The following is a 329,492-nucleotide window of genomic DNA, read 5'->3' on the forward strand; positions in this document are numbered from 1 at the left end:
GCGTGACGAGCAGCGCGGTGGCCGCGTCGAGCCGCGTCTTCAGCAGCACCTGGCGCGGCGTCAGGTGAAACACCTTGTGGAAGTAGCGCTCGAGTTGCGCGACCGACATCCCCGCCATCTGCGCGAGGTGCTTCAGGTTCAGCGGCTGCACGTAGTGATCCTGGATGTGCTGGACCACGTCGGCGAGGCGGCTGTACGCCGGGTGCGATCCCTCGTGCGCCTTCAGGTCGCGCGAGATGCCCGCGAGACCGACCACCCGGCCCGCGGCGTCGCGCAGCGGCTCCTTGCAGGTCAGGCACCAGCCCGGCTGGCGGCCCGGATACAGGTGCAGCTCGAGCTGGTCCATCAACTGCTGGCCGGCGTTGATCGTCGCCATGTCCTGCTCGAAATAGCTGCGGCCGAAGCGGCGCGGAAACACCTCGTCGGCCGTCTTGCCGAGCAGGTCGCCCTTGTCCTTGTAGCCGCAGCGCATTGCCAGCGTGCGATTGACGATCGCGTAGCGGCCACTCGCATCCTTCACGAAGAACGCGACGTCCGGCAGCGCATCGAACACCGGTTCGAGCAGGCGAAAATGCGCGAGCATCGCGCCGAAATCGGCGTTGTCGGGCTGGTAGCGCAACGTGTCGGACAGGCTCATGGGCGGTACGGCAAGCAAGGTCGTCATCCCGGCAACCGCGAAGCGAGTGGCAGATGGCGTCGATTATAGGAGCGCCCCTTCGATCGCGTCGCATCGAATGCGGGGCGGGCAAGACGGTGGCCGGCGGCATCGCGCGCCCCGATCGCGGGCAACGCTGGTTGTGCACGCAACCAATGCAATGACGTGCGGGCCAGCAGCCGTTCGCCTTCGTCGCAGCCGGCGCAGCGCGTCGCACGCCGGCACCACCCACCCGAATCCGTCATCCTAAAAATGCCGACGGCCCGCGTCTTGGCGGGTTTGCGCATTCGCCATGACGATTTCGGCATATATCAGGGTAATCGACGATATGCCGATATCGTCGCCGGCCGCGCACCGAACGCGCAAGACGCCCGCATTTTCGCTATCTAGACTTCGTTTCACGGTCACGAGACGACCTCCCGTCGCTGCCGCAATCGGCACGCACGGCCCGCCGCATCCGCTGTCGCACACGCCGATTCCGGCACAGCGCGCGCGGCATGTGACGCGCGTGCATGGCCTGCGCATCGGCCTGCCGACCGAACCGTCTCGCCCGGTTTACCGGCGCCGCCCGCATGCGCGCGGCGCCCCAACCACGCCATCAAGGGGAAGTGAAAGTGAAGCTGAAGGTATCGCACGTCGCGCTGGCCGCCGCCTGCGCACTGTCGGGCGCGCACGCCGTCGCCGCCGACGTCGTCAAGATCGGTTTCGCCGCACCGCTGACCGGCCCGCAGTCGAATTACGGCACGGACATGCAGAAGGGCGTGCAGCTCGCGATCGCCGATTTCAACGCGACGCATCCGACGATCGGCGGCAAGCCCGTCACGTTCCAGCTCGACGCGCAGGACGACCAGGCCGACCCGCGCACCGGCACGACCGTCGCGCAGCGGCTGATCGACGACAACGTCCGCGGGATCATCGGCCACTTCAACTCGGGCACCAGCATTCCCGCGTCCGACCTGTACGATCGCGCGGGGCTGCCGCAGATCTCGATGGCGACGTCGCCGCAATACACGGCGCGCGGCTACAAGACGACTTACCGGTTGCTGACGAGCGACGCGCAGGCGGGCCGCATCGTCGGCACGTATGCGGTGAAGACGCTGCGCTTCAAGCGCATCGCGATCATCGACGACCGCACGGCCTACGGCCAGGGCATCGCCGACGAATTCGCGAAGGCCGTCGAAGCGGCCGGCGGTACGATCGTCAAGCGCGACTTCACGAACGACAAGGCGCTCGATTTCTCGGCGATCCTGACCAACCTGAAGGGCGTGAATCCGGACGCGGTCTTCTACGGCGGCGGCGACGCGCAATCGTCGCCGATGATCCGCAAGATGCGCCAGCTCGGGATGAAGTCGGCGTTCGTGACGGGCGAGATGTCGCGCTCGCCGACGTTCCTGAAGGTCGGCGGCGACGCGGCCGAAGGCGCGATCGTCTACATGGGCGGGCTGCCGAAGGAAAAGATGCCGGGCTTCTCCGGCTACGCGGCACGCTACAAGGCGCGCTTCAACGAAGACGTGATCACGTACTCGCCGTATTCGTACGACGGCACGATCGCGCTGCTCACCGCGATGAAGGACGCGAACTCGACCGATCCGAAGGTGTACACGCCGTATCTCGGCAAGGTGTCGATCAAGGGCGTGTCGGCGCCCAGCATCGCGTACGACGCAAAGGGCGACCTGAAGGATGCGCCGGTGACGATCTACAAGGTCGAGCGCGGCGCGTTCAAACCGGTCGACACGATCGCCGGCAACTGATAACCGATACGCGGCCGCGGCCCCGCGCGGCGCGCCCGCGGCTCACCGGCCGCCCGCGTCGCGCGCTTCGGCTGCATGGTCCGAAGCCGCTCCCGGCGCGCGCCCGCGCGCAGGCATTTCGCGCTCCTGTAGAATCCCCCCACCCGCTTCGACGCTTCGTCTCCGCCGTGCCCCATCCCGGTGCGGCGGCGCGTGTTGCGCGCCTCACCCGGCACGCGGCGCGCTTCGACGACGCAAGCCGCGCCTTGTCAGTCCATGCCGAAAAGCGGGCCCTGGAGACGCAGCACCGACAACTACATTCAAAAACCGATCGTCCTGACCATGCAAGCTTCCGAATTGAGCGGCGTGCCTCGCGCCGCCGAACGCGCGCTCACGCGCAGCGACTACAAGACCCTTGGCCTCGCCGCACTTGGCGGCGCCCTCGAGTTCTACGACTTCATCATCTTCGTGTTCTTCGCGCCGGCGATAGGGCAGCTCTTCTTCCCGCACGACATTCCGGACTGGCTGCGCCAGTTGCAGACGTTCGGCATCTTCGCGGCCGGCTATCTCGCGCGCCCGCTCGGCGGCGTGATCATGGCGCACTTCGGCGACCTGTTCGGCCGCAAGCGGATGTTCACGCTGAGCGTGCTGATGATGTCGGTGCCGACGCTGTTGATGGGCCTGCTGCCGACCTACGACACGATCGGCATCCTCGCGCCGGTGTTGCTGCTGCTGTTCCGCGTGCTGCAAGGCGCGGCGGTCGGCGGCGAAGTGCCGGGCGCATGGGTGTTCGTGTCCGAGCACGTGCCGTCGCGCCACATCGGCTATGCCTGCGGCACGCTGACCGCGGGCCTCACGGCCGGCATCCTGCTCGGCTCGCTCGTCGCGGCCGGCATCAACAGCCGCTACTCGACGGCCGAAGTCGGGGCGTTCGCATGGCGCATCCCGTTCCTGCTCGGCGGCGTGTTCGGGCTGTTCTCCGTGTACCTGCGCCGCTGGCTGCATGAAACGCCGGTGTTCGCCGAGATGAAGGCGAAGAAGGCGCTCGCGGCCGAGATTCCGCTGAAGGCCGTGCTGCGCGACCACGGCCGCGCGGTGATCGTGTCGATGCTGCTTACGTGGATGCTGTCGGCCGCGATCGTCGTCGTGATCCTGATGACGCCCGCGCTGCTGCAGAAACAGTTCCACCTGACGCCCGCGACGACGCTGTTCGCGAACAGCGTCGCGACGCTGTGCCTGACGGCCGGCTGCATCACCGCGGGTTCGCTCGCGGGCTGGATCGGCGCGAAGCGCGTGCTCGGCATCGGCGGTATCGGGCTGGCCGCGTGCTACTACCTGCTGTTCGTGCAGGTTGCGGCCGATGCGTCGACGCTGCCGCTCTACTACGGGATCGCGGGCTTCATGGTCGGCACGATCGGCGCGGTGCCGTTCGTGATGGTCAAGAGCTTCCCGGCCGTCGTGCGCTTCTCGGGCATCTCGTTCTCGTACAACGTCGCGTATGCGATCTTCGGCGGGCTCACGCCGGTGATCGTGTCGCTGATGATGAAGTCGAATCCGCTCGCGCCGGTCGTGTACGTCGCGGCGATCTGCGTGCTCGGCGCGATCGCCGTGCAGTTCTCGAAGGATGCGAAGGACGCGAAGGACGCACGTTGAATGTCGGCGCGCACGCGCCGGCCGGATGAACGAAGGGCCGAATCCCGCGGCGTGCGGGATTCGGCCCTTTTGTCTTGCGTCGGCGTAGCGCCGAGAATTGGCTTAGCTCAACGCAGCACGCCGTACGACGAACTCGGCCGGCGCAGCGCGTCGATGCTCGCGCCGCCGGCGCCCGTGACGAACAGCAGCAGGAACCCGCCAGCGATCGCGACGTTCTTCCAGAAGTGAATCACCATGTCGTGCTGGACGGCGGCGTTCGTCGCGTCCCAGAAATTGTGCCCGACCATCGCGGTCGCGATCGTATAGACCGCCATCAGCAACGCGAGCGGCCGGACCTTGTAGCCGACGATCAGCAGCAGGCCGCCCAGCCCCTCGATCGCGACGACGATCGGCGCGACGATCTGTTGATAGGGCACGTTCATTCCGTGCAGATACGCGACGAAATCGCTGTAGCCGAGCAGCTTCATGATGCCGCCCCACAAGAACAACGCCGCCAGCGCCAGGCGTGCGAAAAAAATGACGCCGGAATCGACGGTACGCGTCATGCCTCTCTCCTCGTATGCAATTCGGCCGCCCGCGCGGGGCGCGCCCGGGCGGTTCGGCGCCGCGCGACCCGGAAGGGCGCGCGGCAAATGGGCCAGCATAGAGGGTCTTTCCGCGGTGTCCAAGAAAAAGGTTGTAGCAAATCTTTACACTGCGGCGGCCGCGCCGGCGGCCCGGCGCGCTGAAAAACGCGTTTAGCCCGCGTCGCTCAACAGCACGCCTTTCTTGAAGATGAAGCAGCCGTAACCGCGCGTTTCGCCGGTGACGATCACCGCATACGTCTGCTGCGCACGCTCGTAGAACGCGAAACGTTCGACGCCGGCCAGCGGCACCGGGCGCCCTTCCGCGCGGTCGATCTCGGCCTGCACTTCGCGCTGCACGGGCGGTACCGCCGCCGCGTCGCCGACGACTTCCATCCGCCACGCGGGTGTGTCGACGAACGTGTCGAGCGGCAGCACCGACAGCACCGCGCGCACGACGCGCGCCGAATCGGCGCCGTCGACGCGCAGTGCGCGGCCGACCACCGTGTGCTCCGCGACGGATTCCGCGGGGAAGTTCGCATCGCAGATCGCGATTTCGTCACCGTGGCCCATCGCGCGCAGCGTGTGCAGGATGTCGGCGTGCAGCAGCGGGTCGAGGTTCTTCAGCATGTCGGTGGGTCTCCGGGGTGGGGAACGAATCGCATAACGTTACCCGATCCCGGCGGCCGTGGTGCATGCATCGTTCGCGTCACGACGCCGCGGCCGGCATTTCGTCGATGAAACCCGTGACCGACGCGAGGCGGCCCGACGCGTCGACGATGCCGAAGTCCGAGCCCTTCACGATCGCCGTGCCGTCGGGCGACACGAGCGCCCACGAGAACCGCAGGTGCGGGCCGAACCCGTCGACGTCGGTCGTGCGGCGAAAGCGATAGGCGGGAAAGCGTTGCTGCACGGCCGCGATCATCGTGTCGATGCCCGCGTGGCCGTCGCCGGTCATCAGCGGATCGCGATAGGCTGCGTCGCTTGCGTACGTCGCGTCGATCAGTTCGCGGCGGCGCGCGGCGTCGGATTCGTTCCAGGCGTCGAAGTAGCGGTCGATCAGGTCGGCGTGAACGGACGAAGCGGATTGAGCGGTGTTCATGGCGAGGCTCCTTGTATCGGTGGACGATGTCGCGGACGTTTCGGGTCCGCGTGTCGCTATCGTCGCCGGGGCCGCGCGGGCGGTCGATTACGTACGAGGTAAGGAAATCGCGTGCGCCATCCCACAAGAAAACGGGCGCCCGAAGGCACCCGCATCGTCTTGCCGCAACCACCGCACGCGTCAGGTCACCGGCGCCGGATTGAACAGCGTCAGCGCATTCGCGAGCTTCCATTGCTCGGCCCACGTGCGGCGCTTGCCGCTCGCGACGTCGAGCATCAGCCGGAACAGCGCCCAGCCCGTGTCCTCGATCGTCGCCGCGCCGGTCGCGATCTGCCCCGCATCGAGATCCATCAGGTCATGCCAGCGGCGCGCGAGATCGCTGCGCGTCGCGACCTTGATCACCGGCACCTGCGCGAGCCCGTACGGCGTGCCGCGGCCGGTCGTGAAAATATGCAGGTTCATCCCCGCCGCGAGCTGTAGCGTGCCGCAGATGAAATCGCTCGCGGGTGTCGCCGCGTACAGCAGCCCCTTCTGCCGCGCGCGATCGCCGGGGCGCACGACGCCGGCGATCGGCGCGCTGCCCGACTTCACGATCGACCCCATCGCCTTCTCGACGATGTTCGACAGGCCGCCCTTCTTGTTGCCGGGCGTCGTGTTCGCACTGCGGTCGACGCGGCCGCGCTGCAGGTAGCGGTCGTACCAGTCCATCTCGCGGATGATCTCGCGGGCCACTTCTTCGTTCGCCGCACGCGACGTGAGCTGCGCGACGCCGTCGCGCACTTCGGTCACCTCGGAGAACATGATCGTCGCGCCCGCGCGCACGAGCAGGTCGGCCGCGAAGCCGACGGCCGGGTTCGCGGTGAGCCCCGAGAACGCGTCGCTGCCGCCGCACTGCACGCCGACGACGAGATCCGACGCGGGGCACGTCTCGCGGCGGCGGCGGTTGAGCCGCTCCAGATGCGATTCGGCCATCTTCATGATCGAGTCGATCATCGAATTGAAGCCGACGTGCGCGGCGTCCTGCAGGCACACGACGCCGCCGTTGCCGGTCGCGCCGTCGGCCGCCACCGGAATCGCGCCCGGCGGCAGCAGGCGCTCGGGCTGCAGCTTCTCGCAGCCGAGGCTCACGGTCATCACCTCGCCGCCGAAGTTCGGATTCAGGCTGATGTTGCGCAGCGTGCGGATCGGGATATCGGCGTCGGGTGCATCGATCGCAACCCCGCAGCCGTACGTATGTTCGAGCCCGACCACGTCGTCGACGTTCGGGTAGCGCGGCAGCAGCTCGTCCTTGATCCGCTTCACCGCGTGCTCGACGACGCCCGACACGCACTGCACGGTCGTCGTGATCGCGAGGATGTTGCGCGTGCCGACCGAGCCGTCCGCATTGCGGAAGCCCTCGAACGTATAGCCGTCGAGCGGCTCGAGCGGCGGCGCGGCGCGCGTGGCGAGCGGCAGGTCGTCGAGCCCCGGCGGCTCGGGCATGCGCATCGTGCGCTCGTTGACCCAGCTGCCGCGCCGCAGGTCGGTCAGCGCATAGCCGATCACCACGTTGTAGCGAATGACCGGATCGCCGGCCGCGAGATCGACGAGCGCGACCTTGTGCCCCTGCGGCACGCCTTCGCACAGCGTCAGCCCGTCGGCGAACGTCGCGCCTTCGGGCAAACCGCCGTCGTTGACGACGATCGCGACGTTGTCGTCCGGATGCACGCGGATGTAGAGCGGGGAAGCAGTCATCGGAATTCCTGGAGCCTGTCTGCGATATCGTTAGTCATCATACGACATTCAACCTCAATTGATGATGCTACGTAAACCCTTATCCGGAAAGACCCTACCCTTGACCCGCCAGCAAACCGCTTGCGCCGCTCATGCTTGCGTTGTACGATGACATACAACGACATCGCCAATTCGGCTCGTATGCCGTTCCCGACGAACCAGCACTCGCGCTAGACGGACGACCTCAACCATGACTTCACCGCAAGAACTCAAACAGATCATCTCCCACGGCCTGCTGTCGTTTCCGCTGACGGATTTCGACGCGGACGGCAGCTTCCGTCCGACCACCTACGCCGAGCGCCTCGAATGGCTGGCGCCGTATGGCGCGAGCGCATTGTTCGCGGCCGGCGGCACCGGCGAATTCTTCTCGCTCACGCAGCGCGAGTATTCGGACGTGATCCGCGTCGCGACGGAAACCTGCAAGGGCAAGGTGCCGATCCTCGCCGGCGCGGGCGGCGCGACGCGCGTCGCGATCGAATATGCGCAGGAAGCCGAGCGCCTCGGCGCGAGCGGCGTGCTGCTGATGCCGCACTACCTGACCGAAGCGAGCCAGGAAGGGATCGCCGAGCACGTCGAGCAGGTGTGCCGCGCGCTGAAGATCGGCGTCGTGGTGTACAACCGCGCGAATTCGAAGCTGAATGCGGACATGCTCGAGCGCCTCGCCGACCGTTGCCCGAACCTGATCGGCTTCAAGGACGGCGTCGGTGAGATCGAAAGCATGGTCACGATCCGCCGCCGCCTCGGCGATCGCTTCGCGTACCTCGGCGGCCTGCCGACGGCTGAAGTCTATGCGGCCGCGTACAAGGCGCTCGGCGTGCCGGTGTACTCGTCGGCCGTGTTCAACTTCATCCCGAAGACGGCGATGGCATTCTACGAAGCGATCGCGAAGGACGACCACGCGACGGTCGGCCGCCTGATCGACGAGTTCTTCCTGCCGTACCTGAAGATCCGCAATCGCCGCGCCGGCTACGCGGTCAGCATCGTGAAGGCGGGCGCGAAGCTCGTCGGCCACGACGCGGGCCCGGTGCGCGCACCGCTCGTCGACCTGACCGACGAAGAAGCGGCGGAGCTCGACGTGCTGATCAAGAAGATGGGCCCGCAGTAAGCCGGGTTCGCCGGCGGCGCGGCGCCTTCATCGGCACGGCGCGCCGGCTGCCCACGCGTCTGTATCCGTATCACGCGATGGCCGCGCGGCTCGAGGAGCCGGCGCGGCCATCGCATTACATCTGCGCGATCGCGCCGATGATCCGCTGCCGCACGCTCGCGAGCGTGCGCTGCGTCTCGTCGATCCCCTTGCGCGCCGCGAGCGGCCGGCCGCGCGACGGCGACTCGGCGCCCACGATCTGTTCCAGCACGTCGCGATCGACGACCGCATCGAAGAAGCGCCCGACGGTAAACATCGCGTACTGCTTCGCGGTCGCGAGATGCGTGTTGGCCTGCGTGAGCGCGTCGGCGCGCTGCGCGCCGTTCGGCCCGTCGATGCTGCGGCGATGCTTCAGCGCGAACACCACCGCCTCCATGTCGTACTTGAAGCGCTCGACGGCCCTGCCGAAGATCAACGAATGCGGATCGGAGCCCGCGACGGGCCGCCCCTGGTTGATCGTCACATCGAATTCGCTGCCGCCCAGCTCGCGCTGCAGCGCGAACAGCGCGTCGGCCAGCACACGCCCTTCGCTGGTTTCGCCGATCTGGGTACGGACCGATTTCGCGACGTCGCCGATCGTTTTCCACAACCCGGCCGCGAACAGGTGGTCGCCACGCTTGCTGATAGTCATCGGATGGTTCCTTGTTGGTCTTGTGATCTCTCAGGCTCGCCTGCGGGCCGGACGGCCCGCGGCTTCGCTACTGTAGGAGAAACGCGGGCAACAGGAAAGCCACCGCGAAAAAAGCGGAGACGGCCACCGGCCGCCTCTGCTTTCGCCCATCCGGCAAGCAGCCCGGCGCTCGCCGCCGGGCCGCCGCCACGTCACTCCGCCTTGCCGTCCCGCAGCCGCGGAATCGCGAGCGGATTGCCTTCCCTCAGCCCTTCGGGCAGCAGGTCGTCCGGGAAATCCTGATAGCACACCGGCCGCAGGAAGCGCTCGATCGCGGTCGCGCCGACCGACGTGACGGCCGGGTTCGACGTCGCGGGGAACGGCCCGCCGTGCACCATCGCATCGCACACCTCGACGCCGGTCGGGTAACCGTTGACCAGCAGCCGCCCGGCCTTGCGCTCGAGGATCGGCAGCAGCCGGCGCGCGAGCGGCTTGTCGTCGGCGTCGATTTGCAGCGTGGCCGTCAACTGGCCTTCGAGCGCGTCGAGCACGCGCGCGACTTCGTCGAGATCGCGGCAGCGCACGATCAGCGACGCCGGCCCGAATACCTCGTGGCTGAACGCCGGCTCGCCCAGGAATGCCTGCGCGCCGACTTCGTACAGCGCGCCGCCCGCCTGGCAGTCGGTCTGCGCGGCCTCGCCCGCGCCGATTTCGCGCACGCCCGGCAGTTCGGCCAGCTTGCCGCGGCCATTGCGGTACGCATCGGCGATGCCGGGCGTGAGCATCACGCCGGCCGGCTTCTTCGCGAGCGCCTGCGCGGCGACCGTTTCGAAACGGTCGAGATCGGGGCCGTCGATCGCGAGCACGAGGCCCGGATTGGTACAGAACTGGCCGACGCCGAGCGTCAGCGAATCGACGAAGCCCGTCGCGATCGCGTCGCCACGCGCGGCCAGCGCGGCCGGGAACAGCACGACCGGGTTGATGCTGCTCATTTCCGCATAGACGGGAATCGGCTGCGGGCGCGCGTTCGCGAGTTGCACGAGCGCCATCCCGCCCTGCCGCGAACCGGTGAAACCGACGGCCTGGATCGCCGGATGGCTGACCAGCGCCGCGCCGGTCACGCGGCCGGGACCGACCAGCAGCGAGAACACGCCGGCCGGCATGCCGGTTTTCTCGACCGCGGCGCGAATCGCGCGGCCGACCAGTTCCGACGTGCCGAGGTGCGCCTCGTGCGCCTTCACGATCACCGGGCAACCGGCCGCGAGCGCCGACGCGGTATCGCCGCCGGCCACCGAGAACGCGAGCGGGAAATTGCTTGCGCCGAACACGGCGACGGGCCCGAGCGCGACTTTCTGCAGCCGCAGGTCGGAACGCGGCAGCGGCGTGCGCGCCGGCTGCGCGGGATCGATCGACGCGGCGAGGAAGCGCCCGTCGCGCACCACGCGCGCGAACAACCGGAGCTGGCCGACGGTGCGGCCGCGCTCGCCCTGCAGCCGCGCGACGGGCAGCCCCGTTTCGGCGTGCGCGCGGTCGATCAGCGCATCGCCGAGCGCGACGATCTCATCGGCGATCGCTTCGAGGAACGCCGCGCGGGCCGCGAGCGGTTGCGTGCGGTACGCATCGAACGCGTCGCGGGCGAGTTCGCACGCGCGATCGACGTCGGCCTGCGTCGCGACGCCGAACGCCGGGGCCTCGATCGGCGCGCCCTTCGTCGGATCGAATGCGTGCAAGGTGCCTGCCGAGCCGGCCACCGCTTCGGCGCCGATCAGCATCTCTCCTGTCAGTTGCATGGGGTGTGCTCCGTGGTTCGGGAATGGATGGCTCATTGTAACGCAACAGATACGATGTCTGCCGACGGCATGGGGTCATTCTCGCCGTCTGCGAGGGCGCGGACGATACACCGGCAAGCGTTGTCCGGGCCAGTAAATCCCGACGTTCCCATATTGTGAGGCCGACCTCAAAGGGAAAACCCGAGGTTTCTGAGTCCGGGCATTGTCAATACACTTTCGCTCATGTCATACGACGACGTATGTTTAAAATGAGCAATCAGTCCTCCCCTCGCGATCTTCCGCTCGATCTCGCGCGCACCGCGCGCCGAACTGCGGTGCGCTACTGGATCCTGGCGATGCTGTTCGTCGTCACGACGCTCAACTATGCGGACCGCGCGACGCTGTCGATCACCGGCACGCCGATCCGCAAGGCGTTCGGCATCGACCCGGTGACGATGGGCTACATCTTCTCGGCGTTCAGTTGGGCGTACGTGCTCGCGCAACTGCCGAGCGGCTGGCTGCTCGACCGCTTCGGCGCGCGGCGCGTGTATGCGGCGAGCATCTTCCTGTGGTCGGCGTTCACGCTGCTGCAGAGCGCGATCGGCGTCGGCGGCAGCGCCGCGTTCGCGGTGGCCGCGCTGTTCGCGATGCGCTTCGCGGTCGGCATCGCGGAGGCGCCGGCGTTTCCGGCGAACGCGAAGGTCGTCGCGAGCTGGTTCCCGACCGCCGAGCGCGGCACCGCGTCGGCGATCTTCAACGCCGCGCAGTACTTCGCGGCCGTGGTGTTCTCGCCGCTGATGGCCTGGCTCACGCATGCGTACGGCTGGCATCAGGTGTATCTGTGGCTCGGCCTGGCCGGCATCGCGCTCGCGTTCCTGTGGCTGCGCTTCGTGAGGGACCCGGCCGACCATCCGGCCGTGAACCGCGCGGAACTCGACCATATCGAGCAGGGTGGCGGCCTGGTGCGGTCGACGGGCGGGGCGCGCGGCAGCGGCAGCGGCGGCAGCGGCGGCGGCGGCGGCGCTTCCGAGGGCAGCCGCGTGGCCGGCTGGTACTACGTGCGCCAGCTGCTGTCGAACCGGATGCTGATCGGCGTGTACCTCGGCCAGTACTGCGTGAACGTGCTCACCTACTTCTTCCTCACGTGGTTCCCGATCTACCTCGTCCAGGCGCGCGGCATGTCGCTGCTGAAGGCCGGCTTCATGACGTCGCTGCCGGCAATCTGCGGGTTCCTCGGCGGCGTGCTCGGCGGAATGCTGTCGGACGCGCTGATCCGCCGCGGCGTATCGCTGACGTTCGCGCGCAAGATTCCGATCGTCGGCGGGATGCTGCTGTCGATGACGATCATCGGCTGCAACTACGTCGACAGCGAAGCGCTGGTCATCATGCTGATGGCCGTGTCGTTCTTCGGCAAGGGGATCGGCTCGCTCGGCTGGGCCGTCGTCGCGGATACCGCGCCGAAGGAAGCGATCGGCCTGTCGGGCAGCCTGTTCAACATGTTCGGCAACACGGCGGGCATCGTCGCGCCGATCGCGATCGGCTACCTCGTCGGCGCGAGCGGCTCGTTCAACGGCGCACTGGTGTTCGTCGGGCTGAACGCGCTCGTCACCGTGTTCAGCTATCTCGTGATCGTGAAGGACATCAAGCGCGTCGAACTGCGTCATCGCGACGCGTGACGTTCGATGTGTCGCAAGGAACGGCGGCCGCGCAACAGCGGCCGCCGTTTTTTTGCATCGGATCGACGTCAGGTCGACGCGTGCACGAGGCGCAGCATGTCGTGCACGCCGGACGTCATCAGCGCGAGGAACGCGAGCAGGCCGACGTAGCAGAGCGCGTAGGTCGTCTTCGTCTCGATCGACGTCGCGTAGTACACGCGGTTCTCCGGCGCGTCGGGATCGTAGCGCCACGCACGCTTCAACTGAGGCAGCGCGAGGATCGCCATCACGATCAGCAGCGGGCTCGGCCGATACGCGAACAGCGCGATCAGCACCGGCACGCCCGCGAACCAGATGCGCGGCGACAGCACCGCGGTGATCCGCCCGCCGTCGAACGGCGACAGCGGAATCATGTTGAACAGGTTGAGAAAGAAACCCGTGTACGACAGCGCAAGCAACAGGCTGCTGTCGGTGTGCCGCGCGGCCGCATAGCAGGCCAGCGCGCCCAGCGTGCCGACGAACGGCCCGGCGAGCCCGACGTACGCTTCCGTTTCCGCGTCGTGCGGCATTTCCTTCAACTGGATCCACGCGCCGACGAACGGGATGAAGGTCGGCAGCCCGACGTCGAGCCCGCGCCGCTGCGCGGCGACGTAGTGGCCGGCTTCGTGCACCAGCAGCAAGGCGACGAAACCGGCCGCGAAACGCCAGCCGTAGAACAGCGCATAGACCGCGATCGACGCGAGCATCGTGCCCGCCGATACGAGCACCTTGCCGAGCTTCAGGCCGCCGAAGATCAGCAGCAGCAGCTTCGTCATTCCTTGCGCTCCGTGGCGGCCGCGTCGGATGCGTCGGCGACGGCCGGCACCGCGGCCGCCTTCGGCTTGCGCCCGAAGAAGCGCTTGAGCGCCGCGCCGCCGGCCAGCAGCGCGACCGCGCCGATCTTGAAGAACTTCACCGCGAACGCGCCGATCAGCGCGAGCAGGCCGAGCTTTTTCGCGCCGACGCCGACGATCAGCGCCGCGAGCCCGTACTCGGCGACGTGGTCGGTCGATTGGTTGAAGTCGGCATAGCGCTTGCCGTCGTTGAAGCGGATGTTCGACAGCAGTTCGTCGGCCGAGGCCTTGTACTTCGGCAGGTCGGCGAGCGTCGACGCCATCGTCAGCGACAGGTAGCCGTCGCGGCCGAGCACGAGCGTCCGGTAGTTCACGCCGTCGTTCGCGGCATTCGGCGCCGCGCCCTTGTCGCGGATGATCGCCGACCACACGAGCCGGTGCGTGGCCGCGTCGTACGCGGGCGCCTTCGCCCAGCCGACCACCTCGGTTTCGGGCAGGCCGCGCTCCTTGCGCGCCGGGTTGCTTTCCTCGGTGCCGGCCTGCAGGCTTTTCAGCAGTTCGTCGGGCTTCCAGTCCTTCGCGTCGTCGTCGCGGATGTAGCCGCTCGGCTCGAACGACACGACCGAGATCCAGTCGGCGTCCGGATCGTCGGGCAGCACGAGGCCGACCAGTTTCGATTCGTCGATCGCGTTGCCCATCGAGCGCAGGTAGCGGCCGGCTTCGGCGGCCGGCACGAACGACTCGCCGGCCTTCAGCTTCAGCACGGCTTCGTGTTTGACGTCGATGTCGGTCGGCCCCTTCACGACCGCTTCGTTGGCGGCCGCGGCGGCGGCCCTCATTTCGACCTGCGCAGCTTCGGTCTGCGCGTGGCTGCTGATCGCGGCGAGTGCGAGCATCGCCACGCAGGCGAGCCGGACGGCAAGTTTTTTCATTGTTGGATTCCCCTGGAATGCCTTGTTGTCGATGTGCGCGGCGACCGGCCCATGCGTTGTCGTCGCGGGTCCGGCGCCGCCTCTCAGGTGGCACGGGGGCTATGGTAACGCAGCGGCTGCGCGCGACCGGCGCGGCGCGATGCTTACCTCGCAGGTAATGCCGAAAACGCGCGGGATTGCCTATCATCTGCGCCATGAACCCGACCGCCCCCCTCCATTCGCCCTCTCCGTCCGCCGGCCGCGCGTCCGGCGTCGGCCCGCTGCTGCGCACGTGGCGGCAACGCCGGCGCCTGAGCCAGATGGCGCTCGCGCTCGACGCGGAAGTGTCCGCGCGCCACCTGAGCTTCGTCGAATCGGGCCGCGCGCAGCCGAGCCGCGAGATGGTGCTGCATCTCGCCGAACGCCTCGACGTGCCGCTGCGCGAACGCAATGCGCTGCTCGTCGCGGCCGGCTTCGCGCCGCTGTTTCGCGAACGGCCGTTTTCGGACCCGCAACTGGATGCCGCGCGTCATGCGGTCGAAGCCGTGCTGCGCGGGCACGAGCCCTATCCGGCGCTCGCGGTGGACCGCCACTGGACGCTGCTCGCGGCGAACCGGATGCTCGGCGCGCTGGTCGCGCAGGCCGATCCGGCGCTGCTGCAGCCGCCCGTCAACGTGCTGCGGTTGAGCCTGCATCCGGACGGTCTCGCGTCGCAGATCGTCAACTGGCACGAATGGCGCGCGCATATCCTGCATCGGCTGCAGCGGCAGATCGACGCGAGCGGCGACCGCACGCTGCATGCGCTGCGCGACGAACTCGCCGCGTATCCGGCGCCCGCCGAGCAGCCCGACGATTCGCACGCGCGCACCGATTTCGCGGATATCGCCGTGCCGCTGCGGCTACGCACGGCGAGCGGCGAGCTGACGTTCTTCAGTACGACGACGGTATTCGGTACGCCGGTCGACGTGACGCTGTCGGAACTCGCGATCGAGGCGTTCTTTCCGGCGAACCCGGAAACGGTGGAGGCGATGCGGGCGCTGGCGGAGGCGTTGCCGGCGGAGTAGAGCCGGCAGGCGTGCCGGCACGGTGGCCGCGATCAGCGGCGTTCGAGCGCGAGCTTCACGCCGAGCGCCAGCAGGACCACGCCGCTGACGCGATGCATGCGCGTCAGGATGCGCGGGTTGCGACGAATCGACGCCGACAGCAGGCCGGCGAACAGCGCAACCGGCCCCTTGACGAGAAACGTCAGGCCGGCAAACGTCGCGCCCAGCACGAACAGCGACAACATCGGGTGCGCGGCGCCCGCCGGAACGAATTGCGGCAGAAACGCCAGGTAGAAAAGCGCGACCTTCGGATTCGACACGTTGGACAGCGCGCCTTGCGCGAACGTCCGGAGCCGCGATTCCGGCGCGGCGCCGCTGCCCGCGAGCGTCAATTCGCCCGACGAACGCAACAGCGTGATGCCGAGATACAGCAGGTACAACGCGCCGATCATCTTCAGTGCGGTGAACAGCCATTCGGATGCCTGAAGAAGCGCGCCCAGCCCCAGCGTCGCGAGCATCGTGTGGACGAGCAGCCCGACGCTGACGCCCGCGGCGGTCACGAGGCCTGCGCGCGTGCCGCCGGACAGCGTGCGCGACATCACGAGCACCATGTCCTGGCCGGGCGTCAGGATGATCAGAAGGGAGGTGGCCATGAACGGCAACCAGGCGACGTGCGGCATCGGGAATCTCCTGAGGGCGGCGCCGCGGCGGGCGGGAATCGCGCGCTTGCGGGCCGGGGTAGTCGTCAGATTATCGGGAATTTCCCGTGGAGATTGGATGCAAACCCGGCTATTTCCAGCGTCAAATTTGGCGTTATTATCCAATATCAACTTCATTGATAGCCAAAAATGCCAATCAAACTGGACGCGATCGATCGACGCATCCTCCGTGCGTTGCAGCAGAACTCGAACCAGACGAACGCCGACATCGCGCAACAGGCCGGGCTCTCGCCCACGCCATGCCTGCGCCGCGTTCACCTGCTCGAGGAACAGGGCGTGATCGATGCGTACGTCGCGCTGCTGAATCCCGCAGCCGTCGAGTTGCGCTTCACGGCATTCGTCCGCGTCACGCTGGAGCGACAGGACAAGACGACGGTCGAACGCTTCGCGCGGGAGATGGAGCAGGCCCCCGAAGTACTCGAATGCCACCTGATGGCCGGCAGCTACGACTATCTGCTGCGCGTGATCGCGAAGGATCTCGACGACTATCAGCGCTTCCAGATGGAGACGCTCACGCAGATCGAAGGCGTACGCAACGTCGAAACCGAGATCCCGCTGAAGCGCATCAAGCAGACGGTGCGGCTGCCGATCTAGGTGTCGAGGAACGCCATCCGGATCGATGCGGGCAGCGCGCGTTCACGTCAGACCCAGTCGCGAAACGGGTTGTCCCATGTGGCCCAGTGTTCGGGGACGGCGGCCATCTCGGCGTCGGTCAGCAGACATGCGTCGAAGCGCGCGCGCAACGCCGGCTCGTCCATGTCCATGCCGATCAGCACGAGTTCCTGCCGTGCATCGCCGACGTGCTCGTCCCAGCGCGCGGCGCCGAGCCGGCACCGCCCCGCTGCGTATTTACGTATAGAGCGACGCCGGCGGCAATTCCGCGGTCAGCGCGAACCGGCCCACGTCGCGCAGCCGGTAGTCGAGCGGGTCATGCAGCGTATGCGTGCGCGCGTTCCGCCAGAAGCGGTCGAGGCCCAGCGACGCGGCCGTCGCGCGTGCGCCGCATGCGTCGAACAGCGCCTCGCCGTTGTCGAGTGCCGCGCGCTGCGCGACGATCTTCGCTTCCGATACCGCGAGCGCGACTTCGGCGCGTTCGTCGGCCGTCAGCGCATCCTGCCGCGCCCACGCGTGCTGCAACGCGCTGGCCGCGCGATCGGCCAGCGCCGCCGCGGCGATCGCGCGCACGCGCATGTCGCCGAAGCGCTGCAGCGTGTACGGATCGTCCTCGGCCCGCTCGACGCCCGAGTGAATCCACGGGCGGCCATGCTGCCGCACGTAGTCGCGCGCCTCGGCCAGCGCGCCTTCCGCCAGGCCGACGAACAGGTTCGTCAGCACGAGCTGCGACACGAGCGTGCGCAGCGTCGCGCGCGGCGTCGGAGCAGTCTCGGAACGGTGCAGCACTTCGTCCGGCGCGAGCGTCACGCCGTCGAAGCGCACGCTGCCGCTGTCGGTCTGACGCTGGCCGACCGGATCCCAGTCGTCGTTGACCGTGATTCCGGCCCGATCGGTCGGCACCACGCCGAACACGGTGCGGCCGATCGCCGGATCGTGCGCGGACACAGTCATCCGCTGCGAGCCGCGCGTGCCGGAACAGAAACCCTTCACGCCGTCGAGCCGGTAGCCGCCGTCGGGCGTCGCCGTGGCGACGAGCCGCGTGTCGAGCGGATTGACCGCGTTGCCCCACCACCAGCGCCCGTCGACCGTGCCGCGCAGATAGCGCTCGCGCTGCGCGGCGCTGCCCCACACGTCGACGCTCACCACCTGCAGGCACTGGAAGCCGACGAGATGCGCGAGCGCGCTGTCGACCCGCGCGACCTGCCGGATGACGTCGTAGATCGCGGGCCACGCCGCTTCCTGCCCGCCGAACGCACGCGGCACCGCGAGCGTCAGCAGGCCCGCGTCGGCGAGCCACTGCTTCTCCTGCCCGGCGTGACCACCGGCGCGGTCGCGCTCGGCCGCGCTCACGCGCAGCGCATCGATCGCGCGCGCGAGCGCGGCGCGGTCGACGGCCGGTGTATCGGTATCCGGCGCCAGCGTCGCCGGGCCGCGTGGATCGTTCATGCGACAGCTTCCTGTTCAACGGTTTCGCCCGACAGCGGTACGAGCGCGCCAAGCTGGCGGCCGGTCAGCCGCGACAGGATCTCGCGCCGCCAGTCGTCGTAGATCGCACGATATTCGGCGATATCCGCGCCGAATACCAGTGCGGTATGTGCGTACTCGTCGTGCAGATAGCCGTCGAGTCGCGCCTGGGTTTCCTCGTCGGCCGCGATCACGCGATCGATCAGCGCGTCGCGCTCGGCCGCCGGCAGCGCCTGCAGCGTGTCGAACCACCACTGGACGATCTGCACGCGATGCCATTCCTCGTCCGGGCGAATCCGGTTCTCGCCGTGCTCGCGCATCGCGCCGTCGCCGATGCGGCCGGTCTTGCGCTGAATCCACAGCTTCGCGAGGATGTGCAGCTCGTAATGCCATTCGAACGCGAGAAAGCCCGCGACGTCGCGCACCGCGATATCGCCGATGCGCGCCCAGTGCGCGGCGACGAGCCGGTCGACTTCCGGCAGCGGATCGCGCCCCGTCAGTTCGGTCACGCGCTCACGCCCGATCACCGCGTGCGCGCCGTCGTCGCCGAGCTGGCGCGACAGGATCAGCTGGAAATGCGGATCGTCGCGGAACAGCGTGTCGATCGCCTTCGCGACGACCTGCACGATGAACAGGTCGTGCGACGCCATCTTCGTGTAGTAGTCGGCGACGGCGGCCAGCTCGTCGCCGTTGCGCGGCTCGCGCGGCGGCGTCGCCGCTTTGTCGGGGAAGTCCGGACGATGGCGTCGCGCCACCTCCAGAAACAGCGTTTCCTCGAATTGTCCGTTCCATTCGCGTGGCGCGCCGATGGGCAAGGTCATGGTTTTTCTCTCAGGATCAGGAATGAAGCGAGCGGACGCTCGTGGCGTCGCTCAGGTTCGCCGGGTCACGCGTCGGACCAGGCGGTCGCCCGTGATTTGCACGGCCGAAACGAGTGCGATCAGGATTACGATCACGGTCGCCATGACGGTCGTGTCGAAACGTTGATAGCCATAGCGGATCGCGAGATCGCCGAGGCCGCCCGCGCCGACGGCGCCCGCCATCGCGGTCGAGCCGATCAGCGCGACGACGGTGATCGTGAAGCCGCCGAGCATGCCGGGCAGCGCTTCGGGCAGCAGCACGTGCCACACGATGTGGCGGCGTTTCGCGCCCATCGCGAGCGCGGCCTCGATCAGCCCGCGATCGACTTCGCGCAGGCTCACTTCGGCGATGCGCGCGAAGAACGGGATCGCGGCGATCGACAGCGGCACGACGGCCGCCCACACGCCGATCGTCGTGCCGATCAGGATGCGCGTGAACGGCAGCAGCGCGACGAGCAGGATGATGAACGGCGTCGAGCGGAACACGTTGACGAGCGCGCCGAGCACCGCGTTTACGCCGCGCCGCGCGTAGATGCCGCCGGGCGCGGTGGTCACGAGGATCACCGCGAGCGGGATGCCGATCAGCGCCGCGATCGCGGCCGACGCGGCGACCATCGACAGCGTGTCGCGGATCGCGTCGAGCAATTCGGGCCACCAGAGCTCAAACATAGCCGAGCACCTCCGCGTGATTCGCATGGCGGCGCGCGCGTTCGAGCAGCGCGGCGACCGGGCCGGCGTCATCCGCACGCGGCGTCGCGGCGATCACGAGCCGCCCCTGCGCATGCCCCTGGATGCTCTCGATGCCGCCGTGCAGGAACCGCACGGAGCCGCCGAGCGCCGCCGCAAGCGCGCCGACGTCCGGTTCGCCGCCGCTCTCGCCCGTGTAGCGGACGTCGAGCACGATCTGCGCGCCGTCGGGCAGCGCGGCCTGCTCGGGCAGCGGCCGCACGCGCGCGGCCAGTTCGGCCGGCAGATCGTGCTGCAGCGTGCTCAGCAGCGCGCGCGTCGCGCCGTGGCGCGGATCGCCGAACACGCGCCACACCGGGCCGGCTTCGACGACTTCGCCCTGTTCGATCACCGCGACCGTGTCGCACACCGCGCGGATCACTTCCATCTCGTGCGTGATCAGCACGATCGTCAGCCCGAGACGACGGTTGATGTCCGCGAGCAGCGCGAGGATCGATTGCGTGGTTTCCGGATCGAGCGCCGACGTCGCTTCGTCGCACAGCAGCACCTCCGGATCGTGCACGAGCGCCCGCGCGATGCCGACGCGCTGCTTCTGCCCGCCCGACAGGCTCGCCGGATACGCGTCGCGCTTCGCGGCGAGCCCGACGAGGTCGAGCAGCGCCTCGACCTTGCGCACGCGCTCGGCCTTCGGCACGCCGGCGATCTTCAGCGGCAGCGCGACGTTCTCGAACACCGTCTTCGCGGACAGCAGGTTGAAATGCTGGAACACCATGCCGGTGCGGCGCCGCAACGCGACGAGGCCATCCTCGTCGAGCGCGCCGACGTCGACGCCCTGCACGCGCACGCGGCCCGAACTCGGCCGTTCGAGGCCGTTCAGGAGCCGTAGCAGCGTCGACTTGCCGGCGCCGCTGCGGCCGATGATGCCGAACACCTCGCCGCGCCGCACGTCGAGCGTCACGTCGCGCAGCGCGGCGGCCTGGCCGCGCGGCGTCGCGAATACCTTGCCGACCTGCTCCAGCGACACGGCCGCGCCGCCGGCCGGCACGGCCGTTCCCTCATGCGCGGTTGCATCGACGCCGGCGCCGGCGCGCACGGCCGATGCCTCGATGAAACCCAGCGTATCGAACAATTGCGTCATCGCTTCGCTCCGTCACGTTCAGGCATGCGCGGGATGCGCGGGTTCGGCGGCGGCCGCCGGCCGGTGCTGCGCGCCGGTGTGCCAGGCGGGCAGGCGCGGGCCTGCGCCGAACAGCTTCTCGCGCAGCGTCGGCGCGGGATCGTAGTCTTCCTTGTAGACGCCGCGGTTCTGCAGCTCGGGCACGACCCAGTCGACGAAATCCTCGAACGACTCGGGCATCACGGTGCGCGTCAGGTTGAAGCCGTCGATGCCGGTCTCGTCGATCCATGCCTGCAGTTCGTCCGCGACCTGCGAAGGCGAACCGACGATCGGCGCATAGCGGCCGCCCAGCGACATCTGTTCGAGCATCCGGCGCACGGTCCACGTGCCGGTCGTGCTCTTGCGCGAGATCGCGTCGACGGCCGACTGGATCGAATCGGTCTTCACATACGAGATCGGCTCGTCGAGGCCGTACTTCGCGAAATCGATGCCGGTCGAGCTCGCGAAATGCGCGAGGCCTGCTTCGGGGCTTGCGTAGCGCCGGTACTCGTCGAACTTCTCGCGGGCGAGCAATTCGGTCTCGGCCGTCACGACGCTCACACCGGCAAAGATCTTGATCGACGCCGGGTCGCGCCCCTGCCGCGCGGCGGCCGCGCGGATGTCGAGCGCCGCCGCGCGCGCCGCGGCCTTGCTCTGCCCGTTCACGAACACGCATTCCGCGTGACGGCCCGCGAACTCGACGCCGCGCGCGGACGAGCCGGCCTGGTACAGCACCGGCGTGCGTTGCAGCGACGGTTCGCTCAGATGGATCGCATCGATCGAATAGAACGGCCCGTCGTGCTTCACGCGCCGCACCTTGCCCGGCTGCGCGAACACGCGCGCCTGCGTGTCGCGGATCACCGCGTCGTCGTCCCAGCTCTGTTCCCACAGCTTGTAGACGACGTCCATGTAATCGTCGGCGCGCTCGTAGCGGTCGTCGTGGCCGATCTGCTGCGCGAGGCCCATCCCGCGCGCGGCGCTGTCGAGGTAGCCGGTGACGATGTTCCAGCCCACGCGCCCTTTCGTCAGATGATCGAGCGTCGACATGCGGCGCGCGAACAGGTACGGCGGCTCGTAGGTCAGGTTCGCGGTCACGCCGAAGCCGAGATGCCGCGTGACCTGCGCCATCGCGGGCACGAGCAGCAGCGGATCGTTGACGGGCACCTGCACCGATTCGCGCAGTGCGGCCTCGGGCCCGCCGCCGAACACGTCGTACACGCCGACGATGTCCGCGAGAAAGATCCCGTCGAACTTGCCGCGTTCGAGCGTCTTCGCGAGATCGGCCCAGTAGTCGAGGTCGGTGTAGTGCGCGGAGCGGTCGCGCGGATGCGTCCACAGCCCGTGGTTGATGTGCCCGACGCAGTTCATGTTGAACGCGTTGAGCAGGATCTTCTTGCGGTTCGCCGTCGTCATGCCGCCTCCGTCACCACGCGATCGCGTACAGCGAGCCGAACGCGTTGTCGAGCGCACGGCGCACCGCCGGCGAATGCTGGTAGATCGAGATGAACTTGCGGATGCGCGGATCGTTCGCGCTCTCCGGCCGCACGACCCACTGGATCGCGAAGTTCTTGTTCTCGGTGCCGTCGAACAGCAGCGCGCTGTTCGGGTCGGTCGTGCCGGCCAGCTTGATGAAGCTCGGATAACCCTGCGCGAGATCGACGTCGTCGAGCGAGCGCGCGAGCTGCGACGCTTCGAGCGGGATGATCTTCAGGTGCTTCGGGTTGGCGACGATGTCGTGCGTCGTCGCGCGGTAGTCGGCGCCCGGCTTCAGCGTGATGAGCCCCGCGCGCTGCAGCAGCAACAGCCCGCGCCCGCCGTTGACCGGATCGTTCGCGATCGCGACGCGCGCGCCATCCCTCAGCTCGGCGAAGCTTTTCACCTTCTTCGAATAGAGGCCGATCTTCATGATCGTGCCGGGCGCGATCGAGATGAAGTTGTAGCCGCCCTGCTTCTTCGCGTTTTCGAGAAACGGGATGTGCTGGAAGTAGTTGACGTCGATGTCCTTGTTCGCGAGCGCCGCGTTCGGCGTATTCCAGTCGGTGAATTCGACGATCTTCACGTCGAGGCCCTGCTCCTTCGCCTCCTTCGCGGCGATCTTCAGCGCCTCGATCTGCGGGCTGGTCGAGATGCCGACCTTCAGCGGCGCGGTGTCGGCGCGCGCGCCGTTCAGCAGCACGACGCCGAGCAGCGCGGCCGTCAGCAGGCGGGCGAGGCGGGCCACTCGGCCGGCGGAAAAGCGGGCGGAAAACACGGGATGCAGCATGGGAACCACTCTCCTGTCCAAAGACGGTATCGACGGATGAGCGAAGCCGCGGCGAACGCGCGGGCGTTCTCCGGACAGTCGTCGTCGCATCGGAAAAAGATCAGCCGATGATAGAGAGCGGCGGGAAGGCGGTCTACGAAGCGATTGTGCGAAGAAAATCGCGCGCGGCGATATGGCGGGCGGTACGGCGGGCGGCTGGCATGGCACGCGCCCGGGCCGACACGAGGCCGAAATCTCGGCCTCGTGGCCGCGGGAATTCCGAAATCTCGGCCAGCCCGCGTGGAAAATCCTTTCCGCAGACGAAACAAATCCCTTACGAATCAATGGATTGGAAATATTCCGGCAGGCCGGAATTCTGGCACGGGGGTTGCGTAATAGACGGCACACGATGCCGCGAAGCGATGCAGGCATTCCAAACATCAGGAGACACGTCTTGCAGACCTCTATCCATACCCCGTCCCATCCCGAGCCGATTGCCGCAGCCGGTCCCGCCACGCGCGAACGCTTCTGGCCGGAAGGCTGGTGGAAGCTGATGGAAATCCGCATCGGCATCATCCCGCTGCCTGTCTACGTGATCCTGTTCGGGCTGATCGTCGGCTTCGCGGTGACGGGCAAGGTGCCCGGCGAAATCTCGATGGCGATCGCCGTGCTCGCGTTCTTCGGCTTCACCTGCGCGGAACTCGGCAAGCGCCTGCCGCTCCTGCGCAACATCGGCGCGGCGGCGATCTTCGCGACCTTCGTGCCGTCGGCGCTCACGTACTACCACGTGCTGCCGAAGCCGGTGCTGAACCTGACGGTCGAATTCACGAAGTCGACCAACTTCCTGTACCTGTTCATCGCGTCGATCATCGTCGGCAGCATCCTGAGCATGGACCGCCGCGTGCTGATCCAGGGCTTCGTGAAGATCTTCATTCCGCTCGCGGCCGGTTCGGTCGCCGCGGCGATCGTCGGCACGGCGGTCGGCACCGCGCTCGGCCTCGGCGCGCGCCACACGCTGCTGTACATCGTCGTGCCGATCATGGCGGGCGGCGTCGGCGAAGGCGCGATTCCGCTGTCGATCGGCTATTCGGAACTGATGCACCTGCCGCAAGGCGAGATGTTCGCGATGGTGCTGCCGCCGGTGATGCTCGGCAGCCTGACCGCGATCATCCTGTCGGGCGCGCTCGACATGCTCGGCAAGCGCCTGCCGCACCTGACCGGCAACGGCCGCCTGCAGGTCGGCGAAAGCGGCGACATGGCGCCGCAAAGCGAGGAGATCCGCGGCCACGTCGACGTCACGCACATCGCGGGCGCCGGCATCACCGCGATCACGCTGTATCTCGTCGGCCTGATGGCGCACAAGCTGTTCGGCCTGCCCGCGCCGGTCGCGATGCTGTTCCTCGCGGTGCTGGTGAAGCTCGCGCGCGCGGTGTCGCCGCCGCTGCAGGAAGGCGCGTTCGTCGTCTACAAGTTCTTCTCGACCGCCGTCACGTATCCGCTGCTGTTCGCGATCGGCGTCGCGATGACGCCGTGGGACAAGCTGACCGCCGCGTTCACGATCGTCAACGTGGTCACGATCGTGTCGACCGTCGCGACGCTGATGGGCACCGGTTTCGTGGTCGGCCGCCTGCTGAAGATGTACCCTATCGACACCGCAATCGTGAACGCCTGCCACAGCGGGCAAGGCGGCACCGGCGACGTCGCGATCCTGACCGCCGCGAACCGGATGCAGCTGATGCCGTTCGCGCAGATCGCCACCCGCATCGGCGGCGCGATCGTCGTCACGGTGACGCTGATCCTGGTCGCGCACTTCGGATAACGCGCGGCCGCGCGCACCGTCGCGCCGGCTGCTTCGCACGCGCCGCCGCCGGCCCTGCCGGCGCGCGGCGCGCGTCGTTCCGGGCGGGCGATTGCGGACGGCCGGTTGCGGACGGCCGGTTGCGGCTTCGATGAGGGCGAACGTGCAGAAGAGCTTCAAGGGAATCCCGTGGTGGGGCTGGGCATCGGCCGCGGTGCTGTATGTCGGCGTGGCCGGCGCGGCCGTCGATTTCGCATGGGAACGCGCGATCGACGCGCTCGAGGAAGCCGGCGCGCACCGGCTCGACCTGTACGCGTCGAGCCTGAAAAGCGAGCTCGGCCGCTTCGAGATCCTGCCTGGCCTGGTCGCGCGGCAGGACGGCGTGCGCGCGATGCTGAAAGCCGCGCCGAACGATGCCCCCGCGCTCGTGCATGCGGTGAACACCTACCTCGAAGCCGTGAATCGCGACGCGGGCAGCGGCGCGGTCGACGTGATCGATCTGCAAGGCGACGTGATCGCCGCGAGCAACTGGAACGAGACGATCAGCTTCGTCGGCACCAACGTGTCGTACCGGCCGTACTTCAAGGACGCGCTCGCGCGCGGCAGCGGCCGCTTCTTCGGCATCGGGACCAACACCGGCGTGCCGGGCGTCTACTTCGCGAGCGCGGTGCGCAGCGACGGCGCGCCGATCGGCGTGGCCGCCGTGAAGATCAGCGTCGACCCGCTCGAATCGGCGTGGCGCGCGCCGGGCGTCGCCGCGCTGGTCGTCGACGGCAACGGCGTGGTCGTGATCTCGACCGAGCCCGCGTGGAAATTCACCGCGCTGCGCCCGATCACCGCGCAGCAGCAGCGCGACATCCAGGCGTCGCGCCAGTACGCGGGCCGCACCGTCGACGCGTTGCCCTATCGCCGCATCGGCGACCGCAGTTCGGCCGCGTGGTTCGGCACCTTCCCCGATCCGCGCCACGCCGGCCGCACCACGCGCTATCTCGTGATGTCGCGCCCCGCGCCGCAGGGCGGCGATTCGTTGATGGTGCTGCTCGACATCGCCGGCGCGCGGCGCCAGCAGCAGACGGCGTTCGTGTTCGTCACCGGCGCGTTCCTGATCGTCGCGCTGCTGGTCGGCTATGCGATCCAGCGCCGCCGGGCGATCCTCGCGCGGCTGAGCGCGCAGGACGCGCTGCGCCGCGCGAACGACCGGCTCGAACTGACGGTCGCGCAGCGCACGGCCGCGCTGACCGCCGCGAACGAGCGGATGCAGCGCGAGATCGTCGAGCGCGAGCGCACCGAGCAGCGGCTGCGCGATTCGCAGCAGGAAGTCGTGCACGCGGGCAAGCTCGCGGTGCTCGGGCAGATGGCCGCCGGCCTCACGCACGAACTGAACCAGCCGCTCGTCGCGATCCGCACGTTGTGCGACAACGCACGCACGTTCTTCGAACGCGGCCAGCCGGCGCCGGCGCTCGCGAACCTCGAACGGGTCGGCAAGCTGGTCGACGGCATGGCCGTGCTCACCGGGGAGCTGAAGACCTTCGCGCGCAAGCCCGACGTCGAGCGCGTCGCCGTGTCGCTGAACGAGGCCGTCGCGCATGCGCGGCTCATCTACGATGCGCGGATTCGCGACGAAGGCGTGCGGCTCGACGTGAACATCGCGCCCGGCACGACGGTCTCGGCCGAATCGAGCCAGTTGCAGCAGGTGATCGTGAACCTGCTCGGCAACGCGCTCGACGCGGTGCACGACGCGCCGGTGCGCCGCATCGTCATCGACGCGGCCGGCCCGGACGACGACGGCCGCGTGCGCTTCACGGTGGCCGACAGCGGCGCCGGCATCGCGCCCGACGTGCTGCCGCACCTGTTCGAGCCATTCGTCACGACCAAGCCGCGCGGCCAGGGCCTCGGGCTCGGCCTCGCGATCACGTCGCGCATCGTCGAGGCGTTCGGCGCGAAGATCGCCGCGACGAACCGCGACGAAGGCGGCGCGCAGTTCACCATCGAATTCGCGGCGGCGATGCCGCAACAAAGGACAGAGCATGGAAGATGAGATTCGCGTGCTGGTCGTCGAGGACGATGAGAACGTCCGGATCGGCGTCGAGCAGGCCGTCGCGCTCGCCGGGTTCCCGGTCGACGCGTTCGCGTCGGCCGCCGACGCGCTCGCGCACGTCGCGCCCGGCGCGCCGGTGGTGATCGTGTCGGACGTGCGGATGCCGGGCATCGACGGGCTGCAGCTGCTCGACCGCGTGATGGCCGTCGACGCGCAGATCCCGGTCGTGCTGATCAGCGGCCATGCGGACATCTCGACGGCCGTCGGCGCGATGCAGGTCGGTGCGTACGACTTCATCGAGAAGCCGTTTTCGTCGGACGTGATCGCCGGCCGCGTCGCGCGCGCGGTCGAGAAGCGTCGCCTGACGCTCGAGGTACAGGGCTTGCGCGCCGCGCTGAACAACTGGCAGGGCATCGAGGCGTTCGTGCTCGGCAAGTCGCCCGCGATGGCCGACGTGCGCAAGAAGATCCTGCGCCTCGCCGATACGTCGGTGTCGGTGCTGATCACCGGCGAGACCGGCACCGGCAAGGAGCTGATCGCGCGCAGCCTGCACGACTTCGGCAGCCGGCGCGACGCGCATTTCGTCGCGCTGAACTGCGGCGGCCTGCCCGAGCAGGTGTTCGAAAGCGAGCTGTTCGGCCACGAGGCCGGCGCGTTCACCGGCGCGATCAAGAAGCGCATCGGCAAGATCGAATGGGCGGACGGCGGCACGTTGTTCCTCGACGAGATCGAGACGATGCCGATCGCGCTGCAGGTCAAGATGCTGCGCGTGCTGCAGGAGCGCGTGGTCGAACGGCTCGGCGCGAACGACCTGATTCCGGTCGACTGCCGCGTGGTGGCCGCGTCGAAGGCCGATCTCGCCGAACTCGCGGCCGACGGGCGTTTCCGTGCGGACTTGCTGTATCGCCTCAACGTCGCGCAGATCGAGCTGCCGCCGCTGCGCGAGCGGCGCGAGGACGTGCCGCTGCTGTTCGAGCATTTCGTGCTCGCGGCCGCGCGGCGCTTCGGGCAGCCTGCGCCGGTCGTCACCGCCGCGCAGGTATCCGAACTGATGACGCACGCGTGGCCCGGCAACGTGCGCGAACTGCAGAACGTGGCCGACCGCTTCGTGCTCGGGCTGACCGGCGACAGCCTGCTGTCGTCCGGCGGCGCGCCGACGGCCGGCAGCACGCTCGCGGAACAGCTCGCGTATTTCGAACGGATGCTGATCGAGGACATGCTGCGGCGTCACAACGGCAACGTCGCGGACGCGAGCGACGCGCTCGGCATGCCGAAGAAAACGCTCTATCACAAGCTGCGCAACCTGCGGATTCCCGCGCGCGGCGACGCGGCGGCCGACGGCGGCGAATGACGCGCACGAGGACACGCACCACAGCATGGATCGCATCGACATCACCGAACACGGTCGTATCGCCGGCCACCTGATCCGCGGCGTCACGCGCGCGCAGAAAACCTTCCGCCCGAGCGACTGGCCCGAGCGGCTCGCGGGCGTCATCACGCTGTTCGTCGGCGAACGGCGGTCCGGCTATCCGTGCGCGCTGTCGCGGCTCGCGATGCCGGTCGTCGACGGCGGCGTCAAATGCCTGTTCGTGTCCGACGAATTGCGGGCCGTGTGTGCGGATGCGTTCGAGTTCGCGATGCAGTTCGCGGCCGACAACGATCTGCCGGTCGAGCTTCGGACCGCGCCGGCGTTGACGGTGCGCTGACGCGCCCCCCTTCCCTTTCTCTACGTAAAGACGCGTGCGCGCACGCCGCCGCATGCCCTTTCCACGCCGCAATCAATCGTCAGAGGATTGAAGGCTTGGGCGCATGACCACGCTCCGACAAGGGTTTCCGGCGCAGCCATCAATAAAATTGATCGTCACGATGAAAATTATGCGTTTTCCTTGCAGGTCGCCGTGATGCATAGTTGCGTCGTGTTGACGCACCTTTGAGTCTTTCAGTCATGAACATGCGAATCGAGCCGTCCGTGCTCGCGAACCCCGACCTGCAATTTGCGACGCTTTCGTCAGGCATCAGCCTGCCGTATGTCGAGCGGGGCAGCGGTGCGCCGATGGTGTTCGTGCACGGCTCGCTGTGCGACTACCGCTACTGGGATCCGCAACTCGCGGCGCTGTCGGCCCACTACCGCTGCATCGCGCCGAGCCTGAGCCACTACTGGCCGGCCGTCGAAGCGGGCATCCAGGACGAGTTCAGCTGGCAGAACCACGTCGACGAGCTCGCCGAATTCATCGACGCGCTCGATCTTGGCCCCGTGCATCTGGTCGGCCATTCGCGCGGCGGCAGCGTCGCGTTCAACGTCGCGCGCCAGCATCCGCACCTCGTCGAATCGCTGACGCTCGCCGATCCGGGCGGCCCGCTCCAGCAGCCGGGCGTACGCGAAGCCGCGCTGCCGGCCGCCGCACTCGCGCTGCGCACGACGGCCGTGAACCTGATCGATCGAGGCGAAGTGGAAGCCGGCCTCGAGATGTTCGTCGATTCCGTGAGCCTGCCCGGCGCATGGAAGAAGAGCACGTCGCGCTTCCGCACGATGGCGATCGACAATGCAAGCACGCTGCCGAAGCAGCTGCGCGACCCGCTGCCCGCGTATTCGCAGCACACGGCCGGCGATATCGCGTGCCGCACGCTGCTGATCGACGGCCAGCGCAGCCCGAAGATGTTCCGCCACAACGTCGATACGCTGTCGCAGTGGATCGGCAATGCGCAGCGGCAAACCGTCGCCGGTGCATCGCACGGGATGAATGCGGCGAGCCCCGCGGTGTTCAACCGTTACGTGCACGAGTTCGTCGCCGCGTAACGCGAGCGGGCGGCATGCGCGCCACCCGTCTTCCTCTCTCTTGCAGAAGCGAAACAGCGCGGGCGGTCCGCGTCGTTTCGCATCCCGCTGCATCCGTCTACATTACGCCCCCGACGCTGCCTTGCGCGTCACCGCATCCGGCAACCCGAACACGCTGTCGAACGCCCAGTTGTACGTGAACGTGAAGATCGGGAAGAACACGATCAGCACCGCGTCGTACAGGAACGCCTGCCATAACGACACGTCGAGCCACCACGCGATCAGCGGGATCAGGAACGTCACGAGCGCGACCTGAAACCCGATCGCATGCACGACACGTCGCCCGACGGTGCGCGTCGTTTCGGTGCGCCGCCGCTCCCACGCCTCGAACCCGAGGTTGTACAGAAAATTGACGGTGACGCCCGTCGTCGAGATCATCACGCCGAGCAGACCGCTCGTCGCCGCGCTCGCGCCGCTCAGCATGCCGAGCACCGACGATGCGACGAGGATGCCGAGTACCTCGAACAGCACGACGTAGACTATGCGTCTCTTCCATCCTTGCATGACCGACCACCTTCGTTTCGAACAAGGTGGCGAGACTACAGCGGGCACTGCGTCCGCAAAAGTCAGGACCTTTCAATTTTTCTGACAGGAGGCGGCGGACCATGCTGACCAGCGACCACATCGACATGCTGCTGACGGTCATCGACAAAGGCTCGTTCTCGGCGGCCGCGCGTGCGCTCGGCCGCACGCCGTCGGCGGTCAGCATGGCGATCGCGAACCTCGAGGCCGAACTCGACCTCGTGCTGTTCGATCGCGGCTCGCGCGAGCCGACGCCGACCGCCGCGATGGCCGCGCTGCTGCCCGACGCGCGCGCGATCGCCGAACGGCTGCATGCGCTGAGTGCGCATGCGCAGCACTTGTCGGAAGGGGTCGAGGACACGCTGCGGCTCGGGCTCGCGGCCGAAATCGACGGCGCGCCGATCGCGCGTGCCCTGACGGCCGTGGCGGCGAAGTATCCGGCGCTCGCGGTCAGCGTCGTCACCGCGCCGCAGGATGCGATCGTCGACGCGCTGCATCGCGGCGCCGTCGATCTTTGCGTCGCGTACGGCGGACTCGATCTTCATCCTCAGGAACAGATTCACGCGCTATGGACCGAGACGTTGATCGCGGTCGCCGCGCCCGATCATCCTGCGATTGCCGAGGCCGCGCATCCGGAGGCGATCGAGCGATTGTCGGGGTTCCGGCAGATCGTGATCGCCGATCCGGAGCGGCCGCTTACCGACGTGCGGCCGCTGATCGGCAACCGCACGTGGAAGGTGACCGACATGGCGACCGCGATCGCGCTCGTGAAGGCCGGGCATGGCTGGGCGAACTTGCCGGAATCGATCATCGGCCGGTATGTGGCCGACGGCGAACTCGCGCCGCTCGTGTTCGCGAACATTCGCAACGGGCTGCCGCTGCCTGTGTATTTGCGGCGGCCGAAACATACGGGACTCGGCAAGGCCGCCGGGGAACTCGTGCGGGCGCTGCGGGCTGAAGACGGTCCGCATTGAGCGATGCGGCGATGGCGTCGCCGCACCGTCCGTCAACGCGCGACGGCTTGACCGTTAGTTGCGATCACCGGGCCGCCGCGCACGTTCGGCGCCAGAAACGCATTCCCGGTCGATCCCTAGACCTGCCCGACCATGAGACGGATCATACGACCGTGATAGCGAGTTCCTCCGCATACGCCGCCAACCGGTCGCCTACCCGCACCTTCAGGACATCGATGAACCGTTTGATCTTCGCGTCGACGAACTGACGGGACGAATACACCGCATAAACGTTGCGCTGAGCGGTGTGAAATTCGGGCAGGACGCGAACGAGCGAGCCTTGACGCAAATCGTCGATTGCCGAGAAGGCGGCGATCAGCCCGATCCCCGCGCCCTCGCGCAGCACCGTGGACATCGCATCCATGTCGTTGACGCTGAAGTGCGACCCCGCTGGACGATACACCGCCTCGCCGGCCCTGCCTTGCAGACGCCATTCGTCCGGCGCGTAATCGACCGTGCTCAGGCGCACACATGTGTGATCGACGAGGTCTTCCACACACGCGGGAGCCGGACGACGTGCCAGATAATCGGGCGACGCCGCCAGAATGCAATGGCTGACGCCGATCTTCTGGCTCACATACGCCGAGTCCGGCAGCGTGCGCGCAATCACGATCGCCACGTCGAGTTGCTCTTCGAGCAGGTTCGGCATCCGCTGCGACAGCATGAGATCGACCGATACTTCCGGATATGCGTTCCGATAGGCCAGCACGGCTTGCGAAACGAGCTGACGGCCCAATCCCGGCACCGCATGCACGCGCAATACGCCACGCGGCTCCAGCAGCGCATCGCGCGCTTCCGCTTCTGCCCGTTCGATGTCCGAGAGGATCGCCACGCTGCGCTCGTAAAACCGTCGCCCCGCATCGGTGACGACGAGCCGTCGCGTCGAACGCTGCAGCAACCGGGTGTTGAGATTGTCCTCGAGTACCGAGACCGCTCGGGAAATGTTGCCGACCGTCGTATCGAGGTGGTTTGCGACAGCCGTGAAACTGCCCATCTCGACCACCTTCGCAAACACCGACATGGTGTGAACCTTGTCCATTACGCACCCTGGTTTTGAATTGATCGCCGCATCGCCGCGTATCGGCCCGCGCGAGCCCGTTGATCATAGGGCCCGCGCTCGGTTCGCGCAGGCAGCGCGCAATCCTCTGTCGTTTTTGCGCATCCTTTCAACACGCTTTCACATTGGCCGGGGATTTTCTCTCCCGAGACAAGATTCATTCTTTCCGGCCCCTCTAAGTTGCGCGCCGCTTCACGCCTAGACTGGGTCCCGAAGTCAGGCAATCAGAACGCGGACGTATCGAACCCGAGCTTGGCCCGCCACGGCGAATCATCCAGAGACGGCGTGGCGCAGGTTTCCCTGTCGGGCTCGAGGCGAACACACATTGAATCGCAATCCTAACCATAAAGGTGACTACCATGGACATCCGTTACGACGCACTTCATCTTTTCATCAACGGCGAATGGATCGCTGCGAGCGAACGCGAAACGGCGCCGGTGATCAACCCGGCCACGCAAATCGAGATCGGACGCGTCCCACTGGCGACGGCAGCCGATCTGGATCGCGCGCTGCAGGCCACCGCATCGGCTTTTGACGTCTGGCGCAACACCGTGCCAGCCGAACGCGCACGCATCCTGAAGCGTGGCGCGGAACTGATGCGCGAGCGCGCCGAGCACATCGCTACCGTCATGACGCTCGAGGAAGGCAAACCACTGGCAGAAAGCCGCGACGAAGTCCTGCGCGCCGCCGACTATTTCGAATGGTTCGCCGAAGAGGCGCGCCGTATCGACGGCCGCGTGGTGCCATCCAACCGCCCGGGCGTGCAACAGCTCGTGAAGAAACAGGCGATCGGGCCGGTCGCCGCATTCACGCCGTGGAATTTTCCCGCGATCACCCCGGCGCGCAAGCTCTCCGCCGCACTCGCCGCCGGATGCAGCGTCATCATCAAACCCGGCGAGGAAAGCCCCGCAACGGCGCTCGCGCTGGCACGCGCACTGGATGACGCCGGTTTGCCGAAGGGCGTGCTTCAAGTCGTATTCGGCGTGCCCGACCAGGTGTCGAAGCATCTGATCGCTTCCCCGGTCATCCGGAAGGTGACGTTCACGGGCTCGGTGCCGATCGGCCGCCTGCTGTCGGCACGCGCCGCCGAAGGCGTCAAACCCATCACGCTGGAGCTGGGCGGCCACGGGCCCGTCCTCGTATTCAACGATGCGGATGTCGAGAAGGCCGCGGTCGACGGTGCGGCGAATCGCTTTCGCGGCACGGGCCAGGTCTGCATCTCGTCGACGCGCTTCCTGATCCAGCGCGAAGTCTACGACACGTTCGTCGGGCACTTCGTGCGCGCGACCCTGGCCCTCAAGGTCGGGAATGGCCTGGACGCCGGCACGCAGGTCGGGCCGCTGGCCAATCCGCGCCAGCTTGCCAAGATGGAAGAACTCATCGCCGATGCGGTGGAACGCGGCGCAACGGTCCTCGCCGGCGGAAAGCGCATCGAGGGCGAAGGATATTTCTTCGAACCCACCGTCCTCGCCGACGTACCGAAGGATGCGCGCGTGATGCACGAAGAACCGTTCGGCCCGATCGCGCTGCTGCTGCGCTTCGACGCCCTCGCCGACGGGCTCGCCGAAGCGAACCGGTTGCCCTACGGACTCTCCGCCTATGCGTTCACGCGCAGCGCGCGCACGGCCATTGATGTCGCAGACGGTCTCGAAGCCGGCATGATCGGCATCAACCAGTACCGCATCGTGTCGACCGAACTGCCGTTTGGCGGCATGAAGGAAAGCGGCCACGGCTCGGAAGGCGGCACCGAGGGCATCGAGTACTACCTCACGCACAAGTTCATCAGCCAGGCTTGAAGGAGTATCGCCATGTCTCATACGCATTTCGACAGTCCGCGCGAGGCCGCGCGGGCCTTCACGCCGACGCTCGCGGCATTCGTCGACGACACGCTCTATCCGCGCATCTGGAGCGATCCGGCGCTCGCGCCGCGCGACCGCAGCCTCGTGACCGTCGCCGCCCTGATCGCGGGGGGCCATCTCGACGAATTGCCGGCGCACCTGCGGCGCGCGTTGGCGAACGGCGTTACCCGCGAAGCGCTCTCCGCGGCAATCACTCACCTCGCGTTCTATGCCGGGTTTCCCGCGGCAATCTCCGCGTCCGCCGTGGCGCAGGCAACGCTGGGCGCGCAACCCCGGTCCGACGATCTCGCCGGTAATTCAGCTACGACGCAGGAAGGCATGAAATGAAAGCCATCACATTCAAGGAATTCGGCGAGGCCGAAGTTCTCCAGCTGGCCGAAGTCCAGGCACCCGAGGTTCGCCCCGACGATCTGCTGGTACGCGTGCATGCCGCGGGCGTGAATCGCGCGGATCTGACCCATCGGCGAGGCGGATACGGCCAGCCGAATTTCGGCGACTCCACCCTCATGGGGCTCGAAATCGCCGGCGAGGTGATCGAGACCGGAAGCGCCGTGCAGGGCTACAAGGTGGGGGATCGTGTAATGGGCGTCGTGGGCGGCGGGGCCTATGCGGAACTGGCGCGCATCGACTGGAGAATGGCGATGCCCATTCCGGCACAGATCGACTACGTGCACGCGGCTGCCATACCGGAAGTCTTCGTCACCGCACACGAAGCGTTGTTGCATCTGGGCCGCTTGCAGCGCGGCGATTCGGTGCTGATTCACGCGGCGGCGGGCGGGGTCGGTTCCGCAGCGGTCCAGCTCGCCTACGCAACCGGCGCGACGATATTCGCGACCGCCGAAGCCTCGAAACTCGAACGGATCGTTCAACTCGGCGTGGACCATGCGATCGACTACAACGCGCAGGATTTTTCGGAAGTCGTCGCAAGCAGGACAGGCAAACGCGGGGTCGACATCGTTATCGACTTCGTGGGCGCGCCGTATTTTTCGCGGAATGTCGCGTCATTGGCCAACGGCGGCCGGCTGGTGCAGGTCGGCATACTCGGCGGCGGCGGCGACGTGAGCGTTGCGCTCGATCAGATTCTGTACCGCCATCTGCAAATCATCGGCACGGTGATGAAGTCGCGCGACCCGCGCGAGAAACACGCGATGGTTCGGCGATTTCGCGAGCATTGGCTGGAGCGCTTCGCGGGTGGCGCGGGCCTCGAGCCGGTTGTCGACAGCGTGTTTCCGCTCGCAAATGCCGCGGCGGCTCATCGACGGATGGAGTCGGCCGTGAACGTCGGCAAGATCATCCTGACGATGAACGAAAACGCCTGACGCCATAAAAAACCCCGGCATGCAGACCTGAGCCTGCATGCCGGGGTTTTTCGCTTCACTGCCGGCGAGCGACGCATCGCCCGCCGTGCGCACTCACCGCGCAGCCATGTCAGCCTTGACGACCCCCGCATCGCCGACCGCCGTCGGCGCCGGGCCCCAACCGCCGCCGAGCGCGCGAATGAGGTTGACGGTCGACACCGCCTGCGCCCCCGTCAACTGGTTCGCCTGCAGTTGCGACTGCAACACCGACCGCTCGCTGTCGATCACGTCGAGATACGCGACCTCGCCTTCCTGATACTGCGTCCGCGACAACGTCGCCGCCCGACGCGACGCGTTGACGGCCGCATCCTGCGCGCGGATCTGGTCATCGAGCAGGCGCAGGTCGGCAAGATTGTCCTCGACCTCGCGGAACGCGACGAGCACCTGCTGCCGGTAGTTCGCGACCTGCTCGTCGTACTGCGCGCGCGCCTGCTGCACACCGGCGGCACGCCGCCCGCCGTCGAACAGCGGCAGCGTCAGCGCGGTGCCGGCGAACGGCCCGAGCAGGAACGTGCGGCTCGACCACAGGAACAGGTTGCCGAGCGTCGACGCTTCATACCCGAACGCCCCGGTGATATCGAGCTTCGGGAAATACGCCGACTTCGCGAGCCCGATCCGTGCGTTCGCGGCCGCCATCGCGCGCTCGGCCGCCGCCACGTCCGGGCGCCGTTCGAGCAGCGCGGACGGCAGGCCCGGTGGAATCTTCACCGCGACCGGCACGATCGGCGTTTCCTTGAACGCGAAATCGGCCGGAGCCTTGCCGAGCAGAATGGCCAGCGCATGCTCGGATGCCGCGCGCCGGCGCGCGACGCCGACCGCATCGGCCTGCGCGCTCGCCAGTTCGTTCTTCGCGCGCGACACGTCGAGCTCGCTGATGTCGCCTTCGTTGAAGCGACGCTGCACGAGCTTCAGCGCCTGCTCGCGCAACTCCACCGTGCGGCGGTACAGGTCCTGATCCGAATCGAGCTGGCGCAGTTCGAAGTAGTTCTGCGCGACGTCGGCCTGCAGCGCGAGCTGCACCGAGCGGAACAGCGCTTCGCTCTGCGCCTGGTCGGCACGCGACGCCTCGACGTTGCGGCCGACGCGGCCGAACAGGTCGGCTTCGTACGATACCGTGCCCTGCGCGCGCCACAGCGTCGCGTTGGTCGGGCCGGTGCCCTCCGGCTGGAACTGCGACGCCGACGACAGCCCTTCGCGCGTCGGCCCGAACCCGGCGCCGATCTGCGGGAACCATTGCGAGCGCGCGGAACGGGTCGCCGCACGCGCTTCCTCGACCCGTGCGGCCGCGGCCTTCAGGTTCTGGTTCGCGGCGAGCGCCTGCGTCTCGAGCGAATCGAGCACCGGGTCGCCGAACACCTTCCACCATTCGCCGCGATGTTCGCTGTCCGACGGCTCGGCCGTCTTCCACGTGCCGGCCTGCTCGCCGGCGGCGAGAGTCGGCGCTTCCTTGAACGCGGCGGGCGCCGCCGCGTCCGGACGCTTGTAGTCGGGGCCCACCGCGCACGCGGCGAGCAGCGTCGCGAGCAGGGTGCTCGCGGCCGCCACCTTCGCGAAGCGCATCAGGCCGTTCGTGTTGTGCAAGTTATTCATTTTCTGGTCCTCAAGCATCGGGCGCCGGCACGCCGTACCCCGCCGAATCCTTGCCGGCGACGTGGATCTTGCCGCCCGCGAGCGTACGCAGCACGACGTAGAACACCGGCGTCAGCATCAGCCCGAACAGCGTCACGCCGAGCATCCCGAAGAACACCGCGACACCCATCGCATGGCGCATTTCCGAACCGGCGCCGGTCGACGTGACGAGCGGCACCACACCCATGATGAACGCGATCGACGTCATCAGGATCGGGCGCAGCCGCAGCCGGCTCGCCTCGATCGCGGCCTCGAGCGGCGTCCTGCCGTCGTGTTCGAGCTCGCGCGCGAATTCGACGATCAGGATCGCGTTCTTCGCGGACAGCCCCACCAGCACCATCAGGCCGATCTGCGTGAAGATGTTGTTGTCGCCCTGCGTGAGCCACACGCCCGTCAGCGCCGACAGAATGCTCATCGGCACGATCAGGATCACCGCGAGCGGCAGCGTCAGGCTTTCATACAGCGCGGCGAGCACGAGGAACACGAGCAGCACGCTGATCGGGAACACGTACATCGCGGAATCGCCCGCGAGGATCTGCTGGTACGTGAGGTCCGTCCATTCGAACCGCACGCCGCGCGGCAGCGTTTCGTGCGCGATGCGCTCGACCGCGGCCTGTGCCTGACCCGACGAGAAGCCGGGCGCCGGGCCGCCGTTGATGTCGGCCGCCGTGTAGCCGTTGTAGCGCACGACCATTTCGGGGCCGAACGTCGGCGTCACCGTGACGAGCGACGACAGCGGCACCATCTCGCCCTTGTCGTTGCGCGTCTTCAGTTGCAGGATGTCGTCCGCGCGCTGGCGGAACGGCGCATCGGCCTGCACGCGCACCTGGTACACGCGACCGAAGCGGTTGAAGTCGTTCACGTACAGCGAACCGAGATACACCTGCATCGTGTTGAACACGTCGGTCACCGGCACGCCGAGCTGCTTCGCCTTCACGCGATCGAGATCGACGTTGAGCTGCGGCACGTTGATCTGGTAGCTCGTGAACAACGGGCCGAGTTCAGGCGCCTGCTGCGCGCGCTTGATGAAGTCGTTGGTCGCATCCGACAGCTTCGCGTAACCGACCGCGCCGCGATCCTCGATCTGCATCTTGAACCCGCCGAGCGTACCGAGCCCGAGCACCGGCGGCGGCGGGAACACCGCGACGAACGAATCCTTCATCGCGCTGTATTGCTGGTTCAGCGCACCCGCGATCGCACCGGCCGACAGCGCCTTGCCGTGCCGTTCCGAGAACGGCTTCAGCGTGACGAACACGATGCCCGCGCTCGAGCTGTTCGTGAAGCCGTTCACCGACAGCCCCGGGAACGCGACCGCGCTCTCGACGCCCGGCTGCTTCAGCGCGATCGAACCCATGTCGCGGATCACCTTCTCCGTGCGGTCGAGCGATGCACCATTCGGCAACTGCGCGAACGCGATCAGGTATTCCTTGTCCTGCGCGGGCACGAAGCCGCCCGGCACGACCTTCGACACGAGCACCGTCGCGCCCACCAGCACGAGGTACACACCAAGCATCAGCGTCTTGCGCGACAGCACGCCGCGCACGCCGCGGCCGTAGTTCTCCGCGCCGCGATGGAACACCTTGTTGAAGCCGCGGAAGAAGCCGCCGAGCACGCGGTTCATCACGCGCGTGAGCCAGTCTTCCTTGTCGCCATGGCCCTTCAGCAGGATCGCGGACAGCGCCGGCGACAGCGTCAGCGAGTTGAACGCCGAAATCACCGTCGAGATCGCGATGGTCATCGCGAACTGCTTGTAGAACTGGCCGGTCAGGCCCGACATGAACGCGAGTGGCACGAACACGGCGACGAGCGTCAGCGCGATCGCGATGATCGGCCCGCTCACTTCCTGCATCGCCTTGTAGGTCGCCGCCCGCGCGTTCATCCCGCTCTCGATGTTGCGCTCGACGTTCTCGACGACGACGATCGCATCGTCGACCACGATACCGATCGCAAGCACCATCCCGAACAATGACAACGCGTTGATCGAATACCCGAACGCCAGCAGCAGCGAGAACGTGCCGATGATCGACACCGGCACCGCGATCAGCGGAATCAGCGACGCGCGCCAGGTCTGCAGGAACACGATCACGACGATCACGACCAGCGCGATCGCTTCGAGCAGCGTGTGCACGACGGCCTTGATCGACGAGCGCACGAACTGCGTCGGGTCATAGACGATCTTGTAGTCGACGCCCGCCGGCATGTCCTGCTTCAGCTCGGCCATCGTCTTGCGCACTTCGTCCGAGATCTGCAGCGAGTTCGCGCCCGGCGACTGGTTGATCGCCATCGCGACGGCCGGCTTGTTGTCGAGCAGCGAGCGCAGACCGTATTCGGACGCGTCGAGCTGGATCCGCGCGATGTCGCGCAGGTGCGTGACGCCGCCGTCCGGCGTCGTCTTCACGACGATGTCGCCGAATTCGTCTTCCGTCTGCAAACGGCCGCGCGCGTTCACCGACAACTGCAGCGGCGTGCCGGGCAGCGACGGCGATGCGCCGATCACGCCGGCCGCGACCTGCACGTTCTGCTCGCGGATCGCCTGCACGACGTCCTCGGCCGACAGCCCGCGCTGCGCGACCTTCTGCGGATCGAGCCACACGCGCATCGCGTAGTCGCCCGAACCCCACAGCTGCACCTGGCCGACGCCCTGGATCCGCGACAGGCGATCCTTCACGTTGATCAGCGCGTAGTTGCGCAGGTAGGTCATGTCGTAACGGTTGTCCGGCGAGATCAGGTGGACCACCATCGTCAGCGTCGGCGAACTCTTCACCGTCGTGATGCCGAGCCGCTGCACGTCTTCCGGCAGGCGCGGCAACGCCTGGTTCACGCGGTTCTGCACGAGCTGCGTGGCCTTGTCCGGATCGGTGCCGAGCTTGAACGTGACGGTGATCGTCATGTTGCCGTCGCTGTTCGCCTGCGACTGCATGTAGAGCATGTCCTCGACGCCGTTGATCTGCTCTTCCAGCGGCGACGCGACCGTCTCGGCGATCACTTTCGGGTTCGCGCCCGGGTACTGCGCCTTCACGATCACGGAAGGCGGCACGACTTCCGGATACTCCGAAATCGGCAGCAGGAACATCGCGATCACCCCGCCCAGCAGGATGATCACCGATAGGACTCCTGCGAAGATCGGCCGGTCGATAAAGAATTTGGAAATGTTCATGGGTTGCTCTGTCTGGTTGAGCGCGGATGCGAAGCGGCGCGCCGCTTACGAATCCGCCTTCGCCGGTGCGGCCGGCTTCGCGTTATCCGCGAGCGGCGCGGACGGCTCGTCGCCGCCCGTCATCGGGACCATGTGCGGCTTCACCTGCGCGCCGGGGCGCACGCGCTGCGTGCCGTTCACGACCACGCGATCACCGGCGGCAAGGCCGCTCACGATCACGCGCCGGTTGCCGTGCTGCATCCCCGGCTGCACTTCGCGGTACGACACGCGGCCCTGCTGATCGACGACGAACACGAACTTCTTGTCCTGGTCGGTGTTGATCGCCGCGTCGTCGACGAGCAGCGCCTCGTGCGGCGCGCTGCCGCCCACCTTCACGCGTGCGTAGAGGCCCGGGACGAGCGTGCCGTCCGCGTTGTCGAAGCGTGCGCGCACGCGGATCGTGCCGGACGACGTGTCGAGCCGGTTGTCGACCGAATCGATCTCGCCGCTGCGCGAGTAGCCGGTTTCGTTCGCGAGGCCGAGCTCGACCGGCACCTTGCGGCCGCTGCGCGCGCCGTTGATGTATTGCAGATAGGTCTGCTCGTCCGCGTCGAACGACGCGTAGATCGGCGACACCGACACCAGCGTCGTCAGCGGCGCGGCCGATGCGCCGGCCGACACGACGTTGCCGAGCGTGATTTCCGCGCGCGACACGCGGCCCGATACCGGGGCGGTGATGCGCGTATAGCCAAGGTTGATGCGCGCCGTTTCCAGCGCGGCTTCGGCGGCCTTCAGGTTCGCGTTCGCTTCACGCGCCGCGTTCTGCTTCTCGTCGTAGTCGCGCTTCGCGATCGCGTTGTCGCCGATCAGCCGCTGTGCGCGCTGCCAGTCGGTCTGCGCATAGCCGTTGCGTGCCTGCGCGGCCGCGAGCTGCGCGGCGGCGCGGTCGACTTCAGCCTGGTACGGGCGCGGGTCGATCACGAACAGCACGTCGCCCTTCTTCACGAGCGCGCCGTCCTTGAAATTCACCGCGACGATCGTGCCCGACACCTGCGGGCGCACGTCGACTTTTTCGACCGCTTCGAGGCGGCCCGAATAGCTTTGCCAGTCGGTGACGGTCTGCGGCACGACGGTCGCCACGTCGACTTCGGGCAGCGGCGCCGCCGCTTTCTCGGGGGCGTTCGCGTTCACGCGCATCGCGCCGAACGTGCCGAGGCCGACGACGGCGAGCGTGACGATCGCCGCGGTCGCGATTCGGGAACGGGAGGTGCGTAGGATGGCCATGTGGATCTCCGGTAAGCGTGGATTGGTTCTGGTTATTCGGAACGGTTCGGCTGGCGCGCCTGGAAGCGGCACTGGAAGAAGCGCACGGCTTCCTCGAATGCGGCTTCGTGCGTGGCGAGCGCGGCGTGCGTGATGTCCGGATAGCGGATCACCTGCGTGAGCACGCCCGACGAGATCAGGCAGCCCGCATATTTTTCCGCCTCGACGTGCAGCACGTCGTTCTGCGCGGTGACGACGAGCGTCGGCGGCAACCCCGCGAGGCGCACCGATTCGATCGGCGCCGCGTACGGGTGCATGCGCTGCGCCGCCTGCGGCAGATATGCGCGGTAGCAGGCCGCGCATTCGCGCGCGGTGATGTCGGACGCAAGGCGCTCGGCGTCGCCGATGCGCGTCATGCTCGGGTCGAGCATCGGCCCGAACAGCGCCTGCGCGGCGATCGACACCTCGCCGCGGTCGCGGGCGATGAAGGCCAGGCAGTTCGCGAGCTGGCCGCCCGCGTCGTGCCCCGCCACGCCGATCTTCTTCGGGTTGCCGCCAAACGCGCGGGCGCGCGTCGCGGCCCACACGGCGGCGCGATACGCATCCTCCGGCGCGGCCGGAAAAGGAAAGGCCGGCGCGAGCGAATAATCGACCGACACTACGAGAGCTGGTAAGCGTTCTGCTAAAAAACGCGCGGCGAAATCAGCGTCTTCGAGCGAACCGCGGACGAAGCCACCGCCGTGGAAATAAAGCACTACTGGCAACCCGGTCTTGTCCGGACGGCGGTAGAGGCGCAGCACGATGTCCTGTGCGTAGCCGGGAATTTCCACTTCGGCAACCGTCAGCGCCGCGCCGGCTATGGCTTGCGCGGGCAGCGCGGCTTTCAGGAATTTGCTGAATTCAGAAGCGTCCATGACGATGCAGCGTCCATTTCGAGATGGAACGAATTCTGAGTCCGGCAGACATTGGGATAAATGCCTATAATCCGGCAACACAATTCAACGCCCCCGAACAATCCGAGGCTGCGTTTACCCACGAGGTAGCGCAGCCTTGTCGTTCAGGAGGCTCATTAGATTGCGGAGGTTGTGATGGACCGGCTTCAGGCCATGCAGGTATTTACTCGCGTCGTCGATACAAGCAGCTTCACCAAGGCAGCAGAAACGCTCGGCTTGCCACGGGCGTCCGTCACGACGATCATCCAGAATCTCGAAGCCTTCCTCGGCGTGCGGCTGATGCACCGGACCACGCGCCGGCTGTCGCTCACGCCGGACGGCGCCGCGTACTACGAACGATGCGTGCGGATCCTCGCGGACGTCGAGGAAACCGAAGCAAGCTTCCAGGCCAACAACCGGAAGCCGCACGGAAAGTTGCGTATCGACATGCCGGGCTCGATCGGGCGGCTGCTCGTGATTCCGTCGCTGTGCGAATTCCATACGCGCTATCCGGACATCGACCTGCAACTCGGCCTGTCCGACCGGCCGGTCGACCTGCTGCAGGAGGGCGTCGACTGCGTGATCCGCGTCGGCGCGCTGCAGGACTCGTCGCTCGTCGCGCGCCGCGTCGGCCTGTTCGAATGCGTGACGGTCGCGTCGCCCGACTATCTCGAGCACCACGGCGAGCCGCAGACGATCGACGACCTGAGCCAGCACAAGGCCGTCAACTACTTCTCGAGCCGCACGGGCCGCACGATCGACTGGACGTTCCTGATCGAAGGCAAGGAAGTCGAGATGAAGATGGAGGGCATCGTGTCGGTGAACGACGCGGACGCGTACGTGACGTGCGGGATCGAGGGCTTCGGGCTGATCCAGCCGCCGCTGTTCATGGTGCTGCCGCACCTGCGCGAAGGCCGGCTCAAGGAAGTGCTGCCCGGCGTCAAGCCGCTGCCCATGCCGATCTCGGTCGTGTATCCGCACAGCCGCCATCTGTCGCCGAAGGTGCGCGTGTTCGTCGACTGGATTGCCGAAGTGTTCGACCGCTGCCCGCTGCTGAGCGGCAAGGGCAGCCTCGACGCGACGTGCAGCAAGCGCACGTTCGAGGAGGCCGAGCGCGCGCCGGTGCTCGATACGCCGGTGATCAACGAGTGGGTTGCGTAATCCTCTGAACAACGCGCGCGGGCCGTGGCGCCCGCGCGTCGTCCCGCCTCGGCGCCGCGCCGGCACGCCCTTCAAGCGCAGCGCCCTCGATCCTTCCTGAAACGGCAGTAAACCTTTGCGTCGCCCGCGGCAATCGGCCACGTGCGTCGTCGCGCGTCGTCGCCGCACCCGCGCGAGGCCCATGCCACGGGGCTGCCGGCCGTTTGCGCATAACCCTGTCGACCGTGCGGATGGCGATTGTTCCACTGACACGACAATTCAATTCGCGTCTGCCGCATTTATCGCGACGGAACGGATACCTAGAGTAAACCCTGTCGCGCACCTCGTTGCGCATCGAACAGATCCCGCCTGGCGGGACCGGAGTCAGCGCTCGGCGCCAGCTCCGACATCTCTAGGAGTTACGCCATGAACCGCCGCCATCTTCTCTCGGCCCTCGCGCTCGCACTCGCCGTGTCCGCACCGGCGTTCGCCGATTCAGGCACCCCTCACGCCGGCGACTACGCCAACGCGTCGTGGTACGCGCAACACAATGGCCCGCGTACGCGCGCCGAAGTGAGCGCGGAAGTCGAGCAAGCGCGCAAGGACGGCACGCTCGCGTACCTGCGCAAGGCGACTTCGTATCCGCAGGGGCTCGAACTCGCGCAAGGCCCGTATCGCCCGATCCCGGAAGGCAACCAGCTCGCCGGCGGGGGCCGGTAAACGCGCGACGCCGCGCAGCGGGTTGTCCCGTGCGCGGCGTCTCGAACGATCTTATCGACGATTTGATGAGCCAGTTAGTTGCAGGAGCACATGATGAACGACCAACTTCCTTCGCCGCTCGATCACTGGGACGACACCACGCCGGTGTGGACGCCGTTCCGTTCCGGGCCGCAATCGCATTAAGGTTCGCGTCGACGCGTCGCTGACACCGTCCTGCGGCGATCAGCGGCGCGGCACCCCATCGCGCCATTCGCCCCAATGCGTGACGATGTCCTGCACCAGCGGATTGCCCGCGCGATACAGGTTTTCGGTCGCCGGGGGGCCGACAGGCAATGGATATCGTCATTGAGCGCACGTCGAAGTGACACGATTCGTGACGTTACCCGAGGAAAATTCGTCCAGCTGAGTCGGCCGCACGCTCGACACATCAATTGACACGGACAGATTCGTCTGTCAGATCGCGTTCGCCGCGATCCTTCGGGGTCCGGTGAATGCAAATCGTATGTCCGGACAGCCCGGATCGCCGCCCTCATACCGGTTGAACTTGCGAACGATCATTCTTCTCCGAAAGAAACAGGAGCCTGACGCACCGCCTATTCACATTTCCCCACACTCGCTCACCTCGTCACCTGCAATTTGACGCATGGCTCGTCGACTTCATATGTCTAGCATCAGCACCCTCAACGATGCCCATATGGAGCGTACCGATGACAGCACCACAAGAATTCAGCGTATCGCTCGACGGACCGCCGATATGTCCGAACATGAGCGATTCGACGTTCAAGAGGCGGATGCTCGAATTGCGAGACGAAGCGGTGGCGATCACCGAGCAGCGCCGCCGGGATTTGATGCGATGGAGTCCCGCCATTGAAGCGCGGGTCATCGAATGGTTCGGTTCAGCGCGTGTCGATACGACGCGCACGCTGATTCGAGGACTGGGCGCCCCTGCCAGCGTGATGGGCGCGCTCGGCCCACGGAACTTTGTCCGCATCGATTCCGAGGCCGATCGCGCCACAGGATGCCTGCCGAACATGAGTCATCGTGACGCGGAAGTCGCGCACGTCTGTCGCACGGACACGTCCGCCCATATCATCGCCATCAATCTCCCTTTTTGCTCACTACCCGAGCGATCGGCCGGTAATCTCTCGTCGCAGCAACTGACGATCGTGCACGAATGCGCGCACTTCGCGGACACATTCAACGCACATGATCATTCCGGGGCGTACGGGCGCGCCGCGTGTGTCCAGTTTGCAAGACGTCACCCGGATAGAGCCATCAACAATGCGGACAACATCGCCTGGTTCATTCTGGCGCGGTAGATCGGGGAAATTCATGCGACGAGCCCTCTTCGCGATACTGATCGCCCTCCTCACCCTTCCGATACAGGCCGATGCGTGCAAGATCATGCTGACCGACAGCATGCAATTGCCGCTGAACTCAATCGAAATCAGCAACGCCGACAGGCTCTCCGTCGTCAGACACTACCTGACCGCCAAGGAGTGGACGCTCGAAGGCACGATGGCATCGGTCGACGCGGCGGCCTACGATTGGGAAAACCGGCCCATGCAACTGGCTCGCCAACGCGGCACGCAGATGAAGTCCTTTCTTGTGCAACTCGGCATGGCTCCCGACGACGTCTACGTCAGCGAGCGAATCATCTCGCGCACGAACGGCAAGCTCGATCGCGACGACGCGAAACAGCTATGGGTTCAGTTCGCTCCCAAATGCCCGCCAGCCGGATGTCAGAGCCTCTGCAACTCCCCGCGTACATCGGGCGTAGCCAGCTATGCGCTGACACCGCGCACGCCGGGGCCTCGGGCCGACTCCGCTCGATTTACGTGCGGCGACAGCCGGGAACCGACACCCGCGCGGTTCGTGACGACTGAACGCTGGACCGAACGCACGCGAAATCAAACCCTGTTTCTGAGAAATGACCGCAAGAAGCCGCTGGCGCACATCTGCTATCGGATCAGCACCAGCGCAATGCAGTATGTCGGCATGACGGACGAGCAAGGTCAGACGGGGACCATCCAGTTGTTGGGGCCCGAATACACACGAATCGAACTCAAGCTCGCACCGCCGCAGCCGTGAAGATTGCTCCGGGCGATCGTCAATCGCCCGGAGCCCGACTCTACGCGCCGGCTCGAATTAGCCCGCGCGTCTTGCCATCAGCTTAGCGGCGCGGCACCCCATCACGCCATTCGCCCCAGTGCGTGACGATGTCCTGCACCAGCGGATTACCCGCGCGATACAGGTTTTCGGTCGCCGGCGCGAAGCCGCCTTGATCCGCGTAGTTCAGCAGGTTGTCGGCGCTCGTCTGCCCCGCGTACGGCCGGTCGAAATCGGACCCCGTGCGCAGCACGGCCACGCGCGACAGGTCGACCCGCTTCACGCTCGCCGCGCGCTTGAGCGCTTCGAACGTCGCGTTGTCTTCCTGCGCGGTCATGCAGTAGGTGCCCTTGCCGTCCGTCAGGATCTTGGTCCACTGGCGCGCGCGCTCGCCGATCAGCGTGCCCGAGAACCACGTGTTGCCCGATGACGTATCGCACTGGATCACCGTCGGCGGCCGGTTCGCCGGCGCGTACGTGAACTTCGCGCGCGCGGCCTGCGCCTGTGCGCTATCGGCGAGCACGACGTTGCGCGACAGCGCGTAGGCGGCGTCGGTCAGCTGCGGGTTGAGCTGGAACACTTCGGTGCGATAGTCGAGCGGCGGCTTGTCGTTCGGGCTCTTCGTGTTGATGCCGAGGAAGCCGGTGTTCCACCCGGCCGGAATCTCGCGCGCATCGAGTTCCCACTGCAGGCTGAAATCGACGAGGTATTTCGACCACGCGGCCGATCCGACCGTGCCCTGTGCAGGATCGACGCCCGCGATGCCCGAGACCAGGAAATACGTGCGGCGCAGATCGAAGCGCTGCGAGAACGTAAGCGCCATGATCGTCGCCGACGCGTTCGCATAGCCCATGCCGGTCGTCACCACGCATACGTCCTGCTTGTTGCAGTGGACGGCCGGATAGTCGGGCGACAGGCCGGGCACGGTGATGTCGCGCCACGGGCCGAGCCGGTCGAGCCACGCCTGGCCTTCCGGGCCGAACATCGTGATGATCATGACCTTGACCGGGCGGCCATGCGAGCCGGTCTCGGCGAATGCGGCGTTGCCCGCATCGTTGCCCTGGTTGTCCTGCGCGATCGACGGCGCGGTCGCACAGGCGGCGAGCGAGAATGCAGCGGCGGAAAGGATGGAGCGAGTCAGCATCGGCGTTCCTTGTTTCGATGATGTTGGGTGAGAACGGCTGTCGGAGACTGCGCGACGAGTATAGAACGGGCGTGCGCGATGCGGAACCCGACTACGAAACGGCTGCCCGTGTTTCGTGCGGACGAATGCGTGTTGCGTGTCCGAAAATCGCGCGTTCGTCGCGGTGTTGCAAACATCAGGAATGCTATTTGGTTCGCCGTCACCCGCGACATCGACCGTTTCTCGCCGCACTACACGCGCATCAACCCCGCGACGCCATAACCGAGCACGACGAGTGCGGCGACCATATGGCTCGCGGCGAGCCACCCCGGCGATTTCACGAAGCGGCCGATCGCACTGCCGCCGAACGCGAACACGAGCTGCCCCGCGAGACTGCCCGCAAACACGCACGCGGCGCCGACCAGCCAGTGCCGATGCGCACCGGCGGCAGCGGTCGCATAGCCGTAGAACAGCAGGATGGTCAGCGGGTTCGCGAGCGTGACGAAGAACATCGACACGAACGGGCGATCGCCCGGCGGCGTCGGTACGTCGCCGTCGAGCGTGCGGCGCCGGTCACGCAGCGCCTGCCACAGCATCCGCGCGCCCATCGCGAGCAACACGAGCGCACCGACGACGCGGAACAGCGGCAGATGCGACGCGAGCGTGCTCGCGAGCATCGCACCGATCGTAAACGCGACGACCGCATAGCAGCCGTCGGCAGCGGCCACGCCGATCGCCGCGCGCACGCCGGTCGCGGTGCCGGCGCGCATGCCGTAGTTCGCGATCATCAGCGCGACGGGCCCGACCGACAGCGCGATCGTCAGCCCGAACAGGAAGTCGTTCATCGATCGTCGATACCTTCAACGGAAGGCATCGATTCTATCGACCGACGGCACGCCAGCGTGAAAAACTGCGTCAGGCGACGTCGACGCGTGCCGGCCCGTCCACCATCTCGCCGATCACGGCCGCGCGGTCGAAACCGTCGGCGCGGAAGCAGGCGAGCACGTCGTCGACCGCTTCCGGCGCACACGCGACCAGCAACCCGCCCGACGTCTGCGGATCGGTCAGCAGCGCCTGCGCGACGGGCGGCAGCCCGTCGGCGAGCCGCACGTCAGTGCCGTACGCGGCCCAGTTGCGGCCCGACGCGCCGGTGAACACGCCGTCGGCAACGAACGTCTCGACGCCCGCAAGCCACGGCAGCGACGCATAGTGCACGCGCGCGGTGAGATTCGCGCCGCGCGCCAGTTCGAGCGTATGGCCGAGCAGCCCGAAGCCCGTGACGTCGGTCAGCGCATGGACGCCCGGCAGCGCGGCGAGTTCGGCGCCCGGCCGGTTGAGCTTGGTGGTGGTCGCAACCATCTGCGCGTAACCGTCGGCATCGAGCTGGTTCTTCTTCAGCGCGGCCGACAGCACGCCGACGCCGAGCGGCTTGCCGAGCACGAGCACGTCGCCCGCGCGCGCGGCCGCGTTGCGCTTCACGCGCGACGGATGCACGACGCCGATCGCCGCGAGCCCGTAGATCGGCTCGACCGAATCGATCGAATGGCCGCCGGCGACCGGAATGCCGGCATCCGCGCACACCGACTCGCCGCCGCGCAGCACGGCCGCGATCGTCTCGTGCGGCAGCACGTTGATCGGCATGCCGACCAGCGCGAGCGCGAGGATCGGCTTGCCGCCCATCGCATAGACGTCGGACAACGCATTGGTGGCCGCGATACGGCCGAAGTCGAACGGATCGTCGACGATCGGCATGAAGAAATCGGTGGTGGCGACGATCGCCTGCTCGTCGTTGAGCCGGTAGACGGCCGCGTCGTCGGACGTTTCGGTGCCGACCAGCAGATCGGGGAACAGCGCGGGCGGCGTCGCGCGCTTGAGCAGCTCGGACAGCACGCCCGGCGCGATCTTGCAGCCGCAGCCGCCCCCGTGCGACAGGCTCGTGAGGCGCGGAACGGCAGGCTGGGCTTGGGTGGCTTCGGTCATCGTCGGCATCCGGTGAATAACAACGTTCTATTATCGACAATTCCGCGCGAGCGCGCCCGATACGCAGTCCACGTTGCGCAGAGAATCGCGCTTCGATCGCCTTTGACGGATTCGCGACGAGTCGATATGGCCATGCGCCCGCGTCAAGCCAGCGCGACGGCCCCGCCGAACGCCCGCTCGTCGATCGCCTCGGCGAGGGTCGCGAACGCGGTCCCGATCTCGTCTTCCGGCACGCACGCATAGCCGAGCAGCAATCCCGATGCGGCGCGCGAGCGATCCGCGTAATACCCGGACAGCGGCCGCACGACGATGTTGCGCTCGAGCGCCGCCTGCGCGACCCCGCGATCGTCGACGCCTGCCGGCAATTGCGTGACCAGATGCAGCCCCGCATCGCTGCCGAGCGCGTGCAGCGTATCGCCGTAGCGGCGCGCGACCGCGTCGAGCAGCACCTCGCGGCGCTGCCCGTACAGCGTGCGCATCTTGCGGATATGCGACACGAAATGCCCTTCCGCGATGAATTCGGCGAGCACCGCCTGCTGCAGCAACTGCCCTTCGCGATACAGCTCGGCGCTCGCAGTCGCGAAACTCTCCGCGAGCGGCTCCGGCGCGACGAGGTAACCGACCCGCAGCCCCGGGAACAGCGTCTTGCCGAAACTGCCGACGTAGATCACCTGCCCAGCCGTGTCGAGGCCCTGCAGCGACGCGAGCGGCCGGCTGCCGTAGCGGAATTCGCTGTCGTAGTCGTCCTCGATGATCCAGCAGCCGTGCTGGCGCGCGTATTCGAGCAGCATGCGCCGCCGCGCGAGGCTCATCACCATCCCGAGCGGATACTGGTGCGACGGCGTGACGAGCATCAGCTTCGGCGGCTCGGCCAGATCGGCGGCCGACGGCGCGATGCCTTCGTCGTCGACCGGAATCGGCCGCGTGGTCAGCCCCGACACGTTCAGCACGCTGCGCACGCCCCAGTAGCATGGATCTTCGGTCCAGATCGCGTCGCCCGGGTCGGTCAGCAGGCGCACCGCGAGGTCGATCGACTGGTGGATGCCGGTCGTGATCACGATCTGCTCCGGCGTGCAGCGCACCGAGCGCGACGTGCGCAGGTAGTCTGCCAGCGCCTCGCGCAGCAGCGCGAGCCCGCCGCCGGGCGCGTAGGTCAGCAGGTCCGGGCGCAGGCGCCGCCAGTACTTGTTGTGCAGCCGCGTCCACACCCGCGCCGGAAAGCGCGACACATCGGGCACGCCCGGCATGAACGCACCGCCCTGGCGCTTCGACACGCCGGCCCCTTCGACGAGCCGCGTGCCGCGCGCGGACAGCCGCCGCGCGGACGGCGTCGCGACGGCCGGGCCGGCCACCGCGTCGGACGGTGCGCCGACGATCTCGTCCGGCGCGCTGTCGGCGACGAACGTGCCGCGGCCCGTGGCCGAGTTCACATAGCCTTCGAGCGCAAGCTGCTCGTAAACCTGCGTGACCGTGTTGCGCGCGATCCCGAGCTCGGCGGCCAGCAGCCGCGACGACGGCACGCGCGTGCCGGCCGGCAGTTCGCGCGACAGGATCGCCTGTTGCAGCAGGCGATGCAGCTGCCGGTAGATCGGCTGCGCGCCGCCGCGCACGAGGCGCTGCGCCAGCCAGTCCGACAACACGCTTGCGCGCATGATTGGCTCCTGAATATTTATTGAAATGGCTCTGATTGCCAGAGCCAAATGTGATTATAGTCGCCTCCATGGGCTGCCAACGCGGCCGATTTCTACCTCACCGGACAGAACATCAAGGAGATGACCGTGAAGAATGCCGACCTGCAGGCCCGCAAGAACGCCGCCACCCCGCGCGGCGTCGGCGTGATGTGCGATTTCTACGCAGCCCGCGCCGAGAACGCGGAGCTGTGGGACGTCGAAGGCCGCCGCTTCATCGATTTCGCCGCCGGCATCGCGGTGCTGAACACCGGCCACCGCCACCCGAAGATCGTCAAGGCGATCGCGGATCAGCTGAACAGCTTCACGCACACCGCCTACCAGATCGTCCCGTACGCGTCGTACGTCGAGCTGGCGGAGAAGATCAACGAGCGCGCGCCGGGCGACTTCCCGAAGAAGACGGCGTTCTTCACGACCGGCGCCGAAGCCGTCGAGAACGCGATCAAGATCGTGCGTGCGGCAACCGGCCGTCCGGGCGTGATCGCGTTCTCCGGCGGTTTCCACGGCCGCACGATGATGGGCATGGCGCTGACCGGCAAGGTCGCGCCGTACAAGCTGAACTTCGGCCCGTTCCCGGGCGACGTGTTCCACGCGCCGTACCCGAACGCCGTGCACGGCGTGACGACGGCCGACTCGATCAAGGCGATCGAGATGCTGTTCAAGGCCGACATCGATCCGAAGCGCGTCGCCGCGATCATCTTCGAACCGGTCCAGGGCGAAGGCGGCTTCAACCCGGCGCCGGCCGAATTCGTGCGCGCGCTGCGCAAGATCTGTAACGAACACGGCATCCTGCTGATCGCCGACGAAGTGCAGACGGGCTTCGCGCGTACCGGCAAGCTGTTCGCGATGCAGCACTACGACGTGCTGGCCGACCTGATCACGATGGCGAAGAGCCTCGCGGGCGGCATGCCGCTGTCGGGCGTCGTCGGCCGTGCGGACGTGATGGACGCGGCCGCGCCCGGCGGCCTCGGCGGCACCTACGCGGGCAACCCGCTGGCCGTCGCATCGGCGCACGCGGTGCTCGAGATCATCGACGAAGAAAAGCTGTGCGAGCGCGCGACGCAGCTCGGCGCCGTGCTGAAGGCGAAGCTGAATGCGCTGCAGGCCGACGTGCCGCAGATCGCCGACGTGCGCGGGCCGGGCGCGATGATCGCGGTCGAGTTCCTGAAGCCGGGTTCGGGCGAGCCGGACGCGGAATTCACGAAGCGCGTGCAGGCGCGTGCGCTCGAGCGCGGCCTGCTGCTGCTCGTGTGCGGCGTGTACTCGAACGTCGTGCGCTTCCTGTTCCCGCTGACGATCCCGCAAGCCGTGTTCGACGAAGCGCTCGCGATCCTCGAGGAAGTGCTGAAGGAAACGGTCGGCGTGCCGGCCTGAGTGCCCGTCCGCTTCAACTGAATGCGCCGCCGCCGTCGTCAGGACGGCGGCGGCCTTTTTATCCGTCATTTTCAAGGCAGGCGATTCATATGAGCACCGTTCAGGAAACCCTGGCACTGAAAGATCCGTCTCTGTTCCGCCAGCAGGCGTACATCAACGGCGAATGGCAACGCGCGTCGAACGGCGAGTCGTTCGACGTCCGCAACCCGGCCACCGGCGGCCTGCTCGGCACCTTGCCGGCGATGGGCGCGGCCGAGACCCGTCACGCGATCGAAGCCGCGAACGCCGCCTGGCCGGCGTGGCGCAAGAAGACCGCGAAGGAACGCGCGGCGATCCTGCGCAAGTGGCACGACCTGATGATGGAGAACGCCGACGACCTCGCGCTGATCCTGACGACCGAGCAGGGCAAGTCGCTGGCCGAAGCGAAGGGCGAGATCGGCTACGCGGCGTCGTTCCTCGAGTGGTTCGCGGAAGAAGGCAAGCGCGTGTACGGCGACACGATTCCGACGCCGGCGAGCGACAAGCGCATCGTCGTGACGAAGGAAGCGATCGGCGTGTGCGCGGCGATCACGCCGTGGAACTTCCCGGCAGCGATGATCACCCGCAAGGTCGGCCCGGCGCTCGCGGCAGGCTGCCCGATCGTCGTGAAGCCGGCCGAAGCGACGCCGTTCTCGGCGCTCGCGATGGCCGTGCTGGCCGAGCGCGCGGGCGTGCCGGCCGGCGTGTTCAGCGTCGTCACGGGCGACCCGAAGGCGATCGGCGGCGAACTGACGTCGAACCCGATCGTGCGCAAGCTGTCGTTCACCGGCTCGACGCCGATCGGCCGCCTGCTGATGTCGCAATGCGCGGCGACGGTCAAGAAGGTGTCGCTGGAGCTCGGCGGCAACGCGCCGTTCATCGTGTTCGACGATGCCGATCTCGATGCGGCCGTGCAGGGCGCGATCGCGTCGAAGTACCGCAACAGCGGGCAGACGTGCGTGTGCACGAACCGCTTCTACGTGCATGAAGCCGTGTACGACCAGTTCGCGCAGAAGCTCGCGGCGGCCGTCGGCCAGTTGAAGGTCGGCCGCGGCACGGAGCCGGGCGTCACGCAGGGCCCGCTGATCAACGAGGCGGCCGTGCTGAAGGTCGAGGCGCACATCGAGGACGCGCTCGCGAAGGGCGCGACCGTCGTGACGGGCGGCAAGCGCCACGCGCTCGGCCACGGCTTCTTCGAGCCGACCGTGCTGACGGGCGTCACGCCGGCGATGAAGGTCGCGAAGGAAGAGACGTTCGGGCCGCTCGCGCCGCTGTTCAAGTTCGGCAGCGACGACGAAGTGATCCGCCTCGCGAACGACACCGAGTTCGGCCTCGCCGCGTACTTCTACAGCCGCGACATCGGCCGCGTGTGGAAGGTGGCCGAAGCGCTCGAATACGGGATGGTCGGCGTGAACACGGGCCTGATCTCGAACGAAGTCGCGCCGTTCGGCGGCGTCAAGCAGTCGGGCCTCGGCCGCGAAGGCTCGCACTACGGCATCGACGACTACGTCGTGATCAAGTACCTCTGCCTCGCCGTCTGACGGTTCGGGGCCTGCCGCCTCGGCGACAGGCCCTGGCCGCCCGGCCGGAACCGGGTGGCCCGACGCGGGCCGGTACCCCTCTCCGTCGCGCCCGCGTCACCTTCCCCCTCCCGCGATCAGCGGAATACGTTCACCGCCTCGACCAACCGCGTCGCCTGCTGCTTCAGGCTTTCCGACGCCGCCGTGCTCTGCTCGACCAACGCCGCATTCTGCTGCGTGATGTTGTCCAGGTGTACGACCGCCTGGTCGACCTGCGCGACCCCCGTGCTCTGCTCGGCCGTCGACGAGCTGATCTCCGCGATCAGGTCCGATACGCGCTTCACCTGCGTGACGATGTCCTCCATCGTCTTCCCCGCGCCGTCGACGATCCGCGCGCCCGACTCGACCCGCTCGACGCTCGCGCCGATCAGCGTCTTGATCTCCTTCGCCGCGTTCGCGCTGCGCTGCGCAAGCGCCCGCACTTCGCCGGCCACCACCGCGAAACCGCGCCCCTGATCGCCCGCGCGCGCCGCCTCGACCGCCGCGTTCAACGCGAGAATGTTGGTCTGGAACGCGATGCCGTCGATCACGCCGATGATGTCGGCGATCTTGCGCGAGCTGTCGGTGATGTCGTTCATCGTCGCGACGACTTCGTTCACCGCCTGTCCGCCGCGCTCGGCCGCCTCGCTCGCGGACACCGACAACTGATTCGCCTGCAGCGCCGTCTCCGCGTTGCTCGACACGGTCGCCGTCATCTCGGCCATCGACGCGGCCGTCTGCTGCACGCTCGTCGACGCCTGTTCGGTACGCGCGCTCAGATCGTTGTTGCCTTGCGCGATCTCGTTGCTCGCGCGCTGCACGTTCAGCACCTGCTCGCTGACGTCGTCCACGAGCCAGCGGAACATCAGCCCGAGCTGGTTGATCGTGCGCAGCGTCATGCCGATCTCGTCGACGCGGTTCATCCGCACGCCGCTGCGGCTTTCGCCGGTCGCCACCCGCAACGCCTCGTCGCGCAGTTGCCGGAGCGGCCGCACGATCTGCGCGTCGAGCCATAGCCCGGCCACCGCCGTCACGCCGACCGCCGCACCGGCAAACGCCGCGAGCCCGCCGCCGGTCAACCCGGCCGCCCAGCCGGCGCCGATGACGGCCGGGGAAAGCACGCACAGCGTCGACACCAGGCGGGCCCGCACCGACATCGTCTGGAACAGCGACGCGACGCGCATCGCGCCCGTGCGGACGATCAATCCCTTGTGGAACCGGCGGCTGCCGGCCTTGCCTTCGCGGAAATCGCGATACAACGCCTCGGCGGCCGCGATCTCGTCGCGCGTCGCCTTCGTGCGCACCGACATGTAGCCCTTCGGCTGCCCGTTGCGCATCACCGGAATCGCGTTCGCGCGCACCCAGTAGTGATCGCCGTTCTTGCGGCGGTTCTTCACGAGCGCGGTCCACGGCTCGCCGCCCTTGAGCGTCGCCCACATGTCGGCGAACGCTTCCTTCGGCATGTCCGGATGCCGCACCACGTTGTGCGGCTGGCCTTCGATCTCCTCGGGAGAAAAGCCGCTGACCTGGATGAACGCCGCGTTCGCGTACGTGATGTGGCTGTCGACGTCTGTCGTCGACATCAGCGTCGCATCATCGGCAAATTCGAATTCGCGTTGCGTGACAGGCTGGTTGTTGCGCATGGTGTGGAGCTCCGGGTGACGGATCTTGCGTCCGTTCGTCGATTGATTCGAGACTCCACGCATGGCGATCGATTCGCCTGCGTGTGAGTCGACTCCTGCGCTTTCGGCAAATTCGGCGAAAACATGATGCCGTATTCGGGTAAATATGCATTAAAGATGCATGAACGTGTTTTTGCCGAATGATTTATTTATGGATAAACCGGAATGGGTAACCGGACAACGGCCTGACGGCCACTCGCCCGATCGTTCGACGTAATGTGCTCGGCCCGATTTAACGCACAACGATAAAGTCGTAAATACGAATATTTCGCGTTTGGCGTCATTCGATTGAATTCGCCAATCCGGACATGTGCCGTGCGCGACATGCCGGATTCATCGATCGAATCCGCACGTCGCGCACGCTTGCCACCCTTCACCTGAACACGTTCACCGCATCCACGAGCCGCGTCGCCTGCTGCTTCAGGCTTTCCGACGCCGCCGTGCTCTGCTCGACGAGCGCCGCGTTCTGCTGCGTGATGTTGTCCAGGTGTACGACCGCCTGATCGACCTGCGCGACCCCCGTGCTCTGTTCGGCCGTCGACGAGCTGATCTCCGCGATCAGGTCCGACACGCGCTTCACCTGCGTGACGATGTCTTCCATCGTCTTCCCGGCGCCATCGACGATCCGCGCGCCCGACTCGACCCGCTCGACGCTCGCGCCGATCAGCGTCTTGATCTCCTTCGCCGCGTTCGCGCTGCGCTGCGCGAGCGCGCGCACTTCGCCGGCCACCACCGCGAAACCGCGCCCCTGTTCGCCCGCACGCGCGGCCTCGACCGCCGCGTTCAGCGCGAGGATGTTGGTCTGGAACGCGATGCCGTCGATCACGCCGATGATGTCCGAGATCTTGCGCGAGCTGTCGGTGATGTCGTTCATCGTCGCGACGACTTCGTTCACCGCCTGTCCGCCGCGCTCGGCCGCGCCGCTCGCGGAAACGGACAGCTGATTCGCCTGCCGCGCCGTCTCCGCGTTGCTCGACACGGTCGCCGTCATCTCGGCCATCGACGCGGCCGTCTGCTGCACGCTCGACGCGGCCTGTTCGGTGCGCGCGCTCAGGTCGCTGTTGCCCTGCGCGATCTCGTTGCTCGCGCGCTGCACGTTGTGCACCTGCTCGCTGACGTCGTCCACGAGCCAGCGGAACATCAGCCCGAGCTGGTTGATCGTGCGCAGCGTCATGCCGATCTCGTCGACGCGGTTCATCCGCACGCCGCGCCGGCTCTCGCCGGTGGCGACGTTCAGCGCCTGCTCGTGCAGCCGCTTCAGCGGTTGCACGATCTGCGCGTCGAGCCACAGCCCGGCCGCGGCCGCCACGCCGACCGTCACGCCGGCAAACGCCGCGAGCCCGCCGCCGGTGAGCCCGCAGGCCCATCCCGTGCCGACGACGGCCGGCGCCAGCACGCACACTGCCGCATGCACGCGCGCGCGCACCGACATCGTCTGCGGCAGCGAAGCGATCCGCAACAGCCCGGTGCGGATCACGAGCCCCTTGTGGAATCGGCGCCGGCCGGCCTTGCCGTCGCGAAACGCGCGATACAGCGCGTCCGCGGCTGTGCTCTCGTCGCGCGGCGCCTTCGTGCGCACCGACATGTAGCCCTGCGGCGCGCCGTCGCGCATTACCGGAATCGCGTTCGCGCGCACCCAGTAGTGGTCGCCGTTCTTGCGGCGGTTCTTCACGAGCGCGGTCCACGGCTCGCCGCGCCGCAGCGTCGCCCACATGTCGGCGAACGCCTCCTTCGGCATGTCCGGATGGCGCACCACGTTGTGCGGCTGGCCGACGAGCTCCTCGTTCGAGAAGCCGCTCACCTGCGCGAACGTCGTGTTGGCGTAGGTGATGATGCTGTCGGCATCGGTCGTCGACATCAGCGTGACGTCGTCGGGAAAATCGAATTCCTGTTGGGTAACGGGCTGGTTGTTGCGCATGCAAGGCTCCGAAAGGCGGATCTGTCGTCCGCGCCGCGCTGAAATCGCGCTCAGTAGCCGAAAAACGGTTGTTCGCTTTACGACACTCTCGTCCTTACTGTCGGCAGTTCACCGGCAAACCTTAATTCCGATGCGGATAAAACGGGCAACCCGGCCATTACCATGATTTGGATCAAATAATCCGGCGATAATCACCGCGCACGTTATCTGGCCGTCACGGAGCGCCGCATGACATTGACAATGCCGGCGACCGTTGCGCGCAGCGAAACGATTGACCTATCCTGCGCCATTCCACTGGAATTCGAATTCGATGAAAAAGGCATTGCATGAGCTGAATCGGCTGTCCCGGAATACCGCGACGGCCGCGCATGAGCGTCGTCAACGCGATCAGGCCGCGTTTTTCCGGAATGGCGGCGCCACGCGGTTTCCGGGACAACGCGAACCGGACGGCTATCGGATGGCGCCGCCTGACGGCATGCCGCGCCTGCCGCTGACGGGTACGATCGCCGCGCACCGGAGGGCCGCATGACGCGCCGCACGGCCGCCGAACGCGACGCGCTGTCGGCCCGCCCGCTTGCGCGCGACGACGTCCCGCTCGTATGGACCATCGACCGGCGCGAAATCATCGAACACCTGTACGTGCTGCGCGACCACACGCTGCATCTCGTGCCCGAGTTCTACGACGTGGCCGGCTGGCCCGACGGCGAAGCCGACCACTACACGCCGATCCTGCTCGATTGCCACGACCGCGGCGGCTGGTTTCTCGGCAGGTTCGACGGCGCGCGGCTCGTCGCGGCAGCGGTCGTCGACAGCCGGCCGCTCGGCCCGCAACGCGACATGCTGCAACTGAAGTTCCTGCACGTGAGCCACGACTGGCGCGGCTGCGGGCTCGGCGAACAGCTCTACCGCACGGCCCACGCGCAGGCGCGCGCGATGGGCGCCGAGCGGCTGTACGTGTCGGCCACGCCGTCGCAGCGCACGATCGATTTCTATCTGCGGCTCGGCTTCACGGTCAGCGCGTCGCCCGATCCCGAGCTTTACGCGCTCGAGCCCGAGGACATTCATCTGGAAGGGCCGACGGCCTGACGGCCGGCACGCGGATCGAGCATGGAATTTTCCGCTCCGCCACGGCCGCCACGACACGGAGCACGATATTGAACGACGACCCGCCACCGCCTGCCACGCCGAAGATCCTCGTCAGCATGTGCGTGGCCGGGCATCCGGTCCGTTACAACGGCTCGGCGAAGACCGCCGCGCACACGGCGCTCGAACGGTGGCGGCGCGAAGGGCGTCTCGTGGCGGTCTGCCCGGAACTCGCCGGTGGCCTCAGCGTGCCGCGCCCGCCTGCCGAGATCGCCGGCGGCGCATCGGGGCAGCAGGTGCTGGCCGGGCACGCACGCATCGTCGACGTGAACGGCGTCGACGTGACGGCGCCGTTCATTGCCGGCGCGCGGACCGCGCTGGCCGTCGCGCAAGCACACGACTGCCGCTTCGCGATTCTCGCCGACGGCAGCCCGTCGTGCGGCAGCACGTTCATTTACGACGGAAGTTTCGAGAGCCGGCGGCACGCGGGTGCCGGCGTCACGGCCGCGCTGCTGCGCGAGCACGGCATCGAGGTGTTCGCGGACACCGAGATCGACGCGCTCGATGCACGTCTCCGGCAATTGTCGCGGGCCGGTTAACGACGCTGGGCGGCACGAGACACCTCGTGCCGCCCAGCGTGGGGGGAGACGGCGCAACGGTGAAGCCGTGCGTATCCGGCCGCTTCACCGCATCACGCCACTCACACGCGTTCGATCGCGATCGCGATGCCCTGGCCGACGCCGATGCACATCGTGCACAGCGCAAAACGGCCGTTCGTGCGATGCAACTGATACATCGCGGTGGTCACGAGGCGCGCACCCGATGCGCCGAGCGGGTGGCCGAGCGCGATCGCGCCGCCGTTCGGGTTCACGCGCGGATCGTCGTCGGCGACGCCGAGCATGCGCAGCACCGCGAGGCCCTGCGACGCGAACGCTTCGTTCAACTCGATCACGTCGAACTGGTCGATCGTCATCCCGAGCCGCGCGAGCAGCTTCTGCGTGGCGGGCGCCGGGCCGATGCCCATCACGCGCGGCGCGACGCCGGCCGTCGCGATCCCCAGCACGCGGGCGCGCGGCGTCAGGCCGAAGCGCTTCGCGGTTGCCTCGTTCGCGAGCAACAGCGCGGCGGCGCCGTCGTTCACGCCCGACGCGTTGCCGGCCGTGACCGAGCCGTCCGGGCGCACGACACCCTTCAGCTTCGCGAGCGCCTCGAGCGACGTTTCACGCGGGTGCTCGTCGCGCGACACGATCACCGGATCGCCCTTCTTCTGCGCGATCGTGACCGACACGATTTCTTCGGCGAGCGTGCCGTCCTGCTGCGCGCGCGCGGCCTTCTGCTGGCTGCGCAGTGCGAACAGGTCCTGATCCGCGCGGCTGATGTGGTAATCGACCGCGACGTTCTCGGCGGTTTCCGGCATCGAATCGACGCCATGCAGCTGTTTCATCAGCGGATTGACGAAGCGCCAGCCGATCGTCGTGTCGTAGATGTCGGCCTGGCGCGCGAATGCGCTCGCGGCCTTGCCCATCACGAACGGCGCGCGCGTCATGCTCTCGACGCCGCCCGCCACCATCAGCGCGGCTTCGCCCGACTTGATCGCGCGCGCGGCCACGCCGACCGCATCCATCCCCGAACCGCACAGGCGGTTGATCGTCGAACCCGGCACGCTTTCCGGCAAACCCGCGAGCAGCGCCGACATGCGCGCGACGTTGCGGTTGTCCTCGCCGGCCTGGTTCGCGCAGCCGTAGATCACGTCGTCGATCGCCGCCCAGTCGACATCACGGTTGCGCTCGACGAGCGCCTTGAGCGGCACCGCGCCCAGATCGTCGGCGCGCACGCCGGACAGTGCACCGCCGTAACGCCCGATCGGCGTACGGATCGCATCACACAGAAAAGCTTCGGTCATCAGTGTCTCCGGTCCCATGGAAGGCTGGGAAATGAACAGGGCGCGCCCCTTGCATTGCCCGCCGGGATGCGCTTAAATGTTCTATATACGAACATAAGATCGTGTATCGAACGTTCAACGCATCATAGGGAGTGCAGGGACGACCTGTCAAGCGCGCGGTCCGCCGCGCGGTTGGCGTGTCGGGCCCCATGCGCTATCTTCTCGGCTGCACGATATTCCAGGCGCTCATGACAACCGACGATATTCAAACGAAACCCGGCGACTCCTATGTGCAGTCGTTCGCGCGCGGCCTCGCGGTGATCCGCGCGTTCGACGCGACGCGCCCGGAGCAGACGCTCACCGAGGTCGCGTCGGCCACCGGCCTCACGCGCGCGGGCGCACGCCGGATCCTGCTCACGCTGCAGACGCTCGGCTACGTCGAGGCCGACGGCCGGCTGTTCCGGCTCACGCCGAAGATCCTCGAGCTCGGCTTCGCGTATCTCACGTCGATGCCGTTCTGGAATCTCGCCGATCCGGTAATGGAGCAGCTGTCCGAGCAGATCCACGAAAGTTGCTCGGCCGCGGTGCTCGACCGCACCGAGATCGTCTACGTGCTGCGCGTGCCGACCCGCAAGATCATGACGATCAACCTGTCGATCGGCAGCCGGCTGCCCGCATACTGCACGTCGATGGGCCGCGTGCTGCTGTCCGCGCTCGACGACGCGGCGCTCGACGAAACGCTCGCGCAGAGCGGCATCCGCGCGCATACGCCACGCACGATCACAGACATCGGCGAGTTGAAGGCGGCGATCGCGCAGGCGCGCCAGCAAGGCTGGGCGGTGGTCGACCAGGAACTGGAAGTGGGGCTGATGTCGCTGTCCGCGCCGATCCGCAATCGGCGCGGGCAGATCATCGCCGCGATGAACATCAGCGGCAACGCGCAGCGGCATACCGCGAAGCAGATGGTGAAGGAGTTTCTCGGGCCGCTGCAGCAGGCCGCGCAGACGGTGTCGGAACTGGTGGCGCGGCGCGGGTGAGCGGTTACTTCGCTCGTGGGATCGGCACGACGGGCATTCGCAGGTCGCGCGGATAAAAAGACGGGCGGCATTCGCCGCCCGCTCAACTCTCTGACTCTGCTTGCAACGTCCTTCTCACGGAACACGGAGCGCGCTCCGCATCACCCAATTTAGGGGCGCGGCAACGCCCGGTCAATTTGACGAGAACGAAATTGAGTGGCGCCGTTCAGACACGCGCCCGTCCCGGCACTCACGCACCCAGCAGCATCCCCTTGCGCACCGGCACCGTGCCCGTCACGCGGCCGAGCGGCGCGCCGGCCGTCACGAAGCGGATCGCGCGGCGCATGTAGAACACGCCGTCGGTCGCGCTCGAGATCGTCGTGACCGCATCCGTCAGCGGATCGACGATGTCGAACAGCGGATCGCCCGCGCGGATCGTCGCGCCGATCGCCGCGCGGTGCACGAGAATCCCGCTGACCGGCGCGTAGAACTGCTCGCTGCCCGCGAGCGGCGTGGCCGGCGCGGCCAGCGGCGGCAGCGGCGCCCGTTCGCCGCGCACCGCGCCGCACCACACGAGATAGTCGACGAGCGCGTCGGCGTCGCGTTGCGCGTATTCGTACGTCACGTCGCGCTGGCCGCGGCACTCGACCGTCACGGCCACGGTGCCGGCCGCCATCGGCGTGCCGTCCGGCAAATGCGCACGCAACCGCGACCACAGCAGGTGATGCGCATCGTCGAACGCGTGCCCGCCCGAATCCTCGGCGAGCAGCGACACCTGCGCACCGAGATACCGCGCGAGCGGCTCGACGTCCGGCCACGCGGTGTCGCTCGTGTACACGTGCATCACCGCTTCGAGCGAGCAATGCAGGTCGATCACGACGTCGGCATCGTGCGACAACTTCAGCAGTGCAAGCTGCAGCGCATCGAATTCGGTGCGCGGCGCGATTTCCGCGAGCGCCGCCCCGACGCATTCGCGCACGATCGCGCGATTGCGTGCGCCGTCGTCGCCCAGCCGGTCGCGCGCACGCGTGGCGATCTCCGCGAGCGGCAGGAAGCCGCGATTGAAGTTGCGGCCGCTCGCGAGATCGAAACGGCCGATGAACTGCCCGAGCAGATGATGATTGAGGCCGACCGGGTTCGACACCGGCACGAGCACGATCCCGGCCGCGAGCCGGCCTTCCGCGTCGAGCTGCGCGAGGCGCTGCTTCAGCACGACCGCCGCGAGCATCGCGGGCGTCTCGTCCGCGTGCAGCGCGGCCTGCAGGTAGATCTTGCGGCCGCTGTCGGCCGGCCCGAAATGAAAGCTCGTGAGCGTGCGCTGCGTGCCGATCGACGGCGACAGGAGCGGCGTGGTGCGAATCTGCATCGATGGTCTCGAACGGATGGAAACGGGGAATCGGAAGAACGGGCCGGCACGGCGCTCAATCGCCGTACGGGTTGAAATCGAAGTACTGCTTCGCGATCCGCTCGTACGTACCGTCCTTCAGCATCGATGCGATCACGCCGTCGATCGACGCCTTCAGCGCGGCATCCGACTGCCGCATGCCGATACCGACGCCGCGATCGCCCATGTCGAGCGGCGCGCCGACAAACGCGAAACCCTTGCCGCGCGGCTGGCGCAGGAATCCGTAGTCGGCTTCCACGGCGCCGAGCAGCGCCGCGTCGAGGCGGCCGTTCACGAGATCGGCGAACACGTCGTCCTGGCTCTTGTACGGCACCACGCCGACGCCGGCCGGCGCCCAGTGCGCGAGCGCCCACGACTCGAACTGCGTGCCCGACTGCACGCCGACGCGCTTGCCGGCCAGCGACGCCGCCGTGCCATCGAGCCCGCTGCCGGCCCGCGCGACGAGCCGCGACTTGAAGCGGAACAGCTTCGACGAGAACAGGATCTGCTTCTCGCGCTTCGCGGTGATCGCCATCGACGACAGGATCGCGTCGATCTTGCGCGCCTGCAGCGCGGGGATCATCCCGGAGAATTCGAGCTCGACCCACTGGCAGCGCAACTGCGCGCGGCGGCAGATTTCGTTGCCGAGATCGACGTCGAAGCCCTTCAGGCTGCCGTCGGGCGCTTTCGCATCCATCGGCGGATAAGTCGGATCGATGCCGAGCCGCACCACGTGCGCGTCGAGCGCGTACGCGGACGTGGCCGCCAGGCCAAGGCACAGGGAAACGAGCGGGACGAGGATACGTTTCATGGTCGACGATGGGCAGGAAGCGGGGCACACGGCGTGAGCCGGACTGCCTGCGATCGTAAAAGCCCGGGGCCAGCGCCGGAACCATCGGCTGACTTATCATGATCGGCATTTCCGATCACCGGCTTCACTGCTTCCCATGGCGTTCACGCTGTCCCAGCTCCGCATCTTCCAGGCCGTCGTCGAGCACGGCAGCCTGCGCGCGGCCGCACGCGCGCTCGACCTCGCGCAAAGCGGCGTCACGCAGCAACTGCAGGGCCTCGAAGCGACGCTCGGCGCGACGCTGTTCACGCGCACCAATCGCGGGATCGTGCCGACGGCGGTCGGCCAGCGGCTGCTCGCGCGCTCCGGCTCGATCCTGGGCGAATGCGAGCAGGTCGAGCGGGAAATCCGTCAGTTGAGCGGCGCCTACGAAGGCACGGTCACGCTCGGCCTCGTGACCGAGCCGCTGATCGACGCGTTCGCCCCCGTGCTGACCGCGTTTCGCGCGCGCTTCGACAAGGTGGACGTGCACCTGCGCACCGGCACGTCGCGGATGATGATCGGCTGGCTGCGCGAAAGCGCGGTCGATTTCGCGATCGCGCTGGTCGCGAAGCAGACCGACACGACCGATCTCGCGGTCACGCCGCTGCGTACGTCGGCGCCGGTGGTCGTGTGCCGCAACGGGCATCCGGCGATGCATGCGCAATCGCTCGCCGAGCTGGCCGACTATGGATGGGTGTCGACGCGCTCGCCGAACCTGAGCGCCGATCCGGTCGTCAACCGGCTACTCGCGTACTTCGACGCGCACGGCCAGCCGCCGCCGAGGATTCTCGCGACTGTCGAAGGGATGTTCGAGACGCTGCAGATCGTCACGCAGACCGATTCGCTCGCGCTCGAAACCGAGGCCATCACGCGGCACGGGCCGTTCGCCGGCGCGCTCGCGAAGGTGCCGGTGCGCGAACCGGCCGAAGCACAGGACGTGTGCCTGCTGCAGCGCGCGGCCGTGCCGCTGACGCCGGCCGCGCAGGAACTCGCGACGATGCTCGCGTCGTATCTGAGGGTGGTGCGCGGGCGGTAAGCGCGCACGGCCGTGCCGCCGCCCGCGTCGCGCGCCGGGTCAGTCCAGCGATTCCCGCGCCGTCTCGCGCAGCATCGCGACCGCGATCAGCGACAGCACCACGCACGCGGCCACGTAGCCGGCCGGCGCGAGCTTGCTGCCGGTCGTCTTCACGAGCCAGGTCGCGATCAGCTGCGACGTGCCGCCGAAGATCGTCACCGCGAGCGCATACGCGATCGAGATGCCCGTTGCACGTACGTGGCGCGGCAGCGACTCGCACATCAGCGCCATTTCCGACGCCGAACCGAGCGAATAGAACAGCAGCATCAGCGCGGTCAGCGGCAGGATCACCGACAGCGTCGGATGATGGTTCATCAGCCAGAACGCCGGGAACAGCAGCGCGACCAGCACGCCGCGGCCGACGAAGATCGGCAGGCGGCGGCTGCCGAGCCTGTCCGACAGCCAGCCGAACAGCGGGCACGTGACCAGCATCACGCAGCCCGACGCGACGCCGACGAACATCGACAGCTTCATCGGCAGGCCGAGCGTATGGATCGCGTAGGTCGGCATGTAGAACGTCAGGATGTAGGTCGACACCGTGCCGCCCATCACCGTGAGCATCAGCAGCACCACCGTGCGCGTGTGCTTCGAGAACAGCTCGTGCAGCACGCCGCGCTCGATGCCGTGATGGCGGTCGCCGGGCGCGTCGTCCGCGAGCCGGCGACGCAAATACATGCCGACCGGCGCGATCAGCACGCCCACCAGGAACGGCAGCCGCCAGCCCCAGCCTTCGAGCGCGTCCTTCGTCATCGTGTTCGACAGCAGCGCCGCGAAGCCCGAGCCCATCAGCGCGGCGCCGCCCTGCGTCGCGAGCTGCCAGCTCGCGCGGAACCCGCGGCGCGACGTGCCGCCCTGCTCCAGCAGCGTCGATGTCGCCGCGCCGAATTCGCCGCCCTGCGAGAAGCCCTGCAGCAGGCGCGCGAGCACGACGAGCAACGGCGCGGCCACGCCGACCTGCGCATAGGTCGGCGCGATCGCGATCAGGCCGGTGCCGAGCGCCATCAGCATGATCGTCAGGTTCAGCGCGGCCTTGCGCCCCTTGCGGTCCGCATAGACGCCGAGCACGACGCTGCCGAGCGGCCGCGTGAAGAAGCCGGCGGCGAACGTCGCCACCGACAGCAGCAGCGACGTGGTCGGGTCGCTCGACGGGAAGAACAGCTTGCCGATCAGCACCGCGAAGAAGCCGTACACGGTGAAGTCGAAGAATTCCAGCCAGTTGCCGATCACGGCCGCCGCGATCGCGCCGCGCCGCGTGACGGCAGGCGCGCCCGGCGCGCCGGCTTCGGCCACGCCCGTCGACGCGGGGTGCAGCGCGAGATGGTCTTTCTGCATCGCTATCCTCTTCTGTCAATGCGGCCGGAAGCGGCGGCCGCGCGCCGCCGCCGCGATCACTGCCCGAGGTAACGCTCGACGAGGCGCGTCCAGAACGCCGCGCCGATCGGCAGGTTGCGATCGTTGAAGTCGTATTTCGGGTTGTGCACCATGCAGCCGTCCTCGCCTTCGCCGTTGCCGAGCCGCACGAACGAGCCCGGCCGCCGCTGCAGCATGAACGCGAAATCCTCGCTGCCCATCAGCAGGTCGGTCTGCTCGACCACGTGCGCATCGCCGACGAGTTCGCGCGCGACCTGCGCGGCGAAATCCGTTTCGGCGTCCGTATTGACGACGACCGGATAGCCCTCGATGTACTCGACGTTCGCGCTCGCGCCGTAGCTCGCGGCCTGCGTTTCGGCCAGCTCGGTGATGCGGCGCTTGAGCAGCGCGCGCACTTCGGGGCTGAACGAACGCACGCTGAGTTCGAGGCGCGCGCCGTTCGGAATCACGTTGTTCGCGGTGCCCGCGTGCATCGAGCCGACCGTGACGACCGCCGGCTGCGACGGGTCGACGTTGCGCGCAACGATCGTCTGCAGCGCCATCACGATGCTCGCCGCGACGACGACCGGATCGACCGTCAGGTGCGGCCGCGCCGCGTGGCCGCCGACGCCTTCAATCGTGATGATCGCCTTGTCGCCCGCCGACATGAACGGGCCGCGCCGCGTGAGGAAGACACCGGGCGCCGCGCCCGGATGGTTGTGCATGCCGAACACCGCATCGCACGGGAAGCGCTCGAACAGGCCGTCGTCGATCATCTTCTTCGCGCCGCTGTCGACGCCGTGCTCTTCCGCCGGCTGGAAATACAGGTGGACGGTGCCCGAGAAGTTGCGCGTCTTCGCGAGATGCTGCGCGGCGCCGAGCAGCATCGTCGTGTGGCCGTCGTGGCCGCATGCGTGCATCTTGCCGTGCGTGCCGCTCGCATACGGCAGGCCGGTCGCCTCGACGATCGGCAGCGCGTCCATGTCCGCGCGAATGCCGATGCTGCGCGCGCCGTCGCCCACCCGCAGCGTACCGACCACGCCCGTCTTGCCGACCCCGCGCGTCACCTGCCAGCCCCATTGCTCGAGCTTGTCCGCGACGAGCGCGGCCGTGTCGTGCTCTTCGTACGCGAGTTCGGGGTGGTGATGGATGTGGTGGCGGATCTCGCGCAGCCCGCCGGCGGCGGGCATCAGATCCTCGACTTCGGTGAATCGGGTATCGGTGGTCATCAAGGGGCTCCTGCGTTTGTCTGCGCGCGCCGGCGGCGTGTGCGGGAAAGCGAGCCACTATAGCCAGCCGATATCGGTTCAATAAGATGCGGAATTTTTCACCGTGATAAGTGTTTTTAATCAGGGTTAGTACCGAGATGTCGGTCGAACCTGCACCGTTTCGCCGCACACGCTCCATATCGATGGCCCACCCGATAGATGCGGCCGATCCCAGCCCGCCGGGCTGCGGTATGCGCGCGATATGGTCGATGACGAGCGGGCAACGCAGCGCCGCGAGATGACGCTCCAGCGCCGGCAGCCGCGTGCCCTGCCCCCGCTCGATATGCGATCCGAGGTTCGCGATACGCGCGGCCGCCGCCATCGCAGACGAATTCAGTTCGTACGGGCCTTCAGTTTCGCCACGAGGACATCGCCGAATTCAGGCGCCGACATTGGCTGCTGCCCCGTGATCAGTTCGCGATCGACGACCACGTTGCTGTGCCAGTTCGCCACCGTGTCGACGTGAGCGCCGGCTTCGGCCAACGCGTTCACCGGATAGAACTGCACGTTGCCGCCGAGCCCGCTCGGACCTTCGAGCTGCTGCTCCTCGCCCGTCGAGAAGACAGTCATCCGGTAACCGGCATACGGCCAGCTAGCCGCGAGGGAATTCGCGTTGCCGTCGTTGGCGACCATCGATGCAACGAAGGCATTCGGGTCGCGCAGCGTGGACAGCAACACGATCGGCCCGTGACAGATGATCCCGGTGGGACGCCCGCTGTCGTGGAAGCTGACCAGGATCTTGCCGAGATTCCGGTCCTTGAGCAGGTCGGCCATCGGCGCATGGCCGCCGGGGATAAACAGGCCGACATAACCGCCGGTCCCCTCCGAGACGACGGAGGCCAGCGTCTTCGGATGCTTCAGTTGCGCGATACCTTGCGCGTATTTCAGTGCATCCGCGCGCGCTGCATCGTCGCCGCCGAAAAACAGCTTGTTGTTCGAGTTCGCGTCCATCACCGGCATGTCGCCGTTCGGATTGGCGATCACCGGCTCGTAGCCGGCCTCGACAAGCTTGCGGTACGGCACGACGAATTCGTTGAGGTAATAACCCGTCGAGTACTTCTTGCCGTCGCGCAGATCGAGCTCGTGAGCGCTCGACATGACAACCAGCACCTTGCCGCGCGACTGCGCCGACGCGCCCACCGGCAATGCAAACGCGGTGGCCGTTGCGAGTACGGCCGCACCGATCTTGAGAATGTTCATGATCAATACCTTCTGAAAAATTGGGTGGGCCGGTTCAAGCGCCGGTGTTCGCATCCGCCACGTAGCGCGCAGCGGGCTTGGCGTTGGCGAATTTGGGCGTGAGCGCGCGGCGGGCCGCTTCCCATTGCGTCCAACCATCGGCGTCATGGAGCGTCGGAATCGTCACGAGCTCGCCCTGATCGAGGCCCGCAAGCGCGGCATCCACCAGGTCGTCGGCCGTCATCGTGCTGGCGGCCTCCTTCTGCTTCGCATAGCCGGCCACATCCCAGAACTCGGTCGCCGTCGCTGCAGGCAGCACGGTCTGCACGCGCACGCCCTTGTCCGACAGGTCGCGCTGAAGTGCGTGACCGAAGCTCAGCACATACGACTTCGATGCGCTGTACACGCCGTTGAGCAGTTCGACCGCAATACCGACGACCGAGCTGATGTTGATGATGGTGCCCGTGCCCTTGCCGGCGAATACCGGTGCGACGGCGTAAGTCAGGCGCGTGAGCGCGGTGATGTTCAGGTTGATCATCGACTCCATCGTGTCGACGTCGCCGTTGAGAATCGACGCGACCGAGCCGATTCCCGCGTTGTTCACCAGCATCGTGATGTTGCTGTTCTCGCGCAGGATGCGTTCGATCTTCGCGAGCGCCGCCTTGTCGTTCAGATCGGCGGCGACGGTCTCGACCGAGCGGCCGGTTTCGGCCATGAGGCGGCGCGCAAGCGTGTTCAGACGGTCCTGGTTACGCGCCACGAGGATGAGGTCGTAGCCGCGCTTCGCGAGGCGGTCTGCGTAAATGGCGCCGATGCCAGCCGATGCGCCGGTGATCAGCGCGGTGCCTTGCGTGGAAGTGGTCATGATTTTTCCGTTCCGTGAATTGAGCCGACCGGGTGTCGGTTCGTGGAACGAATTCTGGCGTCGACCGAACTCATCCTCAATGTCATATATGCAATGATTCATGCCATCCGCACGCTGACCGGAAACCTTGCAGATTCGTCCTTTGAAACAGGCGCCCGGTTACCCAAAATCGGTGTTGTCGGTGGCTCCGCTCGGCGCATTGCTTCCTGAAGGCGACCGCGCGCCATGCCATCTGATGACACGCCGACGCCGCCCGTGACGATGTCCGTTTTATGCTAGATTCAATTGATCAGGACACACACATGGCGGACGTCATGCACACCGTCGGGCTCGTTGTTTATCCCCAGTTCCAGTCGCTCGCGCTCGCAGTGGCGAGCGTGTTCGAGTACGCGAATCTGCTGCGCGGCGAAGAGGTGTACCAGTTCCGGATCGCGTCCGAGCACGGCGGCGCGGTCATGTCGTCGCAGGGCTTTTCGGTCAACACCGAACCGCTGGCCGAAGCGGGATATGACACGTTGATCGTCGCCGGCGACAACGAATGCCGGCTGCCGTCGGCGACGCTGGTGGACTTCCTGCATCGCGCGCCCTTCCGCTCGCGGCGCATTGCGTCGATATGTACGGGGGCCTTCGTCCTCGCGGCCGCCGGGCTCCTCGACGGGAAACGGGCCACGACGCACTGGTATCACGCGCGGGACTTCAAGAAGCAATATCCGAACGTGCAGCTCGACGAAGATCGCATCTTCGTCGTGGACGGTCAGGTCTGGACGTCGGCCGGCATGAGCGCCGGGGTAGATCTGGCGCTGGCGATCGTCGAAAGCGACTTCGGGCTGGAAACGGCGCGCATGGTCGCGCGCAAGCTCGTGCTGTACCAACGGCGCGGCGGCGGCCAGTCGCAATTCTCGACCTTGCTGGAACTGAACGCGCGATCGGACCGCGTGCAAATGGCGCTGACCTACGCGAGCGAAAACCTGGCGAGCGATCTGTCGGTGGAGCGCCTGGCAGAGGCGGCACGTTTGAGCCCGCGCCAATTCAGCCGCGTGTTCCGAGAGGAAACGGGGCAATCCCCCGCCAAGGCGGTTGAGCGGCTGCGCGTCGAAGCCGCCCGCCTGATGATGGAAACGACGCGCCACCCGATCGAAATCATTGCGAGAGAAACCGGATTCGGCGACCGCGAGCGCATGCGCCAGGCATTTCTGCGCGCGTTTGGGCAACCCCCGCAGACCATACAGCGAGCCTCCGGGGTGGCGCCGCTCATGAATTAGGACTTGTTGAACCAACAGGCGGACAGGTACCGCGCAGTCTTGCTGGCTCAAACCATGAGCGCTCGCTTCGTCCATCGCGCATGACGAGTGGGGCCCCGTCAACGACGTGCCGAGGCTGCCAGCCGCGCGCTGTCCAGGCGGAAAATCTACTGCTCGCCGGGAGCCCACTCCGGGCTATAGCCGCCAAGCGCCGGGTGGTACATTTCATCGCCGGAATGCTGCGTGAATTCGACATTGAGCCGATCCTCACGCAAGCCGAGAATCTCCACGCAATGCGCACAGAGTGCCTGCGCCACTTCCATGCGCTGTTCGGGCGGGCGCCCCCGTCGGATATCCAGCATCATCACCGCGACCGGGACAGGCGCTTCGCCGGCCTCGGCAATACGCCAGACAGCGCCTTGCCCCAGTTCGCGGATCGCGACGCTGATACGCCGAATATCGACCGACATCATCCGCGCATAGGTCTCGCTCATTTTGGCGGCGAGCGCTTGCTTGGTTTCCACCGAATAGTGGTCGTTCACGTCCAGTTGCAGATAGGGCATGGTATTCAGGATTCCGGGTGATTGATCGAACGCGTGCGGCATCGGCCTGTTCAGATGCCGCCAGCCGATTCTGGCATCCGGCTCGCCGCCCTCACAATGTCGAATAAGCAATGATTCTGGACACCGGTTCAAAAACGACACCTGTTCGCGGAGGAGTCGCGCGACATCCTCCCCGCGCTATGCAAATCCGTACAACTTCGCAGGGTTGCTGACGAATATCCGCTGCTGCCAGTCCGGACGCCCGATCCACCCGGCGATCACGTCCAGCATGCTTGCGTCGTCCGGCTTGTCCGTCTTCTGCGTCGGGTGCGGCCAGTCGGTGCCCCACAGCATGCGTTCCGGCGCCATGTCGATCAGCGCCTTCGCGACCGGCGCGACGTCGTCGTAGGCAGGCGCGCCCGTCTTGCTGTCGACGTACGGCCCCGACAACGTGATCCACGTATGGCCCTTTTCGACGAGGCGTTGCGCGGTGCGAAACGCGGCCGACGACAGTCCGCCGGGCTGCGGCACATGCGCGATATGGTCGATGACGAGCGGACAAGGCAGCACCGCAAGATGACGCTCGAGCTCCGGCAGCCGCGCGCCCTGCACCACCAGTTCGATATGCCAGCCGAGGTCCGCGATACGCGCGGCGAGCGGCGCCAGCATGTCGAGCGTCGTCGCGCCCGGATAGCTCAGGTTGAACCGGATCGCACGGATGCCGCCGCGATCGAGCGCCCGAAGTTCGTCGTCGCTCACGGTGCCGTCGACGACGGCCACGCCGCGCGCGTCGTCGCCGAACTGCGCGAGCGCCGCCAGCGTGCAGCGGTTGTCCGTCCCGTACGTCGACGGCGTCACGACCACGTTGCGCTTCGCACCGATACGCGTCTGCACGCGCCGATATTGCGCGACGGTCGCATTCGGCGGGCGCAGCGTCGTGCCCGGCGCGACCGGAAACCGGTCGTCGTAGACGTGCATGTGACAGTCGATCGCCCCTTCGGGCAATCGGAACGCCGGCCGCTCGGTGCCGCTCGACCACGTTTCGTCGGCAGCGGCCAGCCTCGGCAATGCAGCCGAAGCCAGCGTCGCGCCGGCGATCCTGAGGAATTCGCGTCTCGCGATGCGCGCCATGATCAGATGGTCCCCGTCTTGCCGACCAGCTTGCCGGCCGAATGATTGCGCGTGAGCAGCAGCAGCGTCGCGACGCTCACGAGCGTGAGGATCGCGAGCGGCATCAACGCCAGCGCGTAGCTGCCCGTCGCCGCCTTCACCCACCCGTACACGTTCACCATCAGCCCGCCGCCGAGCAGGTTCGCGATCGCATTGACCGTCGCGAGCCCGGCCGCCACGGTGCTGTTGGACAGCATGTCGGTCGCGAGCGCCCAGAACGGACCCTTGAACGAATACGCGCCGACCAGCACTGCGCAGAGCATGCAGACCGTCGGCAGCAGCGATCCGCTCAGCGACGTCGCGAACAGGCCCACGCCGATCAGCAGCATCGGCACGACGGTGTGCCAGCGCCGTTCGCCGACACGGTCCGAGCGCCGGCCCCAGTACACCATCAGGACGGAAGCCACTGCGTACGGCACCGAATTCAGCAGGCCGGTCTCCATGACGGTCAGGCCGAACGACTTGAGCAGTTGCGGCTGCCACACGGACAGCGTGCTGCCTGCCGCGGAAGCACACGTGTCGACGAGCGCGAGGCACAGCACGTAGCGGTTGCGGAACAGTTGCGTGAGCGGCAGCGACGGCACCTTCTTGCGCGCCTTGTGGCCGGCGGCCAGCGCGCTCGAGAGCCATGCGCGCTCGTCGTCGTCGAGCCACCTCGCGTCGTCCGGCTTGTTCGTCAGCACGAACAGGCACGCGATGCCGAGCAGCACGGTCGGAATGCCTTCGAGGATGAACAGCCAGTGCCATCCGCGCAGGCCCCAGAGGCCGTCCATCTGCAACAGCAGCGCGGAGATCGGCGAGCCGATGAAGCTCGCGGCCGGAATCGCGACCATGAACGTCGCGACGATCCGCGCACGATACTGCGTAGGAATCCAGTACGACAGATAAAGCAGCACGCCCGGGAAAAAGCCGGCCTCGGCCGCACCCAGCAGGAAACGCAGCACGTAGAACGTCGTCGCGTTGTGCACGAGCGCGGTCGCCGCCGACACGATGCCCCACGTGATCATGATTCGCGCGATCCAGATTCGCGCGCCGTATTTCTGCAGCGCGAGATTGCTCGGCACTTCGCAAAAGAAGTACGAAATGAAGAACAGGCTGCTGCCGAAACCGAAGACCTGCGCCGACATCCCGAGGTCATGGTTCATCTGCAGCGACGCCATTCCCACGTTGCCCCGATCGATGAAGGCAAGCAGGTAGCAGATCATCAAAAAGGGAATGAGTCGCCAGACGACCTTTCGTATGGTCCGGCGCTCGATCGCGGACGCGTCCATGAAACCGGTTTGCATGTTGTCTCCGTTTATTGTGCGCCTACGCGCGTAATGGTGAACCGTTGCCACGCGATGACCGCCACGACGCCGCACGCGAGCACGGCGGCCATGGCGGCGAAGGTGTGTCGCACGCCGAGCGCCTCGGATGCGCTGCCCACGAGCAGATAACCGAACGGCATCGTGCCGTTGTAGGCCATGCCGTACATCCCGACGAGCCCGCCGCGCACGTGTTCCGGACACTGCCGCTGAATCGTCGCGTTCGTCGACGTGGCCGCGAACGTGAGGCTGAAGCCGAGCGCATAGAACGCCGGAATCGATCCCGCCGCATCGGTCGTCGCGGCCAGCACGGCCAGCGCGCCGACCGCCGTCCACGGCGCATACGCGATGAACCGGCGCGACGCGCGCGGCCCGAACGCCGACGACAGCAACACCGCCGCGCTCAACGAACCGGCGCCGGCGCACGCGAAGAACACGCCGGTAAAGCGCGCCGCATCGTGAAAGCCCTGGTCCGCGAGCAGCGGCACGAGCGTCTGGTAGCTGCCGGCGAACAGGCCGATGCACGCGAGAATCGGCAGATAGCGGGCCGAGAACGCATCGGACAGCACATAGCCGACCGCGTCGCGCAGGCCGCTTTCCGCGCGCGACGGGCGGTCCACCGACGCAACCCGGATCGACCGCACGCATGCCGCCATGAAGCACAGCGCGAGCGCATAAATCGCAAAAGATGTCCGGGGGCCGAGCGTCGGATAAACGAATCCCGCGATGGTCGGGCCGACCATGCGCCCGACGTTGTAGACCATCGTGTTCATCGCGACCGCATTGGAGGTGTGCGTCGCATCCTGCAGGCTCGTCAGCAGCAGCACCTGCCGCGCCGGCGTTTCCACCGCGCTCGACACGCCGATCGCCAGCGCATGCGCGAGGATCAGCTTCACGCCGAGCAGGCCGAGCAGCGACAACGTGAAGAGGCTGCCCGTCAGCAGCAGCGACGCGGTCAGCACGCATAGCGTCACGCGGCGCGCGTTGGCCGAGCCGATGCGGGAGCCCGCCACCGGCGCGACGATCAACTGCGGCCCGTACAGCAGGAAATTGAGCAGCGCGAGGATCGCCGCCGAGCCGGACAGGTGATAGATCAGCAGATTGAGCGTGACGTTCTGCGTCCAGCTGCCAAGCACCGACGCGACCTGCCCGCTCAGATAGCGCCGCAGCGATGCCTCGGTCAGCGCGGGAAACAGCCGGCTCACCCACCCCGCTTGCGTGGCGACGTTCATGACAACGTCTTCCCGCGCGTTTCGGGCGCGAACAGCACGACCGCGGCCGCGGCGAGGAACGCGACGATCGTCGTCGCGAGTCCGAGCACGAAGCCGCCCGACGTCGACGCCAGCGCACCGATGATCAGCGGCGCGATGAAGCCGCCAAGCCGGCCGCCGTTGTATGCGAGGCCCATGAAGAAGCCGCGCGATGCCGTGTTGCCGATGATCTCCGCGAGGAACGGGCCGGCGCCCGCGAAGATGCCGTTCACGCTGAAGCCGGTCAGAAAGATGGCGGTCATCAGCAGCAACGGATTCGCCGACACGATGTACACGCCGACGGCCAGCGCACCGACCAGCAGGTAGGCCAGGAACATCGGACGCCGGCCGATGCGGTCGACCCATGCCGAGAACAGCAGGAATCCGGCGATCGCGCCGAACTGCAGCGCCAGCACGAATTTCAGGCTATGCACGAAATCGAGGTGCTTCACCATGATGAGGAACGTCGGCGTCCACGTGAATACGCCCCAGTACAGGTATTGCAAAAAGAAGATGAAGCAGAAAGCGGTAAGCAGGCCGCGCACGTTCAGCTTCTCGTGACTCGCGGTGTCGAGCTTGCGGGCCTGCGACTTCGCGTGCCGGCGTTCGAGCCAGATCGGCGATTCCGGCGTCTTGCGCGCGACCCAGAACAGGATGAAGAACGGCGATGCACCGATCAGGAACAGCAGACGCCAGCTGTCGCCGCCCAGTCCGCCATGCACCGCGCCGACGATGCCCGAGATCACGATCGCGAGGATCGCGCCGATCGGCAAGCCCATCTGCATCAGCGCGCCGCCTTTGCCGCGCCGGCTCGGGTGCCAGGTCTCCGCGATGAGCGCGGCGCCGGCGGTCCAGGTTCCGCCCATGCCGAGCGCGCCGAAAAAGCGCAGTGCGGCAAACGAGTGCGCGTCGGGCGCAAACGCGATCAGGCCGGAGAACAGCGAGTAGATGCCGACGCAGAGCAGCGCGGTACGCACGCGCCCGATCCGGTCCGACACGAAGCCGAACAGAATGCCGCCGATGATCTGTCCGGCCGCCGTGACGCTCGTGAACATGCCGAGCTGCGCCTTGCTCAGCCCGAACTGCAGCGCGAGCGTCGGCAGCAGCAGCGACAGCAGGAACGAGTCGTAGCTCTCGAACGTCCAGCCGAGCCCCGCGAGCGACAGCGAACGCCACTCGATACCGGTCACGTGCGTGAACCCTTTTTCAGCGGCTGCGGACTCCACGTCCTGCGTCGCCACGGTTGCACTCGTCTTCACGGGTTGTCTCCGGGATTCGCGATGCGATACGTCGAGGCGGCCGTCCGGCTGAACAGCGCGGCCTTTTCATCGGCCGACATCGACGATGCGAGTCGTTTGAAGGCGTTCCACAGCACGCGATAGCCGAACATCCCCTTGTCGACGGGGAAGTTGCTTTCGAACATGCAGCGATCAACGCCAAAGCATTCGACGCAGGTATCGAAATACGGCTGCCACGCCGCCGCCAACGCCTGCGACGACGGCGGCAGGTCGCGCGCGGCGAAGTCGAAGCCGAATACGGTCATGCCCGCGCCGCCGAGCTTCATGCGCATGTTCGGCAGCGCGGCGAGACGCGCAAGTTGTCGTTTCCATTGCGCATGCACTTCCGCACGCCGGCCGGCATGCGGACCCACGCCGACCGGACCGCCGAAATGGTCGATGACGATGGTGACGCCCTCACATGCGCGCGCGAGTTCGTACAGGTCGTCGAGTTGCGTGTGATAGACCCAAGCGTCGAGCGACAGTCCATAGCGAGCGAGCGTCGTCACACCCTGCCGGAAAGCCGGATCCGACATCCGGTCGCGCGGCGGCGTCACCGGGCTCGATCGCACGTCGGGGCTCGCATGCCACGCGAGCGGATTGCGGATCCCGCGCAATCGCCCGCCGGACACCCGGAGCATCATGTCGAGCACCGCATCGAGTTCGGCGCCGACCGACAGATCGGCGCCGCCGACGATGGCCGCGCAGCACCGCACGGGGCCGTATGCGCCGCTTTCGAACATCGCGGCGATGCCATTCGCGAATTCCACTTCGCCCACCGGCTTGAACGCGTCCGGCCCGCTTGCACGCAACATCGAGCGACACTGCACGTAGACCGTCGACACGACCCGATGTCCGCTGCGCACGTCTGCGCCGAACTCGTCCGCGAGATAGCGGCCCGTCTGGCGGTCCCACAGGTGATGATGGGCGTCGACGATGGCAAGCGCGGGTTCGAGCACCGGCTCGTCGCGCAATGCGAGCCACTCGGGCCTGACAGGCAGATGGGGCGCGTGAACGGTCTGCATCGCACTCACCGTCAGAACTTCTGGCGCATGCCGATCACCACGCCCGTCTGGTTGTGATCGGGTGCGACCGTGCCATAGCCGTTCACGCCGAGCGCGGAGCCGCCCTTGTTGCGCGCGAAACCCGCCGTCGCGTAGATATCGGTACGCTTCGACAGCAGATAGTCCGCACAGAGCACGGCCAGCCACGGATCGGCACTCGTCGAATGCACGTCCTGGTAATAGGCCGTGGCCGTGACCACGAACGCCGGCGACACCGCGTACTGCGCGCCGGCCCAGTACAAGTTCGCCGCGCTGGCTTCGGCGCCATTCGCGACATGGATCGGGTTCGCCGGCAGGAACGCGTTCGACGCATGGAGATAGCGATAACCGGCGAAGCCCTTCACCGGTCCGATCGCATACGACGCGGCGGCCGTCGCGCGACGCTCGGTGCCCGTGTTGGTCGCGACGGTGTTGCTGTTGCGCTGCTCGTACGACACGCTCGCGGCGAGCGGTCCTTGCGCGAAAGTCAGCGCCCCGCTGAAGAAGCGGCCGGTGAGTTGCGCGCCCGGCACTTCGGCGCCGTACCCGGTGTCGTAGCGGGTGCTATACATGGCCTGCGCCGTCAGCGGACCGAACACGCCGGTGTACTTCGCCGAATTGTCGATACGCGCGGCCGCCGCGTAGTCGACCGACAGCACCGAGTATCGCGACGACGCGCCCATCGGGTCGAAGGCCACGGCCTGTTCGTAGAAGAGCGAATTCTGGCGGCCAAACGTCAGTTGCTGGCCCCGGTACGCCAGCCCGACCCACGCCTGCCGGCCGAAAATCCGCGACGTCGTGGCGGCATTCGAGCCGAGGCCTTTCGTCGACTGCGCGGTCGTGCCGTCGTTGATGTTGAAGCCGTCTTCCAGCTGCAACATGGCCTTCATGCCGCCGCCGAGATCCTCGACGCCCTTCAGCCCCCAGCGCGAACCGGACAGATTGCCCGACGCTTCGCGCGTCTGCGCGCCGCCGGTACTCGTGTTGTTGATGTGCTCGATACCGACGTCGGCAATGCCGTACAGCGTGACGCTGCTTTGCGCATGCGCGGCGCCGCACCACAAGGCCGCGCTCGCGACGGTGACGGCCCCGAGCGCAAGGCGGGGTTTCGGGCGGGTATGCAGGGTGGCCGGATTCGACAACATGGAGTCTCCAAACTGATTTTTGTGGGTGGGTTTTCTGGCGAGAGAAAGTTCACGACTCGCGGGCGGCAGGCGCTTCGCCGGCGCCCGAGCCCGGATCGCCGAGCCACACGATGGTCAACGCGCCGAGCAACAGCACACCCGACACGGCGATGAGCGGCGCGGTGAAGCCGCCGGAGAATTGCCGGAGCGCGCCGATCAGCGACGGCCCGACGAAGCCGCCGAGATTGCCGACCGACACGATCAGCGCGAGTCCGCCCGCGGCGGCCCGGCCGGTGAGGAATCCCGACGGGATGGCCCAGTAAGTCGCCTGGAACGCGAGGATCCCGCTCACCGTGACGCACAGTGCGATCAGCTTGAAAACCGGCGCATGAATGAAGGCGCTCGCACACAACGCCGCCGCGGCGAGTGCCAGTGCACCGGCGACATACGGGATGCGGTTGGCCGCGCGATTGGCGAGACGCGCCCACCAGAGCATCGCACCGGCGCCGATCGCGTACGGAATGGCCGTCAGCCAGCCGACCACCGCGTGTTCGACGCCGAACTGCTTGATGATCTGCGGCATCCACAAGCCGACGCCGAGCGAGCCGACGATCCCGCAGAAGTTGACGAACGCGAGCACGAACACGCGCCAGTTCGTCATCGCGTCGCGCAGTTTGCTGCCGTGCCTGGCGCCGATGTCGCGCTGCTCGAACGCGAGGCGCTTCGCGAGCGACGCCTTCTCTTCGTCACTGAGCCACGCGGCTTTCTCGGGACGGTCGGCCAGCACGAACAGGCACGCGATGCCGAGCATGACGGCCGGTACGCCTTCGATCAGCAGCAGCCACTGCCAGCTGCGCAGCCCGTGCAGGCCGCCGAGTTCGAGCAGCGCACCGGAAATCGGCGAGCCGATCATGTTCGCGACGGGGATGCCGACGAGGAAGGCGGCCGTCACCTTCGCGCGCCACTTGCCGGGAAACCAGTGCGTGAAATACAGGTAGATGCCGGGCGTGAACCCTGCCTCGGCGAGCCCGAGCAGAAAACGCGCGGCCGCAAAGCTCTTCGGGCCGACGACGAACGCCGTCGCCATCGAGAACACGCCCCACGTGATCATGATTCTCGCGATCCATACACGCGCCCCGACCTTCTGCATGATCAGGTTGCTCGGAATCTCGAACAGGAAATAGCCGATGAAGAACAGGCCGGCGCCGAAGCCGAACTGCTCGGCCGTGAGACCGAGATCCTTGTTCATCGTGAGCGCGGCAAAACCGACGTTGGTCCTGTCGAGATAGCTGATCACGTAGCAGACGAAGATGAACGGCAGAATGCGCCGGAACGCCTTCGCGAGCGTGCGCTCGCTGGCCGCGTAATCGTCGGCGGCCAGGCGCTCCGCCGATGACGCATCGGCGCGCGGTACGTCGTCGCCGGCATGCAGCGCGTGCGAAATGGTCATGCTTGTCTCCTTCGTCGCGCGGCTGGCGGCGCGATCTTTCGGCATACGGGCGGGAGGCCGACGTGCGGCTTCCCGGCTCGGCTCGTGGGTCTCAGTCCTGCTTCGCGGCCTGCTTCGGCAGCGGGCCGGCAATGCGCATGTCCGCTTTCAGCACGGAACCGGACGTCGATTCGGTGATGAAGAGCGTCTTCATGTCCGGGCCGCCGAAGCACACGCTCGTGAGCGACGCCCCCTTCGGCCCGGTCAGGATCTCGACGGGCTCCGCGCAGTGGTTGAGCACCCATACGCGGCCGAGCCCCGGATTCGCGACGAACAGGCGGCCTTCGAGATCGACGGTGAGGCCGTCGGGACCGCTCGGTCCGTAGGACGTGAAGAACTGGCTGACCTTGGTGACCGATCCGTCGGTCTGCAGCGGCATGCGCCACACGGCATTGCCGCGCGTCATCGCGACGAACAGCACCTTCTCGTCGCGCGACAGCACGAGCCCGTTCGGGCTCGGGCAGGTGCCGAGCAGCATGTCGAGCTTGCCGTCGGGCGACAGCCGATACACACGGCCCGTCGGATCGTGCAGCCCGGTCTGCCCTTGATCGGTGAAGTAGATATTGCCGGCCGAGTCGAACGTCAGATCGTTCACGCCCTTGAAGCGCTCGGTGTTGCGGCGCTCGAGATAAGAGCGAACTTCACCGCGCTCGATATCGAGCAGCATCAGGCCGTTCCGGTAGTCGGTGATGATCAGGTGCGATGCGTCGAAACGCTTCATCCCGTTGGGCTCGCCGTCGTATTCGACGACGAGATCCCAGTCGCCCGACGGCGAAATGCGGAAGATGCGCCCGTGCGGAATGTCGGTGACGAACAGATAGCCGTCCGGATCCCACACCGGCCCTTCGAGAAAGGAATCCGTGACCATGCCGCCGCGATTCGCGCGCGCCCATTCCGTGCGGACGTCCGGCTTGCGAAACTTCTCCGGCATGCGCGTGAACACGTCGGCTTCGCGCACGTCGGGACTCGTCAGATAAAACATGCGTACCTCGATGTTCGGGGTTCAAGCCGCGCTGTGCGCGCGTTCGTCCAGCACCGCGAGAACGTTGGCGGCCGCACCCTTGCCCATGTTCACGTACGCGGCATCGCTCACGCCGCCGATATGCGGAGACAGAATCACGTTGGGAATCTGCTGGAACGGGTGCGGCGCCGTCATCGGCTCGACGTCGAAGCTGTCGAGGCCGGCTGCGCTCAACCGGCCGCTTGCCAGTGCCTCGACAAGCGCGGCTTCGTCGATCAGGCCGCCGCGTGCGGTATTGACGAGCATCGCGCCGCGCTTGAAACGCGCGAGCGCGTCTCGGTCGAGCATCCGGCGGTTGTCGGCCGTCAACGGACAATGCAGCGACACGACGTCCGACTCCGCGTACAGCGTGTCGAGCGGTACCAGCGTCACACCGGCCGGCGCTTCCTTCGCGAACGGATCGAACGCGAGCACCTTCATGCCGAACGCCGCGCCGATCGCGGCCACGCGCCGGCCGATCGCGCCGAGTCCGACGAGGCCGAGCGTGCGCCCGTCGAGTTCGACGGACTTGTGCGTCGACTTGTCCCAATGGCCTTCGCGCATGCGCCTATCGAGCTGCGGAACCGACTTCGCACACGCGAGCAGCAGCGCCCATGTGTGCTCGGCGACGGCGGCCGCATTCGCGCCGACCGCGGCGCGCACCGCGATGCCGCGCGCGGCGGCGGCGGCCTGATCGATCACGTCGATCCCGCTGCCGTGCTTCGAAATCACCTGCAGATTTTCGGCCGCATCCATGATGCGGGCGTTGACCTTGCCGTACCGGACGATGATCGCGACCGGCTTGTGCCGGGTGCAGAGCGCCACGATGTCGTCTTCGGCCGGTTGCTTGCCGGCGAACACGACGTCGAACTGCGCAAGCATCTCGAGCGCCTGCGGCGCCAGGTCGGCGGCGGTCACGAGGACCACGGGCTTGTGCGAAGCGGCCTGCATCACAGTGCCTCGCCTTCTGCCAGCATGCCGGCTGCGCGCAACTCCTTCTCGATCCAGCCCGGGCGAAGGTCGCCCTTGTGGATCGCCGCGATACGCGCGGTTTCGAAGTCGAGCTTTTTCTGCGCGAGATCGACGATGCGCGCGACGTCGGCGCGCGCAATGACGACGACGCCGTCGGCGTCGCCGACCACCAGATCGCCCGGATTCACCGTCGTGCCGCCCAGCGAGATCGGCGCATTCACGCGCCCCGCGACGCTCTTGGTCGGGCCGCACGGATTGAGGCCGGCCGCGAAGATCGGATAGTCGCCGTTGGCCAGTTCGTGCGCGTCGCGCACCGCGCCGTCGATGACGATACCGGCGATGCCGGTCGCCTTCGCCTGCGCCGCCATGATTTCGCCGAGCAACGCGCACGAGATGTCGCCCTTGCCGTCGACCACGACGACGTCGCCCGGCTTCGCGACGGCGAGCGCCGCATGGATCGCAAGGTTGTCGCCCGGACGGACTTCGACCGTGACCGCGGGGCCGGCGACCTTCATCTTCGGCGACAACGGCCGCACGCGGCCATGCACCGTGCCACGGCGGCCCGCGACGTCGGCCAGGATCGCGGCCTGGTAGCGCGCGGCCGCCTGAACGAGTTCGGGCGACACGCGTTCGATGTCGCGATTGATCGGAGAAGTACTGACGGATGGCTTGCTCATGTTTCGACCTCGGGTTGTGCGTTGTACTCTGTACAACGTTGGTGTACGCAGTGAAACCACTATAGCCAGAGGACGCGCGTGAAGGCACTGGCGTTTACCCTTTTACGTGGTAAACCATCGTTTTACTCTGTACAATTCCGAATGAATGACGACGGGAGAGAAGGAATGGGAAACGACGGGGTCGTTGCCGTGGAAAAGGCGCTTTCGCTGCTGGACTGCTTCAAGCCCGGCGCCGAATCGCAGTCGCTCACGATGCTGTCGCAGGCATCCGGCATGCACAAGACGACGGTCTATCGGCTGATGAATTCGCTGGAGCGAATGGGGTATGTCGTGCGCGCGCAATCCGGCAACTATTCGCTCGGACATCGCGTGCTGTACCTCGGCAAGCTGTACGAGCAGTCCTTCCATCTGTCCACGGTGGTGGAACCGGCGCTGCATGCGCTGGCCGCGTTGACGAAGGAAAGCGCATCGTACTACGTGCACGACCACGGGCAGCGGCTCTGCCTGTTTCGCGTCGAGCCGTCCGAAGGTCTACGTGAAACCCGGCTCGCCGGGACGATGCTGCCGCTCGACGACACGGCCATCAGTCACGTGATCCGCTTCTGGGGGCTCGGCGAGCCGATCTACGACAAGCCGCCTGCACTGCCCCTCTTCACCGCGGGTGCGCGCGACGTGCACACGGCGGCGTTCGCGGTGCCGGTCTTCGGCGCCGGCGACAAGTTCATGGCGGCGCTGACGCTTTCCGGTCCTGCGTCTCGCCTCAGCGTCGCGCACGAGTCGGGCGAGCTGGATCGACCGCAACTGGATGCGGCCGCCGATCTATCGCGGAAGCTGGGCGCGAGTGTCGCGCTCTGCGAGAACGTCTACGGCACCTGATCGCCGCTTCGGCAAAGGCCGGGTTCAACTCGGCGAGCCGTAACAGGGCTAGTACGGACCGGTCGAGCCGGCACGCGCGCAACCCGCTTCTTCGCCCGCATGACGCGGCCGCCGTTCTTTATGCATGCGTCGAGCGCGGCCGATCGTTCGTCCGCACAACCGCATGGCCGGCGGACATCGACCGTGACTCGAAGTCCTCGCCGCGCGATTCTCGCGACGCGATCACCGCGACGAACGCTGGGAGCGCCATCAGCATCGCGTAACCCGCGACGAAGATCGCCGAGCCCGTATAGCTGACGAGCAGCGTGCCGACGATCGGGGCGATCGAGCCGCCGAGCACCGATGCGAGCTGATAGCTGGTCGACAATGCGGTAAAGCGCACACGCGTCGGAAACAGTTCGGCCATGTACGCGGCCATCGGTCCGAGAATGATGCCGTGGCAGGCCAGGCACGCGATCAACGCGAGTTGCAGATGCGCATAATCGCTGCCGGGCGACAACGTGAACAACGAGCAACCGGCGACCGCCGCGCCGAGCAAGCCGGCGATCAGCACCGGGCGCCGTCCGACCCGGTCCGACACGTGCGCGGCGATCAGGATGATGACGACCTCGATCGCCGACGCCCACATCAGCGCGGACAGCGCCTGCGGCCGGCTGAAGTGCAGATAGCCGGTCGCGAGTCCGAGCGCGAACGTCGAGAACAGATACAGGAACGTGTTTTCCGCGGCTTTCACGAAGAACGCACGCACCATCTGCCGCCAGTTGCCCGCACACGTTTCGCGCAGCGACGCGCGCTCGACCGTCCGATGCGCGGCGGCCAGCTCGGCGAACGCCGCCGATTCCTCGACGCGCCGACGCGTCCAGAAACCGACGATCACGAGCAGCGCGGAGACGAAGAACGGGATCCGCCACGCCCAGTCGACGAATGCGGCATCGCCGTAGAACCGCTGCACCAGCCCGATCACGAGCGCGGTCAGCACGTTCGCGAGCGGGCCCGCGAACATCGTGAAGCTGGTCCAGAAGCCGCGCTGCGTGGCGGGCATCGATTCGGCGATCATCAGGATCGCACCGGTCGCCTCGCCGCCGACCGCGATCCCCTGCACGATCCGCAGCAGCACGAGCAGCAGCGGCGCCGCGATGCCGATCGACGCATAGGTCGGCAGCAGGCCGACGCAGAACGTGCTGATGCCCATCATCAGCAGACTGACGACGAGCGTCTTGCGGCGGCCGATGCGGTCGCCGATCATCCCGAACACGATGCCGCCGAGCGGCCGCGCGACGAAGCCGACCGCGAACGTCGCGAGCGCGAGCAGCGTGGCCGCGAGCGGATTGCCGACGACGAAGAACTGCTTGTCGAACACGAGCACCGCACACGCGGCGAACGCGAAGAAGTCGTACCACTCGAGCGTGGTGCCGACGGTGCAGGCGAACATCAGGTTGGCACGCTTTTTCATCGCACATGTCTCCGGTATTTTTTGTGGTTGATAGCGGGGCGAACGGCGCCGCGGCGCCACCGCGCGCTCAAAGCTCGAGAACGAGCCGCTCGCCGCCGCACGCGCGCGAACAGCAGGTCATCATCCGGTCGTGCGCGTCGCGCTCCGCGCGCGTGAGCACGCTGTCGCGATGATCGACTCGACCGGCCAGCACGCGGACTTCGCACGATCCGCACAGCCCTTCGCGGCAGTCGCTCTGCACGTCGATGTTCGCGTGCTGCAACGCGTCGAGCACGGTCTGGTTCGCCGAGACCGTCAGCGTGATGCCCGAATCCTTCAGTTCGACTTCGAACGGCCGCTCCTTCGACGGATCGAGCGCCGCCTTCGTCGACACGAAATGCTCGACCCGCAGCGCATCGCGCGGCCAGTGCGCGCAGCTCGCTTCGAGTGCATCGAGCATCCGTGCGGGGCCGCACGCGTAGATGTGCGTGTCGTCGGCCGGCTGCGCGAACAGCGCGCGAAAGTCGTTACGCGAGCCTTCTTCCGACACGTACACGTGCAGACGCTCCCCATGCAGCGCGGCGAGCGTGTCGAGCATCGCCATCGACGCGCGTCGCGAACCGCTGTAGTGGATTTCGTAATCGATGCCGCGCGCCTTCGCTTCGCGCGCCATCGCACTGATCGGCGTGATGCCGATGCCGCCCGCGACGAAGATGGCCTTGTCGGCGTCGGCGGCGAAGCGGAAGTGATTGCGCGCGCCGCGAATCTTCAGCCCATCGCCGGCGCGCAGATTCGCATGCACCCACGCCGATCCGCCGCGACTCTGCGCGTCGTGCAATACCGCGATCTCATACGCGTCGCGCTCGGCCGGATCGCCGCACAGCGAATACTGGCGCGTGATGCCGGTATCGCCGCAGATCACGTCGATATGCGCGCCGGGCGTCCAGCGCGGCAGCGGGCGGCCGTCGGCGGACACGAGCCGGATGTGGGCGATGCGATCCGCGCACATCGACACGCGTTCGACCGTGACCGCGCGGCTCACCGCGTGCGACGACGGCTCGCCGATGCGCACCGCCGCGCGCGGGCGCAGCACCGACGGGTCGCGGCGCTCGGGATTCAGCGCAGGATCCCATTCGACGTACAGGTGTTCGGGGCCGCGGAACGACGTGTTCGGCACATACGTGAAGCGCTGCTCGGCAAGCTTCATGTGCGGCAGGCGGCGCGTGAACTCGTCGAGGAAGACCTGCATCTCCATGCGTGCGAGATTCTTGCCCATGCACTGATGCGATCCATAGCCGAACGTCAGCTGATCGTTCGCGTTCTCGCGGCGGATGTCGAACAGGTCGGCGTCCGCGAAGTGCGCTTCGTCGTGATTCGCGGACGACGTGACGATCAGCAGCTTCGAGCCCGCCGGAATGTCGATGCCGCCAATCGTCACGTCCTTCGTCGCGAGCCGTCGCCATGCGGCGACCGAGCCGTTGTGCCGCAGGCACTCCTCGACCGCATTCGGGATCAGCGACGGATCCTCGCAGATGTCGCGCCACGCGTCGGGATGCTGCAGCAGCAGCTTCATCGCGTTCGCCGTCGCGTTCGCGGTCGTCTCGTGCGCGGCGACGATGCCCGCCATCATCATCGAATGCAGATACGAATCGGTGATCACGTCCGGCAGTTCCTTCTGCTTGCGGATCCCGTACTGCATCCAGCCGGGCCCGGACGGATTCTCGCGCATCTTGTCGAGCACCTTGCCCGCGAACTGCCAGAACTTGCCGACCGCATGCGCGACCGCCACCTGCTCCTCCGGTTTCGGACGCCCCCACGTGTTGATCGTGTGCGCGATCGAGTATTCGCGCAGCGTGTCCATGTCCTCTTCGGGCACGCCGAGAAAGTGCAGCGCGACCGTGAGCGGCACTTCCCACAGCATCTGGTCGACCAGATCCGCTCGACCGTCGTCGATGAAGCGGTCCACGTATTCGCGCGCGAGCCGGCGCACCATCGGTTCGTGATGCTTCAGCGCGTCGGGCGTGAACGGGTCGAGCAGCGCGCGGCGGCGCGGCATGTGCGCGGGCTCGTCCTCGTTGACGAGCGTGCGGTTCAGCGCAAAGCCGTACGACGCGAGCACCGCGTTCGCGTCGGGCCCGGTGGGCGTGATCTTCTCCAATGCGATCGACGGGCTGAACGTGATGTTGTCGCGAAAGATCGCCTTGATGTCGTCGTAGCGCGTGACGACCCAGTAGCCGAGTTTGGGGCTGTAGAACACGGGCTCCTGCTCGCGCGCCCAGCGCACGTACTCGGGCGGATCCTGCTGGTAGCCGTCGTCGAACGGGTCGAACGCGGCTGCGGCGGCGCTCACCGGACAGCCGTTCGGCGCGGTCGCCGCGGCCGGCGCAGGATGAAACGGACATTTCGACGATGACGCGTGGCGCTCCGTGACGGACATGATTCGCTCCCGTGCTATGATTTTGCGTAAATCTAATACGCAATGCGTAATCAAACGACTGGGGTAAACCTTGGCGGCCGGGCGCCGCCGGTCGTCCGGCTAGAATCGGGCTTATGGAAAAAATCGCCAGAACGAAGAAGACCGCGCCGCCCGAGCGCGACCGCAGGCAACGCGTCCAGTCCGCGTCGACCGGCCTGCTCGTGCTGAAGGAACTCGCCGCGTGCGGCGGCCGCGCCACGCTGACCGCGCTCGCGGCGCGGCTCGACGAGAATCCCGCGAAGGTTCACCGCTATCTGGCGAGCCTGATGGAGGAATCGTTCGTCACGCAGGAGCGCGCCACCCAGCAATACGTGCTCGGGCCCCAGTGCATCTCGATCGGGCTCGCGGCGATCCGGATGGCCGATCCGATACGGCTCGCCGAACCGTCGCTCGTGCGCCTGCGCGAGCGCCTGGAAGTAACGTGCTTCGTCGCGATCATGGGCAACCGCGGGCCGACGATCATGCGCTTCGAAGAGCCCGGCCTGCCGGTCACGGTCAATGTGCGCGCCGGCTCGGTGATGTCGTTGCTATGGTCCGCAACCGGGCGGCTGTTCCTCGCGCTGCTCGACGAGCCGCGTGTGCGACAGCTAGCGGCAGACGAACTCGCGGCGGCGCCGGCCGAGTTGCGCGCCCAGCTCGATCGACGCGATCCGGTCGGTAAATTGCAGCGCGAGATTCGCGCGGCCGGCCTCGCGACCGTCTGCGACACGAACCTGAAGGGCATCAGCGCCGTGTCGGCGCCGCTATTCGATGCGAACGGACATATGTGCGCGGCGATCACCGCGTTGGGCGCGACCGGCGGCTTCGACGCGTCGATCGACGGGCCGGTCGCGACGGCACTGCGCCACGAGGCCGGGCTGATCAGCGGCGAGCTCGGGTACACGACCGATCCCGACGGCCGGTAGTGCGTCAGCGTATCGACGCAGACGGCGGCTTCCTGTCCGCGATACATGCGCGGCGAATTGCGCGGTGACGCAGCGTCAGGCGCCAGCGCGATGGTGCAGCAGCAAGTTGCTGCCCCATCGCGCTGGCGTTACCGACATTCGCGGATGCGGATTGCGCCGTTGATCCGCAGGTTCGGTAAAGGCGGCCCCGATCTGCCGCGCCGTTACGCCACGGCCGGAAAATCGAGCGTCGTATCGTTCACGCGATTGACGAGGTTCGTGAACGTGATCGACGCGATGGCGAGATTGATCTCGATGAGCTGGCGTTCCGTATAGCCCGCTGCGCGCACCGCATCGACGACCGCGACGGGGACCGTGCCGTGCGTACCGACGAGCGTACGGACATACGCGACCAGCGCGTCGCGCGCGGCGTCGCCGGTTGCCGCACCCGCGCGCACCTGCTTCATCTGATCGCTCGTCAGGCCTGCCAGCTTGCCCATCAGCGTGTGAGCGGCGACACAGTAATCACATCCCGCGTATTCGCTGACCGCCAGCTTGATCACTTCGATATCGGCCTTGCCGAGCGTGCTCGCCGCGACCGCCGCATCGAACGCCAGCGCCGCGCCGAGCGCTTCGGGGCTTTGCGTGCCGATGGTTGCGTATGCGTTGGGCACCTTGCCGACGGCCTTCTTGATCTTCGCGAACACTTCAGCGGCCGCGCCGGTTGCCTCTTCAGGGCGAATGGTGGTGAGACGGGACATGATCGACTCCTTGCTTCATGGTTGAACGGTTAGCCATGTCGTATGGCATGGGAGTCAGTGTAGGGATGCGCGACCGTTTCTTTAATGCCATACTGCCGCAACTCCATGCTCAAACGTCTCATATGGAAATGCTCGACCGATTGCTGTCGATGATGCCGGTCACGGGGCGACTTGACGTGCGGTGCCACTTCGGGTCGCCGTGGCGCATCGACCATCCCGAGTCGAGCGAGTGGGAACTCCCCTATCACATCCTGTTGCGCGGCGAGGCCGTCGTCGAGTGCGAGCCGGACGGAGAAGACGAACCGACGCTCCGGATGAAGGCGGGCGACATCGTGGTGTTTCCGTCCGGCAGCGCCCATCGGCTGCACGACGGCAGCGGCGAGGCGCCGCGCGCGGCGCGCGAGCGGCACAGGAACGGCCTGACCGTTGCGACGAACGGCAGCGCCAATGCAAGCACCGACGTGCTGTGCGGGCGCTTCGTGCTGCCTGCCGTCCCGCAGCAGTTGCTGCGCGACCATCTGCCTCGACGTCTGCTCGTGAGCAGCGTAACGGCGGGGGACGAACAGACGCGCGACGCCGCGTTTGCAGCCACGCGGCTCGCGCGGGTCATCGAGTTGATGCGCGAGGAAGCGCTGGAGCAACGCGCCGGCAGCGCCGCGGTCGTGGATCATCTGTCCGGCGCGCTGTTCGCGTTGACCCTGCGCAGTGCGTCCGACGCAGGCCAAGCGCCGCGCGGGCTGCTTGCACTGGCACAACGTCATCGGCTGCAGCCGGCGCTCGCGGCCATGTTCGACGAGCCGGAAAAGCCCTGGACGCTGGCCCGGCTGGCCGAGCGCTGCCACATGTCGCGCGCGACGTTCGCACGCCACTTCGACGAGGCGATCAGCCGCTCGGCAACCGATGTCCTGACTGAAATCCGCATGGCGCTTGCCGGGCGCAAGCTCGCGCAAACGACAATGTCGGTCGCCGAGATCGGCGAATCGGTCGGATATCGATCCGAGGCCGCGTTCCAGCGGGTGTTCAAACGGCAGGTAGGCATGACGCCGGCGAAGTGGCGCATGCGATCGTCGAGAGTCGCGGAGCCGGAAGCGCGTTCATCCTGACGCACGATGCGCGCGAGGCCACGTTCACTTCACCCGGATATCTTTCATACATGGACAGGCTCCAGGCCATGACCACCTTCGTCACGGTGGTCGAGACGGAAGGGTTCGCATCGGCGGCGCGCAAGCTGAACGTATCGCCGTCGGTGATCAGCCGCGTGATGACGGAACTCGAGGAATATCTGGGCGTGCGGCTGTTGACGCGGACAACGCGCGTGGTCCGCATCACCGATGCGGGCGCGTCGTTTTACGAAGACTGCCGGCGCATTCTGGCGGACATCGACGCGGCCGAGCTTTCCGCCACCGGCACCGGCAATACGCCACGCGGCCAGCTCACCGTCACTGCGCCCGTGCTGTTCGGCAAGAGCTACGTGACGCCGATCGCGCTCGAGTATCTGGAGCAGCATCCTTTCGTCAATCTCAACTGCTGGTTTCTGGACCGCGTCGTCAATCTCGTCGATGAAGGCGCCGACGTTGCCGTGCGCATCGGCGAGCTGCCGAACTCGTCGCTGCAGGCGATCGCGGTCGGCAAGGTACGCCGCGTACTGTGCGCTTCTCCCGCTTATCTCGGTGCGCACGGCGCGCCGCAGCATCCGGACGATCTCGCGGCTCACGTCACGATTCAGGCGACGGGCATTACGCCCGCGCCAGAATGGCGCTTCCGCGCGCGGGACAAGACGCTCACCGTCCCCATCCAGCCGCGCCTGCTCACCACGACGAACGATTCCGCGATTGCCGCGGCAACGGCTGGTCTCGGCATCGTGCGCCTGCTGTCCTATCAGGTGGTCGACGAACTCGCGCAAGGCACGCTGTGCGTGCTGCTGGCCGAACACGAACTTGCGCCGCTTCCGGTTCATGTCGTGCATCGCGAGGGCAGGTACGCGAACCGGAAAGCGCGCGCGTTCATCGATCTCTGCGTCGAAAGGCTGAGAGCCCAGGCGCCGATGTGGTCTGCATAGCCGACACCGGCGAGTCGGCACGGCGCAAGCGGCGGAACCGTCCCGACCGGCACGCGTATCGGGCGTCGCGTTCCGTATGCAAGCAGGCCTTACAGACCGAGATCGCTCAGGCCCGGATGATCGTCGGGCCTGCGCCCGAGCGGCCAGAAGAACTTCCGGTCGGCCTCGGCGATCGGCAGATCGTTGATGCACGCATGGCGGTGATGCATGAGGCCATCGTCACCGAATTCCCAGTTCTCGTTGCCGTACGAGCGATACCAGTTCTGCGCGTCGTCATGCCACTCGTAGGCGAAGCGTACGGCAATCCGGTTGCCGCCGTACGCCCACAACGCCTTGATGAGCCGGTAGTCGAGTTCGCGCTGCCACTTGCGTGTGAGCAGCGCAACGATCGCCGGACGGCCTGTCGCGAATTCGGCGCGGTTGCGCCACACGCTGTCGACGCTGTACGCGAGCGAAACCTGCTCCGGATTGCGCGTGTTCCACCCGTCTTCCGCGAGCCGCACTTTCTCGATCGCCGTCTCCAGCGAGAATGGTGGAACCGGCGGGCGAACAACGTTGACGTCTTTCATGATCAAACTCCTTTCGTTGGGAATCGTCGCCGGGCGACGAGGGTTCTGAATCACACGTCGAGCAGCAGACGGTCGCCGCCGCCCGATTCGCGATGCGCGGGCACCGCGCAGCAGATCAGCGCTTCGTCGTCCGGTACCTTGAATTCCGGCGCGACCGGATACGTCACAGCGCCTTCGATAATCCGGGTGCGGCAGGTGCCGCAACTGCCTCCGCGGCACCCGTATTCGGGCGTCAGGCCGCGCGCCTCGGCCAGGTCCAGCAGCGAGCCGCTGCCCGGCTGCCAGCGCGCTTCCTTGCCCGACTTGACGAACGCGACGGGTGTCGGCGTATCCGCTGGCGCACGCAGCGGGGTACTCGCGCCCGAATCGACTCGACGCTTGAGCCCGGAAGGACCGAACGACTCCGCGTGGATTCGGTGGTCCGCCACGTTCAGGTCGCGAAGCCCGTCATAGACCGCTTGCATGAAGCCCGACGGTCCGCACAGATAGAAGTCGTAGTCGTCGAACGGCAGCGTGGCGCGCAGCAGGTTCGCATCGATGCGGCCGACGACGTCGAACTCGTCGCCCTCGCGCGCGCCGGTCGCGTCCGACAGGACGCGCACCACGTTCACCGCGCCGTTCGCCGCCGACGCGAGCTCGCCGATCTCGTCGCCGAACGCGCGCTCCTTCACGGAGCGTGCGGCGTGAAAGAACCAGGTCTTGCGCGTGCCGCGCTTGCGCGCGCCTTCGTAGACGATGTGACGCAGCATCGCCAGCATCGGCGTCACCCCGACACCGGCCGCCAGCAACACGGCAGGACGGCGCTCGAGCGCATCGATCGTGAATTGCCCGGCGGGTGCCCGGACGTCGATGCGGTCACCGACCTGCACCCCGTCATGCAGATGCGACGACACGCGCCCTTCCCGCTTCACGCTGATGCGATACACACCGTCCGACGGCGCGCTCGACACCGTATAGGTGCGAATGAGCGGATCGCCGTCCTCCGACAGGTTCACGCGAATCGGCACGTGCTGGCCCGCCAGGTGCGGCACCAATCCGGCGCCGTCCGCAGGCTCGAGCTGGAACGAGCGAATCAGCGTGCTCTCGTCGGTGATTTTCGCGACCCTGAACGGACGCCACGCCCGTGCCAGTTCGGCGGCCCTCAGGCGGCTCGCGGCCTCGTCCCAGCTGCCCGTCATCAGCGAGTTGGGCGACCAGCCTTCCGCCCGGAACGTCCAGCGCAACGGCAATGCGCCGGCGCGATAGACGACGCGGCGCGGCTTGAAACGCCACAGTCGCTCCGCGCCCTGAAATGCGGCGATCTCGGGCGAATCGAGGTCGACTTCGGCTTCGCCGGTCATCTGCAACACGTCGCCGGTTTCGAAGTCGGCGAACACGATGCCCGCGCGCGGATTGACCCGAAAATTGCCGAGCGTCGCGAAGAACAGGTTGCCGGCGAAATCCGGGATCGTCAGCACGCCGTCGTCGCCGATACGCACGAACCCGGCCTTGCCGCCGCGATGCGAAACGTCGACCTGACGCTCGGCGCCGTCGCCGACGTAGGATGCAACGAACAGCGTGTCGGCAGCCGCGATGATCGCGCGGGCGCGATCGTCGAGACGATCGCTTTCCTCCGGTGCGATTCCCGAGAACGTATCGGGTTCGCGGACGAACGCGAAATCGCGCAACTGGATGTATTGCGGGCAGTTGCCGAAGCTCTGCACGACGTCGAGATCGAATGCGCGCGTCTCGCCGCGACGGATCATGCCGTTCAGGCGATTGCGACGCCGCGTATGCAGTTCGATGCCGAGCAGGCCGATCGCCGCGCCGTCGTGCGTGCCGCCGGCAGCCGGATCGTTCGGATCGAATACGGTGTCGATGCGCAGGCGTTTGTCGTTCGGCGACTGCATGAAGCCGGGCTGGCCGAATGCGAAGGTCGCCCATACGTCTGCGTCGTCGGCCACCGCGCCGACGACGACGAAAGGCAGCTGCGCGAAGAACGCGCGATGCTGGTCGGGCATGTGGTCCCTGACGAAGCGCCGTCCCACGCTGTCCATCTTCTGCATCACGCCCGTCTTTTCCTGCAGCTCGAGTTCGCCCCGATGCCATGGCGAGTTCGCTTCATTCGATACCGTGCTCACGATGTGTCTCCTCGACGGATTCTGCACATGACGCATTCGGCGCGCCTTGACGCGCCCGGCGTCGCTCACGCAGCCGCCGCGAGCCCGACCGGCGTCTTCACGAACTCGACGAAGCCCGGCAACGCTTCGATGCGGCGCAGCCATGCCGCGACGTTCGAATAGCCCGACAGGTCCACGTTGCCTTCGGGGGCGCGCGCGACGTAGCCATACAACGCGACGTCGGCGATGGTGGGCTTCGGCCCGACGATGAAGTCGCGCTCCGCGAGTTCGGCGTCGATGAGCGCGAGGATGCGATGCGCACGGGCAATCACTTCGTCGGCGTTGAACTTCGCACCGAAGACCGTGATGAGCCGCGCGGCGGCCGGGCCGAAGGCGATCTCGCCGGCCGCGACGGACAACCAGCGCTGCACGGCGGCTTCCTGCGCGGGCGATTGCGGGAGGAAGTCGCTGTTGCCCGACGTGCGGGCGAGATACACAAGGATGGCATTCGAATCGGCGATCACGGTGTCCCCGTCGACCAGCACCGGCACCTGACCGAAGCGGTTCAGCGCCAGAAATTCAGGCGACTTGTGCGCGCCGGCGGCCAGGTCGACTTCAATCAGTTCGTGCTCGATGCCGAGCAGCGAGATGAGCAGGCGTGCGCGGTGCGAATGACCGGAAAGCGGGTGAACGTAGAGCTTCATGACTGTGTCCCTTTGGAAGGTGCGACGAGCAGGTCTCATCGCTTGAGGCAAGTCTAGAAACTCGGCGGTTGCGACAGAATCCCCGCTGAGGAGAATTGATCGTTCTCGTTTCGCGAATGGTCGGGCGAGAGCCGGCGGGCGATGCGGACCCACGCGGCGTTTTTGCGCGCCGGGCCGCCGGCGAAATCGATCGCGCCGGCACGCGACCCGGCTTGCGCGAGCGACGCCGTCGACGCGCCGCCCGCGACGACGGCCGCCTTTACTCGATCGCCTTGAGCGCCTGCAGCCCGTCCGGCAGCTTCGCGTCCGGAAACTGCGTGGACAGCGTGGCGTCCCGCCACCGCGCCGCCTCTTCCGCGCGCTGCCGTTCCGCCTGCTCGCAGACGAACAGCGCATCGCCGCCGAGCAGCAGGCGCAGCGGCACGTCGTCGCGGCGCGACAGGTCGACGATCAGCGCCGCGATCCGCGCGGGATCGCCGACCTCGTGGCCGCCATACGCACCGAGCAGGTCGAGGATCTTGCCGACCGACGGCTGATAGTCGGGCAGCAGATCGTCGATGCCGCGCTTGGCCCGCGCGGCCCATTCGGTCCGCATCCCGCCCGGTTCGAGCGTGCACACGCGCACGCCGAACGGCGCGACTTCCTTCGCGAGCACGTCGCTGAATCCGCCGACCGCCCACTTCGCGGCCTGATACGCGGACAACCCGGGCGTCGACGTCCGCCCGCCGACCGACGACACCTGGAAGATGCGCCCCGCGCGTTGTGCGCGCATCGTCGGCAGCACCGCGCGCGTCAGATTGATCACGCCGAACAGGTTCGTTTCGATCTGGGCGCGGAACACGTCGGCGCCCATCTGCTCGAACGGCGCCGTATGGCCGTAGCCCGCGTTGTTCACCAGCACGTCGATGCGGCCGAACGCGGCGCATGCCGCCGAGACAGCCTGCTCGGCCGCCGCTTCGTCGGTGACGTCGAGCGCGACCGGCAGCAATCGGTCGCCGTACCGTTCGGCCAGATCGGCCAGTTGCGCCGGATCGCGTGCGCCGGCCACCAGTCGGTCGCCCGCCGCCAGCACGGCTTCCGAAATCGCGCGTCCCAGGCCGCGTGCGGCCCCTGTTACCAACCAGACTTTCGACATTTTTCCACTCCTTGATCGTGGTGAAACAATTAAAATGAATGATTACTCACTCATTAATATGGACGATGAATCGATCCTTCCCGACCCGCATCGCCCTGCCTGAAACGCCATGCCCGTCGTCGCGGCACGCACCGCCCCGACGGCCATGCCTGACTCATACCGTGTGCAACACGGCCCACAACGCGCGGAAGCCGGCTTCCCGGTACGCATCGGCCCGCGCGGGATCGCGTGCGATCGATTCCATCGCGATGTCCGCGATCGACGTAAACACCGCCGAGCAGAACGCATGGGCTTCGTCGCGGTTCAGCGCGCCCGACGCGGCGACCTGTTCGCGCAGCAGCGCGCGAATCGCGCCGAAACCCTCGGCGCCGGCCGCGCGATTCGCGTCGTCGATGCGCCCGCTCACGCCGAGCTGCTGCAGCGCGCGCCGGCCGGCCGGATTCGCGACGCCCCACGACACATAGCCGTTCCACGCATGCCGCACCGCCTGCTCGGCCGGCGCATGTTCCGGAAACCCGGTCATCATCGCTTCGCGCATGTCGGCCTTCAGGCTCACGTACAGCGCGTTCAACAACGCATCCTTGGTCTCGAAATACGTGAACACCGTGCCTTCCGCCACGCCGGCCAGCCTTGCAATACGCGCGGTCGTCGCGGTCGCGCCGTCCTCGGCGAGCGCGCGCGCGGCCGCGGCGAGGATGGCTTCGTGCTTGTCGGGACTGCGCGGTCGGGCCACGTTCGACTCCTTTAATGAGTGAGTGCTCAATCATAATCGGACCGTCATCGGAAATGCAAGCCCTGTTACATCCGGACGAACGCGCACGCAAACCATCAAAACGGTGCACTATTGCGTTTTGCCGTACCGGCGCCCGCGCATCCGGCGCCTCATTGCCCTCGACGTTCGTTTCACGTTCACCGTTTCAAACCGCGAACCTCCCATGACGAATCAGCCTTCCCAAACCGCGGCCGACCGGCCCGTCGACATGATCATCTTCGGCGGCGGCGGCGACCTGGCCGCCCGCAAGCTGTTGCCCGCGCTGTACATGGCGCACCTGCACTGCAATCTTCCGCCCGAGACGCGCATCATCGCCGTCGGCCGCCGCGACTGGGGCATCGACGGCTATCGCAAGTTCATGGACGAGCAGTCGCGCCCGTTCATCGACGAGAAGGCGTTCGACGCCGACGCGTGGAGCCGCTTCCTCGACCTGTTCAAGTACGTGCTGATCGACGTGAACGCGCCGGACGACTACCTGCGGCTCGCCGAAGCGGCGCGTGGCGACGCGATCCGCGTGTTCTACCTGTCGACGTCGCCGGAGCTGTTCACGACGATCTGCGACAACCTGTCGGCCGCGCACCTCGTCGACGCGCACTCGCGCGTCGTCCTCGAAAAGCCGCTGGGCCACGATCTCGCGTCCGCGAAGGCGATCAACGACGCGGTCGGCAAGCACTTCGAGGAATCGCAGATCTACCGGATCGACCACTATCTCGGCAAGGAAACCGTGCAGAACCTGATGGTGCTGCGCTTCGGCAACCCGATCTTCGGGCCGCTGTGGCAGGCGCCGAACATCCGCAGCGTGCAGATCACGGTCGCGGAAACGGTCGGCGTCGGCAGCCGCGCGGGCTTCTACGACCATACCGGCGCGCTGCGCGACATGGTGCAGAACCACCTGCTGCAACTGCTGTGCATCGTCGCGATGGAGCCGCCCGTGTCGCTCGACCCGGACGCGGTGCGCGACGAGAAGCTGAAGGTGCTGCGCTCGCTGCGGCCGATGTCGCTGTCGGACGTCGCGCGCGACACGGTACGCGGCCAGTACACGGCCGGCGCGGTCGACGGCCAGCCGGTCAAGGGCTATCTCGAGGAAGACAACGTGCCGGCGGACAGCCGCGCGGAAACCTTCGTCGCGCTACGCGCGCACATCAACAACTGGCGCTGGGCGAACGTGCCGTTCTTCCTGCGCACCGGCAAGCGGCTGCAGCGCCGCCAGTCGGAAATCGTGATCGAGTTCGCGGACATGCCGTTCTCGATCATCCCGACCGGCCCGCGCAATTACGGCAACCGTCTCGTGATCCAGCTCCAGCCGGAAGAGTCGATCCAGCTGCAGATGCTCGCGAAGGAACCGGGCAGCGGGATGAACATGGTGCCGGTGAGCCTGAACCTCGACCTGCAGCAGGCGATTCCGGAACGGCGCGCGGAAGCGTACGAACGGCTGCTGATCGACGTGATTCGCGGCCGCCTCACGCACTTCATGCGCCGCGACGAACTCGAAGCCGCCTGGTCGTGGGTCGAGCCGATCCTCGACGGCTGGAAGCAGCTCGGCGACCGGCCGCGCCTGTACACGGCCGGCACGTTCGGGCCCGCGGCTTCGTCGGCGCTGCTCGCGCGCGACGGGATGTCCTGGGCCGAAGAGGCGTAATCGCCGCACGACGGCGTGCCGCCGCGCGGCACGCCGGATCCCGCAGGGCAGCGCCGCGTCGCTACTGCGACTCCATCCACGCGGCCTTGCGCCGCGCCGGCGCATCGCCGCCGCTGCCGCCGCCCAGCACCTCGATCAGGTAATCGACGAACGACGCGATCCGCGACGAGATCGCGGTATTGCGGTAGTACACCGCGTGAATCGGCTGCCGGACGTCGAGCGTCTGGCGCGCAAGCACCTGCACCAGCCGCCCCGCTTCGCGATCCTGTGCGGTCACGAAATCCGACAGGCAGACGACGCCCGTGCCCGCCAGCGCGAGTTGCCGCAGCGTCTCGCCGCTCGAAGACCAGACGTCGGGCTCGATGCGGCAGGGCTCGCCGTCCGTGCCGAGGATCGGCCATACGTTCAACGATTCGGGCTGCGTGAAGCCGAGCAGCGTGTGCTTCGGCAGATCCTCGACCTTGCGCGGCTGCCCGTGCGCTTCGATGTAGTCGGGGCTGGCCAGGATGCGCACCCGGCTGTTGCCGATGCGCCGGCTGTGCAGCGTCGAATCCTTCAGCCGGCCGATCCGGATCGCGACGTCGGTGCGCCGCTCCAGCAGGTCGATGATGCCCTCGTTGCTGTTCAGCTCCAGCTCGACCTTCGGGAAGCGTTCGCGGTAGCCGCGCACGAGCGGCACGATCACGTGCAGCATGAACGGCGTCGCGGCGTCGACGCGCAGGCGCCCGGACGGCATCTCGCGCCGCGCGAGCATCTGCTCTTCCGCGTTCTCGACCGATTCGATGATCGCGCGCGCATCCTGCAGGAACGCGCGCCCTTCCTCCGTCAGTTCGAGCCGGCGCGTGGTCCGGCGCAGCAGCGTGGTCTTCAGTTTTTCCTCGAGCCGCGCGAGCGTGCGGCTCGTCGCCGACACGGTGAGGTCGAGCTGCAGGGCGGCGGCGGTGATCGAACCGGTGTCGACCACGGCGGCAAAGGCCTGGAGTTCATCGAGAGTGATCTTCATTGTTGATTTGAAATCAAAACAATTTGGTTTATAGACCAGTTTTTCCGCAAAAGTAAAGCCGGCACACTGCGATCCATTCCTACTGAAACCCGGATCCTGTCATGCCACTCGCGTTGCTTGCGCTGACCATCAGCGCCTTTGCCATCGGCACCACCGAATTCGTGATCGTCGGGCTGATCCCGACGATCGGCGCCGACCTCGGCGTCAGCCTGCCGTCCGCCGGCCTGCTCGTCAGCCTGTACGCGCTGAGCGTGGCCATCGGCGCGCCGCTCCTCACCGCGCTCACCGGCCGCGTGCCGCGCAAGGCGCTGCTCGCCGGGCTGATGGCGCTCTTCACCGTCGGCAACCTCGTCGCGTGGCAGGCGCCGGGCTACGAATCGCTGATCGTCGCGCGCGTACTCACCGGCCTCGCGCACGGCGTGTTCTTCTCGGTCGGCTCGATCATCGCGACCACGCTCGTGCCGAAGGACAAGGCCGCCAGCGCGATCGCGACGATGTTCAGCGGGATGACCGTCGCGTTCGTCGCGGGCATTCCGCTCGGCACCTTCATCGGCCAGCACTTCGGCTGGCGCGCGACGTTCCTGATCGTCGCGCTGTTCGGCCTCGTCGCGTTCCTCGGCGCGGTCGCGTTCGTGCCGCGCGGGCTGCCGCAGACGCCGCCCGCTCCGCTCGCCCGCCAACTGCGCGTGCTGGCCCAGCCGCGCCTGCTGCTCGTCTATGCGATGACGGCGGTCGGCTACGGCGGCTCGCTGATCGCGTTCACGTACATGGCGCCGCTGCTCGAACAGATCGCCGGCTTCACGCCGTCGCAGGTCAGCCTCGTGCTCGTCGGCTACGGCGTATCGGTCGCGGTCGGCAACGTCTGGGGCGGCAAGCTCGCGGACGCCGTCGGCCCCGTGAAGGCGCTCAAGCGGATCTTCCTGCTGCTCGCGATCGTTCTGCTCGCGCTGACCTTCACGATCCATGTGAAATGGCTCGCGGTGCTGACGATGCTCGCGTGGGGCGCCGTGGCGTTCGGCAACGTGCCGGGGCTGCAGGTGTACGTCGTCAAGCAGGCGCGCCACTTCGCGCCGGACGCCACCGACGTCGCGTCGGGCTTCAACATCGCCGCCTTCAACCTCGGCGTGGCCGGCGGGTCGTCGCTCGGCGGCCTGATCGTCGCGAACGTCGGCCTCGGCCACACGCCGTGGATCGCCGCCGTCGTCACGCTCGGCGCGTTTGCCCTCACCGCGCTGAGCGGCCGTCTCGACGGCCGTCAGGGCCTGCCGGAACGCACGGCCGAACCCGTCGAACTCGCGCATTGAACGTCATCTTTTTGCAGGAGCCACCAGCATGAACGCATCGACCCAACGTCCGCCGTTCGCCGGCAAGACTTTCGAAGTCCGTTACGACGGCCTCACCGCGCTCAACGCGTACGACGAAGACGGCCTCCACATGCGCTACGAGATCACCGAAGGCCCGTACGCGGGCGCGCAGGGCGAAGTCGAATACACGTGGCAGCCGATCGCCGGCGACACCTACGCGATCTCGTGGCAGGAAGCCGATCGCGCCACCGTCGTGCATATCGACGATTTCGCCGCGGGCACGTCGCGCTCGTTCTTCACCGCGCCGTCGCTCGATTTCTACCGGCTCGACGGTAGCCTGCGCGCGGTCTGAACGGAGCCCGACCATGTCCACTTCACTCGACACGCTCGTCTCCGGCGGCTTCAGCATCGGCATCGAACTGCCGCTCGACAACGACTGGACGCCGTCCGGCAACGCGAAACGCCGGCATGACGGCCGCCACGCCGGCGTGCCCAGCCTCGAAATCCACGCGGAGCTCGCGCAACTGGCCGACACGCTCGGCTTTCGCGCGCTCTGGGTGCGCGACGTGCCGGTGTACGACCCGTCGTTCGGCGATGCCGCGCAGGTGTTCGAAACGTTCTCGTATCTCGGCTACCTCGCCGGAATCACGCACGACATCCTGCTCGGCACCGCAGCCGTCGTGCTGCCGCTGCGCGAACCGCTGCTGACGCTGAAATCGGCCGCGACGATCCAGGAACTGAGCGGCGGTCGCCTGCTGCTCGGCGTCGCGAGCGGCGACCGGCCGGTCGAATATCCGCTGTTCGGCCGCGACTTCGCCACGCGCGGCGCGAACTTCCGCGACCAGATCGCGCTGCTGCGCGACGGCGCGCGCGGGCACTTGCCACCCGGCCTGGAAGTGCTGCCCGCCGCCCGTTCGCCGGTGCCGCTGCTCGTCGCGGGTCTCGCGCAGCAAACGCCCGCATGGATCGGCGAGCACATGGACGGCTGCCTCGCGTATCCGGGCACGCCGGCCGATCACCTGCAGCGCGCCGCGAACTGGCACGCGGTGGCCGGCGACAAGCCGTACGTGAGCTTCATCCACCTCGACCTCGCGGAAGATCCGCACGAACCGCTGCAGCGGCACCGCTTCGGCGCCCGCGCGGGGCGCATCGCGCTGACGGAAGAACTCGCGGCGATGCGCGATGCGGGCGTGCAGCACATCGGCCTGCATTTCCGCCGCAACCGGCGGCCGCTCGACGAGACGATGGCCGAAATCGCATCGGACGTGCTGCCCGCATTCCATCCGAACACGACGCCGCAGACGCGCGCCGCATAAGGGCGACCACGGTGCGGACGCCCGCGGCACGACTGATATTTGACTTTAAATCAAATATTTTTGACTTATGAAGGCGTTTATCTCATCAGTCTCACGCGCCAGAATGACGTCCATACCGCAATCGTTCCCCCTCTTTCAGGAGCACATGATGAGCAAGATTCCCGCATTCGGCCTCGGTACGTTCCGCCTGCAAGGCCAGGTCGTCATCGACTCGGTCCGCAACGGCCTCGAAGTCGGCTACCGCGCGATCGACACCGCGCAGATCTACGGCAACGAAGCCGAAGTCGGCGAAGCGATCGCCGCGTCGGGCGTGCGCCGCGAAGACCTGTTCCTCACGACGAAGATCTGGGTCGACAACTACGCGCCGGAAAAACTGGCGGCCAGTCTCGAGGAAAGCCTGCGCAAGCTGCGCACCGACGTCGTCGACCTGACGCTGATCCACTGGCCGGCGCCGGGCAACGGCGTGTCGATCGACGCGTTCATGACCGCGCTGGCGGACGCGAAGGCGAAGGGCCTCACGCGCCAGATCGGCATCTCGAACTTCAACATCGAACTGACGAAGGAAGCGATCGCGGCCGTCGGCAAGGACGCGATCGCGACGAACCAGATCGAACTGAGCCCGTACCTGCAGAACCGCAAGCTGGTCGAATTCCTGAACGCCGAAGGCATTCACGTGACGTCGTACATGACGCTCGCGTACGGCAAGGTGCTCGGCGACCCGGTGATCGGCGCGATCGCGCAGCGTCATCACGCGACGCCGGCGCAAGTCGCGCTCGCATGGGCGCTGCAACTCGGCTACTCGGTGATTCCGTCGTCGACCAAGCGCGAAAACCTCGCGAGCAACCTGCTCGCGCAGACGCTGCGCCTGACCGACGAAGACATGGCGCAGATCGCCGCGCTCGAACGCAACGGCCGCGAAGTCGATCCGGCCGGTCTCGCGCCGAAGTGGGACTGAGCGCCGCTTTCTTGATCGACCGCCCGCGGCCAGCCGGCCGCGGGCACTGAAGAGGACACCACCATGACCCAGGACCCGCTTTTCCAACCGCTGCGACTCGGCGCGCTGACGCTGCCGAACCGCATCGTGATGCCGCCGATGACGCGCTCGCGCGCGAGCCAGCCCGGCGACGAAGCCAACGAACTGATGGCCGCGTATTACGCGCAGCGCGCGAGTGCGGGCCTGATCGTCAGCGAAGGCACCTACATCGCGCCGCTCGGCAAGGGCTACGCATGGACGCCCGGCATTCACACGCCGTCGCAGGTCGCCGGATGGCGCAAGGTGACGGACGCCGTGCATGCCGCGCACGGCCGCATCTTCGCGCAGCTGTGGCACGTCGGCCGGCTGAGCCACACGAGCCTGCTCGGCGGCGCGCAACCCGTGTCGTCGTCGCCGCTCCAGGCGAAGGGCGTGAACGTGTTCATCGCCGGCGAGGACGGCAGCACGCCGGGCTTCGTGCAGGCGTCCGAGCCGCGCGCGCTGTCGATCGACGAGATCCGCGAGATCGTCGACCAGTACCGCACCGCCGCCCGCCACGCGATCGAAGCCGGCTTCGACGGCGTCGAGCTGCACGGCGCGAACGGCTACCTCGTGAACCAGTTCATCGATTCGAACGCGAACACGCGCACCGACGCCTACGGCGGCTCGCTGGAGAACCGGCTGCGCTTCCTGCGCGAAGTCACGCAGGCGCTGATCGACGGGACCGGCGATGCATCGCGCGTGGGCATCCGCCTCGCGCCGCTGACGACGCTGAACGGCTGCGTCGACGACGATCCGGAAACGACCTACCTCGCCGCCGCGAAGCTGCTCGGCGAACTCGGCGTCGGCTACCTGCACATCGCGGAAGCCGACTGGGACGATGCGCCGCTGATGCCGGTCGCCTTCAAGCAGCAATTGCGCGCCGCGTTCCCGGGCGTGCTGATCTATGCCGGCGCATACACCGCCGAGCGCGCCCGCGAGGCGATCGCCGCCGGCTGGGCCGACCTCGTCGCATTCGGCCGCCCGTTCGTCGCGAACCCCGATCTCCCCGAGCGGCTGCGCACCGGCGCCGCGCTCGCGCCGCACGATCGCAATACGCTGTTCGGCGGCGGCGCCCACGGCCTGACCGACTATCCGACGCTCGCGCAAGCCGCGGCATGACGATCGACAGGAGTCTCGAATGAAAGCGACGCTCGCCCGGCTCGCGCTCGCCGCGATCCTGCCGTTCGCGGCCGCGCAAGCCGCCCACGCCGCGCCGTCCGCGGCGGCGGCCGGCTGGTATCCGTCCGTCTATGGCGCCGATGACGAAATCGGTGCGGCCAACCTGCTGACGCCCGACGTCGTCAAGCAGGCGGTCGGCCTCGTGAAGGCCGGCAAGACTTATCCGCTGGCCGTGCCGGTGGACAAGCACCTGCCGGCGTTCCGCCATCGCAGCTTCCGGCTGTACAACGTGCAGGTCGGCCAGCAGGCCGGCAAGAGCCTCGGCCCCAACAAGTTCACGTTCAACGACGAACTCGTGAACGCATGGACCGGCGTCGGCACGCAGTTGAACGGCATCGGCCACATCGGCATCGACAACGTGTACTACAACGGCAACCGCGCGGCCGATTTCGTGACGGTCGACGGCGTGAAGAAGCTCGGCGTCGAGAAGGTGCCGCCGATCGTCACGCGCGGCGTCGTGCTCGACATGACCGCCCACTACGGCAAGCCGGTCGTGCCGGGCGGCACCGAGTTCACGGTCGCCGATATCCAGGCCGTGCTGAAGAAGCAGGGGCTGACGCTGCGCAAGGGCGACGTCGTGCTGTTCAACACCGGCTGGCTGGAGCTGATCGGCAAGGACGACAGGCAGTTCCTCGACATCGAGCCCGGCATCGGCATGGAAGCCGCGAAATGGCTGGCCGACCAGGGGATCGTCGCGTTCGGCGGCGACACGTGGGCATCGGAGGTTTATCCGAATCCGCACACGCAGGACGAATTCCCGGTCAACCAGTACATGCTCGCGAAACGCGGCATCTACAACCTGGAACTGATCGACAGCCGTGCGCTGGTGCGCGACCATGCGTGGGAATTCCTGTTCGTGCTCGGCCAGCCGCTGTACGTCGGCTCCACGCAGGTCAACATCAACCCGGTCGCGATCCGCTGATCGCGCATTCGCCCTTCGGCAATCGCGGCGACTATCGCCGCGATTGTCATTTCCGGGTTGCGGCCCACGCAATCGGCGTCTAGTGTTGACAGGGTCGACTCCACGCGACCGTCACCCGACCTGAAAGGACGCCCCGCCATGCCAAGCCGCTCCCCGACACGCGACATGCTGCTGCCCCTTGCGGCCGGTCTTTCCCTCGCGGCATTCATCGCGCCCGCGCATGCCGACGACGCTGCCGGCCTCGCGCCGCCCGAGCCGGCCACGCCGGTGCTGTCGACCACCGCGAGCGGCTTGCAGGTCTACACGTGCGAATACGATACCGAACACCGGCTCGCGTGGACATTCCAGCACCCCGAAGCGCTGCTGTTCGATGCCCGTGGCACGCTCGTCGTCCGACACGGTACGGGGCCGTCGTGGGAAGCGCTCGACGGCAGCCGCATTACCGGCAAGAAGCTCGCGGAAGCGCCGAGCGCAAGCGCGGCCAGCGTTCCACAACTGCTGCTCGCGGCGACGCCGGCCGCAACCGGCACGCTCGCCGGCGTGCGCTTCGTGCAACGGCTCGACACGGCGGGCGGCACGCCGCCGGCCGCGACGTGCACGACCGAGCATGCGGTCGGCCGCTTCCCGTACTTCGCGCGCTACGTGTTCCTGAAGTGACGCGCACGGCGTCGCAAGCGACGGGCGTCATCCCGTCGCCTCTCGCCCCGCTTCCATTTAATCAGTGATCCTATATTCGATACGGGGAAGCGTGAAATCGTCGACACCCTCGTTCCGTCTCGTCAGCGTAGCCGCATCGACAATTCGACGTCGCCGCCGAACGGCACCGACAGATAGCCGTGTTCCGGCGCGCGCACGTAAGCAAGATAGTCGGGGCTGTATTCCGCGTTGTCGGCCACGACGAACGCGCCCGCCCTGAGCCGCGGCTCGACCAGCGCGAGAATCTCCGGATACAGCGCCTTCGCCCCGTCGAGCAGCAGCAGGTCGACCGACTCCGGAAGATCGGCGGCCAGCGTGCGCAGCGCATCGCCTTCGCGAATCTCGACGAGATCGGCCAATCCGGCCGCCGCGAGGTTGGCCTGCGCGCGCACGACCTTCGACGGCTCGAACTCGCTCGTGATCAGCCGGCCGCCGCCGTTGTCGCGCAGCGCGGCCGCGAGATGCAGCGTCGAAATACCGAACGACGTGCCGAATTCGACGATTGCCTTCGCGCCGCCGCTGCGCGCGAGCATGTACAGCAGCGTGCCCGTCTCGCGCGACACGGGAAGCGGGTAGTCCTTCAGACGCGCATACAGATCGGCGTAGTCCGTCTTGCTGCGCATCAGCCGCGCTTGCTCGTCGCGCGACACGTTCGCGAAGGCCGGGCTCGTCGCGGGCGACGACGCGTCGGCTTCGTCGAACAGGCGCGCCAGCAGCGAAGCCAGCGGGTCGAGCATCAGGGTGGTCATGCGAATCTCCGGTATCGGGTTGAGTGCGTCAGTGCACCCGACTAGAATATGACGAACTATTCAGGTTTTACTATTCGCATTGGCAAACCGCTCATGACCGACCGCCGAAACGCCCCGATCGCCACGCGCAAGCAGCCTCGGCAGGCACGCTCGACCCGTCTCGTCGAGGACGTCCTGCAGGCGGCTATTCAGGTTTTGGCGACCGAAGGCGCGCAGCGCTTCACGATGGCGCGCGTTGCCGAGCGGGCCGGCGTGAGCGTCGGCTCGCTGTACCAGTACTTCCCGAACAAGGCGTCCGTGCTGTTCCGGCTCCAGCACGACGAGTGGCGGCAGACGCACGACATGCTGTGCGGGATGCTGCAGGACACGAAAAAGACGCCGCCCGAGCGGCTGCGCACCGCCGTTCATGCGTTCATCCGCTCGGAATGCGACGAGGCGCCGATGCGCATCGCCCTTGACGACGCCGCCCCGCTCTATCGCGACGCGCCCGAGGCGCAGGAAGTGAAGGCCGAGGGCAACCGGGCGTTCCACGCGTTCATCCGCGAAGCGCTGCCCGACGTGCCCGACGCCACCCATGCGCTCGCGTGCGAGCTGATCCTGACGACGCTCACGACGGGCGGCAAGGCATTCTCCGAAACCGTGCGCACGCCCGCGGAAATCGACGCGTACTCGGACGCGATGGCCGACATGTTCTGCGCGTATCTCGCGCATCTCGCACACGATTGAGCGCCGTGCCGGGACGAACGCCGCGCATGCGCGCCGGCCTGCCGGGCCAGGCTGAAAGTCATTCGTAATATCGAATGCACCGCCCGCTTGCGCCCCCGCCCGCCGACCCTGCATTCAAATAGTCGTCTTAACGGATTCGAACTAGGCGTATACACGCGTGTCGGCGCGACGGAGCCCCGTTGCACGCCGATATAAGCGCTGCGACATGCGCTGCATGCTCTTCCCCCGATGGGACGTGATGGGCCGCTCGCCTAACCTTCGCTACGGCAAAACACACGTGACGGGGTCGACCACACCACGCGTCGTCCGACGCGACACCCTCGCGATCGTTTCGATTCGCCCGTAACGACACGCACCGCGCGTCATGCGTCCCCACGACGTTGCCGATCAATCCAACCAGATACGAGACACCCTGACGACGGTTCGCCGCGAGCCGTTTCAGCATGCTGATAAAGGAGCAAGCTCATGAGTGATACCCCGGTGCAGCCGACGGTCGGCGTCGGCGCGGAAGAAACCGGCTTTGGCGCCAACGGCGCCATCGACCGATACTTCGGCATTTCGTCGCGCGGCAGCACGCAGCGCCGCGAGATCATTGCCGGCGCGACCACCTTCCTCGCGATGGTCTATTCCGTGTTCGTCGTGCCCGGCATGTTCGGCAAGGCCGGCTTCGACACGAGCGCCGTGTTCGTCGCGGTGTGTCTCACCACCGCGTTCGGCTCGCTGCTGATGGGCCTGTGGGCGAAGCTGCCGATCGCGATCGGCTGCGCGATCTCGCTGACCGCGTTCACCGCGTTCGGGCTCGTGCTCGGCAAGAGGCTGCCTCCGACGGTCGCGCTCGGCGCCGTGTTCCTGATGGGCCTCGTGTTCACCGGCATTTCGATCACCGGCGTGCGTTCGTGGATCCTGCGCAACCTGCCCGCGGGCGTCGCGCACGGCACGGGGATCGGCATCGGCCTGTTCCTGCTGCTGATCGCGTCGAACGACGTCGGCCTCGTGATCAAGAACCCGGGCGCCGGCCTGCCGGTGTCGCTCGGTCAGATCACCGCGTTCCCGGTCATCATGTCGGTCGTCGGGCTCGCCGCGATCTTCGGCCTCGAAAAGCGTCGCGTGCCGGGCGGCATCCTGCTCGTCGTGATCGCGATCTCGGTATTCGGCCTGATCTTCGATCCGGGCGTGAAATACCGCGGCATCTTCGCGCTGCCGTCGCTGAGCGCACCGGGCCACGCATCGCTGATCGGCGCGATGGACATCAAGGGCGCGCTGTCGATGGCCGTGCTGCCGAGCGTGCTCGCGCTGGTGATGACCGCCGTGTTCGACGCGACCGGCACGATCCGCGCGGTCGCCGGCCAAGCCGGCCAGCTCGACGAGAACGGCCGCATCATCAACGGCGGCCGCGCGCTGACCGCCGATTCGATCAGCTCGATCTTCTCCGGCTTCCTCGGCGGTGCGCCGGCGGCGGCCTACATCGAGTCGAGCGTCGGCGTGGCCGCCGGCGCGAAGACGGGCCTCGCGGCCGCCGTGGTCGGCCTGCTGTTCCTCGTCGTGATGTTCTTCTCGCCGCTCGCGGGCCTCGTGCCGTCGTATGCGACCGCGCCCGCGCTGATGTACGTCGGCCTGTTGATGCTCGGCAGCGTGAGCAAGCTGCACATGGACGACATGGTCGACGCGATGTCGGGCCTCGTATGCGCGGTGTTCATCGTGCTGACCGCGAACATCGTGACCGGCATCATGCTCGGCTTCTCGACGCTCGTGATCGGCCGCGTCGCCAGCGGCGAATTCCGCAAGCTCAACGTCGGCACCGTGCTGATCGCGGCCGTGCTCGTCACGTTCTATGTCGGCGGCTGGGCCATCTGAGCGCGACACATGCGCGACGTCGCCTGCAGAAGGGCGGCGCGCATCGGGACGGCACCGTCTCCTCCACCATCGTCGTTGATGGCCTCAAGCCCGGGAACGCGAGTTTCCAGGCTTTTTTTATCGGTGCGGCGCAACGCGATGCGCTGCGCGAAAACGGCGCGACACCCATTCGCGCGCGGTGCTACGATGCCGTTTTGCCCCTTCAGGAGTCGCGATGAACCCACTTGGCATCGTCTCCGAATCGATCACCCGGGCCTCGGCGCGCAAGCCGCCGTTCATTCCGTCGTTCGGCTTCCACGAAGTGCACGAATCGCAGCCGATCGACGCGCCGCCCGCATGCATCATCGATGTCGTCGCATCGCTCGACATGCGCGCCGATCCCGTCATCGACACGCTGCTGACGGTGCGCGAATTCCCGGCAGCCGTCGCCGGCGCGCTGCGCCACGCGCCGGGCCGCCCCGAACGCGCGCGCTTCGGCTTCGACACGTTCACGCCGCTGCATCGCGACGACACGTCGCTGTCGCTCGGCCTCATCGGACGTTTCTGGCGCCCGACACCCGACGTGCGCCCCGTCGCCGATGCCGACGCGTTCGTCCGGCACGACGACCCGCGCGATGCGAAGCTGGTGCTCCGGTTCGAGGTCGTCGGGCTCGCGTCGGGCGCGCACATCCTGCGCACCGAAACCTTCGTCCATTGCCCGAGCGCGCGCACGCGCTGGCTGTTCACGCCGTACTGGCTCGCGATCCGGCTGGGCAGCGGCTGGATCCGGCGTCGCACGCTGGCGGCGATCGAGATGGCGCTCGCCTGAACGCGCCGCGTCAGAACGGCTTGATCACGGCCAGCCCGACGACGAGCGCCATCGCGACGATCGCCGCGCCCGCCGCGTGCCCGAGCCACGGCGCCGGCACGACGACGAGATCGTCGCGCTCCATGCGCCGCAGCGTGCCGGCCAGGATCCCGTGCAGCATCGACAGCGCGACGACGAGCGCAAGCTTCGCCGACAGCCACGCGGCGCCGAACCAGTGACCGCTCAGCGCGAGCGCGATGCCGGCGATCCAGACGATCGCGAGCGCGGGCGCCGTCACCGTACGATCCCAGCGCCGCACCGCGCGATGCACGGCGAGGTTCGCAATACGCACTGCGACGGACGACAACAACAACCCGCCGACGAACGTGACGACGGCAACCAGATGCACGGCCTTCAGCATCAGATAGATCATTGCGCGTGCCGCCTGCGCGCGATCCAGCCGGCGCTCGCGAGCCCCGCGAACGGCACGACGGCCGACAGCACGAGCCGCGCGACCTCGCCCTTGCTCCACAGTCCGCTCGACGCGGTGCCGACCACCGCCCACACGTACATCGCGAACGCGATGCCGTGAACCGGGCCCATGATCGATACCGCCACCGGATAGCCGGCCAGATGCTTGAGCGGCATGGCTACGCACACCAGCACGACGAGCGTGGTGGCCTCCAGCAGCGACAGGTATTGCAGGTTCCGCAACGCATTGCGATCGTCTTGTTTCATCGGCAGGGCTCCAGATGGTCCGCCGCGATTGTCGCGTGGGGTACCGGTCCGAGCCATTGGCTAGAATGACATCTTTCAACGGATTCTGGCCACGGCCCGCACACGCCATGCACACGGTCGCCGTTCTTGCGTTGCCCGATGTCGTCCCGTTCGATCTGGGCGTCGCCTGCGACACGTTCGTGCGCGTGCGGGCGCCTCATGTCGCACAGGCGTACCGCGTACGCGTGTGCAGCGAGCAGCCGCGCGTCGGCGGCGACCTGTTCGAGTTGCGCCCGCCGTTTCGCCTCGATGCGCTGGCCGACGCCGATACGATCATGGTCCCCGGCACGTCGGTGCCGCTCGCGCCCACGTCGCGCCGCGTGCTCGACGCGCTGCGCGCGGCGGCCGCGCGCGGATGCCGGATCGCGTCGATCTGCAGCGGCGCGTTCGTGCTCGCGGAAGCCGGGCTGCTCGACGGCCTGCGCGCGACGACGCACTGGCTCGCGGCCGCCGAACTCGCGCGCCGCTATCCGACCGTCGACGTCGACCCGAACGTGCTGTTCGTCGACAACGGTCAGATCCTGACCTCGGCCGGCGCGGCGGCGGGCCTCGATCTGTGCCTGCACATGATCCAGGCCGACTACGGCGCGGCGGTCGCCGTCGACGCCGCCCGCAGCGCGGTGGCGCCGCGCGTGCGCGAAGGCGGGCAGGCGCAGTTCATCGCGCCCGAATGGCCGGCGGGCGGCGACGGGCTGCACGACCTGATGGACTGGCTGCACGCGAACCTGCGCCAGCCGCTGACGCTCGACGCGATCGCGCGCAAGGCGTCGACGAGCGTGCGCACGCTGACGCGGCGCTTCCAGGAGCAGACGGGCACGTCGCCGGGGCAATGGCTGCAGACCGCGCGCGTCAGGCATGCGCAGCAGTTGCTGGAGGTGACCGAGCTGTCGATCGAACATGTGGCGACGGAAGCCGGGTTCGGCTCGGTCACCGCGTTTCGCGAGCGCTTCGCGCGCATCGTCGGCACGTCGCCGCAGCGCTATCGGCAGGCGTTCCGCGCACGCGCCGATGCGTGACCTTCATCGGGCTCGCCAACCGAACCCGCCGCCCCCTTTCGCGCCAACCGGACCCGACCGATGACCCGCATCCGCAACCCCCTGAACATCGCGCAGCTCCAGGCGTTCGTCTCCGCCGCGCACCTGAAGAGCCTGCGCGCCGCCGCGCGCGAGCTCGGCGTCACGCAGCCGGCGATCACGCACACGATCCGCGAGCTCGAAACGGCGCTCAACGCGGAGCTGCTCGTGCGCAGCGTGCGCGGCGTCGAGCTGACCCCGTGCGGCGAAGCGCTGCTGCCGCGCGCCGAGCAGTTGCTCGGCGACGTCCGCCGCACGGTCGAGGCCGTCGAGCAGGTGAAAGGCGAGATGTCGGGCCGCGTCGCGGTCGGCACGATGCCGTCGATCGCGCTGACTGCGTTGCCGCACGCGGTGACGGCGTTCCGCCGGTCGATGCCGAACGTCAGCCTGCATCTGGAGGAAGTGACGGTGCCGGACGCGCTCGCGCAGTTGCGCAACGGCACGCTCGACATCGCTGCGATGCACCATGTGCCCGCGCTCGACCGCGATTTCACGCAATTGCCGCTGCTGTCGACCGAATTCACGATCGTGATGCGCGACGGTCATCCGCTCGCGCAGGCGCGCCGGTTAGAGGAACTACTCGACGCCGAATGGATCGTCACCGTCGGCGCCGAGCAGTTTCCGCACAGCGTGATGGTCGGGATGTTCGAGGCGCACGGGCTGCCGCTGCCGAAACGTTTGCTGCGCTCCCCGATGTCGTTCGCGGTGACGCTGGGGCTCGTCGCGCGCTCGGACGTGATCGGCTGCTTCACGCGCCCGCTCGCCGCGATGGTCGCGCCGCTCGGCATCCGCACGGCCGAACTCGACGAAAGCATGCCGCGCTTCGACCTGTCGATCATCGCGCGGCGCGACCTGCTGCCCACGCCCGCCGTGTCGCACTTCGCCACGTGCCTGCAGCGCGCGGTCAACGAAACGCTCGGCTGAATCGTTCCTGTGTGTGAAACGGTGGTGCGTCCGACGCGCCGCCGCCGGGCCCGGTATCGGGGCTTGTCCTAGGCGCCCCGCCGGTATTTTGTCTTGATAATCTTCCGCACGTCGCGCGCCCCCATCGGGCGGGCGAAACGGACTGTCCGACGCGAAGCCGCGGCGGGCCGAAGGCTTACGGCGCGGCACAACCGCGCACCCATCGAACAAAACGAGGAGTCACCGAGTGAAAAAGATTCTTGCGGCTGTGACCGTGGCCCTGCTCGCCGTATCGGCCGGCAGCGCATACGCGAAGGACTGGTCGACCGTGCGGTTCGGCGTCGACGCAAGCTACCCGCCTTTCGAATCGAAAGGCGCCGACGGCAAGGTCGTCGGCTTCGACGTGGATCTCGGCAACGAGATCTGCCGCCGCATCAACGCAAAGTGCGTGTGGATCGAAAACGACTTCGACGGGATGATCCCGGCGCTGAAGGCCCGCAAGTTCGACGGCGTGCTGTCGTCGATGTCGATGACGCCGGCGCGTGCCGAGCAGATCGCGTTCTCGTCGAAGCTGTTCAACACGCCGACGCGCCTCGTCACGAAGAAGGGCGCGAACCTGCAGCCGACGGCCGAATCGCTGAAGGGCAAGTCGGTCGGCGTCGAGCAGGGCACGATCCAGGAAACCTACGCGAAGACGTACTGGGCGTCGAAGGGCGTGAACGTCGTGCCTTACCAGAACCAGGACCAGGTCTACGCCGACCTGATCTCCGGCCGTCTGGACGGCGCGCTGCAGGACGCGGTGCAAGCCGAGATCGGCTTCCTGAAGACGCCGCGCGGCGCGAACTTCGACTTCGCCGGCAAGGACCTCGACGATCCGAAGACGCTCGGCAACGGCGCCGGTATCGGCCTGCGCAAGGAAGACACCGACCTGAAGGCGAAGATCGACGGCGCGATCGCCGGCATGCGCAAGGACGGCACGTACGACAAGATCGCGAAGAAGTACTTCGATTTCGACGTCTACGGCAAGTAATCCGGCTGAACGACGCGCTATTCCGGCGCGACGGGAACGGGCTCCGCGAGGAGCCCGTTTTTTTTGCACGCGGCGCGGACGACGTTATTTTTTCCGCGCCAACCCGATGATTCTCAACGTAAAACCGAACGCTCCGGCACCGGTTTGATGGCGGCGAGGAAGGCAACGTACAATCGATCTTCCACGCACACGGATCATTCGCGGCTGCGCCGCACTCCCCCCATCATGCAAACGCAGACCCATCCGCTGATTTCCCCCGCCGTCGGCACCGAACGCCAGATCACCAGCTTCCACTACGGCCCGCGCGGCGGCAAGAAGGTCTACATCCAGTCGTCGCTGCACGCGGACGAGCTGCCCGGCATGCTGGTCGCCACGCTGCTGCGCCGCAAGATCGCCGCGCTCGAGACGGCCGGCAAGCTGCAAGGCGAAGTCGTCATCGTGCCCGTGCCCAATCCGATCGGCCTGTCGCAACACGTGTTCGGCGATCACCTCGGCCGCTTCGAGCTCGGCTCGATGCAGAACTTCAACCGCAATTTCTACGATCTCGCCGCGCTCGTGCTGCCGCGTGTCGAAGACCGCCTCACGAACGACGCGCAGCGCAATCTCGCCGTCGTACGCACCGCGATGCGCGAAGCGCTCGACGAACAGAAGCCGCGCACCGAACTCGACTCGCAGCGTCTTGCGCTGCAGAAGCTGTCGTTCGACGCCGATATCGTGCTCGACCTGCACTGCGACAGCGATGCGGTGATGCACCTCTACACGAATCCCGATCTGTGGCCGGACGTCGAGCCGCTGGCGCGCTATCTCGATGCCAAGGCGTCGCTGCTCGCGCTGAATTCGGTCGGCAACCCGTTCGACGAAATCCACAGCTTCTGCTGGTCGGATCTGCGCAACCGCTTCGGCGACCGCTTCCCGATCCCGAACGGCGCGATTTCCGTCACGGTGGAACTGCGCAGCGAACGCGACGTGTCGTACGAGTTCGCGGAAAAGGACGCGCAGGCGATCGTCGAATACCTGATCGAGCGCGGCATCGTCGAAGGCACGCCGGCGCCGCTGCCGCCGCTCGCGCATCCGGCCACGCCGCTCGCGGGCACCGATCCGCTCGTCGCGCCCGTGTCGGGTGTAATCGTGTTCCGCACGCCGGTCGGCGTGATGATCGAGGCCGGCCAGGCCGTGGCCGACATCGTCGATCCGCTGACCGATCGCGTCGTCACGCTGAAGAGCAGCGTGTCGGGCGTGCTGTACGCGCGCCAGATCGTGCGCTTCGCGACGGCCGGCATGGAAGTCGCGCGCATCGCCGGCGCGACCGCGATCCGTACCGGCTCGCTGCTGTCGGCCTGAGCCTGCGCGCCATCGGCCGCATCAAACGAAATCGCCCGCTTGCGCGGGCGATTTGCTTTCCGGAGCGTGCGTCGGCAGCCGATACCGCGCCGCCGGCCGCTGCGCGCGAAGGAAGTTCAGAACGCCGGCACGATCGCGCCGCCGAACTTCTGGTTGATGAACTTGCGCACGTCGTCCGATTCATAGGCCGCGACGAGCTTCTTCACCCACGGCTTGTCCTTGTCCTGCGCGCGCACCGCGATCAGGTTCGCGTACGGCCCGCGCAGATCCTCGATCGCGATCGCATCCTTCACCGGCGTGAGCCCGGCCTTGACCGCGTAGTCGGTGTTGATCGACGCAGCGTCGAGATCGGGCAGCGCGCGCGGCAACTGCGCGGAATCAAGCTCGACGATCTTGATCTTCTTCGGGTTCTCGGCGATGTCGAGCGGCGTCGCGTTCACGCCGTTCGCGCCGACACCCGGCTTCAGCTTGATCACGCCGTATTTCTGCAGCAGCAGGAGCGCGCGGTTGCCGTTCGACGGATCGTTCTGGATCCCGACCTTCGCGCCGACCGGCAAATCCTTCAGCGACTTGAGCTTCTTCGAATAGAAGCCCATCGGCGCGGTGTAGGTGAGCCCGACGTTGACGATCTTGTAGCCGCGCTGCTTGATCTGGCTGTCGAGGAACGGCTGGTGCTGGAAGCCATTCGCATCGAGATCGCCGGAATCGAGCGCCGCGTTCGGCTGCACGTAGTCGTTGAATTCGATGACCTTGATCGCGAGGCCTTCGCGCGCGGCGACCTTCGTCACCTCGGTCCAGATCTGCGCGTCGGGGCCGCTCATCGTGCCGATCTTCAGCGTTTGGGAGTCGGCGTGCGCGCCGGGCGCGGCGAATGCCAGCGCGGCGGCGAGTGCGCCGAGGCCGGTCAGAATCGAACGTCGCATGGGGTGTCCTCTTGTCCCGTGTCGTTTGTTGGAGGACGGATCGTGGCACGCGGCGCGGACGCCGCAAACCAAGCTTATTTCATGTGCATATTCCGGTTCGGAATCAAACGACACGCGAATTCGGTATAACCGCCGACGGTGCAACCGGGCAGAATTTAGGGCCTGCTTGCATAGGGAACGTGCATGCGAATGCCTGAAATCGCTCGCAGGGCAAGGAGTGAGGAGCGCCGTTTGGCCGCGCCAAACAAGCGACGAACGACGCCGCCATGCGGGCGATTTCAGGCATTCCCGTGGATCGAATTTTTAGTTTGGGGTTGCCACGAGAACGGCCGCTCGCCACGTTGCGCTCCTTGCGAATACGCGAGTATTCGCGGCGTCGCGCGCCTCGCGAGTGGCCGTTCTCGTGGCAACGCATGCACGTTCCCTATGCAAGCAGGCCCTAATGTCGCATCGGCACCACACATTCGTCATATGACAGTCGCTGTCATATTCATTACGTGGCCCGCCGATAAAGTTGCGCCGGTCCGTGAAAGCGCTCCATAGAGAGCGCCGGAACCGCAACTGGACACGCCATTTATTCGCTCGGAGAATCCTTTGAACAAGAAACTGTTGACCATCGCCGCCCTGGCAGCAACGGCCGGCACGGCGCACGCACAAAGCAGCGTGACCCTGTACGGCGTCATCGATGCCGGTATCAGCTACGTGAACCACAGCAAGACCGCCAACGGCGGCAGCAGCAAGCTGTTCAAGTACGACGACGGCGTGGCCCAGGGCAGCCGTTGGGGCCTGCGCGGCACCGAAGACCTCGGTGGCGGCCTGAAGGCGATCTTCGTGCTCGAAAACGGCTTCAACAGCGGCAACGGCACGATCGGCCAAGGCGGCGCGATCTTCGGTCGCCAGGCTTACGTCGGCCTGAGCCAGGCGCAATACGGCACGGTCACGTTCGGCCGCCAGTACTCGTTCTCGACCGACATCCTCGGCTCGAACTACTCGACCGGCGGCAACACGGTCGCGGGTAACTATGCTTACCACGTGAACGACATCGACCAGCTGACGTCGAGCCGCATCAACAACGCGGTGAAGTTCCAGAGCGCGAACTACGCCGGCTTCACGTTCGGCGCGTTGTACGGCTTCTCGAACTCGACCGACTTCGCCGGCGCACCGTCGACGACGACGGGCACCACGACGACGCCCGGTTCGTCGCGTGCATACAGCTTCGGCCTGAACTACGCGAACGGCCCGTTCGCCCTCGGCGCCGCATACACGGACATCCGCTTCCCGAGCCAGTCGACGCCGGCCTTCTCGACGTCGATCGCGAACCTCGCGCTGACGAACATCCGCGACCTGCGCACATATGGCGTCGGCGGCCGCTATGTCTTCGGCCCGGCAACGGCATGGCTGCTGTGGACGCGCACGCAGTTCACCCCGATCGCGGCCGGCGCGTCGGGCACGTTCTACAACGCATACGAAGCAGGCGTGAAGTATGCGTTCACGCCGGCGCTGTCGGCGGCAGCGGGCTACACGTACACGAACGCGACGCAAAGCGGCAGCTCGGCGCACTGGAACCAGGGCAACGTGGGCCTCGACTACGCACTGAGCAAGCGTACGGACGTGTACGGCCTCGTCATCTACCAGAAGGCATCGGGCAACAACGTGCAGGCGCAGATCGGTTCGAGCACGAGCTACTTCAACACGTCGGGCAACGGTTCGTCGAACCAGCTGGCGGCTCGCGTCGGTATCCGTCACAAGTTCTAAAGCATTCGCTTAACTGTCCGCTTCTCACGCGGATCAGGACGGCACGCAGCGCCCCGCTCCACGCGGGGCGCTTTTTTATGCGCTTTTAAGTTTCGCTTAATTCTGGGCTGAGACGATGCTCTCACCCCCCCTGTTGGCCGCCTGAGCATCGGCGGCTTTTTTTTTGAGACCCCTACGGCACCGCCATCAACTGCTCACAAAACAGGATCGGAGGCCACGATGATCGAAGATACCGTTTTCAGCCATCTGCACGCGATTCTGACGTGCCAACACTCGCTGCCGGTCCAGAGCTGCCGCGTCTCGGTGGAAATGCAGCGCCCCTGGGGCCGTCCGTATCGTCTCGTCGAGTGGACGATGCATCTCGATGCACCCGCGCGGCGCCAGATCGTGCCGGCCGAATCGACCGACGAAGAGATCGCCGAGGTCGTCGCGTCGCACGTGCCGGGCCGGCTTTACGGCGACGGCCGGCTGCAGTTCTGAACGCGTTTACGCTCCCCCCGCTTCCCGTCCGCCGGCCGCGCCGCACGCATCGTGCGGCAGTCGGTCTCGTTTGACGCGGCAACGAAACCTGCTACGCTGCGCGTTTTCGTCCACGTCACACACGATGGAAAACGCATTCAACGAACGTGGCGTCATGGTCACGCGCAACGGCCTGTCGGCCGCCGGGCAGGTATTCGCACTGCGTGACATCCGCCAGGTCGATGTCGTCAAGATTCCAAAGAACCGTCTCGTGCCGTCGCTGATCTCGCTGATCGGCGCGGCCATCGCCGTCGCGGGCGGCATCGGCGCATCGAGCGCCGCGCTGGTGGTCGGCGTGATGCTCGTCGTCGTCGGCTATCTCGCGTGGGCCACCCAGGACGTCACGTATCGGCTGATGGTCGAGATGCCCGACGGCAAGCGCGAAGCGCTGTCGAGCGTCGACGCCGCGTTCGTCGAACGCGTCGCGCAGGTCGTGCGCGACGCACAGTCCGCCACCGCCGCCGGCTGACTCCATTCGCATTCGTGCACGCTTCGATTCGCGCTTGCCGCACGCCCGCGGCAAGCGTCGGTGCGCGCGGCCTTCCCGTCGAATCGCGTGCTCTGCGCCGCGACACGCGCACCTCGCCTCCACGGCGGACGCCGACCGCCTAGTATGGAAAGAGCGGCTCGCCGCCGCATCGTCCGAGGAGGCCAGCATGAACGCTCAATCGCTGTCCGGCATGCTCCGCGCGCAGGAATTGCTGATCGTGTCGATGATCCGCGCGCTTCCCCCTGACACACGCCGCGCGCTCGTCGAGCTCTACACCGAACAGATCGCGTTCGCCGAACAGGCCGGCATCGAAAGCCACAGCGATCGCGCCACGCACGACGCGTTCATCGCGCATGCGCGCAACCTGCTGATTCGCATCGAAGCGCTGGCTTAGCGCCTGTTTCTCTCAAATTTGCGCCGCGGCTCACCCGAGCCGTGCATGCAAGTGCTCACTCGCATGAGCCGCTTTGCGTTCTTGTATTGATAATAATTCTCATTTACACTGACAAGGTTGTCAGTTGCCTTTCAAATCGCCGTTTGCCGCCTGTCGCGCGCAAACGGGCCAGCCAGGTGAACGCGTCGCCCAGCCAGCCTTCGGGCTTGTTATCGTCAATGGGAGACCACCTGTGCATTGCTATACGCTGGCGCGGCGGCCGATCTGTGCCGCGCTGTTCGGCGCGTTCGGCCTGTCCGCTGCCCCGGCTCACGCCGATTCGTCGCCGCAAGGCGCCACCCCGCCTTCCGCCGTCCTGACCACCGCCGCCGTGTCCACGCGCGGCGATGCGGCGCTGCTCGACCCCGTCACCGTCACGGCCACCCGCACCGCCACCGCGGCGAGCCGCACGGCGGCGTCCGTGTCGGTGATCACCGACGAGGATCTCGAAGAACAGCAAGCCACCAACATCAAGGACGCGCTGCGCTACGAGCCGGGCATCACGGTGCGCCGCACCGCGTACCGGCCCGGCAGCGCCGCGCTCGGCGGCGGCCGCGACGGGGATTCGAGCATCAACATCCGCGGCCTCGAAGGCAATCGCGTGCTGCTGATGGAAGACGGCATCCGCCTGCCGAACGCGTTTTCGTTCGGTCCGCTCGAAGCGGGACGCGGCGACTACGCCGATCTCGACACGCTCAAGCGCATCGAGATCCTGCGCGGGCCGGCGTCGGCGCTCTACGGCAGCGACGGCCTGACCGGCGCGGTGAACTTCATCACGAAGGACCCGCGCGACCTGCTGTCGATCTACGGAAAGCCCTACTATTTCTCGTTCCGGCCGAGCCACGACTCGACCGATCGCAGCATCGGCGCGACCGTGTCGGCCGCGGGCGGCAACGATCGCATCCAGGGAATGATCATCGCCGACGGCCGGCGCGGCCACGAGGTCGACACGCGCGGCAGCAACAACTCGGCGAGCACGCTGCGCACGACGTCGAACCCGCAGGACGTCTATTCGGAATCGCTGCTCGGCAAGCTCGTGCTGACGCCCACCGCGCGCGACACGATCAAGTTCACCGCCGAAACGGTGCAGCGGCGCGTGAGCACCGACGTGCTGTCGGCGATCAATGCGCCGGCCACGCTCGGCCTCACGACGAACGACCGGCTCGAGCGCAACCGCTTCAGCGTCGACTACGACTTCCGCGACGACGCGTTCCGCTGGTTCCAGACCGCGCACGTGCAGTTCTACTACCAGGACGCGAAGCAGGACCAGTACGCGTTCGAGACGCGCGGCAGGCAGCCCTCGCGTTCGCGCGACAACCAGTACAAGGAACGCACGTTCGGCGGCGCCGCGTTCGCCGAAAGCGGCTTCGCGACCGGCCCGCTCGCGCACAAGCTGCTCTACGGCGTGGACGGCAGCCTGTCGCGCGTGACGAACATGCGCGACGGCACTGTGCCGGGCGTCGGCGAAGCGTTCCCGAACAAGGCGTTCCCCGACACCGACTACACGCTGTTCGGCGCGTTCGTGCAGGACCAGATCGGCTACGGCCGCCTGCTCGTCACGCCGGGCCTGCGCTTCGACACGTACCGGCTGAGCCCGACCGAGAACGATCCGCTGTTCACCGGCAAGGCCGTGTCGACGAACGCGAACGAACTGTCGCCGCGCGTCGCCGTGCTCTACGAGATCACGCCCGCCGTCATTCCGTACGTGCAGTACGCGCATGGCTTCCGCGCGCCGACACCCGACCAAGTGAACAGCAGCTTCTCGAACCCGGTGTACGGCTACACGTCGATCGGCAATCCGAACCTGAAGCCCGAAACCAGCGATACGTTCGAGGCCGGCCTGCGCGGCAAGGCCGGCACCGGCTACGGCGTCGTGCGCTACAGCGCGGCCGCGTTCACCGGCCGCTACCGCAACTTCATCTCGCGCACGACGATCGCCGGCAGCGGCCGGCCGGTCGACCCGTTCGTGTTCCAGTACGTGAACTTCGCCGACGCGCGCATCCACGGCCTCGAAGGCCGCGCCGAATGGGTGATGCCGAACGGCATCACGCTGAAGACGGCGATGGCGTTCACGAAGGGCTCGACGCGAAACGACGGCGCGGCCAGCCAGCCGCTGAACACCGTCAACCCGTTCTCGGCCGTGTTCGGCGTGCGGTATGAACCGGGCGAACGCTGGTTCGTGCAGACCGACCTGCTGTTCCAGGCCGCCAAACGCGACAAGGACGTCGACAAGTCGGACTGTTCGAACAAGGCGTGCTTCACGCCGCCGTCGTCGTTCGTCGTCGACCTGCGCGGCGGGTACCGCTTCAACAAGCACGTGAGCGCCACCATCGGCATCCGCAACCTGTTCGACCGCAAGTACTGGAACTGGTCGGACGTGCGCGGCATCGCGGCCGATTCGCAGGTGCTCGACGCGTATTCGTCGCCCGGTCGCACGGTCGCCGTCAGCATGAAAGTGGATTTCTGATGCGCGTTGCCAGCGCACCCACCCCAACCGTTACTCGAAGGAGTCCGACATGATGCAATCCGCCCTTCCCGGTCAATCGGCCACGCCGGCCCGCGCGGCCGCCGCGCTGCGCGACGCATTCGTCAAGCTCAAGACCGAGCGCCAGCTACGCAACCGCGACGTCGCACAGGCGCTCGGCGTCAGCGAAGGCGAGGCGCTCGCCGCGTTCGTCGGCGAGCACGTCGTGCGGCTCGACGCGCGCTTTCCGGCGATGTTCGAGGAGATGCCGCGCCTCGGCCGCGTGATGGCGCTGACGCGCAACGACACGGCCGTCCACGAAAAGGACGGCGAATATGCGCAAATGAGCCATGACGGGCCTGTCGGCCTCGCGCTCGGCGACATCGACCTGCGCATCTTCTATCGTCACTGGGTGTCGGCGTTCGCGGTGCGCGACGAGACCGCGCACGGCCCGCTGAAGAGCCTGCAGTTCTTCGATGCGCAGGGCCATGCGATCCACAAGGTCTACCTGCGCGCGCACAGCGATCACGCCGCGTACGACGCGTTCGTCGCACGCTGGCGCGCGCCGTCGCAGGAGCCGGGCCTCGAGGTTGCGCCCGCTACGCCGAAAACGCCCGAGCGCGCCGATAGCGAGATCGACGTCGTGGGCTTTCGCGCCGCATGGGAAGCGATGACCGACACGCACCAGTTCTTCGGCATCACGCAGCGCTTCGGCGTGAGCCGCATGCAGGCGCTGCGCCTCGCCGATCCGCAATACGCGTATCCGGTCGAAACCGCGCATGCGTTGCGCCACGTGCTCGAACACGCCGCGAAAAGCGGCCAGCCGATCATGGTGTTCGTCGGCAACGCGGGCATGATCCAGATCCATACGGGCCCCGTCGCGAACGTGCGCGAGGTCGGCGCGTGGATCAACGTCCTCGATCCGGGCTTCAACCTGCATGTACGCGAGGACCTGATCGCCGCCGCATGGGTCGTGAAGAAGCCGACGAGCGACGGCATCGTCACGTCGCTCGAGCTGTTCGACCGGCAGGGCGACCACGTCGCGCTGCTGTTCGGCGAGCGCAAGCCCGGCAAGGTGGAGCGCGACGACTGGCGCTCGCTCGTCGCGTCGCTGCCGGCGGCCGCACGCGGGGCCGCGCGGTGAGCGCGCGGCCGTTCGATCCGCGCCGCCGGTCGCTGCTGGCCGGCGCGGCGGCCGGTGCGCTCGCAGGCGCGCTGCCCGGCGGCGTGCTCGCCCAGGTCGCGGCCGCCGCGCCGAAACGCGTGATCGTGATCGGCGGCGCGCTGGCGGAAACCGCGTTCGCGCTCGGCGGCGCCGAGACGCCGCGTTACCGGCTCGTCGGCGCCGACACGACCTGCACCTATCCCGACGCCGCGAAGCGCCTGCCGAAGGTCGGCTACCAGCGCGCGCTGTCGGCCGAAGGGCTGCTGTCGCTGCGGCCCGATCTCGTGCTGGCCTCCGCGGAAGCCGGCCCGCCGACGGCAATCGCGCAGGTGAAAGGCGCCGGCGTCACGGTGACGACGTTCGACGAGCGCCACGACGTCGAATCGGTGCGCGCGAAGATCACCGGCGTCGCACAGGCGCTCGACGTGCGCGAGGCCGGCGCCGCGCTGCTGCAACGCTTCGATCGCGCCTGGCAGGCCGCGCGCGACACGGTCGCCGCGCGCGTGCCCGGCGGCGCGCAGCGGCCGCGCGTGCTGTTCGTGCTGAACCATACCGGCGCCCAGGCGCTCGTCGCCGGCCAGCACACGGCCGCCGACGCGATGATCCGCTACGCGGGCGCGCGCAACGCGATGCAGGGCTTCGATCACTACAAGCCGCTGACGACCGAGGCGCTCGCGGCGGCCGCGCCCGACGTCGTGCTGATCTCCGACGAAGGGCTGGCGGCCGTCGGCGGTCACGCCGCGCTGCTCGCGACGCCCGGCTTCGGCGCGACGCCGGCCGGCCGCGCGCGGCGCGTCGTGTCGCTCGACGCGCTGTTCCTGCTCGGCTTCGGCCCACGCCTGCCGCTCGCCGTCACGACCCTGCATCGACGCCTGTCGGATGCGCTCGCCTGATTCCGGATCGATCCGATGCCCGCTCATGCTTCGCCCTTCAACGCACCGTCGCCCGCCTCGCGCGCCGGCGCCGCACGCCTCGGCACGTCGCGCCGCTTCGCGCCGTTCGTCCTCGCCGCGCTCGCCGTTCTGGTGGGCGCGATGTCCGTCGTCGCGCTGTGCGTCGGCGCGTACCGCATTCCGCTGGCGGAAGCCTGGGCCGCGCTGAGCGGCGACGCGGCCGCTCAACAGGCGCGCGCGGTGCTGCTCGACATCCGCGCGCCGCGCGTCGTGCTCGCGCTGCTGGTCGGCGGCGGCTTCGGCGCGACCGGCGCCGCGATGCAGGCGCTGTTCCGCAATCCGCTCGCCGATCCGGGGCTCGTCGGCGTGTCGAGCGGCGCCGCGCTCGGCGCGACCACGCTGATCGTGCTCGGTCCGGCGCTCTTCGCCGCCCATGCGAGCGCGGCCGCGCTGCCGGTCGCCGCGTTCGCGGGCGGCCTCGCCGTCGCGGCGCTCGTCTACCGGCTGGCCGCGTCGCGCGGCCGGCTCGCGCTGCCGCTGCTGCTGCTCGCCGGCATCGCGATCAATGCACTGGTCGGCGCGGCGATCGGGCTGCTCACGTTCGTCGCCGACGACGCGCAGTTGCGCTCGCTGACCTTCTGGAGCCTCGGCAGCCTCGGCGGCGCGCAATGGTCGACGCTCGCGGCCGTCGCGCCGTGCGTGGCGCTCGGCTGCGTGCTGCTCGCGCGCGAACGCGATGCGCTGAACGCGCTGCAACTCGGTGAAACCGAAGCGCTGCATCTCGGCGTGCCCGTGCAGCAACTGAAGCGGCGCGTGCTCGTCGCGGTCGCGCTCGCGGTCGGCGCGCTCGTGTCGTGCGCGGGCATCATCGGCTTCATCGGGCTCGTCGCGCCGCATTGCGTGCGCCTTGCGTGCGGCCCCGACCAGCGCATCGTGCTGCCCGGCGCCGCGTTGCTCGGCGCGTTGCTGACGCTCGCGGCCGATCTCGCCGCGCGCACCGTCGCCGCGCCCGCCGACATTCCGCTCGGCGTGCTGACCGCGCTGCTCGGCGCGCCGTTCTTCCTCGCGCTGCTGTGGAAGAACCGCGGCGCGCTCGGCGGCTAATCCTTCTTCACGACGACCATGCTGACTGCCCATCACCTCGATGTCGCCCGCCGGCACGACACGATCCTGCGCGACCTGTCGCTGTCGATCGAACCCGGCCGCGTGACCGCGCTGCTCGGCCGCAACGGCGCGGGCAAGAGCACGCTGCTGAAAACCTTCGCCGGCGAGCTGACCGGCTGCGTCGCGCCGAACGGCGTGCGCGTGACGGGCGACGTCACGCTGAACGGCGAACCGCTCGCGCGCATCGACGCGCCGCGGCTCGCATGCCTGCGCGCGGTGCTGCCGCAGGCCGCACAGCCGGCGTTCCCGTTCAGCGTCGACGAAATCGTGCTGCTCGGCCGCTATCCGCATGCGCGGCGCAGCGGCGCCCGCCACGTCATTGCGCACCGCGATCGCGACATCGCGTGGCGCGCGCTCGAACGCGCGGGCGCCGACGCGCTCGTCGGCCGCGACGTCACGACGCTGTCGGGCGGCGAGCTCGCGCGCGTGCAGTTCGCCCGCGTCCTCGCGCAGCTGTGGCCGGACCACGACGCGCCGGAAACCGGCCCGCGCTATCTGCTGCTCGACGAACCGACCGCCGCGCTCGATCTCGCGCACCAGCACCGGCTGCTCGATACCGTGCGCGCCGTCGCGCGCGAATGGCAACTCGGCGTGCTTGCGATCGTCCACGATCCGAACCTCGCCGCGCGACATGCGGATACGATCGCGATGCTCGCCGACGGCACGATCGTCGCGCGGGGCGCACCGCGCGACGTGATGACGCCCGCCCATATCGCGCGGTGCTATGGGTTCGCGGTGAAGATGGTGGAAACCGGCGACGGGACGCCACCGGTGATGGTGCCCGCGTAGGAAGGGAACGTCTTCCAGGTGATGCAGCCGGATTGAATGCCGGCGCGGCACGCATGGGTACGCGCGCTCAATGCTCGACGTCCGCCGCGCCGAAGGTCCGCATCTTCCAGCCGAGCCGCACCGCGAGCATCCGCATCGAGAAGCCGGCCGCGAGTGCGACGAGCGTCGCGAACCCCGCATCGATGCCGACATGCTGCATCCCGACATACAGCCCGCCCGTGACGAACGCGACGCTCGCATACAGCTCCTCGCGCAGGATCAGCGGCATCTCGTTGCACAGCAGGTCGCGCAGCATCCCGCCGCACACGCCCGTGATCGCGCCGGCCAGCACGACGATGATCGGCGCCGAGCCGGTCGATGCGCCGATGTCACAGCCGATGATCGTGAACGCCGCGAGGCCGATCGCGTCGACGGTCACGAACAGCGTCTTCATCCTTGAGACGTGCCGTGCCGCCCACGACGCGACGGTCGCCGCGACGAGCGTGATCACCAGGTATTCGGGATGCGCGATCCAGCCGAGCGGATAGTGGCCGAGCAGCACGTCGCGCACGGTGCCGCCGCCGAGCGCCGTCACCGCGCCGACGAGCGCGAGCCCGAAGCGGTCCATTCCGCGGCGCATGCCCATCAGCGCCCCCGACATCGCTTCCGCGACGATCGCAATCAGATAGAGCGTATGCATCGCGCGTCAGTCATCGGTCCGGAACAGGTCGAGCACGCGCTCGCGCTCGGCCGCATCGACGGCGGCAGGCATCGGTTCGTCGCGCTGGCCGCCGCCGGCCGGTGCATCAGATGCATCCGGCGCATCGATGGCCGTCGCGCCGCCGCACGCAAAGCGGCTGCGAATATACGCCGGCACGTCGGCCGTGCACGTGCCGCGCGTGTATTCGGCGTAGACGAAGTCGCCGTCGACGAGCGCGACGTCCTGCGGCGGCGTCGCATCGACCGGCGTGCGCCCGTCGACGGCCGTCTTCATGTAGTCGAGCCAGACCGGCAGCGCGAGCGTCGCGCCGGTCGCACGCCCCATCGGGCGCGGCGTATCGTAGCCGAGCCACGCGACCGCGACGACGCCCGACGAATAGCCGGCAAACCAGACGTCCTTCGACCCGTTCGACGTGCCCGTCTTGCCGGCCGCGTCGTCACGCCGCAACGCGAGCGCGCCGCGCGCGGTGCCGGCGCGCACGACGTCGCGCAGCATGCTGTCCATCACGAACGCATTGCGCGCCGACACGACCCGCTCGCCTGCCGGGACGGTCGCCTCGTACATCGCGCCGCCGTGACGCTGCTTCACCGACAGGATCAGGCGCGGCTCCATCCGCGTGCCGCCGTTCGCGAACGCGCTGTATGCGCTCGCGAGTTCGAGCGGCGTCACGGCGCCCGCGCCGAGCGCGAGCGGCAGCGACGCCGGATTGCGCTGCGCGTCGAAACCGAAACGCACCGCGTGCTGCTGTACGTAGCGCGCGTCGGTGGCCTGCATCAGGCTGACCGCGACCAGGTTCTTCGAGCGCACGAGCCCGCGCCGCACCGGGATGAAGCCTTCGTAGCGATTGCCGAAATTGCGCGGACGCCACGGCCGCGCCCCGGTTTCCGCGTGCGTGAGCGTGCGCTGCGTATCGTCGACGAGCACGCCGGGAAAGTAGCCTTTCTCCAGCGCCGCCGAATAGACGAAGGGCTTGAAGGCCGACCCCGGCTGCCGATACGCCTGCAGCGCATGGTCGAACACGTTGCGATTGAAATCCGCGCCGCCGACCAGCGCAAGCATGTCGCCGGTGGCCGCGTCGAGCGACACGAGCGCGCCTTCGAGGCCGTTGCGCGCATCGCGCGTCGTGCGCGACCGGCGGTTCAGCGTGCGCTCGAGCGCGGCCTCGGCCGCGCGCTGGTCGCGCATCGAGATCGTCGTCGTCACGTCGAGGCCGAGCGTGTACGCGTCGTCATGGAACCGCTCGACCATCATCCGGCGCGCCCGCTCGGCGACGTACGGCGCCGCGATGATGCCGGGCGGCGGCGTGGTCGCCAATGCGATCGGCGCGTCGACGGCCGAGCGATACGCTGCATCGTCGAGCTGGCCGAGCGCATGCATCCGGCCGAGCACGTAGTTGCGCCGCGCGGTCGCGCGCGCCGGGTTGACGACCGGGTTGAACGCGGACGGCGCCTTCGGCAGCCCGGCGAGCACGGCCGCCTCGCCCGCGCTCAGCGCATCGAGCGGCTTGCCGAAGTACACGTGCGCCGCGGCCGCGAAGCCGTATGCGCGCTCGCCCAGATAGATCTCGTTCATGTACAGCTCGAGCAGCTTGTTCTTGCTGTATGCGCGTTCAAGCTTGGCCGCCATCAGGATCTCGGCGAGCTTGCGGCTCAGCACCTTGTCGCGCGTCAGGTAGAAGTTGCGCGCGACCTGCATCGTGATCGTGCTGCCGCCCTGCCCCGGCTGGCCGGTCACGACGTTCGCGAACGTCGCGCGCGCGAGGCCGCCGACATCGACCGGGCCATGCTCGTAGAACTTCGCGTCCTCGGCCGCGAGCAGCGCGTGCCGCATCAGCGGCGGAATGCGTTCGAGCGGCACGAACTCGCGCCGCTCGACGCCATATTCGGCCAGCAGGTCGCCGTCGCGCGAGAAGATCCGCAGCGGCAGCGCGGGACGATAGACGGCCAGGTGCTCGACGGACGGTAACTGCGTCCAGATGCGATCGATCGTCCAGGCGCCGATGCCGGCGCACGCGAGCGTCAGGCCGAGCAGCGCGCCCGCCAGCGTGCGCCATACGCGACGGCGGCGCGGCGGTGCGGATGGCGGCGCGGGCGGCGGCGGGCTGGCGGTGGGGTCGGTCATGTCGGGCTCCTTCTTCAGTGCCGCGACGGCCGGCGCGAGACACGCACCGATCAGTCACGAAAGGCGCGCATTGTCGAAGGGATGGCGCGAAACCGGAACATTCTTTAGCCAAAGTTTGGCTGGCTAAATTTTATTTAGGAAAGCGCTTTGGAGCCCGCTCGTACGGTGTATGCGGGTCCGCGGCATGTCGTCGCGACCGAGCGCGCCGGGCGCGTGAACCGGTTCGCTTGTACCATCGTCGGATGTTCGACCGATACCTCGACCTGTGGGGCCTCGTCCCCGACGGCGGCCCGATCCTGACCGCAAGCGGCGGCCTGCTGCCGGTCGTCTGGCATGCGCGGCCCGCGATGCTGAAAGTCGCCACTTGCGACGAAGAGCGGCGCGGCAATGCGCTGATGAGCTGGTGGAACGGGCAAGGCGCCGCGCAGGTGTGGCAGCACGACAGTGACGCGATCCTGCTCGAACGCGCGCAGCCGGCGCCGACACTGGCCGCGTTGTCCGCAGCGGGCCACGATGACGACACGATGGGCATCGCGTGCGACGTCGTCGCGCGGCTGCACGCGCATCGCGCGCCGCAGGTGCCTGCAGTCGTGCCGCTGCACGACTGGTTCTATGCGTTGCTGTCGAACGATGCCGACAATGATGCGCTGCGCCGTTCGGCGGCGGTCGCTCGTCAGTTGCTGGCGGAGCCTTCGGTCGACGAAGTCGTGCTGCATGGCGACATTCACCACGACAACATTCTTCATTTCGGCGATCGCGGCTGGCGCGCGATCGACCCGAAAGGACTGCGCGGCGAGCGCACGTTCGATTACGCGAACCTGTTCTGTAATCCTGCGCATGACATCGCGGTCGATCCGGTGCGTTTCGAGCGGCGTGTCGGGGTCGTGGCCGATGCGGCGCGGCTCGACCGGCGTCGGTTGCTGCAGTGGATCGTTGCGTGGTCGGGGCTGTCGGCGGTGTGGTTGATGGAGGACGAGCAGCCGGCCGATACGCGGTTGGAGGTTGCGCAACTCGCGGCGGGTGCGCTCGGGCTGTAGCGATACGCATCGACCGTGAAAACATCCCACCGCGGATTTCTGCCGGAACGCTGCGAAGACCACGGGTATTCGGTCAGCTTCAGACGTTCGACCATACGGACCGGATCACCGACAATCTTCAGTACCGGCTTGCCTGTGGTCAATATCGATGAAAGTTTCGAGAGATTTCGGAATCGTTATCCGGCGGGCTGCGCTAGCAGCCAAGAATGTCGACCTATCCACGGTCATGGTCGAATTCAATTTTCGGGAATATTTTGACGAATCCGATAGCCTCTTGTCGCTTGGCCCGTTCTTCGGAGGCGACGCGGCCGATGCGTGCACGAAGTCATTGGAACGGCTTGGGCTGACATACATCGACGACTTTTTCGTCTTCGAGCAGTTTGTGCCTGACTGGTGTTCGTTCGAAGTATTTTGATGTGAGCGCCGATATCGAGTTTCCACGGTCGGCTATCGGCCCGAAGTTTTCGTTCGTGGATGAGACTGCCCGATCAAAAGTTCTCTACCCAAGGCCGCACCTCGATTTCCCACGACCAGGCACTCCTGTGTTGGCGCAAGAGATCGATATAGCATCGCGCGATGGCGTCTGGATCCAGTGTGCCGTCTGACGGGTCCATGCGGCCGCTTGCTCGCACACTGCCGTCCACGATGACATGAGCGACGTGGATGCCTTGAGGCGCAAGCTCGCGGGCAGCACTCTGGGCCAGCCCCCGCAACGCGAACTTGCCCATCGCAAAAGGAGCAGAACGTGCAAATCCTTTGATCCCGGCGGTCGCGCCGGTCAACAGGACAGCGCCTCTTCCAGCAGGAATCATGTGTCTAGCGGCTTGCTGTATTGCGTGAAATGCACCCAATGCGGTGATGGACACTGCGTGTTCGACCTGAACCGGATCGAGTTCGGCGATCGGACCGCGGACCGCGCCGCTGGCGTTATAGATGACTATCTCGGGCGTCCCGATTCGCTCCGCGGTTTCTTTGAAGAGGCGCGCCACCTGACCTGCTTCGGAGGCATCGACCTGCAGCGCAACGGCGCCCGTCTCGCTCACCAGCGGTGCCAATCTATCGGGATTTCGCGAGGCGATGACGACAGGAAGACCTGCGGAGCGCAGCGCACGCGTAAGGGCAGCGCTGATGCCGAAACCCGCCCCGATGAGCAGCGCATTGCCGTAGGGAATATCGTTCATGGCTTCACCGTTGGTTGAGTGTTGGCGACGAAATCCGGCTCGGGTCTTTCATGGACGGCGAGCAGATGCCGGTTGCGGATGTCGAGCACTTCCCCCATCCAGACCGGATGGTCGAGGTGGTCGGCGAGTGGACGGCCGGTATTGGGATGAACGAGTACAGTCAGTCCACGACGATTTACCATGAGCCAAGGCAGGAAGCTGCCGACTTCATGTCGGGAAAAGGCGACCTGATACATCGGCTTTGCATGAGGGCCAATCGGTTGATCGTGCCAGCGACCGAGAACGACCGGAAAGCGTTGCGCGATGTGTTCCCGCAAGACTTCGGCGACCCGTCGTTGCTCCGGGCCGTCAAAGTAAATATGCGCGTGATAGCTGCGTATCGTTTCGAGCGGCTGTACTTTCGAGTGTTCCTGCGAGTCCGCCGGCGTCACTGAATCGGCTTCAAGCATTGGCATCTCCTTCGTTTGCACCCCCGCGCCGCGTTGGCCGCGTCGAGCAGCGCGTGGGGCACCGTTCGCGCGTCTCGCGCCGCAGCATTTGCATCAGTTCGGGTAGCTGAATTGCGGCAAAAAAACCTGTACATGGCGTCTCGTGGACGCCATGCTTGCGACCTGCTATTGAAACAATGCCTCAGGCGACTGGCACTGCAGGCGAATCGAACTCGTCGGCCTTGCCGCCCGTATAGCCCTGGCGGGTTTGGGGTGCGTCGATCACCGTGTACGGAAAGATGGGAGGAATCGCGCTCGCGATGTCGAGGCGGCCGATCTGCTCTGCCGAAAGGGTGACCCGGATGGCGGCCAGGTTGCTCTGGAGCTGCGCCAACGTGCGCGGCCCGATGATAGGTTGCACGCCCTTTCCGGCAACCCATGCGATGGCGATTTCTCCGGGAGTCACGCCCGCTTCGTCTGCAACGGCAATCAACGCGTCGAGGATCGCCGTACGTTGCGGGGTATTTTCGGGCTGGAACACGTTGCCGCCAAAACCTTCCCGCCTCCCGGTTTCACCATTGCGGTACTTCCCTGTGAGCATGCCGCCGCCCAACGGTGACCAGCCGACGACCCCCAGCCCCAGTGCCTTGCCGGCCGGAAGAAGCTCATGCTCGCTGCTACGTTCCACAAGGCTGTATTCCAACTGAAGACCCGCGACAGGCACCGTACCGCGCAACTCGGCGATGGTTGCCGCGCGAGCCACCCGCCAGGCGGGGAAATCGGACAGGCCCGCGTACAGGATCTTGCCGGCACGTACGAGATCGTCGAATCCTCGCATGAGTTCTTCAAGCGGCGTCACACCATCGGACATGTGCGCCCACAAAAGGTCGATACGGTCGGTCTTGAGTCGCTTCAAGCTGGCCTCCACGGACGCCACCATGGCTTTGCGGCTGTTGCCCGTCGTGAGAATGCCGTCCTGAGGCGTGGCGCGATAAGTGAATTTCGACGCCAGCACAAATTCGTCCCGGTGACCATCGAGCAGTTCGCCGAGAATCTCCTCCGACTCGCCGAACTGATATCCGTTGGCCGTATCGATGAAATTGCCCCCGGCTTCCGCGTAGGCTTCAAAGATGCGACGCGCCTCCGCCGGCTCGGCACCATGGCCCCAGCGCGTTCCGAAATTCCCCGCACCAAGTACCAGTTCGGAGACCCTCAGGCCCGTATGTTGTCCAAACAGTTTGTATCGCATGAACGTTGCTCCTGAATGATGCTGAAATGCCGAAGTCGGCACTGCCGTGAAATCGGGGCAAACCGGGCTTCGGCGACGTTTCCGCAACTGAACTAGATCTGGCTGGCGCCGCCGTCCACGGGTAAGTCGACGCCATTGATGTACGCGGCTTCGTCGGAGGCCAGAAACAAGGCGGCAGCGGCAACATCATCGGGATGCGCGATACGGCCCAGGGGATTTTGCGATGCCACATGCGCCTTCATTCCGGAAGCCGCGTTCGGATCGCCCACCAGGCCGTCGATGGCGGGCGTATCGACCATGCCGGGGCTGATGACGTTGACGCGGATTTTCCGAGCCTTCAGATCCAGCAGCCAACCGCGCGCCAGTTGCCGGACCGCCGCCTTCGTCGCGCTGTACACGCTGAATGCTTCCATCCCCCTATAGCCGGCTGTCGACGAAGTGAGAATGATCGAGGCGCCTTCGGAAAGCAGAGGAACCGCGTACTTGACGGTGAACACGACGCCCTTCAGGTTCGTATCGACGATGCTGTCGTAATGCGCTTCAGTGATCGCCGAGAGCGGCACAAACGCAGCAATGCCGGCATTCGCGAACAACACGTCCAGCTTGCCGCTCGTGTCACGAATCGTGGCGTAGACCCGCTCGAGATCGGCAGCGACGCTGGAGTCGGCCCGGATAGCCGTGACCTTGCCGGCTATTGAGCCAACGGCCGCGTCAAGCGCCTCCTGTTTGCGTCCGGTGATGTAGACGGTTGCGCCTTCCGCAGCGAAACGGGTTGCCGCGGCGAGGCCGATACCGGAACTGCCGCCCGTCACCAAGGCCACCTTTCCATTCAAACGACTTGTCATTTCACTCTCTCTAAACGTTAGGTTTGCGTTTACTTTTGTACCGCTCGGTAAGTATCTGCGGATGGACAGCGCTCCGTCAAGGACTTAATATACCGATCGGTAAAAATATTGACTGGTGCACGGATGGCAATCGGCAGGCCACGGGCGTTCGACCCGGACAAGGCGTTGGACCAAGCCCTGACTCTCTTCTGGGAGAAGGGCTATGAGGGGACGTCGCTGACGGACCTGACTGAGGCGATCGGCGTCAATAAGCCGAGTCTCTATGCTGCTTTTGGAGGAAAGGAACAGCTTTTCTTCAAGGCCCTCGCCCGCTACCAGGAGCGGCTCGGCGCCTTCGCGGCGCCATCGTTGTCGCTGCCATCGGCGCGTAGCGGAATAGAGGCGTTCTTGCGTGCCCTGGCAACATTTCAGAGTGCAAAAGGCACACCTCGAGGCTGCTTGTTGGTGCAGGGCGCGCTTACCGGAAGCGACGACTCGCGACGGGTGGCTCAGGTGCTGTGTGAAGTCCGGGAGTCGGGCGTCGAGATGATCCGCAAGTGTCTGGAGGACGCCCGTAAGCGTGGGGAGTTGCCTCCGAATACCGACATCGGAGCATTGGCGCGATTCTTCGGCACTGTTTCGCAAGGCATCTCCGTTCAGGCCGCGAGCGGTGTGCCGACCAACGAGTTACATAAGACGATCAGCATTGCGATGCGGAGTTGGCCCGAGACTCCGCCGCCCAAGGCCAAAGGAACTCGGTAAGCAATTGGTTTTCAATTCGGGGAAACGTTCAGCCAGGGCGCAGGTGCTGGTTAGCTCAAGAGCGCGCGTCGCCATGTGTGACCGCAGATGATTGAACAACGGTGGTTCGCTGTCCGCTGATGATTGGCTGTTCAAGGTCGATGCCAGCCGTCGACCTCCCGCGCAAGCGCATCGTTCGATGCGCGTCACGGACGGTGCCGGACCGATAGACGCAAGCGTTAATCCCGGCCTCGCTCGAAACAGCGCCCGTCCGATCGTGGAGTAGTATTCCCCGATATCCAGGTGATTGCCCGGCGTCTACGGCGCACAGCCGACCACACCTACGTGTGGTGGCGACGGCATTGACGGAAACGCATCATGTCAACCGAGTGGAAGCACCGCGTCCGACTGTTTGTCCAGCGCTTCTGGCAGCCGACCAGCGCGTGCATGACCTGCATGCCCGGGAGCTGGGGAAACGTCATGAGCGTTACCCACTGGACTATCGCCTTTCATACGGGTCTGCTGACCGGGCTCCTGGCGGTACTTCTGACTTTCACGCCCGTCTCGAAACTCTACGCGCATCGATACGGCAATGCGGTGGTCGTAGGTGTCCTGACAACGTTGGGCGATGCCTACTCGCACACGAGCCATTACCGCATCCCCTATGTCGAGCACATCGTGACGGGGGCGATTTCGGGCCTCTTGGCGCTTGCGGCCTCATATCTCTTCGAAGACCGCGCACGACGCCTTCGGGCGGTGTGGGCTCGGCTTGTCGGACAGACTATCCGCTGACTTTCTGAACCCACGCCGAACCCGAAAAAAAACCCGCCGGCTTACACCGGCGGGTTTTCACATCCGACCTGCGCCGCGCTTCAGCGTGCCGGATTCAACGTCAGATTCATGTGACGGTTCACGTCCTTGTACAGCAGATAACGGAACCGCCCAGGCCCGCCCGAATAGCACGCCTGCGGGCAGAACGCGCGCAACCACATGAAGTCGCCGGCTTCGACCTCGACCCAGTCCTGGTTCAGCCGATAAACGGCCTTGCCTTCCAGCACGTACAGGCCATGCTCCATCACGTGCGTTTCGGCGAACGGAATCACGCCGCCCGGCTCGAACGTCACGATGTTCACGTGCATGTCGTGACGCATGTCGCTCATGTCGACGAAGCGCGTCGTCACCCATGCGCCGTTGGTGCCCGGCATCGGGATCGGCTCGACATCCTGCTCGTTGGTCACGAACGCTTCCGGCAGCGGAATGCCGTCGACGGCCTGGTAATGCTTGCGGATCCAGTGGAAACGCACCGCGGCATCGCTGACGTTGTGCAGCGTCCAGTCGGCGCCCGGCGGAATGAACGCATAGCCGCCCGGCTTCAGCGTGTGCTGCTTGCCCTGCAGCGTCAGCTCGGCCTCACCTTCGACGACGAACAGCACGGCTTCGGCGTGCTTGTCCTGCTCGGGCTTGTCGCTGCCGCCGCCCGGATTCACTTCGACGATGTACTGCGAGAAGGTTTCCGCGAAACCCGACAGCGGGCGGGCGATCACCCACAGGCGCGTGTGGGTCCAGAACGGCAGCCAGCTCGTGACGATGTCGCGCATCACACCCTTCGGGATCACCGCGTACGCCTCGGTGAACATCGCGCGATCGGTCAGCAGATCCGTCTGCGGCGGGTGGCCGCCGTGCGGCGCGTAATACGTTGTCTTAGACATATTGCATCCAGGCAATGGGTTGGTCCGGCCCCGAGCGCAAACGGCATCGAGCGGTTCGCCTGCGCGGGAAACGCACATGCGACGGCGGGACGTCGTTGCCGGGGTGGCTTGAAAGCGCATGCGCCTTCGGTCGGTCGGCCAGGCTTCGCGTCGGGTCCGTCCGTCGAGCGAACGCGGCGGCCCGGGTGGTCGGGCCGGCGGTCGGGCCGCGGCCCTCGCGATCATGCAGCGAGGCGCGGATGGCGGCACGGCTCGACTCGGTACGCGAGCATCGCCGACGATAGCGAAGTCGATCTCGATCGACCAATTAAATGTTGCGATGGTATCCATTCGATTTCCCACTACCCACCGGCGCCCGCGATGCGCGGTCGGGGAGGCGCTGCGGGGCGCGCGCTGGCTATCTGGGAAATCCTGACGGTTGCGAGTGCTCTCGCGATGGGTCCGTGCACGACAACGCAGCGTACAAGCGCCCGTCTCGATGCATCCCGTTACGAGAACCGAAGGCAGCCGATACGTGCGCGGCAGTTGACCGCTGCGGCATGGTCGCGGGATACGGTCAGGTCAGAACGAGCCGACGTGTCGAAGGAAAAGCGGATGGCATTCGGACGCCCCTGTCCCGGGCACATTCGGACGCGGCAACTGATGTCGTCGAGAAACGGAGAAAACAGCGGAAGGAGAATGACCGGCCCGTCGATCGGGCACATGGCAGCGGCTGATGAAGCCGGAGGAGAATCGCCGGTCTGGCCGGCGAAGCGGCCCGGCAGCGGCCGGGCTGAATCTCGCGTCGGGATGCCGACGCCGTCGGCGCGCCGGTGCGCGGGTCGCGCACCGGGTCGCGCCAGCGGCGATCAGTCCCAGTCGCGGTGGTGACGATGCTTGCGGCGATGGTAGCCGCGGTCGCCGTGATCGCGATCGTACGAGCTGCGCGACATGTTGCCGCCGAGCGCCGCGCCGGCGCCGCCGCCGACGGCCGCGCCCAGCAGGCCGCCCGTGCGGCCGCCCATCGCGTTGCCTGCGGCGGTACCTGCGCCGCCGCCGAGGGCGCCGCCGATGATCGCGCCGGTGCGCTCGCGACGGTTCGACGTCACCGCGCCGCCGGCGCCACCGCCGATCGCGCCGCCGATGACGGAGCCCGTGCTGCCGCCAACCGCGCCGCCGACCGCTGCGCCGGCAACCCCGCCGAGCGCGCCGCCGAGGGCGTTGTTCAAGTCACCGGCCATTGCCGGCAGTGCAGTCGCGCCGGTCAACGCGGCGACGACGAGAGCGGGGGCGATTTTCTTCCACATTCCCGTATTCTTCCTTGTTCGCAATTCTGGTTATCGAGGTCCGCCCGGTACGACGATCTGAATCGATCGACATCGGGCCAGGCATTGTGCCGAACCGCGGACCAATTCATTTCAACGAGCTTGCGGCGAAGAATAGCACCGGTCCCGCATTCCTGCCGTGGACATTGTGGTAACAAGTTGTTTACGAATAACAGACGAGGAACGAGCGCGCCGGATCCGGCTGAAACCCTTGCCGGCATTGGCTTTGGCAAGGGTCCGGCCCTGCCTCGCGACAAGCCGGTCATGCAGGCGGCCGTACATTCGAGACACACGTGGCAACACATCTGCACATGTCGCGAGCGCGTCTCCGAACGATGGTCCGGGGGGAAGATGCCGAGGGTCAGTACACGCCGGGCAGCAACCGCCACGTCCGCGCGCAGTACGCGTCGTACTCGGCGCCGAATTGCGAACGCAACAATGCCTCCTCCGAGCGAATTCGCGCGACGAGCGGCACCAGCGTCAGCACGACCAGCAGCACGCCGACGCCCGAACGGAACGCCAGCGCCCAGCCGAACGAATTGACGACCAGGCCCAGATAGCTCGGATTGCGGATACGGCTGTAGATACCGCCGGTCACGAGCGTATGGCCCGGCTGGATCGCGACGAGCCCGCTGAAGCGCTTGCCGAGCACGAACACGGGCCACATCCGCAGCACGCCGCCCGCGAGGTACAGCACGACGCCGATCCAGCGCACCGTGTCGCCGCCGAACGTCCAGACGTCGAGCCGGTCGGTCAGCGCGGGCAGGTACGCGAGCAGGAAGCCGCTCACCGCGAACGCCGCGAGCACCCAGCGGTTGTCGCGACTCTCGCGCTCTCCGCTGCTCAGGTTGCCTTCGGTGAACAGCGCGGTGACGGCCATCGCGAGCGTCGCGAGCGCGACGACGGCCAGCTGTGGATGCGAGAAGAATGCAGCGAACCCGCCGATGCCGAGCACGGCGAGCCCGAGATAGACGAGCGTGGACAGGCTCGACAGAACGATGACCTTGGGGGTGGCTGTCATGACGGCCCCGCGGGGATACGCATTCCTGTGAAGTATAGGAACTGCGCACCCCGAGTGCCGTGCAGCACCGTCATGCGGCGCGCGAACGCGCGTGCCTCGTCCTGCCGACGGCAGCCGACCGGGCCGGTATGGCCGCGGCCGACGTGCTGCGACGGCTCAGCGGATGTGGAAGTGGCCGCCGATGCCGACGGTGACGGGTGGCGCGTAATACGCGGGCGCATACCCGTAGTAGGCCGGCGCGGGCGCGTAGCCGTACGGCGGCGCGACGTAGCAGCCGGACAGGCCGCCGATCAGGGCAAGCGTGATGAGAAGTCTGGACATGGCTCGGTTCCCGGCGCGAAAGACGAATGGCATCTCGCGAAGGCCGCGCCGCCGCGTGTCGCCGCACCACGCGACGGCCGGCACGAAGAGGCGATCCGCCCCTCCTGTCGCTCGATGAAACAATGCGCGGAGTCTAGCGCCGGGCCCGCCCGGCCGAGTTTCCCGGGCGGTTACACGTGTTACCTGGTGTGACCACAGAAACAGGTTCTGGCGGCGCAGCGGCCGGCCGGCGGGCGACCGCTGCGCCCGGGGGCGGACGGGGTTGTTACACGAAGCGGGCACGAATGCGCTGCGCAAGCGCTTCGAGCGTCGCGGCGTCGGCGATGTCGCGCGCGTGCATCCGCAGCTCCGCGCCTTCCCAGCGCGGAATCACGTGGAAATGCACATGCGGGACCGTCTGGCCGACTGCCGCGCCGTTGAACTGGCCGATGAACACGCCGTCCGGCTCGAGCGCCGCGCGCACCGCCGCCGCGACACGCTGCGTCATGCGGATGCCGGCCGCGGCCGCATCGCCGGACAGCTCGAAAATCTGCGCGGCCGGCTCCTTCGGGATCACGAGCACGTGACCGTCGGCCTGCGGCATCAGATCCATGATCGCGAGCGTCGCGTCGTCTTCGGCGACCTTCACGCACGGCAGTTCGCCGCGCAGGATTTTGGCGAACGGGTTGTTGTTGTCGTAGGACATGGCGTTTTCCGATCTCGATTGGACAGTGGGACTGGGACAGCAATGCCGGACGATTATCGGCCGACGGCCCGCCCGATATCAACTCGCCCGTCGCGCGACGCGTGCCGGATTGTGGAGCGGGCGGCAACGCGCCTGCATGCGGCCGTCGTCACGCAACCGCGATTGCAACGCATCGCCCGAACCTGCGACACTGCCGCATCGTTGCCGGCCGGCACGCCACCGAGGACGCTCGCGCATGACGATCCCCCTCAAGAAGCTGATTCTGTGCGGTATCGCGCTCGCGCTCGTGGCCGCGATCGGCTATACGGGCATCATGCTGTCGCGGCTCGCGCCGATCGCGACCGGCTATGCGGCCAAGGCGCTGTGTTCGGGCGTGTTCGTGTCGGGCCGCCCGGCCGCGTCCGTGATCGACGTCGACATCATGGCCGGCGTCCATCCGCTGCTGAAACTGGTACGCCCGTCGCTCGATCCCGACCATCATCGCGCGGTGGCGACGTTCGCCGGCTTCGCCGAACGCGAAGCCGACTTCCGGCCCGGGCTCGGCTGCACGCTCGCACTCGGGGCCCCGACCGGTGCGGCGGCGGCTACCTTGCCGGCCGCGTTGCCGCCCCTCCCCGATCCGCCGGTCGCGCCGCCCGACCCACCCGCACCGGCCACGCCGCCCGCCGGCATCGACGCACGCAAGCTGCAGACCGCGCTCGACCGCGCATTCGACGAACCCGATCCGGCGCGGCCGCGGCGCACGCGCGCGGTCGTCGTGATGTGGCGCGGCCAGGTGATCGCCGAACGCTATGCGCCCGGCTTCACGGCCGACACGCCGCTGCCCGGCTGGTCGATGACGAAGACCGTGACCGCCGCGCTGGTCGGCACGCTGGTCGCACGGCACAAGCTGTCGCCGAACGCGTCGGCGCTGCTGCCCGAATGGCGCGGCAGTGGCGATCCGCGCGCGGCCATCACGCTCGATGAGCTGCTGCGTATGACGAGCGGCCTGCAATTCAACGAGGACTACGACGACCCGCTGTCCGACGTCGCGGTGATGCTGTTCACGCAGCCCGATACCGCACGGTTCGCGTCGGCGAAACCGCTTGCCGCGACGCCCGGCGCGCAGTGGTCGTACTCGAGCGGCACGAGCGCGATCGTCGCGCGCGTGATGCGCGAAGCGCTGGGCGGCAGCGACGGCGACTATCTCGCATTTCCGCGCCGCGCGCTGTTCGCGCCGCTTGGGATGCGCAGCGCGGTGTTCGAGCCCGATGCGTCCGGCACGCTCGTCAGCGCGTCGTACCTGTATGCGAGCGCGCGCGACTGGGCGCGCTTCGGGCAGCTTCTGCTGCAGGACGGCGTGTGGAACGGGCAGCGGCTGCTGCCGGAAGGCTGGGTGCGTTACCTGACGCGCGCGACGCCGCAGTCGTCGCGACAGGAATTCGGCGCGCAGCTGTGGGTGAAGGTGCCGGAGCCGTTCAACAATCGCGATCCGCGTGCACGCGCGATGCCGGCCGACGCGTTTCATGCGGTCGGCCATGAAGGCCAGTTCGTGAGCGTGGTGCCGAGCCGCGAGCTGGTGGTCGTGCGGCTCGGCCTGTCGAGGCCGGAAGCCGCGTGGAATCACGAGGCGTTTCTCGCGCGCGTGCTCGACGCGGTGCCGGCGCCCGGTGCGTGACGACGCGCGCTTGCCCGCCGTACGCGCTACGGCGGCGGTCATGGCGACGCCGCCGCTTCAGCGCTATCCGCGCTGCATTACGGATTCGCGCTGCCGCCGTACTGCTTGAACCCTTCGCGCGTCGCGAGGCGTTCGATGTAGCGCGACACCGCCGGCAGGTCCGGATGCTCGAACGGCGTGCCGAACCAGCGGTTCACCGACAAACCGATCGGGATATCCGCGAGCGTGAACGTGTTTCCGGCCACGTACGCGCCGGTCTTTTCGAGCTGCGCGTTCAGCACGCGCATGTGCGTCGTCCAGCCCGCGATCGACCGCGCGATGCCGTCCGGATCCTGGTGGTCGGGCGACTTGCGCACGAGGCCGAGGAATGCGCCGACCCACGAGCGGTTCAGGTCCGAGCCCTGCCAGTCGATCCACTGGTCGACGCGCGCACGCGCCTGCGGCTCGGCCGGATACAGCGCATCGCCGCCGTAGCGATTCGCGAGGTAGCGGATGATCGTGTTCGATTCCCACAGCACGAAATCGTCATCCTTGATGACGGGCACGAGCGCGTTCGGATTCAGCGCGAGATAGGCCGGATCGTGGGTCGTGCGGAAGCCCGCGCCCCAGTCTTCCTGTTCGAACGGCAGGTTCAGCTCGGTGCACAGCCACAGCACCTTGCGGACGTTGATGGACGGAATCTTGCCGAGGACGTGCAGCATGCAGTCTCCTTGAGAGGTCGGGTGCGGAGCGTTGGGCGCGCACGGCACGCGCCCAACGCGTTCACGCCGAATTTATACACGACCTCGCGGAAAACGGCAGACCGCGGGCGCGAAATCGGTGTGCGGCCGATTCGTCAGGTCGCGCAGCGCGTGCTCGGCCGTCGGGAAGCGGAACATGAATCCGTCCTGATGCAGCCGTGCCGGCACCACGCGCTGCCCGTCCAGCAGCAGCTCGGCCATCTCGCCCATCGCGGCGCGCAGCGGCGCGGCCGGCACGTGCAGGAACGCCGGGCGGCGCAGCACCTTCGTCACGACCTGCACGAACGCGCGCTGGGTCAGCGGCACCGGCGCGACCGCGTTGTAGACGCCGCGCATGCCCGTGTTGGACATCGCTCGCGCGACGATCCGCAACACGTCGTCGCGGTGAATCCAGCTCATCACCTGCGCGCCGTCGCCGAATCGTCCGCCCAGCCCGAAGTAATGCGGCAGCAGCATCGGCCGCAACGCGCCGCCCGGGCCGAACACGATGCCCAGCCGCAGCACCACCGCGCGCACGCCGTGGCGCTCGAGCGGTTGCACGGACTGCTCCCACTGCCGGCACAGCTCGGACATGAAGCCGGTGCCGGTACTGCTGCCTTCGTCGAGCCGTTCGTCGCCCGGCCGTACGCCGTAGTAGCCGATCGCCGACGCCTGGATCCACGTGCGCGGCTTGACCTCGGCGGTCTCGACCCAGCGCGTCAGCGCCTGCGTGACGCCGGCGCGGCTGGCGAGCAGCAACGCCCGCCGGCGTTTGCTCCAGCGTGCGCCCAGCACCGGCGCGCCGGCGAGATTGACGACCGTGTCGAAGCGCTCGTGCGGCTGCAACTGGTCGACCGACGTCACGCTGCGCACGCGGCCTTGAAACAGGTAAGCCGCGCGCAACGGATCGCGCGCCAGCAACGTGACCATATGCCCAGCATCGAGCAACTGGTTCACGAGCGCTTCGCCGATGAAGCCGGTCCCGCCGGTAACGAGTACGTTGCCCGGCCGCTGCCCGGCGAACGGGTTGGCGGCCGGCGCGCGTGGCGCGATGCGGCACGCGGCGATCCCGTCGCGCACGCCCGACAGCGTCACGCCGACGGCGAACAGGGTGAGCAACCAGCCGCGCCAGCCGAGGTCGATCGGCTGCAGCGCGGTCGGCGCATGCGCCCATACGGCGAGTTGCATCGCGATCATCCCGAACAACGCGCCGCCGTTGACGGCCAGCAGCGTATGCAGCACGCGCTCGGTCGCCGGCAGCTTGCGGCTCTGGTCCTCGACGACGAAATCCCACAACGTCAGCACCACTTCGACGAACACGACCGCCGCGAGCGCCGCGACCCACGCGCCGTGAAACGCGACGTTCGCGATCGACGCGAACACGAGGCCGTACAGCACGGACCGTACCGCGTGAATCGCCAGTTCGAGCCGCGCGCGGGGGCGGTGCGGCAGGTCCTGCGTGAGTTCGTGGTGGTAAAGCGTATCGAATGCGCCCATCGCGCCCTGCACGATCAGCAGGTTGAGCGCCCAGTCGAAAGCCGTCAACGTGTTCATGCGGTATCCCTCCTCCACAACCAGACCAGCGGCGGCACCATCGTGACGAGGGCGGCAACGTCGATCGCCACGTGCCCCCACACCTGCGCCTGCCACGACAACAGCATGTCCTGCGGCGCCCAGATCGACAGGCCGGCCAGCAGCCAGCCCCACACTTGCCGTTTCCGCAGCCGGTTGCCGAGATGGACGAGCGCGAACATCCAGACCGCGGCGCACTGCACCGTCGCGCCGAGCAGCGACATCCACCATATCTGCTGGACGCGCGCGGCTTCGGGCGCCGCTGTCGACCAGAAATGCCGCTCGATGTCGCGGTGGTACGCGTCGAGCCAGGATGCGCCGGCGATCCACGGAATGGCCGCGCCGACCAGCAGGTGCGCGATCGCGGCTGCGTACATCCAGCGCACGACGATGCGGCGCGGCGTGAGCGGACATCGCGTGGCGAAGTGGAGAACCCGTTCACTTGATTCCATGTTTTGCCCCCTTCTTGTTATCGCAAACATCATGACTCGATCGACCGACTGCTTTCACGCGTGCGCCGCCGCTCCCGCGCGACGGCGACAGGCTTACATCGGCTTGACTACCATCAGGAAGTAGACGGTCAGCATCGCGAAGAACGCCGGATAGCCAAGCAGTTCCCAGCGCTTCGCATAGCGCCAGTAGCGCTCGGGCAACGCGGCATCGCCGTTCGCGTGCGCGAGCTTCGCCATCGATGCAAGTTCGAGCTGCAGCCACACGACCGGCAGCCAGCACGCACCGGCGACCGCATACAGCACGATCGACGCGAGCAGCCACGGCGTATGCCACGGCCAGCCGGCCGTGTGCGCGAGCCACAGCCCGGACGCCGGCTGGAAGACCACGGCCGGCGTCGTGAACCACCAGTCCGCGCGCACGACGAGCCGCGACACGGCCGCGATCGCGGGTATCGACCGCGTGCGGTTCGCGAAGAACAGATAGAACGCGGTGCCGAACCCCGTGCCGACCAGCAGCACCGAAGACAGGATGTGAAGCGCCTTGATGACGAGATAGGTATTCATGCGTGTTCTTCTTCTGAATAGAGGATCAGCAGGATGGCGAGCATCGGCACGTTCTTGAGCACGGGGCCGAACGGCTCGGCCAGCAGGCCCGGCATCGTGACCGCGATGACCGCCGAGTACGCGACGATCAGCGCCGCCTGCGCGGCCCACAGGCGCCGCGACGGCGCGACGACCGTCGCGATGCCGAACGCGAAATCCAGCGCGCTGGCCGCGTAAAGCGCGATCAGCGCGGGCAGCCCCGTCAGGTGCGCAAGCGCCAGCAGCGCAAGGCTCGCGTGCAGCGGATGGATGAAGGCGCTCGCGATCGCCGTCCAGATCCACACGATCGCGAGCGCGCCCAGCAGCAACGGGCGCCGCCACATCGCGAGCGCGTCGCGGCGCAGCGCGGCGGCTTCCGCGCCGATGAAGCTGCCGAGGCCGCGCGGCGGGCGGCCGAGCACAGCCGCGGTGGCCGCCGGGTCGCCCGTGTTGCCGCCGCGCAGCATCGTCCACGTGTCGCGCGTCAGCATCGCCCCCGGCAGCGTGCCGAGCAGTGCGGCCGCCGCGCCGACCAGCGGGCCCGGCAGCGTCACGCGGGCCGCCGGCGGAAATCCGAGCGCGGCACGGTAGCCGGCCAGCATCTCGCGGTATTCGACTTCGTCGCTGCCGACCACGTCGATCACGCGGCTGCCGGCCGCTCGCGAATCGCCCGGCTGTACGACGAGCCGCGCCACGACTTCGGCGAGATCGTCGACATGCACCGGGCGCAGCCGCTGACGGCCGCCCGCCGGCAATACATGTACGGGCAGGCTCGCGAGCATCCGGAAAAACCGCGCGGACGCGCCGGCCGCCCCGTGGACGAGCGCGGGGCGCACGATGCGGAAGTCGATCGGCAGCGTCTGCAGGAAGCGGTCGGCCGCCTGCTTGCTCGCGAAGTACCGCGTATCGCCGCGTTCGACCCCGAGCGCCGAGATCTGGATCACGCGCCGCACGCCGGCCAGGCAGCACGCGGTAAAGAGCGCGCACGGCGCGGCGCGATGCACGGCGTCGAGCGTCGCGCCGCGTCGATCGGCCAGCATGCCGACCGCGTTGATCACCACGTCGACGCCCTTCAGCCGCGCGAGCCACGCTTGCGGATCGACGTCCCGCGCGAAGTCGATCGCGACGTCGTGCGGGCCGGCCGCGCGGCGCACGCCACGCAGCACGCGATGCCCGCCGGCTTCGAGCCGCGCGCACAGCGCCTGCCCGATGAAGCCGTTCGCACCGCAGACGAGCACGGTCATGCCGCGCGCGCCGGTGCGATCGGGCGGGCAGGTAGACGGCAAGGCTGCGTTCATGTTCATCCTTTATTTACAGTTATTTCTGTAAAGACAGAAATAACAACCCCGAAAAAAGCGGGCTGCGTGCCCGCTCTGCCGTTACCGCTTACTTCGATGGCTTGCGCCTGACCGTCTGGCTGATCTTCGCGCCGATGCCGAGCGCCTTCATCAGCGTATCGGGCTTGAGCCGCAGCATTTCGTCGGACCAGGTCGTGAGCGTCTCGACGAACTGCAGCGTGTCGCGGATGCGCTGTTCGGTCTCGCGGCTCTCGTTCGCGATGTCCGGATTCGTCAGGCAATCGCGCAGCACCGTGAGCGTCGGCTCGATCTCGCGCTGACGCCGCCCTTCGACGATCAGCTTGAACAACTCCCAGATGTCGGTCGACGTCTCGAAGTGGTCGCGGCGGTCGCCCAGCACGTGCACGACCTTCGCGAGCCGCCACGCCTGCAATTCCTTCAGGCTCGTGCTGACGTTGGAGCGTGCGACGTTGAGCGTCTCGGCGATCTCGTCGGCCGCAACCGGCCGTCCGGCCAGGTAGAGCAGCGCGTGAATCTGCGCGACAGTACGGTTGACGCCCCACCGCGAGCCCATTTCGCCCCAGTGGAGAATGAATCGTTCGGCAATCGGTGTGAGTTCCATGGTGGGGAATTTAGTTTTTTCAGTTATTTCTGTCAAGAGAGAAACAACCAGGCGATCCGGCGCCTTCCGGCCGTGCCCGCCCGCCATCGGCCGCTTCCTTTACAATGCGCGGGATTTTTCCGATTTCAGGCCGTCCGCGCCTTTCTGACTAGAGGTTCTCCCATGATCATCAAACCGCGCGTGCGTGGCTTCATCTGCGTGACGACTCATCCGGTCGGCTGCGAAGCCAACGTCAAGGAACAGATCGATTACGTGACTTCGCACGGCCCGATCGCCAACGGCCCGAAAAAGGTGCTCGTGATCGGCGCGTCGACCGGCTACGGCCTCGCCGCCCGGATCTCGGCCGCCTTCGGCTCGGGCGCGGACACGCTCGGCGTGTTCTTCGAGCGCGCCGGCAGCGAAACGAAGCCCGGCACGGCCGGCTGGTACAACAGCGCCGCGTTCGAGAAATTCGCCGCCGAAAAGGAGCTGTATGCGCGCAGCATCAACGGCGACGCATTCTCCGACAAGGTCAAGCAGGTCACGATCGACACCATCAAGCAGGATCTCGGCAAGGTCGATCTCGTCGTCTACAGCCTCGCCGCGCCGCGCCGCACGCACCCGAAGACGGGCGAGACCATCAGCTCGACGCTCAAGCCGGTCGGCAAGGCCGTCACGTTCCGCGGCCTCGACACCGACAAGGAAGTGATCCGCGAAGTGTCGCTCGAGCCGGCGACGCAGGAAGAGATCGACGGCACCGTCGCGGTGATGGGCGGCGAGGACTGGCAGATGTGGATCGACGCGCTGGCCGACGCCGGCGTGCTGGCCGACGGCGCGAAGACCACCGCGTTCACGTATCTCGGCGAGCAGATCACGCACGACATCTACTGGAACGGCTCAATCGGCGAAGCGAAGAAGGATCTCGACAAGAAGGTGCTGTCGATCCGCGACAAGCTGGCCGCGCACGGCGGCGATGCGCGCGTGTCGGTGCTGAAGGCCGTCGTCACGCAGGCCAGCTCGGCGATCCCGATGATGCCGCTGTACCTGTCGCTGCTGTTCAAGGTGATGAAGGAAACCGGCACGCACGAAGGCTGCATCGAGCAGGTGTACGGGCTCCTGAAGGACAGCCTGTATGGCGCGACGCCGCACGTCGACGCAGAAGGCCGCCTGCGCGCGGACTACAAGGAGCTCGATCCGCAGGTACAGGCGAAAGTCGTCGCGATGTGGGACAAGGTGACGAACGAGAACCTGTACGAGATGACCGACTTCGCGGGCTACAAGACCGAGTTCCTGCGCCTGTTCGGCTTCGAGATCGCCGGCGTCGACTACGACGCGGACGTGAACCCGGACGTGAAGATCCCGGGCATCATCGACACGACGGTCTGACGGGCCGATCCGCCGCCGCGCGCACGGCGCGGGCGGCGGGTTCGCCCTGCCGGCGGCGTCAACGCGGCGCCGGTTCTTCCAGATAGACGCCCGACGACAGCGTGGCCTTCACCTGCCGCGTGAATTCGTCGGTCGACACTTCCTCCGCCCCTGCCTCGACGGCGTCGTACGCCTGGCGCACGACGTCGGACGGCGTGGCCTTCGGCACGTCGAGGCCGGCAGTCAGATCGGTATCGATGAAGCCGGCATGCAGCCCGACGACCTGCGTGCGCTGCTCGCGCAGCGAATGGCGCAGCCCGTTGGTCAGCGCCCAGGCAGCCGATTTCGATACGCCGTAGCCCGACAGGATCGGCCGGTTCACCCAGCTCGCGACCGACAGGATGTTCAGGATCGCGCCGCCGCCGTGGGCCGCGAGCGTTCCCGCGAATGCGCGCGACATCGCCAGCATCCCGAACACGTTGGTCTCCAGGTGCGCGCGCAATGCATCGACCGCGCCGTCGTCGGTCAGGCTGCCGAGCCGCGCGATGCCGGCGTTGTTGATCAGCAGCGTGACGTCGCGCGCCGCCTCGGCCGCCGCGGCAACCGCCGCCGGATCGGTCACGTCGAGCTTCACGGGCACCACGCCCGGCAGCGTCACGCTCGCCGGATCGCGTGCGCCCGCATAGACCTTGCGCGCACCGCGCTCGAGCGCCTGCTTCGCGAACTCGAGGCCAAGCCCGCGGTTCGCGCCCGTGATGAAAACGACTGCACCTTCGATCTTCATGACCCTTCCTTTCGGAGATTGAATCCCTTGCGCGCCGGTTCGCCACACGCTCGGAATCCGGTGAAAAACCACGCTGCCATCGCGTACCGAACCGTTGCACCGCCGGCCGCAAGCCGGGCCGTCCCGCCGCCCGCGCCTCGCCGCGCCCTGGACCCGGACCGACTTCGATCCACGCCGCGCCGGGTTGCTTCGCTTCGTCCGCGAAGTCGGCTACACTTGAATCTCAATGTCGATCACCATCGTCTTTGCGATGCATGGTGCCAGCGCGAGGTCGACACGTCAATGGCGATCGCCATTGTGTTTTTCAATCGACGCAATTGCCGGAAAGAGGGAGGGATCGATGGGCGTCTCGAGACAACAGGCAGCCGACAACCGCAACGCGATCGTCGCGGCCGCCGAGCGGCTGTTCCGGGTGCGCGGCGTCGATGCCGTCGGGCTGACGGAATTGATGAAGGAAGCCGGCTTCACGCAGGGCGGCTTCTACAATCATTTCAAGTCGAAGGACGCGCTGGTCGCCGCCGTGGTGGACAAGGCCATGCAGGATCGCGCGGATTCGCCGAGCGCCGGCAGCGTCGCGAAACAGGTGACGGCGTACCTGTCGGGCGCGCATCGCGACAACGTCGAAGCCGGCTGCCCGCTGTCGGGCTTCGCGGGCGATGCGCCGCGGCTGACCGATGCGGCGCGTGCCTGCTACACGCGCGGCGTCGCCGCGTATCTCGACCGGCTGGAACGCATGGTCGCCACGGAAGGCCCGGCCGCGGCCGACCCGCGCGGCGACGCGATCGCCGTCCTCAGCCAGATGGTCGGCGCGCTGGTGCTGTCACGGGCGGTTGCCGGCACCGATCCCGCATTCGCCGACGAGATTCTCGATGCGGCGCGCCGCGCGCTCGTGGAGCAGCCGGACGGCCCGGCCGGGCCGGCATAGCGGCGCGGCGCCGTTCGCGCGCGACCGCATCGCCATCGCTCGCTACCGGGCTGCCCGCGCGGCATCCCACAGCGGCTGCGCGCCGCGCGCCGCGTTCCACGCGGCAAACTGCGTGCGCCACGACTCGAACGGTTGCGCGAGCGGATGGCGCGGATCGTCGCTGAGCGAATACGCCATCCCTTCGATCAGCCAGCGCGGCTTCGCCACGACCGCGACGTTGCCGAGCACTTCGGCCTGGCGGTGATGGATCAGTTCATGCGCGAGAAAGTAGGTCTGCCAGCCGCGCGGGGCGACGATCACGCCGAAATCCCCGAGCGTCAGCGCCGCGCGCGAGCCGAGGCCGAACGCGTCGGCGCACGCGCGTGTCGAGCAGAACACGACGCGCGGTGAAGCCCGAAACGCGCCGACGGCCGCCGCCGCGCGCGCGTAGCCGTCGCGATAGAGCTGCCGCGCCTCGTCGAGCTTCGCGGCGTCGTCCGTGCAGATGTCGGCGCTCGGGCACGACACGCCGGGAACCAGCGCGGGCGCGACGATGCGCAGCGGCTTGACGAGCGCATACGCGGCAATCGGCAGCGCGACGAGGAAGCCCGCGAGGGCGAAAGCGAGATGGGAGCGTTTCATCGAGGCGGCGGTTTGACGGATGCCATTATGCGAGCTGCTTGTGGAAAAACGTCGTCGCGCACAGCGCGCCGTCGGGCATCAGCGCAAAGTTCGGCACGATGCCGACGCGCTGCCAGCCGGCCCGTTCGTACAGCCGCTCGGCGTCGCCACCCGTCACCGTGTCGAGCACGAGCACCGTCTTGCCGGCGTCGCGCGCGGCCGCGTCGGCCGCCGCCATCAGGCGCGCCGCGACGCCCTGCCGGCGCGCGTGCCGCGACACGAGCATCTTCGCGATGTCCGCGCGGTGCGGCTGGTTCTCGGGCTGCGCGGTCACGACCTGCACGGTGCCGACGATCCGGCCGGACGCATCCTCGGCGACGAGCAGGATGCGCTCGTCGTTCGCGACGCCTTCGGCCACGCGCGTTCAGAATGAGACGGCGGTTGGCCGCTCGATCGGCAACATGAAGCTGACGGATGCGCCGCCTTCGACGCAATCGATCAGCACGTCGGCCAGCGCATCGACACAGGCCATCGCTTCGCTCGCGCCGACGCGGCGGACGGTAACAGGTTCGGTCATGCCATCTCCGGTAGTCAGGTGGGCCGCACGCGCGGGTTCGGGGCGGGATCGGAACGAACGCCGGCCGGGCGTCGAAGCGCGCCACGACGGCAGGTATCCGACAACGCGGCGCGCGATCGGCGCGTGTTACCGCCCCATCATCGTACGCGACGAAAATTGTCGCTGCAGCGGTGTCGACATCGCCTACACTTAGCCGAATGGATAACCTTCACCCCCGCATCAGCGCCGTGTTCCATGCGCTCGCCGATCCGACACGCTGCGCGATCGTCAGCGCGCTCGGCCATGGCGAGCGGACCGTCTCCGCGCTGGCCGCGCCGTTCGACATGGCGCTGCCGTCGTTCATGAAGCATGTCGCCGTGCTCGAGCGCAGCGGCCTCGTGGAGACCCGGAAAACCGGCCGCTCGCGCACCTGCGCGCTGGTCGGCAGCCGGCTGACCGAGGCCGAGGCATGGCTCGCCGCGCAGCGCGCGCAGTGGGAAGCGCGATCCGATCGTCTCGTCGAATTCGTCGAACGCCGTCACCAGGAGGAGCAAGATGTCAGCCAGCCACGTCGAACCCGCTGAAGCCCACGACCTCGTCATCACCCGCACGTTGCGCGCGCCGCGCCACGCGCTGTGGCGCGCATGGACCGACCCCGAACTGCTGAAGGAATGGTGGTGCCCGAAGCCGTGGACCACCGAGGTACGCGCATTCGACCTGCGGCCGGGCGGCGCTTTCCATACGTTCATGCGCGGCCCCGACGGCGGCACGAGCGACAACCCCGGCTGTTTCCTCGACATCGTGCCGGAATCGCGCATCGCGTTCACGTCGATGCTCGCGGGCGGCTGGCGGCCGCAGACGCCGTGGCTGGGCTTCACGGCGATCGTCACGATGGCCGACGACGGCGCGGGCAGCCGCTACGAGGCGCGCGTGATGCATCCCGACGCGGCGACGCGCGAGCGCCACGAAGCGCTCGGCTTTTTCGAGGGCTGGAACACCTGCATCACGCAACTCGACGCGTTCGCCGCCACCCTGCGCTGAACGCCGCTTCGCGTGCGGTCATTGCATGCCGCCGCGCCCGCGCCTAGGATTCCTGAAGGAAGCGTGACGACACGCCGGGCATCGGCGTGCACCGTCTCGCACGCTTCGCGGGAGGCGACATGTTGCACACGCACACGCATTCGACCCGGGTCAGCCGGCACCTGAACGCCCCGCGCGGGCGCGTCTATCGTGCGCTGCTCGACCCGCACGCGGTCGAGCAATGGAAAGTGCCCGACGGCATGACGTGCCGCGTGCACGCGTACGACACGCGCGAAGGCGGCGCGCTGCGCGTGTCGCTGAGCTACGACGCGCCGTCGGCCGGCGCCGGCAAGACCACCGCGCACACCGACACCTATCACGGCCGCTTCGTCACGCTCGTGCCCGACGAGCGGATCGTCGAGATCGATGTATTCGAAACCGACGACCCGATGCTGCGCGGCGCGATGACGATCACGATCACGCTGTCCGACGAAGCGGGCGGCACGCGTGTGGACGCGGTGCACGACGGCGTACCGCCCGGCGTGCCGGCCGCCGACAACGAGACCGGCTGGCAGATGGCGCTGGCGCGGCTCGCGGCGCTGGTGGAAGCGGGTTGACGCTCCGCACGCGCGTCAGCCGAGCCGGTAAGCGTGCGTGACCGTGCCGCGGAACAGCGCGTCGCGCTCGTCCGCGCCGGCCTGCGCGGTCAGCCGCTTGAATGCGTTCCAGCCGTTCACGAACGAATACGAGCCCTTGTCGACCGGGAAATTGCTCTCGAACATGCAGCGCCCGGGGCCGAACGCGTCGATGCAGGTCATCATCCACGGCTTCCACGCGTCGGCGAGCTGCACCGACGACGGCGGCCTCGCGCCCTTCTGGAAATCGAACCCGTTGATGCGCATCCCGAGCCCGCCGACCTTCACGTACACGTTCGGCAATTGCGCGAGCGTGCGCATCGACGCCGACCAGCGCGCGAACACCTCCGGCCGCTTGTCCGCATAGCTGCCGATCCGCACGACGCCACCGCAATGATTGACGATGATTCGCGTCTCCGGGTTCGCTTTCGCGAGATCGAACAATTCGGGCAACTGCGGGAAGAACAGCCACGCGTCATACGACAGCCCGAGCGGCGCGAGCTGCGCGACGCCGGCCCGGTACGCGGGATCGAGCAGCAGCCCGCGCGGCACCGCCGACAGCGGATTCGCGAGCGTCGGATCGGCATCCCACGTGCTCAGGTGCCGCACGCCGCGAAACCGTCCGCGCCCGGCTTCGACATGCGCTTCCAGCACGTCGCGCACGCGTTCGCCGAGCCGCAGGTCCGCATGACCGACGATGCCTTTCGCGACGGCCACCGGGCCGTGCTGCAGCGGCTCGGTCACGCCGGCGACATAGGCCGTCTCGCCCACCGGCTTCAGTTCGGCCGGGCCCGAATCGCGATAACGCGTCTGCGCCTGCATGTAGACGGACGCCTGGATGTTGTGGCCCGAGCGCGCGTCCTGCAGATAGTCGTCGAGCATGTAGATCCAGCCCGGCCGTTCGTAGAAGTGATGATGCGCATCGACGATCGGCAGGTCAGGCTCGAGTGCGGGTTCGAGCGCCGACGCGAGCCAGTCTGGACGAACCGCGAGGTAGTTGCTTTGCGTCATGCGTGAAGCTCCATCGTTGGCTGCCGTCTCGGCAAGCGCGGGCAGCGCGAACGATGCGGCGGCCGCGCCGATCAACCGGCGCCGTTTGATCGAAAAGGTCATGTCATTCGCTCCGGTCGAAAGCGACCAGCGACAGCGTGAGCAACGTCGTGATCGCCAGGACGATCGCAAGGCCGAGCATCCCGGCCGTGAAGGTGCCGAAGCTGTCCTTCAGGTAGCCGACGAGATAGGGGCCCGCGAAGCCGCCGAGCGCGCCGATCGAATTGATCAGCGCCAGCCCGCCGGCCGCGGCCTGGCCGGACAGGAAGCGCGACGGCAGCGTGTAGAAGATCGTGCGGCCGGCGATCGTGCCGATCAGCGCGAGCGTGATGCCGACGAGCGCCGGCCCGAGCGTCAGGAAATGCGTCGACACGCCGAGCGCCACCGCGCCGATGAACAAGCCGATCGCCAGGTTCGCGATCGGGCCGCCGTGGCGGTCCACCCGCTTCGCCCACCACAGCAGCGCGATCGTGGCGAACAAGTAAGGCACCGCGGAGAGCCAGCCGGTCTGCATCGTCGACATCCCGTGCGCCTTCAGCATTTGCGGCAACCAGATGCCAATGCCGTACGAGCCCATCGTGAAGCCGAACGAGATCAGCGCGAGCACGTACACGCGCACGTCGCGCAGCGCGACGCCGAAGCGCTTCTTGCGCCCGGCCGCCGCGCCTTCGCGCTCGAACGCGCGCTGCAGCGCGGCGCGCTCGTCGTCCGACAGCCACGCGGCATTCGCCGGCGAATCCGACAGCAGCTTCAGCACGAGGAAGCCGAGCGCGCACGCGGGCAGCCCTTCGACGATGAACATCCACTTCCAGCCGGCGAGCCCGAGCGTGCCATCGAGTTGCAGCAGCCACGTCGACAGCGGACCGCCGACCAGCGACGACAGCGGCGTCGACACGGTGAACCACGCGAGCACGCGCGTGCGGTAGCTCGCCGGAAACCACACGGCGAGGAAGAAGATCACGCCGGGAAAGAAACCGGCCTCGCCGACGCCGAGCAGCAGCCGGATCGCGTAGAAGCTGGTCGGCCCGGTCGCGAGCGCGGTCGCGGCCGCCATCAGCCCCCACGTGATCATGATGCGCGCGAGCCAGCGGCGCGCACCGAAGCGGTACAGCGCGAGATTGCTCGGTACCTCGAACACGCAATAGCCGGCAAACATGATCCCCGCACCCCAGCCGAACTGCGTCGCCGTCAGCCCGAGATCGCGGTTCATCGTGAGCGCCGCGAAGCCGACGCTCGTGCGATCCAGATAGTTGAAGAAATACGCGAGCGCGAGCAGCGGGATGAAGCGCCACGCGGCCTTGCGCACGGCCCGTTGCTCGATCGACGCGTCGGCCTCGCGATCGGCGGCCAGCGCCGGGGAAGCGGATGTCATGGTTGTCTCCGTGGATGCGGCGATCCTCCCCGCGCGGCGCGCGGCCGGGACGCCTTTGTTCGTTCGATGAATCGCGACTGCGCTACGCGCTCGCCACTTCGTTCGCCGACGGCGCGCCGCCCTGCCCGTCGCCGTGCGCGGCGACGTCCGCGCCGTACCGCCCCGCGACGACGCCCGCATCGATCAGCGCGCGCGCGTCGTCCGGCGTGTAGCCCAGCTCGCCGAGCAGCGCGCACGTGTCCTGGCCGAGCGCGGGCGGCGCCGAGCGCAGCCGCAGGCGTTCGCCCGCGAGCGTCAGCGGCAGCAGCGCGGTGCGCGTGTCGACCGGCCGCCCCGCGCTGCTCGCGTCGGCCGGCAGCGTCACGGCTTCGAGGCCGCCCGTGGCGAGCAGATGCGGATCGTCGAACAGGTCCTGCGGCTTCGTGATCGGCGCGTATGGCAAGCCGGTCGATTCGAAGATCGCGCCGATCTCCGCGGCCGAGTACGGCGCAAGCCGCGAACGCAATTCCGGCAGCAGCCATTCGCGCGCCTGCACGCGCAGGTTGTTGGTCGCGAGCCGCGGATCGTCCTTCAGCGCGACCAGGCCGAACGCATCGCAGAACAGCGCCCACTGCGTGTCCGACACGACCGCCAGAAAAATCTGTTCGTCGTCCTTGACGGAGAACACGTCGTAGACGGCCCACGCGGAAATCCGGCTCGGCATCGGCGACGCGGCCTGCCCCGTCACCGCGAACTGCATCATGTGCTGCGCGACGAGGAACACGTTGTTCTCGAACAGCGAACTCTGCACCTGCTGGCCGCGGCCCGTGCGCTCGCGCTGCGCGAGCGCGGCCATCGCGCCGATCGCGCCGAACATGCCGCCCATGATGTCGTTGACGCTCGCGCCCGCACGCAGCGGCCGCCCTTCCGGCCCCGTCATGTATGCGAGGCCGCCCATCATCTGCACGACCTCGTCGAGCGCGGTGCGATGCTCGTACGGCCCCGGCAGGAAGCCCTTGTGCGACACGTACACGAGACGCGGATTCAGCGCGTCCAGCTGCGGGTAACCGAGCCCGAGCCGGTCCATCGTGCCGCTCTTGAAGTTCTCGCTGAAGACGTCGGCCGTCGCGACGAGCCGCTGCACGATCTCCAGCCCGCGCGGATCCTTCACATCGACCGCGACGCTCTTCTTGTTGCGGTTGAACATCCCGAAGAAGCCCGCGCCGGAACCGCGCAGCGCGCGCGTGCTGTCGCCGGCGATCGGCTCGATCTTGATCACCTCCGCGCCGAGATCCGCGAGCAGCATCCCGCACGTCGGGCCCATCACCATGTGCGTCATCTCGATCACGCGCACGCCTGCGTACGGCAGCGCGGCGGCCGGTTGCCGGTCGTTCATCGCGCGACTCCCGCCACGCATCCTTCCGGCTGCGCGGCCGACGGCACGCGGCCATCCGCGTAGCGGAAGCCCTTCGGCAACCCGGCGTCGGGCACGTGGCCGTACAGCGCGTCGGACGGCAGCGCCGCATGCAGGATCGCGCGCGCGGCGAGCAGCGCGTCGACGTCGACGCCCGTGTCGTATCCCATCGCCTCCAGCAGGAACACGAGATCCTCGGTGACGATGTTGCCGGTGGCGCCCGGCGCATACGGGCAGCCGCCCAGGCCGCCCTGGCTCGCGTCGAGCGTCGTCACGCCCGCGTCGAGCGCCGCGACGACGTTCGCGAGCCCCTGCCCGCGCGTGTTGTGGAAATGCGCGCCGCCGGCCTTCTCGCCGACCTCGCGCCGCAGCCGCGTGAACAGCCGGCGCACCTGCGCGGGATTCGCATAACCGCTGGTGTCGGACAGGCCGATCTCGTCGACTCCGCATTCGGCCATCGCGACGGCCATCGCGATCGTCTCGTCGTCGGAGACCGCGCCGGCAATCGTGCAACCGAACGCCACCGACACGCCCGCCTCGATCTGCACCGACGGAAACCGCGCGTCGCGCAGCGCGACGATCGCGCGCACCTCGTCGATCATCTGCGCGGGCGTCTTGCGGATGTTGGCCAGCGAATGCGCTTGCGTCACCGAGACCGGCAGCGTCAGCTTGTGCACGCCCGCGTCGAACGCGGCCCCGGCACCGCGCAGATTGGGCGCCAGCGCGGCGACGTGCAACCCGGGAATCGCGAGCGCGTGCGCGACGACTTCGCGCACGTCGGCCATCTGCGGCAACAGCGTGGCCGGCACGAACGACCCGACCTCGATCTCGCGCAGGCCGGCCGCGGCCAGCGCGGTGATCCAGCGCAGCTTGGCGGCCGTCGGCATCACGGTCTTGATGCTCTGCAACCCGTCGCGCGGGCCGACCTCGCTGACCAGCACCTTCGGATTTTCGGAAACCTTCATTCGACACCTCATCGTTCTATCTGAAAGAACATAGTTCTGTTTGACAGAACTTTAAGCGTGCGTCGAAAGGGCGATAAGCGGGGTATACCCGTGAAAATGCGATTTTCTGGAACTTGCGTTCTGTCAGATAGAACGATATAGTCCGCCGACCACCCTTCGAAGGAAGCAGGCCGTGCCCAGGAATCCAGCAGATCACGCCGGCGACGCAGCCGATCCGGCGATGGAAGAATCGTCCAGCGGCGTCGCGGTGCTCGACCGCGCGTTCGTGATCCTCCGTGCGTTCGGCCAGACCGACGATCGGTTGTCGCTCGCCGAGTTGTCGCGCCGCACCGGGCTGTACAAAAGCACGATCCTGCGTCTGCTCGCCGCACTCGAGCATGGCGGATTCATGCGCAAGCTCGACGACGGCCAGTACGCGATCGGGCACGAACCGTTGCGGCTCGCCGCGCTGTACCAGCGTTCGTTCCGCGTCGGCCCGGTGGTCGAGCCGCTTCTCGAGACGCTGAGCCGCGAACTCGGGGAAACGGCATCGTTCTACGTGCGTCAGGGTGACGTGCGTTCCGTGCTGTATCGCGTCGAGCCCGCGCGGGCGGTGCGCGTGTCGATCCGCGTCGGCGAGGAGTTTCCGGTCGGCCAGGGCGCATCCGGGAAGGTGCTGCTGGCCTTCACCGACACGCAGGACGCCCGCTGGAACGACGTGCGCGAACAGCTGTGGGCCGCGTCGTATGGCGAGCGCGACCCGGAAACGGCGTCGGCTTCCGTGCCCGTGTTCGGCGCGGCCGGCGAATGCGTCGGTGCGCTGACGGTATCGGGCCCGAAGTCTCGGCTGGCGGCCGCGCCGGCGATGACGGCGGCGCTCGCGATGCTGCTGCCGCTCGCGCAGAAGGCGACCGTCGCACTCGGCGGCGCGGGCGCGCGCTACGACGCGGCGGCCGTACGCGACAGTCTCGCGCGGCTCGCGTCGTCGGCGGACGGCACCGCCCGGTCGTAGGGAGCCGGTTCACGCGGCACGCGATACGACAGCGCGAATGGCGGCCGCATGCGACACTGGCCGCCAATGCGCGCAGCGCGCCGTTCGCAGGCGACGCACCGCGCGTGCAACCGACCACCGGATCCGCCCGAGGAGACACCCGCGATGAACGCCGCGCGCACCGCCAGTTGGTATTTCGATTTCGTTTCGCCGTTCGCCTACCTGCAACAGGAACAGTTCGACCGGTTGCCGCCCACCGCCGCGTTCGAACCGCGGCCGATCGTGCTCGGCGCGCTGCTCACGCACTGGGGGCAGAAAGCGCCCGCGGAAATCGCGGCCAAGCGCGTGTTCACCTATCGGCATGCGCAATACCGCGCGGACAAGCTCGGCATTGCGTTCCGGATGCCGCCCGCGCATCCGTTCAATCCGATCAAGCCGCTGCGCCTCGCGATCGCGATGGGCGGCTCGCGCGACGCGATCCGGCGGATCTTCCGGCATATCTGGCGCGACGGCCAGGACGTATCGACGCCGGCAGGCTTCGCCGCGCTGTGCGAAGCGGTCGGCTTTCCGGAGGGCGTGACGGCCGTCGAGGCCCAGCCGGTCAAGGATGCGCTGCGCGCGAACACGGATCGCGCGATCGCCGAGAACGTGTTCGGCGTGCCGACCTTCGCGCTCGACGGCGACTTGTTCTGGGGCGAGGACGCGACGGACATGTTCGTCGACTGCGCGACGTCGCGCGCGTGGCTCGATTCGCCCGAAGTGCGCCGCATCAGCGCGCTGCCCGAAGGGATCCGGCGCGGCTGAGCGCGAGTCGCCGCCACGGCGCCGCCCGCTTCAGCCGTCGCGCCCTTCGACGAGCGCCGGCACGGCCTCGCGCATCATCGCGGCGAACCGCACGAGCCGCGACGGATAGAACTGCGCATGCGGATAAGTCAGGTAGACGGGCAGCGGCGCGGCCTGCCATTCGGGCGCGAGGTGCACGAGATCGCCGCGCGCGAGATCGTCGGCCAGCATCCACGACGATCCGACGCACGCGCCGACGCCCAGCAGCGCCGCGCTGCGCAACGCATACAGGTTCGCGGTCGTGATGCGCGGGCGGATCGCGATGCGCCGCGTGTCGCCGGTGACCGCATGCGTCAGCGCGAGGTCGGTGCGGTAGTACGTGCGCAACGCGAGCCACGGCAGCGCGGCGAGCGCGTCCGGATCGGCCGGCACGTCGGCGCCGTTCAGCACGGACGGCGCGGCGACCACGAAACGCGGCACCTTCGTCAGCCGGATCGCGACCACGCCCGGATCGGTCGGCTCGCCGACCTGGATCGCGCAATCGATGCCGCTGCCGACGAAATCGCGCACCTCGTCCTGCAGCAGCCACTCGACCGACACGCGCGGGTAGTCGCGCAGGAACTGCGCGAGCGGCGCAACGAAACGCTGCTGGCCGAACGCGTGCGGCACCGCGACGCGCAGCAGCCCGGCCGGCTCCTCCTGCGCGCCGCGCAAATCGGCCTCGAACGCCGCCCAGCTCGCCAGCAGCTCCTTCGCCTGCTTGAAGCACCGCTCGCCGTCGACGGTCAGCCGCATCGTATGGGTCGTGCGTTGCAGCAACCGCATGCCAAGCGAATTTTCCAGTGCCTGCAGCCGCCGGCTGATGGTCGGCTGCGTCGTGTGCAGTTGCACGGCGGCCGCCGACAGGCTGCCGGCCTCGACTATGCGCACGAAGGTTTCCATCAGTTCGAAACGATAGCCGGCGCCGTCCACCGGCACCGCCTGAATGCGCCGAGACCCGCCCGCAGCGGGAGAGGGAGAAGATTTTTCGGTCATTCATCGAGCGTATAACAAATCTGCGCGAGGCGGCACTACCGTCGCCGGCCGCGTACCGCCACACTCGCGTCCATCCCATTCTTCAACCGAGGATGTACGCGATGTCCACCCCGACCCGTCTCGATGCCGCGCCCCGCGCGGCGCACGCTGCGGCCCGTCCGGCCGCCCATTCGATGCCCGATCGCCGGCTCGTGCTGCTGCTCGCGGCCGCCGCCGGTCTCGGCGTCGCGCCGCTCTACTACGCGCAGCCGATGCTCGGCGCGCTCGCACCCGATCTCGGCGCGTCGGCGCGCGCGATCGGCTTCGTGCCGACGCTCACGCAGCTCGGCTATGCGCTCGGCATCCTGCTGCTCGCGCCGCTCGGCGACCGCTTCGACCGGCGTCGCGTGATCGTGACCAAGGCCTCTGCGCTGGTCGTCGCGCTGCTGCTGGCCGCCGTCGCGCCGTCGCTCGGGCTGCTGCTCGCGGCGAGCTTCGCGATCGGCCTCGCCGCGACGATGGCGCAGGACGTCGTGCCGGCCGCCGCGACGCTCGCGCACGACATGCATCGCGGCCGCATCGTCGGTACGGTGATGACGGGATTGCTGCTCGGCATCCTGCTGTCGCGCGTCGTGGCCGGGTTCGTCGCCGAGACGGCCGGCTGGCGCGCGATGTTCGCGCTCGCGGCCACCAGTGTCGCCGCGATCGGCGCCGTGGCCGCACGCGGGCTGCCGCGCTTCGAGCCGACCACGCGGCTGCCGTATCGCGCGCTGATCGGCTCGCTCGGCGCGTTGTGGCGCGAGCATTCGGCACTGCGCCGCGCCGCCCTCGCGCAGGGGCTGCTGGCCGTCGGATTCAGCGCGTTCTGGTCGACCCTCGCGGTGATGCTGCACGGCGCGCCGTTCCACCTCGGCAGCGCGGCCGCCGGCGCCTTTGGCCTCGCGGGCGCCGCCGGCGCGCTGGCCGCGCCGATCGCCGGGCGCCTCGCCGACCATCACGGCCCCGAGCGCGTCACGCGGATCGGTATCGGCATCGCGACGGTGTCGTTCGCGTCGATGGCCGCCGCGCCGCTGATGTCGCCGCATGCGCAGCTCGTACTGCTCGCCGCCGCGACGATCGGCTTCGATCTCGGCGTGCAGGCCACGCTGATCGCGCACCAGTCGATCGTCTACCGAATCGACCCCGCGTCGCGCAGCCGCCTCAATGCGGTGCTGTTCGTCGGCATGTTCATCGGGATGGCGGCCGGCGCGGCGATCGGCAGTGCGTTGCTCGCGCAACTGGGCTGGAACGCGGTGACCGCGCTGGCCGTCGCGACGTCGCTCGCCGCGCTCGTCGTGCGGGTGTGGCGCAACTGACGTCGGGCATCGCGCAACACCGGCGGGCAAGCCCACGCGGCTTGCCCGTTTTTTTTATTTTTTGATCGGCGCGCATGACGCTGCGCCGCCCGGCAGATTCGCGCCGCGACAGCACGGCAATCGTTCATCCGGCACAAGGTCGGCACCGATCAGCCGAATTGCCCAGTTCACCCAAATATTTTTTCCGACATCCGTGCCCGCGCGCACGCAAACATCGGACGATTTGTCCCTGCCGCACCGCTCGGCGCTTCCCCATCCGTCCCCACCACGCTGCCCCGTTTTATCAGGGGAATCCCGGTATTTTTTCGCATTTTCTTCGAAATAACGGGTGACATACTTGCCCCCCGTTGCGCTCCGTGCGAGTGCGCTTTCCGATCCAGCCGGCCGCCCGTCATGCGCTGCGCGTCCGCCCGGGTCGCACAGGACATGAACAATTTCGACACCACGATCCAGATCTTCCTCACCCACGTAACGTTCGGCCCGTTGATGAATCACGCGATCCGCGTCATTGCGGGCCTCTACACATTCAAGGGCTTCGTGCTCATTCCCGTGCTGTGCTGGCTGTGGTTCCAACCCGGGCCGAACCGCGAGCGGCAACGCGAGCTGGTGGTCGCCACCGTCGCGAGCGGGCTCGTCGCGCTCGCCGTCGGCCGCGTGCTGGCGCAGGTGCTGCCGTTTCGCGTACGGCCGATCTACAACCCCGAGCTGCACCTGCACTTCCCGTCGGCCGGACTGCGCGCGGCGACGCTGCAGACCTGGAGTTCGTTTCCGAGCGATCACGCGATGCTGTGGATGGCGATCGCGACCGGCATCTTCATCATCGCGCGCCGCGCCGGCATCGTCGCGCTGCTGTATTCGGTCGTGTTCATCTGCCTGCCGCGCGCGTATCTCGGCTTTCACTATCCGACCGATCTGATCGCGGGCGCCGCGATCGGCATCGCGATCGCGTGGCTGCTGACGCGCGACGCGATCCGCTCGCGCTTCGCACCGCAGGTGCTGGAGATGATCCGGCGCTTCCCCGCACCCGCCTATACGCTCGCGTTCCTGCTGTGCTTCGAGTTGATCACGCAGTTCGACGAACTGCTGACGCTCGCGCAGTCGGCCACGCGCACGATGTGACGGGCGCACGCGCGATGCTGCCGCTGCTGCTGTCGTTCCGTCGCCCCGGCGCGCGCTGCCGGCCATGCGCGGCCGCCGCACGGCGGGCGACGGTCGCGCCCGTCAATCGCGATCGGGCGCGCCGAGCGGAAAGAACGAACGGTACGGCCGCGCCTCGTCGACCGCGCGCGCAAACGACGGCCGCGCGAGCAGACGCTTGCGGTACGCGATCACGTTCGCGAACGCCGGATCGATCCGGTGCGTCCAGTCCGCATAGAACAGGAACGGCGCCGCGCCGCAATCGGCGAGGCTGAAGCGGTCGCCGGCCGCCCATTCGCGATCGGCCATCGTCCTGTCGAGCCACGCATACGACGTGTCGAGCATCGCGCGCGCGTCGGCCACCCCGCGCGCATCGCGCTCGGCTTCCGGCCGCAGCGCATCGAACACGACCTTCTGCTGCGGCGTCGCCACGTAGTTGTCGAAGAAGCGGTCCATCGTCCGCACCTCGAGCGCGGCGCGCGGATCGTCGGGCAGCAGGCGCACGGGGCCCGGATGGTTCAGGCCGAGATACTCGATGATGATCGACGCCTCGATCACCGTGCGGCCCGCATCGACCAGCACCGGGAAGCGCTTCAGCGGCCACAGCCTGGTCAGTTCCTGCATCGGCTTCGGATCGTCGTGCGCGAGCACGCGATACTCGAACGGCGTGCCGTTCTCGTACAGCGCGGTCAGCACCTTCTGGCAGTAGGACGAAAACGGATGGGCGTAAAGCGTCGGCATCATCGTGGAGGCTCCCGGGGTTTCGCGCCGCGTCAGGCGGCGCCATATGATCGGATACCTTGACGACGCGCGGCGCCCGGCCGTTTCGACATCGGCCCGATATTTTTTTCGAGGAACCGCCTCGGTCGCTACGAGCGGCCGTCCATCACGACACGCCCCTCGGCGCGCCAGCGCAGCATCCCGCCGCCGAGATTCGCGACCGCGTCGAAGCCGGCCTTCTTCAGGATCACGGTGGCCTGCGCGGAACGCCCGCCGGCCCGGCACACGGTCACGACCGGCCGGTCGCGCGCGAGTTCGCCGGTGCGCGCGGCGAGTTCACCGAGCGGAATCGGCGTCGCGCCGGGCAGATGGCCGAGCGGGCCCGCGAATTCGTCCGGTTCGCGCACGTCGACGACCTGCACGGTCGGCAGATGATCCTCGAGCCATTGCGGATCGATTTCCCAGAAGCCGGCGAACGTATAGACGAGCGGCGCCCAGTCGGCAGCCGCCTGCGCGTCGGGCGCGTTCGCGGCGACGCCGCACTGCAGGTTCGCCGGCACCGCGACGTCGATCTGGCGCGGATGCGCAAGCCCGAGGTTGCGCATGTAGCCGGCGAAATCGTCTTCGCTGAGATCGCCGCCGAGGCGCGGGTTGAAGCGCCGCTCCTCGCCGACGCTCGTCACCGTGAGCCCGCGATAGTCGTGCGCCGGATACAACAGGCATGTGGCCGGCAGCGTGAAGAGCCGGCCGTGCACCGCGCGATACAGCGCGCGTGGGTCGCCCTGCTGGAAGTCGGTGCGGCCGGTGCCGCGGATCAGCAGGCAATCGCCGGTGAACGCCATCGATTCGTCGTCGAGCACGAGGCTGATGCAGCCGCTCGTGTGGCCGGGCGTCGCGCGCACCGTCAGGTAGCGCGCGCCGAACGCGCAGCGGTCGCCGTCGTTCAGGTAGCGGTCGGCGCCTTGCGCGCCGCTCGCCGCCGAGATCGCGATCGCGCTGCCCGTGCGCTGCTTCAACAGCCACGCGCCCGTCACGTGATCGGCATGCACGTGCGTGTCGACGGTCGCGACGAGCCGCAGCCCGAGTTCGTCGAGCAGCGCCGCGTCGCGGCGCACCTGCTCGAACACGGGATCGATCAGCAGCGCTTCGCGCGATGCGCTGTCGGCGAGCAGATATGTATACGTCGACGATTGCGGGTCGAAAAGTTGCCGGAAGATCATTGCTCTGTTGCTCCGTCGCGTGTTCTTCGGTGGGGTGTCGTCGGATCGGCGTGCTGCATATCGTCGTCGGGCACCGGCGTCGGCATGACCGCATCGCCGCCGCGCGAGCGGCATCGCGCCCATTCAGACAGCGTAGATCAAAATGCCCGCGCCGCCGCGCCGCGCATCCCCTACGGCAACCGATTCCATCGACGAATCTCGTACCGCGGGACGATTCGCCGCGCCGGAACGGCGGCCCACGCTGCCTTACACTACCGCCTGTTCTCGTCCCCGATCACAGGAATGCCCCCGACATGTCGATGACGATCGATCCGAAGCAAGCCGCCGCGCTGCTGGCCGTCGCCGACACCGGCAGCTTCGAGCAGGCAGCCGTGCGCCTGCACGTGACCGCGTCCGCCGTCACGCAGCGGGTCCGCGCGCTGGAAGCGAGCCTCGGCACGCCGCTCGTGCTGCGCACGCGGCCGTGCCGCCCGACGGTGGCCGGGCAGCGCGTGCTGCAGCACCTGCGCCGCGTCGCGCTGCTGCAGGCCGACCTGCAAAGCACGCTCGCGGCCGAGCGCGAATCGCCGATCTCGGTCACGATCGCACTCAATTCCGACAGCCTCGGCACGTGGTTCCTGCCGGCACTGACGTCCGTGCTCGCGGGCGAGCGGATCCTGTTCGAGCTGATCGTCGAGGATCAGGATCACACGTTCGCGTTGCTCGAAAGCGGGATGGCGGTCGGCTGCGTGACGACCGAGCCGAAGCCGATGCGCGGCTGCATCGCGACGCCGCTCGGCACGATGCGCTACCGGCTGCTCGCGGCCGCCGCGTTCGCGGTGCGCTGGTTTCCGCGCGGGCTGAACCGCACGAGCGCGCGCCACGCGCCCGTCGTCGCGTATTCGCGGCGCGACACGCTGCAATCGTCATTCCTGAAGGAGAAGTTCGGGTTGCCCGAAGGCGCGTACCCATGCCACTACGTGCCGGGCACCCATTCGCACTTCGCGGCGGTGCGGCACGGGCTCGGCTACGCGATGGTGCCGGAGCCGCTGATCGGCGCCGCGCCGCTCGATGCGCAGGGGCTCGTCGATCTCGCGCCCGCGCATCCGACCGACGTCACGCTGTACTGGCACGCGTGGACCGTGCAGTCGCCGACGATGGCGTCGCTGTCCGCGCGGGTGGTCGAAGCGGCGCGCCGGCTGCTCGCGCCGTTGCCGTGACGCGCCGGCGGGCGCGAACTGGCGCGGGCGATCGACGCTGCGGGCGCGGTACGCACGACGACGAGAAAGTCGGCCACGCCGCCTATACTTCTCGCATCGGCCTCGCGAACGCGCCGCGCGGCCGATCATCCAGGTCCGGCCGTTCCCTTTCATGTGAGGAGAACATCATGTCCCGCCGCTATATCGATTGCCGCGAGTTTCCCAGCGCGATGCATTGCTCGGTCGCGATTTCCGCCGACTCCGACAACGAACTGCTGGAGGCCGCCGTTCAGCACGCGGTGTCGGTCCACCAGCACACCGACAGCGCCGAACTGCGCACGCAGCTGAAATCGCTGTTTCACGACGGCACGCCGCCCGCCGACATGCCGCGGCAAGCTTGATCCGCCGTCACTGCAACGATCGACGGACCACGCGCCGCGTCACCCCTTCCTGTGTTGCGTCATGCCGCGCCGGCCCGTCGCCGGCCGGCGCGTTCCGCTTCATGCGCGACGCTGCGCGAAATACGCGCCGACCGCGCCGACAAAGGTATCGATGTCCGCGCGCGACACGTCGCAATGCGTGACGAAGCGCGACGCATACAGCATCTGCGTGAGGATCCCGCGTTCCTTCAGCCACGCCTCGAGCGGCGCGCAATCGGCTTCGGGGAATTGCGCGAACACCATGTTCGTCGCATGCGACAGCACCTTCACCGAATCGATGCGCGCGAGACCGGCCGCGAGATGCGCGGCATTCGCGTGATCGTCCGCGAGCCGCTCGACGTTGTGATCGAGCGCATACAGGCATGCCGCCGCCAGAATGCCCGACTGACGCATCCCGCCACCCAGCACCTTGCGCCAGCGCTGCGCGCGCTCGATCAGCGCACGGCTGCCGACCAGCACCGAGCCGACCGGCGCACCGAGCCCTTTCGAGAAGCAGATCGACACGGTGTCGAACGGCGCGCACAGCTCGGCGATCGGGCGATCCGATGCGACGGCCGCGTTGCAGACCCGCGCGCCGTCGAGGTGCGTGGATAGCCCGCGGCTGCGCGCGAGCGCGACCGCTTCGTGCACATAGCCTTCCGGCAACACCTGGCCGCCGATCGTGTTTTCGAGCGCGAGCAGGCGCGTGCGCGCAAAGTGATTGTCGAGCGGCTTGATCGCCGCGGCGATCTTCGCGAGCGGCAGCGTGCCGTCCGGCGCGTTCTCGATCGGTTGCGGCTGGATGCTGCCAAGCACGGCCGCGCCGCCGCCTTCGTACTTGTAGGTGTGCGCGAGCTGGCCGACGATGTACTCGTCGCCGCGCTCGCAGTGCGACATCAGCGCGGCGAGGTTGCTCTGCGTGCCGCTCGGGAAAAACAGGCCGGCCTCCTTGCCGGTCCGCTCGGCCGTCACCGCCTGCAGGCGCAGGACGGTCGGGTCGTCGCCCCACACGTCGTCGCCGGTTTCGGCGGCGGTCATGGCGGCCAGCATCGCCTGGCTCGGACGTGTCACGGTATCGCTGCGTAAATCGATCATCGCTGTGCCCTGGGTAAACGCGAGCCGGAACCGAGGCGCCCGGCCCTGCCGAAACGAGACTGAGAGTGTACGCAATTCGCGCGGCGCGTGCCGGCCGTCGCCGCGCACCGCGATGCCGCACGCGCGGCGTCGTTCCAATGACGCGACGCGCCATATTGACGCACGTGCGGCAGACCGCCACGCCGCGGCCGCAGGCGTCGCGAACGGCCTTCTTGATACGAATCAACGATTTATCCGGAAATCGCGCGCGACGGGCTGGACATCTGCGACGAGTTGGCGCATTTCGCGGTGCAACATCGCAGCCCATACTCCAGCCAACCCCGACGCCTGTCCGCCGGGGTCCGCCGGCACCCGCCGGCGGGTATCGTCAGCCTCGGTCATCTGGTATGGACACCGCACTCTCGGCCCTCGATCTGGCCCGCCTGCAATTCGCGTTCACCGTCTCCTTTCACATCGTCTTTCCGGCGCTGAGCATCGGCCTCGCCAGCTTCATCGCCGTGCTCGAATATCGCTGGCTCAAGACCGGCAAGCAGTACTACAAGACGCTCTGCCTGTTCTGGTCGAAGATCTTCGCGGTCGCGTTCGGGATGGGCGTCGTCTCCGGCGTCGTGATGAGCTATCAGTTCGGCACCAACTGGTCGGGCTTCTCGAGCTTCGCCGGCGCCGTCACCGGCCCGCTGCTGATGTACGAGGTCATGACCGCGTTCTTCCTCGAAGCCGGCTTCCTCGGCATCATGCTGTTCGGCTGGAACCGCGTGAGCCCGCGCGCGCACTTCGGCGCGACGCTGATGGTCGCGATCGGCACGCTGATCTCGACGTTCTGGATTCTCGCGTCGAACAGCTGGATGCAGACGCCGCAGGGCTTCGAGATCGTCGACGGCCGCGTCGTGCCGACCGACTGGTTCGCGATCATCTTCAACCCGTCGTTCCCGTACCGCCTGTTCCACATGGCGATCGCCGCGTTCATCGTCGCCGCGCTGGTGGTGGCCGCGACCGGCGCGTGGCACCTGCTGAAGGGCCGCCGCGACAAGGGCGTGAAGAAGATGTTCTCGATGGCCCTGTGGCTGCTGCTCGTACTCGCACCGCTGCAGGCCGTGATCGGCGACCAGCACGGCATCAACACGCTGAAGCACCAGCCCGCGAAGATCGCCGCGATCGAAGGGCTGTGGGAAACCGAAAAGGGCGGCACCGCGCTGAACCTGTTCGGCATTCCGGACATGCAGGCGGAAACGACCCGCTACGCGGTGAAGGTGCCGCACCTCGGCAGCCTGATCCTCACGCACAGCTGGGACGGCGAGATCCGCGGGCTGAAGGACTTTCCGCCGCAAGACCGCCCGAATTCGACGGTCGTGTTCTGGAGCTTCCGGATCATGGTCGGCCTCGGCTTCGCGATGATCGGCCTCGCCGCGCTCGCGTGGCTGCTGCGCCGCCGCGGCCGCCTGTATGAATCGAAGTGGTTCCAGCGCTTCGCGCTCGTGATGGGCCCGACCGGTTTCGTGTCGCTGCTCGCGGGCTGGGTGACGACCGAGGCCGGCCGCCAGCCGTGGGTCGTGTATGGCGTGATGCGCACCGCGCAGGCCGTGTCGCCGCTGTCGGTGCAGCAGGTCAGCCTGTCGATGATGACGTTCGTGATCGTGTACTTCCTCGTGTTCGGCACCGGCGTGTACTACATGCTGAAGCTGATGAAGGCCGGCCCCGCGCTGCCCGACGTCAAGCACGACGATAAACCGGACACGCGCCCCGATCACACCGCGCGCCGCCCGATGTCGGCCGTCGACGAGCTGATCGAGACCGTCTGAGCCCACCCCATTCGCAAACGAGAAAACCTATGGACGTCACCGTAATCTGGGCCGCGATCATCGCATTGGGGCTCTTCATGTACGTCGTGCTCGACGGCTTCGACCTCGGCATCGGCATCGTCTTCCCGTTCTTCCCGGACGAAAAGGAACGCGACCTGATGATGAACACGGTCGCCCCCGTGTGGGACGGCAACGAGACGTGGCTCGTGCTCGGCGGCGCCGGGCTGTTCGCGGTGTTCCCGATCGTCTATTCGACCGTGCTGTCGGCGCTGTACCTGCCGCTGATCTTCATGCTGGTGTGCCTGATCTTCCGCGGCGTGTCGTTCGAGATCCGCGCGAAGGCCCGACGCACGAAGCAGCTGTGGGATCTCGCGTTCATCGGCGGCTCGGCCGGCGCGACGCTGTTCCAGGGCATCGCGCTCGGCGCGTTCCTGCAGGGCATCGACGTGAAGGACGGCGTGTACGCCGGCGGCGCGTTCGACTGGCTCACGCCGTTCAGCCTGCTGACGGGCCTCGGCCTGATCGTGACCTACGCACTGCTCGGCTGCTGCTGGCTCGTCGCGAAGACCGAAGGCGACCTGCAGCGCCGCCTGCATCGCGTCGTGTGGCCGCTGACCGTCGTGCTGCTCGGCTTCATCGCCGTGATCAGCCTGTGGACGCCCCTGCAGGATCCGGCCATCGCGCAGCGCTGGTTCGATTCGGGGCTGTTCTGGCGCCTGCTGCCGGTGCCGTTCCTGGTGGCCGCGTGCGCGGCGTGGATGCGTCGCGCGGTGCGCGACCGGCACGACATGACGCCGTTCGTGCTCGCGCTCGCGCTGGTGCTGCTCGGCTACGTCGGCCTGCTCGTCACGCTGTTCCCGTATGCGATTCCGCAGACGATGACGATCTGGGAAGCGGCGGCGCCGCGTTCGAGCCAGACCTTCACGCTGGTCGGCGCAGCGGTTATCCTCCCGATCATCATCGCCTACACGACGATGGGTTATTGGGTATTCCGAGGCAAGGTGCGTCATGAAGACCAGCATTACTACCACCACTGATTCCACCGCCGGCCAGCCCGGCGCGCCGCGGCCGCGGATGCGCGGCTGGATGTGGTTCGTCGTTCTGTGGGCGGGCGGCGTGATCGGCGCCGTCACGCTCGGCTATGCGTTCAAGATCTTCATGAACCTGACGCTGTTTGCGGTGAAGTAGGCCGAGCGGCCGCCCGGGTCGAACGATCGACCGGGCGGCCGTTTTGTCGTGGATGGCCGATTCCGGCAGGCTCGCAACGACGAATCCCGCCAGTCGGCCGGTGACGCGAGCCGCTCCCCTCCTACCCCCGCCCGCGCAACGCCGCCTCGATCTTGCGATCGGTCTTGTACTGGCTCAACGCATACACCGACCAGATCGCGGCCGGCAGCCACCCGATGATCGTGATTTGCAGGAGCAGACAGATGATCCCGGCGATCGGGCGGCCGATCGTGAAGAACTGGAACCACGGCAACAGCAGGGCAAGCAGCAGGCGCATGAACGATCCTCTCGGCGCGTCGTTGAACGGGAATGCGTGACGAATATGCCGGTGCATGCGCCGGAATTCAAGCCACGCACCGGGCATCGCGGCACGGTCGTCTACCCGGCGCCGCGTTCCTCTTCCGACGCGCCCGCGCGATGCCGCGGACACACCGCCGCCCCCGGCGCTGAACGCCCGATACCGAGCCCCGGCAGCAGGCGCGCGTTCTCGGCGACGACCGCCTGCAGCAGGTGCGGGTCTGCGTCGAGCAGCGCGAGGATCGTCGGCGCGACCTGCTTCGTGTCGACGAGCTCGTTTACCGGGCGCCGGCCCGTGCGGCCGGGATTTTTTTTCGGGTTGGCCCGCGACTATTGGCGTGGCATAAAGGGTTTTCCCTGACCCGGAGCACGAGTATGTCGACCCTGGAAGCCCTCCGGTTCGTGCTGGACGATGCACGTACCCCCGAAATCATTCGCCATCACGTCGTCGACGCGCTGCAGTACGCGTTGCGCAACCACGGACCGGTGTTCACCACGAAGGAAGTCGAATGGCTGACGCAGTGGGACGACGCGCGTCTGCCGCTGGCCGCGAGGAAGGAGCTGGACAAGCGCGAGCCGGCCGTCGCCAGCCGCTGAAAAAAAGCCGCCGCGCCCGGCGGGTGCGGGCGCGGCGGCGGATGACGGATGGTGGTAAGGCTTACTGCAGCCCGAAGTCGACGCGGGTCGTCGCGCCCTTGTCCGAGATGCCCTTCGCGTCGAGCTTCGGCGCGACGACGAACATGCGGCTCGAGTCGATCTTGCCGTCGAGATACTGACGCACGGCCTGCGCGCGCTGCTGCGCGAGCGCCCGCAGTGCGTTGTCGTCGGCCGGTGCGTGATCGGCGAGCGCCTGCTTCATGTCCGCATCGGGCAGCGTCTTCTGCAGGCCGACCAGATTACGCGGCTTCTTGAAATCGGCGGCCTTGTACGCGCGCGTCAGGTACTTCGAGTATTCGGCCTTGTCGACCTTCACCGACATCGGATCGACGCTCTCGCCCTGGCCGATCACGTCCTTCAGCTTTTGCTGGCGCACGAGCCGCTCGACGTACGCGTCGCGCAGCCCCGGCGTGTCCTGCGCCGGATCGACGCGGCCGATCAGGTCGAGACGGATCGACGGCTTCTCGGTCAGCATCTTCACGACGGTGTCGAGCTTCTTCTGCTGCGCGTCGGTCAACTGGTACGAGCCCGGCGCGAACTCGACATAGCCGAGATCCTCGCCGCCGCTGCCGCCGAACGCATTCGCGAGCAGCGTGAACGGCGACGTGACGGCCTTCGCGATCAGGTTCAGCACCGCGTGCCAGATCAGCCCGCCGACGCTGAATTCCGGATTCGACAGCGAGCCCGACACCGGCAGGTTCACGTCGATCTGGCCGCGCGTGTTCTTCAAGAGCGAGATCGCGAGCTTCACCGGCAGCTTCGTCGCCGTGTCGTTCTCGACGTGATCGCCGAACGTGAGCTGGTCGATGAAGATGTGGTTGTTCGCCGACAGCTGGTCGTTCGCAAGCTGGTAGTGCAGATCGACGTTGAGCTTGCCCTTCGTGATCGGATAGCCCGCGTACTTCGCCGAATACGGCGTCAGGTTGGTCAGCTCGATGTCGTGCGCGGTCGCCGTGAGGTCGAGCGCCGGCTTCTCGATCAGCGGGTTCACCGTGCCCTTGATCGAGATCGGCCCGTTGCCCGCGAGGTTCGCGGCGACGTCGACCGGCGCGGACGTCGTCGAATCGGTGCCGAACGCGCCGACCGTGCCCTTGATCGCGACGAGGTTCGCCGTGTAGTTCGGCTTGATGAAGTTGTCCGTGTACGTGACGCGTCCGTTCTGCAGCAGCAGTTCGCCGAAGTGCATCCGCACCGGGTTCTGCGGCTGCGGCGCGGCCTTCACGACCACCGTCGCCGACGCGGCGGCCGGCACGGACGCCTGCTGCGCGGCCGCGGCCGAGGCGGCCTGCGCGGCGGCCGGCGGCGTCACGCCCGGCGACAGCGGCACCGGCTCGCCCTTGCTCGCGTCTCGCGTGAGCGACTGCGCGGGGCCCGTCTCCTTCGCGACCACGTCCTTCAGGTTCAGCCGGCCCTGCGCGTCGAGCAGCACGCGGCCGTAGAAGTTCGAGAACGTCACGCGCGCGGCGTCGACGTCGGTGCCCTTCTCGTCGTAGCTCGCCTTCAGGTTCGACAGCGCGAGCGAGCGCCAGCCGGCGAACGGGTCGGACGTCGCCTTGTCGAGCATCCGCACGTCGACCAGCGCGACGTCGCCGCGATAGATCGCCCGCGGCGTGTCCTTCACCTGCGCGAACGTCAGGCTGCCCTGCGCGTTGAGCAGCGCGCTCGCGATCGTCGCGTTCAGCGCGCTGCCGAAGTACGGCTCGAACGCGGCCGCGTCGAGACGGTTGCCGTTGATCTTCAGGCCGAGCTTCAGCGGCTGCGCGGTCACGTCGCCCGTCACGTTCAGCGAACCCTTGCGATTCAGCGTCGCCTTCAGCTGCACGGGCAGCGGCTTCGTCAGGTCGTCGCTCACCTTCTGCACCGACAGCTCCAGCGGCTTGATCGCCAGCTTCACCGGGCGCGGCGTCGACAGGTCGGTGAAGTTCGCGGACGCGTCCTTCACGTTCAGCGCGTCGATCCGGTAGTGCCACGACGGCGCGGCGGCCTGCGCCTTGCGCGCGACCGTGCGCGGCGGCACCGCCGCCTGCGCGGGTTCGCCCAGCGCTGCGAGGTCGATCTTGCCGTCCTTCAGGCGCTTCACGTCGAGCGCGAGGCCAGTCGCGTCGACGCTCGCGATTTCCGCGGTGCGCGCGGCGACGTCGACCTTCGCGATCTTCGCGTTCGCGTCGGGCAGCACGATCGCGGGCGCCTTGTTGTCCGGCGCGGCGAGCTTCAGCGATTTCAGGCTGACCGTGCTGTCCGCGACTTCCGCGGCGAGCGGTGTCTTGCCCCAGTCGGTCTTCGCGTTGACGGTCGCGCCGAGCGTGCCGTCGAGCACGCGCGCGCGCGTCGCCTCGCCGAGGTACGGCTGCAGCGCCGGCAGCGCGAGCGCGGCGACCGTCAGCTTCGTGTCGGCCTGCTTCGCCGCGAGATTGAACGTCCCTTCGGCGTTCACGTCGCCGCCGCGCGACAGCGACGTCGACAGCGTGTATTTCGCCGGCGTCTTGCCCTGCAGCGTGAAGCCGTCGAGCGTCGCGGCGAGCTTCGTCAGCGACAGCGCGGTCGGCGTCGCCGGCACGCGGTCGTCGACGTTGATCGTGCCGCCGTCGATCGCGACGTGACGGATCGTCAGGTCGAGCGGCGGCGCTTCCTTCGCGGCGGCGCCTTCGGCCTTCGCGCCGCTGGCTGCGGCGACGGTCGCGCCGGAAGCCCCGGAAGCCGCGGACGCCCCGGCAACGGCGACGGCCGACGCGGCCGGCTTGCCGGCTTCGGCCTTCGGCACGGCGGCCGGTTGCGCGACGAGCTTCTCGACGTTCAGCACGCCCTGCTTGTCGCGCGACAGGTCGACCACCGGCTGGTCGAGCCGGATCTCGTCGAAATGCATCGCGTTGCGCAGCGGTTCCAGTCCGGTCGCCGCGACGTGCACGCCGCGCGCGGCGAACAGCGGCGCCGACGCGCGGTCGGTCACCTTCGCGTCGTTCAGGTCGACGGTGCCCGACACGCGCAACGCGGGCGTCTCGCCGCTCATCACGAAATTGACCGTGAGGTTGCTGCTCAGCAGGCCGCTCGTCACGGCCACCGGCAGCTTCGCCGGCACGTACGAGATCAGCTTCGGCACGTCGAGGCGGTCGAACTTCAGCGCGATCTCCGATTCGCGCGACTGCGCGAACGGCTTGGTCTTGCCGTCGATCGAGATCGGGCTGCCGTCGAAGCGCGCGCGCAGCTTCGGCTCGACGAAGATGTCGGTCTTCGAGGCCAGCGTCGCGATGTACGGAATGCCGAGCGTCCAGTTGTCGACCACGTGCTTTTCGTTCAGCAGGCGATCGTCGAAATCGATCCGGCCGTCGTTGACCTGGATGTTCGACACCGAGAACTGCGTCGGCTTGCTGTCGGGTGTCGGCGACGGCGACGAGAACTTCTCGATCAGGTCGGTGAAGTTGAAGCGCTGCGCGTCGTAGCGGACGACGTGAAAGCGCGGCGAGTCGAGCCGGATTTCGTTGACGATCGGCGCGCCGCGAAACAGCGACGACCACGACGGCCTCACGACGAGCTTGCCGATGTCGATGAAGTCGCCCTGGCCGCCGCGCTCGCCGAGATGAATGCCGTCGGCTTCGAGATTCAGCGTGTACGGGTTCAGCGCGATGCGCTGGATCGTGGCCGGCCGGTCCAGTTGCTTGCTCAACTGCTGTTCGGCGACATAGCGGATCAGCGGCGGCGCCGCGAAGAAGCCGAGCAGTCCGAACAAAACGACGAAGATCAGCAGGCCGATGCCGATACGCCGGGTCCGGCGCGAGCGTGCTACGCCACCGAGGGCATGGAGGGTCGAGGGTAGGGTTTCTTTGTCTGCGCTTGCCATGCTTGAATGCCTCGGGAATGGATGCCGGGCCGCACCGGACAAACCGGGCGGCCGCGCACGCTATCCCGAAAGTATAGGCTCAGGAGGTGACGGTACGGCGGTCGGGCGCCGCCGCCGCGCCCGCCGGTCGGACAACGGCGGCGGTCAACCGTTCATTTCCGGACGACGACGGGCGGCATCCACGACCCGTCGCTCGCCTGCGGCTTCGGTGCGTACAGCCGCAACGCAAGCGCGAAATCGGTACGCGGCGCGGGCAGCCAGTTGGCCGCATGCGTGCCGCCCGGCGACGCCGATACGACGATGTCGACCGAGCCGTCGCGGTTGCGGCGCAGTCGATCGCGATCGCCGAGCGAGCGCCGCGCCGACCCGACGTCCGGCAGCGCGCCGTTGGTGGTGTACGGCGTGAGCGTCCAGAACGCGCGCACCGGCGGCAGCGCGCCCGGCGCGAAATGCAGCACGTAGCGGTTCGCGCCGTTCAGCGCGTGACCGTCGCTGTCGACGCGGGTGACCGCGAGCGTCTCGTCGTCGCGCGTTGCGGTGCCGAACTGCGTATAGGCGGCGTACGCGCGCAGCGCGTAGTCCTGGCCGTACTTGCCGGCCGTATCGCCGATCCAGGTCCAGCCGTTCGCGTTCAGCAGGTTCGACGGCGGCGTCGCGAGCCGCGCGCGCGCCTCGGCCACGCCGGCCGTGGCGGCCGTGAGACGGTCGCCCGTCCACAGCACCGGATAGCCGGCCGTCACGCCGATGTCGCCGAGCGATTCCTGTGCGTGCGCGTCGTCGACCGGCGGCGGATTGTCCTGCAGCGCCCGTGCGAAACGCGTGAAGAACGCCTTCGGGTCGAGCGCGGCCACCTGCTCGGCCGGCGTGCCGCCGCTTACCGCTTCGGACGGCGCGCTGCCCGCGTGGACCGCGACCGACGCGCCGCGCTCGGCGCCCGTGTAGACCGACAGCGGCACCACGCGGATCGCGCGCTGCAGTTTCTTCACGTTCGTCAGGTCGCGCCCGCCGCTCGTCTGCAGCCGCACTTCGAGCCACGCATTGGCGGACGGCACGTCGACCCGCACCACGCCCTTCGGCAGCGTGCCCTGCCATTCCTTCGCGGCGAAGGCAATCGTTTGCGATCGCCCGGCGCCACGCGCGCCGCGCGCCGCGACGCTCGACGACGACCACAGCACGTTCGTCCACATGTCGAGTGCACGCGCGTCCCAGTAGCGGCCGCGCGTGTCGGGCAGCGTGACGATCACGGGTTCGGCGGCGACGTCGAGCCAGCCGGTCGAGTCGAGCGTGTCGACGCCCGGCAGCGGCGGATTGACCGCGCCGACGGGCGGCAGCGCCTGCGCATGGCGCAGCGTGTTGAGCGGCGCCTGCCCCGGTTGCGCGCCGTCGCCGCCCGTCGCCGCTTCCTTCGCGACGTCCATCAGCACGAGCGGATACGCATAGATATAGGAGTCGGCGACTTCCGCGCGCATCCAGCCGGTTTTCCGCTGGATCGCATCCGGTTGCGACGCGCATCCTGCAAGCAACGCCGCAATGGCCAGCGACGCGCACGCGCGTCGCAGAGAAACTGATTCTCGCTGGTTTTCAATCATCGATTACTGGCCGAATATCGTTCTTTTCAGTCAACGCCTTGTTCGTCTCGCGAACGGCGAAGCAAGGCACCCCAGCGTGCCCGAATGACCGTTCATGACGTTTCGTAACGGTGGGCGCTGATGTCAGGCCGGTATCATAGCGCCTAAGGGCATCCCCCAATATGCCGAATACCTCAGACTTCTGGTCAGATTTCCGTTGTTGTGGAAATGAAAGCAAAGGCAGGCGGTTCGTGCCGACGACGACGAATGCTGCGCCTGCCGCCCCTCCGCGCCTGGATCAGCACAAAAAAAGCCCGCAATCGCGGGCTTTGTGACGCAATCTTGCTCAACGATTACGCAGGCGTGCAATGCCGCAGAATCGGGCTACCGATGAGACGTCCGGCACCTTCACATACCCACGATACCTTCTGTCCCTTTTCCAGCGACGCGGCGAGGGCTTCGTGCTCCTTGCTCAGATAAGCATTGACTGGCATGAACTCATTGCCGGTCTTCAGCTTCACGACGATGTTGTCGAATGCGTCCTTGTCGATGCTTTGAACCGTTCCGCCCACAGCCAGGGCCTTGCCCTTGTATTTCTGGTCCGCGGAGACTTCATTCTTGTCGTAGGCGGTGAATAGCGCCGATGCGGTGACGCTGACCTTTTCAACGGGCTTCTGCGCCTGCTCAGCCTGCCCCGGAGCCACCGCGGGCACATCGGTTCCCGCATTCGAGGCAGCGGACGGTGCCGGTTTCTTGCCGAAAATCACACTGATGACGATCAATGCGAGCACGATGCCAAGGCCGATTTTGAATAGTTTTTTCATTGGTCCCTCATATTATTAGCGCATCTGCGCTTGTTGGAAATTGAATTGCCACGCGGCCGCGTGCGACGGTTGCCAAACTCGTCAATCGCGGACAGTCCGCTTCGCGTGTACGGATCCCCGGTCGATCGCGCAGGGTGCGCCTGCATTACCGCCGGCGTGCCGCTCCGTGCCGTCGCATTCGGGCCGATGAGGATAGTTGCCCGGCATCGCACCGGCGACCAGGGCCGCGAAGGCAGCAGCGCGCACAACCGCAGGTGCTTCGCGGTACCGGCGCACGAGATCGCCCTCGTCGACAGAAAGCGCGGTGACGTCGCGCTGTCCCGTGAGCGCATACAGGACATCAACGCCATGGTGGGCAACGGCCTCCAGATACGCCGAATCCGGCCGCCTCGAGCCGTTCTCGTAGTTGAGTTGGGCATCCTTGGACACCCCGCCGAGGGAAGCAAACGCCGTCTGGTTCAATCCGAGACGCTGGCGTTCCTCTTTGAGCCTTTGCGAAAAGACGGTCAATTGACAACCATATACGGTTACAGGTGGTCAATTGACCACAAATTAAAAGAACTGCAAGGTTAACGAAGGGAAGTATATCGTCATTATTAATATGAGAACTTCCGGCTTGCGTCTCGTATCGAAGGCAAAGTACGAAGCGCGCATGATGCAGGGTCGAGGGATTGGGTTCCGTTCTAGCGCTCAGTTAATCAGGACAATTGACCGATTAACTCCATCGGCATGATCAACTATCCGAACTGGATCATGACGGACCGGGCGATAGCACCGGCTTTCCACGAACGGTCGCTACCGGCGCAAAGTCGGCAATTGCGCACTCCCAGCGACGCAGAGCAATGCCTCATACAGAATGAGCGCAGCTTGGCTTGCCGGAAGGCCCATCGCTTCCATCTGATGCGACGGCCTCCACACTGCCTGTCGCCTCGGGATTACGACGCCAGTATCTTCATCTTCTGCTCCACGAACTCGGCATCGGTCAGAATCCCACGCTCCTTCAACGCGGCGAGCCGCTCCAGCTTCGATACGACGTCGGCCGCGGCAGGCGGCACGGATACGGCGATCGCCGGATTCGATACGCGCGTGTACTCGCGAATCGCGTCTCTCACCTTGTTCGTGAACGGAACAACCGTTTTCTTCCAGACGTTCTTGACAATCCGCTCGCTGGCGCCGTCCTCGATTCGGATTTCACCGAACATGATTCCGGTCGTTCCCGATACCGAATTCACCTTGTCGAGATTGATCGAAACCTGCTTAAGACCGTAAATCAGACCTTTGTCGAGGAACACGACGCGGTGATCGGTAAGGACGATCAACCAGGTATTGCCATCCATCAACCCGGACGAGAAGGCCAACACCTGCTCGCCGTCCATCAGGATTTCAGGAAGATGATTCAATTCCTTTTTGGTAAAGAATTGATCATCTCCGATTTCCTGGGCAATACGTTTGTATTCGGCCTTCAATGCCTCTTTGGTGGAATTTTTGAAATCAAACATCGGATGACCCCGCGCGTGTTTATAGAGCGTCGAATTTTACAGTCAGACATCGGCATATTGCTCCGGTCGGATGCGCCTCATGCGTCGCGCTTTCTACGAAAGCGAACAACTAGTGTGCTCCGCCATCGACCCCATATAGGATTGACGGGCTGAACGGAGGCTGCTCGGCTCGTGGAATCCGCGGGTTCCCGCCCACTTGCAATCTGGCGCTTGACCTTACCATCATGGGAATGTTGATACTGGAACCATTCGCGGTACGAACCGCGCTTTTGGGGAATCCGACATGACTGAACCACTCGCGTCCGCGGCGCTGCAAACGATCGAACTGGGCGTCGACGGCATGCATTGCGGCGGCTGCTCGGGCCGCGTGCAGCGGGCGCTGGCCGCCGTGCCGGGCGTCGTCGATGCGGCGGTCGATCTCGATGCGCATGCGGCGACGGTCACGGCGCAGGAAACCGTCACGGCGGGCCAGCTCGTCGACGCCGTCCGGGAGGCCGGCTATCGCGCGGCGGTGCGCGAGGCGCCGGTCGAAGCCGGCGCGGCCACGCATTCGGCGCACGCGTTGCGCGACGAAACGCCGTCCGTGGCCTCCGCGCTTCCTCCTGCCGCCGCGACGATCGAACTCGATATCGACGGAATGACTTGCGCGTCCTGCGTGTCACGCGTCGAAAAAGCGCTGGCGAAGGTGCCGGGCGTCACGCGCGCATCGGTCAACCTCGCCACCGAGCGCGCGACGGTCGATGCGTCGGCCGGCGTTTCGGCCGGCCAGTTGGCGGACGCCGTGAAACAGGCCGGTTATGGTGCGACGCCGACGGCGTCGGAGATCGTCGTCCCGGCCGCCGCCACTGCATTGCCCGCCGCGCCCGCGCGCGCAAGCATCGAACTCGACATCGACGGAATGACCTGCGCGTCCTGCGTGTCGCGCGTCGAGAAGGCGCTCGCGAAGGTGCCGGGCGTCACGCGCGCATCGGTCAACCTCGCGACCGAACGCGCGACCGTCGACGCGTCGAACGCCGTCTCTGCTGCACAGCTTGTCGACGCGGTGAAACAAGCCGGCTACGGCGCGACACCGGCCGCCGTCGCGGCTGCGCCCGCCACTTCCGCTGCCACGCCCGCTTCCACCGACGTCGAACTCGACATCGGCGGCATGACCTGCGCGTCCTGCGCCGGCCGCGTCGAGAAGGCGCTGGCCGCCGTGCCGGGCGTCGCACGCGCGACGGTCAACCTCGCGACCGAACGCGCGTCGGTGCACGGCGCCGGCGCATTCGACGCCGCCACGCTGATCGCGGCGGTCACCACAGCCGGCTACCATGCATCGCTTGCCGCCGCGTCACCCGCCGGCGCCACGGCCGCCGCCGACTTGCAACCGGCCCGCCCCGCGCAGGACCTCGACGCCCACAAGCGCCGCGAAGCGATCCGCGAACGCAACCTCGTGATCGGGGCCGCCGTGCTGAGCGCGCCGCTCGTCGCGCCGATGCTCGCCGCGCCGTTCGGCATCGACCTGATGCTGCCCGGCTGGCTCCAGCTCGTGCTCGCGTCGATCGTGCAGTTCGGCTTCGGCGCGCGCTTCTACCGCGCGGCCTGGCATGCGGTGAAGGCGCGCACCGGCAACATGGACCTGCTCGTCGCGCTCGGCACGTCGGCCGCGTACGGGCTGAGCCTGTGGATGCTGCTGCGCGATCCCGCGCATCCCGGCCATCTGTATTTCGAGGCGTCGGCCGTCATCGTCACGCTCGTGCGCTTCGGCAAGTGGCTCGAATCGCGCGCGAAGCGCCAGACCACCGAAGCGATCCGCGCGCTGAACGCGCTGCGCCCCGACCGCGCGCGCGTCGTCGAGCACGGCGTCGAACGCGACGTGCCGCTGTCGCAGGTGCGCGTCGGCACGCACGTCGGCATCCGGCCCGGCGAGCGCGTGCCCGTCGACGGACGGATCGTGTCGGGCCGCTCGCACATCGACGAATCGCTGATCACCGGCGAGAGCCTGCCCGTGCCGAAGGACGACGGCGACGCCGTCACGGCAGGCTCGATCAACGGCGAAGGCGCGCTCGTCGTCGAAACCACCGCGATCGGTGCGGAAACGACGCTCGCACGCATCATCCGCCTCGTCGAATCCGCGCAGGCCGAGAAGGCGCCGATCCAGCGGCTCGTCGATCGCGTCAGCGAGGTGTTCGTGCCGGCGATCCTCGGCATCGCCGTGCTGACGCTGGTCGGCTGGCTGATCGCCGGCGCCGGGATGGAAACCGCGATCCTCAACGCGGTCGCGGTGCTCGTGATCGCGTGCCCGTGCGCGCTCGGTCTCGCGACGCCCGCCGCGATCATGGCCGGCACCGGCGTCGCGGCCCGGCACGGCGTGCTGATCAAGGACGCGCAGGCGCTCGAACTCGCGCAGCGTACGACCGTGATCGCATTCGACAAGACCGGCACGCTGACCGAAGGCAAACCGTCCGTGACGGCGTTCGACGCCGTTGGCGTGCCGCGCGCCGAAGCGCTCGCGCTCGCGGCGGCCGTGCAGCGGCAGAGCGACCATCCGCTCGCGCGTGCGGTGGTCGCCGCGCATGACGCGGGCGTGGCCGCACATGGTGGCGCGGCGGAGCCGGTCGTCGCGACGCAGGCGCGTGCGGTGGCGGGGCGCGGCGTCGAAGCGCACGTCCGCGGGCAGCGGCTCGCGCTCGGCAGCACGCGCTGGCGCGACGAACTCGGCATCGCGGTGCCGCCGGCGCTCGACGCCCGCGCGGCGGAACTCGAGCGCGCCGGCAACACGATCTCGTGGCTGATGCGTGCCGATGCGCCGCGCGCGGTGCTCGCGCTGATCGCCTTCGGCGACACCGTGAAGCCGGGCGCCCGCGACGCGATCGCGGCGCTGTCGGCGCGCGGCGTCGCGAGCGCGCTCGTGACGGGCGACAACCGCGGCAGCGCGGCGGCCGTCGCGGCGACGCTCGGCATCGGCGAAGTGCACGCGCAGGTGCTGCCCGACGACAAGGCGCGCGTCGTCGCCGAACTGAAGCGCACGCACGGCGGAATCGTCGCGATGGTCGGCGACGGGATCAACGATGCGCCCGCGCTCGCCGCGGCGGACGTCGGCATCGCGATGGCGACCGGCACCGACGTCGCGATGCACACGGCCGGCATCACGCTGATGCGCGGCGACCCGGCGCTCGTCGCCGACGCGATCGACATCTCCAAACGCACGTACCGCAAGATCCAGCAGAACCTGTTCTGGGCGTTCGTCTACAACCTGGTCGGCGTGCCGCTCGCGGCGCTCGGTTTGCTGAATCCGGTGATCGCGGGCGCGGCGATGGCGTTTTCCAGCGTCAGCGTCGTGACCAACGCGTTGCTGCTGCGGAGATGGAAAGGCCGCGCGCGTTGATGCGGAGGGCGGTGAATGGCGAATGGCCGGACGGGCCGTTCGGCGTTCGACCAACAGGAAGGATCGGAACGCATGCCGGCGTTGGCCCGCTACACGGCGTGCCGAACCGGCAGCATGTGACAACGCCTCGCCGGCTGGCGGATTCAGTCCGACACGACCGGTTTGATCAACGTCGTGGTGATCGGCGCGAAGCCGCACGCGCGATACAGCGCACGCGCCGCCGCGTTGTGATTGAACACCGACAGCCCGATCTCTGTGACGCCGTACCGGCGCGCCTCGGCGTCGAGCGCATCGAGCGCACGCGTGGCCCAGCCCTGGCGGCGCCGGGACGGGACGATGTCGAGGTCGTAGATGAACAGCGTGCGGTTCGGCCCTTCGGGGACGATCGCGTACCAGAGGTCGCCCACCGTGTCGCCGCTGGCGCCGTCGATGAGCGTGACGAGGGTCTGGCCGGCGGTCAGCAGGCCGTCCGGCAGCAGCGTGTCGAAACAGGCGCGCGCACGATCGGCCGCGTCTTCGACAGCATTTTGCCCGGAGGAAACGAGGTCGCTCGCGTAGCCGTCGATGGCTCGCGTGCGGTACGCGTGGAATTCGCCGGCCGTCATCGGCCGCATCTGCAGCATGGCCCGGTCGCCGTGAACGGAATCGGACTTCCAGTGTAGCGGCACAGTCGCACCGGCGCGCGATGCGGCGGCGGAAAACGGGCGGCAGGTGCGGCGGACGCCGCGCCGAATCAGCGAATCAGCGAATCAGCGAATCAGCGAATCAGCGAATCAGCGACGGTACAGGACGATCGGCACGAGGTGCGCACGGCGCACGCGCTCGGCTTCCGCATGACGCGCAGCGTACGAGTAGTCGGCGTCGAGCGGCAGGTGCGGGGAGACGAAGAGGTCGTCGATTTTTTGCAGCAGGGCGAAGATGAAGCTCATGTGAGACTCCTGACAGACGTGGCTAGGGTTTTCCCTTAGATGACCTCCATTCTAAGGGTTTTCCCTGAACTCTGCCAGCGAGCTGCATCGGTTTGCCGTACGTGCGCAACAGCTGATCGCCGGTGCGGAACGGCGATCCTTGCTCCGTCGGGCTTCCAGGATGGGGTCGAAACGATTAGCGCGCGCGGTGAGTCCGCTTCCCGACGGCCGCCTCGCGGTTCGCGTTGCGCTGAAGCCGGTCGACTTGCGACAGAAGCGCTTCGTGGTGCTCCTCGAGCGTCATCAGCGTGGCCTGCTGCGTCGACAGATCGGCCGCGAGGCGATCGATCCGTTGCTGCTTGGTGGCGACGTCCTGCTTCAGGCCCGCGATCTGGCGCGTTTGCAGCACCAGCGCGACGAGCCCCGCCAGCACGACGACCGCCAGCGCGAGCAACAGGCGGTTGACGCGACGCATTTCGCGATCGGCCGAGCGCGTCAGGCCGTCCACGTCGGTCTGCAGCGCGGCGATCCGGTCGGTCAGCGGGCGCAGGTGCGTGTCCGGATCGAAGGCCGGCGCGGCCGGTTGCGTACGCTCCGACGATGGCTTGGTCACGAACGACGCGGCGGATGCCACCGGCTGCGCGACCGGCGGCGGCGAAGCGTCGGGCTGCCGAGTCGTGTCGCGGGGCTTCGCGGAATGCGGGGCGATCGCCGGTTCGGACGATCGTGCCGGCTGTGCCGGCGTCTGCGGCTCGACCGGTGCAGCGATGACCGGCGGCGGGTTCAAGTCAGCCGCTTCCCGCTTCGAATCGATGCTCGTCGAAACCGGTGCGGCTTGCGCCGCCGTCGCTTCGCTTGCGCCGGCAGCCGCCCGGCGCTTGCCGCCAGACGACGAGCGACGCTCCTTCACCGCATCCCCCGACGATTTCCCTTCGCGGGATTTGACGGCTGCCGCCTCGACGACAGGCTTCGCGACTTCGCTCTCTGCCGCTCGCGATTCCGCCGCCTGCACCGCAGCGCTATCGGCGGTTTGCAGCGTCGCCACCGCGTTCGCGGCGCCGTCGACCACGGGCACGTCGCGCTGCGTTGCGACGCCATCGCCCGCAGGCAAACGGGCTGCCTTCGTTGCAAGACCCTCTGCCGATGCACCGTCGACGTTCGCGGCCACGTCGCGTTCAGGCGTCGAAACAACCTTAGCCGCTACATCCGTCGGCGCCGCGCCTTCAGGTTCCGCATGCGTTGCCACAGCCGCATCCACATCCGCGGGCGGGGTGAACCCGTCCAGCGTGGCCTGTCGCCCGTCGTCGACACCGGCCGCCGCATCGGCTTCCACGCTCGCTTCGTCGCGCGCCGCAACCGGCATGCGCTCGCCCGGCTCCAGCACCGGATCGCCGAACAGGTCGAGCGTCCGTTCGTCGCGCGGCGCGTCGCCGGCCGGTGCGCTGCCGGATCGTGCCGTCGCCCTGGCGGACGTGCTGCCGGCGGCAGCGGCCGAGCGCTGGCGCGAACGGGCCGACGAACGGGTGGAACGGGAGCGGGAGCGCGGCGCGGAAACGGATTCGGTCATGGAAATCGGATAGCGGGGCCCGCAGACGCGAACCCGGATGTCGAACGGAATCGGTGATCGGCCATTGTCGCACGCCCCGCAACCGATTCACGCTATTCGTCGCCTCCCAGCCCGTTCCCGCCGTCGAAACGCGTGACGCCCGGCAGCGCGCGCAGCTTGGCGCAGATCGCCTTGTATTCGAGTTCCGACACGCGCGCCAGCGCGATGCGCACCTCGTCCTGCTCGCCCGTGTCGTCGGCACGCTGCACGATGAACTGCTTCACGCGTGCACTGTCGGCGCCGAGCGCCGCGTGCAGCGAATCGAACGTCAGCGTGCCGCTCGCCACCGTGAACGCGAGCTGGCGCCGCTGGCGCACCGTGAAATAGCGCCGCTCCAGCGGCTTGATGCCGGCCAGGATGATCAGGATGATGATCGTGGCCGAAATCGACGCGACATAAAGCCCGCCGCCCACCGCGAGGCCGATCGCGGCGACCGACCACAGGCTCGCGGCCGTCGTCAGCCCGCGCACGATCTCGCCGCGCAGCAGGATCGACCCCGCGCCGAGGAAGCCGATGCCCGACACGACCTGCGCGGCGATCCGCGACGGATCGAGCACGACGTGGTCGCTGCTGCCGAGCACGTCGGCGAAACCGAACGCCGACACGATCATGATCAGCGTCGAGCCGACGCACACCAGCATGTGCGTGCGCAGGCCGGCCGCCCACGACAGGCGCTCGCGCTCGAAGCCGATGACGCTGCCGAGCGCCGCCGCGAGAACGAGCCGCATCACGAGTTCCAGGTTGCTGAGCATCCGATTTATCTCCTTTTTTGGTGCCGGCCGCGCGGAATGTTTTATCCTTGGCCCCGGCCGCGCCGATTCTCCGGGCCGCGCCGACACGTTTCGATCCAAGCGCTCAACCCCGCCATGCCCGTTTCCGACTCCGCTTCCGCCCAGGCCGCCCAGCTGCGCCACCATTTCGCGCACGTCGTCTTGCCGATCTGGCGGGGTTCAGGGTTCGACCCAGCATTGCAACTGCCGTTCGAGGCCGTCGATCCGGCCACCCATGCACCGCTGCCCGTGACCCGTTATCGCGCAATGGCGTGCGCCCGGCAACTGTTCGTGTTCGCGCAGGCCGGCGACACCGCGCATGCGGCCACGCTGTTCGACGCGCTGTGCCGGCACTTTCGCGACGCGCGCCACGGCGGCTGGATCTACAGCGTCGACGCGCAGGGCGCGCCGCTCGATACGACCAAGGATCTCTATACGCACGCGTTCATCGTGTTCGCGTGCGCCGCATGGCATGCGGCGTCGGGCGACGCCGCCGCGCGCACGGTGGCCGAAACCACCGCCGCGCTGATCCAGGACCGCTTCGCGCCGCGCCACGGCGACGCGTTGCTCGATGCCGCGCGCCACGCCGATTTCTCGTCATCCGGCAGCGGGGCGCTGCAGAATCCGCTGATGCATCTGACCGAAGCGTGGCTCGCGGCCGCCGATGCGTTCGGCGACCCGGCGTTCGACGATGCGCTCGCGCACACCGCGCAGGCCGTCGAGCGCACGTTCGTCGACGCGGCGACCGGCTGCGTGGCCGAGTTGCCGCTCGGAGCGGCCGACAACCGTTTCGAGCCCGGCCATCAGTTCGAATGGTTCTATCTGGTCGATGCGGCCGGTGCGCGGCTCGCGCAGACCGGGCTCCCCGCCGCGCTGTCGCGCGCGTTCGCGTTCGCCGAACAATACGGCGTCGATCCGCAGACGGGCGGCGTGTGCGCGGCGCTCGACGCGCAAGGCGCGTGCATCGACGGCACGCAGCGGATCTGGGCGCAGACCGAATACCTGCGCGCGCTCGCGACGCACGGCGGCACGCCGGCCTCCGCGCCGCTCGCACGCCAGATCGAGCGGTTCGCCGCGCGCTTCCTGCATCCGCGCGGCTGGTTCGAGTGCAAGACGGCCGACGGGCAGGTGTCGCGCGCCGACATGCCGTCGACGACGCCCTACCACCTCGCGACCGCCTACGCGGCGCTGCCGGCCGGTTCGTAACCCGTCGCCGCGAACGACGGCGCCGCGCGATCGCCGCGCGCGGCACGGCCGTCGCCCAGTTCGAACACCGACACCGCCTGCATCAGGTGCGCGGTCTGGTCGTTCAGCGACGCGGCCGCCGCCGCGACTTCCTCGACCAGCGCGGCGTTCTGCTGCGTGAGCTGATCCATCTGCGTGACGGCCTGATTCACCTGCTCGATCCCGACGCTCTGCTCGACCGACGCCGCCGTGATCTCCGACATCGTCTGCACGACGCGCGTGATCGATGCCGACACCGTGCGCATCGCGTCGCCGGCGCGCTCGACGAGCTCCGCGCCGCCGTTGATCTGCGCGACCGAATCCTCGATCAGCGCCTTGATCTCCTTCGCCGACTGCGCGCTGCGCTGCGCGAGCGAACGCACTTCGCCCGCGACCACCGCGAAGCCGCGCCCCTGTTCGCCGGCCCGCGCGGCCTCGACCGCGGCATTCAGCGCGAGGATGTTGGTCTGGAACGCGATGCCGTCGATCACCGAGATGATCTCCGCGATCCGCCCCGAACTCTGCGCGATGCCGCGCATCCGGTCGATCACGCTGTCGACCACGCCGCCGCCGTGGCTCGTCGCTTCGAGCGCCGCGTCGGCCAGCGCGCTCGCCGCGCGCGCGCTGTCGGTGTTCTGACGGACGGTTGCCGTCAGCTCCTCCATGCTCGCGGCCGTTTCCTCGAGCGACGCGGCCTGCGTGCCGGTGCGTGCCGACAGGTCGGCGTTGCCGCCCGCGATCTCGCCCGCGCCGAGGTGGATCGCGTCGGACGCCTGGCGCACCGTGCGCACGGTGCCCGCGATGCTCGTCTGCATCGTGGCGAGGCCGCGCAGCATCCGGTCGATCTCGAACACGCCGCCCGCCTGCACGGCTTCGTCAAGACGGCCCTGCGCGATCCGCTCGAAATGGCGGCCGGCCTGCTCCAGCGGCGCGACGACCGCGCGCCGCGCGGCCGCGTAGATCGCGACGCTCGCCGCGAGCATCGCCACCAGCAGCACGATGCCGACCGACTTGAACCACAGCATGCCGCCGTCGATGGTGTCGAGCGCCGCGCGGCTCGACGCGCCGCCGTAGTCGGTGAAGCGATGCAGCTCGGCGATGTACGCGTCCTGAAAGCCCTGGGTCGGCTGGTCGAGGAATGCCTGGATGTTGTCGGCGTCGAGGAACTGCACGAGTTCGCCCAGCGCGCCGCGCAACGCGCGATAACGCTCGGTGAGCGCCGCGACGCGTGTACGGTTGGTGTCGTCGACCGGCTGCGCGGCCGTCAGCACCGCGAACGCCTTGTCTGCTTCCGCGAGCGACGCGCCCGCATGGCGGATGATGTCTTCGGGCTTGGGGCCGCCGCGCACCATCCGCGTGCCGGCCCGCGACAGGTTGATGCGCGCGTCGAGCAGTTGCTCGGTCGCGCGGCTGGCCGCGTCGACCTGCGCGATCGCGACGGTCGACAGATCGTCGACGCCGCGGCGCGTCGACGCGAGCGTCCAGAAGCCGAGCGCTTCGATCGCGAACAGGAAGAGGCAGAACACGGTCAACACGCCGAGCAGACCCGACGCGAGCTTGATTTTTCCGAACATGGGGGAATTCCTGAAGAGCGGACGATGAGGCGATGCCCCGGCATTAGCGGCATTTCTTCGTCGGACTTTAGGCGGAATGGCCGGCCACGCGGGTCAATCGCGTGCGTCGCTCGCGCATTCGCGTCGAATCGCCCGCAAACGCGGAGATCTTGCGTATTCGGCGCAATAATCGCGTCGCATCGCGCCGGGATTTGCACGAAACGCGGACGAATTTCCTTGCTTATCCGGAGCCCCCTTCCTAGAGTTCAGCGCAAGCGGGCACTCATTTCGAAGGAAAGCGATGACCGACATCACGGACCACGCGCGTGGCGCATTGCGCGCGCAGCCGTTCAGCATGCTGCTGGGCACGGAGCTGATGCATATCGGCGACAACGAAGTGTCGCTGTGTCTGCCGGTGCGCGAGGAATTGCGGCAGCAGCACGGTTTCGTGCATGGCGGCGTCATCAGCTATCTCGCGGACAACGCGCTGACGTTCGCCGGCGCGCTCGTGCTCGGCCCGCGCGTGATCACCGCCGAATACAAGATCAACTACCTGCGGCCGGCCGTGAACGGCACGCTCGTCGCCCGCGCGAAGCTCGTCTACGCGGGCCGGCACCAGGCGACCTGCCAGTGCCATGTGTTCGTCATCGACGGCGACCACGAGCGGCTCGTCGCGATCGCGCAAGGCACGATCAACCGCGTCGGCGACGGCAAGATGCCGGATGCGCCGGAGGAAACGGCGTGAGTTGCCGAGCCCGGGCGTCGATGCCGCGACGCGTGTCGCGCTAGCGTTTCATCGCAGCCAGATAAACCGCATCACGCTCGCGGCGGCCGACCGCGACCACCAGCACGGGGCCGTCGACGAACGGAAGCCGCCTCCTGAAAGACAGCCCTAAGCGGCGTCATCCCCCGCCAACGGCAAAAACCGCGGCGCCACCCGCGCCCGCACGTTCCCGTGCTCATCCGTCCGATAGATCCCGCGCGCCGCGTTGTGCGGATGCACGGCCGCGTCGGCCACGCTCAGCACCGGCGCGAAACACGCGTCGGTGCCTTCGAGCAGCGCGCGCCAGTGCGCGGACGGCTGCTGCGCGAACACCGCCGCGAAACGCGCCTTCAGCGCAGGCCAGCGCGCCCGGTCGTACTGCGACGCGGGATCGACGTCGGTCAGCCCGAGCCGTTCGACCAGCAACGCATAGAACGACGGTTCGAGCGCGCCGATCGTCACGCACTCGCCGTCCGCGCAGCGATACACGTCGTAGAACGGCGCATCGTGGAACAGGCTCGGCTGCGCACCGTCGAGCTGCCCGTTCGCGCGCGCCCACAGCGCGAGCGAACCGAGCATCGACACGATGTCGACGATCGCGCCGTCGACCACCCGCCCCGGCCCGCCGCCGCGCACGTCGAACAGCGCGCAGACGATCCCGAACGCGAGCCCGAGCGCGCCGCCCGCATCGCCGACGACGGTCGGCGGCAACCCCGGCCGGCCGTCGCACGGCGCGGACAGCGACAGCAGCCCGGTCAGCGCGACGTAGTTCAGGTCGTGCCCGGCCGCGGCCGCGAGCGGGCCGTGCTGGCCCCAGCCCGTCATGCGCCCGTAGACCAACTTCGGATTGCGGCGCGCGCAAACGTCGGGCCCGAGGCCGAGCCGCTCCATCACGCCGGGCCGCAAGCCCTCGATCAGCGCATCGGCCTGCGCGATCAGGTCGAGCGCGGCCTCGCGGCCGGCCGGCGACTTCAGGTCGAGTTCGACGATCGTCTTGCCTTCGCGCAGCAAGTCGCCGTCGCGGGCCTGCAGCGCATCCGGCGCGCTCGTGCGGCCGGACGGACGCGCGATCAGCGTGATGCGCGCGCCCATGCCGGCGAGCATCCAGCCCGCGAGCGGGCCGGGGCCGAGACCTTCGAATTCGACGATGTGGATGCCGGAAAGCGGCGCGTTCAATGGCATGGCGGCCTCTTGGGGATGTGTTCGAAGCGGGCAGACGCGCGTGCGCCGCGGGCAAGCGTGTGCGCCGGATACGCGTATTCTGACGTGCTTTCGTGCGTGGAAGGCGCCCGACTCGAATGCGCGAGGCGACGGGTGAAACGGCAAACGAAAAGACCGGNNCCGGTCTTTTCGTTTGCCGTCAGGGGATGATCCAGGACTGCCCCCGATAGATGCGGGCCGCCGTCGAAACGTCGGATAGATCGATCTCGACGTAACGGCTGGCAACCCGTTCGATCACGGCAAGGTCACGGCGTTTTCCATTGCCCGCCTTCGTAGACTCGCCCCGTCGAATTCGTATTCGTGAGGTCGATCTCGATGCTCCGCGATCGCGCCTTCGAGAAGATCGTCGACGTCTCGATGTTCTGCTCAAACCACACGAGCACTTTCTCGATCGGCGTGAACGATGCTTCCCCGGATACCATCACGTCGGGCGCGGCGTAGATCGGCGTACTGACGGCCTCGCCATCGACACCCGTACTCAGCTGGCAAATGCCCGGATGGATATCGCCGTAGTCGTTCTCCATGTTGATCGCGGTCGGGTCGCCGCCCGTCGAAGGCGACCCGAACTGTCCGTACTTGTCGAGGGTGATGATCTCCCCGAGGCCGATCGCGACCTTCTTGGTCGACGCCTTGACCGCAATGCCGTCCTGATAGCGGTTCGTCCCGAAGATCTGGTAAATCGGCGTCCACGAGAACTCGTTGTCCTCGAGATACTCGAACGATGCGCGCCAGACGACGTTGTAAGCCGCGTCCCCGACCTTCTTGGCGAAGCACAGGTTGTAGCGGGCCTGCTTGAGCGTCGCGAAATCCTTCTTGCCGATTCCGATATCGACGGTCTTGGTCGCGGCTGCCAGGACGTTCTGGAACGACTGGACAAGCACGCCGTATTCCTCCGCCTGGAACAACTGCGCCTGTACCTGGAACTCGGCCACGTTACCGGTCGGACTGAGGCTCTTGCACACGACCTTCTGGCCTTGGTCGGCATGCGAGCCCTGGTACACGTAATACGTGTTTTCGGTTCGCAGGCTTTCCTTGTTCACCCCGGTCACGGAGAACTTCTCGCCGGCCTTTTTCTTCAGCTCCCCGTTCCCCTCGGTAATGACGTCCCAGGTGACACCGACTTTCGGCCAACGGCACACTTTCAGAATGCTCATTTTCCAATCCCCTCGGATAAGCCCGCTGAAAATAAATCCCTTGCACGCGGCGAGCATCACGCACAAAAACAAAGGCGCTTATTTACTGGTAAATTTAATAATTTCAAATTTGAAAATTATCGACAACTCAATTGATTGATTCGAGTGTGCAGCACATGGATCCAGATTAGGATTCGCCCGACGAATTGGCCATGCCACACTTCGCGTATTGACCGGCGATCCAGGCCACCAGTTGACGCGTCGATTTACAGCTGCATTTATCGAGTAAATGCTCGCGATGCTTGTCGACGGTACGGGGACTGATTTGAAGTACGCGTGCGATTTGCTTGCTGCCGTGCCCCTGGCACAGCAGTCGCAGCACGCGGGATTCGGCCGGACTCAGATGGATGCCGCCGAGGTCCAGCCGATCCAGCCATTCCGGATCATCGGGCAGATCGCTGCCGGGCAACGCGATGACGGATCGGACACCGGTCTTCCGTTTGATGCGGCTCACGTGACGTCGCGCGGTATCGAGTCCGACTCCGAGGTAAGCGGCAATGGCCTTGTTGCTGAATCCGCGACGCAGCAGATCCACGACTTCTTTCTCTCGCGGCGTGAGAGCAGGATCCGAATCCATCGGCCCGGTCGTCTTGTTTTCGCCGCCGGGTAGGTGTGGTCAGTTAAATGCGATGCTGTCGGCTGCGGTATTTATAATCAAATTTCCAGCAGGAGCGTCGCTTATATCACATTCCAATGTGCGAAATTTCGATACACATTGATTCGGATCGGTAGATATTAAAAAACAGAATTACGCCGCACATCCGGCGCACGAATTAAAATCGCTTTCCACGATCAAGATATTTTTATTATCCGGCAACCAACGACCGGAATCTTCTTTCGTATCGAAACATCGTGGAATATCGCCGCTGCGGAGGCCGCATCGCGCGATGGCCGGCCCAGGCGAGCAGGCCGCTCGCTTCGCCGGCCGTGAAACCGGCGAAGCGGAAAAGTCGCTTGTCGCACGCCCTCTCCAGGGCGATGCTGCAACGATCAGAACGCATCCCCCGGCACTCGCACCCAGCCTTCCATCAGCACGCGCGCGCTGCGGCTCATGATCGCCTTGGTGACGGTCCACTCGCCGTTCTCCTGCTGCTGCGCTTCCGCGCCGACGCGCAGCGTGCCCGACGGATGCCCGAAGCGCACCGCGTTGCGTTCGCCGCCGCCCGCCGCCAGGTTGACGAGCGTGCCGGGAATCGCCGCGGCCGTGCCGATCGCGACCGCCGCCGTGCCCATCATCGCGTGGTGCAGCTTGCCCATCGACATCGCGCGCACCAGCAGGTCGACGTCGCCCGCGTTCACGCGCTTGCCGCTCGACGCGACGTAGTCGGCCGGCTTCGCGACGAACGCGATCTTCGGCGTGTGCTGCCGCGTCGCGATTTCGTCGAGCGTGTCGATCAGGCCCATGCGCAGCGCGCCGTGCGCGCGGATCGTCTCGAATTTCTCGAGCGCCTTCGCGTCGCCGTTGATCGCGTCCTGCAGCTCGGTGCCCGTATAGCCGATCGCTTCCGCGTCGACGAAGATCGTCGGGATGCCCGCGTTGATCATCGTCGCCTTCAGCGTGCCGATGCCCGGCACGGCCAGATCGTCGACGAGGTTGCCGGTCGGGAACATCGAGCCGCCCGCGCCTTCTTCCTCGGCGGCCGGGTCCATGAATTCGAGCTGCACTTCGGCGGCCGGGAACGTGACGCCGTCCAGTTCGAAGTCGCCCGTCTCCTGCACCGCGCCGTTCACGATCGGCACGTGCGCCACGATCGTCTTGCCGATGTTCGCCTGCCAGATCCGCACGGTCGCGACGCCGTCCCTCGGCACGCGCGCCGGATCGACGAGCCCGCCGCCGATCGCGAACGGGCCGACCGCCGCCGACAGGTTGCCGCAGTTTCCGGTCCAGTCGACGAACGCCTTGTCGATCGCGACCTGGCCGAACAGGTAGTCGACGTCGTGCCCCGGCCGCGTGCTTTTCGACACGATAACCGTCTTGCTGGTGGACGACGTCGCGCCGCCCATCCCGTCGATCTGCTTGCCGTACGGATCGGGGCTGCCGATCACGCGCAGCAGCAGCGCGTCGCGCGCGGCGCCCGGCGCCTGCGCGGCATCCGGCAGGTCCTGCAGCCTGAAGAACACGCCCTTGCTGGTGCCGCCGCGCATGTACGTGGCGGGAATCCTGATTTGAGGAATGTGAGCCATGTTTGCGTTATCCCTGTTTGAGCCGGTCAGGCTGCCTGCGACGATTCGAGGAAGTCCTGCGCGAAACGCTGCAGCACGCCGCCCGCTTCGTAGATCGACACTTCCTCGGCCGTATCGAGCCGGCACGTCATCGGCACCTCGACGCGCTCGCCGTTCCTGCGGTGAATCACGAGCGTCAGGTCGGCGCGGGGCGTACGCTCGCCGATCACGTCGAAGGTTTCGGTGCCGTCGATGCCGAGCGTCGTCCGGTTCGTGCCCGGCTTGAACTCGAGCGGCAGCACGCCCATCCCGATCAGGTTCGTGCGGTGAATCCGCTCGAAGCCTTCGGCGGCGATCGCCTCGACGCCCGCGAGCCGCACGCCCTTCGCGGCCCAGTCGCGCGACGAGCCCTGGCCGTAGTCGGCGCCGGCCACGACGATCAGCGGCTGCTTGCGATTCATGTACGTCTCGATCGCTTCCCACATCCGCATGACCTTGCCTTCCGGCTCGACGCGCGCAAGCGAGCCCTTCTTCACCGCGCCGTCGACGATCGCCATCTCGTTGATCAGCGTGGGGTTCGCGAAGGTCGCGCGCTGCGCGGTCAGGTGGTCGCCCCGGTGCGTCGCGTACGAGTTGAAGTCTTCTTCGGGCAGGCCCATCTTCGCGAGGTATTCGCCGGCCGCGCTGTTCGGCAGGATCGCGTTCGACGGCGACAGGTGGTCGGTCGTGATGTTGTCGCCGAGCACCGCGAGCGCCCGCATGCCCTTCAGCGTGCGCTCGCCGGCCAGCGCGCCCTCCCAGTACGGCGGGCGGCGGATGTACGTGCTCTGCGCGCGCCAGTCATACAGCGGCGCCGCGCGCTCGCCGGCGTCGGCGCTGCGCGCGAACATCGGCTCGTAGACCTTGCGGAACTGCTCGGGCTTCACGCTCGACGCGACGATCGCGTCGATCTCCTCGTCGGTCGGCCAGATGTCCTTCAGCGTAACGGGCTTGCCGTCCTGATCGTGACCGAGCACGTCCTTCTCGATGTCGAAGCGGATCGTGCCGGCGATCGCGTACGCGACGACAAGCGGCGGCGACGCGAGGAACGCCTGCTTCGCATACGGATGAATGCGGCCGTCGAAGTTGCGGTTGCCGGACAGCACGGCGGTCGCGTACAGGTCGCGATCGACGATCTCCTGCTGGATCTTCGGGTCGAGCGCGCCCGACATCCCGTTGCAGGTCGTGCATGCGAACGCGACGATGCCGAAGCCGAGCTTCTCGAGTTCCGGCAGCAGGTTCGCTTCTTCCAGATACAGCTCGACCGCCTTCGAGCCCGGCGCGAGCGAGCTCTTCACCCACGGCTTGCGCGTCAGGCCCTTCGCATTCGCGTTGCGGGCGAGCAGCGCCGCGGCGATCACGTTGCGTGGGTTGCTCGTGTTCGTGCAGCTCGTGATCGCGGCGATGATCACCGCGCCGTCGGGCATCTCGCCCGGCTTCTCTTCCCACTGACCGGCGATCCCGCGTGCGGCGAGATCGGACGTCGGCAGCCGCTTGTGCGGATTCGACGGGCCGGCCATGTTGCGCACGACGCTCGACAGGTCGAACGTCAGCGTGCGCTCATATTGCGCATCGGCGAGCGTATCGGCCCACAGGCCGGCCGCCTTCGCGTAGGTCTCGACGAGCTTCACCTGCTCGTCGCTGCGGCCGGTGAGGCGCAGGTAGTCGGTCGTCTGGCCGTCGATGAAGAACATCGCGGCCGTCGCGCCATACTCGGGCGCCATGTTCGAGATCGTCGCGCGATCGCCGAGCGTAAGGCTCGCCGCGCCTTCGCCGCGGAATTCCAGATACGCGCCGACCACCTTCTCCTTGCGCAGGAATTCGGTCAGCGCGAGCACGACGTCGGTCGCGGTGATGCCGGGCTGGCGCTTGCCGGTCAGCTCGACGCCGACGATGTCGGGCAGGCGCATCCACGACGCGCGGCCGAGCATCACGTTCTCGGCTTCGAGCCCGCCGACGCCGATCGCGATCACGCCGAGCGCATCGACGTGCGGCGTGTGGCTGTCGGTGCCGACGCAGGTGTCCGGATACGCGACGCCGTCCTGCACCTGGATCACCGGCGACATCTTCTCGAGGTTGATCTGGTGCATGATGCCGTTGCCCGGCGGGATCACGTCGACGTTCTCGAACGCCTTCTTCGTCCACTCGATGAAGTGGAAGCGATCCTCGTTGCGGCGATCCTCGATCGCGCGGTTCTTCGCGAACGCGTCCGGGTCGAAGCCGCCGCATTCGACGGCGAGCGAGTGGTCGACGATCAGCTGCACGGGCACGACCGGGTTCACTTTCGCCGGGTCGCCGCCGCCGTCCGCGATCGCGTCGCGCAGGCCCGCGAGATCGACGAGCGCCGTCTGGCCGAGGATGTCGTGGCACACCACGCGCGCCGGGAACCACGGGAAATCGCGTTCGCGCTTGCGCTCGACGATCTGCTTCAGCGAATCGGCGAGGATCGCCGGATCGCAGCGGCGCACGAGGTTTTCGGCGAGCACGCGCGAGGTGTACGGCAGCGTGTCGTACGCGCCGGGTGCGATCGCGTCGACTGCTGCACGCGCGTCGAAGTAGTCCAGCGACGTGCCGGGCAGGGGTTTGCGGTTGGCGGTATTCATGATGTGGGGCGGAATTCGGGGTAAGACGTGCCGCGCGCGCCGACAGCCCCCATCGCGGGGCGCCGGCGTGCGCGGCGGGCGATCAGCGCTTCTCGATCGGCACGAACTGCAGGTCTTCCGGACCGGTGTAGTTCGCGCTCGGGCGGATGATCTTGTTGTCGATGCGCTGCTCGATGATGTGCGCGCTCCAGCCCGACGTGCGCGAAATCACGAACAGCGGCGTGAACATCGCGGTCGGCACGCCCATCATGTGATACGACACCGCGCTGAACCAGTCGAGGTTCGGGAACATCTTCTTCGCGTCCCACATCACCGATTCCAGACGCTCGGCGATGTTGTACAGCTTGGTGTCGCCCGCTTCCTTCGACAGCTTGTGCGCGACGCCCTTGATCACCTTGTTGCGCGGATCGGAGATCGTGTAGACCGGATGGCCGAAGCCGATCACCACTTCCTTGTTCTCGACGCGGCGGCGGATGTCGGCTTCGGCGTCGTCCGGCGAGCTGTAGCGGCTCTGGATCTCGTACGCGACTTCGTTCGCGCCGCCGTGCTTCGGCCCGCGCAGCGCGCCGATCGCGCCGGTGATCGCCGAGTAAATGTCCGAGCCCGTGCCCGCGATCACGCGGCCGGTGAACGTCGACGCGTTGAATTCATGCTCCGCGTACAGGATCAGCGACGTGTGCATCGCCTCGACCCACGACTTCGACGGCGTCTTGCCGTGCAGCAGGTGCAGGAAGTGGCCGCCGATCGAGTCGTCGTCGGTTTCGGTTTCGATGCGCTTGCCGTTGTGCGAGAAGTGATACCAGTACAGCAGCATCGAGCCGAGCGACGCCATCAGGCGGTCGGCGATGTCGCGCGCGCCCGGCAGGTTGTGGTCGTCCTTCTCCGGCAGCACGGTGCCGAGCACCGACACGCCGGTGCGCATCACGTCCATCGGGTGAGCCGACGCCGGGATCTGTTCGAGCGCGGCCTTCAGCGCGCTCGGCAGGCCGCGCAGCGCGCGCAGCTTGGTCTTGTACGCGGCCAGTTCGGTCAGGTTGGGCAGCGTGCCGTGCACGAGCAGGTGCGCGATTTCCTCGAACTCGCACGATTCGGCGACGTCGAGAATGTCGTAGCCGCGGTAGTGCAGGTCGTTGCCGGTCTTGCCGACCGTGCACAGCGCCGTGTTGCCGGCCGTCACGCCCGACAGCGCCACCGACTTCTTCGGCTTGAATGCGCCTGCGGCGGCCGGTGCTGCTGCGTCTTTCGTCTCGCTCATGTTTTCCTTCTCCAATGGGTATCGGGGGGTGCGGGCCGCGTTACTTCTTGCCCTGCGCGAACAGTTCGTCGAGCTTGCGCTCGTATTCGTGATAGCCGAGGAAGTCGTACAGCTCGGCGCGCGTCTGCATCGTCGGCACGGCCGCCTTCTGCGTGCCGTCGCGGCGCAGCGTCTCGTAGAAATTCAGCGCGGCCTTGTTCATCGCGCGATACGCGCCGCAGCAGTACAGCGCGATGTCGACGTTCGCCTCGCGCAGCTCGTCGACCGTGAACAGCGGCGTCGAGCCGAACTCGGTCAGGTTCGCGAGGATCGGCACCTTCACGGCGGCCTTGAAACGGCGGTAGTCGTCGAGCGTCTTCATCGCTTCCGGGAAGATCATGTCCGCGCCGGCTTCGACGTACGCGACCGCGCGCTCGATCGCCGAATCGATCCCTTCCGCGGCGGCCGCGTCGGTGCGCGCCATGATCACGAACTGGTCGTCGGTGCGCGCGTCGACCGCGGCCTTCACGCGATCGACCATTTCGTCGATCGGCACGACTTCCTTGCCCGGACGATGGCCGCAGCGCTTCTGGCCGACCTGGTCCTCGAGGTGCACGGCCGCGACGCCGGCGTTGATGAACGAGCGGACCGTGCGCGCGATATTGAACGCGCCGCCCCAGCCCGTGTCGATGTCGACCAGCAGCGGCAGGTCGGTCGCGTTGGTGATCCGGGTCGCGTCGATCAGCACGTCTTCCATCGTGCTGATGCCGAGGTCGGGGATGCCGAGCGAGTTCGCGGCGACGCCGCCGCCCGACAGGTACACGGCCTTGAAGCCGACGGCCTGCGCCATCTTGGCCGCGTACGCGGTGATCGCGCCGACCACCTGCAGCGGCTGCTCGGCCGCGACTGCCGCGCGGAACTTCGCGCCGGCGCTCTGAAGATGCGTATTGCTCATGAACGGCCTCCTGATGGAATGCTCGATAACAGCAAGGACCGGGCCAGCTTGCGAAACGTCACTAACCCACTGATTCTTAAGCCACCGCCGTGTGCGTGGCATCGCCCGGCGATTTCAATTTAGCGATTTCATGTTTCAAAAATGAAATCTCGCGCGCATAATCGGCCGTCATGGACCTCTCCTCGACCAAGCCCGTCGGCCCGGCCGACCGCACGGTACGTCCGCGCATCTGGGCAATGGGCATCAGCCGGCTGCGCGAGCTGTTTCGCGAGATCGCCGGCGAATTCGACGAACGCGCGGACGTGCGCATCGTCACGCGCGCCTATGAAGATGCGCTGAGCGCGCTCGCGGAGGCCGGCGCCGCGCGGCCCGACGTGATCGTGGCGGCCGGCTCGAACGGCGGCTTCCTGAAAACGCGGGCGCAGGTGCCGGTGGTGGTCGTGTCGCCGACCGGCTTCGACGTGATGCAGGCGCTCGCGCGCGCGCGGCGCGACGCCGCGCGGATCGCGCTCGTCAGCGCCGGCGAGACGCCGCCCGAAGTGCGCCGCTTCGTCGCCGCGTACGGCCTCGACGTGCAGTTTGCGTCATATCAGTCCGCCCAGGAAGCGGAAGCCTGCGTGCACGACCTGCGCGATCGCGGCATCGAGACGATTGTCGGCCCGGGCCTCGTGACCGATCTCGCGGCCAGCGTCGGCATGGGCGCGGTATTCCTGTATTCGCATGCGTCGGTGCGCAAGGCCGTCGAGACGGCGCTCGAAGTCGCGTATGCGACGCACGCCGAGGCTTTCCGCCGCCAGCGGCTCGACACGCTGCTGCAGCACCTGCGCGACGGCGTGGTCGCGCTCGACGCGCACGGCCGCGTCGAGGCGATCAACGAACGGCTCGCGTCGGCGCTCGGGGTCGAACCCGCGGCGGCCGTCGGCCGCGCGCTCGTCGACCTGCGGCCCGAGCTGCGCACGCTGCGCGGCGAGGACGGCGACGCGCTCGCGACCGTGCGCGGGGTGCGCTACGTCGTGCACCGCGGGCCGCTGGTCGATCGCGGCGTCACGTCGGGGAGCGTGCTGACGTTCCAGGAATCGCGCGCGGTCGAACGGCTCGATCGCGCATTGCGTTCGCAGCCCACCACGCAACAGTTCGCCGCACGCTACGCGCTCGACGACGTGGTCGGCGCCTCGGCGCCGATGACGCGCGTGCGCGCGCTCGTGCGCCGCTACGCGAAGTCCGACGCGACCGTGCTCGTGCTCGGCGAAAGCGGCACCGGCAAGGAAATGATCGCGCAGAGCCTGCATGCGCTGTCCGCGCGGCGCAGCTATCCGTTCGTCGCGGTCAACTGCGGCGCGTTTCCGGAAGCGTTGCTCGAGAGCGAGCTGTTCGGCTATGAAGAAGGCGCGTTCACCGGCGCGCGGCGCGGCGGCAAGACCGGCCTGTTCGAGGCCGCGCACCGCGGCACGCTGTTTCTCGACGAGATCGGCGAAATGCCGCCGTCGCTGCAGAGCCGGCTGCTGCGCGTGCTGCAGGAGCGCGAGGTGATCCGCCTCGGCTCGACCGAGCCGATCCGCATCGACGTGCGCGTGATCGCCGCGACGCACCGGCCGCTGCTTGCGGCCGTCGAAGCCGGCACGTTCCGCGCGGATCTCTATTACCGGCTCAACATCCTGAACATCGGCCTGCCGCCGCTGCGCGAGCGCGCGGCCGACATCCCCGCGCTCGCGGCGACGCTGCTCGTGCAGGCCGCGCGGCGCGAGCCGCGCCTCGCCGATCGCGTGCGCGACACCGACGACGCGCTGCGCGTCCTCGCCGCGACGCAAGCGACGCTCGCGCGCTACCGCTGGCCCGGCAACGTGCGCGAACTGCAGAACGTGGTCGAGCGGATCGCGGTGGAGCTGGCCGAGGAAGTCGACGAAAGCGATCCGGCCGCCGCGTGCGCGGCGCTCGCCCCCGGCGCGCTGCAAGTAATCGCGCCCGAGCTGTTCGCCGCGCCGCGCGACGCGGCCGGCGCCGGCGCCGGCGCCGACGATGCACCGACGCTCCAGGCGCGGCGCCGTCGCGCGGAAGCCGACGAGATCCGCGCGGTACTCGACGCGTGCGGCGGCGATCGCGATCGCGCCTGTGAGAGGCTCGGCATCAGCAAGACGACGCTGTGGCGGAAGTTGTCGGCGAAATAGGTGCGGGCCGCGCCGTCATTCGGCTTTGTGATAGTGGCGATACGCCTTCGCGCGATTGCCGCACGACGACATCGAGCACCAGCGGCGGCTGCCGTTCTTGCTGTCGTCGATGAAGAGCCACTGGCATGCATCGTTCGCACAGCGCTTGACCTTCGCGAGCCGCGCGCCGCCGAGCAGGTCGATCGCCGACCACAGCACCGGGCTCAACAGCCCCGCGAGCGTCGCACCCGACGCGTCGATCCGCCACGCATAGCGGCCGTCAACGCGCGCCAGCGCAACCCGCGGCGGCGCTTGCGCGAGGAAACCGCCGAGCAGCGCGAGATCCTCGGCCTGCGGCTCGCGCTGCTCCGCCTGGGCGTGAAAGAGCCGGTATAGCGCCTCGCGCAACGCGAGTGCGTGCGCCAGCATCGCCGGCTCGTCGCCGTTCTCTTCCCCTTTCTCCTTGTCGGGCACGCGACATGCGTCGGTCAGGCCGGCCGGCACGCCCGCCTGCTCGCGGCACCACGCGAACAGGTCGTCGATCGTGCCGAAAGTTTCGGTCGGCGGGTCGCTGCCGCGCCAGTACAGCGTGTTCGCGAAATCGAGGCTCAACGTTTCGGCCGGCGCCGGGATCAGGCAGTCCGTCGTGACGGAAGGTTGCGTTTTACTCATGACGCGATCGTATCTAACCACCATGCCGGTTGACAAGCGTCCGAGCGATTTCTAACATAACCGGCATGGTGGTTAAAAACTGGCTTGCTGCACCGACGCCCCTTCACTACAAGGAGACACAGATGATCGATCGCTTTTCGTTCAGCGTTATCCACACCGCCGTCGGCCGCCGGTACGACGACAGCACGCTCGGCGCGCTGCGCTACAAGCGGCTGGCATGGTGCCTGTAAGCAGGTTTGCCGCACTGACGTCCCCCTCAGTTCAAGGAGCCACAGATGATCGACCACCTTTCGTTCGGCGTTGCCCACATCGACCGCAGCCGCACCTTCTACGACAGCGCGCTCGGCGCACTCGGCTACAAGCGCCTGTATAGCGACGACGGCGCCCTCGGCTACGGGACGACCGAGCCCGAGCTGTGGTTGCAGCACGCGGCCCGGCCTGTCGTCGCCGATCCCGATTCGGGGTTGCACCTGTCGTTCAAGGCCGCGTCGCCGGTCGAGGTCGACGCGTTCTACCGCGCCGCGCTCGAGCACGGCGGCAAGGACAACGGCGGGCCCGGCAAGCGCGAGCACTACGGCCCCGGCTATTACGCGGCGTTCGTCGTCGACCCCGACGGCTATCGGCTCGAAGCGCACTGCGAACTCGACAACGTCGTTTGATCGGATTCGCGCGGACACGCACGAGCGACAGGGCCCCGATTCCGCCTCGCGCGGAATCGGGGCCCTGGTTTTTGGCTACATCGTCGTTAGCTGCGCGCGGGTAGCCGCATCCTCAAGCCGGTCCGCGCCGCACACGCGCTTATTGCGCGTCGCGCGTGCTCTGCAACTGCTCGCCGAGTCCTTCGATCCCGAGGCGCACCACTTGGCCGGCCTTCAGGTATACCGGCGCTGGCTTGATACCCATGCCGACGCCCGGCGGCGTACCGGTCGTGATCACGTCGCCCGGCTGCAGCGTCATGCAGGTCGACAGATAAGCGATCAGCTGCGCGACGGTGAACACCATCGTGCGCGTGTTGCCGTTCTGATAACGATGGCCGTCGATTTCGAGCCACAGGTCGAGACGCTGTGGATCGGGCACTTCGTCGCGCGTGACGAGCCACGGGCCGAGCGGCCCGAACGTGTCGAAACCCTTGCCCTTGTCCCACTGGCCGCCGCGCTCGATCTGCCATTCGCGCTCGGATACGTCGTTGACGACGCAGTAGCCCGCGACGTAATCGAGCGCGCGCGCTTCGTCGACATCCTTGCACTTCGCGCCGATCACGACGCCCAGCTCCACTTCCCAGTCGGTCTTGACCGAACCCTTCGGGATGTCGATGCCGTCGTTCGGGCCGCAGATCGAACTCGTCCACTTGCCGAACACGACCGGTTCCTTCGGCACCGGCATGCCGGCTTCGGCCGCGTGGTCGGCATAGTTCAGGCCGATGCCGATGAACTTGCCGACGTGACCGACGCACGCGCCGATGCGCGGCTCGCCGGACACGAGCGGCAGCGCGGCCGGATCGAGCGCGCGCAGCCGCGCGAGACCCGCGTCGGACAGCACATCGCCGGCAAGATCCGCCACATGCGCGGACAAGTCGCGAATCCGGCCGGCCGCATCGAGGATGCCGGGCTTTTCCTGGCCGGACGGGCCATAGCGAAGCAGTTTCATCGTGCTTAACCTCTGTTGTCGAATGGGACAGGATACCCGCCGACGCGGCCTTTCGCGGCCGCGCGCCGGACTGATCGTCGATCGTCGATGGCACGCGTAGGCGCTGCGTGAGGCATGCCGTCGACGCGCGAGCGTCGTGCGGGCGCAGCGATCGTGGCGCCGCACGACAGTACGGCGCGCATCGAACGGGCGCCCGCCGGGCTGCGCAGCGGCGACGACGGGCCGGCATCCGCGACGCGTGCCGGCCATGCCGGCCGCCTGCACGCGCGGCCGCGCCGTCGCTGGCCCGCAAGCCTTTGTACCATCGGCCGCGCGCCGTGAAATGACACGCGACGGATACCGACTATTGGTGCGACTGCCGGCGCTGCGGCGCAACACGCGCCGCGCCAGCGTCGAATCGACCGGCCGTCGCTCGCCGGAGCGCCTGCCATCGGGGCATGAATACTGGCTATTCGGGGTGCCCCTGTCATCGAAAACGTTTGCCCATCCGTTCTTGTCGGGTAATGATCGGTAAAAAGACGCTGCATTGCACACTGTATGTTTATTGCTAAGCTCGTACGGATGGCTTTCATTGCCATACGCGGAGCAGAACCGGCCAGCGTGCGTCGCCCACCGATCGACGGTAATCCCCCAACTTCACATCGACAATGCAGACAACCAACGACCCGCTTCCCGGCTGCGACGCACGGGAATCGATGGCCGCTCTTGATCGCTATCGCGCACCCGCGCTCGACAAGGGCCTCGACATTCTCGAACTCCTGTCCGAGCAGAAGGAAGGACTCACCCGCACCGAAATCACAAAGGAGCTCGGCCGCAATGCGAGCGAAATCTACCGGATGCTCGAACGCCTCGTCGCGCGCCGCTACGTGATGCGTTCGACCGGCGGCGATCGCTACACGCTCAGCCTCAAGCTGTTCGCGCTTGCGCACCGGCATCCGCCGATGAACCGGCTGATCGCCGAGGCGCTGCCACCGATGCAGCGCTTCGCCGATGCCGCCGAGCAGTCGTGCCACCTGTCCGTCTACGATCGCGGCAACCTGCTCGTGATCGCGCAAGTGGACGGGCCCGGCCCGTGGGGCGTGTCGGTCCGGCTCGGCTCGCGCGTCGGCCTCGCCGACACGGCGTCCGGGCGCATGATGCTGGCGTTCCAGAGCGCCGAGCAACGCGCGCACATGCTGGCCGAGCATCGCAAGGTCAAGGGCGAAGCGCCGCTGAACGAGCAGGAGCTCGCGAATGCGTGCCAGTCGATCCGGCAGTCCGGCTATCTGCGCCAGGACAGCCGCCAGGCGTACGGCGTGACCGACCTGACCGTGCCGATCCTCGGGCCGGCCGGCCATGCGATCGCGGTGCTGACGTGCCCGTACATGCGCCGGATCGATGCGCACCTGGCGCCGTCCGTGGACGTGGTCGTCGACGCACTGCGCGACACGGCCGCCCATCTGTCGATGTGCCGCACCGAGACCTGCTGACACGCGGGTTCCCGGCAATGCGCACCGGCCACGGCGCAGCGGCGCCGGCTCCGGTTGCGTGCGACGCCCGTGCGGTGCCCGACGCGCGATGCCGCATCGGGCGCCCGCGGCGCTACGCTAGAATAGCGGCCCTCTCAAAAACTACGGCGGCCGGTTGTCGCGGCCGTCGTGTCCGATGGATGTCATGGCCAAACTTCTGAACGATCAAGAATTCCAGCGTTTCTCCGAACTTCAGCAGAAGCAGGCAAGCTTCACGATCACGCCCGAGGAAGCGGACGAGCTGCGCGATATCGTCGCGCGCGCGCAGAAGAAGCGCGACGATCGTGCCGCCGCGATGCAGGCGATCGAGAACTACATCGAGCAGTTCGACATCACGCCTGACGAACTCTTCTCGCCCGAGCAGATCGGCGACGCAGCGCGCACCTACGGGCTCATCACGGCGACCAAGAAGGAACGCACGCTGCCGCCGTCGATCACGTTCAACGGCAAGCCGTACCAGTGGACCAAGACGCTTCCGGACGACGTGCGCGGCGCACTGTTCGACGCGTTCACGTCCGGCGAGTCGGTCAAGCGCTTCATCGCGATGCCGAAAGACACCGCGCGCTGTGCGCTGACGATCGCCCGCCTCGAGCGCGAAACCGGGGCGGTCTATGCCGATCCGCACCTCGAGGAACTCGCGATTTCGCGCGACCAGGTGAACGACGCGGCGTCGAAACTCGCTGCGTGAATGTGACCACGGGCACGGTTCCTGCGTGCCCGCACCCGCGCGTCACGCCGGCCTTGGCCGGCGCCGCGCCCGTGGGAGCCGTGCTTTCCCACGCTCCCGAAAAAGCTCACCTCGGCATCCTGCAAGCACTCACCGCGGCCTCCCGAAAAGTCTCACCGGAGGCTCCTGGAGACGCTCACCGACGTCTCCCGAACGTCCTCACCGATCGCTCCCGCAAGGGCTCACCGACACGTCCCGGAAAGGCTCACCGGCCTCTCCCGCAGGTGCTCACCGGCCGTTCCCGGGAAGGCTCACCGAATGCTCCCGTATCGGCTCACCACGCTGCCCCGTGAAAGCTCACCCACGGCTCCCGAAAAGGCTCACCTTGCTGACGGCCTTGAATTGGCGAGCCCGGAATGCGGCCACGCGCGTGTACACGCCCATCGCTTGAAACGGCTGCGGAAGGTAACCATCGCGGCACGCTGCGTGCATCTCCGGACACCGTGCGCGCGTCGCGATATCACCGCGATCGACAGATCCGACATGTTGGCAGACGTTTCACCGCAGAGATTGATTTGGAGTTATTTGCATTCCTGATTGAAATCGCGGCATGGCGGCACATTGCAGCATCGACGCCATGCGCTGCCCTCGGCGTCGAACCACGGATCGACGCCTACGGCTGCAACTTCATCCTGAAACCCACGACGCCGGGCTCCTCCGTCGCCGACACCGCAAACCCGCACGATTTCGCGAGCGAGATCATCGCCGAATTCTCGCGCAGCGCCTCGCCGACCATCCACGCGGTGCCGCGCGAGCGTGCGTAGTCGATGATGCGGGTCATCATCAGCCGGCCGAGCCCCTTGCCCTTTTGATCGGGGCGTACCGCGATCGCGAACTCCGCCGTCTCGTTGTCGGGATCGGCGACCGCACGCACCACCGCGAGCGTGTGGTCGCGCCCGGACACATCGGTGAACGACACGATGAACGCCATTTCGCGGTCGTAGTCGATCTGCGTCATGCGCGCCACCTGCGAATGATCGAAGCTGCGCACCGCGCCGAAGAAACGCATCCGCAGATCTTCCGGCGTCATCGCACCGAGCAGCTCGTTGTGTGCGGCCTCGTCCTCCGGACGGATCGGACGGATCGTCACCGTCTCGCCATGCCACTCGAGCGTCTGCTCGAGGTGCCGCGGATACGGCATGATCGCGAGCCGGCTGCGCCCCGAGGCCAGCGTGATGCGCGGCGCGATCACCCATGCGCGGTCGGACAGCACGCGCAGCGTGACCGACATCGCGACGACTTCACGTACGTCGCAGACGGCCTGCGACAGGGCCGTCAGCGCGTCGAGCGTCGGCTCGACGCGCGTGCTGCGCGCATACGGCGAGCGCTCCATCACCGCGCGGGCGAGAACCGTGTTCAGTGGCGGCAGGCCGTAGACGACGAACGGCGCCGATACGCCATCCGCCGGTGGCACGGCATAGCGAAACACCGGACCGAAGTTCGAATCGTCGTACATGTCGACCGTGATATCGACGACCTTCTTGCCGGCTGGCTCGCTGGGCTGCTCGCCCCGCAGACCGAAACGGGACAGCCAGTGCAGCGCGGCCTCGCCGGCCAGTTCATGCTGACCGGCTTCGACCAGGCGGCGCGCATCGGCCTGGGCGGACGCCACGCACTCGGCCGGCTGCAGCGGCGTGCCTTCCGGCGTCTGCATCAGCAACTGGCGCCCGAGGTTGTAGTCGACGAGACGCGCATACGCGCGTGCGAGCCGCTGCGGCGTCGTGTGTACCGGAATGCCGTTCGCGTGCAGCGCATCGCGCGTCGCCGCGTCGACCGCGCCGAAGAAACACGCGAGGATGCCGCGATGCGCGTACTGCCGCGAATCGATCAGCGTGCGCGCGACCGAATCGGCCGGCGCGCTGTGCGAAGTGGAATGAACGACGAACAGCGTGCCCGTCTGCGGAAACGGGGCGAGCGCCTTGATCGCCGCGGCAAAGTGTTCGGGACGTGCATCGTCGCCCAGCGTGAGCGGATTCCCGGGCGCCGCGAGGTGCGGCAGCGCGGCCGCGACGGCCGATGTTGCCGCGGGCGACCAGTCGGTCAGCACGTCGCGCACGTCGGCCACCGCATCGACCGCCAGTTTCGCCACGCCCGCATCGCTCGTCACGAGCGTCGCCGCGCCCCGCGCGGTGACGCGGCCGACGCCGAGCGTCTCGATTTCGTCGAGCAGATCGTCGAGCGCATCGACGCGCACCATGCCCGCGCGCTGGAACGCCGCCGTGTACAGCGCGTCGCCGGGATCGGCACGGCCGGTGCGCAACGCGAGCACCGGCTTGTTGCGTGCGGCCGCCCGCGCCGCCGACATGAACTTGCGCGCCGCGCGCACGGTATCGAGTTCGAGCAGGATCGCGCGCGTGCCGGGATCGCTTGCCAGATAGTCGAGGACGTCGCCCGCATCGACATCGGATTCACTACCGAGCGCGACGACGTGCGAAAAACCGAGGCCGCGCGCATCGGCCCAGCCGAGCACCGCGTTCGTCAGCGCATTCGATTGCGACACCCACGCGACGCCGCCCGATCGTGCCGTATAGGCAGGCGCGCCGAAATGCGCATGCCGCGCCGGCGACAACACACCGAGGCTGCCGGGCCCGACGATACGGAGCACGAACGGCTTCGCCGCCTTCAGCGTGCGATCGACCGCGGCGCGATCGGCATCGGTGCGCGCCTCGCCAATGATCACCGCGACGCGCGTGCCGAGCTCGCCGAGCTTGCGCACGATGCCGGCCCAGGTCGCGGGCGGCGTGCAGATCACGGCAACCGACGGCGGCGTGGGCAGCCGGTCGACATCGGAGACGACCGCATGCCCGTCCAGCTCGCGATATTTCGGATTGACCGGCCACACGGGCCCCTGGAACGCGCCGTCGAGCACACGCGACCACACCATCGCGCCGATACTGCCGGCGCGCGACGACGCGCCGACGACCGCAACGGACTTGGGCTGGAACAACGCATCGAGATGGCGAACGGTCACATCGGCTCCCTGCGGTGACGAAAGACGACACGATCGGCATGCGGCCGGGCAGGCCGTACGCCGATCGACGCGAACCCCAAGCATAGGCGAAGCGCTTGCGACTGCCTATATGCCGAACGGCCGACTATTCGACGGGCATCAACGCCCGCACCATGGACCTGCAACACACGCGGGCCGGCATCGCGGCGCCGCATGCACGATGCACGCAACGCGGCACGACGCTGCAGCCGCTTTCTCCAAGGTGAGGATTTACGGGAGCCATGGTGAGTATCTTCGGGAATCACACGACACACCGCATCAGCATGCGAAAGGTGATGAAAATCCGCGTCACGCATGCACCGCGAAAACCGCAGGCGCCAATGCGCATGCATTGCACCATTACGCGGTTGTTTACGAGAATTACCGGCAACATGCAGCCGGATCGCGGCGAATTCGCAAAACGGGAGCCGTTAATTGCGCGGCATTGCACTTCAATTCGTGGGGGAAAATCGCGTGACGATTACGCCAAAACAAAACGGTGCGAAGGCCGCATGGCCATTCGCACCGTCAGTCGGCACACGAAAGGTGAGGATTTCCGGGAGTCAGTCCTTGATCAGGAAACGTCCGCGATTCTTGCCGAGCCATGCCGGCGCCCGCCCGCGGCCACTCCACGTTTCGCCCGTCTTCGGGTTCAGGTACTTCGGCGGCAAGGTGCGCTTGGGTTTCGTGGCGGCAGTGGTGCCGGCCGATCCTGCCGGGCGAAAACCGAGTTCTTCCGGCGTAATGTCGTATTCGTCGATTTTCGCGCGGATATGCGCAATCGCGTCGGCAATCGCCTTTTCACGCTCCTTGTCGATCTTTTGCTGAAGCCGTTCGAGCTGCGCGCTCAGTTGCCTGTAGGTCGCCATATGGATGGGACTCCGTGAGTGTTATTCGTGAAAAACAAGTGACTCAAAGCAAACAGAAAAGCGCTTCGCCCGATCGTGGTCTCCTCAGCCGGTCATTTCGGGATCAATAACCGCTTTTCTTCTTGCATGCGAAGAGAAGATTTCGCACGGCGTCATCCGTCGATTGCTGGATTACGTCGAAATCCCCGTTGCACATGGCCCGGGCATTGTCCGTGCAATTGCTCCAGTCGCTGCCGGTGCATTGCACCTGAGTGGTCGGGCGCCCGTCCGACGTGAACAGCGGAGCACCGCCGCCGCACCCGCCGACCCCTGCAACCAGAGCCAACATCACGGCCACCCGAGGCCACCGACAGACCGACGCAAGCATGTGTTTCATTATTCTTCCCGTCAACCTCTTTTTGAATGTCGCGAGTATGCCATGGGCTGCCCTTCGGCGGTCAGTCCGGCGCGCGGCCGGGTTGCCCGCGCGCCTTGTACGGCAAGCGCTTGCGCGGATCGTCGGTGATGCGAACGAAAACCTGCTCGACGTCCGGAAGCGCCTCGAATTCGCGTTGCAACGCGTGGCGATCGAGCGTCGTATGCGCGCATCCTTCGACGTAGATGAAACGTCGCTGCACGGTAATCCACAGACTGGTGCCGCGCAGGCGATCGGAGCCGGCGAAGTGCGCCTTCGCCGCATCGGCGATCGACGCGTCGTACATATACGAGTTCGGCTTCGTGCAGCGATGGGCGAGCCAGCAGGTCGTACCGCGTTCGGCGCGGTAGTGCGCATCGTCCGTCATCTCGGCGCGCGTCATCCACGGGCCGAGCGGCAACGGGCACTCGGCGACGTCCTGCGACAGCGCGACGAACGGATCGTTGTACCAGTTGCGCCGCGCGTCGGGCGCGTCGGCATCGCCCGACTGCGCGAGCGCCGCGCTCGCCAGCAACATGGTCAACCACCCTGCGAAGCCGATCCGCTTCATCGTGACCTCCTGTTCGATGCGTTACATCGGGCCGCATCGGCGTCGCCGAACGGCCTACCGGCCGATACCGAGCGCGGCCAGTTTCTTGTACAGCGTCGCGCGGCCGATGCCGATGCGCGCGGCCGCTTCAATGACCTTGCCGTCACAGGCCGCCAGCGCATCGGTCAGGAACTGACGCTCCCACGCCGCCAGTGCATCGGCATACGAAGCGGCCGGCGCCCCGGATGCCGTCGACGCATCGTCCGCACACTGCTCGGCCGGCACCGCGGCAACCCGCTGCGCCGGCGCCGCGCCGTCCGGCGAGATGCGCACCGGCCCGAGAAACGGTGCGAGCGCGCGCGCATCGATCACCGAACGATCGGACAGCATCAGCGCGCGTTCGAGCGTATTGCGCAACTCGCGCACGTTGCCGGGCCACGGATATGCGCACAGCATCCGCAGCGCATCGTCGGTCAGCTCGCAGTGCGCGGCGCGCCCGTGCTGCGCGGCCAGCTCCTCGAGCGTCGCGTAGACGAGCGCCGCAATGTCGGATGCGCGTTCGCGCAGCGGCGGCGCATGGATCGTCAGCACGTTCAGCCGGTAATAGAGATCCGCGCGGAAACGCCCGGCCGCCACGAGCGCCGGCAGGTCGGCCGACGTGGCGGCGATGATGCGCACGTCCGCGCGCACGATCCGGTTCGAGCCGACCGGCTCGAACTCCTTGTCCTGCAGCACGCGCAGCAGCTTGCCCTGCAACGGCAGCGGCATGTCGCCGATCTCGTCGAGAAACAGCGTGCCGCGATCGGCCAGCTCGAACTTGCCGACGCGGCCCTTGCGATCGGCACCGGTGTACGCGCCGGGCGCCGCGCCGAAGAATTCGGTTTCGAGCAGCGTGTCGGGAATCGCGGCGACGTTGACGGTCACGAGCGGCTGGAGCGCGCGTGCCGACGCCGCGTGAATCGCATGGGCGAGCAGTTCCTTGCCGGTGCCCGTCTCGCCGAGCAGCAGCACCGGCGAATCGACCTGCGCCGCGCGGCGCGCCTGGCGCTTGGTCTCGAGGCTCGCGGCACTCGTGCCGACGAAGCTCGCGAACGTGTATTTCGCGCGGCGCGCCTGCGCGAGCGAGCGCTGCGTCGCGATCAGTTGCTGCTGAAGCTGCGCATAGCGGGAAAAAATCGGCGTGAGCGTCTTCAACTGGTCGAACAGCGCGAAGCCGATCGCGCCGACCGTCTCGCCGGCCTCGTTCTTCAACGGCAGGCGCGTGACGACGAGCGGCTCGCGGCCCGTCTCCATGATGTCGAGCAGGATCGGCTGGCCGGTCGATACGACCTCGCGCATCAGGCTGTTCGGGATCACGGCCTCGCAGTCGAGGCCGACGGCCTGCTGCGGATCGGCGAAACCGAAACGCGCCGCGTAACGGTCGTTCATCCACACGACGCGCGCGTCGCGATCGACGACCACCGTGCCCGCACTCGAATCCTCGAAGGTCCGGAACAGCGACTCGGCCGCGCGCCGCAGCACGTCGCCGTAGTTGACGGGCAGGCGAGCCCAGTCGTTCATCATCGTGTCGTCGTCTCCGTCTATCGTCGGCCGGATGTCTCCGGAACGGGACGGATTATCTCACTCTGGAGACACACCGCAACGCGTTGTCCGGGAAAGCCCTGCACGATTTCGAGGGTTGGCCGGACGGCCGAAACGTCTCCGGACGGAGACGTTTTATGTAGAATCGTCAGACTTGGACCGGCGCGGGCCCGCCGGCCACCGGCGGCCCCATGTCCGGCGGCGCAATCCGGCCGATGGCACGAAACCTGCACGAACCTGAGTTGGTCCGCGGCGCATCGCGCGATCGAACAACAACCAAAGCCATTCCAAGCTTTTAGGAGACTCCCTTGTCTTTCGTGATCGTCCTCGCCGCGCTGGCGTTCCTGATGTTCGCCGCGTATCGCGGCTACAGCGTGATCCTGTTCGCACCGATCGCCGCGCTCGGCGCGGTGCTCCTGACCGAACCCGCCGCCGTCGCACCGGTCTTCTCCGGCATCTTCATGGAGAAGATGGTCGGCTTCGTCAAACTGTATTTCCCGGTCTTCATGCTCGGCGCCGTGTTCGGCAAGGTGATCGAACTGTCCGGGTTCTCCGAGTCGATCGTCCATGCGGCGATCCGCTACATCGGCCGCTCGCGCGCGAATGCGGTGATCGTGGCGGTGTGCGCGCTGCTCACCTATGGCGGCGTCTCGCTGTTCGTCGTGGTGTTCGCGGTCTATCCGTTCGCGGCCGAACTCTATCGCCAGAGCAACATCCCGAAGCGGCTGATGCCCGGCGCGATCGCGCTCGGCGCGTTCTCGTTCACGATGGATTCGCTGCCCGGCACGCCGCAGATCCAGAACATCATCCCGACCACGTTCTTCAAGACGACCGCCTGGGCCGCGCCCGCGCTCGGCACGATCGGCTCGCTGTTCATCATCGTCGTCGGCCTCACATATCTCGAATGGCGCCGCCGTTCGGCGATGGCGAAGGGCGAAGGCTACGGCACGTCGCTCGTCAACGAGCCGGAGCGCGTCGAGGCGAAGGCGCTGCCGCATCCGGCGCTGGCGATCCTGCCGCTGATCCTCGTCGGCGTGTCGAACTTCGCGTTCACGAAGCTGATCCCGCAGTGGTACGGCGCCGCGTCGTACACGGTCGCGCCCGAAGTGCTGCCGGGCGTGCACGCGCCGGTCACCACGTCGATCAAGACGGTCGTCGCGATCTGGTCGGTCGAGGCCGCGCTGCTGCTCGGTATCGTGCTGGTCGTGCTGACCGCGTTCAAGCGCGTCAGCGGCCGCTTCGCGGCCGGTTCCAAGGCCGCCGTCGCCGGCGCGCTGCTTGCCGCGATGAACACCGCGTCGGAATACGGCTTCGGCGGCGTGATCGCCGCGCTGCCGGGCTTCCTCGTCGTCAGCGATGCGCTGAAGAGCATCCCGAACCCGCTCGTCAACGCGGCAGTGTCGGTCAGCTCGCTTGCCGGCATCACGGGCTCGGCGTCGGGCGGCATGAGCATCGCGCTCGCCGCGATGTCGGACCTGTTCATCAAGGGCGCGCAGGCGGCCAACATCCCGCTGGACGTGCTGCACCGGGTCGTCGCGATGGCGAGCGGCGGCATGGATACGCTGCCGCACAACGGCGCGGTCATCACGCTGCTCGCGGTCACGGGCCTCACGCACCGTGAGTCGTATCGCGACATTTTCGCGGTCACCATCATCAAGACGCTCGCGGTGTTCTTCGTGATCGCCGTGTACTACGCGACGGGGCTCGTGTAAGCGTTCGCATCAGGGCGGCGCTTCGTACGCCGCCTTCCCGTCTTTCAAGATCGGACCGCATGCGCACCGGAACGGATTCCGGAATGCGCATCCGGTCCGATTTCATTTCCTGCCGGTCGAATCAGGCCAAACCATGCCGCAGCGCTTGCACGCGCGTGGCGGCTGCCCGGGCCATTGCACAGCCTCGCCCCTTACGCGCCCATTGTTACCCGCAGCAAAACACTGCGTTGGGCGCGATCGCATTTTTCGCGCGCCCGCCGCGGCCTACACTGGTTTCAATGTCGCGCGGCGCTTCGACGAACGAAGCGTCGCGATTCACCGGAATCGTGGAGGTCCCGATCATGAAACGCCTGATCCAAGCCGTTGCCATCGCCCTGGCCGTCTCGGCCCCGTTCGCCGCACAGGCCCAGTCGAACCAGCCACTCACGCGCGCGCAGGTCCACGCCGAAGTCAAGGCGCTCAAGCAGGCCGGCTTCCAGTCGAGCGACTGGTTCTATCCGGCGAGCATCGTATCCGCCGAAGCAAAGATCGCGCGTCAGCACGACGCCGCCGGATACGGCAGCGATCGCGGCGCGTCGTCGGAATCGGGCCGGTAACGAATCCCCGGCCCGCTCGACGATGCCCCGGCGCGTCGTTACGCCTTCACGGGCTGGATCAGCTTCGCGCACGCCGCCGCCTGCGGATCGCCGGCAGGCAGCTTCCCGCATACGCCGTCGAACTGCTTGACGACCGTCCTGACCGACGCATCGTGCGCGCCGCTACCGCGCCAGCGGTTAAGCTGCGTGACGACCTTGGTCAGCGCGCGCAGGTTCGCGCCGTAGAACGCGTCCCGGGTCTTGTCGGCCTGCGCGAGCACACTGGCCGCAATCCCTTCGATGCGCGCCGAATCGTCCGGCGCCAGCTCGACCGCATTCGCGAAGTAAGTCGCGCCCCAGCGCAGCTTCGTCGCCGGCCCGCTCGCCGCATCGTACGCCTTGCGATACCAGTCGAGCGCGGCCGCCTTGTCGCCGCGCGCCTTCGCGTTCGCGGCCAGTCCCGACATGAAGTAATACGGCGTGGACGAACGCGGCAGCTCGGCCTTCAGCAATGCATCCGATTCGTCGTACAGCCCTGCGTCGGTCAGCGTGTCCGCGCCTTCGCTGACGAGCGCCTGCCGCTCGTACGCGTTCGCCGCGCCCTGCACCGACGCGGCGATCTGCTTGCGCGCGGTGTCGGCCAGCGCCGTCGCCGCGAGCGGTGCGCCGTTGCGCGCGTCGCCGCGCGCGAGCAGCACCCGTCCGTGCAGCGCCATCAGCCGGTCGATCGACGACAGCGTGGTATCCGTCGACAGGCGCGCCAGCGCCGTGTCGTACGCGCCGCGCAACTTCGTGCGCTGCGCGTCGTCGCGGCCGAGATACGCGACCACGCGTGCGGGCGCCGCAACCAGCACGTCCGAATCGGCCCGCGACAGCGCGGCATCGTGCAGCACCGTGCGCAGCGAATCGGCAAGCGCGGCCTTGTCGAGCGCGCCGGCTTGCGTCGGGTCGTTCGACGCGGCAACCACCGCCGACTTCAGCGCGAAGCGCGCCGATTCGGTTTTCGCACCGGCCGCCCGCGCGCGTTGCGCGAGCGACTGCAGCGTCTCGGCGACGCGATCGGCCGGCACCGGCAGCGCGCCGTCGGTATCCCATGAATAGTCGGCCAGCAGGCGCCATTCGTCCGGCGTCAGCGCCGCGCCGTTCTTCAGCGCGGTCGCGAGCGTCTGCCGCACCGGATGCGCGGCCGTCATCCCGAGCGACAGCGCCTGCATGTAGCGGTCGAGATCGGCTTCGCCGGGCAGCCGCGTCACTTCGGTGCCGTCGGGACGGAACAGGATCATCGTCGGATAGCCGTGCACCTTGAAGCGCTCGCCGAGCTTCTGTGCGCTTTCGGTATCGCCGTCGAGATACACGGGCACGAAGAACGACGAACGCGTCTTGAATGCCTGCTGGCTGAAGATCGTCGACTTCACCTGATTGCACGACGGGCACCATACCGCGCCCCAGTACAGCAGCAGCGGCTTGCCCTCGCGCTTCGCGAGCGCGAACGCGGCATCGACGTCGCCGTGTTGCCACGCGATGCCGGGCGGCAGATGCGCACCGTCGGACGATGCGCTCGCCGCCGGGGCGCCCGCGGGCGTGGCGGCGGCAAGCGCCGCGCTGGCGGCAGCGAACAGGCAGGCGGCGGTGAGATTGCGGAGAACGGTTTTCATCGAAGCGGGTTCCGTTGAAAAGGACGGTTTCAGGGAGATGCCGCACACGCAACGAAGGCCGTGAAACGATGACGATGAGGCCGGCCGACGTGCAGCGCCGCGCATGCATCGATACGGAAAAGCGAAGCCGGCCGCAGCTGCCGGCAAATCGTTCGACGATACGACGGGGACAGCCGAAGGAAAACGAACGAATTCTCGATTGGATATGACGTGCGGCCGCGTGTGCCGTCACATCCGCGATGGCAAGCCCTTCATTGCCGCGCCTTGATCCGCGCCATGTGATACACGGACGCATGCACGCCGTCGCGCAACGCGTAATCCGGCGATTCGCCTTCGATGCGGAAACCGTGTTTCTCGTAGAGCGAGATCGCCGCGCGGTTGTCGGTGAACACGGTCAGCTCGAGACGCGTAACGTTCAGCCAGTGCTCCGCGAGATCGATCGCGGCCGCGAGCAGCCGGCCGCCGATGCCGCGTCCGTGACGGGCCGCGTCGACCATCATGCCGAGCGCCGCCGCGTGACGCCGGCGCGGATTCGGCTCGGGATGCAGGCCGAGATGGCCGACCACCGTACCGTCGATTTCGGCGACGAGGCTCACGCCGTGCTCGCGTATGTTGTCGAGCCGCTTCTGCCATTTTTCGAGCGACGGAAACGGCTGCTGCAACGTATTCATGTACACCGCGGGATGCGCGGCGATCTGCCGGATCGCGTCGACGTCGTGCGTCTCGCTGTGCCGGATTCTGATATCGGTCATGGGTGGGCCGGTTCCGAAAAGTCGCGCCGAAAGCGCAGGCTGCACAAGCGCGCAGCAACGCAACGAGCTTAGCCGATTTCACGCATTTGAAACACGGGGTCACGCCGTCGCACGTCACGTTGCATCCGCAACGAAACGCGGCCGCGCCATCTTCGCGACACTCGGAAAATTCTGACCGGTCACACCGGCCGCGATCGGTAATTTCTTACCTTCCTCAGCCCCGCATCGCGCTTGAACGAATCGTTGCATGCACAACGTCACGTGCGCGACATGCAATGTCATTTCTTCATCACGTCGGCGTCATGTCGCCTCCCTAGACTGGGCGCCGCCCGAGCCTGGCATGCGCTTGGCCGGTGCGTGCCGACACCTGCCCCGCGCATCACGAGCGCGCGGCGCACGGGATCGCGACGACGAGGCCACAGCGTCCACGCGACGTCGCGCGTCGGGCGTCGGACGCGATGCCCGCACCGCCGCGACACGCGGCCGACGCACCGAACGCGCACGCATCGCCGATCGTCCCGGGGCGGGACGACGCCCGGGCACCACCAGACGCACTCACGAACGCTCCCACCCTTCACAGGACCCGAACGCCATGACGTCACGCCGCAAATTCCTTCAGCAGACCGCCGGTTCCGGCCTCGCCGCCGCCGCGCTGTCCGCGTTTCCGCCGAGCATCCGCCGCGCGCTTGCCATTCCCGCTTTCCACGAAACGGGAACCATCCAGGACGTCAAGCACGTCGTGCTGCTGATGATGGAGAACCGGGCGTTCGACAGCTACTTCGGCACGTTCAAGGGCGTGCGCGGCTATGGCGACCGCTTCGCGGTACCGTCGCCGAACGGCCGCGACGTGTTCTATCAGGCGTACACGAAGGGGACGCCCGCCGCGACCGTGACGCCGTATCACCTCGATGCGCGCCAGGGCAACGCGCAGCGCGCGGGCGGCACGCCGCACACGTGGGCCGATTCGCAGGCCGCGTGGGATCACGGCCGGATGAACCGCTGGCCCGACGCGAAGACGCCGCTGTCGATGGGCTATTACGACGCGGCCGAAGTGCCGTTCCAGCGCGCGCTCGCCGATGCGTTCACGCTGTGCGACCACTACCACTGCGGGATGCACACGGGGACGATCGCGAACCGCCTGTTCTACTGGAGCGGCACCAACGGCCCGAACGGCGTCAGCCCGGCCGACGGCAGCCGCGTGAAGATCGCCGCGCTGAACAACCAGTTCAACGGCGGCAACGACATCGGCCCGTCGAGCCAGGGCTGGACCTGGACGACCTATGCCGACCGGCTGCAACAGGCCGGCGTGAACTGGAAGGTCTACCAGAGCCTGATCGACAACTTCGGCTGCAACGAGATGATGAGCTTCCGCCACTGGCGCGCGGCGATCGAGCAGATGCCGGCCGCGCGCCGGCCCGCGTACGTCGCGTCGACCGACATCACGCAGCCGGTGACGGCGGCCGGCGCGTTCTACGACCCGGCGATCGACGATCCGCTGAGCCCGCTCGCGAAGGGCTTCGGCAACACGATGCCGTACGGCTTTCTCGAAACGTTTCGCGACGACGTCCGCAACGGCAAGCTGCCGGAAGTGTCGTGGATCATCCCGCCGTCCGCGTATAGCGAACACCCGGGGCCGTCGAGCCCCGCGCAGGGCGGCTGGTACGTGCAGGCCGTGCTCGACGCGCTGACGGCGAACCCGGAGGTCTGGAGCAAGACCGTGCTGCTGGTCAACTACGACGAGAACGACGGCTTCTTCGACCACATGCCGTCGCCGGCCGTGCCGTCGCGCAACGCCGACGGCACGCTCGCGGGCGGCCATACACTGTCGGCCGCCGACGTCGCGGTCGAGTACCACGACTTCGCGCCGGCCACGGCGAGCCAGCCGGCGGCCGACGGCCGTCCGTACGGCCCGGGCCCGCGCGTGCCGATGTGGATCGTGTCGCCGTGGAGCCGCGGCGGCTGGGTCAATTCGCAGGTGTTCGACCATACGTCGACGCTGCGCTTCCTCGAGACGCGCTTCGGCGTCGCGGAGCCGCAGATCAGCGCGTACCGCCGCGCTGTGTGCGGCGACCTGACGAGCGCGTTCAACTTTCGCACGCCGAACAACGAGCCGCTGCCGACGCTCGCGGGCCGCACGACGAAAAGCCAGGTCGACGCGCTGAGCGCCGCGCAGCAAGCCGCGCCGAAGATCGTGCCGCCCGCCACGCCCGCGCTGCCCGCGCAGGCCACTGGCGTGCGCCCGTCGCGCGCGCTGCCGTACGAGCTGCATGCGAGCGCACGCACCGATGCCGGCGCCGGCACGGTCACGCTCAAGTTCGCGAACACCGGCCGCGCCGCCGCCGTGTTTCACGTCTATGACAAGCTGCACCTCGACCGGCTGCCGCGGCGCTACGTCGTCGAGCCGGGCAAGAAGCTGCACGGCGACTGGGCCGCACGCGCCGACAATGGCGGTAAATATGACCTGTGGGTGCTCGGCCCGAACGGCTTTCACCGCCGCTTCACCGGCGACCTGAGCCGCGTGGCCGGCGCTCGCGCACCGCAGCCGGAAGTGCGCGTCGGCTATGCGGGCGCAAGCGGCAACCTCCACCTGCGGCTGCGCAACGACGGCGGCGGCACGGTACGCTTCACGGTGAAGTCGAACGAGGTTTACGGGCCGCTGTCCGGGCGCGGCGCAAACACCGACCACGGTCATGGCCACGGCAACGAAAACAGCAACGGCGCCGGCACCATGTGGACCGTCACGGTACACGCCGGCGACCAGTCCGAACTGCACTGGAAGCTCGACTCGACCGGCCATTGGTACGACTTCATCGTCACCGCCGACAGCGACGCGAGCTTCTCGCGCCGCGTGGCCGGCCGCGTGGAAACCGGCCGCCACTCGGTCAGCGACCCGGCGATGGGGTTCGCCGACCGCTTCTGACGCCGCCGCGGCGACGCGCGGCGCAGCGCGTGTCGCCGCCCGCGCCGGCGTGGCCGCGAACGCCGTTCGGGTACCGGTTCCGGCCGGCCCCCGATGCGGCGCAGACGCCCGCCCGGCGCGGCTCAAACATCAGAAGGATCGGTGGTATCGCCCTCTTTTCATCCCCACGAAAATGCTCCGTGTCGCGGCCCGTTCGCGTTAAACTGCGTCAAGCTGTATTCAACAAAGACATCTTTTGCCGCTACGGCATCCACGACACGAGGATAGGTTCGATGCGCACTACCGGCTCATCCGGGGCAATGACCCTGCTCACCGAACACGACGCGGCCGACGGCCGCGAACTGCGCTCGCTCCGGCTCGAAGCAACGGCCGACGGCAAGAGCGTGCTGCTGATCGAGGTCGACGAACGCAAGCCGGGCATCCACCGCGAGGTCCGCTACGAGATCACGCCGGCCGAACTGATCGCGGCGATCCGCTCGCACGGCGCCGAGCTGCCCGGCGAAAACCACGGCGCCGCATCGCTCGCCCGTACGCCGTCCTGATTCCTAACGGTGAGCCGCGTGCAATGCGTCGGCTCACCCACATCCCCCTGCCGCCGTCAGGCGCTTTGCATCATTCCCGCCGCTGCGTTGAAAAAGGCCGATAATCGGTCCATCTGCGTTTCCCGCCCACGCGTTTCCTTTTCGGCCTGCCGTCATGCTCCGTGACCTCGTCGCCCAGTACGGGCCGCTTCTCGTGTTCGCCAACGTCCTCGCGGCGGCCATCGGCCTGCCGGTGCCGGCGATGCCGACGCTCGTGCTGTTCGGCGCGATGTCCGCGATGCATCCGGCGATGATCGGCTCGCAGCTCGTGACGGTCGTGGCGATGTCCGTGCTCGGCGCGCTGATCGGTGACACGGTCTGGTACGTCGCCGGGCGGCGTTACGGCGGCACGACGCTGAAGACGATCTGCCGGCTGTCGCTGTCGCGCGATACCTGCGTGAAAAAGACCGAACGCTTCTTCGGCCGCTACGGCGTGCGCGTGCTCGCGGTCGCGCGCTTCATTCCGGGCTTGTCGCTGGTGTCGGTGCCGATGGCCGGTGCGCTCGGCACGCGCTATCGCACGTTCGCCGGCTACGATGCGCTCGGCGCCGCGCTGTGGACGATCGTCGGGCTGGGCGCCGGCCTCGTGTTCTACCGGCAGATCGACTGGCTGTTCGCCGGCGCGAGCCGCCTCGGCCGCGCGGTGCTGCTGGTCATCGTCGCGCTGCTCGCGATCTATGCGGCCGTGCGGTGGATGCGCCGCCGTGCGCTGATCCGTCAACTCGCGAACGCGCGGATCGGCGTCGACGAGCTCGACATGCTGCTGCGCGACACCGCCGCCCCGGTGGTGCTCGACGTCCGCTCGCCCGAGCATCGCAAGCTCGACCCGTTCACGATTCCCGGTGCGCAGTTCGCCGACGAGCGCCAGATCGGCGACATCGTCGCGCGCTATCCGCTCACGCAGAAATTCGTCGTGTATTGCTCGTGCCCGAACGAAGTGACGGCCGCGCTGATGGCGAAGCGCCTGCTCGATGCAGGCTTCACCGATGCGCTCGCGCTGCGCGGCGGCCTCGATGCATGGCGCGATACGGGCCGCCAGCTCACGTCGCTCGTCGAAGAGATGCCCGCCGCGAACGATTCCGTGGCGGGCTGGCACAAGCCGGCCTGATCGCACCGATCATAGGCCTGCCCATACGACACAGGGGACGTGCGTCCCCGTTCCATCAGAACGCGTGCAGCGGCAGGTTCACGACCAGACGGTACTCGGTGTTCGTCGCGTCCGAGTAATGTGCCGAGCCGTTGTGCCACATCGCGATGAACGTGACCTTCGTGTTCTTCAGCTTGCCGCTCTGGAACGTGTACGACGGGATGAAGCCGAACTCGTGGTGACGGCCCTGCACCGGCGCGCCGTTGCTCCAGTAGATGCTCGACTTGCTCGGGTCGTTGGCCGCGCCCGCGCTGCCGTCCGCCCCCCAGCCCGTCACGCCCCACACCATCGCCTTGAAGCCCGGCAGGCCCGCTTCCTTGCCGTAGAACGTGTAACGCAGCTGCAGCGATTTTTCGTGCGGCGCGTTGTAGTCGACGTCCATCGAGTTGGTCAGGAAGATGCCGTTCGTTTCGTTCAGGTAGTCGAAGAACTGGTCGCCGAGCACGTGCTGGAAGCCGAGCAGCAGTTCATGCGGGCCGTGCTGCGCGGCGAGCGACAGGCTGTACGCGTTGTTGTTGATCTTGCCCTGCAGCGCATCGCCCGTGTCGTGCGTCGAGTAGACGTTGCCGAAGCCGGTCCACTTGATCGTCTGCGGGCTGCCGATGCTGTGCTTCACCGACGCGTAGTACTGGTGCCACACGTCGTCGGCCTGGTTCGCGTACAGCGCGACCTCGCCGTTCGGCGAATAGTCCCACGTGCCGCCGACGTACGACAGGCGATTGATGCGCGTGCCGCCGTACTGCGTCGTCAGGTTGGTGAGCGTCGTATGGCCGCGCGCGTCGGTCTTCGTGAAGCTGCCGGCCTCGAGCATCACGTTCTTGAATTCATTGCTGACGAGCGTCGCGCCGAGGAACGTCGGCGGCAGCGCGCGGTTGTCGTGCTGCTCCATGAACGGGTTGTCGACGGCCTGCAGACCGTACTTGACCACCGTGTTCGAGATGCGCGCCTTGATGTCGTAGATGCCCGGGTAGGCCCATGCGAGCTGGTTGCCGCCGCCGCCGCCCTTCGCGATGTGCACCATGCTGCCGGCACCCTGGCCGCCGTCGAGCTTCAGCGCCGCATACAACGACGCGTCGAAGCCGATCCCGATCAGGCCGGTCGTGTAGCCCGACTCGAAGTTCGCCATCGCGCCCTGGACCCACGCATGACGATGCGGCCCGCCCTTGCTGTCGAGCACGTCCGCATAGTTGCGGAACAGGAAGTCGAGATGGCTGTCGGCGATGAAGCCGTTCGATTTCGACTGCGCCGACGGCTCGTCGGGCGGCGTGACGGCCTGGGTCGCCTCTGCGTTGATCACGGCGTTCGGGGTCGTTGCCTGCGCAACCGAAGTGCCCGACCCGGCGGCCGGCGCGGCCTGCGCGACCGTCAGCGGCGCGGGCGCCGCGTCGTCGGCGTGCGCGACGCCCGTCAGCGAGACGCCGGCAAGCGCCGGCAGTCCCCAGGCAAGCAGCATCTTCGATGCCGTCCCGATCTTTTTCTGCTTTTTCATCGTCATTCTCGTCTTGTGTTGATATCGTCCACGCCGGTTGCGATCCGCTTCCAGCCCCCCGGCGAGCCCGGCTAAGGACGCGCCTGTACCTGCGGCGCGAAGATCGTTCGCGCCGCACCTACCCCTGTTGACCTGCCTTGGTTATGTTTTCTGCGTTACTTCACATCACACCGCGCCCGCGCGGATGCACGCGACGCGCGCCGCCGACCCCTGCCGTACTTCCGGCAGCGGCACGTCCTGCGCGCATGCGTCGATCGCGACCGGGCAGCGCGTGCGGAACGCGCAGCCGGACGGCGGGTTGAGCGGCGAGGGCATCTCGCCCGCCAGCAGCATCGGACGGCGAGCACGCTCGCGCGCCGGCTCCGGCGTCGGCGCCGCATCGAGCAGCGCCTTCGTGTACGGGTGTTGGGGCACGCCGTACACGTCATGCCGCGTGCCGAACTCCATCACGCGGCCGAGATACATCACGAGCACGCGCTGGCTGATGGCCTTCACCACCGCCAGGTCGTGCGCGACGAACAGATAGGACAACGACAGTTCGCGCTGCAGATCGCGCAGCAGGTTCACGATCTGCGCCTGGATCGACACGTCGAGCGCCGAGACGGGTTCGTCGCAGATCACGAGTTTCGGCTCGCTGATCAGTGCGCGCGCAATGCCGACGCGCTGGCACTGCCCGCCGGAAAACTCATGCGGATAACGCAGCAGGTGATGCGCGTTCAGGCCGACGCGTTCGAGCATCGAGATCACGCGGCGGCGCACTTCGGTACGGCCGAGGCCTGGCTGGTGCGTGACGAGCGGCTCCGCGACGACCTGCTCGATCGTCATGCGCGGATCGAGCGAGGCGAGCGGATCCTGGAAGATCATCTGCACTTCTCGCCGCATCGCGGTGCCGCGCAGGTGATCGGGCGCCACGGCCTGGCCGCGCCATTTCACGGTGCCGGCCGTCATCGGCACGAGGCCGATCAATGCGCGCGCGAGCGTCGATTTCCCGCAGCCCGATTCGCCGACGAGCCCGACCGTCTCGCCGCGCTTGACGTCGAACGACACGCCGTCGACCGCGCGCAGCATGCCCTTCGGCGACCACGGATAGCCGCCGAGCGGCACGCGGAAATGCACTTTCAGATTCTCGACGGACAGCAGCGTGTCGTCCGTCGCGCCGGCTTGGCGGCGTTCATCGACGCTCATCGCAGACCTCCCGTCAAATCGGCCAGGGGCCGGTGGCACGCGCGCACCGCGCCCGCGGCGCCATAGGTTTCGAGCGTCGGGCGCTCGGCGCCGCAGCGTTCTTCCGCATACGTGCAGCGCTTCGCGAACGCGCAGCCGGCCGGCGCGGTGCCGGGCATCGGCGGGTTGCCGGGAATCGCGACGAGCGGCGCGTCGTCCGCGTCGGTCAGGCGCGGCAACGCGTTGAGCAGCCCGATCGTGTATGGATGCGACGGCGCCGCGAAGATCGATTCGGCCGGCGCGTATTCGACGGTGCGGCCCGCGTACATGACCATCACGTCGTCGGCGAGGCCGGCAACCACGCCCATGTCGTGCGTGATCAGCACGATCGCGGTGCCGCGCTCGCGGTTCAGCTCGCGCAGCAGGTCGATGATCTGCGCCTGCACGGTCACGTCGAGCGCGGTGGTCGGCTCGTCGGCGATCAGGATTTCCGGCTCGGACAGGAGCGCCATCGCGATCATCACGCGCTGGCGCATGCCGCCCGAGAACTCGTGCGGATACATGCGGATGCGGCGCGCCGCATCGGGAATGCGCACCGATTCGAGCGCCTCGATCGCGCGCTTGATCGCTTCCTTGCGCGACAGCTTGCGATGCAGCTGCAGCGTCTCGGTCATCTGCCGCTCGATCGTCAGGAACGGATTGAGCGACGTCATCGGATCCTGGAAGATCATCGCGATGCGATCGCCGCGCACCGCGTTCAGCGCGCGCGTATCCATGTCGAGCAGGTTGTCGCCGCGGTAGCGCGCGGCGCCGGTCGTCGTGCCGTTGCCGGCCAGCAGGCCCAGCAGCGCCATCACGGTCTGGCTCTTGCCCGAGCCCGATTCGCCGACGATGCCGAGCGTCTTGCCGGCTTCGAGCGAGAACGACACGCCGTTGACGGCGTCGATCGGCGGTGCATCCTTGCGCGTGAAGCGCACGCCGAGGTTTTCAACTTCCAGTAGAGCGGCCATCTTCAGCGATCCTTCGGGTCGAGCGCGTCACGCAGGCCGTCGCCGACGAAGTTCACGCAGTAGAGCGTCACGCACAGCATGACGGCCGGGGCCAGCAGCAGCCACGGCATCGATTCCAGTTTCTGCGCGCCGTCCTGGATCAGCACGCCCCAGCTCGTCATCGGCTCCTGGACGCCCAGGCCGAGGAACGACAGCACCGATTCGGTCAGCACGATGTTCGGCACCGAGACCGTCGCGTACACGACGACCACACCGAGCAGGTTCGGCACGACGTGGCGCAGCACGATCGACGCCGGCGACACGCCGATCGCGCGCGCCGCGTCGACGAACTCGCGATTGCGCAGCGACAGCGTCTGGCCGCGCACGACGCGCGCCATGTCGATCCACGAGAACGCGCTGATGGTCAGCACGACCAGCATGAACGAGCGGCCGAACAGGGTCATCATCAGGATCGCGATCAGCAGGTACGGGATCGCGTACATCATGTCGACGACGCGCATCATCACGGAATCGACGCGGCCGCCCGCGAAGCCCGCGGTCGCGCCCCACGCGACGCCGAACAGGCCCGACACGAGCGTGCCAAGCAGGCCGACCTCGATCGATACGCGGCCGCCGATCAGCGTGCGCACGAGCAGGTCGCGGCCGAGCTCGTCGGTGCCGAACCAGTGCTGGTTCGCCCAGGTCGGCGGCAGGCTGATCGAGGCCCAATCGCTCGCGGCGGGGTCGGCCGCGAGCAGCCACGGGCCGACGAAACAGGCGAGCGTGATCAGCATGAGCAGCGCGAGGCTCAGCAGCGCCGCGCGGTTGTGAAGGAAGCGCGCGAACGCCAGTTCGAGTGGCGAGCGCGAATGCGGCGGCGAATCGGTCTGCACGGGCAGGCCGACGACGGGAGTGGTCGGAGTCATCGCTGTGCCTCGCTCAATAACGGATGCGCGGATCGAGCCACGCGTACGCGAGGTCGACCAGCAGGTTGAACAGCACCGCGAAGACGGTCGTCATCACGACGAGGCCGAGCACCAGCGTGTAGTCGCGGTTGATCGCGCCGTTCACGACGAGCTGCCCGACGCCCGGCAGCGCGAACACCGATTCGGTGACGACGGCCGCCGTGATCGACGTGATGCAGACCGTGCCGAACAGCGACACGACCGGCATCAGCGCGGGCTTGAGCGCATGGCGCAGCACGATCGTCGAGCCAGGCAGGCCCTTCGCACGCGCGGTGCGGATGTAGTTGCTCGACAGCGTCTCGATCATCGAGCCGCGCATCACGCGCGCGAGCAGCGACACGTTGATGAGGGTCAGCAGCGCGATCGGCAGCAGCCGGTACTGCCAGCCGCCGTCGCCCCAGCCGCCGGCCGGCAGCCAGCCGTTGCCGGCCGACGTCTTCAGCAGGATCGCGAAGATCCACACCATGACGGGGCCGAGCACGAACGGCGGCACGACGTTGCCGAAGTTGCCGATCAGCATCACGAAGCGGTCGATCACGCTGTCGCGGCGCACGGCCGCGACGGTGCCGAGCAGCACGCCGAGCACGATCGAGATCGGGATCGACACACCGCCCACGCCGAGGCTCACGGGCAGCGCCTTCTTCACGAGATCGTTCACCGACCAGTCGACGTAGCGGAACGACGGGCCGAGATCGCCGTGCAGCAGCGAGCCGAGATACAGCAGGTACTGCTTCCACAGCGGCTCGTCGAGGTGGTACTTCGCGTTCAGGTTCGCGAGCGTCGCGGCGGACAGCTGCTTCTCCGTATCGAACGGGCCGCCGGGCGTGAAATGCAGCAGCAGGTAGCAGACGGTGATGACCGCGAGGATCGTCGGCACCGCCCACAACGTGCGCCTCAATGCGTAGGCCAGCATGATCGCTCCGTCAGTGCTTGATCAGGTACATGTCCTGCGAAGCACGCATGTCGATCACGTTCTTCAGCGAATAGCCGCCCACGTAGGACTTCACGAGACGGTCGGCCGAGTACTGGAACAGCGGCACCATCGGCGTGTCCTTCATCGCCAGGTCGTGCGCCTGCGTGAGCAGCGCGGTGCGCGCGTTGTCGTCGAGCTTCTGGTTGCCTTCCTCGACGAGCGCGTCGACCTGCTTGTTGCAGTAGCCGACGGTGTTCTGCGAGCTGCCGCAGCGGATCAGGTCGAAGAAGGTCATCGCGTCGTTGTAGTCGGCGAACCAGCCGTCGCGCGCGATCTGCACCTTGCCGTCATGCCGCTGCTTCATCAGCACCTTGAACTCGACGTTCTCGAGCTTCGTGGTGATGCCGAGCTTCGTGCGCCATTCCGATGCGGTGAACAGCGCGACCTTCTTGTGCAGGTCGTTGGTGTTGTACGTGAGCGTGAACGACAGCGGCTTCGCGTCCGAATAGCCGGCCTGCTTCAGCAGGTCCTTCGCGGTCGCGATGCGCTTGGCCATCGGCCACGACGCCCATTCGGGCGTGAACGGCTGCACGCCCTTCGTGCCGTTCGGCATCAGCCCGTACATCGGCTTCTCGCCGGCCTGCGTGAGCTTCGACGTCAGCACGTCGCGATCGATCACCATCGACAGCGCCTGGCGCACGCGCTTGTCCTTCAGCGCCGCGTCGCTGTTGTTCAGGTAGTAGTAGTAGGTCGCGAGCTGCAGGCCGGGGCGCAGCTCGGCGCCGAACTGCTTGCTGACCTGCTGGAAGATGCCCGACGGAATCGAGTAGCTGTAGTCGATCTGCCCGGCCTGGTACATGCGCATCGCGGTTTCGTCGCTTTCGATCGGCAGGTACGTGACCTTGTTGATCACGACCTTCGACGCGTTCCAGTACTTCGCGTCCTTGGTCGCCACGATGCGGTTGTTCGGCTGCCAGTCGACGAGCTGGTACGCGCCGTTGCTGACGAGGTTGCCCGGGCGCGTCCATGCGTCGCCGAACTTCGCGACCACGTCCTTGTTCACCGGCGCGAGCGGCGCCATCGCGGTCAGTTCGGGGAAGAACGCGACCGGCACGTCGGTCGTCACCTCGAGCGTGTACGGATCGACGGCGCGCACGCCGAGCGTCGTCGGTGCGGCCTTGCCGGCGATGATGTCCTTCGAGTTCTTGATGAACTCGACGAGGATCGTGTATTTCGAGCCCGTCTTCGGATCGACGAGGCGCTGCCACGAATAGACGAAATCGGCGGCCGTGACCGGCTGGCCGTTGCTCCACTTCGCGTCGTGGCGAAGCTTGAAGATCCACGTCTGCGGCGTCTTGCGTTCCCACGACAGCGCGACGCCCGGCACGACCTGGCCGGCCGCATCGATGCGCGCAAGCCCTTCGAACAGGTCGAGGCCGATCGTGTTGCCGGTCCACGATTCGATGTGCGCCGGGTCGAGCGACTCGACTTCGGCCGGCACCTGTCGCGTCAGGTCCTGTTGCGGAGCGAGCGCGACGTTCGACGGAACGGTTACGGCGTGGGCGACGGGCGTCAGGGCGAGCGCGGCCAGCACGGCCGACATGGCATGCAAGGATTTCATCGTGGCAGTCTTGAGAAGGTGGTTCGGTGGGCGTCGCGCGGCGGATGCCGCGGCTTACGCGTGAGACGCTGACGGGGGCAGCGATTGAGGAGGCCCGTGATTCTCGTATTGCATGTTAGTATTCCTTACATTTCTTTCGACAGGCATTCCGTCGAAGAAACGAAGGAATACCCGTGCGTTAGAACAGTCGCGGCGTACCGACCCAGACCACCACCGACTCGATCTTCGCGGTGTTGACCCAGCTGTGCGGGACCGTCGACTGATAGTGCGAACTGTCGCCGGCCTGCAGGACGAACGTCTTGCCTTCCAGCGTCAGCGACACTTCCCCTTCAATCACGTACAGGAACTCCTCTCCTGCATGTGTCGTCACCTCGGACCGCTTCTGCCCCGGCGGCATCCTCACGAGGATCGCCTCCAGCTGGCGCCCTTCGGACACGTTCGTCAGTCGCGCGAACAGATTCGCCGAATCGGCAAACCCGAAGAAGCGCAGCTGATCGCCTCGGCAAACCGAGCGTTCCTCGCTCGGCGTATCCACGAAGTACTGCACCGTCACGCCGAGCGCGTGGGCGATACCGGCCAGCGACGTCAGTGACGGCGACGCGAGCCCGCGCTCGACTTGAGACAGAAACGGCTTCGAAATCCCCGCGGCGGTAGCGGTGTCGTCGAGCGTGCGCTTCAGACGTTGGCGCAACGCGCGAATCTTGCTGCCCAGTGCGACAGCGTCTGCCGATCGCGAGTTTTCAGTGGGGGGAACCATAGCAGGCCGAAAAGTGGTCGTCAAAAAATGTTTGATGGAAAGTAACTAAGTTAATTGGAGATAGCTTAATCTTCGGGTTCGTACACGCCTTCGGCGTTGAGCCCGGTGCACTAAACAGGGCCCGAAGCGAGCGAAACGACGCGCTATCTTGCCAGACTCGAAGGCTTCACAGGCAAGCTGCAAGCGGCTCTCCGGGAATTTGCGGAGAACCGGCGTCAAGCTTACAAGTAGATGATGAGACAAATGTTCCTGAAAGCTGCTGCCATATCGGGAGTTTCCCTAAGTGGCGCGGACCCGACGCACCGGACCGGCAAACGTTACCATTCGCGCGCCGGTCGGGGCCGCGCTCCGCCTTCTCGGGTGGAATCCGACCCCGGCCCGAGCTAACCGCTCGACTGCTCCATCGCCGACGCAAGCCTACCCGGCCACAATGCTCCGGCGCCAGTTCGACCTCAAGGCGACGCGCGATCCGCGCCGTCCGTTTCAAACGAGATTGATGATGCACGCACCTGTTTCACAGACCCGATCGTTTACGACGGTCTTCCTCATCGAAATGTGGGAGCGCTTCGGCTACTACGGCATGGCCGCGCTCCTGGTCCTCTTCATGGTCGACCGGCTCGGCTTCACCGACAGCCACGCGAACCTGACCTGGGGGGCATTCACCGCGCTCGTCTACGCCGCGCCGTCGATCGGCGGCTGGATCGGCGACAAGGTGCTCGGCGCCCGCCGCACGATGATCATCGGCGCGGCCGTGCTGTGCGCCGGCTACCTGATGCTCGCGGTGCCGAACGATCACCTGACGTACATGTACGCGTCGCTCGGCGTGATCGTGGTCGGCAACGGCCTGTTCAAGGCCAACGCAGCGAACCTCGTGCGCCGTATCTACGAAGGCGACGACGCGCGCATCGACAGCGCGTTCACGATCTACTACATGGCCGTCAACATCGGCTCGACGGTATCGATGCTCGCGACGCCGTGGATCAAGGATCACTGGGGCTGGCACGCCGCGTTCGCGGTCTGCTGCGGCGGCATGCTGCTCGCGATCCTGAACTTCATGCTGATGCACCGCACGCTCGCGCACGTCGGCTCGCAGCCGGACGACGCGCCGATCCGCTGGAAGCGCCTCGGCGCGGTCGCCGCCGGCGGCGTCGCGCTCGCGCTGATCACGCTGTACGTGCTGCAGCACAAGCAGCTCGCCGTCGCGAGCGTGTGGACGGCCGCGTTCGCGATCCTCGCGATCTTCGCGTACATGATCGCGAAGTCGGAGCGCTCGGAGCGCGCGGGCCTGATCGCGGCGCTCGTGCTGATCGGCCAGGTGATCCTGTTCTTCATCTTCTACGTGCAGATGTCGACGTCGCTGACGCTGTTCGCGCTGCGCAACGTCGACCCGCGCTTCATGCTGTTCGGCACGACGCTGTTCACGTGGAGCGCCGCGCAGTTCCAGGCGCTGAACCCGATCTGGATCATGCTGCTGAGCCCGGTGCTGGTGTGGGTCTACAACCTCGTCGCGAAGAGCGGCCGCGACCTGCCGGTCGCCGCGAAGTACGCGCTCGGCTTCGGCGCGGTCGCCGCGGGCTACCTGGTATTCACGGTCAGCGGCCGCTACGCGGTCGACGGCCGCGTGTCGTCGTGGTTCATGGTGTGGGGCTACGGGCTGTACTCGCTCGGCGAGCTGCTGGTGAGCGGCCTCGGCCTCGCGATGATCGCCCGCTACGTGCCGGCGCGCATGAGCGGCTTCATGATGGGCGCGTATTTCGTCGCGACGGGCGTGTCGCAGTATCTGGGCAGCGTCGTCGCGAACTTCGCGCAGATGCCGTCGCACGAACTGCCGGCCACCGAATCGCTGCCGCTCTACCTGTCGCTGTTCGAGAAGCTCGGCTGGCTCGCCGCGATCGGCATGCTGCTCGCGCTGCTGCTGCTGCCGCTGATGAACCGCCTGTCGCGCCAGCATCAGCGCTGCACGGACGAGCGCCGCGAAGAAGCGCTGCAGGCGCAGGCCGCCGCCGTCGCCGCGCAGTAAGTACTATCCCTCGGCGTGCGGCGTGCACGCCACATTCTCCCGCCGGAAACGCGAACGCGTCCTACACTGGTTGCAGACAACGCATCCGCTTCGCGAGATGCGCACTGGCGGGAGAACCCGATGAAAAGCAAGACGACGCGGCTTTTGAGAATTCTGTCGGACATTCGGCACGCGCAGCGCTGCACCGCGATGCGCGCCGCGCGGGCCGCGGCCGAAGCCGACGCGGTGCTCGCGGAGCGCGACGATCCGGCGCAGGACGAACGCGACGACGCCGAATCCGACGACGGCACCGCCACACCCCGCTCCCGTATCGGCTCACCTCACTGACGCCGCGCGGCGCCTGCCGCGCCGCACGCGCCCGCCTACGCCGCCGCGCCGCGCCATCGCGCGATCCACGTTCCCGAACCGGCCACCGCCATCATCAGCCCGACCGCGCACGCGTCGGCCACGAGGCCCACGCCGACATGCCGCAGATCGGCGCTGCCCGCGACCGGATGCAGCAGCGAATCGATCACGAGCGAAATCGCCGCACCCGCGACGAAGTAGATCAGCCCGCGCTGGCCGACCGCCACGACGGGCCGCACGCCCTGCGCGATCCGCGCGATCCAGCCGAAGCGCACGCAATCGGCCATCAGCCATGCGATGGCCGCGAAACTCACGACGCGCGGCAGCGCGAGATCGCGTTTGAGCACGCCTTCGGGCACCGGCAGCCCCGAGAACAGCTTGTAGCTCGCGCAACCGAGCACGATCGCGCACGCGAGCCCGGTCGCCGCCGCGCCCCAGCGGCCGAGCGCGACGCGCCGGTAGAACGGCTGGCAGCGCGCGAGCACGCCGGCGACGAACATCAGTTGCCACGCGAACGGGTTGAAGCTCCAGCGGAAGCCGTCGGTGTCGAGCAGTTCGGGGCCGAGCCAGCCCGCCGCGAGCCACGACGCAATGCTGAGCGCGACGAGCGGCCACGGATGGCGCCGCGCGAACGGCACCAGCACCGGCGACGCGAGCGCGAACAGCACGTACATCGGCAGCACCGACGCGAGATACGGCTGGCGCTGGAACGTCAGCAGCTCGGCCGCCCCCGTGAGCGGCGACGCGAGCATCACGCTGACGTCGTCGAGCGCGAGGTTCGGCGCATCGATGCCGAAGTGGTCGAGCACCGCCGACACGACGAGCATCAGCGTCGACGTCGCGAGAAACGCTCGGTAGATCTGCGTCGCGCGCCGCACGAACCGCTGCTGCGCGGCGCGCGCGCCGTGCCGCTCGGCGATCGCGCCGTACGCGCTCGCGGTCGCGAAGCCGCCGAGGAACACGAACACCTCGGCCGCATCGCACAGCGCGAACGCGTGCAGCGTCACGCGCGACAGCACGCTCGCGCCAATGTGATCGACGACGATCATCAACAGCACGAGCCCGCGGAAGAAATCGATTTCGATCAGGCGGCCGCCGCGCGACGGCTGCACCGAGGCGGAATGCGGCGGGCTCAACGACATGCGCGCACCCGCACGGCGGCGGTGCGACGTGCACCGGGGAAGGGATCGGGAGAGAGACGGCGAGCGCGATCGGCGGCGATACGCGTATGCCCGTATCGCGCCAACCCGGCCGGCTCGGCACGGCGGTGACCGTTCATCGAAAAGCTGCATACGAAGGGAAGTCGATCGGATCAGTCTAATGGCCGATCAGGGGCGACCCTAAGTAACAAAATGCAACCGAATCTTCTCTTCGATTACAAGCGCGAGCGTTGCGCAGCGAAGCAGGCAGCGTCGCCAGATTCGCGTCAGCGCGGCGTCAGTGGATAGTCAGTATCGACGGATCCGGCGGGACTCGGCAGCGGAGCGAGCAAGGTTCGACGGCCGGATGATGCGCGATGCGCGGCCCGTTGCGCCCGGCCGGCGCATCGCGACGATGCGGTTATCCGCGCGCGGGCAAGCGGCGCATCAGCATCGCGCTGTGCCATGCGGTGAGCGCGACGGCGACCCAGATCGGCGCGTACGTCGCGAGCTGCGCGACGCTGAGCGTCTCGCCGAGCAGCAGCAGCGACACCACGACGAGCAGCACCGGCTCGACGTAGCCGAGAATCCCGAACAGCGCCATCGGCAGCATCCGGCTCGCCTTCAGGTAGCTCGCGAGCGCGAGCGTGCTGAGCAGGCCGAGCCCCGGCAGCAGCGCGGCCCACAGCAGCGGCTGGCCGCCGACCCGCGTCGCGCTCGTCGCGACCATCGCGAACGCGACCGGGCACAGCAGCACGATCTCGATCGCGAAGGCGGCCAGCGAATCCGCGTTGATCCGCCGGCGCAGCACGAAATACGGCGGATAGCCGAGCGCGACGACGAGCGTCGGCCACGCGAACGCGCGGGTCGCCCATACCTCGTGCGCGACGCCGAGCGCCGCGCATGCGACCGCCGCCCATTGCAGCGGGTCGAGCCGTTCGTGATAGTAGAAGCGGCCGACGAGCACCATCGTCAGCGGCAGCAGGAAATAGCCGAGCGACACTTCGAGCATGCGGCCGTGCAGCGGCGCCCACAGGAACAGCCACAGCTGCACGCCGAGCAACGCCGCGCTCACCGGCAGCGCGACCAGCAGGCGCCAGTCGCGCGCACTGCGCCGCGCCAGCTCGACGAGCGCCGGCCAGCGGCCACGCAGCGCGATCAGCGCGAGCGCGCCCGGGGCGGTCCACACGATACGCCACGCGAAGATGTCGAGCCCCGTGAGCGGGGCGAGCAGTTTCGCGTAAGCCGACATCAGCGCGAACAGCGTCGACGCCATCACCGACAGCATGAGGCCGCGCCCGGCTTCCGGATACCCCGTCATGTCGTTGTGCGTCGCTTACTGCTGCTGGAAGCGTTCGAAGCGCTTCTCGGTCCGGCGCTCCTCGAACGTCACCTCGGTCACGCGCGCGGCGGGCGGCCCGTGACGCAGCCACGCGAGCATCCGGTCGATCTGCGCGCCGGGGCCCTGGATCATCGCCTCGACGGTGCCGTCCTCGAGATTCGCGACCCAGCCGCGCAGCTTCAGCGCATGCGCTTCGCGCACCGTCGCGTGACGAAAGCCGACGCCCTGCACGACGCCGCGCACCCGCACGTAGTAGGTCTCGATCCGTTCGTCCAGTTCATTGCGGCTCATCGCGTCGCCCTCCCGTTGCATTCAAGCCCGGCATTGTAGTCGCGTCGGCCGCTTCGCACACGCGCCGGCCGGGCGTCGCCGCGCCCGCCGACCACGTACAATCTCGCCGATGCCCAACCGCCGCGCCGCGCGCGCGGCCCTGAAGGAAACGCATGACTGATACCTCCCGCGATCTCGTTCTCGTCACCGGCGCGTCCGGTTTCGTCGGCTCGGCCGTCGCGCGCATTGCGCAGCAGAAAGGCTATGCGGTGCGCGTGCTCGTGCGCCCGACCAGCCCGCGCACGAACGTCGCGGATCTCGACGCCGAGATCGTCACCGGCGACATGCGCGACGAGGCGTCGATGCGCGCCGCGCTGCGCGGCGTGCGCTACCTGCTGCACGTCGCGGCCGACTACCGGCTGTGGGCGCCCGACCCCGACGAAATCGAGCGCGCGAACCTCGAAGGCGCGGTCGCGACGATGCGCGCGGCCCGCGCGGAAGGCGTCGAGCGAATCGTCTACACGAGCAGCGTCGCGACGCTGAAGGTGACGAGCGCCGGCGACCCGTCCGACGAGAACCGGCCGCTCACGGCCGAGCAGGCGATCGGCGTCTACAAGCGCAGCAAGGTGCTCGCGGAGCGCGCGGTCGAACGGATGATCGCCGACGAAGGGCTGCCCGCCGTGATCGTCAACCCGTCGACGCCGATCGGCCCGCGCGACGTGAAGCCGACGCCGACCGGCCGCATCATCGTCGAGGCCGCGCTCGGCAAGATTCCGGCGTTCGTCGACACGGGGCTGAACCTCGTGCACGTCGACGACGTCGCGCACGGCCACTTCCTCGCGCTCGAGCACGGCCGGATCGGCGAGCGCTACATCCTCGGCGGCGAGAACCTGCCGCTGCAGCAGATGCTCGCGGACATCGCGCAGATGACGGGCCGCAAGGCGCCGACGATCGCGCTGCCGCGCTGGCCGCTGTACCCGCTCGCGGTCGGCGCCGAAGCGGTCGCGAAGTTCACGAGGAAGGAGCCGTTCGTCACCGTCGACGGGTTGCGGATGTCGAAGAACAAGATGTATTTCACGTCCGCGAAGGCCGAGCGCGAACTCGGCTACCGTGCGCGCCCGTATCGCGAAGGGCTGCGCGATGCGCTCGACTGGTTCGGCTCGGCGGGCTACCTGAAGTAACACAAAGCGGCGCACGTCGCGCCGCTTTGCGCACTTTGTTACACGTCGCGCACGGACCGGCATCGGCGCAGCGGTTAAAATCGCGGGTCTTACGCAGAGAAGACACGCATGAACCTGAACGATCAGATCGCTTCGCTCGCCACGGGCGTCGATCAGCTCCTCCACGATCACCACGCCGCCCAGCAGGCGGCACGCAGCGCGGAAGCCTTCGCGCGCGCCGCGGCAGCGGAAGCCCGCGCCGCGGCCGAGCGTCACGCGGCGGCGGAAGCCGAAGCGCAGGCGGCCGCGCAGCGCCACACGGCCGCTGCCGCCGATGCCGAAGCCGCGCAGCGGCGCCATGCCGATGCCACCGCCGCCGCCGAAGCGGCCGCCCAACGTCATACGGATGCCGCCACGCAAGCCGAAGCCGCGTCGCAGCGCCATGCGGAAGCCACCGCGCTGACCGAAGCGCTCGCGCAACGTCACGCGGATGCCGAAGCCGCGTCGCAACGCCATGCGGCGGCGATCGCCGAAGCCGAGGCGGCCGCGCAGCGTCATCACGCCGCGGCGACCGAAGCCGAAGCGGCCGCGCAACGTCATGCCGCGGCGACCGCCGAAGCCGAAGCGGCCGCGCAACGCCACGCGGAAGCGACCGCCGAAGCCGAAGCGGCCGCGCAACGCCACACGGCCGCGATCGCCGAGGCCGAGGCACTCGCCCAGCGTCATACGCAAGCGCTCGCCGACACGCAGGCCGCCGCCCAGCGTCATGCCGACGCAACCGCCGAGGCCGAAGCCATCACGCGGCGTCACGCCGAAGCGATCGCCCAGGCCGAAGCGGCCGCGAAGCGCCACGCGGAGGCAACGGCCGAAGCCGAAGCCGTCACGCAGCGCCACACCGAAGCGATCGCCCAGGCCGAAGCGGCCGCGCAGCACCACGCGAAGGCCATCGCCGACGCCGAAGCGCTGGTCGAGGCCGTCGTCAAGGAAGCCGCGACGAGCGCGGTTGCCGCGACGGTCGATGTCGTCGAGCCGGCCGTCGCGGCGGAAGTTTCGGTGAACGCGACCGCGCTGGCGGCGGCGGAAACGGTCGAAACGATCGATGTGGTCGAAGCCGCCGAGGCCCCGGCCAATACCGAGACCGCATTGGTCCCGACGGCACAAGCCGAAACCGCGGTTGAAACCGGCACCGCTGCCGCGCCGGCCGACAAGGCGACGCTGCACGTCGCACGCCCGTCCCAGAACGAACTCACGCTGACCATCAACGGCCAGTCGATCACGCTGCATCCGGAACAACTAGGCCAGCTGATCGAGGAACTCGCGCACGCACGCGCGTCGATGCAGCCGGAGCCGCCGCCCGGCATTCCGGCCGGCTGGCGCTTCGTGACGACGAAGAACCCGATGATGGCCGTGCAGAAGCAGGCGAACGGCGACCGCCTGCTGGTCGCCCGCCATACCGGCTACGGCTGGGTGCCGTTCACGTTCTCGCCGGACGTCGTGATCCAGATGTACATGATGCTGACGCAGCGGTAAGCGCGCGCATCGGCCGAAAAGCGGCCCAAAAGCACACAGCCCGGATCGGCTCGAGCCGATTCGGGCTGTGTGCTTTCGGCGTTCCGGTTTAGCGGGACGGCTGGCATCCGCCGGCGCGGGTCAACGCTCCACCGGCGCCTGCACGCGCGCCTTCCACTGGCCGCCCTTGCCGCGCCAGTAACGCCATGCGGACGCGAAGGTCGCGCCCACATAGAACAGTGCGACGAGCGGCAGCGCCGGCGCCCACAGCGGCGAGCGCCGGTAGTAGCGCAGCATCGGCGCATACGCGGCGCACATCGACGCCCACGCGAGCCACGCCGGCCATGCGCGCGCGCCGTACGCGAGCGCGACGACGGGCGGCACCAGATAGATGATCGTCATCCCGAGCAGCGTGCCGGCCAGCAGCAGCGGCGAATAGTGCAGCTGCGTGAACGCGGTGCGCGCGATCATGTTCCAGATATCGCGCCAGCTGTCGTACGGGCGCAACGACACGCTGCGATCGGCGAGATCGAGCCGGATCGGATGGTGGCCGCCGCCGCGATGCTTGATCTGCGCGGCGAGGCTGCAGTCGTCGATCAGCGCGCCGCGAATCGATTCGATGCCGCCCGCTTCCTCGAGCGCCGTGCGCTTCACGAGCATGCAGCCGCCGGCGGCGCCGGCCGTCCGGTTGCGCGGGTTGTTGATCCACGAGAACGGGTACAGCTTCGCGAAGAAGAACACGAACGCCGGGATCAGTGCCTTTTCCCAGAACGAGTCGCAGCGCAGCCGCACCATCAGCGACACGAGATCGCGCTGCTCGGCCTGGGCGCGCGTGACGAGCTGCGCGACGGCGTCGGGCGGATGGCCGATGTCGGCATCCGTCAGCAGCAGGTAGTCGGCCGGCAGGCCGAGCGTCCGGACGGCCGCGATCCCCTGCGACTGCGCCCACACCTTGCCCGACCAGCCGGCCGGCAGCGGCTTCGCGCTCAGCACCGTCAGCCGGTCGGCGCGGTTGATCGCGAGCGCGGCCGCGCGGGCCGCGTCGGCGGTGCCGTCGTCGCTGTGGTCGTCGACGATGATCAGATGGAAGTCGCCCGGATAGTCCTGCTCGAGCAGCGAAGTCGCCGCACGGGCGATCACGTCGGCTTCGTTGCGCGCCGGCACGACCGCCACGACCGCCGGCCAGCCGGCGTCGGCTGCCGCGCCGCGCGCGTCGGGCGGCAGCGGCCGCGCGGGCTGCGCGCGCCAGAAGCCGCCGCGCGCGACGAGCAGCACGATCCAGATCACCAGCGACAGGCCGGACACCAGGAAAGCGATCGCGAGCATCATCGGCCTGCCTCCTGCCGCGCGCCGGCTGGTTCGGTATTAATAAGGGTCTGGAACAAAACACCCGACGCCGCACGGGCGAACGGGCAATATGCGTGAGAATCGACGGTCATCGAATGGCCTTGAAATGAGCGCGATGGCGGGCAGCCGGAACGGCCGGCCGCGAAACCGCGCAGTTTACCGGGTTCCGCGCGCGCCAGCGCCGACGCGGCTCTCCCGCAATTGCAACGGTGCCGACACGGCACCGAAGCAAGGACGGCCCGATAGGGTTAAAATGCGCGATTAATTCGGGGTTCCGGGGCCTGGCCGGCCGGTTCGTTCCTGCCTTCATAACATCAAGCCGGGGCGAGCAAGCGCGTGCCAAGCGCCTCGAACCCCGGCGTCTGTCGTCGGAGTTCGCTCACTTATGCGAGTCATCCTTGCCCAGCCCCGCGGCTTCTGTGCGGGGGTTGTCCGTGCGATCGAGATCGTCGATCGCGCGCTGCAACAGCACGGTGCGCCGGTCTATGTGCGTCATGAGATCGTGCACAACCGGCATGTCGTCGAAAATCTGCGTAATAAAGGGGCACGATTCGTTGAGGAACTCGACGAGGTGCCGCACGGCGCTGTCGCGATCTTCAGCGCGCACGGTGTCGCCCAGACGGTCGAGCGCGACGCGCAAACGCGCGGGCTCGACGTGCTCGACGCGACCTGCCCGCTCGTCACGAAAGTGCACGTGCAGGGCCGCCAGTACGTCGCGGCGGGCCGCCGGCTGATCCTGATCGGTCACGCGGGCCACCCGGAAGTCGAGGGCACGATCGGCCAGATTCCGGCCGAGGTGATCCTCGTGCAGAGCGAAGCCGAAGTCGATACGCTGACGCTGCCCGTCGATACGCCGGTCGCGTACATCACGCAGACCACGCTGTCGGTCGACGACACGCGCGGCATCATCGAAGCGCTGCAGCGCCGGTTCACCGACCTGGTCGGCCCGGACACGCGCGACATCTGCTATGCGACGCAGAATCGCCAGGCCGCCGTGCGCGAGCTGAGCGAACAGGTTGACGTGCTGCTCGTCGTCGGTGCGACGAACAGCTCGAACTCGAACCGCCTGCGCGAGATCGGCACCGAAAGCGGTGTGCCGAGCTATCTCGTCGCCGACGGCTCGGAAGTGAAGGCCGAATGGTTCGCGGGCGTGCAGACGGTCGGCCTGACCGCCGGCGCGTCGGCGCCCGAAGAAATGGTCGAGGATGTAATCGGCGCGCTGCGCGCGCTGGGGCCCGTCGATGTCGCGACGATGGCGGGCCGTGAAGAAAAAGTCGAATTCAAGTTGCCGGCGAAGCTCACGCAAGCTGTCGCCCGCGAAGTTTAAGGAGGACATCCCTTGTCTATTCCGCTGCTCCAGCAAGTCCGTGTCGGCGCCTACATCGTGCGCCAGCACCTGTCCGGCAACAAACGCTATCCGCTCGCGCTGATGCTCGAGCCGCTGTTCCGCTGCAACCTCGCGTGCAACGGCTGCGGCAAGATCGATTATCCGGATCCGATCCTGAACCAGCGCCTGTCCGTCGAGGAATGCCTGCAGGCGGTCGACGAATGCGGCGCCCCCGTCGTGTCGATCGCAGGCGGCGAGCCGCTGCTCCACAAGGAGATGCCGGAAATCGTCAAGGGCATCATGAAGCGCAAGAAGTTCGTGTACCTGTGCACGAACGCGCTCCTGATGGAAAAGAAGATGGACGACTACCAGCCGAGCCCGTATTTCGTGTGGTCGGTCCACCTCGACGGCGACAAGGACATGCACGACCATTCCGTGTCGCAGGAAGGCGTGTACGACAAGGCGGTCGCGGCGATCAAGGAAGCGAAGCGCCGCGGCTTCCGCGTGAACATCAACTGCACGCTGTTCAACGATGCGATCCCCGAGCGCGTCGCGAAGTTCTTCGACACGCTGGGTCCGATCGGCGTCGACGGCATCACCGTATCGCCGGGCTATGCATACGAGCGCGCGCCGGATCAGCAGCACTTCCTGAACCGCGACAAGACGAAGAACCTGTTCCGCGAAATCCTGAAGCGCGGCGAAGGCGGCAAGCGCTGGTCGTTCAGCCAGTCGTCGCTGTTCCTCGACTTCCTGGCCGGCAACCAGACCTACAAGTGCACGCCGTGGGGCAACCCGGCGCGTACGGTGTTCGGCTGGCAGAAGCCGTGCTACCTGGTCGGCGAAGGTTACGTGAAGACCTTCAAGGAACTGATGGAAACGACGGAGTGGGACAACTACGGCGTCGGCAACTACGAGAAGTGCGCGGACTGCATGGTCCACTGCGGCTTCGAGGCCACGGCCGTGATGGACACGATCTCGAACCCGCTGAAGGCGCTGCGCGTGAGCCGCAAGGGCATCAAGACCGACGGCCCGTTCGCACCGGACATCTCGATCGCGAAGCAGCGTCCGGCCGAGTACGTGTTCTCGCGCCACGTCGAGATCAAGCTCGAGGAAATCCAGCGCGCCGGCAAGGGCAAGCTGCAGAAGCCGGCGAAGTCGGCAACGGCCGCTTAAGCAGCGCGTTTCGCCGCGCGGAGGGTCGCGCCTTCGCAGCGGCCTGGTATCGAAGAAGCGCCACGGAGTTCGCTCCGCGGCGCTTTTTGTTTTGGCGGACGCCGTGTGACGCATTGCGCTCACGCGCCTGCGCGCAGCGGCGAACGTCGGTTGCCTAGCTGCGCGATTCCGCCGCGGCGATCAGTTGCCACGCGGTCGGCCCCGGATCGAGCAGCGGGTCGGACGGCGGATCGAGGTCATGCCGATGCGCGTCCTCGGACGGCAACGTCTGCCATTTCGCAATGCCGATTTCGTCGCCGCAGACGGTGCATCGATAGATGCCCGCCACCGTCACCTTGCTGCCCGGCGGCAGGTTCTCGCTGAATGCGCGGCCACTTCCGCACGTGAAGTAGCCGCCGCTCCTGTATAGCGCCATCGCTCCTCCTGACCGAAACGAATGCGTTCGCGTCGACACGCACGATCGCCGCAAACGCGAGGATGGATCCTCGTCGCCCGGCCTCGCCGGGTTCCAGTCCTGTCATTAGACGGCGCGCGTCCACGCGATGGAATCGGACGGGTATGAAACACGGCCCGCGGCCAGCGATTCAATGCAGAACGGCCGGCGCCCGCATCTTCGCCGCGGCCTGCGCGACCATTCCCGGCTGTTCGGCGGAAGCGAACGTGCAGACATGGCGCCACAGCTCCGCCAGCCGATGTCGCGTGAGCGTCGCGACGCATGCGTCGTTCGCGGCAAGTACGCGTTCGAGCACCGCGCATTCGTCGGCGTGCAGCGTCCACGCACCGCTTTGCGCGGCGCGCGCCACGCTCGCGTCCAGCACGCGCTCCGCGTCGACGCACAGGTCGATGGTCGCGTCCGGAGAAACCGCATCGTCGAGCGCGAGGAACACCAGATACACGCTCGTGCGCAGCCGCATCAGCAACGTTGCGCTACCGTGCTCGCCGCGCAGCGCGACCAGCGCCATGTGGCATTTCAGCGAGATGTCGCGGGCATGCGCGGGCGGCAGCGGCAGCAGCCATTCGCGCGTCAACGGCGGATGGCGCCGCCCTTTTCGGGCAGCCTTCATGATTCGCCCTCGCTCGCGCACGTTCCGTCCGGCACCGACCCGGACCGCGCACAGCCGCATGCGAGCTCGCACCGGCCCGCATCACGCAGGCCATCCGCTCGGCGGCGCGTGCCGCGCACGTCGGCGTGCCGTCGCGCCGTGCCCGCCCGCGGCAGCCTGCGTATCGCCGACGCACGCCACACGCCGAGCAGTCGGTCAGCGCATGCCATGTTCGTCTCCTGCGTCAAAACGTGTTCTCGCCCTTCAGGTAGTACGCGGTTTTCACGAAGAACGCCTTGACCGGATGGCCGCTCTGCACGTCGCGGGCCGCCCGCGCTTCCATCGCGGCCTTTTCGTCGCGCCACCGGTCAGGCACCGGGTTGTACACACGTTCGAGCGCCCGCTGCATCGCGAGCGGATAGGTCTGGTTGCCGGCCGTCGTCGCGCGATAGCCGGCACGCGTCATCTGCATCAGCTGGACATCGGTTTCGGCGCGCGCCGCCGACCAGGTCAACGGCGCGGCGTGCGAAGTGTCGGCGGCGCCGATCGACTGCGCGAAGCTGACGGCCGGCAGCGCAGCGAGTGCGCAGGAAAGAACGGCAACGGGAACGAGGGATCGCATAATGGCCTCCAGATGGTTGTCCCCGCATCGATCCATCATCGATGCGTTGAAATCATCGTATGTCGGGACGCATCCCGCTTGAATAGCCGAATCCGCAATTGTTATTTTCAGCCGTGCATTCGGCGTGCAAGCTGCGTCGTTCGCGTATCCCGTCGAAATGGAATTTCTTTATTTCATTCAACGATCTGATCGGATTTTTACCGGCGATACGGTGGGGTGCTCGCCCGCTCTTTCAATTTCCGAAATGACGTGTTGTCGGTGCGATTCCGGCGGGCGCGCCCCGGGCATAAGGCTTCCGGCGTGATATCGCGCATGCGGATACCATCGAAGCGATTTCGTCGGATCAGCCGATTCTTCTGATGCAGGACAAATCATCCGCATCGCGCTCCCGAATTGAGACACGACGCAAACGGCAAGGACGCGCGATAATCACGTATCGGCCGTTTCGCACGGCATCTCAGGCATTTTCATTTTTTAACCGAGCCTCTCCATGGTCGCCCTCGACAGTACCGCCATCGACAGCTGGCACGCGCACGTCTATTTCGATGCGGCGAGCCGCGACGCGGCCTGGGCGTTTCGCCAGGTTGTCGACGCGCGGTTCGGCGCGGTCATCGAACTCGGCCGCTTTCACGAACGCCTCGTCGGCCCGCATCCGGCGTGGTCGTATCAGATCGCGTTCGATGCCGCGCGATTCGACGACATCGTGCCGTGGCTCGTGCTGAACCACGGCGCGCTCGACATCTTCCTGCATCCGAATACGCACGACGAATTGCGCGACCACCGCGATTGCGCGGTGTGGATCGGCAAATCGTATGCGCTGAATCTCGACGCGCTGGCCGGCTAAGGACAGCCCTCCGAGCGAGCGCCGCACGGCCCGGCATCCATGTTTCGGGTCGACGTGAAACGTCTCGCGGCGACCCACCCCTACAGTGGTTTCCGTGATCGACTTCCGGAAACCCGCGATGACACGCGCAAACATCGACGCCGACGCCCGGCGCATCCATGAAGACTGGCACGCCGCCGTCGTCGCTCGCGACCTCGACGCGCTGATGTCGCTATATGCCGACGACGCAGTGCTCGAAACGCCGCTCGTCGTCGCCACGCTGCCCGAACACGGCTCGGGCATGCTGCAAGGCAAGGCCGCGATCGGTGCGTTCTTCGCGGCCGGCCTGCGCAATCCGGACAACTCGCTCGGACGCTGGTACCGGACCGGACTGTTCTTCTCGAATGGCCGCCAGCTCGTCTGGGAATACCCGCGCGCAACGCCGGACGGCGATCAGGTGGATCTCGTCGAGGTGATGGATCTGCGCGACGGGTTGATCGCGCATCATCGCGTGTACTGGGGGTGGGTAGGCTTCGGCGCGCTGCGGGAGGCCTCGCGCCGGTAGCGCACTCTCCGGCCGACTCGCCACGCGCAGCGCATCACACGCTCAATGCCCGATGCTGCTCATGCGACATACATCGCGACACTGACGAACTGGCACAGGCTGCCGGCCAGCACGAACAGATGCCAGATGCCGTGCCCGTGGCGGATGCGTTCGTCGTTGATGAAGAAGTAGATCCCCGCGCTGTAGATCACGCCGCCGGCCACGAGCCACGCGGTGCCGATCGGCGGCAGCGCATGGATCAGCGGACGCACGGCGACGAGCGCGAGCCAGCCCATCAGCACGTACAGGATCATCGACAGCAGGCGCGTGCGGCGCCCGAGCGTGAGCTCCTGCACGATGCCGAACACGGCGAGCCCCCAACTCACGCCGAACAACGACCAGCCCCACGGGCCGCGCAGCGTGACGAGCGTGAACGGCGTGTAGCTGCCGGCGATCAGCAGGTAGATCGCCGCATGGTCGCATTTCTGCAGGATCGCCTTCAGGCGCGGGTTGCGCACGCTGTGATACGCCGTCGAGATCGCGTAGAGCAGGATCAGCATCGCGCCGTACACGCTGAAGCTCACCACCTTGTACGGGTCGCCTTCGAGCGCGCCCATCGTCACGAGCGCGACGAGGCCCGCCACCGACAGCACCGCGCCGACGAGATGGGAAATGCTGTTGAAACGCTCACCGACATGCACGACGTGTTCTCCTGCGATCCATCGGGAAAAAAAAAGTGCCCTCATGATACCGGCGGCCGGACGCCGCCGCGCTGCGCCCGGGCAAACGACATACAAGCGCCGCGCGATGCGTGCCGCCGGGCGGCGAAAAAAAAGCGCCGCGACAGCCATCGCGGCGCTTCCGTTTCGATCCCGAACCGATTCGTCAGGTCATTGCAACAGCCCGGTTCAGCAACACTTCCCCGCCCCCGACCCGTACCGCGCATTCTGACGTTCGCGGAAGAATTCCTCGTACGTCATCGGCTCACGGTCCGGATGGGTGTCGCGCATGTGCGCGACGTAGGTATCGTAGTCGGGCAGGCCGACCATCAGCCGCAACGCCTGCCCAAGGTAACGACCCGCGCTGCGCAGGTCGCCGCCAAGATCGCTGAACATCGCGGCCTCCCCTTAACGTCCGCTGCCGAGCGCCTGCGCGGCCGGCATCGCTTCGTACGGCGTCTCGCGCACGGTCGGCTTCGACTCGCGGCGCGCGCGTAGCACGGCGAGCAGGCCGTATACCGCGATCGCCACGACGACGAAGATGAACAGCCCGGCCAGCGCCGCATCGATGTAGTCGTTGAAGATGATGCGTTTCATCTGCGCGATCGACTTCGCCGGCGCGAGCACCTTGCCTTCATCCACCGCAGCCTGCAGCTTCGCGGCGTGCGCGAGGAAGCTGACCTTCGGGTTCGCGTCGAAAATCTTTTGCCAGCCGGCCGTCAGCGTGCAGATCAGCAGCCACGCGGTCGGCACGATCGTCACCCACGCATAGCGCTCGCGCTTCATCTTGAACAGCACGACGGTGCCGAGCACCAGCGCGATCGCGGCGAGCATCTGGTTCGAGATGCCGAACAGCGGCCACAGCGTGTTGATGCCGCCGAGCGGATCGACCACGCCCTGGTACAGGAAGTAGCCCCACGCGGCCACGCACAGCGCGGTGGCGACGAGGTTCGCGGGCAGCGATTCGGTGCGCTTGAGCGCCGGGTGGAACGTGCCGAGCAGATCCTGCAGCATGAAGCGGCCCGCACGCGTGCCCGCGTCGACGGCCGTCAGGATGAACAGCGCCTCGAACAGGATCGCGAAGTGATACCAGAACGCCATCATCGCTTCGCCGCCGATCACCTGGTGCAGGATGTGCGCCATGCCGACGGCCAGCGTCGGCGCGCCGCCCGCCCGCGCGATGATCGTGGTTTCGCCGACGGCCTTGGCCGTCTGCGTGAGCATGTCGGGCGTCAGCACGAAGCCCCATTGCGTGACGGTATTCGCGACCGCTTCCGGCGTCGAGCCGAGCACGGCGGCCGGCGCGTTCATCGCGAAGTAGATGCCCGGCTCGATCACGCACGCGGCGACCAGCGCCATGATCGCGACGAACGATTCCATCAGCATCGCGCCGTAACCGATGAAGCGCGCGTTGGTTTCGTTGTCGATCAGCTTCGGCGTCGTGCCCGACGAGATCAGCGCGTGGAAACCCGATACGGCGCCGCACGCGATCGTGATGAACAGGAACGGGAACAGGTTGCCCGCCCACACCGGGCCCGTGCCATCGACGAACTTCGTCAGCGCGGGCATCTTCAGCTCCGGTGCGACGACCAGGATGCCGATCGCGAGGCCGAGGATCGTGCCGATCTTCAGGAACGTCGACAGGTAGTCGCGCGGCGCGAGCAGCAGCCACACCGGCAGCACCGATGCGACGAAGCCGTAGCCGATCAGGATCCACGTGAGCTGCGTGCCGCTGAACGTGAACCACGCGGCGATCGCCGGCGAGGCGGCCACGTTCTGACCGAACGCGATCGCCGCCATCAGCCCGATGAAGCCGATGATCGACACTTCGCCGATGCGGCCCGGCCGGATGTAGCGCGTATAGACGCCCATGAACAGCGCGATCGGAATCGTCGCGGCGACGGTGAACGTGCCCCACGGAGAATTGGTCAGCGCCTTCACGACGATCAGCGCGAGCACCGCGAGGATGATCACCATGATCAGGAACGCGCCGAACAGCGCGATCACGCCGGGCACCGTGCCGAGCTCCATCTTGACGAGGTCGCCGAGCGAACGGCCGTCGCGGCGCGTCGAGATGAACAGCACGATGAAATCCTGCACCGCGCCGGCGAACACGACACCGGCCAGGATCCACAGCATGCCGGGCGTGTAGCCCATCTGCGCGGCGAGCACGGGGCCGACCAGCGGCCCGGCGCCGGCGATCGCGGCGAAGTGATGGCCGAACAGCACGTACTTGTTGGTCGGCACGTAGTCGAGGCCGTCGTTGTACTTGACCGCCGGCGTCATCCGCAGCCCGTCGAGCTGCATGACCTTGCTGGCGATGAAACGACTGTAGAAGCGATACGCGATCAGATACACGCAGACTGCGGCGATCACGATCCAGAGGGCACTGACGCGTTCGCCGTGCGCGAGTGCGATCGTGCCGAATGCGAACGCGCCGAGCAGCGCGACCGCGATCCATAGCAGGGTACTGGAAGCCCGATTCATGGCGTCTCCTGGTCTCCAATGTGTTTTTGAGTGGATGCGGCGAGGGGCCGAACCCGCGTGACGTCGATGCGTCGTGCCGCGGCCTCGCAGAGACCGCGGCGATGGGCCGTAGTATTCCGCGCGACGGGGGATGCTTACAAGCGGATAACTACGTATGACGATCTACGTAGAATTACGTAGATTATGTGAAGTGTGCACGCCAGCGGGCGCCATGTTGCGCAAATGTCCGGCGGCGTGCGGGAAGAGACTTGTAATCGCCCTTGCCTGAGGTGTCGCGAAGTTGAGTTTTCTGGGCGGAAGGCGGAGTAGCCGAATATTGATTCAGCCAAGATAGAGGTATGTACCTATATAACAACGGTTATCATGGTATAAAGTGTAACAGAAAAAATTAAAACCTCTTCCGAAATTATGTCATGAACAAGAAATCAAAATCAGCGGGGCGTAAGTCGAAAGATCTGGGCGCGGTAGATAGTGATTTGACGCTGCCGGCGTCAACGCTCCCAGCTGAGGGCATCGAACTGGTCTTCGGACTGGTCGGCCCTACTGGCGTAGACTTAACAATGGTTTGTGATGCTCTCCGTGCTCAGCTTACAAATGTAGGATATGAACCGTTTGTGGTGAACCTGAGCAAGCTGATACCAAGGATCGCTAAGCCGAATGCGTTCGAGCCAGCCAATGAATATGATCGGATCAAGTCACTCATGAAAATGGGGACGAAGCTACGAGAAAATACAGGGCAGGCCGATATTGTTGCGAGATTAGGGGTTGCGGAAATTCGGGCATTGCGAGAAGTTCGAAACAACAATCCATTAAAACCGATTCCACGGGCCGCATATATTGTTCGATCTCTTAAAAGACCCGAGGAGGTCGAATTGTATAGAACAATATATGGAAAGGCGTTTACGCTGATCTCAGTTTATTCTCCGCGAGATGCTCGGTTGAAGCATATGCGTAGGAAATTTTCGCAAATTGCTGGCACAAGCAGAACTGCTGATGAATTGGCCGCGGAGCTGATTAATCGAGATTACGCGGAAGAGGGTAGCAAAAAGTATGGCCAAGGCGTAAGTGAGACCTTCCCGTTGGCTGATTATTTTCTGACGACTGATTCAAAAATGGTTGTTGAGGAAAATGTCAGGCGACTAATATACTTGATTTTTGGTGATCCCTATATCTCACCCACACGCGATGAGCAGGGTATGTTCTTTGCACAAGCCTCTGCCCTGCGTTCATTAGATCTGTCCCGCCAAGTTGGGGCTGCTATTATTTCAGAGGACGGCGATCTGCTATCTACTGGCTGCAATGAAGTACCCAAGCATGGTGGAGGACTTTACTGGGGCGAAGATTCGAATCGAAAACGAGATGTAGAGATTGGGCACGATACTAACGTCGCAATTAAGCGCGAGATAGTTGAAGACGCATTTGCACATCTCCGCGAAGCGGGTTGGTTGTCTGATGAGGCCAAGAAGAAAAATAACTCGTTGCTTGCGAATGAAAGCTTATTTGTTGGCAAGGCATTTTTGCGAGGATCCAAATTATTTGATGTTATCGAGTTTGGCCGCGCCGTTCATGCCGAAATGGCTGCAATTACGCAGGCAGCCAAAAATGGGATATCTTTGTCCGGGAATAGATTGTTTTGCACAACTTTTCCGTGTCATATATGTGCGCGCCATATTGTTTCGAGCGGATTGTCAGAAGTTGTGTTCATTGAGCCTTACGAAAAAAGTCGCACCAAAGATTTATATGATGATTCGATTGCTGTTGAACCGTCGGAGCCGTCATCAACTAAGTCTAACTTTCGCGCCTTCGTGGGAGTCGCTCCTCGGCGTTATATGGCGTGGTTCAAAATGGCGTCGGATCGAAAGGACAAAATGGGGAGCACACTTAATCTAAGTAACTATGCAAAAACGCCACGAGTCAAAAGATATGTTTTGACTTATCTTGCCCTTGAGGATATAATAATCAAGGAAACTATTATGCCCGCGAAGTAAAGGAGAGCGCTATGGAAGATAAACAAACGGTCCGATTTCTGGCCCAGTTTGAAGCCTCTAAAAAGAATGTTGCTGAATGGCCGGGCTGGATGCGAGACGCAGCAAAGGTTGCAACTGCATCATTTCCGGAGAACCAAGTGGGAAAAGATGCTGTGAAAGGTACTGCTCGCGAAAAGCAAGCGAAAGCTAAGTAATTAAAATTCGTCGAGTGATTTGGGCGCTTGAATGCGTCGGGGTACTTTCTGTCCCCGCGCCAATAAGTGCCAACCTTGCACTTGTTTTGTCTGAATGCGATCAGAATAAGTCGACGACCAGTATGCGATGAGCCATCTGCCCTCCGAAGGCAGCGTTTGACCTCCACCAAGAGTCGTCTAAGTTACTCTCGGAACGCGACTGAAATTCCTGTGTATTGTGAACGGTATTTCCGCAAAAAGTTTGAGGAGAGTGACGGAAAGTATTGATTTGACATGGTTTGCATTCGCAATGCCGTGCACATTCGTGCGACATGTACACAACCGCATTGTCCGCGCGATACCTACCCTATGTCGAAAGAGTCGATATCGCCGCGATGCGCACCAAAATACCCGCACAGCCATTCGGTAGGGCTGTACGGAGCGGGGAGCGTGTAATAGGCCGTATATTGACGCCCGACGGGTAAGGCACCGTAGACAGTCAGGCCGACATACGGCAGCCGTCCAAACAACGCGCCGGTGTACTGTTGCCCGCCCGTGCTCGTATTGATTCCGGACTCCAGTTGGAAGACAGTCTGCGTCCCCCGCCGAGATATTCCGCACCTTTCAAACCACTCCGTGACTGCGAATCACGTGCTCTCGCGGACGATCAGCTCGAATCCAAGGTCACATACTTCCTCTGCTTTACTGACCTTGTTCAGTCGATCAATCAGCAGCCGGGCAGATGCTGCCCCGATCTTCCCAGTGGGAACCCCCACGGTTGTCAGGCCAGGATGAAGTTGGCTCGCGAAATCGTAGTCGCCAAAGCCGGTATCGCAACGGCTTGCGGAACCTGGATGGAAGCCCCTGAGCATTCCAGGAGGTATCGTCTGCGAATACATCGCTCGAGAACACAATCGCATCAACGTCTGAATGCGTTGCGTCCGGTGTCACCCAATGGGACGTATCAATCGCCCGCCCGCGCACTATTCGCTCGGAAAATTGGGCCGCTCTTCGGAATCATCAATTGCCATCTCGCCCTCTTCTCCATCGGAGCGATGGACTTGATTCTCGTCGGGGTCGCCCCAGAGAGGGCTAGTACATCGAAATAGGCAATACCGGCCTAGTTACAAAATCACCAAAATCGCTCGCGCCAGATACGATTCTATGCAAATTTTTGCCTGAGGCGACTGTTCTTGAGATCTCCCAGAGGACCAATTGGCGGGGATGTTATAGAGGAACAAATTTATGCAGCCCAACAGTCAGGCCACGATTGCCCGCGATCGGCGAGCCACGTACAGTATTTGCCTGCCTCCATTCCGGAACCGCCATGCCGATCGGATTTCAGAAGATGAACGCGAATGGCGATGACTTCGCCATCGTCGACCTGCGCGGTCAGGAACGCGATCCCGCGCAGCACATCGATCGCAACCTCGTGCGGCGCATGGGCGACCGGCATCGCGGCATCGGCTTCAACCAGCTCGCGGTGATCTCGGACGGCGACGACGCGGCCGCGTGCGTCGCGTTCTGGAACCGCGACGGCTCGGCGCTCGATACCTGCGGCAGCGCGACGCGCGGCGTCGCGTGGAAGCTGATGCGGGAAACCGGCGCGGCGTCGGTCGTGCTGCGCACGAATCGCGGGCGCCTGCATTGTTCTCCGGATGCGGACGGGCTGATCCAGGTCGAAATGGGCGCGCCGCGGCTCGGCTGGCAGGACGTGCCGCTCTCGCAGGCCGTCGACACGCTCGCCCTGCCGCTGCCCGGCACGCCGGCCGCATGCAGCATGGGCAATCCGCACTGCACGTTCTTCGTCGACGATGTCGCCGCGGTCGATATCGAAGCGCTCGGCCCGGCGATCGAAACACATCCGCTGTTTCCGCAGAAAACCAACGTGCATGCCGTTCAGGTCATCGATCGCGCGCACATTCGTCTGCGCATCTGGGAACGCGGCGGCGGCGTGCCGCTCGGCTCCGGCTCGTGTTCGTGCGGCGCGGCGGTCAACGGCATCCGGCGCGGGCTGCTCGACGACACCGTGCGGGTGACATGCGACGGCGGCGACGTCACCGTTCGATGGGACGGCGCCGGCAGCGTGTTCCTGAGTGGGCCGGTAGCGTTCGGGTTCAGCGGGGTGTGGCTGTGATGACCGACGACGCACAAACCTTCCATGCGCTGCGCCCGCGCCTGCAGAAGATCGCATACCGGATGCTCGGCTCCGTCGCGGATGCCGAGGACATCGTGCAGGACGTGTGGCTGCGCTGGCACGACGCGGCGCGCGACAGTATCGAGAACGCCGAGGCGTGGCTCGTCGCGGTCACGACGCGGACGTCGATCGATCGCCTGCGCGCGGCGAAGCTCCGGCGCGAGCACTACACGGGTATCTGGCTGCCGGAACCGGAACTCGGCGAATCGCCGGCGACGCCCGAGGAAATGACGGAGCGCGCGAACGACGTATCGGTCGCGTACCTGCTGTTGCTCGAACGGCTGACGCCGGAAGCGCGCGCGGCGTTCCTGCTGCATGAAATCTTCGAATTCGACTACGACCGGATCGCCGACGCGATCGGCAAGACCGAAGCCGCGTGCCGACAGCTGGTCAGCCGGGCCCGGGCGCGGCTGCGCGACGATACGCAGCCGCGGCATGCGGTGCCGCACGACACGCATCGCCGGCTGCTGCAGACGTTCACGCATGCGCTCGCGCACGGCGACTTCCCGTCGATCCAGGCGCTGCTCGCCGAAGACGCGATGCTGATCGGCGACGGCGGCGGCCACGTCCAGAGCTTCCCGAAACCGATGGTCGGCGGCCGGCGGATCGCTCAACTGTTCTATGCGACGTGGTTGCGCTGCGGCAGCGGTGTCGAGATGCGGCCGGTCGTGCTGAACGGCCAGTGGGCGATGCTGCGTTTCATCGATGGCCAACTCGAAGCGGCGATGTCGTTCGAGACCGACGGCACGCGCATCGGCCGGATTCTCGTGCAGCGCAACCCCGACAAGCTCGCGCGGATCGCTGCCGCCTGCGCCGCCGGCTGACGCGTGGAGCGCGCGCCGGCCGCGCCCGCCGTCGCGCGCGGATTGGTGCAGCGCGCGCAACACGATGCGTCCCTGTGCGTGGCTACCGCGTACCGGCGCACACTCCTAAGATGATTTCGCGCGGCGCCCCGCCGCCCACGACACCCGCTTATCGCGGGCCAGCCTCTTCGTCGCCAGGAGAAATCATGACGCAGCGTCTCAACTACATGCATCAATCGCCCGAGCTGTTCAGGCAATTCCTCGAACTCAGCAACCTGCTGCGCAGCAGCGCGATCGAGGAATCGATCCGCGATCTCGTGTCCGCCCGGGCGTCGCAAATCAATGGCTGCGCGTTCTGTCTCGACATGCACGTGAAGGAAGCGCGCCTTCACGGCGAGCGCGAGTTGCGACTCCACCATCTGGCGACGTGGCGCGAATCGACGCTGTTCTCGCCGCGCGAGCGGGCCGCGCTCGCGTGGACCGAAGTGCTGACGACCCTGCCCGAGCACGGCGTGCCGGACGACCTCTACGATCGCGTGCGCGGGCAGTTCTCCGAAAAGGAATTGTCGGACCTGACGTTCGAAGTGATGGCCATCAACGGCTGGAACCGCGCGAATGTCGCGTTCCGGACCGTACCGGGCTCAGCCGACAAGGCATACGGCCTCGACAAGGCGAATCTCGCCTGACCTGCAGGCGCGACCGACTGTCGGCCCCCTCTCTCGCTGCCGGCCGTCGGCCGGCGGCCCACCGGAAGCCACCACCATGATTCGCATGAAACACGTGATCGCGTCCGCGCTCGTCATCGCGGGCGCCGCGACCGGCGCCGTTCGCGCGGCGCCGTCGGCCATCGTCACGCCGCTGATGACGAAGCCGCTCGACGCATACCCGGGCAAGGAAGCGCAGATGATCTCGGTCGAGTATCCGCCCGGCGCGGTCGACCCCGTCCACCGCCACCACGCCGAGGCCTTCGTCTATGTCGTCGAAGGATCGATCGTGATGCAGGTGAAGGGCGGGGAGCCCGTCACGCTGAAGCCGGGCCAGACCTTCTACGAGGGCCCGAACGACCTGCACACGGTCGGACGCAACGCGAGCCGGACCCGGCCCGCGAAGTTCATCGTGCTGCTATTGAAGGACCAGGGCGCGCCCGTGCTCGTGCCGGAAAAATAACCGGGTCGCACGCCGCCGCGCCCTTTCTGAAAAAATGCGGCGGGCGGTGTCACAGGCGGCAACGCTGAAACGTCTAGTCGCATACGGACACCACGATTCCAGCGCCTCCATGCCTGACACCTCCATCCGCCGCCCCGATGCCGACGATCCGTTCGCGCGCAGTTTCTCGACCTGCTATGCCGGCGTGGTCACGTTCCTCGCCGTCGTCACGGAAGGCAGCTTCGCGCGCGCCGCCGATCGCCTCGGCGTCGGCCGCTCGTCGGTCAGCCGCCATGTGCAACGCCTCGAGGACCGGCTCGACGCACGTCTGTTCCAGCGCACCACCCGCAGCATGTCGCTGACGCGCGAAGGCGAGCTGTTCTACGAAAACTGCCGGCCCGGCATCGAGCATCTGGCGCAGGCGCTCGAGGACATGCGCGAACTGCGCAGCGGGCCGCCGAGCGGACACCTGCGCGTCGGCTCGACGCCGGGCTTCGGCCGCAAGGTCATCGCGCCGCTGCTGCGCGATTTCCATGCGCGGTATCCGGACATCACGCTCGACCTGCTGTTGAACGACCGCCCGGCCGATTTCTCCGCCGACCGCATCGACGTCGCGTTTCGCGACGGCCGCATGGAAGACAGCGCGATCGTCGCGCGCCGGCTGATTCCGATGCAGATGATCGTGTGCGCGTCGCCGTCGTACGCGCACCGGCACGGCTTGCCGCGCCACGTCGACGAACTGGCGCGGCATCGCTGCATCAACCTGTGCACCGCGTCGGGCCGCGTGACGGAATGGGAATTCAGGATCGACGGAGTGACGCAGCGGCGCCAGCTCGCCGCGCATCACACGTTCAACGACATCGACCTCGTCGTGCGCGCGGCGCTCGACGGGCTCGGCATCGCGCAGTTACCCGCGTACCAGGTGTGCGACCTGCTCGCCGACGGCCAACTGCTGAGCTGTCTCGGCCAGCACGCACCGGACGACGGCGGCCACTATCTCTGCTACCTGAGCCGCAAGCATCTGCCCACGCGCATCCGCGTGTTCATCGACTACATGATCGAACAGACGCGGGCGCGCGACCTGCAGTGCCTGACGACGATGACGACGCTGGCGCCGCTGGAGACGATCGATTGATGCATTTCCGGCAACATCGTGAGGGCTTGCCGGCCTCTACCGGATCGCGCGGCGCATGCCTACGATGCGGGCTGTTCGACAGGCACGCGAATACGGCGCTACGCCGTTCGGCAACCTGCCGGCTCGATCGCACGAACGCGATGGGCGCCGGTTTCGGCAGATTCAAGCGGCGCGCCTGTCGCGCGCCCATTCAAGGAGAGCAATCGTGAAAATCGTCGTGATTGGCGGTACCGGCCTCATCGGCAGCAAGGTCGTCAGGAACCTGATCGCGCGCGGCCACGACGCGGTGGCGGCCGCGCCGTCGACGGGCGTCGATACGATCACGGGCGCGGGACTGGACGCCGCGCTCGCCGGCGCGGAGGTCGTCGTCGATCTCGCGAATTCGCCGTCGTTCGAGGAAGCGGCCGTGAAGGCGTTCTTCGAGGCGTCGGGGCACAACCTGTTCGCCGCGGAGCGCGCGGCCGGCGTGCGCCATCACGTCGCGTTGTCGGTGGTCGGCACCGACCGGCTGCAGCAGAGCGCGTATTTCCGCGGCAAGATCATCCAGGAGAACCTGATCCGCGAAGCCGGCGTGCCGTACACGATCGTGCGCTCGACGCAGTTCTTCGAATTCGTCGGCGCGATCGCACAGGCTGGCGCGCAAGGCGACACGGTCCGCTTGACCACCGCGCACTTCCAGCCGATCGCTTCGGACGACGTCGCGGCCGCCGTGACCGACTTCGCGCTCGACGCGCCGCGCAACGGCATCGTCGAAATCGGCGGCCCCGAGCGGGTGCGGATCGCCGACCTGGTCGAGCGTTTCCTGTCGGCCACGCACGACGCACGCACGGTGACCCGGGATGCGGGCGCCGACTACTTCGGCGCGGTGCTGCAGGACGACACGCTCGTGCCGGCGCCCGGTGCGCGCCTCGGCGCGACGACCTTCGACGCATGGTTCCGGCAGAACGCGCTCGCGCGCTGACCGCCACCGCCGGATCACGCTCGCCATGACGCCGCTGCGCCCGCCGCCGCTATCGCTGCTCGACCGGTATCGCGGGCGGGAACCGCAGACGCTGTACTCGACGACGGTGACCGTCACGGGCGGCGCGGCGGAGCACGGCCGCGCATCGGGCGTCGCGCGTTCCGACGACGGGCGCCTCGATGTCGAGCTGCGCCTGCCGTCCGCGCTCGGCGGCCCCGGCGACGGCCCGAACCCGGAGCAACTGTTCGCCGCGAGCTATGCGGCGTGCTTTCACGGCGCGCTGAGCCTGCTGGCCGCACGGGCGGGCGTGTCGATCGCCGGCGCATCGGTATCCGCATCGATCGACTTCTGCCGCGATCCGGTGGACGGGCTGTTCATGCTGAACGCGAACATTCACGTGCGGCTGCCGGGCGTCGAACGCGCGGTGGCGGAAGAGCTCGTCCGCAATACGGAGCGCTTCAGCCCGTATACGAAGATGGCGCACGAAGGGATCAGCCATGTCGTGGCGCTCGCGCCGGCGGACGACGTGCCCGAACGCTAGACGGCACGAACGTTCCACCCATCATCTTTACGAGGAAGTCATGCAGTCATTCGACAACAAGGTGGTCCTTATTACCGGCGGCGGTGCCGGCATCGGGCTGGCGGCGGCCGTCGCGTTCGCACGCGAAGGCGCGCGCGTCGTCATCACGGGCCGCCGCGAAGATGCGCTTTCCGCCGCCGCGCGCCGCGCGCCGCGCATCGATTACGTGGTCGCGGATGCCGGCAATCCGGCCGACGCCACGCGCACGATCGACGCAACGGTCGCACTGGCGGGGCGGCTCGACGTGCTGGTCAACAATGCGGGCGCCGGGGCAATCCTGCCGCTCGAGTCGGCGACCTTCGATGCGATCAGCGCGATCTTCTCCGTCAATACGCTCGGACCGTCGATGCTCGCGACCGCCGCGCTGCCGCATCTGAAAGCGACGCGCGGCAGCATCGTCAACGTGTCGAGCACGTTCGGACACAAGGCCGCGGCGCTGTTGTCGCACTATGCGGCGAGCAAGGCCGCGCTCGAGCATCTGACGCGCTGCTGGGCGCTCGAGCTCGCATCGGCGGGCGTACGCGTGAACGCCGTTGCGGCGGGCCCGACGGAAACGGACTTCCTGTCGGAACGGATGAGGCTGTCGGAAAGCGACATCGAAGCGATCAAGGCGCAGGAACGCGCGCGCATTCCGCTTGGCCGGCGCGGCGAGCCCGCGGATGTCGCAAACTGGATCGTGTCGCTCGCGTCGCCGCAGGCGGCATGGATGACGGGGCAGGTGATCACGGTCGACGGCGGACTCGACGCAACCTGACCGTCGCGAGGACACGCGCCCCCGTCGCGACGGGCGACGGGGGCGCGTGAGATAGCGGATCAGTGCTTTTCGTCGACCTTCTTCGGCTTCGGCGCCGACGGCACCTTCGCGTACTGGAACGCCGGCGTGGCCTTCAGCGCTTCCTTGGTCGCACCCGGCAGGTAGATGTTGCCGTTGCGCACGTCGAGCGACGCGATCGGCACCGCGACGTCATGCGCGGCCACGCCGAGGAAGCCGCCTGCCGACACGATCGCGGCGGACACCGAGCCGTCCGGCGCGACGATCAGGTCGCGCACCTTGCCGACTTTCTGGTTCTCGTCGTTGTACACGGTCTTGCCGAGCACGCTCTTCTTCACGCTCCAGCCTTCGAGCAGCGCCTGCGATTGCTCGACGGTCACGCTGATCGGCTGCGCGCCCGCGATCTGCGCATGCGCGCTGACGCTCGAAGCGAGGATGGTTGCTGCGAGGAGGGTCTTGTAGAACTTCATGTGTATTGCACTCCGGTTCGGTTGTTGTTGATTCCGGGGGCGAAGCGAGGCAGGCGCAATGGCTGATCGGTGAGCGCCCCGCGGATGGCCGCCCCACGGATGGCCGCCCCGCGCTTCGTCGGTCGCATGGCGGCCGGCCGCGCCGCCACTGCGTGTGTGCGTGGCCGGACTGCAGCGAGCAACACGTCTTCATGGTAGCGGGATTCGCCGGATCGTGCGTTGAGCGTGCAACGCGGCAGGCGGGGTGAGCCGGATCAGGATCAAGGATCGTGCAAACAGATGGGGCGCGGCGCGGAAAATGGCGCCGCGGCTGGCGCCGTGGCCGGTCGATCAGGGCAATCTCACGGACGAACGCCCGATCTTCGCGGCGTATCGAACACATCGAACCACGCGGCGGGCGCCGCGCCGCCGCGCGGCATCACGCATTCCGCGAATACACCCGGCGATGCCGCACCGCTTCCGCCAGCACGTCGAGCACCGGCTCCGTCTGCGTCCAGCTCAAACACGCATCGGTGATCGACACGCCGTACTGCAGCGGCACGCCCGGCTTCAGGTCCTGCCTGCCGGCTTCGAGATGGCTCTCCACCATCACGCCGACGATCCGGTGCTCGCCCTGCCCCAACTGCCGCGCGAGATCCTGCGCGACCTCGATTTGCCGCTCATGCGACTTGTTCGAGTTCGCATGCGAGCAGTCGACCATCACCTGCTCGCGCAAGCCGGCCTTGCGCAGCACCGCGCAGCTCGCTTCGACGTGCCCGGCATCGTAGTTCGGCCCGTTCTTGCCGCCGCGCAGGATCACGTGCGCATCGTCGTTGCCGCGCGTCTCGAAGATCGCGGCCATCCCCATCTTCGTCATCCCCATGAACGCATGGCTCGCGGCCGCGGCGACGATCGCGTCCGACGCGACCTGCACGCCGCCGTCGGTGCCGTTCTTGAAGCCGATCGGGCAGCTCAGGCCCGACGCGAGCTGGCGATGGCTCTGGCTTTCAGTCGTCCGCGCGCCGATCGCGCCCCACGCGATCAGGTCGGCGATGTACTGCGGGCTCAGCAGGTCGAGGAATTCGGTCGATGCCGGCAGGCCCAGCGCGTTGATGTCGAGCAGCAGTTGCCGCGCGGCACGCAGCCCTTCGTTGATGCGGAAGCTGCCGTCGAGGCGCGGATCGTTGATGTACCCCTTCCAGCCGACCGTCGTGCGCGGCTTCTCGAAGTACACGCGCATCGTGATCAGCAGGTCGTCCTTCAGCGCGTCGGCGGCGGCCTTCAGGCGGCGCGCGTAATCGAGCGCCTGGTCGTGATCGTGGATCGAACACGGGCCGACGACGAGCAGCAGCCGGTCGTCGCGGCCGTGCAGGATATCGCCGATCGTGCGGCGCGTATCCTCGACGAGCGTCTGCGTCGCGGCCGGCACCGGCAGCTCGTCGAGCAGCAGCGCGGGCGAAATCAGCGGACGCACCGCGCCGATGCGGACGTCGTCGATGCGCGTGGTGTCCTGCGTCGCGTCGGCGCTGCCTACCTCGCGATCGTGGGAAGGATTGTCGAGGTTCTGCATGGTGATTCTCCGGGGGACGTCTGTCTGGAATGATGGGCAGGCTCGATTATGGCACCCGCGCGCAACGATGGCGGGTTGCGGGGAAGTCGACCGGAATCGGCACGACGGTCGTGAAGTGACGGCGATCGAGGCCCGCCGGCCATTCGGCCGAGTGGTCGGGTGTCACCGCGGTGCCGTACGATCGTGGCTGTCCGCTGCCGATGCGGCCCCCCGTTCGGCGCAGGCGGCACGATGCACCGCTTGCCTGCGATCGATCGCTCACCCCTTGCCCGACACGCCACGATGACCGTATCCGACCTGCTCAGCGCCATCCGCCAACCCTACGCCGACCTGCTCGCGCAAGCGGCCGCGCAACCGGCGGCCGTCGTCGAACCGGCCTACCGGAAAGCCGACGGCACGCTCGCCACCGAAGGCCCGCTCGCGCTGCCATGCCGGGCCGACACCATTCACGGCGAAGGCGAATCGGCCGGCCAGCCGGCGATGGTCGATTCGACCACGCAACTGGATTTCGAGCCGTTCGCGTTCGAGCTCGAAACGGCAGCCGTATCGATCCATCCGTTCGTGTGGGACTGGGCGACAATCGAAGCCGACGGTCTCGACGAAGCCGCGGCCGCCGATGTGTTCAAGACCTGGTTCTTCGCGTGGTTCGACGCCGACGACGAAAGCATGCCGGCCGAAGACGGCCTGCACGGCATCGTTCACTATCTGTCGGAACCGGCGAACACGGAGCACGGATGGCGCGTCAACGCGGATCTCGGCTCGGCGCCGGGCGCGGCCGTCGAGGATCTGCTGTTCCGGCTCGTCGATGCGGGCGCCACGCGAATCAGTGTCGGTTGAAACGCTTTTTCCATTACGGACGGACGCACATGAAAAAACATTCGCTGCGTTGCTGCTGCTGTGCATCGCATTGCCCGCGTCGGCGGAAGTCAGTACGGAAGTGCTGTGTTTTCAGACGAGCGGCGACAAACCCGTGCGCTTCGAATTACGCACGTACTACGACGACGCGGCCAAGTGGCGAGGCGGTATCGTCCGGTATGCGAAGTCGAAGACGGCGATCCCGCTGCTGTTCAAGCACGAGGATCACGAAGAACTGGCGGAGGGCCGGCCGTACCAGTTCACGACCACGTGGTGGGAAATGGTCGACGGCAAGATCAACGGCGAGTACGAGATGACGAGCCAGGGCGCGATCGTCTATTCGATGACGTACCGCAACGCACGCACCGGCAAGCAAACGGATTTCGCGTGGGCGCAGGACGTCGATGCGTCCGCGAAGGCGGGGTGCCGCTGGTAATGCGGCTTCGGGGAGGGTGGCGGAGCGCGTTCGTCACCCGGCGCGCGCGTGAGCGCGTGTGCGCCGGTGTCACTCCGTTTCAGGTGCTTTGCGTGTCGGTCAGCCCGCGTCGCCCGGCGCGTCGACGTCGATACCGAGTTCGCTCGCCATCCGCTGGACCAGCGCATTCAGGCGCGCCACTTCGTCTGCGAGGCGCTTCTGCTCGGCCTTCAGTGCCTCGAATTCGGAAGGCGGCACCGAATCCGCGCCACCGCCGGCCTCCACGCTCGCGAAGTCCGCCATGTTCACTTCGCCGCACATCAGGTGCATCCAGCGGTTCTCGCGCGCACCCGGGGCACGCGGCAGCCGGACGACGAGCGGCTGCGCGCGCGCCGCGAGTTCGTCGAGGAACGCCTCGACCGACGAGATATCCGCGAAGCCGTGCAGGCGCGCGCTGTTCAGGCGCAGCTCGGCGGCCGTCTGCGGGCCGCGCAGCAACAGGATCGTCAGCAGCGCGATCGCCTGGCTCGGGATGCCGAGCACGCGGTTCATGTTGTGCTCGAAACGCGGCACGCGGCTGCTGCTGCCTTCCATCACGAGGCTCAGATGCTTCAGCCCGTCGAGTGCGGTCGTGACTTCGTCCTCGCTGACGTTCATCACCGGCGCGCGCGCGGTTTTCTGGTTGCAGCCCGCGGTCAGCGCGTTCAGCGACAGCGGGTAGGTATCCGGCACCGTGTGCTGTTTCTCGACGAGCACGCCGAGAATGCGGGCCTCGAGGGGCGTGAGTTCGCGCAGGGCGCGGGGCGTGGGCGTATCCGGCGTGGTGTTCATGAGTAGCGTCGCGGCGTGCAGCAGGTGAAGGGAAACGATCGCGGCCCGCGCGGCATCGCGCACGGGCGAGCCATATGATAGCTCGCGACGCCCGGCCCGGCGCCGCTCACCGCACCAGCGCGCGCACGTGCCGCAGCGGGCTTTCGTCCGACGTAGCGGCGCACCCGATCGCACGCGGTGCAACGTGACGATGCATGGGCCGCGGCGCCGCGGATTCCGCCTTCACGCACGCCCCGGCGTTTGCGCGATGCACATGCCGGCGCTACGATAGGCGTTCATCCCGACATCAGCGGCGCCGCGCGCGACCGTCTTCGCACGTCGATACCACGCATCACCCGCCCCGAATGCGCTGCCGCCGTGCGTGCGCGCCGCTCGTCAAACCCGCTCACTCCGTCACCAGTTCACCACCATGACTGCATCTTCTCCCGCACACGTGCGCGCCATCGTCACCGGACACACCCGCGGCGTCGGCGCTGCGCTCGCCGAACAACTGCTGCAGGAAGGCATCGCCGTGCTCGGCGTGTCGCGCAGCCGCCATCCGTCGCTCGCGTCGCAGGCCGGCGAGCGCTTCGCCGAAGTCGAACTCGACCTGTCGGATTCCACGGCCGTCGCCGCCTGGCTGGCCGGCGACACGCTGCGCCGCTTCGTGGACGGCGCGTCGCTCGTGCTGCTGTTCAACAACGCAGGCATCGTCGATCCGATCGGCCCGCTCGCCGCGCAGGACCCGACGATCGTCGCCCGCGCGGTCGGCCTGAACGTCGCCGCGCCGCTGATGCTGTCGGCCGCGCTCGTGCAAGCCGCATCGGCCGCGACCGAATGCCGGATCGCGCACCTGTCGAGCGGCGCGGCGCGCAACGCGTATGCGGGCTGGAGCATCTACTGCGCGACCAAGGCCGCGCTCGATCACCATGCGCGCGCCGTCGCGCTCGACGCGAACGACGCGCTGCGCATCTGCAGCGTCGCACCGGGCGTCGTCGATACGGGCATGCAGGCCACGATCCGCGCGACCGACGAAAAGCATTTCCCGATGCGCGAGAAATTCGACCAGTTGAAGTCGAGCGGCGCGCTCGCCACGCCCGAGGCGACCGCCCGACAGTTGATCGGCTATGTGCTGAGCGACGCATTCGGCACCGAGCCGACGGCCGACGTGCGCAACCTGCCGACGAAGTAAGCATCGGACGCGGCCCGTCATCCCTCGAGCCGCTTCGTCCAGTCCTCGACCTGCCGCTCCGTGCGGCGCTTTTCGAGCATCTTGCGCCAGCCGGGCGGCAGCAGCGGCACGTCGCACAGCGCCTCGAGCGCGGCCATGTCGAGCGTGCGTCGATACAGCACGTCGAGCACCGCCGACAGCGGCCATTGCGGGTAGCGGCGCGCATGCAGCGCCAGCACATCGCCCGCAGCCACCCAGCCTTCCTGCAGCACGCGGTAGTACCAGCCGGTCCGGCCGCTTTGCTGCACGAGCGCCGCCATGCGCGGATGATCGAAACGCGCGTTGAGCTTCCAGCACGGCTGCCGCGACTGCGACACCTGGAGCACCGCGCCGCCCAGCGTGAATACGTCGCCGAGACACACGTCGCGCTCGGTGATGCCGCGCGTCGACAGGTTCTCGCCGAACGCGCCCGGCCGGGCGAGCACGTCGCGCACGCCGATCTGCCCGGACCACCATGCATAGTGATCGTGCGCGTAGTGATGAACGGCCTTGTCGGGGCCGCCGTGATGCCGCGCATCGGCCTGCTCGTCGCCGGCAAAGCCGAGCGCGCCCAGCCACAGGCGCGCATCGACCGGCTGCTTGTCGATCGCACTCGCGTGCGGCGTGCCGGCGAGCGGCCGGCTCGCGCCGATCCGCACCGCGTCGATGACGACCGCGATCGCCGGCCGCGCGCCGTCGCTCATGCCGCCGCACCATCCGGCAGCGCCGCGAGCAGGCGCTCGAGTTCGCGCGTGCGTGCGTCGCCGAGCGGCAGCAGCGGCCGCCTCGGTTCGCCGGCATCGAAACCGCGCAGCCTCAGCCCGGCCTTGACGGTCACCGGCAACCCGCCGTTGACGATGAACTGCAGCAACGGCAACTGCGCGTGAAAAACCGACCTGGCGCGCGCGAGGTCGCCTGTGCGCATCGCGTCGAACAACGCAAGCGGCAACGCGGCATTCAGGTTCGGCGCGGCCGTGCACCATCCGGACGCGCCCGCGGCCAGCGCGGCGAGCGCCATCGGATTGCTGCCGTTGTAGAACGGGATCGTCCCGTCGCTCAACTGCGCGAGCCGGTGCATCCGGCCGATGTCGCCGGTGCTTTCCTTGACCATCGTCACGTTGGCGACGGCCCTGCAGATCGTCGCGATCAGGTCGGGCGACATGTCGACGCCGCTCGTCGCCGGGTTGTTGTACAGCATGATCGGGATGCCGATCGCGTCGCCGATCGCGCGGTAGTGCGCGACGATCTCGTCGTTGCCGAGTTTCCAGTACGACACCGGCAGCACCATCACCGCATCGGCGCCGGCCTGTTCGGCGAAGCGGGCGCGGCGCACCGCGCCCGCCGTGGTGAGATCGGAAATCCCGACGACGGTCGGCACGCGCCGGCGCACCGCGCGAATCGACGCGGTGGCGACGGCCTCCCATTCGGCATCGGACAGGTACGCGCTTTCGCCGGTACTCCCCAGCGGCGCGATCGCGTGAACGCCGTCGGCGATCAGGCGTTCGATCAGCGCATCGAGCGCTTTCAGGTCGACGTCGCCGCCGGCGGAAAACGGCGTGACCGGATAGGCGATGATGCCTTTCAGCAGGATGGACACGATTTGTATTCCTCAATGATTGTCTGACGAGATTGAAACGGCGCGCGCGCTTAAGCGACGCAATCCTGATGCGTACGCAACGCGCGGCGTGCGTAGTAGTCGAACGTCACCGCATCGCGCTTCGGCTTCGAGATCCAGTCGTGCGCTTCGCGCGCCAGCGCCGGCGGCACCGGTTTGATCTCGCCTGCCGACATCGCGAGCAGTTGCAGCTTCGCCGCACGTTCGATCAGCAGCGCGAGGATGCACGCCTCCTCGATCGTCTTGCCGACCACCAGCTGGCCGTGATGCGACAGCAGGATCGCGCGCTTGCTGCCCAGCGCCTTCGAGATGATCTCGCCCTCCTCGTTGCCGACCGGCACGCCCGGCCAGTCCTTCAGGAACGCGCAATCGTCGTACAGCGGGCAGGTGTCCATGTGCGACACGACCAGCGGCTGTTCGAGCATCGATAGCGCCGCGACATGCGCCGGATGCGTATGGATGATGCAGTTCACGTCCGGGCGCTCGCGATAGATCCACGTATGGAACCGATTGGCCGGGTTCGGAATGCCTTCGCCATCGACGACGTCGAGATCCTCGTTGACGCGCAGCAGGTTCGCGGCCGAAATTTCGTCGAAACCGAGCCCGAGCCGCTGCGTGTAGTACGTGCCGGCCGCATCCGCCCGGCAGGTGATCTGCCCGGCCAGGCCCGAGTCGTGGCCGGCGTCGAACAAAATCCGGCACGTCAGCGCGAGCTTTTGCCGCGCGGACCAGCCGCTGTCGCCTACTTCGTTTTCAAGCCGTCGCTCCGCCAGCGCGACCAGCGCTTCCTTCGTCAAATTCAGCGTTTCCGCCATGTTCGCCTCCTGAATGGACCGGGTTTGCCGCGCCGTCCGCAACTGTTTCCCCGGGCATAGGTGACACACAATACACCGAATGACACTTTGTGTCATGCGTTACAATCGGTTTTTCGAAGGACACCTGGCGCCCCATGACGATTCGCCTGAAGCTGCTCAGAAAACAGAAAGGCTGGACGCTCGACGTGCTGGCCGACGAGACCGGCCTGACCAAGAGTTATCTGTCGAAGGTCGAGCGCGGCCTGAGCGTGCCGTCGATCGCGGTCGCGCTGAAGCTGTCGAAGGCGCTGAACGTCGACGTCGAGCAACTGTTCTCGGAAAGCAGTAACCGCGAGCTGATCACGGTCACGCGCGCCGGCGAGCGCACCGCGATGGGCGCGGCGGCCGACAGCCATGCGCACCGCTTCGAGAGCATCGCAGCCGGCGTCGCGCCGAAGAAGATGCTGCCGTTCGTCGTGCATCCGCCGCACGAATTCGTCGCGTCGACGTTCCGCGAGCACGAAGGCGAGGAATTCCTGTTCGTGCACAAGGGGCGCGTCGAAATCGAGTTTCCGAACGAGACGGTGCAACTCAGGACCGGCGATTCAGTCTATTTCAACGCACTCATCCCGCACCGCACGCGCAGCCTCGGCGCCGCGCAGGCGGAGATCCTGGTCATCGTCAGCCACGACGACTAGCCTCGTCACCTCTTCGCGCAAGGATCTTCCGATGGTCACCAAGGCCACCGCACCGTTCCAGCAGATCAAGACGCTCGTTCGCCAGCACGTCGAGTCCGGCGACTGGCGCCCCGGCGACCGCATCCCGTCCGAACTCGATCTCGCCGCGCAGTTCGGCGTCGCGCGCATGACGGTCAACCGTGCGCTGCGCGAGCTGACCGAGGAAGGCGTGCTCAAGCGCATCGCGGGCGTCGGCACCTTCGTCGCCGAGGTGAAGCCGCAGTCGAACCTGCTGATGATCGCGCATATCCGCGACGAGATCCGCGCGCGCGGCCACGAGTACCGCTGCCGCGTGCTCAGCCAGTCGCGCGAGCCCGCGTCGTTCGACGTCGCGGCCGCGTTCGGCCTGCCGGTCAACACGCCGGTCTTTCACGTGGTGTGCGTGCACGAGGAAAACGGCCGTCCGATCCAGCTCGAGGACCGCTACGTGAACCCGGCCGCCGCGCCCGGCTTCATCGATCACGATTTCGAGACCGAGCCGCCGTCCGAATACCTGTACAACAACGTGTCGCACCACGAACTGGAAATCGAGCACGTCGTCGACGCGTCGCTGCCGACCGGCGAACAGGCGCGGTTGCTCGACATGCGCGCCGACGAGCCGTGCCTGACGCTCACGCGCCGCACGTGGACGGACGGGCTGCCCGTCACGTTCGTGCACTTCCTGCACCCGGGCAACCGCTACCGGCTCGGCTCGCGCTTCAAGCCGGGGGCGGGGCGCCACCCGACCTGATCCGTCATCGCGCGCACCAGGAACGCCAGGCGGCCGTTTCGTCGTGAAACGGCCGCCGGGTTCGTTACCTGCGCTGCTTAGATCGCGCCAACCTGCCCCGCATCGCGCGACCACACGACCGGAAACAGCGGGTGATCGAGCGGTGCGCCGTCCGGCAGTTGTTCCGCGAGCCCGGGGAAATCGGGCGACGTCTTCCAGCGGCGCGGCGCGTGACGGATGTCGTCGCCGACGAAGCGGATCGAAAACGCGCGCCGACGGTTCTGCGTGCCGCCCGACGCATGCAGCGTGAGCATCCGGAAGCACACCATGTCGCCGGGTTCGAGCGCCCAGCGGCGAATCGGGAAGGCCGCACGGTCGGCTTCGATGTCGGGCAGATCGGCGAGGCTGCCTTCCGGAAACCACTTCGCCTCCTTGTCCATGAACGTACGCGGCATCAGCCACGGCCCGCGATGCGAGCCCGCGACGAATTCCAGCGTCGATTCGAGTGGCACCGGATCGACCGGAATCCACATGCTGACGTTGTCGTCGCCTTCAATGTCGTAGTACGGCTGGTCCTGGTGCCACGGCGTGCGCTGCCGCGTGCCGGGCTCCTTCACGAGCAGGTGGTCGTGATGCAGCCGCACGTGGTCCGTGCCCATCAACGCAGCGGCGACCGACGGCGCCGGCGAGCGCACGATGAAGTCGCGATACGCGTCGTTGTGCTGCCAGTTGCAGAAATCCTCGAAGAACCAGCCCGGATCGTCGGGCCGGCTCGCGACCTTCGCGCGCTCGCTCGGCCGGGCAAGGTTCGCGTCGATGCCGGCCCGCAGCGCGGCCACTTCGTCCGGCGAAAAGATGCCCTTGATGCAGACCGCGCCTTCCTCGCGGAACGCGGCGATCAGTTCGGGCGTCACGGCTTGCGCGACGCGATCCTGGATACTCGTCATGGTGTGCCTGTCGATCGATGAGTCACGGGGTCACGGCGCCGCAGTCAGTTGCTTTGCGCCATAGATGTCGAAGTCGAAGTATTTCGCGGCGATCTTCTGGTACGTGCCGTTCGCGCGGATCGCGACGATCGCGTCGTTCAGCCGCTTCTTCATGTCGGCGTCGCCCTTGCGTATGCCCATCGCGACGCCGTAGCCGGTGATCCGCGCGTCGGTCACGTCCGGGCCTGCGAACGCGTAGCCCTTGCCGCGCGGCGTCTTCAGGAACGAGTAGCCGGCCTGCGTCTTGTCCTGGAACGTCGCGTCGAGGCGGCCGTTGACGAGATCCTGATACACCTGGTCCTGATTCTGGTACGACACGATCGTCACGCCCTTGGTCGCCCATTCGGCCTTCGCGTACGCCTCCTGCGTCGTGCCCTGGTCGATCCCGACGCGCTTGCCGGCGAGCGACGCGGCGGTCGGCAGCAGCTTCGAGCCGACCGGCGCGACCAGCGCGCCCGGCGACGCATACAGCTTGTTCGAGAAGTCGATCTGCTTGAGCCGCTCGTCGGTGGCCGTCATCGCGGACATGATCACGTCGAACTTGCGTGCACGCAGCGCCGGGATCATCCCGTCGAAACTTTGCTCGACCCACACGCACTTCGCATGCAGCTGCTCGCAGATCGCATTGCGCAGGTCGATGTCGAAGCCGGCGAGCGAACCGTCGGGTTGCTTCGCCTCGAACGGCGGATACGTGGGGTCGATACCCCAGCGGATCGTGGACGCGTCCTGCGCGAACGATACGAGCGGTGCGAACGCCAGCGCGGTGACGAGGAGCTTTGCGGTGCGGTGCATGGCATGTCCTTGAAAGTCTCGACGCGGCGGGCGACGCCGGCGTCCGGTTGGGGGCGACGCGGCGGGACGCCGGCGCGGGGCGCGAAAGACGGGATTTCGATGAAATCGAGATGCAGTCTAGACCGCTCAATTCTTGAGCGCAAGCGGGAAGAACCGACTGCGAAGCGAACCGAGGGCCAGCAGGGACCGGAGTGGTAGGACGGAGCTCGGTCTACAGCGCTAACACAGGGAGTTCCGGGTGTTTATCCTGTTCAACGCGCGCGCGCCGCCGAGGGCGTCCTTTTCGGATATCCGTGGCGCGACGATGTCTATACGAATGATCGGCGCGAGGGTGTGTCCAGGAGGAATTGACGTTGCGCCCTATACCGCCCGGCAGGCGGCTCGGCGCGGTCGCCGCGTGTTGCGCCTTTTCGGCGCGCGCGACGACTACTTGATCAACTGCATTCCAGTGACCTTCGAGGCAAAAGCGCCGCGAAACGCCGCGCCGGGTCCGGCGAAACCGCGATTGCTCGCGGCACCCCGCCATGTTAAAAGTCGTCGCACGTATTTGAAAATGAAATGCCCGAATCCCTGGAAGTGCATAAATGAATAGGCCCCTGTTCGACATCGACCTGCTCCGTGCGCTGGTGATGGTCGCCGACTGCGGCAGCTTCACGACGGCGTCCGCGCGCCTGCATTCGACGCAGTCGACGGTCAGCCAGAAGGTGCGCCGGCTCGAGGAAATCGCCGGCCACCGCCTGCTCGACCGCGGCGCGCGCGACGTGCGGCCGACCGACGCGGGCGTGACGGTGCTCAGTTATGCGCGACGCATGCTCGCGCTGAACGACGAGATGCTGGAGGCGCTGTCGGGCGCGACGGTCGCGCTGACGATCCGGCTCGGCGTGCCCGACGATTTCGCGGCGGGCCGCACGACGCACGCGCTCGCGGCGTTCAAGCGCGAGCATCCGCAGGTGAAGCTCGAAGTGACGTGCGGGCTGAGCCGCGACATCAGCGCCGCGTACGATCGCGGCGAACTCGACCTCGTGCTGATCAAGCAGCGGCGCGACAGCCGCGAGGCCGTCGTGCGCTGGCCGGAGAAGCTGCGCTGGATCGACAGCGCGAAGCATCCGTCGATCGATCTCGACCCGGTGCCGATCGTCGTGTTCCCGCCGCGCGGGCTCTACCGCGACGACATGATCAAGGCGATCGAGGAGCGCGGCCGCCGCTGGCGGATCAGCTTCACGACATCGAGCCTGAGCGGCATCCAGGCGGCCGTCGCGGACGGGCTCGGCATCAGCGTGCTGCCCGCGCGCGTGGTGACGGACGAGCATGTGGTGCTGACCGCGAAACAGGGCTTCGCGCCGATCGAGCATATGGACATCGCGATCCTGCACCGGCCGACCGCCGACCCGATGGTCAGCGCGCTGACGAAGACGCTCGCGGCGATGCTGGAGCTCGAAGGGCGGTAGGCGAAGCGGAATTCAGGACGGGGGCGGCACATGGGGCGCCGCGCGCCACACGCGTCAGAACATCGTGTTGCCGTTCGCGGCCTGCTCGGGCACCGGCTGATTGACGTCCCAGTGTTCGACGATCTTGCCGTGCTCGAGCCGGAAGATGTCCATGATCGCGCTGCCGCGCGTGCCCAGTTCGCGCACCGCGTGCACGTGCAGGATCACGTAGTCGCCGTCGACGAACGAGCGCTTGATCTCGCTGTGCGACTGCGGATATGTGTCGCGCAGAAACGCGACGAACTTGCGGAAGCCGTCACGTCCGTCGGCCGCGTTCGGGTTGTGCTGCACGTAGCGATCGCCGACATACGCGAGCGCGGCGTCCGCATCCTTCTCGTTCAAGCCTTTCTCGTAGAACGCGAGCACCGTGCGCCGGTTGGCTTCCTGCTGCGCGTCGTCGGCCGAGCCGGTCGCCACCGCCTGCGCGGCGCTCACGGCGAACAGGGCCGCCGCCATCCATCGTGCGGCCCGTGCCGCGGTCGTGCGTCGCATCGTCGTCTCCCGACATCCGGCTGAAAACCGGATCATACCGGGACGACGCGGCGCTCAGACCAGCGCGCCATTGCGCGCGACGATCCTTCCGGACGATACGACGACGCGCCGCGCCGGCCGCGCGACGACGGCCTCCGCGCACGTCAGCGCATCGACGAGCACGACGTCCGCGCGGCTGCCCGGCTGCAGTCCGTACTCCGCGAAACCGCAGCCGCGCGCCGCGCCGTACGTCACGCAGTCGAGCGCGACTTCGAGCGCGTCGTCGCGGCGGAAATCGTTGCGCATGCCGATCAGCATCGCGCGTTCGAGCATGTCGGGCGAACCGTACGGCGTCCACGTGTCGCGCACGCCGTCGTTGCCGCCGATCACGGTCACGCCCGCCGCGCGGCATGCGGCCACGGGCGGCACCGGCACCGCGGCCGGCGCGGTCGTGACGATTCCCACGCCGAGCTCGGCCATCCGCGCGAGCAGCGCATCGCGCTCGTGTTCGGCGAGATCGCCGAGACAAAAGCCATGGCTGATCGTGACCTTCCCCTGCATGCCGTGCGCCGCCGTGCGCTGCAGGATCAGGTCGAGCGAGTACGCGCCCATCGACCCGCGCTCGTGCAGATGGATGTCGAGCCCGCGGCCGTGGCGTTCGGCGATCGCGAACAGCAGGTCCACCGCTTCGACCGGATCGCCTTCGATCGCGCACGGATCGAGCCCCCCGAGCAGGTCGGCGCCGGCATCGAGCGCGTCGGACAGCAGCCCGTCGGTGCCCGGCCGCCCGAGCACGCCCGATTGCGGAAACGCGACGATCTGGATCTCGACCTGCCCGCGCAGCGTCTCGCGCGTCGCCAGCACGCCGTGCAGATGGCGCAGCCCGGCGTCGGTATCGACGTCGACGTGCGTGCGGATACGCGTCGTGCCGGCCGCGAGGAACGCGCGCGCCAGCGCGAGCGACGCGGCGCCCGCGTCATGGCCGCTCGTCGCGCGATAGTGGCGTTCGTTCTCGATACGGTCGACGAGACGCGGCCCGACCTCGTTGCGATACCACGGCATCCCCCAGTGGGTCTTGTCGAGGTGCGTGTGGCCTTCGACGAGGCCGGGCAGCGCCAACGCGCCCGCGCCGTCCTCGATCGCGCAGCCGGCCGGCGCGTCGAGCGACGGGCCGACCCGCGCGATGCGATCGCCTTCGATCAGGATGTCGAGCGCGGCGTCGGCGTTCGTGCGGACGTTGCGGATCAGCAGGTTCGTCATGTCGGTTCCGGTCGGGGTCGATCAGCGCGTGAAGCGCAGCGACGGCGCGAACGGTGCGCCCGTATCGCTTTCGCCGTGGCGGAATACCCAGCGTTCGGCCGGCACGCCCGCGACGGCCGCCGCCGCATTCGGCGCACGCACCGCGACGAAGCTCGCGTCGCAGCCGACCGCGATCCCGTAGTTCTCCTTGCCGATCGCGCGCGCGCCGGCGTGCGTCGCCATGTCGAGTGCGATGCCGAGCGCTTCGTCGGTGTAGAAGCCCGACCGGTAGCCGACCATCATCGCGCGCTGCAACATGTCGCCGTTGCCGTACGGCCACCACGCGTCGCGGATGTTGTCGTTGCCCGCGAACACGTGCACGCCCGCGTCCCGCAGCCGTTGCACCGGCGGGAACGCGCAGTCGCCGGGCGCATTCGTCAGGATCGATACGCCGGCGTCGGCCAGCGCCGCGGCGGTGCGCTCCACGTCGTCGTCGCTCACCTGGCCCAGCGCGTACGCATGGCTCACGTTCACGCGCCCGCCGAGCCCGGCCGCACGCGTGCGCGCCGCGATCCGCCGCAATTGCGCGATGCCCGTTTCGCCCGGCTCGTGCAGGTGGATGTCGATTTTCGCGCCGCGCTTCTCGGCGATGCCGAATACGATGTCGAGCTGGCTGTCCGCGTCGCCGTCGAGCGTCGTCGGATCGATCCCGCCGACCACGTCCGCGCCTTCGCGCACGGCTGCATCGAGGATCTCGGCGGTGCCCGGGCACGTGATCACGCCGGCCTGCGGGAACGCGACCAGTTCGATGTCGACGATCCCGCGCCACTGTTCGCGCGCGGCCATCACGGCGTGCAGGTTCGACAGCCCCGTCGTCGCATCGACGTCGACGTGGCTGCGCATCGCGATCGTGCCGAACGCGGCGGCCTGCGCGATCAGCGCATTCGCGCGCTCGACGATCGGCGGCGCGGCCGCGAGCTGGCGCTTCTCGACCGCGAGCCGCTCGCGCAGCAAGTCGACCGGTTCGTGTGGCACCCAGCGATCGCCGACGAAGCTCTTGTCGAGATGGATGTGGCCGTCGACGAAACCGGGCAGCACGACGCGGCCGTCGAGGTCGATCGTCTGCGCGCCGGGCGCGGCCGGGCGGTCGGCGCCGATCGCGGCAAAGCGGCCGTCGCGGACGACGAGATCGACGGGTTGGCCACCGGCGTCGCGGGCGTTGATGAAGAATCGTTCGGTCATGGCTTCGAATGGGAGCGATCGCAGCGCGACACCGTCGCGGACCGGGGAAGGAACCGCGGCCGGCGCGGCGCGGCCGTTGGCAGGGAATGCGGCCACGATATCGGACGCCGCTGCGCGAAGCCAATTAAATGTCGCGATGCCGCGCATTCGATTTCGCGATGTGTGGCGCGCAGGGCCGCCAGGCCGGCGCGCAGACGGGTGTCGCCGGCCGGGGAAACGGCTGGAATGTCGGCGGCCGCGCGCGAGCCGCAGTGCCCGGCACGCGTGCGTCGGGGCACCGTGTCGCGCCATTGCCGGCGGCAGCTTCGACGCCCCGCCCCACCGGCGATTTACGCGGCAACAGACTTTACACGTTGTTACCCGGCCGCACCGGACGCGCATCCGGCCATTCCTTATACTCACGCCGAGTTCGCCACCCCCGACGGGAATCCATCGGCGGACACGTTGCCGATGCAGGAATCATCATGATGCGCATGCCTTCCACGAAGACCGTTCTGTTCGCCTCGCTCGTCGCCGTGGCGGCGCTTCCGCTCACCGCCTGCGTCGCGCCGGGCTACTACGGCGCGCAGCCCGGTTATCCGCAGCAGCAATACGCGACGCCCGGCTATGCGCAGCCCGCGTATTCGCAGCCGGGCTACGTGCAGCAGCAGCCGGCGTATCCGAACCAGGCGCCGCAACCATACGATCAATACGGCAATCCGTCGCAATACGGCTCGCAGCCGTATGACCAGTACGGCAACCCGCAACAGCCATACGCGACTCCGTACGGCACGCAGTACGGCACCGTGTCGAACATCCAGCCGGTCAACGGCTCGGTCGGCCCGTCGGGCGTGGCCGGCACCGTCGTCGGTGCGCTGGTCGGCGGCCTGGTGGGCAACCAGTTCGGCCGCGGTCATGGCCGCGACGCGGCGACCGTGATCGGCGCGCTCGGCGGTGCGGTGGCCGGCAACCAGATCGGTCAGCAGATGGGCGCCGCGCAAGGCCCGAGCAGCTATCGGATCGACGTGCAGGTCAGCGACGGCTCGATGCGCTCGTTCGACGTGCAGTCGCCGGGCAACCTGCGTCCGGGCGACCGCGTGCAGATCAACGGCAATCAGCTGTCGCGCTATTGATTCCCGTTGCGTGCGCGTGAGTCGATCGCGCGCACGTCGTCTGCTTGGTGTCGTGCGCCAGACCCGCGCGACCGCGCATGCGCTTGACGCGCTCCCGCCTTGATGGCGGTACGACGCACCGCCATCACTGTCTTCTCCGTTCACGATCGTGCGCGCCGCGCGTGCGACGCGCCGCGCATCGCCACACGGCATCCGGATTCCTATTAGGATAAGGACGATGCATCCCGCGACCGCGGCAGCGGCGCCGGCATGCCCCCCTCAACCGGAATGCCGCCGATGACGATGACGACAACGATCCGCCTGCTCGACGCCGCCGACGCGGCGCAGTTCCAGACCGTGCGCCTGCGTGCGGTCGACACCGCGCCCACGTCCTTCCTGCCGACGCTCGACGAAGAGTCGCAGGTGCCGGTCGACGAATTCGCGAAGCGCCTCACGCCGACGCAGGCACAAGCCGTGTTCGGCGCGTTCGACGGCGACACGCTCGTCGGCATCACTGGGGTACGCCGCGATGCGCGCACGAAGATCGCGCACAAGGCGACGATCTGGGGCGTGTACGTTGACGCCGCGTATCGCGGGCAACGCATCGCGCAGGCGTTGCTCGACAGCGCGACAGCGCATGCGGCGAACGCGTGGGGATGCAGCCAGCTGATGCTGTGCGTGAACGAAGTCAACCACGCCGCGGAGCGGCTGTATGCGTCGCAGGGGTTCGTGCGGTTCGGCACGGAGCCGCGCTCGATGTTCGTCGATGGCCGCTTCTACGACGAGCACTACATGGTGAAGACGCTGGCGTAGCGTATTCGCGTTCGCGTGCAAGTACCAGCCGGCCGCACGCGAGCGTCGTGGCGTGTCGCCTCATCTCATCGCTTGTCGGCGATCGTCGTGTTGACGACCTGCCCGGCAATCGTCACGTTCGTCGGCGTCATCGCGCTCACGTTGAATGCCTAGATCGGCCCGGCGACGTTACCGTCACGTTCCGCACGACCGGTGCTCGCGTGCACATCGTCTCGTTCGCGAGTGGGTCGTCGCAGCCGAGCGTCACGATGAAGGTGCGGCGCGTTACCCGCTTCGATGCGGGTGATCGGGGGAGAGAAAGATGAACGACGACGATGGGCGCCCCTTCCGGTAATGGTATCGATACGTCGGGCGACGGATCGTATTTATACGTCGTCATACCATACCACGCGATCGGAGCACGCTTGGCACGGAACACGCATCCGTCGCTACCAAGCTTTTACGCATCCAATTTTCTGTATGTGTGCACACACTCACATTCCCCCGCCTACGCCCAGAGATATGTTGTCGTATGTTTATGCGCAAAAACTTCGATTAAATCGCTTCGGCGGACCCTGTCCGCCAAGGCGATTTGCCTGCTCGCCGGCCGCCGTCGGCTCGCCTCGGTGATTCCGCCTCTGTTCAGCTCCCCGCTGCCCGCGCTATCGTTTCCACTCTCCCCACAACCGAGGAGCTGCCTTTGCCTACCCGCCACGGAGTCGACCTCATCCGCGCCCGCGCGCTGTTCGATCGCGAGCGCCACGCATTCACCGAAGCCATGCCGGTCTCTCGCGCACTTTCCGCGGAAGCGTCCGAGCACTTGCTGTTCGGCGTGCCGTTGCACTGGATGCAGGACTGGTCGACCCCGTTCTCGCTATACGTGAAGGAAGCCCGTGGCGCGACGTTCACCGACGTCGACGGTCATCGCTACGTCGATTTCTGCCTCGGCGATACGGGCGCGATGTTCGGCCATGCGCCCGAACCGGTCGCCCGCGCGCTCGTCGAGCAGGCCACGCGCGGCTACACGACGATGCTGCCGAGCGAGGACGCCGCGTGGGTGTCGCGCGAACTCGCGCGCCGCTTCAAGCTGCCGGTCTGGCAATTCGCGCTGAGCGCGAGCGACGCGAACCGCTTCGTGCTGCGCTGGGCGCGCGCGGCCACCGGCCGCAACACGATCGTCGTGTTCAACGGCTGCTATCACGGCACCGTCGACGACGTGTTCGTCGATCTCGTCAACGGCCGCCCGGTGCAGCGCGACAGTCTGCTCGGACAGTCGTACGACCTGCTCGCGAACACGCGCGTCGTCGAATTCAACGATCTGGACGCGCTCGAAGCGGCGCTGAAGGACGGCGACGTCGCGTGCGTGCTCGCCGAGCCCGCGATGACGAACATCGGGATGGTGCTGCCCGCCCCCGGCTTCTGGGAGGCCGCGCGCGAACTGACGCGTCGCCACGGCACGCTGCTGGTGATCGACGAGACGCACACGATCAGCAGCGGCCCCGGCGGCTACGCAGTCGCGCACGGTCTCGAACCGGACATGCTGGTGGTCGGCAAACCGATCGCGGGCGGCGTGCCGTGCGCGGTGTACGGCTTCAGCGCCGCATTCGCGGAACGCGCGAAAGCGGCGAAGCTGAACGCGCCGCCCGGCCATTCGGGTATCGGCACGACGCTCACCGCGAACATGCTCGCGATGCATGCGATGCGCGCGACGCTCGCCGAAGTCGCGACCGACGCCGCATACGCGCACATGTTCGAACTCGCCGCGCGGCTCGCGACTGGGCTCGAACACGCGATCGCAAAACACCGGCTGCCGTGGTGCGTGACGCGCATCGGCGCGCGCACCGAGTTTCAGTTCGCGCCCGTGCCGCCGCGCAACGGCACGATCGCGGGCGAACAACTCGACAGCGAACTCGAGCACATCGTGCACCTGTACCTGTTGAATCGCGGCGTGCTGATCACGCCGTTCCACAACATGATGCTCGCGTGCCCGCAAACGACGGCCGGCGATGTCGACCGGCTCGTCGCGCAGTTCGATGCGTGCTTGGATGAACTGGCCGGTTGAGCGAATGCGACGACGGATCATCCTCGACGCGCCGGCAACCCGGTGCGGTCGAGCATCGATGCGTCGTCGATGACGAAGGTTCGCCGCGCGCGCGGCGAACCGAATACGCAGCGATGCTGCCCCCCCTACACCGCCTTCAACGCGCGCCGCGCCACTTCCGCGAAATACCGCGCGCCGATCGGCAAAATCTCGTCGTTGAAATCGTACGTCGCGTTGTGCAGCGGCACGCCGCCCTGCCCGGCCGCTTCGCCGTTGCCGATGAACACGAAGTTGCCCGGCACCGTCTGCAGGAACGCGCCGAAATCCTCCGAAATCATCATCGGCTGCACGTCGGCGTTTACCGCGTCGGCACCCGCGACGTGCGCGGCGGCCTGCACGGCGGTGTCGACCCATTCCGGCGAATTTACCGTCGGCGCGAACGCGTGCGTGTACTCGAACGTGCAGGTCGCACCGTGCGTGGAGCAGATCCCTTCGCTGATCTCGCGCATCCGCGTTGCCAGCAGTGCCTGCACGTCACGCGAATAGCTGCGCGTGTCGCCCTTGATCGTCGCGGTCGACGGCAGCACGTTGCGCAGCCCGTCGGTGATGAATTCCGTGCACGAGATGACGGCCTGCTGGCCGGGGTCGAGATTGCGCGACACGATCGTCTGCAGCGCGAGCACGATCTGCGCGCCGATCACGATCGGATCGATGCCCATGTGCGGCCGCGCCGCATGCGTGCCGCGCCCGTCGATCCGGATCACGAAATTGTCCTCGCTCGCCATGATGCCGCCCGCACGGGTCGCGAACGTGCCCGCTCGCATGCCCGGCATGTTGTGCGCGCCGAAGATCGCATCGACCGGAAAGCGCTCGAAGAGCCCGTCGGCCATCATCGCCTTCGCGCCGCGGCCGTGCTCTTCCGCCGGCTGGAAAATGAAGCGGACCGTGCCGTCGAAATCCTTGCGCTCGGCCAGCAGTTGCGCGGCGCCGAGCACCATCGACATGTGGCCGTCGTGCCCGCACGCATGCATCTTGCCGGGCGTGCGCGACACGTGTTCGCGGCCCGGCGCGTGCTCGGCGATGTTCAGCGCGTCCATGTCCGCGCGAATGCCGATCGCGCGCCGGCCGGTGCCGGCCGTCAGGTTCGCGACGAGCCCGGTGCCGCCGATGCCGCGATGCACGTCGAGCCCGAGCGTCGTCAGAATCCGCGCGACGTAGTCCGACGTGTTCACTTCTTCGAAACCCGTCTCCGGATACTGGTGCAGATGGCGGCGCCAGATCTTCAGTCGCCCCTGCAGCGTGCCCTCTTCAGTTGCGTCGATTGCATCCATTGCGTTCGCCTCGTCGGTCGTCATGTCGGTCGTCCTGTCGTTCAGACCACCACCGCCGCGCGGCTCAGCCAGTCGCGCTGGCGCGCGAGCACCGCGTCGGCCGTCTCGCCGACGCAGTGCCGGTACACGGACGGCGCGGTCGCCCCTTCCGTGTTGATCGCCAGCACGCGCGCGCTCGCGTCGAGCCCGACCTGCCGCGCGCGCGCCGGGTCGCGCATCAACACGGCCAGCCCCGCCACACCGGCCGCGCCCGATTCGCCGGCGACGAGCGGCACGTCGCGTTCGCTGCCGGCCGCGAGGCCGCGCATCGCCTGCACCGCGTCCGCGTCGTCGATCAGCATGAAGTGGTCGATGCACATCTCGAGAAAATCCCATGCGAGCGGCGACGCCTCGCCGCACGCGAGCCCGGCCATCACCGAATCGACGCTGCCGCTCGCCTTCGTCGCGCGGCCGGCCAGCGCGCTCTGGTACAGGCAGTCGGCCTGGCGCGGCTCGACGACGACGAAGCGCGGCCGCTGCGCGCCTTCGCGCTCCCACAGGTAACTCGCGACGCCCGCGGCGAGGCCGCCCACGCCGCCTTGCAGGAACACGTGCGTGAACGGCTGCCCGTCGTCCTCCGCGGCCTGCGCGGCTGCTTCGGCGGCGATCACGCCGTAGCCCTGCATCACGTCGCGCGGAATCGCTTCGTAGCCGTCGTACGACGTATCCGACACGACGTACCAGCCGTTCGCCTGCGCGAGCTGCGCCGCGCAGACGACCGATTCGTCATAGTTCCCCGCGATGCGCACGATCCGTGCGCCGTACGCCGAGATCGCGCGTTCGCGCTCGGCATCGACGTTCGCGTGCAGCACGATCACGCAGCCGCAGCCGATCGCGCGCGCGGCGGCGGCCAGCGCGCGGCCGTGATTGCCGTCGGTCGCGCTGATCACCGTCAGGTCGGCCAGTTCCGACGCGTAGCGGCCGGTGACGAGCCCTTGCGGATCGAGTGCCTGCGTGCGGCGCAGCCGCTTCACGAGCCGCACCAGCGCGATCGGCGCGCCGAGCGCCTTGAAGCTGCCGAGCGGCGAGCGGCACGACTCGTCCTTCACGCTGACGCTCGCGACGCCGAGCCGCGCGGCGAGATCCGGCAGCGCACGCAGCGGCGTGCGCGCATTGCCGACGAGCGGCCAGTGCGCGAGCCACGCACCGCTTTCGTCGGCCGACGCGATGTTCATCACGCGGCGCAGCGCGTTCGGGTAGGCGGTGCGCGACGCGCGCCGGTTGGCGATCAGCATGGCGAGAGGCTCCGGATCGGGATCGCGCGGGCGGTCCGTCGGGTGAATCGGATCGGGCAGGCGCGGGTTGCGCTCGCCATCGGTTGGAAAAATAATATTGCGTGCACCGGTCAACAAAATCGCCAAATTGACAGCCCAGACGCAAAAATTTCTCATTCTTTCGAGGTTTGACACGCCATCATGACGACCCCTCTCGATGCGTTCGATCGCAAGCTGTTGATGGAAGTCCAGCGCGACGCGCAGACGCCGCAGTCCGAGCTCGGCGCGCGCGTCAATCTGTCGACCGCCGCCGTGAACCGACGGCTGCGGCGCCTTGCGGAAGCGGGCGTGATCGAGCGCTATACGGCCGTCGTCGCGCCTGAGAAGGTCGATCATCCGCTGACGATCGTCGTGAACGTCGAGGTCGAGAGCGAGCAGATCGATCAGCTCGACGCGATGAAGCGCGCGTTCGAGCGCTGCCCACAGATCCAGCAGTGCTACTACGTGACGGGGGAATGGGATTTCGTGCTGATCCTCGCGGTGCGCAACATGGATCAGTACAACGCGCTCACGCGCGAGCTATTCTTCGCGAACAACAACGTGAAGCGGTTCAAGACGCTGGTCAGCATGAGCCGCGTGAAGGTCGGGCTCGACGTGCCGGTCGATGCCGGCGAGTGAATGCGGCGATGACACGGCCGGCGCGCGACAGCGTGCGCCGGCCGCTTCCCATCGACGGCTACGTCAACGACAACTGAAGCTCGCCGCCGAATTCACGTCGCCCGAGCCGTTGTAGCGCGCGACCTGCGGATACGGGCACAGCGGTCGCGTACGACCCGCGCCCCATGACGTCGGCACGTCCGCGTTCGGCACGGCGTTCGTCGTGTCGCGCGCGGTAGCCACGATCGCCGCGGGCGCCTGCCCCTGTTCGACCCATGCGACGAGCGGCGTCAGCATGTCGAACTGGTCGGCGGCCGGCCCGCCCGAGCAGTGGTTCATCCCCGGCACCGGATAGAAGCGTGCAAAGCTCGACGCATCGCCGCCGTTCGCCTGCGCGACCCGCGCGTACCAGTCGCGCGTGTCGTTGAACGAGAACACGGGGTCGCCCGTGCCGTGATAGACGAGCAGCTTCGCGCCGCGCGACTTCAGCGCGGCGAGGTTCGTCTCGTCGGGCGGCGTCATGAACGACCATGACGATTGCGTGTAAGGGCCGTTCGTCGCGAAGATCGCCGGCGCATCGTTGTCCATGTCGAAGCCGAGCGCGAATCCCGCAAGGTTCGCGAGCACTGCGGCCGTCTTCGGCGGCGTCATGAACGTGAACGCCATCGCGGCCGGGTCGAGCATGACGGAGTTCGACTGCTTCCACGCAGCCCAGCCGGGGCCCGACATGCCCGGATCGTACGGAAAGCTCGCGTACAGCGCCGTGCCCGCGCTGTTGCGCGCCCCGGTAAACACGTTCTCCAGCGCGGTCTTCTGCGCAGGCGTCAGGCAGGCGCCCGTGCGCGTGCCATTCGCGCAGGTGGGAATATCGGCATCGACGCTGAAGTGCGCCTGACACGCGGCGACGTCCTGCACCATCCCGTCTGTCGCGCCGTCGAGCGCATCGCATTTGTCGAGGATCTTCGCGCCGACGAACTGGCGTTCCGCATCGTTGAAACCGCTGCGGATATCCGGCAGCCCGTTCGTTCCCGTGGCCGATGCGATCTTCGCGAACTGCTGCGCGCCGTACATCTCGCCGATCGCCGCCTTCGGCAGATGGAAGCCCGGATCGCCGGCGATGATGCCGTCGTAGTCGGCCGGGTTGCGCACCGCCGTGACCATCGCGTGACGGCCGCCGTTCGAGCAGCCGCCGAAATAGCTGCGATCGGGCGCCTTGCCGTACGCGAGCCGGATCACCTGCTTCGCCATCGGCGTCAGCGCGTCGACGGCGCCGTAGCCGTAGTCGATCCGCGCCTGCGGATCGAGGCCGAACAACGGATTCTGCGCGGCACTGTGCCCGGAATCCGAGCTGATCACCGCAAAACCCTGGTTCAGCGCGTGGGTCAGCGGGCCGCCGCCGCCGATTTCGCCGGTCGCGGTCACGACGTTGCCGTCGAGCCCGCCGTTCGCCTGGTAGAAGAAGCGGCCGTTCCATGCTTTCGGCAAGCGCATCTCGAAGCCGATCGCATAGGTCTTGCCGTCCACCGCGCTCACGCGCTCGTTCATCTTCCCGGCGATCACGCAGTGCTCGGCGACCGGCTTGCCGGCCACCGTCAGCGCGCCAGCCGCCGCGGTCGTCACCGACGTGAACGACGTGTTCGCATACGCGAGCTTCGCGGCGAGCGCGTCGCAGGTCTGCGCCATCGCGGCCGGCGTCGCGGCGCTCAGGTGCGTGGGCGGCGCGCTGATCGAATCGTCGCCGCCGCAACCGGCGACCAGGGCGGCGGCGGACAGCGGCGCAATACAGAGGAATGCAGATTTCCTGTTCAAGATAACTCCCGTTCGGTTCGTCACGCCGGTGAATCAGAACATGTGCCGCACGCCGACCATCGCGCCGAGCTGCCCCATCCCTGCGCCCGGCGTCGTGCCGGGCCCGCCGCCGCTGACCGAGTAGCGCGCGTGCGCGCTGTTCCACAGATACGACGATTGCGCATACACGGCCGTGCGCTTGGTCAGCAGATAGGTCGCGCGCAGCGTGGCCATCGTCGCGCGCGTGTCGTGCGCGCTGTTGACGATCCGGTAGCCTTCGCCGTCGACGATGAAATCGGGCTTCACCGCATATGACGCGCCGACGAAGAACAGGTCCGAATGCGCGCCGGGCGCGGCCGGCGAACCGGTCGACACGCGCCGCCCGATCCAGCCCGCGCCGATCTTTGCGCCGGCCGCCTGCGCATACGCGCTCACGTGCGTGCGCGCATCCTTGCCGCCGCTGCTCGTGAAGGGGACGGGCGCCACGCCGTCGAAGAAGTTAGCCGCCGCGCCGGTGCCGCCGCGCTGTTCCTCGTACGACGCCGCCGCACCGAAGTACGCGCTGTCGTACTTGAGCATCACCGACCAGTTGCGGCACTGCACTGCGTCGCCCGGCACCTGCCCCGCGCACGTGCCCTGCCCCGGCGAGTTGCCGGTGCCCGCGCCGTCGCGCCCGAACGAATACGCGGCGCCGAACGTCACGCCGCGATACGTGCCGACGTAGGTCACCGCGTTGTCGGCGCGGCCGTTCGGCACGTACGCGTCGAACGAGCCGAGCCCGTAGATGTCGGGGCCGATGATGTCCGCGCCCTGCAGCGCGAGATAGGTCATCGTGTACTGACGGCCGAACGCAAGCGTGCCGAAGCCGCTCTTCAGCCCGACGAACGCCTGGCGCCCGAACAGCCGGCCGCCCTGCCCGAGATCGCCGCCACGCACGTTGAAGCCGCTTTCGAGCGCGAACACCGCCTGGTAGCCGCCGCCGAGATCCTCGGTGCCGCGCAGCCCCCAGCGCGACGGCAGCTCGCCCGTCACGCCCGGCATCCGCACGACGTGGTCGCCGGCCGCGTTCGCGTGCGACACGAATTCCACGCCCGTATCGATGATCCCGTACAGCGTCACGCTCGACTGCGCGTGCACGCCCGGCGCACCGAGCGCGCAGCACGCGCCGGCGGCCAGCAGGCCGTTCCTTGTCTTCGTCTTCATCGTTGCGTCTCCAGACCTTGAGTAAGCGCGCTCTGACGGCGCGCATTGAAAAATCGAACCGTCAGTCGCCGGCTTGCGGGCGGCGAATCAGCACGAATGCGGCGAAGGCCGCGACGAGCGTGACGGGAATGCTCGCGCCGATCACGACCGGCGCGCTGCGGCCGGCGGCCAGCAGCGTCGCGGCCGCGAGCGGCCCGACGACGGAACCGAGCCGGCCGACAGCCACCGCCGCGCCGACGCCGGTGCCGCGCATCGCGGTCGGGTAGTAGATCGCCGCAAGCGCGTACAGCACCGACTGCCCGCCGACGACGAACATCCCCGCCGCGAACGCGGCCGCCGCGAGCGACGCGAAACCGGGCGCCGCCGCGAGCGCGGCGAGCGACAGCACGATCCCGACATACATGCCGCCGACCACGCGCGACGCGCGCATCCGGTCGAGCGCCGCGCCGATGCCGAGCGCGCCGAGCCCCGCACCGACGTTGAACGCGATCTGCACGAGGCCGACGTGTGCGCGATCGAGCCCGCGCGAGGCCATCAGCGACGGCAGCCAGTTCAGCAGGAAGTAGAGGACGATCAGCGTGCAGAAGTAGCTGACCCACAGCGCGACCGTCGACGTCGCGCGGCCGTCGCCGAACAGCGTCTTCCCGACGCTCGTGCGCGCGGCCTGCGTGCCCGCGACGTCGAGATACGCGTGCGATTCCGGCAGGCACCACACGAGCAGCGGCACGAGCAGCAGCGGCCCCACGCCGCCGACGTAGAAGATGTGCCGCCATTCCGTGTCGCCCGCGAGCAGCACGCCGATCACCGACGCGATCACGCCGCCGAACGGGATTCCGCAGTACATCGTCGCGACCGCGCTGCTACGCGAGCGCGGGTCGACCGCCTCGGACGACAGCGCGATCAGGTTCGGCATCGCGCCGCCGAGGCCGATGCCGGTCAGCACGCGCACGACGACGAGCATCGCGAACGTCGATACCTGCGCGGTCGCGATCGACAGTAGCCCGAACAGCACGACCGACGCGATCAGCACGCGCTTGCGGCCGATCCGGTCGGCGAGCCGCCCGCCGAGCATCGCGCCCGGCAGCAGCCCGAAGGTACCCGCGCTGAACGCGATGCCCATCTGCGACACGGACAGCCCGAATTCGCGCGCCATGCGCGGCGCGGCGACACCGACCGACTGAAGGTCGAGCCCTTCGAGGAGGGCGATCGCGAAACACAGCGCGAGCGTGGTCGCGACCGTGGATTTTTCGGCAACGTAGGTGTTCATTCTGTCTCCAATCCCATGTCTTGTAGTCGGTCGGCCCTGCAACGGCCGCCGCGCGCCGCCGCCGGCCAGGGGCGGTTCGGCGCGCGGGGTGTCGTATGAATGGCCGCCTTTATCAGGCAGCCTGATTCACTGGCCGCGAAAGTGCCTGCCGGTGTCGTGGCCGGCCGGTCGTTCTGCCTGCGTGTTGCTTACCGCTGCAACTGCTCGCGCGTGCTGCTTACGCGTAAATCACGTCGGGATCGCGTCGCGCCGGGTCGTACAGCGCGTCGATCGTCGCCGCGCGATGCTTCTGCACGGCCGCCTGGTTCAGCGAACCCTTGTCGGTCACTTCGCCGAGATCGAGCGACGGCGGCGTGTCGATCAGCCGGATCCGCGCGACGAACGTCGAACCGCCGCTCGCGTTGCGGTTCAGCGCGGCGAGCCACGTCGCGAATGCCGCGCGCACGGCCGGCGTGCGCAGCACGTCGGTCACGGACGCATCGGCCGGGAACCCCGCCAGCGCACGGCATGCATCGACGCGCGGGAACACCAGCAAGCCGATGTCGTCGCGATCGATGCCGGTCACGACCACGTCCTGCACGTACGGCGCGCCGGTCGACACCGCGTTCGCGCGCAACGGCCCGACGCTGACGAACGTGCCGCTGCTCAGCTTGAAGTCCTCGGTCAGCCGCCCGTCGAACAGCAGCCCGAGTTCCGGCCGCTGCGGATCGGCAAAGACGCCCGCGTCGCCGCTGCGGTAATAGCCTTCTTCGTCGAACACGTCGCGCGGATCGACGTCCGCATGCCAGTAGCCGCGCATCACGTTCGGCCCCTTGAAGCGCAGTTCGTGCTTGCCGCCGCACGGCACGAGCTTCGCGTCGCAGCCCGGCGCGGGCAGCCCGATATAGCCGGCGCGCATCAGCGGCCCCGTCGTGAACAGGCACGACGGCGACGCCTCCGTCATCCCGAGGCCGGCCATGATCCGGATGCGCTCGCCGCAATGCGCTTCGGTCACGCGGTCGAGCCGGTCCCACGCCGCCTGCGACAGTCCCGCGCCGCCGAAGAAATACAGCTTCACGCGCGAGAAGAACGTGTCGCGCAGCCCGGCATCGCGTTCGAGCGCGGTAGTCAACTCTTCCCAGCCCTTCGGCACGTTGAAGTAGATCGTCGGCGCGATCTCTCGCAGGTTGCGCACGGTTTCGTCGAAGCGGCCGGGCATCGGGCGGCCGTCGTCGATATACAGCGTGCCGCCGTTGTACAGCGCGATGCCAAGGTTGTGACTGCCGCCGAACGTGTGATTCCACGGCAGCCAGTCGACCAGCACCGGCGGTTCGCGCGTGAGTTCCGGCATCGTCTGGCGCAGCATCTGCTGGTTGCTGCACAGCATCCGGTGCGTGGTCGGCACGGCCTTCGGCTGCTTCGTCGAACCGGACGTGAACAGGATCTTCGCGAGATGGTCGGGGCCGACCGCCGCGTGGATCGCGTCGATCGTGCGCGGGACGGTGGCGAGCAGGCGCGACAGCGGCACTGTGCGGCTCTCGACATCGGTTTGCGCATCGGCGTCGCGTGCGACGATCAGCGTCGCATCGACCGGCAACGTCGCGTCGAGCGCACGCGCGAACGGCGCGCGCTCGGCGACGAACACCGCACCCGGGCGCAGCACGCCGAGCGTGTGACGCAGCTTGCCGTAGTCGGTCGACACCAGCGAATACGCGGGCGAGATCGGCGAGTACGGCACGCCGGCCAGCATCGCCGCGAACATCAGTTGCAGATGCTCGAGATCGTTGCCGGACAGCACCGCGAGCGGACGCTCGGCCGACAGCCCGAGATCGACGAGGCCCTGCCCGAGTGCGCGGGCATTTTCGAGCATCTGCGCGTACGTGATCTCGATCCAGTTCCCGTCGGCGCCGCGCCGCGCGGCCAGCACGCGGTCCGGATGGGCTTGCGCGCCGCGCACGAGGCAGTCGGTGAGGCGCGTCGGGTAATCGCCGAGCGGCTCGCGCGAGCGCAGGTACCAGGTACCGTCGTCGGCGCGGCGAATCTCGGCCGCGCCGACCGCGACGGCGGCCGCGCGATAGCGCACGGCGTCGGCGTGTTGGCCGACCTGAAGCGGCGCCTTCTCTGCATTCATCGTCGGCTCGCTCATATGGGGTAGTGCCGTGGCGCGGTCTGCACGGTGATCCAGCGCAGCTCGGTGAATTCGGCGATCGACGCGCGGCTGCCGAAGCGGCCGTAGCCGCTCGCCTTCGTGCCGCCGAACGGCATCTGCGCTTCGTCGTGCACGGTCGGCCCGTTGACGTGGCAGATCCCCGATTCGATCCGGCGTGCGACCGCCATCGCACGTGCGATATCGCGGCTGAACACGCTCGCCGACAGCCCGAATTCGCTGTCGTTCGCGAGCGCCACCGCTTCGTCGTCGCTATCCGCGCGCAGGATCGCGACGACCGGCGCAAAGGACTCCTCGCGATAGAGTCGCATGTCGCGCGTGACGCCGTCGACGATCGCCGGCTGCATCGTCGCGCCTTCCACACGGCAGCCGAGCGGCAGTTGCGCGCCAAGCGCACGCGCATCCTCGACCAGCGACGCCGCGCGCGCGGCGGCCGACGCATCGACCATCGTGCCGAGCGGATGGCCGGCCAGCGGATCGCCGGCAACCAGCGTGCGCGCCTTCGCGGCGAGCCGCTCGACGAGCGCGTCGGCGATCGGGCGCGCGGCGATCACGCGCTCGGTCGACATGCAGATCTGCCCCTGGTTGAAGAATGCGCCGAACGCGATCGCGTCGACGGCCGCATCGAGATCGGCATCGTCGAGCACCAGCACCGGCGCCTTGCCGCCGAGTTCGAGCAGCACGGGCTTCAGGTGCGCGGCCGCGTGGCGCGCGATGATGCGGCCGACGTGCGTCGACCCGGTGAAGTTGATCCGCTTCACATGCGGATGCGCGATCATCCGCTCGACGAGTTCGGGCGCATCGGCCGCCGCGTGCGTGATCACGTTGACCACGCCCGCGCCGAGCCCCGCTTCGTCCAGCACCGCGCCGATCAGCGCGTGCACGCCCGGGCACGCCTCGGACGCCTTCAGCACGACCGTGTTGCCGCACGCGAGCGGCATCGCCAGCGCACGCGTGCCGAGGATCACCGGCGCGTTCCACGGCGCGATGCCGAGCACCACGCCGCACGGCACGCGCATCGCGAGCGCGAGATTGCCCGGTACGTCGGACGGGATCACGTCGCCGTTGATCTGCGTCGTCATCGACGCGGCCTCGCGCAGCATGTTCGCCGCGAGCGTCGCGTTGAAGCCGAGCCAGCCGGGCGTCGCGCCGGTTTCGGCGACGCCGGTTGCAATAATTTCGTCGATGCGCACGTCCATCAGGTCGGCCGCCTTCAGCAGCCGGCGGCGCCGCTCGGTCGGCGCGAGTGCCGCCCACGCGGGGAACGCGCGATGCGCGGCGTCGATCGCCGCGTCGGCGTCGGCCACGCCGGCCGCCGGCGCGCGCGATGCGAGCGCGCCCGTCGCGGGGTTGAAGCGGTCGAAGGTGCGGCCGTCGCGGGCGTTGCACCACTCGCCGCCGATCAGCATCCGTCTGTCGGTCATTGTCGTCTCCTGCCTTGCCTGTCTTTTGCGATTACGCCGGCGCGGAAGCCGGCGGCTGCGTCCGCGCTTGTCTCAGCGCTTGTATGCCTGCAGGCCCGGCTTGATCGTCTTGTCGTCGAGGAACTGCTTCAGCCCCTGCTCGCGGCCGCGCTCGGGGTCGCGCAGCTGCGCCTGGTCGAGCTTCGCATACAGGTAATCCTCGCACTGCTCCCACGTGAGTTCGCGCGAACGCTTGAAGCCGTGCTTCGCCGCGCGCAGCACGACCGGGTTCTTGTCCATCAGCCGCGCGGCGAGCGCGATCGTCGCGTCGCGCAGGCCGGCGAGCGGCACGCTGCTGTTCACGAGGCCCATCTCGGCCGCTTCCGCGCCGGTGAACGTATCGCCGGTCATGATGTAGTGCAGCGCTCGGCGGTGCCCGACCGTATCGGCCATCGCCTTGCTGACGAGGTTGCCCGGCGGGATGCCCCAGTTGATTTCCGACAGCCCGAATACCGCGTCGTCCGCCGCGATCGCGAGGTCGCACGCGACGAGCGGCGAGAACCCGCCGCCGAAGCACCAGCCGTTCACCATCGCGATCGTCGGCTTGTTGTACATCCGCAGGCGACGCCACTGCCATTCCGACGCGTCGCGGCGCACCTTTTCCTGCAGCGCGTCGGAGCCGCCGTCGATCTCGCGGAAATATTCCTTCAGATCCATGCCGGCCGTCCACGCGGCGCCCGCGCCGGTCAGCACCAGCACCTTCGCCTCGTCGTCGAACTCGACCGCGTCGAGGACTTCCAGCATCTCCCGGTTCAGCGTCGGGCTCATTGCGTTGCGCTTCTCGGGGCGATTCAACGTGACCCACGCGATGCCGGCCTCCACTTTCACTTCAACGGTCTGCCAGCGATTGTCGTACTTGCTCATGTCTGTTCCTGTCGTTCGTTTCCAGTGCGATTCGGTGCGCAGCATCCCCGCTGCGGACGACTTCATTTAATATCAGGCTACCTGATATTGCAAGCGGCACGAGCGCCGGTGTAAACCCGGAGCGGAACGCGGAGAAAGCGGCGGGGAAATCAGGGGGCGGTCGGGTGGCCGCCGATGGCGTGGACGAAGCGAGCGCGGGTCTCGCGGGCCCGCGTCGTGGAAATCGGGGCTGCGGTCAGCCGCGCAGGTTGCGCGAGAACAGTTCGAGCGCGCGCTGCACGTGCGCGGCGTCGTCGGCCGGGATGTCGCCGAGCATGCGTGCCTCGACCGGCCGCAGCGCGGCTTCGCATTCGCGCAGCATCGCCGCGCCCGCGTCGGTCAGCGTCAGCAGGATGATGCGGCCGTGCGACGGGTCGGCTTCGCGCGTGACGAAACCGCGGGCGGCCATCACGCTCATCACCTCGTTCGCCGATTGCGGCGTGATCCACGAGCGCTCGGCCAACTGCGCGTTCGACGATGCGCCGCGCGCCTCCAGCACCGACAGCGCCGTGTATTGCGCGAGCGTGATGCCGAGCGGTGCGAGCGCGTCGGTCATGTGGCGGCGCAGCAGCCGGTCGAGGCCGCCGATCACGTAGGTCAGGCGCTGTTGCACGCGCGCCTTCGGTTTGTCGGCCGGTGCGCGGGCGTTCTTCGCCGCGTTCTTCACGGCGCTTGCCGTGGCGCTCGTCGCGGCGTTTCTCGGTTTCGCGGGCTTGGTCGGAGTGGAACTCATGGCGCGGGCAGGATGGAATTGCGGGCCATCTTACCAGCAGGTCGAGCATCAAACCGCGCGAGATACCCTGTGCACTCACGCACGTGCTGCCACACATGAGCTGGAAGCGTGTTCAGCGAAGGTCGTCTACATCAATTTCAATCTCGACCCCTTGCTCGATAAGTGCGGCAATCGGCGTATAGATATCGGTATCGACCGTGTCTGCCACCCGAAGCGAGATGACGAGACCATATCTCGCCTTCTGTTTCCATTGCTTCAGTTGCTCCCAATCTTTCCACCACCCACCGACGGCAAAAACAGCGACATGCGATTTCGACGCGAGCTGTGCCGCGGTTCCTGTCCAGACATCCGAATGCAACGAGCCACGTGAGCGAAGTTGCAGGCCATACAACCATTGACCTGAATCTGGATCGGTGAATCCTGCCTCGCCCTCCATCCGCTCGACTTTGTTGATCCGCTTGCGGAACTCATCAGCGTCTTCAGTCGCGGCCTTCACCGCAAACCGCAGTGCGTGCGACTGATATCGGAACTTGCTTTGCCAGCCACGAGAGCTAGGGTTCGGTTCAACAAAATACGATAGCGTAACGCGCAGCTCAACTTGAGTTTCGCCAAGCGTACGCAACTCTTCTTCCGGCCACGGTAGCTCATGCAACTGCATGTCGCCGAGCGTGATCGACTTATCACCACGCACGTATGGACTGAATTCCCGCTGAATGACGAGCGTCGGGCGATGGATTGTTGAAAACTCAGATCGCTCAAGACTAACCATCCCGTAACCGAAAGTGCGGAGAAGTCGCTCCTTGTCTTCCTTTTTGGGAGCCACAGGTAAAGTTGCGCGCATGGCTGACGTGTATTCAGCACCGTGAACGACGAGGGCACGAATCGTTTCCGGCCAATACATTGGATAGCGGGCACGCAAATGGGCACATATTCTCGCCACCTCCGCCGCAGCGCCACTCGTATCACCCGAAGCGATGAACGGCTCGTCAATAGGAGTGTTGGACGTCGTCAGTACACGCAAGGATTCTGGTCCGACATCAACCATTCCGAGACCGTCGAGTGACCCATTACCCCCCTCGGCGACGACGTCAGGTTTGAATGGCCATGCAGAGCCAGCCCAAATCAGCGACGTTGTTGAGGATGGCGACAGCAGGCCAATTTTGGCAATTGCTGTATGTCCGTTGTGCTTCTCAACATCGATATCCACGAGGTCGGTACAGGCTCCGACGGTCAATGCATTCCACGCTTGTGCGGGATTTTGAACTGGACTTTGAGCGTTCGCATTCGGATACTGAGACCATTCTGGCCAGTCGACGTTACCTGCGGAGAGAACAAAGAGCCGCGGAACACGCGGGCTATCTTCAATTTTTTCTTTGGCCTTAAACATTGCCTTCAATGCTGGCACATCCAGTACCGCTCGACCGAAGGCTAATTGATCCAAAGTCGCAGACCATTCAGATGGATTGCCCTCTACATGGCCCACCGACGTCGTCATCATCGCGAACACGCGAACCCGGTGCGCATTCGAAACTTCGACACGGCTAACCGAATCAATCGTGACAGCCCCCCACAGCTTCGGTGAGTTCTCTCCGTCGGGAGGGAGAATCTTCACGGATTCAAGGCGATGCGGGAGTACCACGTGCTCTGTCGAATTGAGCGCTGCTGATAAATTTCCGTAGAGCGCAATACCAGCCATCTCACTGCCGTGACTATTGGCGTCGTGTTTCGGCCACTTTGGATGGTAGGTATGCATATCATGTGTGTGGAGTGCCTGCTCGAGCAATGGATGCCCGTTGTTCACGCCAGTATCCAGAATGCATACATGCGGAGCGTCTTCGCCACCGACGGTCGTACGGTCGACCAAATCGAGAATCCAGTCAGCTTGCTCACTAGGCGTGAGTTCGCTGATGAAGAATTCTGCATTCGGTTCAATAAACCGAATCTCCGCAATCAGGTCGAGGACCTCAACCGCCCTTTCAAACGCGAGACGATTGCCATACGCCGCAACCACAATACGTCCAAGAAACTGAACATATCCTGGCGAAACGCTAATTCCAACCTTGTCTGCCTCAACCTTGAAGTCCGAAGCAACGGCGTCTGGTTTCCCCGCAGTGTGTCTCAGCCAGACCTGAAACCAATGATTTTTGCCGTCTTCGGGCGGATCTGCCGCATCAGTCCAAAGCTCAGAAAATGCTGCGCGTCGAATGTTTTCGATCGCATTGACCAGAGATGCATTCTTTGGTTTGTCGCCCTTCTTATTGTTCTCTTCGATGTATTCTTTGATGCGCCTCACGAATGCGGAGAGCTTTCCATCCGGAACATGCAACACCACAATGTCATAGTCTTCATGTGGGATGACGGCCGAAAGCTGGATGCCATCGTTTGCCCATTCAACCGAGCTGTAGTCGAAGGAGTTGCGTGGCTTGAATTCAATGGCGATACGAATGCCTCGACGCAACGGTAACCCAAGCTGTTCGCGCAAGTCTTCCAGTTCTTCGATCTCGCCGCCGAGCTCCTCAATTTGCTTTAGCAGGCGCGCGCCATGCGCCCCTCGGTCTGCTCGCTGCGGAGCCGGCTCTCGAATGACGTTCAAAGGAGAGCGAAATTTAACCCCGGTCACATATCCGTCAGCGGACAGGTGACTTTTCAGTTCATCTGCCATTCTCTCTAGCTCTAGCTTTAGTTTTATTAGCTCAAGAGTCTACAGCAACTTTTACCGAACCCTACGCTCGAAAATCGCGGCCTTGCGCACGTTCTTCAAGATGGCGGGCCACGCTTTCATGGCTGACCACCCGATTGCCTTCCATGATGGCGTCTTTCAGCGCGTCGACGCACGCCTTAACGATATCAGCATGAGATTCGCCACAACCAATTTGCGCCAGACGCGGGAAGTCGACCTTAGATGTCGCGAACGTGCCAAGGTTATTCTTGAGCAGCGCCTCAATCTGTTGCTCGTCTGGCGCCTCGTACTGGATGACGTCGTCGAAACGGCGGAACAACGCCGTATCAAGATCCTTCCCATGATTGGTGGCCGCGATCAACAAACTATCGGACGTGTCTTGTTCGATGAGTTGTAGGAACATGTTGAGAGTACGGCGCATTTCAGCAACGTCGTGCTGTCTGCCCCGTTGCAGCCCCAACGAATCGAACTCGTCAAAGAAGTACACCCCGCGCGTCGACTTCAGCGCCTCAAACACAAGACGCAGCTTGGACGCGCTTTCGCCCATGAACTTCGTTATGAGGCTGTCGAACCGCGCCGTGAACAAAGGCAAACGAAGCTCACCCGCGAGAGCAGCCGCGGTCATGGTCTTACCCGTACCAGGCGGACCGACAAGAAGAAGCTTCCTTCGTGGGCTCAATCCGTGAAGGCGCAATTGTTCATGATGGCGCTGCTCACGCAGGACTCTGTCAAGTTTCCTCCGAACCGTTTCGGAAAGAACCATCTGCTGCAGGTGCTCATGCGGGTATTGCGCCGCCAGCAGTTCCGACAACTCGCCCTTCGGCTGGGCAAGAGGAATCGGACGCGCCGACATCTTGGCTCGCGACGTCGGTTGCTCGCCTGCCTTGCCGGCCTTCGCTGCGTCGACAAGGTCACGCAGTTCCGCAGCCAATTTGGTATGCCCACGATGAGCCTCGTCGGCGGCCATTTGCATTGCGACCGCGAAAAAATGTTCACGATTGTCACCAGCATAGGCACGGAGTAAAGCCTTAACTTGGTCGGAGCGAGCCATCAGAAACCTCTAAATATCTTGGTGCGAAGTATAGGACCTCACGCCTTTAGACTGATGCTACTATAGCAATTTAATGCAATTACAGCACCATTCAACATGCAACTTCCGCAAAGCCAGAGTGAGCTTATCCGTTGGGCACGCGGCGAAAGAACACAGGCCGAGTTTGCCGCCGCTCATGGAATCGACAAGTCATGTTTGTCGCGTTATGAAGCAGAGAAGCTCGGCGCTCCCACGAAACTTATCAACTATTGCTTGCGGGAGTTGGCGGCGGCAGCTTTGACCGAGTCCCAGACACGCGACGATTTGGGCGGAGCTCTCGAAAACGCAAAGCGAACCGTTGCTCTACTCGAGCGCTTGGCTACAATCCGCAGATAAGGGTCGACACTGTATATATATACAGCATTCGGAAAATTCAAGTCCGTCTGTAGCTGCCGCTCCGCGGCAGTTGAAGAGCCGCTACGCTACGCGCCGTCGCCAGTACCAGGCAACTTGCAGGGAAAAAGTTAACCGCGCGCCGCGCTCCTGCCCGCGAACCGCGCGGTCGGCAGCCCCGCGTAGCGCGTTTGCGCGACGAACACACCGCCCGCGTGCGTATCGCTCGCCAGCGCATCGTCGCTCAGCCCAACCCGCGCACTCGTCACATACAACCGGCCTTCACCGTCAATTGCGACGCAGCTCGGCTGCGCCGTCGGCACTTCAACGCGATCCGTCTCGACCCCGTCCGGCCCATAACGCACCACCCGCCGGCCGCCCCACTGCGCATTCCACACCCCGCCGTCACGATCGACGATCGAGCCGTCCGGATCGCCGTCCGCATCGGTCAGCCGCGCGAACGACCGCACATTGGCCACATCGCCGCCCGCGCGGTAATCGCACACGAAAATCTCGCGCACCAGCGAATCGCAGAAATACATCTTCGACCCATCCGGCGAGAACCCGATGCTGTTCGCGATCGCAGCCGCCGGCAACGCGAGCCGTTCGAGTGTGAGATCGGGATTGAGCCGATAGAACCCACCCACCGCGCGCGGCGGCTCTGCGCCTTCGTCCTTCATCCCGAACACGAACGCGCCGGCCCCGTCGCAGCGCCCGTCGTTCAACCGCGTCGGCAGATCGGGCTCGACGTCGACGATCCGCGTAAACGCACCGCTGCGCAGGTCAAAGAACGCGAGATGCGTCGCAAGCCCGACGAGCAGCACGTCCGGATCGTCAGTCAGCGCAAAACACGCGAGCCGCTCAGGCATCGCCCACTGCGCGAGGTCCGAACCGTCCGCGCGGCAGCGCCACAGCTGCGCGCCTTCGATGTCGACCCAGTACAGCGCGTGCGTCCTGTCGCACCACGTCGCGCCTTCGCCGAGCGTGTTTCGGCTGTCGGCCAGCAGCGTCGCCGCCGTGCCCGGATGAGTCTGTTGCATGCCGTCTCCGATATCTGATCTGTCGCGTTCGCGGGCGGCCGCGCAATCACCGAAATCAGATCTTCATCGCGCGCCGCTGGTTGCGACGATACTGGTCGAACAGCACCGCGAGCAACAGAATTCCGCCGCGTATCAGATATTGGTAAAAGGTCGGCACGTTCAGCAGGCTCATCGCGTCCTGCACGGAGCCCATGATCAGCACGCCGACCAGCACGCCGGAAATCGTCGCGACGCCGCCCGTCAGCGATACGCCGCCGAGCACGCACGCGGAGATCACGCCGAGCTCGAGGCCGACGGACGTCTTCGGGTCGCCGAGGCTCATCCGCGACGCGAGCATCACGCCGGCGAAGCCGGTCACGAGCCCTTGCAGCACGAACACGGCGATCTTGATGCGCATGACCGGCAGCCCCGCGAGCAGCGCGGCCTCGCCGTTGCCGCCGACGGCCAGCACGTTCTTGCCGAACACCGTCTTGCGCAGCAGGAAGCCGAACACGACGAAGCCGACGATGTTGCTCCAGATCGGAAACGAGATGCCGAGGAACGACCCGCCGCCGAGATCGAAGAAGCGTTCTTCCGAAATCATCACCGCGTCGCCGTTCGACGTGATGAACGCGAGCCCGCGCACGACTTCCATCATCGCGAGCGTGACGATCAGCGAGTTGATCCGGTAGCGCGCGATCAGCACGCCGTTCACGAGCCCCACCGCGCCGCCGGCGAGCACGCCTGCCGCGACACCGAGCACGATGCTGTGCGTCGCGGTGATCAGCGTCGACGCGACCACACCCGAGAACGCGACGATCGACGCGACCGACAGGTCGACTTCGCCGAGCGCCAGCACGAACATCATCGTCACCGAGATCGAACCGATCAGCGTGACCGACAGCAGCAGGCCCTGGATGTTGCGCGGCGTGAGAAAGTCCGGCACGGTCAGCGACAGCGTCGCGAACAGCACCAGAAACACCATCACGATGCCGGAGCGGTTGATCAGCTGCCATGCGCCGCCGCGCGCTCGCGCGGGCACGGCAGGGGTATCCGGGGTGGGGGAAGTACGTTGGGGTTGCATTGCCTGGCTCATAACGTTTGCTTTCCGGTTGACTGCGGGCCGCTAGCGCGGCAGCGCGAGCTTGATCAGCGCATCGGGCGTCGCCTGCGCCTTCGCGACCTCGCCCGCGATCCGTCCTTCCTTCATCACGACGATGCGGTCCGACACGCCGATCACCTCGGCCAGATCGCTCGACACGAGGATCACCGTGCGGCCCGCTTCCGCGAGTTCGTAGAACAGGTTGTAGATTTCCGCGCGCGCGCCGACGTCGATGCCGCGCGTCGGCTCGTCCATCAGGAACACGTCGATGCGCTCGGCCAGCCAGCGCGCGAGCACGACCTTCTGCTGGTTCCCGCCCGACAGCGCGCCGATCGGCGTTTCGCCGTCGCGGGTCTTGATCGCGAGACGCTCGATGTATTTCTGCGCGAGCTCGCGTTCGCGCCGCCCGTCGAGCAGCACGCGCGCCGGGCTGAAATGGCGGCGCGCGCTGATGTTCAGGTTGTCGGCCACCGACGCGATCGCGACGATGCCTTCCTGCTTGCGGTCTTCCGGGCACAGCGCGATGCCGGCGCGCACCGCGTCGCGCGGGCTGCCGAACGCCATCCGCTTGCCGTTCAGCTCGACGTGCCCGGCGCTCGGTCGCACCGCGCCGTACATCAGCTTCATCAGCTCCGAGCGGCCCGCGCCGACGAGCCCGAAGAAGCCGACGATCTCGCCGCGCCGCGCGGTGAACGACACGGGCTCGGCCAGCCCCGGCCCCGCCAGCCCCTTCGCTTCGATCAGCACGTCGCCGGCCGGGCGCGGCCGATAGCCGTACACGTCCTCGATCGAACGGCCGACCATGCAGCCGATCAGCCGGTCGCGGTCGAGATCGGCGACGGAATCGAACGTGTCGATGCGGCGGCCGTCGCGAAACACCGTCACGCGGTCGCACAGTTCGTACACTTCCTCCATCCGGTGCGTGACGTAGATGATCGCCCGGCCTTCCGCGCGCAGCGCGCGGATGATCCGGAACAGTTGCGTGGTTTCGCGCGCGGACAGCGAGCTCGTCGGCTCGTCGAACGCGATCACGCGCGCGTCGCGCATCAGCGCCTTGCCGATCTCGATCATCTGGCGCTGGCCGATCGACAGATACTTCACCGGGACGCCCGGATCGATGTGCTCGCCGAGCCGCTCCAGCGCATCGAGCGCGCGGGCCGCGAGCGCACGCTCGTCGACCACGCCGAGCCGGCTCGGCAATTGCCCGAGCATCAGGTTTTCCGCGACCGTCAGCTCGGGCACCAGATGCAGCTCCTGGTAGATGATCGCGATGCCGGCCTCGAGCGCCGCGCGCGTCGACGCGAAGCGCTGCACCGTGCCGTTCAGCGTCAGCGTGCCTGACTGCGGATGGTTCACGCCGGATAGCACCTTCAGCAGCGTCGATTTCCCCGCGCCGTTCTCGCCCATCAGGCCGTGCACCTCGCCCGCGCGCACCGACAGCGACACCGCGTCGAGCGCGCGCACGCCCGGAAACGTCACGGTGATGCCGTCGAGCGCGAGCAGCGGGCCGTCCGGCGGCGCACCCGCTTCGGCGTCGTGGCCGGGCACGGCCGTCATCGTCTGCATCGTCATCGCGTTCTCGCCTCGCCCCGCTCAGATACCGAGTTCGGCACGCACGGCCTGCCAGTTCGCGCGCGTCATCAGCTTGCCGCTCGTCTGCGTGTCGGCCGGCGGCGTCTTGCCGTTGCGGATCCAGTCGACGAGGTTCTGCGTGCTGTCCTTGCCGTGGTTCGTCGAGCTGACCGCGATCGTCCCGTAGAAGCCCGTCGGCTCCTTCTTCTGGAATTCGGCGAACGCCTCGCCCGCGCCGTTGATGCCGACGCCGATCACGTCGGCCGCCGGGATGTGCAGCTGCTCGGTCGCGCGCACCGCGCCGAGCACGGTTTCCTCGTTCAGCGCGTAGATCACCCATTTCTTCACGTTCGGATGGCGGGCGAGCACCGGTGCCGCCGCGCTGAACCCGCCTTCGTCGTCGGTCGTCTTCTGCGGCGCGTCGAAGATGTTCTCCTTGCGGAAGCCGTTCGCAAGCAGCGCCTGCGTCGCGCCGTCGGTGCGCAGCTTCGCGGTCGGCAGCTCGTAGTTCGTGATCCGCAGCGCGCCGACTTCCTCCGGTTTCCAGCCGCGCCGCTTCATCTCGTCGGCGATCGCCTGGCCGACCTGGTTGCCGATCTTCGTCGCCGACATCCCGAGGTGCGGCACGTTCGGCAGCGGCTTGCCGCTCGAATCGACGAGCTGGTCGTCGACGGTCACGAACTTCATGTTGTAGCGCTTCGCGCGCGACGCGATCGCCGGCCCGAGCCGCACGTCCGGCGCGCAGATCACGAAGCCTTGCGCACCTTGCGAGCCGAGGTTGTCGATCGCGGCCAGCACCTTCTCGCCGTCCGGCGTGCCGATCTTCACGACCGAGAAGTTCTCCTTCTGGCCGAGCGCGGACGCCGCATTCTGCTCGTTGATGAACCACGCCTGCTCCGGCATCTTCACGAGGAAGCCGATCTTCAGCGGCGCGTCGGCATGCGCGGCGCCCGTCATCCCGAGCGGCGCGATGCAGAGCGCGGCCAGCAGCGCGCGCAGGGTGTGTCGACGGATCGTGTGAGTCGTGCGGTTCATGGGTGTCTCCTTTGTATCGGCTGATGCCGTGATGCGTGTCGAAATATCAATCAATCGTCGCGTGCGCTTCATGCCGAAGCGCACGCAGGTTCAGCGGCCGAACGCGTCGGTCTGCACGCGCCGGCCGAACAGGAAGGCATCGGCGACGAGCCGCAGCGGCCGCACGTCGACGTCGCTTTCGCCACGCGCGATCAACGCGTGGAAATGCGCATACAGCGCCGGGTACTCGCGTTCCGGCCCGATCTCGATCGGCTCGCCCGCGATCGACAATTGCGCGCCGCCGCGGCTGATCGCGAGCACGCCGTCGGCCGTGTCGACCGCGATCTCCCATTGCTCGACCGGGCCGTGCCGCCAGTCGAATTCCGCGCGCACCGGCACACCGTCGGTATCCGCGCAATCGAGTTCGGCCGCGATCGGCATCTGGGCGTCGCTCGGTACGATCAGCGTCGCCTCGCGCAGCACGAGCTCGCGCGGCAGGATGCGCGTGACGATCGACAGCGCGTTGATGCCTGGATCGAACACGCCGAGGCCGCCCGGCTCCCAGATCCACTGCTGCCCCGGATGCCAGCGCCGCACGTCTTCCTTCCAGCGCACCTGCACCGCGCGGATCGTGCGCGTGGCGAGCCACGCGCGCGCCGGTTCCACCGCGCTTGCGCAGCGCGAATGCCAGGTCGCGAACAGCGTGAGTCCGCGCTCGCGCGCCAGCGCGTCCAGCGCGGCCACTTCGCCGAGCGTCGCGCCCGGCGGCTTCTCGAGCATCACGTGCTTGCCGGCTTCGAGCGCGGCGCGCGCCTGCGCGTAGCGCACCTGCGGCGGCGCGCACAGCGATACCGCGTCGAGTTCGGGCTCGGCGGCCAGCAGCGCGTTCAGATCCGGATAATTGCGCACACCGTCGACTTCCGCGTGACGGCTCGCACAGGCAGTCAGCGCGAAGCCCGGTTCGGCGGCGATCGCCGGCAAATGCTGGTCGCGTGCGATCTTGCCGATCCCGACCACGCCCAGCGAAACTGGATGATTCATCGTGCGTCTCTCCTTCGCGAATCGCTCAGCGCGCCCAGCGCAGCACGAGCGGATCGAGCCGGCGCGCGATCGCGAGCAATTCCGCGCGCGTGTCCGGGTGCAGTTCCGGCATCGGATGCCGCGGCCGCTCGCACGCGATCACGCCGCCGGCGCGCATCAGCGCCTTCGCGGTGAGGATCCCGGACTGGCGGTTCTCGTGATTGATCAGCGGCAGCCACGTCTGGTAATGCGCGAACGCATCGTCGTGGCGGCCTTCGCGCCATGCTTCGAGGATTGGCCGGATGCCGTCCGGGAAGCCGCCGCCCGTCATCGCGCCGGTCGCGCCCGCATGGAGGTCGGCGAGCAGCGTGATCGCCTCCTCGCCGTCCCACGGCCCCTCGATCGCGTCGCCGCCGAGCCGGACCAGCTCGCGCAGCTTGTTCGCCGCACCCGGCGTCTCGATCTTGAAGTACGCGACCTGCTCGATCTCGCGCGCCATCCGCGCGAGGAACGGCGCGGACAACGGCGTGCCGCTCGCCGGCGCGTCCTGGATCAGGATCGGGATGTCGATCGCATCCGACACGCGCGCGAAGAAATCGAAGATCTGCGCTTCCGGCACGCGGAACGTCGCGCCGTGATACGGCGGCATCGCCATCACCATCGCCGCGCCGAGCTGCTGCGCGCGCAGGCTGCGCGCCGCGCAGACCTGCGTGCTGTAGTGCGACGTCGTGACGATCACCGGCACGCGGCCCGCGACGTGTTCGAGGATCGTGCGGGTGAGCACGTCGCGTTCGTCGTCGGTGATCGCGAACTGCTCGGAGAAGTTCGCGAGGATGCACAGCCCGTCCGAGCCGGCGTCGATCATGAAATCGACCGCGCGCTTCTGGCTCGCGAGGTCGAGCTCGCCGGTGTCGGAAAACGTCGTCGGGACGACGGGGAAGATGCCGCGATAGCGCGGTGTGCTGCTCGATGTCATGGTGGGTCCTGCGTCAGTCGAATCGGCGTTCAGCCGGAAAACAAGGCGTTCAGGATTCGCGGGCGAATGCGCCCGCGGCCGGCTCGGGCGCGCGCAGCGCGGCCCGGACCACGAACGTCATCAGCACCGCGAACAGCAGCGTCGCCGCGAGAAAGTACAGGCCGGCCGCGAGGCTGCCGGTCGATGCCTTGATCAGGCCGATTCCGTACGGCCCGACGTAGCCGCCGAGATTCGCGAGCGAATTGATCGCGGCGATGCCGACCGCCGCGCTCGTGCCGGCCAAGAATTCGCCGGGCAGCGCCCACACGACGGCCTGGATCGAATACAGCGAGAACGCGGTGAGGCAGATGAACATGAATTGCAGCGCCGGCTGACGTACCCACGCGCTCGCGGCCATCGTCACGGCGGCAGCCGCCGACACGACGACGATGTGCCAGTAGCGCTCGCGCTTGCGATCCGAATGGCGCGGCACGACGAGCAGGCCGACCACCGCGAACAGGTAGGGCACGGCGGACAGCAGGCCGGTGATCGCATCGCCGGCGCCGAACGCATGGATGATCGTCGGCAGCCACAGCGACAGCCCGTAGATGCACAGCGGGAACGGCAGGAACAGCGCGGCGAGCAGCAGCACGCGGCGGTCGCGCAACGCGGCGAGCGGATTGCGGTGCGAATCGGGACGATAGGCGTCGCGGTCGGCGGCCAGCTGCCGCGCGATCCAGCGGCGTTCGTCGTCGTTCAGCCAGCGCGCATGCGCGGGCGATTCGGGCAACAGCCGCAGCGTCGGCCACGCGAGCAGCACGGCCGGCAAGCCGCTGACGACGAACAGCGTCTGCCAGTCCGACAGGCCGAACCACCCGTGCGTCGACAGCAGCCATCCGGCGAGCGGCCCGGTCACGATGCCGGCGAGCGGTTGCGCGAGCACGAGCAGACCGATCACACGGGCGCGGTCGCGCATCGGGAACCATTGCGTCAGGAAGTACAGGATGCCGGGATAGAGGCCGGCTTCCGCCGCGCCGAGCAGGAAGCGCAGCACGTAGAAGCTGGTCGGCCCCTGCACGAGCGCCATCGCCATCGTGATCACGCCCCACGTCGCGAGGATGCGCGCGAACCAGACCCGTGCGCCGAAGCGTCCGAGCGCGAGGTTGCTCGGCACCTCGCACAGGAAGTAGCCGATGAAGAACAGTCCCGCGCCGAGCCCGTACGCGGCGTCGCCAAGGCCGATCGCGGCGTTCATGTGGAGCTTCGCGAAGCCGACGACGGTACGGTCGACGTAGGCAACCACGTAGATCAGCGCGAGAAACGGCACCAGCTTGCGCGTGAGCAGGCGGGTCAGTTGCCGTTCGTCGACGGCTGTCGGCGAATCGGACTGTTCCGCCGCGGCCTGCGCGGGCGTGTACTGCGTCGTCATCTTGTCTCCTGTCGGCCCACGTTGGCGCTTTAGCGCTTACGTGGGCCCCATGCTTCGCGGTCGGTCTGCGTTAGCGCTTTAGCGCTTATGCAGACCCCATGCTTCGCGGTCGGCCCATGTCAGTGCTTTACCGCTGACGCTGGGCCGCGTATCTGCACAACGGGCTATACCGACCGCCGCTCAATGCGAATGGCTCGGCACGTCCGCGCCGCGCATGCCGACCAGAAAATCGAGGTCGCACCCCTCGTCGGCCTGCAGCACGTGATCGATATACAGCCGTGCATAGCCGCCCTTGCCGAGCTGGCCGGCCACGCCCGGCGCCGCGGTCGGATCGACGTCCGACAGGCGGCGCTGCAACTCTTCATCCGTAATGTCGAGATGCAGCGTGCCGGCCTCGCAGTCGAGCTCGATCCAGTCGCCGTTGCGCACGGCTGCGAGCGGCCCGCCGGCCGCGGCTTCCGGCGCGACGTGCAGCACGACCGTGCCGTATGCGGTGCCACTCATCCGCGCATCGGAAATCCGCACCATGTCCTTCACGCCCTGGCGCAGCAGCTTCGGCGGCAGCCCCATGTTGCCGACTTCAGCCATGCCCGGATAACCGCGCGGCCCGCAGTTCTTCAGCACCATCACCGAGCTCGCGTCGATGTCGAGCGCTTCGTCGTTGATCGTCGCCTTGTAGTGGTCGAGGTTCTCGAACACCACCGCGCGGCCGCGATGCTTCAGCAGTTCGGGGCTCGCCGCCGACGGTTTCAGCACCGCGCCGCGCGGCGCGAGATTGCCGCGCAGGATGCGGATCCCGCCGTCCGCGATCAGCGGCCGGTCGAGCGGACGGATCACTTCGTCGTCGTAGTTCGGCGCTTCGCGCACGTTGTCCCACAGCGACTTGCCGTTCACGGTCAGCGCGTCCGGGTGCGGCAGCAGCCCGCCTTCGCCGAGCCGGCGCAGCACGGCCGGCAGCCCGCCCGCGTAATAGAACTCCTCCATCAGGAAGCGCCCCGACGGCATCAGGTCGACGATCGTCGGCGTGTCGCGGCCGATGCGCATCCAGTCTTCCAGTTCGAGCGGCACGCCGATGCGGCCCGCGATCGCCTTCAGGTGGATCACCGCGTTCGTCGAGCCGCCGATCGCCGCGTTCGTGCGGATCGCGTTCTCGAACGCGGCGCGCGTCAGGATCTTCGACAGCACGAGCCCTTCGAGCGCCATCTCGACGATGCGGATGCCCGACATGTGCGCGAGCACGTAGCGGCGCGAATCGACGGCCGGAATCGCCGCGTTGTGCGGCAGCGCGACGCCGAGCGCCTCGGCCATGCACGCCATCGTCGACGCGGTGCCCATCGTGTTGCAGGTGCCGGCCGAGCGCGACATGCCGGCTTCGGCCGACAGGAAGTGATGCACGTCGATCTCGCCGGCCTTCAGCGCTTCGTGCAGCTGCCACACGGCCGTGCCCGAACCGATGTTCTTGCCTTCGAGCTTGCCGTTCAGCATCGGGCCGCCCGACACGACGATCGCCGGCACGTCGCAGCTCGCCGCGCCCATCAGCAGCGCGGGCGTCGTCTTGTCGCAGCCGGCGAGCAGCACGACCGCGTCGATCGGGTTGCCGCGGATCGCTTCCTCGACGTCCATCGACGCAAGATTGCGCGTGAGCATCGCGGACGGCCGCAGGTTCGATTCACCGTTCGAGAACACCGGGAACTCGACCGGGAAGCCGCCCGCTTCCGAGATCCCGCGCTTCACGTGCTCGGCGAGCTTGCGAAAGTGCGCGTTGCACGGCGTCAGTTCGGACCACGTGTTGCAGATGCCGATGATCGGCCGGCCGTCGAATTCGTGATCGGGAATGCCCTGGTTCTTCATCCAGCTCCGGTACATGAAGCCGTTCTTGTCGTTCGTGCCGAACCATTGAGCGGAGCGCAGCCTGGGTTTTGTTGCCGACATCGTCAGTCCTGTGGTGACGGGATACCGGCGCAGTCTAGGCAGAATTTTGATAACTGGCTAATGACGATTTAGGCGATTACGATATCGATTCAGATATCGATATAAACCCGTACGATGACCGAAGCCAGCCCGTGGGGAAACCGCGCCCGCCTGAAGACGCGCCAGTTGCTGCTGCTCGTCGCGCTCGCCGACGAAGGCAGCATTCATCGCGCGGCGGCCGCGCTGAACATGACGCAGCCGGCCGCGTCGAAGCTGCTGCGCGAGCTCGAGGAATCGATCGGCGCGGTGCTGTTCGAGCGGCTGCCGCGCGGGATGCGGCCGACGCTGTACGGCGACGCGCTGATCCGCCACGCGCGCGCGGCGCTCGGCAGCCTCGACCAGGCGCGCGAGGAGCTGGCCGCGCTGAAGGCCGGCCATCTCGGCCACGTGGCGGTGGGCGCGATCACGTCGCCGGGCCTGCGGCTCGTGCCGCCGGCCGTCGCCGCGGTGAAGGGCACGCATGCGGGCCTGCACGTATCGGTCGAGATCGACACCAGCAACGTGCTGCTCGAACACCTCGCGCAGGAAAAGATCGACATCGTGCTCGGCCGGTTGTCCGCCGAACACGACAAGCTGCGCCTGCGCTACGAGCCGTTGACCGGGGAATCGGTGGCCACCGTCGTGCGGCCCGGCCACCCGCTGCTCGCGCAGGCGCCACTGTCGCTCGCGGACGTGCAGCGCGCCGCGTGGGTCGTGCCGCCGGCCGGCAGCGTGCTGCGCCACCGCTTCGAGCTCGTGTTCCAGCGCGCAAGCCTCGCGCCGCCGGCGAACGTCGTCGAGACGGCAGCGCTGCTGTTCATCACGCAACTGATCGAGCAGAGCGACATGATCGCGGTGCTCGCCGAGGACGTCGCGCACTACTACGCGCGGCACGGCATCGTCACGGTGCTGCCGCTGGAGATGGACTGCCGGATGGACGATTTCGGGCTCATCACGCGCACCGACCGGCTGCATTCGCCGGCCGTCGCGGTGATGGTCGACGCGATTCGGGCCGCGGCGCGGGAGGTTTACGGCGTCGTGCCGTGACCGCGCGGTCGCGATTTCCTACTCCGCGGCAAACCCGACTACCGGTTCGCAGCGAATCGGGAAGTTGACCGAATTCGCGATGTAGCACTTCGCATGCGCATCGTGATGCAGATGCGCGGCCCGGTCACGATCGTCGCCGGCCCGGATCGTCACCTGCGGGCGCAGCACGATTTCGGTGAAGCGCCCCGCTCCGGCGCCGTCGAGCATCGTGCCTTCCGCGTGGTCGACGTAGGCCAGCACGCGGATGCCGGCCTCGGAACACAGGTGCAGATACCACAGCTTGTGGCATGCCGACGCCGACGCGAGCAGCAGGTCTTCGGGGTTCCAGCGCGCCGCGTCGCCGCGGAACGCCGGGTCCGACGAACCGGGGATATCCGGCTTGGAACCGGCGCGGATCACGTGATCGCGGCCGTACTCGCGATACCCCGACGTGCCGGTGCCGCGATTGCCCGTCCACTCCACTGCGACGCGATAGTGATGTTCGCCCGATGCCATCTCGCTCTCCATTGATGTCGGTTGCCTTGACCGGGCCAAACACCGTTGCGTGAGGCCCGCCGATGGTCGCCATTCTGGCACTGGATCGACGCTTGGTATACCATTATTCCAAATTGACGGAACACGCAGGCATGGAAGCCAAACTCGACTCCACGGCGGACGCGGTCGCCGCGTCGCTGCGCGACATGATCATCAACGGCGAGCTGGCGGCCGGCGAGCGGCTCGTCGAGCGCGATCTGGCCGAGCGGTTCGGCGTCAGCCGGATTCCGATGCGCGAGGCGATCCAGCGGCTCGAACACGAAGGCTTGCTCGATATCTTCAGGAATCGCGGCGCGGTCGTGCGGATGCTGAGCGCGTCGGACGTGCAGGAAATCTACGATCTGCGCGCGCTAATCGAAGGCGATGCGATCTATCGCAGCGTGAAGCGGCTCGACGACGAAACGCTCGCGCGCGCCGAACTCGTGCATCGGCTGCTCGGCGATGCAACCGGGCCGCGCCGGCAAGGCGAGCTGAACCGCGAATTCCACGCGTTGCTGTATGGGTGCTGCGGCAACGCACGGCAGTTGAAGTCGATCGCGGAGCTGCGCAGCCAGGTCGAACGTTACGAGCGCCTGCAGGCCACGCTGCTCGCGGATACACCGTCGTTCCAGGTCGAGCACGAAGAGATTCTGCAGGCATGTCGCGAACGCAATGCGCGGGCGGCACGCGCGATGACCGTCGCGCATCTCGATTCGGCGCGACGCATCGTGCTGCGGCTCGTCGAAGGCGGTTGAGGCGGGCGCGCGACCGCTCGCGCCCGGCTATCCCGCGTGCGGTACCGGCCCGGTGGTGCCGCGCACCCTCAGCGTCGGCGGCGACGCGATCCGCACGCGCGATGCGTCGTCGCCCTGCCCGCCCGCCTCGCGCAGCGTATTGAGCAATTCGACCGCGATGCCGGCCGCTTCGGCGGTCGGGATCGCGACGGTCGTCAGCGTGGGCCGCGTGTCGCGGGCGAGATGGATATCGGTGATGCCGACGATCGACAGATCGTCGGGCACGCGCCGGCCGCGATCGGCCGCCGCATGCATCGCGCCGATCGCCGGCAGGTCGTTGGTCGCGACGAGCGCGGTCAGCTCGGGATGCGCATCGAGCAACTGCCCGGCCGCGCGCACGCCGCCCTCGATCGAATCGTGCCCGGCGCCGACGCGCGTCGCGTCCAGCCCGGCTTCGCGCAGCACGTCGACGCAACCATCGTAGCGCGCGGCCTGCACGCCATTTGCCGACCCGCCGACGATCGCGCCGATCTCGCGATGGCCGAGTTCGAGCAGATGCCGCGTCGCGATCCGCCCCGCCTCGCGGAAGTCCACCGCCACGCACGGCAAGCCCGGCGGCGGCGCCTCGGGCCGCTCCCAGAGGCACAGCACGACTGGCACGCCGCGCCGCGCGACGTCGAGCAGATCCGGCAGGTGCAGGTTCGCGTTGGTCACGAGAATCCCTTCGGAGATCGTGCCGGCGATCTGGTCGAGATACGCACGCCCCTGCAACGGATCTTCGTTCGTGTTGCAGACGATCAGGAACTGCCCGTTGCGGCGCACCGCGCGCTCGACCGCCAGCGCGAACTCCGGATAGAACGGATTCGCGATGCTCGACACCATCAGCGCGACCGTCGGCGCGCGCCCTTCCGCCAGCGCCCGCGCGGCGAGATGCGGCCGATAGCCGAGCGCATCGACCGCTTCGAGCACCCGCGCCCGCGTCGCGTCGCCCACCCGGCCGCGGTCGCGCAACACGTTCGACACCGTCGCGGCCGTCACGCCGGCGCGGCGCGCCACTTCATCCAGTGTTGCCATCGTTTGCCCACTATATGAGACGTCGATCCAGTATTTGCTTCGCTCACCGAAGCGGCGCACTATCGCCGCACACCTTGCCGCCCGACCGACGGGCGCGACTCGGCCGCGATCGCATCGCCCCTTTTTTTGATCGCGATGATTAAGCGCTTAATCAAGCAGTACGGCGCATTAAAACATGGAGCGGAGACAATGGCGAGCATCTCGATGCGACGCGTGCAGAAAGCCTACGGCGAGCACGCGCCGGTCATTCGCGACGTCGATCTGGAGATCGGCGCGCACGAGTTCTGCGTGTTTCTCGGGCCGTCCGGATGCGGGAAATCGACGCTGCTGCGCATGATCGCCGGGCTCGAGGATCTGAGCGCGGGCGAACTGTCGATCGACGGCCGCCGCGTCGACGACGTGCCGGCCGCCGAGCGCGGCGTCGCGATGGTGTTCCAGAGCTACGCGCTGTTTCCGCACATGACGGTGTACGAGAACATGGCGTTCGGGCTGAAGCTCGCGCGCGTGCCGAAGGCCGAGATCGACCGGAAGGTGCGCGACGCCGCGCGCATCCTGCAGCTCGACACGCTGCTCGAGCGCAAGCCGAAGGCGCTGTCCGGCGGCCAGCGGCAGCGCGTCGCGATCGGCCGTGCGATCGTGCGCGAGCCCGGCGTGTTCCTGTTCGACGAACCGCTGTCGAACCTCGACGCGGCCTTGCGCGGCCAGACCCGCATCGAGATCGCGCGGCTGCATCGGCAGTTCGAACGCGCGAGCGTCGTCTACGTGACACACGACCAGACCGAGGCGATGACGCTCGCCGACAAGATCGTGCTGCTGCACGCCGGCGCGGATACCGCGCAGCACGGCAGCATCGCGCAGGTCGGCGCGCCGCTCGACCTCTACCACCATCCGGCCAGCCGCTTCGTCGCGGGCTTCATCGGCTCGCCGCGGATGAACTTCCTGCCGGCCGTCGTGACCGCGTGCGACGCGCGTCGCACGACCGTCACGCTCGTGCCGTCCGGCGAAACCTTCGTGCTGCCGCGCGACGGCTCGGCGCTCGGCGCCGGCGCCGCCGTGACGCTCGGCATCCGCCCCGAACACCTGACGCTCGGCGCCGCGCCCGACGCGACGACGCTCGCGCGCGACGTCGCGCTCGTCGAACGCCTGGGCGAGCAGACCTACGTGCACCTCGACCAGCCCGGCGGCACGGCATTGATCGCGAAAGTGCCCGGCGACGCGCAGGTGCGCACCGGCGAACGCATGCACGTGCACGCGCCGGCCGCGGCCTACCACCTGTTCACCGAAGACGGCCGCGCGGTGCCCGCGTGCGCCGGTCTTCCCGTCCACCACTACGCATAAGGATCGGGCATGCGCCTCGGAGTCTGCTACTACCCGGAACACTGGCCGGAATCGATGTGGGCCGACGACGCCCGCCGCATGAAAGCGCTCGGCATCGAGCAGGTGCGGATCGCCGAATTTGCGTGGAGCCGCATCGAGCCGTCGCCGGGCGAATACGACTGGGGCTGGCTCGACCGCGCGGTCGACGTGCTCGGCGCGGCCGGCCTCGAGATCGTGATGTGCACGCCGACCGCCACGCCGCCGAAATGGCTGATCGACCGCCATCCCGACATCCTCGCGATCGGCGCCGACGGCCGGCCACGCGCGTTCGGTTCGCGCCGGCACTACGATTTCTCGTCGCCGACCTATCTCGAAGCGTCGCGCCAGATCTGCACGGCGGTCGCCGAACGCTACGGCCGCCATCCGGCCGTGCGCTACTGGCAGACCGACAACGAGCTGGGTTGCCACCAGACCGTCGTCAGCTATTCGCCGGCCGCACTCGTGCGCTTTCGCGAATGGCTGAAAGCGCGCTACGGCACGATCGACGCGCTGAACCGCGCGTGGGGCACCGTCTTCTGGAGCATGGAGTATCGCCATTTCGACGAAGTCGACGCACCCGTGGGCACCGTGACCGAAGCCCATCCGTCGCATCGCCTCGACTACCGGCGCTTCGCGTCCGACGAGCTCGCGCGCTATCACCGGATGCAGGTCGACGTGATCCGCGCGCACTCGCCGGGCCGCGTCGTCGCGCACAACTTCATGCAGCTGTTCACCGAGTTCGACCACTACGAAGTCGCGCGCGACCTCGACGTCGCGACGTGGGACAGCTATCCGCTCGGCGCGCTCGAGGAGCTTTGGTTCGCGCCCGACGTGAAGGCGCGCTGGCTGCGCATCGGCCATCCCGATTTCGCGTCGTTCAATCACGATCTGTACCGCGGCATGTCGAAGCTGCCGTTCTGGGTGATGGAGCAGCAGCCGGGCCCGGTGAACTGGGCGCACTGGAATCCGGCGCCGCTACCGGGCATGGTGCGGCTGTGGAGCTGGGAAGCGTTCGCGCACGGCGCCGGCTGCGTGTCGTACTTCCGCTGGCGGCAGGCGCCGTTCGCGCAGGAGCAGATGCACGCGGGCCTGAACACACCCGACAACCAGCTCGACGAAGGCGGCCGCGAAGCGCAGCGCGTCGCGCAGGAGATCGCCGCCGTGCTCGACGCCGGCGCGGATGCCGACGCGAACGGCCCGGTGCGCGCGCCCGTTGCGCTGGTGTTCGACTACGAAGCGAAGTGGCTGTTCGAAGTGCAGCCGCAGGGCGCCGATTTCCACTACCCGCGTTTCGCGTTCGAGTACTACTCGGCGCTGCGCTCGCTCGGCCTCGACGTCGACATCGTTTCCGCGCACGCGCCGCTCGAAGGCTACCGGCTCGTCGTCGTGCCGCCGCTGCCGATCGTGCCCGACGATTTCGCGTCGCGGCTCGCCGCGTCGGGCGCGCACGCGGTGTTCGGCCCGCGCACCGGCTCGAAGACCGCCGACCTGCAGATTCCACCGGCGCTGCCGCCCGGCCCGCTCGCGTCGATCCTGCCGGTACGCGTGTGGCGCGTCGAATCGCTGCGTCCGAACGTGACCGAACGGATCGACGGCACGCTGCGCGACGGTTCGCCGCTCGCGGGCGAAGCGCGTCACTGGCGCGACCTCGTCGAATTGAGCGACGACGACGCACACCGCGTCGTGCGCGCACGCTTCGCCGACGGCCATCCGGCCTGCCTGTCGCACGGCACGCTGCACTACTGGGCCGCGCTGTTCGACGACGCGACCACCGCGCGACTGTTCGCCGATGTCGCGGCCGAAGCCGGCCTGGCCCCGACGCCGCTCGGCGACACCGTGCGCGTGAGCCGGCGCGGCAGCCTGACTTACGTATTCAACTACGCGAGCACACCGCATGCGATCGACGGCGTACCGCCGTCCGCATTCGTGTTCGGCGCCGCGCAGGTCGAGCCGCAAGGCGTGGCCGTGTATCGAAGCCATTCGTAGCAATCGCCCCGGCGCCGCCGCGCGCCGGTCACGCACAAACAACGACACACAGGACTGGAGACACTCATGACCCATCGCCCCCTTCGCGTCGCTGCCCGCCTGGCGACCGCCGCCGCCATCGCGTTCGCATCGTTCGGCGCGACGACGCCCGCCGATGCCGGCACGCTGACCATCAACATCGCGTTCAAGGGCGCGAGCCAGCGCGCCGTGTGGCAGTCGACGATCGAAGCGTTCCACAAGGCCCATCCCGACATCGACGTGAAGCCGACCTTCGTCGACGAGGAAGCGTACAAGGTGCAGCTCCCCGCATGGCTCACGACCGTCGCGCCGGACGTCGTGAACTGGCACGCGGGCGAGCGCATGGCGTACTACGCGAAGCGCGGGCTGTTCGAGGACCTGAGCGGCGACTGGACGAAAAACGGCTGGGACGCGACGTACGCATCGACGCGCAGCGCGTCGTCCTATAACGGCAAGCAGTACGCGGCGCCGACCGTCTATTACTCGTGGGGGCTGTTCTACCGCAAGGACCTGTTCCGCAAGGTCGGCATCGCCGACGAACCGAAGACCTGGGACCAGTTTCTCGATGCATGCAAGAAGCTGAAGGCGGCCGGCATCACGCCGATCGCGATCGGCGGCCGCGACGCGTGGACGCTCGCCGGCTGGTTCGACTATCTCGACCTCCGCCTGAACGGCAACGCGTTCCACCAGCAGCTGATGGCCGGCGACGTGCCGTACACCGACCCGCGCGTGAAGAAGGTCTACACGACGTGGAAATCGCTGATCGACTCGGGCTACTTCATCGACAATGCGCTGTCCTACGATCTCGACGGCGCGCAGCCGTTCCTGTTCCAGGGCAAGGCCGCGATGATGCTGATGGGCACCTTCATCGCGGCCGGCTTTCCGCCGAACGCGAAGCAGGAAATGGGCTACTACCGCTTCCCCGTCATCGACCCGAAGGTGCCGACTGCCGAGGACGGCCCGGTCGAATCGCTGCACATCCCGACCAAGGCGAAGAACAAGGCCGACGCGCACACGTTCCTCGCGTTCGTCGAAACGCCCGAGATCGGCGCGAAACTCGCCGAAGGGCTCGGCTCGCTGTCGGCCAACAGCAAGTCGCCCGAGCCGGCCGATCCGATCTCGCGCATCGGCTTCCGGATCCTCGCCGACACGAAGGGCGGCGTCGCGCAGTTCTACGACCGCGACATGACGAAGGAAATGGCCGACGAGGGGATGAAGGGCATGCAGCAGTTCGTCGCGAACCCCGCGCAGCTCGACACCGTGCTCGCGCAACTCGAACAGACCCGCAAGCGGATCTACAAGAAGTGACCGCGTGACCCAACCGGCGGCCGCGCGCCGCCGTGTCCGTTTCAGGAGGCTTGCCGTGTCCAGTCCGACCACGTCCACCCCGCCCGCCGGCACCGCGCCGCCCCCGCGCGGCCCATCCGCCGGTGCGTTGCCCGCGCGCCGCCCGTCGCCCGCCGTGCGGCGGCAACGGCGCGCCGCGTGGCTCTTTCTCGCGCCGGCCTGCGCGATGGTCGCCGTCTATGTGATCTGGCCGATCCTGTCGACGCTGTGGCTGAGCCTGTACAACTGGGACGGGATGACCGAGCGCACCTTCGTCGGCCTCGCGAACTACGCGGAACTGCTGCATGCGCCGACGTTCTACACGGCGCTGCGCAACAACGTGATCTGGCTCGTGTTGTTCATGCTCGCGCCGCCGCTCGGCCTCGCGCTCGCGCTCTACCTGAACCAGGCGGTCGGCGGCATCCGGCTCGTGAAGTCGCTGTTCTTCGCGCCGTTCGTGCTGTCGGGCGTGGTCGTCGGGCTGATCTTCTCGTGGTTCTACGATCCGACCTTCGGGCTGCTCGCGCTCGTCGCCGGGCACGGCATCCCGGTGCTCGGCGACGCGCGCTATGCGACCTTCGGCATCGTGTTCGCCGCGCTGTGGCCGCAAACGGCGTACTGCATGATCCTGTACCTGACCGGCCTCACGTCGGTCAACCCGGAACAGATCGAAGCCGCGCGGATGGAAGGCGCGCGCGGCTTCGCGCTGCTGTGGCACGTCGTGCTGCCGCAACTGCGGCCGACCACCTTCATGGCGATCGTCGTCACCGTGATCGGCGCGCTGCGCAGCTTCGACCTGATCTCGGTGATGACGGGCGGCGGCCCGTTCGAGAGCTCGACCGTGCTCGCGTATTACATGTACGACCAGGCGATCAAGTACTACCGGCTCGGCTATTCCGCGTCGATCGCGGTCGTGCTGTTCGCGATCATGCTCGTCTACATCGCGTTCCAGTTGCGCCGCATGCTGCGCAACGAACAGTGACCTTCCGGGAGTTCACTCATCATGTTTCCGACACCCGTTGCCCACTGGAAGCCGGTATCGCGCCGGCTGTACAAGCTGTCGCTGCCCGTCGCGCTCGCGATCTGGCTGCTGCCGATGATCGCCGTGTTCGTCACGTCGGTGCGCTCGACCGAGGAGCTGGTCGAAGGCCACTACTGGGGCTGGCCGCGGCATTTCTCGATGCTCGAGAACTATCGCGACGCGCTGACGACGTCGCCGATGCTGCATTACTTCTGGAACAGCGTGCAGATCACGGTGCCGTCGGTCATCGGCTCGATCGCGCTCGCGGCGATGGCCGGCTTCGCGCTCGCGACCTACCGGTTTCGCGGCAATACCGCACTGTTCGGCACGTTCGTCGCCGGCAACTTCGTGCCCGTGCAGGTGCTGATGATTCCGGTGCGCGACCTGTCGCTGCGGCTCGGCGTGTTCAATACCGTCGAAGCGCTGATCCTGTTTCACGTCGCGTTTCAGACGGGGTTCTGCACGCTGTTCCTGCGCAACTTCATCAAGCAGTTGCCGTTCGAGCTGATCGAGGCGGCGCGCATCGAAGGCGCGGGCGAATGGACGGTGTTCTGGCGAATCGTGCTGCCGCTGATCCGGCCGGCGCTGGCCGCGCTCGCGATTCTCGTGTTCACGTTCGTGTGGAACGATTACTTCTGGGCGCTGTGCCTCACGCAAGGCGACGAGGCCGCGCCGATCACGGCGGGTGTCGCGGCGCTGAAGGGGCAATGGACGACGTCGTGGAACCTCGTATCGGCCGGGTCGATCCTCGCCGCGCTGCCGTCGGTCGCGATGTTCTTCGCGATGCAGAAGCATTTCGTCGCGGGGCTCACGTTCGGCGCGACGAAAGGCTGAACGCGCGCCGGTCGCGTTTTCGCATCTCCCCCTCCGCATCGTGAGGTTGCCCGCTTCGGCGGGCTTTTTTCATGCTTTGCGGATTCGGGCGAGGCCGCTTGGCGAACCTGGCTCGTCACCCGGGCTTCCACGCCGTCGACCGATTGAACTCGTCGCTCGCCGGGGCTTGGACGCGCGTGGACGTCAGCGCGCGACTTTGCCCGACGTCGATTCGGCTACGCGTACTTGTCGCCGACCGCACTGCGAATCGGATGGGTGTCGTAGACGATGATCATCCGTTCGATGAGCCCCGCCGTGTCGAACTCGAACACGTCGACGCACTCGAAGCGCGCCACCGAACCGTCTTTCAGGCCCCAGTCGTAGATGAAGTAACCTGTCGCACGTCGAGCCCCGCTCGTGCTGACGCAGATATCGATCGGTGTAATCTTGCTTTCTCCCGATGCGGCAGCGACCTTCGAAAAGAAGGGTTCGGGGCGCATCCAGCCGAGAAATGGCGAGAAAATCTGCGCGTCCGGCGTGAATAGCGCGCAGATGGCGCCGACATCGCCGCGCTCCAGTTCCCGCAGGTAAGCGCGCACCTGTTCCGTGTAGAGTGACTCCGACGTTGAGCCCAAAATTATCCTCCGATCATTCGTCGACACCCCGTTCATTCGCAAGAACAGGGCATCCGGTAGACGTACGATAGCGACGCACCGATGACCGAACAATCGAAAAATTTGCAACCCGGGTATGCGGCGCATGCATATCCGCTGGCTGACCTGACGCGGCCGCTCCCGCCGTTGGCGGCGATTCAGTCGTTCGTCGCGGCGGCGCAGCTGGGCAGCGTCAGCAAGGCCGCGGATCACCTATGCCGTACGCAAGGCGCGGTGAGCCGCCAGATACAGCAGTTGGAAACGCATTATCGATGCGCACTGTTCGTGCGCCATGTATCGGGGCTGACGTTGACACCGGAAGGCAATGCATTGCTGACGGTCGCGGTCAACGTGCTCACGCAATTGATCCAGCACGCGGATTCCCATGCACGGGCAACCTCGGCGCTCACGTTGAAGTTGCCGTCCACGTTCGCCGTTCGCTGGTTGCTCCCGCGGCTGCCGGACATTCATCGCGCGATGAGCGGGACGGAGCTGCGTATTTCGACATCCGCGGACGACACGCCGGATTTCACGACCTCCGACGTCGACGCCATCATCGTGCGCGGCACCGGACAGTGGACCGGCATGGAAGCGGTACCGCTCTTTTCCGAGCGGCTCACGCCGATGTGCGCGCCCGCGTTGGCGACATCACTGCGATCCGTTGCCGACCTTGCGCAGCTCGATTTGCTCCATCCCGGGCCCAGCCGCGCAGAGTGGAGATGCTGGCTCGATCACGTGGGGGCGCGCCAGATCGATGCGGGACGTGGGCTCGTATTCGATACCCTCGAATTGACGCTCGCGGCATCGATGGAAGGACACGGCATTGCAATCGGCGACCCGCGAATGGCGAGAGACCGGCTCCGTGCCGGATCGCTGGTGACGCCGTTTGACGAAGTGGTTGAAGACGGCCTTTCCTACTTTCTCGTCTATCCGCCCCAACGGGCGACACAACCGAAAATTCGTGCCCTCGTCGACGTCTTGCTACGACTCGCGCGAGAAGATTGATGGATCGGCACGCGTCCGATACCTGGGTGGGGCCGACACTCAAATGGCCCGCCCAAAGTACCGGCGAATGACAGGCCGGGTCAGAGATCGCCGCGCACTTCACCGGTTCCCAGCGCGCTCCGCTGCCGGTTGACCTCCGCCCACAGTTCATCGCTGTCGTCGTCGCGCAGCACGACCATCCAGTCCAGTTGATCGTCGGTCACGCCGAAGTACGCCAGAATTTCCCGCCGAACCCCATCGATGAACTCGGCGTATTCCGGGGTGGCCTGTGCCCGCGCGTGCAGGGCGTCGTATTCCGCATCGTCCACGCCGCCGCCCTGCTCGTCGATATAGCGCGAGATCCACTGTTCTCGTTCGTGGTCGTAATCGGCCTCGGCGCGCATCGCCTGCACGGCCGTGTAGAAATCCAGCTGGGCAAACGCGGCGATCGCCGCCGTTGTCGCCTCGTCGAATGTCGTCGTCATTCCATCTCTCACTTCAGTCATCGCACTTCATGGGTCACGCGGGAAAGCCGCTATCGCGCGCGGTTGCAGGTCGCGAACGAGAAAACCGGCAGCGCTGTTCCGAACCGTCCGTATGCGTTCACGCCATCGGTTTGTTCGATCGTATCGCGCACGTTGAAAAGGAAAGGATTCAGGCTACCTGGACGGTTTGCCGGGTTTGCCGCGACCACCAGCAGATTTGCCAGCAGCCTTCCCCGCCGCCGGCTTGCCGGCCGGTTTGCCGCGCGGCTTGTGCACGCTGAACGGGCTGCCGATGGTGTAGTCCGGGCCTTGACCGGCACCATTGGCCGCCGCGTGCTGCGCCCCAGGCTTGCGCTTGCCTTCGCCACCTTGCGTATGCGGCTTCTTGCCCGACGCCTGCCTGGCCACCGGCACAGCGTGCGGCACCTTCGGTTTCTTCGGCTTTTTGGGTTTCTTGATGATCTGGCCCGTCGCGCTGGTTTCCGGCACGCGATGTTCGGCTTCGAAACCCGGCTCTTCTTCCCGCCGCAGCGTCTGCCGGATCAGCGCTTCGATCGCGGCCAGTTGCGGCGCCTCATCGGCGCACACGAGCGACACCGCCACACCGCTCGCGCCCGCGCGGCCGGTGCGGCCGATACGGTGCACGTAGTCTTGCGCGACGATCGGCAGATCGACGTTGATCACCAGCGGCAGATCGTCGATATCCAGCCCGCGCGCCGCCACGTCGGTGGCGACCAGCATCTGCACTTCGCCCGTCTTGAAGCGCTCCAGCGCACGCAAACGCGCGGGTTGCGGCTTGTCGCCGTGGATCGTATCGACCGCATAGCCCGCTTTCTCCAGCATGACCGCCAGATAATCGACGCCATTGCGGGTCTTGACGAACACCAGCGCGTGTTCCCAGTTGTTTTGGGCCACCAGATGCATGAAGAGGTCGGGCTTGTTCCGCTTGTCGACCGGTACGACCCACTGCTTGATCTTGCTGGCCGCGGCGTTGGGCGGGCTGACGCTGATGTCGACCGGGCTGCGCAGAATGCCGGCCGCCAGCGTGCGGATTTCGTCGGAGAACGTCGCGGAGAACAGCAGCGTCTGGCGCTTGGCGGGCAACGCGGCAAACACCGCGTCGAGTTCGCGCGCGAAGCCGAGATCGAGCATGCGGTCGGCTTCATCGAGCACCAGCGTTTGCACCTGATCGAACTGCACGGCGTTCTGCCGATTGAGGTCGAGCAAGCGGCCGGGCGTCGCGACGAGCACGTCGACACCCTTGCGCAGCTTCATCATCTGAGGATTGATGCTCACCCCGCCGTAGGCGGCCAGAAATCGCAGATCGAGACCCTTCCCGTACTCGACGAAGCTTTGCAGCACTTGCTCGGCCAGTTCGCGCGTGGGCACCAGCACCAGCACGCGCGCACGGTTGCTGGATACCGCCGGGCCGTGTTGGACGAGCCGTTGCAACAGCGGCAGCGCAAAGCCGGCCGTCTTGCCGGTGCCCGTCTGTGCGGCGGCCATGACGTCCTTGCCGCCGAGCACGACGGGAATCGCCTTGGCCTGCACCGGCGTGGGTGTCTGGTAATTGAGGCCCTGCAGATTACGCAGCAACGGCTCGATCAGGCCAAGCGAGGCAAAAGACATGGACGTGTTCCCGGCTAAAATCGCAATTCTAGCGGTTACCGCGTCGGCCAAGCCCCTACCGCTCACGTCCAGCCTTCGAGCCGCAACGTCGAACGCACGAGCCGCTGTTCCTCCTGCTCGATCTCGCGCAGATAGTCGACGCACTGACGGATATGCTCGCTCGCGGCCTTGCGCGCCTGGTCGGGCAGCCGGCCCGTGACCGCGTTGTAAAGCCGCGCATGCTGGCGGTCGATCTGCTTCTTCAGCGGTTCGCGGTGATAGAGGTTGTTCACCGACGCGAACACCGAGCTGAGCAGCAGGTCGGTCAGCGACTGCAGCGTATTGACGAGCACCGGGTTGTGCGACGCCTCGCAGATCGCCAGATGAAACGCGTGGTCGAGCTTCGCGCGCGCGGCGGGATCGAGATCCTGCGCGTCGGCCGCCGTCATTTCCTCGTAGCGGCGCCGGATCAGGATGAAATCGGCCGGTGTGCCGCGCAGCGCCGCGAGCCGGGCGGCCTCGGCCTCGAGCATCCCGCGCACCTCGAACAGGTCGTACAGCGTGCGCGGCTGCGAGCCGAGCAGATGCATCATCGGCGTAATCGCGCGCTGCGGGGTCAGGCTCGCGACGAACGAACCCTTGCCGTGCGTCGTGTCGATGATCCCGCGCGCGTGCAGCAGCTTCATGCCTTCGCGCACGGCCGTGCGCGACACGCCTAGCTTCTCGGTCAGCCGCCGCTCGGAGGGCAGCGCCTGCCCGGCCTTCAGCACGCCGTCGACGATCAACTGCTCGATCCGCTCGGCGACGACGTCGGCCACGCGCCGCGCCGGCCTCTCCCGATCCTGCATTTCCATGCTGGTATGACCACTTTGGACGAATGATGTCGATTTTCGCACAAAGCCTTGTCGTTATTGGGTTTTATCGATCGCTCGACAAACCGCGATCGGTGGCTTTCCAAAAACTGGTACGACCACCTTCAAGACGGCTGGACAGGCCCGCGCGTCCCGCCAAGAATGCCGTCCATCCGGCGTGTCGCGCATCGCGCGGCCAGCTGCCTGGTGGAGACGGAGACACACGATGAGTTTCATCTACGACGAACGGATCGACGGCCCATTGGCGACCATCGACCGCGCCACGCTCGTCGCCGCGCTGCGCGCGGCGGCACCCGGCCTCGACGTGCTGCACGAACGGGAGGCGTTGAAGCCGTTCGAATGCGATGGCCTCGCCGCGTACCGCACGGTGCCGCTCGCGGTCGTGCTGCCCGATACGGTCGACCAGGTGCGCGCGGTGCTGCGCGTCGCGGCCGCGCACCGCGTGCCGGTCGTCGCGCGCGGCGCCGGCACGGGGCTGTCGGGCGGCGCGATGCCGCTGGAAAAAGGCATCCTGCTGGTGATGGCGAAGTTCAACCGGATTCTCGACATCGACCCCGATGCCGGCATCGCGCGCGTGCAGCCCGGCGTGCGCAACCTCGCGATTTCGCAGGCCGCCGCGCCGCACGGCCTCTACTACGCGCCCGACCCGTCGTCGCAGATCGCGTGCTCGATCGGCGGCAACGTCGCCGAGAACGCGGGCGGCGTGCATTGCCTGAAATACGGGCTCACGGTGCACAACATCCTGAAGGTCGAGATCCTGACGATCGACGGCGACACGCTCACGCTCGGCGCCGATGCGCTCGATGCACCGGGCTTCGACCTGCTCGCGCTGTTCACCGGCTCCGAGGGAATGCTCGGGATCGTCACCGAAGTGACCGTGAAGCTGCTGCCGAAACCGCCGAGCGTGAAGGTGCTGATGGCGAGCTTCGACGACGTCGCCGAGGCCGGCGCCGCGGTCGCGCGGATCATCGGCGCGGGCGTGATTCCCGGCGGCCTCGAGATGATGGACAACCTCGCGATCCGGGCGGCCGAGGATTTCATCCACGCGGGCTATCCGGTCGACGCGCAGGCGATCCTGCTGTGCGAGCTCGACGGCGCGGCAACCGATGTCGAAGAAGACGCCGAACGCGTCGCCGCGCTGCTGCGCGACGCGGGCGCAAGCGAGATTCGCGTCGCGCGCGACGAAGCCGAGCGCCAGCGCTTCTGGGCCGGCCGCAAGAATGCGTTCCCGGCGGTCGGCCGGATGTCGCCCGACTATTACTGCATGGACGGCACGATCCCGCGCCGCGAACTGCCGCGCGTGCTCGAAGGGATCGCCGCGCTGTCCGCCGAATACGGGCTGCCGGTCGCGAACGTGTTCCACGCGGGCGACGGCAACATGCATCCGCTGATCCTGTTCGATGCGAACCGGCCCGGCGAGCTCGACCGCGCGGAAGCGCTCGGCGGCAAGATCCTCGCGCTGTGCGTCGCCGTGGGCGGCAGCATTACCGGCGAACACGGCGTCGGGCGCGAGAAGATCAACCAGATGTGCGTGCAGTTCAACGCCGACGAAATCACGTTCTTCCACGCGGTGAAGGCCGCGTTCGATCCGCAGCGCCTGCTCAATCCCGGCAAGAACATCCCGACGCTGCACCGCTGCGCCGAATTCGGCGCGATGCACGTCCATCACGGCAAGCTGCCGTTTCCCGAACTGGAGCGCTTCTGATGCGACGCGAACGCGAACGCGAACCCGAATCGGTCGACGACAGCGCGGCGCTCGTCGCGCAGGTCGACGCGGCGATCTACGATCGCCAGCCGCTGCACATCCGCGGCGCCGGCACGAAGGCGTTCGTCGGCCGGCCGGTCAAAGGCCGCACGCTGGACGTGCGCACGCATCGCGGCGTCGTCTCGTACGACCCGACCGAACTCGTCATCACCGCGCGCGCGGGCACGCCGCTCGCCGAGCTCGACGCGATGCTCGACGCGGCCGGCCAGATGCTGCCGTGCGAGCCGCCGTCGTTCGGCGGCGCGGCGACGGTCGGCGGCATGTTCGCGGCGGCGCTGTCGGGCCCGCGCCGCCCGTGGGCCGGCGCGGTGCGCGACTTCGTGCTCGGCTGCCGCGTGATCACCGGCCACGCGAAGCATCTGCGCTTCGGCGGCGAGGTGATGAAGAACGTCGCGGGCTACGACGTGTCGCGGCTGCTCGCCGGCAGTTTCGGCTGCCTCGGCGTCGTGACCGAGGTATCGCTGAAGGTGCTGCCGAAGCCGCGTGCGACCGGCGATCTCGCGTTGACGCTCACGGCGAGCGAAGCCGTGCGACGCGTCGCCGCGTGGCGGCGCGCGGGGCTGCCGCTCGCGGGCGCATGCCACGCGGACGGCGTGCTGCGCGTGCGGCTCGAAGGCGGCGACGGCTCGGTGAAGGCCGCGCGCGACACGATCGGCGGCGACCGCATGGACGACCGCGACGACGCGTTCTGGGCACGTCTGCGCGACCTGTCGCTGCCGTTCTTCGACGATCCGCGCCCGCTGTGGCGCGTGTCGGTGCCGGCCGCCGCACCGCTCGACGCGCTCGCGGGCGCGCAGCTCGTCGACTGGGGCGGCGCGCAGCGCTGGCTGAAGACCGACGCCGCGCCGGCCGACGTGCAGCGCTTCGCCGCGCAGTGCGGCGGCCACGCAAGCTGCTACACGCCGGACACGACACGGGAGCCGTTCCAGCCGCTGCCGCCGGCGCTGCTGCGCGTGCACCGGCAACTCAAGGCGCAGCTCGACCCGCACGCGATTTTCAATCCCGGCCGGCTCTACGCCGACTTCTGACGCCAACCCGACTTCGACCCGCCGATGCAAACCAACCTCAGCGAAGCAAGCAAGGCCCTCGCCCGGGCCGACGAAGCGGAAGCGATCCTGCGCGCATGCGTGCACTGCGGCTTCTGCAATGCGACCTGCCCGACCTACCAGGTGCTCGGCAACGAGCTCGACGGGCCGCGCGGCCGCATCTACCTGATCAAGCAGTTGCTCGAAGGCGAGCCGTGCGGCGAACGCACGCAACAACATCTCGACCGTTGCCTGACGTGCCGCAACTGCGAAACGACCTGCCCGTCCGGCGTGCGCTATCACACGCTGCTCGACATCGGCCGCGCGGAAGCCGAGAAGCGCGCGCGGCGGCCCACGCGCGAGCGCCTGCTGCGTGCGGGGTTGCGTCACGTGGTGCCGCGTCCGGCGGCGTTCGCCGCGCTGCTGAAGGCCGGCCGCGCGCTGCGCCCGCTGCTGCCCGGCACGCTGCGGGACAAGATCCCGGCCGCGGTGCCCGCGGCCGCGCCGCGCCCGGCCGTGCGTCATGCGCGGCGCATGCTGATGCTCGAGGGTTGCGTGCAGCCGTCGCTGTCGCCGAACACGAATGCGGCCGCCGCGCGCGTGCTCGATCGGCTCGGCATCAGCGTGACGCCGGCGCGCGAAGCCGGCTGCTGCGGCGCGACCGAATATCACCTGAACGCGCAGGACGCGGGCCTTCAGCGCGCACGCCGCAACATCGACGCATGGTGGCCCGCGATCGAGGCCGGCGCGGAAGCGATCGTGCAGACCGCGAGCGGCTGCGGCGCGTTCGTGAAGGAATACGGCGACCTGCTGCGCTCCGACCCCGTCTATGCGGAGAAGGCGCGGCGCGTCAGCGCACTCGCGCGCGATCTGGCCGAAGTGATCGCGGCGGAGCCGCTCGACGCGCTCGCCGATGCGACGCCACGGCGCGTCGCGGTCCACTGCCCGTGCACGCTGCAGCACGCACAGCGCCTCGGCGGCACGGTGGAACGCATCCTGACGCGGCTCGGCTTCGATCTGACGAATGTCGCCGACGGCCATCTGTGCTGCGGCTCGGCCGGCACCTATTCGCTGACGCAGCCCGCACTCGCGACGACATTACGCGACAACAAGCTCGATGCGCTCGAAGCCGCGCAGCCGGAACTGATTGTCACCGCCAACGTCGGCTGCCAGACTCACCTGAACGGCGCGGGCCGCACGCCCGTGCGCCACTGGATCGAGCTCGTCGACAACCGGCTGGTCGACTGACCGCCTATTCCGGAGGAAAGCCATGCAAACGAAACCCGAACTCGAACTGGCCGATGCCGAGCGCATGCTCGCCGCGGCCCGCGCGGAAGCGGAACGCCACGGCTGGGCCGTGTCGATCGCCGTCGTCGACGATGGCGGCCACCTGCTCGCGTTCGCGCGGCTGAACGGCGCATCGCCGGCCAGCAGCACCATCGCGCAGGACAAGGCGCGCGCGGCGGCGCTCGGCCGTCGCGAGACGAAGGCGTATGAGGATATGATCAACGGTGGCCGCACCGCGTTCCTGAGCGCGCCGCTGACGGGGTTGCTCGAAGGCGGCGTGCCGGTCACGGTCGACGGCCGGATTGCAGGCGCGATCGGTGTGTCTGGCGTAAAGTCCGAACAGGACGCGCAGATCGCCCGCGCCGGTACACAAAGCGTCGTGGCATAGGGCCTGTTCACGCTAATAACGGGCTTGCGAACGTGCCTTTCCGCCCGCAGGGCAAGGAGTAAGGAGCGCCGTTTGGCCGTGCCAAACAAGCGACGCACGACGCCGCCATGCGGGCGGAAAGGCACGTTCCCCATTTGGAAAAATGCATTCGTGGGGTCAGCGCAAGCCCGTTATTAGCGTGAACAGGCCCTACAGCCAACGCGCGCGCGTTTTTCAATTCCCCGGGAGGAATCACGATGATCGACCAAGCAGGACTGCAAGTCGCGCCAGCGCTGAGCCAGTTCATTGAAAACGAAGCGCTGCCGGGCACCGGCATCGACAAGGCCGCGTTCTGGAGCGGTTTCTCGGCGCTGGTGCATGACCTCGCGCCGCGCAACCGCGCACTGCTCGCCGAGCGCGACCGCCTGCAGCAGGAACTCGACGCGTGGCATCGCGCGCACCCGGGCCCGGTACGCGACCATGCCGCGTATCGCGCGTTCCTCGAACAGATCGGCTACCTCGTGCCGGTCCCGTCGAACGTCGCGGCAGCCACCGCGAACGTCGACAGCGAGATCGCCACGCAGGCCGGCCCGCAGCTCGTCGTGCCGCTGTCGAACGCGCGCTATGCGCTGAACGCCGCGAACGCCCGCTGGGGCAGCCTGTACGACGCGCTGTACGGCACCGACGCGCTGCCCGAAGACGGCGGCGCCGAACGCACCGCGGCCTACAACCCGACGCGCGGCCAACGCGTGATCGACTATGCGCGCAACGTGCTCGACAACGCGGCGCCGCTCGCGAGCGGCTCGCACCGCGACGCGCTGCGCTACCGCGTGCAGGACGGCCAGCTCGCGGTCGAAACCGCGAAGGGCAACGTCGCGCTCGCGCAGCCGGCGCAGTTCGTCGGCTACCAGGGCGCGGCCGATGCGCCGTCCGCGATCCTGCTGAAGCACAACGGCCTGCATCTCGAGATCCAGATCGACGCATCGACGCCGATCGGCCGCGCCGATCTCGCGAACGTGAAGGACGTCGTGCTCGAAGCGGCGGTCAGCACGATCATCGACTGCGAGGATTCGGTCGCGGCGGTCGACGCCGACGACAAGGTCCAGCTCTACCGCAACTGGCTCGGCCTGATGCAGGGCACGCTCGTCGAGGAAGTCGCGAAGGGCGGCAAGACGTTTACGCGCCGCCTGAACGCCGATCGCGAGTACACGACGCCGGCCGGCGGCACGCTGTCGCTGCACGGCCGCTCGCTGCTGTTCGTGCGCAACGTCGGCCACCTGATGACCAACGGCGCGGTGCTCGATCGCGACGGCAACGAGATTCCGGAAGGGATTCTCGACGGCGTCGTCACGACGCTGTGCGCGCTGCACGACCTGAAGGCGAAGCGCAACTCGCGCACGGGCTCGATCTACATCGTGAAGCCGAAGATGCACGGCCCGGCCGAAGTCGCGTTCGCCGACACGCTGTTCGCGCGCATCGAGGATCTGTACGCGCTGCCGCGCAACACGCTGAAGATGGGCATCATGGACGAGGAGCGCCGCACCAGCGTGAACCTCGCCGCGTGCATCGCGGCAGCCGCCGCGCGCGTCGCGTTCATCAACACCGGCTTCCTCGACCGCACCGGCGACGAGATGCACACCGCGATGGAAGCGGGCCCGATGATCCGCAAGGGCGACATGAAATCGTCGGCGTGGATCCAGTCGTACGAGCGCAACAACGTGCTCGCGGGCCTGTCGGCCGGCCTGCGCGGCCGCGCGCAGATCGGCAAGGGCATGTGGGCGATGCCGGACCTGATGCATGCGATGCTCGAGCAGAAGATCGCGCATCCGCGCGCCGGCGCGAACACCGCCTGGGTGCCGTCGCCGACCGCCGCGACGCTGCACGCGCTGCACTACCACCTCGTCGACGTGCAGGCCGTCCAGCAGGAACTCGAAAAGACGCCGTACGCGAGCGAGCGCGACGCGCTGCTCGAAGGGCTGCTGACCGTGCCGGTCGTCGAACGCGCCGCGTGGAGCGAGGCCGAGATCCTGAGCGAGGTCGAGAACAACGCGCAGGGCATCCTCGGTTACGTCGTGCGCTGGGTCGAACAGGGCGTCGGCTGCTCGAAGGTGCCGGACATTCACGACGTCGGCCTGATGGAAGATCGCGCGACGCTGCGCATTTCGAGCCAGCACATCGCGAACTGGCTGCGCCATGGCGTGATCACCGAGGCGTTCGTGCTCGACGTGTTCAAGCGCATGGCCCGCGTCGTCGACCAGCAGAACGCGGGCGACCCGAACTATCGCCCGATGGCGCCCGGCTACGACCAGTCGACCGCGTTCAAGGCCGCGTGCGCGCTCGCGCTGCAGGGCACGTCGCAGCCGAGCGGTTATACCGAGCCGCTGCTGCATCGGTTCCGGCTCGCGTTCAAGGCGCAACAGCACGGCGCCTGAACCTGCGCATGCGGGCTCGCCCGCATGCCGGGCGCCGGTCGTACGCCGATCTTGCAAAACGGGCAGCCCGCGCGGCTGCCCGTTCTCATATTCGCGGGTACCCGGCCGTCGAAACCGATAATCGGTACATGTCGCGCGCTTTCGCGTGCGGTGCTCGCCCGGCGTTAATCCCCGTGCGTCCGCGGCCGTACGCCGCGCGACGTTTTCCGCGCTGCCGCAAAGCCTTGCGCGGCAACGCTCCGCCCGATATTTGCAAGCCCGGGATTACGCTGAAATTTGATCCCGATCAATGGGTTGCAACATTTTCCGCGCGCGCAAACACGCGCGTTATACTCCGTTCAATTCACGTCGCGATTCGTCAGATGGTCGAATTGCAGCAGACGTTACTGTGAATACCCGGTTTATCGGTTTCTCGGGCCGCGATTGTCGATAATCGGTGCCCGGTTTCTCCGCTGAACGGAAGGCTGGCACGGGAAGGGCGCGCACCGGATCGCCACCGGTAGTCATACGAACAATCGCATCGGCCCGCCGCCCGGCGACGATGCCCCCGATCCACGGACCATGGCAGAAACCGACTACGCAATGCCCAGCGAATCCGGCGTGACGAGCCGTGTCGCCGCTCATCTGCGCCGGTCCCTCCTGCCGCACCTGATCTTCTATACGGGGCTGCTGATCGCGCTGATCCTGCTGCTGCTGTGCGGGATCGTGCTGTACGAAGGCCGCATCGACGCGCGCGACCGCTCGCGCAGCATGCAGCAGAACCTCGCGCTGATGGCGTCGTGGGACATCGAGCGCAACATCGAGATCTATTCGCTGTCGCTGCAGGCGGTCGTCGAAGGCGCGAACGACCCGGCGGTGACCCGGCTGCCGATGGCGCTGCGCCGCCAGGTGCTGTTCGACCGCGCGACGACCGCCAAGTACCTCGGCGGCATCTACGTGCTCGACGCGAAAGGCGACATCGCGGTCGACGGCATGAGCGACGTGCCGCGCAAGGCCAACTTCGCCAACGAACCGTACTTCACCGTGCACCGCGACAACCCCGACGTCGGCCTGTACGTCAGCCCCCCGTATCACTCGCGGCTGCGCGGCGGCTCGCCGAGCATCGCGCTCAGCCGGCGGATCACGCGGCCCGACGGATCGTTCGGCGGCGTCGCGGTGATGTCGATCCGGCTCGAATATTTCCAGAACCTGTTCTCGCGCCTGTCGCTCGGCGATCGCGGCTCGGTCGCGCTGATCAACACGGATGGCAGGATGGTCGCGCGCGAGCCGTACGACCCCAAGATCGTCGGCCGCGACATCAGCCGCGCGAGCACGTTCCGGCACTTCATGACCGCCAACGAAGGCAGCTTCGCCGATACCGCGACGATCGACGGCGTGCGGCGCCTGTACGTGTTCCGGCACCTCGAGCACCTGCCGCTCATCGTCATGGTCGCGCGCTCGGAAGCGGACACCTACGCCGCGTGGTACGACCGTGCGATTCCGATCGGCTCCGCGATGGTCGCGCTCGCGATCGGCTTCGTCGGCCTGTCGCTGCTCCTCGACGTGCAACTGCGCAAACGCCATCGCGCGGAAACCGAGCTGCAGGCGCTCGCACGCACCGACGGCCTGACGGGCCTCGACAACCGCCGGATGCTCGACGTCACGCTCGCGCGCGAATGGCGCCGCGCCGCGCGCTCGCAACATGCGCTGTCGCTGCTGTTCATCGACGTCGACGACTTCAAGCGCTACAACGACACGCAGGGCCACCAGGCCGGCGACGACGCACTCGCCGCGGTCGGCCACTGCATCGCCGGCTGCCTGCGCCGCCCGGCCGACTATGCGGCGCGCTACGGCGGCGAGGAATTCGTCGTCGTGCTGCCGGACATCGATACGGACGGCGCGGTGACGATCGCCGAAACCATCCGCACGGGCATCCTCGATCTCGGCATCCGGCACGACGCAGGCACGGTCGGCCGCCTGACGGTGAGCATCGGCGTGACGACCAGCTATCCCGAACACGACGACAACATCCAGGCCGCGCTGAAGCGGGCCGACGATGCGCTGTATCGGGCGAAGGAAGGCGGGCGCAACCGCATCGCCGTGCAGGCGGCCACGTCGCCCGACACTCGCGAATCGCGGCGCGCCTGAGCGCACGGGCAGCGGCGGGACGGCCGCCGCCCGCATGCAAAATCGCCGACAATACCGGCTCGATATGCCACCGCGCCGCCGCGCGGCCGATGCGCCCGGCCTGCGCGCCTAGCCGGCCGCGCCTAGCCGCCCGCGCAGGCCGGCCGCTTCGCACCACCATGAGACTCAAGGCAAAGATCTTCCTTCTGGCCATCGTGCCGTTCCTGCTCGCGATCGCCGGCATCGGCTTCGGCGTGCGCCAGCAGGCGACGTCGCTCGCGCGCACGCAGCACGCGACAATCCAGGCCGCGTACCTGTCGAGCAAGGAAGTCGAGCTGAAGCACTACGTCGAGCTCGCGACGAGCGCGATCATGCCGCTCTACGACGCGAGCGGCCGCAATGCGCGCGACGACGCGCTGCTGCGCACGCAGGCCCTCGCGATGCTGCAGAAGATGGATTTCGGCCCCGACGGCTATTTCTTCGTCTACGACCTGCACGGCAATTCGCTGATGCATCCGCGCGAGCCCGAACGCGTCGGCCACAATTTCTGGTCGATGCGCGACCCGCAGGGCGCCCTCACGATCCAGAAGCTGATCGGCGCGGCGTCGCAGGGCGGCGGCTACGTACGTTACGCATGGCAGCGGCCGTCGACGGGCCGCGTCGCGCCGAAGCTCGGCTACGTCGTCGCGCTCGAGCGCTGGGGCTGGATGGTCGGCACCGGCATCTATCTCGACGACGTCGACACCGCGCTGCAGCGCATCGATGCGCGCGCGTCCGCGAACATCGAGCGCACGATGAGCTGGCTCACCGCGATCGCGCTCACCGGCGCGGCGGCGATCGCCGTGTGCGCGCTGGTACTGAACGTCAGCGAGTCGCGCAGCGCCGACGCGAAGCTCAAGCTGCTCGCGCAGCGCGTCGTCGAATCGCAGGAGCAGGAGCGCGCGCGGCTGTCGCGCGAACTGCACGACGGGATCAGCCAGATGATGGTGTCCGCGAAGCTGATGCTCGAATCCGCGCTTGCGCGCTTCGAGCGCGGCACGTCGCGCGTGCCCGAAGCCGAACAGGCGCTCGCGTCGGGCGTCGGGCGGCTCGGCGACACGCTGCGCGAAGTCCGACGCATCTCGCACGCGCTGCGCCCGTCGATGCTCGACGATCTCGGCCTCGCGGCCGCGCTCGAGCAACTCGTGCGCGAGCTGGGCGCGGAAAGCGGCATCGACATCGGTTACACGCAGGTCGCGCACGGCGGCACGCGGCCGCTGCCCGAAGCCGTCAACACCGCGCTGTTCCGGATCGCGCAGGAAGCGCTGAGCAACATCGTGCATCATGCGCGGGCGTCGCGCGCGGCCGTCACGCTCGACGTCGGCGCACAATCCGTCACGCTGACCATCGCCGACAACGGCTGCGGCTTCGACGCCGAACGCTCGCAGGCCGACGCGCGCCGCGGCATCGGCCTGCGCAACATGCGCGAGCGCCTCGACGCGCTCGACGGCACGCTGACGATCACGTCGCAGGTCGGCCATACCGTCGTGGCCGCGCGCGTGCCGCTGCGGCGCGCCGCCGCCTGAGCACGCACCCCCTACCCGGAGACCTTTGCCCATGAGCGCCCCCGATACCGCCCGGCCCGCCGCGCGACTGCTGCTCGTCGACGATCACCCGCTCGTGCGCGACGGCTTGCGGATGCGGCTCGAAGCGGCCGACCTGTCCGTGGTCGGCGAGGCCGGCAACGCGGACGAGGCGCTCGCGCTGGCCGCATCGCTCGAACCCGATCTCGCGCTGATGGACGTCGGCATGAACGGAATGAACGGCATCACGCTCGCGGGCGTGTTCCACGAGCGTTTTCCGGGCATTCGCGTGCTGATGCTGTCGATGCACGACAACATCGAGTACGTGACGCAGGCGGTGCGCGCCGGCGCGAGCGGCTACCTGCTGAAGGATTCGCCCGCGAGCGAGATCGTCCGCGCGATCGGCGTGGTGCTGGCCGGGCAGACCTTCTTCAGCGAAGGGCTGGCCGCGCGGATGATCCAGGCCAGCGCGACGGCATCGCCGCTGGACCGGCTGACGCCGCGCGAGCGCGACATCCTCGACGCGCTGGCCGAAGGGCTGTCGAGCAAGCAGATCGCGCAACAGACGGGGCTGTCGGTGCGCACGGTCGAGACGCACCGGCTCAACCTGAAACGCAAGCTGGAGATCGAAGGGCAGGCCGAGCTGATCAAGTTCGCGGTCGAGCATCGGCGGCGGTAGGCGCGAACTCGGATTGCTCGCGCGACGCGCAATTCACTTTCAAATTTCATACTTGTCCAATCGACCTCACCCTGGGGCGATGGAATTCTTTCGCTTGCCGAAACGAGCACCGTGCTCGTGATTCGCATGACACGCGTGAACTCGTCATGCGGCCCCCGGCATCACCGGCTGATATCGGTGACCTGGATCGAGGAGCGAAATCATGATGCGCCGTATCGCCGTTGTCGGTGACACGCTGGAAACCGGCGGACACATTCTCGCCTACGCAGGGCCGCCGTTCACGTTTGGCGACGCTGGCCATCAGGTTGCGCTGATCGGCGGCCTCGCGTTCTGCGAAGCGTGTGAAAGCACCGGCCGGATCGCCAAGATGGGCGGCCCCAAGCGCATTGAATTCATGGGTGAGACGGCGACCGACGGCGACATCGTTCAATGTCGATGCTCGTCACCACCGCGCATCGTCGCGCTGCTCTCCGGCAATTCATGGTGCGACGACCAGGCGGAAGCGGCAGGCATCGTTACTTCCGGACTGAACCGGGCAGGCAATGTCACGAGCTTAGCCGCAGGTGCCTACGACGAATGCGTCCGCGCCGTCGGAAACGGCGCGTCACCAGACTATCCCTACATCATCGAAACATCGGACGGGCGCATTCATTCAGGCAGGCTCGACAGCACCGGGTGCCTGCCGCGCATCCATACGACCGACAGCGACGAGTACACGGTCTATTGGGGCGACGAAGCGCTCGCGAGATCGGACGGAGACGCTTAATGCCGAACGGAAAAACAGTCGTCAGGACGACCGCCGTGCAAAACTCGTACAAGGAAGTCGAGCTGAAGTCGGTGACGTTTTCCGAGCTGTGGAAGAACTACGCTCACGGCAACCCGTACGATGATCCGAACGGACAGTACAAGAACCAGTGTGCGATCCGGATGAGCGTGACGCTGCACAAGGTCGGCATCGCAATGAAGTCGTTTTCGCAGAAGTGGGTTCGGCCGATGCCAGGCAAACCGGCGCTGGGCCGCCTTCTGATCGACGGCAAACCGACCGCGACTCGCGCATACGAGTTTGCGGAGTGGTTGAAGCTGCGGCCGATCGCGGGAGTACTGGCCCCCGAGAACATCACGGGCCCGAATTGGGCGAGTAGGGTATCCGGTCGGACCGGAATCATATTCTTCGACGGCTATTGGCTTCAGGATGGCGACTCACCGGACAACTTGAGCGGCGGTCACGTCGACCTCTGGAACGGGAGCAAACTCACCGGCTTCGGATCAGGCGTGCGGATATCATGGAATATAGTCCTACCGGGCATCTGGTCGGATTTCCGAAATTCGAAAACCATCTTGTTTTTTCCCGTCAAATGAAACTCGTGACTGTGGTAGCAGGCGCACTTGTCGGTGGAGCGCTCGCGACAATGTTCTGCTGGGGAGCGCTCTACGTGTACGGGGCATTCGTCCTGCATGGCGAGGGAAGCCTCTTCGACACGGACCCGGAGATCGCGAATCTATTTTTCGTCACATGGGGCGGATTGATTTTAATTTTCGCAATGGCCGGCGCAATTGTCGTGACTCGCAGGAAATCCCGTTAGCCAACGGATTACCCCTACGATGCTGTTTTTTCTCGCTTCGTATGTGATTCGCTGAGTCAGCCTACTCGCCGTAGCCACCCTCGTTCGACCGACCTACGAATAGAAAAGGTGCCCGAATGAACTGACCCCATGAACATGAAGTTGGACAGATAAAGGCTAGGCGCCCAAGGGCTGAGTCCTGTATTGCACGGGACTCAGCCCTTTCAACTTGAGCTTAATGCGTTCGTGGTTGTAGTAGTGGATGTAGCGCTCGAGCGTGTCGCGCAAATGCTCCACGCAAGTGAAGCGATGTCCCCTGTAGCACTCGGACTTGAGCGTACCAAAGAAGCTTTCCATCGC

At 67.2% G+C, this 329,492-nt stretch carries 302 protein-coding genes and 5 pseudogenes; 133 read left to right on the forward strand and 174 right to left on the reverse strand.

Going from position 1 to position 329,492, the window contains the following annotated elements; translation table 11 throughout:
- On the reverse strand, nucleotides 1-664 hold a 664-nt coding region (locus A9Z05_RS31600), incomplete at its 3' end, for an AraC family transcriptional regulator (RefSeq protein ID WP_069621737.1).
- Nucleotides 665-1,227: 563 nt separating this feature from the next.
- Here A9Z05_RS31600 and A9Z05_RS31605 point away from each other — a divergent pair.
- Both A9Z05_RS31605 and A9Z05_RS31610 read left to right on the forward strand, forming a co-directional pair.
- Nucleotides 1,228-2,406, forward strand: a complete 1,179-nt coding sequence (locus tag A9Z05_RS31605) for a branched-chain amino acid ABC transporter substrate-binding protein (protein WP_249190613.1) — start codon at nucleotides 1,228-1,230, stop codon at nucleotides 2,404-2,406.
- A 321-nt stretch (nucleotides 2,407-2,727) separates the two neighbouring features.
- Nucleotides 2,728-4,038 carry an MFS transporter gene (locus tag A9Z05_RS31610; protein ID WP_069621494.1) on the forward strand — a complete coding sequence of 437 codons (1,311 nt, stop codon included), beginning with the start codon at nucleotides 2,728-2,730 and terminating at the stop codon, nucleotides 4,036-4,038.
- A 107-nt stretch (nucleotides 4,039-4,145) separates the two neighbouring features.
- Here the strand turns inward: A9Z05_RS31610 and A9Z05_RS31615 are convergent, their stop codons facing one another.
- The 4 genes from A9Z05_RS31615 to garD all read right to left on the reverse strand — a co-directional run bounded on the left by A9Z05_RS31615 (nucleotide 4,146) and on the right by garD (nucleotide 7,437).
- Nucleotides 4,146-4,583: a DoxX family protein gene (locus A9Z05_RS31615; protein WP_069621495.1), complete on the reverse strand. Its 438-nt coding sequence runs from the start codon at nucleotides 4,581-4,583 to the stop codon at nucleotides 4,146-4,148.
- A 192-nt stretch (nucleotides 4,584-4,775) separates the two neighbouring features.
- Nucleotides 4,776-5,231 (reverse strand): RbsD/FucU family protein, encoded by a 456-nt coding sequence (locus tag A9Z05_RS31620; protein WP_069621496.1) that lies wholly within the window; start codon nucleotides 5,229-5,231, stop codon nucleotides 4,776-4,778.
- A gap of 79 nt (nucleotides 5,232-5,310) precedes the next feature.
- Nucleotides 5,311-5,703 (reverse strand): nuclear transport factor 2 family protein, encoded by a 393-nt coding sequence (locus tag A9Z05_RS31625; RefSeq protein WP_069621497.1) that lies wholly within the window; start codon nucleotides 5,701-5,703, stop codon nucleotides 5,311-5,313.
- 180 nt (nucleotides 5,704-5,883) lie between these two features.
- On the reverse strand, nucleotides 5,884-7,437 hold the full coding sequence (gene garD / locus A9Z05_RS31630; protein WP_069621498.1) for a galactarate dehydratase: 1,554 nt from the start codon (nucleotides 7,435-7,437) through the stop codon (nucleotides 5,884-5,886).
- Between the two features lie 229 nt (nucleotides 7,438-7,666).
- On the opposite strand from garD, the gene kdgD reads away from it, so the two are divergent.
- Nucleotides 7,667-8,581, forward strand: coding sequence for a 5-dehydro-4-deoxyglucarate dehydratase (kdgD, locus tag A9Z05_RS31635; RefSeq protein WP_069621499.1), 915 nt, complete (start codon nucleotides 7,667-7,669; stop codon nucleotides 8,579-8,581).
- Between the two features lie 115 nt (nucleotides 8,582-8,696).
- Here kdgD and A9Z05_RS31640 read toward each other — a convergent pair whose 3' ends face one another.
- Together A9Z05_RS31640 and A9Z05_RS31645 are read right to left on the reverse strand one after the other, a co-directional pair.
- Nucleotides 8,697-9,251: a hypothetical protein gene (locus A9Z05_RS31640; RefSeq protein ID WP_069621500.1), complete on the reverse strand. Its 555-nt coding sequence runs from the start codon at nucleotides 9,249-9,251 to the stop codon at nucleotides 8,697-8,699.
- 191 nt (nucleotides 9,252-9,442) lie between these two features.
- Nucleotides 9,443-11,020, reverse strand: a complete 1,578-nt coding sequence (locus A9Z05_RS31645; protein WP_069621501.1) for an aldehyde dehydrogenase (NADP(+)) — start codon at nucleotides 11,018-11,020, stop codon at nucleotides 9,443-9,445.
- Between the two features lie 248 nt (nucleotides 11,021-11,268).
- Here A9Z05_RS31645 and A9Z05_RS31650 point away from each other — a divergent pair, with 248 nt between their 5' ends.
- On the forward strand, nucleotides 11,269-12,675 hold the full coding sequence (locus A9Z05_RS31650) for an MFS transporter (protein WP_069621502.1): 1,407 nt from the start codon (nucleotides 11,269-11,271) through the stop codon (nucleotides 12,673-12,675).
- A gap of 68 nt (nucleotides 12,676-12,743) precedes the next feature.
- On the opposite strand, the gene A9Z05_RS31655 is transcribed toward A9Z05_RS31650, so the two are convergent.
- Together A9Z05_RS31655 and A9Z05_RS31660 are read right to left on the reverse strand one after the other, a co-directional pair.
- Nucleotides 12,744-13,469, reverse strand: a complete 726-nt coding sequence (locus A9Z05_RS31655; RefSeq protein WP_069621503.1) for a site-2 protease family protein — start codon at nucleotides 13,467-13,469, stop codon at nucleotides 12,744-12,746.
- The gene (locus A9Z05_RS31660) at nucleotides 13,466-14,419 is read right to left on the reverse strand and encodes a DUF2167 domain-containing protein (RefSeq protein WP_069621504.1); all 954 of its coding nucleotides are present in this window, start codon (nucleotides 14,417-14,419) and stop codon (nucleotides 13,466-13,468) included. Before A9Z05_RS31660 ends, A9Z05_RS31655 begins: the two co-directional genes overlap by 4 nt.
- A 194-nt stretch (nucleotides 14,420-14,613) precedes the next feature.
- Here A9Z05_RS31660 and A9Z05_RS31665 point away from each other — a divergent pair, with 194 nt between their 5' ends.
- Entirely contained in the window at nucleotides 14,614-15,462 is an 849-nt protein-coding gene (locus tag A9Z05_RS31665) for a helix-turn-helix domain-containing protein (protein WP_069621505.1), read from the forward strand.
- A gap of 32 nt (nucleotides 15,463-15,494) precedes the next feature.
- Here A9Z05_RS31665 and A9Z05_RS31670 read toward each other — a convergent pair whose 3' ends face one another.
- The gene (locus A9Z05_RS31670; protein ID WP_069621506.1) at nucleotides 15,495-16,121 is read right to left on the reverse strand and encodes a LysE family translocator; all 627 of its coding nucleotides are present in this window, start codon (nucleotides 16,119-16,121) and stop codon (nucleotides 15,495-15,497) included.
- Nucleotides 16,122-16,289: 168 nt separating this feature from the next.
- Between A9Z05_RS31670 and A9Z05_RS31675 the strand changes: the two genes are divergently transcribed.
- Nucleotides 16,290-16,754, forward strand: a complete 465-nt coding sequence (locus tag A9Z05_RS31675; RefSeq protein WP_006494255.1) for an Lrp/AsnC family transcriptional regulator — start codon at nucleotides 16,290-16,292, stop codon at nucleotides 16,752-16,754.
- 47 nt (nucleotides 16,755-16,801) lie between these two features.
- On the opposite strand, the gene A9Z05_RS35620 is transcribed toward A9Z05_RS31675, so the two are convergent.
- Genes A9Z05_RS35620 through A9Z05_RS31705 form a run of 7 tightly spaced genes read right to left on the reverse strand, consistent with a single transcriptional unit; the run spans nucleotide 16,802 to nucleotide 23,205 of the window.
- Nucleotides 16,802-17,017, reverse strand: coding sequence for a GTP-binding protein (locus A9Z05_RS35620; protein ID WP_256122157.1), 216 nt, complete (start codon nucleotides 17,015-17,017; stop codon nucleotides 16,802-16,804).
- Complete coding sequence (locus A9Z05_RS31680; protein WP_069621507.1) at nucleotides 17,010-18,221, reverse strand: acyl-CoA dehydrogenase family protein; 1,212 nt, start codon at nucleotides 18,219-18,221, stop codon at nucleotides 17,010-17,012. Before A9Z05_RS31680 ends, A9Z05_RS35620 begins: the two co-directional genes overlap by 8 nt.
- Nucleotides 18,218-19,060 carry a hypothetical protein gene (locus A9Z05_RS31685; protein ID WP_069621508.1) on the reverse strand — a complete coding sequence of 281 codons (843 nt, stop codon included), beginning with the start codon at nucleotides 19,058-19,060 and terminating at the stop codon, nucleotides 18,218-18,220. Before A9Z05_RS31685 ends, A9Z05_RS31680 begins: the two co-directional genes overlap by 4 nt.
- A gap of 51 nt (nucleotides 19,061-19,111) precedes the next feature.
- Nucleotides 19,112-19,768 carry a methionine ABC transporter permease gene (locus A9Z05_RS31690; protein ID WP_050017321.1) on the reverse strand — a complete coding sequence of 219 codons (657 nt, stop codon included), beginning with the start codon at nucleotides 19,766-19,768 and terminating at the stop codon, nucleotides 19,112-19,114.
- Nucleotides 19,761-20,924, reverse strand: a complete 1,164-nt coding sequence (locus A9Z05_RS31695) for a methionine ABC transporter ATP-binding protein (protein ID WP_069621509.1) — start codon at nucleotides 20,922-20,924, stop codon at nucleotides 19,761-19,763. The genes A9Z05_RS31690 and A9Z05_RS31695 overlap by 8 nt, the downstream gene beginning before the upstream one ends.
- An 18-nt stretch (nucleotides 20,925-20,942) precedes the next feature.
- A complete protein-coding gene (locus tag A9Z05_RS31700; protein ID WP_069621510.1) occupies nucleotides 20,943-22,355 on the reverse strand; it encodes an LLM class flavin-dependent oxidoreductase in 1,413 nt (470 codons plus the stop codon).
- A gap of 10 nt (nucleotides 22,356-22,365) precedes the next feature.
- The gene (locus A9Z05_RS31705) at nucleotides 22,366-23,205 is read right to left on the reverse strand and encodes a MetQ/NlpA family ABC transporter substrate-binding protein (protein ID WP_069621511.1); all 840 of its coding nucleotides are present in this window, start codon (nucleotides 23,203-23,205) and stop codon (nucleotides 22,366-22,368) included.
- A gap of 433 nt (nucleotides 23,206-23,638) precedes the next feature.
- Between A9Z05_RS31705 and A9Z05_RS31710 the strand changes: the two genes are divergently transcribed.
- From A9Z05_RS31710 to A9Z05_RS31730, 5 genes are all read left to right on the forward strand, one after another.
- The gene (locus A9Z05_RS31710; protein WP_050017325.1) at nucleotides 23,639-25,003 is read left to right on the forward strand and encodes a 2-hydroxycarboxylate transporter family protein; all 1,365 of its coding nucleotides are present in this window, start codon (nucleotides 23,639-23,641) and stop codon (nucleotides 25,001-25,003) included.
- Nucleotides 25,004-25,133: 130 nt separating this feature from the next.
- Nucleotides 25,134-27,020, forward strand: a complete 1,887-nt coding sequence (locus A9Z05_RS31715) for an ATP-binding protein (RefSeq protein ID WP_069621512.1) — start codon at nucleotides 25,134-25,136, stop codon at nucleotides 27,018-27,020.
- Nucleotides 27,010-28,371 carry a sigma-54 dependent transcriptional regulator gene (locus tag A9Z05_RS31720; protein ID WP_069621513.1) on the forward strand — a complete coding sequence of 454 codons (1,362 nt, stop codon included), beginning with the start codon at nucleotides 27,010-27,012 and terminating at the stop codon, nucleotides 28,369-28,371. The genes A9Z05_RS31715 and A9Z05_RS31720 overlap by 11 nt, the downstream gene beginning before the upstream one ends.
- Nucleotides 28,372-28,396: 25 nt before the next feature.
- Entirely contained in the window at nucleotides 28,397-28,726 is a 330-nt protein-coding gene (locus A9Z05_RS31725; protein ID WP_069621514.1) for a DUF3579 domain-containing protein, read from the forward strand.
- 239 nt (nucleotides 28,727-28,965) lie between these two features.
- On the forward strand, nucleotides 28,966-29,817 hold the full coding sequence (locus A9Z05_RS31730; protein WP_069621515.1) for an alpha/beta fold hydrolase: 852 nt from the start codon (nucleotides 28,966-28,968) through the stop codon (nucleotides 29,815-29,817).
- A 102-nt stretch (nucleotides 29,818-29,919) separates the two neighbouring features.
- On the opposite strand, the gene A9Z05_RS31735 is transcribed toward A9Z05_RS31730, so the two are convergent.
- A complete protein-coding gene (locus tag A9Z05_RS31735; RefSeq protein ID WP_069621516.1) occupies nucleotides 29,920-30,360 on the reverse strand; it encodes a PACE efflux transporter in 441 nt (146 codons plus the stop codon).
- A gap of 101 nt (nucleotides 30,361-30,461) precedes the next feature.
- Between A9Z05_RS31735 and A9Z05_RS31740 the strand changes: the two genes are divergently transcribed.
- Nucleotides 30,462-31,352 (forward strand): LysR family transcriptional regulator, encoded by an 891-nt coding sequence (locus A9Z05_RS31740; protein WP_069621517.1) that lies wholly within the window; start codon nucleotides 30,462-30,464, stop codon nucleotides 31,350-31,352.
- Between the two features lie 142 nt (nucleotides 31,353-31,494).
- Here the strand turns inward: A9Z05_RS31740 and A9Z05_RS31745 are convergent, their stop codons facing one another.
- Nucleotides 31,495-32,430, reverse strand: a complete 936-nt coding sequence (locus A9Z05_RS31745; RefSeq protein WP_069621518.1) for a LysR family transcriptional regulator — start codon at nucleotides 32,428-32,430, stop codon at nucleotides 31,495-31,497.
- 377 nt (nucleotides 32,431-32,807) lie between these two features.
- Between A9Z05_RS31745 and A9Z05_RS31750 the strand changes: the two genes are divergently transcribed.
- The 3 genes from A9Z05_RS31750 to A9Z05_RS31760 are packed head-to-tail and all read left to right on the forward strand — an operon-like array spanning nucleotide 32,808 to nucleotide 35,626.
- Nucleotides 32,808-34,244 (forward strand): NAD-dependent succinate-semialdehyde dehydrogenase, encoded by a 1,437-nt coding sequence (locus tag A9Z05_RS31750; protein ID WP_069621519.1) that lies wholly within the window; start codon nucleotides 32,808-32,810, stop codon nucleotides 34,242-34,244.
- A 12-nt stretch (nucleotides 34,245-34,256) separates the two neighbouring features.
- Nucleotides 34,257-34,634 carry a carboxymuconolactone decarboxylase family protein gene (locus A9Z05_RS31755; RefSeq protein ID WP_069621520.1) on the forward strand — a complete coding sequence of 126 codons (378 nt, stop codon included), beginning with the start codon at nucleotides 34,257-34,259 and terminating at the stop codon, nucleotides 34,632-34,634.
- Nucleotides 34,631-35,626: an NAD(P)H-quinone oxidoreductase gene (locus tag A9Z05_RS31760; RefSeq protein WP_069621521.1), complete on the forward strand. Its 996-nt coding sequence runs from the start codon at nucleotides 34,631-34,633 to the stop codon at nucleotides 35,624-35,626. The genes A9Z05_RS31755 and A9Z05_RS31760 overlap by 4 nt, the downstream gene beginning before the upstream one ends.
- Before the next feature lie 93 nt (nucleotides 35,627-35,719).
- Here A9Z05_RS31760 and opcM read toward each other — a convergent pair whose 3' ends face one another.
- The 4 genes from opcM to A9Z05_RS31780 are packed head-to-tail and all read right to left on the reverse strand — an operon-like array spanning nucleotide 35,720 to nucleotide 42,607.
- Nucleotides 35,720-37,255 (reverse strand): multidrug efflux transporter outer membrane subunit OpcM, encoded by a 1,536-nt coding sequence (opcM, locus tag A9Z05_RS31765; RefSeq protein WP_069621739.1) that lies wholly within the window; start codon nucleotides 37,253-37,255, stop codon nucleotides 35,720-35,722.
- A 10-nt stretch (nucleotides 37,256-37,265) separates the two neighbouring features.
- A complete protein-coding gene (ceoB, locus tag A9Z05_RS31770) occupies nucleotides 37,266-40,451 on the reverse strand; it encodes a multidrug efflux RND transporter permease subunit CeoB (protein WP_069621522.1) in 3,186 nt (1,061 codons plus the stop codon).
- A gap of 45 nt (nucleotides 40,452-40,496) precedes the next feature.
- Nucleotides 40,497-41,714 (reverse strand): multidrug efflux RND transporter periplasmic adaptor subunit CeoA, encoded by a 1,218-nt coding sequence (ceoA, locus tag A9Z05_RS31775; protein WP_050017333.1) that lies wholly within the window; start codon nucleotides 41,712-41,714, stop codon nucleotides 40,497-40,499.
- A gap of 32 nt (nucleotides 41,715-41,746) precedes the next feature.
- Entirely contained in the window at nucleotides 41,747-42,607 is an 861-nt protein-coding gene (locus A9Z05_RS31780) for an alpha/beta hydrolase (protein WP_050017334.1), read from the reverse strand.
- A gap of 174 nt (nucleotides 42,608-42,781) precedes the next feature.
- Between A9Z05_RS31780 and ceoR the strand changes: the two genes are divergently transcribed.
- The 4 genes from ceoR (at nucleotide 42,782) to A9Z05_RS31800 (ending at nucleotide 46,576) form a co-directional block, all read left to right on the forward strand.
- On the forward strand, nucleotides 42,782-43,786 hold the full coding sequence (gene ceoR / locus A9Z05_RS31785; RefSeq protein WP_069621523.1) for a putative multidrug efflux transcriptional regulator CeoR: 1,005 nt from the start codon (nucleotides 42,782-42,784) through the stop codon (nucleotides 43,784-43,786).
- Nucleotides 43,787-44,191: 405 nt separating this feature from the next.
- On the forward strand, nucleotides 44,192-44,485 hold the full coding sequence (locus A9Z05_RS31790; RefSeq protein ID WP_069621524.1) for a DUF4148 domain-containing protein: 294 nt from the start codon (nucleotides 44,192-44,194) through the stop codon (nucleotides 44,483-44,485).
- 707 nt (nucleotides 44,486-45,192) lie between these two features.
- Entirely contained in the window at nucleotides 45,193-45,804 is a 612-nt protein-coding gene (locus A9Z05_RS31795; RefSeq protein ID WP_256122147.1) for a M35 family metallo-endopeptidase, read from the forward strand.
- Between the two features lie 13 nt (nucleotides 45,805-45,817).
- A complete protein-coding gene (locus tag A9Z05_RS31800) occupies nucleotides 45,818-46,576 on the forward strand; it encodes a hypothetical protein (protein ID WP_069621526.1) in 759 nt (252 codons plus the stop codon).
- An 82-nt stretch (nucleotides 46,577-46,658) separates the two neighbouring features.
- Here A9Z05_RS31800 and A9Z05_RS31805 read toward each other — a convergent pair whose 3' ends face one another.
- The 4 genes from A9Z05_RS31805 to A9Z05_RS31820 all read right to left on the reverse strand — a co-directional run bounded on the left by A9Z05_RS31805 (nucleotide 46,659) and on the right by A9Z05_RS31820 (nucleotide 51,349).
- Nucleotides 46,659-47,738: a purine nucleoside permease gene (locus A9Z05_RS31805; RefSeq protein ID WP_069621527.1), complete on the reverse strand. Its 1,080-nt coding sequence runs from the start codon at nucleotides 47,736-47,738 to the stop codon at nucleotides 46,659-46,661.
- Between the two features lie 230 nt (nucleotides 47,739-47,968).
- The gene (locus A9Z05_RS31810; RefSeq protein ID WP_069621528.1) at nucleotides 47,969-48,562 is read right to left on the reverse strand and encodes a LysE family translocator; all 594 of its coding nucleotides are present in this window, start codon (nucleotides 48,560-48,562) and stop codon (nucleotides 47,969-47,971) included.
- A 70-nt stretch (nucleotides 48,563-48,632) separates the two neighbouring features.
- Nucleotides 48,633-49,697, reverse strand: a complete 1,065-nt coding sequence (gene selD, locus A9Z05_RS31815; RefSeq protein ID WP_084044546.1) for a selenide, water dikinase SelD — start codon at nucleotides 49,695-49,697, stop codon at nucleotides 48,633-48,635.
- Nucleotides 49,698-49,840: 143 nt separating this feature from the next.
- Entirely contained in the window at nucleotides 49,841-51,349 is a 1,509-nt protein-coding gene (locus A9Z05_RS31820) for a PLP-dependent aminotransferase family protein (protein ID WP_069621530.1), read from the reverse strand.
- A 120-nt stretch (nucleotides 51,350-51,469) separates the two neighbouring features.
- Here A9Z05_RS31820 and A9Z05_RS31825 point away from each other — a divergent pair, with 120 nt between their 5' ends.
- Nucleotides 51,470-52,759 (forward strand): 4-aminobutyrate--2-oxoglutarate transaminase, encoded by a 1,290-nt coding sequence (locus A9Z05_RS31825; RefSeq protein ID WP_069621531.1) that lies wholly within the window; start codon nucleotides 51,470-51,472, stop codon nucleotides 52,757-52,759.
- 89 nt (nucleotides 52,760-52,848) lie between these two features.
- Complete coding sequence (gene gabD / locus A9Z05_RS31830; protein ID WP_069621532.1) at nucleotides 52,849-54,318, forward strand: NADP-dependent succinate-semialdehyde dehydrogenase; 1,470 nt, start codon at nucleotides 52,849-52,851, stop codon at nucleotides 54,316-54,318.
- Nucleotides 54,319-54,434: 116 nt separating this feature from the next.
- On the opposite strand, the gene A9Z05_RS31835 is transcribed toward gabD, so the two are convergent.
- The gene (locus tag A9Z05_RS31835) at nucleotides 54,435-55,979 is read right to left on the reverse strand and encodes a PAS domain-containing methyl-accepting chemotaxis protein (protein WP_069621533.1); all 1,545 of its coding nucleotides are present in this window, start codon (nucleotides 55,977-55,979) and stop codon (nucleotides 54,435-54,437) included.
- 412 nt (nucleotides 55,980-56,391) lie between these two features.
- The gene (locus tag A9Z05_RS31840) at nucleotides 56,392-57,936 is read right to left on the reverse strand and encodes a PAS domain-containing methyl-accepting chemotaxis protein (RefSeq protein WP_069621534.1); all 1,545 of its coding nucleotides are present in this window, start codon (nucleotides 57,934-57,936) and stop codon (nucleotides 56,392-56,394) included.
- A 525-nt stretch (nucleotides 57,937-58,461) separates the two neighbouring features.
- Between A9Z05_RS31840 and A9Z05_RS31850 the strand changes: the two genes are divergently transcribed.
- On the forward strand, nucleotides 58,462-59,022 hold the full coding sequence (locus A9Z05_RS31850) for a GNAT family N-acetyltransferase (protein WP_069621536.1): 561 nt from the start codon (nucleotides 58,462-58,464) through the stop codon (nucleotides 59,020-59,022).
- 68 nt (nucleotides 59,023-59,090) lie between these two features.
- The gene (locus A9Z05_RS31855; RefSeq protein ID WP_069621537.1) at nucleotides 59,091-59,618 is read left to right on the forward strand and encodes a DUF523 domain-containing protein; all 528 of its coding nucleotides are present in this window, start codon (nucleotides 59,091-59,093) and stop codon (nucleotides 59,616-59,618) included.
- Between the two features lie 101 nt (nucleotides 59,619-59,719).
- On the opposite strand, the gene pcaF is transcribed toward A9Z05_RS31855, so the two are convergent.
- The gene (gene pcaF, locus A9Z05_RS31860) at nucleotides 59,720-60,922 is read right to left on the reverse strand and encodes a 3-oxoadipyl-CoA thiolase (RefSeq protein WP_069621538.1); all 1,203 of its coding nucleotides are present in this window, start codon (nucleotides 60,920-60,922) and stop codon (nucleotides 59,720-59,722) included.
- Nucleotides 60,923-61,149: 227 nt separating this feature from the next.
- Between pcaF and A9Z05_RS31865 the strand changes: the two genes are divergently transcribed.
- On the forward strand, nucleotides 61,150-61,938 hold the full coding sequence (locus tag A9Z05_RS31865; RefSeq protein ID WP_069621740.1) for an IclR family transcriptional regulator: 789 nt from the start codon (nucleotides 61,150-61,152) through the stop codon (nucleotides 61,936-61,938).
- A 229-nt stretch (nucleotides 61,939-62,167) separates the two neighbouring features.
- Here the strand turns inward: A9Z05_RS31865 and A9Z05_RS31870 are convergent, their stop codons facing one another.
- Entirely contained in the window at nucleotides 62,168-63,283 is a 1,116-nt protein-coding gene (locus A9Z05_RS31870; RefSeq protein WP_069621539.1) for a succinylglutamate desuccinylase/aspartoacylase family protein, read from the reverse strand.
- Between the two features lie 55 nt (nucleotides 63,284-63,338).
- Nucleotides 63,339-64,112, reverse strand: coding sequence for a transporter substrate-binding domain-containing protein (locus tag A9Z05_RS31875; RefSeq protein WP_069621540.1), 774 nt, complete (start codon nucleotides 64,110-64,112; stop codon nucleotides 63,339-63,341).
- A 136-nt stretch (nucleotides 64,113-64,248) separates the two neighbouring features.
- Here A9Z05_RS31875 and A9Z05_RS31880 point away from each other — a divergent pair, with 136 nt between their 5' ends.
- A complete protein-coding gene (locus A9Z05_RS31880) occupies nucleotides 64,249-65,169 on the forward strand; it encodes a LysR family transcriptional regulator (RefSeq protein ID WP_069621541.1) in 921 nt (306 codons plus the stop codon).
- A 39-nt stretch (nucleotides 65,170-65,208) separates the two neighbouring features.
- Here the strand turns inward: A9Z05_RS31880 and A9Z05_RS31885 are convergent, their stop codons facing one another.
- The 5 genes and pseudogenes from A9Z05_RS31885 to A9Z05_RS31900 all read right to left on the reverse strand — a co-directional run bounded on the left by A9Z05_RS31885 (nucleotide 65,209) and on the right by A9Z05_RS31900 (nucleotide 69,870).
- Entirely contained in the window at nucleotides 65,209-66,540 is a 1,332-nt protein-coding gene (locus A9Z05_RS31885) for an MFS transporter (RefSeq protein WP_069621542.1), read from the reverse strand.
- A gap of 56 nt (nucleotides 66,541-66,596) precedes the next feature.
- Nucleotides 66,597-67,787, reverse strand: a complete 1,191-nt coding sequence (locus tag A9Z05_RS31890; protein ID WP_069621543.1) for a M20 aminoacylase family protein — start codon at nucleotides 67,785-67,787, stop codon at nucleotides 66,597-66,599.
- A 199-nt stretch (nucleotides 67,788-67,986) separates the two neighbouring features.
- A pseudogene (locus A9Z05_RS38195) lies at nucleotides 67,987-68,139 on the reverse strand (2-pyrone-4,6-dicarboxylate hydrolase); the annotation flags it as partial.
- Nucleotides 68,140-68,159: 20 nt separating this feature from the next.
- On the reverse strand, nucleotides 68,160-69,173 hold the full coding sequence (locus tag A9Z05_RS31895) for a type 1 glutamine amidotransferase domain-containing protein (protein ID WP_256122148.1): 1,014 nt from the start codon (nucleotides 69,171-69,173) through the stop codon (nucleotides 68,160-68,162).
- Nucleotides 69,061-69,870 (reverse strand): SDR family oxidoreductase, encoded by an 810-nt coding sequence (locus A9Z05_RS31900; protein WP_069621545.1) that lies wholly within the window; start codon nucleotides 69,868-69,870, stop codon nucleotides 69,061-69,063. Before A9Z05_RS31900 ends, A9Z05_RS31895 begins: the two co-directional genes overlap by 113 nt.
- A gap of 42 nt (nucleotides 69,871-69,912) precedes the next feature.
- Between A9Z05_RS31900 and A9Z05_RS37115 the strand changes: the two genes are divergently transcribed.
- Together A9Z05_RS37115 and A9Z05_RS31905 are read left to right on the forward strand one after the other, a co-directional pair.
- Nucleotides 69,913-70,080, forward strand: a complete 168-nt coding sequence (locus A9Z05_RS37115) for a hypothetical protein (RefSeq protein ID WP_176730273.1) — start codon at nucleotides 69,913-69,915, stop codon at nucleotides 70,078-70,080.
- A gap of 104 nt (nucleotides 70,081-70,184) precedes the next feature.
- Nucleotides 70,185-71,132 (forward strand): GlxA family transcriptional regulator, encoded by a 948-nt coding sequence (locus A9Z05_RS31905; RefSeq protein ID WP_069621741.1) that lies wholly within the window; start codon nucleotides 70,185-70,187, stop codon nucleotides 71,130-71,132.
- Nucleotides 71,133-71,278: 146 nt separating this feature from the next.
- Here A9Z05_RS31905 and A9Z05_RS31910 read toward each other — a convergent pair whose 3' ends face one another.
- The 11 genes from A9Z05_RS31910 to A9Z05_RS31960 all read right to left on the reverse strand — a co-directional run bounded on the left by A9Z05_RS31910 (nucleotide 71,279) and on the right by A9Z05_RS31960 (nucleotide 82,959).
- Nucleotides 71,279-71,674, reverse strand: coding sequence for a tautomerase (locus A9Z05_RS31910; RefSeq protein WP_069621546.1), 396 nt, complete (start codon nucleotides 71,672-71,674; stop codon nucleotides 71,279-71,281).
- A gap of 177 nt (nucleotides 71,675-71,851) precedes the next feature.
- Complete coding sequence (locus tag A9Z05_RS31915; RefSeq protein WP_069621547.1) at nucleotides 71,852-72,784, reverse strand: amidohydrolase; 933 nt, start codon at nucleotides 72,782-72,784, stop codon at nucleotides 71,852-71,854.
- 2 nt (nucleotides 72,785-72,786) lie between these two features.
- Entirely contained in the window at nucleotides 72,787-74,109 is a 1,323-nt protein-coding gene (locus A9Z05_RS31920) for an MFS transporter (protein ID WP_069621548.1), read from the reverse strand.
- A gap of 11 nt (nucleotides 74,110-74,120) precedes the next feature.
- Complete coding sequence (locus A9Z05_RS31925; protein ID WP_069621549.1) at nucleotides 74,121-75,359, reverse strand: MFS transporter; 1,239 nt, start codon at nucleotides 75,357-75,359, stop codon at nucleotides 74,121-74,123.
- The gene (locus A9Z05_RS31930; protein WP_069621550.1) at nucleotides 75,356-76,636 is read right to left on the reverse strand and encodes an MFS transporter; all 1,281 of its coding nucleotides are present in this window, start codon (nucleotides 76,634-76,636) and stop codon (nucleotides 75,356-75,358) included. Before A9Z05_RS31930 ends, A9Z05_RS31925 begins: the two co-directional genes overlap by 4 nt.
- Complete coding sequence (locus tag A9Z05_RS31935) at nucleotides 76,633-77,679, reverse strand: amidohydrolase (RefSeq protein WP_069621551.1); 1,047 nt, start codon at nucleotides 77,677-77,679, stop codon at nucleotides 76,633-76,635. Before A9Z05_RS31935 ends, A9Z05_RS31930 begins: the two co-directional genes overlap by 4 nt.
- 11 nt (nucleotides 77,680-77,690) lie before the next feature.
- Entirely contained in the window at nucleotides 77,691-78,842 is a 1,152-nt protein-coding gene (locus A9Z05_RS31940) for a porin (protein WP_069621552.1), read from the reverse strand.
- 49 nt (nucleotides 78,843-78,891) lie between these two features.
- A complete protein-coding gene (locus tag A9Z05_RS31945) occupies nucleotides 78,892-80,271 on the reverse strand; it encodes an MFS transporter (RefSeq protein WP_069621553.1) in 1,380 nt (459 codons plus the stop codon).
- 91 nt (nucleotides 80,272-80,362) lie between these two features.
- Nucleotides 80,363-81,292 carry an SMP-30/gluconolactonase/LRE family protein gene (locus A9Z05_RS31950; RefSeq protein ID WP_069621554.1) on the reverse strand — a complete coding sequence of 310 codons (930 nt, stop codon included), beginning with the start codon at nucleotides 81,290-81,292 and terminating at the stop codon, nucleotides 80,363-80,365.
- 21 nt (nucleotides 81,293-81,313) lie between these two features.
- Nucleotides 81,314-82,261 carry a hydroxyacid dehydrogenase gene (locus A9Z05_RS31955; protein ID WP_069621555.1) on the reverse strand — a complete coding sequence of 316 codons (948 nt, stop codon included), beginning with the start codon at nucleotides 82,259-82,261 and terminating at the stop codon, nucleotides 81,314-81,316.
- Complete coding sequence (locus A9Z05_RS31960; RefSeq protein ID WP_062885014.1) at nucleotides 82,261-82,959, reverse strand: methyltransferase; 699 nt, start codon at nucleotides 82,957-82,959, stop codon at nucleotides 82,261-82,263. Before A9Z05_RS31960 ends, A9Z05_RS31955 begins: the two co-directional genes overlap by 1 nt.
- A 165-nt stretch (nucleotides 82,960-83,124) precedes the next feature.
- Here A9Z05_RS31960 and A9Z05_RS31965 point away from each other — a divergent pair, with 165 nt between their 5' ends.
- Nucleotides 83,125-83,835, forward strand: coding sequence for an IclR family transcriptional regulator (locus A9Z05_RS31965; RefSeq protein WP_069621556.1), 711 nt, complete (start codon nucleotides 83,125-83,127; stop codon nucleotides 83,833-83,835).
- Nucleotides 83,836-83,953: 118 nt separating this feature from the next.
- Here A9Z05_RS31965 and A9Z05_RS31970 read toward each other — a convergent pair whose 3' ends face one another.
- Together A9Z05_RS31970 and A9Z05_RS31975 are read right to left on the reverse strand one after the other, a co-directional pair.
- The gene (locus A9Z05_RS31970; protein ID WP_069621557.1) at nucleotides 83,954-85,288 is read right to left on the reverse strand and encodes an MFS transporter; all 1,335 of its coding nucleotides are present in this window, start codon (nucleotides 85,286-85,288) and stop codon (nucleotides 83,954-83,956) included.
- Nucleotides 85,289-85,355: 67 nt separating this feature from the next.
- Nucleotides 85,356-87,704, reverse strand: coding sequence for a cytochrome P450/oxidoreductase (locus A9Z05_RS31975; protein WP_069621558.1), 2,349 nt, complete (start codon nucleotides 87,702-87,704; stop codon nucleotides 85,356-85,358).
- Nucleotides 87,705-87,817: 113 nt separating this feature from the next.
- Here A9Z05_RS31975 and A9Z05_RS31980 point away from each other — a divergent pair, with 113 nt between their 5' ends.
- Complete coding sequence (locus tag A9Z05_RS31980; protein WP_069621559.1) at nucleotides 87,818-88,648, forward strand: IclR family transcriptional regulator; 831 nt, start codon at nucleotides 87,818-87,820, stop codon at nucleotides 88,646-88,648.
- A gap of 203 nt (nucleotides 88,649-88,851) precedes the next feature.
- Here A9Z05_RS31980 and A9Z05_RS31985 read toward each other — a convergent pair whose 3' ends face one another.
- Entirely contained in the window at nucleotides 88,852-89,388 is a 537-nt protein-coding gene (locus tag A9Z05_RS31985) for a carboxymuconolactone decarboxylase family protein (protein WP_058902372.1), read from the reverse strand.
- Between the two features lie 122 nt (nucleotides 89,389-89,510).
- Between A9Z05_RS31985 and A9Z05_RS31990 the strand changes: the two genes are divergently transcribed.
- Nucleotides 89,511-90,491 (forward strand): AraC family transcriptional regulator, encoded by a 981-nt coding sequence (locus A9Z05_RS31990; protein WP_256122150.1) that lies wholly within the window; start codon nucleotides 89,511-89,513, stop codon nucleotides 90,489-90,491.
- Between the two features lie 50 nt (nucleotides 90,492-90,541).
- Nucleotides 90,542-91,447 (forward strand): LysR family transcriptional regulator, encoded by a 906-nt coding sequence (locus tag A9Z05_RS31995; protein ID WP_069621561.1) that lies wholly within the window; start codon nucleotides 90,542-90,544, stop codon nucleotides 91,445-91,447.
- Between the two features lie 89 nt (nucleotides 91,448-91,536).
- On the opposite strand, the gene A9Z05_RS32000 is transcribed toward A9Z05_RS31995, so the two are convergent.
- From A9Z05_RS32000 to A9Z05_RS32020, 5 genes are all read right to left on the reverse strand, one after another.
- On the reverse strand, nucleotides 91,537-92,016 hold the full coding sequence (locus tag A9Z05_RS32000; protein WP_058902375.1) for a nuclear transport factor 2 family protein: 480 nt from the start codon (nucleotides 92,014-92,016) through the stop codon (nucleotides 91,537-91,539).
- Between the two features lie 50 nt (nucleotides 92,017-92,066).
- Nucleotides 92,067-94,136: a pyridoxamine 5'-phosphate oxidase family protein gene (locus A9Z05_RS32005; RefSeq protein WP_069621562.1), complete on the reverse strand. Its 2,070-nt coding sequence runs from the start codon at nucleotides 94,134-94,136 to the stop codon at nucleotides 92,067-92,069.
- A 65-nt stretch (nucleotides 94,137-94,201) separates the two neighbouring features.
- Entirely contained in the window at nucleotides 94,202-94,819 is a 618-nt protein-coding gene (locus tag A9Z05_RS32010; protein ID WP_069621563.1) for a glutathione S-transferase family protein, read from the reverse strand.
- 259 nt (nucleotides 94,820-95,078) lie between these two features.
- Complete coding sequence (locus A9Z05_RS32015; protein ID WP_069621564.1) at nucleotides 95,079-95,954, reverse strand: SDR family NAD(P)-dependent oxidoreductase; 876 nt, start codon at nucleotides 95,952-95,954, stop codon at nucleotides 95,079-95,081.
- Between the two features lie 154 nt (nucleotides 95,955-96,108).
- Entirely contained in the window at nucleotides 96,109-96,687 is a 579-nt protein-coding gene (locus A9Z05_RS32020) for a TetR/AcrR family transcriptional regulator (protein ID WP_069621565.1), read from the reverse strand.
- A 202-nt stretch (nucleotides 96,688-96,889) separates the two neighbouring features.
- Here A9Z05_RS32020 and zwf point away from each other — a divergent pair, with 202 nt between their 5' ends.
- Complete coding sequence (zwf, locus tag A9Z05_RS32025) at nucleotides 96,890-98,365, forward strand: glucose-6-phosphate dehydrogenase (RefSeq protein ID WP_069621566.1); 1,476 nt, start codon at nucleotides 96,890-96,892, stop codon at nucleotides 98,363-98,365.
- A gap of 61 nt (nucleotides 98,366-98,426) precedes the next feature.
- On the opposite strand, the gene A9Z05_RS32030 is transcribed toward zwf, so the two are convergent.
- On the reverse strand, nucleotides 98,427-99,368 hold the full coding sequence (locus A9Z05_RS32030) for a LysR family transcriptional regulator (RefSeq protein WP_069621567.1): 942 nt from the start codon (nucleotides 99,366-99,368) through the stop codon (nucleotides 98,427-98,429).
- 101 nt (nucleotides 99,369-99,469) lie between these two features.
- On the opposite strand from A9Z05_RS32030, the gene A9Z05_RS32035 reads away from it, so the two are divergent.
- The 7 genes from A9Z05_RS32035 to A9Z05_RS32065 all read left to right on the forward strand — a co-directional run bounded on the left by A9Z05_RS32035 (nucleotide 99,470) and on the right by A9Z05_RS32065 (nucleotide 105,761).
- On the forward strand, nucleotides 99,470-100,672 hold the full coding sequence (locus A9Z05_RS32035) for an MFS transporter (RefSeq protein WP_069621568.1): 1,203 nt from the start codon (nucleotides 99,470-99,472) through the stop codon (nucleotides 100,670-100,672).
- Nucleotides 100,673-100,700: 28 nt separating this feature from the next.
- Nucleotides 100,701-101,024, forward strand: a complete 324-nt coding sequence (locus tag A9Z05_RS32040; RefSeq protein ID WP_069621569.1) for an adenylate cyclase — start codon at nucleotides 100,701-100,703, stop codon at nucleotides 101,022-101,024.
- Between the two features lie 13 nt (nucleotides 101,025-101,037).
- Nucleotides 101,038-101,988: an LLM class oxidoreductase gene (locus tag A9Z05_RS32045; protein WP_069621570.1), complete on the forward strand. Its 951-nt coding sequence runs from the start codon at nucleotides 101,038-101,040 to the stop codon at nucleotides 101,986-101,988.
- Nucleotides 101,989-102,136: 148 nt separating this feature from the next.
- Nucleotides 102,137-102,943: a 2,5-didehydrogluconate reductase DkgB gene (dkgB, locus tag A9Z05_RS32050; protein ID WP_069621742.1), complete on the forward strand. Its 807-nt coding sequence runs from the start codon at nucleotides 102,137-102,139 to the stop codon at nucleotides 102,941-102,943.
- Between the two features lie 63 nt (nucleotides 102,944-103,006).
- Nucleotides 103,007-104,122, forward strand: coding sequence for an alkene reductase (locus tag A9Z05_RS32055; protein ID WP_069621571.1), 1,116 nt, complete (start codon nucleotides 103,007-103,009; stop codon nucleotides 104,120-104,122).
- Between the two features lie 19 nt (nucleotides 104,123-104,141).
- Complete coding sequence (locus tag A9Z05_RS32060; protein ID WP_069621572.1) at nucleotides 104,142-105,104, forward strand: cyclase family protein; 963 nt, start codon at nucleotides 104,142-104,144, stop codon at nucleotides 105,102-105,104.
- Between the two features lie 138 nt (nucleotides 105,105-105,242).
- Nucleotides 105,243-105,761, forward strand: coding sequence for a DUF3455 domain-containing protein (locus A9Z05_RS32065; protein WP_069621573.1), 519 nt, complete (start codon nucleotides 105,243-105,245; stop codon nucleotides 105,759-105,761).
- Between the two features lie 122 nt (nucleotides 105,762-105,883).
- Here A9Z05_RS32065 and A9Z05_RS32070 read toward each other — a convergent pair whose 3' ends face one another.
- A complete protein-coding gene (locus A9Z05_RS32070) occupies nucleotides 105,884-106,549 on the reverse strand; it encodes an O-methyltransferase (RefSeq protein WP_069621574.1) in 666 nt (221 codons plus the stop codon).
- Between the two features lie 48 nt (nucleotides 106,550-106,597).
- Between A9Z05_RS32070 and A9Z05_RS32075 the strand changes: the two genes are divergently transcribed.
- The 3 genes from A9Z05_RS32075 (at nucleotide 106,598) to A9Z05_RS32085 (ending at nucleotide 109,937) form a co-directional block, all read left to right on the forward strand.
- Nucleotides 106,598-107,275, forward strand: a complete 678-nt coding sequence (locus tag A9Z05_RS32075; protein WP_069621575.1) for a TetR family transcriptional regulator — start codon at nucleotides 106,598-106,600, stop codon at nucleotides 107,273-107,275.
- 465 nt (nucleotides 107,276-107,740) lie between these two features.
- The gene (locus tag A9Z05_RS32080; protein ID WP_069621576.1) at nucleotides 107,741-109,129 is read left to right on the forward strand and encodes an NCS2 family permease; all 1,389 of its coding nucleotides are present in this window, start codon (nucleotides 107,741-107,743) and stop codon (nucleotides 109,127-109,129) included.
- 214 nt (nucleotides 109,130-109,343) lie between these two features.
- Nucleotides 109,344-109,937, forward strand: a complete 594-nt coding sequence (locus A9Z05_RS32085; protein ID WP_069621577.1) for a hypothetical protein — start codon at nucleotides 109,344-109,346, stop codon at nucleotides 109,935-109,937.
- A gap of 10 nt (nucleotides 109,938-109,947) precedes the next feature.
- On the opposite strand, the gene A9Z05_RS32090 is transcribed toward A9Z05_RS32085, so the two are convergent.
- The gene (locus A9Z05_RS32090; protein WP_069621578.1) at nucleotides 109,948-110,349 is read right to left on the reverse strand and encodes a CopD family protein; all 402 of its coding nucleotides are present in this window, start codon (nucleotides 110,347-110,349) and stop codon (nucleotides 109,948-109,950) included.
- A complete protein-coding gene (locus A9Z05_RS32095; protein ID WP_069621579.1) occupies nucleotides 110,346-110,654 on the reverse strand; it encodes a DUF3817 domain-containing protein in 309 nt (102 codons plus the stop codon). Before A9Z05_RS32095 ends, A9Z05_RS32090 begins: the two co-directional genes overlap by 4 nt.
- A gap of 107 nt (nucleotides 110,655-110,761) precedes the next feature.
- Between A9Z05_RS32095 and A9Z05_RS32100 the strand changes: the two genes are divergently transcribed.
- From A9Z05_RS32100 to A9Z05_RS32115, 4 genes are all read left to right on the forward strand, one after another.
- Nucleotides 110,762-111,709, forward strand: coding sequence for a GlxA family transcriptional regulator (locus A9Z05_RS32100; protein WP_069621580.1), 948 nt, complete (start codon nucleotides 110,762-110,764; stop codon nucleotides 111,707-111,709).
- A 60-nt stretch (nucleotides 111,710-111,769) separates the two neighbouring features.
- On the forward strand, nucleotides 111,770-112,690 hold the full coding sequence (locus A9Z05_RS32105) for a LysR substrate-binding domain-containing protein (RefSeq protein WP_069621581.1): 921 nt from the start codon (nucleotides 111,770-111,772) through the stop codon (nucleotides 112,688-112,690).
- A gap of 226 nt (nucleotides 112,691-112,916) precedes the next feature.
- Complete coding sequence (locus tag A9Z05_RS32110) at nucleotides 112,917-113,699, forward strand: ABC transporter substrate-binding protein (RefSeq protein WP_059581949.1); 783 nt, start codon at nucleotides 112,917-112,919, stop codon at nucleotides 113,697-113,699.
- Between the two features lie 225 nt (nucleotides 113,700-113,924).
- Nucleotides 113,925-115,040, forward strand: coding sequence for a succinylglutamate desuccinylase/aspartoacylase family protein (locus tag A9Z05_RS32115; protein WP_069621582.1), 1,116 nt, complete (start codon nucleotides 113,925-113,927; stop codon nucleotides 115,038-115,040).
- A 116-nt stretch (nucleotides 115,041-115,156) separates the two neighbouring features.
- Here A9Z05_RS32115 and A9Z05_RS32120 read toward each other — a convergent pair whose 3' ends face one another.
- Entirely contained in the window at nucleotides 115,157-115,963 is an 807-nt protein-coding gene (locus tag A9Z05_RS32120) for a MetQ/NlpA family ABC transporter substrate-binding protein (RefSeq protein WP_069621583.1), read from the reverse strand.
- Nucleotides 115,964-116,557: 594 nt separating this feature from the next.
- Here A9Z05_RS32120 and A9Z05_RS32125 point away from each other — a divergent pair.
- From A9Z05_RS32125 to A9Z05_RS32165, 9 genes are all read left to right on the forward strand, one after another.
- Nucleotides 116,558-117,718 (forward strand): porin, encoded by a 1,161-nt coding sequence (locus A9Z05_RS32125; RefSeq protein ID WP_069621584.1) that lies wholly within the window; start codon nucleotides 116,558-116,560, stop codon nucleotides 117,716-117,718.
- 219 nt (nucleotides 117,719-117,937) lie between these two features.
- Complete coding sequence (locus A9Z05_RS32130) at nucleotides 117,938-118,198, forward strand: DUF2866 domain-containing protein (protein WP_011548992.1); 261 nt, start codon at nucleotides 117,938-117,940, stop codon at nucleotides 118,196-118,198.
- Between the two features lie 124 nt (nucleotides 118,199-118,322).
- Nucleotides 118,323-118,706 carry a DUF6232 family protein gene (locus tag A9Z05_RS32135; RefSeq protein WP_069621585.1) on the forward strand — a complete coding sequence of 128 codons (384 nt, stop codon included), beginning with the start codon at nucleotides 118,323-118,325 and terminating at the stop codon, nucleotides 118,704-118,706.
- 187 nt (nucleotides 118,707-118,893) lie between these two features.
- On the forward strand, nucleotides 118,894-119,121 hold the full coding sequence (locus A9Z05_RS32140) for a hypothetical protein (protein WP_012339294.1): 228 nt from the start codon (nucleotides 118,894-118,896) through the stop codon (nucleotides 119,119-119,121).
- A 232-nt stretch (nucleotides 119,122-119,353) separates the two neighbouring features.
- Nucleotides 119,354-121,627 (forward strand): TonB-dependent hemoglobin/transferrin/lactoferrin family receptor, encoded by a 2,274-nt coding sequence (locus tag A9Z05_RS32145; protein WP_069621586.1) that lies wholly within the window; start codon nucleotides 119,354-119,356, stop codon nucleotides 121,625-121,627.
- Between the two features lie 49 nt (nucleotides 121,628-121,676).
- Entirely contained in the window at nucleotides 121,677-122,768 is a 1,092-nt protein-coding gene (locus A9Z05_RS32150; RefSeq protein ID WP_069621587.1) for a hemin-degrading factor, read from the forward strand.
- On the forward strand, nucleotides 122,765-123,682 hold the full coding sequence (locus A9Z05_RS32155) for a hemin ABC transporter substrate-binding protein (protein WP_069621588.1): 918 nt from the start codon (nucleotides 122,765-122,767) through the stop codon (nucleotides 123,680-123,682). The genes A9Z05_RS32150 and A9Z05_RS32155 overlap by 4 nt, the downstream gene beginning before the upstream one ends.
- Nucleotides 123,683-123,697: 15 nt before the next feature.
- Nucleotides 123,698-124,786 carry an iron ABC transporter permease gene (locus tag A9Z05_RS32160; protein WP_069621589.1) on the forward strand — a complete coding sequence of 363 codons (1,089 nt, stop codon included), beginning with the start codon at nucleotides 123,698-123,700 and terminating at the stop codon, nucleotides 124,784-124,786.
- Between the two features lie 18 nt (nucleotides 124,787-124,804).
- Nucleotides 124,805-125,635 (forward strand): heme ABC transporter ATP-binding protein, encoded by an 831-nt coding sequence (locus tag A9Z05_RS32165; protein WP_069621590.1) that lies wholly within the window; start codon nucleotides 124,805-124,807, stop codon nucleotides 125,633-125,635.
- 67 nt (nucleotides 125,636-125,702) lie between these two features.
- Here A9Z05_RS32165 and A9Z05_RS32170 read toward each other — a convergent pair whose 3' ends face one another.
- Both A9Z05_RS32170 and A9Z05_RS32175 read right to left on the reverse strand, forming a co-directional pair.
- A complete protein-coding gene (locus tag A9Z05_RS32170; protein ID WP_069621591.1) occupies nucleotides 125,703-126,314 on the reverse strand; it encodes a trimeric intracellular cation channel family protein in 612 nt (203 codons plus the stop codon).
- Between the two features lie 6 nt (nucleotides 126,315-126,320).
- Nucleotides 126,321-128,456 carry a penicillin-binding protein 1A gene (locus A9Z05_RS32175; protein WP_069621592.1) on the reverse strand — a complete coding sequence of 712 codons (2,136 nt, stop codon included), beginning with the start codon at nucleotides 128,454-128,456 and terminating at the stop codon, nucleotides 126,321-126,323.
- 242 nt (nucleotides 128,457-128,698) lie between these two features.
- On the opposite strand from A9Z05_RS32175, the gene A9Z05_RS32180 reads away from it, so the two are divergent.
- Nucleotides 128,699-129,493 (forward strand): aminoglycoside phosphotransferase family protein, encoded by a 795-nt coding sequence (locus A9Z05_RS32180; RefSeq protein WP_069621593.1) that lies wholly within the window; start codon nucleotides 128,699-128,701, stop codon nucleotides 129,491-129,493.
- Between the two features lie 148 nt (nucleotides 129,494-129,641).
- Nucleotides 129,642-129,908 (forward strand): hypothetical protein, encoded by a 267-nt coding sequence (locus A9Z05_RS32185; protein WP_141723525.1) that lies wholly within the window; start codon nucleotides 129,642-129,644, stop codon nucleotides 129,906-129,908.
- Nucleotides 129,909-129,981: 73 nt separating this feature from the next.
- Here A9Z05_RS32185 and A9Z05_RS32190 read toward each other — a convergent pair whose 3' ends face one another.
- The 4 genes from A9Z05_RS32190 to A9Z05_RS32205 form a co-directional block, all read right to left on the reverse strand.
- On the reverse strand, nucleotides 129,982-130,674 hold the full coding sequence (locus A9Z05_RS32190) for an SDR family NAD(P)-dependent oxidoreductase (protein WP_069621595.1): 693 nt from the start codon (nucleotides 130,672-130,674) through the stop codon (nucleotides 129,982-129,984).
- Nucleotides 130,671-131,123, reverse strand: coding sequence for a DOPA 4,5-dioxygenase family protein (locus A9Z05_RS35630; protein ID WP_084044525.1), 453 nt, complete (start codon nucleotides 131,121-131,123; stop codon nucleotides 130,671-130,673). Before A9Z05_RS35630 ends, A9Z05_RS32190 begins: the two co-directional genes overlap by 4 nt.
- Before the next feature lie 181 nt (nucleotides 131,124-131,304).
- Nucleotides 131,305-132,351, reverse strand: a complete 1,047-nt coding sequence (locus A9Z05_RS32200) for an aldo/keto reductase (RefSeq protein ID WP_069621597.1) — start codon at nucleotides 132,349-132,351, stop codon at nucleotides 131,305-131,307.
- A 92-nt stretch (nucleotides 132,352-132,443) separates the two neighbouring features.
- On the reverse strand, nucleotides 132,444-133,196 hold the full coding sequence (locus A9Z05_RS32205) for an SDR family NAD(P)-dependent oxidoreductase (protein ID WP_069621598.1): 753 nt from the start codon (nucleotides 133,194-133,196) through the stop codon (nucleotides 132,444-132,446).
- 165 nt (nucleotides 133,197-133,361) lie between these two features.
- Between A9Z05_RS32205 and A9Z05_RS32210 the strand changes: the two genes are divergently transcribed.
- Complete coding sequence (locus A9Z05_RS32210; protein WP_204494244.1) at nucleotides 133,362-133,937, forward strand: TetR/AcrR family transcriptional regulator; 576 nt, start codon at nucleotides 133,362-133,364, stop codon at nucleotides 133,935-133,937.
- 357 nt (nucleotides 133,938-134,294) lie between these two features.
- Complete coding sequence (locus tag A9Z05_RS32215) at nucleotides 134,295-134,708, forward strand: hypothetical protein (RefSeq protein WP_069621600.1); 414 nt, start codon at nucleotides 134,295-134,297, stop codon at nucleotides 134,706-134,708.
- An 80-nt stretch (nucleotides 134,709-134,788) separates the two neighbouring features.
- On the opposite strand, the gene A9Z05_RS32220 is transcribed toward A9Z05_RS32215, so the two are convergent.
- The 5 genes from A9Z05_RS32220 to A9Z05_RS32240 form a co-directional block, all read right to left on the reverse strand.
- A complete protein-coding gene (locus A9Z05_RS32220) occupies nucleotides 134,789-135,625 on the reverse strand; it encodes a bifunctional allantoicase/(S)-ureidoglycine aminohydrolase (RefSeq protein ID WP_059581905.1) in 837 nt (278 codons plus the stop codon).
- Between the two features lie 848 nt (nucleotides 135,626-136,473).
- Complete coding sequence (locus tag A9Z05_RS32225; RefSeq protein WP_050012159.1) at nucleotides 136,474-136,911, reverse strand: hypothetical protein; 438 nt, start codon at nucleotides 136,909-136,911, stop codon at nucleotides 136,474-136,476.
- Between the two features lie 379 nt (nucleotides 136,912-137,290).
- Nucleotides 137,291-137,950 (reverse strand): isoprenylcysteine carboxylmethyltransferase family protein, encoded by a 660-nt coding sequence (locus A9Z05_RS32230; RefSeq protein ID WP_069621601.1) that lies wholly within the window; start codon nucleotides 137,948-137,950, stop codon nucleotides 137,291-137,293.
- Between the two features lie 156 nt (nucleotides 137,951-138,106).
- Nucleotides 138,107-138,271: a hypothetical protein gene (locus tag A9Z05_RS37120; RefSeq protein ID WP_162838116.1), complete on the reverse strand. Its 165-nt coding sequence runs from the start codon at nucleotides 138,269-138,271 to the stop codon at nucleotides 138,107-138,109.
- Nucleotides 138,272-138,536: 265 nt separating this feature from the next.
- On the reverse strand, nucleotides 138,537-138,956 hold the full coding sequence (locus tag A9Z05_RS32240; protein WP_069621603.1) for an HIT family protein: 420 nt from the start codon (nucleotides 138,954-138,956) through the stop codon (nucleotides 138,537-138,539).
- Nucleotides 138,957-139,191: 235 nt separating this feature from the next.
- On the opposite strand from A9Z05_RS32240, the gene A9Z05_RS32245 reads away from it, so the two are divergent.
- Nucleotides 139,192-140,613: a serine hydrolase gene (locus tag A9Z05_RS32245; protein ID WP_069621604.1), complete on the forward strand. Its 1,422-nt coding sequence runs from the start codon at nucleotides 139,192-139,194 to the stop codon at nucleotides 140,611-140,613.
- Between the two features lie 77 nt (nucleotides 140,614-140,690).
- Here the strand turns inward: A9Z05_RS32245 and A9Z05_RS32250 are convergent, their stop codons facing one another.
- From A9Z05_RS32250 to A9Z05_RS32275, 6 genes and pseudogenes are all read right to left on the reverse strand, one after another.
- The gene (locus tag A9Z05_RS32250; RefSeq protein WP_069621605.1) at nucleotides 140,691-141,314 is read right to left on the reverse strand and encodes a glutathione S-transferase family protein; all 624 of its coding nucleotides are present in this window, start codon (nucleotides 141,312-141,314) and stop codon (nucleotides 140,691-140,693) included.
- Between the two features lie 72 nt (nucleotides 141,315-141,386).
- Entirely contained in the window at nucleotides 141,387-142,886 is a 1,500-nt protein-coding gene (locus tag A9Z05_RS32255) for a TIGR01777 family oxidoreductase (protein ID WP_069621606.1), read from the reverse strand.
- A pseudogene (locus A9Z05_RS32260) lies at nucleotides 142,883-143,308 on the reverse strand (DUF393 domain-containing protein); the annotation flags it as partial. The gene A9Z05_RS32255 and the pseudogene A9Z05_RS32260, both read right to left, overlap by 4 nt.
- Nucleotides 143,309-143,449: 141 nt before the next feature.
- Complete coding sequence (locus A9Z05_RS32265; protein ID WP_069621608.1) at nucleotides 143,450-143,920, reverse strand: DUF2269 domain-containing protein; 471 nt, start codon at nucleotides 143,918-143,920, stop codon at nucleotides 143,450-143,452.
- On the reverse strand, nucleotides 143,917-145,236 hold the full coding sequence (locus A9Z05_RS32270) for an SDR family oxidoreductase (RefSeq protein WP_069621609.1): 1,320 nt from the start codon (nucleotides 145,234-145,236) through the stop codon (nucleotides 143,917-143,919). Before A9Z05_RS32270 ends, A9Z05_RS32265 begins: the two co-directional genes overlap by 4 nt.
- Nucleotides 145,237-145,324: 88 nt before the next feature.
- Complete coding sequence (locus tag A9Z05_RS32275) at nucleotides 145,325-145,858, reverse strand: GbsR/MarR family transcriptional regulator (RefSeq protein ID WP_069621610.1); 534 nt, start codon at nucleotides 145,856-145,858, stop codon at nucleotides 145,325-145,327.
- Between the two features lie 162 nt (nucleotides 145,859-146,020).
- Here A9Z05_RS32275 and fabV point away from each other — a divergent pair, with 162 nt between their 5' ends.
- Nucleotides 146,021-147,223 carry an enoyl-ACP reductase FabV gene (gene fabV, locus A9Z05_RS32280; protein WP_069621611.1) on the forward strand — a complete coding sequence of 401 codons (1,203 nt, stop codon included), beginning with the start codon at nucleotides 146,021-146,023 and terminating at the stop codon, nucleotides 147,221-147,223.
- A 58-nt stretch (nucleotides 147,224-147,281) separates the two neighbouring features.
- Here the strand turns inward: fabV and A9Z05_RS32285 are convergent, their stop codons facing one another.
- On the reverse strand, nucleotides 147,282-147,986 hold the full coding sequence (locus A9Z05_RS32285) for an SDR family oxidoreductase (RefSeq protein WP_069621612.1): 705 nt from the start codon (nucleotides 147,984-147,986) through the stop codon (nucleotides 147,282-147,284).
- 340 nt (nucleotides 147,987-148,326) lie between these two features.
- On the opposite strand from A9Z05_RS32285, the gene A9Z05_RS32290 reads away from it, so the two are divergent.
- Nucleotides 148,327-148,911 carry a TetR/AcrR family transcriptional regulator gene (locus A9Z05_RS32290; protein WP_069621613.1) on the forward strand — a complete coding sequence of 195 codons (585 nt, stop codon included), beginning with the start codon at nucleotides 148,327-148,329 and terminating at the stop codon, nucleotides 148,909-148,911.
- Between the two features lie 42 nt (nucleotides 148,912-148,953).
- Here the strand turns inward: A9Z05_RS32290 and A9Z05_RS32295 are convergent, their stop codons facing one another.
- Complete coding sequence (locus A9Z05_RS32295) at nucleotides 148,954-149,532, reverse strand: hypothetical protein (protein ID WP_069621614.1); 579 nt, start codon at nucleotides 149,530-149,532, stop codon at nucleotides 148,954-148,956.
- A gap of 25 nt (nucleotides 149,533-149,557) precedes the next feature.
- A pseudogene (locus A9Z05_RS32300) lies at nucleotides 149,558-150,088 on the reverse strand (GNAT family N-acetyltransferase).
- 197 nt (nucleotides 150,089-150,285) lie between these two features.
- Here A9Z05_RS32300 and A9Z05_RS32305 point away from each other — a divergent pair.
- The 3 genes from A9Z05_RS32305 to A9Z05_RS32315 all read left to right on the forward strand — a co-directional run bounded on the left by A9Z05_RS32305 (nucleotide 150,286) and on the right by A9Z05_RS32315 (nucleotide 151,704).
- Nucleotides 150,286-150,651 (forward strand): helix-turn-helix transcriptional regulator, encoded by a 366-nt coding sequence (locus A9Z05_RS32305; protein WP_069621615.1) that lies wholly within the window; start codon nucleotides 150,286-150,288, stop codon nucleotides 150,649-150,651.
- Complete coding sequence (locus A9Z05_RS32310) at nucleotides 150,623-151,108, forward strand: SRPBCC family protein (protein WP_069621616.1); 486 nt, start codon at nucleotides 150,623-150,625, stop codon at nucleotides 151,106-151,108. Before A9Z05_RS32305 ends, A9Z05_RS32310 begins: the two co-directional genes overlap by 29 nt.
- 119 nt (nucleotides 151,109-151,227) lie before the next feature.
- Entirely contained in the window at nucleotides 151,228-151,704 is a 477-nt protein-coding gene (locus tag A9Z05_RS32315) for an SRPBCC family protein (RefSeq protein WP_069621743.1), read from the forward strand.
- 15 nt (nucleotides 151,705-151,719) lie between these two features.
- On the opposite strand, the gene A9Z05_RS32320 is transcribed toward A9Z05_RS32315, so the two are convergent.
- The 4 genes from A9Z05_RS32320 to A9Z05_RS32335 form a co-directional block, all read right to left on the reverse strand.
- Nucleotides 151,720-152,835: an amidohydrolase gene (locus A9Z05_RS32320; RefSeq protein ID WP_069621617.1), complete on the reverse strand. Its 1,116-nt coding sequence runs from the start codon at nucleotides 152,833-152,835 to the stop codon at nucleotides 151,720-151,722.
- A gap of 1 nt (nucleotide 152,836) precedes the next feature.
- Nucleotides 152,837-154,144: an MFS transporter gene (locus A9Z05_RS32325; protein WP_069621618.1), complete on the reverse strand. Its 1,308-nt coding sequence runs from the start codon at nucleotides 154,142-154,144 to the stop codon at nucleotides 152,837-152,839.
- 82 nt (nucleotides 154,145-154,226) lie between these two features.
- Nucleotides 154,227-155,519, reverse strand: a complete 1,293-nt coding sequence (locus A9Z05_RS32330; protein WP_069621619.1) for a CaiB/BaiF CoA-transferase family protein — start codon at nucleotides 155,517-155,519, stop codon at nucleotides 154,227-154,229.
- Nucleotides 155,516-156,502: a hydroxymethylglutaryl-CoA lyase gene (locus tag A9Z05_RS32335; RefSeq protein WP_069621620.1), complete on the reverse strand. Its 987-nt coding sequence runs from the start codon at nucleotides 156,500-156,502 to the stop codon at nucleotides 155,516-155,518. Before A9Z05_RS32335 ends, A9Z05_RS32330 begins: the two co-directional genes overlap by 4 nt.
- A 172-nt stretch (nucleotides 156,503-156,674) precedes the next feature.
- Here A9Z05_RS32335 and A9Z05_RS32340 point away from each other — a divergent pair, with 172 nt between their 5' ends.
- Together A9Z05_RS32340 and A9Z05_RS32345 are read left to right on the forward strand one after the other, a co-directional pair.
- Complete coding sequence (locus tag A9Z05_RS32340; RefSeq protein WP_069621621.1) at nucleotides 156,675-157,493, forward strand: IclR family transcriptional regulator; 819 nt, start codon at nucleotides 156,675-156,677, stop codon at nucleotides 157,491-157,493.
- 144 nt (nucleotides 157,494-157,637) lie between these two features.
- On the forward strand, nucleotides 157,638-158,276 hold the full coding sequence (locus A9Z05_RS32345) for a 2-hydroxychromene-2-carboxylate isomerase (protein WP_069621622.1): 639 nt from the start codon (nucleotides 157,638-157,640) through the stop codon (nucleotides 158,274-158,276).
- 30 nt (nucleotides 158,277-158,306) lie between these two features.
- Here the strand turns inward: A9Z05_RS32345 and A9Z05_RS32350 are convergent, their stop codons facing one another.
- Complete coding sequence (locus A9Z05_RS32350) at nucleotides 158,307-159,290, reverse strand: LysR family transcriptional regulator (protein ID WP_084044526.1); 984 nt, start codon at nucleotides 159,288-159,290, stop codon at nucleotides 158,307-158,309.
- A 101-nt stretch (nucleotides 159,291-159,391) separates the two neighbouring features.
- On the opposite strand from A9Z05_RS32350, the gene A9Z05_RS32355 reads away from it, so the two are divergent.
- Entirely contained in the window at nucleotides 159,392-160,624 is a 1,233-nt protein-coding gene (locus A9Z05_RS32355) for an MFS transporter (RefSeq protein ID WP_069621744.1), read from the forward strand.
- Between the two features lie 54 nt (nucleotides 160,625-160,678).
- Here the strand turns inward: A9Z05_RS32355 and A9Z05_RS36675 are convergent, their stop codons facing one another.
- On the reverse strand, nucleotides 160,679-161,092 hold the full coding sequence (locus tag A9Z05_RS36675) for a hypothetical protein (RefSeq protein WP_141723526.1): 414 nt from the start codon (nucleotides 161,090-161,092) through the stop codon (nucleotides 160,679-160,681).
- Between A9Z05_RS36675 and A9Z05_RS32360 the strand changes: the two genes are divergently transcribed.
- On the forward strand, nucleotides 161,051-161,743 hold the full coding sequence (locus A9Z05_RS32360; RefSeq protein ID WP_069621624.1) for a phosphatase PAP2 family protein: 693 nt from the start codon (nucleotides 161,051-161,053) through the stop codon (nucleotides 161,741-161,743). The genes A9Z05_RS36675 and A9Z05_RS32360 overlap by 42 nt on opposite strands.
- 102 nt (nucleotides 161,744-161,845) lie before the next feature.
- Here A9Z05_RS32360 and A9Z05_RS32365 read toward each other — a convergent pair whose 3' ends face one another.
- On the reverse strand, nucleotides 161,846-162,505 hold the full coding sequence (locus A9Z05_RS32365) for a glutathione S-transferase family protein (RefSeq protein ID WP_069621625.1): 660 nt from the start codon (nucleotides 162,503-162,505) through the stop codon (nucleotides 161,846-161,848).
- A gap of 125 nt (nucleotides 162,506-162,630) precedes the next feature.
- Entirely contained in the window at nucleotides 162,631-163,701 is a 1,071-nt protein-coding gene (locus A9Z05_RS32370) for a rhodanese-like domain-containing protein (RefSeq protein WP_069621626.1), read from the reverse strand.
- A 293-nt stretch (nucleotides 163,702-163,994) separates the two neighbouring features.
- On the opposite strand from A9Z05_RS32370, the gene A9Z05_RS32375 reads away from it, so the two are divergent.
- On the forward strand, nucleotides 163,995-164,900 hold the full coding sequence (locus A9Z05_RS32375; RefSeq protein ID WP_069621627.1) for an HTH-type transcriptional regulator ArgP: 906 nt from the start codon (nucleotides 163,995-163,997) through the stop codon (nucleotides 164,898-164,900).
- Between the two features lie 167 nt (nucleotides 164,901-165,067).
- On the forward strand, nucleotides 165,068-165,280 hold the full coding sequence (locus tag A9Z05_RS32380; protein ID WP_069621628.1) for a DUF1059 domain-containing protein: 213 nt from the start codon (nucleotides 165,068-165,070) through the stop codon (nucleotides 165,278-165,280).
- Between the two features lie 99 nt (nucleotides 165,281-165,379).
- On the opposite strand, the gene ltaE is transcribed toward A9Z05_RS32380, so the two are convergent.
- A complete protein-coding gene (gene ltaE / locus A9Z05_RS32385; protein WP_069621629.1) occupies nucleotides 165,380-166,393 on the reverse strand; it encodes a low-specificity L-threonine aldolase in 1,014 nt (337 codons plus the stop codon).
- 386 nt (nucleotides 166,394-166,779) lie between these two features.
- Between ltaE and A9Z05_RS32390 the strand changes: the two genes are divergently transcribed.
- From A9Z05_RS32390 to A9Z05_RS32400, 3 genes are read left to right on the forward strand one after another with little or no spacing between them, the layout of a single operon-like run.
- The gene (locus tag A9Z05_RS32390) at nucleotides 166,780-168,192 is read left to right on the forward strand and encodes a cytochrome ubiquinol oxidase subunit I (RefSeq protein ID WP_012339265.1); all 1,413 of its coding nucleotides are present in this window, start codon (nucleotides 166,780-166,782) and stop codon (nucleotides 168,190-168,192) included.
- 29 nt (nucleotides 168,193-168,221) lie between these two features.
- The gene (gene cydB / locus A9Z05_RS32395; protein WP_069621630.1) at nucleotides 168,222-169,229 is read left to right on the forward strand and encodes a cytochrome d ubiquinol oxidase subunit II; all 1,008 of its coding nucleotides are present in this window, start codon (nucleotides 168,222-168,224) and stop codon (nucleotides 169,227-169,229) included.
- Nucleotides 169,201-169,380: a hypothetical protein gene (locus A9Z05_RS32400; RefSeq protein ID WP_050012191.1), complete on the forward strand. Its 180-nt coding sequence runs from the start codon at nucleotides 169,201-169,203 to the stop codon at nucleotides 169,378-169,380. Before cydB ends, A9Z05_RS32400 begins: the two co-directional genes overlap by 29 nt.
- A gap of 121 nt (nucleotides 169,381-169,501) precedes the next feature.
- On the opposite strand, the gene A9Z05_RS32405 is transcribed toward A9Z05_RS32400, so the two are convergent.
- On the reverse strand, nucleotides 169,502-169,696 hold the full coding sequence (locus A9Z05_RS32405) for a YqaE/Pmp3 family membrane protein (protein ID WP_069621745.1): 195 nt from the start codon (nucleotides 169,694-169,696) through the stop codon (nucleotides 169,502-169,504).
- Nucleotides 169,697-170,091: 395 nt separating this feature from the next.
- On the opposite strand from A9Z05_RS32405, the gene A9Z05_RS32410 reads away from it, so the two are divergent.
- Nucleotides 170,092-170,313 (forward strand): hypothetical protein, encoded by a 222-nt coding sequence (locus A9Z05_RS32410; protein WP_050012198.1) that lies wholly within the window; start codon nucleotides 170,092-170,094, stop codon nucleotides 170,311-170,313.
- A 61-nt stretch (nucleotides 170,314-170,374) separates the two neighbouring features.
- Here the strand turns inward: A9Z05_RS32410 and A9Z05_RS32415 are convergent, their stop codons facing one another.
- The 5 genes from A9Z05_RS32415 to A9Z05_RS32435 all read right to left on the reverse strand — a co-directional run bounded on the left by A9Z05_RS32415 (nucleotide 170,375) and on the right by A9Z05_RS32435 (nucleotide 178,099).
- Nucleotides 170,375-174,208: a DUF748 domain-containing protein gene (locus tag A9Z05_RS32415; protein WP_069621631.1), complete on the reverse strand. Its 3,834-nt coding sequence runs from the start codon at nucleotides 174,206-174,208 to the stop codon at nucleotides 170,375-170,377.
- 152 nt (nucleotides 174,209-174,360) lie between these two features.
- Nucleotides 174,361-175,797, reverse strand: a complete 1,437-nt coding sequence (locus tag A9Z05_RS32420; protein WP_069621632.1) for a DUF1254 domain-containing protein — start codon at nucleotides 175,795-175,797, stop codon at nucleotides 174,361-174,363.
- 332 nt (nucleotides 175,798-176,129) lie between these two features.
- The gene (locus A9Z05_RS32425; RefSeq protein WP_069621633.1) at nucleotides 176,130-176,600 is read right to left on the reverse strand and encodes a hypothetical protein; all 471 of its coding nucleotides are present in this window, start codon (nucleotides 176,598-176,600) and stop codon (nucleotides 176,130-176,132) included.
- Between the two features lie 81 nt (nucleotides 176,601-176,681).
- The gene (locus tag A9Z05_RS35635; RefSeq protein ID WP_141723527.1) at nucleotides 176,682-177,110 is read right to left on the reverse strand and encodes a helix-turn-helix domain-containing protein; all 429 of its coding nucleotides are present in this window, start codon (nucleotides 177,108-177,110) and stop codon (nucleotides 176,682-176,684) included.
- A 425-nt stretch (nucleotides 177,111-177,535) separates the two neighbouring features.
- On the reverse strand, nucleotides 177,536-178,099 hold the full coding sequence (locus A9Z05_RS32435) for a PH domain-containing protein (protein ID WP_069621635.1): 564 nt from the start codon (nucleotides 178,097-178,099) through the stop codon (nucleotides 177,536-177,538).
- Between the two features lie 283 nt (nucleotides 178,100-178,382).
- On the opposite strand from A9Z05_RS32435, the gene A9Z05_RS32440 reads away from it, so the two are divergent.
- Complete coding sequence (locus A9Z05_RS32440; protein WP_084044528.1) at nucleotides 178,383-181,466, forward strand: heavy metal translocating P-type ATPase; 3,084 nt, start codon at nucleotides 178,383-178,385, stop codon at nucleotides 181,464-181,466.
- A 143-nt stretch (nucleotides 181,467-181,609) separates the two neighbouring features.
- Here the strand turns inward: A9Z05_RS32440 and A9Z05_RS32445 are convergent, their stop codons facing one another.
- From A9Z05_RS32445 to A9Z05_RS32455, 4 genes are all read right to left on the reverse strand, one after another.
- On the reverse strand, nucleotides 181,610-182,089 hold the full coding sequence (locus A9Z05_RS32445) for a GNAT family N-acetyltransferase (RefSeq protein ID WP_069621636.1): 480 nt from the start codon (nucleotides 182,087-182,089) through the stop codon (nucleotides 181,610-181,612).
- A 150-nt stretch (nucleotides 182,090-182,239) separates the two neighbouring features.
- Entirely contained in the window at nucleotides 182,240-182,395 is a 156-nt protein-coding gene (locus A9Z05_RS37125; RefSeq protein WP_174385615.1) for a hypothetical protein, read from the reverse strand.
- 175 nt (nucleotides 182,396-182,570) lie between these two features.
- A complete protein-coding gene (locus A9Z05_RS32450; RefSeq protein ID WP_069621637.1) occupies nucleotides 182,571-183,941 on the reverse strand; it encodes a flagellar hook-length control protein FliK in 1,371 nt (456 codons plus the stop codon).
- Between the two features lie 92 nt (nucleotides 183,942-184,033).
- On the reverse strand, nucleotides 184,034-184,732 hold the full coding sequence (locus A9Z05_RS32455) for an MgtC/SapB family protein (RefSeq protein ID WP_069621638.1): 699 nt from the start codon (nucleotides 184,730-184,732) through the stop codon (nucleotides 184,034-184,036).
- Nucleotides 184,733-184,846: 114 nt separating this feature from the next.
- Here A9Z05_RS32455 and A9Z05_RS32460 point away from each other — a divergent pair, with 114 nt between their 5' ends.
- Nucleotides 184,847-185,956 carry an AGE family epimerase/isomerase gene (locus tag A9Z05_RS32460; RefSeq protein ID WP_069621639.1) on the forward strand — a complete coding sequence of 370 codons (1,110 nt, stop codon included), beginning with the start codon at nucleotides 184,847-184,849 and terminating at the stop codon, nucleotides 185,954-185,956.
- Here A9Z05_RS32460 and A9Z05_RS32465 read toward each other — a convergent pair.
- Nucleotides 185,929-187,548: a methyl-accepting chemotaxis protein gene (locus A9Z05_RS32465; RefSeq protein WP_069621640.1), complete on the reverse strand. Its 1,620-nt coding sequence runs from the start codon at nucleotides 187,546-187,548 to the stop codon at nucleotides 185,929-185,931. The genes A9Z05_RS32460 and A9Z05_RS32465 overlap by 28 nt on opposite strands.
- A 280-nt stretch (nucleotides 187,549-187,828) precedes the next feature.
- Here A9Z05_RS32465 and A9Z05_RS32470 point away from each other — a divergent pair, with 280 nt between their 5' ends.
- Complete coding sequence (locus A9Z05_RS32470) at nucleotides 187,829-188,272, forward strand: PaaI family thioesterase (RefSeq protein WP_011353771.1); 444 nt, start codon at nucleotides 187,829-187,831, stop codon at nucleotides 188,270-188,272.
- Between the two features lie 40 nt (nucleotides 188,273-188,312).
- Here A9Z05_RS32470 and A9Z05_RS38490 read toward each other — a convergent pair.
- The 8 genes and pseudogenes from A9Z05_RS38490 to prpB all read right to left on the reverse strand — a co-directional run.
- Nucleotides 188,313-188,378 (reverse strand): annotated as a pseudogene (locus A9Z05_RS38490) (addiction module antitoxin); the annotation flags it as partial.
- Between the two features lie 41 nt (nucleotides 188,379-188,419).
- Nucleotides 188,420-189,472 (reverse strand): CaiB/BaiF CoA-transferase family protein, encoded by a 1,053-nt coding sequence (locus A9Z05_RS32475; protein WP_069621641.1) that lies wholly within the window; start codon nucleotides 189,470-189,472, stop codon nucleotides 188,420-188,422.
- 284 nt (nucleotides 189,473-189,756) lie between these two features.
- Nucleotides 189,757-190,665, reverse strand: coding sequence for a hypothetical protein (locus tag A9Z05_RS32480; RefSeq protein WP_069621642.1), 909 nt, complete (start codon nucleotides 190,663-190,665; stop codon nucleotides 189,757-189,759).
- Nucleotides 190,666-190,831: 166 nt separating this feature from the next.
- Nucleotides 190,832-191,281: a response regulator transcription factor gene (locus tag A9Z05_RS35640; RefSeq protein ID WP_084044529.1), complete on the reverse strand. Its 450-nt coding sequence runs from the start codon at nucleotides 191,279-191,281 to the stop codon at nucleotides 190,832-190,834.
- A gap of 413 nt (nucleotides 191,282-191,694) precedes the next feature.
- Nucleotides 191,695-192,888 (reverse strand): 2-methylaconitate cis-trans isomerase PrpF, encoded by a 1,194-nt coding sequence (gene prpF, locus A9Z05_RS32490; RefSeq protein WP_069621644.1) that lies wholly within the window; start codon nucleotides 192,886-192,888, stop codon nucleotides 191,695-191,697.
- Nucleotides 192,889-192,914: 26 nt separating this feature from the next.
- The gene (gene acnD, locus A9Z05_RS32495; protein ID WP_069621645.1) at nucleotides 192,915-195,509 is read right to left on the reverse strand and encodes a Fe/S-dependent 2-methylisocitrate dehydratase AcnD; all 2,595 of its coding nucleotides are present in this window, start codon (nucleotides 195,507-195,509) and stop codon (nucleotides 192,915-192,917) included.
- An 82-nt stretch (nucleotides 195,510-195,591) separates the two neighbouring features.
- Complete coding sequence (prpC, locus tag A9Z05_RS32500; RefSeq protein ID WP_069621646.1) at nucleotides 195,592-196,764, reverse strand: 2-methylcitrate synthase; 1,173 nt, start codon at nucleotides 196,762-196,764, stop codon at nucleotides 195,592-195,594.
- 40 nt (nucleotides 196,765-196,804) lie between these two features.
- Nucleotides 196,805-197,698, reverse strand: a complete 894-nt coding sequence (prpB, locus tag A9Z05_RS32505; protein WP_006480320.1) for a methylisocitrate lyase — start codon at nucleotides 197,696-197,698, stop codon at nucleotides 196,805-196,807.
- A 170-nt stretch (nucleotides 197,699-197,868) separates the two neighbouring features.
- Here prpB and prpR point away from each other — a divergent pair, with 170 nt between their 5' ends.
- Nucleotides 197,869-199,863: a propionate catabolism operon regulatory protein PrpR gene (gene prpR, locus A9Z05_RS32510; RefSeq protein WP_069621647.1), complete on the forward strand. Its 1,995-nt coding sequence runs from the start codon at nucleotides 197,869-197,871 to the stop codon at nucleotides 199,861-199,863.
- Between the two features lie 15 nt (nucleotides 199,864-199,878).
- Here the strand turns inward: prpR and A9Z05_RS32515 are convergent, their stop codons facing one another.
- Complete coding sequence (locus A9Z05_RS32515; RefSeq protein WP_069621648.1) at nucleotides 199,879-200,538, reverse strand: ABATE domain-containing protein; 660 nt, start codon at nucleotides 200,536-200,538, stop codon at nucleotides 199,879-199,881.
- A 251-nt stretch (nucleotides 200,539-200,789) separates the two neighbouring features.
- Here A9Z05_RS32515 and A9Z05_RS32520 point away from each other — a divergent pair, with 251 nt between their 5' ends.
- On the forward strand, nucleotides 200,790-201,173 hold the full coding sequence (locus A9Z05_RS32520) for a VOC family protein (protein WP_050013351.1): 384 nt from the start codon (nucleotides 200,790-200,792) through the stop codon (nucleotides 201,171-201,173).
- Between the two features lie 139 nt (nucleotides 201,174-201,312).
- On the opposite strand, the gene A9Z05_RS32525 is transcribed toward A9Z05_RS32520, so the two are convergent.
- Nucleotides 201,313-202,161, reverse strand: a complete 849-nt coding sequence (locus A9Z05_RS32525) for an ureidoglycolate lyase (RefSeq protein WP_069621649.1) — start codon at nucleotides 202,159-202,161, stop codon at nucleotides 201,313-201,315.
- 647 nt (nucleotides 202,162-202,808) lie between these two features.
- Here A9Z05_RS32525 and A9Z05_RS32535 point away from each other — a divergent pair.
- On the forward strand, nucleotides 202,809-203,630 hold the full coding sequence (locus A9Z05_RS32535; protein ID WP_069621650.1) for an IclR family transcriptional regulator: 822 nt from the start codon (nucleotides 202,809-202,811) through the stop codon (nucleotides 203,628-203,630).
- A gap of 175 nt (nucleotides 203,631-203,805) precedes the next feature.
- On the forward strand, nucleotides 203,806-204,357 hold the full coding sequence (locus A9Z05_RS32540; RefSeq protein WP_006480314.1) for a hypothetical protein: 552 nt from the start codon (nucleotides 203,806-203,808) through the stop codon (nucleotides 204,355-204,357).
- A gap of 652 nt (nucleotides 204,358-205,009) precedes the next feature.
- On the opposite strand, the gene A9Z05_RS32545 is transcribed toward A9Z05_RS32540, so the two are convergent.
- The 5 genes from A9Z05_RS32545 to A9Z05_RS32565 form a co-directional block, all read right to left on the reverse strand.
- Nucleotides 205,010-207,367: a GNAT family N-acetyltransferase gene (locus A9Z05_RS32545; RefSeq protein ID WP_069621651.1), complete on the reverse strand. Its 2,358-nt coding sequence runs from the start codon at nucleotides 207,365-207,367 to the stop codon at nucleotides 205,010-205,012.
- Nucleotides 207,368-207,948: 581 nt separating this feature from the next.
- Nucleotides 207,949-208,254, reverse strand: coding sequence for an H-NS family nucleoid-associated regulatory protein (locus A9Z05_RS32550; RefSeq protein ID WP_069621652.1), 306 nt, complete (start codon nucleotides 208,252-208,254; stop codon nucleotides 207,949-207,951).
- Between the two features lie 103 nt (nucleotides 208,255-208,357).
- On the reverse strand, nucleotides 208,358-208,630 hold the full coding sequence (locus tag A9Z05_RS37310) for a hypothetical protein (protein ID WP_084044531.1): 273 nt from the start codon (nucleotides 208,628-208,630) through the stop codon (nucleotides 208,358-208,360).
- Between the two features lie 61 nt (nucleotides 208,631-208,691).
- Entirely contained in the window at nucleotides 208,692-209,219 is a 528-nt protein-coding gene (locus A9Z05_RS32560) for a BON domain-containing protein (protein WP_069621653.1), read from the reverse strand.
- A gap of 54 nt (nucleotides 209,220-209,273) precedes the next feature.
- Nucleotides 209,274-210,761 (reverse strand): sigma-54-dependent Fis family transcriptional regulator, encoded by a 1,488-nt coding sequence (locus A9Z05_RS32565; RefSeq protein WP_069621654.1) that lies wholly within the window; start codon nucleotides 210,759-210,761, stop codon nucleotides 209,274-209,276.
- Nucleotides 210,762-211,087: 326 nt separating this feature from the next.
- Between A9Z05_RS32565 and A9Z05_RS32570 the strand changes: the two genes are divergently transcribed.
- Both A9Z05_RS32570 and A9Z05_RS32575 read left to right on the forward strand, forming a co-directional pair.
- Complete coding sequence (locus A9Z05_RS32570) at nucleotides 211,088-212,491, forward strand: GntP family permease (RefSeq protein ID WP_069621655.1); 1,404 nt, start codon at nucleotides 211,088-211,090, stop codon at nucleotides 212,489-212,491.
- 341 nt (nucleotides 212,492-212,832) lie between these two features.
- Nucleotides 212,833-213,087, forward strand: coding sequence for a DUF4148 domain-containing protein (locus A9Z05_RS32575; protein WP_069621748.1), 255 nt, complete (start codon nucleotides 212,833-212,835; stop codon nucleotides 213,085-213,087).
- Nucleotides 213,088-213,125: 38 nt separating this feature from the next.
- On the opposite strand, the gene A9Z05_RS32580 is transcribed toward A9Z05_RS32575, so the two are convergent.
- Nucleotides 213,126-214,721, reverse strand: coding sequence for a thioredoxin family protein (locus tag A9Z05_RS32580; RefSeq protein ID WP_069621656.1), 1,596 nt, complete (start codon nucleotides 214,719-214,721; stop codon nucleotides 213,126-213,128).
- A 251-nt stretch (nucleotides 214,722-214,972) separates the two neighbouring features.
- Nucleotides 214,973-215,473, reverse strand: a complete 501-nt coding sequence (locus A9Z05_RS32585) for a GNAT family N-acetyltransferase (protein WP_069621657.1) — start codon at nucleotides 215,471-215,473, stop codon at nucleotides 214,973-214,975.
- Nucleotides 215,474-216,065: 592 nt separating this feature from the next.
- On the opposite strand from A9Z05_RS32585, the gene A9Z05_RS32590 reads away from it, so the two are divergent.
- The 3 genes from A9Z05_RS32590 to A9Z05_RS32600 all read left to right on the forward strand — a co-directional run bounded on the left by A9Z05_RS32590 (nucleotide 216,066) and on the right by A9Z05_RS32600 (nucleotide 220,082).
- Nucleotides 216,066-218,393, forward strand: a complete 2,328-nt coding sequence (locus tag A9Z05_RS32590) for a phosphocholine-specific phospholipase C (RefSeq protein WP_069621658.1) — start codon at nucleotides 216,066-216,068, stop codon at nucleotides 218,391-218,393.
- A 272-nt stretch (nucleotides 218,394-218,665) separates the two neighbouring features.
- Nucleotides 218,666-218,935: a hypothetical protein gene (locus A9Z05_RS32595; RefSeq protein WP_050013367.1), complete on the forward strand. Its 270-nt coding sequence runs from the start codon at nucleotides 218,666-218,668 to the stop codon at nucleotides 218,933-218,935.
- A gap of 154 nt (nucleotides 218,936-219,089) precedes the next feature.
- On the forward strand, nucleotides 219,090-220,082 hold the full coding sequence (locus A9Z05_RS32600) for a DedA family protein/thiosulfate sulfurtransferase GlpE (protein WP_069621659.1): 993 nt from the start codon (nucleotides 219,090-219,092) through the stop codon (nucleotides 220,080-220,082).
- Nucleotides 220,083-220,137: 55 nt separating this feature from the next.
- Here A9Z05_RS32600 and A9Z05_RS32605 read toward each other — a convergent pair whose 3' ends face one another.
- The 7 genes from A9Z05_RS32605 to A9Z05_RS32635 all read right to left on the reverse strand — a co-directional run bounded on the left by A9Z05_RS32605 (nucleotide 220,138) and on the right by A9Z05_RS32635 (nucleotide 228,019).
- Nucleotides 220,138-221,610 carry an OprD family outer membrane porin gene (locus A9Z05_RS32605; protein ID WP_069621749.1) on the reverse strand — a complete coding sequence of 491 codons (1,473 nt, stop codon included), beginning with the start codon at nucleotides 221,608-221,610 and terminating at the stop codon, nucleotides 220,138-220,140.
- Nucleotides 221,611-221,775: 165 nt separating this feature from the next.
- Nucleotides 221,776-222,795: an ABC transporter ATP-binding protein gene (locus A9Z05_RS32610; protein WP_069621660.1), complete on the reverse strand. Its 1,020-nt coding sequence runs from the start codon at nucleotides 222,793-222,795 to the stop codon at nucleotides 221,776-221,778.
- On the reverse strand, nucleotides 222,792-223,784 hold the full coding sequence (locus A9Z05_RS32615; RefSeq protein WP_069621661.1) for an ABC transporter ATP-binding protein: 993 nt from the start codon (nucleotides 223,782-223,784) through the stop codon (nucleotides 222,792-222,794). The genes A9Z05_RS32610 and A9Z05_RS32615 overlap by 4 nt, the downstream gene beginning before the upstream one ends.
- A gap of 2 nt (nucleotides 223,785-223,786) precedes the next feature.
- Nucleotides 223,787-224,689, reverse strand: a complete 903-nt coding sequence (locus A9Z05_RS32620) for an ABC transporter permease (RefSeq protein ID WP_069621662.1) — start codon at nucleotides 224,687-224,689, stop codon at nucleotides 223,787-223,789.
- 13 nt (nucleotides 224,690-224,702) lie between these two features.
- A complete protein-coding gene (locus tag A9Z05_RS32625; RefSeq protein ID WP_050013372.1) occupies nucleotides 224,703-225,641 on the reverse strand; it encodes an ABC transporter permease subunit in 939 nt (312 codons plus the stop codon).
- 10 nt (nucleotides 225,642-225,651) lie between these two features.
- Nucleotides 225,652-227,262 carry a peptide ABC transporter substrate-binding protein gene (locus tag A9Z05_RS32630; RefSeq protein WP_069621663.1) on the reverse strand — a complete coding sequence of 537 codons (1,611 nt, stop codon included), beginning with the start codon at nucleotides 227,260-227,262 and terminating at the stop codon, nucleotides 225,652-225,654.
- Nucleotides 227,263-227,440: 178 nt separating this feature from the next.
- A complete protein-coding gene (locus tag A9Z05_RS32635; protein WP_011548888.1) occupies nucleotides 227,441-228,019 on the reverse strand; it encodes a cupin domain-containing protein in 579 nt (192 codons plus the stop codon).
- A 496-nt stretch (nucleotides 228,020-228,515) separates the two neighbouring features.
- On the opposite strand from A9Z05_RS32635, the gene A9Z05_RS32640 reads away from it, so the two are divergent.
- Both A9Z05_RS32640 and A9Z05_RS32645 read left to right on the forward strand, forming a co-directional pair.
- Nucleotides 228,516-230,039: a peptide MFS transporter gene (locus tag A9Z05_RS32640; protein WP_069621750.1), complete on the forward strand. Its 1,524-nt coding sequence runs from the start codon at nucleotides 228,516-228,518 to the stop codon at nucleotides 230,037-230,039.
- Nucleotides 230,040-230,159: 120 nt separating this feature from the next.
- Nucleotides 230,160-230,366: a hypothetical protein gene (locus A9Z05_RS32645; RefSeq protein ID WP_069621664.1), complete on the forward strand. Its 207-nt coding sequence runs from the start codon at nucleotides 230,160-230,162 to the stop codon at nucleotides 230,364-230,366.
- 35 nt (nucleotides 230,367-230,401) lie between these two features.
- Here A9Z05_RS32645 and A9Z05_RS32650 read toward each other — a convergent pair whose 3' ends face one another.
- The 3 genes from A9Z05_RS32650 to A9Z05_RS32660 all read right to left on the reverse strand — a co-directional run bounded on the left by A9Z05_RS32650 (nucleotide 230,402) and on the right by A9Z05_RS32660 (nucleotide 233,156).
- On the reverse strand, nucleotides 230,402-231,526 hold the full coding sequence (locus A9Z05_RS32650; RefSeq protein WP_069621665.1) for an OpgC domain-containing protein: 1,125 nt from the start codon (nucleotides 231,524-231,526) through the stop codon (nucleotides 230,402-230,404).
- 418 nt (nucleotides 231,527-231,944) lie between these two features.
- Entirely contained in the window at nucleotides 231,945-232,844 is a 900-nt protein-coding gene (rarD, locus tag A9Z05_RS32655) for an EamA family transporter RarD (RefSeq protein WP_069621666.1), read from the reverse strand.
- A gap of 15 nt (nucleotides 232,845-232,859) precedes the next feature.
- On the reverse strand, nucleotides 232,860-233,156 hold the full coding sequence (locus A9Z05_RS32660) for an acylphosphatase (protein ID WP_006480292.1): 297 nt from the start codon (nucleotides 233,154-233,156) through the stop codon (nucleotides 232,860-232,862).
- A 152-nt stretch (nucleotides 233,157-233,308) separates the two neighbouring features.
- Here A9Z05_RS32660 and hpnA point away from each other — a divergent pair, with 152 nt between their 5' ends.
- Together hpnA and A9Z05_RS32670 are read left to right on the forward strand one after the other, a co-directional pair.
- The gene (gene hpnA / locus A9Z05_RS32665; protein ID WP_069621667.1) at nucleotides 233,309-234,316 is read left to right on the forward strand and encodes a hopanoid-associated sugar epimerase; all 1,008 of its coding nucleotides are present in this window, start codon (nucleotides 233,309-233,311) and stop codon (nucleotides 234,314-234,316) included.
- A gap of 108 nt (nucleotides 234,317-234,424) precedes the next feature.
- Nucleotides 234,425-235,825: a phage tail protein gene (locus A9Z05_RS32670; RefSeq protein WP_069621668.1), complete on the forward strand. Its 1,401-nt coding sequence runs from the start codon at nucleotides 234,425-234,427 to the stop codon at nucleotides 235,823-235,825.
- 120 nt (nucleotides 235,826-235,945) lie between these two features.
- Here the strand turns inward: A9Z05_RS32670 and A9Z05_RS32675 are convergent, their stop codons facing one another.
- Nucleotides 235,946-237,133 (reverse strand): glycosyltransferase, encoded by a 1,188-nt coding sequence (locus A9Z05_RS32675; protein ID WP_069621669.1) that lies wholly within the window; start codon nucleotides 237,131-237,133, stop codon nucleotides 235,946-235,948.
- A gap of 403 nt (nucleotides 237,134-237,536) precedes the next feature.
- Here A9Z05_RS32675 and ispH point away from each other — a divergent pair, with 403 nt between their 5' ends.
- A complete protein-coding gene (gene ispH / locus A9Z05_RS32680) occupies nucleotides 237,537-238,478 on the forward strand; it encodes a 4-hydroxy-3-methylbut-2-enyl diphosphate reductase (protein WP_050013381.1) in 942 nt (313 codons plus the stop codon).
- Between the two features lie 12 nt (nucleotides 238,479-238,490).
- Nucleotides 238,491-239,651, forward strand: coding sequence for an adenosyl-hopene transferase HpnH (hpnH, locus tag A9Z05_RS32685; RefSeq protein ID WP_006480287.1), 1,161 nt, complete (start codon nucleotides 238,491-238,493; stop codon nucleotides 239,649-239,651).
- A 154-nt stretch (nucleotides 239,652-239,805) separates the two neighbouring features.
- Here hpnH and A9Z05_RS32690 read toward each other — a convergent pair whose 3' ends face one another.
- The 3 genes from A9Z05_RS32690 to A9Z05_RS32700 form a co-directional block, all read right to left on the reverse strand.
- Nucleotides 239,806-240,066, reverse strand: a complete 261-nt coding sequence (locus A9Z05_RS32690) for a hypothetical protein (protein ID WP_069621670.1) — start codon at nucleotides 240,064-240,066, stop codon at nucleotides 239,806-239,808.
- A 169-nt stretch (nucleotides 240,067-240,235) separates the two neighbouring features.
- Entirely contained in the window at nucleotides 240,236-240,715 is a 480-nt protein-coding gene (locus A9Z05_RS32695; protein WP_069621671.1) for a hypothetical protein, read from the reverse strand.
- 223 nt (nucleotides 240,716-240,938) lie between these two features.
- Nucleotides 240,939-241,316: a hypothetical protein gene (locus A9Z05_RS32700; RefSeq protein ID WP_069621672.1), complete on the reverse strand. Its 378-nt coding sequence runs from the start codon at nucleotides 241,314-241,316 to the stop codon at nucleotides 240,939-240,941.
- A 490-nt stretch (nucleotides 241,317-241,806) separates the two neighbouring features.
- On the opposite strand from A9Z05_RS32700, the gene A9Z05_RS32705 reads away from it, so the two are divergent.
- Together A9Z05_RS32705 and A9Z05_RS32710 are read left to right on the forward strand one after the other, a co-directional pair.
- Complete coding sequence (locus A9Z05_RS32705) at nucleotides 241,807-242,160, forward strand: DOPA 4,5-dioxygenase family protein (protein ID WP_069621673.1); 354 nt, start codon at nucleotides 241,807-241,809, stop codon at nucleotides 242,158-242,160.
- 118 nt (nucleotides 242,161-242,278) lie between these two features.
- Nucleotides 242,279-242,704, forward strand: coding sequence for a nuclear transport factor 2 family protein (locus tag A9Z05_RS32710; RefSeq protein ID WP_069621674.1), 426 nt, complete (start codon nucleotides 242,279-242,281; stop codon nucleotides 242,702-242,704).
- 59 nt (nucleotides 242,705-242,763) lie between these two features.
- On the opposite strand, the gene A9Z05_RS32715 is transcribed toward A9Z05_RS32710, so the two are convergent.
- The 3 genes from A9Z05_RS32715 to A9Z05_RS32725 form a co-directional block, all read right to left on the reverse strand.
- Complete coding sequence (locus tag A9Z05_RS32715) at nucleotides 242,764-243,384, reverse strand: hemolysin III family protein (protein ID WP_006480281.1); 621 nt, start codon at nucleotides 243,382-243,384, stop codon at nucleotides 242,764-242,766.
- A 207-nt stretch (nucleotides 243,385-243,591) separates the two neighbouring features.
- Nucleotides 243,592-243,798: a YbdD/YjiX family protein gene (locus A9Z05_RS32720; RefSeq protein WP_050013388.1), complete on the reverse strand. Its 207-nt coding sequence runs from the start codon at nucleotides 243,796-243,798 to the stop codon at nucleotides 243,592-243,594.
- A 12-nt stretch (nucleotides 243,799-243,810) separates the two neighbouring features.
- A complete protein-coding gene (locus A9Z05_RS32725) occupies nucleotides 243,811-245,889 on the reverse strand; it encodes a carbon starvation CstA family protein (RefSeq protein ID WP_050013389.1) in 2,079 nt (692 codons plus the stop codon).
- 413 nt (nucleotides 245,890-246,302) lie between these two features.
- On the opposite strand from A9Z05_RS32725, the gene A9Z05_RS35670 reads away from it, so the two are divergent.
- Both A9Z05_RS35670 and A9Z05_RS36690 read left to right on the forward strand, forming a co-directional pair.
- Nucleotides 246,303-247,877: an anti-phage dCTP deaminase gene (locus A9Z05_RS35670; RefSeq protein ID WP_084044536.1), complete on the forward strand. Its 1,575-nt coding sequence runs from the start codon at nucleotides 246,303-246,305 to the stop codon at nucleotides 247,875-247,877.
- Between the two features lie 11 nt (nucleotides 247,878-247,888).
- Nucleotides 247,889-248,071, forward strand: coding sequence for a hypothetical protein (locus A9Z05_RS36690; protein WP_141723529.1), 183 nt, complete (start codon nucleotides 247,889-247,891; stop codon nucleotides 248,069-248,071).
- Nucleotides 248,072-248,378: 307 nt separating this feature from the next.
- Here the strand turns inward: A9Z05_RS36690 and A9Z05_RS38200 are convergent.
- Both A9Z05_RS38200 and A9Z05_RS38495 read right to left on the reverse strand, forming a co-directional pair.
- Nucleotides 248,379-248,690, reverse strand: a pseudogene (locus tag A9Z05_RS38200) (porin); the annotation flags it as partial.
- Between the two features lie 7 nt (nucleotides 248,691-248,697).
- Entirely contained in the window at nucleotides 248,698-248,970 is a 273-nt protein-coding gene (locus A9Z05_RS38495; protein WP_084044537.1) for a substrate-binding domain-containing protein, read from the reverse strand.
- Nucleotides 248,971-249,377: 407 nt separating this feature from the next.
- Here A9Z05_RS38495 and dapF point away from each other — a divergent pair, with 407 nt between their 5' ends.
- The 8 genes from dapF to A9Z05_RS32765 all read left to right on the forward strand — a co-directional run bounded on the left by dapF (nucleotide 249,378) and on the right by A9Z05_RS32765 (nucleotide 255,626).
- Nucleotides 249,378-250,187, forward strand: coding sequence for a diaminopimelate epimerase (gene dapF / locus A9Z05_RS32730; RefSeq protein ID WP_069621675.1), 810 nt, complete (start codon nucleotides 249,378-249,380; stop codon nucleotides 250,185-250,187).
- Nucleotides 250,187-251,071: an RNA polymerase sigma-70 factor gene (locus A9Z05_RS32735; RefSeq protein WP_069621676.1), complete on the forward strand. Its 885-nt coding sequence runs from the start codon at nucleotides 250,187-250,189 to the stop codon at nucleotides 251,069-251,071. The genes dapF and A9Z05_RS32735 overlap by 1 nt, the downstream gene beginning before the upstream one ends.
- A gap of 185 nt (nucleotides 251,072-251,256) precedes the next feature.
- Entirely contained in the window at nucleotides 251,257-251,736 is a 480-nt protein-coding gene (locus A9Z05_RS32740; RefSeq protein ID WP_069621677.1) for a carboxymuconolactone decarboxylase family protein, read from the forward strand.
- Between the two features lie 76 nt (nucleotides 251,737-251,812).
- Nucleotides 251,813-252,217, forward strand: a complete 405-nt coding sequence (locus A9Z05_RS32745; protein ID WP_069621678.1) for a cupin domain-containing protein — start codon at nucleotides 251,813-251,815, stop codon at nucleotides 252,215-252,217.
- Nucleotides 252,218-252,326: 109 nt separating this feature from the next.
- A complete protein-coding gene (locus A9Z05_RS32750) occupies nucleotides 252,327-253,331 on the forward strand; it encodes a LysR family transcriptional regulator (protein WP_069621679.1) in 1,005 nt (334 codons plus the stop codon).
- Between the two features lie 205 nt (nucleotides 253,332-253,536).
- A complete protein-coding gene (locus A9Z05_RS32755) occupies nucleotides 253,537-254,292 on the forward strand; it encodes an SDR family oxidoreductase (RefSeq protein WP_069621680.1) in 756 nt (251 codons plus the stop codon).
- A gap of 25 nt (nucleotides 254,293-254,317) precedes the next feature.
- Nucleotides 254,318-254,833: an Ohr family peroxiredoxin gene (locus A9Z05_RS32760; protein WP_069621681.1), complete on the forward strand. Its 516-nt coding sequence runs from the start codon at nucleotides 254,318-254,320 to the stop codon at nucleotides 254,831-254,833.
- Nucleotides 254,834-254,873: 40 nt separating this feature from the next.
- Nucleotides 254,874-255,626, forward strand: a complete 753-nt coding sequence (locus A9Z05_RS32765) for an SDR family NAD(P)-dependent oxidoreductase (RefSeq protein ID WP_069621682.1) — start codon at nucleotides 254,874-254,876, stop codon at nucleotides 255,624-255,626.
- A 59-nt stretch (nucleotides 255,627-255,685) separates the two neighbouring features.
- Here the strand turns inward: A9Z05_RS32765 and A9Z05_RS32770 are convergent, their stop codons facing one another.
- Nucleotides 255,686-256,114, reverse strand: a complete 429-nt coding sequence (locus A9Z05_RS32770) for a PRC-barrel domain-containing protein (RefSeq protein WP_069621683.1) — start codon at nucleotides 256,112-256,114, stop codon at nucleotides 255,686-255,688.
- Nucleotides 256,115-256,532: 418 nt separating this feature from the next.
- Nucleotides 256,533-257,663, reverse strand: coding sequence for a 3-deoxy-7-phosphoheptulonate synthase (locus tag A9Z05_RS32775; RefSeq protein ID WP_069621684.1), 1,131 nt, complete (start codon nucleotides 257,661-257,663; stop codon nucleotides 256,533-256,535).
- Nucleotides 257,664-257,945: 282 nt separating this feature from the next.
- On the opposite strand from A9Z05_RS32775, the gene A9Z05_RS32780 reads away from it, so the two are divergent.
- Nucleotides 257,946-258,500, forward strand: a complete 555-nt coding sequence (locus A9Z05_RS32780) for a hypothetical protein (protein WP_069621685.1) — start codon at nucleotides 257,946-257,948, stop codon at nucleotides 258,498-258,500.
- 49 nt (nucleotides 258,501-258,549) lie between these two features.
- Nucleotides 258,550-258,954, forward strand: coding sequence for a hypothetical protein (locus A9Z05_RS32785; protein ID WP_069621686.1), 405 nt, complete (start codon nucleotides 258,550-258,552; stop codon nucleotides 258,952-258,954).
- A 99-nt stretch (nucleotides 258,955-259,053) separates the two neighbouring features.
- Here the strand turns inward: A9Z05_RS32785 and A9Z05_RS32790 are convergent, their stop codons facing one another.
- Nucleotides 259,054-259,764: a YceH family protein gene (locus tag A9Z05_RS32790; RefSeq protein WP_069621751.1), complete on the reverse strand. Its 711-nt coding sequence runs from the start codon at nucleotides 259,762-259,764 to the stop codon at nucleotides 259,054-259,056.
- Between the two features lie 409 nt (nucleotides 259,765-260,173).
- Here A9Z05_RS32790 and A9Z05_RS32795 point away from each other — a divergent pair, with 409 nt between their 5' ends.
- Nucleotides 260,174-260,935 (forward strand): SDR family oxidoreductase, encoded by a 762-nt coding sequence (locus A9Z05_RS32795; protein ID WP_069621687.1) that lies wholly within the window; start codon nucleotides 260,174-260,176, stop codon nucleotides 260,933-260,935.
- A 17-nt stretch (nucleotides 260,936-260,952) separates the two neighbouring features.
- On the opposite strand, the gene A9Z05_RS32800 is transcribed toward A9Z05_RS32795, so the two are convergent.
- Genes A9Z05_RS32800 through A9Z05_RS32810 form a run of 3 tightly spaced genes read right to left on the reverse strand, consistent with a single transcriptional unit; the run spans nucleotide 260,953 to nucleotide 263,383 of the window.
- Nucleotides 260,953-261,657, reverse strand: coding sequence for an MOSC domain-containing protein (locus tag A9Z05_RS32800; RefSeq protein ID WP_069621688.1), 705 nt, complete (start codon nucleotides 261,655-261,657; stop codon nucleotides 260,953-260,955).
- Complete coding sequence (locus tag A9Z05_RS32805; protein WP_069621689.1) at nucleotides 261,654-262,550, reverse strand: dihydrodipicolinate synthase family protein; 897 nt, start codon at nucleotides 262,548-262,550, stop codon at nucleotides 261,654-261,656. The genes A9Z05_RS32800 and A9Z05_RS32805 overlap by 4 nt, the downstream gene beginning before the upstream one ends.
- Before the next feature lie 50 nt (nucleotides 262,551-262,600).
- Entirely contained in the window at nucleotides 262,601-263,383 is a 783-nt protein-coding gene (locus A9Z05_RS32810) for an aldolase (RefSeq protein ID WP_027806565.1), read from the reverse strand.
- Nucleotides 263,384-263,517: 134 nt separating this feature from the next.
- Here A9Z05_RS32810 and A9Z05_RS32815 point away from each other — a divergent pair, with 134 nt between their 5' ends.
- Nucleotides 263,518-264,060, forward strand: coding sequence for a helix-turn-helix domain-containing protein (locus A9Z05_RS32815; RefSeq protein ID WP_050013406.1), 543 nt, complete (start codon nucleotides 263,518-263,520; stop codon nucleotides 264,058-264,060).
- A 31-nt stretch (nucleotides 264,061-264,091) separates the two neighbouring features.
- Nucleotides 264,092-264,829 carry a histidine utilization repressor gene (hutC, locus tag A9Z05_RS32820; RefSeq protein ID WP_069621690.1) on the forward strand — a complete coding sequence of 246 codons (738 nt, stop codon included), beginning with the start codon at nucleotides 264,092-264,094 and terminating at the stop codon, nucleotides 264,827-264,829.
- Nucleotides 264,830-264,906: 77 nt separating this feature from the next.
- Here hutC and A9Z05_RS32825 read toward each other — a convergent pair whose 3' ends face one another.
- The gene (locus A9Z05_RS32825; protein WP_069621691.1) at nucleotides 264,907-265,755 is read right to left on the reverse strand and encodes a phytanoyl-CoA dioxygenase family protein; all 849 of its coding nucleotides are present in this window, start codon (nucleotides 265,753-265,755) and stop codon (nucleotides 264,907-264,909) included.
- 30 nt (nucleotides 265,756-265,785) lie between these two features.
- Nucleotides 265,786-266,586, reverse strand: a complete 801-nt coding sequence (locus tag A9Z05_RS32830; protein ID WP_069621692.1) for an ABC transporter substrate-binding protein — start codon at nucleotides 266,584-266,586, stop codon at nucleotides 265,786-265,788.
- 584 nt (nucleotides 266,587-267,170) lie between these two features.
- On the opposite strand from A9Z05_RS32830, the gene A9Z05_RS32835 reads away from it, so the two are divergent.
- Nucleotides 267,171-268,034, forward strand: coding sequence for a LysR family transcriptional regulator (locus tag A9Z05_RS32835; RefSeq protein WP_069621693.1), 864 nt, complete (start codon nucleotides 267,171-267,173; stop codon nucleotides 268,032-268,034).
- A 54-nt stretch (nucleotides 268,035-268,088) separates the two neighbouring features.
- Here the strand turns inward: A9Z05_RS32835 and A9Z05_RS32840 are convergent, their stop codons facing one another.
- Genes A9Z05_RS32840 through A9Z05_RS32850 form a run of 3 tightly spaced genes read right to left on the reverse strand, consistent with a single transcriptional unit; the run spans nucleotide 268,089 to nucleotide 271,025 of the window.
- The gene (locus A9Z05_RS32840; RefSeq protein ID WP_069621694.1) at nucleotides 268,089-268,565 is read right to left on the reverse strand and encodes a nuclear transport factor 2 family protein; all 477 of its coding nucleotides are present in this window, start codon (nucleotides 268,563-268,565) and stop codon (nucleotides 268,089-268,091) included.
- A 54-nt stretch (nucleotides 268,566-268,619) separates the two neighbouring features.
- Nucleotides 268,620-269,804, reverse strand: a complete 1,185-nt coding sequence (locus A9Z05_RS32845; protein ID WP_069621695.1) for an amidohydrolase family protein — start codon at nucleotides 269,802-269,804, stop codon at nucleotides 268,620-268,622.
- A gap of 21 nt (nucleotides 269,805-269,825) precedes the next feature.
- The gene (locus tag A9Z05_RS32850) at nucleotides 269,826-271,025 is read right to left on the reverse strand and encodes an amidohydrolase family protein (protein ID WP_069621752.1); all 1,200 of its coding nucleotides are present in this window, start codon (nucleotides 271,023-271,025) and stop codon (nucleotides 269,826-269,828) included.
- Nucleotides 271,026-271,489: 464 nt separating this feature from the next.
- Between A9Z05_RS32850 and A9Z05_RS32855 the strand changes: the two genes are divergently transcribed.
- The 3 genes from A9Z05_RS32855 to A9Z05_RS32865 all read left to right on the forward strand — a co-directional run bounded on the left by A9Z05_RS32855 (nucleotide 271,490) and on the right by A9Z05_RS32865 (nucleotide 274,970).
- On the forward strand, nucleotides 271,490-272,137 hold the full coding sequence (locus tag A9Z05_RS32855) for a glycine zipper 2TM domain-containing protein (RefSeq protein WP_069621696.1): 648 nt from the start codon (nucleotides 271,490-271,492) through the stop codon (nucleotides 272,135-272,137).
- Nucleotides 272,138-272,419: 282 nt separating this feature from the next.
- Complete coding sequence (locus A9Z05_RS32860) at nucleotides 272,420-272,929, forward strand: GNAT family N-acetyltransferase (protein ID WP_069621753.1); 510 nt, start codon at nucleotides 272,420-272,422, stop codon at nucleotides 272,927-272,929.
- Between the two features lie 679 nt (nucleotides 272,930-273,608).
- Nucleotides 273,609-274,970, forward strand: a complete 1,362-nt coding sequence (locus A9Z05_RS32865; protein ID WP_069621697.1) for an aspartate aminotransferase family protein — start codon at nucleotides 273,609-273,611, stop codon at nucleotides 274,968-274,970.
- A 125-nt stretch (nucleotides 274,971-275,095) separates the two neighbouring features.
- On the opposite strand, the gene A9Z05_RS32870 is transcribed toward A9Z05_RS32865, so the two are convergent.
- Nucleotides 275,096-276,280 carry a M20 aminoacylase family protein gene (locus tag A9Z05_RS32870; RefSeq protein WP_069621754.1) on the reverse strand — a complete coding sequence of 395 codons (1,185 nt, stop codon included), beginning with the start codon at nucleotides 276,278-276,280 and terminating at the stop codon, nucleotides 275,096-275,098.
- A 41-nt stretch (nucleotides 276,281-276,321) separates the two neighbouring features.
- Entirely contained in the window at nucleotides 276,322-277,554 is a 1,233-nt protein-coding gene (locus tag A9Z05_RS32875; RefSeq protein WP_069621756.1) for a diaminopropionate ammonia-lyase, read from the reverse strand.
- A gap of 180 nt (nucleotides 277,555-277,734) precedes the next feature.
- Between A9Z05_RS32875 and A9Z05_RS32880 the strand changes: the two genes are divergently transcribed.
- Nucleotides 277,735-278,211: an Lrp/AsnC family transcriptional regulator gene (locus tag A9Z05_RS32880; protein ID WP_069621698.1), complete on the forward strand. Its 477-nt coding sequence runs from the start codon at nucleotides 277,735-277,737 to the stop codon at nucleotides 278,209-278,211.
- A 63-nt stretch (nucleotides 278,212-278,274) separates the two neighbouring features.
- On the opposite strand, the gene A9Z05_RS32885 is transcribed toward A9Z05_RS32880, so the two are convergent.
- From A9Z05_RS32885 to A9Z05_RS32965, 17 genes are all read right to left on the reverse strand, one after another.
- Nucleotides 278,275-279,999, reverse strand: a complete 1,725-nt coding sequence (locus tag A9Z05_RS32885; protein WP_084044541.1) for a tannase/feruloyl esterase family alpha/beta hydrolase — start codon at nucleotides 279,997-279,999, stop codon at nucleotides 278,275-278,277.
- Nucleotides 280,000-280,032: 33 nt separating this feature from the next.
- The gene (locus A9Z05_RS32890; RefSeq protein ID WP_069621699.1) at nucleotides 280,033-281,181 is read right to left on the reverse strand and encodes a porin; all 1,149 of its coding nucleotides are present in this window, start codon (nucleotides 281,179-281,181) and stop codon (nucleotides 280,033-280,035) included.
- A gap of 61 nt (nucleotides 281,182-281,242) precedes the next feature.
- Complete coding sequence (gene mhpT / locus A9Z05_RS32895) at nucleotides 281,243-282,448, reverse strand: 3-(3-hydroxy-phenyl)propionate transporter MhpT (protein ID WP_069621700.1); 1,206 nt, start codon at nucleotides 282,446-282,448, stop codon at nucleotides 281,243-281,245.
- A 217-nt stretch (nucleotides 282,449-282,665) separates the two neighbouring features.
- Complete coding sequence (locus A9Z05_RS32900; RefSeq protein ID WP_069621701.1) at nucleotides 282,666-284,573, reverse strand: feruloyl-CoA synthase; 1,908 nt, start codon at nucleotides 284,571-284,573, stop codon at nucleotides 282,666-282,668.
- Nucleotides 284,570-286,018 carry an aldehyde dehydrogenase gene (locus A9Z05_RS32905; RefSeq protein WP_069621702.1) on the reverse strand — a complete coding sequence of 483 codons (1,449 nt, stop codon included), beginning with the start codon at nucleotides 286,016-286,018 and terminating at the stop codon, nucleotides 284,570-284,572. The genes A9Z05_RS32900 and A9Z05_RS32905 overlap by 4 nt, the downstream gene beginning before the upstream one ends.
- A gap of 72 nt (nucleotides 286,019-286,090) precedes the next feature.
- The gene (locus tag A9Z05_RS32910; RefSeq protein WP_069621703.1) at nucleotides 286,091-286,921 is read right to left on the reverse strand and encodes a p-hydroxycinnamoyl CoA hydratase/lyase; all 831 of its coding nucleotides are present in this window, start codon (nucleotides 286,919-286,921) and stop codon (nucleotides 286,091-286,093) included.
- Nucleotides 286,922-287,156: 235 nt separating this feature from the next.
- On the reverse strand, nucleotides 287,157-287,693 hold the full coding sequence (locus A9Z05_RS32915; protein ID WP_069621704.1) for a MarR family winged helix-turn-helix transcriptional regulator: 537 nt from the start codon (nucleotides 287,691-287,693) through the stop codon (nucleotides 287,157-287,159).
- Nucleotides 287,694-287,805: 112 nt separating this feature from the next.
- On the reverse strand, nucleotides 287,806-290,355 hold the full coding sequence (locus A9Z05_RS32920) for a S8 family peptidase (RefSeq protein WP_069621705.1): 2,550 nt from the start codon (nucleotides 290,353-290,355) through the stop codon (nucleotides 287,806-287,808).
- Nucleotides 290,356-290,416: 61 nt separating this feature from the next.
- Nucleotides 290,417-291,424: an AAA family ATPase gene (locus A9Z05_RS32925; protein ID WP_069621706.1), complete on the reverse strand. Its 1,008-nt coding sequence runs from the start codon at nucleotides 291,422-291,424 to the stop codon at nucleotides 290,417-290,419.
- Between the two features lie 503 nt (nucleotides 291,425-291,927).
- Entirely contained in the window at nucleotides 291,928-292,836 is a 909-nt protein-coding gene (locus A9Z05_RS32930; protein ID WP_069621707.1) for an SMP-30/gluconolactonase/LRE family protein, read from the reverse strand.
- A gap of 55 nt (nucleotides 292,837-292,891) precedes the next feature.
- On the reverse strand, nucleotides 292,892-293,911 hold the full coding sequence (araH, locus tag A9Z05_RS32935) for an L-arabinose ABC transporter permease AraH (protein WP_069621708.1): 1,020 nt from the start codon (nucleotides 293,909-293,911) through the stop codon (nucleotides 292,892-292,894).
- A gap of 30 nt (nucleotides 293,912-293,941) precedes the next feature.
- On the reverse strand, nucleotides 293,942-295,489 hold the full coding sequence (araG, locus tag A9Z05_RS32940) for an L-arabinose ABC transporter ATP-binding protein AraG (protein ID WP_069621709.1): 1,548 nt from the start codon (nucleotides 295,487-295,489) through the stop codon (nucleotides 293,942-293,944).
- A 21-nt stretch (nucleotides 295,490-295,510) separates the two neighbouring features.
- Nucleotides 295,511-296,524, reverse strand: coding sequence for an arabinose ABC transporter substrate-binding protein (locus A9Z05_RS32945; RefSeq protein ID WP_069621710.1), 1,014 nt, complete (start codon nucleotides 296,522-296,524; stop codon nucleotides 295,511-295,513).
- A 90-nt stretch (nucleotides 296,525-296,614) separates the two neighbouring features.
- On the reverse strand, nucleotides 296,615-297,544 hold the full coding sequence (locus A9Z05_RS32950) for a Gfo/Idh/MocA family protein (protein WP_069621711.1): 930 nt from the start codon (nucleotides 297,542-297,544) through the stop codon (nucleotides 296,615-296,617).
- Nucleotides 297,545-297,569: 25 nt separating this feature from the next.
- Nucleotides 297,570-298,499, reverse strand: coding sequence for a dihydrodipicolinate synthase family protein (locus A9Z05_RS32955; protein ID WP_069621712.1), 930 nt, complete (start codon nucleotides 298,497-298,499; stop codon nucleotides 297,570-297,572).
- A gap of 49 nt (nucleotides 298,500-298,548) precedes the next feature.
- Nucleotides 298,549-299,907 (reverse strand): MFS transporter, encoded by a 1,359-nt coding sequence (locus A9Z05_RS32960; RefSeq protein ID WP_069621713.1) that lies wholly within the window; start codon nucleotides 299,905-299,907, stop codon nucleotides 298,549-298,551.
- A 180-nt stretch (nucleotides 299,908-300,087) separates the two neighbouring features.
- Complete coding sequence (locus A9Z05_RS32965) at nucleotides 300,088-301,839, reverse strand: IlvD/Edd family dehydratase (protein WP_069621714.1); 1,752 nt, start codon at nucleotides 301,837-301,839, stop codon at nucleotides 300,088-300,090.
- A 114-nt stretch (nucleotides 301,840-301,953) separates the two neighbouring features.
- On the opposite strand from A9Z05_RS32965, the gene A9Z05_RS32970 reads away from it, so the two are divergent.
- A complete protein-coding gene (locus tag A9Z05_RS32970; RefSeq protein WP_069621715.1) occupies nucleotides 301,954-302,904 on the forward strand; it encodes a LysR substrate-binding domain-containing protein in 951 nt (316 codons plus the stop codon).
- Between the two features lie 18 nt (nucleotides 302,905-302,922).
- On the opposite strand, the gene A9Z05_RS32975 is transcribed toward A9Z05_RS32970, so the two are convergent.
- Complete coding sequence (locus A9Z05_RS32975) at nucleotides 302,923-303,399, reverse strand: OsmC family protein (RefSeq protein ID WP_069621716.1); 477 nt, start codon at nucleotides 303,397-303,399, stop codon at nucleotides 302,923-302,925.
- 131 nt (nucleotides 303,400-303,530) lie between these two features.
- Between A9Z05_RS32975 and A9Z05_RS32980 the strand changes: the two genes are divergently transcribed.
- Nucleotides 303,531-304,172: a GntR family transcriptional regulator gene (locus A9Z05_RS32980; protein ID WP_069621717.1), complete on the forward strand. Its 642-nt coding sequence runs from the start codon at nucleotides 303,531-303,533 to the stop codon at nucleotides 304,170-304,172.
- A 27-nt stretch (nucleotides 304,173-304,199) separates the two neighbouring features.
- On the opposite strand, the gene A9Z05_RS32985 is transcribed toward A9Z05_RS32980, so the two are convergent.
- Nucleotides 304,200-305,225: a LacI family DNA-binding transcriptional regulator gene (locus A9Z05_RS32985; RefSeq protein WP_069621718.1), complete on the reverse strand. Its 1,026-nt coding sequence runs from the start codon at nucleotides 305,223-305,225 to the stop codon at nucleotides 304,200-304,202.
- A 189-nt stretch (nucleotides 305,226-305,414) separates the two neighbouring features.
- Here A9Z05_RS32985 and A9Z05_RS32990 point away from each other — a divergent pair, with 189 nt between their 5' ends.
- From A9Z05_RS32990 to A9Z05_RS33010, 5 genes are all read left to right on the forward strand, one after another.
- Entirely contained in the window at nucleotides 305,415-306,563 is a 1,149-nt protein-coding gene (locus tag A9Z05_RS32990) for an ABC transporter ATP-binding protein (RefSeq protein ID WP_069621719.1), read from the forward strand.
- A 9-nt stretch (nucleotides 306,564-306,572) separates the two neighbouring features.
- The gene (locus A9Z05_RS32995) at nucleotides 306,573-308,567 is read left to right on the forward strand and encodes a beta-galactosidase (RefSeq protein ID WP_069621720.1); all 1,995 of its coding nucleotides are present in this window, start codon (nucleotides 306,573-306,575) and stop codon (nucleotides 308,565-308,567) included.
- 66 nt (nucleotides 308,568-308,633) lie between these two features.
- Nucleotides 308,634-309,893, forward strand: coding sequence for an ABC transporter substrate-binding protein (locus A9Z05_RS33000; protein ID WP_069621721.1), 1,260 nt, complete (start codon nucleotides 308,634-308,636; stop codon nucleotides 309,891-309,893).
- A 55-nt stretch (nucleotides 309,894-309,948) separates the two neighbouring features.
- Nucleotides 309,949-310,893, forward strand: a complete 945-nt coding sequence (locus A9Z05_RS33005) for a carbohydrate ABC transporter permease (protein WP_069621722.1) — start codon at nucleotides 309,949-309,951, stop codon at nucleotides 310,891-310,893.
- Nucleotides 310,894-310,914: 21 nt separating this feature from the next.
- Nucleotides 310,915-311,766 (forward strand): carbohydrate ABC transporter permease, encoded by an 852-nt coding sequence (locus tag A9Z05_RS33010; protein ID WP_069621723.1) that lies wholly within the window; start codon nucleotides 310,915-310,917, stop codon nucleotides 311,764-311,766.
- A 215-nt stretch (nucleotides 311,767-311,981) separates the two neighbouring features.
- On the opposite strand, the gene A9Z05_RS33015 is transcribed toward A9Z05_RS33010, so the two are convergent.
- Nucleotides 311,982-312,380, reverse strand: coding sequence for a nuclear transport factor 2 family protein (locus A9Z05_RS33015; protein ID WP_176730275.1), 399 nt, complete (start codon nucleotides 312,378-312,380; stop codon nucleotides 311,982-311,984).
- Nucleotides 312,381-312,461: 81 nt separating this feature from the next.
- On the opposite strand from A9Z05_RS33015, the gene A9Z05_RS33020 reads away from it, so the two are divergent.
- The gene (locus tag A9Z05_RS33020) at nucleotides 312,462-313,403 is read left to right on the forward strand and encodes a LysR substrate-binding domain-containing protein (protein ID WP_069621724.1); all 942 of its coding nucleotides are present in this window, start codon (nucleotides 312,462-312,464) and stop codon (nucleotides 313,401-313,403) included.
- 80 nt (nucleotides 313,404-313,483) lie between these two features.
- Here A9Z05_RS33020 and A9Z05_RS33025 read toward each other — a convergent pair whose 3' ends face one another.
- From A9Z05_RS33025 to glcC, 3 genes are all read right to left on the reverse strand, one after another.
- Nucleotides 313,484-313,867 carry an ATP-dependent protease gene (locus A9Z05_RS33025; protein ID WP_069621725.1) on the reverse strand — a complete coding sequence of 128 codons (384 nt, stop codon included), beginning with the start codon at nucleotides 313,865-313,867 and terminating at the stop codon, nucleotides 313,484-313,486.
- Between the two features lie 174 nt (nucleotides 313,868-314,041).
- Entirely contained in the window at nucleotides 314,042-315,496 is a 1,455-nt protein-coding gene (locus A9Z05_RS33030; protein ID WP_069621726.1) for a DEAD/DEAH box helicase, read from the reverse strand.
- A gap of 62 nt (nucleotides 315,497-315,558) precedes the next feature.
- Nucleotides 315,559-316,329 (reverse strand): transcriptional regulator GlcC, encoded by a 771-nt coding sequence (gene glcC / locus A9Z05_RS33035; protein WP_050013449.1) that lies wholly within the window; start codon nucleotides 316,327-316,329, stop codon nucleotides 315,559-315,561.
- Nucleotides 316,330-316,552: 223 nt separating this feature from the next.
- Here glcC and glcD point away from each other — a divergent pair, with 223 nt between their 5' ends.
- The 10 genes from glcD (at nucleotide 316,553) to A9Z05_RS33085 (ending at nucleotide 328,929) form a co-directional block, all read left to right on the forward strand.
- Nucleotides 316,553-318,052: a glycolate oxidase subunit GlcD gene (gene glcD / locus A9Z05_RS33040; protein ID WP_069621727.1), complete on the forward strand. Its 1,500-nt coding sequence runs from the start codon at nucleotides 316,553-316,555 to the stop codon at nucleotides 318,050-318,052.
- The gene (gene glcE, locus A9Z05_RS33045) at nucleotides 318,052-319,140 is read left to right on the forward strand and encodes a glycolate oxidase subunit GlcE (protein WP_069621728.1); all 1,089 of its coding nucleotides are present in this window, start codon (nucleotides 318,052-318,054) and stop codon (nucleotides 319,138-319,140) included. Before glcD ends, glcE begins: the two co-directional genes overlap by 1 nt.
- A gap of 24 nt (nucleotides 319,141-319,164) precedes the next feature.
- Nucleotides 319,165-320,385 carry a glycolate oxidase subunit GlcF gene (gene glcF / locus A9Z05_RS33050; protein WP_069621729.1) on the forward strand — a complete coding sequence of 407 codons (1,221 nt, stop codon included), beginning with the start codon at nucleotides 319,165-319,167 and terminating at the stop codon, nucleotides 320,383-320,385.
- Between the two features lie 22 nt (nucleotides 320,386-320,407).
- On the forward strand, nucleotides 320,408-320,812 hold the full coding sequence (locus A9Z05_RS33055) for a heme-binding protein (RefSeq protein ID WP_069621730.1): 405 nt from the start codon (nucleotides 320,408-320,410) through the stop codon (nucleotides 320,810-320,812).
- Nucleotides 320,813-321,048: 236 nt separating this feature from the next.
- On the forward strand, nucleotides 321,049-323,223 hold the full coding sequence (locus tag A9Z05_RS33060; protein ID WP_069621731.1) for a malate synthase G: 2,175 nt from the start codon (nucleotides 321,049-321,051) through the stop codon (nucleotides 323,221-323,223).
- 561 nt (nucleotides 323,224-323,784) lie between these two features.
- Nucleotides 323,785-325,350 (forward strand): sensor domain-containing diguanylate cyclase, encoded by a 1,566-nt coding sequence (locus A9Z05_RS33065; protein WP_069621732.1) that lies wholly within the window; start codon nucleotides 323,785-323,787, stop codon nucleotides 325,348-325,350.
- Nucleotides 325,351-325,508: 158 nt separating this feature from the next.
- A complete protein-coding gene (locus tag A9Z05_RS33070; protein ID WP_069621733.1) occupies nucleotides 325,509-326,894 on the forward strand; it encodes a cache domain-containing protein in 1,386 nt (461 codons plus the stop codon).
- A 31-nt stretch (nucleotides 326,895-326,925) separates the two neighbouring features.
- Nucleotides 326,926-327,570, forward strand: coding sequence for a response regulator transcription factor (locus tag A9Z05_RS33075; protein ID WP_069621734.1), 645 nt, complete (start codon nucleotides 326,926-326,928; stop codon nucleotides 327,568-327,570).
- 202 nt (nucleotides 327,571-327,772) lie between these two features.
- The gene (locus tag A9Z05_RS33080; protein ID WP_069621735.1) at nucleotides 327,773-328,336 is read left to right on the forward strand and encodes a PAAR domain-containing protein; all 564 of its coding nucleotides are present in this window, start codon (nucleotides 327,773-327,775) and stop codon (nucleotides 328,334-328,336) included.
- The gene (locus tag A9Z05_RS33085; RefSeq protein WP_069621736.1) at nucleotides 328,336-328,929 is read left to right on the forward strand and encodes a type VI secretion system amidase effector protein Tae4; all 594 of its coding nucleotides are present in this window, start codon (nucleotides 328,336-328,338) and stop codon (nucleotides 328,927-328,929) included. The genes A9Z05_RS33080 and A9Z05_RS33085 overlap by 1 nt, the downstream gene beginning before the upstream one ends.
- A gap of 380 nt (nucleotides 328,930-329,309) precedes the next feature.
- Here A9Z05_RS33085 and A9Z05_RS33090 read toward each other — a convergent pair.
- On the reverse strand, nucleotides 329,310-329,492 hold a 183-nt coding region (locus A9Z05_RS33090; protein WP_141723531.1), incomplete at its 5' end, for an IS3 family transposase.

It is taken from the genome of Burkholderia sp. A2 (assembly GCF_001729305.1).
GTDB classification, from domain to species: Bacteria; Pseudomonadota; Gammaproteobacteria; order Burkholderiales; family Burkholderiaceae; genus Burkholderia; species Burkholderia sola.

Bases quoted from the DNA above. Each gene is read 5' to 3' on its own strand.
- A9Z05_RS32010 (WP_069621563.1), bottom strand. From the start codon at position 94,819: ATGAAGCTCTACGTTCACCCGCTTTCCGGTCATTCGCACCGCGCACGC.
- ceoR (WP_069621523.1), top strand. From the start codon at position 42,782: ATGGACCGGCTTCAGGCCATGCAGGTATTTACTCGCGTCGTCGATACA.
- A9Z05_RS33020 (WP_069621724.1), top strand. From the start codon at position 312,462: ATGACCGAACAATCGAAAAATTTGCAACCCGGGTATGCGGCGCATGCA.
- A9Z05_RS35640 (WP_084044529.1), bottom strand. From the start codon at position 191,281: ATGGATTCGGATCCTGCTCTCACGCCGCGAGAGAAAGAAGTCGTGGAT.
- A9Z05_RS32080 (WP_069621576.1), top strand. From the start codon at position 107,741: ATGAGTGATACCCCGGTGCAGCCGACGGTCGGCGTCGGCGCGGAAGAA.
- A9Z05_RS32870 (WP_069621754.1), bottom strand. From the start codon at position 276,280: ATGGATGCAATCGACGCAACTGAAGAGGGCACGCTGCAGGGGCGACTG.
- A9Z05_RS31675 (WP_006494255.1), top strand. From the start codon at position 16,290: ATGCCAATCAAACTGGACGCGATCGATCGACGCATCCTCCGTGCGTTG.
- A9Z05_RS31995 (WP_069621561.1), top strand. From the start codon at position 90,542: ATGGACAGGCTCCAGGCCATGACCACCTTCGTCACGGTGGTCGAGACG.
- A9Z05_RS32695 (WP_069621671.1), bottom strand. From the start codon at position 240,715: ATGAAGGCTGCCCGAAAAGGGCGGCGCCATCCGCCGTTGACGCGCGAA.
- A9Z05_RS32120 (WP_069621583.1), bottom strand. From the start codon at position 115,963: ATGCGACGTTCGATTCTGACCGGCCTCGGCGCACTCGCCGCCGCGCTG.
- A9Z05_RS32055 (WP_069621571.1), top strand. From the start codon at position 103,007: ATGACCCAGGACCCGCTTTTCCAACCGCTGCGACTCGGCGCGCTGACG.
- A9Z05_RS32175 (WP_069621592.1), bottom strand. From the start codon at position 128,456: ATGACCGACCCCACCGCCAGCCCGCCGCCGCCCGCGCCGCCATCCGCA.
- A9Z05_RS31730 (WP_069621515.1), top strand. From the start codon at position 28,966: ATGAACATGCGAATCGAGCCGTCCGTGCTCGCGAACCCCGACCTGCAA.
- A9Z05_RS31605 (WP_249190613.1), top strand. From the start codon at position 1,228: ATGCGCGCGGCGCCCCAACCACGCCATCAAGGGGAAGTGAAAGTGAAG.
- A9Z05_RS32130 (WP_011548992.1), top strand. From the start codon at position 117,938: ATGATCGAAGATACCGTTTTCAGCCATCTGCACGCGATTCTGACGTGC.
- A9Z05_RS32745 (WP_069621678.1), top strand. From the start codon at position 251,813: ATGATTCGCATGAAACACGTGATCGCGTCCGCGCTCGTCATCGCGGGC.
- A9Z05_RS32905 (WP_069621702.1), bottom strand. From the start codon at position 286,018: ATGACCGACAGACGGATGCTGATCGGCGGCGAGTGGTGCAACGCCCGC.
- A9Z05_RS31840 (WP_069621534.1), bottom strand. From the start codon at position 57,936: ATGCGCAACAACCAGCCCGTTACCCAACAGGAATTCGATTTTCCCGAC.
- A9Z05_RS32160 (WP_069621589.1), top strand. From the start codon at position 123,698: ATGCCCGCTCATGCTTCGCCCTTCAACGCACCGTCGCCCGCCTCGCGC.
- A9Z05_RS33085 (WP_069621736.1), top strand. From the start codon at position 328,336: ATGCCGAACGGAAAAACAGTCGTCAGGACGACCGCCGTGCAAAACTCG.
- A9Z05_RS32515 (WP_069621648.1), bottom strand. From the start codon at position 200,538: ATGGTGGTTAGATACGATCGCGTCATGAGTAAAACGCAACCTTCCGTC.
- A9Z05_RS32470 (WP_011353771.1), top strand. From the start codon at position 187,829: ATGACCGACATCACGGACCACGCGCGTGGCGCATTGCGCGCGCAGCCG.
- ltaE (WP_069621629.1), bottom strand. From the start codon at position 166,393: ATGATCGATTTACGCAGCGATACCGTGACACGTCCGAGCCAGGCGATG.
- A9Z05_RS32095 (WP_069621579.1), bottom strand. From the start codon at position 110,654: ATGAAACAAGACGATCGCAATGCGTTGCGGAACCTGCAATACCTGTCG.
- A9Z05_RS32965 (WP_069621714.1), bottom strand. From the start codon at position 301,839: ATGTCGGCAACAAAACCCAGGCTGCGCTCCGCTCAATGGTTCGGCACG.
- A9Z05_RS32760 (WP_069621681.1), top strand. From the start codon at position 254,318: ATGACGCCGCTGCGCCCGCCGCCGCTATCGCTGCTCGACCGGTATCGC.
- A9Z05_RS31680 (WP_069621507.1), bottom strand. From the start codon at position 18,221: ATGAACGATCCACGCGGCCCGGCGACGCTGGCGCCGGATACCGATACA.
- A9Z05_RS33000 (WP_069621721.1), top strand. From the start codon at position 308,634: ATGACCCATCGCCCCCTTCGCGTCGCTGCCCGCCTGGCGACCGCCGCC.
- zwf (WP_069621566.1), top strand. From the start codon at position 96,890: ATGACGAATCAGCCTTCCCAAACCGCGGCCGACCGGCCCGTCGACATG.
- A9Z05_RS38495 (WP_084044537.1), bottom strand. From the start codon at position 248,970: ATGCGATTGTGTTCTCGAGCGATGTATTCGCAGACGATACCTCCTGGA.
- ceoA (WP_050017333.1), bottom strand. From the start codon at position 41,714: ATGGCCATCCTACGCACCTCCCGTTCCCGAATCGCGACCGCGGCGATC.
- rarD (WP_069621666.1), bottom strand. From the start codon at position 232,844: ATGACGGGGTATCCGGAAGCCGGGCGCGGCCTCATGCTGTCGGTGATG.
- prpB (WP_006480320.1), bottom strand. From the start codon at position 197,698: ATGAGCAATACGCATCTTCAGAGCGCCGGCGCGAAGTTCCGCGCGGCA.
- A9Z05_RS31985 (WP_058902372.1), bottom strand. From the start codon at position 89,388: ATGTCCCGTCTCACCACCATTCGCCCTGAAGAGGCAACCGGCGCGGCC.
- A9Z05_RS32525 (WP_069621649.1), bottom strand. From the start codon at position 202,161: ATGAAACTGCTTCGCTATGGCCCGTCCGGCCAGGAAAAGCCCGGCATC.
- A9Z05_RS32090 (WP_069621578.1), bottom strand. From the start codon at position 110,349: ATGATCTATCTGATGCTGAAGGCCGTGCATCTGGTTGCCGTCGTCACG.
- A9Z05_RS32355 (WP_069621744.1), top strand. From the start codon at position 159,392: ATGTCCACCCCGACCCGTCTCGATGCCGCGCCCCGCGCGGCGCACGCT.
- A9Z05_RS32890 (WP_069621699.1), bottom strand. From the start codon at position 281,181: ATGAAGACGAAGACAAGGAACGGCCTGCTGGCCGCCGGCGCGTGCTGC.
- A9Z05_RS31690 (WP_050017321.1), bottom strand. From the start codon at position 19,768: ATGTTTGAGCTCTGGTGGCCCGAATTGCTCGACGCGATCCGCGACACG.
- A9Z05_RS31800 (WP_069621526.1), top strand. From the start codon at position 45,818: ATGCGACGAGCCCTCTTCGCGATACTGATCGCCCTCCTCACCCTTCCG.
- A9Z05_RS32565 (WP_069621654.1), bottom strand. From the start codon at position 210,761: ATGATGAACGACTGGGCTCGCCTGCCCGTCAACTACGGCGACGTGCTG.
- A9Z05_RS32305 (WP_069621615.1), top strand. From the start codon at position 150,286: ATGGATAACCTTCACCCCCGCATCAGCGCCGTGTTCCATGCGCTCGCC.
- A9Z05_RS32240 (WP_069621603.1), bottom strand. From the start codon at position 138,956: ATGTCCTACGACAACAACAACCCGTTCGCCAAAATCCTGCGCGGCGAA.
- ispH (WP_050013381.1), top strand. From the start codon at position 237,537: ATGCGAGTCATCCTTGCCCAGCCCCGCGGCTTCTGTGCGGGGGTTGTC.
- A9Z05_RS32315 (WP_069621743.1), top strand. From the start codon at position 151,228: ATGTTGCACACGCACACGCATTCGACCCGGGTCAGCCGGCACCTGAAC.
- A9Z05_RS32955 (WP_069621712.1), bottom strand. From the start codon at position 298,499: ATGACATCGAGCAGCACACCGCGCTATCGCGGCATCTTCCCCGTCGTC.
- A9Z05_RS31660 (WP_069621504.1), bottom strand. From the start codon at position 14,419: ATGAAAAAACTTGCCGTCCGGCTCGCCTGCGTGGCGATGCTCGCACTC.
- glcD (WP_069621727.1), top strand. From the start codon at position 316,553: ATGAGTTTCATCTACGACGAACGGATCGACGGCCCATTGGCGACCATC.
- A9Z05_RS32635 (WP_011548888.1), bottom strand. From the start codon at position 228,019: ATGGTTCCCCCCACTGAAAACTCGCGATCGGCAGACGCTGTCGCACTG.
- A9Z05_RS31920 (WP_069621548.1), bottom strand. From the start codon at position 74,109: ATGCAAACCGGTTTCATGGACGCGTCCGCGATCGAGCGCCGGACCATA.
- A9Z05_RS32105 (WP_069621581.1), top strand. From the start codon at position 111,770: ATGACCCGCATCCGCAACCCCCTGAACATCGCGCAGCTCCAGGCGTTC.
- A9Z05_RS31890 (WP_069621543.1), bottom strand. From the start codon at position 67,787: ATGACCACCGATACCCGATTCACCGAAGTCGAGGATCTGATGCCCGCC.
- A9Z05_RS32425 (WP_069621633.1), bottom strand. From the start codon at position 176,600: ATGAAAAAACTATTCAAAATCGGCCTTGGCATCGTGCTCGCATTGATC.
- A9Z05_RS32790 (WP_069621751.1), bottom strand. From the start codon at position 259,764: ATGAACACCACGCCGGATACGCCCACGCCCCGCGCCCTGCGCGAACTC.
- A9Z05_RS31725 (WP_069621514.1), top strand. From the start codon at position 28,397: ATGGATCGCATCGACATCACCGAACACGGTCGTATCGCCGGCCACCTG.
- A9Z05_RS32690 (WP_069621670.1), bottom strand. From the start codon at position 240,066: ATGGCGCTATACAGGAGCGGCGGCTACTTCACGTGCGGAAGTGGCCGC.
- A9Z05_RS32435 (WP_069621635.1), bottom strand. From the start codon at position 178,099: ATGTTTGATTTCAAAAATTCCACCAAAGAGGCATTGAAGGCCGAATAC.
- A9Z05_RS32725 (WP_050013389.1), bottom strand. From the start codon at position 245,889: ATGAATCGGGCTTCCAGTACCCTGCTATGGATCGCGGTCGCGCTGCTC.
- A9Z05_RS32675 (WP_069621669.1), bottom strand. From the start codon at position 237,133: ATGATGCTCGCGATCGCTTTCCTGGTGTCCGGCCTGTCGCTGGTGATC.
- A9Z05_RS32255 (WP_069621606.1), bottom strand. From the start codon at position 142,886: ATGAACACGTTGACGGCTTTCGACTGGGCGCTCAACCTGCTGATCGTG.
- A9Z05_RS33065 (WP_069621732.1), top strand. From the start codon at position 323,785: ATGGCAGAAACCGACTACGCAATGCCCAGCGAATCCGGCGTGACGAGC.
- A9Z05_RS31980 (WP_069621559.1), top strand. From the start codon at position 87,818: ATGGAAAAAATCGCCAGAACGAAGAAGACCGCGCCGCCCGAGCGCGAC.
- A9Z05_RS32645 (WP_069621664.1), top strand. From the start codon at position 230,160: ATGAAAAGCAAGACGACGCGGCTTTTGAGAATTCTGTCGGACATTCGG.
- A9Z05_RS32815 (WP_050013406.1), top strand. From the start codon at position 263,518: ATGACGATTCGCCTGAAGCTGCTCAGAAAACAGAAAGGCTGGACGCTC.
- A9Z05_RS32185 (WP_141723525.1), top strand. From the start codon at position 129,642: ATGAAAGTTTCGAGAGATTTCGGAATCGTTATCCGGCGGGCTGCGCTA.
- A9Z05_RS33025 (WP_069621725.1), bottom strand. From the start codon at position 313,867: ATGACGACGACATTCGACGAGGCGACAACGGCGGCGATCGCCGCGTTT.
- A9Z05_RS32265 (WP_069621608.1), bottom strand. From the start codon at position 143,920: ATGAATACCTATCTCGTCATCAAGGCGCTTCACATCCTGTCTTCGGTG.
- A9Z05_RS33010 (WP_069621723.1), top strand. From the start codon at position 310,915: ATGTTTCCGACACCCGTTGCCCACTGGAAGCCGGTATCGCGCCGGCTG.
- A9Z05_RS32980 (WP_069621717.1), top strand. From the start codon at position 303,531: ATGGAAGCCAAACTCGACTCCACGGCGGACGCGGTCGCCGCGTCGCTG.
- A9Z05_RS32250 (WP_069621605.1), bottom strand. From the start codon at position 141,314: ATGCTGCACGTCCTCGGCAAGATTCCGTCCATCAACGTCCGCAAGGTG.
- A9Z05_RS32960 (WP_069621713.1), bottom strand. From the start codon at position 299,907: ATGACGACGCAGTACACGCCCGCGCAGGCCGCGGCGGAACAGTCCGAT.
- A9Z05_RS31645 (WP_069621501.1), bottom strand. From the start codon at position 11,020: ATGCAACTGACAGGAGAGATGCTGATCGGCGCCGAAGCGGTGGCCGGC.
- A9Z05_RS31705 (WP_069621511.1), bottom strand. From the start codon at position 23,205: ATGCTGCATCCCGTGTTTTCCGCCCGCTTTTCCGCCGGCCGAGTGGCC.
- A9Z05_RS33030 (WP_069621726.1), bottom strand. From the start codon at position 315,496: ATGTCTTTTGCCTCGCTTGGCCTGATCGAGCCGTTGCTGCGTAATCTG.
- A9Z05_RS32610 (WP_069621660.1), bottom strand. From the start codon at position 222,795: ATGAGCGTCGATGAACGCCGCCAAGCCGGCGCGACGGACGACACGCTG.
- A9Z05_RS31720 (WP_069621513.1), top strand. From the start codon at position 27,010: ATGGAAGATGAGATTCGCGTGCTGGTCGTCGAGGACGATGAGAACGTC.
- A9Z05_RS32630 (WP_069621663.1), bottom strand. From the start codon at position 227,262: ATGAAATCCTTGCATGCCATGTCGGCCGTGCTGGCCGCGCTCGCCCTG.
- A9Z05_RS32165 (WP_069621590.1), top strand. From the start codon at position 124,805: ATGCTGACTGCCCATCACCTCGATGTCGCCCGCCGGCACGACACGATC.
- A9Z05_RS37310 (WP_084044531.1), bottom strand. From the start codon at position 208,630: ATGAAACACATGCTTGCGTCGGTCTGTCGGTGGCCTCGGGTGGCCGTG.
- A9Z05_RS32575 (WP_069621748.1), top strand. From the start codon at position 212,833: ATGAAACGCCTGATCCAAGCCGTTGCCATCGCCCTGGCCGTCTCGGCC.
- A9Z05_RS31870 (WP_069621539.1), bottom strand. From the start codon at position 63,283: ATGCAGATTCGCACCACGCCGCTCCTGTCGCCGTCGATCGGCACGCAG.
- A9Z05_RS31735 (WP_069621516.1), bottom strand. From the start codon at position 30,360: ATGCAAGGATGGAAGAGACGCATAGTCTACGTCGTGCTGTTCGAGGTA.
- A9Z05_RS31640 (WP_069621500.1), bottom strand. From the start codon at position 9,251: ATGACTATCAGCAAGCGTGGCGACCACCTGTTCGCGGCCGGGTTGTGG.
- A9Z05_RS32765 (WP_069621682.1), top strand. From the start codon at position 254,874: ATGCAGTCATTCGACAACAAGGTGGTCCTTATTACCGGCGGCGGTGCC.
- A9Z05_RS32990 (WP_069621719.1), top strand. From the start codon at position 305,415: ATGGCGAGCATCTCGATGCGACGCGTGCAGAAAGCCTACGGCGAGCAC.
- A9Z05_RS32345 (WP_069621622.1), top strand. From the start codon at position 157,638: ATGAACGCCGCGCGCACCGCCAGTTGGTATTTCGATTTCGTTTCGCCG.
- A9Z05_RS32640 (WP_069621750.1), top strand. From the start codon at position 228,516: ATGATGCACGCACCTGTTTCACAGACCCGATCGTTTACGACGGTCTTC.
- A9Z05_RS31945 (WP_069621553.1), bottom strand. From the start codon at position 80,271: ATGACCATTTCGCACGCGCTGCATGCCGGCGACGACGTACCGCGCGCC.
- A9Z05_RS31615 (WP_069621495.1), bottom strand. From the start codon at position 4,583: ATGACGCGTACCGTCGATTCCGGCGTCATTTTTTTCGCACGCCTGGCG.
- A9Z05_RS32070 (WP_069621574.1), bottom strand. From the start codon at position 106,549: ATGACCACCCTGATGCTCGACCCGCTGGCTTCGCTGCTGGCGCGCCTG.
- A9Z05_RS32840 (WP_069621694.1), bottom strand. From the start codon at position 268,565: ATGCGACGCACGACCGCGGCACGGGCCGCACGATGGATGGCGGCGGCC.
- A9Z05_RS32205 (WP_069621598.1), bottom strand. From the start codon at position 133,196: ATGACAAGTCGTTTGAATGGAAAGGTGGCCTTGGTGACGGGCGGCAGT.
- A9Z05_RS32800 (WP_069621688.1), bottom strand. From the start codon at position 261,657: ATGAGCGACGGCGCGCGGCCGGCGATCGCGGTCGTCATCGACGCGGTG.
- A9Z05_RS31820 (WP_069621530.1), bottom strand. From the start codon at position 51,349: ATGCGCGCAAGCGTGTTGTCGGACTGGCTGGCGCAGCGCCTCGTGCGC.
- acnD (WP_069621645.1), bottom strand. From the start codon at position 195,509: ATGAATACCGCCAACCGCAAACCCCTGCCCGGCACGTCGCTGGACTAC.
- A9Z05_RS31795 (WP_256122147.1), top strand. From the start codon at position 45,193: ATGACAGCACCACAAGAATTCAGCGTATCGCTCGACGGACCGCCGATA.
- A9Z05_RS32540 (WP_006480314.1), top strand. From the start codon at position 203,806: ATGGATGTCATGGCCAAACTTCTGAACGATCAAGAATTCCAGCGTTTC.
- A9Z05_RS32985 (WP_069621718.1), bottom strand. From the start codon at position 305,225: ATGGCAACACTGGATGAAGTGGCGCGCCGCGCCGGCGTGACGGCCGCG.
- A9Z05_RS32670 (WP_069621668.1), top strand. From the start codon at position 234,425: ATGAACCTGAACGATCAGATCGCTTCGCTCGCCACGGGCGTCGATCAG.
- A9Z05_RS32140 (WP_012339294.1), top strand. From the start codon at position 118,894: ATGAACGCTCAATCGCTGTCCGGCATGCTCCGCGCGCAGGAATTGCTG.
- A9Z05_RS33060 (WP_069621731.1), top strand. From the start codon at position 321,049: ATGATCGACCAAGCAGGACTGCAAGTCGCGCCAGCGCTGAGCCAGTTC.
- A9Z05_RS31755 (WP_069621520.1), top strand. From the start codon at position 34,257: ATGTCTCATACGCATTTCGACAGTCCGCGCGAGGCCGCGCGGGCCTTC.
- garD (WP_069621498.1), bottom strand. From the start codon at position 7,437: ATGACTGCTTCCCCGCTCTACATCCGCGTGCATCCGGACGACAACGTC.
- A9Z05_RS37125 (WP_174385615.1), bottom strand. From the start codon at position 182,395: ATGAGCTTCATCTTCGCCCTGCTGCAAAAAATCGACGACCTCTTCGTC.
- A9Z05_RS31915 (WP_069621547.1), bottom strand. From the start codon at position 72,784: ATGGCGCGCATCGCGAGACGCGAATTCCTCAGGATCGCCGGCGCGACG.
- A9Z05_RS32535 (WP_069621650.1), top strand. From the start codon at position 202,809: ATGCAGACAACCAACGACCCGCTTCCCGGCTGCGACGCACGGGAATCG.
- A9Z05_RS32035 (WP_069621568.1), top strand. From the start codon at position 99,470: ATGCCACTCGCGTTGCTTGCGCTGACCATCAGCGCCTTTGCCATCGGC.
- A9Z05_RS31655 (WP_069621503.1), bottom strand. From the start codon at position 13,469: ATGACGAAGCTGCTGCTGCTGATCTTCGGCGGCCTGAAGCTCGGCAAG.
- A9Z05_RS32900 (WP_069621701.1), bottom strand. From the start codon at position 284,573: ATGAGCGAGCCGACGATGAATGCAGAGAAGGCGCCGCTTCAGGTCGGC.
- A9Z05_RS31790 (WP_069621524.1), top strand. From the start codon at position 44,192: ATGAACCGCCGCCATCTTCTCTCGGCCCTCGCGCTCGCACTCGCCGTG.
- A9Z05_RS32910 (WP_069621703.1), bottom strand. From the start codon at position 286,921: ATGAGCAAGTACGACAATCGCTGGCAGACCGTTGAAGTGAAAGTGGAG.
- A9Z05_RS31895 (WP_256122148.1), bottom strand. From the start codon at position 69,173: ATGACGCCGATGGTTGGACGCAATGGGAAGCGGCCCGCCGCGCGCTCA.
- A9Z05_RS32775 (WP_069621684.1), bottom strand. From the start codon at position 257,663: ATGCAGAACCTCGACAATCCTTCCCACGATCGCGAGGTAGGCAGCGCC.
- glcC (WP_050013449.1), bottom strand. From the start codon at position 316,329: ATGGAAATGCAGGATCGGGAGAGGCCGGCGCGGCGCGTGGCCGACGTC.
- A9Z05_RS32180 (WP_069621593.1), top strand. From the start codon at position 128,699: ATGTTCGACCGATACCTCGACCTGTGGGGCCTCGTCCCCGACGGCGGC.
- A9Z05_RS31925 (WP_069621549.1), bottom strand. From the start codon at position 75,359: ATGAACGTCGCCACGCAAGCGGGGTGGGTGAGCCGGCTGTTTCCCGCG.
- A9Z05_RS31810 (WP_069621528.1), bottom strand. From the start codon at position 48,562: ATGAACGACTTCCTGTTCGGGCTGACGATCGCGCTGTCGGTCGGGCCC.
- prpR (WP_069621647.1), top strand. From the start codon at position 197,869: ATGGACCTCTCCTCGACCAAGCCCGTCGGCCCGGCCGACCGCACGGTA.
- A9Z05_RS32390 (WP_012339265.1), top strand. From the start codon at position 166,780: ATGGACACCGCACTCTCGGCCCTCGATCTGGCCCGCCTGCAATTCGCG.
- A9Z05_RS32875 (WP_069621756.1), bottom strand. From the start codon at position 277,554: ATGCTGATCGCCAACCGGCGCGCGTCGCGCACCGCCTACCCGAACGCG.
- A9Z05_RS32190 (WP_069621595.1), bottom strand. From the start codon at position 130,674: ATGAACGATATTCCCTACGGCAATGCGCTGCTCATCGGGGCGGGTTTC.
- kdgD (WP_069621499.1), top strand. From the start codon at position 7,667: ATGACTTCACCGCAAGAACTCAAACAGATCATCTCCCACGGCCTGCTG.
- A9Z05_RS32795 (WP_069621687.1), top strand. From the start codon at position 260,174: ATGACTGCATCTTCTCCCGCACACGTGCGCGCCATCGTCACCGGACAC.
- A9Z05_RS32375 (WP_069621627.1), top strand. From the start codon at position 163,995: ATGTCGATGACGATCGATCCGAAGCAAGCCGCCGCGCTGCTGGCCGTC.
- A9Z05_RS32420 (WP_069621632.1), bottom strand. From the start codon at position 175,797: ATGATTGAAAACCAGCGAGAATCAGTTTCTCTGCGACGCGCGTGCGCG.
- A9Z05_RS32700 (WP_069621672.1), bottom strand. From the start codon at position 241,316: ATGCGATCCCTCGTTCCCGTTGCCGTTCTTTCCTGCGCACTCGCTGCG.
- araH (WP_069621708.1), bottom strand. From the start codon at position 293,911: ATGAGCCAGGCAATGCAACCCCAACGTACTTCCCCCACCCCGGATACC.
- A9Z05_RS31760 (WP_069621521.1), top strand. From the start codon at position 34,631: ATGAAAGCCATCACATTCAAGGAATTCGGCGAGGCCGAAGTTCTCCAG.
- glcE (WP_069621728.1), top strand. From the start codon at position 318,052: ATGCGACGCGAACGCGAACGCGAACCCGAATCGGTCGACGACAGCGCG.
- A9Z05_RS31665 (WP_069621505.1), top strand. From the start codon at position 14,614: ATGAACCCGACCGCCCCCCTCCATTCGCCCTCTCCGTCCGCCGGCCGC.
- A9Z05_RS32170 (WP_069621591.1), bottom strand. From the start codon at position 126,314: ATGCATACGCTCTATCTGATTGCGATCGTCGCGGAAGCGATGTCGGGG.
- A9Z05_RS31700 (WP_069621510.1), bottom strand. From the start codon at position 22,355: ATGACGACGGCGAACCGCAAGAAGATCCTGCTCAACGCGTTCAACATG.
- A9Z05_RS31835 (WP_069621533.1), bottom strand. From the start codon at position 55,979: ATGCGCAACAACCAGCCTGTCACGCAACGCGAATTCGAATTTGCCGAT.
- A9Z05_RS32405 (WP_069621745.1), bottom strand. From the start codon at position 169,696: ATGCGCCTGCTGCTTGCCCTGCTGTTGCCGTGGTTCCAGTTCTTCACG.
- A9Z05_RS32520 (WP_050013351.1), top strand. From the start codon at position 200,790: ATGATCGACCACCTTTCGTTCGGCGTTGCCCACATCGACCGCAGCCGC.
- A9Z05_RS32290 (WP_069621613.1), top strand. From the start codon at position 148,327: ATGGGCGTCTCGAGACAACAGGCAGCCGACAACCGCAACGCGATCGTC.
- A9Z05_RS32320 (WP_069621617.1), bottom strand. From the start codon at position 152,835: ATGACCTTTTCGATCAAACGGCGCCGGTTGATCGGCGCGGCCGCCGCA.
- A9Z05_RS32605 (WP_069621749.1), bottom strand. From the start codon at position 221,610: ATGAAAAAGCAGAAAAAGATCGGGACGGCATCGAAGATGCTGCTTGCC.
- A9Z05_RS32335 (WP_069621620.1), bottom strand. From the start codon at position 156,502: ATGAAGGTTTCCGAAAATCCGAAGGTGCTGGTCAGCGAGGTCGGCCCG.
- A9Z05_RS32705 (WP_069621673.1), top strand. From the start codon at position 241,807: ATGGTCGCCCTCGACAGTACCGCCATCGACAGCTGGCACGCGCACGTC.
- A9Z05_RS32370 (WP_069621626.1), bottom strand. From the start codon at position 163,701: ATGATCTTCCGGCAACTTTTCGACCCGCAATCGTCGACGTATACATAT.
- prpC (WP_069621646.1), bottom strand. From the start codon at position 196,764: ATGAGCGAGACGAAAGACGCAGCAGCACCGGCCGCCGCAGGCGCATTC.
- A9Z05_RS32365 (WP_069621625.1), bottom strand. From the start codon at position 162,505: ATGATGCCGACGCTTTACGCCCATCCGTTTTCGTCCTACTGCCAGAAG.
- A9Z05_RS32970 (WP_069621715.1), top strand. From the start codon at position 301,954: ATGACCGAAGCCAGCCCGTGGGGAAACCGCGCCCGCCTGAAGACGCGC.
- A9Z05_RS32595 (WP_050013367.1), top strand. From the start codon at position 218,666: ATGCGCACTACCGGCTCATCCGGGGCAATGACCCTGCTCACCGAACAC.
- A9Z05_RS32415 (WP_069621631.1), bottom strand. From the start codon at position 174,208: ATGGCAAGCGCAGACAAAGAAACCCTACCCTCGACCCTCCATGCCCTC.
- A9Z05_RS31715 (WP_069621512.1), top strand. From the start codon at position 25,134: ATGAGGGCGAACGTGCAGAAGAGCTTCAAGGGAATCCCGTGGTGGGGC.
- A9Z05_RS31780 (WP_050017334.1), bottom strand. From the start codon at position 42,607: ATGGACGCTTCTGAATTCAGCAAATTCCTGAAAGCCGCGCTGCCCGCG.
- A9Z05_RS32135 (WP_069621585.1), top strand. From the start codon at position 118,323: ATGGAAAACGCATTCAACGAACGTGGCGTCATGGTCACGCGCAACGGC.
- A9Z05_RS32995 (WP_069621720.1), top strand. From the start codon at position 306,573: ATGCGCCTCGGAGTCTGCTACTACCCGGAACACTGGCCGGAATCGATG.
- A9Z05_RS32740 (WP_069621677.1), top strand. From the start codon at position 251,257: ATGACGCAGCGTCTCAACTACATGCATCAATCGCCCGAGCTGTTCAGG.
- A9Z05_RS32830 (WP_069621692.1), bottom strand. From the start codon at position 266,586: ATGCACCGCACCGCAAAGCTCCTCGTCACCGCGCTGGCGTTCGCACCG.
- A9Z05_RS32930 (WP_069621707.1), bottom strand. From the start codon at position 292,836: ATGCAACAGACTCATCCGGGCACGGCGGCGACGCTGCTGGCCGACAGC.
- A9Z05_RS32445 (WP_069621636.1), bottom strand. From the start codon at position 182,089: ATGCTGCAGATGCGGCCGATGACGGCCGGCGAATTCCACGCGTACCGC.
- A9Z05_RS31935 (WP_069621551.1), bottom strand. From the start codon at position 77,679: ATGCAGACCGTTCACGCGCCCCATCTGCCTGTCAGGCCCGAGTGGCTC.
- A9Z05_RS35630 (WP_084044525.1), bottom strand. From the start codon at position 131,123: ATGCTTGAAGCCGATTCAGTGACGCCGGCGGACTCGCAGGAACACTCG.
- A9Z05_RS32040 (WP_069621569.1), top strand. From the start codon at position 100,701: ATGAACGCATCGACCCAACGTCCGCCGTTCGCCGGCAAGACTTTCGAA.
- A9Z05_RS31940 (WP_069621552.1), bottom strand. From the start codon at position 78,842: ATGTTGTCGAATCCGGCCACCCTGCATACCCGCCCGAAACCCCGCCTT.
- A9Z05_RS32150 (WP_069621587.1), top strand. From the start codon at position 121,677: ATGATGCAATCCGCCCTTCCCGGTCAATCGGCCACGCCGGCCCGCGCG.
- A9Z05_RS31970 (WP_069621557.1), bottom strand. From the start codon at position 85,288: ATGAAAAAGCGTGCCAACCTGATGTTCGCCTGCACCGTCGGCACCACG.
- A9Z05_RS32780 (WP_069621685.1), top strand. From the start codon at position 257,946: ATGACCGTATCCGACCTGCTCAGCGCCATCCGCCAACCCTACGCCGAC.
- A9Z05_RS31900 (WP_069621545.1), bottom strand. From the start codon at position 69,870: ATGACCACTTCCACGCAAGGCACCGCGCTGATCACCGGCGCATCGGCT.
- A9Z05_RS31885 (WP_069621542.1), bottom strand. From the start codon at position 66,540: ATGCAGAAAGACCATCTCGCGCTGCACCCCGCGTCGACGGGCGTGGCC.
- A9Z05_RS32380 (WP_069621628.1), top strand. From the start codon at position 165,068: ATGTCCCGCCGCTATATCGATTGCCGCGAGTTTCCCAGCGCGATGCAT.
- A9Z05_RS32880 (WP_069621698.1), top strand. From the start codon at position 277,735: ATGACGACCCCTCTCGATGCGTTCGATCGCAAGCTGTTGATGGAAGTC.
- A9Z05_RS31685 (WP_069621508.1), bottom strand. From the start codon at position 19,060: ATGACCTTGCCCATCGGCGCGCCACGCGAATGGAACGGACAATTCGAG.
- A9Z05_RS32590 (WP_069621658.1), top strand. From the start codon at position 216,066: ATGACGTCACGCCGCAAATTCCTTCAGCAGACCGCCGGTTCCGGCCTC.
- A9Z05_RS32065 (WP_069621573.1), top strand. From the start codon at position 105,243: ATGCCAAGCCGCTCCCCGACACGCGACATGCTGCTGCCCCTTGCGGCC.
- A9Z05_RS31865 (WP_069621740.1), top strand. From the start codon at position 61,150: ATGACAACCGACGATATTCAAACGAAACCCGGCGACTCCTATGTGCAG.
- A9Z05_RS32825 (WP_069621691.1), bottom strand. From the start codon at position 265,755: ATGACGAGTATCCAGGATCGCGTCGCGCAAGCCGTGACGCCCGAACTG.
- A9Z05_RS32330 (WP_069621619.1), bottom strand. From the start codon at position 155,519: ATGAACGACCGGCAACCGGCCGCCGCGCTGCCGTACGCAGGCGTGCGC.
- hpnA (WP_069621667.1), top strand. From the start codon at position 233,309: ATGACTGATACCTCCCGCGATCTCGTTCTCGTCACCGGCGCGTCCGGT.
- A9Z05_RS32230 (WP_069621601.1), bottom strand. From the start codon at position 137,950: ATGACAGCCACCCCCAAGGTCATCGTTCTGTCGAGCCTGTCCACGCTC.
- A9Z05_RS31620 (WP_069621496.1), bottom strand. From the start codon at position 5,231: ATGCTGAAGAACCTCGACCCGCTGCTGCACGCCGACATCCTGCACACG.
- A9Z05_RS35670 (WP_084044536.1), top strand. From the start codon at position 246,303: ATGAACAAGAAATCAAAATCAGCGGGGCGTAAGTCGAAAGATCTGGGC.
- A9Z05_RS32735 (WP_069621676.1), top strand. From the start codon at position 250,187: ATGACCGACGACGCACAAACCTTCCATGCGCTGCGCCCGCGCCTGCAG.
- A9Z05_RS31955 (WP_069621555.1), bottom strand. From the start codon at position 82,261: ATGCAGGCCGCTTCGCACAAGCCCGTGGTCCTCGTGACCGCCGCCGAC.
- A9Z05_RS31965 (WP_069621556.1), top strand. From the start codon at position 83,125: ATGGGAAACGACGGGGTCGTTGCCGTGGAAAAGGCGCTTTCGCTGCTG.
- A9Z05_RS31745 (WP_069621518.1), bottom strand. From the start codon at position 32,430: ATGGACAAGGTTCACACCATGTCGGTGTTTGCGAAGGTGGTCGAGATG.
- A9Z05_RS32000 (WP_058902375.1), bottom strand. From the start codon at position 92,016: ATGAAAGACGTCAACGTTGTTCGCCCGCCGGTTCCACCATTCTCGCTG.
- A9Z05_RS32275 (WP_069621610.1), bottom strand. From the start codon at position 145,858: ATGGAACTCACACCGATTGCCGAACGATTCATTCTCCACTGGGGCGAA.
- A9Z05_RS32860 (WP_069621753.1), top strand. From the start codon at position 272,420: ATGACGACAACGATCCGCCTGCTCGACGCCGCCGACGCGGCGCAGTTC.
- A9Z05_RS32600 (WP_069621659.1), top strand. From the start codon at position 219,090: ATGCTCCGTGACCTCGTCGCCCAGTACGGGCCGCTTCTCGTGTTCGCC.
- A9Z05_RS32350 (WP_084044526.1), bottom strand. From the start codon at position 159,290: ATGACCGAAAAATCTTCTCCCTCTCCCGCTGCGGGCGGGTCTCGGCGC.
- A9Z05_RS32400 (WP_050012191.1), top strand. From the start codon at position 169,201: ATGAAGACCAGCATTACTACCACCACTGATTCCACCGCCGGCCAGCCC.
- A9Z05_RS36690 (WP_141723529.1), top strand. From the start codon at position 247,889: ATGGAAGATAAACAAACGGTCCGATTTCTGGCCCAGTTTGAAGCCTCT.
- A9Z05_RS31625 (WP_069621497.1), bottom strand. From the start codon at position 5,703: ATGAACACCGCTCAATCCGCTTCGTCCGTTCACGCCGACCTGATCGAC.
- A9Z05_RS32810 (WP_027806565.1), bottom strand. From the start codon at position 263,383: ATGGCGGAAACGCTGAATTTGACGAAGGAAGCGCTGGTCGCGCTGGCG.
- A9Z05_RS31695 (WP_069621509.1), bottom strand. From the start codon at position 20,924: ATGACGCAATTGTTCGATACGCTGGGTTTCATCGAGGCATCGGCCGTG.
- mhpT (WP_069621700.1), bottom strand. From the start codon at position 282,448: ATGAACACCTACGTTGCCGAAAAATCCACGGTCGCGACCACGCTCGCG.
- selD (WP_084044546.1), bottom strand. From the start codon at position 49,697: ATGACCGAAGCCACCCAAGCCCAGCCTGCCGTTCCGCGCCTCACGAGC.
- A9Z05_RS31875 (WP_069621540.1), bottom strand. From the start codon at position 64,112: ATGAAACGTATCCTCGTCCCGCTCGTTTCCCTGTGCCTTGGCCTGGCG.
- A9Z05_RS32075 (WP_069621575.1), top strand. From the start codon at position 106,598: ATGACGAACTATTCAGGTTTTACTATTCGCATTGGCAAACCGCTCATG.
- A9Z05_RS32615 (WP_069621661.1), bottom strand. From the start codon at position 223,784: ATGGCCGCTCTACTGGAAGTTGAAAACCTCGGCGTGCGCTTCACGCGC.
- opcM (WP_069621739.1), bottom strand. From the start codon at position 37,255: ATGAATAACTTGCACAACACGAACGGCCTGATGCGCTTCGCGAAGGTG.
- cydB (WP_069621630.1), top strand. From the start codon at position 168,222: ATGGACGTCACCGTAATCTGGGCCGCGATCATCGCATTGGGGCTCTTC.
- A9Z05_RS32835 (WP_069621693.1), top strand. From the start codon at position 267,171: ATGAATAGGCCCCTGTTCGACATCGACCTGCTCCGTGCGCTGGTGATG.
- A9Z05_RS32285 (WP_069621612.1), bottom strand. From the start codon at position 147,986: ATGAAGATCGAAGGTGCAGTCGTTTTCATCACGGGCGCGAACCGCGGG.
- A9Z05_RS32660 (WP_006480292.1), bottom strand. From the start codon at position 233,156: ATGAGCCGCAATGAACTGGACGAACGGATCGAGACCTACTACGTGCGG.
- A9Z05_RS32975 (WP_069621716.1), bottom strand. From the start codon at position 303,399: ATGGCATCGGGCGAACATCACTATCGCGTCGCAGTGGAGTGGACGGGC.
- A9Z05_RS31950 (WP_069621554.1), bottom strand. From the start codon at position 81,292: ATGTTTTATCTGACGAGTCCCGACGTGCGCGAAGCCGACGTGTTCACG.
- gabD (WP_069621532.1), top strand. From the start codon at position 52,849: ATGAGCACCGTTCAGGAAACCCTGGCACTGAAAGATCCGTCTCTGTTC.
- A9Z05_RS31610 (WP_069621494.1), top strand. From the start codon at position 2,728: ATGCAAGCTTCCGAATTGAGCGGCGTGCCTCGCGCCGCCGAACGCGCG.
- A9Z05_RS32460 (WP_069621639.1), top strand. From the start codon at position 184,847: ATGCCCGTTTCCGACTCCGCTTCCGCCCAGGCCGCCCAGCTGCGCCAC.
- A9Z05_RS32115 (WP_069621582.1), top strand. From the start codon at position 113,925: ATGCAAACGCAGACCCATCCGCTGATTTCCCCCGCCGTCGGCACCGAA.
- A9Z05_RS32295 (WP_069621614.1), bottom strand. From the start codon at position 149,532: ATGAAACGCTCCCATCTCGCTTTCGCCCTCGCGGGCTTCCTCGTCGCG.
- prpF (WP_069621644.1), bottom strand. From the start codon at position 192,888: ATGGCTCACATTCCTCAAATCAGGATTCCCGCCACGTACATGCGCGGC.
- glcF (WP_069621729.1), top strand. From the start codon at position 319,165: ATGCAAACCAACCTCAGCGAAGCAAGCAAGGCCCTCGCCCGGGCCGAC.
- hutC (WP_069621690.1), top strand. From the start codon at position 264,092: ATGGTCACCAAGGCCACCGCACCGTTCCAGCAGATCAAGACGCTCGTT.
- A9Z05_RS32475 (WP_069621641.1), bottom strand. From the start codon at position 189,472: ATGCCATTGAACGCGCCGCTTTCCGGCATCCACATCGTCGAATTCGAA.
- A9Z05_RS33075 (WP_069621734.1), top strand. From the start codon at position 326,926: ATGAGCGCCCCCGATACCGCCCGGCCCGCCGCGCGACTGCTGCTCGTC.
- A9Z05_RS32360 (WP_069621624.1), top strand. From the start codon at position 161,051: ATGAACAATTTCGACACCACGATCCAGATCTTCCTCACCCACGTAACG.
- A9Z05_RS32560 (WP_069621653.1), bottom strand. From the start codon at position 209,219: ATGAAGCGGATCGGCTTCGCAGGGTGGTTGACCATGTTGCTGGCGAGC.
- A9Z05_RS32450 (WP_069621637.1), bottom strand. From the start codon at position 183,941: ATGACCGAATCCGTTTCCGCGCCGCGCTCCCGCTCCCGTTCCACCCGT.
- A9Z05_RS31975 (WP_069621558.1), bottom strand. From the start codon at position 87,704: ATGTCCGTCACGGAGCGCCACGCGTCATCGTCGAAATGTCCGTTTCAT.
- A9Z05_RS32410 (WP_050012198.1), top strand. From the start codon at position 170,092: ATGTCGACCCTGGAAGCCCTCCGGTTCGTGCTGGACGATGCACGTACC.
- A9Z05_RS33070 (WP_069621733.1), top strand. From the start codon at position 325,509: ATGAGACTCAAGGCAAAGATCTTCCTTCTGGCCATCGTGCCGTTCCTG.
- A9Z05_RS31650 (WP_069621502.1), top strand. From the start codon at position 11,269: ATGAGCAATCAGTCCTCCCCTCGCGATCTTCCGCTCGATCTCGCGCGC.
- A9Z05_RS32480 (WP_069621642.1), bottom strand. From the start codon at position 190,665: ATGAGCATTCTGAAAGTGTGCCGTTGGCCGAAAGTCGGTGTCACCTGG.
- A9Z05_RS31905 (WP_069621741.1), top strand. From the start codon at position 70,185: ATGCACACCGTCGGGCTCGTTGTTTATCCCCAGTTCCAGTCGCTCGCG.
- A9Z05_RS32440 (WP_084044528.1), top strand. From the start codon at position 178,383: ATGACTGAACCACTCGCGTCCGCGGCGCTGCAAACGATCGAACTGGGC.
- A9Z05_RS32915 (WP_069621704.1), bottom strand. From the start codon at position 287,693: ATGAGTTCCACTCCGACCAAGCCCGCGAAACCGAGAAACGCCGCGACG.
- A9Z05_RS32310 (WP_069621616.1), top strand. From the start codon at position 150,623: ATGTCAGCCAGCCACGTCGAACCCGCTGAAGCCCACGACCTCGTCATC.
- dapF (WP_069621675.1), top strand. From the start codon at position 249,378: ATGCCGATCGGATTTCAGAAGATGAACGCGAATGGCGATGACTTCGCC.
- A9Z05_RS32855 (WP_069621696.1), top strand. From the start codon at position 271,490: ATGATGCGCATGCCTTCCACGAAGACCGTTCTGTTCGCCTCGCTCGTC.
- A9Z05_RS32750 (WP_069621679.1), top strand. From the start codon at position 252,327: ATGCCTGACACCTCCATCCGCCGCCCCGATGCCGACGATCCGTTCGCG.
- A9Z05_RS31880 (WP_069621541.1), top strand. From the start codon at position 64,249: ATGGCGTTCACGCTGTCCCAGCTCCGCATCTTCCAGGCCGTCGTCGAG.
- A9Z05_RS32945 (WP_069621710.1), bottom strand. From the start codon at position 296,524: ATGAACCGCACGACTCACACGATCCGTCGACACACCCTGCGCGCGCTG.
- A9Z05_RS32245 (WP_069621604.1), top strand. From the start codon at position 139,192: ATGACGATCCCCCTCAAGAAGCTGATTCTGTGCGGTATCGCGCTCGCG.
- A9Z05_RS32455 (WP_069621638.1), bottom strand. From the start codon at position 184,732: ATGCTCAGCAACCTGGAACTCGTGATGCGGCTCGTTCTCGCGGCGGCG.
- A9Z05_RS31825 (WP_069621531.1), top strand. From the start codon at position 51,470: ATGACCGTGAAGAATGCCGACCTGCAGGCCCGCAAGAACGCCGCCACC.
- A9Z05_RS32085 (WP_069621577.1), top strand. From the start codon at position 109,344: ATGAACCCACTTGGCATCGTCTCCGAATCGATCACCCGGGCCTCGGCG.
- A9Z05_RS32950 (WP_069621711.1), bottom strand. From the start codon at position 297,544: ATGAATCATCCAGTTTCGCTGGGCGTGGTCGGGATCGGCAAGATCGCA.
- A9Z05_RS32220 (WP_059581905.1), bottom strand. From the start codon at position 135,625: ATGTCTAAGACAACGTATTACGCGCCGCACGGCGGCCACCCGCCGCAG.
- ceoB (WP_069621522.1), bottom strand. From the start codon at position 40,451: ATGAACATTTCCAAATTCTTTATCGACCGGCCGATCTTCGCAGGAGTC.
- A9Z05_RS32270 (WP_069621609.1), bottom strand. From the start codon at position 145,236: ATGAACGCAGCCTTGCCGTCTACCTGCCCGCCCGATCGCACCGGCGCG.
- A9Z05_RS32710 (WP_069621674.1), top strand. From the start codon at position 242,279: ATGACACGCGCAAACATCGACGCCGACGCCCGGCGCATCCATGAAGAC.
- A9Z05_RS32585 (WP_069621657.1), bottom strand. From the start codon at position 215,473: ATGACCGATATCAGAATCCGGCACAGCGAGACGCACGACGTCGACGCG.
- A9Z05_RS32225 (WP_050012159.1), bottom strand. From the start codon at position 136,911: ATGTGGAAGAAAATCGCCCCCGCTCTCGTCGTCGCCGCGTTGACCGGC.
- A9Z05_RS31850 (WP_069621536.1), top strand. From the start codon at position 58,462: ATGACGCGCCGCACGGCCGCCGAACGCGACGCGCTGTCGGCCCGCCCG.
- fabV (WP_069621611.1), top strand. From the start codon at position 146,021: ATGATCATCAAACCGCGCGTGCGTGGCTTCATCTGCGTGACGACTCAT.
- A9Z05_RS32045 (WP_069621570.1), top strand. From the start codon at position 101,038: ATGTCCACTTCACTCGACACGCTCGTCTCCGGCGGCTTCAGCATCGGC.
- A9Z05_RS32465 (WP_069621640.1), bottom strand. From the start codon at position 187,548: ATGTTCGGAAAAATCAAGCTCGCGTCGGGTCTGCTCGGCGTGTTGACC.
- A9Z05_RS31805 (WP_069621527.1), bottom strand. From the start codon at position 47,738: ATGCTGACTCGCTCCATCCTTTCCGCCGCTGCATTCTCGCTCGCCGCC.
- A9Z05_RS32100 (WP_069621580.1), top strand. From the start codon at position 110,762: ATGCACACGGTCGCCGTTCTTGCGTTGCCCGATGTCGTCCCGTTCGAT.
- A9Z05_RS31990 (WP_256122150.1), top strand. From the start codon at position 89,511: ATGGAAATGCTCGACCGATTGCTGTCGATGATGCCGGTCACGGGGCGA.
- A9Z05_RS32200 (WP_069621597.1), bottom strand. From the start codon at position 132,351: ATGCGATACAAACTGTTTGGACAACATACGGGCCTGAGGGTCTCCGAA.
- dkgB (WP_069621742.1), top strand. From the start codon at position 102,137: ATGAGCAAGATTCCCGCATTCGGCCTCGGTACGTTCCGCCTGCAAGGC.
- A9Z05_RS32620 (WP_069621662.1), bottom strand. From the start codon at position 224,689: ATGACTCCGACCACTCCCGTCGTCGGCCTGCCCGTGCAGACCGATTCG.
- A9Z05_RS32850 (WP_069621752.1), bottom strand. From the start codon at position 271,025: ATGACCGAACGATTCTTCATCAACGCCCGCGACGCCGGTGGCCAACCC.
- A9Z05_RS32720 (WP_050013388.1), bottom strand. From the start codon at position 243,798: ATGTTCAGCGATCTTGGCGGCGACCTGCGCAGCGCGGGTCGTTACCTT.
- A9Z05_RS33055 (WP_069621730.1), top strand. From the start codon at position 320,408: ATGCAAACGAAACCCGAACTCGAACTGGCCGATGCCGAGCGCATGCTC.
- A9Z05_RS33080 (WP_069621735.1), top strand. From the start codon at position 327,773: ATGATGCGCCGTATCGCCGTTGTCGGTGACACGCTGGAAACCGGCGGA.
- A9Z05_RS32550 (WP_069621652.1), bottom strand. From the start codon at position 208,254: ATGGCGACCTACAGGCAACTGAGCGCGCAGCTCGAACGGCTTCAGCAA.
- A9Z05_RS32920 (WP_069621705.1), bottom strand. From the start codon at position 290,355: ATGGCAGATGAACTGAAAAGTCACCTGTCCGCTGACGGATATGTGACC.
- A9Z05_RS32030 (WP_069621567.1), bottom strand. From the start codon at position 99,368: ATGAAGATCACTCTCGATGAACTCCAGGCCTTTGCCGCCGTGGTCGAC.
- A9Z05_RS32625 (WP_050013372.1), bottom strand. From the start codon at position 225,641: ATGCTGGCCTACGCATTGAGGCGCACGTTGTGGGCGGTGCCGACGATC.
- A9Z05_RS32650 (WP_069621665.1), bottom strand. From the start codon at position 231,526: ATGTCGTTGAGCCCGCCGCATTCCGCCTCGGTGCAGCCGTCGCGCGGC.
- A9Z05_RS32215 (WP_069621600.1), top strand. From the start codon at position 134,295: ATGTCAACCGAGTGGAAGCACCGCGTCCGACTGTTTGTCCAGCGCTTC.
- A9Z05_RS32580 (WP_069621656.1), bottom strand. From the start codon at position 214,721: ATGAAAACCGTTCTCCGCAATCTCACCGCCGCCTGCCTGTTCGCTGCC.
- A9Z05_RS37120 (WP_162838116.1), bottom strand. From the start codon at position 138,271: ATGTCCAGACTTCTCATCACGCTTGCCCTGATCGGCGGCCTGTCCGGC.
- A9Z05_RS32015 (WP_069621564.1), bottom strand. From the start codon at position 95,954: ATGTCGAAAGTCTGGTTGGTAACAGGGGCCGCACGCGGCCTGGGACGC.
- A9Z05_RS32845 (WP_069621695.1), bottom strand. From the start codon at position 269,804: ATGACGAACCTGCTGATCCGCAACGTCCGCACGAACGCCGACGCCGCG.
- A9Z05_RS31750 (WP_069621519.1), top strand. From the start codon at position 32,808: ATGGACATCCGTTACGACGCACTTCATCTTTTCATCAACGGCGAATGG.
- A9Z05_RS31740 (WP_069621517.1), top strand. From the start codon at position 30,462: ATGCTGACCAGCGACCACATCGACATGCTGCTGACGGTCATCGACAAA.
- A9Z05_RS31910 (WP_069621546.1), bottom strand. From the start codon at position 71,674: ATGCCCTATCTGCAACTGGACGTGAACGACCACTATTCGGTGGAAACC.
- araG (WP_069621709.1), bottom strand. From the start codon at position 295,489: ATGACGATGCAGACGATGACGGCCGTGCCCGGCCACGACGCCGAAGCG.
- A9Z05_RS32925 (WP_069621706.1), bottom strand. From the start codon at position 291,424: ATGGCTCGCTCCGACCAAGTTAAGGCTTTACTCCGTGCCTATGCTGGT.
- A9Z05_RS32060 (WP_069621572.1), top strand. From the start codon at position 104,142: ATGAAAGCGACGCTCGCCCGGCTCGCGCTCGCCGCGATCCTGCCGTTC.
- A9Z05_RS32325 (WP_069621618.1), bottom strand. From the start codon at position 154,144: ATGACATCCGCTTCCCCGGCGCTGGCCGCCGATCGCGAGGCCGACGCG.
- A9Z05_RS32770 (WP_069621683.1), bottom strand. From the start codon at position 256,114: ATGAAGTTCTACAAGACCCTCCTCGCAGCAACCATCCTCGCTTCGAGC.
- A9Z05_RS31960 (WP_062885014.1), bottom strand. From the start codon at position 82,959: ATGAGCAAGCCATCCGTCAGTACTTCTCCGATCAATCGCGACATCGAA.
- pcaF (WP_069621538.1), bottom strand. From the start codon at position 60,922: ATGACCGAAGCTTTTCTGTGTGATGCGATCCGTACGCCGATCGGGCGT.
- A9Z05_RS31670 (WP_069621506.1), bottom strand. From the start codon at position 16,121: ATGCCGCACGTCGCCTGGTTGCCGTTCATGGCCACCTCCCTTCTGATC.